This is a genomic window from Marinomonas sp. IMCC 4694, from assembly GCF_008122525.1.
Lineage (GTDB): Bacteria > Pseudomonadota > Gammaproteobacteria > Pseudomonadales > Marinomonadaceae > Marinomonas.
Genome location: NZ_VSRV01000001.1, coordinates 2133843 through 2595215 on the forward strand (window position 1 = coordinate 2133843; position 461373 = coordinate 2595215).

At 45.9% G+C, this 461373-nt stretch carries 388 protein-coding genes, 3 tRNA genes, 4 pseudogenes and 1 riboswitch (2 of these 396 running past the window's edge); of the genes and pseudogenes, 163 read left to right on the top strand and 232 right to left on the bottom strand.

What is annotated here, in order from left to right; translation table 11 throughout:
• The 17 genes from bfr (FXV75_RS09705) to FXV75_RS09780 form a co-directional block, all read right to left on the bottom strand.
• A protein-coding gene (gene bfr, locus FXV75_RS09705) for a bacterioferritin (RefSeq protein WP_148832930.1) crosses the window boundary here: on the bottom strand, positions 1–216 show its 5' end (the start). 249 nt of this gene lie to the left of the window's left edge; only the first 216 of its 465 coding nucleotides appear in the window; the start codon lies at positions 214–216; the stop codon falls past the left edge of the window.
• Between the two features lie 10 nt (positions 217–226).
• Positions 227–700: a bacterioferritin gene (bfr, locus tag FXV75_RS09710; RefSeq protein ID WP_148832932.1), complete on the bottom strand. Its 474-nt coding sequence runs from the start codon at positions 698–700 to the stop codon at positions 227–229.
• A 73-nt stretch (positions 701–773) separates the two neighbouring features.
• Positions 774–3041, bottom strand: a complete 2268-nt coding sequence (gene parC / locus FXV75_RS09715) for a DNA topoisomerase IV subunit A (protein ID WP_148832934.1) — start codon at positions 3039–3041, stop codon at positions 774–776.
• A gap of 118 nt (positions 3042–3159) precedes the next feature.
• Positions 3160–4047 (bottom strand): GNAT family N-acetyltransferase, encoded by an 888-nt coding sequence (locus FXV75_RS09720; RefSeq protein ID WP_148832936.1) that lies wholly within the window; start codon positions 4045–4047, stop codon positions 3160–3162.
• 314 nt (positions 4048–4361) lie between these two features.
• A complete protein-coding gene (gene speA / locus FXV75_RS09725) occupies positions 4362–6266 on the bottom strand; it encodes a biosynthetic arginine decarboxylase (RefSeq protein WP_148832938.1) in 1905 nt (634 codons plus the stop codon).
• A 110-nt stretch (positions 6267–6376) separates the two neighbouring features.
• Positions 6377–7336 carry a lipoyl synthase gene (gene lipA, locus FXV75_RS09730; RefSeq protein ID WP_148832941.1) on the bottom strand — a complete coding sequence of 320 codons (960 nt, stop codon included), beginning with the start codon at positions 7334–7336 and terminating at the stop codon, positions 6377–6379.
• Position 7337: 1 nt separating this feature from the next.
• Complete coding sequence (gene lipB / locus FXV75_RS09735) at positions 7338–7988, bottom strand: lipoyl(octanoyl) transferase LipB (RefSeq protein ID WP_187424873.1); 651 nt, start codon at positions 7986–7988, stop codon at positions 7338–7340.
• Positions 7989–8294, bottom strand: a complete 306-nt coding sequence (locus tag FXV75_RS16355; RefSeq protein WP_187424874.1) for a YbeD family protein — start codon at positions 8292–8294, stop codon at positions 7989–7991.
• A gap of 24 nt (positions 8295–8318) precedes the next feature.
• A complete protein-coding gene (locus FXV75_RS09740) occupies positions 8319–9467 on the bottom strand; it encodes a D-alanyl-D-alanine carboxypeptidase family protein (protein WP_148832943.1) in 1149 nt (382 codons plus the stop codon).
• A gap of 82 nt (positions 9468–9549) precedes the next feature.
• Positions 9550–10545: a septal ring lytic transglycosylase RlpA family protein gene (locus FXV75_RS09745; protein ID WP_148832945.1), complete on the bottom strand. Its 996-nt coding sequence runs from the start codon at positions 10543–10545 to the stop codon at positions 9550–9552.
• On the bottom strand, positions 10532–11590 hold the full coding sequence (gene mltB, locus FXV75_RS09750) for a lytic murein transglycosylase B (RefSeq protein ID WP_262368519.1): 1059 nt from the start codon (positions 11588–11590) through the stop codon (positions 10532–10534). The genes FXV75_RS09745 and mltB overlap by 14 nt, the downstream gene beginning before the upstream one ends.
• Positions 11587–12708 carry a rod shape-determining protein RodA gene (rodA, locus tag FXV75_RS09755; protein WP_148832947.1) on the bottom strand — a complete coding sequence of 374 codons (1122 nt, stop codon included), beginning with the start codon at positions 12706–12708 and terminating at the stop codon, positions 11587–11589. The genes mltB and rodA overlap by 4 nt, the downstream gene beginning before the upstream one ends.
• Positions 12698–14581: a penicillin-binding protein 2 gene (mrdA, locus tag FXV75_RS09760; RefSeq protein ID WP_148832949.1), complete on the bottom strand. Its 1884-nt coding sequence runs from the start codon at positions 14579–14581 to the stop codon at positions 12698–12700. Before mrdA ends, rodA begins: the two co-directional genes overlap by 11 nt.
• A gap of 9 nt (positions 14582–14590) precedes the next feature.
• On the bottom strand, positions 14591–15058 hold the full coding sequence (rlmH, locus tag FXV75_RS09765; RefSeq protein ID WP_148832950.1) for a 23S rRNA (pseudouridine(1915)-N(3))-methyltransferase RlmH: 468 nt from the start codon (positions 15056–15058) through the stop codon (positions 14591–14593).
• A gap of 11 nt (positions 15059–15069) precedes the next feature.
• Positions 15070–15423, bottom strand: coding sequence for a ribosome silencing factor (rsfS, locus tag FXV75_RS09770; RefSeq protein ID WP_148832952.1), 354 nt, complete (start codon positions 15421–15423; stop codon positions 15070–15072).
• A 14-nt stretch (positions 15424–15437) separates the two neighbouring features.
• Positions 15438–16103 (bottom strand): nicotinate-nucleotide adenylyltransferase, encoded by a 666-nt coding sequence (gene nadD, locus FXV75_RS09775; protein ID WP_148832954.1) that lies wholly within the window; start codon positions 16101–16103, stop codon positions 15438–15440.
• Positions 16093–17352, bottom strand: coding sequence for a glutamate-5-semialdehyde dehydrogenase (locus tag FXV75_RS09780; RefSeq protein ID WP_148832956.1), 1260 nt, complete (start codon positions 17350–17352; stop codon positions 16093–16095). The genes nadD and FXV75_RS09780 overlap by 11 nt, the downstream gene beginning before the upstream one ends.
• Before the next feature lie 118 nt (positions 17353–17470).
• On the opposite strand from FXV75_RS09780, the gene tsaA reads away from it, so the two are divergent.
• Together tsaA and FXV75_RS09790 are read left to right on the top strand one after the other, a co-directional pair.
• Complete coding sequence (tsaA, locus tag FXV75_RS09785) at positions 17471–18214, top strand: tRNA (N6-threonylcarbamoyladenosine(37)-N6)-methyltransferase TrmO (RefSeq protein WP_148832958.1); 744 nt, start codon at positions 17471–17473, stop codon at positions 18212–18214.
• Entirely contained in the window at positions 18211–18459 is a 249-nt protein-coding gene (locus FXV75_RS09790) for a hypothetical protein (RefSeq protein ID WP_148832959.1), read from the top strand. The genes tsaA and FXV75_RS09790 overlap by 4 nt, the downstream gene beginning before the upstream one ends.
• Before the next feature lie 169 nt (positions 18460–18628).
• On the opposite strand, the gene rpsA is transcribed toward FXV75_RS09790, so the two are convergent.
• The 6 genes from rpsA to gyrA form a co-directional block, all read right to left on the bottom strand.
• Entirely contained in the window at positions 18629–20311 is a 1683-nt protein-coding gene (gene rpsA / locus FXV75_RS09795; RefSeq protein WP_148832961.1) for a 30S ribosomal protein S1, read from the bottom strand.
• A 164-nt stretch (positions 20312–20475) separates the two neighbouring features.
• A complete protein-coding gene (gene cmk, locus FXV75_RS09800; RefSeq protein WP_148832963.1) occupies positions 20476–21159 on the bottom strand; it encodes a (d)CMP kinase in 684 nt (227 codons plus the stop codon).
• A gap of 19 nt (positions 21160–21178) precedes the next feature.
• Positions 21179–23389: a bifunctional prephenate dehydrogenase/3-phosphoshikimate 1-carboxyvinyltransferase gene (locus FXV75_RS09805; protein ID WP_262368520.1), complete on the bottom strand. Its 2211-nt coding sequence runs from the start codon at positions 23387–23389 to the stop codon at positions 21179–21181.
• A 63-nt stretch (positions 23390–23452) separates the two neighbouring features.
• A complete protein-coding gene (gene pheA, locus FXV75_RS09810) occupies positions 23453–24574 on the bottom strand; it encodes a prephenate dehydratase (protein ID WP_148832965.1) in 1122 nt (373 codons plus the stop codon).
• Positions 24575–24625: 51 nt separating this feature from the next.
• Positions 24626–25705, bottom strand: a complete 1080-nt coding sequence (gene serC / locus FXV75_RS09815; protein ID WP_148832968.1) for a 3-phosphoserine/phosphohydroxythreonine transaminase — start codon at positions 25703–25705, stop codon at positions 24626–24628.
• Between the two features lie 91 nt (positions 25706–25796).
• A complete protein-coding gene (gene gyrA / locus FXV75_RS09820) occupies positions 25797–28535 on the bottom strand; it encodes a DNA gyrase subunit A (protein WP_148832969.1) in 2739 nt (912 codons plus the stop codon).
• Positions 28536–28903: 368 nt separating this feature from the next.
• On the opposite strand from gyrA, the gene ubiG reads away from it, so the two are divergent.
• Both ubiG and FXV75_RS09830 read left to right on the top strand, forming a co-directional pair.
• Positions 28904–29626 carry a bifunctional 2-polyprenyl-6-hydroxyphenol methylase/3-demethylubiquinol 3-O-methyltransferase UbiG gene (gene ubiG / locus FXV75_RS09825; protein WP_148832971.1) on the top strand — a complete coding sequence of 241 codons (723 nt, stop codon included), beginning with the start codon at positions 28904–28906 and terminating at the stop codon, positions 29624–29626.
• 20 nt (positions 29627–29646) lie between these two features.
• The gene (locus FXV75_RS09830; protein WP_148832974.1) at positions 29647–30390 is read left to right on the top strand and encodes a YciK family oxidoreductase; all 744 of its coding nucleotides are present in this window, start codon (positions 29647–29649) and stop codon (positions 30388–30390) included.
• 50 nt (positions 30391–30440) lie between these two features.
• Here the strand turns inward: FXV75_RS09830 and FXV75_RS09835 are convergent, their stop codons facing one another.
• Positions 30441–31028 carry a hypothetical protein gene (locus FXV75_RS09835; RefSeq protein WP_148832976.1) on the bottom strand — a complete coding sequence of 196 codons (588 nt, stop codon included), beginning with the start codon at positions 31026–31028 and terminating at the stop codon, positions 30441–30443.
• A gap of 88 nt (positions 31029–31116) precedes the next feature.
• Positions 31117–32319: an enoyl-ACP reductase FabV gene (gene fabV, locus FXV75_RS09840; RefSeq protein ID WP_148832978.1), complete on the bottom strand. Its 1203-nt coding sequence runs from the start codon at positions 32317–32319 to the stop codon at positions 31117–31119.
• 163 nt (positions 32320–32482) lie between these two features.
• On the opposite strand from fabV, the gene FXV75_RS09845 reads away from it, so the two are divergent.
• Positions 32483–33715, top strand: a complete 1233-nt coding sequence (locus FXV75_RS09845; protein ID WP_148832980.1) for a glycosyltransferase — start codon at positions 32483–32485, stop codon at positions 33713–33715.
• A 29-nt stretch (positions 33716–33744) separates the two neighbouring features.
• Here the strand turns inward: FXV75_RS09845 and FXV75_RS09850 are convergent, their stop codons facing one another.
• The 3 genes from FXV75_RS09850 to FXV75_RS09860 all read right to left on the bottom strand — a co-directional run bounded on the left by FXV75_RS09850 (position 33745) and on the right by FXV75_RS09860 (position 35746).
• A complete protein-coding gene (locus tag FXV75_RS09850) occupies positions 33745–33942 on the bottom strand; it encodes a DUF1289 domain-containing protein (protein ID WP_148832982.1) in 198 nt (65 codons plus the stop codon).
• Between the two features lie 73 nt (positions 33943–34015).
• Complete coding sequence (locus FXV75_RS09855) at positions 34016–34732, bottom strand: YebC/PmpR family DNA-binding transcriptional regulator (protein WP_148832984.1); 717 nt, start codon at positions 34730–34732, stop codon at positions 34016–34018.
• 99 nt (positions 34733–34831) lie between these two features.
• A complete protein-coding gene (locus FXV75_RS09860; protein ID WP_148832986.1) occupies positions 34832–35746 on the bottom strand; it encodes an acyltransferase in 915 nt (304 codons plus the stop codon).
• A gap of 239 nt (positions 35747–35985) precedes the next feature.
• Here FXV75_RS09860 and FXV75_RS09865 point away from each other — a divergent pair, with 239 nt between their 5' ends.
• The 9 genes and pseudogenes from FXV75_RS09865 to FXV75_RS09905 all read left to right on the top strand — a co-directional run bounded on the left by FXV75_RS09865 (position 35986) and on the right by FXV75_RS09905 (position 46915).
• Positions 35986–37401 carry an ATP-binding protein gene (locus FXV75_RS09865; protein WP_148832989.1) on the top strand — a complete coding sequence of 472 codons (1416 nt, stop codon included), beginning with the start codon at positions 35986–35988 and terminating at the stop codon, positions 37399–37401.
• Between the two features lie 22 nt (positions 37402–37423).
• Positions 37424–38104, top strand: coding sequence for a response regulator (locus tag FXV75_RS09870; RefSeq protein ID WP_148832990.1), 681 nt, complete (start codon positions 37424–37426; stop codon positions 38102–38104).
• Between the two features lie 22 nt (positions 38105–38126).
• On the top strand, positions 38127–39077 hold the full coding sequence (locus FXV75_RS09875) for an AEC family transporter (protein ID WP_187424875.1): 951 nt from the start codon (positions 38127–38129) through the stop codon (positions 39075–39077).
• Between the two features lie 82 nt (positions 39078–39159).
• Positions 39160–41241: an ATP-binding protein gene (locus tag FXV75_RS09880; protein WP_148832994.1), complete on the top strand. Its 2082-nt coding sequence runs from the start codon at positions 39160–39162 to the stop codon at positions 41239–41241.
• Positions 41242–41243: 2 nt separating this feature from the next.
• A complete protein-coding gene (locus tag FXV75_RS09885) occupies positions 41244–42617 on the top strand; it encodes a sigma-54-dependent transcriptional regulator (protein WP_148832996.1) in 1374 nt (457 codons plus the stop codon).
• A 153-nt stretch (positions 42618–42770) separates the two neighbouring features.
• The gene (locus tag FXV75_RS09890) at positions 42771–43658 is read left to right on the top strand and encodes a helix-turn-helix domain-containing protein (RefSeq protein WP_148832998.1); all 888 of its coding nucleotides are present in this window, start codon (positions 42771–42773) and stop codon (positions 43656–43658) included.
• A 21-nt stretch (positions 43659–43679) separates the two neighbouring features.
• Positions 43680–44216 (top strand): flavodoxin, encoded by a 537-nt coding sequence (locus FXV75_RS09895; protein ID WP_148833000.1) that lies wholly within the window; start codon positions 43680–43682, stop codon positions 44214–44216.
• Positions 44217–44482: 266 nt separating this feature from the next.
• Positions 44483–44797 carry a DUF3301 domain-containing protein gene (locus FXV75_RS09900; protein ID WP_148833002.1) on the top strand — a complete coding sequence of 105 codons (315 nt, stop codon included), beginning with the start codon at positions 44483–44485 and terminating at the stop codon, positions 44795–44797.
• Positions 44798–45021: 224 nt separating this feature from the next.
• Positions 45022–46915 (top strand): annotated as a pseudogene (locus tag FXV75_RS09905) (methyl-accepting chemotaxis protein).
• Between the two features lie 125 nt (positions 46916–47040).
• Here FXV75_RS09905 and gltX read toward each other — a convergent pair.
• Positions 47041–48522 carry a glutamate--tRNA ligase gene (gene gltX / locus FXV75_RS09910; RefSeq protein WP_148833004.1) on the bottom strand — a complete coding sequence of 494 codons (1482 nt, stop codon included), beginning with the start codon at positions 48520–48522 and terminating at the stop codon, positions 47041–47043.
• Positions 48523–48881: 359 nt separating this feature from the next.
• Between gltX and FXV75_RS09915 the strand changes: the two genes are divergently transcribed.
• Together FXV75_RS09915 and FXV75_RS09920 are read left to right on the top strand one after the other, a co-directional pair.
• Complete coding sequence (locus FXV75_RS09915; protein ID WP_148833006.1) at positions 48882–50045, top strand: methyl-accepting chemotaxis protein; 1164 nt, start codon at positions 48882–48884, stop codon at positions 50043–50045.
• Entirely contained in the window at positions 50042–50860 is an 819-nt protein-coding gene (locus FXV75_RS09920; RefSeq protein ID WP_148833008.1) for a hypothetical protein, read from the top strand. The genes FXV75_RS09915 and FXV75_RS09920 overlap by 4 nt, the downstream gene beginning before the upstream one ends.
• 2 nt (positions 50861–50862) lie before the next feature.
• Here FXV75_RS09920 and xni read toward each other — a convergent pair whose 3' ends face one another.
• Complete coding sequence (gene xni, locus FXV75_RS09925) at positions 50863–51654, bottom strand: flap endonuclease Xni (RefSeq protein ID WP_148833010.1); 792 nt, start codon at positions 51652–51654, stop codon at positions 50863–50865.
• Between the two features lie 159 nt (positions 51655–51813).
• On the opposite strand from xni, the gene FXV75_RS09930 reads away from it, so the two are divergent.
• Positions 51814–53079: a hypothetical protein gene (locus FXV75_RS09930; protein WP_148833012.1), complete on the top strand. Its 1266-nt coding sequence runs from the start codon at positions 51814–51816 to the stop codon at positions 53077–53079.
• A gap of 229 nt (positions 53080–53308) precedes the next feature.
• Complete coding sequence (locus tag FXV75_RS09935) at positions 53309–54631, top strand: TolC family outer membrane protein (RefSeq protein ID WP_148833014.1); 1323 nt, start codon at positions 53309–53311, stop codon at positions 54629–54631.
• Positions 54632–54741: 110 nt separating this feature from the next.
• On the opposite strand, the gene FXV75_RS09940 is transcribed toward FXV75_RS09935, so the two are convergent.
• Complete coding sequence (locus FXV75_RS09940) at positions 54742–56040, bottom strand: M18 family aminopeptidase (protein ID WP_148833015.1); 1299 nt, start codon at positions 56038–56040, stop codon at positions 54742–54744.
• A 123-nt stretch (positions 56041–56163) separates the two neighbouring features.
• Between FXV75_RS09940 and FXV75_RS09945 the strand changes: the two genes are divergently transcribed.
• The 5 genes from FXV75_RS09945 to FXV75_RS09965 all read left to right on the top strand — a co-directional run bounded on the left by FXV75_RS09945 (position 56164) and on the right by FXV75_RS09965 (position 61473).
• Complete coding sequence (locus FXV75_RS09945) at positions 56164–58212, top strand: carboxy terminal-processing peptidase (protein ID WP_148833017.1); 2049 nt, start codon at positions 56164–56166, stop codon at positions 58210–58212.
• 87 nt (positions 58213–58299) lie between these two features.
• On the top strand, positions 58300–58590 hold the full coding sequence (gene ybfE / locus FXV75_RS09950; protein ID WP_148833019.1) for a LexA regulated protein: 291 nt from the start codon (positions 58300–58302) through the stop codon (positions 58588–58590).
• Positions 58591–58660: 70 nt separating this feature from the next.
• A complete protein-coding gene (locus FXV75_RS09955; RefSeq protein WP_148833021.1) occupies positions 58661–59239 on the top strand; it encodes a thymidine kinase in 579 nt (192 codons plus the stop codon).
• A gap of 2 nt (positions 59240–59241) precedes the next feature.
• The gene (locus FXV75_RS09960) at positions 59242–60138 is read left to right on the top strand and encodes a recombination-associated protein RdgC (RefSeq protein WP_148833023.1); all 897 of its coding nucleotides are present in this window, start codon (positions 59242–59244) and stop codon (positions 60136–60138) included.
• A gap of 165 nt (positions 60139–60303) precedes the next feature.
• Positions 60304–61473 (top strand): cation diffusion facilitator family transporter, encoded by a 1170-nt coding sequence (locus FXV75_RS09965; RefSeq protein WP_148833025.1) that lies wholly within the window; start codon positions 60304–60306, stop codon positions 61471–61473.
• On the opposite strand, the gene FXV75_RS09970 is transcribed toward FXV75_RS09965, so the two are convergent.
• The gene (locus FXV75_RS09970) at positions 61470–62780 is read right to left on the bottom strand and encodes a DNA recombination protein RmuC (RefSeq protein WP_148833027.1); all 1311 of its coding nucleotides are present in this window, start codon (positions 62778–62780) and stop codon (positions 61470–61472) included. The two genes, FXV75_RS09965 and FXV75_RS09970, sit on opposite strands and share 4 nt — an antisense overlap.
• 61 nt (positions 62781–62841) lie before the next feature.
• On the opposite strand from FXV75_RS09970, the gene FXV75_RS09975 reads away from it, so the two are divergent.
• Genes FXV75_RS09975 through FXV75_RS09985 form a run of 3 tightly spaced genes read left to right on the top strand, consistent with a single transcriptional unit; the run spans position 62842 to position 66945 of the window.
• Positions 62842–63459 carry a YigZ family protein gene (locus FXV75_RS09975; RefSeq protein ID WP_148833029.1) on the top strand — a complete coding sequence of 206 codons (618 nt, stop codon included), beginning with the start codon at positions 62842–62844 and terminating at the stop codon, positions 63457–63459.
• A gap of 59 nt (positions 63460–63518) precedes the next feature.
• Positions 63519–66290, top strand: coding sequence for an RNA polymerase-associated protein RapA (gene rapA, locus FXV75_RS09980; RefSeq protein ID WP_410428246.1), 2772 nt, complete (start codon positions 63519–63521; stop codon positions 66288–66290).
• 19 nt (positions 66291–66309) lie between these two features.
• The gene (locus tag FXV75_RS09985) at positions 66310–66945 is read left to right on the top strand and encodes an RluA family pseudouridine synthase (RefSeq protein WP_148833033.1); all 636 of its coding nucleotides are present in this window, start codon (positions 66310–66312) and stop codon (positions 66943–66945) included.
• A 14-nt stretch (positions 66946–66959) separates the two neighbouring features.
• Here the strand turns inward: FXV75_RS09985 and FXV75_RS09990 are convergent, their stop codons facing one another.
• The 3 genes from FXV75_RS09990 to FXV75_RS10000 all read right to left on the bottom strand — a co-directional run bounded on the left by FXV75_RS09990 (position 66960) and on the right by FXV75_RS10000 (position 70130).
• Positions 66960–67886: a histone deacetylase gene (locus FXV75_RS09990; protein WP_148833036.1), complete on the bottom strand. Its 927-nt coding sequence runs from the start codon at positions 67884–67886 to the stop codon at positions 66960–66962.
• A 63-nt stretch (positions 67887–67949) separates the two neighbouring features.
• Entirely contained in the window at positions 67950–69050 is a 1101-nt protein-coding gene (locus FXV75_RS09995) for an HD domain-containing phosphohydrolase (protein ID WP_148833038.1), read from the bottom strand.
• Between the two features lie 342 nt (positions 69051–69392).
• Entirely contained in the window at positions 69393–70130 is a 738-nt protein-coding gene (locus FXV75_RS10000; RefSeq protein ID WP_262368521.1) for a hypothetical protein, read from the bottom strand.
• Between the two features lie 154 nt (positions 70131–70284).
• Here FXV75_RS10000 and miaB point away from each other — a divergent pair, with 154 nt between their 5' ends.
• From miaB to lnt, 5 genes are read left to right on the top strand one after another with little or no spacing between them, the layout of a single operon-like run.
• Positions 70285–71637 carry a tRNA (N6-isopentenyl adenosine(37)-C2)-methylthiotransferase MiaB gene (gene miaB, locus FXV75_RS10005; protein ID WP_148833040.1) on the top strand — a complete coding sequence of 451 codons (1353 nt, stop codon included), beginning with the start codon at positions 70285–70287 and terminating at the stop codon, positions 71635–71637.
• A 49-nt stretch (positions 71638–71686) separates the two neighbouring features.
• Positions 71687–72733 (top strand): PhoH family protein, encoded by a 1047-nt coding sequence (locus FXV75_RS10010; protein ID WP_148833042.1) that lies wholly within the window; start codon positions 71687–71689, stop codon positions 72731–72733.
• Positions 72733–73197: an rRNA maturation RNase YbeY gene (gene ybeY / locus FXV75_RS10015; RefSeq protein ID WP_148833044.1), complete on the top strand. Its 465-nt coding sequence runs from the start codon at positions 72733–72735 to the stop codon at positions 73195–73197. Before FXV75_RS10010 ends, ybeY begins: the two co-directional genes overlap by 1 nt.
• 12 nt (positions 73198–73209) lie before the next feature.
• A complete protein-coding gene (locus tag FXV75_RS10020) occupies positions 73210–74076 on the top strand; it encodes an HlyC/CorC family transporter (protein WP_148833046.1) in 867 nt (288 codons plus the stop codon).
• A 1-nt stretch (position 74077) separates the two neighbouring features.
• Positions 74078–75652 carry an apolipoprotein N-acyltransferase gene (lnt, locus tag FXV75_RS10025; protein WP_148833048.1) on the top strand — a complete coding sequence of 525 codons (1575 nt, stop codon included), beginning with the start codon at positions 74078–74080 and terminating at the stop codon, positions 75650–75652.
• Between the two features lie 92 nt (positions 75653–75744).
• Here the strand turns inward: lnt and FXV75_RS10030 are convergent, their stop codons facing one another.
• Complete coding sequence (locus tag FXV75_RS10030; protein ID WP_262368522.1) at positions 75745–76182, bottom strand: zinc ribbon-containing protein; 438 nt, start codon at positions 76180–76182, stop codon at positions 75745–75747.
• Positions 76183–76358: 176 nt separating this feature from the next.
• Between FXV75_RS10030 and leuS the strand changes: the two genes are divergently transcribed.
• From leuS to FXV75_RS10070, 8 genes are all read left to right on the top strand, one after another.
• Positions 76359–78800, top strand: a complete 2442-nt coding sequence (gene leuS / locus FXV75_RS10035) for a leucine--tRNA ligase (protein ID WP_148833052.1) — start codon at positions 76359–76361, stop codon at positions 78798–78800.
• Positions 78801–78881: 81 nt separating this feature from the next.
• The gene (locus FXV75_RS10040; protein WP_148833054.1) at positions 78882–79397 is read left to right on the top strand and encodes a hypothetical protein; all 516 of its coding nucleotides are present in this window, start codon (positions 78882–78884) and stop codon (positions 79395–79397) included.
• A gap of 25 nt (positions 79398–79422) precedes the next feature.
• Complete coding sequence (gene holA / locus FXV75_RS10045) at positions 79423–80454, top strand: DNA polymerase III subunit delta (RefSeq protein WP_148833056.1); 1032 nt, start codon at positions 79423–79425, stop codon at positions 80452–80454.
• 41 nt (positions 80455–80495) lie between these two features.
• Complete coding sequence (locus tag FXV75_RS10050; protein ID WP_148833058.1) at positions 80496–81152, top strand: putative 2OG-Fe(II) oxygenase; 657 nt, start codon at positions 80496–80498, stop codon at positions 81150–81152.
• A 134-nt stretch (positions 81153–81286) separates the two neighbouring features.
• Positions 81287–81895 carry a flavin reductase family protein gene (locus FXV75_RS10055; RefSeq protein ID WP_148833060.1) on the top strand — a complete coding sequence of 203 codons (609 nt, stop codon included), beginning with the start codon at positions 81287–81289 and terminating at the stop codon, positions 81893–81895.
• A 25-nt stretch (positions 81896–81920) separates the two neighbouring features.
• Positions 81921–84539, top strand: coding sequence for a cyclic nucleotide-binding domain-containing protein (locus FXV75_RS10060; protein WP_148833062.1), 2619 nt, complete (start codon positions 81921–81923; stop codon positions 84537–84539).
• A 368-nt stretch (positions 84540–84907) separates the two neighbouring features.
• Positions 84908–85780, top strand: a complete 873-nt coding sequence (dapA, locus tag FXV75_RS10065; protein WP_148833064.1) for a 4-hydroxy-tetrahydrodipicolinate synthase — start codon at positions 84908–84910, stop codon at positions 85778–85780.
• A 45-nt stretch (positions 85781–85825) separates the two neighbouring features.
• Positions 85826–86509, top strand: a complete 684-nt coding sequence (locus tag FXV75_RS10070; RefSeq protein WP_148833066.1) for a mobilization protein — start codon at positions 85826–85828, stop codon at positions 86507–86509.
• A gap of 282 nt (positions 86510–86791) precedes the next feature.
• Here the strand turns inward: FXV75_RS10070 and tnpC (FXV75_RS10075) are convergent, their stop codons facing one another.
• The 4 genes from tnpC (FXV75_RS10075) to FXV75_RS10090 form a co-directional block, all read right to left on the bottom strand.
• Positions 86792–88369, bottom strand: coding sequence for an IS66 family transposase (gene tnpC, locus FXV75_RS10075; protein WP_148830795.1), 1578 nt, complete (start codon positions 88367–88369; stop codon positions 86792–86794).
• A 26-nt stretch (positions 88370–88395) separates the two neighbouring features.
• Positions 88396–88758: an IS66 family insertion sequence element accessory protein TnpB gene (gene tnpB, locus FXV75_RS10080; protein WP_148830796.1), complete on the bottom strand. Its 363-nt coding sequence runs from the start codon at positions 88756–88758 to the stop codon at positions 88396–88398.
• A gap of 274 nt (positions 88759–89032) precedes the next feature.
• Positions 89033–89896 (bottom strand): oxaloacetate decarboxylase, encoded by an 864-nt coding sequence (locus FXV75_RS10085; protein WP_148833068.1) that lies wholly within the window; start codon positions 89894–89896, stop codon positions 89033–89035.
• 195 nt (positions 89897–90091) lie between these two features.
• Positions 90092–91822 carry a tannase/feruloyl esterase family alpha/beta hydrolase gene (locus tag FXV75_RS10090; protein WP_148833070.1) on the bottom strand — a complete coding sequence of 577 codons (1731 nt, stop codon included), beginning with the start codon at positions 91820–91822 and terminating at the stop codon, positions 90092–90094.
• A gap of 363 nt (positions 91823–92185) precedes the next feature.
• Here FXV75_RS10090 and FXV75_RS10095 point away from each other — a divergent pair, with 363 nt between their 5' ends.
• Positions 92186–93481: a cation:proton antiporter gene (locus FXV75_RS10095; protein ID WP_148833071.1), complete on the top strand. Its 1296-nt coding sequence runs from the start codon at positions 92186–92188 to the stop codon at positions 93479–93481.
• A gap of 9 nt (positions 93482–93490) precedes the next feature.
• On the opposite strand, the gene rluF is transcribed toward FXV75_RS10095, so the two are convergent.
• From rluF to FXV75_RS10115, 4 genes are all read right to left on the bottom strand, one after another.
• A complete protein-coding gene (gene rluF / locus FXV75_RS10100) occupies positions 93491–94492 on the bottom strand; it encodes a 23S rRNA pseudouridine(2604) synthase RluF (RefSeq protein ID WP_148833074.1) in 1002 nt (333 codons plus the stop codon).
• Positions 94493–94588: 96 nt separating this feature from the next.
• Complete coding sequence (locus FXV75_RS10105) at positions 94589–95101, bottom strand: GNAT family N-acetyltransferase (protein WP_148833076.1); 513 nt, start codon at positions 95099–95101, stop codon at positions 94589–94591.
• Between the two features lie 20 nt (positions 95102–95121).
• Entirely contained in the window at positions 95122–96147 is a 1026-nt protein-coding gene (locus FXV75_RS10110; protein WP_148833078.1) for a DUF2333 family protein, read from the bottom strand.
• Between the two features lie 2 nt (positions 96148–96149).
• Positions 96150–96944, bottom strand: coding sequence for a hypothetical protein (locus FXV75_RS10115; RefSeq protein WP_262368523.1), 795 nt, complete (start codon positions 96942–96944; stop codon positions 96150–96152).
• 111 nt (positions 96945–97055) lie between these two features.
• On the opposite strand from FXV75_RS10115, the gene dsbD reads away from it, so the two are divergent.
• From dsbD to purD, 9 genes are all read left to right on the top strand, one after another.
• On the top strand, positions 97056–98966 hold the full coding sequence (gene dsbD, locus FXV75_RS10120; protein ID WP_262368524.1) for a protein-disulfide reductase DsbD: 1911 nt from the start codon (positions 97056–97058) through the stop codon (positions 98964–98966).
• A 238-nt stretch (positions 98967–99204) separates the two neighbouring features.
• Positions 99205–99645, top strand: a complete 441-nt coding sequence (gene accB / locus FXV75_RS10125; protein WP_148833083.1) for an acetyl-CoA carboxylase biotin carboxyl carrier protein — start codon at positions 99205–99207, stop codon at positions 99643–99645.
• A 20-nt stretch (positions 99646–99665) separates the two neighbouring features.
• On the top strand, positions 99666–101006 hold the full coding sequence (gene accC / locus FXV75_RS10130) for an acetyl-CoA carboxylase biotin carboxylase subunit (RefSeq protein WP_148833084.1): 1341 nt from the start codon (positions 99666–99668) through the stop codon (positions 101004–101006).
• A 118-nt stretch (positions 101007–101124) separates the two neighbouring features.
• Positions 101125–102015 (top strand): 50S ribosomal protein L11 methyltransferase, encoded by an 891-nt coding sequence (gene prmA / locus FXV75_RS10135; protein ID WP_148833086.1) that lies wholly within the window; start codon positions 101125–101127, stop codon positions 102013–102015.
• Between the two features lie 36 nt (positions 102016–102051).
• Positions 102052–103338 (top strand): zinc-ribbon and DUF3426 domain-containing protein, encoded by a 1287-nt coding sequence (locus FXV75_RS10140; protein WP_148833088.1) that lies wholly within the window; start codon positions 102052–102054, stop codon positions 103336–103338.
• Positions 103339–103493: 155 nt separating this feature from the next.
• On the top strand, positions 103494–104462 hold the full coding sequence (dusB, locus tag FXV75_RS10145; RefSeq protein WP_148833090.1) for a tRNA dihydrouridine synthase DusB: 969 nt from the start codon (positions 103494–103496) through the stop codon (positions 104460–104462).
• Positions 104463–104580: 118 nt separating this feature from the next.
• The gene (gene fis, locus FXV75_RS10150) at positions 104581–104859 is read left to right on the top strand and encodes a DNA-binding transcriptional regulator Fis (protein ID WP_148835335.1); all 279 of its coding nucleotides are present in this window, start codon (positions 104581–104583) and stop codon (positions 104857–104859) included.
• Between the two features lie 86 nt (positions 104860–104945).
• On the top strand, positions 104946–106523 hold the full coding sequence (gene purH / locus FXV75_RS10155) for a bifunctional phosphoribosylaminoimidazolecarboxamide formyltransferase/IMP cyclohydrolase (protein WP_148835337.1): 1578 nt from the start codon (positions 104946–104948) through the stop codon (positions 106521–106523).
• A gap of 41 nt (positions 106524–106564) precedes the next feature.
• Positions 106565–107851 (top strand): phosphoribosylamine--glycine ligase, encoded by a 1287-nt coding sequence (gene purD, locus FXV75_RS10160; protein WP_148833092.1) that lies wholly within the window; start codon positions 106565–106567, stop codon positions 107849–107851.
• Positions 107852–107961: 110 nt separating this feature from the next.
• Here the strand turns inward: purD and FXV75_RS10165 are convergent, their stop codons facing one another.
• Entirely contained in the window at positions 107962–108213 is a 252-nt protein-coding gene (locus tag FXV75_RS10165) for a hypothetical protein (RefSeq protein WP_148833094.1), read from the bottom strand.
• Positions 108214–108271: 58 nt separating this feature from the next.
• On the opposite strand from FXV75_RS10165, the gene FXV75_RS10170 reads away from it, so the two are divergent.
• Genes FXV75_RS10170 through pdxH form a run of 4 tightly spaced genes read left to right on the top strand, consistent with a single transcriptional unit; the run spans position 108272 to position 112249 of the window.
• Entirely contained in the window at positions 108272–110560 is a 2289-nt protein-coding gene (locus FXV75_RS10170) for a 7TM diverse intracellular signaling domain-containing protein (RefSeq protein ID WP_148833096.1), read from the top strand.
• 55 nt (positions 110561–110615) lie between these two features.
• The gene (locus tag FXV75_RS10175) at positions 110616–110957 is read left to right on the top strand and encodes a histidine triad nucleotide-binding protein (protein WP_148833098.1); all 342 of its coding nucleotides are present in this window, start codon (positions 110616–110618) and stop codon (positions 110955–110957) included.
• A gap of 15 nt (positions 110958–110972) precedes the next feature.
• On the top strand, positions 110973–111605 hold the full coding sequence (gene coq7, locus FXV75_RS10180) for a 2-polyprenyl-3-methyl-6-methoxy-1,4-benzoquinone monooxygenase (protein ID WP_148833100.1): 633 nt from the start codon (positions 110973–110975) through the stop codon (positions 111603–111605).
• Positions 111606–111607: 2 nt separating this feature from the next.
• Complete coding sequence (pdxH, locus tag FXV75_RS10185; protein WP_148833102.1) at positions 111608–112249, top strand: pyridoxamine 5'-phosphate oxidase; 642 nt, start codon at positions 111608–111610, stop codon at positions 112247–112249.
• 41 nt (positions 112250–112290) lie between these two features.
• Here the strand turns inward: pdxH and FXV75_RS10190 are convergent, their stop codons facing one another.
• On the bottom strand, positions 112291–112860 hold the full coding sequence (locus tag FXV75_RS10190) for an alpha-ketoglutarate-dependent dioxygenase AlkB family protein (RefSeq protein WP_262368525.1): 570 nt from the start codon (positions 112858–112860) through the stop codon (positions 112291–112293).
• An 11-nt stretch (positions 112861–112871) separates the two neighbouring features.
• Between FXV75_RS10190 and FXV75_RS10195 the strand changes: the two genes are divergently transcribed.
• The 4 genes from FXV75_RS10195 to yfaE all read left to right on the top strand — a co-directional run bounded on the left by FXV75_RS10195 (position 112872) and on the right by yfaE (position 117698).
• Positions 112872–113597: a heparan-alpha-glucosaminide N-acetyltransferase gene (locus FXV75_RS10195; RefSeq protein ID WP_148833104.1), complete on the top strand. Its 726-nt coding sequence runs from the start codon at positions 112872–112874 to the stop codon at positions 113595–113597.
• Between the two features lie 299 nt (positions 113598–113896).
• Positions 113897–116161 carry a class 1a ribonucleoside-diphosphate reductase subunit alpha gene (gene nrdA, locus FXV75_RS10200; protein WP_148833106.1) on the top strand — a complete coding sequence of 755 codons (2265 nt, stop codon included), beginning with the start codon at positions 113897–113899 and terminating at the stop codon, positions 116159–116161.
• 120 nt (positions 116162–116281) lie between these two features.
• Positions 116282–117415, top strand: a complete 1134-nt coding sequence (nrdB, locus tag FXV75_RS10205; protein WP_148833108.1) for a class Ia ribonucleoside-diphosphate reductase subunit beta — start codon at positions 116282–116284, stop codon at positions 117413–117415.
• 28 nt (positions 117416–117443) lie between these two features.
• Positions 117444–117698, top strand: a complete 255-nt coding sequence (gene yfaE / locus FXV75_RS10210; protein ID WP_148835341.1) for a class I ribonucleotide reductase maintenance protein YfaE — start codon at positions 117444–117446, stop codon at positions 117696–117698.
• On the opposite strand, the gene FXV75_RS10215 is transcribed toward yfaE, so the two are convergent.
• Positions 117690–118295 carry a CDP-alcohol phosphatidyltransferase family protein gene (locus tag FXV75_RS10215; RefSeq protein WP_148833110.1) on the bottom strand — a complete coding sequence of 202 codons (606 nt, stop codon included), beginning with the start codon at positions 118293–118295 and terminating at the stop codon, positions 117690–117692. The two genes, yfaE and FXV75_RS10215, sit on opposite strands and share 9 nt — an antisense overlap.
• Before the next feature lie 125 nt (positions 118296–118420).
• On the opposite strand from FXV75_RS10215, the gene FXV75_RS10220 reads away from it, so the two are divergent.
• Positions 118421–119182, top strand: a complete 762-nt coding sequence (locus FXV75_RS10220; RefSeq protein ID WP_148833112.1) for an alpha/beta fold hydrolase — start codon at positions 118421–118423, stop codon at positions 119180–119182.
• Positions 119183–119184: 2 nt separating this feature from the next.
• Here FXV75_RS10220 and FXV75_RS10225 read toward each other — a convergent pair whose 3' ends face one another.
• From FXV75_RS10225 to FXV75_RS10235, 3 genes are read right to left on the bottom strand one after another with little or no spacing between them, the layout of a single operon-like run.
• On the bottom strand, positions 119185–120087 hold the full coding sequence (locus FXV75_RS10225) for a hypothetical protein (protein WP_262368526.1): 903 nt from the start codon (positions 120085–120087) through the stop codon (positions 119185–119187).
• Positions 120088–120105: 18 nt separating this feature from the next.
• Entirely contained in the window at positions 120106–122118 is a 2013-nt protein-coding gene (locus FXV75_RS10230; RefSeq protein WP_148833116.1) for a TonB-dependent receptor plug domain-containing protein, read from the bottom strand.
• Positions 122115–122987, bottom strand: coding sequence for a prephenate dehydratase (locus FXV75_RS10235; protein WP_148833118.1), 873 nt, complete (start codon positions 122985–122987; stop codon positions 122115–122117). Before FXV75_RS10235 ends, FXV75_RS10230 begins: the two co-directional genes overlap by 4 nt.
• A 115-nt stretch (positions 122988–123102) precedes the next feature.
• On the opposite strand from FXV75_RS10235, the gene yidD reads away from it, so the two are divergent.
• The gene (yidD, locus tag FXV75_RS10240) at positions 123103–123384 is read left to right on the top strand and encodes a membrane protein insertion efficiency factor YidD (protein ID WP_148833120.1); all 282 of its coding nucleotides are present in this window, start codon (positions 123103–123105) and stop codon (positions 123382–123384) included.
• 35 nt (positions 123385–123419) lie between these two features.
• On the opposite strand, the gene FXV75_RS10245 is transcribed toward yidD, so the two are convergent.
• Both FXV75_RS10245 and acs read right to left on the bottom strand, forming a co-directional pair.
• Positions 123420–124070: a LuxR C-terminal-related transcriptional regulator gene (locus FXV75_RS10245; protein ID WP_148833122.1), complete on the bottom strand. Its 651-nt coding sequence runs from the start codon at positions 124068–124070 to the stop codon at positions 123420–123422.
• 28 nt (positions 124071–124098) lie between these two features.
• Positions 124099–126057: an acetate--CoA ligase gene (acs, locus tag FXV75_RS10250; protein WP_148833124.1), complete on the bottom strand. Its 1959-nt coding sequence runs from the start codon at positions 126055–126057 to the stop codon at positions 124099–124101.
• Between the two features lie 473 nt (positions 126058–126530).
• Between acs and FXV75_RS10255 the strand changes: the two genes are divergently transcribed.
• Both FXV75_RS10255 and FXV75_RS10260 read left to right on the top strand, forming a co-directional pair.
• Positions 126531–127559 (top strand): TAXI family TRAP transporter solute-binding subunit, encoded by a 1029-nt coding sequence (locus tag FXV75_RS10255; protein ID WP_148833126.1) that lies wholly within the window; start codon positions 126531–126533, stop codon positions 127557–127559.
• Between the two features lie 95 nt (positions 127560–127654).
• Entirely contained in the window at positions 127655–129781 is a 2127-nt protein-coding gene (locus FXV75_RS10260; protein ID WP_148833128.1) for a TRAP transporter permease, read from the top strand.
• A 96-nt stretch (positions 129782–129877) separates the two neighbouring features.
• On the opposite strand, the gene sohB is transcribed toward FXV75_RS10260, so the two are convergent.
• The gene (sohB, locus tag FXV75_RS10265; RefSeq protein WP_148833131.1) at positions 129878–130918 is read right to left on the bottom strand and encodes a protease SohB; all 1041 of its coding nucleotides are present in this window, start codon (positions 130916–130918) and stop codon (positions 129878–129880) included.
• 249 nt (positions 130919–131167) lie between these two features.
• Here sohB and nhaB point away from each other — a divergent pair, with 249 nt between their 5' ends.
• Positions 131168–132670 (top strand): sodium/proton antiporter NhaB, encoded by a 1503-nt coding sequence (nhaB, locus tag FXV75_RS10270; RefSeq protein WP_148833132.1) that lies wholly within the window; start codon positions 131168–131170, stop codon positions 132668–132670.
• A 100-nt stretch (positions 132671–132770) separates the two neighbouring features.
• Here the strand turns inward: nhaB and dnaQ are convergent, their stop codons facing one another.
• From dnaQ to FXV75_RS10285, 3 genes are read right to left on the bottom strand one after another with little or no spacing between them, the layout of a single operon-like run.
• Positions 132771–133499, bottom strand: a complete 729-nt coding sequence (dnaQ, locus tag FXV75_RS10275) for a DNA polymerase III subunit epsilon (protein ID WP_148833134.1) — start codon at positions 133497–133499, stop codon at positions 132771–132773.
• Positions 133500–133504: 5 nt separating this feature from the next.
• A complete protein-coding gene (gene rnhA, locus FXV75_RS10280) occupies positions 133505–133948 on the bottom strand; it encodes a ribonuclease HI (RefSeq protein ID WP_222863120.1) in 444 nt (147 codons plus the stop codon).
• Positions 133945–134697 (bottom strand): class I SAM-dependent methyltransferase, encoded by a 753-nt coding sequence (locus FXV75_RS10285; protein WP_148833136.1) that lies wholly within the window; start codon positions 134695–134697, stop codon positions 133945–133947. Before FXV75_RS10285 ends, rnhA begins: the two co-directional genes overlap by 4 nt.
• A gap of 92 nt (positions 134698–134789) precedes the next feature.
• On the opposite strand from FXV75_RS10285, the gene gloB reads away from it, so the two are divergent.
• Both gloB and FXV75_RS10295 read left to right on the top strand, forming a co-directional pair.
• On the top strand, positions 134790–135578 hold the full coding sequence (gene gloB, locus FXV75_RS10290; protein ID WP_148833138.1) for a hydroxyacylglutathione hydrolase: 789 nt from the start codon (positions 134790–134792) through the stop codon (positions 135576–135578).
• A 54-nt stretch (positions 135579–135632) separates the two neighbouring features.
• Positions 135633–137312, top strand: coding sequence for a LysM peptidoglycan-binding domain-containing protein (locus FXV75_RS10295; protein WP_148833139.1), 1680 nt, complete (start codon positions 135633–135635; stop codon positions 137310–137312).
• A 115-nt stretch (positions 137313–137427) separates the two neighbouring features.
• On the opposite strand, the gene FXV75_RS10300 is transcribed toward FXV75_RS10295, so the two are convergent.
• The 4 genes from FXV75_RS10300 to FXV75_RS10315 all read right to left on the bottom strand — a co-directional run bounded on the left by FXV75_RS10300 (position 137428) and on the right by FXV75_RS10315 (position 140788).
• The gene (locus tag FXV75_RS10300; protein ID WP_148833141.1) at positions 137428–137718 is read right to left on the bottom strand and encodes a pyrimidine/purine nucleoside phosphorylase; all 291 of its coding nucleotides are present in this window, start codon (positions 137716–137718) and stop codon (positions 137428–137430) included.
• A gap of 54 nt (positions 137719–137772) precedes the next feature.
• Positions 137773–138660 (bottom strand): transcriptional regulator GcvA, encoded by an 888-nt coding sequence (gene gcvA / locus FXV75_RS10305; RefSeq protein WP_316247115.1) that lies wholly within the window; start codon positions 138658–138660, stop codon positions 137773–137775.
• A gap of 131 nt (positions 138661–138791) precedes the next feature.
• Positions 138792–140165: a DEAD/DEAH box helicase gene (locus tag FXV75_RS10310; RefSeq protein WP_148833145.1), complete on the bottom strand. Its 1374-nt coding sequence runs from the start codon at positions 140163–140165 to the stop codon at positions 138792–138794.
• 86 nt (positions 140166–140251) lie between these two features.
• Positions 140252–140788 carry a DUF1285 domain-containing protein gene (locus FXV75_RS10315; protein ID WP_148833147.1) on the bottom strand — a complete coding sequence of 179 codons (537 nt, stop codon included), beginning with the start codon at positions 140786–140788 and terminating at the stop codon, positions 140252–140254.
• 198 nt (positions 140789–140986) lie between these two features.
• On the opposite strand from FXV75_RS10315, the gene FXV75_RS10320 reads away from it, so the two are divergent.
• Entirely contained in the window at positions 140987–141952 is a 966-nt protein-coding gene (locus FXV75_RS10320; protein ID WP_148833148.1) for a methylenetetrahydrofolate reductase, read from the top strand.
• Between the two features lie 35 nt (positions 141953–141987).
• Here FXV75_RS10320 and FXV75_RS10325 read toward each other — a convergent pair whose 3' ends face one another.
• Positions 141988–143010, bottom strand: coding sequence for a glycosyltransferase family 9 protein (locus tag FXV75_RS10325; protein WP_262368527.1), 1023 nt, complete (start codon positions 143008–143010; stop codon positions 141988–141990).
• A 132-nt stretch (positions 143011–143142) separates the two neighbouring features.
• On the opposite strand from FXV75_RS10325, the gene FXV75_RS10330 reads away from it, so the two are divergent.
• Together FXV75_RS10330 and FXV75_RS10335 are read left to right on the top strand one after the other, a co-directional pair.
• A complete protein-coding gene (locus FXV75_RS10330; protein WP_148833150.1) occupies positions 143143–143853 on the top strand; it encodes a 3-deoxy-D-manno-octulosonic acid kinase in 711 nt (236 codons plus the stop codon).
• Positions 143846–144769 (top strand): lysophospholipid acyltransferase family protein, encoded by a 924-nt coding sequence (locus tag FXV75_RS10335; RefSeq protein ID WP_148833152.1) that lies wholly within the window; start codon positions 143846–143848, stop codon positions 144767–144769. The genes FXV75_RS10330 and FXV75_RS10335 overlap by 8 nt, the downstream gene beginning before the upstream one ends.
• A 44-nt stretch (positions 144770–144813) precedes the next feature.
• Here FXV75_RS10335 and FXV75_RS10340 read toward each other — a convergent pair whose 3' ends face one another.
• From FXV75_RS10340 to ylqF, 5 genes are all read right to left on the bottom strand, one after another.
• Positions 144814–145812 carry an LLM class flavin-dependent oxidoreductase gene (locus FXV75_RS10340; protein WP_148833154.1) on the bottom strand — a complete coding sequence of 333 codons (999 nt, stop codon included), beginning with the start codon at positions 145810–145812 and terminating at the stop codon, positions 144814–144816.
• A 6-nt stretch (positions 145813–145818) separates the two neighbouring features.
• Positions 145819–148182 carry a fatty acid cis/trans isomerase gene (locus FXV75_RS10345; protein ID WP_148833156.1) on the bottom strand — a complete coding sequence of 788 codons (2364 nt, stop codon included), beginning with the start codon at positions 148180–148182 and terminating at the stop codon, positions 145819–145821.
• 224 nt (positions 148183–148406) lie between these two features.
• A complete protein-coding gene (locus FXV75_RS10350) occupies positions 148407–149006 on the bottom strand; it encodes a hypothetical protein (RefSeq protein WP_148833158.1) in 600 nt (199 codons plus the stop codon).
• A gap of 102 nt (positions 149007–149108) precedes the next feature.
• Entirely contained in the window at positions 149109–149489 is a 381-nt protein-coding gene (locus FXV75_RS10355; RefSeq protein WP_148833160.1) for a YacL family protein, read from the bottom strand.
• A gap of 11 nt (positions 149490–149500) precedes the next feature.
• A complete protein-coding gene (ylqF, locus tag FXV75_RS10360; protein WP_148833162.1) occupies positions 149501–150493 on the bottom strand; it encodes a ribosome biogenesis GTPase YlqF in 993 nt (330 codons plus the stop codon).
• A 524-nt stretch (positions 150494–151017) separates the two neighbouring features.
• Here ylqF and FXV75_RS10365 point away from each other — a divergent pair.
• Genes FXV75_RS10365 through FXV75_RS10390 form a run of 6 tightly spaced genes read left to right on the top strand, consistent with a single transcriptional unit; the run spans position 151018 to position 157449 of the window.
• A complete protein-coding gene (locus tag FXV75_RS10365; RefSeq protein ID WP_148833164.1) occupies positions 151018–152547 on the top strand; it encodes an ABC transporter substrate-binding protein in 1530 nt (509 codons plus the stop codon).
• Positions 152548–152585: 38 nt separating this feature from the next.
• Entirely contained in the window at positions 152586–153566 is a 981-nt protein-coding gene (locus FXV75_RS10370; protein WP_148833166.1) for an ABC transporter permease, read from the top strand.
• On the top strand, positions 153563–154501 hold the full coding sequence (locus FXV75_RS10375; protein ID WP_148833168.1) for an ABC transporter permease: 939 nt from the start codon (positions 153563–153565) through the stop codon (positions 154499–154501). Before FXV75_RS10370 ends, FXV75_RS10375 begins: the two co-directional genes overlap by 4 nt.
• A 1-nt stretch (position 154502) precedes the next feature.
• Entirely contained in the window at positions 154503–155507 is a 1005-nt protein-coding gene (locus FXV75_RS10380; RefSeq protein ID WP_148833170.1) for an ABC transporter ATP-binding protein, read from the top strand.
• A complete protein-coding gene (locus tag FXV75_RS10385; protein WP_148833172.1) occupies positions 155504–156520 on the top strand; it encodes an ABC transporter ATP-binding protein in 1017 nt (338 codons plus the stop codon). Before FXV75_RS10380 ends, FXV75_RS10385 begins: the two co-directional genes overlap by 4 nt.
• Positions 156511–157449 carry a LysR family transcriptional regulator gene (locus FXV75_RS10390; protein ID WP_148833174.1) on the top strand — a complete coding sequence of 313 codons (939 nt, stop codon included), beginning with the start codon at positions 156511–156513 and terminating at the stop codon, positions 157447–157449. The genes FXV75_RS10385 and FXV75_RS10390 overlap by 10 nt, the downstream gene beginning before the upstream one ends.
• Positions 157450–157459: 10 nt before the next feature.
• Here the strand turns inward: FXV75_RS10390 and FXV75_RS10395 are convergent, their stop codons facing one another.
• A complete protein-coding gene (locus tag FXV75_RS10395; RefSeq protein WP_222863121.1) occupies positions 157460–159724 on the bottom strand; it encodes an EAL domain-containing protein in 2265 nt (754 codons plus the stop codon).
• Between the two features lie 255 nt (positions 159725–159979).
• Here FXV75_RS10395 and dbpA point away from each other — a divergent pair, with 255 nt between their 5' ends.
• The 3 genes from dbpA to guaD all read left to right on the top strand — a co-directional run bounded on the left by dbpA (position 159980) and on the right by guaD (position 163173).
• Positions 159980–161362 carry an ATP-dependent RNA helicase DbpA gene (gene dbpA, locus FXV75_RS10400; protein ID WP_148833178.1) on the top strand — a complete coding sequence of 461 codons (1383 nt, stop codon included), beginning with the start codon at positions 159980–159982 and terminating at the stop codon, positions 161360–161362.
• A 15-nt stretch (positions 161363–161377) separates the two neighbouring features.
• Complete coding sequence (locus FXV75_RS10405) at positions 161378–161764, top strand: hypothetical protein (protein ID WP_148833180.1); 387 nt, start codon at positions 161378–161380, stop codon at positions 161762–161764.
• A gap of 107 nt (positions 161765–161871) precedes the next feature.
• Positions 161872–163173, top strand: coding sequence for a guanine deaminase (gene guaD, locus FXV75_RS10410; protein ID WP_148833182.1), 1302 nt, complete (start codon positions 161872–161874; stop codon positions 163171–163173).
• Positions 163174–163278: 105 nt separating this feature from the next.
• Here guaD and FXV75_RS10415 read toward each other — a convergent pair whose 3' ends face one another.
• The 11 genes from FXV75_RS10415 to FXV75_RS10465 form a co-directional block, all read right to left on the bottom strand.
• On the bottom strand, positions 163279–163782 hold the full coding sequence (locus tag FXV75_RS10415) for a hypothetical protein (RefSeq protein ID WP_148833184.1): 504 nt from the start codon (positions 163780–163782) through the stop codon (positions 163279–163281).
• Between the two features lie 65 nt (positions 163783–163847).
• Positions 163848–164663: a hypothetical protein gene (locus FXV75_RS10420; RefSeq protein ID WP_148833186.1), complete on the bottom strand. Its 816-nt coding sequence runs from the start codon at positions 164661–164663 to the stop codon at positions 163848–163850.
• Positions 164664–164697: 34 nt separating this feature from the next.
• Positions 164698–166809 carry an HlyD family efflux transporter periplasmic adaptor subunit gene (locus FXV75_RS10425; RefSeq protein ID WP_148833188.1) on the bottom strand — a complete coding sequence of 704 codons (2112 nt, stop codon included), beginning with the start codon at positions 166807–166809 and terminating at the stop codon, positions 164698–164700.
• Between the two features lie 5 nt (positions 166810–166814).
• The gene (locus FXV75_RS10430) at positions 166815–168152 is read right to left on the bottom strand and encodes an efflux RND transporter periplasmic adaptor subunit (protein ID WP_148833190.1); all 1338 of its coding nucleotides are present in this window, start codon (positions 168150–168152) and stop codon (positions 166815–166817) included.
• A 1-nt stretch (position 168153) separates the two neighbouring features.
• Positions 168154–179646 (bottom strand): DUF4347 domain-containing protein, encoded by an 11493-nt coding sequence (locus tag FXV75_RS10435; protein ID WP_148833192.1) that lies wholly within the window; start codon positions 179644–179646, stop codon positions 168154–168156.
• Positions 179574–180011, bottom strand: a complete 438-nt coding sequence (locus tag FXV75_RS10440; protein ID WP_148833194.1) for a DUF4347 domain-containing protein — start codon at positions 180009–180011, stop codon at positions 179574–179576. Before FXV75_RS10440 ends, FXV75_RS10435 begins: the two co-directional genes overlap by 73 nt.
• A gap of 112 nt (positions 180012–180123) precedes the next feature.
• Entirely contained in the window at positions 180124–180867 is a 744-nt protein-coding gene (locus FXV75_RS10445) for an efflux RND transporter periplasmic adaptor subunit (RefSeq protein WP_187424877.1), read from the bottom strand.
• A 27-nt stretch (positions 180868–180894) separates the two neighbouring features.
• Positions 180895–182466, bottom strand: coding sequence for a TolC family protein (locus FXV75_RS10450; RefSeq protein WP_148833198.1), 1572 nt, complete (start codon positions 182464–182466; stop codon positions 180895–180897).
• Between the two features lie 42 nt (positions 182467–182508).
• Positions 182509–183150 (bottom strand): OmpA family protein, encoded by a 642-nt coding sequence (locus tag FXV75_RS10455; RefSeq protein WP_148833200.1) that lies wholly within the window; start codon positions 183148–183150, stop codon positions 182509–182511.
• A 234-nt stretch (positions 183151–183384) separates the two neighbouring features.
• On the bottom strand, positions 183385–184566 hold the full coding sequence (locus tag FXV75_RS10460) for a response regulator (protein WP_187424878.1): 1182 nt from the start codon (positions 184564–184566) through the stop codon (positions 183385–183387).
• Entirely contained in the window at positions 184526–187657 is a 3132-nt protein-coding gene (locus FXV75_RS10465; RefSeq protein WP_187424879.1) for a CHASE domain-containing protein, read from the bottom strand. The genes FXV75_RS10460 and FXV75_RS10465 overlap by 41 nt, the downstream gene beginning before the upstream one ends.
• 432 nt (positions 187658–188089) lie before the next feature.
• Between FXV75_RS10465 and FXV75_RS10470 the strand changes: the two genes are divergently transcribed.
• Both FXV75_RS10470 and FXV75_RS10475 read left to right on the top strand, forming a co-directional pair.
• Entirely contained in the window at positions 188090–189349 is a 1260-nt protein-coding gene (locus FXV75_RS10470) for an EAL and HDOD domain-containing protein (RefSeq protein ID WP_262368528.1), read from the top strand.
• A 195-nt stretch (positions 189350–189544) separates the two neighbouring features.
• Positions 189545–190789 carry a multidrug effflux MFS transporter gene (locus FXV75_RS10475; RefSeq protein ID WP_148833206.1) on the top strand — a complete coding sequence of 415 codons (1245 nt, stop codon included), beginning with the start codon at positions 189545–189547 and terminating at the stop codon, positions 190787–190789.
• On the opposite strand, the gene FXV75_RS10480 is transcribed toward FXV75_RS10475, so the two are convergent.
• The 3 genes from FXV75_RS10480 to FXV75_RS10490 form a co-directional block, all read right to left on the bottom strand.
• Positions 190786–191256 carry a type II toxin-antitoxin system YhaV family toxin gene (locus FXV75_RS10480; RefSeq protein ID WP_222863122.1) on the bottom strand — a complete coding sequence of 157 codons (471 nt, stop codon included), beginning with the start codon at positions 191254–191256 and terminating at the stop codon, positions 190786–190788. The two genes, FXV75_RS10475 and FXV75_RS10480, sit on opposite strands and share 4 nt — an antisense overlap.
• A gap of 2 nt (positions 191257–191258) precedes the next feature.
• A complete protein-coding gene (locus FXV75_RS10485) occupies positions 191259–191588 on the bottom strand; it encodes a type II toxin-antitoxin system PrlF family antitoxin (protein WP_148833208.1) in 330 nt (109 codons plus the stop codon).
• Positions 191589–191704: 116 nt separating this feature from the next.
• Positions 191705–192262: a TetR/AcrR family transcriptional regulator gene (locus tag FXV75_RS10490; protein ID WP_148833210.1), complete on the bottom strand. Its 558-nt coding sequence runs from the start codon at positions 192260–192262 to the stop codon at positions 191705–191707.
• Between the two features lie 120 nt (positions 192263–192382).
• On the opposite strand from FXV75_RS10490, the gene trpB reads away from it, so the two are divergent.
• Together trpB and trpA are read left to right on the top strand one after the other, a co-directional pair.
• Positions 192383–193645 carry a tryptophan synthase subunit beta gene (gene trpB / locus FXV75_RS10495; RefSeq protein ID WP_148833212.1) on the top strand — a complete coding sequence of 421 codons (1263 nt, stop codon included), beginning with the start codon at positions 192383–192385 and terminating at the stop codon, positions 193643–193645.
• A complete protein-coding gene (gene trpA, locus FXV75_RS10500; protein ID WP_148833214.1) occupies positions 193642–194427 on the top strand; it encodes a tryptophan synthase subunit alpha in 786 nt (261 codons plus the stop codon). Before trpB ends, trpA begins: the two co-directional genes overlap by 4 nt.
• Before the next feature lie 66 nt (positions 194428–194493).
• On the opposite strand, the gene msrB is transcribed toward trpA, so the two are convergent.
• The gene (gene msrB, locus FXV75_RS10505; RefSeq protein WP_148833216.1) at positions 194494–194988 is read right to left on the bottom strand and encodes a peptide-methionine (R)-S-oxide reductase MsrB; all 495 of its coding nucleotides are present in this window, start codon (positions 194986–194988) and stop codon (positions 194494–194496) included.
• Between the two features lie 64 nt (positions 194989–195052).
• On the bottom strand, positions 195053–196387 hold the full coding sequence (locus FXV75_RS10510; RefSeq protein ID WP_148833218.1) for a DUF3422 family protein: 1335 nt from the start codon (positions 196385–196387) through the stop codon (positions 195053–195055).
• A 64-nt stretch (positions 196388–196451) separates the two neighbouring features.
• On the opposite strand from FXV75_RS10510, the gene FXV75_RS10515 reads away from it, so the two are divergent.
• Positions 196452–197009 (top strand): hypothetical protein, encoded by a 558-nt coding sequence (locus FXV75_RS10515; protein ID WP_148833220.1) that lies wholly within the window; start codon positions 196452–196454, stop codon positions 197007–197009.
• 47 nt (positions 197010–197056) lie between these two features.
• On the opposite strand, the gene FXV75_RS10520 is transcribed toward FXV75_RS10515, so the two are convergent.
• From FXV75_RS10520 to FXV75_RS10610, 19 genes are all read right to left on the bottom strand, one after another.
• Positions 197057–197596 (bottom strand): lipocalin family protein, encoded by a 540-nt coding sequence (locus FXV75_RS10520; protein ID WP_222863123.1) that lies wholly within the window; start codon positions 197594–197596, stop codon positions 197057–197059.
• Between the two features lie 65 nt (positions 197597–197661).
• Entirely contained in the window at positions 197662–197958 is a 297-nt protein-coding gene (locus FXV75_RS10525) for a hypothetical protein (protein WP_148833222.1), read from the bottom strand.
• Between the two features lie 79 nt (positions 197959–198037).
• On the bottom strand, positions 198038–198577 hold the full coding sequence (locus FXV75_RS10530) for a hydrolase (protein ID WP_148833224.1): 540 nt from the start codon (positions 198575–198577) through the stop codon (positions 198038–198040).
• A 297-nt stretch (positions 198578–198874) separates the two neighbouring features.
• Positions 198875–199873, bottom strand: coding sequence for an inositol 2-dehydrogenase (gene iolG, locus FXV75_RS10535; protein WP_148833226.1), 999 nt, complete (start codon positions 199871–199873; stop codon positions 198875–198877).
• A 25-nt stretch (positions 199874–199898) separates the two neighbouring features.
• Positions 199899–200732, bottom strand: a complete 834-nt coding sequence (iolB, locus tag FXV75_RS10540; protein ID WP_148833228.1) for a 5-deoxy-glucuronate isomerase — start codon at positions 200730–200732, stop codon at positions 199899–199901.
• Positions 200733–200785: 53 nt separating this feature from the next.
• Positions 200786–201943, bottom strand: a complete 1158-nt coding sequence (locus FXV75_RS10545; RefSeq protein WP_148833230.1) for a Gfo/Idh/MocA family protein — start codon at positions 201941–201943, stop codon at positions 200786–200788.
• Between the two features lie 290 nt (positions 201944–202233).
• Entirely contained in the window at positions 202234–204429 is a 2196-nt protein-coding gene (gene katG / locus FXV75_RS10550) for a catalase/peroxidase HPI (RefSeq protein WP_148833232.1), read from the bottom strand.
• Positions 204430–204586: 157 nt separating this feature from the next.
• Entirely contained in the window at positions 204587–205528 is a 942-nt protein-coding gene (locus tag FXV75_RS10555) for a D-2-hydroxyacid dehydrogenase family protein (RefSeq protein WP_148833234.1), read from the bottom strand.
• Between the two features lie 144 nt (positions 205529–205672).
• Positions 205673–206848, bottom strand: coding sequence for an acetyl-CoA C-acyltransferase FadA (gene fadA / locus FXV75_RS10560; protein ID WP_148833236.1), 1176 nt, complete (start codon positions 206846–206848; stop codon positions 205673–205675).
• 27 nt (positions 206849–206875) lie between these two features.
• Positions 206876–209026, bottom strand: coding sequence for a fatty acid oxidation complex subunit alpha FadB (gene fadB / locus FXV75_RS10565; RefSeq protein ID WP_148833238.1), 2151 nt, complete (start codon positions 209024–209026; stop codon positions 206876–206878).
• Positions 209027–209090: 64 nt separating this feature from the next.
• Positions 209091–210020, bottom strand: a complete 930-nt coding sequence (locus FXV75_RS10570; protein ID WP_148833240.1) for an electron transfer flavoprotein subunit alpha/FixB family protein — start codon at positions 210018–210020, stop codon at positions 209091–209093.
• A complete protein-coding gene (locus FXV75_RS10575) occupies positions 210017–210781 on the bottom strand; it encodes an electron transfer flavoprotein subunit beta/FixA family protein (protein WP_148833242.1) in 765 nt (254 codons plus the stop codon). Before FXV75_RS10575 ends, FXV75_RS10570 begins: the two co-directional genes overlap by 4 nt.
• 99 nt (positions 210782–210880) lie before the next feature.
• Positions 210881–211633, bottom strand: coding sequence for an enoyl-CoA hydratase-related protein (locus tag FXV75_RS10580; RefSeq protein ID WP_148833244.1), 753 nt, complete (start codon positions 211631–211633; stop codon positions 210881–210883).
• Positions 211630–212196, bottom strand: coding sequence for a DUF2889 domain-containing protein (locus tag FXV75_RS10585; protein ID WP_262368529.1), 567 nt, complete (start codon positions 212194–212196; stop codon positions 211630–211632). Before FXV75_RS10585 ends, FXV75_RS10580 begins: the two co-directional genes overlap by 4 nt.
• Before the next feature lie 88 nt (positions 212197–212284).
• Positions 212285–213985, bottom strand: a complete 1701-nt coding sequence (locus FXV75_RS10590; protein WP_148833246.1) for an AMP-binding protein — start codon at positions 213983–213985, stop codon at positions 212285–212287.
• Positions 213986–214093: 108 nt separating this feature from the next.
• Positions 214094–214408 carry an SCP2 sterol-binding domain-containing protein gene (locus FXV75_RS10595; protein ID WP_148833248.1) on the bottom strand — a complete coding sequence of 105 codons (315 nt, stop codon included), beginning with the start codon at positions 214406–214408 and terminating at the stop codon, positions 214094–214096.
• 47 nt (positions 214409–214455) lie between these two features.
• On the bottom strand, positions 214456–216261 hold the full coding sequence (locus tag FXV75_RS10600; protein WP_148833250.1) for an acyl-CoA dehydrogenase C-terminal domain-containing protein: 1806 nt from the start codon (positions 216259–216261) through the stop codon (positions 214456–214458).
• 169 nt (positions 216262–216430) lie between these two features.
• Positions 216431–217498, bottom strand: a complete 1068-nt coding sequence (locus FXV75_RS10605; RefSeq protein ID WP_148833252.1) for a CobW family GTP-binding protein — start codon at positions 217496–217498, stop codon at positions 216431–216433.
• 9 nt (positions 217499–217507) lie between these two features.
• Positions 217508–218059: an RNA methyltransferase gene (locus FXV75_RS10610; protein WP_148833254.1), complete on the bottom strand. Its 552-nt coding sequence runs from the start codon at positions 218057–218059 to the stop codon at positions 217508–217510.
• A 112-nt stretch (positions 218060–218171) separates the two neighbouring features.
• Here FXV75_RS10610 and FXV75_RS10615 point away from each other — a divergent pair, with 112 nt between their 5' ends.
• The gene (locus tag FXV75_RS10615) at positions 218172–218915 is read left to right on the top strand and encodes a class I SAM-dependent DNA methyltransferase (protein ID WP_148833256.1); all 744 of its coding nucleotides are present in this window, start codon (positions 218172–218174) and stop codon (positions 218913–218915) included.
• A gap of 497 nt (positions 218916–219412) precedes the next feature.
• On the opposite strand, the gene cpxA is transcribed toward FXV75_RS10615, so the two are convergent.
• Together cpxA and FXV75_RS10630 are read right to left on the bottom strand one after the other, a co-directional pair.
• Positions 219413–220798, bottom strand: coding sequence for an envelope stress sensor histidine kinase CpxA (cpxA, locus tag FXV75_RS10625; RefSeq protein ID WP_148833260.1), 1386 nt, complete (start codon positions 220796–220798; stop codon positions 219413–219415).
• Positions 220798–221487 carry a response regulator gene (locus FXV75_RS10630; RefSeq protein WP_148833262.1) on the bottom strand — a complete coding sequence of 230 codons (690 nt, stop codon included), beginning with the start codon at positions 221485–221487 and terminating at the stop codon, positions 220798–220800. Before FXV75_RS10630 ends, cpxA begins: the two co-directional genes overlap by 1 nt.
• A gap of 269 nt (positions 221488–221756) precedes the next feature.
• Between FXV75_RS10630 and FXV75_RS10635 the strand changes: the two genes are divergently transcribed.
• Positions 221757–222320, top strand: coding sequence for a CpxP family protein (locus FXV75_RS10635; RefSeq protein WP_262368530.1), 564 nt, complete (start codon positions 221757–221759; stop codon positions 222318–222320).
• Between the two features lie 88 nt (positions 222321–222408).
• On the opposite strand, the gene FXV75_RS10640 is transcribed toward FXV75_RS10635, so the two are convergent.
• The 9 genes from FXV75_RS10640 to arfB form a co-directional block, all read right to left on the bottom strand.
• Complete coding sequence (locus FXV75_RS10640; RefSeq protein ID WP_148833263.1) at positions 222409–222693, bottom strand: hypothetical protein; 285 nt, start codon at positions 222691–222693, stop codon at positions 222409–222411.
• 160 nt (positions 222694–222853) lie between these two features.
• Positions 222854–223852: a branched-chain amino acid aminotransferase gene (locus FXV75_RS10645; protein WP_148833265.1), complete on the bottom strand. Its 999-nt coding sequence runs from the start codon at positions 223850–223852 to the stop codon at positions 222854–222856.
• 210 nt (positions 223853–224062) lie between these two features.
• Positions 224063–225730, bottom strand: a complete 1668-nt coding sequence (locus FXV75_RS10650) for an amino acid ABC transporter ATP-binding/permease protein (protein ID WP_187424880.1) — start codon at positions 225728–225730, stop codon at positions 224063–224065.
• Positions 225702–227495, bottom strand: coding sequence for a thiol reductant ABC exporter subunit CydD (cydD, locus tag FXV75_RS10655; protein ID WP_148833267.1), 1794 nt, complete (start codon positions 227493–227495; stop codon positions 225702–225704). Before cydD ends, FXV75_RS10650 begins: the two co-directional genes overlap by 29 nt.
• Positions 227496–227500: 5 nt before the next feature.
• Positions 227501–227611, bottom strand: a complete 111-nt coding sequence (gene cydX, locus FXV75_RS10660) for a cytochrome bd-I oxidase subunit CydX (RefSeq protein ID WP_148833269.1) — start codon at positions 227609–227611, stop codon at positions 227501–227503.
• Between the two features lie 104 nt (positions 227612–227715).
• Positions 227716–228852, bottom strand: a complete 1137-nt coding sequence (cydB, locus tag FXV75_RS10665) for a cytochrome d ubiquinol oxidase subunit II (protein WP_148833271.1) — start codon at positions 228850–228852, stop codon at positions 227716–227718.
• A gap of 1 nt (position 228853) precedes the next feature.
• Positions 228854–230428 carry a cytochrome ubiquinol oxidase subunit I gene (locus tag FXV75_RS10670; RefSeq protein ID WP_148833273.1) on the bottom strand — a complete coding sequence of 525 codons (1575 nt, stop codon included), beginning with the start codon at positions 230426–230428 and terminating at the stop codon, positions 228854–228856.
• Positions 230429–230799: 371 nt separating this feature from the next.
• The gene (locus tag FXV75_RS10675) at positions 230800–232080 is read right to left on the bottom strand and encodes an O-acetylhomoserine aminocarboxypropyltransferase/cysteine synthase family protein (protein ID WP_148833275.1); all 1281 of its coding nucleotides are present in this window, start codon (positions 232078–232080) and stop codon (positions 230800–230802) included.
• A 104-nt stretch (positions 232081–232184) separates the two neighbouring features.
• Complete coding sequence (gene arfB / locus FXV75_RS10680) at positions 232185–232598, bottom strand: alternative ribosome rescue aminoacyl-tRNA hydrolase ArfB (protein ID WP_148833277.1); 414 nt, start codon at positions 232596–232598, stop codon at positions 232185–232187.
• A gap of 171 nt (positions 232599–232769) precedes the next feature.
• Here arfB and hisA point away from each other — a divergent pair, with 171 nt between their 5' ends.
• The 3 genes from hisA (at position 232770) to hemG (ending at position 235606) form a co-directional block, all read left to right on the top strand.
• Positions 232770–233531: a phosphoribosylformimino-5-aminoimidazole carboxamide ribotide isomerase gene (gene hisA / locus FXV75_RS10685; RefSeq protein WP_148833279.1), complete on the top strand. Its 762-nt coding sequence runs from the start codon at positions 232770–232772 to the stop codon at positions 233529–233531.
• Between the two features lie 359 nt (positions 233532–233890).
• The gene (gene rsgA, locus FXV75_RS10690; protein ID WP_148833281.1) at positions 233891–234865 is read left to right on the top strand and encodes a GTPase RsgA; all 975 of its coding nucleotides are present in this window, start codon (positions 233891–233893) and stop codon (positions 234863–234865) included.
• A gap of 210 nt (positions 234866–235075) precedes the next feature.
• A complete protein-coding gene (gene hemG / locus FXV75_RS10695) occupies positions 235076–235606 on the top strand; it encodes a menaquinone-dependent protoporphyrinogen IX dehydrogenase (protein WP_148833282.1) in 531 nt (176 codons plus the stop codon).
• Positions 235607–235639: 33 nt separating this feature from the next.
• On the opposite strand, the gene FXV75_RS10700 is transcribed toward hemG, so the two are convergent.
• Positions 235640–236563 (bottom strand): LysR family transcriptional regulator, encoded by a 924-nt coding sequence (locus FXV75_RS10700; RefSeq protein WP_148833284.1) that lies wholly within the window; start codon positions 236561–236563, stop codon positions 235640–235642.
• A gap of 121 nt (positions 236564–236684) precedes the next feature.
• Here FXV75_RS10700 and FXV75_RS10705 point away from each other — a divergent pair, with 121 nt between their 5' ends.
• From FXV75_RS10705 to FXV75_RS10720, 4 genes are all read left to right on the top strand, one after another.
• Positions 236685–238595: an FAD-binding monooxygenase gene (locus tag FXV75_RS10705; protein WP_148833286.1), complete on the top strand. Its 1911-nt coding sequence runs from the start codon at positions 236685–236687 to the stop codon at positions 238593–238595.
• Between the two features lie 120 nt (positions 238596–238715).
• Positions 238716–239654 (top strand): N-acetyl-gamma-glutamyl-phosphate reductase, encoded by a 939-nt coding sequence (gene argC / locus FXV75_RS10710; protein WP_148833288.1) that lies wholly within the window; start codon positions 238716–238718, stop codon positions 239652–239654.
• A gap of 67 nt (positions 239655–239721) precedes the next feature.
• On the top strand, positions 239722–241134 hold the full coding sequence (locus tag FXV75_RS10715; protein ID WP_148833290.1) for an SLC13 family permease: 1413 nt from the start codon (positions 239722–239724) through the stop codon (positions 241132–241134).
• Positions 241135–241220: 86 nt separating this feature from the next.
• Entirely contained in the window at positions 241221–242900 is a 1680-nt protein-coding gene (locus tag FXV75_RS10720; protein WP_262368531.1) for an NAD(P)/FAD-dependent oxidoreductase, read from the top strand.
• A gap of 68 nt (positions 242901–242968) precedes the next feature.
• Here the strand turns inward: FXV75_RS10720 and FXV75_RS10725 are convergent, their stop codons facing one another.
• Positions 242969–243649 (bottom strand): hypothetical protein, encoded by a 681-nt coding sequence (locus tag FXV75_RS10725; protein ID WP_148833292.1) that lies wholly within the window; start codon positions 243647–243649, stop codon positions 242969–242971.
• Positions 243650–243897: 248 nt separating this feature from the next.
• Here FXV75_RS10725 and FXV75_RS10730 point away from each other — a divergent pair, with 248 nt between their 5' ends.
• Entirely contained in the window at positions 243898–244077 is a 180-nt protein-coding gene (locus tag FXV75_RS10730; RefSeq protein WP_148833294.1) for a hypothetical protein, read from the top strand.
• A 174-nt stretch (positions 244078–244251) separates the two neighbouring features.
• Here the strand turns inward: FXV75_RS10730 and FXV75_RS10735 are convergent, their stop codons facing one another.
• Positions 244252–244968: an SPOR domain-containing protein gene (locus tag FXV75_RS10735; protein WP_148833296.1), complete on the bottom strand. Its 717-nt coding sequence runs from the start codon at positions 244966–244968 to the stop codon at positions 244252–244254.
• Positions 244969–244991: 23 nt separating this feature from the next.
• A complete protein-coding gene (locus FXV75_RS10740) occupies positions 244992–245438 on the bottom strand; it encodes a YqaA family protein (protein ID WP_262368532.1) in 447 nt (148 codons plus the stop codon).
• Between the two features lie 452 nt (positions 245439–245890).
• On the opposite strand from FXV75_RS10740, the gene FXV75_RS10745 reads away from it, so the two are divergent.
• The 3 genes from FXV75_RS10745 to glgX all read left to right on the top strand — a co-directional run bounded on the left by FXV75_RS10745 (position 245891) and on the right by glgX (position 253337).
• The gene (locus tag FXV75_RS10745; RefSeq protein WP_148833300.1) at positions 245891–249016 is read left to right on the top strand and encodes a glycoside hydrolase family 15 protein; all 3126 of its coding nucleotides are present in this window, start codon (positions 245891–245893) and stop codon (positions 249014–249016) included.
• Positions 249017–249042: 26 nt separating this feature from the next.
• Positions 249043–251238, top strand: a complete 2196-nt coding sequence (glgB, locus tag FXV75_RS10750; RefSeq protein WP_148833303.1) for a 1,4-alpha-glucan branching protein GlgB — start codon at positions 249043–249045, stop codon at positions 251236–251238.
• Positions 251239–251306: 68 nt separating this feature from the next.
• Entirely contained in the window at positions 251307–253337 is a 2031-nt protein-coding gene (gene glgX / locus FXV75_RS10755) for a glycogen debranching protein GlgX (RefSeq protein ID WP_148833305.1), read from the top strand.
• Here glgX and FXV75_RS10760 read toward each other — a convergent pair.
• Both FXV75_RS10760 and FXV75_RS10765 read right to left on the bottom strand, forming a co-directional pair.
• Positions 253318–255120: an ABC transporter transmembrane domain-containing protein gene (locus tag FXV75_RS10760; protein ID WP_148833307.1), complete on the bottom strand. Its 1803-nt coding sequence runs from the start codon at positions 255118–255120 to the stop codon at positions 253318–253320. The genes glgX and FXV75_RS10760 overlap by 20 nt on opposite strands.
• A gap of 99 nt (positions 255121–255219) precedes the next feature.
• Complete coding sequence (locus FXV75_RS10765; protein WP_148833309.1) at positions 255220–256785, bottom strand: methyl-accepting chemotaxis protein; 1566 nt, start codon at positions 256783–256785, stop codon at positions 255220–255222.
• Between the two features lie 191 nt (positions 256786–256976).
• Here FXV75_RS10765 and FXV75_RS10770 point away from each other — a divergent pair, with 191 nt between their 5' ends.
• The gene (locus FXV75_RS10770; protein ID WP_148833311.1) at positions 256977–257969 is read left to right on the top strand and encodes a serine/threonine protein kinase; all 993 of its coding nucleotides are present in this window, start codon (positions 256977–256979) and stop codon (positions 257967–257969) included.
• A 97-nt stretch (positions 257970–258066) separates the two neighbouring features.
• Positions 258067–260013: an ATP-dependent DNA helicase RecQ gene (locus tag FXV75_RS10775; protein WP_148833313.1), complete on the top strand. Its 1947-nt coding sequence runs from the start codon at positions 258067–258069 to the stop codon at positions 260011–260013.
• Here FXV75_RS10775 and FXV75_RS10780 read toward each other — a convergent pair.
• From FXV75_RS10780 to FXV75_RS10810, 7 genes and pseudogenes are all read right to left on the bottom strand, one after another.
• Positions 259988–260407 carry a VOC family protein gene (locus FXV75_RS10780; RefSeq protein ID WP_148833315.1) on the bottom strand — a complete coding sequence of 140 codons (420 nt, stop codon included), beginning with the start codon at positions 260405–260407 and terminating at the stop codon, positions 259988–259990. The genes FXV75_RS10775 and FXV75_RS10780 overlap by 26 nt on opposite strands.
• An 85-nt stretch (positions 260408–260492) precedes the next feature.
• Entirely contained in the window at positions 260493–260804 is a 312-nt protein-coding gene (locus FXV75_RS10785) for a GIY-YIG nuclease family protein (RefSeq protein ID WP_262368533.1), read from the bottom strand.
• A 24-nt stretch (positions 260805–260828) separates the two neighbouring features.
• Positions 260829–261323: an aspartate/glutamate racemase family protein gene (locus tag FXV75_RS10790; protein ID WP_316247123.1), complete on the bottom strand. Its 495-nt coding sequence runs from the start codon at positions 261321–261323 to the stop codon at positions 260829–260831.
• 143 nt (positions 261324–261466) lie between these two features.
• Entirely contained in the window at positions 261467–262444 is a 978-nt protein-coding gene (locus FXV75_RS10795) for an IS5 family transposase (protein ID WP_148830718.1), read from the bottom strand.
• A gap of 71 nt (positions 262445–262515) precedes the next feature.
• A pseudogene (locus FXV75_RS10800) lies at positions 262516–262752 on the bottom strand (aspartate/glutamate racemase family protein); the annotation flags it as partial.
• A gap of 16 nt (positions 262753–262768) precedes the next feature.
• The gene (locus tag FXV75_RS10805) at positions 262769–263389 is read right to left on the bottom strand and encodes a LysE family translocator (RefSeq protein WP_222863128.1); all 621 of its coding nucleotides are present in this window, start codon (positions 263387–263389) and stop codon (positions 262769–262771) included.
• Positions 263386–263598 (bottom strand): DUF1127 domain-containing protein, encoded by a 213-nt coding sequence (locus FXV75_RS10810; protein ID WP_187424881.1) that lies wholly within the window; start codon positions 263596–263598, stop codon positions 263386–263388. The genes FXV75_RS10805 and FXV75_RS10810 overlap by 4 nt, the downstream gene beginning before the upstream one ends.
• A 238-nt stretch (positions 263599–263836) precedes the next feature.
• Here FXV75_RS10810 and FXV75_RS10815 point away from each other — a divergent pair, with 238 nt between their 5' ends.
• The 6 genes from FXV75_RS10815 to FXV75_RS10840 all read left to right on the top strand — a co-directional run bounded on the left by FXV75_RS10815 (position 263837) and on the right by FXV75_RS10840 (position 273691).
• A complete protein-coding gene (locus tag FXV75_RS10815; protein WP_148835365.1) occupies positions 263837–265273 on the top strand; it encodes a PLP-dependent aminotransferase family protein in 1437 nt (478 codons plus the stop codon).
• A gap of 217 nt (positions 265274–265490) precedes the next feature.
• Positions 265491–266894 (top strand): TolC family protein, encoded by a 1404-nt coding sequence (locus FXV75_RS10820; RefSeq protein ID WP_148833319.1) that lies wholly within the window; start codon positions 265491–265493, stop codon positions 266892–266894.
• Complete coding sequence (locus tag FXV75_RS10825; RefSeq protein ID WP_148833321.1) at positions 266891–268075, top strand: efflux RND transporter periplasmic adaptor subunit; 1185 nt, start codon at positions 266891–266893, stop codon at positions 268073–268075. The genes FXV75_RS10820 and FXV75_RS10825 overlap by 4 nt, the downstream gene beginning before the upstream one ends.
• A complete protein-coding gene (locus FXV75_RS10830; protein WP_148833323.1) occupies positions 268072–271305 on the top strand; it encodes an efflux RND transporter permease subunit in 3234 nt (1077 codons plus the stop codon). The genes FXV75_RS10825 and FXV75_RS10830 overlap by 4 nt, the downstream gene beginning before the upstream one ends.
• A gap of 199 nt (positions 271306–271504) precedes the next feature.
• Positions 271505–271975 (top strand): Lrp/AsnC family transcriptional regulator, encoded by a 471-nt coding sequence (locus FXV75_RS10835; RefSeq protein ID WP_148833325.1) that lies wholly within the window; start codon positions 271505–271507, stop codon positions 271973–271975.
• Between the two features lie 45 nt (positions 271976–272020).
• On the top strand, positions 272021–273691 hold the full coding sequence (locus FXV75_RS10840; protein ID WP_148833326.1) for an aminotransferase class V-fold PLP-dependent enzyme: 1671 nt from the start codon (positions 272021–272023) through the stop codon (positions 273689–273691).
• 4 nt (positions 273692–273695) lie between these two features.
• Here FXV75_RS10840 and FXV75_RS10845 read toward each other — a convergent pair whose 3' ends face one another.
• Complete coding sequence (locus FXV75_RS10845) at positions 273696–274166, bottom strand: MOSC domain-containing protein (RefSeq protein ID WP_148833327.1); 471 nt, start codon at positions 274164–274166, stop codon at positions 273696–273698.
• Between the two features lie 154 nt (positions 274167–274320).
• Here FXV75_RS10845 and FXV75_RS10850 point away from each other — a divergent pair, with 154 nt between their 5' ends.
• The 4 genes from FXV75_RS10850 to FXV75_RS10865 all read left to right on the top strand — a co-directional run bounded on the left by FXV75_RS10850 (position 274321) and on the right by FXV75_RS10865 (position 277341).
• Positions 274321–274581: a DUF4212 domain-containing protein gene (locus tag FXV75_RS10850; RefSeq protein ID WP_148833329.1), complete on the top strand. Its 261-nt coding sequence runs from the start codon at positions 274321–274323 to the stop codon at positions 274579–274581.
• A 5-nt stretch (positions 274582–274586) separates the two neighbouring features.
• Positions 274587–276353, top strand: a complete 1767-nt coding sequence (locus FXV75_RS10855) for a sodium:solute symporter family protein (RefSeq protein ID WP_148833330.1) — start codon at positions 274587–274589, stop codon at positions 276351–276353.
• Positions 276354–276451: 98 nt separating this feature from the next.
• Complete coding sequence (locus FXV75_RS10860) at positions 276452–276979, top strand: hypothetical protein (protein WP_148833332.1); 528 nt, start codon at positions 276452–276454, stop codon at positions 276977–276979.
• A gap of 158 nt (positions 276980–277137) precedes the next feature.
• Positions 277138–277341, top strand: a complete 204-nt coding sequence (locus FXV75_RS10865) for an RSP_7527 family protein (RefSeq protein WP_148833334.1) — start codon at positions 277138–277140, stop codon at positions 277339–277341.
• Positions 277342–277517: 176 nt separating this feature from the next.
• Here FXV75_RS10865 and FXV75_RS10870 read toward each other — a convergent pair whose 3' ends face one another.
• Positions 277518–277769, bottom strand: a complete 252-nt coding sequence (locus FXV75_RS10870; RefSeq protein ID WP_148833336.1) for a TIGR03643 family protein — start codon at positions 277767–277769, stop codon at positions 277518–277520.
• Positions 277770–277985: 216 nt separating this feature from the next.
• Between FXV75_RS10870 and FXV75_RS10875 the strand changes: the two genes are divergently transcribed.
• Entirely contained in the window at positions 277986–278357 is a 372-nt protein-coding gene (locus tag FXV75_RS10875; protein WP_148833337.1) for a glutathione S-transferase N-terminal domain-containing protein, read from the top strand.
• A gap of 154 nt (positions 278358–278511) precedes the next feature.
• On the opposite strand, the gene FXV75_RS10880 is transcribed toward FXV75_RS10875, so the two are convergent.
• Positions 278512–279402, bottom strand: coding sequence for an ATP-binding cassette domain-containing protein (locus FXV75_RS10880; protein WP_148833339.1), 891 nt, complete (start codon positions 279400–279402; stop codon positions 278512–278514).
• 110 nt (positions 279403–279512) lie between these two features.
• Between FXV75_RS10880 and FXV75_RS10885 the strand changes: the two genes are divergently transcribed.
• Positions 279513–280616 carry a transposase gene (locus tag FXV75_RS10885; RefSeq protein ID WP_187424847.1) on the top strand — a complete coding sequence of 368 codons (1104 nt, stop codon included), beginning with the start codon at positions 279513–279515 and terminating at the stop codon, positions 280614–280616.
• Between the two features lie 193 nt (positions 280617–280809).
• On the opposite strand, the gene FXV75_RS10890 is transcribed toward FXV75_RS10885, so the two are convergent.
• From FXV75_RS10890 to FXV75_RS10935, 11 genes are all read right to left on the bottom strand, one after another.
• A complete protein-coding gene (locus FXV75_RS10890; protein ID WP_148833341.1) occupies positions 280810–281907 on the bottom strand; it encodes a hypothetical protein in 1098 nt (365 codons plus the stop codon).
• Between the two features lie 122 nt (positions 281908–282029).
• Positions 282030–283889 (bottom strand): EAL domain-containing protein, encoded by a 1860-nt coding sequence (locus tag FXV75_RS10895; RefSeq protein WP_148833343.1) that lies wholly within the window; start codon positions 283887–283889, stop codon positions 282030–282032.
• 79 nt (positions 283890–283968) lie between these two features.
• Entirely contained in the window at positions 283969–284424 is a 456-nt protein-coding gene (locus FXV75_RS10900; RefSeq protein WP_148833345.1) for a hypothetical protein, read from the bottom strand.
• Positions 284417–284854 (bottom strand): hypothetical protein, encoded by a 438-nt coding sequence (locus FXV75_RS10905; RefSeq protein ID WP_148833347.1) that lies wholly within the window; start codon positions 284852–284854, stop codon positions 284417–284419. The genes FXV75_RS10900 and FXV75_RS10905 overlap by 8 nt, the downstream gene beginning before the upstream one ends.
• Before the next feature lie 3 nt (positions 284855–284857).
• On the bottom strand, positions 284858–286111 hold the full coding sequence (locus FXV75_RS10910) for an HlyD family efflux transporter periplasmic adaptor subunit (protein WP_148833349.1): 1254 nt from the start codon (positions 286109–286111) through the stop codon (positions 284858–284860).
• Positions 286104–287384, bottom strand: a complete 1281-nt coding sequence (locus FXV75_RS10915; RefSeq protein ID WP_187424882.1) for a TolC family protein — start codon at positions 287382–287384, stop codon at positions 286104–286106. Before FXV75_RS10915 ends, FXV75_RS10910 begins: the two co-directional genes overlap by 8 nt.
• A gap of 51 nt (positions 287385–287435) precedes the next feature.
• On the bottom strand, positions 287436–302144 hold the full coding sequence (locus FXV75_RS10920; protein ID WP_316247124.1) for an Ig-like domain-containing protein: 14709 nt from the start codon (positions 302142–302144) through the stop codon (positions 287436–287438).
• Entirely contained in the window at positions 302065–310446 is an 8382-nt protein-coding gene (locus FXV75_RS10925) for an Ig-like domain-containing protein (protein WP_148833355.1), read from the bottom strand. The genes FXV75_RS10920 and FXV75_RS10925 overlap by 80 nt, the downstream gene beginning before the upstream one ends.
• A 425-nt stretch (positions 310447–310871) precedes the next feature.
• Positions 310872–312443: a sensor domain-containing diguanylate cyclase gene (locus tag FXV75_RS10930; RefSeq protein ID WP_148833356.1), complete on the bottom strand. Its 1572-nt coding sequence runs from the start codon at positions 312441–312443 to the stop codon at positions 310872–310874.
• Positions 312444–312539: 96 nt separating this feature from the next.
• Entirely contained in the window at positions 312540–312794 is a 255-nt protein-coding gene (tnpA, locus tag FXV75_RS16715; protein ID WP_410428253.1) for an IS66 family insertion sequence element accessory protein TnpA, read from the bottom strand.
• Positions 312795–312895: 101 nt separating this feature from the next.
• Positions 312896–313087 carry a hypothetical protein gene (locus tag FXV75_RS10935; RefSeq protein WP_148833358.1) on the bottom strand — a complete coding sequence of 64 codons (192 nt, stop codon included), beginning with the start codon at positions 313085–313087 and terminating at the stop codon, positions 312896–312898.
• 23 nt (positions 313088–313110) lie between these two features.
• On the opposite strand from FXV75_RS10935, the pseudogene tnpC (FXV75_RS10940) reads away from it, so the two are divergent.
• Positions 313111–313917 (top strand): annotated as a pseudogene (tnpC, locus tag FXV75_RS10940) (IS66 family transposase); the annotation flags it as partial.
• A gap of 46 nt (positions 313918–313963) precedes the next feature.
• Here tnpC (FXV75_RS10940) and tnpB (FXV75_RS10945) read toward each other — a convergent pair.
• On the bottom strand, positions 313964–314143 hold the full coding sequence (tnpB, locus tag FXV75_RS10945) for an IS66 family insertion sequence element accessory protein TnpB (RefSeq protein WP_148833360.1): 180 nt from the start codon (positions 314141–314143) through the stop codon (positions 313964–313966).
• Complete coding sequence (tnpA, locus tag FXV75_RS10950) at positions 314140–314445, bottom strand: IS66 family insertion sequence element accessory protein TnpA (RefSeq protein WP_148833362.1); 306 nt, start codon at positions 314443–314445, stop codon at positions 314140–314142. The genes tnpB (FXV75_RS10945) and tnpA (FXV75_RS10950) overlap by 4 nt, the downstream gene beginning before the upstream one ends.
• Positions 314446–314776: 331 nt before the next feature.
• Here tnpA (FXV75_RS10950) and abiEi point away from each other — a divergent pair, with 331 nt between their 5' ends.
• The 3 genes and pseudogenes from abiEi to FXV75_RS10965 form a co-directional block, all read left to right on the top strand.
• Positions 314777–315301: a type IV toxin-antitoxin system AbiEi family antitoxin gene (abiEi, locus tag FXV75_RS10955; RefSeq protein WP_148833364.1), complete on the top strand. Its 525-nt coding sequence runs from the start codon at positions 314777–314779 to the stop codon at positions 315299–315301.
• A gap of 1 nt (position 315302) precedes the next feature.
• On the top strand, positions 315303–316193 hold the full coding sequence (locus FXV75_RS10960) for a nucleotidyl transferase AbiEii/AbiGii toxin family protein (RefSeq protein ID WP_148833366.1): 891 nt from the start codon (positions 315303–315305) through the stop codon (positions 316191–316193).
• Positions 316194–316291: 98 nt separating this feature from the next.
• Positions 316292–316675, top strand: a pseudogene (locus FXV75_RS10965) (transposase); the annotation flags it as partial.
• Here FXV75_RS10965 and FXV75_RS10970 read toward each other — a convergent pair.
• The 3 genes from FXV75_RS10970 to FXV75_RS10980 form a co-directional block, all read right to left on the bottom strand.
• A protein-coding gene (locus FXV75_RS10970; protein WP_187424833.1) for an IS3 family transposase occupies positions 316621–317777 on the bottom strand; the annotation gives its coding sequence in 2 pieces (ribosomal slippage) (positions 316621–317507 and positions 317507–317777; 1158 coding nt in all). The pseudogene FXV75_RS10965 and the gene FXV75_RS10970 overlap by 55 nt on opposite strands.
• Before the next feature lie 22 nt (positions 317778–317799).
• Positions 317800–319032 carry a site-specific integrase gene (locus tag FXV75_RS10975; protein ID WP_148833368.1) on the bottom strand — a complete coding sequence of 411 codons (1233 nt, stop codon included), beginning with the start codon at positions 319030–319032 and terminating at the stop codon, positions 317800–317802.
• On the bottom strand, positions 319025–319264 hold the full coding sequence (locus FXV75_RS10980) for a hypothetical protein (RefSeq protein ID WP_067341394.1): 240 nt from the start codon (positions 319262–319264) through the stop codon (positions 319025–319027). The genes FXV75_RS10975 and FXV75_RS10980 overlap by 8 nt, the downstream gene beginning before the upstream one ends.
• 135 nt (positions 319265–319399) lie before the next feature.
• Here FXV75_RS10980 and FXV75_RS10985 point away from each other — a divergent pair, with 135 nt between their 5' ends.
• Positions 319400–319621: a helix-turn-helix domain-containing protein gene (locus FXV75_RS10985; RefSeq protein WP_148835367.1), complete on the top strand. Its 222-nt coding sequence runs from the start codon at positions 319400–319402 to the stop codon at positions 319619–319621.
• 41 nt (positions 319622–319662) lie between these two features.
• Here the strand turns inward: FXV75_RS10985 and FXV75_RS10990 are convergent, their stop codons facing one another.
• Positions 319663–322938, bottom strand: coding sequence for a type I restriction endonuclease subunit R (locus FXV75_RS10990; protein WP_148833370.1), 3276 nt, complete (start codon positions 322936–322938; stop codon positions 319663–319665).
• A 24-nt stretch (positions 322939–322962) separates the two neighbouring features.
• Positions 322963–323304, bottom strand: a complete 342-nt coding sequence (locus FXV75_RS10995) for a hypothetical protein (protein WP_148833372.1) — start codon at positions 323302–323304, stop codon at positions 322963–322965.
• Positions 323305–323543: 239 nt separating this feature from the next.
• On the opposite strand from FXV75_RS10995, the gene istA reads away from it, so the two are divergent.
• Both istA and istB read left to right on the top strand, forming a co-directional pair.
• A complete protein-coding gene (gene istA, locus FXV75_RS11000) occupies positions 323544–325088 on the top strand; it encodes an IS21 family transposase (RefSeq protein ID WP_148831187.1) in 1545 nt (514 codons plus the stop codon).
• Between the two features lie 28 nt (positions 325089–325116).
• Positions 325117–325881, top strand: a complete 765-nt coding sequence (gene istB / locus FXV75_RS11005) for an IS21-like element ISShfr5 family helper ATPase IstB (protein WP_148831188.1) — start codon at positions 325117–325119, stop codon at positions 325879–325881.
• Positions 325882–326015: 134 nt separating this feature from the next.
• Here istB and FXV75_RS11010 read toward each other — a convergent pair whose 3' ends face one another.
• From FXV75_RS11010 to FXV75_RS11020, 4 genes are all read right to left on the bottom strand, one after another.
• Entirely contained in the window at positions 326016–326600 is a 585-nt protein-coding gene (locus tag FXV75_RS11010; protein ID WP_262368534.1) for a nucleotidyltransferase domain-containing protein, read from the bottom strand.
• A gap of 252 nt (positions 326601–326852) precedes the next feature.
• On the bottom strand, positions 326853–326996 hold the full coding sequence (locus FXV75_RS16430) for a hypothetical protein (protein ID WP_222863130.1): 144 nt from the start codon (positions 326994–326996) through the stop codon (positions 326853–326855).
• A complete protein-coding gene (locus tag FXV75_RS11015; RefSeq protein ID WP_148833373.1) occupies positions 326981–328294 on the bottom strand; it encodes a restriction endonuclease subunit S in 1314 nt (437 codons plus the stop codon). The genes FXV75_RS16430 and FXV75_RS11015 overlap by 16 nt, the downstream gene beginning before the upstream one ends.
• Positions 328294–329529, bottom strand: coding sequence for an N-6 DNA methylase (locus FXV75_RS11020; protein WP_148833374.1), 1236 nt, complete (start codon positions 329527–329529; stop codon positions 328294–328296). Before FXV75_RS11020 ends, FXV75_RS11015 begins: the two co-directional genes overlap by 1 nt.
• A gap of 83 nt (positions 329530–329612) precedes the next feature.
• Here FXV75_RS11020 and tnpA (FXV75_RS11025) point away from each other — a divergent pair, with 83 nt between their 5' ends.
• The 3 genes from tnpA (FXV75_RS11025) to tnpC (FXV75_RS11035) are packed head-to-tail and all read left to right on the top strand — an operon-like array spanning position 329613 to position 331887.
• Positions 329613–329897, top strand: a complete 285-nt coding sequence (tnpA, locus tag FXV75_RS11025) for an IS66 family insertion sequence element accessory protein TnpA (protein WP_148831031.1) — start codon at positions 329613–329615, stop codon at positions 329895–329897.
• Complete coding sequence (gene tnpB, locus FXV75_RS11030; RefSeq protein WP_148831032.1) at positions 329897–330241, top strand: IS66 family insertion sequence element accessory protein TnpB; 345 nt, start codon at positions 329897–329899, stop codon at positions 330239–330241. Before tnpA (FXV75_RS11025) ends, tnpB (FXV75_RS11030) begins: the two co-directional genes overlap by 1 nt.
• Before the next feature lie 26 nt (positions 330242–330267).
• On the top strand, positions 330268–331887 hold the full coding sequence (tnpC, locus tag FXV75_RS11035; protein WP_222863082.1) for an IS66 family transposase: 1620 nt from the start codon (positions 330268–330270) through the stop codon (positions 331885–331887).
• A gap of 35 nt (positions 331888–331922) precedes the next feature.
• Here tnpC (FXV75_RS11035) and FXV75_RS11040 read toward each other — a convergent pair whose 3' ends face one another.
• The 4 genes from FXV75_RS11040 to uvrB form a co-directional block, all read right to left on the bottom strand.
• Positions 331923–333125, bottom strand: coding sequence for a class I SAM-dependent DNA methyltransferase (locus FXV75_RS11040; protein WP_262368535.1), 1203 nt, complete (start codon positions 333123–333125; stop codon positions 331923–331925).
• A gap of 531 nt (positions 333126–333656) precedes the next feature.
• Positions 333657–333733, bottom strand: a tRNA-Val gene (locus tag FXV75_RS11045).
• 79 nt (positions 333734–333812) lie between these two features.
• Positions 333813–334001, bottom strand: a complete 189-nt coding sequence (locus FXV75_RS11050) for a hypothetical protein (protein ID WP_148833376.1) — start codon at positions 333999–334001, stop codon at positions 333813–333815.
• A gap of 13 nt (positions 334002–334014) precedes the next feature.
• A complete protein-coding gene (uvrB, locus tag FXV75_RS11055; protein WP_148833377.1) occupies positions 334015–336042 on the bottom strand; it encodes an excinuclease ABC subunit UvrB in 2028 nt (675 codons plus the stop codon).
• Between the two features lie 257 nt (positions 336043–336299).
• On the opposite strand from uvrB, the gene FXV75_RS11060 reads away from it, so the two are divergent.
• Positions 336300–338024, top strand: coding sequence for a SulP family inorganic anion transporter (locus tag FXV75_RS11060; protein ID WP_148833379.1), 1725 nt, complete (start codon positions 336300–336302; stop codon positions 338022–338024).
• A gap of 47 nt (positions 338025–338071) precedes the next feature.
• Here FXV75_RS11060 and FXV75_RS11065 read toward each other — a convergent pair whose 3' ends face one another.
• The 5 genes from FXV75_RS11065 to ihfB all read right to left on the bottom strand — a co-directional run bounded on the left by FXV75_RS11065 (position 338072) and on the right by ihfB (position 341223).
• Positions 338072–338428: a ComEA family DNA-binding protein gene (locus tag FXV75_RS11065; RefSeq protein ID WP_262368536.1), complete on the bottom strand. Its 357-nt coding sequence runs from the start codon at positions 338426–338428 to the stop codon at positions 338072–338074.
• Positions 338429–338578: 150 nt separating this feature from the next.
• Positions 338579–339286: an orotidine-5'-phosphate decarboxylase gene (pyrF, locus tag FXV75_RS11070; protein ID WP_148833381.1), complete on the bottom strand. Its 708-nt coding sequence runs from the start codon at positions 339284–339286 to the stop codon at positions 338579–338581.
• Between the two features lie 49 nt (positions 339287–339335).
• A complete protein-coding gene (gene lapB, locus FXV75_RS11075; RefSeq protein WP_148833383.1) occupies positions 339336–340514 on the bottom strand; it encodes a lipopolysaccharide assembly protein LapB in 1179 nt (392 codons plus the stop codon).
• Positions 340515–340519: 5 nt separating this feature from the next.
• A complete protein-coding gene (locus FXV75_RS11080) occupies positions 340520–340843 on the bottom strand; it encodes a lipopolysaccharide assembly protein LapA domain-containing protein (protein WP_148833384.1) in 324 nt (107 codons plus the stop codon).
• A 74-nt stretch (positions 340844–340917) separates the two neighbouring features.
• Positions 340918–341223: an integration host factor subunit beta gene (gene ihfB / locus FXV75_RS11085; protein WP_148833386.1), complete on the bottom strand. Its 306-nt coding sequence runs from the start codon at positions 341221–341223 to the stop codon at positions 340918–340920.
• A 208-nt stretch (positions 341224–341431) separates the two neighbouring features.
• Between ihfB and ppa the strand changes: the two genes are divergently transcribed.
• Positions 341432–341962, top strand: coding sequence for an inorganic diphosphatase (ppa, locus tag FXV75_RS11090; protein ID WP_148833387.1), 531 nt, complete (start codon positions 341432–341434; stop codon positions 341960–341962).
• 115 nt (positions 341963–342077) lie between these two features.
• On the opposite strand, the gene trxB is transcribed toward ppa, so the two are convergent.
• Together trxB and FXV75_RS11100 are read right to left on the bottom strand one after the other, a co-directional pair.
• Positions 342078–343025, bottom strand: a complete 948-nt coding sequence (trxB, locus tag FXV75_RS11095; protein WP_148833389.1) for a thioredoxin-disulfide reductase — start codon at positions 343023–343025, stop codon at positions 342078–342080.
• A 236-nt stretch (positions 343026–343261) separates the two neighbouring features.
• Positions 343262–344005: a HesA/MoeB/ThiF family protein gene (locus FXV75_RS11100; RefSeq protein WP_148833391.1), complete on the bottom strand. Its 744-nt coding sequence runs from the start codon at positions 344003–344005 to the stop codon at positions 343262–343264.
• Between the two features lie 87 nt (positions 344006–344092).
• Here FXV75_RS11100 and FXV75_RS11105 point away from each other — a divergent pair, with 87 nt between their 5' ends.
• Positions 344093–345391: an inosine/guanosine kinase gene (locus tag FXV75_RS11105; RefSeq protein WP_148833393.1), complete on the top strand. Its 1299-nt coding sequence runs from the start codon at positions 344093–344095 to the stop codon at positions 345389–345391.
• A gap of 112 nt (positions 345392–345503) precedes the next feature.
• On the opposite strand, the gene FXV75_RS11110 is transcribed toward FXV75_RS11105, so the two are convergent.
• The 7 genes from FXV75_RS11110 to FXV75_RS11140 all read right to left on the bottom strand — a co-directional run bounded on the left by FXV75_RS11110 (position 345504) and on the right by FXV75_RS11140 (position 357430).
• Positions 345504–346010 carry a chemotaxis protein CheW gene (locus tag FXV75_RS11110; protein WP_148833395.1) on the bottom strand — a complete coding sequence of 169 codons (507 nt, stop codon included), beginning with the start codon at positions 346008–346010 and terminating at the stop codon, positions 345504–345506.
• A gap of 106 nt (positions 346011–346116) precedes the next feature.
• Positions 346117–346986, bottom strand: coding sequence for a Tim44 domain-containing protein (locus FXV75_RS11115; RefSeq protein WP_148833397.1), 870 nt, complete (start codon positions 346984–346986; stop codon positions 346117–346119).
• A 12-nt stretch (positions 346987–346998) separates the two neighbouring features.
• On the bottom strand, positions 346999–348006 hold the full coding sequence (trpS, locus tag FXV75_RS11120) for a tryptophan--tRNA ligase (protein WP_148833399.1): 1008 nt from the start codon (positions 348004–348006) through the stop codon (positions 346999–347001).
• Positions 348007–348170: 164 nt separating this feature from the next.
• Positions 348171–350072 (bottom strand): exodeoxyribonuclease V subunit alpha, encoded by a 1902-nt coding sequence (gene recD, locus FXV75_RS11125; RefSeq protein WP_148833402.1) that lies wholly within the window; start codon positions 350070–350072, stop codon positions 348171–348173.
• On the bottom strand, positions 350059–353754 hold the full coding sequence (gene recB / locus FXV75_RS11130; protein WP_148833403.1) for an exodeoxyribonuclease V subunit beta: 3696 nt from the start codon (positions 353752–353754) through the stop codon (positions 350059–350061). The genes recD and recB overlap by 14 nt, the downstream gene beginning before the upstream one ends.
• Positions 353751–357122: an exodeoxyribonuclease V subunit gamma gene (gene recC / locus FXV75_RS11135; RefSeq protein ID WP_148833405.1), complete on the bottom strand. Its 3372-nt coding sequence runs from the start codon at positions 357120–357122 to the stop codon at positions 353751–353753. The genes recB and recC overlap by 4 nt, the downstream gene beginning before the upstream one ends.
• 232 nt (positions 357123–357354) lie before the next feature.
• A tRNA-Ala gene (locus FXV75_RS11140) sits at positions 357355–357430 on the bottom strand.
• 254 nt (positions 357431–357684) lie between these two features.
• Here FXV75_RS11140 and FXV75_RS11145 point away from each other — a divergent pair.
• Together FXV75_RS11145 and FXV75_RS11150 are read left to right on the top strand one after the other, a co-directional pair.
• A complete protein-coding gene (locus FXV75_RS11145; protein WP_148833407.1) occupies positions 357685–358911 on the top strand; it encodes an EAL and HDOD domain-containing protein in 1227 nt (408 codons plus the stop codon).
• A gap of 74 nt (positions 358912–358985) precedes the next feature.
• Positions 358986–359070, top strand: a tRNA-Leu gene (locus tag FXV75_RS11150).
• A 96-nt stretch (positions 359071–359166) separates the two neighbouring features.
• Here FXV75_RS11150 and FXV75_RS11155 read toward each other — a convergent pair.
• Complete coding sequence (locus FXV75_RS11155) at positions 359167–359598, bottom strand: acyl-CoA thioesterase (RefSeq protein ID WP_148833409.1); 432 nt, start codon at positions 359596–359598, stop codon at positions 359167–359169.
• 312 nt (positions 359599–359910) lie between these two features.
• Between FXV75_RS11155 and FXV75_RS11160 the strand changes: the two genes are divergently transcribed.
• The 3 genes from FXV75_RS11160 (at position 359911) to FXV75_RS11170 (ending at position 362230) form a co-directional block, all read left to right on the top strand.
• Positions 359911–360798, top strand: coding sequence for a LysR substrate-binding domain-containing protein (locus FXV75_RS11160; RefSeq protein ID WP_148833411.1), 888 nt, complete (start codon positions 359911–359913; stop codon positions 360796–360798).
• Positions 360799–360872: 74 nt separating this feature from the next.
• A complete protein-coding gene (locus FXV75_RS11165) occupies positions 360873–361823 on the top strand; it encodes a LysR family transcriptional regulator (RefSeq protein ID WP_148833413.1) in 951 nt (316 codons plus the stop codon).
• 14 nt (positions 361824–361837) lie between these two features.
• Positions 361838–362230 (top strand): VOC family protein, encoded by a 393-nt coding sequence (locus FXV75_RS11170; protein WP_148833415.1) that lies wholly within the window; start codon positions 361838–361840, stop codon positions 362228–362230.
• 111 nt (positions 362231–362341) lie between these two features.
• Here FXV75_RS11170 and grxD read toward each other — a convergent pair whose 3' ends face one another.
• Positions 362342–362671 carry a Grx4 family monothiol glutaredoxin gene (gene grxD, locus FXV75_RS11175; RefSeq protein WP_148833417.1) on the bottom strand — a complete coding sequence of 110 codons (330 nt, stop codon included), beginning with the start codon at positions 362669–362671 and terminating at the stop codon, positions 362342–362344.
• A gap of 262 nt (positions 362672–362933) precedes the next feature.
• Here grxD and argF point away from each other — a divergent pair, with 262 nt between their 5' ends.
• Both argF and FXV75_RS11185 read left to right on the top strand, forming a co-directional pair.
• On the top strand, positions 362934–363839 hold the full coding sequence (gene argF, locus FXV75_RS11180) for an ornithine carbamoyltransferase (protein WP_148833419.1): 906 nt from the start codon (positions 362934–362936) through the stop codon (positions 363837–363839).
• Between the two features lie 93 nt (positions 363840–363932).
• Positions 363933–364853, top strand: coding sequence for a LysR family transcriptional regulator (locus FXV75_RS11185; protein WP_222863169.1), 921 nt, complete (start codon positions 363933–363935; stop codon positions 364851–364853).
• A gap of 15 nt (positions 364854–364868) precedes the next feature.
• On the opposite strand, the gene FXV75_RS11190 is transcribed toward FXV75_RS11185, so the two are convergent.
• The 6 genes from FXV75_RS11190 to FXV75_RS11215 form a co-directional block, all read right to left on the bottom strand.
• A complete protein-coding gene (locus FXV75_RS11190; protein WP_148833424.1) occupies positions 364869–366329 on the bottom strand; it encodes an ATP-binding protein in 1461 nt (486 codons plus the stop codon).
• A 64-nt stretch (positions 366330–366393) separates the two neighbouring features.
• A complete protein-coding gene (locus FXV75_RS11195; protein ID WP_148833426.1) occupies positions 366394–367113 on the bottom strand; it encodes a response regulator in 720 nt (239 codons plus the stop codon).
• Positions 367114–367180: 67 nt separating this feature from the next.
• On the bottom strand, positions 367181–367639 hold the full coding sequence (locus tag FXV75_RS11200) for a DUF1499 domain-containing protein (RefSeq protein ID WP_148833430.1): 459 nt from the start codon (positions 367637–367639) through the stop codon (positions 367181–367183).
• 30 nt (positions 367640–367669) lie between these two features.
• A complete protein-coding gene (gene rluB / locus FXV75_RS11205) occupies positions 367670–368569 on the bottom strand; it encodes a 23S rRNA pseudouridine(2605) synthase RluB (protein ID WP_148833432.1) in 900 nt (299 codons plus the stop codon).
• Between the two features lie 116 nt (positions 368570–368685).
• Positions 368686–369306, bottom strand: a complete 621-nt coding sequence (locus FXV75_RS11210) for an L-threonylcarbamoyladenylate synthase (RefSeq protein WP_148833434.1) — start codon at positions 369304–369306, stop codon at positions 368686–368688.
• A 58-nt stretch (positions 369307–369364) separates the two neighbouring features.
• Entirely contained in the window at positions 369365–370216 is an 852-nt protein-coding gene (locus FXV75_RS11215; RefSeq protein ID WP_148833437.1) for a PHP domain-containing protein, read from the bottom strand.
• 217 nt (positions 370217–370433) lie between these two features.
• Here FXV75_RS11215 and FXV75_RS11220 point away from each other — a divergent pair, with 217 nt between their 5' ends.
• A complete protein-coding gene (locus FXV75_RS11220; protein WP_148833439.1) occupies positions 370434–370739 on the top strand; it encodes a YciI family protein in 306 nt (101 codons plus the stop codon).
• A gap of 86 nt (positions 370740–370825) precedes the next feature.
• On the opposite strand, the gene FXV75_RS11225 is transcribed toward FXV75_RS11220, so the two are convergent.
• Positions 370826–371107 (bottom strand): SelT/SelW/SelH family protein, encoded by a 282-nt coding sequence (locus tag FXV75_RS11225; RefSeq protein ID WP_148833441.1) that lies wholly within the window; start codon positions 371105–371107, stop codon positions 370826–370828.
• Positions 371108–371218: 111 nt separating this feature from the next.
• Here FXV75_RS11225 and FXV75_RS11230 point away from each other — a divergent pair, with 111 nt between their 5' ends.
• Positions 371219–371770, top strand: a complete 552-nt coding sequence (locus FXV75_RS11230; RefSeq protein ID WP_148833443.1) for a peptidylprolyl isomerase — start codon at positions 371219–371221, stop codon at positions 371768–371770.
• Positions 371760–373763, top strand: coding sequence for a bifunctional tRNA (5-methylaminomethyl-2-thiouridine)(34)-methyltransferase MnmD/FAD-dependent 5-carboxymethylaminomethyl-2-thiouridine(34) oxidoreductase MnmC (gene mnmC, locus FXV75_RS11235; protein WP_148833445.1), 2004 nt, complete (start codon positions 371760–371762; stop codon positions 373761–373763). Before FXV75_RS11230 ends, mnmC begins: the two co-directional genes overlap by 11 nt.
• Before the next feature lie 57 nt (positions 373764–373820).
• Here the strand turns inward: mnmC and FXV75_RS11240 are convergent, their stop codons facing one another.
• Positions 373821–374150, bottom strand: a complete 330-nt coding sequence (locus FXV75_RS11240; RefSeq protein WP_148833446.1) for a hypothetical protein — start codon at positions 374148–374150, stop codon at positions 373821–373823.
• Positions 374151–374266: 116 nt separating this feature from the next.
• Between FXV75_RS11240 and cysE the strand changes: the two genes are divergently transcribed.
• Positions 374267–375082 (top strand): serine O-acetyltransferase, encoded by an 816-nt coding sequence (cysE, locus tag FXV75_RS11245; protein WP_148835373.1) that lies wholly within the window; start codon positions 374267–374269, stop codon positions 375080–375082.
• Positions 375083–375169: 87 nt separating this feature from the next.
• Here cysE and FXV75_RS11250 read toward each other — a convergent pair whose 3' ends face one another.
• The 12 genes from FXV75_RS11250 to ccmA all read right to left on the bottom strand — a co-directional run bounded on the left by FXV75_RS11250 (position 375170) and on the right by ccmA (position 385437).
• Positions 375170–375406 (bottom strand): YheU family protein, encoded by a 237-nt coding sequence (locus FXV75_RS11250; protein WP_148833448.1) that lies wholly within the window; start codon positions 375404–375406, stop codon positions 375170–375172.
• Entirely contained in the window at positions 375407–377452 is a 2046-nt protein-coding gene (gene ligA / locus FXV75_RS11255; protein ID WP_148833450.1) for an NAD-dependent DNA ligase LigA, read from the bottom strand. It lies immediately after the preceding gene.
• 107 nt (positions 377453–377559) lie between these two features.
• Positions 377560–378603: a cell division protein ZipA gene (gene zipA / locus FXV75_RS11260; protein ID WP_148833451.1), complete on the bottom strand. Its 1044-nt coding sequence runs from the start codon at positions 378601–378603 to the stop codon at positions 377560–377562.
• Positions 378604–378668: 65 nt separating this feature from the next.
• Entirely contained in the window at positions 378669–379850 is a 1182-nt protein-coding gene (locus FXV75_RS11265; protein ID WP_148833453.1) for a tetratricopeptide repeat protein, read from the bottom strand.
• The gene (locus FXV75_RS11270; protein ID WP_148833454.1) at positions 379847–380248 is read right to left on the bottom strand and encodes a cytochrome c-type biogenesis protein CcmH; all 402 of its coding nucleotides are present in this window, start codon (positions 380246–380248) and stop codon (positions 379847–379849) included. Before FXV75_RS11270 ends, FXV75_RS11265 begins: the two co-directional genes overlap by 4 nt.
• Before the next feature lie 65 nt (positions 380249–380313).
• Positions 380314–380826 carry a DsbE family thiol:disulfide interchange protein gene (locus FXV75_RS11275; protein ID WP_316247117.1) on the bottom strand — a complete coding sequence of 171 codons (513 nt, stop codon included), beginning with the start codon at positions 380824–380826 and terminating at the stop codon, positions 380314–380316.
• The gene (locus FXV75_RS11280) at positions 380823–382763 is read right to left on the bottom strand and encodes a heme lyase CcmF/NrfE family subunit (RefSeq protein ID WP_148833456.1); all 1941 of its coding nucleotides are present in this window, start codon (positions 382761–382763) and stop codon (positions 380823–380825) included. The genes FXV75_RS11275 and FXV75_RS11280 overlap by 4 nt, the downstream gene beginning before the upstream one ends.
• 12 nt (positions 382764–382775) lie before the next feature.
• Positions 382776–383252, bottom strand: coding sequence for a cytochrome c maturation protein CcmE (gene ccmE, locus FXV75_RS11285; protein WP_148833459.1), 477 nt, complete (start codon positions 383250–383252; stop codon positions 382776–382778).
• Entirely contained in the window at positions 383252–383428 is a 177-nt protein-coding gene (gene ccmD / locus FXV75_RS11290; RefSeq protein WP_148833461.1) for a heme exporter protein CcmD, read from the bottom strand. The genes ccmE and ccmD overlap by 1 nt, the downstream gene beginning before the upstream one ends.
• Positions 383418–384164 carry a heme ABC transporter permease gene (locus tag FXV75_RS11295; RefSeq protein WP_148833463.1) on the bottom strand — a complete coding sequence of 249 codons (747 nt, stop codon included), beginning with the start codon at positions 384162–384164 and terminating at the stop codon, positions 383418–383420. The genes ccmD and FXV75_RS11295 overlap by 11 nt, the downstream gene beginning before the upstream one ends.
• The gene (gene ccmB, locus FXV75_RS11300) at positions 384164–384826 is read right to left on the bottom strand and encodes a heme exporter protein CcmB (protein ID WP_148833465.1); all 663 of its coding nucleotides are present in this window, start codon (positions 384824–384826) and stop codon (positions 384164–384166) included. Before ccmB ends, FXV75_RS11295 begins: the two co-directional genes overlap by 1 nt.
• Positions 384823–385437 (bottom strand): cytochrome c biogenesis heme-transporting ATPase CcmA, encoded by a 615-nt coding sequence (gene ccmA, locus FXV75_RS11305; protein WP_148833467.1) that lies wholly within the window; start codon positions 385435–385437, stop codon positions 384823–384825. The genes ccmB and ccmA overlap by 4 nt, the downstream gene beginning before the upstream one ends.
• A gap of 124 nt (positions 385438–385561) precedes the next feature.
• On the opposite strand from ccmA, the gene FXV75_RS11310 reads away from it, so the two are divergent.
• Together FXV75_RS11310 and FXV75_RS11315 are read left to right on the top strand one after the other, a co-directional pair.
• Positions 385562–386869, top strand: coding sequence for a flagellar hook-length control protein FliK (locus FXV75_RS11310; protein ID WP_187424884.1), 1308 nt, complete (start codon positions 385562–385564; stop codon positions 386867–386869).
• On the top strand, positions 386869–387117 hold the full coding sequence (locus FXV75_RS11315) for an EscU/YscU/HrcU family type III secretion system export apparatus switch protein (RefSeq protein ID WP_148833471.1): 249 nt from the start codon (positions 386869–386871) through the stop codon (positions 387115–387117). Before FXV75_RS11310 ends, FXV75_RS11315 begins: the two co-directional genes overlap by 1 nt.
• On the opposite strand, the gene FXV75_RS11320 is transcribed toward FXV75_RS11315, so the two are convergent.
• The 5 genes from FXV75_RS11320 to FXV75_RS11340 all read right to left on the bottom strand — a co-directional run bounded on the left by FXV75_RS11320 (position 387108) and on the right by FXV75_RS11340 (position 390441).
• Positions 387108–387512 (bottom strand): DUF2802 domain-containing protein, encoded by a 405-nt coding sequence (locus tag FXV75_RS11320; RefSeq protein ID WP_148833473.1) that lies wholly within the window; start codon positions 387510–387512, stop codon positions 387108–387110. The two genes, FXV75_RS11315 and FXV75_RS11320, sit on opposite strands and share 10 nt — an antisense overlap.
• 20 nt (positions 387513–387532) lie before the next feature.
• Positions 387533–388024 carry a chemotaxis protein CheW gene (locus FXV75_RS11325; protein WP_148833475.1) on the bottom strand — a complete coding sequence of 164 codons (492 nt, stop codon included), beginning with the start codon at positions 388022–388024 and terminating at the stop codon, positions 387533–387535.
• Positions 388025–388060: 36 nt separating this feature from the next.
• Complete coding sequence (locus FXV75_RS11330) at positions 388061–388903, bottom strand: chemotaxis protein CheW (protein WP_148833477.1); 843 nt, start codon at positions 388901–388903, stop codon at positions 388061–388063.
• Positions 388904–388909: 6 nt separating this feature from the next.
• Positions 388910–389686, bottom strand: a complete 777-nt coding sequence (locus tag FXV75_RS11335) for a ParA family protein (RefSeq protein WP_148833479.1) — start codon at positions 389684–389686, stop codon at positions 388910–388912.
• Positions 389687–389754: 68 nt separating this feature from the next.
• Positions 389755–390441 carry an OmpA family protein gene (locus FXV75_RS11340; protein WP_262368537.1) on the bottom strand — a complete coding sequence of 229 codons (687 nt, stop codon included), beginning with the start codon at positions 390439–390441 and terminating at the stop codon, positions 389755–389757.
• Positions 390442–390527: 86 nt separating this feature from the next.
• Between FXV75_RS11340 and tnpB (FXV75_RS11345) the strand changes: the two genes are divergently transcribed.
• Positions 390528–390890 (top strand): IS66 family insertion sequence element accessory protein TnpB, encoded by a 363-nt coding sequence (gene tnpB / locus FXV75_RS11345; protein ID WP_148830796.1) that lies wholly within the window; start codon positions 390528–390530, stop codon positions 390888–390890.
• Between the two features lie 26 nt (positions 390891–390916).
• Complete coding sequence (tnpC, locus tag FXV75_RS11350) at positions 390917–392494, top strand: IS66 family transposase (RefSeq protein WP_148830795.1); 1578 nt, start codon at positions 390917–390919, stop codon at positions 392492–392494.
• A gap of 256 nt (positions 392495–392750) precedes the next feature.
• Here the strand turns inward: tnpC (FXV75_RS11350) and FXV75_RS11355 are convergent, their stop codons facing one another.
• The 6 genes from FXV75_RS11355 to bioB all read right to left on the bottom strand — a co-directional run bounded on the left by FXV75_RS11355 (position 392751) and on the right by bioB (position 397852).
• Positions 392751–393221: a helix-turn-helix domain-containing protein gene (locus tag FXV75_RS11355; RefSeq protein ID WP_148833483.1), complete on the bottom strand. Its 471-nt coding sequence runs from the start codon at positions 393219–393221 to the stop codon at positions 392751–392753.
• A 93-nt stretch (positions 393222–393314) separates the two neighbouring features.
• Positions 393315–393995 carry a dethiobiotin synthase gene (gene bioD, locus FXV75_RS11360; RefSeq protein ID WP_148833486.1) on the bottom strand — a complete coding sequence of 227 codons (681 nt, stop codon included), beginning with the start codon at positions 393993–393995 and terminating at the stop codon, positions 393315–393317.
• A gap of 9 nt (positions 393996–394004) precedes the next feature.
• Positions 394005–394817 carry a malonyl-ACP O-methyltransferase BioC gene (gene bioC, locus FXV75_RS11365; RefSeq protein ID WP_148833488.1) on the bottom strand — a complete coding sequence of 271 codons (813 nt, stop codon included), beginning with the start codon at positions 394815–394817 and terminating at the stop codon, positions 394005–394007.
• A complete protein-coding gene (locus FXV75_RS11370; RefSeq protein ID WP_148833490.1) occupies positions 394801–395604 on the bottom strand; it encodes an alpha/beta fold hydrolase in 804 nt (267 codons plus the stop codon). The genes bioC and FXV75_RS11370 overlap by 17 nt, the downstream gene beginning before the upstream one ends.
• Before the next feature lie 12 nt (positions 395605–395616).
• Positions 395617–396813: an 8-amino-7-oxononanoate synthase gene (gene bioF, locus FXV75_RS11375; protein WP_148833492.1), complete on the bottom strand. Its 1197-nt coding sequence runs from the start codon at positions 396811–396813 to the stop codon at positions 395617–395619.
• Positions 396797–397852: a biotin synthase BioB gene (gene bioB / locus FXV75_RS11380; RefSeq protein WP_148833494.1), complete on the bottom strand. Its 1056-nt coding sequence runs from the start codon at positions 397850–397852 to the stop codon at positions 396797–396799. Before bioB ends, bioF begins: the two co-directional genes overlap by 17 nt.
• A 62-nt stretch (positions 397853–397914) precedes the next feature.
• On the opposite strand from bioB, the gene FXV75_RS11385 reads away from it, so the two are divergent.
• Entirely contained in the window at positions 397915–398661 is a 747-nt protein-coding gene (locus FXV75_RS11385; protein WP_148833496.1) for a ComF family protein, read from the top strand.
• 123 nt (positions 398662–398784) lie between these two features.
• The gene (gene bioA, locus FXV75_RS11390; protein WP_148833499.1) at positions 398785–400071 is read left to right on the top strand and encodes an adenosylmethionine--8-amino-7-oxononanoate transaminase; all 1287 of its coding nucleotides are present in this window, start codon (positions 398785–398787) and stop codon (positions 400069–400071) included.
• Positions 400072–400302: 231 nt separating this feature from the next.
• Here the strand turns inward: bioA and FXV75_RS11395 are convergent, their stop codons facing one another.
• From FXV75_RS11395 to rpsF, 6 genes are all read right to left on the bottom strand, one after another.
• Positions 400303–401865 carry a methyl-accepting chemotaxis protein gene (locus FXV75_RS11395; RefSeq protein ID WP_148833501.1) on the bottom strand — a complete coding sequence of 521 codons (1563 nt, stop codon included), beginning with the start codon at positions 401863–401865 and terminating at the stop codon, positions 400303–400305.
• 131 nt (positions 401866–401996) lie between these two features.
• Complete coding sequence (gene dnaB, locus FXV75_RS11400) at positions 401997–403373, bottom strand: replicative DNA helicase (RefSeq protein ID WP_148833503.1); 1377 nt, start codon at positions 403371–403373, stop codon at positions 401997–401999.
• Between the two features lie 142 nt (positions 403374–403515).
• A complete protein-coding gene (gene rplI, locus FXV75_RS11405) occupies positions 403516–403959 on the bottom strand; it encodes a 50S ribosomal protein L9 (RefSeq protein ID WP_148833505.1) in 444 nt (147 codons plus the stop codon).
• A gap of 19 nt (positions 403960–403978) precedes the next feature.
• Positions 403979–404842, bottom strand: a complete 864-nt coding sequence (locus FXV75_RS11410; protein WP_148833507.1) for a hypothetical protein — start codon at positions 404840–404842, stop codon at positions 403979–403981.
• Positions 404843–404863: 21 nt separating this feature from the next.
• On the bottom strand, positions 404864–405094 hold the full coding sequence (rpsR, locus tag FXV75_RS11415; RefSeq protein ID WP_148833509.1) for a 30S ribosomal protein S18: 231 nt from the start codon (positions 405092–405094) through the stop codon (positions 404864–404866).
• A gap of 23 nt (positions 405095–405117) precedes the next feature.
• The gene (gene rpsF, locus FXV75_RS11420; RefSeq protein WP_148833511.1) at positions 405118–405522 is read right to left on the bottom strand and encodes a 30S ribosomal protein S6; all 405 of its coding nucleotides are present in this window, start codon (positions 405520–405522) and stop codon (positions 405118–405120) included.
• Positions 405523–405810: 288 nt separating this feature from the next.
• On the opposite strand from rpsF, the gene FXV75_RS11425 reads away from it, so the two are divergent.
• Genes FXV75_RS11425 through FXV75_RS11435 form a run of 3 tightly spaced genes read left to right on the top strand, consistent with a single transcriptional unit; the run spans position 405811 to position 408389 of the window.
• Positions 405811–406536, top strand: a complete 726-nt coding sequence (locus FXV75_RS11425; RefSeq protein WP_148833512.1) for a MipA/OmpV family protein — start codon at positions 405811–405813, stop codon at positions 406534–406536.
• Between the two features lie 45 nt (positions 406537–406581).
• Positions 406582–407487 (top strand): DMT family transporter, encoded by a 906-nt coding sequence (locus FXV75_RS11430; RefSeq protein WP_148833514.1) that lies wholly within the window; start codon positions 406582–406584, stop codon positions 407485–407487.
• An 8-nt stretch (positions 407488–407495) separates the two neighbouring features.
• A complete protein-coding gene (locus tag FXV75_RS11435) occupies positions 407496–408389 on the top strand; it encodes a DMT family transporter (protein WP_148833516.1) in 894 nt (297 codons plus the stop codon).
• Positions 408390–408405: 16 nt separating this feature from the next.
• Here FXV75_RS11435 and FXV75_RS11440 read toward each other — a convergent pair whose 3' ends face one another.
• The 6 genes from FXV75_RS11440 to hldE form a co-directional block, all read right to left on the bottom strand.
• Positions 408406–409101: an ATP-binding cassette domain-containing protein gene (locus FXV75_RS11440; RefSeq protein WP_148833518.1), complete on the bottom strand. Its 696-nt coding sequence runs from the start codon at positions 409099–409101 to the stop codon at positions 408406–408408.
• Complete coding sequence (gene thiP, locus FXV75_RS11445; RefSeq protein ID WP_262368538.1) at positions 409088–410680, bottom strand: thiamine/thiamine pyrophosphate ABC transporter permease; 1593 nt, start codon at positions 410678–410680, stop codon at positions 409088–409090. The genes FXV75_RS11440 and thiP overlap by 14 nt, the downstream gene beginning before the upstream one ends.
• An 11-nt stretch (positions 410681–410691) precedes the next feature.
• Complete coding sequence (thiB, locus tag FXV75_RS11450; protein WP_222863131.1) at positions 410692–411702, bottom strand: thiamine ABC transporter substrate binding subunit; 1011 nt, start codon at positions 411700–411702, stop codon at positions 410692–410694.
• Between the two features lie 77 nt (positions 411703–411779).
• Positions 411780–411899: riboswitch (TPP riboswitch) on the bottom strand.
• Positions 411900–411921: 22 nt separating this feature from the next.
• On the bottom strand, positions 411922–413148 hold the full coding sequence (locus tag FXV75_RS11455) for a 3-deoxy-D-manno-octulosonic acid transferase (RefSeq protein ID WP_148833520.1): 1227 nt from the start codon (positions 413146–413148) through the stop codon (positions 411922–411924).
• Between the two features lie 2 nt (positions 413149–413150).
• On the bottom strand, positions 413151–414881 hold the full coding sequence (gene msbA / locus FXV75_RS11460; protein WP_148835381.1) for a lipid A export permease/ATP-binding protein MsbA: 1731 nt from the start codon (positions 414879–414881) through the stop codon (positions 413151–413153).
• A 111-nt stretch (positions 414882–414992) separates the two neighbouring features.
• Positions 414993–416420 carry a bifunctional D-glycero-beta-D-manno-heptose-7-phosphate kinase/D-glycero-beta-D-manno-heptose 1-phosphate adenylyltransferase HldE gene (gene hldE, locus FXV75_RS11465; RefSeq protein ID WP_148833522.1) on the bottom strand — a complete coding sequence of 476 codons (1428 nt, stop codon included), beginning with the start codon at positions 416418–416420 and terminating at the stop codon, positions 414993–414995.
• Between the two features lie 93 nt (positions 416421–416513).
• Here hldE and FXV75_RS11470 point away from each other — a divergent pair, with 93 nt between their 5' ends.
• The 4 genes from FXV75_RS11470 (at position 416514) to FXV75_RS11485 (ending at position 420475) form a co-directional block, all read left to right on the top strand.
• Positions 416514–417653: an AGE family epimerase/isomerase gene (locus FXV75_RS11470; RefSeq protein ID WP_262368539.1), complete on the top strand. Its 1140-nt coding sequence runs from the start codon at positions 416514–416516 to the stop codon at positions 417651–417653.
• 74 nt (positions 417654–417727) lie between these two features.
• On the top strand, positions 417728–418675 hold the full coding sequence (rfaD, locus tag FXV75_RS11475) for an ADP-glyceromanno-heptose 6-epimerase (protein ID WP_148833524.1): 948 nt from the start codon (positions 417728–417730) through the stop codon (positions 418673–418675).
• Complete coding sequence (waaF, locus tag FXV75_RS11480; protein ID WP_148833526.1) at positions 418668–419690, top strand: lipopolysaccharide heptosyltransferase II; 1023 nt, start codon at positions 418668–418670, stop codon at positions 419688–419690. Before rfaD ends, waaF begins: the two co-directional genes overlap by 8 nt.
• The gene (locus FXV75_RS11485) at positions 419687–420475 is read left to right on the top strand and encodes a glycosyltransferase family 2 protein (protein WP_148833528.1); all 789 of its coding nucleotides are present in this window, start codon (positions 419687–419689) and stop codon (positions 420473–420475) included. Before waaF ends, FXV75_RS11485 begins: the two co-directional genes overlap by 4 nt.
• Before the next feature lie 15 nt (positions 420476–420490).
• Here FXV75_RS11485 and FXV75_RS11490 read toward each other — a convergent pair whose 3' ends face one another.
• Positions 420491–421597 carry a glycosyltransferase family 4 protein gene (locus tag FXV75_RS11490; RefSeq protein ID WP_148833530.1) on the bottom strand — a complete coding sequence of 369 codons (1107 nt, stop codon included), beginning with the start codon at positions 421595–421597 and terminating at the stop codon, positions 420491–420493.
• Between the two features lie 3 nt (positions 421598–421600).
• Positions 421601–422629 carry a glycosyltransferase family 9 protein gene (locus tag FXV75_RS11495; RefSeq protein ID WP_148833532.1) on the bottom strand — a complete coding sequence of 343 codons (1029 nt, stop codon included), beginning with the start codon at positions 422627–422629 and terminating at the stop codon, positions 421601–421603.
• A gap of 192 nt (positions 422630–422821) precedes the next feature.
• Between FXV75_RS11495 and FXV75_RS11500 the strand changes: the two genes are divergently transcribed.
• A complete protein-coding gene (locus tag FXV75_RS11500; RefSeq protein WP_148833534.1) occupies positions 422822–423139 on the top strand; it encodes a hypothetical protein in 318 nt (105 codons plus the stop codon).
• Between the two features lie 44 nt (positions 423140–423183).
• On the opposite strand, the gene FXV75_RS11505 is transcribed toward FXV75_RS11500, so the two are convergent.
• Entirely contained in the window at positions 423184–424020 is an 837-nt protein-coding gene (locus FXV75_RS11505) for a sulfurtransferase (RefSeq protein WP_148833536.1), read from the bottom strand.
• Between the two features lie 117 nt (positions 424021–424137).
• Here FXV75_RS11505 and FXV75_RS11510 point away from each other — a divergent pair, with 117 nt between their 5' ends.
• The gene (locus FXV75_RS11510; protein ID WP_148833538.1) at positions 424138–424896 is read left to right on the top strand and encodes a TlyA family RNA methyltransferase; all 759 of its coding nucleotides are present in this window, start codon (positions 424138–424140) and stop codon (positions 424894–424896) included.
• 3 nt (positions 424897–424899) lie between these two features.
• On the opposite strand, the gene FXV75_RS11515 is transcribed toward FXV75_RS11510, so the two are convergent.
• Positions 424900–426279: an MATE family efflux transporter gene (locus FXV75_RS11515; RefSeq protein ID WP_148833539.1), complete on the bottom strand. Its 1380-nt coding sequence runs from the start codon at positions 426277–426279 to the stop codon at positions 424900–424902.
• Positions 426280–426404: 125 nt separating this feature from the next.
• Positions 426405–428864: an endopeptidase La gene (gene lon, locus FXV75_RS11520; RefSeq protein WP_148833541.1), complete on the bottom strand. Its 2460-nt coding sequence runs from the start codon at positions 428862–428864 to the stop codon at positions 426405–426407.
• A gap of 282 nt (positions 428865–429146) precedes the next feature.
• On the opposite strand from lon, the gene upp reads away from it, so the two are divergent.
• Positions 429147–429803 (top strand): uracil phosphoribosyltransferase, encoded by a 657-nt coding sequence (upp, locus tag FXV75_RS11525; RefSeq protein WP_148833543.1) that lies wholly within the window; start codon positions 429147–429149, stop codon positions 429801–429803.
• Positions 429804–429879: 76 nt separating this feature from the next.
• Here upp and FXV75_RS11530 read toward each other — a convergent pair whose 3' ends face one another.
• The 4 genes from FXV75_RS11530 to FXV75_RS11545 all read right to left on the bottom strand — a co-directional run bounded on the left by FXV75_RS11530 (position 429880) and on the right by FXV75_RS11545 (position 435195).
• Complete coding sequence (locus FXV75_RS11530; protein WP_148833545.1) at positions 429880–430497, bottom strand: LysE family translocator; 618 nt, start codon at positions 430495–430497, stop codon at positions 429880–429882.
• A gap of 24 nt (positions 430498–430521) precedes the next feature.
• On the bottom strand, positions 430522–431271 hold the full coding sequence (locus FXV75_RS11535) for a TetR/AcrR family transcriptional regulator (RefSeq protein ID WP_262368540.1): 750 nt from the start codon (positions 431269–431271) through the stop codon (positions 430522–430524).
• Between the two features lie 91 nt (positions 431272–431362).
• Positions 431363–432964 (bottom strand): isocitrate lyase, encoded by a 1602-nt coding sequence (locus FXV75_RS11540; RefSeq protein ID WP_148833547.1) that lies wholly within the window; start codon positions 432962–432964, stop codon positions 431363–431365.
• Between the two features lie 59 nt (positions 432965–433023).
• Positions 433024–435195: a malate synthase G gene (locus tag FXV75_RS11545; protein WP_148833549.1), complete on the bottom strand. Its 2172-nt coding sequence runs from the start codon at positions 435193–435195 to the stop codon at positions 433024–433026.
• A 191-nt stretch (positions 435196–435386) separates the two neighbouring features.
• On the opposite strand from FXV75_RS11545, the gene FXV75_RS11550 reads away from it, so the two are divergent.
• The gene (locus FXV75_RS11550) at positions 435387–436874 is read left to right on the top strand and encodes a DUF3612 domain-containing protein (RefSeq protein WP_262368541.1); all 1488 of its coding nucleotides are present in this window, start codon (positions 435387–435389) and stop codon (positions 436872–436874) included.
• Positions 436875–436907: 33 nt separating this feature from the next.
• Here the strand turns inward: FXV75_RS11550 and FXV75_RS11555 are convergent, their stop codons facing one another.
• A complete protein-coding gene (locus FXV75_RS11555; protein ID WP_148833553.1) occupies positions 436908–438113 on the bottom strand; it encodes an MFS transporter in 1206 nt (401 codons plus the stop codon).
• A gap of 130 nt (positions 438114–438243) precedes the next feature.
• On the opposite strand from FXV75_RS11555, the gene FXV75_RS11560 reads away from it, so the two are divergent.
• A complete protein-coding gene (locus FXV75_RS11560) occupies positions 438244–439170 on the top strand; it encodes an AraC family transcriptional regulator (RefSeq protein ID WP_148833555.1) in 927 nt (308 codons plus the stop codon).
• 125 nt (positions 439171–439295) lie between these two features.
• Positions 439296–440507, top strand: a complete 1212-nt coding sequence (locus tag FXV75_RS11565) for a ribose-phosphate diphosphokinase (protein ID WP_148833557.1) — start codon at positions 439296–439298, stop codon at positions 440505–440507.
• Positions 440508–440595: 88 nt separating this feature from the next.
• On the opposite strand, the gene FXV75_RS11570 is transcribed toward FXV75_RS11565, so the two are convergent.
• Positions 440596–441180, bottom strand: a complete 585-nt coding sequence (locus FXV75_RS11570) for a hypothetical protein (protein ID WP_148833559.1) — start codon at positions 441178–441180, stop codon at positions 440596–440598.
• Between the two features lie 290 nt (positions 441181–441470).
• Between FXV75_RS11570 and FXV75_RS11575 the strand changes: the two genes are divergently transcribed.
• Both FXV75_RS11575 and FXV75_RS11580 read left to right on the top strand, forming a co-directional pair.
• A complete protein-coding gene (locus tag FXV75_RS11575) occupies positions 441471–442055 on the top strand; it encodes a HupE/UreJ family protein (protein WP_148833561.1) in 585 nt (194 codons plus the stop codon).
• A 91-nt stretch (positions 442056–442146) separates the two neighbouring features.
• Positions 442147–444357, top strand: a complete 2211-nt coding sequence (locus FXV75_RS11580) for an EAL domain-containing protein (protein ID WP_262368542.1) — start codon at positions 442147–442149, stop codon at positions 444355–444357.
• Positions 444358–444423: 66 nt separating this feature from the next.
• Here the strand turns inward: FXV75_RS11580 and FXV75_RS11585 are convergent, their stop codons facing one another.
• The 4 genes from FXV75_RS11585 to ectA all read right to left on the bottom strand — a co-directional run bounded on the left by FXV75_RS11585 (position 444424) and on the right by ectA (position 448467).
• Complete coding sequence (locus tag FXV75_RS11585) at positions 444424–445866, bottom strand: aspartate kinase (RefSeq protein ID WP_148833563.1); 1443 nt, start codon at positions 445864–445866, stop codon at positions 444424–444426.
• A 264-nt stretch (positions 445867–446130) separates the two neighbouring features.
• Positions 446131–446520: an ectoine synthase gene (locus tag FXV75_RS11590; protein ID WP_148833565.1), complete on the bottom strand. Its 390-nt coding sequence runs from the start codon at positions 446518–446520 to the stop codon at positions 446131–446133.
• Between the two features lie 45 nt (positions 446521–446565).
• On the bottom strand, positions 446566–447879 hold the full coding sequence (ectB, locus tag FXV75_RS11595; protein WP_148833567.1) for a diaminobutyrate--2-oxoglutarate transaminase: 1314 nt from the start codon (positions 447877–447879) through the stop codon (positions 446566–446568).
• A gap of 90 nt (positions 447880–447969) precedes the next feature.
• Positions 447970–448467 (bottom strand): diaminobutyrate acetyltransferase, encoded by a 498-nt coding sequence (gene ectA / locus FXV75_RS11600; protein ID WP_148833569.1) that lies wholly within the window; start codon positions 448465–448467, stop codon positions 447970–447972.
• A 441-nt stretch (positions 448468–448908) separates the two neighbouring features.
• Between ectA and FXV75_RS11605 the strand changes: the two genes are divergently transcribed.
• From FXV75_RS11605 to FXV75_RS11635, 7 genes are all read left to right on the top strand, one after another.
• Positions 448909–450267: a sodium-dependent transporter gene (locus FXV75_RS11605; protein WP_148833571.1), complete on the top strand. Its 1359-nt coding sequence runs from the start codon at positions 448909–448911 to the stop codon at positions 450265–450267.
• 265 nt (positions 450268–450532) lie between these two features.
• Positions 450533–451546 (top strand): NAD(P)/FAD-dependent oxidoreductase, encoded by a 1014-nt coding sequence (locus FXV75_RS11610; protein WP_148833573.1) that lies wholly within the window; start codon positions 450533–450535, stop codon positions 451544–451546.
• The gene (locus FXV75_RS11615) at positions 451546–452952 is read left to right on the top strand and encodes a cryptochrome/photolyase family protein (protein ID WP_148833575.1); all 1407 of its coding nucleotides are present in this window, start codon (positions 451546–451548) and stop codon (positions 452950–452952) included. The genes FXV75_RS11610 and FXV75_RS11615 overlap by 1 nt, the downstream gene beginning before the upstream one ends.
• A gap of 151 nt (positions 452953–453103) precedes the next feature.
• Positions 453104–453586, top strand: a complete 483-nt coding sequence (locus FXV75_RS11620; protein WP_148833576.1) for a MarR family winged helix-turn-helix transcriptional regulator — start codon at positions 453104–453106, stop codon at positions 453584–453586.
• A 268-nt stretch (positions 453587–453854) separates the two neighbouring features.
• Positions 453855–454856, top strand: a complete 1002-nt coding sequence (locus tag FXV75_RS11625; RefSeq protein ID WP_148833578.1) for an ABC transporter substrate-binding protein — start codon at positions 453855–453857, stop codon at positions 454854–454856.
• A gap of 82 nt (positions 454857–454938) precedes the next feature.
• Entirely contained in the window at positions 454939–455838 is a 900-nt protein-coding gene (locus tag FXV75_RS11630; protein WP_148833580.1) for an ABC transporter permease, read from the top strand.
• Positions 455831–457003 (top strand): glycine betaine/L-proline ABC transporter ATP-binding protein, encoded by a 1173-nt coding sequence (locus FXV75_RS11635; protein WP_148833582.1) that lies wholly within the window; start codon positions 455831–455833, stop codon positions 457001–457003. The genes FXV75_RS11630 and FXV75_RS11635 overlap by 8 nt, the downstream gene beginning before the upstream one ends.
• Before the next feature lie 93 nt (positions 457004–457096).
• On the opposite strand, the gene dapB is transcribed toward FXV75_RS11635, so the two are convergent.
• From dapB to pomA, 3 genes are all read right to left on the bottom strand, one after another.
• Positions 457097–457897: a 4-hydroxy-tetrahydrodipicolinate reductase gene (gene dapB, locus FXV75_RS11640; RefSeq protein WP_148833584.1), complete on the bottom strand. Its 801-nt coding sequence runs from the start codon at positions 457895–457897 to the stop codon at positions 457097–457099.
• A 151-nt stretch (positions 457898–458048) separates the two neighbouring features.
• Positions 458049–459041 carry a flagellar motor protein MotB gene (locus FXV75_RS11645; protein WP_148833586.1) on the bottom strand — a complete coding sequence of 331 codons (993 nt, stop codon included), beginning with the start codon at positions 459039–459041 and terminating at the stop codon, positions 458049–458051.
• 64 nt (positions 459042–459105) lie between these two features.
• On the bottom strand, positions 459106–459861 hold the full coding sequence (gene pomA, locus FXV75_RS11650) for a flagellar motor protein PomA (protein WP_148833588.1): 756 nt from the start codon (positions 459859–459861) through the stop codon (positions 459106–459108).
• Between the two features lie 174 nt (positions 459862–460035).
• Here pomA and FXV75_RS11655 point away from each other — a divergent pair, with 174 nt between their 5' ends.
• The 3 genes in view from FXV75_RS11655 to dxs are tightly spaced (at most 51 nt apart) and all read left to right on the top strand, a layout consistent with a single transcriptional unit that may run on beyond the window.
• Positions 460036–460278, top strand: coding sequence for an exodeoxyribonuclease VII small subunit (locus tag FXV75_RS11655; RefSeq protein ID WP_148833590.1), 243 nt, complete (start codon positions 460036–460038; stop codon positions 460276–460278).
• Entirely contained in the window at positions 460275–461156 is an 882-nt protein-coding gene (locus FXV75_RS11660) for a polyprenyl synthetase family protein (RefSeq protein WP_148833592.1), read from the top strand. The genes FXV75_RS11655 and FXV75_RS11660 overlap by 4 nt, the downstream gene beginning before the upstream one ends.
• Positions 461157–461207: 51 nt before the next feature.
• Positions 461208–461373, top strand: partial view of a 1-deoxy-D-xylulose-5-phosphate synthase gene (gene dxs / locus FXV75_RS11665; protein WP_222863170.1) — the 5' portion only. Its footprint extends 1718 nt past the window's final position; 166 of the gene's 1884 nt are visible here — the first part of the coding sequence; its start codon is at positions 461208–461210; its stop codon lies off the right edge, out of view.

The window sequence follows — 461373 nt, forward strand, 5'->3', positions numbered from 1 at the left end:
TTGCAAATTGGGTAAGCCTTCTAGGAACAAAACACGTTCAATCAATCGATCGGCGTTTTTCATTTTTTGAATCGACGTTTTGTAATCCGCTTTATCTAATACGCTAAAACCAAAATCTTTAAACATTCGAGCATGTAAAAAATATTGATTAATGCCGACTAACTCATTGGCAAGTACTCTGTTTAGGTTAGCAATGACGCCTAAATCCCCTTTCATAGCTCGCCTCCTAGTTGCCTATTTGTGATTGGTAGTAGTTCTGCATACCGATTTTTTCCATCAAACCAAGCTGCTGTTCTAACCAATAAACATGGTCTTCTTCGGTATCAAATAGAAGTTTCTCAAGAGTTTCACGGGTTTGATAATCCCCTTCAAACTCACAAATAGCAATCGCATCACGTACAGACGACACCACTTCTAATTCGAGTGTCAAGTCATTGGCCATCATTGACCGCACATCCGAGCCTACCAGTAAATCACGGCGCTTGGTCATACAAGGCACGCCTTCTAGAAATAAAATACGCTTAATAAGCCAATCAGAATGCTGGGTTTCTTCTTCCATCTCATGGTTGAGTCGAACATATAGCTTATTCAAACCCCAATCATCGTACATACGAGAATGAATAAAATACTGATCGATAGCCGCCAACTCATTGGCCAACAATGAATTCAAGCTATCTATTACTTTTTGACTGCCTTTCATGATCTTTTCCTCTTACTTACTAATAGTGTCATTTCAGGCGCCAGCCAAACAGGTCAAGGCAGCGCCATTGAGCTTAATCTGCTTGCTTGGCCTCAGCGGTTTTTACTTCGAGGCTGTCGATACGTTGCAATCCTCGTGGTAATTTCAAACCTCGGCGCCCACGCTCTCCGATGTAATCTTCTAAGTCTTTTCCCACAAAGGAAATAAACCTTTTACCCGCATGCGCCAACAGGACATCATCTGGCTGCACACACGCCAACGCCACCACCAACTCCTCTCTTTCGGCGGCTCTGACGCTGGGGATACTGAGCATCTTGTTGCCTTTGCCTTTGGCCATTTTAGGCAGTGACGCCACCTCAAATGCCAACATTCGGCCTTCATTAGAAACCGCAACGACACGTCCTAATTCAGGATTTTCAACCAACACAGGAGCCATCACGCGAGCGCCTTTGGGTAAAGTTAGCGTCGCTTTACCGGCCTTATTTTTAGCATACAGATCCTGCAATTGAGCGACAAAACCGTATCCCGCGTCACTGGCAATTAAATAATAGGCTTCTTCGCTGTCTAGTACGGCGCACACAATGGTCGCGTCTTTCTCCAGCGAGATACGCCCTGTAATGGGCTCGCCCTGACCACGCGCAGAAGGCAAGGTGTGTGCTTTCACCGAGTACGTTCGTCCATTTGACGCGAATAATACCAATGTTTGATTCGAACGCCCTTTTGTACTGACCAGAAACTCATCGCCTGATTTGTAGCTCAAACCATTCACATCAATGTCATGGCCTTTCGCGGCACGGATCCAGCCTTGTTTTGAAATGATCACTGTAATCGGGTCGTTTGACAGCAAATCTTCTTCACTGAAAGCTTGCGCTTCTTTACGCTCAACAATCGGTGTACGACGTTCATCACCAAAGGCATCAATCGCTTCTTGAATCTCTTCAGTAATGAGCTTTTTCAGTTTTCGATCGGAAGATAATAAAGCTTCCAGCTTTTTGCGCTCTTTTTCAAGCTCGTCTTGCTCGCCTTTAATGCGCATTTCTTCGAGCTTCGCAAGATGGCGAAGTTTCAGCTCGAGAATCGACTCCGCTTGCATATCACTCAGACCAAAACGTGCCATCAATTCAACTTTCGGCTTTTCCTCAGTACGAATGATCTCGATGACTTCATCAATGTTTAAATAAGCAATCAACAAGCCTTCTAATATATGAAGACGATTCATCACTTTATCTAAGCGGAATTGCAAGCGACGACGTACTACGTCTATTCGAAATCTCAACCACTCTGACAAAAAGTTTTTCAGTGGCTTAACCTGCGGCAAACCGTCTAAACCGATTACGTTCATGTTCACGCGATACGATTTTTCTAGGTCTGTGGTAGCGAATAAATGCGTCATCACGGCATCAATATCAACACGATTTGATTTAGGCACAATAACCAGTCTTGTCGGATTTTCGTGATCCGATTCATCACGTAAATCCACAATCATCGGCAATTTTTTGGCCTGCATCTGTGCGGCAATCTGCTCTAGGATTTTACTGCCTGATACCTGATGCGGCAGCTCATTGACAACAATGTCCCCTTCCTCCATGGAAAAACGGGCTCTTGCTTTTACCTGCCCTTTGCCTGTCTCATACAATTTAACCAGATCAGAGCGCGGTGTAATAATTTCACCGCCTGTTGGGAAATCGGGGCCTTGTACAAACGCCAATAAATCGTTTAATTCTGCCTTGGGATTGTTCAATAAATGAATACAAGCTCCACCAATTTCGCGCAAATTGTGAGGGGGAATGTCCGTCGCCATACCAACCGCAATGCCCGTCGTGCCATTTAATAGCAAATTGGGTAAACGCGCAGGCAACACTGACGGTTCTTGCAGTGTGCCATCAAAATTGGGGAGCCAATCTACTGTGCCTTGGCTGACCTCTCGTAGTAATACATCGGCGTATTTTGACAAACGCGACTCGGTATAACGCATCGCAGCAAAGGATTTTGGATCGTCTGGCGCACCCCAGTTACCTTGGCCGTCTACCAACGGATAGCGATAGGAAAACGGCTGAGCCATCAACACCATGGCCTCATAACAGGCACTGTCACCGTGTGGATGAAATTTACCCAACACGTCGCCCACAGTACGAGCTGACTTTTTGTATTTCGCACTGGCTTTCAAACCCAGCTCACTCATCGCATAAACAATACGGCGCTGGACCGGTTTTAACCCATCACCAATGTGCGGTAAAGCACGGTCTAAAATAACGTACATGGAATAATTCAAGTACGCTTTCTCGGTATAATCTTTTAATGAAAGGGTTTCATTTGACTCAAAATTTGACAACTCACTCAAGGAAATTCCCCTTCTATGATCAATAATGTGTGTCAGCAATCAACACACATGAATTTCATGAAAATGCTAGACTCACTGAAAGGAGTCACACCTGTCTGCTGTAATAATCGGTATTTATTTAACGCAACACCAACGCGGTCAAGACATGATCTTCCCATTGACCATTAATTTTTAAATACTGCTTTGCAAGACCTTCTTTATCAAACCCTAATTTGCTTAGTACGGCTGCGCTTCGAGCATTTCTTGGCATATAACTGGCCTGAATTCTATCAATGTTCATGTCTTTGTGGATATAACGGATACCAGCACTTAGCGCCTCTGACATAAGACCACAACCCTGCACACCTTGCCGCAGGCTATAGCCCAAATTACACGCCTGAAAAACGCCGCGAATAATATTAGAATAGTTACTGTAAGCCAACATTCGGTCTTCATTGGGTGACAAAAAACAAAAGACGAGTCCTTTATCCTCCAAAAAGTCGCGACGCATTTCTCGAATACGCAACTGACAAGTTTCCAAAGAATAATAGGCATTACTTCTCAATGGTTCCCAAGGCGCAAGGAACCCTTTTTCCTGATTGAGGTAATCATGCAAAAGAGGCGCTTGGGCGTCATTTAACAGAGTCAATACCCCTCTTGGCGTCACGATTCGAGGAAAGCGCGATGAATGTACCGCTTCTTGGGCACTGGAAAAGGATGATGTTTTTAGTGCGTCAAATAGCGTCAACGCGTATTCTTCATACCAAAACTTTTCACCCACCGATAAAATACGCCGCTGTGTATCATGATTTAACCACGCCTCTGCCGTTTCCCTTGTTTGCCAGTAAGTTATCAGCAAATCCAATTCTCCTGAACCGTACTCAGCACCCAGAAAACCTGACTGATTACTGGCTAGCTCAAGCATTTTGTCCGCCATAATTCGATAGGTCAAATCGCTCAGCATCAGCTTACTAGAAAGCAGTACCGCAAAAAAAGGCCGCTTATGCGGGGAACTAAATACATTCATAGGCGCTCTTAAAAAAGTAGCAAAATGACCAATAAGCGAGATAAACAAAATATATGCACACTTATTGTCATCTCAAGCTATAGTTAATCTTTATAGAATGGACAGATCCCCATGACTTTATGCTTTTTACACAACGACTTTTTCGTTAGGCTTCGAAAAGCCGAATGCAAAGTGGATCTACCCTTTTAATATTGCCCCCTTTTATTGATTGGGATAAGGACAGTTTTATGCCCGCATACAGCGGGCATTTTTTTGCATTCTCTAGGGATCTCTGGAGCGCATTAATAGCAAAAATTTCCCCCAATTATCGACTCTTATACTTGCGTTAAATACGTTGTTCCTGCCAATACCTTTTTATAGGTCGCCATCAGGTTTTCTTGCTCTTCTAAACTCAACGAACTTAACGAGACTTTATCTTGGTAACGTTTCATTAATTCATGCTCATTATAACTCACCGATCTCAGCACATCTTGAACACTGTCGCCCTTCAAAACATGATCGATGCGGAAACCATCGTCGGTAAGGTACACATCCACTGAGCACGTATCGCCAAACAGATTATGTAGATCGCCTAGCGTTTCCTGATAAGCTCCCACTAAAAAGAAGCCCATGAGATAATCTTCTCCCTTAGGTGGCGGAGGTGGCAATGGCAAAGACGACTCAATGCCCTGCCCATCTACATAACTGTATAAACAACCGTCCGAGTCACAGGTAACGTCTTGAATTTTACCTCGAAACGATGGCGCCTGCTCCAAGCCTTGCAGCGGCAATACAGGAAACAGCTGGTCAATACCCCACGCGTCTGGCATAGATTGAAATACTGACAAGTTAACAAACAACTTTTCAGCTAAACGTTCATTCAGCTCATCAATCACTGCACGATGACCGCGATTACGGTTGTCTAAACGGGGCAACAAATTACGACATGCAGACAAAAATAAATTCTCGGCTTGCGCTCTTTGTGACAGGTTAAGCTGACCATGGTTGTACAAAGTCAGACTGTCGTTAAAATCATCAAGTAAATCATGATAAATTTCAACCAGTGATCGGCTTTCTTCGTCCGTTTCGCCTTGAAGGCTTTGATACGAATTCCAAAGGCGCTGCAATTCAAGCTCACTGTCTTGAGTCGGCTCTTCAATGGGTAGCAACTCCGCCCCGTGTGAAAACACATCCGCTATCATCATGGCATGGTGTGCCGTAACGGCACGACCTGACTCAGAAATAATATGTGGATGAGGTAATTCATATTGTTCACACACATTATGAAACGCAAAGACCACGTTATTGGCATATTCACCAATGCTGTAATTGGCTGAAAAGTCGTTTTGACAACGGGTTCCTTCATAGTCAACCCCTAAACCGCCACCGACATCGACCCATTTCACTTTTACATCCATTTGATGTAATTCAGCATAGTATCGTGCGCATTCTTTCAGACTATTTTGAATATCGCGAATACGTGTAATTTGTGAACCCAAGTGAAAATGAATCAACTCTAGACAATCTAATAAATCTAATTCGCGTAAACGATCAATCGCTCTCAGTAGCTGAGACGTTGTGAGACCAAACTTGGATTTTTCACCGCCACTGTTACCCCAGTGCGTGGTGCAAGTTGACGCTAAACGGATTCGAATACCGATACGAGGTTTCACTCCGATTTTTTCGGCTTCTTCTAAAATCCAATCCAGCTCATGCATCTTCTCAACCACGATAAACACCTGATGGCCCATTTTTTCAGCCATTAGCGCCAGGTGGATAAACTCGCGGTCTTTATAGCCATTACAAACAATAATACCGTCGGCGTTTTTGTGCATCGCCAACACGGCCATTAGCTCTGGCTTACTGCCCGCCTCCAATCCAACGGTAGAGGGATTATCAAGTTGGCAAGCTGCGATCTCTTCTACGACACGACGCTGCTGATTAACTTTAATAGGGTAAACAATGGCGTATTTTGCTTGGTAGTCGTAATGCTCAATCGCTTGTTGGAAAGACGCGGTAATTTTTTCAATACGCGAATGCAAAATATTCGGAAATCGCACCAAGCAAGGATAAGGAATACCTTGCTGCTTCAATGCTACAGACAGCTCAGTCAAATCAATGCTATTTTCTCTGTCGGGTAACGCAATCACTCGCCCCTTATCATTGATTGAAAAAAAACCACTACTCCAATGGCTAACATTGTAAAGTTCCATTGAATCTTTGATTGACCAAGGTTTCATATCATCTCCAAAAATCATAATAACGGCAAAATACAGCGTTTTATTGCAAAAATTTCATAAAAAAAGCGGAGCTAAGTCCTACTTAACCCCGCTTTTTAAGATCGCATAAGTTAAGAAACGCGTTCACCATGGGCCTGTTTATCGGCATGGTACGATGAACGAACTAATGGGCCGCAGGCCGCATGTTTAAAACCAAGCTCTTTGGCAACCGTTTCATAACGAGCAAACTCTTCCGGCGGTACAAAACGTGCCATTGGAAAGTGATGCTTAGAAGGCTGTAAGTACTGACCGATTGTTAACATATCGACATTATGAGCACGTAAGTCTTTTAATACCTCAACAATCTCTTCGAAAGTTTCACCCATGCCTACCATTAATCCGGATTTAGTCGGCACGTCAGGGCAGCGATCTTTGAAGTTTTTCAATAAGTCCAATGACCACTGGTAATCTGAGCCAGGCCTAACTTGACGATACAAGCGCGGGATAGATTCTAAATTGTGGTTAAAAACATCGGGCGGTGCGATAGACAAAATATCGATGGCTGCGTCCATGCGCCCGCGAAAATCAGGGACTAAGGTTTCGATCTCAATATTAGGGCTCTCTGCACGAGTCTCCCGTATGCAATCGACAAAATGTTGTGCTCCTCCATCTCTAAGATCGTCTCGATCTACCGACGTAATAACAACATATTTGAGCTTCATATCGCGAATCGCCGCGGCCAGCTCTTTCGGCTCATCTACACTCAATGGATTAGGACGCCCATGGGCTACATCACAAAATGGACAGCGACGCGTACAAATCTCACCCATAATCATGAAGGTTGCAGTGCCATTACTGAAGCACTCGCCTAGATTTGGGCAATTTGCTTCTTCACACACTGACGCCAATTTATGCTCTCGCAGCGTCGCCTTGATACGAGCGATCTCGGGCGAAGCTGGCATCCGCACGCGCAACCAATCGGGTTTACGAGGAATCTCTTCTGTGGGGACTACCTTAACGGGAATTCGGGCCATTTTATCAGCACCACGAAGTTTTTCCCCTTGAACAACGCGTTTGCGTTCTACTGTCATTCTATTTCCACCCTTGTTGGATAGTCGGATAATCGTATCCGAGCTGCTCAGCCAGCTGATTCGCTAACTCAACTTTAACGTTATATAAAGTAACGTCTTTGTTTAAACGTACCATATCAACCATTTGTAGACCTTGATAACCACAGGGATTAATGCGGTTAAATGGGGTGAGGTCCATATCAACATTCAAAGCCAACCCATGGAACGAACATCCTCTTCGTACCCGGAGCCCTAATGAAGCAATTTTTTGTTCACTCACGTAAACCCCTGGCGCATCCGGCTTAGGGTACGCTTTAATGTCATTGATTTGGAGTGTATTAACAATTGCCGTTTCAAGAATCGTAACCAAATCACGAACACCAATGCCCAGTCGTTTTAAATCCACCATGATATAGGCTACAAGCTGTCCTGGCCCATGATAAGTGACCTGCCCCCCACGATCGACCTGCACAACAGGAATGTTACCCGGTGCCAAAAGGTGTTCTTCTTTGCCTGCTTGACCTTGAGTAAACAAAGGCGGGTGTTCTAACAACCAAATTTCATCGGCATCCCCTTTTGAACGAACTTGAGTAAAGCTTTTCATTTTCTCCCAAGTCTGTCCATAGTCAATGACACCCAGATCACGACACACTAGATCCAATTTATGTATCATTTACATAACCATCTTAACAGCATCAATGGACATTAAATCACGATGCAACGCCGATAACTGGCTTTCACTTTGAGCCACTATGCGAAAACTGTAACTCACAAAGCGCCCTTTACTCGACCGGTTAGTATTTTCTGCTTTTGTGTCCATTTCTGGCGCATGGACCAGCAAACACTCAGTAATGTGAGCATGAATGCCTTCTGCATCTAATGAAACTACTTTGATCACGTAGTTTTCACAGGGAAACTCTATCTTTGGCGCACCAACCGCTTGTTCTGTTTGGTCGCCATCTTTTGTAATCAGAGCCATGTCTTTACCATTAGCTTATTGAGCTTAAAACAAATTCATAAAGAAAAGTTTGATTTTATCAAACAATCGCTTAAAAAAGCTGCCTTCTTCTACGGCTTCGAGTGCAACAACTGAGCGCTCCAACAAGATATTTCCATCGGAACCAACAATAATTTTCCCCAGTACGTCGCCAACTGCAATAGGGGCAACAATTTCCGTTCGCATATCCAACACTGCCGGAATCGAATCGCCTTGTTGACGTGGCATGGTCACCAATACGTCTTCCGCAAAACCGACTTTTACACTTGATTGACTACCACCCCAAACAGGTGCGTTATTCACAACCTGTCCACGACTGTAAAGTTTGCGCGTTTCGTAATACCTAAAGCCAAAATCCAGCAATTTTTGCGCTTCCATTGCACGCGCCGCATCCGATTTTGTCCCCATGACCACCGTAATAAGACGAGTACCGTTACGTACCGCAGACGCCGCCAGACAATAACCCGCTTCTTCGGTATGACCTGTTTTTAAACCATCCACTGTTTTATCACGCCAAAGTAGACGGTTGCGGTTGGGCTGACGAATATTGTTGTACGTAAATTCTTTCTCCGCATACATGGTATAATTATCAGGAAACTGCAGAATTTTCGCACGCGATAGTTTAGCAAGATCATGGGCACTGGAATAATGCCCCTCTGCAGGAAAGCCCGTTGCATTCACAAAATGCGAGTTGGTCATTCCCAGTAATTGAGCATGTTGATTCATCAGATCAGTAAATGCAGCTTCACTGCCAGCAACATGCTCTGCCACCGCGACACTCGCATCATTGCCAGACTGGATAATAATGCCGCGCATCAAATCTTCAAGGCTTACCCGCGTTCCTTCACGAATAAACATTCTTGAACCCGTCATTCGCCATGCTTTCTCACTGATCAAAATCTGGTCATCAAGCGATAAATTCCCGCGCGCCAGTTCATATTCAACAATATAGGCCGTCATTAATTTCGTTAAACTTGCCGGCGGCAATGCTTGATCAGCATTGTTTTCAACCAATATGTCTCCCGTGTAAGCATCCATCAAAATATAGCTACTAGCTGACAATTGAGGCGGCGCGGGGATCAAGGAAGGGGCTGCGAAAAGCGTACCACTGAATGAACACATCAGGATGGATAAAGTTACTAGGAGTTTTTTCATACTCAAATATATCGTCTTTTAAAAAATGTTGTTAAATAATACTAGAGCGCATCATGAATCTCTAGCCCAAAACCGTTACCCCTTAAGGAATTAGCGCGACTCTAACTGGATCAGCAAAGCCTTCCTGTTGCAATTTTTGCTGCCATTCAACGCGCTGAGCGTCACTTTCGAAGGGACCTACCAGTACTTTAAACAACCCATCTTGTTGTTTATTAATTACCACCTTAACGCGAGTATCAAACGCTTCAAACAAGCGCTGCTTTAAAGTATTGGCCGATTGCTCAACACTGAAAGCCCCGACTTGTAAGTGTGAAAAAAAAATCTCAGATACATCTTGATTCACGTTGTTATTAGCATTAGCCAAAACCTCACTTGCATCAGAATCAGTTGCTGGAACACTCAACGCCACTGCTGGTAAGGTTGCTGACGGTGTTATAGGCACAGCCTCCACAGGGACTGAGGAGACCGTCGCGTCATTAGACGAGGAATATGATTGACCTTGTGGTGGTGTAATCGCTTCTATGAAAACTCTTGCTAGGCCTTTTTTATGGTAATCCAGCCTAGCGGCAGCTGCATAAGAGAGGTCTATTAATCGATCCCCATGAAAAGGCCCACGATCATTGACTCGAACAATAACAGAGCGCTGATTGTCCAAATTGGTTACTTTTAAATACGTTGGTAAAGGCAAGGATTTATGCGCAGCTGAAAATGCATACATGTCATATATTTCCCCATTTGAGGTTTTATGACCATGAAATTTATTACCGTACCAAGATGCGGTTCCTTCTGCGCGGTATCCTTTTGCCGAATCCATCACTGAATATGTTTTCCCCCACACTTCATAGAGACTCTTGTTGCCACCTCGACTTTTAGGCTCCCATTTAGGCACTAAATCAGGCAAGTGATCGACATTTACATCCCCCGTCGGCGCATGATCTTGCAATATAGTATAGCGCCCTCCTCCGGATGCTTTATCGTAGTCGACCTTTTCTTTCCCTAGAACATGGCGCGTACTCATACATCCGCTCAGTGCCAGCATACTGACAATAGCAACGACAAGCATATTAATTCTTTTCATAACTTCCTATGCTCTGTGCAAGCTCCAATACGGACATGGCGTACCGTCTGCTCGGATTGTAATCCATGATAGTAAAGAAATTTTCATACGCCAACCAATAAGACACCACTTCAGGAGACGTTTGCAGTGCAATCAAACCGGTTTTTTGATCCATAAAAGACTGCGTAGGTAAGACATTGAGCGCTGACCAGTCCGACACATTTTGGCTCGGGTGTCGGCCGCGGTTAATCTCTTTTTTTACACTGTCTGGGTCAGCAACGTACGCGGTCACAAACCATGGCTGATCAGTCTGCCAACCGTGATGGTGTAAATAATTAGCAACGCTGCCAATCGCGTCGGCTGGAGAACCCCAAAGGTCTATATGGCCATTTCCATCAAAATCCACCGCCAATTTTTTGTAGTTACTGGGCATAAATTGCACCATCCCCATTGCACCACTGTATGACCCTTTTGTTTCACCAATGTTCCAACCTTCTTGACGAGCAAGCAATAAATACGCCTCTAACTCACTCTGGAAGTACTCTTTTCGTCTTGGGTAATCGAATGCAAGCGTCGTCAGTGAGGTAAATACGTCTTTAGAACCGGTAATCTTTCCGTAATAAGTTTCGACACCAATAAGCGCCACAATAACATTAGGCTCAACACCGTATTCCTGTTCGGCCTTATTTAGCCATCGAAAATATTGAGATGCAAATTGGCGCCCCAGCGCGGCTCTCTCATCGTTAACGAAACGTGTTTTATATTCATAATAGGGCGTGATGGCTTCGGGTTGATTATTGGATTTTTCAATCACTTTTGGTCTAACCTGAATGGATGAAAAAGCCAGCTCAAGAAGAGTGCGATCATAGTTATGCCGCTCGACCAACTGGTCGATAAAATCTTGAACATTGGGGTGGCTGGCGTAAGAGTCTGCATAGTTACTAGGCCGCTCTTGCGCAAGTAAATCACTAACGCCGATAGAAATAGGTAACGAAGAGTGGTTCATGCCACTGCATGCCGAAAGGCCAACAGCTAAAAACACACCAAGCACGCGTTTCATCATCATCTCGCTCTTTTATGAGTTTGTATTGACATTAAAATCCCAAATGTCGCCATGATGGTAATAATCGAGGTGCCACCATAACTGACGAGGGGTAAGGGTACCCCAACAACTGGCAGAATACCTGACACCATGCCAATATTTACAAACATATAAACAAAAAAGGTCAGCGTTAAACTGCCTGCCAACAGTCGGGCATAATTGTCCTCGGCATTGGCTGCGATGTACAAACCACGAGCGATAACCAATAAATAAGCCAAAATCAACACGCTGCAGCCAAGTAAACCAAACTCTTCTGCCAACACAGCGATAATAAAATCTGTATGGCTTTCTGGCAAAAAATCCAGCTGAGCTTGTGTACCCTCTAGCCAACCTTTGCCATATGAACCACCAGAACCTATGGCCGTTTTAGACTGAATAATATTCCAACCAGATCCTAATGGATCACTTTCTGGGTTCAAAAACGTTAACACGCGTTGGCGCTGATAATCGTGCATAAATTGCCACAACGTGTAACCTGCAATAGGTGCCATCGCTGCCGCGCTGAGAATATATCGCCACCGAAGCCCAGCAAGAAACAGAACAAAAAATCCAGACACGGCTACCAATAATGACGTGCCCAAATCGGGCTGTTTGGCGATCATCAACACAGGAACAACAATTAGACCTAATACGGTCAGAACATGTTTTAAATTAGGGGGCAGTTGACGATCTGCAAAATACCACGCGATCATCATTGGCATGACGATTTTCATAATTTCTGAGGGCTGAAACCTTAAGCCGCCTGGTAAGGCCAGCCAACGTTGAGCGCCTTTGGCACCCACACCAAATACCAAAACACCAATCAATAGTATGGCAATAAAAACAAATAATGCAGGAGACGCACGACGCATATATTTAGGAGGCAGCTGTGCAAGCACCAAGCAGACAAGCAGACCAATCGCAAGGCGAAAACTTTGTCGCTCCACCATGGCGACATCTTGGCCTGAAGCGGAGTACAAAATAAACAAACCGCCGCCAATCAACAACATTAAGGCTGCCATCAACAAAACGTCAACATGAACCAGTTGCCATAATCGCGCATTAGTGAAAGACAAAACCCTTCGATATAAGCTATCTTTCATTATCTTGGCCCTTTAAATAATCGTAGCGCGCTGGATAGTCATCATGAAGGTAGGCATCAAATAGTTGCCTGGTTAAATCCGCAGGCTTTGAACTGCTGCCACCGTTTTCAAAAATAGCAAATACCGTAATTTTAGGGGCTTTGGCGGGCGCAAAGCCAATAAACAAAGCATGGTCATGCAAACGCTTATCGAGCGCTTCCGCGTCGTACTCTTGATCATCTTGTAAACTAAACACCTGCCCGGTTCCGGTTTTACCGGCAATATCATAATCTGTGCCACGTAGGCGTCTTGCCGTGCCTTTAGAGTCTGTCACCACTTTGCGCATCGCATCCGTTATACGAACCCAATTACGTTGATCTTTTAAAATAATATCGTGCCTATCACCAAGGCCATTTTCAAACTCTGCAGTTTGATCTCCCATCGTTTTCGCCATACGAGGATAAAAGTAATGCCCTTTACTGGCCAACACCGAGGTCGCAGACGCTATCTGCACGGGTGTCGCGACCATAAAGCCTTGACCTATCCCCACATTGACAGAGTCACCAGGGTACCAAGGCTCTTTGTATTTGGCCTTTTTCCATTCATTGGAAGGAAGAAGTCCACTACTCTCGCCTCTTAAATCCAGCAAATTACTCTCACCAAAACCAAAGCGGGTTAAAAAATTATGGATAGGCGTAATGCCCATTTTATTGGCTAACTGATAATAATAAGTATCTACTGACTCAATAATAGAGCGTTCTAAATCAATCCAGCCGTGTCCAGTGCGTTTCCAATCGCGATAACGTCGGCCATCAGGGTTAATTTGATAATACCCTTTGGCAAAGTAAGTTTCCGTCCAAGAAGCAAAACCGTACTCAAGCCCCGCCAACGCCATAAACGGCTTAATTGTTGAAGCCGGTGGGTAACCACCTCGCAAAGCACGGTTGAATAAAGGGAGTTTTTTTGATTCACGTAAAGCAGAATAATCGTTTACTGAAATGCCACGAACAAACAGATTAGGGTCATAACCCGGCTTAGAAACAAGCGCTAAAATACCACCTGTGCTCGGATCGATAGCCACAACAGAGCCAGTGTAATCGCCCAACAAGTCGTAAGCGTATTGCTGAAGTCGAGCGTCTAAATACAAGTGCAAATCTTTGCCTGGCGTGGGATTTTGCCTTTCAAGCTCAGACATGATGCGGCCACGCGCATTCACTTCAACTTTATTTAAACCAGATTCACCAAACAAGGTTTTTTCGTAGTACCCCTCAACACCGGTTTTACCGATAAACAAAGCGCCTTGATATGCGAGCTGATCAACGGTCTCTAGGTCTTTTGCGTTTATGCGGCCGACGTAGCCTACCGCATGAGCAAAAGCCTCACCAAAGGGGTAATAACGCGTCAATTGGGCCTCCACTTGAACGCCATCAAGCTTGTACAGATCGACGGATACTTGCGCCCATTCTTCATCGGTTAATTGCGACTTCAACGTAATGGATTGATAAGGTCGCCGATAATCTTTTAGAGCATCATAAAAATCTTCCCACTCTCCATCCGTAATAGGAATAATATTAGACAAGGTTTGTTGTAATTTGGACAGATCCTGTACCCGCTCAGGAATAACCGTCAAACTGTGAATAGGACGATTATCGGCTAAAACAACGCCATTGCGGTCATAAATCAAACCACGTGGAGGGGGCTCGGTGACCAGCATCACACGATTATCATCGGCCTTAGTTTGATAAAGTTCATGCTGAACCACTTGCAGATAAAACAACCTGCCAATCAAAGTAACAGCCAACAAAAAAACGAAAAAAGCAGCGGCTATGACACGTCGCTGTGTTAGCTGCTGCTCTTGGCGATAATTACGGAAATTTTGATGTCGACGACTCACCCACTCACCTTATCTATGATAGGGGTGATTATTCATCAAGGTCCAAGCACGATAAACTTGCTCAGCCAACAGAATTCTCACCATAGGATGCGGTAACGTTAAACGTGATAGCGACCAGATTTGATCAGCGCGGGCAGTACATCGAGGGTCAAGACCATCTGGTCCACCGACTAATAAACTGACGTTATAGCCCCCCATGCGCCACTGCTCTGTCTGATCTGCCAACTGATCGGTAGACCATTCTTTACCCAATACCTCCATGGCAATTACCTTGTCACCCGTTGGAATCGCGTCCAACATGGCATTGCCTTCTTTGCGGATCGCTTTGGGTATGTCAGTATTTTTACCTCGAGGAGACATAGGAATCTCAACAAGCTCCAAAGCAAAGTCTTTTGGCAGACGTTTTGCGTACTCATCGTAACCTTCTGTAACCCACTTTGGCATCTTACTGCCAACGGCGATTAAACGTACTCGCATGAAATACAGCCTTAGATTTGTTCGGGCTTAATATCCCAAAGTTTTTCAAGGTCATAAAACGCTCTTGCCTCTTCGGTCATCACATGAACGACCACATCGTGTAAATCGACCAATACCCAATCGCTTCCCATACCGCGGCCTTCAGAGCCTAGTGGCTGTAAGCCTTTGGATTTCAGGTGTTCAAATACATTTTGACCTAAACCATTTACATGACGTTTAGAGGTTCCCGTGCAAATCACCATGTAATCCATCATATCGGTATGACTTCCTACGTTTAACACTGTGATTTTATCACCCTTAACATCTTCTAATGCTTCTACAGCAAAAGCTAAAATTTGATCTGCTGTGAGAGTAAGCTGACTCATATAATTACGTTATCCTATCGATATAATTGATGTTGCTCTATGTATGCTTGAACAGGCTCTGGAAGGAGGTAAGCAATCGACTCATTTTTATAAGCTAAGGCTCTAATCATGCTAGAAGATATGGCTAAAGGTGTCAGTGTTTCGAACCAAATCCGACCGGAAGGCGCGCATTGTAACTCATGCGACGACTTGGCACGATAATTTTCGCAAAAAGTGCTCAACTCTGACACAAAATCTGGCTCCCAACCTGGGCGAGAAACCACTAAAAGGTGCGCGTATCGAATAAGCTCTTGCCACCGCAACCACATGGGCAGTGATAAAAAACTGTCCATCCCCAACACCATAACAAGCGGCTGATCTGGACCAATTTCAGCACGAATATCACGCAAAGTGTCGACAGTATAACTGGGGCCTTCACGATCCATTTCACGCGAATCAACACTCAACCGAGCATCACCAGACACCGCAAGCTTCACCATTTCTAGTCTTTGCCGAGGCAACAAACTAGGGCGACTTTTGTGTACTGGCTGAAAACACGGAATGAGCGTCAGCCCTGAGAAGCGAAAGCGGTCTAAAATCTCCACCGCCGTTCGCAAATGACCGTTATGCACTGGATCAAATGTCCCCCCCATAATAGCTAAGCCAGAGGCTTTTACCTTGCCGTCAACCTCAATTGTCACGGGTATGGCCATCTCCAAGTACGATGTATTTTTGACTGGTTAAGCCCAATAAACCTACAGGACCTCGCGCATGAATTTTATCAGTAGAGATACCAATTTCTGCGCCAAATCCATACTCAAAGCCATCCGCAAACGAGGTAGAAGCGTTCACCATCACAGAAGAGGAATCCACTTCTGTCATAAATGCGCGAGTTTTAGAGTAATTTTGAGAAACAATGGCGTCTGTATGGTGTGAGCCATAATGGTTAATATGTGTTATGGCGTCTTCCATACCACTGACCACTTTGACCGACAATTTTGGCGCTAAATATTCCGTGTACCAATCTTCCTCTGATGCTCGAGCCATGCTTGAACACACAACACAGGCCAGATCACAACCTACCAGCGCCACGCCTTTTTCTTGATATGCCAATGCCAACTTTGGCAAAATGCTAGACACAACGGCCTGATGAATCAACAAGGACTCCATCGCATTACACACACCATATCGACGTGTTTTCGCATTTATCGCAATGGCGAACGCTTTTTCTAAATCCGCTTCGTCATCGATATACACATGACAATTGCCATCTAAATGCTTAATCACAGGCACCTTCGCGTCTTTACTAATGCGTTCAATCAGCCCTTTACCGCCACGGGGTACAATCACATCCACAAACTCGGGCATGGTAATCAATTTACCTACCGCTTCACGATCCGTGGTGTTTAACACCTGCACAGCATTTTCTGGCAAACCCGCCGCCACAATACCTGCGGTCACAGCCTCAGCAATCGCCTGATTGGAGTAAAACGCCTCTGACCCGCCGCGCAAAATAGTCGCATTACCCGACTTTAAACACAGACTGGCCGCATCGATGGTCACATTAGGGCGAGATTCATAAATAATCCCAATAACACCCAGCGGAACACGCATTTGACCACGCTGAATACCAGAGGGCAAAAACACCATATTTGAAATTTCACCGATAGGATCAGGCAACGCAGCGACTTGCTGCAACCCTTCGATCATACCGTCAATGCGTTTATCATCAAGCAGCAAACGATCTAGCAACGCTGGATCTAAGCCTTTTTCTTCACCGTTTTTAATGTCTTTATGATTTTCCTCAATTAATCGAGGTCGAGCTTTTTCTAATGCGTCTGCCATGGCAAGAAGCGCTCTGTTTTTTTGCTCCGTGGACGCTTTTGCCAACAACCGAGACGCACCTCTCGCCTGCTGACCAACCTGATTCATATAATATTCTAAAGACATGTATACGCTCTAAGTATAAGAAGAAAAAGAAACCGCGTTTAGATCGACAAAAACCCTAATCCGCTGAATCAAAACAGTATACTAGCATAATATTTTTAGTCATTTAGTGCCGTTTTTTATGAAAATTGATCCATCACCTACTTCTAATTCATTTACATTATCGACCATTGGAGTCGTTCACTCCTGTTATAAAGAAAAATTTGGTATTCCAAAACAGCCAGGATTGGTGGACAGTGCCACCGCTCGTCTTGAGCTCCTCCCTCCTTATAATCGAATGGACACTTTGGATGGATTAAGTGAGTTTTCACACATTTGGATTCACTTCATTTTTCACGCTTGCATAAAAGAAGGGTGGAAAGCAAAAGTGCGCCCGCCACGTCTCGGCGGAAATAAAAAGCTGGGGGTTTTTGCCACAAGAGCCACACATAGGCCAAACCCTTTAGGCTTGTCCGTCGTTAGAATAGGCCGTATATACCAAGAAGATAAAAGCGTTTTTATTGACTTACATGGCGCCGATCTACTGGATGGCACCCCGGTAGTAGACATAAAGCCCTACCTACCCTATGCCGATAATATTACCGATGCAAAAGGAGGGTTTGCCCCTGAACCCACGCAAACAAAACCCGTGCGATTCTCTGAGCTTGCTGAACGTCAATGCAAGGCTCACCAAAACTTGCACAACAAAGACATTACCATTTTAATTAAGCAGATCATTGAACAAGACCCAAGGCCCTCATACCTGTCCCGCCAAACCGACAGAGAGCATGGAATAGCGCTTTGGGACCTTAATATAAAATGGTGCGCAAGAATTGATCATTTTGAAATCCTTAGCATTGAGCCAGTACACGGGAGCAGAACATGAATAAAAAACAGTTCTTGAACACCTACAAGAAAATTGATGCCATGGACAGAGCAGAGCAGAAAATAGAGGATAAAAAACCACTTTATCGTTCAGAATACGATGAGCGTCTCATAAAAGACTATCATTTCGCTAAATTTCAAAAGAATCAGCACAATGCACAGCAAAGTGATGCCTTCAAACGCCTGCTAGAAAAAGAAAACTGGAATGAAGAAGACACGAAAGCACTGCTAGAATCCTTGCGCTAAAAAACATACACAAAGCCTATGCCCATGGTTATCCACATGTTATGTGTATAGTTTTCGTGTCAATAAATACAAGCACTTTCCTAAAAACAATGGACAAAGCAACAGTCAAAGTAGCAAGCAAAAAAAAGCGGACCTAGGTCCGCTTTTTATAACAGCAAAAAATCAAAACTTAGTTTTGGTTTTCTAGTTGTGCCTTGATCAAATCACCAATAGTGGTAGGACCGTTAGACTCAGTTTGTTGTTTCTCAGAATGAGACTTCATTGCTGCTTTTTCTTCTGTTGCGTCTTTCTGCTTGATAGAAAGAGTGATAGTACGCGCTTTACGATCAACATTAATGATCGCCGCTTCTACCTTATCGCCTTCTTTCAATGCTGTTGTCGCATCTTCAACGCGCTCACGGCTGATTTCAGATACTTTCAACGTCGCTTCAACGCCTTCAGCAAGAACAACTACAGCACCTTTCGCATCTACTGCAGACACAGTACCGTTAACAACGGTGCCTTTGTCGTTTTCAGCAACGTACGCTAGGAACGGGTCTTCTTCTAGTTGTTTAACACCTAGAGAAATGCGCTCACGCTCAGCATCGATAGACAATACGACTGTTTCTAGCATATCGCCTTTCTTGTATTGACGTACTGCTTCTTCACCTGTTTCGTCCCAAGATAGGTCAGAAAGATGAACAAGGCCGTCGATACCGCCGTCAAGACCAATGAACACACCAAAGTCAGTAATAGACTTGATTGCGCCAGAGATTTTGTCGCCTTTATTGAAAGAAGTAGCGAACTCTTCCCATGGATTCATGGTGCACTGCTTGATACCCAAAGAGATACGACGACGCTCTTCGTCAATGTCAAGAACCATAACTTCAACTTCGTCACCAATCTGAACAACTTTAGATGGGTGAATGTTTTTGTTAGTCCAATCCATTTCAGAAACGTGTACAAGACCTTCAACGCCTTCTTCTAATTCAGCGAAGCAACCGTAGTCAGTCAAGTTAGTGACTTTAGCCGTCACTTTCGTGTTTTCTGGGTAACGGGCTTTAATAGCAACCCATGGATCTTCACCCAACTGTTTCAGACCTAGAGACACACGGTTACGCTCGCGGTCAAACTTAAGGACCTTAACATCGATTTCATCGCCAACAGCAATGATTTCGCTTGGGTGCTTGATGCGTTTCCAAGCCATGTCAGTGATGTGTAGAAGACCATCAACACCACCAAGATCAACGAACGCACCGTAGTCAGTAAGGTTCTTAACGATACCTTTAACTTCTTGGCCTTCTTCAAGAGAAGCAAGCAGTGTTTCACGTTCAGCGCTGTTCGTCGCTTCCATAACGGCACGACGAGATACAACAACGTTGTTACGTTTTTGATCAAGCTTGATAAGTTTGAACTCTAGATCAACACCTTCCAAGTGAGACGTGTCGCGGATTGGGCGAACATCTACCAAAGAACCAGGCAAGAAGGCACGGATGTTAGCGATATCAACTGTGAAGCCACCTTTGACTTTACCGTTAATAACACCGTGAATGATGGCGTTTTCTTCATAAGCTTTTTCAAGCACAGACCAAGTCTCTGCACGTTTCGCTTTTTCGCGAGACAATTTAGTCTCACCGAAGCCATCTTCAACTGCTTCAAGTGCAACTTTCACTTCGTCACCGACGTTTAAGTTGAACTCACCACTTTCCGTTAGAAACTGAGAACGAGGAATTACGCCTTCAGATTTAAGACCTGCATGAACAGTTACCCACTCGCTGTCGATATCGACAACAATACCAGTAACAATTGAGCCTGGCGCCATTTCGACGGTTAACAGGCTTTCTTCAAACAGTTCTGCGAAGCTTTGAGTCATTGTATTTCCTATATAGTCGACCTAAAAAGAACTAGGTCATATCCACACCGCCAGCAGATGCGGGTCAATTTTTTGAATGATGCGATAAAGGCTTGCTGGCACCTTTATCGACTTGGATAACATTTACTCTATTCTAGCACATCTCAGACACGAAAAAGAACAGATTATACAAGACTCGCTTTCACTGCTTCAGCGAAAACAATCTCGACAACCTGTTCGATATTCAATTCTGTGCTATCAATGACTAAAGCGCCTGCTGCAGGCACGAGGGGGGCAATCGCTCGATTAGCATCACGCTCATCACGCTCTTTAATCACTTTCACTAATGCTTCGAGATTAACATCTTCGCCTTTTTGCTGCAATTGCTGCAAACGCCTTTGCGCGCGCTCTTCTGCGGACGCCGTCAGGAAAATCTTAATCGGTGCCGAGGGAAATACGACCGTGCCCATATCACGACCATCGGCGACCAGGCCTGGCAATTGCGAGAAAGCTCGCTGACGTAACAACAAGCCATCACGTACTTCTGGAATGGCCGCTAACTTAGACGCACAGTTGCCCACTTCTTCGGTTCTGATGGCCTGAGTGACCGTTTCGCCCTCAAGCACAATCTCGACTGTACCTTCAGCCGATTGCACAAACTGAATGTCTAAATGCTCTGCCAACACCTTTAATGTATCCACGTCATCCGCAGACATTCCATGATGAGCAACCGCTAATGCAAGCAATCGGTACAAGGCGCCACTGTCTAATATGTGCCATCCCAGCTTTTCTGCGATTAATTGACTGACAGTGCCTTTACCCGCACCACTTGGACCATCAATCGTAATAACTGGGCCTTGGTTGATCATAACTATTCCTCTTAAAAAACTATTGCGCCACCGAGCAATGAAAACCTACCTGCATCGCGACACTTTCCAATTCGTTAAATTCTTCTAATAATTTTTGACAGTCGTTAACGTTCGTTATAGCGTGGCTTCGAGCCCCTAAAGCAAGCATAGCAAGCGCCAGCTTGTCATCACCAGCGCAGTCCAACTCTGCACCTTGCGGCACTCCACCCTTAATCAATAGATCACCACTGTCGTAAGTGACTTGGATTTTCATTTGCTCCAGCGCTTCCACTAATGCCAACACCCTATCCTCATAATAATAAGGCAACGCATTGACACCCTGAATGCAACTCTCACCTTTGGCGTACGCTGCTGCAACACATAACAAAGGCAACACATCACCAAACTGATAACTCTGCTCAGCCGACAATGAAAACCCTTTCAATTCAGCAAAACCGGCTTGAACCTGACCTTCATAGAGCCCATAACCTCCTTGGTCGGGAAGAGACACATTGGCACCAATCGATGCCAAAAAGGACAAAAATGCAAACGATACAGAGTCCAGCCCCGCATTGTTAATGACCAAGTCAGAACCGGGCAGCAAATTGGCCAATAATACCAACCAAGCTGCTTCATATTCATCGCCAGAAAGCACCATACTGCTGGCTAACAAAGGCGCCGGAGTGACTGTAAAAATCCTCTCGGACTTTGCAATACCCACAGTAAAGTGCTGCAACAAGACTTCGCAATGCGATACACCCAAAAAAGTTGGCGTCACTGTGCCTGATATTGGCGAATACAACGCCGCTAATAATGCCGCCATGCGCAAGCGTTCAGAACGGGTTTTCAACACGATCGAAACGTTCAACCGATTCACCGGAAGCAAACTGACTGGCAAGCAATCTGCGACCTCTGAAGTCACTTCCCCCCCCATCTGACGAACCAATGAAAACACATCACTCATGGATTGATTCAGAAGTTTACCCTCGCCAACCACCGTCACAGGAAACGACTGCCCCGCCAAAACTGGCAACAACAAATACAAGCTTTCTCTGGATTGATGAACATTGATTGGCGCAATTGGGGCTTTTAACCCTCGCAGACCGACACCATGTATGCGCAGCTGACCTTTAGCGACCTCTTCCATTACCACGCCCATGTCCCTAAATGCTTGCATCGTAATGCGCACATCTCCAGTCAAATCAACGTTTTTTATTTCACTGATTCCTTCTGAGAGCGCCGCCATTGTAATCACTTTATGTGACAAAGATTTGTCACCCAACAGGGCAATATCGCCTTTTATAGCCGATGCAGGCAAAACAGACACAGAAACAGGACGAACTTCTTTCACTGAGCCAATGGTGCGCTGCTCTAATAGTCGAAGAAAATGATCTCGCGCAGACTTAGCTCGGGTAAAAACACCAAACATACTCGCACCATCGCCCTGCTCAATCGCAGTACGCATATCGGCTAAGCGATCAGTAAAGTGGTCCAGTGTGGCCAGCGTCGCGTCTTTATTCGCCATAAACACATCGCGCCACATCACCGGATCACTTGACGCTATACGGGTAAAATCACGAAAGCCGCCCGCTGCGAACTTAAATATATCCTGACTGCGGTCTCCATTTGCCAGCGCATCGACTAAGGTATAAGCAAGAAGATGCGGCAAATGGCTGGATGAAGCTAACACATGGTCATGATGCTCTACGTCCATACTGACCACATCTGCTCCGACCGCTCGCCAAAGACGATGAAGACGATCCAGCAAGACAGGGTTGCTGTCAGGCAATGGGGTAACAATGGCCATGTGTTTTTCAAACAACAGGGAATTAGACGCCAAGACGCCGCTTTTTTCAGCGCCAGCAATAGGATGACCAGGGATAAAATTCGACGGCACCACACCAAAAACACGGCGTGCTGCTTCAACCACGCTACCTTTTGTTGAACCAACATCCGTAACAAGTGTTTGTTCCGATAAAAGAGGCTTTAATTCCGACAACACCGACTCCATCGCCCGAACCGGAGTTGCAAGAATAATTACGTCCATTTTAGCCACAAGGTCAGCGGACAGCTCAGCTGGATAATCAATCACTCCGGTAGACACACCAAGGGCGAGCTCCCCATCGCGACGATCTACACCATACAAGGTGGCTAAACCCCGCTCTTTTAGTGCCTTTGCGAACGATCCACCGATCATGCCAAGACCAACAACCATGACGTTACCGAATTTTTTTCTCTCTATTCCTGTCAAAGCAACACACTCTTTTTTAATGGCCGATATCGGAACATAACATCACACAAGGAAATCAGATGGCTACAAAACGGCAACAGGGTAAGACCCTAACACCTTCACTTCAGAGGCACGCTCACGAAGCTCATCAATAACCGCTCGACATTTATCGTCCAAATGATGACCAACGAAATCAATATAAAAAATATACCCCCATCGACTCATCAATGACGGACGCGTTTCCAATCGCGTCATATCCACCCCATGACGCTCGAACGCCTCAAGCAGACGATAGAGGGCACCAGGCTCGTTCTTCGCACTGATCAACAAGGACGTTTTATCCTTGCCACTTTGTGGAACATCTTCGTGGCCAACGATCAAAAATCGAGTGGTGTTGTCAGGGCGATCTTCAATGTTCGCCGACACTTTTGTAAGACCATACAGTTCACACGCCACTTCGCCCGCAATCGCAGCAATAGCTTTGCCACTTCGACCTGCCTCTGCTGCCAAACGCGCCGCCTCAGCATTAGAGCTTACCGCGACACGCTCAACATGAGGCCAATAACGGTCCAGCCAAGCCCGGCACTGCGCTAAGGATTGCTGGTGAGAGTATATGTGGGTAACGTCGTCCGCATTGATGTTTGGACTGACCAATAAATGATGATGAATGCGCTCTTCGACTTCGCCACAGATTTTCAAACGAGAGTCCCGAAATGTGTCTAACGTGTGATTCACCACGCCTTCTGTGGAATTCTCTACTGGCACAACACCGTAGTTTGCCGCTCCTGACTCCACCTCACGAAACACCTCATCAATGGCCGCCATTGGCGCACTAATAATGGATTTACCAAAATGCTTAAGCGCAGCTTGCTGAGTAAAAGTGCCTTCTGGCCCTAAAAAAGCAATACGCATTGGTTTTTCAAGAGCAAGACAAGAAGACATCACCTGACGAAAGATCTTCGCCATTTCTTCGTTACCCAACGGCCCCTCGTTGCGCTCCATCACACGACGCAACACCTGCGCCTCACGCTCTGGACGATAGAAAACGACGGCTTCACCGCCCTGCTCCGCCAGTTTCACTTCGGCCACTTTTTGGGCACAACGTGCACGCTCGTTAATCAAGGTTTGTATTTGCGAGTCAATTGAGTCAATACGATCGCGCAATAATGGCAATGTTTCTGGAACGGCCTGCTTAGAATTCGACATATTTTTATTATCCGTGTATTTCTCGTATGCTTTTAAAAACGAACGCCACGATCAACCGTGACGTTTTTCAAACCCACGCATAAAATCAATTAGCGCTTCGATCCCTTCCATTGGCATGGCGTTGTAAATACTCGCGCGCATCCCACCGACCGAACGGTGACCTGCCAAGGTTCGCAGCCCTGCTGCTTCGGACTCTTCCAAGAACAGCGACTCAAGAGACTCGTTTGCCAGTGTAAAAGGCACATTCATGCGTGAGCGATAAGCAGGATCGATTGGGTTAGCGTAAAACGTACTTTGATCGATGTATTCATAAAGCGTCTCCGCTTTACGGATGTTCATCACTTCCATTGCGTCAACCCCACCCTGCTCTTCCAGCCACTCGAACACCAAATCCGCTAAATAAATAGCAAACGTCGGCGGCGTATTTATCATGGAATCATTTTCAGCTAGATGCGCAAAATTCCATACGGTCGGTAAACTGTCATTGCAACGAGCCAGCAAATCTTTACGAATGATGCAAATGACCACTCCCGCCGGCCCGACGTTTTTCTGGGCGCCAGCATAGATCAGGCCATATTTGCTGACATCGATGTTGCGAGACAAAATAGTCGATGATAAATCCGCTACAATAGGCAAATTCGTTTCTGGCAAATCAGCAAACTCTAAACCACCGATGGTTTCGTTTGGACACAAATGCAAATAGGCCGCACTTTCATCGAGAGTTAAAGAGGAAAATTCTGGCACCGTGGTGTAATTTTGGCTTTTAGAAGAGGCCACTACATTGACCGTGGTGTATTTTTGCGCTTCTTTAATCGCCTTAGAGGACCACGCCCCTGTATCAAGATAACAAGCGGAATCAAAACCTGCAGCCAAATTCGCTGGAATTTGAGCGAAAAGTGTCGACGCGCCACCCTGCACGAACAAGACGTCGTAATCCTCATTAATATTGAGCAAACGCGTTAAACGCGCCTTAGCAGACGCCAAAATAGACATGAACTCTGTACTTCTGTGGCTCATTTCCATTACAGAAACGCCTGCACCGTGCCAATCTAGCATTTCAGCTTGTGCTTTTTTTAAAACCGCCTCAGGAAGCGCGGCGGGACCAGAACAAAAATTATATACACGGCTCATCCTGCTCATTACCTCTGCAATTAATCTGCCATTATGTTTTAAAAACGCTCTGCAACAAAAGCGGCGCACCTAGGTGCGCCGCGTAACTTTTTTACTCCGTGTCGGTATCCACAACATCTGGAGATTCGTCGCCATCATTTGGCGCCTGACCCACCACATTGTCGTCGTCACTCATATCAACGCTGTCGTCTTGGCCATCTTCTGCGACTTGATCGTCTTCTACAACTTGATCATCTTCTACAACTTGATCATCTTCGACTACCCGCTCGATACCGACAAGATGCTCATCGTTTGTCAAGCGTATCAACGTTACCCCTTGTGTATTTCGACCCTGACAGGACACTTCCGTCACACGAGTTCGCACTAAGGTACCCTGATCGGTAATCAAGATAATTTCATCGGTTTCATCTACCTGAGCTGCGCCGATGACTGGCCCGTTGCGATCAGACACTTGAATACCAATGACCCCTTGGCCACCACGACCGTACACAGGGAAATCTTCTACCAAGGTGCGTTTACCGTAACCATTCTCACATGCCATCAGAACAGCAGAACCCTCTTGAGGAACAATAAGAGAAACCACTTTGGCGCCTTCGCTTAAACGAATACCACGAACACCAGCGGCGGTTCGGCCCATCGCTCGCACATCAGCCTCTTTGAAGCGAATCGTCTTACCAGAAGAAGACACCAACATGATGTCATTGTCACCATTAGTGACTGACACGCCGACCAACTCATCTGTATCGTCGAGGCTCAGGGCAATCAGACCGGTTGAACGTGGACGAGCAAACTGCTGCATCGCCGTCTTCTTAACCGTTCCATTCGCCGTCGCCATAAAAATATAACTGCTGGCTTCAACGATCGCTTCGTCAGCAACATCGTCCGCATCGTCATCACTCTCAGCCGCTTCTACTACCGGCAAAGGCAAGAGCGCTGAAATGGACTCACCCTCTTTTAATGGCAGTAGATTAACAATTGGGCGACCTTTTGCACCTCGACTTGCGACCGGAATTTCAAATACACGCAACCAATAAACCTTACCTATGTTACTGAACAACATAATGGTGTCATGGCTACTGGTCACCAATAGATGCTCAATATGATCTTCGTCTTTCATGCTGGCAGAAGATTTACCGCGGCCACCACGACGCTGCGCTTGATACTCTTCAAGTGGCTGTGATTTCGCATAACCAGTATTAGAAATGGTCACTACCATGGGGGCTTCATCAATCAAATCGGCAATCGTCAAATCTTGACGAGACGTTAAGATCTCGGTACGACGCGCATCGCCAAAAGAGTCACGAACTTCTTCTAGCTCTTCTCGAATAACTTCCATCAAACGATCAGGATTAGACAAAATATTCAGTAATTCACCAATCGTTTCGATTAAGGCTTTGTATTCACCTAGGAGCTTATCGTGCTCTAATCCCGTTAAACGATGCAAACGCAAATCTAAAATCGCTTGAGCTTGATCTGGTGATAAGTGGTATGCACCGTCAACAAAACCGTAACCAGCTTCAAGATCATCCGGACGGCACGCATCCGCACCCGCGCGTTCGAGCATGGCGACAACATTGCCTGGCTCCCAAGACTCGCTCACGATTTTTTCTTTGGCTTCCGCGGAAGTAGGCGAGTTACGAATCAACTCGATTACTCGATCAATATTGGCCAGCGATACAGCTAAACCTTCTAAAATATGACCACGCTCACGCGCTCGGCGTAATTCGTAAATGGTACGACGCGTTACCACTTCACGACGGTGTTTTACAAAGCACTCAAGAATCTGCTTTAAATTCAGTAATTGAGGGCGGCCATCAACCAAGGCCACCATATTAATACCAAAAACCGACTGCAATTGAGTTTGCGTAAAAATATTATTAACCACTACATCCGGATTCTCACCACGACGCAGCTCAATAACAATACGCATACCGTCCTTATCAGACTCATCACGCAGCTCACTGATGCCTTCGAGCTTTTTCTCTTTAACCAGCTCAGCAATTTTTTCAATGACCTTGGCTTTGTTTAACTGATAAGGAATTTCTGTGAAAACGATGGATTGACGATTGCCTTTCTCCATGTCTTCAAAGTGATGGCGTGCACGCATGTAGATGCGGCCACGTCCTGTTTTGTAGGCTTCAATAATCCCTGCGCGACCATTAATGAAGGCACCCGTAGGAAAATCTGGACCAGGGATGTGCTCTATAAGCTCCTCGACCGTCACCTCGGCATTGTCGATAACCGCCAAACAACCATCAATGATTTCGCCTAAATTATGGGGCGGGATATTAGTCGCCATACCTACAGCTATACCCGCCGAGCCATTTACCAACAGCCCTGGCACACGCGCAGGTAACACTTCGGGCATAAACTCCGTACCGTCGTAGTTGGGCACGAAATCAACGGTTTCTTTCTCAAGATCCATCAGAAGATGATGCGAAATCTTCGACATGCGAATTTCGGTATAACGCATGGCAGCCGCACTATCACCATCAACGGAACCGAAGTTACCCTGACCATCGACCAAGGTATAACGCATCGAAAAAGGCTGTGCCATACGAACAATCGTATCATAGACGGCGGAATCACCATGCGGGTGATATTTACCGATGACATCACCGACGATACGCGCTGATTTTTTGTACGGTTTGTTCCAGTCATTTTTCAGTTCATTCATCGCAAATAAAACGCGACGGTGAACAGGCTTCAACCCATCACGTACATCAGGTAATGCTCGACCTACGATAACGCTCATGGCGTAATCTAGGTAAGATCCCTTCAGTTCATTTTCAATACTGACGGGAATAATTTCTCTGGCTAATTCACCCATAGATACAATCGATCCTTATGCCTTGGAGTCGGGAAGACGCCTTAATCTCTTTTTATAAGCGCGGGATTATACCATAAGGAAATAAATAAGACCCCTTCAAGCAACACGTTTTGTTGGTCTATCGTCGAATTATATCGTCATCTCAAATCGAAGTCGTATCGTATAATATGCACAATAACAACAAAGTAAGTTTGTTATTGGTCGACTCTTTAGATGGCGCTACAATAGAAAAATGCGCTTTAATACTAGCACTCAAAATTCACCCGTTAATGAATGATAAATTTCGTCACGCTTACAACGAATAAACAGCCTATCAAGCCTGATCTTTATTTTTCACTAGCCAAAGCCAATTTAATGGACATCACATAATGACCAACACCAAATCAAGCAATGTAGATTTAGACGAAGTAGCAAAATTTGAAGCTCTCGCAAGCCGTTGGTGGGACAAAGAAAACGAATTCAAACCGTTACATGACATCAACCCACTTCGGACCCAATACATTCATGAACGCACTGATGGCCTAGCCGGTAAAAAAGTCATTGATGTAGGCTGTGGCGGTGGCATTTTATCTGAAGCCATGGCAACACTGGGTGCCAAAGTAAAAGGCATCGATATGGGAGAAGCCCCCCTTGCGGTCGCGAAACTCCACAAAGAAGAATCGAACCTTGAAATCGATTACGAAAAAATTACCGCAGAAGAAATCGCCGAACGTGAAGCAGGCCAATACGATGTGGTGACCTGCTTAGAAATGCTCGAGCATGTACCCGATCCAGCGTCGGTTATTAAAGCCTGCATGACACTGGTCAAACCCGGTGGTCATGTATTTTTCTCAACCATTAATCGCAACCCTAAAGCGTATCTTTTTGCTATTGTGGGGGCAGAATACATACTAAAAATGCTCCCCAAAGGCACACATGATTACGCGAAATTCATCCAGCCCGCTGAGCTAAATAATTACGCCCGACGCGCAGGGCTTGACGTTATCCACATGACAGGCATGACCTACAACCCGCTGACTAAAATTTACAAACTAGACGACAAAGATGTATCCGTTAATTATTTAATGCACACACAAAAACTCGACACCTAATCGAAGCACAAGGAGGAGATATGTTCGACTATAATGCCCCAAGCCAATTACTCAAAGACAAGGTTATTCTCGTGACAGGAGCGGGTGATGGGATCGGCAAAGTCGCCGCCCTCACCTACGCCGAACACGGTGCCACCGTGATATTACTCGGTCGCACTCTGAAGAAGCTTGAAGCCGTTTACGATGCCATTGAAACGCTAGGCCACCCGCAAGCGGCCATCGTTCCCCTGAACCTAGACGGGGCCGCCGAACACGACTACCTTGAGCTTGCCAACACCATAGAAAGTGAATTTGGTCATCTCGATGGCCTCCTTCATAACGCCAGCGTGCTAGGCGACAGAACCGCTATATCAACTTACAACCCCGCTACATTCGAACATGTCATGCGAGTAAATGTGACCAGCCAATTTCTGCTTAACCAAGCCTTGTTACCATTACTTGAAAAATCAGACATGGCATCGGTTATTTTTACTTCGTCCAGCGTTGGACGAAAAGCTCAAGCAAACTGGGGCGCCTATGCCGTGTCGAAATTCGCCACCGAAGCCATGATGCAGCTTTTATCTAGCGAGCTTGCCATTAAAACACCCAACATTCGCGTAAATTGCATTAATCCAGGCGCCACTAAAACCAAGATGCGCGCTAGCGCCTATCCAAATGAAGACCCCACAGCACTGCCTAATGCCGTCGATATCATGCCGCTTTATTTGTATTTGATGGGAGAAGACAGCCTCGCGGTGAACGGTCAATCCATAGATGCTCAATAAAACAGTATTCTTCGTTGAGGTCATGGCGGGATCAATAACCACCTACGATGCTAGCCTCCGATCAATTTTTCTAACCTCTCTTCATTGGTGACAGGGGCTTCGCTGGCTGGCTGACTGTTGACGGGCGTCACACCTGTGCCAATTGGTGCAAAGTCACCTATTTTCGGTTCTATTATCGGAGATTTAGTAGCGTCAGCCGACACGACATCTGAAAGCATACTCTCACTTGAAGGCACCTCATCGAGCATAGGACGCTCTGCAAAAATACCTACTTCTGGCATCATACGAATGCGCTTTTCTTCAATATCAGCGGGGATTTTTCCAGTAAACAATACAGTAAATGGGGCGTCATCCGTACGTTTATTTACTTCATCAAAAATGAGCTGCTCACGCTGGGCAATATTACCCTCTTCAAGATACGGCGTTGAACCATCCGCCGTCACCACAACATTTGGCCCCCGCACCGTCACCGAACGTTCGGCAGGAATAACTGCCACATCCTCCGGAGAACTCAGCACAACTTGATGTTGAGAGCGTATAATTTGGTTTCCATAAATGATATCAACAGAATGTAACTCAACGGTTTGCGCATGCACCAACAGAGGCATCGCTACGACAAGTCCTAATGCATACTTCATAAACACGCCATATAAGAGACTCAAGCAAGAAAAACAAAAAAGGAGCCAAAGCAACGCCCAGACCCCTTTAACAACACACAACAATCGTTTATGGCGTAATCACGTCGAAATCGGATTCTGGATTAACATCAGCGTCGTAATCCACACTCTCCAAACCAAAACCAAACAACTTCAAAAATTCATCTTTATAAAGCTGGTAATCTGTTTCAGCAAAAAGGTTTGCATCATTCACCTGCGGCCAAAGTTCACGACACGCCTGCTGAACATCTTCACGCAATTCCCAATCGTCTAAACGCAAACGGTTTTTATCATCCGTCAATTCAGCGGGGTTATGATTATTATATAAACGCTCAGAAAACAAACGATAAATCTGGTCCATACACCCTTCATGCAGCCCCTTTTCACGCATTACTCGGAACACCATCGCCAAATACAAAGGCATCACAGGGATTGCCGATGACGCTTGAGTAACAACAGACTTCAATACAGCAACATTCGCGCCACCGCCAATTTTAGCCAGTTGCGCATCAATCGCCGCTGAAGCACGATCCAAGTCTTCTTTCGCTTTACCTAATGCTCCATGCCAATAAATCGGCCAAGTAATATCTGAGCCAATGTAAGAGTACGCGACGGTTCTCACGCCTTTAGCAAGCACACCGGCATCATTCAGCGCTGACATCCACAACTCCCAATCCTGACCGCCCATAACCGTTGTGGTCGCAGCCACTTCCTCGTCGGTCGCTGGCTCTATTTCTGCTTCGATGATGACATCTTTGTTGGTATCAATAGCCGTCGATTTATAGACATTACCAATAGGTTTCAACACAGAGCGAATCACTTCGCCCGTGTCTGGCATTTTACGCACTGGCGACGCCAATGAATAAACCACCATGTCGATTTCACCTAAATCTTCTTTGATCAATTCAATCACTTTCGCACGAGCTTCATGGGAAAACGCATCACCGTTAATACTTTTCGCGTACAGACCTTCTTCTTTAGCCACTTTGTCAAAAGCCGCTGAGTTGTACCAACCCGCTGTACCCGTTTTTTTGTCAGTACCAGGCTTTTCAAAGAACACACCGATGGTTGCTGCACCAGAACCGAATGCCGCCGCAATACGAGAAGACAATCCGTAACCACTTGATGCGCCAATCACAAGTACTTTTTTAGGGCCATTTTCAATCGCCCCTTTGCTTTTAGTAAAAGCGATCTGATCTCTTACATTTTGCTCACAACCCACTGGGTGCGTTGTTGTACAAATAAATCCGCGAATCTTTGGTTTAATGATCATAATATCTTCTCAACGTCATGTTTTGCTTACGTCTTGTCCGACAATTACATCATATATGGCAGACAAGACAAATCTATTCCCATGATACAATAGCAAGACGAATATGTCCTGATTCTGCTAAAAATACAGAACCAAAAGCCTCACATTATTGAGAGAACACACTTTGCACCTACTTGTCATCGGCTACGTCTGGCCAGAACCCAATTCATCGGCTGCTGGCAGTCGAATGATGCAGCTGCTCAACAGCTTTCACAAAGCACAATGGAAAATATCTTTTGCAAGCCCTGCTCAACAAACAGAGCACATGACAGACTTATCTCAATTGGGCATAGAAGCAGATCACATCGCACTGAATGACACATCATTCGATACTTATATCGCAGACAAAAAACCAGACATTGTGATGTTTGATCGATTCATGATGGAAGAACAATTTGGCTGGCGTGTCGAAAAATTTAGCCCTGAATCCTTGCGAGTACTAAACACGGAAGACCTGCACTCACTAAGACAAGCACGACACAATGCGCTTAAACAAAACAAAAAGTTTGCCATAGAAGACTTGTATTCCGACCATGGTATTCGAGAGATCGCCGCCATACACCGCTGCGATCTAACCTTGATGATTTCTGAAATGGAAGCCAAACTTCTAATAGACGAGTTTCATGTTCCAGACACTCACGTCTTGCACCTGCCTTTTATGCTACCACCCTCCCAAGACACCGATACCCTACCGCGTTTTGAAGAGCGACAGCATTTCATTAGCATTGGTAACTTTCGTCACGCGCCCAACTGGGATGCCGTACTGCAATTAAAAACAGAAATCTGGCCCAAGATCCGCAAACGACTCCCTAAGGCAGAAATGCATATTTATGGCGCCTACCCACCACCAAAAGCCACCCAATTGCACAACGCTAAAGAAGGCTTTTTAGTAAAAGGCTGGGCAGAAAATGCTCACCAGGTAATGCAACAAGCAAGATTGTGCTTAGCACCTCTTCGCTTTGGCGCCGGTATCAAAGGCAAATTAGTCGAAGCCATGCAAATGGGAACACCCAGTATCACCACGGCGATTGGAGCAGAATCCATGCACGGTGAACTTCCATGGAATGGCGTTATCACAGAGGACATAGACACTTTTGTTGATGCGGCCGTTTCCCTATATGAAGACAAAACAAGCTGGTTAGTCATGCAACAGAATGGCCATAGAATTTTACAAGCTCGCTACCAAGCCGAAGAGTGGGAACCTAAATTAATCAACCGATTAACACTACAGGTTCGACTAAGGGAAAACGTGAGAAAGAAACATTTCTTAGGTTTGATGCTGCGACACCACAGCCTCAAAAGCACGCAATACATGTCTCAGTGGATAGAGCTGAAGAACGCAAAAGACGATAAATAACAACACTCTCGCGAGCGAACATGCAAAAATCAGTGATGACTGACAAACTGACTTTTGGCCTCACGCTCGCGGACTTTTTTCATCACCGCTTGCTGTGACACTTTATTCATACTGCCCCACTGACTAATCTCTTTACCCGTTCGATAACACCCGACACATACGTCATTGTCATCTAACAGACAAACATTAACGCATGGGGATTTAACTTGTGGTCTATGTTGTGACATTTTTTATCCACTTAATTTCGCAACCAAAAAACAACGCACTGACAGAGACAAACCTCTACCAGTGCGTAAACACTTAGTATTCTGCGTTATGATAAACACGCTGCACATCGTCAAGATCGTTCAAAAGGTCTAAGAAACGGTCAAACTGCTCCACTTCTTCACCTTGAATTTCAGTTGTGTTTTGTGCAACAAATTGAATTTCATCAACGTCAAATTCGATATCACCAAGGGCGTCGGTTAAGGCAATTTTCGCTTTGCTGTAATCCGTGTGAGGGGCAAATACCGTCACTTTGCCGTCTTCAAGCTCAATATCCGTGACATCGACATCCGCCATCATCAAAGCGTCAAGAATGACCTCTTCATCCGTACCAGTAAATACAAAGATAGCACTGTGATCAAACATATGACTCACACTACCTTGGCTACCGATCTTGCACTTAACCTTATTAAAACAAGTTCGCACATCGCCAAAAGTACGATTCGCATTGTCCGATAAACAATCCACAATCACCATAGTATTGCCTGGTCCAAAACCTTCATAGCGTGCTGTGTCAAAGTCTTCTCCACCGCCACCTTTCGCCTTATCAATCGCTTTATCGATAACGTGAGTTGGCACCTGATCTTTTTTAGCTCGCTCGATCAGAGAACGCAGTGACAAATTACCATTTGGGTCGATACCACCGGATTTTGCGCAAACATAAATCTCACGGCCGTATTTACTGTACACCTTGGCTTTTTGGTCAGACGTTTTTGCCATGGACTCTTTGCGGTTTTGAAAGGCTCTGCCCATTACATATTCCTATAATTTACTGTCTTAAAAATCAGATTCTAACGTGTCGCCCAAAAAGAAGGAACTACTAGCCCGCCATAAATACAATAAATCGCAGCATTACAACCGGTTACGGGCATCAACATCAGCCTCTGGCAAGAGCAATCGCTCAAATTCCTGATCCTTGTCTTGCCAGAGTGTATTCACCCATTGCTGGAAATACGCCCTGTATTCAGGGTCATTGTGATAATCACCCAACAGCGCTGCGTCAATCGGCAGGACTCGTATATGCACTTTTATGTTTGCGACCTTCCCACAAAGATAATCAAAAAAGCGAGGGGCTCCATTCGGATACACGATAGTCACGTCTATTAACTGATGCAATTTACCGTTCATTGCATTTAGGGCAAACGACAGACCGCCCGCCTTGGGCATCAATAAATGCTTATAGTTGCTTTCTTGCTGCGCTTGTTTTTGATTTGTAAAACGTGTCCCCTCAAGGAAATTCATAATCGACAACGGAAAGTGCTGAAATTTATCACAGGCTTTTTGTGTGGCAGCAATGTCTGTCCCTTTTAATTCGGGACACTTTTTAAGCTGTGCCGCGCTGTAACGTTTCATAAAAGGAAACTCCAGCGCCCACCAAACCAGCCCAATAAATGGGACCCAGACGAGCTCTCGCTTTAAAAAAAACTTAATAAAAGGTATGCGACGGTTAAAGAGCCGCTGCAGTATCAAAATATCCACCCAAGACTGATGATTGGCCGTCACCATATACCATTCTTTTGTCGTAAAGGATTGAACACCTGAAAGACGCAAAGTCGATCGACCCAAACAACGCTGATTCGCATTATTCATAGTAATCCAAAAAGTGGCGATATCGTCCAGCACAACGTTTATCGTGGCTTTTACAGAAGTAAATGGCACAACCCATTTTATCAGCGCCAATAACATCACCGGCGTAAAACACAGCAGGGTATTCATCACAATAAGAACGAAAGATATAACCCCTTTTAACTCGGATAAAACCGGCATAAACACGACCCGAAAAATGACATTTTTGTATTATATCAGTAGAAATGCGTGTTTTAGAAATCCTCATTATTTACACGCCAGTTTAGTAGATTGCTTTGATCGTAAAACGGTATAGTAGTGGATGATGAACAGCGATGTTCATCAGTCGTTATTTTATGTCACTGTTAATCATGGTGATTATTTTAATTACCTGCCACAACGGCACCAGTTAGCACCTGTATAGGACTCCTACTTCACCTATGTCCATCACAAAAGGCTTTAAAATTCGGCATAAACTTTTTGCTGTGTTTGTGTTGAGTAACATTTTACTGATTGTGTCTATGTGGCAAGTATTTCAATGGAGCTTTGATCGCGGGTTTGTATCTTACGCCACAGAGCGAGATCGTGACTTTTTAGAGCAAATGGCCAATAGAAGCGCCAATCTTTACATTTATTATGATGATTGGTATTTCTTGGTTCAAGAAAGTCGTATGGAGAGCGATTGGCATCAATCCAAGATGCGAAACTTGCACGACCTCATCCCCCCACCTAGCACCCCAAATTTGGATTTAATTTACCCCTCTCAATATTACCGTAAACGGTTTTTATTATTTGATAGCCAAAAAGAGGCCATTATTGGCGAAAAACGTTTTAACGACGCTGAAACTCATGCGGTAACGGTAGACAGGAAAATCGTGGGTTATGTTGGTTTGCGCTCCATTCGCGAATTAGTACAAGATCAGACACTGCGCTTTGTTCGCCAACAAGGTGAAGCTTTCTTGCTTATTTCTGCCTTTATGTTGGCTATTGCCGCCTTGTTAACATGGCCTCTTGCACAATGGTTAAGTCGGCCTATTATATCGATGCAAAGAGCCACTAAAAAGCTCGCCGCCGGTAAGTTTGAAACTCGAATAACGGTCAAGGGCGCAGACGAGCTGTCCAGTTTAAGCAGTGATTTTAATAACCTAGCGTGTACACTAGAGCGCACAAGAGAAGCACGAAAACGTTGGGTGGCGGACACCGCACACGAACTACGGACGCCGGTTGCCATTCTTCGCGGTGAAATAGAAGCCATGCAAGATGGGGTAATAAAAGTATCTCCCGACAGTCTCGCATCGCTTCACCAAGAAACGTTGCATATTGCTCGACTCATAGACGACCTTAATCAGCTCTCAATGCATGATATGGGCAGTTTAAATTATGAAATGGAAGAGGTTACTTTAGATGAAATTATTGAACAGACCGTTCAATCCATGGCACTGCCCTTTCAAGATGCAGGATTGACGTTGCAATTTGTTCGCCCTCAAAAGTACGCTATCACAATGGAAGGCGATTCAGATCGGTTGCACCAACTTTTTTCTAATCTCATGAACAATTCGTTGAAATACACAAATGCACCAGGCAAGTTGACCGTGACCTTAACCAAAAAGGCTCACACCGCGATTATTCTATTTGAAGACTCAGCCCCCGGCGTCAGTGATGAAGATACTAATAGAATTTTTGAACAATTTTTTCGCGTTGAAAACTCAAGGAATAGAGCAACAGGAGGCAGAGGATTAGGCCTAGCCATTTGCTCTAGCATTGTCAACGGCCACCAAGGCACAATCGGTGCTTACCACTCTCTTGAGGGTGGGTTAGGTATAAAAATTGAATTCCCTTTAAATCACTCTCTCTAACCGCACAGGAATACATACTATTATGAGCAAAGTACTGATTATTGAAGATGAGCCAAAATTAGCGGAATTAATGGCCGCTTATTTAGACCAAGCCGGTTATGAGCATCATCATTTGGATCGCGGTGATATTGCGGTGAACTACGTTAAAAACAACAAAGTTGACATTATTTTGCTCGATTTAATGCTGCCCGGCTTAGATGGTGTGGAGATCTGCAAACAAGTACGTCAATTTAGCGGCGTCCCCATCATCATGGTAACCGCAAAAGCGGAAGAAATTGATCGCCTAATCGGCCTAGAAATGGGAGCCGATGACTATGTCTGCAAACCCTTTAGCCCTCGTGAAATTGTTGCACGCGTCAAAGCTAATCTGCGCCGTGTTGAGTTTGATCAAACCGAATCCCCCAGAACAGATGGATTTGATCTTGATATTGATCGTATCAGAGCAACGTACAAAGGCGAACTCATTGACCTTACAACGGTAGAATTTCAATTACTGCAGCTGCTTATAAAAGAGCCTGGGCGTGTTTTTGGTCGAGACCTGATTATGAAAAGCATTTATGCCGACAGTCGTGTCGTGAGTGATCGTACCATTGACAGCCACATAAAAAAATTACGCAAAAAAATCTCCGCGGTGGCCCCTGAATTAAACGTCATTCATTCGGTTTATGGTGCAGGATACCGATTCGAAAACAACGATCACTAAGCGCATTTCAAAGGAATGGATCTTGAACAATTTTTTAGAAGTATTGATATTTTCGTTTTCCGTCACCATGCCCATTTTTCTAATTTTGGTACTAGGTGCGGTTTTATATCGAATACGCCTTATTAACGATAACTTCGTTGATGTCGCGTCTAAATTAGTATTCAACGTCACACTTCCCGCCCTGCTTTTTATTAGCATTTCAAAGACAAGTCTCAGCACTGATACGGATTTGTCTTTGGCTATTTATGCGATGATCGCGGTCACCATCACTTACTTCGCATTGGAAGTGTTGCTGTCAATATGGGTATCTGACAAAGCAGAGCGTGCCGTCTTAGTACAAGGTGCGTTTCGCTCAAACATGGGCATTATTGGCTTGGCGTATTGTGTTAATGCCTATGGCGATGAGGTATTTTCTGTTGCTTCTGGGTATTTGGGCGGCGTTACGGTACTTTTCAATATATTGTCGGTCATTGGTTTAAATCGTGCACTTGGCGCCAATGTCGGCCTAGTCGTCATTCTTAAAGGAATTGCGAAAAATCCATTAATTATTGCTATTCTCGCGGCGTTTATGGCGTCTTCAACTGGCTTCACTCTGCCCTCTACCCTACATAAAGCCGGCGACTATTTTGCTCAAATGACACTGCCTTTGGCCTTGTTGTGCGCGGGAGCATCCTTGAGTTTTAAGTCATTAAAAACAGGAATGATTGGCGCAATTATGGCATCGGTCAGTAAGCTGATTTTTATTCCGTTGACATTGACATTGGGAGGCTATTGGTTGGGCTATCGCGGCATGGAACTTGGCGTACTTTTTCTCATGTCTTCTGCCCCCACCGCCTCGGCTAGCTATATCATGGTTCGCGCCATGAAAGGCAATGCCACCTTGGCCGCAAACATCATTGTCATCACGACCATTGCCTCCTTGCTAACCACCAGCATTGGCGTTACTTTGTTACGCAGTTTCAAGCTAATTTAAACCATAAGACACCCTTATCCCAAGGTAAAATGTCACACTCTATTAGTGCTAATAAACATAATAACAGAGAGAGAGACTTTTTTTGATTTCACAATTCCGTAAGCATCGGCTGTCTTTTATTACACTTGGCTGCGCCCTTCTTACCTTACTTTTCTTTGGTGTTAATACGATTGCCTATCAAGCGCTCATCATAGACAAGCACTCTGAAGGCCAAGATCAATTGCTTGATTATGTCATTGAACTACGCAATGAATTAAAGAATTATCATATTTTGCCTTTCGCCCTCGCTGACAACCCCACGCTACTGGCTTTTATGGGCAGCCCACAAAACACGAACTTAAAACAGCGCCTTCAAAGACAGCTTGAAGACCTAACACACGTCTCCAAAACACAAGACTGGTTTATTCTATCCCAAAAAGGCGATTTATTGGTATCGAGCGAACAATCCCCCCATTTCAAATTAAGCGACTATTTCAACAAAGAGGATTTGAGCTCAGTACTAAAGGAACAGCAAGGCGAATACATCTTGATCTCGGGTTACAATGCTGAGTACAACCAGTCGGCGCATCTCGTGTTAGCGCCTGTTTACACCGCGACAGGTCTTGCTGGCGCGGTAGCCGTTCGCATCAATGTGAGTGATCTCATAGAAAGGTGGAATGTGTCAGACGATTTAGTGGTTATGACCGATCAAAACAACTTGATTTTCTTGGCCAGTAAACTGAGTCGCTTATTGGTCAACAACTGGCTAGAAAGTCACACGGACGTACAGTTTTTAAACCGGACTCGCGCTCAAATCTACCATTTAAACAATGAGTATTTTCTACTGCAAAATGTCACTTTAGATGACTTAAAGTGGCAAGTTCATTATTTATCTAATCTGAATGGCATTCAGAAAAAGGCGCAAAATATCGCCTTTATTAGCCTTGGGGTGTTTGCGTTAGTTTTCCTTTTCTGGCTCTATCGAAGGGAACGCGCTTTAAAAATTGCCTCGAAATTAGAAAATGAACTTTTAATTGCCGACAGCGCATTACGTCAACGCGTGCTGATAGAAAACACCCACGTCGGGCTCTTACAACTGACGAAACGTGGTGAAATATCGTTTGTGAACCCCATGGGACTACGCTATTTCGGCGAAAGAGCTCAGCTAAATGGTCACTTTTTGTCTGATTTTTTACCAGATTGTTCAGAAAATCAGATCGCACTGTCGTTTATTACGTCTTTGCAATCGTACAAAACACCCGACGCCGCGTTCACGTCCACACTATTAGAGCGGGAAGTCGTACTGCAAAAAGACAATGGCCAAACATTTCCGGCCCTTTTGTCCATCTCCTCTTTAGAATGGAGCGATTCTCAAGGGTACCTCGTTACCCTAATCAACATCAGTAAACGTAAAAAAGCGGAGCTCAATTTATTAGACGCTAATTCACGCCTAGAAGAGCGCGTCCTTGAACGAACCAATGCTCTTGAGGTGGCGCAAAAAGAGTTATTGAGAACCGAAAAGCTCGCCGCGATTGGACAAATGTCCACGGCCATTGCCCACGAGCTCAATCAGCCCCTAACGGGCATTAGAACGCTTGCCTATACGGCTGAGTTGTTATTGAAACGCCAAGACACTGAGCAAGCATTAAAAACACTTATGGACCTAGAATCTCTGGTTGTTCGAATGCAAAAACTCACCAGTGAATTAAAAGTGCTGGCCTATCGACGCCCTGAGCAGCTCGCACCCACCTTAATTAGAGCATCCTTAGACCGCGCCATAGAGAACCTTGGTGACGATGTGCATGACGTTCACTGGGACATTAAACTCTCCCCTTTAGACAGCGTTCTTGCTGAGCCAACAAGGCTAGAAAGGATTTTTTCCAATTTAATCAGTAATTCCGTTCAAGCCTGTACGGAGCAAAAAATACCCACACACATTCAAGTCTGCCTAACCTTAAAAAATGACCGCATTACGATAAACTACCAAGACAACGGCCCAGGTATCGATAAAGCGCAACTAACGCATATTTTTGAACCTTTTTTCACCACGAAAGACATCGGTAAAGGGTTAGGGCTTGGGTTAGCCATCAGTGCAAACCTAGCCAAAGACATGAATGGAACGCTGCAAGCCTGTCACAACCTCGATTCCCAACTGATCTTTCGTTTAACCTTGCTGAAGGCCTAACCATGGAAAGCATAAGCACAAGTTCTCAGATTGAAATTTGGCTGTTAGATGATGACGACATTGTTCGCTCAACGACCGCACAATGGTTGCGCTTGTCAAACCACGAAGTCCGCGAGTTTCAAGAAGCACAAGACATCATCAACCAGTTTCATCCTGGGCAAGCCTGTATTATTGTCAGCGATATTCGCATGACACCAATTGACGGTTTATCGCTCATGGCCAACTGCCTAGCCAAAGAAAAAGACCTCCCGTTTATATTGATTACCGGTCACGGGGACATAGACACGGCGGTAAATTCCCTTAGAGATGGCGCGTTCGACTTTTTAGAAAAACCCTTTGATCCTAACCGCTTGCTGAAAACAGTCGAAAAAGCCATCCAATTAAGAAAAGTACAACGTCAACACGCCAATCAATCGCAATACTTAGGTGATCTACACGGTTTAGAAGAAACCATTATTGGTCAAAATGAACAAATGATCCGAGTCAGACAGCAAATATTAACCTTTGCCAGCATGGACACCCACGTGATTGTTTACGGTAAAACAGGCTGCGGCAAAGAGCTCGTTGCCAAGGCATTACATGATTGCAGCCCCAGAAATACCCAGCCCTTCGTCGCGATCAATTGCGCCGCTATTCCCGCCGACCTGTTTGAGAGCGAACTGTTTGGCCACGAGGCAGGGGCGTTTACCAGCGCCAACAAAAAACGCGTCGGCAAATTGGAACATGCCAGTGGCGGCACACTGTTTCTGGACGAAATAGAAAGCATGCCCCTCGCCATGCAAATTAAATTACTGCGTGTGCTCCAAGAAAATCAGCTCGAAAGAATTGGCAGCAATGCCACTATCCACATTGATTTAAGAGTGGTTGCAGCGGCCAAGAGCGATTTACAAGCACTGGAAAATTTCAGGCAAGATTTATTTTTTCGCCTGAATGTCTCGCAAATTCATCTTCCCGATTTGCGCAGCAGAGGGTCAGATATCCCTCTACTCTTCGAACATTTTTGCCGTATCGCCATTAAAGAGCGTGGCGGCCAATCTCAGCCTTTGAGTCCAATAGACCATGAAACATTGGCACTTTACGGATGGCCCGGCAATGTCCGTGAACTCCGAAACGTCGCCCTTAGATTTGCTTTAGAACCCAATACCAGCGTTGCCAAAATATTGGCCGGGTATCAAGCTCAAGATGACCTAGACACCATAACACCACTGCCTTTGAGTGTTAAAGTTCAAGAATTTGAGCGGAGTCTCATCGAGGCCAGTATTCGACAGCAAAAAGGCAATATCCAACTGGTACTGGAGCAGTTACAGCTTCCGCGGCGCACACTGAATCAAAAAATGCAAAAATACGGCCTGAACCGCGTCGACTATTTAGACTAACTAATCAGATCCATCAAAGTCAGAAAAGCGCGAGAAAAACCCATTGAAACGTTGGGAGCACCAAAACATTCTATAAAACTTAATAAGAACCAGTTGCATTTGAAATGAAAGTGTCATTTAATGATAATCATTATCAAATTAAGGCGATACAGGATGCAAATACACATGCGCAATGTCTATGACGGCCGTGGTGAGGTGAAGAAAGCCATACAGCCTTGGCTTTCCGGGCATTCGCAACGGCTTGACTTACTTCCTGGGTTGCAGCTGCTTAAACAACACCTCCATAGCAAATCAGACGTGTCTGTGTGTGAAGAAGCGCCATCCAGTCTGTATTTTTCTTTTGTGGGAACAGGCCCTATTCACAGTGCAAACGATGCCCAATCTTTGCAGATAGCGTATCACCCGCGCCGCTTAAATGGCTCTTTTGATCTTCCCAAAGGTTACCAACAAAGTACGCTTCAAATTTGTATTCGTCCTTCATTGCTAGCGACAGTGCTTGGCGAAACAGAAGCCCAGCTTGTTCAACACCTCATCAAAATGGTTGAAACATTAAGCAATCCGAGGGGAATCATTGAACTTACTTTAACTAAAAAATCACTCCAGTTGCTAGGTTCTGTTGTCTCACACAAGGGGCATACTATCAGTCTAACTGGACATCTTTACGCTTTGCTTTTTACTCTTATTGAACAGCTTCAACAATTAAACCATCTTGCACAATGTGATGACTGTCAACGCAAAGTGTTTCATGCACAAAACCTGCTTGAAATACCCATAAACGGAGCATTAAACATCAAACAATTGGCTCAAAAGGTAGGTCTCAACTCGGACACCCTTGCCATAGGCTTTGCGTTTGTTGTGGGACAGTCTATTGAGGATTATGGCACCGAAAGGCGAATCAAATTCGCCGCGGCTCAGCTTAGACAAAACCCTATGGCCAAACCTCGCATTTTGGCGGAGAGTGGCTTTTCAGAAGACGAATTTGAAGCCGCCTTTATTGAGCATTATGGTGTCAGTAGCCAGCAATACAAACACATTCACTAAATAGTAGGAATAAAATTCATCATGGCACAACCCTCTATTGCCCTCATTTATGGCACGGACACCAACAATACAGAAGAAATTGGCCATAAGATCGCCAAACAATGGGAAGAACTTGGTGAATCCGTTGATATTTTTAACATTAAGGAGATTTCACTAGACCAACTAGAATCTTACCCGATGCTTATTTTAGGCATCCCTACGTGGGACTTTGGTGGCATTCAATCTGACTGGGAAGACGTTGGCGATTGCCTGGCTGAACTCTCACTTGAACACAGTGTTATTGCTTTGTACGGCCTAGGTGACCAATTTGGTTACGGCGACTATTTTATTGATGCGGTGGGATGGCTATACGAAAAACTACAACCCACGAATGCAACTTTTATCGGTCAATGGCCAACACAAGGCTATGATTTTGAAGCCTCCAGAGCCTGTACAAAGGATAAAACGTCTTTTGTCGGTTTAGCGATCGATGAAGATCAACAATTTGACCTCACTGATCAACGTATTGAACAGTGGGTTATCCAGCTTTACGCGGAAAGAACCATCGAAACCGCTTAAGTTATCACCGTGACTGGCCATTTACTCACGCTAACGACTCAAATTTGGGTACACAAACATTCACTGCCCTGAATGACCAAATTTAGCATTGAATAAATGAGATAACTGAGCAGATTGCTTTCAATGCGTAAAGAACGTGGTTGCCTCTCTTTCTCTCCGGCTTGGAGGCCGCCGCGTATTTTTTAAATGTTTTTTTCTAACCACGCTTTTTTCGGTTCACAATTCGCTATGATGTAAATCATTTTTTTACAGACCGTTGGCTTAATATGAACCTTCAACTCACCGATATCGTTATCTTTATTTTGGTCGCTGCCCTTGTGTATGCCTGGTGGCGCAACTCGTCCATCAGAGAATTGGCATTAATCAACGCAAAAAAACACTGTGAAGCCCTCAATTTGCAACTGCTCGATGGGAGCGTAGCAGGATCCCAATGGCGCCCTACCTGGCACCAAGGCGAAATAAAAATCAAACGCAGTTACACATTTGAGTTCAGCTCTAGTGGTGTGGCTCGCTACCCCGGAAAAATACGCTACATTGGTAATCAGCAGGTAGATATATGGTTAAGTCCACACGATTTTTAAGGATTTAGGAATGCGACATTACAAAAAATTACATTTAGACACAGCAACAATACAAGGTGTTATTGGTTTTTATGGCTGCACGGTAGTAATTAGGTCATTATAGAAATAGAATGCTAGAATAAATAAAAGGCAATTCAGTTGATTAAATGTTGGACATAAGTGAGAGAAATGCTCTCCTAACGCTCGTTCATTGCTCTACTTACAATAAAAATTCAGGATACATTATGCTGGCAAATCTCAGTTTCAGAACCAAGTTACTCTCATTACTTATTGCGGCTATTTTAGGGTTCGTCGTGGTTACTGCCGTGGCTTTGCAAGGTTTGAGCGTTCAAGAAGCCTCGTCTTCAAAATTTGAACGACTTACGAGTGTTGATAAACATCTCGCCACACTGAGCTTAACCTTGATGGAACAATATGAGTCTCTAACAGCCATTGATGACAGCAGTTACGAGGACTTTCTTGTTCAGCTTGAAGCGAGCGACATTAGCTTTATTGGAACATTGAATAAAGACATCGCTATACTTGTTGACCCTGAAGCAAAAAATAACACCCAAAATATTTCCGATGCTTTAGTGGTTTACAACGAGGCGCTTAAGCAGCTGGTAAACCAACGACAAAAAAGTAGGCTTTAATGGGTCTTCCGGTATGAAAGGTGAGATTTCTCAGCTTGGAGAAAAAGTCACCGCTGAAATTTCATTCCTAAGCTTAGTAAAACAAGAGTTTTTACCCGTTCGCGAAGCGGAAAAAAACTTTATTTTTGAGCCCACAGTAGAAAACAAAGCCACCTTTATGGATCGCTTTGACAAATTTTACAAGCGTGTGACCAACTTTGGCCTTGAAGAGCGTTTTGGTGAAGTCATCAAACAATACTTTACAGCGGTTGAACTTTTTGACACCGAAAATCAAAATCTCATTAATTTGCAGGCTGAATTTTCAGCAACAAAAAACACGTTTGGTCAAACTCGCACAATCGCAGTCGATTACATGGGGAATGCCTTGGTTGAAGCTCGCCAGCAAGCCTCTTCTAGCTCTCAACAAGCAAGCATCAGTGTAATTATTGTCAGTATTGTTGTGACTGTGATTGCCGCTCTCATGATGATGGGTATTGGTGGCAGTGTGAATAAAACTCTTAACCAGATCATCAAAGATTTGGGCAAAGTGAAGGGGGGAGACCTGACCGCTCAATTGCATGTAAACAACAAACGTAACGACGAGTTTGACTCTTTATGCAGTTCTGTCAATGAAATGACAAATGGTCTTGGTACCGTTATCGGTGAAGTGGTCGTTACCACACAAGGCGTTAATAATATGGTCACCGAATTAAACACATCGGTCACCAACATCGCGAAAAGTAACCGTTCCATCAGCGAGCAAACAAACTCTTTGGCCGCAGCAACAGAGGAAATATCCACCACAATCTCTAGTATTTCCGACACAACCAGTGACTTAAGCAGTCAATCGCAACACACCTATGAGTCGGCGAAAATTGGGGCCGAAACGATCAAAAGCGCCCTGTCTAATTTGTCAAGCACCATCAGTGTGGTGAATAAAACAAGCGAGCAACTAAACGAGCTAGGTCAGCTGTCTAAAGACATTGATAATGTGATTGGCATGATCAACGATCTAGCTAATCAAACGAACCTTCTGGCACTTAATGCCGCCATCGAAGCCGCACGAGCCGGCGAAGCGGGCAGAGGGTTCTCTGTCGTAGCTGACGAGGTACGCTCTCTGGCTGAAAAAACAGTCGATGCCACTGCAAAAATCACCAATATTGTCAGCACGATTCAATCCTCTACTCAAACCGCTATTGAAACCATGCACAATGGTCAAGAAAGTCTGCATGCGATAGAAGAGTACAGCGAGAAAGCCGAACTTGCGATTCGTGATATCGAGCAGAATGCTCAAACCAGCTCAGCGTCTTCAATCGATATGGCTCGCTCCATTCAGGAAGTGGCGAAAACCGCTGTCCACATGAGCGAAGAAATGGACAAAATTGCTCAGCAGCTTCAAAGCGATACCAGCTTCATTATCAGTATTGAAGGTAATACTCGAGACATACACAATCAAGTTAGCAGCCTAGATAAGAAAACCAGTGTATTTACTACTCGCTCATCGTAAAGTGCTTCAAATATTTGACCTGATAAGACAAGTGTAAAATATGCCAGATCCCTTTTCCGTATCACGTAGAAACAAAAAAACCGGCCTATAGTAAGGCCGGTTTTTTTGTTATAAATACACCTTTTTTATAACGCTGCGAATTCTTTTTCCCAACGCTTTGCTTCTTTCTTAGAAGGCCCGCCCAATACATTGACGGCAGTACGCATACGAGCTCGAGAAATATCAGAGCCCAAAATCGCCATCGAATCAAACACAGACACCGACGCCGTTGACCCTGATATTGCGACAAATAAAGGGGCAAAGAAATCTTTGGGTTTAATGTCTAAAGACTGTGCCAACGTTTTCATCTCATTGAAGATGTTGTCTTTTTCCCACTGATTCAAAACCTCCAAACGCCACAAAGCAAATTGCATCCCTTTACGAAGTGTCTCTTCATCCATCTTGATCGATGCAAAATCGTCCTTCGTTACTGGTAACAACCCTTTTAGGAAAAAACCTGCGACATCCGCGACATCAGAAAAAGTTTCTACACGTGGAATCACCAGCGGCAAAATTTTCATTAAGTATTCAGGGTTCAAAGCCCATTCAACGTATTTTTGAGCGAACGTTTCTGCCGTTAAATTTTCGCGAATCCACATGCCGTTTAACCAGCTGAGTTTTTCAACATCAAACACCGGCCCACCTAAGGAAACACGCTGTATATCAAACTGCTCAATCATCTCATCAAGGGAGAACTTTTCACGTTCGTCCGGCATAGACCAACCCATACGACCTAGGTAATTAATCACCGCTTCCGACAGGTAACCCATGCGTTGATAGTACAAAATACTGGTCGGGTTTTTGCGCTTCGACAGTTTAGACTTGTCAGGATTACGCAATAACGGCATATGACATAACGTTGGCATATCCCAACCAAAATATTGATACAGCAAAATATGCTTAGGCGCTGAGTTAATCCATTCTTCACCCCGAATAACGTGGGTGATTTTCATTAAATGATCGTCTACTACATTCGCCAAATGGTACGTTGGCATGCCGTCGGCTTTTAGCAAGACCTGCATATCCACTTGAGACCAATCGATTTCAATGGTTCCACGTAGCATATCTTGAACGACACAAGTACCCTCTTCTGGAATTTTCATACGAATGACATATGGAACACCCGCATCCAATTTTGCCTGCACTTCTTCTGGCGTTAAATTGAGCGCACGGCCATCGTACTTCTGCTGTATACCTTGTTCTTTCTGATCAAGGCGCATTTGATCCAACTCTTGTGTTGTTTCAAACGCATAAAAAGCATGGCCTTTTGCCACTAAATCAAGGGCATATTGGCCATAAATATCACCCCGCTCACTTTGACGATAAGGGCCGTATTCACCACCCACGTCCGGTCCTTCAGCCCAATCTAACCCCAACCAACGCAAAGCATCCAGAATCATTTTTTCTGATTCTGGTGTACTGCGGGTTTGATCTGTGTCTTCAATTCGTAAAATGAATTTACCTCCCATTTTACGGGCAAACGCCATATTAAATAAGGCAATGTATGCCGTACCAACATGCGGGTCGCCGGTAGGAGATGGTGCAATACGTGTTCTAACCTCTGACATAAAAATCTCTTTTATCTGTTATCTAACATGTTGCTATTATAGGCTTTCTCACCGTCCACGGGTAAGAGGCCTGAATTATATTTTCAATTAACCATTTTACGACACTCTTTGTTAAACATAAGCCATGAACAAAATTATTCATAAAAGCCCTGACTTAGAGCACTGCCCTACCGCACTCGCACTTAAATAATGCACTGAATATCACACCCTAAAGTACACAAAATAAACCCTATACATAACATAAGGTTACATGCCTTTAATATCAATTAAAGGATTAGCGCAGCGCATTTTATGGTCTGCAAATTGCAAGTTACAATGCAATGCAATTGACCTATCAATAAGTAAACTGGGGATTTTTTATGATACTGATGCCAGGCACAATCTTAATGGCGGCACTGCCTTATTACGCCCGCCTGATAATGGTTATTACACTGGGCGTTGTTTCAGTTATTGTTACCGTCATACCCCCTTTTAAACAACATGCTCAGATCATCAATCCATTATGCACGCTATTGTTGGTCTATTTTTCCCTCTCATCCAGCGCACTCACAAAACAACGCGTAAAAGAATTTTGTAAGAACTTAACCAATATAAAATCCACCACAGTGATTAAGCTGTCCTCCAATGATGGCGAGTTCAATCGCTTGGCAAATCACATAAACGCCTTACTTAGATCCTTAAACAGACAAAATAACCTACTAAGCAGCTGCTCAAAGGAAACACAATACACCGCCAAGGAGCTTCAAAACTCCTCAAACAGCGTTGCACGAGGGGCAAACGAGGAATACCAAGCACTGGAGGCCTTGTTGGTTACCAGTAAGGAAATGAGTGAAACCGTAAAGAGCATCCTGTCTCGCATTAAAGCAACGTCCATCACGGCGAATCAAACTCGGCAACAATCTGAAGAAGGTCAAACGGCACTCAACGACCTGCAACAACATATTGACAGCATGCGGTCAAAAGTTATTGATAATCAGGCGCAAATGACTCAGCTCATTAAAGTGACACAAGACATCAGCCATTTTGTAAATACCATTGAACAGATCACGTCGCAAATTAACTTAGTGTCCTTAAATGCCGCCATCGAGGCGGCACGCGCAGGAGAAGCCGGTCGAGGCTTTGCAGTGGTGGCAAATGAGGTAAGGCATTTGGCTGAAAATACAGATAAAACAGCGCAAGATATTCGGTTACTGGTGTCGTCTATTGCGTACCAAGTTCAGCATTCAGAAAAAACCAGTATGGAATTAATGTCATACTCAAACAGCGTAACAGAAGGCTCTAATAAGGCAGCGTCTGCTTTAATAGCGATTCATTCAGCCGCTCATTCAACCCAACAAGAAGTCCAACATTCCACGGATTTAATTCACACCTTTGATGTTGCAAACACAGAACTATGCACCCGATTACAACACATTGCCCTCGTCAGCGAACAACATAGCCAAGCCAGTAAAGACACAAAAGACATGGTGAAGTACATGGAGTGGCTTTCTTCCCGTTTGGAGCAAAAGGAAACAAATATATGAGCGTAATTAGCCTTTTTATAGTGGTCTGCATTGCCATTTTAACGCTCGCAATCAGTCGTCAAATATGGGCAAAAAAAGCTTTCAAACAACGGTCCCTGTCCGGTATTTCAGGCATCTTGCTGTTTATAAAGCTGATTAAAATAACGCAACAACATCGAGGAATGCATTCTGGTTTTTTGAGTGGGAACCATGACTGCAAGGAAAAGCTTAACCAGCTGGAATTAGGCATTGATCAGCTATACAAAAGCTTGCTAGCTTTTGAAACGCTCCACGCATACCCAGCGTCTCGAAGCGTTCAATATCCTATCAAACAATGGCAGCGTTTGATGCATCACCACACCCTTAGCAGCGCCGAGAGCTTTCAACTTCATTCGGGATTAATCGCCCGTCAACTTGACGCGATTTGGGACATGTCCGACGAATTTTCTCTCACGTCTCATCCACACGAAAACATTCGCGATGCCGCTAAACAACTGGTTAAAACACTGCCTGAATTAGCGGAATCCGTAGGTCAAGTTCGCGCACTGTGTATGCAGATTGCTTCTAAGCACGAAATGAGAGCCGATAAAAAGCTGCAGCTTGTGTTCACCTTAGGAAAAATAGAAGACCACATCAAGACGCTCATCACCCCTTTACCTTCATTATGCAATGAACGACTTAACCAATTTATAAGCAACATTAACCGTCACATTCAAAACTCAACCCTCGATAAAGAAAACCCCGATATTCTTTTTGAACAAGCCACTCAGGTGATCGATGAAATTTATGACTTCATTTTTATAGGCTTTAAAACACTGGAAGATGACATTAGCTAAACTCATGGTCTTTGTCTCGTCGTGTAACGCAACTGAGACAAGCGCACGCCAATATCCACGTCGGTTTTTAGAGCCACCAGTGACCTCGATAAAAGACATTGATCGTAACCGCCCGCCAACAACGATTGGCTACGTTCCGACAAACTGGAGGCGTTCGCATAAATAGACTCAATGGTTGGGTGTTGGGCAATAATACTCTGAGCCGTTTTAGGACCAATGCCTTTCACCCCGGGGATTTTATTGGTTGCATCACCAACAAGCGCCCAATAATCCGTGAGCTGATGGGGCTCTACACCGTATTTACCGGGAACCCAAGCTTTGTCATAGCCTAATTTTGCAAAGTAATCATACTGCAAAATATGACTGTCGCTTAATAACTGAGTAAAACCTTTGTCGGTCGACACTATGTAGGATTTAATGCCATTTAACGCGGCCTTTACCGCGAGCGTAGCGATAAGATCGTCGGCTTCCCAACCATCTAGCCTTAAGCATGGCAAATGATTAAACCGAAACACTCGGGCAAAATCTGGCAAGGCCTCTAGTAAGCCATCATCCATCGGCACGCGGCCCAACTTGTATTCAGGAAAAACATGATGTCGCCATGTTTTTCCACTGGCGTCAAACACGACCACGGCGTAAGTCGGATCAAATTGCTGGGTCAGTTTGGACAAGGCATCGATCGCGATACTTTGGGTGCGCTCAATACGCCGCAACGCATCTTGCTCTGATTCTAGCGCCGCATATTGACGCCGAATGAGATTCAAACCATCAACAATGAGTAATTTTTTATTCACACCAAGCCCTTATTTTTACGCCATTGCGCTTCGAGAACATCAATATAATAGGGTAACATGTGTCTACACTCATCACGACAACTTGTGACACTGGCCATTTGTCACACTGATGAGTTATGAGGTCATAGTGATCGAGTAAAAAAACGAAAGGATTTGATAATGAAACAATATTCTGATTATTGTTATGCTAAAGCGACCTGGGCCACCCTGGTAAAACTCACATGCTTACCACTTGCTTTTTTATCGGCCGCCACGGCCGCCGCCCCTATCAGCGCAGTGATTGGTTTCAATAACAGCCAAGTCACTGAACACAATCACACCCTCACATTACAGCCCAACCCTGGTACTTTATTGCCCCTTACTGAACACTTCCCCCCAATTTTGAACCTACAAACCAGCGCAGAATCACATTGGCTGAATGAAATCGCCAAAAAAGTCAGCGTCGAACACAAACAAAGAGCGCTTCAGTACACTGGCACATTACTCCGTATCGAGCACTCTTCGCGGTCGTTTCAACTCTTAACCGATGACCGAACTCTTACTTTACCAATGGATGATTTTTATCTCATCCCTTCAGCATCATCCACAAAATCGACCTTACAAAAAGGCGACTCGTATCCTGTAAGCTATCAAACCAACCAACTATTTTGGCGCCCTCAGCTGAGTTTTATCTTCGAGGAAGACCAAGTCACTTTGTCTCAACAGGCCTTGATCAGCAATCAATCCGATACTCCAATAGACATCCAAAACAGCCTATTGCATCATTCTAGCAACACCACTGAGCGACTTTTTAAAACAGAGCGCAGCCTTATGGCAATGAGCGATGCCTCACCTAAAGTACGCTACCAAGACAACGAAATCAGCTACTCAATAGGCACTCCCCCTTTATCGGTAGCACCCTATTCGAGCTCACTGATCGCATTACCCAGCCACCGCAGCAAGATAGAAAAGCAAACGCATCAAGCCAATGTGCGCACGTACAATCATAACCAAAGTAATATAGAACTTAATTTCACCCATACTGTGCTGTTTTCATTGCAACAAGATGGCTTACCAGGGGAATACAACACCTTTTGGAAAAGAGACAATCTATTGCTTCCTGGTGATTCTGTGGCATTAAAAACCGTTCGCAAAGACGCACGCGTTAGTGTATCTACCGGTAACAGCCAAGACATTACAGGCCGCTTTACCTTGATTAACGCCTCTTCACAAAAACAACCAAGCACACAAACATGGCAAGTCGACATTGAAAACCACTCAAGTCAAACACAGCAATATTCCATTGAACACCAGACCAATGAGCTCATTGAATCTTTCGAAGGGATAGGGCTAACGAAAGTAAATGCGAACAGCATAACGCTGGAGGGAAAAATACTCGCCAATGCAAAGAAAACCGTTACCTACCAACTGGTACTAAAAGAGTAACAGTCACATAAAAACAAACCAGGAAGGCCGCCAATACAGGACAAAAAAAACCATCATGTTAAAAACATTTGGTGCTTGCAGAAACTTTCCTTAATAAGAACCAAATATCACGCTTTCGTTATGATATGGTCAACAGTCATAATAGATATAGCAAGAATGGCACTGCCACAAGCGAAAAACTTGGGGTAGTATTATAACTATATTTCATACTACGAGCCCACAGAGATCTATGAAAAAGCATATTATACCCTCAATCCTCGCTGCAGTTGTTCTAAGCAGTTCCGCTGCCCACGCAGACAGCCTCTACGAAGTGTACAAGTTGGCGAAACAGCACGACCCAGGTTTGCGTGCCGCCGCCGCAAGCTACCAAGCCCAAAAAGAAGGAGTCACCGTCACCAAAGGAAATCTATACCCCAAAATCAGCTTTAGCGGTAATTTAGGGTACGATAACATTGACAACCCTTCCAGTGACTACAGCAACACATCTAACACTCTGGCACTGTCGCTGAATTACCCTATTTACTCACCGGCGCTTAATTACGCCGTCGATGCTGTCGAGTTAGGCTCACAAAGTGCGGGAGTCAGCTTTACAAATGCTGAAGAAGATTTAGCCTTGACGACGCTAACCGAATACTTCAAATTGTTGATCGCGCAGTCAACCCTGAAAACGACACAAGCCTTAGTCAAGAGCACCGAGAGCCAACTGGACCGTGCCAAAAAGCAATATGAAGTGGGTTTGGCGTCCATTACTGACCTGCAAGACGCGCAAGCAGAATACGATTCTGTGCGTGTGACTGAATTAAGTGCGCGTTCTGACGTGTCTTACGCTCAAAAAGCCTTATTCCAACGAACAGGTCAAGAAATAACCCATGTTCCAGAACTGTCTAAAGACTTCCCCATTCGTCTTGATCCGGGTATGACCGTTGATTCACTGATCTCTAAAGCGCAACGCGACAACAAAGATTTGCAAATTTTAGACATCGCGGTCAAAAGCGCCGAAAACAACATCAGCATCCAAAAATCTAACGGTCGATCCCCTACGGTCTCGATTACGGGTTCTTTATCTCGCAAAGATAATAATTTCAGTAGTGGCACAACAAACGCCGATGGCGTGACCAATACGTCTTCTGTTGCTCTAGGCGTCAGCATTCCGCTTTACAGTGGCGGCGCCATTGAGGCATCGGTTCGCCAAGCGACGGCGCAAGCTCAATCGGCCTCAGAACAAAGAGCCGGTTCGTTGCAAAGAATTGAACTGAATATTCGTAGCCTTTATCTTGATCTTCAAACCGCCGTTGCTCAAATCGACGCTCAACAGCAGTTGATTCGCTCTCGTAATAGCGCGTTAGAAGCAACAAAAGCTGGCTACGATGTTGGGACACGTAATCTAGTTGAATTATTAGATGCCCAATCTAATCTTTATAATGCCCAAAATACATACGAGCAATACCGCTACAACTTTGTACTTAAAAAACTCAGCCTATTGGAAACAACAGGCGACTTGGATGAAGCTGAAATCAAAGCACTAGATCAATGGCTTGTGATTAAACAGTGAACCAACGATTACTTTGATGCCATAAATGAGCAAAAAACCGTAAAACTGTGTTTTACGGTTTTTTTTGCTTCTAAAGACGTCCCCCTAGCCACCGACTAAGCTTACGCCATCTATTGCGTAATAAGCTTATCTCGCTGGGTAAAACGCACCAATACCTTGTATAAACCATGAGCATCTTTACTACCAGCCAACTCACGAATCGAGTGCATTCCAAACGTCGGCAAACCAATATCTATGGTTGGTACACCAATCTCGCCAGACGTAATTGGACCTATGGTACTGCCGCATGCCATGTCGCTGCGAACAACAAAACACTGAACCTCGTAATTTTCTTCTGCCGCAATATCACGGTAAACACTCGCTGTTTCGCTGTTAGTGGCATAACGCTGGTTAGCATTTACTTTGATAACCGCCCCCTTATTGATGGCTGGAGCGTGATTTTTATCATGCTTGTTCGCATAATTAGGGTGCAAAGCATGGGCATTGTCTGCTGAGATCAGCATAGAGCGCTGCATCGCTTGAACATATTGCTCAGGATTTGGCGTTAATCGGCGCAATACATCTTCAAGGAAAGGGCCATTAGCCCCACAAGCCGACAAACTGCCAATCTCTTCATGATCGGTGCACACTAAAAGACAAGGGCGCTGTTGGCCAGAATCCAGTAGCGCTTGCAAGCCAACAAAACAACTTAACAAATTGTCCAGTCGAGCCGAGCAAATATATTCCTTATGCAAGCCAACAAGCGCCGCAGGCTGGGTGTCATATAAGCTCAATTCGAAATCCAGAATAGTGCCGATGTCTAGGTCTGTATGTTGCTTTTTAAGTTGAGATGCTAACAGCTCATGCAGATCGAATGCATTTTCCACGCCACACAATATAGGCAGAATCTCCTCTTGTGGGTTCACTGAAAACCCTTCGTTTGCCTGTCGATTCAAATGAATCGCCAAATTGGGCACCACGGCGATCGGGTCTTTAAAGTCGACCAAACGGCTGACAATGTCACCCGTTTTTGTTTTCAATGTAACGCGCCCTGCAATGGACAAATCTCTATCAAGCCAAGTGTGCAGCAAAGCGCCTCCATACACTTCGACCCCAAGCTGATGAAAACCAAATCGGTCGACCTGTGCATTAGGTTTGAGCTTCAAACAGGGGCTGTCTGTATGAGCGCCCATCATTCGCCAGCCACTTTGGTCAAATGTCAGTTGAGGCGTGGTAAAAGCAATCAAGGATGAATCGTTACGAGTAACAAAATACCGCCCACCTTCATCAATGACCCACGTATTTTGTTCGAAAAGCTCAACAAAACCGCCTGCTATTAACGCTTTTCGCATCGTGTCAGTGGCGTGAAAAGGGGTTGGGGACAATGGAAGGAATGACAGTAAATTTTCATTGAAGTTTGAACGTTTCATGATGTCCTATCAGCACAATGCTGTAAAAAAGTGACTTTTTAACACTTTGGCTAGCCTTACAGGCCAGTGTCTAATATGATTTTACTTACGATATACCCTACCGACATAGAGAGCCTAATCAGGATGAACTATAAACGCCTTTTACTTTGCCTTTTAACCGGCTACACCTTTGCCGCATCGCCAGCGTCGGCTTTTCAGGCGCTTCAACCGCTCCACGAATATGACAAGGTGTCCAAAGAACTCGTCGAGACGTTAGAGGGCATTCATTATAACAGACCTAATATTGATGACGCTATTTCATCAAAGGCTTTCGATTACTACATTGACGCCCTAGACCCAAGCAAAAGCTTTTTTTTACAAAGCGACATAGACAGCCTAACTCAGTACCAGAATAGCTTTGATGACGCCTTAAGAAACGGCGACGTGCAAGTCGCTTACACCATTTACAATGTGTATTTAGAACGCCTCGAAAAACGACTACTTGACTTGCAAGAACATCTCCCCGAAATGGTGAAGGGCTTTGATTACACATTAGATGAAACGCTCAACACCGATCCAGACAAACAAACCTGGGCAACAACAGACGCCGAGCTTGACGACTATTGGCGCAAACGCCTCAAAAACCGTGCTCTTACACTCAAAATAAACGGCGAGAGTGAAGAGAAAATTCTCACTATGTTAGAACGTCGCTACAAAAACCAGCTTAGACAAGTCGATCAGACCAACGCCACCGATGTATATCAAACCTTTGCAAACGCCATTACCTCGGCTTTAGACCCACACACCAGCTACTTTGCACCACGAGCCTCAGAAACCTTTAATATCAACATGAGCTTATCGCTTGAGGGTATCGGCGCTGTCTTACAGATGGACGACGACTACACCAAAGTAGTACGACTGATTCCGGGGGGGCCGGCTGCCACCCAAAGTGACTTATCGCCAAACGACCGTATTATCGCCGTTGGTCAAGAAGGCGCCCCCATGGTAGACGTCGTGGGAATGCGCCTTGATGACGTGGTCGACATGATACGTGGCGAAAGCGACACTACGGTTGTACTAGAAATCACCTCGAGCAAGGGCGACACACAAACCAGTAAACGCATCAGTATCGTGCGCAAAAAAGTAAAGCTAGAAGATCAGTCAGCTAAAAAAGAAGTGGTAGACATTGAGCGAGACGGAAAAACTTACAAAGTGGGCGTGATTACTTTACCCACGTTTTACTCTGACTTTGCCGCCATACAGGCCGGCGACAAGGATTACAAAAGCTCAACCCGAGATACTAAAACACTGATTGATGAACTGCGTAAAGAAAACATCACCGCACTGATACTGGATCTTAGAAACAACGGCGGCGGCTCTCTTCAAGAAGCCAATGCGCTCACAGGCCTCTTTATTCCCGCCGGACCTACCGTGCAAATACGTGACCAAAGTGGTCGTGTAACCCCTCTTGGCGATACAGATGCGACCATCACTTACAGCGGCCCTATGGCCGTGCTTATCAACCGTATGAGTGCGTCTGCCTCTGAAATTGTGGCCGGCGCTATGCAAGATTATGGACGCGCGCTGATCCTCGGTGACCAATCTTTTGGCAAAGGCACAGTTCAAGTATTGCAAGATTTAGACAAAGGCCAATTAAAAATAACGCAGGCGAAGTTTTATCGTGTCTCAGGCGAAAGTACACAGCACAAAGGTGTCATGCCAGACATCGCTTTCCCTTCGCTCATAGACAAAGAAACCATTGGTGAAAGTGCGCTAGATAACCCATTAATATGGGATAAAATCCACGAAACACGCTACCCCGTCTACTGGAACATCCCGGCTTATTTGCCAGTTTTAGAACCAAGACACGCCGCCAGAATGGCCAAAGACCCCAACTTTGTCGCCATTAACGCGCAAATTTCAGATTTTAAACAACAAGTCGAAACGTACAAAACCGTTTCATTAAACGAAAAAACGCGTATTGAGCAACAAGAAACAAATAAAGCCAATGAGCTCTTGCGCGAAAATACTCGTCGCAAAGCCCTTGGACTTGACACACTAACATCGGTTGATGATATCGAACCAATCGACGAAGATACCTTTGCCAAAGAAGCCTCTGAGATTTTGTTGGATTTTATTGCGACAAATCAATTAGCCCAACAGCAAGCTGAAAAGAAAACCGCTCAAAATTAACAGCACAGCCTAACTCAAACCAGAAACGAAGCCGTTTACAAGAGCGTCTTCGTTTTTTTTCTTCACTCTTTAAATGTAATCAATACCATGGCAAAAGCGTCATCCGACCGCAATACAATCGACTTATTTGGCACCACACCGGGGCGCCCCCGAACTCAGCCACTAACCCGAAAGGACCAACTTAAGATCAATAAACGAGCCCAGCGCGTAAAAGAAAAAGCCCAAGGGTTGAAGCGATTAGAATTAATCGTAGAACAAGAAGTCCTCGATAAACTCGACCAGTTGTGTGAAAAAAATGGCCTTAAACGCGCCGAGTGGCTCACACAACAAATCAACCAATCTCTTGGCGTGAGTAAATCAACAAGATCTAAAAAATAAGGTCATTCATAATAGTGATTTGCTATACTGGCCGACCGCAGGCTCTGGTAAGCAAAAAAATAGACTCTCTATGGCTAAACTGTATTTTTATTACTCGGCAATGAACGCAGGAAAATCGACCGTTCTCTTGCAGTCCGCCCATAACTATCAAGAAAGAGGCATGCGTGTTTTACTCCTCACCGCCTCAATAGACGATCGTTTTGACACCGGACAAATCGCCTCTCGCATTGGCATCTCTGCACAAGCTAGCGTGTTCGATCACCATACTGATCTTATGTCACTGGTTAAAAACGATGCTGATGAACAAAAATTAAGCTGCATTTTAATCGACGAAGCCCAGTTTTTAACCAAAAGCCAAGTTTATGACTTGTCAGAAATCGTCGATACACTGCATATCCCTGTGCTGGCATTTGGTATACGCACCGACTTTCAGGGTGAGCTTTTCGATGGTAGCAAAGCACTGTTGGCGTGGTCCGACAAATTAATTGAATTAAAAACCGTGTGTCATTGTGGCAGTAAAGCCACCATGGTCATTCGCCTTAATGCACAAGGTGTTCCTGTCAAAGAAGGCGCACAAGTAGAAATAGGCGGTAACGACCGATACTTATCGGTTTGCCGAAAACACTTTAAAGAAGCCGTAAGAGACTAATTATGTGGTTCAAAAACGCCCAAATTTTCCAATTAAAAGACACCGAATCACTCGATACGAATGCACTCATTGATAAGATACCCGAGTTTCCACTAAAAGAATGTGGCTCCCAAGAAGACTTTTCCTTCGGCTGGTTACCCTTAATCCGTAACAGCGAACAATGGAGTCTCGCCAGTGATCAGTGCTTGTTATTTCGCGCTGGCAAAGAAGAAAAAGTGTTGCCCTCAGCCGTAGTGCGTGAGGAATTAGAAGCCAAAGTTGCCGAAATTGAACTGATTGAAGGCCGTAAAGTCGGCCGCAAAGAACAGTCCGACCTAAAAGACGAACTGGTGTTCACGTTACGCCCTAAAGCCTTTTCAAAACGTACGGATATTTGGGCCTATATTGATTTAAAAGCAAACATTCTGGTTCTTAACAGCACCAATGCTGGCATGACCGAGCTTTTATTCAAGCACTTGCAGACGACACTGGGTAGCTTCCCCATGACGCCTTTACAGGCAAAAGTATCCCCCTCATCATTAATGACAGAATGGTTAACCAAAAACGAGGTTCCCGCTAGCCTAGAAACGGGGGACGAATGTGAGATACAAGACGCATCAGAAGACAAGGCCACCATTCGCTTTAAAGCGCTGGAACCACTTTCAGATGATGTGACACGCCATTTAGAGGAAGGCATGGCGGTCAAAAACTTGGCGCTGCGTTGGTCCGACAAACTCAGCTTTGTTTTATATGACGACTTAACCTTGCGTAAAATCAAAGTGGACGACGCCTTAAAAGACGCTGCGTTTAACGACTCTCAAGGCGGTGGTTTATCGGATATGGACGCTAATTTCTCGTTAATGTCATTAACCATAAGAGCGTTTTTTGAATCTTACTGCCTGTGGTTTGACATCGACTAAGCCCGCTTTCTTTCCCACGCTTTTCCACAAATACCGTGGATAAGCTTGGGGAGAACTTCGACAATACGAGCGCTCACGCCTATCTTGGTTATACGCTCAAATACTCTGTATAAATGACGCGTTGTTTTCTTATTTCCCTCACTCTACTGTAGGCCGATATCCATCATGACTAAACAAGAACAAGAACAATCCATCGCCATCAGAGTCACCCTTGTCGGAGCTGTTTGGGACGCCCTACTCGGTTTAGCCAAAATAGCGGCGGGATATTTTTCTCAGTCCCAAGCGCTTATTGCCGACGGTATTCACTCCTTGTCTGACTTGGTCACGGATGTTTTTGTGTACTTCGCGTCGGCCAACTCACGCCAAGGGCCAGACGAGAATCACCCTTACGGACATTTACGCTTTGAAACCTTAACAACGGTGTTTCTTGGCATGGTGCTCATTGTCGTGGCTGTTGGCATTGCTTATGAATCTATTACGGCCACGGCTTCACAAGCGCAGTTTACGTGGTACGGACTCGCCGCACTCATAGCCACCATCGTCATCAAAGAAGCGATTTTTCATTATACCAAACGAGCAGGTGATCAAATTGGCAGTAAAATGCTGATTGCGAATGCGTGGCACAGCCGCAGTGACGCTTTGTCGTCTATCGCGGTATTGATCGGCCTTGTCGGGGTGTACTTTGGTTATGGCTGGGCGGACATGGTGGCGTCCATCGTAGTCGCGGTGCTAATTGGTAAAATGGCGGTGAGCATGGTGTGGGAAAACCTCGCTGAACTGGTCGATACAGCCCCCGACCCAAAACTCATTGCACAAATAAAGGACACAGCCAACAGCCTAAAACACGTCATGGCCCCTCACGACGTTCGTGCTCGCTCAATGGCAGGCAAAATATACTTAGACATGCACATTCATGTCCCCAGCCATGCCAGTGTGAGCGAAGGGCATTATTTGGGCGATTTGGTAGCCTACACCATCAAGAAAGCACATTCACAGGTCGAAGATGTGATGGTGCATATTGATACAGACGAAAAAATTCAGACCGACAGTTTTATTCATAAATCTGGAAAACCCGCACACTTGCAACTGCCTGCTCGCCATCAAATCATGGCCGACTTAGGTTTTTTACTTCGCCAACATACCGCGTATTTAGATATCCCCAATACTCGCTTACATTACCTAAACAATATGCTGGATGTAGAAATCATCGCTGTGGCTGAAAAAGCCCCCGACAACGATGATTTAAAAAAACTCACTTCTGGGATTTTGTTTGATCTACAAAACACTCGCTACATCAATAAAGCGTCTGTGCTGTGGGTTTTCCAAGAACACTAATCACCCAATTCGTCCGTCGCGTCATCGTTTAAATGCGCGACTGGCAATGCCTTGTTGGTCTTTGCTCCCATCACTTTGAGCTTTTCCGCTCTGGACACTAAATTACCTCGGCCTGAGGTGAGTTTTTTCAGCGCAGAGTCGTGAGTTCGAGTAACGGCCTCGAGCTTGCTGCCAATGTCGTCCATGTCCTGCACAAAACCTGAAAACTTGTCGTACATAGCGCCAGCTTGACGGGCTATTTCGATGGCATTCTGACTTTGCTTTTCATTACGCCAAATATTTTGAATCGTCCGTAATGTTGCCAACAAGTTAGACGGCCCGACGATGATGATATTGTGCTCAAACGCTTCGCTAAACAAGCCATTGTCGCCTTGCAATGCCAAACCAAAGGCCGCTTCAATCGGGATAAATAAGAGCACAAAATCCAACGACGTCACGCCCGGTAAGTCTTGGTATGACTTGGCACTCAGTTCTTTCATGTGCCGTCGTACCGCCTCCAAATGCTGTTTCAAAGCACGCTGTCTATCTTCTTCCGTGTCGGCTTCCATGTAGGCCAAATAACTGATCAGCACCATTTTCGAGTCAACAATTATTTGCTTGCCTTCAGGCAGATGAATCACCACATCGGGTTGTAAACGCCGCCCCTCTTCGGTTTGATAAGACGCTTGTGTCTCATATTCACGGCCTTTTTCTAAACCGGAACGTTCTAATATTCGTTCTAAAATCACCTCTCCCCAGCCACCCTGCAATTTATTTTGGCCTTTTAAAGCGTGCGTTAAATTAGTCGCATCGTCGCTTATTTTTTGGTTCAGCAATTGCAAACCTTTGATTTCTTTCACAAGGGAAAAGCGCTCGCGGGCCTCCTCTTGATAGCTTTTATCCACACTCTCTTGGAATTTCTGAATTTGAGAACCAAGCGGTGTTAACAAAGACACGAGTTGTCGTTCGTTCTCCTTTGCCAATTGCTGACCCTGATAGCTCAATATCTCATGGGCAAGCTGCTTGAATTCTGTTTCGTTTTGCTTCTTTTGCTCTCTGTAAAACGCTTCTTTTTCTTGCCACACACTCTGCGCCGCCGCAAATTGCTGCTCTAAGGTCAAAGACTCTTTTTCCAAATAATGAACATGGTCTTTCGATTGTTGTAAAAGGCGCTGTAATTCCTCATTTTGTTGCTGCATTTTTTCTTCTGTACGCTGCCACTGACGTCGCATAGCCTGTACAATAGCGCCGGCAACACCAGAAACAAAAATCGCACCGACACAAAAGCCCGATAACACCCAAATGGACTGCGAAAGCCAATCTGTCATATTTACAACCTGCTATTTTTATAGAAAAATCAATCACTCTAAGTTAAGCGAATAAGTTTACATGGATTACTATCTAAGCCCAACACACACGCAACGCTTTGACCTAGAGATTAAAAATAGTCAGTTTATTACCCATGTTTGTCGCACCAAAGGCCGCGATAAAGCAAAAGCGTTTATAGAAGAAATGCGTCAGCGTTATCCTGATGCCAATCATCACTGTTGGGCTTTTGTTGCCGGGGTGCCTAATAACGTGCATTTGTGGGATCAAAGCGACGATGGTGAGCCTAAAGGTACCGCGGGTAAGCCCATGCTCAACGTGTTGCAACATTCGGACTTTGGCGAAACCACCGTCGTGGTCACACGCTTTTTTGGTGGCGTCAAATTAGGCGCAGGAGGCTTGGTAAGAGCCTATAGCCAAGCCGTACAAGAAGCACTGGCACAAACAGAATACGAAAATATTTACCCTCGTCTCCCTGTTCAGCTAAAAATATCCTACCCTTTATTGGGTAAGGTCGAATATTGGCTTGAACAAAGCGACATAAACATTACCGACAAAACGTACAGCGACAATATTGTCATTAATCTTGCTGTAATTGAACGCACTTGGCCTAAGCACAAAATCACTTTGACGGATTTGTGCCAAGGAAGCTTAACTTTAATTGAACCGGACAACGAATAACTATGTACCAAACTGGACAAAGATGGAGTAGCCGCAACGAGCCTGACCTCGGCGTTGGCATGATAGTAGACAAGCAAAACAAGTCTTTTACCTTGCATTTTCCCGATGCTGAATCAGACCGTCAATACTCAAATGACCAGACCAGCCTTGTTCGACGCTCGTTAACCGACGGCGACCAACTGCATTATCAAGATAACACCTACACTGTGTTGGAAGTTGAAGAGATCAACGGCCTTATCGAGTATCGCATCAGCGAAGACGACGATTGGCTGGAAGAATCTATTATCCAGTTTCCTCGCAACGACAAAAACGAGCTGGATTCTTTACTGGCATTGTCGCCCGCTCGCCGTATGTGGTTTGACCTACGCCGACACACACTAGAGCATCAAGCCGCCAACGCCGCTTCTCAAGTGCGCGGATTAATGGGATTAAAAGCCGAACTATTACCACATCAGATTTATCTGGCACACGACATTGCGAATCGCCCTAAAGCGCGGGCCTTACTGTGTGATGAAGTCGGTATGGGCAAAACGCTAGAAGCGGGTTTGATACTTCATCAACGCTTATTAAACGGCTTATGCAAACGCGCTTTAATTTTGACGCCGACTAATTTGCAGCACCAATGGTTAGTCGAAATGCTGCGTCGCTTCCATCAGCCGTTTGCCTTGATCAATGAATCGGTATACGAAGATTTCGTTGATGGCGACGACAACCCCTTCGAGCAACAACCCTTTGTCATTGCCCCTATTGATTGGGCGAGCCAACACCCAAAAGCGACCCAACATATGCTGGACGCAGAATGGGACATGGTCATTGTTGACGAAGCGCATCACCTTGCTTGGCACCCAGAAACGCCGAGCATTAGCTATCAAGTGGTCTCGCGTTTAGCTGCAAAAACCGAGTCTTTGCTTTTATTGAGTGCCACGCCAGAGCAAACCGGTGAACGCGAACATTTCTCTCGCTTGCAACTCTTAGATGCCGATCATTATCACGACTTCGAACATTATCAAGCTCAGCAACACGCTTTTAAACAAGCCGCTGAGCTCGCTGGTGCTTTATTGCCTTTCACGCAATCAGAACAACAAACCGATGCGCTAGATTGGAACGTGGCTTTTGGTGACTACTTAGCCGAAGTTAGTGCGAAGGAATGGTTCCAAACCTTGACGACCGAAAAAGGTGTCGCATTACAAGAAGCCGCGAAAGAAGCCATCAGCTGGTTAATCGACCGCCACGGAACTGGGCGAGAAATGTTCCGTAACACACGCGCCGCTGTGGGTGGCTTCCCTGATCGTTATGTTCATGCTTATCCGCTGGAAAACAACGAATTCTTTGAATCCGCCAATCGTCACGTGCAGCCAGAAACTGACGTGGCGGATGGTCTGTGGGAAAAAGACCCTCGTTGGAATTGGCTTAAAGAATTTCTTGAGTGCCAAGCCGATAAAGTCTTGGTGATTTGTCATACGGCCGACATGGCTCAATGGCTCAACGACCAGCTGACTTTTGCGGGATTTCAGAGCGCCGATTTTCATGAACAAATGCCACTGATCCATCGAGATCGAGCGGCGGCGTATTTTGCAGACGAAGACGGCGCGCAGATTTTAGTCTGTTCTGAAATAGGCAGCGAAGGTCGCAACTTTCAGTTCAGTCATCACATTGTTATGTACGATTTGCCAGAACACCCAGACCTGCTTGAACAACGTATCGGGCGTTTGGATCGTTTAGGTCAATTAAACGATGTACAAATTCACGTGCCATATCTGCAACAGAGCGTTCAGGAACGATTGTTCTATTGGTATCACCATGCACTCAATGCTTTTTGCCGCACCACAGGCTCTGGGGACAAAGTAGAAGAAGCCTTTGGTGACAGTTTACACGCTTACTTGCACGGACAAGACGACGATGCGGATTTACTCAAAGAAGCCCATGCATACCATGAAGCCTTACTGAAACAGATGGAAGAAGGCCGCAATCGCTTATTAGAAATGAGTTCATGCCGTCCAGAGCGCGCACGCGAATTGATTGACCAAATCAATGACCAAGCGATCAAAGGCTTGCATCATTACATCGAACAAGTTACCCATGCGTTTAACATTTACGCCGATTGCATCAACGATGAACCAGAACGTGCGGCGTGGTTCTTGCGCCCTTCGACCGACATGATGCTCGAAGCCTTACCGGGCATAGACGAAGACGGCAAGATGTTAATGCTCGATCGACGCCAAGCCAGCCAGCGTGAAGACGTAGCGTTTGCGACTTGGGAACATCCGCTGATCACCATGCTGATGGACGAAGTACAAGGCTTTGATTCAGGTAAACTCACCTCTGCGATTTTGCCTATCGCTGCGTTACCAGAAGGCACGGTACTGGTAGAAAGTATGTTTGTTATCGAAGCGACCGCACACCCTCGTTTGAAATTGGCGCAATCTTTACCGATGACGCCTATGTGGCAACTGTCTGATTCCAATGGCAAATTCTTACATCACCAATTTACCGCAGACAAATGGGCGGAAAAACTCAAAGGCGTACCGAACCGAGTTGCAGAACAATGGGTTGCGGCTTTACGCAAAAACTTGATCGAAGTGTTACAAGCCCACCAGCTGAATGCTCAAGATCAAGCGCGCCCTATTGTCCACGCGGCGAAAACGTCTTATCAGCATCGTTGCCAAAATGAAATCGAGCGGTTGATAGAGTTGAAAGCTTTTAACGATACCATTCGTGATGAAGACATCGAGCGTCTTGAAGTCAACATGCAAGAAGGCTTAACTCGTATCGATGAGCACCAAATTCGTTTGGACGCCATTCGCATTATCTTGACCACTAAACCGGAATGATATTTGTGAAGGACACTCTGTGAAGAGCGCTGCGCCGCATCTTGAAATACTTTATGAAGATGACTGGCTCGCCGTAATAAATAAACCGGCTAACTGCTTATCTGTACCCGGTCGAGGTCCAGATAAGCTCGATTCTATCTTGCATCGAGCAGAGGTTATGTTCGGCGAAGCCTTTGCTATTCATCGCTTGGATGAAGCCACGTCTGGCTTAATCCTTGTGGCGAAAACCCACGAATGCCAAAAGCGCATGTACGCCCATTTTCGTGAACGGGAAGTCAAAAAAGAATACCGCGCGTTAGTGCGCGGTCATCTTTTGGGTGCTCGTGGCGAAGTACGTAAACCACTGCGGTGCGACTGGCCAAACCGCCCCAGACAAATTGTCTGCACCGACGAATGGAGCAAAGATTCTATTACTTTTTGGGAGCCAATGGGGTTCGAGGGCAGTACGACTCGCGTTCTATTAGTGCCCTTTACGGGTCGCTCACATCAGTTGCGCGTACACATGCAGAGCCTTGGGCACAGCATCATTGGCGATGAATTCTACGATGATCAATTCACCGACGAACCTCGGCTTTTACTACACGCTTACCGGCTAGAGTTTCGGCACCCGTTTACTCAAGCCTGGGTCGCGTTTGTCGCGCCTTGTCCATTTTAAGTAAAACGCTTGTTTTATGGTTTCATGGTTTTCCAAACCTGATTCGCGGCTTGATGCAAAAGACTGTGCCGCCACGCCACCTTTTCTTCTTGTCGATCATAACCACCGCCGATAACACACGCGGTAGGTAGATTGAGTGCGACACAAGTTTCGATGACGTATTTGTCTCGATTATAAATGCCCTCATCGGTTAAATTCAGGTAGCCAAGTCGGTCGTCTTTGTGAACGTCAACGCCCGCGTCATAGAAGATAAAGTCGGGGTTATGTTGTTCCAAGATATTCGGCAAACCGCTTTGCAGTATCGCTAAATATTCTTGGTCATTGGCACCTTTTGGAATGGCAATATTGATGCCGGCGGTTTGTTTGATTTGTGGATAGTTTTCTTCACAATGCCACGATACTGGAATGATATCGGTTCTGTCTTTGAAAAACGCGATGGTGCCATCACCTTGATGCACATCGCAATCTAAAATAAGAATTTTCTTCGCTCTACCTGAATGAACCAAAGCTAAAGCGGCTACAGCAAGGTCATTGAAAATGCAAAAACCTGCGCCATATGACGGTCCAGCGTGATGCGTTCCACCCGCCAGATGGCATGCTAAGCCATGCTTTAGAGCCAGCTCACTCGTTAATACAGTACCCGACACGGCCCGTAATGTGCGCTCAACCAACCATTCTGACCAAGGCAAACCGATGGCTTTTTCTTCTTGTTGAGCGAGATGGCCGCGAATAAAGCGCTGAACGTAGGCTTTGTCGTGAGCGCTCATGAGTGTTGTTAAAGAAAGTGGGACTGGCTCGTAAATATTTTCTGTCGTCAGAATACCTAGCTCCCGCAAGATGTCAGACAGAAGAGCAAACTTCCCCATCGGAAAACGGTGACCCACAGGAAAAGGGATGCTGTAATGGGGATGATAAATGAGGGGTAACCCCGTGTTTTGCATCAGACAAACAACTTAAATCACGCTACGTCATGGAGTGACAAAAAAATCGCCATGAGCACACGGTTATAGACTCTTTACGACCAACACTTTACGCAGAGCGGAATTAAACGACTCTATCAAGTGAGGCGGGAATCCTTTGCCACTTTCAAAGTTAATCATCTGCACGGCGTGCATGGCACTCTTATTGTATTCACTGCCAGACTTTCCCCATACCGTATCAATAAACATCACCGCCATCGATAAAATAAATGCGCCCTGTGGAATCAAAGACCCCATTAGTCCTTGCGGAAAGCCTGACCCATCAAAACGCTCTTTATGTGCTTGCACCATAGCAACGGCGTCTTCCCAACCGACATGTTTGGCAAGTAACTTAGCGCCTACCATGGGGTGATTTTGTTCAGCCTGACGCTTTAATACCTCATCGTCTTTGTTGTTTAAAATAAGGGCCATGCCCATGTTGTGCATGTACGCTGCAGCACTCAATTGAGGCGCGTCAACTGGCGTAGCGCACTCAACATTGATTAACTGGCAAAGCTTCAAAATACGCTCACTGCGCTCCGGTGAATAGCCAAGAAGTTTATTGATTTTGTGACTGTAACCTACAAATAAATCAATGTCTTCTTGCTGCTGTTCGCTAAATTTTACCTTAACAATGACCGACACAGGCACCGCAGGCTCAACGTTTTCATCTTGCGCTTGATGACTCTTATTGAGCATAATAGCGGCCATATCAGCCCGACTCGCATCGTCTTCAGCGGCGTATATCGCCTCCAAGCCTTGCTGCAATTCGTCTCGCATATCACTATCTGCAACATGCGAACGGTAAATTTGCTGCAGTAACTCATACACTTTTTCAACCACAACAATGATCAACTCACCCAAATAGTGGTGGTATTGAATGTAACCGCCTCGCATTCCATCAACGATCTCTTCAAGTTTATGCAGCACACCAACCAAAGGGTCTAAAAAGCAGACAGAGCAATTGCCCTTCATGCTATGCAAGGAACGGAATAACTTGTCTAACTTGTCAGAAGAAAAGCCGTCACTCTCAATGCCATTGATCATTTCTTCAATTTCTTGTTGCGCCTCTACATAGCATTCAAGTAAGTCGTCTTTTATTTCTTTTTCTAATACTGAAAACGCTTTACAGGCAAAGTGACTCATTTTTCTCTTCCATTACAAGGAGTTGAACACTCCAAATAGCATTAAGGCCGATTAGAAAATACAGCAAATTCATCGTTATCGCCTTTCATTGTAAATCCAACACTGACATTATTGAAGGCCTAGTATGTGTCATTGTGTAGTCTAATTTATAGCGTAAATACGTTACTTATGCCAAATGGTTGGCGAAAAAAGCCTGATACAGATACCTTAGGTCTACTGTCGGACTTTGAAATCCAGTCATATCATCAAACCAGTATTTTGGTTTATAGCATCAATTCAACCAATAAAAACGTAACACCTCGTTGGCGGTTTTGTAGACCATCACCAAAGAGAGTAACTGAATTAATGAAACTCTCTCTCTCGTTGCTTTAATGATACAGCGTAGTCAAAGTAATATTCCGCCATAATACCAGCGTAGTCGTATTCTCTACTGGTTCTAAAAATAACATTTAGACTTCCCATTTTATGATAAATGGCAGGCTGAAATGCCGTCTCTAAACGCCAACCTACGCTGTCTCCATTGTATTTTTCTCGGTATATCGATGAACGAAGGTTGTCGGTAAAGTAATAGCCCACGCCAATTCGAGAACTGGTTATGTTACTCAGAGTCATCTGTGTTGAAACATAGTTTGTCGTCAACGAAACGTTGCCAACAAACGCTTCACCGATGATTTGTAAAATCACATCACTCTGCTTTTCTACTCTAGCGTCCATGTATTCAAGCTCACTGATACCTAAACCCGCCCCCAAACGTCCATGATCGTTGTTCAAGAACCAATTAGAAGACAGTTCAGATTGGGCAAAGGTGGAGGTGGTCGATCCAGTGATATGATAATTGCTGTTTAAAAGTACTTGTGTCGACAAAGAGTCATTAATTGGAATATTGATTTTAAAGTCAATGTTCATCAATGACTGCTCATTTAAAAGCCCATAACCCAGTCCAAACGCAAAGTTAGGAGAGACGCTTTCGGCAGACGCATAGCCACCTAAACACACCGAGACAACAAACATACGAGATATAACAGTCAAAACATACCCACTCTGGCTTTTGGATGGTATCGCTATTGTGACGGGTATCATGTCAAAGCTCCAGCAACGGAGTAAACCACTATTTTACGTCCCTTTTTTATTTTAAAGTACAGGGAATTCAGAACACCTCTGTGATTCGAGGGCAAAGCCCAATATAATGTCTGTAAAGTCGATCAGACACACATTTTTTAGGTTTATACGTTACATGGCAAAAAAATTATTTATCCAGACTCACGGCTGTCAAATGAACGAATACGATTCTTCTCGTATGGCCGATTTACTTGGCGAAAGCCATGAAATGGAACTCACCGATAACGCAGAAGAGGCCGATGTGCTGCTTTTAAACACCTGCTCTATTCGTGAGAAAGCCCAAGACAAGGTGTATCACCAACTTGGTCGTTGGAAAAAACTCAAACAGAAAAATCCTAATTTAGTGATTGGCGTCGGGGGTTGCGTGGCCAGTCAAGAAGGCGATGCTATCCGTAAACGCGCTAAACATGTAGACATGATTTTTGGCCCCCAAACGCTGCATAAATTACCGGACATGGTCAATGCAGCGGGCAAAAGTATCCCGATTACGGACGTTACCTTCCCTGAGATCGAAAAATTCGATCACTTACCAGCACCACGTGTAGACGGTGCCGAGGCATTTGTCTCCATCATGGAAGGATGCAGTAAATACTGTACATTCTGTGTCGTGCCTTACACCCGTGGCGAAGAAGTTAGCCGTCCTTTCGACAGCATTTTGAAAGAGGTCGTACAGTTAGCCGAACAAGGCGTTCGTGAAATTCATCTTCTAGGCCAAAACGTGAATGCGTATCGTGGCGACAGTGCTGAAGGCGACGAAACCGATCTTGCTGACATTATTCATGCTGTGGCGCAAATTGATGGGGTTGAACGCATTCGTTTTACGACGTCTCATCCGGTTGAATTTACCGACAGTCTGGTTGAAGCGTTCCGCAACGAGCCAAAACTCGTGAGCCACTTGCATCTACCCGTTCAAAGCGGGGCAGACAGCATTTTGAGCGCCATGAAGCGCGGCCATGATCGTCAGTATTACATCGACAAGATCAATCGCATCAAGGAAGCTCGCCCCGGTATTAGCTTATCATCCGACTTTATTATCGGCTTTCCCGGCGAAACCGATGAGGATTTTGTTGACACCATGAACTTGATCCAAGAAATTGGCTTCGATCATTCATTTAGCTTTATTTACAGCCAACGACCTGGGACACCCGCGTCTAATTTAGACGATGACACCCCTGAGGATGTAAAAAAAGAGCGCCTTTCGATTCTTCAGCGTCGTATCAGCCAACAAGCGTATGACATCAGCTTAGCGATGGTTGGCGAAGTAAAACGCATCTTGATCAGTGGTTACTCACCTCGTGATCCGGGCCAATTACAAGGTCGTACCGAAAACAATCGCATTGTTAACTTTCGTGCCTTCGATCCTCAGTTGATTGGTAAATTTGCAGACGTTGTGATCACCGACGCTTACCCTAATTCTCTTTTGGGTGAATTAGTCGGCTCTGAACTCGACGCCGACTTTATACTTTAATCCTAACTTGCACTTTAACTCTGACTTGTATCTTAAGATAAGGGATCGCTTGGAAATTACACAGACAACCCAACAAATACGTTTGCAACCCGCTGAAGCCACCGCTTTGCTGGCGCTGTGCGGTCAACTCGATGAAAACATTAAGCTGATTGAAAAACGCCTTGATGTGTCCATTAAATATCACGGCGACTTGTTTGATATTTCTGGTGAACAGTCTGAACACGTCGCAGCGACGAAGATCTTATTAGAAAATCTGTATCGAGAAGCGCTTGCCAAAGCAAACATTACACCGGAAACCATTCACCTTTATTTGCAAGAGTCCGCCATCGAATCACTGACCAGCAGCAAACGAGACAAAGGAGATCAGCTGGTCATTAAGACCCGTAAAGCCTTCGTCAAACCCAAAGGAGCGAATCAACAGGGCTACGTGAAACAGATTCGTAAACACGACATTAACTTTGGTATAGGGCCCGCCGGCACAGGAAAAACCTATTTGGCGGTGGCGTGTGCGGTTGAAGCATTAGAAGCCGATCGTGTTGAGCGAATTATGTTGGTGCGCCCTGCGGTAGAAGCGGGTGAAAAGCTGGGGTTCTTACCCGGTGATTTGTCACAAAAAATCGACCCTTATTTACGCCCACTGTATGATGCCCTATATGAAATGCTCGGGTTTGAACTGGTGGATAAGCTGATTGAAAAAAATGTCATAGAAATCGCACCGTTGGCTTTTATGCGTGGCCGCACCCTGAATAATGCGTTTATTATCCTTGATGAAAGCCAAAACACCACGCGCGAACAAATGAAAATGTTTTTGACTCGTATCGGTTTTGGCTCAACGGCGGTCATCACCGGTGACACCACTCAAGTGGATTTGCCCCGCGGTACCACCTCTGGTTTAGCGCAAGCCATGCACGTATTAAAAGGCGTAAATGGGATTAGTATGACGCATTTTAGCTCTTCAGACGTGGTTCGCCATCCATTGGTACAGCGTATTGTTGAAGCCTATGATCGTTTTGACGTAGAAGTTGAGGCCGAAAAAAAGGCCCGCACCCATGCACGCCTAGACACCCAATCTGACGCTTCTGCAGGTACTTTATAATGGCGCAATTAGAGCTTGACCTTCAAATCGCCACACAAGATACAGCACACCTTCCTAGCGAAGCAAACTTTAGAGTGTGGGTGGAGAAGGCCTTGTCACACTCTGACGAAGAATTTGAAGTCACCATCCGCGTCGTCGATGAAGAAGAAAGCCACGCACTGAATCGCGAATACCGCGGCAAAGACAAACCGACCAATGTCTTATCCTTTCCGTTTGAAGCGCCTCCAGGGTTAGAACTGCCACTTTTGGGCGATTTAGTCATCTGCAATCAAATCGTGGCAAAGGAAGCCCAAGAGCAAAATAAAGAACCGCTTCATCATTGGGCTCATATGACCATTCATGGCATCTTGCATTTGTGCGGATATGACCATATAAATGATGACGAAGCCGATGAAATGGAATCGATAGAAACCGAGTTACTGGCTTCTTTGTCTATTTCCGACCCTTATTTGATTAAAGAGTGAGTTATAACCCTAATGAGCGATGACCGATCGAGTGTGTCCAACGATCAACAAAAATCTTGGTTTGAGCGTTTAACGCAAGCCTTCAACGATGAACCGCGTAGCCGTGGCGACATCGTGAAACTGTTAGAAGCCGCCGTAAAATCTGACATTATCGATCGCGATGCCTTCACCATTGTTGAAGGCGCGTTGGAAGTGTCGGAAGTTCAGGCCCGAGACATCATGATACCGCCATCACAAATGGTCGTTATTAAGTCTGAAGATGATCCAAAAACCTCAATCCGTAAAATAATCGACTCTTCTCACTCACGGTTTCCCGTTGTTGGTGAAGATTCCGATGAAATTCTCGGTGTTTTGCTTGCTAAAGACCTGCTGCCACTTTTGTTCAAAGACGGTGACGTCACGATTGATGACATTTTAGCAAGATTGCGCCCGGCTAACTTCATTCCAGAAAGTAAACGACTGAACGTGTTACTGAATGATTTCAGAACCAAGCGTTATCATATGGCGCTGGTATTAGACGAGTACGGCAGTGTATCTGGTCTTGTGACCATCGAAGACGTGTTAGAACAGATCGTCGGTGAGATCGAAGATGAAACAGACAAACTCGATGATGAAACCATTCAGGTGACGACGGAACCTGGCGTGTATCTGGTGCCCGCACTTTGCACCGTCGAAGACTTTAATGAATTCTTTAAAGCGGAACTCAACGAAGAGGAATTCGACACCATTGGTGGAATTCTTGTACAGCAGTTTGGCCATGTTCCCGTTCGAGACGAAGAAGTCAGCTTTAATCAGTTTCATTTTCGTATCGTCAAATCCGATGGTCGCCGTATAAAAACCATACAAGTCACCAAACCTACTGTTCAGACTCCAGAATAATATGACGCTACCCCACCCCGATAAGACCAACGTAAAAACGGGGTGGATACCGCTCCTCACCAAAAGATTGACTCAGCTTTCACCCAAAGTATCCGCTTTGCTGGGAATCTTAGCGGGGGCAATAGGGGTAACTGGCTTTTCACCTTTTTACTTTTGGCCGGGCTATTTTGTTTGTCTGGTGATATTTAGCGCGCTCATCATGACAAGTCCGTCTGCGAAGTCGGCACGTTGGCGAGGGGCGTCGGTTGCCTTGGGCTTTTTTGGTGCCGGCATTTCTTGGGTTTATGTAAGTATTGCCGAATATGGGCAAGTGGGGAGCTTGATCGCAGCGCTCATCACCTTGATGTTTGTGTCAGTCCTCTGTGTGTTTTGGGTGCTGGCGGCGTGGTCGTCTTGGCGTTTAATGCAAAGGTTCTCCCGGTGGCCGGCAAGTCTGTGGATCAGTTTGTGTTTTTTAACGGCCGAGTATTTACGCAGCACACTGTTTACCGGCTTCCCTTGGCTTTTACCGGGTTACGCCATAGAAAATACCTGGCTATTTGAATTATTGCCTGTCGGTGGAGTTTGGCTCACCAGCGCCGTGGTGGTGGTCACTGCAAGCGCCCTGGCCAGCCTATTAGTGACCAAAAAACGGTCTGTCACACTGTTGTCCATGGCACTGATCGCTTGGTTGATCGCAGCGTGGTTAGCGTATGTTCCCGTTACTTGGGTAAAACAAACCGGCACACTCAGCACAACGCTGATCCAAGGCAACGTCAAACAAGATGAAAAATGGCTGGCTCATACGGCAGGGCAATCTCTAGCCTATTACCAACAAACCACAATGGCGCACCTAAACAGTGAGCTCGTAGTGTGGCCAGAAACCGCTATTACCTACCCTTACCCGCAAATACAGCCTTATTTGACCTCTTTTAGCCAAGAACTCGCCAACAGCAATACTACGCTGATTACCGGCATTCCGGACATCAATGAAAACAGCAAAGAGTATTACAATGCCATTTGGGCCACTGGAAATGGTTTTGGGCTGTATTACAAACGCAGGCTAGTGCCGTTCGGAGAATACCTCCCACTTAATCAGTACATTGGACCGATTTTGGATGTGTTTGACATGCCCATGTCGAACTTCACCTCGGGCGATGATAATCAACCAGTCCTGCAAGTGGGCGAATGGGGAATTGCTCCCTTTATTTGTTATGAAATTGTGTACGCAGAACAAGTAAGACGCAGGGTACGCGACAGCGATTTTCTGATCACGATCAGTAACGATGGCTGGTTTGGTCGCTCTATTGGCCCCTGGCAACACTTACAAATTGCCCAGTTTCGTGCCAAAGAATCCGGTCGCTACGTGATCCGCGCTACCAACACAGGCATTACAGCGTTTATCAACGAGCAGGGTCGCATTGTGGCTCAAGCGCCTCAGTTTGAACGCACCACATTAACGGCCGACGCCAAAGCGTTTGCAGGCATCACGCCTTACGTGCAATGGGGGTATTGGCCGACCATATGGTGGTTAGGGTTGTGTGTGATGTTGTCGTTTATGGGGCTGTTACTGAGCCAACGAAAGAAAATAGTGTGACCGATAAGCAGAGTGTTCAGTCACAATAACACTAACAATAGCACTAACAATAGCGCTAACTAAAAGCGACATTTAAAAATGGCATGCCACCATTAACTTACCTGACCTTCATGAGTCGACATCAAACCATAATGGCACACTTCACAGGGCGGCAGAACTTGTTGATTATCAAGGTGATTGTCATGGCCGCACGCCATGCAATGATAAGCACCAGGCGCAACGTCGGTCCCCGCTACATGGCATTCTTCTAAGGGAACGGGATTGTTGTTAGCATGGTTAATAAGCCATAACAGCGCCGCATCTTCTTTTTCGTCCAGTTCTTCGACAAGCTCATGGCTCTCATTAAGAACAAACTGCCAATTGGCCTCAACCCAGGCTTCGGTGTAGCCCATTTTGTCGTGCCAATAGGCCGTCATTAAAGCCACATCCTCTAGCAGCCAATCTTTGGCACCCGCCAGGGTCTTGCGAGCTTCTTCCACTAAATTGGAATCGTTTTCAATTTTTGGTGAATCTTTTTTCATAGAATGCATAACTCCTCCTCGATGCACCTTCTCATTAGGGCGTCATCTCTATAAAATAGCGTATATTTTCAAACTCTGTTGGCCATTTCACCATTATATTGCGCTAGGTCGCTATAATGCGTCTCTCTAAAAAAAGAGATGACAGGTCCAATCACCTCTCGTCGATCATGGGATAAGAACACATCATGCAAGAACAATACAATCCGCAGCAAATTGAACAGGCGGCACAGTCTTTTTGGGACGAAAATAAAGTCTTCAAAGCCGTCGCTGATACCAACAAAGAAAAGTTCTACTGCCTTTCCATGTTCCCCTACCCAAGCGGCCGTCTGCACATGGGCCATGTTCGTAACTACACCATCGGCGACGTGATCGCTCGTTACCAGCGCATGAAAGGCAAAAATGTCCTACAGCCTATGGGCTGGGACGCGTTTGGCTTACCGGCGGAAAACGCAGCGATTAAACATAAAACAGCACCCGCAAAATGGACCACTGAAAACATCGCCTACATGAAAGGTCAACTAAAAGAGCTGGGCTTTGGTTACGATTGGGATCGTGAAGTCGCGACCTGCACGCCTGAGTACTACAAATGGGAGCAGTGGTTTTTCACCCAATTGGTAGAAAAAGGCCTTGCCTACAAAAAAACAGCGGCGGTAAATTGGTGCCCCGAAGACCAAACCGTATTGGCCAATGAACAAGTAGAAGAAGGCGCATGCTGGCGTTGTGGCACCACGGTTGAGAAAAAAGAAATCTCTCAGTGGTTTATCCGCATCACCGATTACGCTGAAGAGCTATTAAACGATCTTGATCAACTGGATGGCTGGCCAGAAAAAGTCAAAGCCATGCAGCGTAACTGGATTGGTCGTTCTGAAGGTTTAGAATTCAGTTTTGAAGTACAAAGCAAAGCCGAGCGTCTTTCGGTCTACACCACGCGACCTGATACCGTCATGGGCGTAACCTATGTTGCGGTAGCAACGCAGCATCCTTTGTCTTTGGAAGCGGCTGAAAGCAACGCCGAATTAGCGGACTTCATCGCCCAAAGCAAATTAATGTCGACCACTGAAGCCGACATGGCCACCGTCGAAAAGAAAGGCATGGACACCGGCTTCAAGGCCATTCACCCGATTACAGGCGACGCCGTGCCTATTTACGCGGCTAACTTCGTATTAATGGATTATGGCTCTGGGGCTGTCATGTCCGTTCCCGCTCACGATCAACGCGACTTTGAATTTGCTAAAAAATACGCCCTTGATATAAAACACGTTATTCAAGCCGACGACTCAGTTGATTTAGACGCAGCGGCTTTTACCGAAAAAGGCACATTGTGTAATTCTGGAGAATTTGACGGTCTGGACTTTCAAGCCGCTTTCGATGCGATCTGCACCTGGATGACAGACAAGGGCATCGGCGAGAAAAAAGTCAACTATCGTTTGCGTGATTGGGGCGTTAGTCGTCAGCGTTATTGGGGAACGCCTATCCCAACCATCAATCTCAAAGACGGCTCTGTAGTACCTGTGCCTCATGACCAGCTGCCTGTTGTTTTGCCAACAGACGTGGTTATGGACGGCGTTAACTCCCCTATTAAAAACAATCCCGCCTTTTCTTCGGTGATGTTTAATGGCGAAGAAGCCGAGCGTGAAACCGATACCTTCGATACCTTTATGGAATCCTCTTGGTACTTTGCTCGTTATTGCTGCCCTGACTCTACCGACGCCATGCTGACGGAAGAAGCCAATTACTGGCTACCTGTCGACCAATACGTTGGCGGTGTTGAGCATGCCATTCTGCACTTGTTGTATTCACGCTTTTTCCATAAATTGCTGCGTGATGCGGGCCTAGTCAACTCTGACGAGCCTTTTAAACGCTTGTTAACGCAAGGCATGGTCAACAAAGACGGCACCAAGATGTCAAAATCCAAAGGTAACACCGTCGATCCTCAAGAAATGATCGAGAAATACGGCGCCGATACCGTACGTTTGTTCATCATGTTCAGCGCACCACCAGAGCAATCTTTGGAATGGAATGATGCCGGCGTTGATGGCGCATCGCGTTTTTTACGTCGTTTATGGGCCTTATCTTATCGTCACATGAACGCGGGCAAAGTCGGTGAGCTCGTTGTGGCCGATTTAAACGGGGCGCAAAAAGCATTACGTCGTAAAACACACGAAACCATCCAAAAAGTGACCGATGATATTGAGCGGCGCCAAACCTTTAATACCGCCATTGCGGCCGTTATGGAACTGTGCAACGACGTGAGTAAGTTCGAAGATCAAACAGAACTTGGCTTAGCCGTTGAGCAAGAAGCACTGGAAGCCGCGACCTTGTTGCTATCACCAATGGTGCCACACATTGCGTATCAGCTTTGGGCCGATCTTGGCCATACTGACAACGTTGTCGACACGCCTTGGCCCGTGTTGGACGAAGCCGCGCTAGTAAAAGATGAGTTGATCATCGTGGTGCAAGTATTGGGGAAAAAACGCGCTGAATTGACGGTTTCCGCTAACGCTGACAGCAAAACCATTGAAGCCGAAGCCTTAGCTCATCCTAGCGTAATCAAACACCTAGAAGGCAAAACAGTGCGTAAAGTAATCGTCGTACCTGGGCGCTTAGTGAACATTGTCGCTAACTAACCCTTGCTAGCGAAAAGGCGACATGTCAGTCGTCTTTTCGTCTTTATACTGACTCATATTCACCTCACAGGAATCGCCTAGATGATCGCCACCGTTAACCAAACTACCCGTTTATTGCTGTTAGCCTTGCTGGCCTTAAGTGTCGTCGCCTGTGGTTTTCACTTACGTGGCACCGTCGATATTCCTGAAAAATTTAAGACACTGACTCTGACATCCAACAGCGGCTCCACCAGCTTCGATCAATCTTTGCGCATCGCTCTTACCAAAGCTGGCGTCACAATTGTGGATCAGGCAACCGCGAACGACAACACGTTCAACCTCAAAATAAACGCTATAACATCCTCTGACGTGGAGCTGGCTCGTAACTCGTCAAACGATGTGTCACAAATACAGCGCACCGTAAAAAGCCAGTATTTTATTCGTCAACCTGACGGTAAAGCGGTCTACGGGCCGCGCAATATCAGCACCAGCCGAACCTTAGCCAATCAAGATGCCGAAGAAAGCGCCAAACTCTCCTACAACAAAACTCAAACAGAAAGTATGAGTGAAGAGTTGGCTAATCAATTACTGTACGACCTAAGTTATGCGCCTAGATAACTTGTGTAAAGCGTAGGCAAATAGCATGAAAGTCAGAGCAGACCAGCTAGCACAGCAACTGAAAAGGAATCTCACGCCTATTTATATTATTTCTGGCGACGAGGTTTTATTGGTGCAAGAAGCCGCCGATCAGGTTCGCAAGGCCGCACAGCTTCATCGTATAGAAGAGCGTTTGCGTTTTGTGGCCGATGCACAATTTGACTGGCAAGACGTCATCAACGAAAACCAGAGCTTATCGCTTTTCTCCAACCATCGGCTCTTCGATATTCAAATTGATAAAATGGGCGAAAAGCACACGAAAGCCCTCGCACAGCTTGGCCAATCCCTCAGCGAAGACAACATTATTTTACTGACGCTACCCAAACTGGACGCCAGAACACAAAAAGCCAAATGGTTTACGCAACTGGAATCTCAAGGTGTATTTGTTCAAATCTGGCCCATAGACAGCAATCGATTGCCCGCTTGGGTTCAACAACGGGCTCAAACGCTGAACCTATCACTTAGCCGTGATGCTGCGGCGATCCTCTGCGAACGAGGCGAAGGCAACTTACTGGCCCTATCGCAAGAGCTGGAGAAACTGGCTTTACTGCATGGGCCAGGGGCAAAAATTGACAAAGACAATGTGGTGGAATCGGTGGCGGACAGCAGCCGCTACTCCATCTACGACTTAAGCGACCGCCTTTTAATGGGCAACACCAAAGACGCCATGCATTGTCTTAACCAACTTATGGGAGAAGGCGTCGAAGCCAGTATTCTCTTGTGGTTGTTTAACCGTGAAATTCAAACGCTCAGTAATGTAAACCAAGCCATGCAATCGACCAGTTTTCGACAAGCCTGTCAGACAGAAAGAATTTGGGATAAGCGTATTCCGTTCTACGAAAGCGCCATGACACGCCACAATCACATTACCTTGCCCTACATGCAAAACTATCTCGCCCTGATGGACAAAAGCATCAAAGGCCTAGAAGGGCCAGACAGCCATATTGGCTTTCGTAACTTGGTGATGATGTTTTGTGGGCACAAACCGGTTGTCACTGAGTTAGATATACCCACGTAAACAAACTGCATCCACTTCACCTTATGCTAGGTATTCGCTTTATGAACAACACAACAACCATTGAAGCACTGCAAGTATGGACCACCCCTCTTTTTGTTACACAGATGCCAGATCATGACTTTTTAAAAGAAGCGTTATTAGCGGCGGTCTATGAACAAAAAGCCCGCCAAACCATCGCCATTGAAAGCCGAATCGCCCCCAAAGCCAAACACGCTTTACACGAAAGTACATTAGATTTTCTCGACTCGGCCGACGCCAATGTGATGGAAGCCAAACGGGCGCTAGAAGAAATCCTTCTTGAAGTCGCCGCGTCGGTCAATCAAGCCTTTTGGCCAGAAGACATGGAAGCCGACGCCCACATCATTGAGTCGTGGTATCACGTTACTCAAAAAGGTGGCTACCACGACGCTCATTCTCATCCTAACTGCTCTTGGTGTGGCATTTATTATTTAGAACCAGGAGATGCTCACATAGAAGGAAAGGGCGGACTCAATCGCTTTTACGATCCTAGAGTCAATGCGGAGCACTATGCTGACCCAGGCACAGCCTATCTGGGAGGCCATGGCGTATGGGATTTCACACCGACAGACGGTCAAATCATTATCTTCCCTTCGTATCTAAAGCATTCTGCCTTACCTTATTTTGGTGACAAAGATCGAGTGGTGATTGCGTTTAACAGCATCATTGAAGCGTACTGATTAAAACCACGGATGCATTACGCCATCGCTCACTGTGTATTAAATAAATATCGCAAGTTTTGACTCAGGCATTCACAATCGCTTAGCTTTTGTAGTAATTTAACAAGGAATGTTTTTCTACTAAGAGGAAGTCTATGCGTTTCCAGTTCGATCAATTAAGTGGCAATCAGCGCTATCATCTGATCACTCAAACCATCACGCCACGACCTATCGCGTGGATTTTAACCAAAAATGAAAATGCGAGTGTGAATATTGCTCCCTTTTCCTATTTTGCGCCTCTCTCGTCCGATCCGGCTTTACTTGTGGTATCCATTGGCAACAAAACATCGGAAGAGCAAAAAGACACTAAACAAAATCTATTGCGCGAAAAGGAATGTGTTTTGCATATTCCTAGTGGTGATCTGATGAATGCGGTGAACCAAAGTGCAGCGCCCCTGCCTTATGGTGACTCTGAACTGCCTACAACAGGATTATCTCTGTGTGATTTCACCCAAACCCTGCCGCGCATTAAAGAAGCAAAAGTCGCGCTTCATTGTCGTCTATTTGATACACACACCCTGGGACACGCTTCGTTTCATGCGGTGTACTTGGAAATACTGGATCTTTACGTTGAAGACAGCTTAGTAACCGAAGAAAATAATCGAATATTCATCGACAATCAAAAACTTAACCCTCTTGCACGACTAGGCGGCGACGATTACGCGCTCATCAGTGAAGCCGTAACAATTAAGCGCCCAAGCTAGAACAACCCAGATTCGAGGTAATAAAATGGACATAACAACACAGATCAATGCTTTCCCTTTTATGTCAGATGCTGATGTGCAATTAAGCGCCTCTTTAATTGACCTTGCCACTATCAAAGTACTGAAGTCGGGTGAAGTACTGGCGAAACAATTTGAAGTGGGACAAAATCTCTATTTTTTACTAGAGGGCGAGATAGCCATCTCAGTGCCTCTGCAAGACACAGGGAAATCCTACAACGTTGGTATAATCAACCGCCTATTGTCGCCTATTGGATGGTCTGCTTTTCGTCATCCGTCACGGTATGCCACGACATTTACGGCCACAAAATCCACGACATTATTGATGTGGCCAATTGTTGAGCTGCAAAAAATACTCGATGGCAACCTCGATTTTGCCAATCGATTTTTACAGTTTGTCTATCAAGAATCGTTACCGGTGTTGACTAACATTCAAAATCAGACCCGTCCTTTTTTCTCTAATGAATCCCTAGCATTTGAAGAAACTCGCCCTTTAATGGATTACGATACCCAAGCTTACGCGATCAAAGACGCCACCGCGCTGCTCAACTACGCGCCTTTTTGTGACACTTTTACTCAAGCTGAAATTCATGCATTGGCGAAGCAATCGTCTATCTTGTTGGCGCATCAAGGCGACATATTAAGCCAACAAGACCAACCTGCTGATGGCCTGTATCTCTTGATCAAAGGTAAGGTCGTGGTGAGCTATCAAACCGATTCTGGTGACCTGATTACGACCCGATCCATTTCTCGGGCAGGCACCGTGCTGGCGTGGTCGACACAAAATGAAGCGTTAAAAAATCGTACCTCCATTATTTCATCTCGCGACAGCAGCATTCTTTTTATTCAACAAGACGACTTATTAGCGATATTTCAAGACAACCCAAAATTTTCTGTGAAATACCTGTATCGCCTTATTTGGCTTGTCGGCACCCATTTATTGGCCGCTAGAATGCGTTACTTGTCGCAAATAGCCAACGATGAAGTATTGGCGGTCAGCAATGTTATTGAACAAAACGCCGCACTCTTACCGGTGAGTTCCCCCTTGTACAAGGTCAGCGAATTGCTGAAAAGCGCCATCACCACGGACGAGGCTTTTGGGGTGTTGTACAAGTGTCTGCATTTTGGCTGTGTACTGGAGCGCACTATTTCCGGAATGTGTTTGGATATTTTAAAAGATTTACAGCGGGAAAATGCGTTTTATCGCCATTTGCAAAATGTCTATGACACCATCAACAATTTACCCAAAGAAACACCCGCTTTAGACGCACGACGTCTGGCTACTGAACTCTTTAAGCAGGCATTTCAACAGGTACCTTACGTCGTGAAGGGATTGGAAAATCTACCGAAAAAAGCGGGCTCCCTGTTTATTTACAACCACTTATTAGGCTCCCCTACCAACCGCTTACCCAATGGCTTTCGTTTCTCAATGGACGCGCAGTTTATCAGCGCCATGGTAATCGACAATGAATACGGCGTATCAGGGCAACGGGTTGTGCGTCGTAGCAAAGAGAGCGAGTTTTGGCGTGACGATTTTTACAACCGCTTTGGCAACATCTTCATCGATAGCTGGGAGGACCTAACCCGAGACACACCAGAATTCGACGAATTTATCCGTCAGTCTCAAAACGCCTTACGTCAAGATTTCCCTCTGATGATTTCACCAGAAGGTAAGAGCTTCAGCACGCAACAATCACCTGGCGCGTTATTGCCTCACGCCTTTGAATTGGCTGGCTCCATGGGAGCCGACGAACCTTGGATTGTGCCCATCGTGGTTGCTAACTTTGATAAACGTGCTGACCACAACCTTTACACCGTCATTATAAAACCCGCGTTCAAATTATCCAGCAAGGTCGATTATCAAGATAAAGAAGCGCTGAATCAGTTTTTGCTAAGCTACCAAGAAGACTATCAAGGGTATGTGAATGAGGCGCTGGAATTGTCTCGTGAAATCCGCCAATACCCTGTATTCAGTGGCAAAAAAGGCTACCGCTCTAATGTCATGAGTTTGAACCAGATCGATGTTGAATTTGAATCCGATGTACGCGAACTGGAATTTCACTTGGCTTATCAGGAATACAAAGCGCAACCGGTGGCTTTTTATGGCTCATCAACAATGCGTCTGTGGAGTGACTTTACCCGTCATTTCCGCGATAAAGATGGCATTAACCTTGGCTTTGGAGGAGCGACACTTGAAGCCTGCGTGTATTATTTTGAACGTATTATTTTGCCGCACAAGCCTCGTTCTTTGGTTATTTATGCCGGCGATAATGACATTGGCAATCATTATGACAGCAATAAAGTCATTGAACTGTACATTGAATTATTGCAAAAAGTGGACAAGCATTTGCCGGGAATACCCGTGACCTTAATCAGCATCAAATGCAGCCCCGCCCGAATTAAAATGCGCCGTATTATCGAAGCGACCAACATTCAACTGGGACGACTGGCAAAAACGCGCCCAAATACACAATATTTGGATCTCTTTTCTTCACTGCTTGACAAAAAAGGAGACTTAAAGAACGCGCTATTTGAAGGAGATAAGCTGCACCTGAACAATAAAGCGTACGAGCTTTGGACTGAGCAACTGCTTAAATCTGAAGCGTTTATTTTTCAACAACGATAGCGTTTTTATCTTTTCTTAGCCTAATAAAACCGCTCTAAAAAGAGCGGCTTTATCTTTGACAGTACTTTTTTGTTCGACCGTATTTCAACCTGCCTGATCAGGCCAATATTGAAAAATAAAAATCCGCTAACATATTGACCTTTATTGTGAAAAACGTCAGCATAGAGTCGTTATTAAAACAGTATTAATTGATTAAATTATGAACAACCGTCTTTTAAATAAACACAACGGCGATAAACGCAAAGCAAAGACACTTTGCAACGCTGACGTGTGGAATTAAGACTCAACTAACTCCCCCGGCGGCACCTCTGCTGACGGTTCTTATTTCTTTTCAGCAGAATGCATACCGGCCTAATAGAGGCAACTGTATGTTTTACGGCGCAATCACAGCACTTATTACTCCTTTTCGAGACGGTCAACTAGATGAAGACGCCTTGCGAAACATTGTTCGCTGGCAAATAGACCAAGGTATCAATGGGCTGGTTCCGGTTGGCACCACGGGAGAATCCCCCACATTGAGCGAGCACGAACACAAACGCGTCATCGAGATTACCGTTCAAGAAGCCGATAAAGCTGTACCTGTGTTAGCCGGTGCTGGATCAAACAATCCTGTCGAAGCGGTGAATTATTCTGAGTACGCCTACCAGGCTGGTGCTGATGCGACATTGCACGTTGCCGGCTACTATAACCGCCCAAATCAAACCGGTCTCTATGAGCATTTTAAATACGTACACGACAACAGCAAATTGCCTATTATACTGTACAATATTCCACCTCGTTCGGTAGTGGGTTTGGAAGTCAATACGCTCGCTCGCCTTGCTGATTTACCTAGAGTGATTGGGGTCAAAGACGCAACAGGTGATTTAACACGCCCTATTCGTGAGCGTGCCCTGATCAACAAACCCTTTAATTTTTTAAGTGGCGACGACATCACAACCGTAGCTTACAATGTTGGCGGCGGTAACGGCTGTATCTCGGTTTCGTCCAACGTCGCACCGAAGCAAGTGGTAGAGTTACAACGCTTGTGCCGCGAAGGAAAATACCCAGAAGCAGCCCAGTTACAAGACAAACTCTTTGCTCTGCACAACGCTTTGTTTATTGAGCCGAACCCTGCCGGACCGAAATACGCCATGTCATTATTAGGGCTTTGTACAGATGAATGTCGTTTGCCGATGGTACCGTTGCAAGACACAACGAAAGCAACAATTCGTCGTGTTATGGAAGAACTGGAATTGATTTAACAATGCGTTTAATCGTAATCATTGACTTTAAATAAGGGAATTCAAATGGGTAAGGTACATTTTGTTGGCGGTGAAAAAGGCGGCGTGGGAAAATCCATGACGGCACGCGTATTAGCGCAGTATTACATTGATCACGACATGCCCTTCTTGGGCTTCGATTGTGATTCTTCCCATGGCACATTCTCACGTTTTTACAGCGAATTCTCCTCACCTATTGTGGTGGGTGAAGAAGACAGCCTCGACGGCATGCTCGCAGCAATAGAAGAATACCCAGATCGAGATTTGATTATCGATCTCGCGGCTCAAGCGGCTCAACCGTTGGGAAAGTGGATTGAAGAAACCGATGTTTTTGGTTTATTAGACGAATTAGGCTATCAGGTTTGTCTGTGGCACGTTATGGACGATGGCGCGGACTCTGTTGCCTTGTTAGACGAGTTACTTGAACGTTATACAGAACCCTCTGTGGATATTATTGTGGTGCAAAATCTTGGCCGTGGTAGTGATTTTTCTCGTTTTAAAAAGTCCGATACCTTCAAAAATGCTGTCAGCCGCGACGCCTTAATTATTGAGCTGCCGAAACTACAAAGTAAGCTAACGCAAAAAATTGATTTTAACAGCAGCAGTTTCTGGGCGGTAGCAAACGACAAAGGCATTATGAATATTGCAGAACGCCAACGCATGAAAGTGTGGTTACGTAACGCTTACGAGCAATTAGCGTTGTTAGGTTAAATAGCTAACCGATCCGAATAAAAAGGCCGACATAAGTCGGCTTTTTTATGCTTGAAAATGTTTTTCAGGTGTTGATTATTCGTAAGCGTCCGGTAATCACCACCTTGAAAAAGAGTTTCTTTATCATCAGGCTTGCATGGAAGGGATTATATCGGTAAATTAATTATTAGACAGAGGGCGAACGGATTTGCCCACGCCTCCAGGATGGAGGTTCTGTCTCTTTTCAGGAAGATTCAAGGCTGCATGGATGCAGCGGGAAGGTTTTTCTCTTTATTCTCAAACTTAAGTTAGCCTGATATTCCACGGCAATAAATCGTCCATGTCATCATTTTCCTTTCTTCTCGGCAGTTCTTCAAACAATCTGACTAAGTAATCATACGGGATAAGCCCATTGGCTTTCGCTGTTTCGATGATGCTGTAAAGCATGGCACTGGATTTTGCGCCACTTCCTGTGTTAGCAAACAACCAATTTTTACGTCCAATAACGAAGGGTTTAATGGCGCGTTCAGCACGATTGTTGTCGATGTTGATGCGCCAATCAGTCAAGTAAACACTGAGTTTGTCCCATTGATTGAGATTGTATTGGATGGCTTTGCCTAATAAGGATTTAGGTGGCACCTGTTGAGCCGATTTTTCAAGCCATGCTTTGTAGTTCGCTAAGACTTCGGGGACTTGTTCCTGACGGATTTTAAATGCGGCTTCTGCATTGTCGGCCTGTTGGGCCAGCGTTTCGATGGCGTACAGTTTTTTGATGTAGCTGATGGCGATGGTCGCTTTTCCTGATTTGCCCTTTGGCATGCCTTTTTCGGCTTCAATGAATTTTCGACGTGCGTGTGCCCAGCAGCCTGCCAGCGTGGCTTGGGTCGATTCGTACGCTTGATAACCATCCACATTGAGATAGCCATCGAAGCCTTGTAAAAAATCAACGGCGCATTGCCCACTTCGAGTCGGTTGGTAATCGTATAAGACAATATTCGGGATCGGGTTGTGTTTGTCTGGGGCATCATTGCCAGTGCAATACACCCACATGTAGCATTTTGAACGAGCTTCTTTAATCACATTAAGCGTGGTTTCATCGGCTTGGATGACGGACTGTTTCAGTAATTCTTGATGTAGCCGTTCATAAAGCGGCTCTAAGGCATCAGCACATTTTTTCATCCAATCTGACATGGTTCGTCGGCTTAACTCAATACCGTATTGTTTAAATAAGGTTTCTTGTCGATAGAGCGGTAAGCTGTATTGGAATTTACCGGTGATAATCTGACTCAGCAAACTCGGTGTGGCGATGCCTTTTGGGATAATACTCGGTGGCATAGCCGCTTGTTTGATGGCGTTCTGCGTGCCTGTCTTTTCACACTCACGGCACGCGTATTTAGGGCGGACTGTTTCGATGACCTTGAGTTGGGCTGGGATAAACTCTAACTTTTCAGAACGGTCTTCACCAATACAATGAAGCGCCCCTTGGCAGCAGGAACAGACTTTATCAGACTCGGCAGCGTCCAGCACAACGATTTCGCGCGGCAGGTCTTTGGGCAAGGGTTTGCGCTTAGGCTTGGCACGAGTGTAAGAGATGGTTTGCGTTTCAGGCTCGGCATCGGTTAATGCCTCTGCTGCCTCAATCGCACTTTCATCAAACAACTCTCCTTGGCCGGGCGAGACTTCCGAGCTTTTGCCAAACTGCTTTTGCTGCGCCAAACGCCACTGTTCCAAAATAAGCTGATACTTGGATTGCCATTGGGCAAGCAGAATATCCTTTTTACCCAGAAGACTGTCTTTTTCATCCAATAGCAAAGCTTGCTCAAGCAATTTGGCCTTAAGCGAGTCAATGTCATTGGGTAAGTCTTCTGAGCGTATTTTCATGGGTTGGATTATACCAACCAAATGGGCTATTCGTCATGATATCGGTAGGTTAAATGCGGATGAGCTTGTGAAGAATGAATCGGTAGGCCGTCCAGCAACCAATTGAGTTGTCTGGAGGAAACCTGAAGGGACAAGAGTTCATCATCAATCCCCGGCCATTGGAAGTGGCCTTTTTCCAATCGTTTGTAATGTAACCAAAAACCATTGTTTGACCATTGCAGGATTTTGATCTTGTCACGTGCTCGTCCACAGAAGACAAACAATTGTTCGCTACAAGGCTCTTTTTCAAGATTGTAGGCGACAATATTACAGAGTCCATCAATGGCTTTTCGCATATCGGTAGGGCCACAAATAAGGGTGACGTTGAGTTGAGATGACGCGGTAAACATGAGTCTGTTGCTCCTATTTAAAAGACAACAGACTTTAAGGAGTTGTAAAGGGATTAAAATGTGTGGTTTGCCGGACGCTTACAAGAGAAAAACCTTCCCGCTGCATCCATGCAGCCTTGAATCTTCCTGAAAAGAGACAGAACCTCCATCCTGGAGGCGTGGGCAAATCCGTTCGCCCTCTGTCTAATAATTAATTTACCGATATAATCCCTTCCATGCAAGCCTGATGATAAAGAAACTCTTTTTCAAGGTGGTGATTACCGGACGCTTACGATTATTCTTGCACGTCCATATACTTGTTCGCCCATACGCGATTTTCTTCTAGGGTCGAATAACGTGTCGATAACTCAGAGGCATTCAGTGTGCCTTCGGCGATACCACGCTGTTCGCGCAAGCAGTCATAGGTGGCTTTAATCGCGGCGAAATACGCCGCATGACCGTTAACGACAATACGAACACCGTTTTTAGCTAGGCGTTCACGATCACGCAATTCAGGATTATCGTAGGCCACCAACATCACAGGGATGGTGATGTGCTGACATATCTCCTCCAAATGAGAAAAATCGCGAATACCCACCATGCAAATACCATCCACGCCCACGGCTTGGTACGCTTTCACCCGCTGAATCGTCTCTTCAACGGTCAACTGTCCTGCGTTGGTTCGAGCGATAATACTCATAATAGGGTCAATACGCGCCTCTAGTGCCGCTTTCAGTTTGCCTACCGCTTCTTCGATTGGGATCAAGTCGGTGGATTTATGGCCATATTTAGCGGGTAACAAAGTGTCTTCAATGGTCAGAGCCGCCACGCCTGCACGCTCTAATTCAACAATGGTGCGCATCACATTCAACGCATTACCATAGCCATGATCGGCATCAGCAATAATGGGTAAGCGTGCCACACGGCCAATACGGGTTGCTTGTTCTGTAAACTCACTCAAGGTAATCAGGGCAAAATCTGGTGCGGCTAACACCTGTAATGACGCCACAGAACCCCCTAAAATGCCGACTTCAAAACCAAGATCTGACGCGATACGCGCCGACATAGGATCAAACGTAGAGGCTGTGTAATAGCACTTATTACTGGTCAGCAACGCACGAAAGTCATTGCGCAAATCATGCTGTGAAGGTGTTGCCATAAATTACTCCAAAAGTAGTGCCGAATATCGGCTCAATTAATGGCGCAGCATTATACTCCGGTTAGCGGCTTTCTTCATTAAAATACCCTGTTAGGTACAGGCATTTATCGCTCTATTTCAGACAAAATCAGTCAAAAAAACCCGTTTGAGCGAACAAACGGGCTTATTCAATCGATCTTGATGATTAAATCATTTTTACATTGCGTGAGCTGGCCGCTCACACATAAAACTGTCGGCAACGTCGATATTCCCTTCGCCTTTGTAAAAGGCGACCTTAGGATACGGACACAACGGACGAGTTCGAGCGGCATTCCATGATGCAGGAATCTCTTCGTTGACTTCTCCCTCATTTCCCAACCCTCTTGCGGTTGCTATCACCTGCTCTGGTTTTTCTCCTTTTTCTACCCAGGCAACCAATGGCGATAACATATCAAATTGGTCTGTCGATTGACCACCACGACAATGGCCCATCCCCGGGATGGGGTAAAATTGGGCAAACTCATCCGCATGGCCATGATTGTTGGCATCTAAGGCGTTAAACCACGTTTCTGTATCCTGCACTGAGAAAATAGCGTCTGAAACGCCATGATACACCATCACTTTGCCCCCCTTGTCACGAAGGGTAGACAAATCTTCCGGCGAAGGTGGTGACATAAACGCCATCGCCGATTCATCGTACTCACCGTTCGTTGCGTATACTTTCGATACCAACTCGTCAATGTTCGCCTTCCAAACAAACTCTGCTCCGTTAAAGTGGCGAATGTTAAAGTCCTCCAGCGGTACCGGTGGCGTATTAAAAATCATCGCGACAGCGCCGGAATCACGCTGAATGGGCGCACTGTATTCCCACATCATGTGATCTTTACTGCTGATGCCGACATCGTAAGGAAAGGGGGAATAAAATACCTTACCATCGCTCGTGGTAACCCCGTTAAAAATTCGCTCAATGGCGTTTTTTTGAGGCTGAGAAAGACAATGACCATCTCGATCAGAGTCACACGTTGCCACATCTTTTTGAAGACTAAACGTCGCCTGACAAGCCTTTACATTCTGGATCATGCCATCTTTCGCACCGTCAAGTTCATCGCACTTTGCCAAAATAGCCTGTGACACATGGCGGCGCTCTGCAGGTGTAAAGGCGCTGCTCAACTCATTCTTATCCGTATCTGGAATTGAAGCATAAACCTTGGCGCCAGCAATACTGGCCACAGCCGCAAGGGGCAAACGATACCCAGGAGCACCAACTAAAATACCGTCATAGTCATCGGCATAACGCGCCGCAGCGACCATGGCGTGTCGTCCACCGTTGGAACAACCCGCAAAATAACTACGGTCTGGACCTCTTCCGTAAGCCTGGTTAATCATACTTTTTGCCATCGGCGTTAACGTTGCCACCGCTTGATAACCATAATCAAGACGAGCTTGAGGGTCATAGGCAAACGTTGGTAAACCACGGTCGTGACCAGCATCAGAGCTAATAACAGCAAAACCTTGCATTAAAGCGCTGGTAATCGGCCCCCCTCCCATGGCACCCTCGGCGGTTTTAACCACTCCATCTAGGCCACCATTTCCCTGATGTAAAAAGCGGCCATTCCATTGCTTAGGCAAACGCATCTCAAAGCCAATAGCGTACGACTTCCCGTCTGATTGGCTTATTCTTTGATTCATGCCCCCCTTAACCAGACAATGCTCGCCAATGTTTTGATTACCTTGGGTAAGAGTGCCGTTTGCGATGGTTTCAACCGACGCTATCACCGTATTCGGGAACATCAGTGAAGGCAGATCTTCACAACGACTTGGCAATACAGAAGGGCTCGCTTCCTGTAGCTGGGGTAAAGCCGCTGCCAAATGGGGTGCACTAGCACTTAACGTTAATCCCGCAATAGCAACTGACATTAAACTTCGTGGAATGAGAAAACAACGCATAATAGATTCCTTTTATTATTAGCCATAAATAGTTAACAACTAAACTGTTTTTAACTTAAACAGAATAGCCTATACCCCCTCATAACCCGCATAATTTTTATGCTTGGAACATTCAAAAAAGTGTACGCACTGATAATGCTTTATTAGGCTATTTTCGTTGTTTAGTTACAAAAAAATGCAAATGTCCGCCAACATAAGATGGACTTTGAAATAAAATTTCGTTTTTTTCGGCTTTTTGCCCCTAAAAGCTCATCGTTTATACGATCAGTCCGTGACAGTGACATAATCTAGGGATAACATACTCGATCAGCATCTAATGCCCCTTTTCGATCCTCCAACTACTAATCATGTTAAGGTTCACTCATGAACGCTTGGTATCTCATTTGCTTTCTTTCGGCATTAGCGGTTTTCATCGCTTTTTCCAACCAATACATTCTAAAAATGCAAACCACCATTGCCATTACCACCGGGTCGGTGGTGATTTCATTGTTGCTCATTCTGGCGGTCAAAATGCTGGGAGACGAAACCGCGCTGTTTATCACACAAGTCGTCTCTGGAATAGATTTCAATCAGCTCCTTTTAAAAGGCATGTTAGGTTTTTTATTGTTTGCAGGCGCATTAGAAATTGACTTAGCGGCACTTAAACGACAACGCTGGGAAATCACGATTTTAGTCCTTTTTTCTACGCTGGTTTCCACCTTTATTGTCGGTTACTTAAGCTACTACATTTTTGCTTTATTGAGTTTTCCCGTGCCATTCATTTATTGCTTACTGTTTGGAGCTTTAATTAGCCCAACAGATCCGATTGCAGTTTTGGCTATTATTAAGCAAATGCGCGCTCCACAGGGCATTTCAATTCAAGTGGAAGGGGAATCTTTGTTTAACGATGGTGTGGGTTTGGTTATCTTTACCACGATTTTTGCCGTTGCGTTTTATGGCACTGAGGCCAGCTTCCAAGAAATCGCCGAGCTGTTTTTGGTCGATGCCATTGGTGGCATTGTATTTGGTCTGGTCATTGCTGTAGTGGGGCATTTTGTCATCATCAATTGCAAAGACATTAACACGCGCTTATTGGTCACTCTGACCATTCCGTCAGCGGGTTTTGCCCTTGCTAATATCTGGGAAATCTCTGGTGCGTTAGCCATGGTGACCAGCGGCATTTTATTAGGCAATATTACTCGTGCTAAAGCCTCTAAAAAGCGCGGACCCGATGGCACTCGTTATGTAAAAGACTTTTGGCACGCCACGGACAGTTTTTTAAACGCTCTACTCTTCCTGATTATCGGTATGCTCATCGTTACCATGCCGCTGAGTTGGGAAATCATCGGGTTAGGCTTGGTGATGGTGCCGGTTGTATTGCTGGCGCGCTTTATCAGCGTCGGTAGCCCATATCTTATATTCAAGCGTTTTCGTCAATACGATAAACACTCTGTAAAAATATTAACGTGGGGCGGCTTACGGGGCGGTCTGGCACTCGCTATGGCAGCGGCCATCCCTTCTAACCAAATTACGGTAGAAGACATGGACTTACACGACATCATGGTTATTATTACTTATGTCGTGGTTATTTTCTCGATCATTGTACAAGGCTTGACCATCTCACCGCTGATACAAAAAAGCATTCAAGCCGCTGAAGCAAAAGCCAAATCCATTAAGTAACCAAAGGCCCTAACGCGCCTTTGATTGACCTTTATGTTTGGCGGGGCGCGAACTATTAGGGTTGGATCGGCTCGCTGGACGTTGGGCCTTTCCGGTTGATTTTTTGCTGTCTGCAAAGGGTCGTTTATGTTTACTATTAGCCCCACCTGATTTGCGGTCATCGGCTTTGGGTGGCTTTGATGGATGCTTGGTATTGCCTTTTGGTGCAGCGACAGGTTTCAGTGAAGCATTGGGTTTATGGGCTTTTTTGGGGGCTTGTCGAGATTTTTTTGCGGGTGTGGTTATTTCAGACGAGGAGTCTTCAACCGCTTTTAATAATACGGACAATTCCTTTTGCGTTAAATCACGCCACTCTCCAACGGGAACCCCTTTTAAGCTCACATTCATGATTCGAGTGCGTTCTAACTTCACAACATCGTAGCCAAAGTGCTCGCACATCCGACGAATTTGTCGATTCAAACCTTGTACTAAGGTAATGTTAAATACATTAGCGGTGACTTTTTTGACTGGGCATTTTTTGGTCATGGTTCCTAAAATAGGCACACCACCTGCCAAACCTGCGATAAAATCCTCTGTTATAGGTTTATTCACTGTAACCAGATATTCTTTTTCGTGATTGTTGCCCGCGCGCAATACTTTGTTCACCAAGTCGCCATTATTCGTTAAAAAGATCAGCCCTTGGGAGTCTTTATCTAGGCGTCCTATGGGAAAAATTCGTACTCCATGGCTCACGAAATCAACGATATTATTTTTCTCACTGCTTTCCGTCGTACTGACTATACCCACGGGTTTATTCAGTACAATAAAGACAAAATCGTCGGCGTCTTGAGGCTCAATAATCTGACCATTGACCCGAACCGTGTCTCCTGCAACCACTTGATCGCCAACTTTGGCACGCTTGCCATTAATAAAGACATTGCCTTGTTCAATGAAACGATCCGCATCTCGACGCGAACAAATGCCACTTTCGCTGATGTATTTATTTAAACGGGTGGAGGAAGAAGTAAACATAAAATACCGTCTTGTGGAGTATAAAATGAAAGGAGCGTTCAATCTAAAAGCATTTAGATTAAAAACGAGCAGTATACAACAAAGGGCTGTCGCATTTTAAGAAAGAGGTAAATATTGTATTCCAAACAAAAATACATCGTCTTGAGTATCTTGGTTTTGGGCAATATTGGGCAAGAGCCCCCACTCTTCAAAGCCTTGACGTTTAAAAAATGCCCGGCTGTTCAAGTTACTCGCGTAAATGTAAGCAACAAGATGAGTAAACTTGAGCACGGCTCGTTGCGCTTCTAGATACTGAAATAACCGACGCCCTATGCCTTTTCTCTGCCAATCTGGCCGAACATACAGACTAATTTCACAGGCTAAATCAAAGGCGGGCAACCCATAAAAGGGCTCAAGTGAACACCAAGCAATGGCTTTTTTTTGATGCTCTACCACCAGCATCGGGTGCTGTTCTGACGCATTGTCTAACCAATCCATCACGTCGATTAACCCAGTTCCATGACGAGAGTCTGAATTGTTAACGAGCGGCTCGCATTGCCGAAAAATATCCAGCAATGCGGGCGCATCGTCCAGTACCGCATTGCGTATAAGAAACGGCTTATTAGGCATGATTCAACCCGTTCAAACCATTAACCTTGTTCCAATAAACGGCGTAAATCAATGATTGCCGTATTGGCACGAGACACATAAGACGCCATCACCAAAGAGTGATTTGCCAACAAACCAAAGCCGCTGCCATTAAGAATCATGGGGGACCAGATGCTTGCTTGCGTTGCTTCTAGTTCACGAATGATTTGACGCAAGCTAACAAGGGCATTTTTGTCTTGCAGAGTAAAGAAAAAATCCACTTCTACCGCTCGTAATATGTGCACTAAAGCCCAGCTGGTGCCGCGCGCTTCATAAAAAACATCGTCTATTTTTGACCAAGGTGTGCGCACATATCGATTGTTCTCGTCTGTTTCTGCCTGCTGCGCTGACTCGTCAATCACACTCGCCGATAAACGCTGAGACAAGCTGCCTAAGCGCGTACTAACGTCTGACAGCCAATCTGATAAGTTGTCCGCGCGGGCATAAAATTGCGCCTTGCTGGTGTTGGATGTTTCTCCTGCTAAGCGATTCAAATACCCCATTAATTCTTTATTACCGCGACGGTATTCACTTTCACTAGAGGGTAATGCCCAGCTTTTAGTATCAAAATTAAACTGTGGCTCAGCGATCTTAAGGTTTACATCTTCAGTAGATTGAGACTGAGACCGACTAAATTCTTTACGAAAGGCTCTGGCTAAATCTCGTGATTGCACCAAGACACCAAATTCCCACGCTGGCATATTATCCATTAATAAACCCGGCGGCATGATATCGTTAGTAATGAACCCTCCCGGCTTATCGAGTAACGTTTGTACAATAGTGTGCAAAGTACTTGCGGTAGTGTAACCCACGACAAGTTGCTTACTGTTATTGAGATACCCTTGTGCAGCGGCTTTTTCTTTCGCTGTCGCTACCACATCGAACGGATCTGGTTCACTACTCCAATACACGCCTACGACACTGAATACGACGACAATACACACCACCACCGAAACCGTCACTTTGCCCATCCCTGATGTATTTACGTTCGGCTTAACCGCTTTAAATTTACGCCTTAACCACGACATCTTCACCCACCTATATTCTGTTGTAATTCCACTCTGTAATCACTGCGATGAAAGATCATCGCGCGTACACGAAACGCGGTGACTCGACTGTTAATAATTTGATAAATTAAACGTGCCTCTTTATCACTAGGCCAATAAATAGCGAGTGACGATTCCGTTTTTACTACGTCGTCTATAATAGGCTGAATCTGAGCTATTATCTCATCTTCACTCATACTAAAAAGCGTTTTAGGCAAAAAATATCCGGTCTCATTGTCTTTTTGCTTTGTATCGGTGACTTTTAACGGCGCTTGCTTCGTGACCATGGCTCTTTGTGACATTAAATCACTCACTCGAGAACGCATTTCAATAATGGTTGGATCATGTGGGTTAACGTCTTGCGCCGATTCTAAATAACGATCGGCCTTGCTGTAACCCCGTATCTTAGCCGCTTCCCAAGCCCATTGAACATACACATCCACTATGGTTGCGATGCCTTGAATTGCTCTATAGTTACCAGGCTCACGACCTAATGCGGCTTGAAAATACACATTTGCATTATCGCCCTCTGGTGTGAGTAACCGATACTCTAAAAGCGCCTGTTCACCTTGTTCAATTAAACTCAAGGTTAATTTTTCGGCGGCGGTCAAGGGAAGTTTAGCAGTCGCCATTGACGTCTTTGGTGCTTGAGTGACCTCTTGAGTTATCTTATTAGACTCAGGCGATTGAAGGGGTTGCTTGTCTATTACTAACAAGGATAACCCTGTCTTTTCTGATCGTACTTCAGCACCGGTTGCCCTCTCTTGCTGAGGTGGCATTTGGTCCAATAATCTGGCATTTTTCTGACACCCCGTCAGAAAAAACACAACAATTAGGAAAAAAACTCTCTTTTTACGCAATTTATCCCCTTACGATTGGCAACATTCAGCTTGATTGGTAGTCTACACCGTTCACTTTGTACGGTGAAATACAGATTTACTATTTACTCAACGGGCCTTATTGAATTGATTATTTCACGGCGTTTAATTGCTTTTTTTTATTTACTGACGCTTGGCAGTGTTTGCCACGCCTTCACCTTTGGCCCCACATCGACACTCACTGAACCGGACTTTTTACCGGTTGAAAAAGCGTTTGCGTTGACAATTAGCCCTCCCAAAGAGGGCAAACTTGACGCCATTTGGAGCATTGAAAATGGCTATTATTTATATCAAGAACAATTTAGTTTGTCAGGTGATCAAGCCCGCAAACTTCGTTTCGCAGTGTTCGCTGAGGGTGAAACAAAACGGGACCCCTATTTTGGCGACGTTATTATCTACCGCAATCAATTTACTTTACCCATCCATTACGACACCACCTTAGCGCCTGGTACCCTCATAAAGGCAGTTTTATCTTTTCAAGGCTGTGCAGACAGGGGCTTGTGTTACGCCCCACAAAAAGTCCCTTTGGAATTTACTGTCCCACTTCTTTCTGGAACAGAGACTAATGACTATAAACCTTCACTGACAAGACCATCGCCCATCGTTTCGGATAGCGCGCTTTCGCCTTCGCAAGCGCAATCGGTCAGCCAGATGCTGAACAGTAATAACATCGCTTCTACTTTATTGGCTGTATTTGGGCTGGGTTTATTGCTTGCCCTTACGCCTTGCGTTTTGCCTATGGTGCCCATCGTCAGTGCCATTGTTGTGGGGACACGACATTCAAAATTAGGCGCACTATATTACAGTACGATTTACGTCATTGGCATGGCACTTTCGTACGCTGCCATCGGTGGATTAGTGGGTGTTTTTGGCACCCAACTCAATCTTCAAGCTCAGCTTCAAAACCCTATATTGTTGTCGGTCAGCGCACTGCTTTTTGTGTTGTTGGCACTGGCGATGTTTGATGTGTATCAGCTCAGCTTACCCTCTTCTTGGCAACAGCGTCTGCAACTGACCAGCGCATCAAACGACTCATCTTGGCGTAATAGTGTCAGCATTTTTTTCGCAGGCGTATTATCTACCTTGATCGTATCGCCTTGCGTTTCCGCGCCACTGGCAGGCGCATTGCTCTATATTGGAGCGCAAGGTAACGCCTGGTATGGTGCCATAATGCTGTTTGTTATGGCATTGGGTATGGGTATTCCGCTGCTAATCGTCGGTTTGTTTGGTCCCAAAATCTTACCCAAAAATGGTGAGTGGTTACAGGACATCAAAGTCATTATGGGCTTTAGCTTACTGGCGATGGCAGTTTGGCTGGCCACGCGCTGGTTGCCTTTTTATACTCATCTTTACCTTTGGGGAACACTTGCTGTTTCGGCAAGTGGTTACTTTTTCCATCGCAATAGTCATATTCCATCGCACCCTGTTCGCTGGTTCCTTGCGTTAATGTTGTTAATCATAGGAATCATGGAGATCCTAGGTGGTGCAACAGGAAGTCATCGCCCTTTGGCGCCTTTAAAACACTTAACCGATAACAACGCCTCTACGGTAGAAAGTGCGAACCTTTTTGATGAGACAATTACCCGCTTAGAAGAGCTCGATGCCATTATTGCCAAACAGGACGGTCGACCCATTGTTCTTGACCTGTACGCCGACTGGTGCGTTAGCTGCAAAGTGATTGAAGACATGTTTTTGTCGCCCGAAATAAGGCCCAAAATGCACAAAATCCAGCTAATCAGAGTCGATGTCACGAATAATTCACCAGACAACAAAGCGCTAATGAAAAAATTCAATCTGTTTGGCCCGCCATCCTTAGTATTTTTAGACAAACAAGGAAAAGAGCGCACCACTTTGACGATCATGGGTCAGCCAAGTAAAACCTTGTTAAATCAACGCATAGAGACCATTCTTAGCCTAGACTAGAGCACGGAAGATAGGGTGTTTACTAATGATCAAAATATCATCAGGCTAAACATTTTTCGGTTTTTTTGCTGCATAACTGGACAATATCACGCTTTTTATCGATAATTTCACGTTAAATGCTTTTGTAACTTATACCCTCGTAAAAAAGCAGTCTTTACATAAAAAAGCATACAGAATCTATAATAGTCAGTGACCAAAGTATTCACTGGGCCACCAACACAGACAGAAGAGAGTAATCATGGACATTCGTAAAATCAAAAAACTAATCGAGCTTTTAGAAGAATCTAACGTCTACGAAATTGAAATCAAAGAAGGTGAAGAAGCGGTTCGTATTAGTCGTGGTGGTGCACCGGTTCATGCACCTATGATGGCGGCTCCCATGATGGCCGCTCCAGCTGCAGCTCCAACACCTACCGCCGCGCCAGAAGCGCCTACCGCCATTGCGGGTCATTGTGTCAATTCTCCTATGGTGGGTACTTACTACAAATCTTCTGCTCCAGGTGCAAAACCTTTTATAGAAGTGGGTCAAAAAGTGAACATCGGTGATACCATCTGCATCGTTGAAGCCATGAAAATGATGAACCAAATTGAAGCCGATAAATCTGGCACCATTGGTGCGATTCTTGTTGAAGACGGCGAGCCCGTTGAATTTGACCAACCCATGATTACTATTCTTTAATTTAACGCAAAGGTTTCATCATGCTAGACAAAGTATTGATTGCTAACCGAGGCGAAATCGCGCTGCGCATTTTACGCGCGTGCAAAGAACTCGGGATCAAAACCGTTGCGGTTCATTCTAAAGTTGACCGTGACTTATTACATGTACGCCTTGCAGACGAATCCATCTGCATTGGGCCCAATCCATCGGCACAGAGCTATTTAAACATTCCAGCGATCATCAGCGCGGCTGAATTAACCGATACCTCTGCCATTCATCCAGGGTATGGATTTTTAGCGGAAAATGCCGATTTTGCAGAGCAAGTAGAGCGTTCTGGCTTTACATTCATTGGTCCAAAAGCCGAAACCATTCGTCTAATGGGCGACAAGGTGTCTGCCATCAAAGCGATGAAAGCGGCTGGCGTGCCAACGGTTCCGGGATCAAATGGCCCTGTACCTTCCGACCCTGAAGAATGCCTTCGTGTTGCCAATGACATTGGCTTTCCAGTGATCATAAAAGCCGCCGCTGGTGGGGGTGGTCGCGGTATGCGAGTGGTTCACAATGAAGGCAGCCTACTAAAGTCTATCAGCATCACTCAATCTGAAGCGGGTTCTTACTTTGGCGACAGCACGGTTTACATGGAGAAATTTCTTCAAAACCCTCGTCATGTTGAAGTGCAAGTGCTCGCTGACGGTCAAGGAAATGCCGTTCATTTATACGACCGAGATTGCTCATTGCAACGTCGTCACCAAAAGGTATTGGAAGAAGCTCCTGCACCAATGCTCAATGAAGAGTCACGTCAAGCGTGTCTTAAAGCCTGTGTCGATGCCTGCATTAAGATCAACTACCGTGGCGCGGGTACCTTCGAGTTCTTATACGAAGATGGCAATTTCTACTTCATTGAAATGAACACTCGCGTTCAAGTAGAGCATCCAGTTACGGAAATGGTAACCGGCGTGGACATCGTTAAAGAACAGCTTCGCATTGCCAGTGGCCTGAAATTATCTTTTAAACAAGAAGACATTAAACTAAATGGGCATGCGGTTGAATCTCGTATCAATGCAGAAGACTCTAAAACCTTCATGCCTTGCCCGGGTAAAGTGGAATATTTCCACGCTCCAGGCGGTATGGGCGTTCGTGTTGACTCCCATTTGTACAGCGGCTACACAGTGCCACCAACGTATGACTCCATGATTGCTAAAATTATTTGTCATGCTCCTGATCGTACTGCAGCGCTCAAACGCCTTTCTGGCGCATTAGACGAAACCTTCATTGACGGCATCAAAACGAATATTGCTTTGCAAAAAGACCTTGTCAATGACGCCAACTTCATAGCAGGTGGCGTAAATATCCATTATTTGGAGAAAAAACTCGGCCTTTAACCGCTGAAGTTTTGCCCTTAGTGATCCAACAAATCACTGAGGGCAATGATTTTCCTCTCGCCTCATGCTCCAAGCTTCGTTATTCTATTTTTGTTTGTTTATTGTTGGACTTCACTTTATGCCTTGGCTTCAAATTCGTATTCACACCACCCCTGACCATGTTCCCGCCTTTGAGGACACGCTTCTTGATTGTGGTGCCTTGGTTGTTACCTTTGAAGACGTTCATGATGACCCAGTCTATGAACCAGAATTAAATACGACACCGTTGTGGAAAAACACCAAAATAACAGGCTTGTTTGAAGCCGATGCTGATGTAGAAAATATACGCCCTGTGATTGAGCATAAAGCACAATCTATTGGCGAAATAGACATCGACATGAAAATTGAAATACTCGAAGATAAAGACTGGGAACGAGAATGGATGGACAGCTACCATCCCATCCAATTTGGCGAACGCCTTTGGGTTTGTCCAAGCTGGCGCGAAGTACCCGATGAAAACGCCATTACCTTAATGCTTGACCCAGGTCTTGCTTTCGGCACAGGTACACACCCAACAACGGCACTTTGCCTTCAGTGGCTAGACAGCATTGATTGCGAAGGTAAAACCATCATCGATTACGGTTGTGGCTCTGGTATTCTTGGTATTGCTGGTTTATTACTTGGCGCAACCAACATGGTGGGTATCGACATTGACCCTCAGGCCGTCCAAGCGACACAAGCCAATGCGGAACGCAACAAGATCGACCCAAGCCGATTAGACGTTAAATTGCCACCTTACGAATCTGACTTGCAGGCCGACATCGTAGTGGCTAACATTCTGGCCGGCCCATTGGCACATTTGGCGCCGACCCTTTCAGCCTTAGTTAAAAAAGAAGGTCAATTGGCGCTTTCCGGCATACTCGCCAACCAAGCCCAAGAAGTAATTGAGGCGTATCAAGAGTGGTTCACTATTGACTCTATTACAGAAAAAGAAGAATGGGTACGCATTGTCGGAACCAAACACGCATAATCCATTCATACCGTTTAAATAGGAAATTACGACTCCATGGCCAATAGCTTAATCACCCGTTGCCCTAAATGTTCAACGGCATTTCGTGTAAGCGATGACGTATTAAGCATGGCCAAGGGTAAAGTCCGATGCGGCCAGTGCTTTCACATCTTTGACGCCAGCACACCCACAACTCACAACAAAGTCCAACCTGACACCAACCGTTCAACACAAACGGAACCCTTAGCAAAAACCGCCAGTGACAGTGCAATAAAAGCCGTTGAACCAAACACCGGCGAAGAGGACATAAACCCCGACTGGCTAGACACACTTTTAGACGACGAGGAAACCCAAGCATCGAACAAGGCCAAGCAGAATGCAACGCCCGAACTCGCCCCGAAAAACACTGACATCCACGCAAGCAAAGCTGAAGACAACACCCATTCGGAAGAATCTTATCGTTACAAAGAAACGTCGCCGCCAAGCTCAGCCAACACCTTTCCTGTAGAAGAACCTTCAAAAGCGCCCTCTGCTGAGAAAAAGCAAAACGAACCTGCGCCATGGGAAGTGGAACTGGCCGAAGTAGAAGCCGCTCTTAAAGCGGCACCCGCCGATCCCCAGGTGAGCCAACACAATACAGCTCCCCCCCCTCGTGCAAGCGCACGCAAAGTAAAAACGGCCGTGATAGAAGAGCCCGATTACATGACCGCTTTGCACTCTTTAGCACAAACCGCCGCCGAACAAACGCACCCCTCTGATCTTCAAGCTCAACACTCTATCTTAGATCAACTGTCTGCACAGCAAAGCTTAGGACCCTTGCTGGACGAAAGCACCGAACAACCCAATGAGAAAAAAACACACTCCTGGCTGTGGTTGTTTGCCTCCATGCTAGGGCTGAGCGTACTGTTAGCGCAAGTGACCACTCAGTACTTCGAGGAAGGCAGTCGGTCTTCAAACTTTAGAGCTCTTTATCAAACCATTTGCTCTTACTCTGGCTGTGTATTACCCACATTTGAAGACGTTAGTGCTGTTTCCATACAGCATGTACGCATACAAAGTCACCCCTCTATTGAAAACGCCCTACTGGTCAATGCCATCATCACCAATACTAGTGCTTTCTCTCAACCTATGCCTAAAATAGCACTTGAATTTTTTGATCTAAATGGACTCCCCGTAGCCGCTAGGTTATTTGCACCCAGCGACTATTTACACAAAGACTTCCTAGACATTACCTATATGCCACCGAATACACCGATACATTTGGTCATTCCCATACACGACCCTGGTGCGCGGGCAGTAACTCACCAACTCAAAGCGTTCCCGACAGACACACGTTCCTACTAAATTTTGGCACTTTTCACGCTATGGCTAAAAAAGCACAAAAAATAGTCAGTATTTAGCCTGTCAAGACTTCAAAAACAACAATTGCCTAGGTATTATTCACGCCCGCTCGACGGTGTCGACGATCTTTAACATTCAATCCAGTATTCAGGAACAGCATGGCATTTGCTATTGGTCCGTATTGCGTAGACAAACCGGTTATTCTTGCTCCTATGGCAGGTGTGACCGATTTGCCTTTTCGCCGCCTTTGCCACGATCAAGGCGCGGGGCTAGTCGTATCCGAAATGGTAACCTCTGATGTGCGACTGTGGAATTCAAGCAAAAGTCGCCATCGTTTAGTTCACGATGCAGAAGTCTCGCCGAGGTCAGTTCAGATTGCCGGTGGCGACCCTATAATGATGGCAGAAGCCGCTCAGCAAAATGTTGAGCTTGGCGCGCAAATTATTGATATCAATATGGGTTGCCCTGCCAAAAAAGTCTGCAACAAAGCCGCCGGCTCTGCATTATTAAAAGACGAGGCCTTAGTTCGTGAAATACTGGAGTCGGTTGTAAACAGTGTGTCTGTTCCTGTGACACTCAAAATCCGTACTGGGTGGAGCGTGGATCAGAAAAACGGTCTTATGATTGCAAAAATGGCTGAAGACATAGGCATCAAAGCTTTGGCCGTTCATGGAAGAACTCGCGAGTGTAAATTTCAAGGTACAGCTGAATACGACACGATCGCCGAAATTAAGCACCATTTGACCATTCCTGTTTTCGCAAATGGGGACATCAAGGACGCGCAGTCGGCGAAATTCGTCAAGGATTATACCCAAGCCGATGGCGTTATGATTGGTCGCGCGGCACAAGGAAGGCCGTGGATATTTCGTGAAATCAATCACTATTTACACACCAATGAATTGTTACCACCTCCGTCTTTGTCTGAGGTGAGACAGCTTGTACTAAGCCATGTGAGCGCCTTGCATCAGTTTTATGGTGATTATTTAGGCGTGCGAATCGCTCGCAAACACGTTGGATGGTACCTGCAAACGTTAGCGGATAACACTCAATTTCGTAGCCTGTTCAACCGTATTGATACTACGCAAGAGCAGCTTGATAAATTGCACGAGTTCTTTGTTTGCCAATAGGCAAACGAACCTTACACTTAATGTAATGGCCATCAACAAAGAAGATCTAGATCGCTCTTCTTAATGACGGTACATGTGCATTAATAAATGGTTAGCTTTAAAAATAGAAGGTCATTCTGTGGTAGAACAAACTCATACTCATACGTTTCAAGCCGCTTCTTCAGAGCAGTCACAACCCTTACGTGACAATGTTGAAAAAGCCCTACAAAATTACTTCGCTCATCTTGATGGGCAGCCAATTACAGACTTATACCAGTTAGTTTTAGCTGAGGTTGAGGCGCCTTTGCTAGAGTCTGTCATGAGCTACACAAAGGATAACCAAACCAAAGCATCCACCATTCTTGGGTTAAACCGAGGTACACTTCGCAAGAAGTTGAAGCAATACGGCATGCTATAAGAACCAAGAAAAAAGGGCGAATTCGCCCTTTTTTTGTTTTAATTTCCCCTTGTTTATTTAGTGTTAAATTCATTACGAGAACCATGATGGCAAATCAAAATACTGTAACTCCAATCAAACGAGCGCTTATCAGCGTGTCCGACAAAACAGGCATTGTCGAGTTTGCACGTGAGCTGACCGCTCAAGGCGTTGATATTCTGTCAACGGGTGGTACTTACCGTCTTTTATTGGACAACAACGTCAAAGCAACGGAAGTATCGGATTACACTGGCTTCCCAGAAATGATGGACGGCCGCGTCAAAACACTTCATCCAAAAGTTCACGGTGGTATTCTGGGTCGTCGCGATATCGACGGCGCCATCATGAAAGAACATGGCATCGAAGAAATCGACATGGTCATCGTGAACCTGTATCCATTTGAAGCAACGATTCAACGTCCGGATTGCGACCTGCCCATGGCCATCGAAAACATCGACATCGGTGGCCCAACCATGGTGCGCTCCGCAGCGAAGAACCACAAAGACGTGGCCATCGTGGTGTCTCCTGCAAGTTACGACAGCTTGCTAATCTCGTTAAAAGCAGACGGTGGTTTAACGTACGAGCAGCGATTTGACCTGGCGGTTCAAGCCTTTGAGCACACAGCCCATTACGACGGTATGATTGCAAATTTCTTAGGTAAAAAAGTGACCGGCGGCAGCGAAGATTTCGCTCGCACCTTTAACCTGCAATTCAACAAGCAAGAAGAAATGCGCTACGGTGAGAACCCACACCAGAAAGCGGCCTTCTACGTTGAAGCGAATCCTAAAGAAGCGTCTATCAGCACCGCAAAACAAATCCAAGGTAAAGCCTTGTCTTACAACAACATTGCCGACACCGATGCCGCGCTTGAGTGTGTGAAAAGCTTCGATAAACCGGCGTGTGTGATCGTCAAACATGCGAATCCGTGTGGCGTGGCAACAGCAGCAACACAATTTGAAGCGTACGATTTAGCGTTTCAAACTGATCCTACATCGGCCTTTGGCGGCATCATTGCTTTTAACCAAGAATTAGACGCGAAGACAGCGCAAGCCATTGTAGACCGTCAGTTTGTTGAAGTAATTATTGCGCCAAGCGTCAGTAAAGAAGCCGCCGACATAGTCGCAGCAAAACAAAACGTTCGCGTTCTTGAGTGTGGCCAATGGTCGAAGGACAAGCCCACTGCCCTGGATTACAAACGTGTCAATGGCGGTTTATTAGTTCAAGACCGTGATGACGGTGTCATTACGCGAAACGACCTTAAAATCGTGTCGAAGCGACAGCCTAGTGAAGAGGAACTAAAAGACCTATTGTTTGCTTGGAAAGTAGCGAAAATCGTCAAATCTAACGCAATCGTTTACGCGAAAGCGGAGCAAACGATTGGTGTGGGCGCTGGCCAAATGAGCCGCGTTTACAGTGCTAAAATCGCAGGCATTAAAGCCGCTGACGAAAATCTAGAAGTGGTTGGTTCTGTGATGGCGTCTGATGCCTTCTTCCCATTCCGTGACGGTATCGATGCGGCCGCACAAGCAGGCATCACGGCGGTAATTCAGCCAGGTGGTTCTATGCGTGATGATGAAGTGATCGCTGCCGCTGACGAAGCGGGTATGGCCATGGTCTTTACCGGCATGCGTCACTTTCGCCATTAATAGATCGTCATATGACATCGCTCTAAAAGGATATACAGACAATGAAAGTGCTTATTATTGGTAATGGTGGTCGTGAACACGCCCTAGCGTGGAAAACAGCAGAATCAAATGACGTGACCCAAATTTTCGTTGCTCCGGGCAACGCTGGCACCGCGACAGAAAATAAAGTCGAAAACATCAACATAGGTGTCACCGACATTGATGCGCTGGTGGCGTTTGCCAAAAATGAAGCCATTGATCTCACCATCGTCGGCCCAGAAGCGCCATTGGTTATTGGGGTCGTAGACGCGTTTGAAAAAGAAGGTTTAGCCATCTTTGGCCCAACGGCCGCCGCGGCACAACTAGAAGGCTCTAAAGCCTTCACCAAAGATTTTTTAGCACGTCACAACATACCAACGGCGGCGTACGGAAATTTCACTGAGATCGCTCCTGCCGTAGCTTACATTAAGCAACAAGGCGCGCCAATCGTGGTGAAAGCCGACGGATTAGCCGCTGGAAAAGGCGTAATTTTGGCGCAAACGGAAGCGGAAGCCATCGAAGCGGTGGAAGACATGCTGCAAGGCAATGCCTTTGGCGAGGCGGGCAGCCGTGTCGTTATCGAAGAGTTTTTAACGGGCGAAGAAGCCAGCTTTATTTGTATGGTCGACGGCGAAACCGTTTTACCTATGGCCACCAGTCAAGACCATAAAGCACGTGACAACGGTGATTTAGGGCCAAACACCGGCGGCATGGGCGCGTATTCGCCCGCACCTGTTGTTACGCCTGAAATCCACGATCGCATCATGAACGAAGTGATTATGCCAACAGTAAGAGGCATGAACGCGGAAGGCAATCGCTACCGTGGATTCTTGTACGCCGGTGTAATGATCGCGGCGGATGGCACACCTAAAACGTTGGAATACAACTGCCGTTTTGGTGACCCTGAAACCCAACCTATTATGATGCGCTTACGCTCTGATTTGGCTCAGATGTGTTTGGCCGCCATAAATGGCAAACTCGACACAGTCGAAGCTGACTGGGACCCACGTGCCAGTCTCGGCGTTGTTCTGGCCGCTGGCGGCTATCCTGCTGACTATCCGAAAGGCGATATCATTTCTGGTTTGGATACGGCGCTTCCCGAAGGTCAAAAAGTCTTTCAAGCGGGTACGGCTTTAAAAGATGGCCAAGTTGTGACCAATGGCGGTCGTGTGCTTTGCGCAGTCGCACTGGGTGATACGGTTGCTCAAGCACAAGCGTCTGCTTACGATGTGGTAAAAACACTGTCTTGGGACAAGGTGTATTTTCGAACCGACATTGGCCATCGCGCCATTGCTCGCGAGCAAAAATAACCCCTTAAAGTAGACGGCCTACAGCCAATGCCTGTATCTAAAAAAGCGTTTCAATGTGGATTGAAACGCTTTTTTTGCTTTCTCAGTGCTCGTCGCTTTTCTGATTTCAGTTATTTTTTAAGCTGTGATTCTTTCTTGTCCAACCACCCCTTGAACACACGTCCGATTTCTAACACCAATAAACCAAATATCACCCCAGCGACCCAATCAAACCCCAATAAAAAACCCAGCACAACGATCATGCCATAGCCGTACATAAGGTTTCTTCGTGTCTCTGGCTTAGATTGTCTAGTGAACCAGGTCGTAGCCAACAGCAGCAGGCCAAACCAAACATAATATTCCACTAACATTGGATATAGCATTCAATCCCCTATCTAGTTAATAATGATAGTCTTCATCAAGCAAGCTTGGACTAGCGTTTTGTTTTATCGATTGATTTTACTATTTTTACTTAGCATCTCCAACATCGCATGGGGCACAGATACCTTAGCGATTATTGATAACGATAAAGACGTCTTTAACCTTGGAAAAAGTGGTTCTTACTTTATTGACGAAAGCCAATCCCTCACATTTGAAGAGATTGTGTCCGATCAATATATCAAACAATTTAGACCACTGAACCGTGAATATTTACAATTTGGTGTGGTAAAAGGCAATGTCTGGATTCGTGCCGACGCAGCCATACGCACCACCCATAACGTTCCCGTACTGTTAGAAATACGCTCACCCAGACTGCCGTATTTGGACATTTATTTGCCTAATTTATACGGCAATCAAGTACAGGCAGAACTTGGCGGCGCTAGGCCATACCGTAACAGACAGGTCGAAACACCCCATTATGTATTCCCTTTACCCACCAACACCCAACCCGTTTTTACACTGTATTTAAAGCTCTCCTCTCATTTGCCCATGAACGCAAAAATAGAGCTAAAAACGCTATCTAAGCTGAGCCAAGACGCTCAGAATGACTTTATTATCACCGGTTTTCTTGTCGGCATTCTTTTAACGCTATTGATTTGTAGTGTGTTCTTTTTTATTAAAACATCACAGCAGATATTTTTACCGTATGGTCTTTTGCTGCTCAGTATTGCCGCTTTGCACCTTTCTCTCCATGATCAGATATCGCGTTTCTTCCCAGATGTCATCAACATTCAAGAGCGCATCTACAACTTGGCGGCTTTATCTTGCTTATGCTCTATGGTGTTTTTTTCACGGTTTTATTTGGCAACAAAAGACGCCTTTCCAACCCTAGACAAAGTACTGCTGATTACCGGTTATATTAATGCGCTGTTTGCTTTCGTCTTCATGATGTCTCCAGAGCAAATCAACATTTTCGCCCTCACTATTGTGGCTATTTCAACCCTTGGCGTGTTAACGGTCCATGCTATTGTTGTGTATATTAAGAACGTCCCTTTTGCTGGGTATTATCTTGTCGCGCACTTAATCCTCACAACAGGATACGGTGCTTGGGTTCTATCGGTTTACGGAATCATTCCAAGCGAGGCATTATTTGAGTGGGGGTTGACGATAACCATCATTGTTGAGGCTATGATTCACTTCGCTGGAATGATGGCGAAAAGCACCCCTTTTTTACAACGCCCCACCCTAAAAGAGAAGCATTCATACGCTGACGAGATCGACTTGTTAACAGACATATCCAGCCGACTGAGACGCCAGGTCAACATTATTGGCGGTGGATTATCGCATCTTGAACAAGCTGCCGTGTCTAACGACACTAAATTATTTCTGGCCAGCAGCCTAAACGCAAACAATAATATCAAAAACCTCATAGAACGCATTGATCTGCTCAGTGACATTCAAAACCGAATTTCGATAGAGCAACCCTATCCGCAACCCCTCAACCAACTGATTGACCACGCTTACAATAATGTTCAGCGCCTTGATCAAGACAATACCGTATTGGAATGGAATATTAGCAAAACGGACCATGTCGAAATTTTGCAAAATGCCGCTATTTTACAGCACCTTATTGAAAGTCTCGCGCAAGAGTTTAAGCACTTCACCGACCAAGCACTCACACTAAACATCACTCGTCACGCGTTAAATCGTGATGGCACCATGCTACTTGAACTGAACTGCTCTCCCCTTCCAAACCGTATGCACTCCAGCAAAAACCAGTTCGATTTAGGGCTGCACTACATCACATTACTGATTGATTACTTAAGGGGAGACGTTCAATTGTTGGAACAGGACAACGTCAGCAGCATTCATATTCAATTGCCTATTCGCGCCCATGTTCGCCCGTCAAATAATGACATAACCAAACTTCCGATGTTTGACCTTATTTTGTTTGGTCAAGGGGACGCCGACGTACAAAAAGCGCTGTCTATTCTGCAAGGTTACAATAACAAAATAGAACACTATGTTGAGCTAGATGCTCTTATCGAGCATCTTTTGCACCCTTTTAGCAGGGAACGTGGCACCATTATTCTAGTCTTCGATAACGGCGGGCACATCCCTCATATCACACAACAGCGACTAATGCCCTTAATGCGCAACGAAGATCAATGCTTACTGATCAGCAACAATGTTAAAATGTCTTTAGACTATGTAAAAAAATTGGGGTTCGACGACTTATTAACTTGTACCGAATTAGAAAGCCAACTTGAACAGCAACTGACACGCTTAATGCAAAAAGGTGAGCGATTAAAAAACGCCTCCTTGTCACGTATCAAACCTTTGCTTTAAACGCCTTGAAGTCAGATCACTAACCTTAAATAATATCGCTTTAGAAGGAAGTTACATGGATTGTCTATTTTGTAAAATAGTAACAGGGGATATTCCAGCCACCGTGCTGTACGAGGATGAGGATGTCATAGCGTTTGAGGACATTATGCCTCAGGCACCGACGCACTTTCTTGTCATTCCAAAGCGCCACATCAGCACATTGAATGACTTGACGGACGAAGATGGACCAGTAGTTGGCAAACTCCAAATCACTGCAGCGAAAATCGCCAAGCAAAAAGGCATTAGTGATGCCGGTTATCGTGTCGCCATGAATTGCAATGAAATGGGGGGGCAAACAGTTTATCACATTCACATGCACGTCCTGGGTGGCCGCTCAATGACATGGCCGCCAGGTTAACTAAGAGGAATTCAAATGATCTCATTCGTAGACAAAGCCGTATTGCAGTTTGATCGTGCGTTGCAAACACTGGTTCCTCATGCGGCACACGCCGCTCGGCTCTCTCCTGCTCGTGCCATACCTGAAGGAGCGTTAAGCAAAGAAGAACGCAAACATTCATCGGGATTGATGCGGGTCAACCACACTGGCGAAGTATGTGCTCAGGCATTGTATGCAGGGCAAGCAATGACAGCAAAACTGCCCGCAGTGCGTGAAGAAATGCAACACGCAGCCGACGAAGAAATAGATCACCTTGTTTGGTGTGAGCAACGTTTGTATGACCTTGGCAGCCAACCAAGTCTTCTAAATCCGTTGTTTTATGCCACATCGTTTTGTATTGGCGCCGGAGCTGGTTTAATCAGTGATCGATTGAGTTTAGGTTTTGTGGCCGCGACAGAAGATCAGGTATGCCTGCATTTGCAACAACACATGACGACCTTGCCAATAGCAGATGAAAAAAGTAAAGCGGTACTTGAACAGATGCACATAGATGAAGCCAAACACAAGGCCATGGCCTTGTCAGCGGGTGGGTATGAGTTTCCTCGCCCCTTTATGTCTGTTATGACTCATGTATCTAAAATCATGACTTCAACAACTTATCGGATTTAATCATGAACAGAGACTTACATTCTATTCGTCGCGATTACCAATTTGACGATTTATTAGAAGAACACGCAGGCCAAGACCCTTTAACGCTGTTTGATACTTGGCTTGAAAAAGCCATCGATGCTTGCCCTGACGATCCTACTGCTATGGTTTTAAGCACCCTTGATAGCAAAGGTTTTCCTCATGCCCGCGTGGTCTTGTTGAAACAGCGCAACGACGCAGGATTTTCTTTTTTCACCAATTATGACAGTGAGAAAGGGCAACAGCTGGCGCAAAACAATCAAGCTTGTATGACGTTTTTTTGGCCGACGCTGTCTCGTCAAATCCGTGTTGAAGGCACCATAGAGAAAGTCGCCCAATCTGTATCTGAAGACTATTTTGCGAGTCGCCCACGTGGTAGCCAATTGGCCGCAAGAACGTCAAATCAAAGTAGGGTTATTGCCAATCGTGAAGCGTTACAACAAGCCTTTGATAAAGAGGAGAAAGCTTTTGACGGTCGAGACGTTCCTTGCCCAGAAAACTGGGGAGGCTATGTATTAAAGCCTACTTTCATTGAATTCTGGCAAGGCAGACCTAGCCGATTACATGACAGAATCTGCTTTACTCAGCAAGACAATGACTGGCTCATTACTCGAAAAGCCCCATAATAGTTTCTGTAATACTGAGCCGTAAAGAGCAATTAACAGGGTCAAAGTAGGAGCCGAAACGTCAAACTAATACGCTCTTCTTTGACACGTTTTCGGACCGGCAAACTGTGCTGCCATAAAACTTGTGTATCGGCTGCCATAATCAGCCAGCTGTTGTTTTCTAGTTCGATACTGTGTTTGATAGCGTGATTGGCCTTAAAGCGAAACAAAAAGGGTCGAGTGGCGCCTAGGCTCAACATCGCCACGACAGGCGCCGGGCCTAATACTTTCTCATCGTCTGCATGCCATCCCATGTACTCATCGCCGTTTTCATACCAGTTCAACAACACCGCATTAAAAGGCTGACCCGCCAACGATTCAGCCTCTTTTTTAATAGGTAACAACCAAGTTGGCCAACCATTTCCATGATGATCTTTGCCCGAGTAGCGATAACACAAGCCTACATCGGCTAAAAAAGCCACTTTTCTTGGCACTAAGACGTCGCGACCAAACATCACTAAACGTTCTCTTTGCCATAACAAAGCCTCTTGTAGTCGCAGCAACCATCCATCTAAGCTTGAGCTAGAAAATGAGTATCGGTATGATGGTTGAGCTTTTATCACGCTCGTCATTTTGGATTTCAATGCAAACCTCTCACTTTTCTGCGCCAGTTAAACGCAGTGCTTTTTTAGACCTGTATCGTGGCTTAGCCGTGCTGCTGATGATAGCGTTTCATTTCTGTTGGGATCTACGCAATTTTGGCTTTATTGATTTCTCTATTTACGACCCGTTTTGGGTGTATTTTCGACGCGTTATTCTCGTGCTTTTTCTCAGTGCCGTTGGATGGTCAACGTACGTCGCTCTTACTAAAAATAGCGCTGCGTCTTTTTGGAAACGGGATGTAAAACTGCTTATCTGTACGCTGATAATTTCAGTGGCAACGTATCTGGCCATGCCCACTCAGTGGATCTATTTCGGTATTTTACACTTCATATTTAGTGCTTCAATCCTTGCAAGGCCGTTGACTACACGCCCTATTACTTCGGCTTTACTCGGCGCCACAGTGGTGGTCGTATATCAATCCACAACCTGGCTGCACTTTCCGCACGCTTTCTCTACAATTACACACTATTTAGCATTGCCACAAAGAACTCTGGACATTGTCTTCCCATTTCCATGGATAGGTGTTGTTTTCATTGGGCCTTTGTTGGGTTATCTCAATTGGCATACATTCGCCACGCCAGACAATCGTTTAGTCCACATTCTCGCTTTTATGGGCCGCTATGCGTTGCCAATTTATCTCACCCATCAGTTACTATTATTTGCTCTGGTGGGCGGGTTCAGAATGGTGCTCACCCTCTATTTATGATCACTTTTCGAGCATATCTAAGGTTCAGTGTTTAACATAAAAAAATAGATGAAAATGAGCATTTTCATCTTGCCAATGGCCAACTTTACGCTTTTTCAGGCAAGCAAAGTAAGTGACCACTTCAACATTCTTTGTTTATTATTTTGGCGTTTTTTTCAAGCCTTGATTTTAAATTGAATGGGCACTATTGTGCACGTCAAATCAACCACGAAACACTATATATAGTATGTTGTTCTAAAAACACACACTACATACAGTAGATTACCTCTTTTTATACTGCAGTCATGGGAAGTTAAGGCATGAGCACTCTCACAGTCACCAAGCGCAATGGGACGACCGAAAACATTAACCTAGAAAAGATCCATAAAGTGATTACATGGGCTTCTGAAGGGTTAGACAATGTCTCTGTGTCCCAAGTGGAGTTAAAAGCTCGAATTCAATTTTTCGACGGCATCCGCTCAACCGATATACACGAGACCTTAATCAAGTCAGCGGCGGATTTAATTTCTGAGAATACACCAGACTATCAATACCTTGCTGCCCGTCTTGCCATTTTTCACTTACGCAAAAAAGCGTTTGGAGATTTTGAGCCACCTCACCTGTTTCAACATGTTAAAAACCTAGTCGGACAAAAGCGCTACGATGCACATTTATTAGAAGACTACAGTGAAGACGATTTTAACCAGCTAAACCGTTTTATCGATCATTCACGAGACATGAACTTTTCTTATGCGGCTGTAAAGCAGCTGGAAGGTAAGTATTTGGTTCAAAATCGAGTGTCAGGTGACATATACGAAAGCCCTCAATTTATTTATATCCTTGTTGCCGCGTGCTTATTTGCAGGTTACAACAAAAACGAACGCCTACACTTAATTCGTCGTTTTTATGACGCCGTATCAAAGTTCAAAATTTCTTTACCAACCCCTATTATGTCCGGTATTCGCACACCAACACGACAGTTTAGCAGCTGTGTATTGATTGAGTGCGGTGACTCGTTAGACTCGATCAACGCGACGTCTAGCGCCATCGTGAAATACGTCAGCCAACGGGCTGGTATTGGTGTAAACGCTGGAGCGATTCGTGCGCTTGGCAGCCACATCCGCGGCGGAGAGGCTTTCCATACCGGTTGTATTCCATTTTATAAACACTTCCAAACAGCCGTTAAAAGCTGTTCTCAAGGTGGGGTTCGTGGTGGCGCAGCCACTGTATTTTACCCAATTTGGCATTTGGAAGTCGAAAGCCTACTGGTACTGAAAAATAACCGTGGAGTTGAAGAAAACCGCGTTCGTCATCTGGATTACGGTGTTCAATTTAACCGATTGATGTACCAACGCTTGATCAAAGGTGGCAATATTACTCTGTTTAGCCCCTCTGATGTGCCGGGCTTATACGACGCTTTTTTTGCTGATCAAGAAGAGTTTGATCGTCTTTATCATTTGTATGAACAAGACTCTGCTATCCGTAAACATACAATCAAAGCTACCGAGTTATTTACTCTATTTGCTTCTGAGCGTGCTAGCACTGGCCGAATTTATCTGCAAAACGTGGATCATTGCAACACACACAGCCCATTTGATCCGAAAGTAGCGCCAGTCAAGCAAAGCAATTTATGCCTAGAAATTGCCCTTCCGACTAAGCCACTTAACAGCATAGACGATAAAGAAGGCGAGATTGCACTGTGCACATTATCCGCGTTTAACTTAGGTGCACTTGAAAACCTTGACGAGCTAGAGGAGCTTGCTGAGCTTATTGTGCGCGCGTTAGACAGTTTGCTTGATTACCAAAACTACCCTATTCCAGCGGCTCAACGCGCAACAGAATTGCGCCGTACATTAGGTGTTGGTGTCATCAATTACGCATATTACCTGGCTAAAAATGGTGTTAAATACTCCGACGGCAGTGCCAACGACCTGACTCATAAAACCTTCGAAGCCATCCAATACTATTTACTGAAAGCCTCTAATAAACTGGCCAAAGAATTTGGCCCTTGCTTGGCATTTAACGAGACAAACTACTCAAAAGGTATTTTACCGATTGATAGCTACAAAAAAGAAATTGATAACATCGTTTCAAAAGAACTGATTTATGACTGGGAAAGCTTACGCTCGGACATTGTTGAGCACGGTTTACGTAATTCAACACTGACCGCATTGATGCCGTCAGAAACCTCTTCCCAGATAAGCAATGCAACCAATGGCATTGAACCACCACGTGGTTTTGTGTCTATTAAAGCCAGCAAAGACGGTATTTTGAAGCAGGTTGTACCAGAATTTGAACGCCTAAAAGCCAATTACGAACTCTTATGGACCATCCCCTCCAATGATGGCTATCTGCAGTTGGTGGGCATTATGCAAAAATTTGTCGATCAGGCTATTTCAGCGAATACCAATTATGATCCGCAAAAATTCGAGTCACAAAAAGTCCCCATGAAAGTCATCCTCAAAGATTTACTAACCGCTTATAAATTGGGGGTAAAAACATTGTACTACCATAACACTCGCGACGGTGCAGACGATAAGCAGGAAGATATGGATGATTGTGCAGGCGGTGCTTGTAAAATTTGAGCCAAAACAAATTATAAAACGTATCAATTTAATAACGAGTGAAGTAAGTAAAATACATTGATCATTAGAGGTGTTTTCTCATTAGAGAATGCCTCTCTCCTTTGAGGACAGCACTAAAACATGAGTTATTCGACTTTCAACCGTAAGCACTTTGATAGTACAAAAGAGCCAATGTTTTTTGGTGAAAACGTCAATGTTGCTCGCTACGATCAACAAAAACACCCTATTTTTGAAAAACTAATAGAAAAACAGCTGTCTTTTTTTTGGCGGCCTGAAGAAGTCGATCTATCGACAGACCGTAAAGATTTTCAACGCCTAGAAGCCCATGAACAGCATATATTTCTGAGTAATTTGAAATACCAAACGTTGCTGGACAGCGTACAAGGTCGGTCACCAAACGTCGCATTTTTACCTATTGTCTCCTTGCCTGAACTGGAAACCTGGATTGAAACCTGGTCCTTCAGTGAAACCATCCACAGCCGTTCTTATACCCATATTGTTCGTAACATTGTAAACGACCCGACTAAAATCTTTGATGACATAGTAAACAATGAAGAAATAACCAAACGTGCAGACAGTGTATCGGTTTATTACGATCGACTGATTGAAATGGTCAATGTGTACAACACCATGGGCATGGGCACTTTTTCGATCCCTGGTAAAGGTGAGATAAAAATCTCCATGCCAGCGTTGAAAAAAGCGTTATATCTAACCATCGCCTCTGTCAATGTATTAGAAGCCATTCGTTTTTATGTCAGTTTTGCCTGCAGCTTCGGCTTTGCTGAGCGCACGTTAATGGAAGGCAATGCCAAGATTATCAAATTGATTGCACGGGATGAAGCGCTTCATCTCACGGGCACACAGCACATGTTAAACCTAATGGCGTCAGGCAAGGACGATCCTGAAATGGCTATTATTGCCGCTGAATGCAAAGATGAAATGCGCAACATTTTTATCGACGCCGCGGAGCAAGAAAAGGAATGGGCAAACTACCTGTTCAAAGATGGCTCAATGATTGGCCTTAATGCACAAATTTTAAGCCAATACGTTGAATACATTACTAATGTGCGTATGCAAGCGGTCGGACTAGACCCCCATTTCATCACCAAAAACAACCCTATCCCTTGGATTAACGCGTGGCTGGTCAGCGACAATGTTCAAGTAGCACCACAAGAGGCCGAGATCAGTTCTTACTTAGTGGGTCAAACAGACAATAGCTTAGACGATTCAGATTTCGATGACTTCGATCTCTAGCGCGTCCCGGTTAACCAAGAGCCAACCAGTGCATCGCGTCTTGCTGGGCAAAAAGCAAATTCTGGTCACTGAAAATGAGCCATTACTCGTTCAGCTTGAGCGCGCTGGCGTTAATGTGGAATACCAGTGTCGTGAAGGTTATTGCTCATCGTGTTCTATCAAACTGCTAAGGGGAAACGTTCATTACCCATTTGAACCTTTGGCATGGGTACAAAGTGGCTACTTGTTAGCCTGCTGCGCTATTGTGAAAAGCGACATTGAAATTGCATTTTTCTCAAGCTAAGGTACGGTAACCCGCATACAGTCGGGTTGCCGTGGTGATCCAGCATATCGCGCCAAAAACAGTCGCTACGACAGAAAAGTGGCTAGGAAAAAAGCAGATTAACACCATAAAAGCAATGGTTTCTGTGCCTTCAGCCAATCCACCTAGGAAATACAGAGATTTCTTACCATAATCTAAACGTTCAATATTTCGCTTTTCGGCCATGATAGCAAACGCTAAAAAACTGCTTCCGGTACCCATGAATGAAAAAATCAAAAAACTGGCGGCCAACGCGTTATCAGCAGGGTTCATCAGCGCAAAGCCAAAAATAACGGCCGAATAAAAAATAAAATCTAAGGTAATGTCTAAATACCCCCCCAAATCGGTAGGACCCTGCACACGGGCGACAGCGCCGTCTAATCCATCCATAATGCGATTAACCACGATGCACACCAACGCCAATCCGGTATTACCAAAATACAACGCAGGCACACAGAGCATCCCCACAAAAAAACCGAACAAAGTAATCCAATTTGCTTGAATCGAGCACTTGTCAATACACAGAGCCGCCGCTCGCAGCGGGTGTTTTAAATAATGAATAAACAGCGTATCTAACATAGGTAAAGCGACCTTGATTCAATGAAGACGAATATTAAAAAGACTTGGTATACTATTAACACAGTAAAATATCTTGTTATTGGCTTACGCTTTTTTAAACTACTCAGCAAAAACACAAGGCAACTATGATACACGCAAAACAATATGGCTCATCGGGCCCACACCTTCTTATCATCCATGGTTTATTTGGTAATGCTGACAACTGGCACTCTATTGCTCAATCCTTAGCAGAAAACTTTACCGTGTACTGTATTGACCTGCCAAATCACGGTAAATCAGACGGTATGAACGAAGCAACTTACCCTAACATGGCCCAGGCCGTACTTGACTGGGCAGCCTCTAATACTATCAGTCGCTGCTACCTGATGGGCCATTCTATGGGTGGAAAAGTTGCCATGCAAATGGTGTCAATGGCGCAAAATGTGACCATAGAAAAACTGATTGTGGTCGACATTGCACCGGTGGATTATGCCCCTAGCCATACCGATATCTTGGCCGGTTTAAAAGCACTTGATCGTACCGTTATCATGACACGAAGAGACGCGGACATACTGTTAAGCCAGTACGAGACGAACACCACTGTCCGGCAGTTTTTACTCAAAAACCTTATTCAAGGCGAACATGGTTACACCCTTGCTCTGTCGGTCAATAATATCGAACACAGTTACGCCGCTATTTTACAGAAACCCCCGATAGATCATGCTGTCACTACCCCCACTTTGTTTATAAAAGGGGAGAAATCGGATTACATTATGACCCACCATCAAGATGCCATAACGACCTTATTCCCAAAGGCAAGTTTTAAACTAATCACAGGAGCTGGCCACTGGCTTCACGCTGAAAAACCACGCCCCTTTACCAGTCTAGTGAAGCGCTTTTTACTCTAACATCAGCACATTTTTTCCGAACACAGACCGTATTTTTCTTTTAGAAAAGCCGGTGACGGTAAAACAACGCCATGGAATTTTATCAGGTAAGGGTTAAAGCTCACTCTTAATAGGTCCGGATACGAGGGCGCTGGCAACCTCTTTTCTTTATTCCACAACATAATATGGCCTGCCAGAGCGCTCAACTTAGTACTGGTATCAGAATAAACGGCGAACAACGAACCCGCTTGAACAAAGGCCAATGAAGGGCCGATGATGATCTGTCGTTTATGAAAAAGTAATCTTAAAATATCTTGGGCATTGCCATTTTTATAAAGCTCTGTATCAACCAAAGAAAAAATAATGGTCGAATCTTCCAAGACAAAATTAATCGATCTTAAGACAGACAAACGATCGGTGGCGGTTTTTAGAAACTGAAATTCAAAGCCATACTGAGCGGCTTGACGTTGCATGCGCACTTCGTCAATAAAAAGAGAATCACTGTAAATAACCGAAAGTGGCTTTCGATCAAACCAAATAGCGTTTAATAACGTTAAGCGTTTCTCTAAAGGCGCACCAGAAAAAACAGCGCTGCTGGGCACAGAGCATCGCGGCTGTATATTTAAATATTCTTCTTGGCCAATAAATACCGCGACCATGGCGCTTTTGAGGGGAATGGAACACAGCTGACGAAAGCTGTCTGCTCCAACCGTCACAACAAGATCATTCTTCTCAAGCTGCGACACGTTCTGCATCAACAACAGTCGACGAATGGGTATGATAGGAACATCTGTAGGCAAAAGTTTAGACAACTGAAAAGTCAAAGACCTTACCGCGCTTTCTTCATCGTCATGGACAACGTATATCGCTGACGATACGTTGAACGAAGCCAATAAAAGACACGCTAATAGAAAAAAACGTTTCACGCTTCTATTCATCCAAAATCAAAAAGTGATGTTGGTAAATACATACGCAAATGACGTATCAAAGTAATTATTATGCTCCGAGACAATCGCGTTATCGTTCAGTTTCGTCTCCATTCCCACCCCCACTTGCATTTTTGAATAACCTCCTAACAATAGCTTATAAGACAACCATGTGTTGAGAAATTCATAATCTTGTCCCCCCAACGCTTTTCCATACCAATAATAGCCTTGAACAGACAGGCGATCCGTGACGGGCAGACTGCCGAAAACCGACATTATCCTAGGCGTTGTGGCTTTTAAAAGTTCAGCATTATCCGTTTGAGTATCTTGATAAGCATAAGTAACACGCGTCATCGCGCCAGAAGATTGGCGCCAATCCACTTCAATTTCAAGTCCATTTATGAACACGTCTTCCGTTACGCCCTCTTGTAGTGGGGCATCTACCTGTCTAAAAGCGGAAAAATTTTTGTTGCTGACCACCAGGTCGTTAACGTCATCGTGATAAATTTTAAGATCAAACGAAAGCCCTTTATCGGGCCAATACTGATAATAACCTACTTCATAAGATGTAATTTTCTCTTCCTGCTCCCCCTTATCCGCGTATGACGTTGTTGAGCTTAAGCCATCAGATAACACGTAATGCCATTTAAAATACTGGTCTGATATATCAGGCGTGCGGACCGCTTTGGACACATTCGCGCGCAGCGACTCTTGCTCAGAAAGCTTATAAGTTACGCCCAATTTAGGCGATAAAAAAGTCCCGCTCATTTCACTGCTTTCAAGCATAACGCCGCTGTTAAAGATCCACTGTTGCGTCGCACGATATTCCATATTAGAGGAGAGGCGGAAAATTGAATCGCTGGCTTTACCAGACAAAAAGTGCTCAGACTCAGCCTGCTCTAAACGGTAGCCAACGGCCGAAATAAGCCTTAAATGATCAGACACTTCCCACGTACTTTGCAATTCAATATCTTGTCGAGTTTCTAACAGATCAACCGCATAAGCATCATAGACCGACACCGTACTGACACCACCAAATAACTGAGCATAAAACCCAGGACTCAAGGACACATCATGGTGTTCATAAAGGTCAGATTGATCGAAATAATACTGCAATTTTATTTCATGATTGGGCGACGTTTGTTTCGTATAACTGAGCTTCACATGCTCTCGATCAACCAGACGCGTGGGCTGATTCGTATCGTAAGACGCCGCGGACAGGTATTGCGAAGGGTCAATATTATCAGCCAAGTGACTGGCCCCAATATCCGCATCAAAAAAGCTGCTTGTTGTCTCATGCTGAAAAAGCACATTACCCATTGTAGAAGCATAGCCATCATGACGTGGATCTCCGTCTACATCTTCATCAAATCCACTGACGTTAGTGGTCGAAGCTGATGCACGGTAACTCCAATCATCTTTTAACCCGCTGTGCTGACCATACAAGCGATAATCTCCACGCGAACCAGAATAGGCAGAGAGACTGTCGCCAAGCGTTTCAAGTGGCGAGCGAGTAATGATATTGACAACGGCAAAAAATGAATTAATACCGTAACTTGCTGCGTTGGGCCCACGATTTATTTCTACTCGTGCCACATCTTCGATATTAAGCGGCAAAGTTGCCCATTCCACTCGGGCTAAGCCAGCACTGTATACAGAACGACCATTGACCAAAACTTGGATTCTTCGGTATTGGTCCAGTTGAGTACCATGATAAGACACGATCTTTTGACTCGACGTTTTAAAAGGTGCCACCGAGAAACCAGGCACAAATTGCAACAGATCTTCAACGTATTGCATCGTCGTACGCCGAATAAAAGCCCCCTCTAAAACCGACAACGAAGAAGAAACGTCGGCTCTTGGTTGCGCTATTTTAGAAGGCGTTACCACAACCGGCCCCGTATTAACCCCATTAGTCACTAAACCAAAATCCGGGGTTAACGTAGAAAAGTACGGCATTTTGTTTGTTTCTGCCAAGGCGTTCATACAAGAAAAAAAAGCCGCAGCCAAACACACACCACGAATCATCATTTTTTGCTCAACCGGTAATCGTCCGCTAAGTAAGTGCCTAAAATACGCACTTCCTCAGAGAAAAATTGCAACTCTTCTAGCGCCGCTTGCATCGATGCAGATTGAAAGTGTGCCTCTACATCCACATAAAACTGGGTCGCAGTAAAGTGGCCATTGACCATATAACTTTCTAACTTCAGCATATTAATACCTTGAGTCGCAAAGCCACCCATGGCTTTATACAGAGCAGCTGGAATATTACGTACCCGAAACATGAAGGACGTAATATAGGTCATGCCTTCTTCATGTATGGGCATTTTCTGCTGACGAGCAAACACCAAAAAACGAGTTGTATTGCCAACGGTGTCATTAAAGTGGGTTTTTAAAACCGCCAAACCATACAATTCAGCCGCCAACTCTGAAGAAATCACGGCTAAACCAGGCTCTTCACATTCAGAAATATGCTTTGCAGCCCCTGCGGTGTCATACATTGCCTGACTTTTTGCACCTAATCGTTTGATATTGGCATCGCACTGCGCCAACGCCTGAGGGTGACTACCAATACGAGTAATCTGATCGATGACCATCGAATGGCGTGCAATGAGGCAATGATTGACAGGTTCAAAATGTTCTTTCACCACATACAATTGCGTGCGTTTCAACTCGCGGTAAATTTCTTCGACTCGACCCGCAGTTGAGTTTTCAACGGGAATCATCGCGTACTGCGCATCACCCCGCTCGACCATCTGCAACGCATCAACAAACGTAGCGCAATGAACGCTCGTCCAATCCGGAAAGGTGTGTTTGCAAGCAAGATGCGAATAAGCACCAGGCTCACCTTGGTAGGCAACTACCTGCATGGCATCAAAAGTAAACGGTTGATCTGGCATGATAAAATCTATTTTGTGTTATATTTCGGTTACATTAGCAAATTGACGTTACGATTTACACAAAAATGACCATCCGGTTTTTATCTTATTATCCATCCACTGGACACACCACTCAATGAAAAGAGTTTTAATCGCATTTGTCAGAGGTTATCAGCTTATTATCAGTCCGTTTCTTGGTAACAACTGTCGCTTCTACCCATCTTGCTCTCACTATATGATTCAAGCGATCGAACAGCATGGGGTTATAAAAGGCGTCTATCTTGGTCTAAAAAGATTGTCAAAGTGCCATCCATGGCATGAAGGAGGAATCGACCCAGTGCCCAGCTGTCAGCACAACAAACATAAACAGCCTAACGATATAACGTCGGATGAAAACCGTCATAACAACAAACATTAAGGCTAATAAGAAAACGCTAAAACGTTTCAGCGTCGCTAATGCGTCATGACAATCTGTAACTTTAAATTACTCGCAATGAGAACAGCTTGAGTTCGATTATTAATTTCTAACTTGCGAAAAATCGCGGTAATGTGCGCTTTCACGGTCGCTTCCGATATGGACAGTTCGTAGGCAATTTGTTTGTTCAGCAGACCTTCATGCAAATAACACAGTACTTTATATTGTTGAGGAGTGAGCTCAGCAACCTTCTTTTGCATTGATAAGTCAGGTTTAGGTTGGTTTGCTACTTCTTGCTTAAGCGCTTCAGGAAGCCAGATATCCCCCGCTAAAATAGCGTGAATAGCTTGCACATAGGTCGCCGGCTCACTGGTTTTAGGAATAAAACCCAGCGCGCCTGCATCGATCACATTCGCCACCATCGCGCTGTCTTCACTGCCTGAAATCACAGCAACGGGCACGTCAGGGAAATCTTTTCGAATTCGGATAAGACCGTATAGATCACCGCTGCCTGGCATATTCAAATCCAATAGCAACAAATCAAGGTCATTTTGATGTTGTAGACATTGTAAAGTCGAATCCAAATCATAGGATTCGACAATGACAATTCCCTCTATTTCTGCCCGCAACGCGCCACTCAGCGCGCTACGAAACAGAGGATGATCATCCGCGATAACAAGTGAAATCACTGTGGATCCTTTTTAAATGTGTAAGCTGTCACACATTTAAACGGTTTTCGATCAAATCATCAACCACACTTGGATCGGCGAGCGTACTTGTATCACCTAATTGGTCATGTTCATTGGCCGCAATTTTTCTCAAAATACGGCGCATGATCTTACCAGAGCGAGTTTTTGGTAAGCCTTTGCTCGCCCATTGAATCAAATCTGGCGTGGCAATAGGCCCAATTTCTTGGCGAACAAATTGCTTTAACGACTTGGTTAATTCTTCGTCTGGTGTCACACCGGCAATGGCACTGACGTACACATAAATACCCTGACCTTTAATATCGTGAGGATAGCCAACAATAGCAGCCTCTGCGACAGAAGGATGAGCCACCAGCGCACTTTCGATCTCAGCGGTTCCAAGACGATGCCCAGACACGTTAAGCACGTCGTCCATACGACCTGTAATCCAGTAATGACCCTCGGCGTCACGTGACGCACCGTCACCCGTAAAATACATACCATCAAAAGTACTGAAATAAGTTTGCTCAAAACGCTCATGATCGCCATAAACTGTTCTGGCTTGACCTGGCCAAGAATCCGTTATCACTAACCCACCTTCAACCAACACACCTTGCTGATCTTGCAACACGCCTTGTGCATCCACTAAAGCGGGTTTTACTCCATAAACAGGGCCCGTACAAGAACCTGGTTTGATATCACCTTGCACAATACGCGGCGTCATCATGGTTCCGCCAGTCTCTGTTTGCCACCAAGTGTCTACAACGGGACAAGACGCGTTACCAATCTCATTGTAATACCAAGACCAAGCTTCAGGGTTAATCGGTTCACCCACGCTTCCCAAAATACGCAGCGAACCACGATGACTGGTTTTAGTCGCTTCATCACCTTTTGACATCAAAGCACGAATCGCTGTTGGCGCCGTGTATAAAATAGTGACATCAAATTTATCAACCACACGACCAATTCGTCCTGAATCTGGGTAGGTAGGTACACCTTCAAATAAAATACTGGTCGCGCCATTGGCAAGTGGCCCATAAACCACATAACTGTGACCGGTAATCCAACCAACGTCAGCTGCACACCAGTAAACATCGTCTGGCTTCAAATCGAATACTAATTCATGGGTTAATGACGCATAGACTAAGTAACCACCCGTGGTATGAACAACGCCTTTTGGCTTGCCCGTTGAACCGGATGTGTAAAGAATAAACAAAGGGTCTTCGGCGTTCATTGGCTCGACAGGGCAATCTGTACTTTCGTTTTCAACTTCAACAGCCCAATCCAGATCTCGACCTTCAAACCAAGGCACGTCTTTTTTGGTATAACGATACGTAATAACAGACTCAACAGTAGGGCAAGCATTGTCCGCAAGAGCCATGTCAACATTGTGTTTGAGCGGGATCGTGTTACCCGCACGACGACCTTCGTCAGCTGTAATCACTAATTTCACTTCGCAATCGTTTAATCGATCAGCAATAGCGTGCGCTGAAAAACCACCAAAAATAACAGAATGGATAGCACCAATGCGGGCACACGCCAACATGGCATAAGCCGCTTGCGGTATCATCGGCATGTAAATAGCGACTCGGTCACCCTTTTTAACGCCTTTGCGTTTTAGCAAATTTGCTAAACGGCCTACTTCGTCGTACAAGTTTTGATAGGTGACAGCAACTTTCTCGTCACTTTCTGAGTCCCCTTCGCAGTAATAAGCGACTTTGTTAGCCGAGGTTGCCAAATGACGGTCAATACAGTTATGAGCGACGTTTAATTCGCCGTCTTCAAACCATTTAATGCTTACTTCACCTCGTTTAAACGAGGTATTTTTAACTTTTGTATAAGGCGTAATCCAATCTAAACGCTTCCCTTGTTCAGCCCAAAACTCATCTGGGTTTTCAATCGATTGTTGATAGCGTTTTTCAAATTCTGCTTGACTCACATTGGCATCTTTTGCCGCCTCACTTGAGGTTGCGCTATATAATGACTTCATAACCCGCTCCATTGTTAAATTTGTTATTCGGATGCTGAACTACTATAACTTGCAAACGCCGCTGCACCATTCCACTTTAGTCTTATGATAAATGTGTAATGAGATAAAGCGTTTTTGCTTAGGCAAACAAGGTGAAAGCGCTTGTATTTTGTATGTCACAACACAAAATGGATCCCACTCCATGGCGGTCTCAGTTCAATCCATCGGCCATTTCTTGCTCACTAAAAATACATCAAGCGCCAAAATAGCATGATAGTCATGGCTTTTACTTACTAAATTCGTAAGCTAATTCTTGCCGACGAACAACCCCCAACTTTAAGCAATAAATTGCGCATAGCAGAATACCCCAGAGTGATGCACTCCACCTTAATGTGAAAAAATATACAAAACACATATAAATCATATAGATAGAAAACTGGCATGAAAATCGCTATGAGTTAAACAGTTAACCCCATCAATAGGAGAAAAATAATATGAAATTGGGATTTGTCACTAAAGCTATTTTATCTACCGCGACGGCCGCTGCTATTACCTTATCAGCAACCGGTGTTAGCGCTGCAGACAATCGAAACTACATTCTCGCTACGGCATCAACAGGGGGAACTTACTACCCTGTGGGTGTAGCGATTGCGACCTTAAGTAAAGTCAAACTTGAGCCAAAATTTGGTTTGTCTGTGTCTGCTATTAGCTCTGCAGGCTCTGGCGAAAACATCAAACTTTTGCGTGAAAACCAAGCACAATTTGCCATTTTGCAAGGTCTGTATGGCGCATGGGCGTGGGACGGCGAAGGTCCGTTTGAAACGTCTGGCAAGCAAACCGAGCTGCGTTCCGTCTCTATGTTATGGCAAAACGTTGAGCATTTTGTGCTTAAAACGGATCTTGCCACAACTGGCACTGTCGCCGATCTAAAAGCACTTGAAGGTACAAATAACAAGTTCTCTATTGGTACTAAAAACTCTGGAACAGAAGGATCGGGTCGACAGCAGCTTAAAGGCTTAAACATCGACCCGGATAAATTTGCCTTAGCTTACATGGGTTACGGCGCCAGCGCAGATGCTATGCAAAACGGCAACATTGAAGGCATGAATACACCAGCAGGTGTTCCTGTTAGTGCGGTCACCAGACTGTATGCGTCCATGGGCGACAAGGTAAAAGTATTGGATTTCACCGACGAACAAATTAAAGAAGCTAATGGCTCTTACGATTTGTGGACTCGCTACGTGATTCCAGCCAACACTTATCCAGGTCAAACCAAAGACATCAATACTGTGGCGCAGCCTAACTTCCTCGCTTCTCGCGCGGATTTGTCCGACGATGATGTCTACGAGTTAACCAAGTCATTGTATGAGAATTTGACCTACTTAAGCGCCATTCACAAAGCAACCTCTGTCATGTCTATTGAAAAAGCCATTGCCGGTTTGCCTGTTCCCTTGCATCCGGGTGCTGCGCGTTATTACCGCGAACGTGGCATTAGCATTCCTGCTCGCCTAATCGCAAAATAAGGTCAGTAATGTGTGTTCACGCCGTACATTCGTACGGCGTCTTTGCTTAGCCTTTGCCTCAACTCGCTTTTTGAATACTTAAGGGTAGCTTGTCTATGACTGCTTCAACACAACAACCAGACGAATCTCAAGACATTAATCTCGACGATTTTGAAACCAAACACCGCTCTGGACTTTGGCTAAATCGCCTTGTTTTTAGCCTTTCGATATTTTTGGCACTGGCGCATATTTACATCAATACAATAGCGACCCTGCCTGAACTGTGGGTGTCCGCGTTCCATTTTGCCGGTTTCGGTATCTTGTGTGCCTTACTGATTCCAGCGAACCCTAAATGGCGTGAAAGCAAAATTGCTTTGTTTTGCGATGGGGTTATTGTATTGGCTCTGATCGCCATGGTGCTTTACATCATCTTTTTCGAAGACGCCCTGTATGCCCGCGGCGTTACCTTTAATACCGCCGATTGGATTGTATCCAGCGTCACCGTATTATTGTCACTGGAACTGATTCGCCGCACCAGCGGGTGGTTTATTCCTTTTTTAATTGTCATTGCACTCACGTACGTTGTGCTCTGGGGTAGCTGGCTTGGGGGAATGTTCAACTTTCCAGGCTTGAGTGTTGAAACCTTGTTATACCGCAGTTTTTTTAGCACAGACGGCATGTTTGGCTCTATCTCGCGTATTTCATGGAGCTTTGTCTTCATGTTTATCTTGTTTGGCGCCTTTTTAGTCAAATCTGGCGCAGGGGATTTCATCATCGATTTGTCTCGTTCTTTGGCGAGCAAAATGATCGGCGGCCCTGGATTTGTCGCTGTACTCGGCTCTGGCCTCATGGGCTCGGTGTCTGGTTCATCGGTCGCCAATACGGTCTCTACCGGCGTCATTACTATTCCCTTGATGCGCCGCGCGGGGTTCCCTGCTCGTTTCGCGGCTGGGGTCGAAGCCGCCGCATCCACTGGCGGACAGTTAATGCCACCGGTGATGGGCGCTGGCGCTTTTATTATGGCGTCTTACACTCAAGTCTCCTACGTGACGATTATCAGTGTCGCCGCGATTCCTGCACTTTTATATTTCTTATCGGTTGGCTTCTTTGTCCGCGTGGAAGCCAAACGCAGCCGTGTCATCGCGACTGAAAGTGATGACGCCGTAAACGTCTCGCAAGTGTTAAAGCAGGGCTGGCATCATATCGTTCCCCTCGGTGTATTGGTCACTTTATTGATTCAAGGTTTCACCCCTACCTATGCCGCTGGTATAAGCATCATTGCCGTTATCTGTGCGTCGTTTTTATCCAAAAAACACCGTATGGGTCCTGCTGAAATTTTAGATGCGATGGCCCAAGGGGCGAAGAACATGTCTACCACGGCCGTACTTCTGGTCGGTATCGGGCTTGTTGTGAATGTGATCAGCACAACCGGTGTAGGCAATACCTTTTCATTGCTCATCACCAACTGGGCGGGCGGCAGCCTATTCTTCACTATTATCTTGGTCGCAATTGCGTCGTTAATTTTAGGCATGGGATTACCTGTCACGGCGTCGTATATCGTGTTAGGCACATTATCAGCTCCTGCACTGTTCAACTTAATTGCCGAAAGCCAATTGCTTGACATGATGTCAGCGGGCAACTTGCCAGAAGCCGCCAGTGCTATTTTTATGCTGGTTGACCCTTCGGCCATGGCGGCTTTAGCTCAGGGTATGCCGATGGAGCAAGCCGAGGCTTTACTAGCGCAAGTGCCAAACGACTTCAAAAGCATGCTGATGGACCAAGCGCTAGGGGCACAAAGCGTTGCCATGATTTTGGTCACCGCTCATATGATCATTTTCTGGCTGTCACAGGACAGCAACGTAACACCGCCTGTGTGTTTAACCGCTTTTGCCGCTGCCGCCATTGCCAAAACACCACCAATGCGTACCGGTATGACGGCATGGAAACTGGCCAAAGGCTTGTACATAGTGCCTTTGCTCATGGCGTACACGCCTCTGATTGGTGGAGACACCGAAACACTGATACGACTTTCTTTCTTTGCTATTTTTGGCATGTATGCCCTAGTTGGTGCTATGGAAGGGTATCTTGAGGACAAAGTTTCCATTGTACCTCGTGCTCTCTTACTGATAGCTGCGTTGATGATGCTGTGGCCAAACCTTGATTTATGGATTGAATGCCTTGGGTTAGCCGCTTTCTTGTTGATCTTTATAATGGGCAAAAATTCTTACAAGAAAACACTCTAATATTGCGCTAAATAATAGCCAACAAAAAGGGCGGCCATTGAAAATGGCCGCCCTTTTTAATCACATGAAAACGACTAAGCGTCTTTCACCATCACATCAGTAACCACGAGTTTGAGTCACTTTACCTATCCAAGACACCGCTTTATGCTCTAACGCTGAGAAAAACGACAAGCCCAAACGTTCCGCCATTCCTTTTGGTTGCTTATAGGCAATATGAATAACATCGGCCTCGGCATAGTGCGACACCAAATACGCATCACTGGTCATCACCTCATCCACCAGCTTATTTTCCAGCGCTTCTGAGCCATACCAAGTATCGCCAGTGGCAATCTCCTCGATGTTTAATTGAGGGCGCTGTCCTGAAACAAAACGCTTAAATAAACCGTGGGTATCTTCCAGATCTTGCTTGAATTTCTCTCGCCCCTCGTCGGTGTTTTCGCCCAACATGGTCAGTGTGCGTTTATAACGACCTGCTGTATGAAGCTCAACATCAATCAAACTTTTATCCAGTAATCTGTGCACGTTCGGTATTTGAGCTACCACACCAATCGAGCCCAAAATCGCAAACGGCGCTGCAATGATTTTATTGGCGACACACGCCATCATATACCCCCCGCTGGCCGCGACTTTATCCACACAAATAGTCAAAGGGATATTGGCTTCGCGAATACGTTGTAACTGCGACGAGGCTAATCCGTAGCTGTGTACCATGCCACCACCACTTTCCAGACGTACAACAACCTCATCTTGTGACCTTGCGACACTCAGAACAGCGGTAATTTCTTCACGCATTGTTTCCACCGCAGAAGCCTTAATATCGCCATCGAAATCCAATACATACAAACGTTTTTTCGTTGATTCTTCGTTGACTTTATAAGCTTTTTTCTGTGTCTTTTTCTCCAACTTTTGTTGTTTCTTTTTTTCTTTTTCAATCTGCTTTAAGACTTTTTTGTCTAATAATTGATGGTCTAACTCCGCCTTCATCGCCTCATAGGTTTCATTTAATTTAGTCACGGACAAACTGCCTGGCTGAGACTTTCGTTTGCCACTTGCTATTACAGCCAAAAGAAACGCGATCACTAACGCCACACTGAGCAACCTTAATAAAAAACCGGCATAATCTGTTAAAAATTCCAACGTTTAATTCCTCTGTTTAATCATACTGTGTTGCTATATTGGGCTAAGTGACCAAAAAGCAATGTGATTTTATTACAATCCTCTATAGATACTCAGATTCATTTACCTTATTATCTGCACACTTTTAATTCTTCCTTACAAAAGCAAAGCGAAAGAGCTAACAAGATTTCTTTGATTCGTGTATCCACACAGAGACATCTTGTTAATTTTTTCGCACCTTGTCGTGCCTTTTTCCAAAAGGAGAAATAAATGAAGCCCTCTCTTGCGCAAGCATTTGGCAAAAACTTTCTTGGCGCCTCACCGCTTTGGTACAAACAAGTCATCTTAGCTTTCTTAATTATTAATCCGATTGTACTCGTGGTGTTTGGGCCTTTTGTTGCCGGCTGGCTGCTTATTATTGAATTTATTTTCACCCTTGCGATGGCTCTAAAGTGCTATCCATTACAACCAGGTGGATTACTGGCAATCGAAGCGGTTGTGCTTGGGCTCACATCACCAGAAGGAGTTTATACTGAAGTCTCTCACAATATCGAAGTGATCTTGCTGTTGATGTTCATGGTGGCCGGTATCTATTTCATGAAAGACATGCTGCTGTTTATCTTTAATAAGCTGTTGGTGAAAGTACAATCTAAAATTGTCATTTCTTTGATTTTCAGTTTATCGGCGGCGTTACTGTCGGCTTTTTTAGACGCTTTAACCGTCACCGCTGTACTGATCAGTGTTGGGGTCGGCTTTTATTCGGTGTATCACAAAGCCGCTTCAGGACAGAGTTCCAATAAAAACCATGACCACGGTAAAGACGACTCCATTTTGCCTGTCAACGCGGAAGACCTTAACGAATTCCGTTCTTTTTTGCGCGACTTACTTATGCATGGCGCCGTAGGAACCGCGCTTGGTGGGGTTGCTACCCTGGTTGGCGAACCTCAAAATTTATTGATTGCTAAAGTGGCTGGTTGGGATTTTATCGAGTTTTTCCTAAACGTAGCTCCTGTCTCTATGCCCGTATTGGCCTTTGGTTTACTCACGGTGGTCGTGTTAGAAAAAACCGCTTGGTTTGATTACGGCGCCCAACTTCCGGATACCGTTCGCGATATTTTGAATAATTTCGAAAAAGAAGAAAATCAAAAACACACCAATAAAAACAAAGCGCAGTTAATTGTTCAGGGCATTGTAGCGGTCCTTTTGGTATTCTCTCTTGCTTTTCATGTTGCTGAAGTGGGTTTAGTCGGCCTCATGGTCATTGTTCTTCTCACCGCGTTTAACGGCATTATTGAAGAACACAGAATTGGACATGCGTTTGAAGAATCCCTGCCTTTTACCGCGCTTTTAGTGGTGTTTTTCACGGTTGTATCCGTCATCCATGAACAACACCTTTTCCAGCCGGTGATCAATCTTGTGTTTAGTATGCCAGTCGAACACCAGCCTATTGTCCTGTTCATTGCCAATGGCGTTTTGTCTGCCATCAGTGACAACGTGTTTGTGGCAACCGTATACATTAACGAAATAAAAGCCGCTCTGGATTCAGGTCTTATTACCCGTGAGCATTTTGATGTGTTGGCCGTCGCGGTCAATACCGGTACGAATTTACCGAGCGTCGCGACACCAAATGGCCAAGCCGCTTTCTTGTTTTTACTCACGTCGGCCATTGCGCCTTTATTGCGATTGTCCTACGGAAAAATGGTTTGGATGGCCCTGCCTTACACCATTGTGTTAAGTATTGTTGGTGGCGTTTGCGTAAAGTATTTTCTATAAACCAGAGCTGACCGCTAGACTGAAAAAGATAAAAAGCCCTCTGCAATTGAGGGCTTTTTTGGCTCAAAGACGGTGTAAAAACCACCACGCCTATTGCTCTTTAGGAAGGTATTTTTAAACGCCACAAAGATTGGCCGGATTTTTTATCGATTAAATCCAAACGCGCTTCATGGGCTTTCAATTCTTCTTCACTGGCTCGAATGACTTTCAACATAGGGCGGTCAGTCGATAAGCGACGAATACTTTCTACACCGCCCTCTTCTTTGGAATCTGAATCGGCATTATTGGCCAACCCTAAACTGGTTTGTCCACCCGTCATTAACAAATACACATCAGCCAGAATCTCAGAATCTAACAAGGCGCCATGAAGCTCACGGTGAGAGTTATCAATACCGTATCGCTTACACAAAATATCCAAGTTATTTTTCTGACCTGGGTGCTTTTTTCGCGCGTACACCAAGCTGTCAAACACGCTACAAACTTCTGCTGTTTTGGGAAAACCACCAAGACGAGCAAATTCGTGGTCCATAAAGCCAATATCAAACGGCGCGTTATGAATGATCAGTTCTGCGCCCTTGATAAAGTCAAAGAATTCTTGCGCGATTTCATGAAACCTCGGTTTATCCGACAAAAATTCATTACTGATCCCGTGTACCCGAAACGCTTCTTCTTCTACTTCGCGGTCTGGATTGATGTAGACATGAAAATGCCGCTTGGTCAGCTTTCGACCGATCATTTCAACACAACCAATCTCAATGATTCGGTGGCCTTGTTTGGGGTCTAAGCCTGTCGTTTCTGTGTCAAGAATAACTTTACGGTCAGTAGCCATTTGTCTCATGAAGCGGATCTCAATTCATCAATACCCTGATTGGCCAGTTGATCGGCGATCTCATTGCCTTCTATACCGGCATGACCCTTAACCCATTTCCAAGTGACTTCATGATGCTGACACTGCTCATCGAGCGCTTGCCAAAGGTCTTTATTTTTGACCGGTTGCTTAGACGCTGTCATCCAGCCCTTTCGCTTCCAGCCCACTAGCCACTCGGTAATGCCTTTTTGAACATAAGATGAATCCGTATAAAGCGTAACCTCACACTTTTCCTTCAACACGCGCAAGCCTGCAATCGCGCCCATTAATTCCATACGGTTATTGGTTGTATCGTGCTCTCCGCCGCATAGGCGTTTTTCATGTTCGCCAAACGCCAACCACGCCCCCCAACCGCCAATTCCAGGATTGCCTTTACAAGCACCGTCTGTATACATTATGACCTTTTTCACTCTTTCATCTCTTTTGCTGTAGGTTTTGATAAGGGCGGCACTCTAACACGAGCCCCGGACCAACGAGGTTTTAATGGAATAAAACGCTTCACCTGCTTCGTTACCGTCATCACGTAAATACCACTGAACGGCAACTTCAACGGCTTTAACATTGTATCAACCCACGAAAAGCGTCCCAACCACTTACCACTTTGCAAGGGCGGTTCATAGAACATAAAACGCTTTGTTTCTAACGTTAGCCCCGCCACTTTAAGCCAATCTTCTAACCGCTGGTGGGCAATAAAATGACCGCACCAAGGCGCCTTACCACGTTGTTTAAAAAGCGTGGCAAACAATCGACAAAAACCCCACAAACTCAATGGATTAAATCCAATAATAACCAATTTACCACTGGGCAATAACGTTCTTGCCGCTTCTCGAAGGTCATCGTGCGGTGTGGCTGAAATATCGAGCGTGTGATGAAAAACATGTACATCCACGCCATCGGCTTCAAAAGGCAATTCACTGGCTCTGGCCACCACGGTATTAGCCGGCGCACCAAATTCTAATACCGGTGCAACAAGTATGCTTTCGCGCAAGCGATGCTCGTTTAAAGTAAAGTCTTTTAGTGGCGACTGGGCAACAAGATAATAACCAACGGCTGGATCCAGCTCTTTGGTAATTTCTGCCAGTTCAAGTTGCAATAGGGTCTCACCCAGTTCACTTTTATACCAATTCTGAAAAAATTGTCTTGATTGATCATCCAACATACAATGCAGTCTCTATGTAAAACGGTATGACAGTGTCTTGAATGTGTATCGATGCGCCATACCCCCCACTTATAACGTAAAGTAGACAATATATGACTGTTTTTCCGCTTCCTGCTTTTCAAGACAATTATATCTGGATCATCAAAGATAAAGATAGTTCCGGTATCTGGGCGGTTGATCCAGGGGACGCCAATATTGTACTCAACTATTGCCAAGAGCATGACAAACACCTTGAAGGGATTCTTATTACCCATCATCACAAAGATCATACAGGTGGTATCGCTGCCTTAAAACAACAGTCATCTTGTGCTGTCTACGGACCTAAACACCTCACTGATCTCGTCACACACCCTGTTGATGACGGCGACAGAGTAACTGTGTATTCTCGTGTTTTTCATGTTATTGCCACACCAGGTCATACTCTTGATCATTTGTGTTATTTCAATGACACCCACCCCTCACCCTCTTCTCGTCCATGGCTGTTTTGTGGCGATACCTTATTCCGCGGTGGCTGTGGTCGTATTATGGAAGGCACGCCAGAACTGATGTTGGCAGCAATGAACAAAATAGCCAGCTTACCTGACAACACACAAATCTATGGCACTCACGAGTACACTCTCGCTAATTATCGTTTTGCCCTGTCTTTGGAGCCGGACAACACAGCCCTTATTGACGCCATTGAAATGTGCAAAATATTACGGGCCAACCAACAACCCACGCTACCGACCGAGCTGCGTGTAGAAAAAAACACCAACCCTTTTTTACGCACCCACATAGTGGCCTTAAAAAACCAAGCAGCCCAACAACTTAACGAAACACCAGCGAACCATGTCGTTGCGGCGTTCAGTCAAGTAAGGCGTGCAAAAGATATTTTTAGTTGACCTCTTCAGCTACACCCTTAAAATGTTTGAACTTTACTCAATTTTGTGACCTAGATGACTTATAAATTTTTTTGGATTTGCCTCGTTAGCCTGTTTCTCAGTGCGTGTCAGACCACCTCTACTATTGAAAACCACAATGCAGCTGACCTTATCGAGCTCCCAGAAGACAGTGAAGCCGTCATTCTAGAGACAGACAGCCTTGAATCAGACAGCGAGCAGATCGGCTTTATTGACACGGTTCCCACCGTACAGTCGAATATCAACGAGACAATTGAGCCCAGTTCAAACCCTGTAAATGAGCCAATCGTGGCAAACATGCCCCCTCTTCCACCGGAAGACTTATGGGTTAGAATACGTGCCGGTTATCAATTAGATTTGGACATAGATCGCCCACGCTTGTCTTCTCAAGTTCGCTGGTTCAGCACACATCCTTCGTACCTAGACAGAGTATCAAAACGCGGCGAACGTTATTTGTATTACATCGTTGGGGAGTTAGAAAAAGCCGGTATTCCGACTGAAATCGCTCTCTTACCGATTGTTGAAAGTGGCTTCGACCCTTTCGGTTACAGTCATGGCCGTGCCTCTGGGCCTTGGCAATTCATCCCCTCAACAGGCCAAATTTATGGACTCGATCAAACGTGGTGGTACGATGGTCGCCGAGATATTATTGGGTCTACCCAGGCCGCTGTTGCTTATCTAACACGACTTCACAAAATGTTCGACGGCAATTGGCTGCATGCCCTTGCGTCTTACAATTCAGGAGAAGGCACCGTAATGCGTGCCATCCGAAAAAATAAAAAAGCCGGTTTACCAACCGATTTTTGGTCTTTGGATCTGCCCAAAGAAACCCGCGCCTATGTTCCTAAACTGATTGCGTTAGCAAAAATCATAAAAAATCCTGAGCAATACAATTACACGACTCATTTTATTGCGAACAAACCTTATTTTGACGTGATCAACATAGGCGGACAAATCGACCTAGCACAAGCCGCTGATATGGCGGAGGTCAGTATTGATGAAGTGTATTTACTTAACCCTGGTTTCAATCAATGGGCTACGTCTCCAGATGGCCCACATCGATTGCTCATGCCAGTTTCAAAAGCAAAGCAGTTCCGTACCAAACTTGCTGAAATCCCCGCCAAAGAGCGTGTCACTTGGGTCCGTTACACCGTAAAAGCAGGAGACAACTTATTGCTGGTTGCTAAGCAACACAACACCACAGTCAATGTCCTTCAAGATGTCAATAAAATCTCTTCGACCATGATACGTGTGGGCCAAGAATTGATGATCCCTGTGGCTGGTAACAAGATAGAAAGCTACACCCTCAGCTCGCACCAGCGTTTGTTGGCAAAGCAGTCTCGAGCACCAACAAGCAATCGCATGAAAATCAACTACACAGTCAGCCCAGGTGACAGCCTCTGGTTAATTGCCAACAAATATGACACCGACAGCAAAACACTGGCGCGTTGGAATAACATGGGACTAGGTGACCCCTTGATTCCGGGAAAAAAACTGGTCGTCTGGCTTCAACAAAAACAAGCTAAAAACAGCACTCGAAGTGTGATGAAAAAAGTCGTTTACACCATACGTTCAGGGGAATCACTTGCTGTGGTGGCCAATAAGTTTAAAGTTTCACTAAACGACATAAAGGACTGGAACCCGAAAGTCAGCAGTCAAAAATACGTTCAACCCGGCGACAAAGTCACTCTACTAGTGAATGTGGTAGGCGGCTAACCGACTCGGTTAAATACACATTACTGACAAATATCTAAACTAAAAAAGCTGACAGAAGCAGCTTTTTTAGTTTCTTTTTTCTATCTTCTTTTACAGACTTACACCATCTGATCCATCATTCGTAACGACATAAATAAGCCGTTGTTTCAGCCACCTTCACATGAAAACGTTGATTCGCTTCCACAATAAACATCTCACCCTTTGCAAAGGTGCTCCAGTCACTGTCGTTGGGTAATTTCACCGTCAGCGCGCCCGACACAACCGTCATGTACTCGCGCTGAGACGTCCCAAACTCATAGTCTCCAACGGCCATCACACCCACAGTGGAGGTGCCTTCTGCATTGTCCAAAGCGATGGACTTTACTTGATCATTAAAATAACTGTTTACCGTTAACCCTGCGCTCATATAACACTCTCACTGTAGGAAAAATACGTCTTAAATAGACACTGTAAAATACAATCAGTCCGTTTTATTGCCAACCATTTCTTCAATAATCCATTCTTTAAACGCCGACATCGCCGAGGTAACGGAACGGCGCTTCTCATACACCAAATAAAATGAACGGTTAGTAATGAGATGCTGGTCAAATAATACCACTAAACTGCCGGCTTCTATTTCTGGCATCACCAACTCAGGGTCAGTCAAAGAAATCCCCAAGCCTTGCGCTGCTGCACCGGCGGTTAAAGAACCGCTAGAAAACATCAACCCACGACGAAATAAAGTCGGATCAAGATCATGCTGCTGCAACCAGTCATGCCATTCATCTTTGCGCTTTGTCACGTGCAACAAAGGGTAAAAACGCATGTCTTCAGGCGTATTGATCGGCTGATTGGCTTTAATAAGTTTTGGGTTGCATACCGGCGCCAAGCGCGCTGGGCGCAAATAATGCGCCTCTACGCCATCCCAATCACCGCTGCCAAAGTACACCGCCATGTCAACATCATTAGCCGAAAAGTCGATCAGACCGGTTGAAGAACTGATTTCTATCTGAATATCAGGATAGCGCTCTTGAAAGCGCTCCATTCTCGGCATCAGCCAACGCGTAAGAAAGGCGGGGGCAACAGCCAAACGCAACGAACCCGATTTTTGCTGGCTTTTGAGCTCTGACGTAGCATTCTCCAGTTGTTCAAAAATGCTTCGTATGGGCTTTAAATAAGATACCCCCGCTTCCGTTAAAATCACTTTTCGCTTAGTACGTCGAAATAATTCAAGGCCAAGAAAGCTCTCTAAGCCTTTAATTTGATGGCTGATAGCCGAGGGGGTAACCGACAGCTCCTGAGCGGCCTTATTGAAACTGCCATGTCGCGCGGCCGATTCAAAACATTTCAATGAATTTAAGGGGGGCAAACGATTAATAAGCTCATCTCCAATCAGATAAGAAAGTCTAACCAGTATGGGGAATACGACTCGCCTGTCAATGGCTGATCACGCATCGTCCGCGGCTAAGAATTCGAGCAAGGAAGCGGCGTAATCCGCGTTTAACGGGATTCGTCTTCATCACCTAAATCCGGTTTCACACTGTGCTCCATTCCCATTCCCATTCGCTTCGGTGGTAATTTAAACGCATCAAAACCATCTTTTTGTTCACTATCATGAAAACGCGCTTTACCTGATGATTTTTTAGGCGCTTTTTTCGGCATTTTAGTGCGATCTTTTACAGCATTTTTAGATTGGATGGCGCGCGCGGGTTTGGCGGGTTGAAGCCCTTTAAATTTTGCTTCTAAACCTTCGATTGCTTCAATCGAAAAAGTTTTTTGCAAAAAGACCTCAATGGCTTTGAAGTTCAACCAGTCTTTGGGTCCGACGAGTGAATAGGCATCGCCCTTAAAACCAGCACGCCCCGTACGCCCTGTGCGGTGCACAAACTCTTCCGCTTGTTTGGGTAAATCAAAATTAAATACGTGCGACACGCTGGCGATGTCTAACCCTCTCGAAGCGACATCGGTGCTCACCAGCACTTCAAATTGCCCTTTGGCAAAACTCTCCATGGTTTTATTACGGGCACTTTGCGATAAGTTGCCATTCAGTGCCTGAGTCGTTAAACCCCATTCAGCAATAAGATCAGACAAGCGAACGGTATCGGCTTTCGTGGCGGTAAAGATAATCGCTTGTTTGATGGTCTGACCCAACAACACATGCTTCAACAGCGCTTCCTTGTGATCCAAGTGATCACACAATAAAACGTGCTGAGCAATGTCGGTGTGCTCATCAAAGCCTTGACCAACCGCAATGCGTGACGGCTCTTTCAAGAGTTCATTAGCAATCTCGCTCACATCGGTATTGTCTAAGGTAGCCGAAAAAAACAAGGTTTGACGCTGGCGGTGACTGGCAGCGGCATTGATGGCACGCATGGCTTCTGCAAAGCCTAAGTCCAACATGCGATCAGCTTCGTCTAAAATCAACAACTCTAAACCTTCAAGAAACACATGACGCTGCTTTAAATGGTCCACTAAACGCCCTGGCGTCGCGACAATAAAATGCGGGTCTTTTTGCAGCTGCTTATGCTGGTCATTAAAGTTTTCACCCCCTTGGATCAAAATAGAAGTGAAACGACTGGCAGCCAATAACAAACGCAACTGGCCAAAAACCTGCTTAGCAAGCTCCCGTGTGGGCACTAAAATCACCACCCGAGGATCACGTTTCGACAAGGCTTTTTTCTTGTACACTCGATGCAAGGCAGGCAAGAGATAAGCCAATGTTTTTCCAGAACCTGTTTTTGAAGACGCCAATAGATCACGGCCAGCCATAGCTTCAGGAATGGCACGTGCCTGAATGTCCGTGGCGTCATTGAACCCCAAGTGACCAATAGACGTTAAAATACGATTATCAAAACCAAATTCTTCAAATAACAAACAAATACCCCTTCCAGACTAAAATAGGATGCACACAAAGCAATGCATTTAATTCAAACATTATACCCTAGACAAGCCGATTTACTTTACTCATCTTTCATTAAAAGATAGGGTTTTCCATGACTTATTAGCCCCATTCCATGGCCTTCAGGCGTGTCGACTGAGTGTAAATTCTCCGCCAGTGCATAAAACACATTTCGTGACAGCAACGCCTTCATACCATAGCGCATTGACACATAAGGCCGCTCTTCTTTTCCGAAGCTGGCCATCCAGATATCACAGTCTTTACCCAAGAGCAGCACATCATCAGTGGACGTTGTCAGTTCAAGCGTTAGACCACCCTCCGTATCACGCCACTGCCAATGAATCACCAGAAACGGGGCATCTTCTACTTGAATACGTACTTTCTCAACCGGCGTAACTAGGAAATACTCATGACCTTCTTTCCATAATATTCGACTAAATAAGGTCACCATGGATGGACGTTTTATTTTTCCGCCTTCGTGAATCCAATCGCCGTTCGCTTTAATCACCATGTCCATGTCACCACAAAAAGGCGGCGACCATTGATGCACAGGCGGCAGTGTGGACACTTTAACGTCAGACAATCCCTTTAAATTCATATTGACTGTTCACCTTCTTTTATAAGTCTATGGACACGCGGTATTTCGTCGGCTAATTAGATCGCCTCACACCATCTACAATAATATTCAACTTGCATCTACAGCCTTGAGTATCATTCACTGTTAGAATCCCTACATCAAACAGCATCACAGAGTGTCAACGTCTTTATGAACGCTCTTTATTTAATAGTGGACAATATGAAATCAGAATTAGCAACTAAGTTTCAAGACCCTAGTCGTGGTGTGTATTTTATCGGTACCACTCCACCCAAGTCGTCTTTAGAAGAAGAGCAGCTTGAACAAATCAGTGAAAAGCTGCTCGATCGACTCAGCAATATCGACGTTGATGGTCTCATCGTGTACGACATCCAAGACGAAACCAGCCGCATCGATAAACCTCGCCCTTTTCCTTTTATGGAGACACACGATCCGCGAGCATGGTCAAAACGCCTACACGAAGCATCTGGCAAACCGGTTATCACCTATAAATCTGTCTCTTCTCGTAGCTCGGAAGCGTTCTCTGGCTGGTTGTCACAAGCCTGGGAAGAGTACGGCATTCGTGATTTGGTCTTAGTCGGCTCACCCTCTTCAAATGGCGACATTAAACTCCCCTTGCCAGAAGCCTATAAAACCCTAAAAGCCTGCCCTCATGATTTTAACCTTGGCGGTGTGACCATTGCTGAGCGCCACGCGAAAAAAGGCGATGAGCATGAACGTCTAACGAAAAAATCGGCCGCAGGCTGTGAATTTTTCATTTCCCAAGCCGTTTACAACCACCAAGCTACCGCAGACCTTATTAGCCGTTACGCAAGAGCGTGCAAAGAACAAGGCACCGCGCCTAAACGCATTATTTTGACGTTCACGCCGTGTGGCAGCGCCAAAACACTTGAATTCATGGAATGGTTAGGGATCTCTGTGCCGGACGCAACTAAACATCGCATTCTTGATGCTAAGGCGCCCTTAAAAGAGTCGATTAAAATTTGTCGTAACGCACTGGAACAAATCATCGAAACGGCCTTGCCGCTTGGTGTGCCACTCGGTTTAAACATTGAAAGCTTAACCAACCGAAAAGAAGAAATCGATGCCTCCATTCGGTTATACAAGTTACTTAAAGCCACGCTGGATTTAAAATTAGCCGAGCACGCTTTGATCAGTAACGCCTAGTATCAAGAACAAAGGGCCGTGTGTTCAAAATCTTATTAAATCAATGTCTCCAGCATAGATAACACATCCTCGATTGCAATCGCCTGCATGGCTTTTGGGTCATGGACGGTTGTGGCCCAAGGCAAATCGTTAATGGGTTTGCCGTACTCCTTTTCAGCCAGTCTCTTATACACACTCACCACATGTTGCAAATCTTGATAGGGTCCGGTGCGCTCTGGGTTAGACAAAGCATACAAGCCCAATACGGGCGTACCGACCAAGGTGGCAATATGGGCGGGCCCTGTGTCGGGGCTCACCACCAAGTGCGCATCTTGAATAAGACGACACATAGCTTCTACCGATGTTTTACCGACCAAATTCACTACACCCTGTATTTCTTTTTCAATCTGCTGTGAAAAATGCCTTTCTAATTCAGACGGACCGCCCGTCAAAACAGGCGTATAACCTTTCTCTAACAGACGCATCACCACGGCGCGATTGCCTTCAAGTGTCCAATTTTTCTCAATTTTAGAGCCACATGGATTCACCACAACATACGGACGCGGTACACCAAAAGACGGCTCAGGTAAATTTAACAAGCAAGGAAAACGAACCTCGGTTACCCCCAGCACACTGGCAATGGACAAAAACGAATCCAATACATGCACTCCTCTTGGCTCTGGCGCTCGCTCAGTCACAAACCAATGCTGTTTTTCACGAGATCGAGACAACGAAAAACCAATGCGACGTTTGGCTTTTACCATTCGCATCAACACACTCGATCGAGACGACCATTGCAAGTGCAACAACACATCAAAGGTAATGTGTTTAAGCGCGGCACGCAGGGCAAACATACCCGTAAACCCCGTCTTCTTGTCGTATTCAATCACTTCTACGCCTTCGACCATGCGCACTAATTTGGCTTCTAAAGGCGCGGTAATCCATGTCACTTTCGCGTTGGGATAACGTCTCATCATGGCCTGCACAACCGCAACGGCATGACAAACGTCACCCAGAGCAGACAATCGAACGACGGCGATGTGCTGAATAGTCTCTTGTTGCACCTTCTGTTGCTGCATAGATTCCTCAAGGGCTGTTTATACTTGGCAAGTATTATAGAATAGTCACTTTAAGAAGTGTGTCTTTAACAAGGTGATATCTCACCTAAAAAAGCAAAAGCTACCCTAAAAGCCCTAACGTAAGCGAGCACTATGCCACAGACCATCACGCTATCACCCAATACTCAGCTGATAAAGAGCGATGTTACTTTACCAGTCACAGACGCTTGGTTTGAACCTGGCTTCTGGCAAGCACAAAACGCACTTTCTGGCACAGGCAACGGACGTGGCGCAGTGTGGTTTATTCACAATGAACTGGGAGATTTTGTGATTCGGCGCTATCATCGTGGCGGCTTGATCGCCAAATTCAATAAAGCGCTTTTTTTATATACTGGGCTTAAAAGCACGCGCCCGTGGCTTGAACTTCATTTATTAGAAAAAATGCGTGCGCTCAATTTACCCGTCCCACGACCCATAGCTGGACTGATAACCACCCACAATGGCTTTTATCGTAGCGCTTTGATCACCGAGACCATTGCTAATGCCAGCGATCTTTTTGAGATGATTAAAGCAGGCAAAAGCCACACCCTAGATTGGAACAATATTGGCCACGTTATCAAACGCTTTCACGATCATGGGATTTATCATTCAGACCTAAATTGCCATAACATCATGGTTGATCAGCTCAATACTGTGTGGGTGATTGATTTTGACAAGTGCGAACAGCGCCCCATTAACCCAATATGGCAACAAAACAACCTTGACCGACTCAAACGCTCACTCAACAAAGAATCCGAAAAACAGGCTTCATTTACGGTGACTGACACGCAATGGAATCACTTTCTGGAAGGCTACCGTGGCTAAAACAACCCTCAACAAAAACATAACGCACTTTTTAAAACCAAAGCACTGGCCAACCTGGTTTGCCATGGGAATAGCCTACGGGCTGAGTTTTTTGCCTTGGGCACTACAGCAAAGAATGGGCAAATATCTGGGTCGTCTGCTGTATCGTCTGACCGCCCGACGCAGGCACATTTGCGATGTAAATTTAAATATTTGTTACCCTAAAATGACCAAAGAAGAACGTAAAAACCTCACAAAAGCCCACTTTGAAAGCATGGGAAAAGGCGTATTTGAGATGTTCAGTACGTGGTTTCAAGACAGAAACAAAACCGCTTCAAAAGTCCGTTTTCACAATCAAGACGTCGTAGAAAAAGCGCTCGCCAAGGGCAACGGCTGCATTATTGTTGGTGCTCACTTTTCGTCCATTGATATGTGTGGCACACACATGGCGCGATTCATCGACGTACACCCTATTTATAAACTGCAACGTAACCCCGTAATGAATTGGATTATGGAGCGCCAACGCCAAGCCATTTTTTCCAAAACCATTGAACGCAGTAACGTAAGAGAAGTACTCAAGTCACTCAAACAAAACAAAGCGGTTTGGTACGCTGTTGACCAAGATTATGGTCGAAGAAATTCGGTGTTTGCGCCTTTTTTTGGCAGACAATGTGCCACTATTTCTCACGTGAGTCGGCTTGCTAAAAACACCAATGCTGCTATTTTACTCTATGACTATGGACGCACTGACAATGGCTACTTTTTATCGCTGACAGCCTTGGAAAACTACCCAACTGGTGATGAAATACAAGATGCTACCTTGATAAACCAGTTAATTGAAAAACAAATCAATACTAAAAAAGAACAGTACTTCTGGTCACATCGACGCTTTAAGACTCAAGAGAACGATAACGCGCCTTCGCCATACGATCGCTAACACAGATAAAAACGCCATAGACACACAGTCATGGCGTGGCGTAATTAACACCCGTCTCGAACATTCGCCATTAAACGTAGCGAGGTAAGCCTTGCCGCTGCATCATGGATAGGCATTGATACAATTAACTCATCAACCTGTGATAGCCGAAGAAACCGCTCTAATTGAAGTGCTACCGAGGTTTTCGAGCCTACCACCGCATACTGCAGCATGTGCTCTACCATGTGTTTTTCACTTGGCGACCAAACCCCTTCCATACTGTGAACCGGTTTGGCAAAAGGAAGATTGCGGCCACGGCGCAAATTCACAAATTGTTGCTGAGCAGAAGTAAACAAATAGCGCGCTTCGTCGTCAGTCTCTGCCACCACAGCCATAATGCCTGCCATCGTATGCGCCTTCGCACCACGCTCAGACGCTTTAAAATTCCGACGGTACACGGTGAGCGCCTGTATTAGCTGATCTGGAGCAAAATGAGAAGCAAAAGAATAAGGCAAACCAAGCTCCGCCGCGACCTGCGCACTGTATAAACTCGAGCCTAATAACCAAATGGGCACATGAGTATTGCACCCTGGCACCGCCATCACACCTTGCCCCTGTTCATGGTCACCAAGTAGAGCTTGCAAAGCCAACACATCATCAGGGTAACTGTCCACCGACGCATCCATATTGCGCCGTAGGGCACGCGCGGTTTGCACGTCTGTCCCAGGCGCTCGGCCTAACCCTAAATCAATACGATTAGGGTACAATTCGGCCAAGGTGCCAAATTGCTCGGCGATCACCAAAGGAGAATGATTCGGCAGCATAACGCCGCCTGAGCCAAGACGAATTTTAGACGTTACCGCGCCCAAATGCGACAGCACCACCGACGTCGCTGAACTGGCCACTCCCATCATGCCATGGTGCTCAGCCAACCAAAAGCGTGCATAACCATTCGCCTCTGCCGCGATGGCCATTTTGCGGCTTGTGGCTAAAGAATCAGCCACCGTAAACCCATCCGACACCGGCGCGAGATCTAAAATGGAAAAAGGAACCGTATTTTTCATTTGCTCTTACCTATTTTCAAGACGATTGTAATCCAAAATGCCACTCTCTCTTGGACGATCTATTGTATTTAAGTTTCTTATGGCGTCACTGACAAACCAGAAATTAGGATGGGTTCTGCGAACACCAAAGCTGTCGAGTAACGCTGAATAATCGTCCGATGTAGCCAAACTCGCCACCTGATTCGCCCAATCCACTAACTCACTTTCTTCGACTTGCATCAGCCCATTAGGGTAATCACCCAGTACACCTTTCACCAAGGTCACCCCGTCCTCTTTCGGTAAACGCGCCCCTTCTTCGTCTAACAGGCTCGATATGTTGGCGTGCGCTTTGTGGTGAATCAGACTCACAACCTCAAGTGGAACGCCCTGTTGCGTGACTAATACCGTCGACACATTTGGCAGAAACGACAAGCCTCCGCCACGTACCGCTTGCAATTTATATAAGGCCTCACGTTGACGCAAAGACAGCTTACTCTGCTCTAAGTCGTAACCATGATTCAATACGCCAGCAAGCCTTTCCCGCAGTTTTTCATACAACTCAGACTGACGATCGCCACTGGTGTATTCAACTTGTGACTGCCGATTCACTTTAATGTAGTCATCAAAAATATAGTTTTTGATCGTTTGGCTCACATCGCGATACCAAAATGCACGGATCGACTCCCGGTCTTCTTTTGGTAATAGCAGCAGGAAATTCATCTCGCCTTCCATGCGCAAAAAATCCATATACAAACGCGTCACCAATTGGTGCCCCACGTTGCCATACACATCGAAACCCGCCACCAGCAAATAATGAATACGCTCTAATAACGGGTAATCAATCACCCACGCCGTTTTAGGGTATTGACCCACCATGCCCTGCACGACAGAAGCGTTGTCAAAATGTCGAAAAATGGTCAGCGCGGCATTTTTATTCTCGCCATCGCCGTCCCAAATAACACTGAGATCCAAGGGTAACCGGCTCCCCACGTCCCCTTCAATTAAAGCGGCTTTGGCCGATAAATACGACTTTTGCTGCTCAGAAAAACCAACCCATGACGCCAGCGGCAAGGTGTTACTTGACCCAATAGCGGGCAAGTCTAAGTTTTGTACTTGATCTTCTAGGTAATCGGCTGACCCCTTGTTGTACGCCACATCTGGGTCAATAAAATACACCCAAAACTGCTCGTTAATCACATTCACCGCTACCTGACCACGACAAACAGGCCCTTTGATAAAAGACATAATGGTGTTTTGTGAATGATCGAGTAGAAAGCGGTAACGAGCACGTGCCGGTATGTCTCGAAAAGCTTTAAAAGGGTTGGTTGCCACATCTATGTCATAACCTGGAGACTGTGTCACATCAAATTGAGTTTCATAAAAAATGGACTGCCAACGGGCGTAACGGGCGTCGTCTAATGTCATTGGAATGTGGTTTTTTTGCACTTTCACTTCAGCGTCAGGCAACAGACGGTAATAAACACGATCAACCCCTGGGTCATCATAAGGACGACGTGTCGCAATGCGCGCCACCGGCTCACCAGGTGGCGTGGCAGAACGCACCAACTGGAAACGGAATGCTTCGTGGTCGTCGAGTATCGCGTCATCCAAATACAAGCTATACAAATACAAATGTTCGTAAATGTAACGGGCAATCAATTGGTTTTTTAAATCTTCACCGTTTAATCGAGATTCCCAAACAGACACCTGCTGTTGCAACGCTGCTGGCAATGGGGCAGCGACAGGCATTTTTCCCCCTTTGGCCAACCAACGCGTTAAGACATCAAACTCCTTCGAGTCCAACGCAGGAAGACCATAAGGCATGCCCCACTTTGGAAACGTTTTTTCAAAATCTTGATATTCTTCGATGCTGGCGCACTGCTGCTCCCTCGCTAGGGAAAAGTCATAATCATCCGACAATACCGGTTGAGTAAAAGCGCCTTGATTCGCTCGTAAGGCAATCGCTCGATACAATACACTGCCTTGAAGATTGACCGCGGGCGACTGCTCACGTTCGTTTAACACCGGATGAAAGCCCTTAGCTCGCCACTCATCCGTACTGTTCGCATCGATAAATAAACGCGATGGAGACGACGCCAATAAACGCGTGCCATCGTACACTAGATCTTTAGAACCGCCGCGTTCAATACCGCTGGGCGCCGTTAATTTCAGCTGACAAGGCGCATCATAACAAGCGTGACAAGAGACGCAGCGCGTATCGAGAATAGGCTTCACCTGCTCATTGTAAAACGCGGTTTCTTCGGGTGATACCTCACTGACTCGATTAACTGGGTCTTGCGAGCCAAAGACGGTATCCAACTGATGAGTGGCGTACGCGGCACATCCAGAGACCAATACAAAGAGGCAAAAAAGGGGAAACCAACGAGACATACAAACATCCTCTTTATATTTCGTTTAAGAAACGACAATCTCATCCATAGGGTTAAAAAAACAAACGTAATCGACTAAAAATGCAAAAAAACACACAAAAGTCGTACAAAAACCTCAAACTAAACCCAAAAATACACTAAACAAACACACTGACAGGCCTCAATAAAAAAACGCCCGTTGAGGCGTTTTAAAATCGGTCTGTCTTAACCAGCAAACCAAGACGTTTATTTGTCGTCTTCGATGCCATCATCAGGATAATCTTCTGATAACTCGTATGCATCGTCACCCATGTCATCGTTTGCCAACAACAAGGCCTCTTCGTAAGCACCACCGAATTCAATGCGCGTAATATCATACAAATCGTATTCAAAGGTTTCATCAAACCAGCGAGCATCAGAGCCAATTTCTTCCAGCTCATAAATCACCGCATCGGTCCTAATCACACGACCAATCTCGCAGCTGTCAGGATCAACTTCTTCGCGGTGCAATGTCACCAAGCCAAATTCTTCGCTGATGTCAATCAGCAACACCGCCAAATCGTCTAACTCAACTTCAGGGTCTAATACTTCTTCACCACGTAACGCCAGCACTCTTTTCTGGAAATCATTAAAGGGAGCAGGATGCACAAAATCACTAATATCCTCTAAGAAAAGGATTTGATAGCCATTAAGACGCACATTATCATCCACTAATTGGAGCAACACCATTTCTTCATTGGCGGCAATAATAAAGCCATCCATCCAACTCTCTGGTCCATCCAACTCTTCACGAAAGATTCGGACAACATTGTTTCGAGTACGGGCTTTTTCCAATTCGATGAGCATATGGGCTCCCTAAAAAAACATCAAAATAATAATGTACAAGTGTAAACCCAGCCAGCGTTGGGAACAACTGCCTAGCCAGTTTAAACGGTCACGACAAGAGTACTAATACAATACGTTATGCCAGTTTTCAATCATATTAATCAGGTCTTCTAAACCACATTCTGCCTGAATACCATCGGTCGAAGTTTGATAAAAACTGTCCTGACTATCAAACATGGCTTTGATTTCTTCTTCGGCCGAATCCAAATCGATTTGTCGCGACACAGACACGCCCTCTTCACTGAGAATAACCTCAAATGGACCATGTTTAAATTCAGTGGTTTCTTTGTCTTTCTCTGCCAATCGGGCCGCCATCAACACACGCTGAATGCTTTCTAAATCGCGCACGTATTCTGAGACCCACTCACCAATCGCGGCGAACTCATAACCGGTGTAAATGCGGTATTGATTGTCGTCCTGATCAAACGCTATTTCATAATCCATGACCGTGAACCTCACTGTTTATCATCTGTGCTCTCATTATTGCTTTCCGCCTGCGCTTGACGATACGCTACGTTACTGGCCTGCTGTCGTTGCGGCACCGCTGCCGCTAATCTTGCCAAACGCGCGGCTTCTTTTTTCGCTTTTGCGTCTTCTACTCTGCGCTCTTCTTCTGCGATCATGTCTGGTGTTTCCATCACATAAGGCCCAATTGCACCGGTTCTTACGTCACTCAAGAACACTTCAGCGGCTTTGTGCATATCGACTTTGCCACCGGACCTCAGCGCGCCACGTTTCGAACCAATAATTTTCAGCACGTCGTAGGGATCGGAAGAAATGTCTTTTAATTTGTAACGGGTTGTCAGCGCCTCCAGATAATCAGCGAGGAAGAACTTTAATCCCGCCAAGGCCACGTCCTCATAATCGATGGCGGTATCTCGAACCGCCCCCGTAACCGCCAAACGATAGCTGGCATCGGGGTTTTCAATTTTAGGCCATAAAATCCCCGGGGTATCTAAAATCTGAAACCCATTGGTGACTTTCAATTTTTGTTGTGACTTGGTCACCGCCGGCTCATTGCCGACTTTCGCAACACGCTTGCCAAGCAAGGCATTCATCAAACTGGATTTGCCCACGTTAGGAATACCGGCAATCATGGCACGAATCGGCTTTTCAGCGCTGCCTCGGTGCGGCACCATCTGGCTCACCCACTGACTTATTTTAGATACATCGGCTTTGTCTAGCGTTGAAAACGGGTGCGCTAAAATCGACTTGTTCCCATTCCAGTGTGCCAACCATAAATCCAGACGAGCCTTGTCTGCGAGGTCTTTTTTATTCAACAAGCGCAACACCGGCACATCGCCACGTAATGTCGTTAACATAGGGTTTTGACTGGAATCGGGAATGCGGGCATCCAACACTTCAATCACAATATCAACTTGCGTCATGACTTCTTCGATTTCTCGACGCGCTTTATTCATGTGCCCTGGATACCACTGAACGCTCAACCTAACTCCCCTTTATTACCAAGTCTTTTTCGGTGGCGAATACTACCACAAGTTACTTTAAGAAAGAGAAAATACTCATCTATCTTGCAAAGGCATTTGGAAACACTAAAAGCACCGCTGACAGCGACTAATCTGATCCAAATCAAGGAAAGCCATCGCAAACACTTTATACTCATCTACTCCAGAGTCAGTAATGTTAGGGTCTGCACCAAGCCTTACTGACGTACCTGGTGGATCTCTCGATCAGGGTCAAGGGTGTCTAGATACTGGTTGACCTGTTAGCCAAGGCTGTGTGTGGCCTTGGCTTTTTTCGTTTCATCTGAGATCAAGCGAGAACAGAACGCTTTTCGAAACCCGCCATCTTATCTTTTTAGCCCTACGCTTTTTTAACCCGACACTTCAATGATAATCCATTAAAATTCGCTCATGCTTAATTAAGCATATTTTTAGTGTCTTTTTGGTATTTATTTGCAAAAATGCAACATCGACTTTATGGTCAAGATTCAAAAAATGAGACCAAAACAATGAGAATACCGGTTATCATCGCTTGTTGCTTAGGACTTTTTTTCTGCCAAATAACCCGAGCCACCACATTGAACATGGCCTTTGATGCCGATCCTGTATCACTTGACCCTCATGAACAGCTTTCTGAAGGTACGTTGCAGTTTTCACATTTGGTGTTTGATCCGCTATTGCGGTGGAACCAAAACAGGCAATTTGAAGCCCGTCTTGCTACACACTGGGAACGCATAAACTCTCACACTACGCGCTTTCACCTGCGTAAAGACGTTGTATTTCGGACTGGCCACCCGTTTTCGGCCAAAGACGTCGTGTACACGATTGAACGACTGAAAACCTCACCGGATTTTCGGGCCATGTTTGATACCGTGGATTCCGTCGTGAAAATAGACGATTACACTGTGGATGTTCACACCACCTACACCAATCCTCTAATCTTGAACATAATGACCTATGTCTTCCCGATGGATAGAGTGTTTTACCAAAACCAAGATCAAATCGTAAAATATGGGGAAACGTTTGCGTCCCGTCATGTGTCGGGAACAGGGCCTTTTGTACTAAAAAACAGAGAGCTTGGCAGCCGAATGACGCTAGAGCGCAACCCAAATTACTGGGATACCGAAAGCCCGGGCAATGTCGACCAGATTACCATCACCCCTATAAGAGCAGACTCTACACGTCTTGCGGCGCTTTTATCCGGCGATGTGGATTTCATTTTCCCCATTTCCCCTATCGACATTGAACGCACAAAAAGTATTCCTGGCTTACAGCTGGTCACCCTACCTCATACGCGCATTTTACTGCTGCATATGAACCAAAGCCGCCGCCCCGAATTACAAGATATTCGTGTTAGAAAAGCCATTAACTTGGCCATTAACCAGTCTCTCATTGTGGAGAAAATACTCAAAGGCTACGCCACTCCAGCGGGGCAATTAAGCCCAGATCGTTTTTTAGGTCATGTTAACCAGATCAAGCCAGAGTATGATCTCAAAAAAGCGCAACAATTAATGAAGCAAGCCGGCTACGAAAAAGGCTTTCGCCTCAGTATGATGGCGCCCAACAATCGCTATATAAACGATGAAAAAGTCGCTCAAGCGATCGCCGCCATGCTATCGCGCATTAACATCACTGTAGACTTAAAAACTTTGCCCAAAGCACAGTATTTTAAAGCGTTTGATAATCGCAGCGCCGACATTATGATGATTGGATGGCAATCTGACACCATGGACTCTAATAATATTTTTGAATTTATTGTCGCCTGTCCAGACGCCCAAAGCGGTTTAGGGGCTTATAATGCCAGCGAATATTGTAACGCCAGCATTAACAGCGACATTCGCCAAGCCAATCGGGAAATGAACCCCGAAAGACGCTTGAGATTATTACAACAAATAGAACAAACACTCTATAACGATGCCGCCATTGTGCCCTTGTATTGGCAGCATTTGACCTGGGCGGCGAAAAACAAGGTTAAAATACGCGCCATTGTGAATGAACAAAACTACCCTTATTTAGGAGATCTGTTCATTGAAGAATAGTACCCACCGCCGATGACCAAGAGACGACCACTGCGACCATGTTGATTTTTTTATTTCGTCGTTTACTGCAAGCGTGCTTCGTGATGATGATCATCAGTGTGATCAGCTTTGCCGTACAAGACAAGCTCGGCGACCCAGTGCAGCAAATGGTTGGTATGACGGTATCACTCGAAGAACGTGAACAACTGCGTAACGAACTGGGCTTAAACGACAGTTTCATCAGTCAATATTGGCGCTTCGCCAAGGGCGCTGTTCGTGGTGATTTGGGCACCTCCTATTACTACAAAGAGCCTGCGCTTGACGTAATTCTCAAAAAAATGCCGGCCACCCTGGAGCTGGCTTTTTGTGCGATTATTATCATTATCGTGGTAGCAACTCCTTGTGGTGTATTAGCCGCCATTCAGCCCAAACACGTATTATCACGTTTACTGATGTTCATCAGTTCAGTTGGGCTTTCCGTGCCTATCTTCATTGTGGCTATTTTGTTGGTTTACGTGTTTGCCATTGAACTGAACATGGCACCCAGTTTTGGCCGCGGTCAAACCACTGACATCTTAGGCCTATGGCAAAGTGGTATTTTTAATAAAGACGGTTTGCAGCATTTAGTGCTACCCAGCCTGTCTCTAGCCATTGCGCTCATGCCCATTTTTGTGCGACTCATTCGTGCCGAGATGATGGAAATTTTACAATCAGAATACATACGATTCGCCTGGTCAAAAGGCTTATCGGCCCCGCGTATCTACTTTGTCCATGCACTAAAAAATACCATGCTGCCGGTAATAACCGTAGGCGGCATCCAAGCGGGCACCTTAGTGGCCTACACGATTTTGACCGAAACCATTTTTCAATGGCCAGGGATGGGGTTTTTATTTATGGACGCTGTTAGCCGCGTCGATACCCCTCTGGTATCCGCCTACTTAATTGTTGTAGGGGGCATGTTTGTGGTGACCAATACTCTGGTCGATTTGATTTACGGGCTCGTCAACCCCACCGTCCGTTTGGCGAGTCACGGCCTATGAAGTACCCCAGAAAAGAACTGATTCTTCCCGTATCGGGCAGCCGTTGGAGTCACATCGTATCGGGTTTTGTGGGTGACAAGCTCGCAATGTTGGCGCTCATTATCTTTGCTTTTTATTGTCTTATTGCTTTACTCGCGCCATTAGTCGCCCCGTTTGATATTGCTGACCCTGCGTTTATGGATCTCATCAATTCAGAAATCCCGCCACGCTGGATCAGCGGTGATGAACGATTCTTACTCGGCACCGACGCCCAAGGCCGAGATTTGTTGTCGGTTATTTTGTACGGCACTCGGCTATCATTGACCATTGGTGTTTGCGCTGTGCTCATTCAAGCTACGCTTGGCATTTGCATCGGCTTAATGGCGGGGTATTTTGGGGGAAGCATCGATAATTTTTTGATGCGTTGCGCCGATATCCAGCTGTCTTTTTCTAACATGATGGTCGCCATTATCTTCTTAGCGATTTTTCAGTCCGTGTTTGGCATGGCGTATTTTCAACAATTCGCCATGGTCATTTTAATCTTGGTAATTGGCTTAACCGAATGGCCATTGTTCGCCAGAACCATTCGTGCGTCGGTCTTGGCCGAAAAGCAAAAAGAATACGTCGACGCCGCGCGCGTCATGGGCATAGGCTCACGTCGTATTATGTTTCGCCATATTTTACCCAACACCTTGTCCCCTATTTTAGTGATTTTTACCATTCAAATTGCCAACGCCATTGTGGCCGAAGCCGCCTTGTCTTTTCTTGGTTTGGGCATGCCCGCCACAGAGCCTTCGTTGGGCGCATTGATTTCTGAGGGCTTTACCTACATGTTTGCGGGCTCTTGGTGGATTTGCGTGATTCCCAGCCTGACCTTGATCGTATTGATTCTAACGATGAATTTACTTGGCGACTGGCTGCGCGACCACCTTAACCCAAGGGCGTATAAAGACTAATATGAACCTATTAAGCGTCCGTCATTTACACGTCAATTTTCACATCAAAAAACAATCGCTGGCGGCCTTAGTCGACGTGAGCTTTACGCTCAATCGCGGTGAACGCATCGCCATTGTGGGTGAATCTGGCGCGGGGAAATCGGTGCTCGGGTTTTCCATTGTCAACTTGATCGGCAAGCCCGGTGACATCGCATCTGGCTCAATCAAACTGGATAATAAAGAGCTGACGACCATGAACGCCCGTCAGTTACAAGACGTGCGCGGCAAGCGCATTGCCATGATTTTCCAAGACCCCATGATGACGCTGAATCCGGTGTTAACCATAGGCCACCAGCTGGTTGAAACCATTCGCAGTCACACCAACATTTCGTATAAAGACGCCAAAAATATCGCCATAGAAAAACTGCACAAGGTACACATCGCGTCGCCTGAAATACGCTTTGACCAATACCCTCACGAACTGTCCGGCGGTATGAGACAGCGTGTGATCATTGCGTCGGTGTTATTACTCAATCCAGATATTATTATTATTGCCGATGAGCCCACCACTGCGCTCGATGTGACCATTCAGGCAGAAATATTACAGCTTTTGTTAGGGATTTGTCGTGACCATGGCGTCGCCTTGATTCTCATCAGCCACGACCTTGGTGTGGTGTCTAAAATCGCCGAACGCACTCTGGTAATGTACGCCGGTCAAATCGTCGAAGAAGGCCCAACACTGGAAATCATCAACGACCCACAACACCCTTACACCCAAGGCTTGCTCAATGCCTTGCCACAAATGACATTGCCCGGCCAGCGTCTCAATCAAATCAAAGGCAGCATGCCATCGTTAACCGAGCGTCCAACAGGCTGTGCGTTTCATCCACGTTGCCCCTATGCCACCGAAAAATGCCGACAAGAACGTCCTCAATTTATTTACAGCGGTGTTTCCAGTGTCGCCTGCTTTATGGTGGAAGACATGATAAATGAACTGACTAACAAGGATGATGGTGCGCTCATATGACCACTCCGCTCATTCAGATTAAAGGGCTCGAAAAGGCCTTTCGCACCCATAAAAGCTGGCTTGACCAATGGCGGTTTCACAAGGGCAAACTACGTCGAAAAAAAGACAGCGTGCATGCGTTAAACGGCATTGATTTAACGCTCTATCAAGGCGAAACCTTGTGCGTGGTGGGCGAAACAGGCTGTGGTAAATCCACGCTTGCTCGGGTCATCATGGGCTTAACTCAGCCTAGCCATGGCGAAGTTCACTATCTTGGCGATCGTATCGATCATTTAAACAACCGCCAACGCATGTTTTATCGTCGCCGTATGCAGATGGTGTTTCAAAATCCTTACGCCTCCCTAAACCCCAGAATGACCGTCTACCAAACGCTCAGCGAGCCCATTTCGTTCCATAACCCACATTTGACTTCGTCTCAAGTGGATGAAAAAATTGATGAACTATTGGAATCCGTGGGCATTTCCGCATCCAGCTCAGACCGCTACCCGCATGAATTTTCTGGCGGTCAACGACAACGCATTAGCCTAGCGCGTGCGCTGTCGGTCGAGCCGGATTTCATTGTTGCCGATGAGCCCTTGTCAGCATTGGATGTGTCGGTTCAAGCGCAAGTGCTCAATCTAATGATGGACAAACAACAAGAGCGGAATCTCAGCTATTTATTTATCACCCATGACTTAGCTGTTGTTGAACATTTTGCCACCCGCGTCGCTGTAATGTACCTGGGACGCATCTGTGAACTGGCGCCAAGAGAGACGCTGTTTAACGCGCCAAAGCACCCCTACACACGTGCTCTATTGTCGGCTATTCCAAGATTAGACAGCCACACTGCGGTGCCAATTCGACTGATCGGCGAAGTGCCTACGCCAACAGAAAAACCAACCGGCTGTGTGTTTCAAGCCCGCTGTGCGTATGCTAATCAGCGCTGCTATGAAGTATCGCCATCAATGATTCAGCAAGAAGACAGCAGCAGCGTTGCGTGCCATGCCGTTGAGGAGGGTCGTTTATGGAAATAAGATGGCTTGAAGATTTTATCGCCCTCGCGAAAACACGTCATTTCTCACGTGCGGCCGACGAACAAAATGTCACGCAACCGACCTTTAGTCGACGCATCAAGTTGCTGGAAGAGGAAATGCGCGTCACCTTGATCGATCGCAACACCCTGCCTTTATCACTGACACCCGCAGGGGAAGTCTTTTTACAAAGCGCTGAATTAATCACCCGACAACTGAGAGACACCAAAGAGCGTTGTCAGGAAATTCGCAAACAAGAAGAATCACAAATTCGCTTTGTCACCTCACAGACCCTGTTTCTTAGCGCCTATAAAGAGGTCATCGCGCCGTTTTGCGAGGGCATCGGCATGGAAATGGACATCAATATGAAATCCAGCTCCTGGCTCGGCATCGACTTTGTCAATTCGCTCATGGAGCAACAGTGTGACGTGATGTTATGTTACTGGCATCCTGCCATTAATTTTATTCGTGCCTTAGACGATGAACAATACGAGCACTTAGTCATTGCCGAAGAAACCTTGATCCCATACAGCGCGACCAACGCATCGGGAGAACCTAAATTCACCTTACCTGGCGTAAAAAGAAAGCCTTTGCCCTACCTTGGCTATTACGACAATTCGTTTTTACAACCGGTAATTCATCATCATTTACAAAGACAAAGAGACATACCACAGCTGCAAACGCTGTCTGAAAATTACCATTCCGTTAGCATCAAAGCGATGGTAAAAGAAGGCTATGGCATTGGCTGGATTCCAAAGCGCCTCATGCTCGATACGGTCAACTACGGCAAGGTCGCACAAGCAGGAGAAGAAAACTGGCATATTCCGTTGGAGATACGTCTGTACCGGTCTAAATTCAATCAAAACCCCAACCTCAACGCATTTTGGAATACCCTAAAAGACAGTATCGCCCATGAAAAGAGCCGTCAGTAAATAACCCAACTTAGCCATCCAAACCATCTTGTTCATTGAGGGTCGCTATCATGGGGTCATTAACCATAGAATGCGCCCCTAGAGCCTTACTAAAAAGGTAACCTTGGCCGATGTCGCAGCCGTATTCACGCAGCAACGCCAACTGATCAACATGACTGATGCCCTCTGCGATCACCTTTAACCCCAAACTGTGACTTAAACTGATAATCGCCTTGGTTAACGCCGCATTACTGCCCGTTTCAATGATGTCACGAATAAACACCTGATCGATTTTGACATAATCAAAGGGCAAGTCTTTCAAATAACTTAAACTGGAATACCCAGTACCAAAGTCATCAAGCGCCAGCTTTATGCCTAGGCGACTTAATTGCCCAAGTAACTGTGCGCTGCCTTCAGCGTCTTCGATTAAAATCGACTCAGTCACTTCAATTTCTAATCCGCTTGGGTCCACTTGGTAGCGATCTAATAAGACCAACAAATTGCTTAAAAAGTCGACCCTTTTAAGCTGCGCCGCAGAACAATTAATCGCCATAGGCGGCACAGTAATGCCTTGCTCTTGCCATTCGATAATGTGTTTAAACGCCTGTTCAAATACCCAATCACCCAAGGGCAAAATAATACCTGTTTGCTCGGCAATAGGCACAAACTCGGCGGGAGATACCTCACCCAACTCATCATCCGTCCACCTCAATAAAGCTTCCATTCCGACGCATCGCTCTGTGATCAAGTCTACTTTTGGCTGAAAATGCAGCTCTAAACTTTCTTCTTGTATGGCTCTGCGCAAACGTGTTTCTATCCTTACGTTACGAGCAAAACGCCGGCCCATTTCGCCATCATAAAAATGGTATGTGGCTCGTCCTGCGGTTTTAGCTTGATACACCGCCATATCGGCATTTTTGATCAAGGTCACCGCATCCAAGCCAAATTCTGGGTACACCGCCACTCCGATGGAACACCCAATGTCCAAGGTCAAACCATCCACATAATAGCTCTGACTGATTTTATAAATGACGTCTTTCGCAACACTTGCCAGCTCCGGCATAGCCTCATGATCAGTTTGCACTAGGAGAACGAGAAAGGCATCGCCACCCAAATATCCTGTAACGGTATTGTTCGGCAGTACGGACGTTAGACGCCTAGATACCTTGACCAAAAGTGCATCCCCCACCTCGTGCCCAAAGGCGTCATTAATGGTTTTGAAGTGATCCAAATCCAGAATCATCGCGGCCAGTTTTTGGCCCTCTTGTTGGCAGTATGCCAGGCACTCATTCAACTCTTGCTGAATTTGATAGCGACTTAACAGGCCCGTTAATTCGTCTACTTGAATACGCTTATTCAATGCGTCGAGCATCATCCGCGAATTCAAAGACAGCTGGCGGGTATAGGCGAACAAACAGACCGCCAACACACCAAACGCAAACGAGGGCAGCAGCACCCAAAACCAAGCTATTTGACGGTAAAGGTTAACGGCAGAACGCGTATCCACACGCCACTTTCGGCCCGCTACCGTCATATAATGCGTATCATACGGCCCATCAGACCACAGCTGAGTGTCCGTTGACGCCGAATCTTTGAATACAATAGGCGTTGTTGCAGACGTCACATCCACGAGACGATAAAGCAACGAAGGATCAACTCGCGGGGAAACCTGCTTAAGCACATCCTCTACTGTAAAGTACGCTCCCGCTAACCCATAGAAACCAATGCTGTCTGTGGTTTTATGCGCTCGTGCCTCTAATGACAAATACACCGGCGCTCTTAAAACAAAGGTATCCGCGATGGCGTCGGCGTCCTTTGTAAAAAGCGATTGAGTGGGCTCCGATAGCATTAAAGAAAGTGAGTTCCGGGCAAGAAGTACCGCTTGGCTGTGGCGATAATCCGAGGAGAGAATGTCGTATCCGAACGTGATTTTATCAGGGTACGCCAGCACCAATGGCAAATATTCAGCGCGCTCGCCAGAAGGATAAATAGAAAAGTTACGATGGCCTAAATCGTCGCTACGATGATGTTCATAGACTTGCTTATTAACCGCGGGAACGTATTGAGCAAAATACACACTCAGGCCCGGGGCCGTTGTTACACCTTGTATAAAATTGGTGAAGTGGCTCGGCGTCACTTCTTTTTCAGCGGTTTCGATCAGTGACACCACCGCCAACAATTCTGTTTTGTATTGCATTAACGCATCGTTTAATTGTTCAGTAAAATAGGCGCCCGATGCACGCCATTCCTGGTAAAGCTGTTTTTGCATCGCCACATAAAGAGCCGCACTCGTCACAAAACCAAACACCAACACAACGCAGAAAACATGGTAATGCGATCTTGACTGAGTGCTATGGCTTTTTAGAGAAATCATCATTTACCTATGGTAGATTTTCATTATTAAACGCGTTATTTGAGCCTATTGCAGTTTTCTAAGCGTTACTTTACCTAAAATCGACCAGATCAACACGGACTAAATCACGAAGAAAAGTATTTATGCGCATTTTCTGATATCCTTCGCCCATTCTTTACTCCATCAAACAGGCCTCTTGTGACCCAATTTCATCACCCACTAAACACGCTTCTTCCGCCAAAACTGACCACGCTACTTTCCGACATGGGCTTCACCACATTTACGCCCATTCAAGAGCAGAGCTTACCGGCGATGATTGACGGCAAAGACATCCTGGCTCAGGCGCAAACCGGCAGCGGTAAAACCTTAGCGTTCGCGATCGCATTGTTGTTAAAAATCAACCCTCGTTTTTTTGGGGTCCAATCTCTGGTCATGTGCCCAACCCGCGAATTGGCGGATCAAGTCTCCAAAGAAATTCGTAAAGTCGCACGTTACCAAGACAACATCAAAGTGCTCAGCTTGTGTGGCGGCATGCCATTTGGGCCGCAAATCGGCTCTTTGGAACACGGCGCGCACATCGTAGTCGGTACGCCTGGTCGCTTAATGGAACACCTGCGCAAAGGGACTTTAAAGCTGAATGCACTCAACACGCTAGTGCTCGACGAAGCCGACCGCATGCTCGACATGGGCTTTGTAGACAGCATTCGCGAAGTCGTGGAGCTCACCCCAAGCCATCGTCAAACCTTACTGTTTTCTGCCACTTACGGCGATGGCATTGAAGCAATCAGCGGGGAGTTTCAAAACAACCCAGTCAGCATCAAAGTTGAAGCACAAGAAGACTTAAAGCCTAACATCGAGCAATTTTTTGTACGCAGCGAAAACAAAGACAAATGCGAAACCTTATTGGCCACGTTGCAACATTTTGAGCCTCGCCAAGCGATTGTTTTTTGCAATACTAAAGCCGAATGTCAGGTGGTTGCAGACTGGTTAGCCGAACACAAAGTGGCCGCACAAGCCATTCACGGTGATTTAGAACAACGCCAACGGGATCAAGTTTTGGTGCGTTTTAGCAACCAAAGCAGCTGTGTGTTAGTCGCCACCGACGTCGCCGCTCGTGGTATCGACGTAAAAGAAATTGACCTAGTCGTGAACTACGACACCACCCGCGACACCGACGTGCATACCCACCGTATTGGTCGAACTGGGCGTGCCGGCGCGGCTGGCATCGCCGTTAACCTAGTTACCTCAAAAGACGACTATAAAGTGCGTGACATAGAAACGCGCTTTGCTATTGAAGCGAATTACCTAGAGCTCGACGAATTAGACCTGCACTATCGTTTGATTCCACAAAAAACCACCCTCTTGTTTGATGCTGGTCGAAAGAACAAACTGCGCCCTGGTGACATTCTTGGCGCGCTCACGGCAGGCTTGGGCCTAGAAAAATCTCAGGTGGGTAAAATTGATATTTTTGATTTTCATGCTTATGTGTCGATCGACAACGCCGTTGCGAAAAACGTCGTCAAAGAATTTGAAAACAAAAAAATCAAAGGCCGAAATATTCGCGCCCGTATTCTACGATAACGGCTCCGTACGACAATGACAAAACAGCAGATACTTTCTTGGGTCATTTCTCCGACAGCACAAACTGTCGGCTTTGTGCTGGGTGGCTTGATCATCGGCTGGTCAACCCTCACACCAGCCGAATTTTTACCGGCGGCACCGGGCAGCGACAAGCTTCATCATGTGGTGGGATTTGGTGGCTGGGCGCTGATGTGCGCTTTTGGCCCCATAAAGCGCTTTATGTTCATGGCGCTCGCGGTGATCGTTTGCGGCGGACTGATCGAGTTAATACAACCTTATGTCAACCGCTATGGGGAATGGTTCGATTTCTACGCCGACGCCGCAGGGGTGCTTTTAGCCGTTGCCTTACGACTCACTGTCGGGCGTTCAGTGGTTCGCGTTTTAATTCAAAAAAGCCGCTAATCCAAAGCACCGTCTTAATGAAAGCGGTGAACAGACCTGATAAAGTGTAACTCATTGGTCAAGTATCCACTTTTCATTCCAAGTAAGACAACTGCGAAGAGAGCCTTATGAGCCCATTAAAAGCCTGGCGAGCCGCCATCGTACACTGCCTTGACGACCCAAAAGTCGTGGGTATTCACGCCGCTTATGACTACTTTGAAGATGGCCTACTCGTCGTTCAAAACGATAAAATCGTTGCACTTGGCCATGCCAAGGAGCTACTGGCTAGCCTGCCAGCCGATACCATTATAGAGCATCACCCAGATGCCATTATCGCACCGGGCTTTGTGGACACTCATATTCATTACCCGCAAACGGATATGATCGGCTCTTACGGCGAACAGCTACTAACATGGCTAAACACCTACACCTTTCCTGAAGAACGTAAATTCAGCGACAAAGCACACGCCCGTGACGTCGCAGACCGCTTCCTCAGAGAATTATTACGCAACGGCACCACCACCGCCTTAGTGTTCGGCACGGTCCATAAAGTCTCGGTTGAAGCATTTTTTGAAGCCAGTGAAGTACACAATCTGCGCATGATTTGCGGCAAAGTCATGATGGATCGCAACGCACCAGAGTACTTAACCGACACACCAGAAACCAGTTACCAAGAAAGCAAAGAACTCATCGATACTTGGCACAACAAAGGCCGCTTGCATTACGCCATAACGCCACGCTTTGCTCCCACCAGCTCCGACTCACAGCTGGCACTGGCAGGCAAGCTACTGAACGAATACGACGATGTCTATATGCACACTCACTTGTCTGAAAACAAAGACGAATGCGCTTGGGTGCAAGACCTCTTCCCCGCCAGCAAAGATTATTTAGATGTGTACGATCAGCATCAATTACTCAGCGAACGGTCGGTTTTTGCTCACGGCATTCACTTGTGCGACAGCGAATACCATCGTTTACATGAAACCGGCTCGGCCATTGCGTTTTGCCCAACGTCTAATCTGTTCATCGGCAGCGGCTTATTTAAACTCAGCAAAGCGGAAGAATACAAGGTAAACGTAGGGTTAGGAACCGACGTGGGTGGTGGCACCAGCTTCTCCATGCTGCAAACCATGAACGAAGCCTACAAGGTGATCCAGCTGCAAAATGAAAACCTCAGCCCCATTAAATCCTTGTATTTATCGACGCTTGGCGGCGCTAAAGCGCTAAAATTAGAGGACAAAATAGGCAACCTCGCCGTAGGAACCGAGGCCGACTTTGTGATCCTCGACAAAAAAGCCACACCGCTTTTGACCTCGCGCTTAGCGTTATCAAAAAGCATTGAAGAAAGTTTGTTCGTCTTCATGACACTCGGCGACGACCGAGCGATTCAAGCGACCTACGCCGCGGGACAATGTGTGCATCAAAGATAAGCACGCGGCGACATTAACGAAGTAAAACGGCGGCGTTACTGAGCCACTGTTTTACTTTCATGGGCGCTCATTAAACTTAGAAAAACTCACAAAACTGAGAAAAATTTAAGGGTACAACCTCACAATCCCGCTTTTACCTTCCCGATCGCCTAATATCCACACTTTTTCAAATGCATGCGGCTCAGGTACAGTAATCCGATGCTCCAACGCTTTAATATCTTCCTGGCGCCAAGCAGGATGGGTATTGCGGATCACCAACCACACTCGTTTTGACTCGTAATGCTTACGGGCTTTGTTTTCTAAGATGCGATTCAACGCCCGCAACAAGCGCTCATCAGCTGGCTCACTTTTTAACACCTGCAGCACTTGACGAGTCGTAGGGCTTAAATCACGTCCTAAAATTTCCATCGCTTCCTCTTCTGAACCGTACAAATGCGCGATTTCCAAATCCAACCGTTCGCCTTCCAACATACAAGACACATCAGGGCGAATCGGATCATTATGCCAAATATGTCGGATCGCCTTGCCCGTATTACTTTCGTAACACCGCATAAACAACCTAGCCGCTTCATGCTCTAAAAGCACTTTTTCTTTTTCACTCTTATGCAAAATGGCCTCCCGTCGCCGCCATCAAAACAACATAAGACACAGTTAAAGCACAGAAACATTAAAATTCACACACTTTTTGGCAAGGCTAAAAAAGCCTGTACTATTTCATTACGAAACGCTGTCTGCAAATGCCGTTGCTCAGTACGAAATTGTTGGCAATATTCCACAGGACAGCCTTGGGCGTGTAACATAACATTGTGGTCTATTTTTGATAGGGCATACTGCCAGTTATTCTTAATCACGTGAGGCGGGCTCGACAACTCAGACAAAATACATTCAGAATGAGAAAAGGCGCTGCTGGTCGCGACTGACAGCATGTCGTCACTGGCTTCCCCCATCCAACTCACGCCATTTTTGCGCACATAAATCAAAGGTAAAAATGGCGCTAAAGCGGGGCAAATATCATTACGATAGACATCGACATGCCAATATAACCTGGCTATTTGAACAAACTGCTCAAAGTTCACAATACGACTAAAACCAGACTGAGCTAAAGGCAGCACTTCAATTCTAGGTTTGTTTGGGTTGACCGTATCGTTAGAGACATCAAGATACCACCCTTCCAACAGTAGGGCATTTTGAAAGTACTGATCTCTCAACGACCCCCACGCTTTTGTAAGCGTACCGCCTTTCGATAACGCTTCATGTAACAAAATTAATCCTGGAGTAGCCGGTTGTTTTAATCTTTCCTGTAAAAGCACAAAAACGGCATCGCGAATTTCTTTGCAACGACCTAATGGATAAGGCTTACCTTCAATGAAGAACGGGAACTTAGGTATCAACTCTATATCGGCTAATAAACGAAGGTGAGCTAACTCTTTAACCACCACGGCTACGTCTTCTTGAGACCAAGCAATTTCAACAATGTGCTCTGTTTGCATAAAAAACTCATTTTAATTCAATACTATAAGCAACCTAGAAGCCAGACTCTCGAATAAACACGCCATAAATACGTCTCAGCCCATCACCTAAAAAACTATGAGGCTCTACAGTAAGATTCACTTTACCAAATTGCTGACGCATCATAGGCGCCGCGCCAACTAACGATAACTGTACTTCATACGTGGCCTCCTCTGGAATTAACTGATCATCCATCATTTGAGTCGAGATGGCACCACCGTATGTGGAACCCAGCCCAGTGTAATGCAGACGTTTTATGGCGGTTGGCAACACTTTTTCAACGGCCAGCTGGACCGGGAAGGCGACACCATCATTGCTTATAAAACGGACGGGGAGCTGTGTTTGCAGCCGCGCTAACACATGACCACTGACATAGGCTTTCACTACACCACTTTGATCATCATATAAGGTCGCTAAAGGCGACCTTGCCTTCACGTAATCACCTTTAGACAGCGACAACCATTCCCCAATATAACCATCATAAGGCGCTTTAATGGCGAGCCGCTCCCGACGATCCAGTAACGACTGTAAGCGCGACTGCTCCCGAGACAGCTGCGATTGCAACGTCGACAGCGTCATCAAATCGATGGCGCCAGCACTGACTCTTTGCCAACGAGTCGCAAGAGAATCTAAGCTAGCTTGGGTGAGTTCAATCTCTTGCTCAACTTCGGGGGACTCCAACAGCACCAATAACTGACCTTTTTTCACCCTCTCATTGGCCACCATATTCCAAGCAACCACTCGGCTCGACTCACTCGGGTACAAAACCTGATAACGCTCAAAAGTGGCCACAGCAGGGGCGCTAATATGATTTTTCCATGGCACCACCAACACCGCCAAACCCACAACCAACAACAGCAAACTGGTAACACTGACCCGATTCAAGGACATTTTTTTTCTTAACCCCAACCAAACCTTCATTTCTTTTGCGATAGGCAAAACCACAAACCAAATAATTTCCACTAAAAACAATACAATGCCCAATAACTTGAAAGCAAAGTAGTACACCAACGCGGCGATGCCTAAAAATAAAAAAAACCGATAAACCCAAGTACTCCAAGCATAAGCCACCATCAGCCAGCATTTCTTACGATTCAATGGCTCAGGCGGTAAAAAACCAAAACCAAATAATCGCTCACGCAGAAACCACTTTCCAACTAAAAAAGACCGTGGCTGTAAGTTTTCCATCCCCAAAAAATCTGACAGCGCGTAATAACCATCAAAACGCATAAAAGGACTGGTATTAATCAACAAAGAAGAAATCCAACTGGTCGTCGCCACAAAAAACAACACACTTCTAAATCCGCCATCCGGCACAATGCTCCACAAAAAAGTGGCTACACAGGCGATGTAAATTTCTACTTTTACACCCGCGGTGACAATGCTTAGTCGCTGAAAACGCGAACGCAAACGCCACGCATCTGTCGTGTCGGTATACAAAATGGGCGTCATTAACAAAAATGCCACGCCCATAGAGCTTACTCGACACCCATAACGCTTAGCAGCAAACGCATGACCTAATTCATGGGCGGTTTTCACCAACACCAAAGCGGCAATATAATAACCAATCACCGAAAAACTGAACAAATCTTGAAACGTATGGGTGAAGGTGTCCCATTGCCTTAACACCATAATCAAACCCACAGCCCCCAATAGTAAGGCCACACGATCTAAGCGCCAATTGAATAGCCGTTTTATAAAAGGGTAAATACGGTTTAGCCATAAATCGGGACGCACCAGTGGAATTTTAATGAACAAATAATTGTGTAACAGCCACATTAACAGGTGTTTTTTACTCTGACTGACTTCATTGCTCAAGCGCGCTATGTCGGTGTCTGCCTGACTTTCGACAAGATGATTTTTTTCCAAAAAGCGCAAAAAATACTCAAGCTCAGTGTGATCAATCTCGACCCCACGGACTTCTAGTCGAGACAAAAAGGCGGCAGGATCGTCCCCATAGCGCCATTCACGAAACAAATAAAAAGCACTGCGAGAGAGGTAAAAAAACGCATTCTTGACTGGATCAAAAAGCTGCCAGCGCGGCTCCCCATCTTCATCCGGGGATGCGGGCAATAGGGTCAAATTTTGCCTAAGTTTAGGTAAGGTCGCCGCACTTTTCTCTCCCATCACAGCTATAAACCCAAACGCTGACGAACAAAAGTAATAGGGCGACGCAACAAATAGTACGCCAAAGAAACCTCCTCTCCATACAGTTTCGCGGTGCCCCGTAAACCAATCCGAGGCGCGGCTGTGCCTGGTTCAATGTCCGCAACAATACGATACGCCACGACTTGATCTGGGGTTAAGCTGGGTTCGAATGAAGAATAGTTCACCCGAAAAATGAGAGGATTAAGTGGGTCAATATCAAGGTAAAAAGTCACCTCATTACCCTGTTGCAAGGAAATGGCATCGGCCACTGGCAACATAATTTGCAATTGCACATTACTGGGATCGGCAATGGATAAAATACGCTCACCCACCACAACAGGCCGTCCTTTCCATTGCTCTGGGTCTTCAATGATCGCCACACCGGCTTTTTGTGCGAGAATCTGCGTCTGAGACAACTTAACGTTTAAGTAATCACGATCAAGGGTTTTTAATTCGACTTGTGAAGCAAGTTCAGCCAACTCAGATTTTTTTCGACGATCGACATAACCTGCCTGCTCAGCGGTTCTTAACTCTGCTTGGGTTCTTTCTAACTCACGCTGAGCCACATCATAGGCTCCTTGAAACTCGGTTTTATCCATGATCACCAAGGGCTGATTCATAGCCACAAGATCACCAGGCTTAACCAGGACGTCACTCACAGCCCCAGCGATGGCAGAGGTTACCAAAACAGAGTCTTTAGCGAGAATGTCCGCCGGCGCCAACACCGATAAACGCACCGGAACAAACGCCAACAGCACAAGCGTAGTCACAGTGGCCCATTGCAGCTTTTTACTGACCACACGACGCCACCACGCCTTCACCCCAGTACGACGATAAAATAATGGCAAAGCATGCCCGTAAGTGGACGCCAAATGCTGCAACAAACCTTTATCTTTATCGGACCAAGGGGCTGACTTTGCCAATATCATCACCCCAACCCGTTGATTGGGTTTAGACGGGATCAACAAAGGCAACCAAAGCATACTAGCCGGAGAAAACTCTTTAAGGTCTTGTGATAAAGACACAGGCCAAGCGCTTGTGTCCATCACATGGGCTGTTGCGCTTAACTCACTGGCATTGACATGACTGGCCACCTTTTCAAGCCAAGCACCGAACGGCGTGGTTCTATCCACCAAGGCAATATCACTCACCGCCGACAGCTTCAACTTTTCCAATTCGTTACCCGCTAAGTATACGGCTTGATCATACGTAACCAAGGTTCTCGTCATGTTTACCATAACAAAACCTAGGTCTGTTGCGCTTTCACAACACCGGACCTGTTGCTCAATTTTGAGCAACTGTGAGATAGCTTGATCAGACATACTAAGACACTAACAACGTCATCAAATCACTTCCATAATCATCATACTGCTCACCAGCTTGTGCCAATTGCTCGCTCAAAGGCACAAACACCTCACCGCGGTTCATCGTGACCGACGGAGCATTGTTTTCAATATCAAGAGCGGGAGGCAGGTTGTCTAAATCGACCTCCACTTCCAAAACACGAATATTCCCATCGGCGTCCACCGCATTGATCTTAAGCGAAATACTGCCTTGACCTTGTGGTGGTGTCAACGTCACCTGACCTGTGGTTGGGTTGACCTCAACCCAACTTGGCAAACCCGTACCATCCGCTAAGGTCGCGCTGTAGGAACCGCCTGGTTTGGCATCAATAATACTGATGCTCACTCTATCAGGCAGTACAGAAAGGCTGGCCACAGACAAATCCGTAATATTAGCTACCCCAGCTTGAGCGTCGGATACCTGTACCTGACCGTTCGCCCCTACATTGACCACCACACGCGACTCGGCAATGATGTTGCCGTTGGGAACCGCTGCAGCGGGCTGCACCAAGGGCGCTTCGGCCGCTGTCGGTGCACTATTTGAATCCGTGCCAAAACCGCTCACTTCACCCGACACAGTTTCAACCGTACCGGCTGGTAAACCGTTATTGTTATTGGGTAAATCTGGCAACGATGCCAACAACGGCGTTTCAGTGATCGCTACTTGCTGGCTCGGCGCCACAGGCGCATCCGACGAACTGATCGCTGGTGCAGGTCGTAAAGTCAAAGTAACAGGGGCTTTCACCTGTGCACCTTGTGCATCCGTCGCAACCACGTTAAGCGCGTTTATACCTTCAAAGCCGCCTTGAGGAGTACCAGAGAGTGTTCGAGCTACCGGATTAAAGACCAAACCTGTCGGTAAGTTTTCCATGCTCCAAACAAGCGTATTGACTTCATTTGCGTCGACATCAGCAAACAGATCTGCAGGCAAAGTCACTGGCACGAAAACTTGGCCAGACGTACCGGTCATCGCAACCAAGGAAGCTGATACGGTCGGTGCATCGTTTGCGCCAGTGATATTAAACACAGCATCGACAGTGTCAGTCACTAAGTTATCTGTTACCTGAACAACAAATCGATCCGTAACAATTTGACCAAAGGTTAATGTCTGCGTTGCATCAATGTCATTATTCAATGCATAACTCACCTGACCTGTCGATAAGGTAAAGGTCGCTGCTCCATATACACCTACTTTTGAATAAGTCGCACCACTGTCTGCGGTCACCCAGCCATTACTAGCTAAATACGCCGTATCATAGACCACAAAACCATCGGCATCCCCTTTAGTAAGAATCATAGTTGCGGTGTTGGTACTAAAAACAGCATTTTTAACGCCACCAGCTTCAATAATCACAGCACTTGCACTACTGGCCGAGACCGTTGGAGCGTTATCGTTGAGGTTATTAATGCTCACTGTAACGGCTTTGTCGATATTCAAACTGCCGGAATTGTAGTTCCCTGCACCGTTATCCGTGGCCACCACGTTGAAGCTGTAGCTGTCTTTGGTTTCGTAATCGGCGGAGGCTTTTAGCGTCACCGCGCCAGTAGTCGCGTTGATGTTCAATAAAGCCGCGTCCGTGCCGGTTAAGCTGTAACGCAAGGTATTATTGGTTGCTGTGCCATCAGCGTCTGTACCGGTAGCGGTATAAATCACCGTCGAGGTCGCGGCGTTTTCATTGACGCTGCCTGTCGTACCAGAGGTGATCACTGGCGTGTTGTCGTTCAAGTCGTTGACACTGACTGTAACGGCTTTGTCGATATTCAAACTGCCGGAATTGTAGTTCCCTGCACCGTTATCCGTGGCCACCACGTTGAAGCTGTAGCTGTCTTTGGTTTCGTAATCGGCGGAGGCTTTTAGCGTCACCGCGCCAGTAGTCGCGTTGATGTTCAACAAAGCCGCGTCCGTGCCGGTTAAGCTGTAACGCAAGGTATTATTGGTTGCTGTGCCATCAGCGTCTGTACCGGTAGCGGTATAAATCACCGTCGAGGTCGCGGCGTTTTCATTGACGCTGCCTGTCGTACCAGAGGTGATCACCGGCGTGTTGTCGTTCAAGTCGTTGACACTGACTGTGACGGCTTTGTCGATATTCAAACTGCCGGAATTGTAGTTCCCTGCACCGTTATCCGTGGCCACCACGTTGAAGCTGTAGCTGTCTTTGGTTTCGTAATCGGCGGAGGCTTTTAGCGTCACCGCGCCAGTAGTCGCGTTGATGTTCAACAAAGCCGCGTCCGTGCCGGTTAAGCTGTAACGCAAGGTATTATTGGTTGCTGTGCCATCAGCGTCTGTACCGGTAGCGGTATAAATCACCGTCGAGGTCGCGGCGTTTTCATTGACGCTGCCTGTCGTACCAGAGGTGATCACCGGCGTGTTGTCGTTCAAGTCGGTAATCGACAAGGTCACGGCTTTTTCTGTGCTGCGCATGCCGTCGGTGGCGATCACAGTGAAACCGTATGAGGCTTTTGTTTCGTAGTCAGCAACGGCGTTGAGTTTGACTTCGCCTGTACTCGAATCGATAGTAAAGACACTATGGTCGCCGGTAGCTTTCAAAGAGTAGGTGAGTGTATTGTGAACAGAACTTGAATCCGCATCGGTAGCGTTAGCATCGTATACCACCACGGTCAAAGCACTATTTTCGTTGATGCTGGCTGTTTCTAGTGAACTAAAGACGGGCACGTTATCGTTGACGTCGTTAATGCTGATCGTCACGTCTACCGCGCTAGAGGCTTGTCCTATTGCGTCTTTAGCCACAATGACCAATGTGTAGGTAGACAAGGTTTCATGATCAATAGCCAAGGCGCCTGCGCTGGTCAGCGCCAACACGCCATTATTATCAATCGTAAAGTACCCTGCCTCGTTACCTGATTGAATACTAAACTCGCTGATGCCATTGCTATCCGTGGCTTTTACTTGGCCAATGATCGTGCCTGAAGCCATACCTTCATCAAGAGTAACGCTTTGCGAGCCTGTCACCACGGCAGCGGTATTGTCTATGGTTAGCGTGTCGCCTGAAGTGAAGCCCGCGCTAATAGCGTTGCCTGCGGTATCGGTGATTCCTGTGCCTGAGGCCTTTAGGTCAAGACGCAAGGCGCCATTGCCCTCAATGCTGTTCACGGTGACTTGGTAGGTGCTGCCAGAGCCGGTTACAGAGCTAATATTGCCCGTCGCGCCGGCAGTCAAACTGAAATCACTGACATCTACTCCCGTTACCGCTTCGTTAAAGCTCACTGTAAAAGTAGCGGTATCAGCGGTAGTCAGGGCCGCACCGTCGCGATTGATCGCCACAACACTTGGACCGGTTGTGTCACGGATGATTTGCTGACCTACTTTGCCACCACTGATGGCATTGCCTGCTGTGTCTGTGATACCCGTTCCAGTGCTATTAAGGTCAACGCCTAATGTGCCATCACTCGTTAAGCCAGTCACAGAAACCGTATAAACCGAATCGGACACTTGGGTAACAGAACTGACCGTGCCACCGGTTGCGGTGCCGGTTAAGGTAAAGTCTGCGGCATCCACCCCACTCACCGCTTCACTGAATACCGCGGTAAAAGTTGCGGCACTGCCATTTATTGTCTCAGCGCCTGCACGCACGATCGCCACGCCAGTCGATGCAGTCGTATCAATCACAAAAGATTCACTGTCGCCTGCAGATAATACATTACCTGAGGTATCGGTAATATTTGATGTGGCCAGTGTCAGCACATAAGTGCCTTCCGTCGCCGTCGCCGTGGACAAATCCAGCGTATAAGCACGGCCACTACCAGCGACAGACAGCCCACTGATATCGACTGTAGAACCGTCTTTCGTTAATGTGAAGTCGCTGATGTCGACATTGGCGACTTGCTCACTAAAGTTAATAGTGATCGTGCCGGCATTCGGTTGAGTCGGATCAGCCACATCCACAATTGCTACAGTCGGCGCTGAGGTGTCTACGGTTCCCGTAGTGAAATTATAGCTCGTGGTGTCGTTAACGGCGGTGATCGCGTTGCCCGTGTCGTCTTTTAGCACCCCTGCCGTGAATTGCACCGCGTATTGATTGGTCGCTATCAAGTTGCTAGTTGGATCGATGGTTAACACATTACCCGCAATGGATAGCTGGCTTGCATGGCTAGTGACATCAATGCTCACACTGTTTGCGCCAGCACCAGTAATGTCGTAGAGCGTGATAGTACCTGAGCTGCCCAGTTGAACCGCTTCATCGAAGGTAATTTGAATCGAATCTGCTACCGACACGCCGGTCGCGTTATCGTTCGGCACAACAGTTGAGATGCTCGGGGCCTGATCGTCAGAGACCGTAATAGAAAAAGCTTTTTCATAGGTGGCATCACCATCGCTCACTTGTACGCGAACGCTGTATGTCCCCGCCGGAACATCGGCACGCTCGGTAATGCGAAGATCCGCGCCGTTGATGTTGAACAAGCCGTTATTCGTATCGCCCGCACCGGTCACTAACGAGTAACTGAAGCTTTCACCGGTATCCGCATCGGTGGCAGAGAAGCTACCGACCACAACATTGCTCGCGCCTTCAGAGTGATTATAAGACGCATCCGATAAGGCCATATCAGTTGGCGTGTCGTTAATAGAAGTACTGATCACCGTGGTGGTATTGTTGGTGCCGTTCACCGTACCGTCGTTTACTGTGATGGTAAAAGTCGTTGTTTCCGTTGAGCCAACCGCCACACGGTTGTCTGCTGGATCAAACACCAACGCGCGCAGCGCAGCTTGTGCTGATGCTAATGTTGTAGACGACAACGTATACGAACCGCTACCCGCATCGGTAAAACCAGAGGTAGTTAAAGACGTCGCAGTGAACCCCCCTTTAGCCGCGGTATCCAGCGCAACGGTGACAGAAACATTGTCGTTATCCACATCGGCTAAAGTAATCGCACCAAATGGTGACATAGTAGCCGCGTCATTCACGGCTTGGCTAGCTGCTGCGCCAGATAGGGTGGGCGCTTGGTTTACCGGAGCAATGGTCGTCGCGTCAACTTTGGTTACTGCGGATTGCAAGTTAGGGGTGCCTTCATCGTCTTCTGCTACCACGTAAATATCGTACGAGGTGCTGGCCGTTAAGCCTGTGACATTGAAGGTATTAGAAAATGCACCACTAGAAACAGTGGCACTGCCGGATGTAATGACTGCAGCACCACGTCCATTAATATCACCGTATGAGACACCCGCTTTGACTTGAGCGGCCGTCGGAGCCTGAGCCCCATCGGCCACCACAATATAATAAACCTTACCGGCTTCATTGATGTCAGCGGTGAGATCAAGCGTGATGTCCGCGATATTGCTAACTGAAGGCGTTGAACTCTCGAATACAGGGGCAGTTATATCTGAATTAGCGAATTCAGATAAATTAAAATTATCAAATTGAAAATTTTGAGTCTTATCAGGTAAATAGTATTCGATTGAGGCAACGCCCTGAACTGAGCTAAATGAGCTTTCGAACCAACTAAAAATACTAACCGAAGTTGTATTTAATGTTTTACCATTGGCCAAAGTAAGAGTTTCAATAACCCCTCCGTTGATTCCTTTAAATGTTACTGTCGCCCCTTTGGAATAAGCTTGGTTAACAAATGAACTGATTTTCATATCATCTACAGTAAACGTTTTGGCATCAGTCCCATCTGCTTTGAAAATAAAGGTTTGACCTGCAGCACTAGTACTAGGGTATGCCACAGTGCCGTCTAAAGTCAGATTATTCGATACAATAAACCTATTATCTGTAACCACCTTAAACCCTGGACCACCACTATCACTGGCACCTAAGCCTGAGAAGTTTACAGTTTCTAAGGTGCGGTCATACGTTTCAAATAAAGCTATATCTAATAACGAACCATCTTCAACCTCACCATTTTTAACCTCTAACACCCAATCGCCACCCAGCATAGCCGAGCCAGTCAAGTCATCAGAAGCGGCAATGTCTGCCCCTGTCACTTGGGCAAGTTGGTTGATGAAGTCTAGGCCGGCATCGCCTTGGGCGACGTTACAGCCATAAAGCAGGATATCGCCGTTTTCACTAAGAGCATTACCCCACGCTGCATACACACCGCTGTTTTCAGTAATGGAAGATTCACTGAGGGTTTCTGCACCAAGGTAGACTTCCCCAACGCCACCGTGCGACAGAATATGTAAAGCCTCTAGGTCGCTGTAATTGGCTAAAATTTCGGTGATTTGCTCTACCGCTGAACGAGAGCCGTCTAATAACCAGATGTCTGCGTTAGGGTTGGCTTGTTTGGTTAAGTCCACTAGACCAGGAACACGAGAATCCACAATGACCACTTGCGTTGCATCGGCAACGGATTGCTCTAACAAAGTGCCGACACGGTTTAGGTCTTCAATGGCATCAAGCTGTGTTTGCGTTAATGCGCCTTCATTTAACAAGGTGCCCGCGATGGTGTAGGTGTCGCCCGCCGTGAAGGTAGCGGTCGAGGCTTGGCTAAGTGCGTCGTCAGCGGAGCCGGTAAAACTCAGCCCAAGCGTTTGGCCGATGGTGCCATTCACACCTGCTACCGTGACTTTAAAAACCTTGCCGTCGGTGCTGGAAACACTGCTTACGCCCGTATTAGTAGCGTTACCTGTGACGGCAAAATCACTGCTCGCCACGCCGGACACGGTCTCGCTAAAGACGACGGTAAACACCACATCCGTGGCGGTTCCTGCTTTGACTTGATTCACCATGCCACGGCTGATGCTCGCCACTGTCGGTAAGGTGTTGTCGATGGTGTAGCTTTCATCCGTGCTAGGCTCGGTGCCTGCAAAGCTGTTGCCAGAAGTATCAGTAATATTTTGACTCGATTTGAAATTCAGACCGAGTGCGCCGTCACCCGTAATACTACCAACCGTCACAGTATAAGATGAACCAGAGCCAGTCACGCTCGTCACGGTTCCCGTTACGTCACCTGAAATTTCAAAATCATCAGCGTTGACATTTGTTACGCTGCCATCAAAGGTCACATCAAAGGTGACGGTATCTGCCGTACTTAGTGCGGTATTGGTGGTAATAATCGCCGTCGCGGTTGGTGCGGTATTATCAATCGTGTATCGCTCGGTCACCGCACTGGCTGTCGTAGCCGTCAGTGCTGTACCCGCCGTATCGGTCACAGTGGCGGCTGACTTAAGCTGCACGCCAAGGCTACCATCACCGCTCGCGCCATTTACCGTGATTACCAGACCATTACCCGTGCCAGTGACACTGGCAATGCTGGCCCCCGATGTGGCTGTGCCGGTTAATTCAAAATCGTCCGCACTTAAACCGGTGACATTTTCGCTAAACACCGCCATAAACTGCACGGAATCCGCGTTGGTCATCTCGCTGTCCACACGGTTAATCGAGATCAACGTCGGCGCAACCGTATCAACGGTATAGACTTCATCGTCTGCAGGTTCTGCCGTCGCTAGCGCATTGCCTGCCAGATCGGTCACCGCATGGCCCGATTTCAGGTTTAACCCAAGCGTGCCAATACCTGAAATACCCGTCACGTTCACAGTGATTGTGTTCGTACCTGAGCCAGTAATAGAGCCAATCGTGCCCGCTACCGAACCACCGGCATTCAGCTCAAAGTCTCCCGCTACCGCATTCACGGCTTCATTAAACGCTAACGTAAAGCTAGTAGTCGATCCTGTGATGGTATTGTCATCAGCACGTTGAATCGACAAGAAGGTCGGTGCAGCACCATCGGTGACACCCGTGGTAAAGTTCAAAGTCGTATTGTCGCTGATACCAGCGTAAGTGTTCCCAGCAGTGTCGCGTACGGCATTACCGTCTACTCGAATGGCATAGGTCGTCGCTTCGTCTAGGTTTGCCGTAGGATTAAGTGTTACTGTGTTGCCCGTATAAGTAAGGTTACTGCCATTCAATACATCAAAGGTCTCGACTGTGGCACCTGTGGTGACGTTGATTAGGGTAATCTCATCATAACCTTTGGCAATGTCTTCACTAAACGTCAGAGTAATGTCACCACTTGGGGCAACTGAAACAGCCTCATCAGCAGGGTTACTAGAAGACAAAGTCGGAGCGGTATCATCGACAGTAATGGTTAATCCAGAGGATGCCACACTGACGTTACCAGCGGCATCCGTGGCTTTTGTCGTTAAGGTATGACTGCCTGTAGAAAGCGCAGAGCTGGTGATGCTCCAATTCCCGGAGCCATCCGCCGTGGTCGTGCCGAGCAACGTGGTGCCATCGGTATCGTAGAGCTTAACGCTGGCATTCGCTTCAGACGTACCGGTTAGCGTCGGCGTGGTGTCGTTCGTTATGTTATCGACATTAGAAACACCCGAGTCAGACGCAGTAGCCAAATCTGGTGTAGACGTGGCATTCGGTGCCGTGGTGTCTGTAATGTCTAAGTTAATAATGGAGGCGCTGGAATCTACCACTCCGTCGTTAGCTTTAATCGTAAGTGTCGCAGCATTATCACCACTGACACCTACAGCACCAGTGTATTTAATATTAGATGTGGTATCTAAATAAGAATTAATATCCGAAAGCCCGCCAGAAATTGTTAACTCTCCACTGTTTGTATTAACAATTGTCAGGGAGCCACTGCCTGAAGCAGCAGATAAAGAGCCTGAAGAAGCGGTCAACGTGACTGTTGCACTGCTATTGTCAGCGTCAACAAATACAATCGATGATAAATCTATATTAGATGCTGAATTTTCAATAACAGTAAGATCTGCTGGAGTATTTGTTATGGTAGGTACATCATTTACGGCGGTAATCGCAACAGTTTCCTGCAGAGTATTGCTTACGCTCTGTCCATCGCTTACCGCGATAGACATTTTTCTAGAGGAACTTACCGAAGTTGGCGTATCGGATGATGAGGCATAGGTTACAGCTCTAAGTGCCGATTGCCACTGAGCTAATGTCGCCGTTGCCCCTGCCGAAGTTAAAGTAAGAATACCATTTGCCGTATTGTATGAGGCAGTAACATTCCCCATAGTTGCGTTATCATTCACGAAGGACAACACATCACCCACAGTAAAGCCCGTATCTATGGTGACCGTTGCAGAAGATAAAACGGTATTATCTACATCGCTGATCGTTAGACTGGTAAAAATGACTGAAGGCGTACCATTTTCTGTGTAAGCAACAGCGGATTTAAAGCTTGAATTTAAACTACCGTCACTGTTGTATTTTGCTAAGACAAAGTCATTATTGCCATCTGCTTGGTAGCGGTTACCTGCAACAAATATACTTCCAGAAGCATCAATATCCGCCCCCCACGCATAGTTGTTACGACTATCTAAATCGGTAGTGACTTTACCAGATGCCCCAAACGTGGTGTCCATTAAACCATTCGCATTTAAACGTACCAACTGATAGTCGGCGTCGCCACCGGCATTCTTGTTTCCGATTACATTTACTTTGCCATTGGCATCGATAATAATTTCTTTATATTGATTAAAACCTACATTAGAAAGATCGGCATAACCATTAACACCAAAAGATGTATCAACATTTCCAGACGTCAAATTAATTTTGACCAACTCATTTTTTAGAATGAAAGAGCCGTCAAGATATCCCGTAGAAGTAATAGCGAACACATCATTACCATTAAAACTCACTGGGCTAGAAGAAAACGTGAATAGCATACCTGAGTAAACTGGCGATAATTCGATGACACCGCTCGTGCCAAAATTTGTATCGACAGTACCTGTTGCGGTGTATTTAGAGACAATAATTTTTTTATTAACCGGATCATTCAATAATTGGTAGACACTGCCATCACTGTTTGAAGAAAAACCAGCACTTGTTGCAGTTGAATACGTTGTATTTTTAACACTACCGTCTCCACCCCAATTTGTGTCTAAGCTACCCGCCGAATTGACTTTGATTAAAGTGGAATCTGATTGGTATCCAAATAAATACCCTCCATCTGATGTCGTTTGAACTGTCCAGAAAAACAACGCCCCGGGTTCGTCATAAACAAAGAAACCATTCGTACCAAATGAGGTATCAATCGTCCCATCCGTGTTATAGCGTACCGCTAGACTTTCGGTACCATTAGCATCATTTACAGTTTGACCCACCACGACTATTTTGCCATTGGCATCAATCACAATAGCGTAGGCCCTATCATCCCCCGACTCTGTACTACTCTCTGTATTTGTAGCGGTTCCTAACGCACTAAACGATGTTAAAACAACACCATTATCACCAAATGAGTCGTCTAACGTTCCGTCAGTGTTGTAACGCAACAACGCAATGTCATCGTCTGTTCCCGTCCAACTGTACCCAACAACGACGGCTTTCCCATCAACTTGAACAGCGACCTCGTAAGCACGATCTGTGCCTGCACCAATTGCGCTTGCAAGAATGCCAGACTGACTACCTAATATTGGCGCGTCGTTCACGTCGGTAATATCAAGATTGACGATTGAAATACTCGAATCTATCGTGCCGTCGTTGGCTTTGATACTAAGGGTCGCGGCGTTCTCACCACTTACGTTGGTGTCACCTGTGTAGTTAACATTCGTCGTTGTGTCTAAAAAGGTGTTGATGTTGGCGGCTGTGCCAACCAGCGTCAGTGTGCCTGTGCCGGAACCACTTACTGTCACGCTGCCACCGCTGCTGGCCGCTAACGTGCCCGCCGAGGCGGTCAGCGTTGCCGTTAGGCTATCGCCATCACTGTCGGCAAAGGTCACCGCAGAGAGATCGACATTGGAAGCCGTGTCTTCGGTTACCGTAATGTCTGATGGAGCATCAGAAATAGTTGGCGCTTGGTTTGCCGGAGCAATGGTCGTCGCGTCAACTTTGGTTACTGCGGATTGCAAATTAGGGATACCTTCATCGTCTTCTGCTACCACATAAATATCGTAAGCCGTGCTGGCCGTTAAGCCTGTGACATTGAAGGTATTAGAAAATGCACCACTAGAAACAGTGGCACTGCCGGATGTAATGACTGCAGCACCACGTCCATTAATATCACCGTATGAGACACCCGCTTTGACTTGAGCGGCCGTCGGAGCCTGAGCCCCATCGGCCACCACAATATAATAAACCTTACCGGCTTCATTGATGTCTGCAGTCAAGTCCAGTGTGATGTCCGCTATATTGCTGGCTGATGGGCTACTATCGAATGTAGGAGCAGTCGTGTCGGATGGCACTAAGGTCATCTCAAATGAACCAATTACTAGATTATTAGATTCTATTTCACCTATATTGGTTTCCAGATCCCAATCCCCCCCTAACTCAGCCGAGCCAGTCAAATCATCCGACGCCGCAACATCCGCTTGCGTGGCTTGAGCTAAAGCGGTAATAAAGTCTTGCCCTTCACCGCTGGCGACTTCACAACCGTACAGCAATAAATCACCGTCTTCAGTGAGCGCCGCGCCAAGGGTTGTTAGGTCGTCAGCGCGGGTTGTTACGCTGCTGGAATCTAGGTTGAAGGCGCCTAATCCACTGCCCCTTCCGAGCCATGGGATAGGATATGAATGGCGTCGTAATCGCTGTTGGACTCGGCCCACAAGGCCATTTGAGCCAAACCATCTTGCGAGGAATCCAATAAGACAATTTCCACACCCGCACCAATGCCGTCTATAAGAGTTTGGTAATCGTCAACATTGTCTTCAATGAAAACCACTTCTTTTTTGCCGTTGTTTTGGGCAGGGTCAACGCCACGCACTTCCGTCGGGGCGATGAGAATAGTGTCATGATGATCTTGTGAATCAATCGCCCCCTGTGTGGCGTCGTTATAAAGTTGAGAATCGGTCAACGCATCCATAGCGGTGGCGACGGCAGCACCATCCAATAACAAGCGAGGCTCTAGTGCCGTAATCAGGGGTTTACGAGCGGTTTTTTTCATTTTGTTATGGGGGGTGTGCTTTTTCATAATGACTACCTGTTTAGGGCTAGGATTTGAACCGGCTATCGTGTGCGGCTCAAACTAAAAAATAGGGTTTGTTTGCTACTTTGCTTTGAAAGCGATAACGCTGTTTATCCGTTCAAAACTCGGCGACAACACTCATACCGGGTAATACCTTAGCCGGTATACTAGAGATGGTCGCACGCAGCTGTAAGGTTTGGCTGGTGGGATCGACGCTTGGTCCGATATGGCTAATCACCGCTTGCAGTGTTTGTTGCGTTTCTTCAACCTGCAATGTGATGGCTTTATTGATCGTCAGCCAAGCCATCCATTGTGCTGGCACAATAATGTCGGCTTCTAATGAAGCGCGACTGACGATGTTCATCAAAGCCTGTTGCTGTTGCACCACTTCAAAACGCTGTATATCGAGCTGCTCCACGTAGCCATCATAAGGAGCTTTGATGTCACATCGGTCGACATTGAGCTGCGCCATACCCTGTTCCGCTTGCGTTTTTTGTAACTCGGCTTCGGCGATAACAACGTCCAAGCTGCCAACGGAGTTAAGCAGATTGAGTTGACGTGTGCTGTCTAATTTGGCGGTGGCTACGGTTACTTCAGCGTCGACTTTTTGCAGCTGGGCCGCAAACAATCGGCAGTCTAGTTGAATAAGCGTATCGCCTTGCTTAAATCCATCGCCCATCTTTTTGGGTAATGCAATAACACGGGCGGCCAGTTCGCTAGACAAGGTGGCTTTGTTGGTTGCAACCAACAAGCCCCTCGCTTTCACCGTCTCTTGTGCCACAACAGGCAATGAGAAGAGGCTCGCGAATAAACACGTTAACAAAGCTTTAGTTTTCACTTTTTCCGCCGTCATACTCTTCATTCTAATCATCACCTTAGCCACCAAACCCTATTGTTCTGTGGTATGAGCCGTTAACGCCGCTTGCATGTTGTCTTCAGACACGTAGGCGATGTCACCCCGTTCCCAGTGGGCAAACATGGTGTCAAAGGCGTTGGACAATTGGTCTAAATCCATGCTTCCAAATCCTTCTGGTAAGGGGTCCAAGCCCATAGAAACCAGCACTTTACCGAAGTTATTTTGCAAATCTGCGTAGGCTACGTCACGGCGTAACTCGGCTAATAAAGCATTAAGATCTTCACGTATTACCGTCAATTCTCCGATCTGCTGGGCCGCGCGGTTAGAATCGACTTGGTTTTGGATGCGCTGCGCCACGTCAAAATATTGGTCGGCAAGCGCATAAGTGTCATTGGCTTCTTTTAATTGTAAATCCGCAATGTGAACCTGTGAAATCACCGACATAGACATGGCCAAGGCTTGCTGTTTGCTGGCAGCGATTTTGAGGTTATTGAGCTTATCAATGCTGCCATAGCGGAACACGTTCATTAGGTTCCAGTTGATGCCGACACCGGTGGATGTCCAGTCGTTATAACGCAGGTAGTCAGAATCGTTATAATTCAGACCCGCGCTCAAGCTCAGGCTTGGAAACAGCGACAAAAACGCCGAATGCACTTCCTCTTGAGTAATGCGCTCTTGATATTGAGCCTCTCTTAGTTCAGGTCTCAACACCAAGGCGGTGCGCTCCATGTCCGCCATATTTAACGAAAACGAAGGGGTAGTGAAATTCGGGTTTGACACATCGGCGAGTTCAAATTCGGTGGAAGGATTCAAGCCCATTAACGTCGCCAATTCAGACTTCGCTGGCACCAAATCTTTACGAATATCTTGCAGGGTACGTAATGATTCCAACAAGGCGCGCTGATACGTCAGCGCTTCCATCGGGGACTGCGTTCTGAGTTGCTCTATTCTCGCAGAATCAGCCAACGCACCGCGAGCCTTGATAATCAGCGGTGTAATTTTAGTCAGCAAACGCTCAGCCGACACCGCTCGGTAATAGGCACGGCGAGATTGTTCCATGATGCTGTGCACCACTTTGCGCTCACGCTCTTTGGAGATTAAAAAACGATCCGCTTGCTGTTTGGCTCGGTAATAAGATAAACCAAAGTCCAGCACATCCCAGGTCGCGCCAATACTGGCGTTCACCGTGTTTTTATCAGACGACACGGAATAGCTAGGGTTATTCCCAAGGCTAGATGGCTCATCACCAGAAAAAGTTACCGACGCGGATGCGGCGTAATTGCTGCGGCGGCTATAACCGGCTTGCGCCGCTAACTCTGGCAACATATCAAAGCGATCAACCGCTAACTGGCCTTGTGATACCACCGCTTCAAACGCTCTTAAACGTGCATCGCGGTTGTATTTAATGGTTCGAGCAAAGGCTTCATTGAGGTCAATCGGACCCACAATAGGTGCCAGGTCTTGTTCCAATAAAACCGTGTTCTCATGGGCATTCGCCATCACATCATTATTGGTCAAACGATTGGGGGTGATTGAGCATCCCGCGACTGTGGCAGCTACAAGCATCGCCAGTACGGTTTTACCAAAAATAGGGTAAGTCGCCATGGTATTTCCTTTAAAAATCAGTTTTTGAATAAATACGTTAGATTAATAAGCAGAATCGAGCAGACTGAAGCTAATCTCAACGCGTCGGTTAGGGGCATACTGACGAATTAACGCTGCTCTTGAGAGGGTTTGCGACCTTGATTCAGGCACAACGAGGTTATTTTCACCATGTGCTTCCACTCGTACTTGCTGTGCAGACACTCCAGCATTACGTAAGCGCTGACGAATTGTGTCAGCACGCTGGTAAGACAGCGCTCTGTTATAACGCTCGCTGCCAATAGGGTCCGTGTAGCCATGCAGCGTAACAACCGCAGTCGAGTTCGCCATCAAAAAACGAGCCACATCCCGAACATAGGCACTGCTTGTTACCGACTGATCGAAATCAAATAACATCGGTTTAATCACAGGAATGACTACAGACGCGGCCTTGGCTTTTAAAATGACCTTATCGTTAGACACAGCTCCTGTGGAAGACACTTGCGTTGTGTTTTGCGGCTCGATCATCGTTTTATCAGAGACCGGCGCCATTTTTTTCACCGATTCAACAATGGGTGCACACTGGGTGTAACGATCATCGCAATTTAAGGCCACTGGGTCATAACTCGACACACTCGAACAACCAGAAAGAAACACAAGTACCAACGCGGCCCATGCAGTTTGATTTAATGCTCGGTTAAGCATCATTTAATTTTCCTTAAAAGAGGTAATGAGTAAATAATATGAAAACGCTTGTATTGTGCAGTTTAACGTTTAACAAAGCCACCGCCAGAGAGGCAGTGCAACAAATTATTACAAAGTAATCAACGCAACGCGTAGTCAGCGAATTTAAACAACGAACTATTCACAGTAATGTAACAGAATAACGATTTAACCTAAGTGAAACTCTACGGCATAAAAGCCTTTTTGGCGCTGGTTTGGTTATTCCGCCCTGCCGGGTAAAAGCGGGTAAATGAGGGTTAATTCATGGGTGGCAATATTACGTAGACGCTGAACAAGGTCTGTGAAAAGAGGGTTTGGGGTTGCGTCAGACGCTTGTTGAGATTGATTAAGTTGGCTTTCTGCCTCACAAAGGACGCCATGAAGGGTGGTTAGGCCGATGGTGCCAGAGCTGCCTTTCAGTGAATGGAGCACAGCCGCTGCTTCTTGGTAAGCTTTTTGATCAATTTTTTCTTGTAGGGTAAGCATTAGATGAGTGAAATTTTGTTCAAAAATACCTAATAAACGCTCGTAAAAAGCCGCATCACAGCTTAAGGGTTCAAGCAGTGTTTCCAATGTCTTTTGTTTAAATTGGATACCATGTAACGCGGACTCACTGAAAACAGGCTCAAGTGTCTTCACTATTGAGTCGTTTTTCTTGTTTAAAACAATGATGTTCTCTGAATCCATATTCTGTGTAGAACGGGGCGCTAATGGATTCTCTTCACGGTGATTTAATACGGATGCTTGAATGGAAACGACTGCATTCGGCTGTGTATAAGACAAAATAGTCTCGATCACTTTGGTGAGAACAAAAGGCTTTCCGATGTGCCCATTCATACCGGCGTTTAAGCAGTTTTCTTTGTCTGATAATGACACGTTGGCCGTCATTGCAATAATCGGTAAATCGGAAAACCGAGCGTTTGCACGAATTTGTCTTGTCGCTTCTAGCCCATCAATAACGGGCATCTGCATATCCATTAGCACAAGGTCATACTTTTGAAAGCCCTCTACTACACTATTTATTCCTTCTTGTCCTCCAATGGCAATATCGACTATCGCGCCCTCATGCTCTAACAATTCTGAGGCTATAATGCGATTAAACTCGTTATCTTCAACCAGCAATAGCCGTATCCCTTTTAAAGGAAAAGCACTGAGAGTGGGTTTGATGCTATTAGGGCTGGCTGAGCAGCCATCTGAAAGTGTACGATCTAACATCATGGGTATTTGATGAGGCGTAATAGGTTTAGACACATAGGTTACACAAGGCATCGGTGTGTTATTAAGCTGTTTAATGAGCTCTTCTCGTTTCAGCTCTGTCACCATAATAAACACAGGAGTGTCTTTTGCTTCGGGTCTGGATTTAATCTGCTGTGTGGCCTCTAAACCACTGATACCCTGCATTTGATATTCTATAAGCACAGCCTGAGGCATGGTTTTTTTTCGCGATACTGCTGTCTATTTGTTGCACTGCTTTTTCACCAGAACGGGCCATCACAACGTTTGGCCCGTATTGCTCTACCGTGCTTTTTAATATGCTCAAACAGATGTCATTCGTGTTGACGATGAGCACGTTTTTATCCTGACTTAAAAAAGGAGAGGCTTTCTCTTTGATAGAACTAGCATCAGCAACACAAAGCGCTACATCAAACCAAAAGTGACTCCCCTTACCGACTTCGCTTTGCAATTGTATTTCGCTACCCATAAGTAAGACAATGCGTTTACTGATTGCAAGGCCAAGGCCTGAACCACCATATTTTCTCGATGTGGAGACTTCTGATTGAGTAAAAATATCAAACACAGTCTGTTGCTGAGTTTGGCTTATCCCAATCCCAGTATCCATAACATTAAAGCGCACTAAACAGGCCGTGTCTTGTAACTGCAAGCGTTCAATTTTAACGATAATCTCACCATGATCAGTAAACTTGATGGCGTTGTTGGCAAGATTAATCAACACTTGCTGCAATCGCTGCCTGTCCCCTTCAAAACGATCTGGTAGCAGAGGATCAATATCAAAAAGAAGCTCCACGTTTTTATTGCCTAAATTTGGCGTCAGCACAGCGGCAAGTTCATTCAACAGATCTTCTGTTGTAAATGGGTATTTTTCAAGTTCTAGCTTGTCGGATTCAATTTTTGAAAAATCTAAAATATCGTCGATCAACTTTAATAAAGACTGCGCTGCAATTTGTGCTTTATCGGCATAACTGTTTTGTTGCATGGACAGCTCCGTTGTTCTGATCAACTGAAGCATGCCCAAAACCGCGTTCATCGGTGTTCTAATTTCATGGCTCATATTGGCTAAAAACATCGACTTGGCGGCATTGGCCGTATCCGCAATGTTTTTAGATTCACGCAGCTTAAATTCAAATTCACGCTGGGCCGTAATGTCACGATTAATCCCCACGACTCTTAACGCTTCTCCCTCCGCATTACGCTGAATGTAAGCCCCCCCTTGAATGTAACGAAGCTGACCGCTAGGGAGCAATAATCTAAAAACTGTATTAAAATCCCCTTTACCCATTACAGCATCATTTAATTGGGTCGCGGTTAATTGTCGATCTTCAGGGTGTATTCTGGATTCCCAATGAGAATAGTTTAACTCACTCTGATTTAGTGAGGTGGGCTGTTCATAAAACTCAAACATTTTGTTATTCCAGATGAGAGAACTGTCTTCTAATACCCATTCCCAAATGCCCAGCTCAGCCACATAGTACACCATCATTAACTGCTCTGTTCGGCTAAGCAGTTGTCTTTGCGTCGTCAGCAGTTCAATGTGCTTTCGTTTTTGCTCCGTAATGTCCACCGCAATAAACAAGTAGCCGCTGATTTTACCTTTCGCATCGAGCATCTGTGTCAGAACAAGTTTAACGTCAATAACGTGGCCATCTTTATGTAGATAATGCCACTCTTGGTATTCACTGTTTTTGTGTGCCATCAATAAGAGAATTTGAAAGTCTTGAATCGGTCCAGCGTTCGGTTGATCAAATGAGGAAGCATAGCGGTCTGTCAGCTCTTTTTGTGAATGAAAAACCAAGGGCGTTTTTTTACCTACCATGTCCTCAGCTTGGTAGCCTAAAAGATGCTCAGCGCCGCGATTAAATAACTGAATATTGCCCTCTAAATCAGTGGCTATAATAGCAAAATCCGATGCCGCCATTAGGACATTTTCAAACAAGGTGTTCAGGCTTGCTATTTCACTGGTTCGTTCAAACACCTGATATTCCAAGCTTTCATTCAGCTCACGAACTTTAGCCTCGGCGACTTTTTGCGCGGAAATATCACGCACCGTTTTAGATGCGGCCACCACCACACCCTCATCAGAATAAATAGGCGAAAGCGTGATAGAAACATCAATAGAGGAGCCGTCTTTTTTGTATCTAAGTGTATGAACGCTGCTAAGAGATTCACCCAGAGCAACGAGCTTCAACTGAACAGAATGCTCATGCCTAAACGGCGTTGCTATGATCAGTTGAGTGATATCTTTGTTTATCGCTTCTTCATTGGTGTAACCAAAAAGCTGCTCAGCGGCTTTGTTCCAGCTTTTTACGGTGCCGTCCAATGACAGCGCAATAATGCCATCGGCAGAACTCTCCACCAGAGCGGCGAGCCTATCTCGCTGCTTAGTAAAACCCCGTTTGTGATTGTAATTGGCTTCCATAAAGCCGGCTAACAGCGCCATAATAAAGGCCGCGATACTGCCCAAAATCCCAACCAAAAGGGGAGACAACAGATTGGCGTTTTCAAAAAATGTCGGTGTTGCGGTTAAATCAAACTGCCAATCTCGACCGTAAACACGCACTGTCGCTATAACGGCGTTCGCCCCTTGCGCGTTTAACGCGTTGTTACTAAATAACCGCTCCGGTGCACTTGGGTCAGTAACATCGTATATGTCGAGGACAAAATGATCATTGTCTAATATTCCCACATCAGCGAGCACATCATCGATGATCAATGGGGCATAACTCCACCCAAACGCCTGAGCCTCACGTTCTGCGACACTGTTTGGGAGCGTAATATCTCGATATAATGGCAGTAGCATCAAAAAAGATCGCCTTCCACTTCCATCTGGCTGAACTAAAGTAATGGGCCCTGTTAGCCTCACCTCACCACTTTGCATGGCAGAATACGCCGTCTGATAAAGGTTTGGTTCTGATGCGATATCAAGGCCAAGGGCCGCAAAATTTCGCGCTACGGGTTCAATATATTCAATAACATAACGCTCGCCCGCGTTAGGTGATAGCTCTTTAACACGAAAATCGGCTCTGCCGTCTGCTTTTGCTTTGGCGAGAAATGGCGCTATTTTATCAGCGGGCACTCGGCGAATAAAACCAAAACCAAGTGCTCCTGGAAACTCATTATCGATGTCACGGGTTAAGTTGTAACGATAAAAAACATCCCGGCTTAGGTTGCTTTCTGCAACGGCAAACAAAGCACCTCGCACGCCCATTAGACCATATTGATACATTTCCATGTGAGCAACGACATTTTCCTCCATGAAATCAAGCGACTCCTGGAGCTCTGCTTGAACTTGTGTGACGTTATCGCGTTGGATTTTGTGGCCAAGAAGACCTGTGATGAAAAGGCCAAAAAGAAACAGAAAAAGAGCCCCTTTGTATTTGATTAGAGCGCTTGACGACATCGTAGGACAGTCTCTTTATAGGCAAAATGATCACACATGCTACAAAAAACACCGTCTAAAACGCAGAAAAAATTTGTAACGCTATGTATCCCGCGCTTACTGTAATAAACGCTTATAGGTTGGGGGCATAAGGTATTTTTATAAGACGAATGTTTTCGTATAGAAGCTTGCCCCCCACTAACAGCCTTACAAAAAACACCATTCGTAAAACCTTAGACACAAGTAACAAAAAGCAACAGTTTAAGGTTTGATCACCACACTTTTACATGATTTCATCGCTGAATGTATATGGAAATTCAACCTAAAGGTTTACGTATGGTCAGCTTCTCTACAGTATTAGACGACTTAATGATGGCTCAACAGCCCATTATCGACAGGAAAAAACATACATTTGGCTATGAACTTTTATTTCGTGGGAAAAATGCACTTTTTGCTGACTTTCTTGAAGGCGACGGGGACGCGGCAACCAGCCAAGTCTTGGTGAATTTGTGTATTGGTATCACTGAGCTGCGATCTCAACTGAACAAACCCTTCTTCATCAACATAACCGCCGACTTGATGATGTCTGATGCGTTTTTCCCGATTAACCCCAACACGGTTTACATAGAAATCCTTGAAAACCAAACCATCACTCCTGAATTCATTGAAGTGGTGAAAAAGTGGCACACCATCGGTTATCGATTTGTTTTAGACGACTACCAATTCACTGAAGACTACGACGCTATCTTGCCTTTTGTCTCCATTATTAAAGTCGACGTGCTCGCCACCCCTCCCGATCAATATCGTCAGCAAATAGCCCAACTCAAAGCCAGAGGGCTCACCTTACTGGCTGAAAAAGTAGAGTCTTTGAGCATGCTTGAACAGTGCATGTCCTTTGGCTTTGACTTGTTTCAGGGGTATTTTTTACAACGCCCGACCATCATTAAGGGAAGAAAAATTGACTCGGCTACACACAGCGCGATCGAGCTTGTTAACGCACTGCAGAATGACAACATCAGCATCGATGAAGTCACTCACCTAGTCAGCATTCATCCCAAGTTGTCTTATCAATTGTTACGCATATTAAATAGCCCGCTGTGTGGCATCAACAAAACCGTTACGAGCATAAAAGAAGCCATTGTGTTTTTGGGGCTCACGCAATTAAAAAAGTGGGCGTTACTCATTACGTTAACCTCATCAACCAAGCAACCAAGAGCCTTGTTGAAAATCCTTCTCACCCGCGCGCGATGTTGTCAGCTGATTGCCGAACACAATCACTCTCCTCTTATCGACGCGGCTTTTATGGTCGGGCTTATGTCGGGTATTGATGCTGTTTTTCATGTTGAAAAACAGGTCGTATTAACGGAAATTGCCTTAGACAAGCCCTCTCGAGACGCCATATTGACGTTTTCGGGCGAACTTGGTGGGTATCTAAAACAAGCACTGTATGTGGAAGAGCAAAACTGGCAAAGCATTCAAACCCTGCCTGCGGATCAAAGAACCGCTTTAAACAACGCATTTTTAGACGCGATAACCTGGTCAGAAAACGTAATGCTTTCTGTCAATTAGCGGATTAGACCCACACGGCACTCAGCCATGATCAGGATTAAACCACGACATACTCACTTCCTCATTTCGTGCACATAAATGCACACTACCCTTTTTGAGTCTCAGTATAATAACGTCGCCTTATCACGCTGTGCAGCGCGTTCTCTGAGTCAGTGAATACCTTGCCGCCCCGCCCAAGACTTTTTGGACTATCTTATGGAAAATGCTCATAACAACACATCCGCCTCGGGTATGGGACCAAAAGAGTTTACTCTTTTGGTCGCGCTACTGATGTCGATCACAGCCATCTCAATCGATGCTTTATTGCCAGCGCTGAGCATCATAGGGGACGAGCTTGGTGCCGTCTCCGCAAATCAACCCCAGCTATTGATCAGCATGCTGTTTCTTGGATTGGCCCTTGGTCAGTTAATTTGCGGCCCTTTGTCCGACGCATTAGGGCGTCGTCCTATCCTGTTTGGTGGCTTCGTGATCTATTTTGTTGGCACCTGGGTATGCTACCAAGCCAACAGTTTGGAAACACTCTTACTTGGTCGCTTTATTCAAGGTCTTGGCGTCGCTGGCCCCTATATTTGTGCGATATCTTTGGTACGCGATTTGTATCATGGCGCAAAGATGGCACGCATTATGTCCTTGGTCATGATGATCTTCGTCTTAGTCCCTGCCATCGCCCCAACACTGGGCCAAGCCATTATGTTTGTGTCAGATTGGCGCGGTATCTTTGAATTGTACCTCGCCTATGCCACCTGCATCATCGTTTGGATTGTCCTGCGTTTAAAAGAAACTTTACCAAAAGCTAACCGTATCGCCTTTACAAAAAAAGACTTTTACGAGGGCTTTAAAGAAGTCATCACCCATCGCATTACCGCCAGTTACACCGTATGTATGGGCTTGTTTTTCGGCAGTTTTATTGGGTATTTGAACTCTTCACAGCAGATTTTTCAGGTGCAATTCAACACCGGTAACCTGTTTGCGTTGTATTTCGGGCTACTCGCTCTAGTACTGGGTTTTGCGTCTTTAATTAACTCACGCATTGTCGAAAAATACGGTGCAAAAACCCTTGCCTTTCGCGCGATTTGCATCGTCGTTCTCATATCCATTGCCTTTTTTGCCTTGCATGCCGTTGTCGACATTCAGCTGTGGATGTTTCTTGTTTACGCGTCTGTGTTGTTTTTCTGCTTTGGCTTATTATTCGGCAATGTCAACGCCCTCGCGATGGAACCCATGGGACACGTAGCCGGCATTGCCTCTGCCGTCATCGGCTCGGTATCTTCAATTATGTCCATGAGCATAGGCACCATCATTGGCCAAATGTACAACAACACCTTAATGCCTATCTCAGGGGGCTTCGTCATCATGGGCTCACTGGCCATCGCTATTATGTACTGGGCGGAAAAAGGGCGAGTGGAGGAAAACAATGAAGAACAAATTGCAGCGGTTTAATTAGGGAAATAATGAGTTGTGCTTTTTAAAAGATCATCCCAATCATCTGGCGGATGTCCTGACTCAAGCATTTTAGAAAAAACTTTGTAGGCGTCTTTTTTACTACCATAAGCTCTTTTATTTTCTTCGTCATTAACCCAAGCGTAGATAATAATTTTTGACTCGACATGATATCTGAAAAACAAGCGATACTGCTGAAAAAATTTGGCACGAAACCAGTGCTTATGATTATAACCTAATGTTTTTCCTTGACGATAATCAGCACTGGTTGGATCTTGTGGGATTATTTCAAATGCTAACTTATGAATGGCGGCTAATCGCTTAGTGGCATTTTTTTTTACATAACCCGTAGGGTCTTGCTTTTTCAATACTTCCACTTTGTCTTTGAGAATAAAATATTGCTCAGCAAACAAAGGATGGGCATAGAGTGTCCAACCATTAACGACAATAGGAAAATTATCAGGCAAGCTTACTCATCCTCATCAGACAAGGGCGCATCCAAATCTATCTCAACACCCACAATAAGACTTTGCACAGTGTTGCGCATGCTTGCTGTCAGATGCTGTAGATTTTCTGGATGCTGCTGCATGTCATCCGCTAAAAAAGACAAAAACTTATTCATCACGGGATCGTCGTCTATTGTTTTGACTTTTGTCATCAAAACATTGCCATCTGCTTGAATGACATACCGAATTTTATCTTTTTTACTCAAATGAAGAGCACGGCGTACAGAACTAGGCACGGTTGTTTGAAAACGTTCGGTAAGTGTTGACTCGGTTTCTAAGGCAATATTAGCCATAATCACCTCTATCTCTCTGCGGAATGTATGACTGAAAATTGTAGTGCCAAAACGTAAGCAATGCAAACGCATTACCTGTGTTTATCATTACAAGACTAGCGAATAAAAGGCTCGATTTATGTCAGTAAACTATCCAGCTGATGCACCAAATCCGTCTTGTTCATCATTGACTGATTCATTAGTGTGGGCATCAATAACGCTTCTCGACTTACCGCTTTTAAAGCAAAAAAATTCATCGATGACACTGAAAACGCGTCAATCCATTCCAATAAAACGGTTTCTAATACAGATTCAAATTCAGCAAAGAGGCTAAATGTAGACGGCTGCATTTTGTGCTGTTCGCCTAATAAAATGCGGTACACGGCAAGACGCTCTGGTTTGCCGACCCAGGTTTCCCAAAGACGTACCCAGCCGGTAATTAAGCTGGTGTCTTTTTCTTTTCGCACACCCATTAAGCAAGTTTGCATGTCACTTTCGGCTTGCTCCGTAAGAGCTGTTAAGACGTTTTCCCACAGGACTAATTTGGTCGGGAAATTACTGTACACCGTGGGTTTAGACACAGCAGCGGTGATAACTACCTGATCAATACTGGTACTTTGATAGCCCTGCTGAGTGAATAAGCCTTTCGCTGCTGTTACAATGTGCGCTTTCTTACTGGGTCTACCACGTGCCATGACGTTCTCTTCATAAAAGTAATTTAAAGGGTATTTCCTTTGATGAAACACTTGACGTGGCCCTATCATCGCATTAAATTTACTAAACGGTATAGTTAAATAATTAATTGGAGACACATCATGCAAAGCGAGAACGGTTTCTACGGGCAATACGGCGGTAGCTATATTCCTGAAATCCTTTATTCAAGCCAGCAACAAATTCTTAATGCGTTTGAAGAAGCGAAAAATGATCCTGAATTTCTCGCGGAGTTGAACAAACAATGGCAGCAATTTTCTGGCCGTCCCACACCTTTGACGTTTTGCGCCAATTTGACGGAGCATTTCGGTGGCGCACAAATTTATTTAAAACGTGAAGACTTAAATCACAGCGGCGCTCACAAAATGAACAACGTCATTGGCCAAGGTTTGTTGGTCAAACGCATGGGCAAAAAACGGGTTATCGCGGAAACAGGCGCAGGCCAACACGGTATCGCAACCGCCCTTGTGGCGGCACGTTTAGGTCTGGAATGCACCATTTATATGGGTGCAAAAGACATCGAACGCCAATATCCAAACGTATTTTGGATGAAGCAGCTTGGTGCGACCGTGGTACCGGTAACAACAGGCGCCCAGACTCTTCGCGATGCGCTGGACGAAGCTTTACGTGATTGGTCTTCTAGCCACGAAGATAGCCACTATTTGATCGGTACGTCTTGTGGTTGTGCGCCCTTCCCTGAAATGGTGGCGTTTTTTCAATCGGTGATTGGCAACGAAGTGCGCGAACAAAGTGTTGCACAATTCGGTCAGTTTCCAGACCGCTTGTACGCTTGTGTCGGCGGCGGCTCAAATGCTTGCGGTTTGTTCCTACCGTTTTTAGATGATAAAGAAGTAGAAATGGTTGGCGTTGAAGCCGGCGGTAAAGGCCTAGAACTTGGCGAGCATTCGATTCGTTTGTCTCATAACTTAGGTCAACCCGGTATCGCACAAGGCTTTGCCACCATGTTTTTACAAGACAAAGCTGGCCAGTTGCAAGAAACACATTCCATTGCCGCAGGCTTAGACTACGTGGGCGTATCACCCATTATTGCGCACTTAGCAGAAATTGGTCGCATTCAAATGACCTATGCGATGGACGACGATGTCATCGCGGCTTGTACTTTATTGCTGAAAAAAGAAGGCATTATTCCCGCTCTGGAATCGTCTCACGCCTTAGCCGGTGCCTTTAAAGATGCGCCAAATTTACCGAAAGACAGCAAGATTGTGATCAACTTATCTGGTCGTGGTGACAAAGACATCTTCAACGTAGCCAAAGCCGTGCAAGATGAAACCTTCCCGCAGTTTTTAACTGATTACTTAGCGGCTTACCCAACCAGTCACGCTGATCACAAGGAGCAAAATGCATGAGCCAATTAGCCACTTTTATTCATGAAAAACGCCAAGTAAAACCCATTTTATCGATGACGCATGTGGTTTATGGCTATCCAACGGTCCAAGAAAGTTTGGATTGGATGGAAAGACTGATGCAAGAAGGTGTGGATTTCATCGAAGTACAATTCCCTTTTTCAGATCCTGTCGCCGATGGGCCAAGTATCGTGGCAGCGTGCCATAAAGCGCTAGAGCAAGAATTAGACGTAGATACGTGTTTGTCTGAACTGGGTTCGCTGGCAAAAAAATACACGCAAAGCCGTATTGTGTTAATGAGCTATTTAAACCCCATGTATCGTTTTGGCCTCGACAAATTGGCCAAACGCGCAGCAGAAGAACATGTCATCGGGTTGATTTTACCGGATTTGCCCATTGAACAAGCGGCAACATACCAAGCCGCATGTAAAGCCAATAATATTGATCCTGTATGGTTGGTCACCCCCGTCACGCCACCAGCACGTTTGGAAATGTTGGCCAGCCAAGCCAGTGGTTTCTTGTATTGTGTCGCACGCTCTGGCGTAACGGGCCACTCCAGTCACGAAGGTAAAGTCAAAAACACCTCCCTCGATGATTACTTAGCGCACATTAAACAACACGCCAGTGCCCCTATGGGCGTGGGTTTTGGCTTGCGGGAACGAGCGCAAATCGAGCAACTTATTGGCAAAGCTGACGTTGCTATTCTTGGATCGGCTTTATTAGATGCATACAATCAGGGCGGGCAAGATGCCGGTATCAAACTGATTAACGATTTGTTTGATTAAAATAAGACAGGCTTATCCATGTTATCGTGTCGTTTCTGTTAAAAAATCGACACGATAATGTTGTCTTCAGGCCGGTTTGAAGATCAACGAAACCCCATTTAAACAATGACGTAATCCCGTTGGCTGTGGCCCATCGTTAAAAATGTGTCCAAGGTGACTGCCACAACGACGACAATGCACTTCGGTGCGTGTCATGAAAAACCCCTTGTCTTCTTTTGTACCGATTGAATCAGGTAAACTTTCATAAAAACTGGGCCATCCGGTTCCGCTCTCATATTTTGTACGACTAGGGTACAAAGCAAGATCGCAGCCTTTACAATGATAATTCCCTTTGCGTTTTTCACTCAACAACGCACTGGTGCCCGCGCGCTCTGTGCTTTCTTCTCGCATGACTTGATATTCAAAATCCGACAGCATGGCGCGCCATTCTTTTTCGGTGCGAACCACTTCAAACGTTACATTCGATGCCTGAGCCGAGGCGCTAACACTGGCAGACAGAGGCAACATATTGGCAACGCCGACGGCACAAGCCGTTTGGATGAGAAATTTTCGACGATTCATAATACTTACTCCGTTCTAAATGGGTTCTAAATACGTTTCAAAAACTGAAATGCCTTACTTAAACTTACGTGTTTTTTTCGTCTTTGGCCTTGGCAAGCTGTAAAAAACGCTTATGTATTTTACGCGTCGCCAGCCATACCCCGCCCACAACAAGGGGGACAGACAAACCGATTACCAAACTTTTATCGAAACTCACCCCTTTGTCATACACCGCTTCAATTAGGAACTTCAACAAGCCAACACTGTAATAACTGATCGCCGCCACCGACAAGCCTTCTACTGTGTGTTGCATGGCCAGTTGTATTTTTGAACGTCGATCCATAGAAGTGAGTAATTGCTGATTTTGAGACTGTATCGACATTTCCACCTGAGTTCGCATCATGTCGGACACCCTATCAATACGCATAGACAAATTTTCAAGATGTTCGTTCGTGGTGTTACAGGTACGCACCGCTGGCGTTAAACGGCGCGTCATAAACTCAGTTACGGTTAAATGGCCCGAAACCTCGTCTTCTTTAAGTTCATTTAAGCGCTTTAACACCAGTTCATGGTAGGCACGGGAAGCGCTGAATCGAAACGAGGTTTTCGCCCGGGCGGCTTCGACCCACGCCGCCATTTTAATCAATTCACTGAGCAGTGTTTGTGCGTCTGAGGCTTCTCCTGGGTCGGCCAAATTGCCGGTAGTACGGGCAAGTTTCTCGTCCATGATGACCAGCTCAGCGTTGTATTGTCGCGCCGTAGGTAACGCCAATAGCGCCATCAGACGATAGGTTTCTATTTCGACCACACGCTGTACCATGCGCCCCAATTGGCTGTCACTCATGCTTTTGTTGTAAATCAAAAAGCGACCGCACCCATCACTGTGCAGCTGAAAGCTGGTCCAAACTTGCGCGTCGCCATTTTGTGGTCGACTGCCCACCAGACGCATGCCTTCAAAGTGGCTTTTTACCAAAGCAAGGTCGGGCTCAGGAATGGTTCGTGCGTCTTCCACTGCCACATGAAAAGCCGCAATAACCTTGCCTGGTAAGTGTGCCAGCCAGTCCATGGGGAGACAAGACAGCGCATTTTGATCAAAAAAGCCCAATGTTGCATCGACCTGCTCGCAGGTAATCATGTAAGACGTAAACTCAAGGTGTTTGTCACGTCGTATTTTAAAATCACCAAACTGCACCTCAAAACACACGCTATCGTGTTCCGGTGGGGTACCTTTAAAATGTTCATAGAGCGTGCGAAAATGCTCAAACTCACGGTGTTTCTGGTCTGGGTTTACCATCACGGCAAGGTAGCTGATTCTCGCTGGGCTTGGCAGTACCTGAAAAGGGCGCGAATGCAATTCGGCATAAAGTGCATGTCGTAAGGGGTGTATCGCTAATCCGTACGTATTATCCACCGTGTTCACTGTTTTTCTCCGGTTGCTGGCAGTAAAGTGCCATAAAATATAGTTAGATAAGGTGCACTTTCAGATGATACGAACACTCATTAACATCGGTATTATTGTCATGAGCCTACAAGCGATACCACTTGTCTATGGCGACAATTTAGTGGCGTTTGGAACCGCCTGCTTGGCAAAAGAAGCCCTGTTAAAAGAAGCCGAAAATCGCTTAAATGACAGAACGACCATCGACGCTGACGATTCAACAGCAAAAGGCACTCGTGACGCATTAGTCGGATACGAAACAGAGCAAAATCAGCTAAACGAAGCCATCACCCAATGCCTTGAAACCACCCCAAACAGCGCCTATTGTCATCAAGTGCGACGTCGCCAAAATGAACTTGCCTATCTGATTGAAAAAAGCAAGGCCACAACCTTAAACAGTAGGTTAGCCAACGCTTTAGATAAGCCAGATGTATTCGCTCAAAACGACATAACGCAAGAGCAGGTTAAGCAACAACACGAGCGTTTCATTGCGCTTTGCCGAGACTCAGACACACATTACTCGCTTATTCAAAACTCTGACGCCTACAGGGAAGTTTGCCATTCAGAGCAGGCTAAACACACCATTACATGCTCGTTTTTTTAGTCAGAACGTACTCGCTCATTACGTTATGAGCTTTTCCCTCTGCGTACTTAATTTTTAACCAACGGCGCTTGCTCAACAATAACCAATTTGTCCATTGAGAAACCTAAAGCCTCAGCCTTACCCAATAATCGACGTTTTACGGCTTCTGGCATGGTAGGCGTTCTGGATAATAACCAGAAAAAATCACGGTTCGGACCTGACACCATCGCGTATTGATAATCAGCCTTGTCTAGTTCAAAAATCACATAAGCCCCATAAAATGGGCCAAAAAAAGACACTTTCAAATGACCAATCGTTGACGAGTTTACAAAATACGCGCGCCCTTCTGCCTCTCGCCATTCTTTATCATCGGCGGAATACCCCCGGTTTACGACCGCAACGCCACCATCACGGCGCATGGAATACCTTGCGGTGACATTTGACAGACCCTCTTCAAAAGCATGATCTTGACGAGCAATTTCGTACCAGGTGCCCAAATAACGCTCCAGTTGAAACTGAGCAACAGGGTCAATATTTTTTGGTGCGCCGGTACAGCCAACTAAAAAAATGGACAGCAACACGGATAAAAAACCCATATAAACGCTCATTCTGACACCTCTAGCTGACATCATTACTTTTACCTTTGTGGTTAGCTCACAAAAAACCAACACTGTTAGCTTTTAAGCGCCATACCCGCCACTTCTATAACGGTTTTCGCTTCGGTTCGCTCCATGATTTTCACTAACGCCGACTGAATCACCTCGTCTTCACGAACATCACTCTGGCCCACAAAGCGCTGCTCTTGAGGCTCGGCTCCTTCTTCTAAAGTAAAGGTCACCACCACTTCTGACGCCATGTCGATGGCCATCTCTACCGTCGTCGCGAAATACGCAATAGATAACTGAGGATAGCCTTTGAAGCCCATTTTGACTTTTTTTGCGATACGTTTTTTAGATTTATCTAAATTCATGGTGCCTACCTAAAAGATATGTATGTTGGTTGAAAAAGACTTGCTGAATTAAACCACAAAGCCAAAGGGTCAAGGCACATTATTTAATGATACTCAGCGCACCTTTAAACGCATCAGTACGGCAATCGCCCATCAATTCAAATAGACACATTTCCAAACTGGTGATGTCAGCGCCTTTGCGAATGAGCTTGTTTAGGGCCAAGGTTTTATTCGCCAATGTGCGTGATGAAACACAGTCACTCACCAACTCAACGGATTTACCTAAAGCCAATAAATCCAGTGACGTCTGGTACACACAAACATGTGTTTCAATACCGCAAACAAGCCAGGTATCGACATGGCTTTGCTTAACCGCGTCGACCAACGCAGGCTCACCACACGCACTGAATGACCATTTTGGGATGGGTTGATGCTCTTTTAGCACGTCCCGTAATATGGGCAAGGTTTCTCCCAGTTTTTCTGGGTTTTGTTCCAGCCATAAAATCGGCAAGTTCAATAACTTTGCCACCTTGACTAACTTAACAAGATTCGCGATAAGCGGCTCACTGTCGTTCATGATGGTTGCCAATTTGCCTTGTACATCAATCACGATCAATCCGGTTTTAGTTTTATCGAGCATTGTGTCCCCTGTATTTTTTGTCATTGAGCGCACGACCCTAGTTCAGTAACCTATTAGGCCATTCTATTACATGACCCAGGGAGACCAATGCACTCATTGGCCCTTCGAGTCTGCTTTAAAGTAACAAGAGATGTCACACGGCTCAATCAAATCCGTTACGACCCTTTCCTTGACGCCGCTTAAACCTAGACACAAAAAAAGGGCTTTCGCCCTTTTATTGCATTTACGCTACCTCAATGTGCTATCTCAACAACCGCCATGTTCTGATGGGTTTAGACGCAATCCTAAGCATTAAGATCACCAACTCAGCGAGACTTTTTGACCCGTTTCTAAAGATTGCTGAGCCGCGTCTGCCAGTATTTGCGCACGACGACCGTCTTCAAAGCTCGGGGTTACTGGCTGTTTAGCCAGCACATTTTCAATAAACGCGGTAAGCTGCAAGTTATAAGCGTCCACATAACGATCAATAAAGAAGTTGTACAACGGATCTTTTACTTGAGTCGTCTCCTTAGTGAAGCGTGTCACTGACGTGGGCGTTTGGTTGTTCGAAATAACCATCCCCTCTGAACCAAACGCTTCTACACGCTGATCGTATCCATAAATAGCTCGACGCGATCCATTGATGTGGATGAGACGGCCAGACTGGCTTTTCATGATCAGCATCACGCTGTCAACGTCGCCAATCTCGGTGATTTTTTCATCCACCATGGCACCACCAAATGCTTGAAGCTCAACGATCTCTTCATTTAGGACAAAACGCGCCATGTCAAAATCATGAATGATCATGTCGCGAAAAATACCACCAGACGATTTTAAATATTCCACTGGCGCCATGCCAGGGTCGCGACTGGTAATAATCACTTGTTCGAGCTTGCCAATACTGCCGTCTTGCGCCGCTTTAGCAATGGCCGCATGGCTCGGATCGTAACGGCGATTAAAGCCAATTTGTATCGGCACAGGGCACTCTTTAATCTGCTCTAAACAAGCGTTGACCGTGGCGGTATCGAGGTCGATCGGCTTTTCGCACAAAATGGCCTTGCCCGCTTTCGCGGCTTTAACGATCAGGTCGACATGAGTGTCGGTGCTGGTCGCGATCAATACTGCCTGGACGTCCGGATCCGCTAACGCTTCTTCAACACTGGAGACAACCTTAGCACCCGTCGCCTTGGCCACGGCTTCGGCCGCAGGTGCGTACACATCATATACATATTTTAAATTCGATTGCGCAAACGCTTGAATATTCTGCGCGTGCATTTTTCCGATTCGACCGGCACCAAACAAAGCAAAGTTCAGCATTTTTAATCCTTTTAAAGTGTTTTTATTATAGGAGCGGGAGTGATTGCGCTTTTTTATCGCGCTCAATAATCCATTCGTGATCTGGGTCGTTATGGAATATCCAGTGACGACTTGGCCCCGCCATCACGTTTAAATAATAAGACTGGTAACCATGTGGTACGCCCACCGGATGGTAGCCTTCTGGCACCATGACCAGGTCACCATCTTCCACGGCCATGGTTTCATCGATGCGTCGATCGTCGGTATACACACGTTGAAACGCAAAGCCTTGTGGCGGGTCTATCTTATGATAATAGGTTTCTTCTAATTGCGTTTCTGACGGCGCAGCATCGGTATCATGCTTGTGCGGTGGGTAGCTTGACCATCCGCCGCTCGGGGTAATCACTTCACACACCAACAAGCTGTCCGCCGGCTCGTTACCAAACAAAATGTTGCACACATGGCGCGTATTGCTTGCCACGCCGCGTGTTTCATATTGGCATTGTTCAGGCGAAATTAACTTGGCAGCAAAGCCCCCTTTGCCCGGCGCTTTACAAAACGCCACTTCAACATCGGTAATGGCCGAAATACAAATACGATCTTGTGCCGGAGAATACACTGAATAGGGCGCTTTTTGATCAAATACGCTCATTCGATCGCCAATATTTTCCCACGCTTCGTTCTGCGTATTCGCATTGGCTTTGCCGGATAAAATCACCGCGCACACTTCGTTATCGGCGGTCTCTATCGTTACCGACTCGCCGGCTTTTAATTGGTGGGCTTCAAAGCCCACATAACGCCAGTTTGCAGTTTCAGGCGTGACGTTTTGGGTTTGTGTCACGCCGTCTATGTGGCGCTTTTTACTGAGTAAGTGTGACATTTTCACCTCGGTAATGGATTGTTTCTTTTATCAAATGTACGGTCTTTATCGCTCTAGTGCTTTGCGTCGTATTGCTCTACGTCAACCCAAGTTCCCTTCTCGTAGGATTCAACCACACTGTCAAGAATGAGGTTAATTTGCGTTGCTGCACGAAAGTCTGGCCACAACGGTGCATCGTTCACAATACCTTCAAACAAATCACGAATCTCCACCGCCTTCATGTCGTTAAAGCCCAGACCATGACCCGCAGACACACAAAATGCTTGGTAATCTGGGTGCTCAGGGCCAACCAGAATACGCTTAAAGCCTTGCATTTGTGGATGGCCTTCGGCGATGTACACAGACAATTCGGACAAGGTTTCTTGGTCAAAAATTACACTACCTTTGGTGCCTGTGACTTCAAACGACAAACCGTTTTTTCTTCCCCAAGCAATACGAGACGCCTCTAAGGTGCCTTGGGCGCCGTTGGCAAAACGCACCATCATGTGAGTTTGGTCATCGTTTTCGACCTGACCGACCCCAGTATTGTCCTCGGTGGACGACAAGGGGCGCTGTTGATGTACTACTTTTAAGTCCGCACACAACGACTTGATAGGCGCAACCAAATGTATGGCCAATTGCACAAGGTGAGACGCTAAATCATTCAGTGCCCCTGTGCCAGCAAACTTTTTTTGCAAGCGCCAACTAAAAGGCAAGCTTGCATCCGCCAAATAATCTTCATTGAACACACCCCGAAAATGCACCACTTCCCCAATGTCGCCACGAGCAATGAGTTGCTTGGCAAACTGTACCGTTGGGTTTTTGATGTAGTTAAACCCCACCAAGGTCTTCACGCCAGCCTTCTCAGCGGCTTCGGTCATTTCTTTGGCGTCTTCGGCATTGAGCGCCAAAGGTTTTTCACTGTAAACGTGCTTCCCAGCAGCAATGGCCGCTAACGCGATTTCTTTGTGAAGAAAGTTAGGCGCACAGATGTCGACCACGTCAATCGCTGGGTCATTGACTAATGTTTTCCAGTCGCCCGTTGAGCGATTAAAACCCAATTCTAGCGCTTTCGCTTTTGCCAGTTCAGGCGTAGCGTCGGCTAACATCTCGCACTGTAATTGATCATAAGAAATGGCAAACGCGGCCATCGCATTACGGTACGCAATCGCGTGTGCTTTGCCCATATAACCAGAACCTACCAAACCCACTCGCATTGTATGTGTCGCCATTGCTCTTCTCCCTCTCGAATTTGACGCGAACTTCTCCACATCAAATTACTTTTTTAATTTTTTTATTCTAACCTAAGGGCAATAGTAGAATATTTGTTTCATTTTATTCAATAGATAAAAAAAAATCACCCATTAAATGCAAAAAAAAACAGCAGAGCCGGCGATATCCTAATCAAGCAAACGCCTTATCAGACAAAAAAAGGCAAGCTGGACATAACATCCAGCCTGCCTTGGGCGAATTTAACGGTATTTACACCTGAAACTTATCCAGCGAATTGAACACAAGGAGATCAGACCAAATCGAAACGGTCCAGCGCCATTACTTTGGTCCATGCTTGTACGAAATCCTTCACAAAACGTTCTTGTGAATCGGAACAAGCATAGACTTCCGCAATCGCACGCAACTGCGAATTCGAACCAAAAACCAGGTCAGCACGGGTCGCTGTCCATTTGATCTTGCCAGTGGAACGGTCGCGACCTTGAAACTCGTCTTCTACTTCTGAGGTGGCAAACCATTTCGTCCCCATGTCCAACAAGTTAACAAAAAAATCGTTGGTCAAGGTTTCAGGTTGATCGGTGAAAACACCGTGGGCAGAGCCACCGGTATTGGCATTAAGCACTCGCAAGCCCCCCACTAACACGGTCATTTCTGGTGCAGAGAGGGTTAAAAGCTGCGCTTTATCTAACAGCATTTCTTCTGTTGAAATCGTATATCGCCCTTTTTGGTAGTTCCGAAAGCCATCGGCGATCGGCTCAAGTACCGCAAAAGAGGCCACATCCGTTTGCTCTTGCGTCGCATCGGTACGCCCTAGTATAAGCGGCACCACCAGATCGTGACCCGCCGCCTTGGCGGCTTTTTCAATGCCTACGCCGCCCGCTAGAACAATCAAATCGGCCATTGAAATGCGTGCTGTAGATTGATGGTTGAAATCCGCTTGAATGGCTTCCAAAGAAGCCAACACACTGGCCAACTGCGCCGGCTGGTTCACTTCCCAATCTTTTTGTGGCGCAAGACGTAAACGAGCACCGTTGGCTCCGCCACGCATGTCTGAACCACGGTAAGTCGACGCGGACGCCCATGCCGTTGATACAAGCTGAGCCACTGACAATCCAGAGGTGGCCAATGTATCTTTTAATGTCTCAATGTGTTGCTGGGTGACCATATCGTACGTTGCCGCTGGGATAGGATCTTGCCAAATCAACTCTTCTTGTGGCACCAAAGGCCCCAAATACCGAGCAACTGGCCCCATGTCACGGTGCGTCAGTTTGAACCAAGCACGAGCAAAGGCATCGGCTAATTGGTCTGGGTTCTCATAAAAGCGTTTCGAAATCGGCGCGTAAATGGGGTCATCACGCAACGCCAAATCCGAGGTAAACATCATAGGCGCATGACGTTTAGAAGCATCGTGAGCATCGGGAACGGAATCCACCGCCGCGCCATCTTTTGGCTGCCACTGCCATGCCCCCGCTGGGCTCTTGGTCAATTCCCAATCGTATTCGAACAGGTTTTCAAAGTAACCATTGTCCCAAATAATCGGATTTTTCGTCCAAGCCCCTTCTAAACCGCTGGAAATGGTGTCTGCGCCATTGCCTGTACCTTGGGTGTTGTGCCAGCCTAAACCTTGCTCCGTTAAACCTGCGGATTCTGGATCAGCGCCTACTTGCGCCGCATCGCCTGCGCCGTGGGTTTTACCGAAGGTGTGACCCCCTGCAATCAGTGCCACTGTTTCTTCGTCGTTCATCGCCATACGGGCAAACGTATCACGAATATCTCTAGCCGATGCCAACGTATCAGGCTTGCCATCTGGGCCTTCTGGGTTAACGTAAATCAGACCCATTTGAACCGCGGCCAATGGATTTTCTAAATCCCGATCCCCGGTATAACGTGCATCGTCTAACCATGTTTTCTCCGTTCCCCAGTAAATGTCGTCTTCTGGTTCCCACACATCCGCACGACCACCCGCAAAACCAAAGGTTTCAAAGCCCATGGACTCAAGTGCGCAGTTACCGGCTAAAATCATCAAATCGGCCCAGGAAATTTTGCGGCCGTACTTCTGTTTGATCGGCCAAAGTAAACGACGCGCTTTGTCTAAATTGACGTTATCTGGCCAGCTGTTCAAAGGGGCAAAACGCTGAGTACCGGATGTCGCTCCACCACGGCCATCAGCCGTACGGTAAGTACCAGCACTGTGCCACGCCATACGAATGAAAAATGGCCCGTAATGACCATAATCCGCTGGCCACCAGTCTTGAGAATCTGTCATAAGCGCATACAAATCTTGACGTAGCGCTTCAAGATCCAAACTATTGAACGCCGCTTGATAGTCAAACTCCTCACCCATCGGGTTGGATTTAGCAGAATGCTGATGCAGTATTTTGAGATTTAACTGGTTTGGCCACCAGTCTTTGTTTGATGTTCCACGACCAGCGGCTTGACCCGCGCCTGATGCACCGTGGTTAAAAGGACACTTACCTTCGTTAGACATATGACTTCCTCCTTCTTTTGCTTACCGTTTTGTGTTGGGGTGTATTTTTTGCCCCATGTCTATAGTTATAGTTATAGACTCATAAAATACGATCAACCAATAAATAAAAACTAACGAGGCAATAGGCGAGTCAATCTCCCCCTTTTACCATGGTCGTTTAAGACGGATAAAACGCGGCGACGTTTTCAAAAGCGATGCTAAAGTAGCGTTCATAGCTGCTTTTTTCTACATAGCCAATATGTGGCGTACAAAGCACGTTTGGCAAAGACAAAAGCGGTTCGGTTGCTGGGGTGGCAGGCTCTATTTCAAACACATCCACAGCGGCTTGTTTGCTTGGATTAGCCCGCATTTCTTGGTAAAGGGCGGCGTTTTCAATGAGTTCAGCGCGGCTGGTATTCACGATTAACACGTCCGCCTTAGTCATGGCCAAGTCTTGCGCTGTTACGCAGGCTTTAGTGGCCCCATTGAGTCGCAGATGCAAACTGATCACATCGGCTGTTTGAAAAAACTCGGCCTTACTTGAGGCGGCTAAAAAGCCATGTTCTTGCGCCAAAGTACGAGAAGCGTCACTGCCCCACACCAGCACTTGCATACCAAATGACTTGGCGTAGTGCGCGATGCGTTGACCAATTTTACCGTAGCCCCAAATGCCCAAAGTGGCCCCATGTAACACGCGCCCAAGTCCTAACGCCCCCGATTGCTGCCAATCCCCTTGGGAGAAGTTTGAAACATAAGCAGGCATACGACGGCTCGCCGCCATGATCAGGCCCCAACACAATTCCGCTGGCGCCACAGGCGAGCCCATGCCTTCCAATACGGTCACACCGTACTGCTGGCACAGAGCCACATCGATATGATTGCTGACTTTGCCGGTTTGACTGATCAGTTTTAAATTAGGCAATCGAGACAGTAGTGCTTCGGTAATGACGGTTCTTTCACGGATCAATACCAAAGCATCAAAGCCCATTAAGCGTTCGACCAACAGATCAATCTCCGTCAGTGTGTCGGTAAAAACCGTCACATCATGCGCATTAAGAATAGAAAAACACGCCAATTTTTTAACGCTGTCTTGATAATCGTCTAACACCGCAATTTTCATTAGAATCTCCTATTAAACTGGCTTCAAGTACCGGCAAAGCGACCTTAAGCCTATGCCTTAAACTAATGCTCTGAGTCTAACTGAGTTCATAAAAAAAGCCCCGCACTAAGCGAGGCTCTTTACAAAGACAGCGTTCTAACCGCGTCAGATACGTTCAAACACAGTCGCAATGCCTTGACCCATACCAATACACATAGTGGCCAAACCAAGGTTAGCGTCTTTATCACGCATCACGTTTAATAACGTCGTCGAAATACGTGTACCGGAACACCCTAACGGATGACCCAGCGCAATGGCACCACCGTTCAAATTAACTTTCTGATCCACCAAGTCAATCAATTTCAAGTCTTTCAGAACCGGAATAGATTGTGCTGCAAACGCCTCGTTCAACTCGACAATGTCGATATCATTGATGGTTAAACCCGCACGCTGCAAAGCCTTTTTCGTCGCTGGAACGGGCCCATAACCCATAATGGCGGGATCACAACCCGCTACCGCCATGCTACGCACTTTGGCGATCGGCGTTAGGCCCAACTCTTCGGCTTTTTTTGCCGACATCATCAGCATCGCCGATGCACCATCCGACAACGCAGACGACGTACCCGCGGTGACCGTACCCACTTTTGGCATAAACACCGGTTTCAAACCGGCCAAAGATTCCATAGACGTTTCTGGACGAATCACTTCGTCCACTTCTACTAGGATTTTATTGCCTTCGGCATCGTGGCCTTCAAGCGATACAATTTCATTAGCAAAACGGCCTTGCAAGGTCGCTTCGTGAGCCAAACGATGAGAGCGCACAGCAAACTCATCTTGTGCTTGACGGCTCACACCGTGCATTTTACCCAGCATTTCCGCCGTCACGCCCATCATCATAGACGCTTTTGCCATGTGCTTTGACAAAGCAGGGTTCACATCTACCCCGTGCATCATGCCAACATGACCCATGTGCTCAACGCCACCCACAACAAACACATCCCCTTGGCCGGTCATAATGGCTTGCGCCGCGGTGTGAATCGCTGACATAGACGAACCGCACAAACGGTTAACCGTTTGTGCGGCGGTGGTAATAGGCAAACCAGCCAACAAAGACACAGCACGTGCCATGTTGAAGCCCTGCTCTAGGGTTTGGTTTACGCAACCCCAAATCAAATCTTCTACGTCTTTTGGGTCAACATCTGGGTTACGCTTGAACAAGGCTTTAACCAGCCCCGCCGATAAGTTCTCCGCTCGAACATTGCGAAAAACACCGTTTTTTGTTTTGCCCATCGGTGAGCGAACCGCGTCGATAATCACGACATCATTTGGATTCAGTTTCATGGAAATTCTCCTCTAGCCTCTGGGAAATTAAACGCCGTAATAGGTGTCATTGTTGTTTGCCATGTCGCGCATTTTCGCGGTTGGCTCATACAATTTACCTAAGTGGCTGTATTTGTCTGCAAGGTCACAAAATGCCTGCAGCCCCATTTGGTCTAGGTAATGCAAGGCACCACCAAGGTAGGGAGGAAAACCAATACCGTAGATCAACCCCATGTCCGCTTCTGCCGCCGTCGCAACAATGTTTTCTTCCACGCATCGTACGGTCTCGATGCACAAAGGAATCATCATGCGAGCCACAATGTCCTCTTCGGTCAATTCAGACTGAGATGTCACCACGGGCGCCAACAAAGCGTTGATCTCGTCATTAAAGATTTTCTTCGGCTTGCCTTTACGGTCGGGTTCGTAAGTATAAAAGCCTTTACTGTTTTTCTGACCAAAACGCGCTAATTCAAATAAGCGATCTATCGCATTTTTGCCTTCGTGTTTCATGCGATCTGGAAAGCCTTCAGCCATCACTTGGTCAGCATGAAACGCCGTATCCACACCCACCACATCAAGCAAGTAAGCAGGGCCCATTGGCCAGCCAAATTTTTCCATGGTCTTATCGATCACTTGAAAATTCGCGCCTTCTTGCATCATCAAAGAAAAGCCCGCGAAGTAAGGAAACAATACACGGTTCACTAAGAAGCCTGGGCAATCGTTCACCACAATCGGCGTTTTGCCCATGGCTTGAGCGTACGCTACGGTTTTGGCAATCGCAGCATCGCTGGTTTTTTCGCCACGGATAACTTCAACCAATGGCATACGATGCACGGGGTTGAAAAAGTGCATCCCACAGAAATTTTCTGGGCGTGTTAAGCCTTTCGCCAACTCCGTGATCGAAATGGTCGAGGTGTTAGACGTAAGAATGGCATCGTCAGCCAGCTTAGTTTCCACTTCGGCTAACACAGATTTCTTGATGTTGACGTTTTCTACGACCGCTTCAACCACCAAATCCACATGAGCGAATTCGCCATAAGTTAACGCCGGAACAATGGCATTCATGGCTTTAAACGCTTTTTCCGTCGTTAAACGTCCACGCTCTACTTGACCATTGAACAGTTTATTCGCTTCATTCAATCCAAGCTCTAAGGCTTCAGGACGAATGTCTTTCATGATAATCGGTGTGCCTTTGGACGCAGACTGATACGCCACGCCGCCCCCCATAATACCCGCGCCCAATACCGCGGCTTGCTTCACCGGTGTCGCGCTTTTCGCGTATTTACCAGCGGTTTTTTTAATTTTCTGATCACTCAAGAACAAGTTCACCAAGGATTTCGCCACAGGGCCTTTCGCCAATTTCACAAAGCCTTTGATCTCTGTTTCGATGGCTTTGCTCATGTCTTGACTGATGCCCTTCTCGATCGTTTTGATCGCCGCCATCGGTGCTGGGTAATGCTTACCGGCTTTGGCACCCACCACACCACGGACCGATTCGAACACCATCATTTTTTCGATCGGCGAAAACACCATAGGCGCACGCAATTCGTCGCGGCGAGCATGATAATCCAGCTTGCCATCCAACACTTGTTGGATCAAATGACGAGCTGAATCGTTCACTTTTGCAGCAGGTACGACGGCATCCACAGCGCCGTCTTTTAAGGCATCGGCGCTGCGTTTTTGCGCACCACCACAGATCCATTCACAGGCATTGTCTGGTCCGATCAAACGCGGCAGACGCACTGTCCCACCCCAACCAGGATAAATTCCGAGTTGTGTTTCGGGCAGTCCAATTTTTGCGGAATCCGCCATCACACGATAGTCACACGCCAACACCAACTCCATTCCGCCGCCTAGAGCAATACCATTAATCGCGGCAACCGTTGGGCAAGATAAGTTGGAAATATCATTAAATATGGCGTGCGCCGCGCGTAATTTATCGGTTAACTCTTCGTCTTCAAGCAGGAACCAAGACGTAAATTCATGAATGTCGGCACCGACCACAAACACGTCTTTGGCGCTGGCAAAAATCACACCGTTTAAGTCGTCCGTATGCTGCAATAGAGCAACGGCTTGCGCCAGTTCGGCCAAGGTTGCCGCGTTGAACTTATTGACCGACTCGCCGATCAGATCCAGAGTGACCGTCGCCACACCAGCGTCATCGACTGCCACCTTGATTGCTTGTCCTTCGAATATCATGTTGGTCTCCCATTATTGTTATTTTGCTGTGCTGCTTTGCTCACAAGGTAAGCGCATGCCAACGTTAAAGGCTTTTTTCCAGTTCTGGCACCGCATCAAACAAATCGGCTACCAGTCCATAATCCGCGACTTGGAAAATAGGCGCCTCTTCGTCTTTGTTGATCGCGACAATGACTTTTGAGTCTTTCATGCCCGCCAAATGCTGAATCGCACCCGAAATACCAACGGCAATGTACAAATCAGGGGCAACGGTTTTGCCGGTTTGCCCCACTTGCAAATCATTGGGCACAAAGCCCGCGTCTACGGCCGCTCGGGACGCACCAATCGCCGCGCCCAATTTATCGGCAACGCCTTCAAGCAAAGCAAAGTTTTCACCGTTGCCCATGCCGCGACCGCCGGAAACAATGACACTGGCAGCGGTTAATTCAGGGCGATCCGATACCGCCAATTGCGCTTTTACAAAACGACTGCGATCCGACACGATGACCTGAGACACTGTGTCGATATTAGCGCTTCCACCCTCACTCGCTGCGGCATCGAAGCCAGTCGTACGAATGGTGATCACTTTTACGCTGTCGACACTTTTTACCGTGGCAATCGCATTGCCTGCGTAAATTGGACGTACAAAGGTGTCTGCGGACTCAACCTTGATCACATCAGAAAGCTGCGCCACATTCAGTAAAGCCGCTACCCGTGGCAAGGTGTTTTTGCCCGTTGTTGTTGCCGGTGCCAAAATATGCTCATAAGGGCGAGCTATTTCGACGATCAATTTAGACACATTTTCTGCCAATTGATGTTCGTAAGCGGCGTTGTCAGCGAGCAACACTGTGGTGACACCTGGGACCTTGCTGGCGGCATCGGCCACAGCTTGGCAATGAGAACCCACCACCAACACATGCACATCGGTGCTGATCTGCGTCGCAGCCGTGACCGTATTGAGCGTGGCTGGTTTTAGGGATGCATTATCATGTTCGGCAAGAATTAAGACACTCATGACACCACCTTCGCTTCGTTTTTCAATTTATCGACCAGCTCGGTGACCGAGCCCACTTTTATGCCACCCGCCCGTTGTGCTGGTGGTGTCACCGACAAAATACGGACATTTGAGCCCACATCAACCCCCAGCTCCGCCGGCGTTTTAACGTCGAGTGGTTTTCGTTTGGCTTTCATAATATTGGGCAAAGAAGCAAAACGTGGCTCATTTAAACGCAAATCTGTGGTAACCACCGCAGGAAGGGTAATGGCCAACGTTTGTAAACCGCCATCTATTTCACGAGTGACTTCAATTTCTTGTGGGGCTTCGCCGCTTACAACGACTATTTCAGAGGCAAACGTAGCCTGAGGGTAATCCAGCAACGCCGCGACCATTTGGCCGGTTTGATTGTTATCAGAATCTATGGATTGTTTGCCCATAATGATCAGATCAGCGGCTTCGTCTTGAGCGACTTTGGCCAACAATTTTGCCACGCTCAATGAATCCAAACCGTCTTCTGTATCGACTTGAATCGCACGGTCTGCGCCCAATGCCAGCGCGGTGCGCAAGGTCTCTTGGCAATTTTTTGAACCAACCGAGACCACTACAACTTCTGTAGCGATGCCTTTTTCTTTAAGTCGAATGGCTTCTTCTACCGCAATTTCGCAAAAAGGATTCATCGACATTTTGACGTTGGTCAGGTCGACCGCCGTATTATCGGATTTAACGCGTACTTTGACGTTGTAGTCAATGACGCGCTTTACAGATACTAATATTTTCATAAGCCCCTCATGATTATTATTTTGATGGTCTCTATAGTAGTTTGAGACGAGTTTTCATCAATAACAAAAAAGCGCCAGTTAACTGACAAAAATAGTCACTTATTTATTACGAGATAAAAAAGAGGCGAACGCCTGGTAGGCTTCTTGTGAACCTAGGCGGTCTTTGAATATCTGACCTTCTCGCAACAGGGCCGTTTGCACCGCTTCTTGGTCTTGGTGTTTCAGCAGACCTTTGCTTAATGCAACGGCTTGCACTGGTAACGCTGCCACTTTCTCGGCATAACGCAAGGCGACGTGAAACGCTTCGCCTGCTTCACATAAGTGATTCACCAAGCCCATTTGATAGGCAGACTCAGCGTCTACGCACTCCCCTAGAACTAATATCTCAAACGCTTTTTGATGACCAACCAGCTGAGGCAACAAAAAGCTAGACGCGGCTTCCGGCACCAAACCAAGCTGTACAAATGGAAACTGCAAACGCGCTTGGCGTGACGCTAATACCAGATCACAATGCAACAACAGGGTCGCCCCCACGCCCACAGCACGGCCTTCAACGCCCGCAATTAATGGCTTTTTAAAACGACTGAGCACTTGCAGAAACGTCATTATCGTGGTCATTTTCTCGGGCGTTTGTGCAATGTGGACAAACTCATTAATGTCATTTCCTGAGGAGAAATTCCCGCCAGCCCCATGAATCAAGGTCACTTTTATATCGTCATTTTGTTCTGCTCGACACAGAGCGTCGGTAAGCGCTTGGTACATATCCAGTGTGATGGCATTTTTTTTATCAACGCGATCCAAACACAGTTGCTGAATACCGGATTCGATTATTTCGGTAACAAAATCACTCATGATTGTGGCTCCTCAGCGGGTAACTTGAGAACGTGTTCTTCAACTAGCCTGCTTACCATAGGGCCATTGTCTGACCAACCTTGGCAGCTGTTCACCAATTTACCCAGCGCAATAGGCACTTGCTTTGGGTACTTTTCACCTAAGGGCTGCCACATAGTTTGAAACGCGGTCGTCGCGGCCACAGGCAGCAACTCCAACACATGAGTGCATCCCACCTTACCGCTGAATGTTTTTTTCAACCAACGATTCCAACCAGGTCCAATACGCGTATTTTTAAGCAAGGCAAAATTCGGCGCTGCCGCCCCGCAGTTAGGGAAAGGAAACGAATCCATCGACACATTGACCTCTTTGATTAAAAAGGTATCGTCTAGGGTTAAGGTGACAGAAATGTCATGAAAGGGGCTGTTTGTCGGCACAAGGCTGTCGTCAAATTCACGACGAACGTCGTAAGCTTTAAGGTCTTGCATGGTGGCTTGAATGTCCCACAAGCCGTCTTCTCGCAAAAAACCATGAGACTCTATAACGCGTTTGTGCATTAATTTACGTTTAACCTGCGTCATCATAACGCTCCTGTTATTGACTGGTATAAGCGCTTTAAAAAGCGCCTTTTAAAGACTAAAAGGCGCAACAGAAAAAGGGGTGGCGAATGAATTAAAGGGTTTGCTCTTCTTCTCTTAAAGCACGACGTAGGACTTTACCAACATTGGTTTTAGGAAGCTCCATGCGGATCTCAAAGTATTTAGGCACCTTATAAGCTGCCAAATTTTCTTTGCAGTACGCTTTCAGCGCTTTTATATCTGGTTTTTCTACATTGGCTTTGAGCACCACAAAGGCCTTTACGGCTTCGCCCGCTTTGTCGTCTGGTACACCAATCGCAGCCGACTCCAAAATGGCAGGATGAGACGACAAACAATCCTCGACTTCGGTAGGATACACGTTAAAACCCGATACAATGATCATGTCTTTTGCACGGTCAACAATTTGCAAATACCCATCCGGGTGCTGCATGGCAATATCACCGGTGATTAAAAAGCCGTCGTCTGTCATCACTTCACGAGTGGCGTCTTCACGATTCCAGTAGCCCTTCATAACCTGAGGGCCACGCACACATAACATACCCGATTCGCCCTGCAACACGGTGTCACCATCGCGGTTTTGAATCTTAATGTCTGTTTGTGCAACAGGTAGACCTATGGTGCCGATGCGCTCTTGCCCGATGGGGTTGAAAGACACCACCGGCGAGGTTTCAGTCAAACCGTAACCTTCCACCACTTGGCAGCCTGTGATTTTTCGCCACTCATCGGCTGCAGCGTGCGTTAACGGCATGCCGCCAGAACAGGTCAGCTTCAGCGTTGAAAAGTCCAGTGCACGAAAATCTGAGTTATTGCACAAGCCAACGAACAAGGTATTTAAGCCGACAAAACCGGTAAAAGGCCACTTTTTCAGCTCTTTCACAAAGCCAGGTAAATCACGAGGATTCGGGATCAGCACACTGTGTGCGCCGCGCTCCAATAGGGTTAGCCCGTGTATCAGAAACGCGTAAATATGGTACAGCGGCAACGGTGCGATATACACCTCGCCTTTGGTATCAATAATGCTCTCAAGACGAGAGCTTAGTTGGTACATGTTCGAAATCAAATTCGCGTGAGTGAGCATAGCGCCTTTGGCCACACCGGTTGTTCCGCCAGTATATTGCAATACCGCAATGTCACTCGAAAAAGGGGTGACTTTTGTCACGGCTTTACCTTGTCCTTTTGCCAACACTTCATTTAACGTCAGTGCGCTAGGGAGATGGTAAGGCACCACCATTTTCTTCACGTATTTCACGACAGAGTTCACCAGCAGGCGCTTTAGGGGCGCATGAAAATCTGCAATTTCAGTGATAATAACGTGCTTGATGGACGTTTTGGCGAGAATCTTCTCAACGTTGTGCGCCATATTCGCGAACACAACTAAAGCTTTGACGCCGGCGTCATTAAACTGATGCTCTAGCTCTCTTGGGGTATAAAGTGGGTTGGTATTCACCACGATCAAGCCCGCCTTCATCGCACCAAACAACACAACTGGATACTGAATAACATTGGGCAGCTGGACCGCAATACGGTCACCAGGTACCAAACCGGTATGATGCTGAAGATACGCGGCAAACTGATCCGATTTTTCTTTCAGTTCTCGATAGGTCAAGGTTCTGCCAACGCTGGTAAACGCAGGACGATCAGCAAATTTTTCAGTGGCCAATTCCAATACATCAGTCAGTGATTGATAACCGAGTGGGTTAAGTGACTCGGGCAAATAGCTGCCATGTGGCTTTCCCAAGTACGAGTGAGTCGGAGGAGAAGTATCCATAGTCATAAATAGCTCCGTTTGTTGTTGTTATTTAGGAGGAAAAAGAAATGCAAAAGCTCAACTACTTTTTGGTGCAGTTGAGCTTTAGAGCCAATACCTTACGAAATGTTCATTTTAAACAGGGAAAATTTGCGTTAATTTGGTGGCCAACATGATGTCGCCATCGGCGCGAATTTTACCTTGCATAAAAGCGGCCATACCATCAAGTTCACCGCTCATGACTTCTTTCAAGGTGTCTAAATCCATACTCAGAGTAACGGTTGGCTCATCGTGCTCGCCTTCTCCCATCTTGCATTGCCCATCTTCTATCGTTAGGTGGTAGTTGTCGGCATCGTCTAATTCAAATTGAAAGACGGCTTCCATATCATCGGCTTCATCGGCATCAAAACGCCCTAACATGGCTTCAAATACTGTTTGTGCTTCGCTCATCACTCTGTCCTCTTAATTCAATATGTTTATTATTTCTTAACGTCTTATTAGGCGTTAAGAAACAGGAAGTTATCTTCATTCATGGCCAACAAATTATCGGCACCGGACAACATGGCGTCGGCGTGTGCTTTTGTGCGAGGCAATAGACGCTCGTAGTAAAAAGTCGCTGTTTGCAGTTTTGCGGTGTAAAAGCCTACTTCATTGGTACCTTCATCCAGTTTTTGTTGTGCCGTTGCCGCCATGCGAGCCCAAAAATACGCCAATACGACATAACCAGAAAACATCAAATAATCTACAGAAGCGGCACCCACTTCGTCTTTGTTGCGCATCGCTTTCATGCCGATCTTAAGCGTCACATCGCCCCACTCGCTGTTGACTTTATCCAGCGCAGAGACATAGGACTTCATGCGCTTGTCGCCTTTGTGCTCTTTACAGAACTTATGAATAATTTTAGTAAAGCGACGCAAGGTGGCGCCTTGGGTCATTAGTACTTTGCGACCTAATAAATCCAACGCTTGGATGCCCGTTGTTCCTTCGTAAAGCATAGAAATACGGCAGTCGCGAACATTTTGCTCCATGCCCCACTCCGCAATATAACCATGACCGCCAAACACTTGCAGACCATGATTGGCCGCCTCAAAGCCGGTTTCGGTCAGAAAAGCTTTGGCAATCGGCGTCAACAAAGACATTAACTCTTCGGCTTCGACTTTTTCGTCTGGTGTGCCTTTTTTCGTCGTATCTACCAACATAGAACAATAATGTATCAACGCTCGGCCGCCTTCGGCAAACGCTTTTTGTGTCAATAACATACGACGAACATCGGGGTGCACAATGATAGCGTCTGCGGCTTTTTCAGGAGATTTAGCCCCCGACAACGCACGCATTTGCAAACGATCTTTAGCGTACGCCACCGAGTTTTGCAACGCCCACTCAGCATGAGCCAAACCTTGCAATGCCGTACCAATACGCGCCGTATTCATGAAGGTAAACATGCAGTTCAAACCACGGTTTGCTTCCCCAATTAAATAGCCTTTCGCTCCGTCAAAGTTCATCACGCACGTCGCATTACCGTGGATACCCATTTTGTGTTCGATCGATCCACAGGACACTTGATTGCGATCGGCAATATCACCATTCGCATCCGCATTGTATTTTGGCACAATAAACAGGGAAATCCCTTTGGTACCGGCGGGAGCGTCCGGTAAACGAGCCAACACGATGTGAACAATGTTGCCTGCCATATCGTGCTCACCGGCCGAGATGAAAATCTTTGTACCCGTAATGGCGTAGCTGCCATCGGCTTGTGGTTCCGCTTTGGTTTTCATCATACCCAAATCCGTACCGCAATGGGATTCGGTCAAGCACATGGTGCCCGTCCATTCACCCGATACCAACTTGGTTAAATAGGTTTGTTTTTGCTCGTCAGTGCCATGCAGCTCAATGGTGTTCATTGCACCGTGGCTTAACCCTGGATACATGCCCCAAGACCAGTTAGAAGTAGCAATCATTTCTGTGACCATCATACCCAATGAATCAGGCAAACCTTGCCCACCGACGGCTTCTGGGTGTGACAAAGAAGGCCAACCGCCTTCGACGTATTGCTGATACGCTTCTTTGAAGCCTTCTGGTGTGGTGACCACGCCGTCTTTGAACTGGCAACCTTGCTGATCACCGATACGGTTCAATGGAGAAAGTACACGTTCTGCAAACTTCGCACCTTCTTCCAAAATCGCCGAGACCATATCAGGAGTGGCGTCTTCTGCCCCTGGTAATTTAGCGTAGTGCCCTGGAAAATCGAGCACTTCTTCAGTAACGAACTTAATGTCGCGCAAGGGCGCTTTATATTCAGGCATGATCATTGACCTCTTATTGTTTTATCTAACCTGCTCCACCATAGGAACTTCTTATACCCGAAAGGTTCCTCTATAAGCGTGTTTCTCTCAATAACAAAAGGGGCCAAAGTTAATGACAAAATAGAGCACGATGATTATTCACGGTCACCCCACTCTGCTAAACACAACGTTAAAAAAGATCGGCGTAGCCCTCAATAATCGCTTTTGACCAGTCTTCTGCAGCCACTCCGATGATCTCTAAGCGGCTGTCCTGAAGCCACATTGCTTGGCTCATTGTGAGCGCTCCACGAGCGGCGTTCACAAAAAGAGCCTGACCAGATTGAGTGACAAATACGCCTTTTATACGATAAATAGCGTCCAATTTAAGCATCTCATTCACCGCAGTCGTCACCGCATCGGCGTCGAAATAGTGTGTCTTTGACCATTGCCAACCCACGACCTGCATACCGTCTTGTTGTTTATGATAATGTCGTTGCGGTGCAAAACCTTGTTGTAAGAAAAGTGGCTGATCATGATGAATTTGTCCCACAGTATCTTGAGATTCATGGGGAGGAGCAGGCTTAGAATGAGGATGGTCGTGCTCGTTTTCCAGCGCTTTATAACGAATCGCTGAGTACGCTACAGAATCACTCAAAGACACGTCGAGTGCATTTTCAGACAGGGCCATCGGGTCTGATAAAAAGATCGCAGGCTTGACTTCGCCCTGGCTACACGCGGCAAACGTAGCGTCTATGAGTGCCACATCCTTTGGTGTGTACTGATCCACATGGCTAAACACAATCCCATTGGCAGACGCAATCTGGTCATTAAATATCGTATGTTTGGTATACCGCTCATCACTTAAATGGCGAGCGTCTAAAACGCAAAAGGTGCCCGTTAACAGCAACACATCATGATAGGTTGGACTGCGCAATTTTTGGATGATTTGCTTAGGATGCCCCAAGCCCGATGGCTCGATAAAAATGCGATCGGGATTGTATTGACGGATCAACTGGTTAAGGCCTTTTTGGAACGCTGCCGAGGTCGTACAACACACGCACCCTCCCGGCACTTCGGTAATAGCGATGTCCAAATCCGCATAAAATGCACTGTCTAAACCGATGTCGCCAAACTCATTGACCAGTACTGCCCACCGCTCATGCGGAGGTGATTGCTCCAGCAAATGGCGAATCAATGTGGTTTTTCCCGCGCCTAAAAACCCGGTCACCAGTGTCACCTTAATGCCTTGATAGCGCATAAACACTCCTTAGCCGTTGGTCGGTTTAGCGGTAACTTTAACTTTAACTTTAATGTTGTTGTTTACGTCTTTACTCTGACGAATCAGCTCATCACCCGCTATTGCCCTAGGAGATTTAGCCAGTCGATCGTACAACACCACATTGACCGACGCGGCCAAATTCATGCAACCGATGGTCGGCACAAACACCACGTAATCTGCACGATCTATAAGGTTTTGCGCAATGGTGCCGTCTTCTGGACCAAAAATGTACAGCGCTTTTTCAGGATGATGAAAAGCTGGCAAAGGCGTGGCGCCTTGAACCAAATCGACACACACAATTTTGGTATCGGCATCGACTGCATCGATAAAGTTTTCTAACCCCAAGGAATCAATATTGATCAGTGGAATCGATGTACTGGCTTTTTGGGTGTCAGTCGACATTTTTGTGGCACGGTCGTAACGCTTCCCCGAATAAAACACCTGGTCGGCTTGATAACAGCCCGCAGCGCGCATCACAGAGCCAACATTTGTAATATCTTTGGGGTTGCTTAACCCAATGGAAACCGTGTTTTTTTTCATCAGTTTTACTCTATCAATAAGGCCATCACTTCTGACTATTATAGCATTGAGACCTAGTGATGACTGCTATATGATTCGCCCTTCAATTTCCCGCCTCGCAAGTGAAAAAACTATGTCTGACAACACGCTTTATACGGACCTTTCTGGCTATTACGATTTAATGTGCGCCGATATTAACTATCAGGCCCAAAGCAAGAGCGTGCAAAGACTCGACCAGATCTTTGGCAACCAAGGAAAACGTCATTTGGATTTAGCCTGCGGAACCGGTCCACACATCGCCTACCTTTTACAAGAAGGCTATCAATGCAGCGGTTTAGACATTAATCAGCCCATGTTGGATCTCGCGAAACAGCGTTGCCCCGAGGCCAACTATTCCCTAGGCAACATGTGCGCATTTGAAACCATCGAGCCTTATGATTTGATCACCTGTTTTTTGTATTCAATCCATTACAGCGGGGATATCGCACAATTACGTTCGTGCATAGACAGTGCTCACAAGGCACTCAATGAAGGCGGCGTTTTTTGCTTTAATGCGGTAGACAAACACCACATAGACAATGCCTTGTTTGCAAAACACGACGTTAAACACGGCGGCAGTGTGTTTTCGTTTGGCTCATCATGGTATTACTCTGGGGAAGGTGAAAAGCAAACTCTCAAATTAAGCATTAAAAAAGCTGAGCAGCATTCTGAACAACACTGGCAAGACGAACACCCTATGGTCGCGCTGAGTTTTAATGAGCTCCAAACACTATTAGATGCGTATTTTGAGGTGCATATTTTCGAACATGACTACGACAAGATTTTGCCTTGGGGCGAGCAATCCGGTAACGCTGTTTTTGTGTGCATCAAAAAATAAAAACACACACTAAGGCCAGTAAACCATCGACACAAGGGCAGTTTAATCAGTTCATCGAGCGGTATTTTAAAATTAAAGTGATGATTTCGTGGTCACTCACGGTAGAAGACAAGGATTCATTGATGGATCGTCTTTGAGGTAAGTAAATATTGAATTTGCTTTTTAACAATCCCACGACTTGGGAGTCAGAATTTGGATCAAATGGCTGACTTGCAAAATTACAAATCCGCTGTAGTAAGAACTCTTTTGCTGTATTAATCATGTACTTCCTAGGGTGTCATAATATAGCGGCACAAGGGTGACGCTAAAGGTCATTCTAAATGGGTTTGAGGAAACGGGTTCGGAGTAACGTTCGTTAGATGGCTTTTCAAAAGGGCTTTTTGCCAACTAATAAACAAATTTGTATGTTAAAACACGAGAGAATAATATGGGCTGATTCTCTCGCTTTGTCTAGGGTTGCTTTACCTTAAAATACAAATATTATGGCTTACGCTCGATTATCTAGACAATAAAGGCAAGGTCACCTCGATTAATAAGCCGCCCAGTGCGCTTCGCTTCGCTAGAATAACACCTTGATGCTGACGTATGGCACTTTCAGCAATCGCCAAGCCCAATCCAGCTCCACCACTGTGACGGTCCCGTGCGGTAGAAACACGGTAAAACGGACGAAAAATAGAGTCTAATTCATCCTCAGGTACGCCCTCACCATCGTCTTCAACCCGCACTGTAAACGTTGTAGGAGTCACATCAAACGAGACATGAATCGTCTTCTTACCATAATGAATGGCATTACGGATGATATTCTCTAAAGCGCTCATAATCAGTGGCGAGTCGCACATCATCGTCCGATCAGGCACCACAGGTAGCAACATGCTCTTGCCCATTTGCTCTGCTTCAAATTGGCTATCTGCGAATAATTCATCAAACAGATGGCACAATGGCTGCGCTTCTCTTTGCAAATGGCTGTCGACCTGCACTCTAGACAACGCCAGTAACTTGGCTATCATCTGTTCAAGACGCTGCGCTTCTGTGTCAATACGAATCAAATCCGGGCTTTCTCCCAATTTTCGCCACGCTAACGCTTGCGCCATTCTTAGGCGTGTCAAGGGTGAGCGCAGTTCATGGGAAATATCCGACAGTAAACGCTGTTGCCCTGACATCATCCTGTTCACGGCTTCGACCATTTGGTTAAAGCTCGCTCCAGCTTGGCGAAATTCTGACATGCCTTTTTCAAGCTCTGGATCGGTTTCGAATACACCTTGCGATACTCTTTGCGCCGCTTTTTCAAGTCGTCGAGCCGGCTGACTTAACGCCCACGCTAACCACAACAACAAGGGCGTACTGATCAGCATAACAACCAATAGTAAACGAATGGGATGATCAAACAGTTGCAATAAAAAATTAGGCGGCTCATTCCATCTTGTGCCGGCATACAGGAAATAGGACTCACCAGCCAAGGTAATCGGCAACGGGCCAGAAATCATGGTTTTGCCATACAGCTGTTGCTGGGGGTTATCAGGATTATCCGTAGTCGTCACAAAGTTGCGTAACGAACGATAGCTCATGTCTTGGCGTCGATCATTGCCCAAGATATTGCCATTGAGGTCAGTGATAAAAAGACGCAATTTATTCCCCTCTTCATCTCGGCGACGGCGCGGATCAAGGCCATCTAATACGGAGTCTATGTCTGCAGCGGCCGAAAAAACCAATTCGACACGATCGCGTATTTGTACCATGCGGTCATAATGAGGCGGATCAATGTCTCGGGTTTTACGAGGATCAAAATGCGGCAAGACTAACACCGCTAAAATCACCAAAAACATGGTAAACCAAAAAATCGCGAAAATACGCCCATACAAGCTGGTGACATTAGGTAAACGCATTAATCTCCCTCCACCAACAGATAGCCACGCCCGCGCAAAGTTTTAATGCGCGGTTTGCCATTCGGCCAATCAGGTAATTTTTTTCGTAGGTTAGATACGTGCATGTCTAAAGCTCGATCGAACGCCGCTAAGCGTTTGCCCAATACATCAAGACTTAAGCCTTGTTTTGTTAGTACGGTGCCTGGATGCAATAAAAAATAATGCAAGAGCGCAAATTCGGTGCTGGTTAAATCCAACAACTCACCATTACAGTAGGCTTCCAAGCGACCCGGATACAATTTAATGTCTCGATATATCACAAAGTCATTATGTTGATTGTCGCCCTTCGTAACCTGAGTTCGTCTTAAAATTGCGCGAATTCTCGCCAGTAATTCACGCTCACTAAAAGGTTTAGGTAAATAGTCATCGGCACCGAGCTCAAGACCTACTACCCGATCGATTTCTTCGCCTTTAGCCGTCAGCATTAATACCGGCACGTCCCATTTTTCCCGCAATTGCTTTAGGGTTTCAAAACCGTTCAGTTTTGGCATCATCACATCCAGCAATACAAGGTCAATGTTGTCGTTCATCGCGACCAATCCATCGAGCCCATTGTATGCAGTAGACACTTCACAACTTTCAAATGATAAAACCTCTTTGAGCAGATCACTTAACTCAACATCATCGTCAATAATTAAAATATGTGGCATGTCTTTTTTCCTAAACAAAGTGAGTGTCACTGGACGACCATATTAAACTCGTTTGGTAAGTCGCTTTATTACGCCTATGTTACTTTGAAATCCTCTTTTAAACGCGTCCTTTACGTTACTTTACTTTACCAATACGCCACTTTACTTAAGAACCTCTATGCTACTTCCATGCGTTCAGAACACCATATCTATTACTAAATAAACGACTTTTTAAACAACTAACTAAACGAGCCAATTAATGGCCCAACTAACAGAAAAGGGTAAACACCATGAAAACATTGAAAATGACAAAAAAACTGCTTTTGGCTTCTGTCGCCCTTCCTTTCATCATCAGTGCTAGTAGCGCTTTTGCGTATGGTGGAAAGGATCACAAAGATCATCACGATAACGAATGCCGCCCAGGCCTTGATCGTGAAATCATGAAAGAGCTTAATCTTACGGATAGCCAAAAAGAGCAATTTAAAACTCTTCGTCAATCTCACAAAGAAGATATGAAAGACCGCGCTAAAGGCCATTCAGAGCAACGCGGTGAAAGACAAGACCAACGTGCAGAACAATTAAATGACTTATTACTGGCCGACACATTTGACGCAGCAAAAGCCACAGCAATGGCAAAAGAAATGCAAAGCCACAGAGAAGAACGTAAAGCAAAGCAAGACAGCTCAAAAGTAGAACGCCAAGTGCAAATGTTAAGCAAACAACACGAAATGCTGAGCATATTAACGCCAGAACAAAAAGCCAAACTCGTTGAACTGCAACAAGATCAAATGCAAGAATGCAGTGACGATAACGACGATGAAAAACCACGTCACAAAGGCAAAGATCGCCACTAAGGTGTCCATCTAAGCTACTGACTCATACATTGAGCACACCCTAAATAAAGGCGACTTTCGAGTCGCCTTTATTATGTGAATCTGGGCTTTAGCGACGTTTCCATATTCTCGCAACCGCACGATCACTGCCTAACCACCCCACTATTTCGCACACCAAGCCGGTGAACAAGAACATCATAATAGGGATAATACCCGCCGCTTCGCCGGTCATAATTGTCACCATTAAAGACACTGACGCAATCACCAAACACAGCAACCCCAACACAATGAGAATGGTTCTGTGGGAAGGTTTGTATTCATATTCTCCCTCACCTTCGCTCGATTCAAACAAACTCAACACAGGTGAACACAGTTTTCTTAGGATTTCTTTCATTCACATTTCCTTTTTAACCATTACCCACTTTTTAAGCAGCATCATAACCATAACGCTTTATAAGCATGCCATAAAAATTGATTCAATCCATATAAAAAGGGCCAATTGATCACAATCGGCCCTTTGAGTTTGATATGAGTTTGATATGAGTTTGATATGATTAAATGACTTTGGTTAGCCAGTTGTGCGTGTCTTCTGCTTTACCCCATTGAATATCATTCAAGGTTTGACGCAGTTTCTGAGCAATAGGACCTGGTTCGCCAGACCCTACTTTGTATTCTGTACCGTTATGAATAAAAGTACCGACCGACGTTAACACCGCCGCTGTGCCTGACAACACAGCTTCCACTTCTGGCTTCGCCGCGCGCGCTAATAGTTCTGCCACGGTCAAGTCACGCTCTGTTACGATCATCCCTAAATCAGCCGCTAACGTTAAGATAGAAGAACGCGTCACACCGTGTAAGAAACTCGTATCCAAACCCTTCGTGATGATCTCGTTGCCATCAATCAACAAGAAATTCGCCGCACCGGTTTCTTGCACATCGCCATTTGGACAGAATAAAATCTGATCGGCTTGCACTTCCGCCTTGGCTTTAGAAATCGGACCTAGCGCACTGGCGTAGTTAGCACCACTTTTGATCATGCCCATATGTGGCGCACAACGCATGCCGGTTTCGTCTAGCAGTAAACGTAATGCTTTTGCGCCACCGGTAAAATAATCGCCTACAGGGGACAACAAAACATACAACATTGACGTTGCCGTTGGTGCTGCAGCTTTGCCTACAGCGGCTTCGGTGCCTATGTGAGTCGGACGAATGTACATAGAACCCGGTGGCTCTGGCACATCCGTCGCAAATTCAGCCACGACATCCACAATCATCTTAGCAATTTGAGCTTCATCAATAGACGGCAAAGACAACAAACGGCTGCTTTGTGCCAAACGCTTGATGTTTTGATCCATACGAAAAACATGCACACTGCCGTCTGCATGACGGAAGGCTTTTAGCCCTTCAAAGCACGTGCTGGAATAATGTAAAACGTGCGCCCCAGGGTGCAATTGAATGCTGTCTGATGCGACAATGCTCGCGTCACTCCATTGATTATTTTCAAATGTTGCCAATGCCATTTTAGGCATAAACACGCTACCAAAAGCCGCCATTATTGCTTCCTAATATAGTTAAATGATTGCGAGTAACACGCCGAAAAAAAGCGCATCACCCAATGTTTACCTGATAATAAAACGGAAAACCGAATGAAGAAAGTAAATCATAAATCACAGGCGAAATAGAAGCGCTATTACCAAGAAATTAACGCATGAACAGGCAAAAAAATGTACTGACCATTAAGTAACCATTAATGAGTCATGAGGTTACAGCTCAATCACCCCAGCATGGTCACCAAGCAAACTGCCAACGTGACTCACTAATACCAATATCTCTGGCTTATAATCTTGTTGTAATGACAGGCAAATCGTTTCAATTGTTGCTTTATCCAAACCATCGAACGGCTCATCTAATAAAAGTACCGGCGCTTTTCTTAATAACAAACGCGCTAATGCCAGACGCTTGCGCTGTCCACCGGATAAATTACGACCTTGCGAACTCAATAAGGTATCCAATCCGTTTGGTAAGCTCTTTACCCAGTCCGCCAAGGCAACAGCACCCAACACAGACCATAACGCTTCTACCGTCGCATCAGGATTACCCAAACGTAAATTAGCCGCGATACTTTGTTGAAATATATACGGGGCCTGTGGCAAATAGCTTAATTGCTGCTGATACACAGTATTGCCGAACAACTCAGTTACTTCATCGTTGATCAACGCTTGGCCGGTCGATAAACAATCCCCGGCCATGGACGCAAGCAATGTCGACTTACCTGAACCACTTCCCCCCCGAATCCATAAGGTGTCACCTGTCTCTATGGTTAAATCAATCGCGTCGTTGCCCATACCGCTGGCGGCATGAAAACCTCGCCAATGCTGAAAAGACAAACGACGAAGCTGCCCTGCAATACAGGTAAACGTGTCTTGTTCTGAGTCTTTTGGCGCGTCATAAAGTTGATTGAGCCTGCGCAGCCCAACCTGAGATTGACCTTGCGCGACAAACGATTGAACAAGCGGCAGCGCCAACTCGTTAACAGCGAGTAAAGACAGCACAAAACCCACAACCCAAGTACCTTGTACGTTGTCTAGCAGCATCCACCGCCCTGATGGCAAATCCAACTCACTGACCAAATAGAAGCTACTGGCAATCAATGAAACAGTAATCCAATAAGCTAAGAAGCGCCCCACGCTGACTGCGTTTTGAATATGAATTTCTGTGCGGCGCTGGCGTTCATCCAGTTGCCCCAAACGTTTAGCATACTCTTTCCAATGTCCGCGTATCGTTAGCGTCACTAACGCAGAGAATAAGCTAACAAAACGACTACGGCGATGCACGCCCAAAATCTGCCCAACATGCACAGCATGACTGGCAAAGCGACCACAAACATAAGGCACCACCACAATATGCAGCAAGGCCGCTGTCGCCATAGGCCAAAGCAATGCAGGTAAAATGAAATAAGCAAATATCGACACCGCCACATAACTTGCTACAGCGTAAATCCAAGGTAAAAACACGACTAACGGCCAACGAATAATCTGATCCAGATCACTGACCAAACGCTGAAGCAAGTCGCCTCTTGTCTGCTCATGCAAATTTGCCGCATCCTTTGCAACTCGCTGATCCCAAACCCACAGACGTAATGTTTTTAATAAACCCAGCAAATGGTTGTGCGCCGCAACCTGCTCACCATAACGACCTGCGGTACGAAATATCGACAAACCACGAACAATGGCGCCCGGCGTTAAATAATTAAAAAACATGCCTGCGCCTACCGCAGTCGCCAACCCTGCCGCTGAAATAAACCAGCCTGACACACCGAGCAGCGCTACCCCTGACAAACTGGCGACTACGCCCAGTAAAACGGGAACAACAAAGCCCCAAGGGTTCGTAAATACAAGCTGTCTAAGTGATAGTTTGGTTGTTTTTTTCATACACACCTCTTTTGCTCAGCGCCCAATGTTTATCGGCCCACATAATGGGATGTGTATCATGGCTAACAATCAATAAGGTTTTACCCTTTGACACCTGATTCAATGTCTCTAAAACCGCATCAGCGGTTTCTTTGTCAAGCCCAGAACAAGGTTCATCAAGCAACCAAACATCCGCTTGGGACAGCAAGGCTCGGGCGATGGATAATCGCTGCATTTGACCACCCGACAAACCCGAACCTAGTTCTGTTAGCGGCGTTTCAAGGCCATTTGGCAAGACTCGAATAAAGTCATCACAATGGCTTTTACACAGAGCCTCTTGAAGTGCCTCTTCTGTAGGCATCTCGATACCTAGCAACAAGTTACGCTTAATGCTGCCGTTTACCCACTCAGGCGTTTGTGGCAACCAAGCCAATTTCGCGCGCCATTCAGACAAGTCGAGCGCTTGAAACGGGCGCCCTTTCACGTAGAACTCACCCTGATACGCTTCTTCAAACCCTAATAAAAGATGCAATAAACTGGATTTACCCACGCCAGATTCGCCACTTAGCCAAACTCGTTGACCTTCTAGCACGTCAACCGAGATCGGTGCTAAACGATGGCGACCAGATTCAAGCCAGCCCACTTTTCTAAGGCTCAAAAATGCTTGTGTATTAATCGCCTCTGACCCACCTGAATCAGCGGGTGTATCCAAGAAAATATCAAGAATACTGTCGGAGCCGCTGTTTACGCCGGCTGTTGTTGCCGTTGTCGTTGTGTTCAATATTTCTAATAAATCGGTCGCAGCGGCTTCTGCTTTTTGTTTGGCGTGATAATCATTACCTAGCTGGCGCAATGGCAAATAAAATTCAGGGGCTAATAGCAGCAAAAACATCGCCTGCATTAACGTTACCGGTGAAGTGCCTTGCTGCCATGGTAAAGCTTCTAACAAGCCAAGCCCCAGATACAGCGCAATCATGGCGATCGATAAGGAGGCAAACAACTCAAGGGTCGCCGTCGACAAAAAAGCCAACACCAGCACACCCATGGTGGTTTTTTGGTACGATTCCGCACTAAAGGACAAACGGTCTCGAGCTTCATCCGTTCGATTTAATCGTTTCAATTCAGCCAAACCTTGACTCAAATCCATAAACTGGTTAGACAGCATAGCCAACACATTAAACTGGCGACGGTTTGCCTGAGCGGCTTTGTGTCCCACGAAAATCATAAACACAATAACCAAAGGCGCCGTTAGTATGAAAACAAAAAAAGCAATCCAAGAAATGGAGACAACAGAAAGGAGAATAACGCAAGGAATAAGGGTCACCATAAACACTTGAGGCTTATAGCGACTGAAAAAATCGTCTAACGCGTCTACCTGTTCATAAACACGCGTTGACAGTGCCGCATCTTCTTCAATTCTCAGTCGAGCTGGGCCCAACTCAGTCAGATGTGACACCAGCTTATGACGCAAGCCGTAACGAATGTCACGGCTTGCACTGGTGCAAATACGCTCACGAGCAAAGCTTGCTAGAGCGCGCAGTAAAAGAGCAAACAAACCAAGGCATAAAAGTGACAAGGAAAAAGATTGGTGCAAGGCCATGTCCGAAAAGACATGCGCAAACGCCCAAGCTTGAAGCACAAGAGCCACCGCGAACAAGAACCCAAAACCTTGGGCCCAACGATATTTTGAGGATTGCTGATTAGATAACGTATCTAAAAAACTCACTTCCGGTGTTTTAACACGACTCGCTCTCGGTGACTTCTTTGCTTCCTTGTTTTTTGACATTGAGTTTACTGCTGCTCCTCTTCGCCGTCATAACCACTAAACTCTAACCATAATGCATTCACGATACCAAATGAACACGCCAATAAAATGCCGAGAACCCAAGCAAAATACCACATACTGTCTTCCTCCACGATAGGGTTCAATAGGAACCCTATCTAACAAATAACTAACAAATAACTAACAAATAACTAAAAAAAATCCGCGAATCGCTAAGATTGGCTTAATACAACGAGTGAGTGTTGTCTTCCAAATGCTTCTTAGTCAAACGACCATACATAACGAAGTAACTCCACAGGGTATAAGTCAGTACGATTGGTACAAAGATACAAGCAACAACGAACATGATCATCATGGTGTTATGGCTGGATGTCGCATCCCAAATGGTCAAACTCATGCTCGGAAAACTTGAAGATGGCATCAAGAACGGGAACATAGACCCGCCCGCTGTCACGATAATGCCCGCAATACCCAAGGATGAACTCAAGAAAGACAAGGCGCCTTTTTTCATTACCGCAGCTAGTGCCGCCACCAACATACCAACAATACCCACCATTGGCGCCAAAATAAGCACAGGGTAAGTCGAGTAATTGGTTAGCCAGGCACCCGCTTGTACCTCGGCGGTTTTCATCAAGGGTGTCATAGCCGCGTTGCCATCAATCGCGCTCGTAAGCACGTATCCATCAATGCCGTACGCCAACCAAATACCTGCGACAATGAAAAGTACCGCAGCTAAAGTGCCTGTTACCGCTGTTGCTTTACATGCTTTACGATACAAGTCAGCGTCTGTCTTCATTTGTAACCAAGCACCCCCTTGTGTCATTAACATTAATAAGCTAACCAGACCACAAAGAATACCAAAGGGGTTCAGCAAACCAAAAAACGAACCGGTATACGTCACACGCAAGTAGTTATCAAACTCAAACGGCACACCTTGCAACAAGTTACCAAACGCCACGCCGAAAATAATAGGCGGAACGGCGGAGCCGAATACAATGCCCCAATCCCAGCTAGTACGCCACTTTGAATTCTCAAGTTTAGAACGGTAATCAAAACCGATCGGACGGAAGAACAACGCGGCCAAAACCAACATCATCGCGAAATAAAAACCAGAGAATGAAGTCGCATACACAACAGGCCAAGCCGCAAATAAAGCACCACCTGCTGTGATAAACCAAACCTGATTACCATCCCAATGAGGGGCAATCGAGTTGATCATAATTCGGCGCTCTGAGTCTGTGCCGCCAATAACTTTTAGCAAGCTACCCACACCCATATCAAACCCATCGGTTACTGAAAAACCAATGAGCAAAACACCGATCAGTACCCACCAAATGACTTTTAATAATTCGTATTCCATTTTATACCTCCTGCTTCAGCTGAGCGGTTTCTTGTTCAAGCGCATAACGACCAGTGTGTAAACTGGAAGGTCCCTGCTTCGCGAAACGAATCATCAGGTACATTTCAGCGACCAAGAAAGCGGTATACAAGACAGCAAAACCAATAATGGTGGTCCAAATCTCACCCGCGGTCAGGTTAGAAACCGCCACGTGAACAGGCAGAATTTCACCAATGGCCCATGGTTGACGACCATATTCAGCGACAAACCAACCCAGTTCATTTGCGATCCAAGGCAGTGGCAAACACAAGATAATCAGTTTCAAAAACAGCGGATTCTGCCCTATACGACGACGCGCATTCTGATAAAAAGCCGCCGCGAAAACGAACAACATGATAAAACCACATGCCACCATGGCACGGAATGCGAAGAACAATGGCGCTACCTGAGGAATAGAATACTCCACCGCTTGGTCGATCTCTTCGGATGTCACTTTGTTCATATCTTGGTTAAACGCAGTGACCAGTAAACCGTAACCCAGGTCGTCTTTTACTTTTTCGAAGTTAGACTTAACCAGTGGATCGGTTGAACCATTGCGCAATTTTTCGAGCAACTGATTGGCATAAATACCATTAATAATACGCTGGCGATTATGCTCTTTTAGCTCTTTAATACCTTCCACTTCACCATCCAGTGAGCGGGTAGCAATAATACCCATTAGGCCAGGAATCTTAAGCGCAAATTCAGTTTCCTGAAGCTCTTGGTTAGGAAAGCCGATTAAGGTGAAATCAGCAGGGGCTTCCTGTGTTTCCCACTCAGCTTCAATAGCGGCTAATTTTACTTTTTGCACCTCGCCAAGCTCGTAACCAGATTCATCACCCAATAGGATAACGCTCATGATAGACGCTAAACCAAACGCAGAAGCAATGGCAAATGAGCGACGGGCAAACGCAAGATCGCGACCTTTCAATAGGTAGTAACTTGAAATCACCAGAACAAACATAGCGCCGGTTGTATACCCTGCAGAAACCGTATGAACAAATTTCACCTGAGCCACAGGGTTAAGTAGCAACGCACCAAAATCAACCAATTCCATTCTCATGGTTTCGTAATTGAATTCAGAGCCGACGGGGTTTTGCATCCAGCCGTTTGCGATTAGGATCCATAAAGCAGAAAGGTTAGAACCCAACGCCACACCCCATGTCACCATCAAGTGTTTTACTTTGCTCAAACGATCCCAACCAAAAAAGAACAAACCCACAAGCGTGGATTCTAGGAAGAAAGCCATCAAACCTTCGATCGCCAAAGGCGCACCGAAAATATCCCCTACATAGTGGGAATAGTATGACCAGTTTGTTCCGAACTGGAACTCCATTGTCAGACCCGTCGTCACCCCTAAGGCAAAGTTAATACCAAACAATTTGCCCCAGAACTTCACCATGTCCTTGTATATTTGCTTACCGGTAATCACATAGACAGATTCCATGATGGCGAGCAAAAAAGACATCCCGAGTGTCAAAGGGACAAACAAGTAGTGATACAGCACTGTAAAAGCAAACTGAAACCGCGATAGTTCCACTACAGCTTCGTTAATCATATGACTTCAACCCATTCATTTAGCTGAGAAAAAAGACGTTTGCAGACACTTCCATACCAGAGTGCTCTTATTATCTAACGCCCACCGGAGCCTCAAACCATTTGAAGCTTCCTATAAGGTAATATTATGATTGCAGTTACCATTTAAAACATTGCGTTAGATCAAGAGAATGAGAGTGAAACAAAGAAGTGTATGAATAAATTCTTATATACAACCATCATCAAGGTCATCACATAGGCGATTAACCGATATTGGTCACCTGTTTTTCATCACACCAGCCTCCAAAAAGTCAAAAAAAAGGACGCTCTAATAAGCATCCCCTTCTAAGCACTTAACGCACTAAGTTAACAAAGCCAGACGACCCTGTATTTTTAAGCAACCATCACCTTATCTAAGGCTTGGCTTATATCCGCAATAATATCTTCAATATTTTCAATGCCTACCGAAATACGCACCAAATCTCGACTCACACCCGCTTTGGCTAGCTCTTCATCGTTTAACTGTCGATGCGTGGTAGACGCCGGATGACAAGCCAATGACTTAGCGTCGCCGATGTTTACGAGTCGAAGCACCATTTGCAACGCGTCGATAAACTGTGTACCTGCTTCGATTCCGCCCGCAATACCAAAGCTCAATACACCCGACGCCTTGCCACTGGTAATGCGTTTGCTCATTGCGTGGTAGGTATTATCGGGTAAAGCGGCGTAATTCACCCAGCGGATTTTTTCATGGTTTTGCAGATATAGCGCTAATGTCTCTGCATTTAAACAATGTCGCTCCATTCGTAAGCCAAGTGTTTCCAAACCCTGCATAATCAAAAATGCACTGTGGGGCGACAGCGCAGCGCCTGTGTTACGCAGTGGTACCACACGACAGCGACCTATGTACGCCGCGGCGCCCAGAGCGTCTGTGTAAACCACATCATGATAGGAAGGGTCCGGCTCGTTTAACATAGGAAAGCGTGCTTTATTGGCCACCCAATCAAACGCCCCAGAGTCAACAATCGCACCGCCGACGGTGGTACCATGTCCGCCGATGTATTTCGTCAACGAATGCACCACAATGTGTGCACCCAATTCAAACGGGCGACACAAAAACGGTGTCGCCACTGTATTGTCGACAATCAGTGGGATGCCATATTTATTTGCAATCGCGGCTAAAGCCTCAATATCAACAATGTTTCCGGCAGGGTTACCAATAGATTCACAAAATATCGCGCGCGTGTTGTCATCAATGGCAGCCTCAAAACCTGCAAAATCGTCTGCCGATACCATGCGGGTTTCAATGCCCTTGCGCGGAAAACTATGAGCAAATAAATTATAAGTGCCACCATAAAGCTGACTGGTGCTGACAATATTAGAACCCACATCGCAAATGCACTCAATCGCATAGGTAATTGCCGACATACCCGACGCCACGGCTAACGCCGCAATGCCTCCCTCCATGGCAGCAATACGTTGCTCCAATACATCCGTAGTGGGGTTCATAATGCGCGTATAAATGTTACCTTTTACTTTAAGATCAAACAGATCCGCGCCGTGCTGAGTGTTGTCAAAAGTGTAAGACGTCGTTTGGTAAATAGGAACCGCCGCCGATTTTGTGGTGGCTTCAGCGGTGTAACCGTGGTGGAGCGCAAGAGACTCTAACTTCATAATGAACAGACCTATTGTTGTTTTTGTAAATGATTAGAGCACTCATAATACAAGCATTCGAGATCACAAAAAAACAAGTTTTGTTCATTATAAAACAATCCAATTTAATCCCAGTTACTGCGACGCAAACTTTTAATTTGGCCTTTCTGCTTTTTTTGGTCCACGCGTTTTTTCTGTGAAGAGCGGGTTGGTTTCGTCGCACGGCGAGCTTTTTGCACCTGTCTTGCCTCAAGAATGATGGCTTTTAAGCGTGCCAAAGCGTCTTCTCGATTCATCTCTTGCGTGCGATGCTGTTGCGCTTTAAGCACAATATCGCCCTCTTTGGTGAGCCTTGAATCATTCAGCGCCAATAAACGCTCTTTGTAAAAATCGGGTAAAGACGACGCCGTCACATTAAAACGAAGATGAATCGCAGAAGAAACTTTATTGACGTTTTGACCGCCCGCGCCTTGCGCTCGAATCGCGGTCAGTTCTATCTCGTGGTCTGGAATCGCCACGGCGAGGGTAATTTGCAGCATGATGTCGGTGTTGTCATTCGCTATAAAGAGTGAGAACCGGATTGTAACAGGCTTATTAGCGGATTGCTTTTTGGTGGCTTGCCTTACCGCATCGTTTCTGGGTAGATTATCGGTTACAATCGCATTTTTTATCGTCCACGCATGACATAACTAGACTATTAGGAGCTTTCTGTGACCCAATTCCGTCCTTGTATCGACCTTCACCAAGGCAAAGTAAAACAAATTGTAGGAGGAAGTCTTAACGACAAAGGTGCCACAGAAAACTTTATCAGCGATCACAGTGCAGAATATTACGCCCGCATGTACCAAGAGCACCAGCTAGCGGGTGGTCATGTTATTGCGCTTGGCAAAGGCAACCAAGAAGAAGCTCTAAGCGCACTGCGCGCCTACCCAAATGGATTACAATTTGGCGGCGGTGTTAATAACCGCAATGCTTCGAGCTATCTATCAGCCGGCGCATCACATGTTATCGTAACCTCGTATCTGTTTGAAAACGGTGAATTTTCTTGGGATAGACTAGACAAAATCAAACGCGAAACTGGCACCGATCGACTTGTACTTGACCTAAGCTGTCGCCGTACCCAAAACGGCTGGTACATTGCAACCGATCGCTGGCAAACCATTACCTCCACTCAAGTAAGCCACGAAAATCTCATTGAATTAGCCAACCATTGCGACGAATTTTTAATACACGCGGCCGATGTAGAGGGCTTACAAGCGGGTATCGATGAAGACCTGGTTCACTTGCTTGGTCAAGGTTGCCCCGTTGCCGTTACCTATGCTGGAGGCGCACGATCTCTAAACGATCTTAAACGTGTTAACGAATTATCCAATGGCAAAGTGGATTTAACCATTGGCAGTGCTTTAGACATTTTTGGCGGCCACGGCGTCACCTTAGACGAATGCATTTTGTGGAATCAAGCACAGCGGTAATTTCAAAACAGAAGCAATGACTCGCCTTGCTTCTGTTTTTTTGTGTATATTCGTATTTTTTGTATGCTCAGTCCGTTTTGGGTTGATCAAATCCCCGTCATTATTGCTTTATTCCATACTTTCTTCATTCTCCAACACGCTAACCTAAATACCTTGTTTAGAAGCACAATATTTCTATTTGTCACCTTCTCACACTGTGATAATCTCGCAGATTAATAGTGTGTAAAGGACTATTTACAGTTTGGTGTTGTTGGGTATTTTTTGGTTAGCGCATAAATTATATTTATGTTTGCTTGTACTAATTGTTGAAGCACCTTGCTTCTTATTTACGATGGCGTATTTCGCTTGGGGTAGTAATAATGGATTCCACGTTCACTTTATTGGATTTGGGCTGGCAGGCTTATTTTCAACAACAGTTATCATTGGATGATTTAGAGTCTAATCGTATTGCACGTATCTGTTCACAACAAGAAAATCGCTTTGAGCTAGTGGGTGAATTTGGCTTTTTTACATTAGAAAATCACCCAGATTTGCCCCGCATGGTCGTTGGCGACTGGGTGATTACAGACAACGATCACGGTTTCTTACGTCTTTTGGAGTCACGTTCGAACTTTGAAAATATCGCGTCCAATATCGACACCGTATTTCTCATGTGCGCCTTAAATGAAGATTTTAATATTAACGTCATTAAACGCTACCTAGCACTAACGCACGAAGCGCAAGCGGATGCAGTAGTGGTTTTAACTAAGGCTGACACCTGCGAAGAGGCAGCAGAAAAGCGCGCTCAAGTCGAAAAGCTTGACCCCTTGTTGATCGTCGAAACGGTCAATGCGCTAGACGCGAAGAGCCTACGTTGTTTATCGCCTTTGCTGAAAAAAGGCAAAACGATTGCCCTTCTCGGCGCGGTTGGCTCCGGCAAATCCGCTTTGATCAATACCCTAATGACACCCACGGAAGACGGCAAAGCGCAAACCATGATTGGCGAGTCTGGTGTACTAAAGATACTGCCATCAGGCGCCATTTTGCTCGACACCCCCTTCATGCGTGAATTGCAATTGACGGAATTTGATGGCAGCGCCATTGCCGATTTTGCGGACCTTATCGCACTAGCAAAACAATGTCGATTCAGTGACTGCCGACACGACGGAGAACCAGGCTGCGCCATTAAAAACGCCGTCATGAACGATCGCCTCGATGCTCAACGCGCCGCAAACTTTCTTTTATTGCACAACGAAGACGACAGCGATCAAGTCACCCGATCTAAACCCCAAGAAAAATTCTATCGCAGCGCACAATCGGACGTTCGAGCCAGAAAACACAGCTCTGCAGAATAAAAGTCACCTTTACGAGTGATTGGTCATCAAGCGAACAACACAGCGACTTAGCCACACGTGAGTCGCTTTTTTTATGGCCCATTTAAGCAAAAACTAAGAAGCCAAAGACCTAACCTTTACAGCACGTCGCTGAGTGGTTATAACCTTCTTCATGTCGTGTTTTTACAAAATACGTTTTTCACTTCTAAGAGGCAGTTTCTCTGATCCATCATGTCCACTATTTTGCTAACCTACTCCACTACTGACGGTCACACGCTAAAAATCAGCCAAAAAATGCAGCACATCATTGAGCAACAAGGTCACCTTGTCACCTTGCTGCCTATAGAAAAGGTCAGCACCGACACACTGGCCAAACACGACAAAACCGTCATTGGTGCTAGCATTCGTTATGGCAAACACCAAAGGCAGGTCGTGAGCTTTATTCAACAACATAAAGCGCAACTGGACGGTAAACCGAGCGCGTTTTACACGGTAAATTTAGTGGCCAGAAAGCCTGAAAAATGCCAACCCGATACCAACCCTTATATTGTTAAACTCATGGCACAATTGGCGTGGCAGCCAAGTTTGCAAGGTGTGTTTGCAGGTCGGTTGAATTACAAAAAATATGGCTTTTTAGACCGCAACATGATCCGCTTTATTATGTGGATGACAAAAGGCCCGACCGACCCCGCCACGGATCAAGAGTTTACCGATTGGGACAGTGTCGAGCGATTTGCTCAAGCGGTAAGCGACATGACATAAATGACGACACGGGTACGCGTTTAAAGCCAAACATCACAAAGCCAACTCGAAAGTGGGCACAGACGTATCCAGCGAGCGCATGAAAACCTCAATTAATTGATGCACTTTCGTGTAGTCTGGCCGCTCTATATTGGCACTCTTCGACCACAGAGCGATGTCTCGACGAGGTCCTAATGGGCCGCTAACCTGAATCATTTGATTCGTATCAATGTCGTGTGTCATCAGTGCTAAACGCGCCGGCAAACGCACCACCACGTCCGACGTGCTCAACAAATGCAACACCGAACGTATGCTGCCAGTAAACGCCATACTGGCGGCTTTTAAGCCTACTAATTCACTCGGACGATCCAAAAAGCCCGCACTGGCTCCCGCCACAATCCAGTTTTGCTTTTCTAACACCTCAGCCGCGATAGGCTGACGTCCCCCAATCAAGGACGACTTTTTCCCCACGAACACCCCCGAGCGGTCGCGAAACAGCAGCGTACGGCTCAGCTCACCTTGTTTCACTGACAAATGCGCCGGTGCCAGCACAAAATCCAACTCGCCCTTTTGCAGTAAGGTAATTTGCGCCGCTGCAGACCCTGTCCGAAAATGAAACACATAGCGTTTTTCGCGCATAAAATACGCCGTCATCTGCGCCACCGTCGCAAACTCCCATAGGGGATCAATACCAATCACAAACTCGTGATGATAGCCACTGTGGTATTGGCGAATCACCTCTTCACTCTGCTCAGCCTCTGCCAAAATACGCTCACCAATTTGCGCCAGTCTGGCGCCAATTTCTGTTGGTTCCACCCCATAACGGGTGCGAATCAACACCGGTGCGCCCACCTTCATTTCGAGTAACTTAATACTGCGCGTTAACGTTGGCTGAGTAATGTACAACTGCTCACAAGCGCGACTTAAAGACCCCTGCTTCACCACAATCGCCAATTGTTTTAATAAGTTAGGATTCATCTATGCGTTTTCTATTAGTCTTAGTTTAAAAATCTATTTTTACTTATACCTAAAGCCCAGTAAAGTATTTTCACGGTATGTTTTATCTAACACAAAACGACAACAACAAAAGGAATCTACCATGCAATTTTACCAACACGGTTTTTACCCTGGTGACCCAAAAATTCACGACCCCGCCGATCGATTGATGGCGCCGCCCCTAAAGCACCCGTTACCAACAAAAGTCGATGTCATGATCGTCGGTTGCGGACCTGCGGGATTAAACCTTGCCGCGCAATTATCCAAATTTGACACCATTTCTACCTGCATTGTGGAGCAAAAAGACGACCGTTTATTAGTCGGTCAAGCCGATGGCATCGCCTGTCGCACCATGGAAATGTTCGAAGCCTACGACTTTGCTGATCACATTAAACAAGAAGCCTACTGGGTAAACGAAACGGCCTTTTGGAAACCTGACGCGACGCAACCAAAACACATCGCCCGCAGCAGCAAAATTCAAGACGTGGAAGACGATCTGTCTGAAATGCCCCACGTCATTATCAACCAAGCTCGTGTTCACGATGCATTTTTGGCGGTGATGCGCCATGGCGCCGCCAAAATTGAGCCCCACTACTCGCGCAAGTTACTCAATCTTGAGGTGGACCACGAAGCCGAAGACTACCCCGTTACCCTAACGTTTGAACGCCTAGACTCTCAGCACCTCGGCGTGATTGAAACCGTGCAAGCCAACTACGTAGTGGGTTGCGATGGCGCCCGCAGCACAGTACGCACATCCATTGGCCGTGAATTGCTCGGCGACTCCATCAACCAAGGTTGGGGTGTGATGGACGTGCTCGCGACTACCGACTTTCCAGACATTCGATTAAAATCCGCCATTCACTCCACCGACGAAGGCAACATGCTGATCATCCCCCGTGAAGGTGGGTACATGGTGCGTTTGTACATCGAATTAGACAAGCTCAAAAGCGGCGAGCGACTCAGCAAAAACACCATCACCACCGACTACCTCATTGCAGCCGCCAACCGCATCATGCAGCCTTACACCATAAACGTGAAGGAGATCGCCTGGTGGAGCGTGTATGAAATCGGCCAGCGTTTAACCACGGCTTTCGACGACGCCGAAGCTGGCCGCTTACCACACGTGTTTTTAGCTGGCGACGCCTGCCATACCCACAGCCCAAAAGCCGGCCAAGGCCTCAACACATCGGTAAACGATACTTGGAACCTAGGATGGAAACTGGCCCACGTACTCACAGGCAAAGCCAGCCCAACCCTTTTATCCACGTATTCAGGAGAAAGACAAGCCGTCGCTCAGCAGCTGATTGATTTCGATCGTGCGTTTTCAAAAATGTTCAGCGCCAAACCTATGTCTGCCGAGCACCCAGATGGCGTCGATCCAGCCGAATTTCAAAAGTACTTCCAACAATTTGGCCGCTTTACGGCGGGCACCGCCATACATTATCCGCCATCGGCCCTGGTGTCATCAGGTCATCACCAACACCTTGCCACAGGCCAAACCGTTGGTATGCGCTTTCATTCCGCGTTCGTCACACGCCTTGCCGATGCCAAACCCGTGCAACTGGGCCACAGCATTAAAGCCGATGGACGCTGGCACCTGCTTGCGTTCGCTGGCAACACAGACTTTATGAGCGACGACTGCCCCGTTCGCGCCCTGTGTGATTTTTTACAAAACGACACGAACTCACCCATCAAACGATTCACTAAAAAAAACCAAGATACAGACACCGTGATCAGCCTTCAGGCCGTTTTTCAAGCCTCACACCGGGACGCCGACATGCGTTCGGTGCATCCTTTGCTGCAGCCCAACAAAGGCAAATACGGCCTGAAAGACTACGAAAAAGTCTACAGCGCTTTGTCTTCACACGGTGATTTTTATGAAAAACGTGGCATAGATACTCACAAAGGCGGTCTTATTATTGTTCGACCAGACCAATACGTTGCCGATATTTTGCCTCTGGATGATTACCAAGCCCTAAGCCACTTCTTCGAGCAAGTTCTGTTACCGTCATAAAAAGCCGCACGGTTTAATGGTTTCACGCTTAAACCGTGCTTATTTCATCGAGCTGTTTTAAAATGCGATGACTCTCATGTACCGAGCCCACTGTAACGGCTCTTTGTAAGGAATCCCTCCGTGAAAAAAGTATTTATCGATGGCGAAACAGGCACCACTGGACTTCAAGTAAGAGAGCGCCTGATCCACCACCCGCACATCACTGTGATCAGCATTGACCCGGCAAAAAAACGCGACGTCGCAGAAAAGCGCCGTCTAATGAAAGAAGCCGATGTCACAGTACTTTGCTTGCCGGACGACGCCGCCAAAGACAGCATTCTTCTCGCAAAAGAAGAAAACTGCCGCGTGTTAGACGCCAGCTCTGTTCACCGTGTCGCTGAAGGCTGGGTGTACGGTTTGCCTGAATTAGACATCACCCAACGAGATAAAATAAAAGACGCACAATTTGTCTCTAACCCTGGCTGCTACCCAACTGGCGCGGTGTTGTTGCTTAAACCCCTAATAGAAGCCGGCTTATTGCCCGCCGATGGGGACTATTCTATTAACGCCATTTCAGGTTACAGCGGCGGCGGCAACGCCCTGATTGACCGCTACGAAAGCACAGAAAGCGCGCCACTTTTTGGCGCGTACGGTTTGTCGTTTAATCACAAACACCTAGCGGAAATGAAAGTCTGGGGTGGCCTTAGCAAAACGCCCATTTTCGTACCAAGCGTCGGCCACTTTCGTCAAGGCATGCTGACCTTTTTACCGATTTACCTACGAGGCGATACCACCATGGCGCAATTGCACGCCAAGCTGGCAGACACTTACGCCAACGACACCTTCGTCACTGTGAACGATTTAAACTTGGTCGTAGACAAAGCCGCGCCCTTCTTAACACCACACGACCTAGAAAATACCAATCAAGTTGAGCTGTCTGTTCTGAGCGAACCTAATGGTCAATCGGGCGTTTTGGTGGCGAAATTAGACAACCTAGGCAAGGGCGCTTCTGGTGCGGCGGTGCAAAACCTCAACATCATGTTGGGCTTTGCCGAAGACATCGCAGTGAATCTGCGCTAACACGCGCCGATACAAAGTGATTTAAAAAACGATTAAAACAATCAGCTAAAACACGACCATACCCAACATGACAACAAAACAAGACACCCCTATTCTTTCGAGTACAAAAGCTAAATTCAATTTGCCCTTGTTTTTGGTTATATTCATGACCTTAGTCGTGGGGGGGGTGTCGTATCAGTTTATGACGCTCAACCAATCTTTGGTGGCAGGGCTTTTGTTTGTTTGTATTGCGCTTTGGGCGACGTCTCTTGTACCGGCATTCTGGCCGGCGTTGGGGTTGTTTGCTTTTGCGACGGCCACGCAGCTGGCCCCCTCTGAGGTGATTTTTACTGGTTTTCAGTCGTCGACTTTTTGGTTGCTGTTCAGTGGCATGGTGTTTGGTGCAGCGATTAACCATACCGGACTCAACCGTCGCGCCACGCGCTTATTAATGCTGGTATTGGGCAACAGTTACCAAGGCACCATCATCAAAATTGCTTTTTTTGCCATGGGGCTGGCGTTTTTAATTCCTTCTGGTGTGGGGCGTGTGGTCTTAATCGTTCCCATTATCGCATCGCTAGCCGACCATTTTGGCTACGACCAAGAGTCCAATGGCCGCAAAGGCATGTTGCTGGCCGCAGCGTTTGGCACGTTTTTGCCCGCGTTTTCTATTTTGCCTGCAAACGCACCTAATATGTTGCTTTCTGGTATGGTCGAAGCGCTCTACACCACTCCTTTTTCGTATTGGGAATACTTGCTTTTGCATTTTCCGGTTTTAGGTTTAGGCAAACTGCTTGTTCTTATTGGCGTGATTTTGTGGCTGTTTCCCGACAAGGCGCCCAATGATGCGATTCAGGCCAGTATTGAAAAATCCACCGTTAGCAAAATCGAAATCCGTTTATTGTTTGTATTGTGTGGCTGTTTCGCGTTTTGGTTTACCGACGCTTTGCACCACATTTCAGCCGGTTGGATTGGTTTAATAGCGGCACTCGTTTGCTTGTGGCCCAGCGCAGGGCTCACGGGCAAAAATGCCTTAGACAAAGACATTCAATACGGCACTTTGTTTTTTGCGGCCGGTATTATTGGTTTGAGTGCCATTATTGCGCACTCCGGTTTGGGCACTATCTTGGTCAACTATTTAACGGATACCATCCCCTTTTCAGCCGATGCGGCGCTGATAAATCTGAGCTTACTCACGCTCATTTCCACCTGCGTTGCGGTCGTGACCAATCTGGCTGGCGTGCCTGCGATTATGACGCCTATGGCGGAGCACCTTGCCGACATCACCGGCTTATCCACCAACGCCGTACTGATGACGCAAGTCATGGCGTTTTCTAATGTTCTGCTGCCTTACCAAGCGCCTCCGCTGATCACCGCTATCGCCCTTAGCAACTTATCTGTCAGCGCTGTTACTAAGGTATGCTTAGCCACTTTTGCGCTGACCTGCGTTATTTTATTGCCTTTGAATCTTTTGTGGTGGCATCTGTTAGCAATGTTTTAACCCCTAACCACCATGACGGTATTAACAAAAAAATGCCCGTTTCTCTTCTGTAAATAAGGCGCTAAAACGCATTTCAAAACAGCTTTTTGACCGAAAATATCGTATTATCCTCGACCATAGCCATTAACCCAGCATTCGACTTATTGATTCCTATGATACGACTTTCCAATATTCAGCTTCCCCTTGACCACAATGACGACGCCATCCAACAGGCTATCTTGTCTTTACTTGGTATTACGCCCGAGCAACTGGTGCATGTTAATGTGTTCCGCCGCGGTTACGATGCCCGTAAAAAAACCAATATTTTTCTGATTTATACCCTGGACGTCACCACCACCTGCGACGACGCTTTACTCGCTAAATTTGCAGATCACCCGCAAATCAAAACCACACCGGATTTAGACTATCACCCGGTCGCGCAGGCGCCCGCAACGCTGACCGAACGCCCAATAGTGATCGGCTTTGGCCCTTGTGGTTTATTGGCGGCGTTAGTATTGGCGCAAATGGGCTACAAGCCCATCGTATTAGAGCGTGGTAAAGAAGTGCGCGAGCGCACCAAGGATACCTTTGGTTTTTGGCGTAAAAAAGTACTCAACACCGAATCCAACGTACAATTTGGTGAAGGCGGCGCTGGCACCTTTTCAGACGGCAAACTCTACAGCCAAGTGAAAGACCCAAAACAATACAGCCGAAAAGTGTTGCATGAATTTGTCGCTGCCGGTGCACCAGATGAAATTTTATACGTCAGCAAACCCCACATCGGCACCTTTAAATTGGTCGCTATGGTGGAAAAAATGCGCGCCCAAATCATCGAGCTAGGTGGAGAAATTCGCTTTAGCTGCCGTGTGGATGATTTACACATTGAAGACGGACAAATCACCGGCGTCACCTTAGCCGACGGCGAACAACTGCATTCCAAACACATCGCCATTGCCATCGGTCACAGTGCCCGCGACACTTTCGAAATGATCCACAAAAAAGGCGTTTACATCGAAGCCAAGCCTTTTTCCGTAGGCTTTCGTATCGAGCACGAACAATCAGCCATCGACAAAGCCCGTTTTGGTCCCAATGCAGGCAATGAGATTTTAGGCGCCGCTGATTACAAACTGGTTCACCATTGTAAGAACGGCCGCTCCGTTTACAGCTTCTGTATGTGCCCTGGTGGCACCGTGGTTGCCGCTACGTCAGAAGAACATCGCGTCGTGACCAATGGCATGAGCCAATATTCCCGTAACGAACGTAACGCCAACAGCGCCATTGTGGTCGGCATCGACCCATCCGATTACCCCGGCGGGCCATTAGCGGGTATTGAATTTCAAAGAGAATTAGAAAGCTTGGCGTACGTGATGGGTGGCAGTAACTACGACGCCCCTGCGCAAACCGTCGGGGCGTTTTTACGTAATGAAACCCCAGCGCAACTGGGTACGGTCGAACCGTCGTTCAAACCGGGGATCAAACTCACCAACTTAGCCGATGCTCTACCGGACTTTTGTATCGAAGCGATCCGCGAAGCCATCCCCGCATTTAACCGGAAAATCAAAGGCTTTGCCTTCGACGACGCCTTACTCACGGGCGTTGAAACTCGCACCTCGGCGCCGATTAACATTACCCGCGACCGCGACCGCTACGAAAGCATCAACACCAAAGGACTCTACCCAGCAGGCGAAGGCGCAGGCTACGCCGGCGGTATCATGTCCGCCGCCATCGACGGCATCAAAATCGCCGAAGCCATGGCATTGAGTATCAACGCTAAGACCTCGGCCTAATAAAAATAGGGATGCTACTTAGCACCCCTATTTTACTTATTTACAACACTCACTTCTCACTGGCTTTATTACACTAGACCAAAGCTAACAACACTTTCATTCTGATTAATAACACGATTCACACCTATCGACTCGGCGGCAAGTACTAATCCATTTAAGGTTCCGGTAATAAAAAAGTAGTCTTTATTACCGTAGCCACGCTGAATACATTGCATTAGCCCTTCCTCTAAGACAGTTTTTTTCTCGGCAATGACATCGTTCACATTAACTGAAAATCGATAGGCTTGGTTTCCTGCTGAAAACGTCATCTCACCAACGACGGGCTGGTTCGATAATAAAACACCGTAATTAAAATAAAAATCACAAGCCGGATGGTTCGTTGGGTGAATCGCTGGGCGAATCAGTTCCACCGCCGCGAAAGCCGGCAAAGACTCGACTAAACCAGACACATTTTTAATGTCGCGTGGAACAAAGGGCTGAAAACAGACTTCCAATTCCGTGCCGTTTATTACTTGATTGTCAATCGATATCCCAAAGGCGGGCAGCACCTGAAAATCAAAAATAGGCGATACGATCAATACCCCCTCTTGCTTCACGATCTTCCACCCCGCAACCGTGGCGCCTTTGGCCACCAGTTCTGCAATCAAAGCATCCTGAGCGGCACACAGTGCCTCGAAAGACGCCGTTAACGACAAGGAAGTATCATGGATATATTGATTTAATCGCTGAGAATATTCTTCGTACATCATAAACTGAATTCCGTTTGGTTAAAAAACTGACGCTTTAAAAAACTTTTCATGCACTCTATTACGTGTCAGTTTCTTTGGGTATTTTACCTGTGAAAACCTTTTTTATAGTTGCTTATCTCGCTTGGGCAATAGAATGAAAACCCCTGCAGCTCAACTTAGTAAAACGTCTAAAAGCACAAACTCTGAAAAAATCCCCCCGAAAATCGATTTAATAAAGCTAGGCAGCGCGTCATCAATCAACGATGGAAATGATGCTTCCGGAAATAGCGGAAGAACGCAGAAGAATGGAAAAAGCAGGCATGTTCATCGCAGACAATCATCAGAATGACGACGACCCAAGCAAACTACAGCCTTCAATGGAGGATCTACTTGAGGATCTGCTTAACAAATTTTCGGGACAAAAAACGATTTTTTTGGCTATTTTTTAAATAATATCAACAACTTAAACCGTATCTTGAAGAATATTATGAAGCAATTTTTCACCAAGACACTTATTTTTGATTGTTAACATCCCACCGTATTTGCAATGAGGTTAAAGGGTACCTCCCCTTTAACCTCATAATAAGGTTTATAAAGTTTTCGCCATACCTCTCACAATCGCTCTACAGGGTTTCGCCGTTGTATTGGGTCACTAGGCAATCGCCGCCTTTTTGCTTGAGCATGTTGCAAAAATCTTTGCTGAAGGATTTGTTGATAAAAGGTCCAACTTTGAGCTGGTACATGGTTCGGCCGTTGATGTTTTTTGAGTTTACTAACGGCACTAAGCCGTCAAACGCGGTTGGATTGGCGCTTTGCACTATTCGCCATCCGCGTGCGGCTTCATCACGATTGGCATAAGACGCCAATTGCACGCCAGACTGAACCTCTGAGGACACTGGCACTGGTGCGGCGGTTTTGGCTGGGGTGTTTTCTTGCACCGCCATGGCCACCATTGGTTCAGCGGACCGGGGCTCTTGAATGGGCGCCGACAACACCACGGGAGCCACGTTGATAGAGGGCATATTTTCATTGCTGGCCACCAAACCGGAGGCGTTGTTGAGTGAGGAATCATTCAAGGGTGAATCGGTTATAGCAGAGGCTTCCGAGCCAAATAGCGGTGAGTTTTGTGGCCCGCCATTTTGCTTCAAGCTGGCTATTTCAGCTTCCAAGGCGTCGATACGATCCAATTTTGTTTGCACTGTTTGCCATTGCTCGTCATGTGATCGAACTTTGTCTTGCAGGTCCCCATAGGTCATGAAGGTGTTTTTTTCGTCCATTGATGAGCAAGCGCCTAATGACACCCCTGCCATCACTAATATCAGTGTTTTTGACATTGTCATGTTTTCGTTCTCCGTATACATCATTAGGGTAGAAGGTTGCCATTGAGTAAGATAACCTGCTGACCCCATAAAACTAAGGCATAACGCGCCGCTTTACCAATAAAAACCAAGGGTAAAAAGTACTTCAAGGGCGTTCGTAATACACCCGATATTAAAGCAATCCCATCTCCAACAATAGGCAGCCAAGTGAATAATAAGCTGTAAACACCATAACGGTTAAAAAAACGTGCCGCCTTTGCTCGTCCGCTGGGGTTTACAGGAAACCACCTCTTGTGTTCATAACGCACTAAATATCGGCCCAACCACCAATTCGTCAGCCCGCCAAGCGTGTTGCCCATGCTGGCCCAACACCCTAAAAACACTAAGGATAGGCTCTCATCATTGGCGTAATACAAGAGCAACGCTTCTGAGCCAAAAGGTAACAGCGTCGCCGATAAAAAAGACGCCGCAAAGAGAAAAAGATAGTCCAAATTCGCTCGCTTATTAGGTTTGAGCACTGCAAAAACGCAGGGAAGCATCAAGCGCTTTTAAGGCATGTGCTGGTGGAATTTAAGCATATACAAAAAACCCTACAACCGGCAACTAAACAGCCCACTCAAGTGGCAATTCCACGGGCAATTCAACTCATAATAGCGCGCTATTGGGTCGTTTTAGGTTTGTATTTAGCCGAGGAAACAGTGGCCATTGAGGTGCCTTGAAAAGGCGCTCAATGGTTTTTTTTGCTCCTATTTTGTGCACATAATACCTTTAAATGAGCCATCTGGACTCTTTTTTACAATTAAGTGAAAAAGAAGTCTCTTTAGTGCGTTAACTTATTGGTGACTGTCATTAAGTTTGGGTATAGTGATTTTCAAATCGACTCATCAATAGGGTTTGAGTAACATTCACCGTTTAAAACAAACGCGTTTTTAAAGGATCGAACATGGCGTCTGATACGCAAGATAAGCTAGATTCTCTTTACCAACACATTCAAGCCGTCATTTTGTCCCGACAACATCCCGTTACCGGCTTGTTTCCCGCCAGTACGAGCATAAATAATCACGGTAATTATACCGACGCCTGGGTGCGAGATAATGTGTACAGCATTCAGGCGGTTTGGGCGTTGTATTTGGCGTATAACCGCGCCTCTAACCCACAAAAACGTGCCGATGAATTAGAACTTTCCTGTGTCAAAATGATGCGAGGTTTGCTGTTCGCGATGATGCGACAGTCCCACAAAGTTGAATCGTTTAAGCACAGCTTAGACCCGAAAGACGCCCTGCATGCTAAATACGATACCAAAACGGGTCTGGAAGCGGTCGCTGACGATGCCTGGGGGCATTTACAAATCGACGCCACCAGCTTTTACCTGCTGATGCTGGCACAAATGACCAAAGCCGGGAGTAAAATGATTTTTTCCCGCGATGAGTTTAACTTCATTCAGAATCTTATTTACTACATTTCACGTACCTATCGCACGCCAGATTACGGTATTTGGGAACGGGGTAATAAAGTTAATAACGGCAAAGCTGAGATCAATGCCAGCTCTGTGGGAATGGCAAAAGCCGCCATGGAAGCGCTGGATGGGTTAAATTTGTTCGGTGACAATGGGCCTGAATGGGCGGTGATTCACTCCTTCGCAGACGCGGTTTCACGCGCTGGGTCTGTGCTGCAATCGTTACTGCCCAAAGAGTCTCGCTCAAAAGAAGTCGACAGCGCGGTATTGAGCATTATTGGCTTCCCTGCGTTTGCGGTGAACGATGAGAAACTCGCCAAACGCACCCGTCATGAAATCATCAGTAAATTGGGCGGTGAATATGGCTGCAAACGCTTCTTACTCGATGGACACCAGTCGGAACTCGAAGACCAAACGCGTATTTATTATGAGTACGATGAACTGATTAACTTTGAGCACATCGAGTCAGAATGGCCGCTGTTTTTTACGTATTTGTATATAGATCGATTATTCGCAAGAGACTGGGAAAGTGCGAACTATTATCGCCATAAATTAGAGTCTTTGATGGTCGAGAAAGACGGTCAAATGCTGCTGCCAGAATTGTATTACGTGCCGCAAGAATGCATTTTGGCAGAAAAAGAAAAGCCCGGATCACAAAAACGGGTACCCAATGACAACTTGCCTCTGGTCTGGGCGCAAAGCTTGTTCTTAGTCGGAAAAATGCTCGATGAAGAGCTGATCACCACCGACGATTTAGACCCTCTTGGTTTGCACCGAATTCAATATCGCCCTAATAAAGCCACCACATCTATGGTGATTTTGGCGCAAAACGACAAGGTAAAACAGAAGTTGATCAATGCCGGTTGCTTGTGTCAGACGCTGGAAGACATCGCGCCACTCCAAGTCATCAGTGCGGAACAATTGGTCCAGACGTACCGTCACCTTGGCGCATCGGATACCTTGGGGCTGACTGGCCGACCAAACCGTGCGTTAAACAGCCTAGCGACGTCGCAAGCCTTTAACATCAATGATGAAAGCTTTTTGTGCTTGTCATGGATTCAAAACGAAGACAAAGATTACCGTAAAATCGACCCGACTCTTTTTCAAGCCCACATTCGTAACGAATTAAAGATCATTGCGGACCATTGGTATTATCAGGCTAATGCGGTGTTCACCATTTTGATTGATGACGCCATGAGTGAAATGAAAGGCTGCGATGAGTTATTTGAATTTATTCGTTTGTTGCAAAAACGCGAGCACGACGAGTTTCGTGTAATTCCCCAGTCGGCTAAAAATGCGTTTAAATCGGGCAACCGTCGATCGATTATGATCAACACTCTGGATCAGCAACCGCTGCGCACCAAAGTGCCACTGCACGATGCACCTTGGCCGTTGTCTGCAACACCCAAAGCCTACGATTCCGCGGCGCAAAAAACCGCAGACACAGAAACGCTGTTAAACCAGCTGCTTGAGCAACCTGATATAAATCAAGCGGTTGATTGCTTGATGGAGCTAGGGCGTCGCCGCGCCCTAATGAACACCATCTCGAATTCAACGCCAGCCGTCACGGCGTACAAAGTATTAACCAGTGTGTATTTTCAGGCGCTTCTGACCGAACAATGGCGCCCAGCGCGTCAGCTTTATTCATTACTGCTGAAGCCCTCTACCGACTTGGCGACCTACATCGCAGATATAACGGTTCGTCAGCGACTGTTGGTGATTGGTGAAACCCCCGAAACCGAAATAGCCATTCGTTCTCCGCTTCATCAAGATGTGATTTTAGAAAAATTAAGCAGTGTGTCCACGTCGTCTATCGGGCTGGTTATTTGCCATGAGTTGATCGCCATTGCCGGAACGCTGATAAAAGTCAACCCAGATTTCTTCTCGGGGGTGCGCACTATTCGAATTTATAACCTTGCTGTGTTGTGCGCTCGCCAGTTTGACCCTGAAGAAACCGCCGCGGTTTACGATACCTTATCTCACGTATCACCCAGTGAGCTTTACGAAACGCTCAAACAAGTGTTACAACAAAAGCACAGTGAATATACGCATGTTGCGAGTAATTTACGCTACCACCACAGCACAGATGCCCAAAGCAAAATGAAAGATGTAGACTGGTTTGATTGGCGTGCCGAACAGGGCATGATAACCAAGCTGCCTGAATCTATGCTATTGCAGCTTTGGGAAAGTTTAAGCCATGCCAACACCATTGTATTTGGTGACATGCAAAGTAAAACGGCGCTGGATTGCAAGCGCGCCCTAAGCTCCATGACACCAGGTGAAGATACGTTCGCGCTACTAATAGAAACGCTAACCTCTGACATTCACCCTAGCTGGTATAAGAGCCTTATTTTTGAAGGTCTTTACGCGTTTATCCAGTTTTGTCAGCAACATAAAAATTGCAAATTTGAACAAGAAATTAATTTACCTGTTGTAGTCACACAAGCTGCTTTAGACCATGCTAAACAGTCTCAAGTCAATCACTCTGAAGACAGCTTAACGGACGCCGCGCTGGATGAATTTGCCCAATTAACACCCAACAAAGTCAATCAATATTTACGTTGGGCTGTGAGCAAACTACACAGTCATCAGCACCAAAATACATCGAGTTAACAAGCTTACGCTTGCTGGAGAAGTGAATGGATTTTATAAAAAATGCCCTCATCAATGATGTTTTAAACACACATTGTTCCGACCCGTTTGGCTGCCTAGGGCTGCAAACACATCCGAACAAACGCGGTTTGTCATTGGTTGTTTGGCAACCAGAAGCCCAATCAGTGCGGGTGTTGGCGATTGATTCTGACACCCTATTGGCGACCATGAAGCCCACCTCAGACGCGGGCTTGTTTTACGCAGAATGGCCAAAGACCACAAAACGTTTTCATTACCGTCTGGAGGTTACGTATCACGACAACAGCACGCATACCTTGGTTGACCCTTACCAATTCCCCAGTACTACTTTTGTCGACCCTGAACACCACCAAGCCAGCTTGTACAAAAGCCAAGGGGCGATCCGCGCTCGCGCTAAGATAAACAACACGCTGTCGATCCAAGGCACGCGTTTCGCGGTTTACGCCCCGGCTGCGCGGTCTGTGTCTGTGGTGGGTGATGTAAACGGCTGGGATGGTCGTCTCCACCCCATGTCCAGTAACGGCGACGGCATTTGGCGTTTATTCATTCCTGATGTGAATCACGGTGCGCGCTATAAATTCGAAATTCGTTCCAACGCGGGTGATTTGTTGCCCCATCGTAGTGACCCTTATGCCCAGCGTATTGAGCAATTTCCCTCGTTTGCCAGCGTCACTTGCTTCGACAATAAGCATCAATGGCAGGATGACAACTGGGTCAATCGCCCAATCGAAGACCTGTACGAAAAGCCCATGAGCATTTACGAGCTGCACCTTGGCTCGTGGCGTCGTAAAGACGATAACCAACCACTGACGTACCTTGAACTGATCGATCAACTGGTGCCTTACATTCAAGAAATGGGTTATACCCACGTCGAGCTCTTACCGATTACCGAGTACCCGTTCGATGGCTCTTGGGGCTATCAGCCAGTGGGTCTGTACGCCGTGACCTCGCGATTTGGTACGCCGGAAGAGTTTAAAGCCCTTGTTGATGCTCTACACCAAGCCAACATCAGCGTTATTATGGATTGGGTGCCGGCACATTTTCCAGCCGACAGTCATGGATTAGGCAATTTTGATGGTTCCAAACAATACGAATACCCGGACCCAAAAAAAGGCTGGCATCCAGAATGGAACTCGCTGATTTACGACTTTGGCAAAGAGCATGTGGTCAATTATCTAATCAGTAATGCGGTATATTGGTTGGAAGAGTTCCATATTGACGGCTTGCGAGTAGATGCTGTGGCGTCCATGTTGTATTTGGATTACTCCCGTGAAGACGGTGAATGGATTCCCAACAAAGACGGCGGTAATCATAACTACGAAGCCATTGATTTTCTGCGTCGTTTAAACGAAACCGTTTACCTTAATCACCCGCGCTGCTTCACTGTTGCCGAGGAATCCACGGCGTTTCCTGGCGTGTCTAAACCGACCTACATGAACGGTTTAGGCTTTGGCTTTAAGTGGAATATGGGCTGGATGAACGACTCGCTGGACTACATTAAAAAAGACCCTATTTACCGACAGCATCATCAAGGCGAGCTGAGTTTCAGCATGGTGTACGCCTTTGATGAACAGTTCGTGTTACCGATTTCTCACGACGAAGTCGTGCACGGCAAAGGCTCCATGATCACCAAAATGCCCGGCGACGCTTGGCAAAAGTTTGCGAACTTAAGGGCGTTTTCGGCCTATATGTATTTTCATCCGGGCAAAAAGCTCAACTTCATGGGCAACGAATTTGCCCAAGGCCAAGAATGGAGCCATGAACGCTCCCTCGACTGGCATTTACTCAATACCGATGTACACAAGGCACAACAAGCCTTGTCGAAAGATTTGAATCACCTGTATTCAAGCGAAGCCAGCTTGCACCATGACCACTCTCACCAAGGGTTTGAATGGATCAGTTACGACGACAGCGCCAACAGTATTTTGGCCTTTGCCCGTAAAGCCAAAGACAGCCCAGAGCATAGCGTCGCGGTGATTAACTTTACGCCCATGGCTCATGGAGATTATCGCGTTGGCGTCCCTCAGGCAGGTCGCTATCAAGTCGTTATGAATACCGATGACGCTCAATATACCGGCAGCGGTTTTGTCACCACACAGACCTACTACACGCAGGCGGTTTCAAGCCATGGCCGTCAGCAAAGTATTGAATTGCAAGTACCGCCGTTGGCCGGTGTGTTATTGCGTTGGCTTGGTAACGACTGAGCCGGGCTTTCACTCTCCTACATTTTAAAATATCAATAACCGCTTAGAGAAAGAAAAAAGAGAGCAAGATGACGACAACAGACCACGCAATATCAACCGGCTCACCCTTTCCTCTTGGCGCAACGGTGACGCAGAGCGGCGTCAACTTCGCTGTGGTGTCCGAAGACGCAAGCCAGTTGTATTTGTGCCTGTTTGATATGAGTGGTAATGAGCAAACCCGTTTGCCTTTTACACAAAAACACCGTGGTATATGGCACATGGAAGTGCTGGGGCTCACCGAAGGACAGCATTATGGGCTGCGCGCCGAAGGCGCTTTTGAACCAGCGCAACAGCAGGTGTTCAATCGTCATAAACTCTTAATCGACCCTTATACGAAAGACCTCAGTGGTAAATTGGTCTGGCATCCGGATCAAGCCGCCCTCACTCAAGACAACCAGCCCAACGTCGTTGATTCAGCTGATTGCGTGCCTAAATCCATTGTACGAACGATTCAATCATCACCCGATCGCCCTAAACGTGTGCGTATTTCGCCCACCAGCCGTGCCTTGTATGAATTGCATGTTAAAGGTTTCAGCCAGAACTTGCCCATTGCCGATGCATTGAAAGGCACCTATTTGGGCGTGATCTCTGCTCCCGGTATCGCGCACTTACAAAGCCTGAACATCACCACCATTCAGCTGATGCCATGTTTTAGTTTTATGAATGAACGGCATTTACAGCCATTAAAATTGAACAATTATTGGGGCTACAACCCAGCAAGTTTCTTTGCACCTGAGCCTTCTTATGCACAACAAGATGCTGTGGTGGAGTTTCAACTTATGATAGACGGCCTTCGCCAAGCGGGTTTCGAAGTCATTTTAGATGTGGTGTATAACCACACAGCCGAAAGCGAGCTCAACCAGTCGAGTGTGTGTTTTCGAGGGCTCGACAACGCGCGTTATTACCGCCATCAGCACGGTGACTATTTGAATTACACCGGCTGTGGCAATTGCATCGACACCTTCAGCCCGAGCAGTATTCGCCTGATTTGCGACAGCATGCGCTACTGGGTAGAGATCATGGGCGTTGACGGTTTTCGTTTTGATCTGGGCGTAGATTTAGGGCGTACCGATCATGAATTCACGCCAAATGCGCCTTTACTGCAAGCCATTCTACAAGACCCTATTTTAAGCACGACTTGTTTGGTGATGGAGCCTTGGGACATTGGTCCAAATGGCTATCAAGTGGGGCAATTCCCTAAAGGCTTTTTAGAATGCAACGACCAATACCGCGACACGATTCGCCGTTTTTGGCGAGGTGATAAGGGCGCGGTGCCAGAATTCGCCACACGTTTTATGGGATCTCGGGATTACTTCCATAAAGGCCAAAAAAGCGCTTTGCATTCCGTGAATTACATCACCTATCACGATGGCTACACCATGAAAGACCTAGTGTCTTATCACCAACGTCACAACATGGCGAACATGGAAAACAACCGCGATGGCCACGGGGACAACATCAGTCAAAACTTTGGCATCGAAGGGGAAACAAGTGATCAGAATATTCAGGCACAGCGTTTAAATCAGCAGCTTTGTTTTATGGCCACGCTGTTGTTAAGCCAAGGCACGCCGCATATTCTTGGCGGGGATGAGCTGTCTCACTCACAACAAGGTAACAACAACGCCTATTGCCAAGACAACGATCTCACCTGGCTCACTTGGCAAGCAAGCCAAGCTCGCACTGAGCTGCAACATACCATCTCGACCCTTATGTCGTTGCGCAAACGCTACCCTATTTTGGCGAACCTTCACCTTGATGATGACACCTTGTACCAGCATACCGATGCCGACCACATTGAATGGTTAAACGAACAGGGTGTCCCCATGACAGGGGCAAACTGGTCCGACAAAAATCGCCACTTTATCGCCCTAACCCTCACGTCAGCGGATCTTTTGGCACGCTTTTGGATCGTCTTTTATAACAGCGACACGCCAATTAACGCCACCCTACCAAGCGACCCAAAACACCTAAAAGCTCTCTATCAAACACCCGGTATGGCAATAGAAAACAACCAACTCAACTGCGCCTATCGTGGTGTATTTATTGGACAGATTGGCTAAATTGCAAGTCTGCTAGGCGCTTGTAAAGTTCACAACACTCAAGCAGTTGAGTGTGAGTGCCTTGTGCAATGATTTCACCTTGTTCCATCACGATAATACGATCGGCATTCAGTACGGTTGCTAATCGATGAGCAATGACCAAGGTGGTTTTGCCTTTCATCAAGGGTTCAAGCGCGGCTTGCACCTTGCTTTCGCTTTGTGCGTCTAAAGCGCTGGTAGCTTCATCCAACAGTAAAATGGGGGCGTCTTTTAAGATGGCTCTCGCAATAGCAATGCGCTGGCGCTGACCGCCAGACAAGCGCACGCCGTCTTCGCCTAATCGGGTATCGTATCCCTTATCTAAACGCGAAATAAAGTCATGGGCATTGGCTTTCTCAGCCGCCTGCTGAATTGACTCATGGCTGGCATGACGATCTGCATAGCCCAAATTGTCGTACACACTTTGATCAAACAACACCGTCTCTTGTGGCACCAAGGCAAAATACTGGCGCAGGGTGTTTAAGTTGAGCGCTTGAATATTGTGCCCCGCTAAACGAATCGCACCGCTTTGCGGGTCATAAAAGCGCAACAGCAGTTCAAACAAGGTCGATTTGCCCGCACCAGATGACCCAACAAGCGCCACCATTTCCCCTTGTTTCACTGAAAAAGACAGATTTTTTAGCGCCGGATAATCCGGCCGAGTCGGATAACAAAACGTTAGTTTGTCAAACGTAATAATGTCACCTACAGGCACTGCTTTTGTTTCTGTTTTTGTTTCTGTTCTTGTGTCTATGTCTAAATCAAATTGCCCCACAGGACCGCTAACAATGTCACTCTTCGCACTGAGTAATTCCATCACGCGCTCAGCGGCGCCAGCGGCACGCTGTAACTCGCCCATCACCTCAGATACTGCCCCAACAGCCCCTGCGACAATAATCGAATAAAACAAGAAGCTGGCCAAATCCCCAGCACTGATGTCACCAGAAATCACATCTTTCCCACCAAACCACAACATCACGCCAATGCCGCTCATGGACAATAAAATCACCATTAACGTCAGCCAAGAGCGCTGTTGAATACGCTTTACGCTCACATCAAACGCACGATCGACCGCGTCAGAAAAACGCTGCACATCATGCGCTTCATGCCCAAACGCCTGCACGACTTTTATATGACGCAACGCTTGAGACAGATAACGGCCCACATTGGCGATTTCGTCTTGGCTATCGCGAGACAAGCGCCGAACTCGACGGCCAAAATACACCACAGGCACAATAACCAAGGGTACGCACGCCAATAAAATCAGCGTCAGCTTAAAATGCATAATCAGTAAAAACAGAATGCCGCCTATTAGCATCAAGCTACTGCGTAAAGCAATCGACAAAGACGAACCAATCACACTTTGTAACAAGGTGGTGTCGGCGGTAATACGAGACTGAATTTCACTGGGGGAATTATCTTCAAAAAATGACGGTGATAAGGTCAACAGATGCGCAAAGACCGCTTGGCGAATGTCGGCCACCACACGTTCACCGATCCATGACACAAGAAAAAATCGACAAAAGCTACCGATGCCGAGCAAGAAAACCAATCCCATAAACACCAGCAAGGCGTGATTTAACCCCTGTTCTGAGCCGGATGCCAACCCCCGATCAATCAGCAACTGCACGCCTTTACCTAAGCTAAGCATGGTGCCAGCGGTGACAACCAAAGCGATCAAGGCAAACACGATATGTCGGCGATAAGGCCGTAAAAAAGGCAACAATATTGTGAGACTGGCTTTAGCGGTTAGCGGCGTATTCATAATCAGAGTTACCCAAAAAATTTTAGATAACGTTACTATACGCCACTCAGCCAAATACCATTAAGGAAAAGCAAAGAAACTCAGTTCGAACGAAATGAGCTATCGCGCGGTCGATTTAAAGCCCATTCGAAAGCCACCCCAATGCTGACCATTAACATAAATCGGTACTGACAAATCATGCAAAATCTCACCAGTATCGCGCTTATAAGTTTGCAGTAAAAACGTGTCAGTATGAGCACCACAACGACGGCCTGTTGGATCGTTAAAAATACGTTTACTGCGATTGTTTACCAAATCTTTTTCGTAATGCCCCGTCAATGGCTGACTGAATTTTTTATTGTGAGTCGGAAAGTAGCCGTTTACATCCACCGCTCCGGCAAACATCACCTGACTGTGCCTGTCTAATACGGCTTCTTGAACACTTGGGAAAGCGTTGTCACTGAACGTGTCATACGCCGTACTGAATTTTTGCGGATTGGTGTTGTTAATAGGGCGATAGTCTTTTGAAAATACCGCCTGTTTAGTTAACTCGCCTTTTTCAATCGCTGCATCAAACAACTGACCTATCTCACTGGCGGCTTGCTTAGCGACACCAAGCAACTCAGAGAAAAACAAGGTGTCGTTTACTTTATCCAACTCCCTAAACACCACTTCAGCCCCATTACTTAAGCCTGATGCTTCGTTTGATAATTCATCACTGCGCTTGGAGATGTCTTGTAAAGAATGTCGAATACGTAAAATAGAGCCATTAATTTGCGTACTTGCAGTGCCTAACTCTTCCGCTGCGCCTTCCACTTCAGACAAGACCGTAGAGGCATTTTGTACCTCTTGCGTGAGAGAAACGAAGCGTTTCGTTTCTCCTAATAATGTGGTGGATAAGCTCTCGGTTAGCCCTTTTAACGACGCCATTTCGGTGTTGGTCAGTTGGCTATTGCGACGCACATCGGCCAATAAAGATGAGATTTGCTCCGAAGCTTGTGCGCTTTTACCGGCCAAAGAACGTACTTCGTCAGCCACCACGGCAAAACCACGACCTTGCTCCCCCGCACGGGCCGCTTCGATCGCCGCATTTAACGCTAATAAATTGGTCTGTTCAGATACGGCTTTAATGACGGCCGTAATGCTGTCAATGTCGTCGGCACTTTTGGTTAACAAAGCAAGCTGCTCACTGGCGGTTTGCACTTTTTGCGTTAGCTGATTAATTTGATCGGCACTTTGAGTCAACGCGGTTTGCGCGGTTAAACTTGATTCCGCGGTTTCACTCATAGTGTGTGACAGCTGAACCACATTGTTTGACAACATTAGCCCTGTATTAGACAAAATCTCTACTGCTTGGGTAATTTGCTCGCTATCGTCTCGCGTTAAGTGAATATCTTTACTCAACGAGTCGACAAAATACGATACCTCAGCCGCTCCCATTGCCATTTTAGACGTAGCTTGCGTGACGGTTTTACTGACTTCTGAAAAAACGAGATTGGCATTATCGTTTGCGCTATCCGGTTCTGCTTGACCTGAAAACGCTCGATTCAAAAACACCGGCACCGCCGCTAACACACAAAAAACGACACCAACAATAGAATAAACAGAGGAAAGATCGCCTTGAAAAAAGCCAAAACCGAAGAGTATCAAAAGCCCTAAAAGACCGCTAAACTGCAAAAAAACCATCGACTTACCCTTCTGTTAATTATTATTTTCCACAGTGTTTAACTAAGCTCATGGTAGGTCAACACAAAACCCATAGCCTACGACTAAAGTCGTAGCGAGGTCGTGCTGAGCGATAAGATGAAAACAGTGGTGCTAAAGTCTTAGCGGATTGGTTACCATAGCCACTCAAGCCACAAAACAGAAGTAACGCAATGACCCACCACCCTTACAGCGCGTTAACACCCGACCGTATTCTCGATGCAATTGAAGCCTTGGGCTTTCACTGCGACGGCCGATTAACGGCATTAAATTCGTATGAGAACAGAGTGTTGCAGGTCGGCATTGAAGAGGCGGCCCCGCTTATTGCCAAGTTCTATCGCCCTAACCGCTGGTCACCTGAACAAATCCGAGAAGAACACGATTTTTGTGCTGAATTGGCCGCGGCAGAGTTCCCTCTTGTGGCGCCGATGACACTGCCTAACGGCAGTAGCCTGTATCAGGATGGCGAATTTACTTTGGCGATGTTTCCCCGCTTTGGTGGGCACGCTCCCGAGCTGGATAACTTAGACACCATAGAATTACTGGGGCGAACACTGGGCCGTTTGCATGTGACCAGTCAGCAAAAGGAGTTTCAGTTTCGCCCCCACATCGATATCCAAAGTTACGGCACCGACAGCCGCATCTTTTTATTAGAAAATGATTTTCTTCCCAGCAGCCTTAAAGAGGCCTATTCAACACTGACTCGTGACATTCTTAGCCTCGTCGAGCAACGCTTTGCGACTTGCAACTATACGCCCATCCGTCTTCATGGCGACTGCCACCCTGGTAATATTCTGTGGCGCGATGACAAGGCTGTGTTTGTGGATTTTGATGATTGTCGAATGGGACCCGCGATTCAGGATTTATGGATGTTAATGAGTGGCGACCGACAAGATCAAACCCTGCAATTAGAAGCTTTGTTGGAAGGCTATGAAATGTTCTGTGATTTTGATGACTCTCAGTTGGTGTTAATCGAACCACTCAGAACCCTGAGGATGATGCATTACGCAGCGTGGGTCGCCAGACGTTGGAAAGATCCGGCGTTTCCAAAAGCCTTCTCTTGGTTTAATACCGAGCGCTATTGGGCGGAGCACATTCTCGATCTACGTGAACAATTTTCTATGTTGCAAGAAGCCCCGCTTACACGAATCAGTGGTAATTTTTAACGCAAAAAACCTCGTTGTAGGCTAGATTAAGCATGTTGTTAATGAATCAATTCCGCACACAAACCGATAAACACTCACCAAGGAAGGCACCTATCCAATGATGGATTTACAGACAAAACTACTCACACAATTTGGCTTTGAGCAATTTAGAGAAGGCCAGCAACAAACCATAGAACAGCTGCTTGCTGGGCAATCGTCCTTGGCGGTGTTTCCCACCGGATCAGGTAAGTCACTGTGCTATCAGTTTAGTGCGACTCAGCTACCAAATTTGACCTTAGTGATTTCACCCTTAATCGCCCTCATGCACGATCAGCTGGCCTTTTTGAGTGCAAAAGGTATTCCGGCGGCCTGTTTGGATTCCAGCCAGAGTAAAGACGAAAGCCAAGCGGTCATGTCGGGGGTGCAAAACGGCGAGATTAAGATCTTAATGATTTCAGTCGAACGTTTTAAAAACGAGCGTTTTCGACGTTTTATTAAGCGCGTGCCTATTTCCATGTTGGTGGTTGATGAAGCTCATTGTATTTCAGAGTGGGGGCATAATTTTCGCCCCGATTATTTAAAACTGCCGGCGTACCAACAGGAATTTGCGATTCCTTTGGTATTGTTACTGACGGCCACTGCCACCCGTCGCGTACAAAAAGACATGGCGCAAAAATTCTCTATTCACCCAGAACAGATCGTGCAAACGGGCTTTTACCGTGCGAATTTAGACATCGATCTGATCCCCGTTCAGATTCATAACACGTTCAACGCACTCAAACAGGTGCTAGACGATACCCAAGGCGCGAGCATTGTGTATGTTACGCAACAAAAAACCGCCGAAGACGTTGCCCAACGCTTACAAGCTGAGGGTTATTCCGCGACAGCCTACCATGCCGGGTTAGGCAGTGAGATTCGCAGCACCATACAAGCGGATTTTATGACCAGTAAAACTCGCATTATCGTCGCTACCATTGCCTTTGGCATGGGCATTGATAAGTCGGACATTCGGCTCGTAGTGCATTTTGATTTACCCAAATCGATCGAAAATTACAGCCAAGAAATTGGCCGTGCGGGGCGAGATAGCCAACCAAGCCGCTGTGTGTTGCTGGCCAATTTAGAAGGCTTGAGCACGTTGGAAAACTTTGTGTACGGTGATACGCCAGAACCTCACGCTATCGACGCGTTGTTGCGTGCTATTTCAGAACAAACCCTAAATAACGAGTGGGAAACGCAGCTATACGGTTTATCGAGCGCCAGCAACATTCGCTCTTTGCCGTTAAAAACCTTGCTGGTGCAGTTGGAATTACTTGGTGCTATCACACCAATATACAGCTATTACGCCGATGTTCGGCTTAAATGGGAAGGCGATCGTACGGCTTTCGCTGCTCGTATTCCCAATGAATGGCAAGCGGCGTATCAGGCGCTATTAAAGGGCATTCAGTATAAGAAAATTTGGGGAACACCGAATTTTGAACAATTGTTTAATGAGTCTGGCCTGGCCCGCGGGGACGTATTACAGCTTTTGGAATTTGCCGCCGATAACCAGGTATTAACCTTAGAAAGCAAAGGCATGACCGAGGTGTATCAAGTCAACCCTGATGCGTTTCGTCATGAGGTTTTATCGGATCAATTACAGCGCTACGTCGAGGAAAAGCAGAGCGCTGAAATCGCTCGCATCGCCACCATGATTCGTTTTTTTCAATTAGATCGGTGCTTGAATTACAATTTAGCAAAGTATTTTGGTGACCAACAAGCCCCTGAGTCGTGCGGGCATTGCTCTGTGTGTCGAGGCAACATGTTGACGCTAACAAAGGAAGATACCGAAGAAACCGGCTGGCAAGACAAAATCGCAGAGTACGCTCAGGAGCTCGCGCAACATCTCGCACAAAAAAGCCCAACAACAAAAGTGACGGCGGTATTAATTACGCGCTTTTTGACTGGCTTAACTCAGCCTATTTTCACGAAAACTAAAGCGCGACAACTCCGTGGATTTGGTGTGTTTGAAGCCCATCGTTATGGGTCGGTATTAGACGCGGTTAACCAAGGTTTGTCTTCTCGCTAGTTTTTTCACTAGCCTCAGCCGATGGCTGAATATAGACACTTAACTCGATCAAGTTGTTGTCTGGATCGTTAAAATACACCGATTGGATGGCGCCTTGTGCGCCTGACTTTTCTACAGGCCCTTCGAGAATATTAACCTTATGAGCGGTTAAATGGGCAATCACTTTGCCCATTGACCAGGTCGTGATCAGGCACACATCTCCGGCTCCTTCCATGGCATGATTACGCAGCTCTTGCCCAAGTAACTGGAAATTAATTTTTTGCTGCCCAAAACGCACGGCTTTGCGACCATTAGCAAAAACAATGCTGTCCATTTTTAACACCGTTTCATAAAAAGAAACGGCTTCATCTAGGTCAGACACCGTCAGTACGATGTGGTCAAAGTGGCTGATCATCGCTGTTTTTGTCTCCCATTGCGCGCGGCTTCAAGCCGCTTAAACGTTACCTGACATGCTACGAATGATTAGGGGTAAAAACAAGTTAAGTTACGCATTCATCCCATAAAGAATGCAGCCTCAAGTCACCTTCAATTAAACGTAATTTTTGATGTCGGGTTAACTTTTTAATTCGACATTCCAAGACCAGGGCGTCACTTTTATTGCCCACAACTTCATGCCACACCAACTCTAACGGTCCTTTGCCCTTTAAATATTTTGCGGCACGTTTGCTGTCGCCAGAATGCTCTTTAAAGCGTCGCTCCACATTCGTAGTAATACCGGTGTACAGCGTGTTTAAGCGAGTCTTCACCATGTAAATATTCCATTGTGCATCTCCTATTTTATTCTGCATCATTACATTTCCAACATGCTTGTCTTTTTATATAACGTCTAATAGAGCCCACTCTACCGCTTTTTTAGCGTGAATGTAGGTCGTGTCTAAAAGTAGGATTTCTGTGTCATTTTGATTCACTAACATGCCAATTTCCGTACAACCCAGTATCACAGCTTCAGCGCCCTGACTGGCTAAAGACTCAATAATTCGTAAGTATTCCATTTTAGAATCTGAATTTAACTGGCCTAAACAAAGCTCGTTATAAATCACATTATGAATCCTGCTTCTATCGTCTGCATTAGGAACCAAAACCGTTAAACCATACTCTTCGGTTAGGCGGCCTTTATAAAAATCTTGCTCCATTGTAAAAGCGGTTCCCAATAAACCGACTGTTTTAATGCCTTTTTTCACAAGTACTTCCGCCGTGGCGTCTGCTATATGCAATAACGGGATATCAATAGAGTCTTCAATTTGTGACGCGACTTTGTGCATTGTATTTGTGCATATTAATAAAAAGAGACCTTTGCATGAGCAGTCGATCTAGCCATATTGCTTGCCAAAGGTCTTTTATAAAAAATTCAATCAACGTCTTTATAGAAAACGGTCAACATCGTTAAAAATCAGTGCTCTTTAACTCATAAAAATGCCCACATAGTCCACTTGGACGGACTTTACTTGCTATCTCAGCATTCTCGTTGGATACGAAACGCCCGTTTTAGGTTGTAAGCCATACAAATTAAACTCACCCTAGCCTGATTGCGAGCCCGTCCTAGATAACGCGCTTTACCTAACCCATAGTGCAATTTCATTATCCCAAAGACATGCTCTACACGGGAACGAATACTGGAAAAATAACGGTTTTGCTTTTCTTGATCCTCGTTAAGAGGTCTATTACGATAAGCTCGATGGATAATGCATTCTTTGACCTTTTTTTGCTTCAATAACCTGCTGTGCTGGGCACTTTTGTACGCACTGTCTGCATACACTTCCCGCTCATGACCAGTGAGTATCGATTCAAATGGAATCGAATCGTGAACATTGCCTGCCGTGAGCATGACTTCTTTGACAAAACCATCCTCATCCACATTTGTATGGGCCTTAAAACCATAGGTGGTTTTACGTTTTCCATCGCTGCTTTGCTTAACGCTATAGCCTGCTTCTGGGTCTTGCGTGTTTTTACCCTCAGCATTCTTACGAGGACGAGCATTCTTCGCTTCTATCACGCTGGCATCTATGATGCTTATCTCACCTTGTTTGATGATCAGACTTTGTTCGGCTAACTGGGCATTGATCTCGGTCATCGCTGCGTCTAGTAATCCGTTTTTCTCTAGCAGATTACGGAAACGCCAAATTGTACTGTGGTCGGGAACGCCTTGATCTAGGCCGACACCGACAAACCGGCGAAATAATAAGTCGCGAGCCAGTGCTTTTTCCAGCGCTGGGTCACTTAGGTTGTGCCATGATTGCAATAACAAAGCTTTAAACATCATCAACGGAGGCCAAGCGCGTTCACCTTTTGTACGGTTGTGAATGTCACAGAATAATCGCTCAATGCAGGACCAATTCAACAAGTCATGAATCTCGTCAAATTCTTCAATAAACCGATTCGATGCTTGCAGCGCATCGGCAAAGCTCTGTTGTTTTAACTCTTTCCACGCCATTTTTTGATTGCTCTTCTTTGCTTTTGGTTATTATCTCATAGGATCGAAGGGGATTATTCGTGCAAAGGTCTCAAAAAGTCTGCGCCCGCTGCTTGAACATTTTTAGCGGCGTCAATCAGTATCTCACAAGCGCTTTCCCAATCGCCCTTTTGCTGTAGCTTTTCAATAGGGTCAAAATCAACACTATACATGGCAATTTTTGCAGAATGCAGGCCACCAAGTGACGCTTTCACTCCTTCATTGATGGCTTGATAATACCCGACACTGCTTTCCCAGCTCATTCCACCTAACAATCCAATGGTTTTCATACAGTCTCCAACATCCTTAACCCCTAACAATCATCATCAAGGTCAATGCTGTCGCAAGGCCCATACCAATATTAAACCTTCTTTGACGTTTAGGGTTTGTTAGCCAACGACGAATACTCACGCCCAACCAAGCCCAAAGTGAAATTGTTGGAAAGTTAACGCAAGCAAATACAAACAGAACCCAAAGGCCAGATTGTAAATACAAATCCCCTTCGATGGTGAACGTACTCACGGCACTGATTGCCATCATCCATGCTTTCGGATTGACGAACTGAAACAACGCCGCTTGCCACCAAGCCATTGGTTTACTTTCTTCACGCTTTTCAGAAACATGGATCGTTTCTTGACTCACGGGGGCACTGGCAATCTTCCATGCCAACCATACCAAATAAGCACCACCAACCCACTTCAACGCAAGATACAGAGGCGGATATAAAATGAATAAGGCACCAAGCCCCAACAAGGCAGAAGATATCAGAGTGGCCATCCCCACACCGATTCCAATCATGTGCGGCAAGGTTCGACGAAAGCCAAATTGAGCGCCTGACGCCAACAACATAATGTTATTCGGCCCTGGTGTAACAGACATCACAAAAGAAAACATCGCAAACGCAATAAAAAAAGACACGTCGATCATGGCGCCAGTGCTCTTTCTTCTTTCTTCTTTCTATTCATTAGGTCTCGAACGAAACCAAACACGGACGCTTGTAACAACTCTGCTCGCTGATGCTCTTTTGTCATGCCAATGTCCGTCATTTGCTGAGCCGTTAATCGTGCTAAGGCTCTACGAGTCTGATAACGCACTACGCAATCCTGAATATGAACAAATAAGCAAATAATTAACATGGTCTTCCCTTTTTTAGGCCGCACTATTAAAGGCATTAATAATGCTATGTGTATGAGCATCTACTTTAAAGGAAGCAATAAAGACAGTACAGATTCAGAAAATAGCATTATAAGACAGACAGAACACACCAAAAATCATCTGTGTGGTATAAAAAAACCGCATCTGTATGGTCACCACTCAACCTAAAAAGCCCTAAAATTAATGACTGAAAACGCCACACACTTACTGGAAAACGCCATGACACTCTATCAAAACCTAGCCAATCGTTTGCGAGATCACATTCAGCATGGCTTTTATAAGCCGGGTGATAAACTCCCTTCTGTTCGGCAGTTGGCACAAGAGCATGGTGTCAGTATTTCCACGGTTCAAGAAGCGTATCGTCAACTGGAGCAAGAAGCCCTTGTGGAAGCCAAACCCAAATCAGGCTATTTCGTGTGTATACGCAAACAAGACAACTTACCCAGTATTTCCAGACCACCACAGCGCCCACTTGAGGTATCACAATGGGAAGAAGTGCTCAATATGCTGATGATTCGCAGTGGCAATAAAGGCGTTCAGTTACAACACGCTATGCCAGACATGACGGCGCTAACGCTAAAACCGCTGTTAAAGACGCTGGCTGATCTTACCAAACAGAAACCTGAACTGGGGCTGGGGTACGCTGATATTCGAGGTATGGAAGAGTTACGTATTCAGCTGTCTCGGCTTACTGTTGCATCGGGCTGCCAGCTTCATCCAGATGACGTGGTCGTCACGTCTGGCTGCCAAGAAGCGCTTTCGGTTTGCTTACGAGCAGTGACAGAACCAGGCGATATTATTGCAATCGAATCGCCGAGTTTCTATGGCTCTATGCAGTCGATTAAAGCGGCCAATTTAAAAGCGATGGAAATCCCTACGCACCCGCAAACTGGTCTCAGTTTAGAAGCGCTTGAATTGGCTTTAGACCAGTGGCCCATCAAAGCCATTTTTGTCACTCCAACGTGTAATAACCCCATGGGTTACACCATGCCTGAAGACAAAAAAGAACAGCTCTATCGACTGGCTCAAAGTTACGATATTGCTATCATAGAAGACGATATTTACGGCGATATTTCGTATCAGTTTCCTCGTCCTAAAACCATTAAATCGTTCGACTTGGATGGACGTGTCTTACTGTGCTCTTCGTTTTCAAAAACCGTTGCACCGGGCATGCGAGTCGGTTGGATTGCGCCGGGGCGTTATCGCGACAAGGTTACCCACATAAAATACGTCAGCAGTTCCATGTGCCCTGTTTTACCTCAACTCGCCATTGCAAAATTCATTCGTTCTGGTGGATACACCAAGCACATAAGACAAATGCGCCATGATTACGAAAAGCAACGTGATCATTTACTCAAGGCCATTAAAACCCACCTCCCGAGTGATACCCGCGTCAGTTTTCCTGATGGCAGTTTTATCTTATGGGTCGAGCTTAACCCGACAATCGATAGCATGGCATTGGTTGAGCAGTGTCGACTGGAAGGCGTTGGATTTGCACCCGGCCCACTGTTTTCTGCGACAGGAAAGTATCGTAACTGCTTTAGGCTAAATTTTAGCGAACAAAGCATGGAAAAACGCGAGTGGGCGATGAAAACATTGGCCTCGGTTTTACTGCGTTTTACCGAACGTAAAGTGGGTGAACGTCATCCCGTTTAATCAAAAGACTGACTGTTAAATAGGACGACGCTCTTAATGACTCACTGAGCATCTCAATCAACGGTATACGCGTAGTGTAAAGAAACGAAAATATACTTAATATTTTAGGGTAAAAAGGTTGATAATCCGATTTCTTGTTTAACTGATATACACAGCAAGATTTTTGCCATTGATTCATCGCTAGTCATAGCCACTGTTAGCCCTTTAGGACTCCCAAATGCTCAACCGGTCTTTCCTTAACATAGGACGACGCTACTGTAGTCCGCTGTTTTATGTGGCGCTGTGCGTCCTACTCAGTGCATGCAGTCAGTCAGAAAAGCGCGACCATTACGCCGCTTTAGCACAAACCGAATTAGAAACCGTCAACGATGAAAAACGTTCCGTTTGGCGTGCCATGGACACGGTGGCATCAGCGAGTTATTTAAGCGATCTGATACAAGATGCGACTTTAGACGCATTAATCAAACAAGCGCTCATCGCCAACCCCAGCCTACAAAAAACGCAGCTGACGTTGCAAGCCAGTTTATGGCGCCTTAAAAGCCAACAAGGTGATGCCTTGCCCAGCGCCAGTGCAGGATTATCCGCAGGGAAAACCGATGGCAGTGACACCAGTTTCAAAGCCAATGTCAACATCAGTTGGGAAATTGATGTGTGGCAAAAGTTAGCACAGTCGGAACAAGCCACCGCGAAAACGCTGGCCAGTAATGAAGCCCTGTTTCAAGCCAGTCGGGATGCACTTGTGGCCAGTGTCATGAAATCTTGGCTGGCGATTTCTGCCAAACATCACGCCATTGATATTGAGCAAAAACGCTTAGCGCTACTGGAAGCCAATGAGAAATTGGTTCTTAAGCGCTTTAAAAATGGCCTTGGGGACTTAGAAGCACTTGATGAATCTCGAACATCCGTGTCTCAATCCAGAGCCAACCTCGCCGAATTTGAAGAAAACATAGCCATTGAAAGACGTCATTTACAGCTTTATCTTGGCCGTCACGAACCATTGAGTGTTACGACGACAGCCCCGTATCCTAACGTTGACCTGTTCTTTGACACCTTGCCCATACAAAGCCTACAGCGCCGCCCCGATTTAAAAGCAGCCTACTTAGCCATAGAAGCCGCCGATTTAAACACCTCGGTCGCCTATAAAGACATGTTGCCCAGCATCAATTTGAGTGCGGCATTAAATGAAACAGCAAGCTCCCCCAGTAGCGCGCTTTTTGGCTCTCCTATTTGGTCTTTACTGGCTCAAATTACTCAACCGCTCTATCAAGGCGAGCGTTTAAAAGCGGCCGCTGAAATCGCCAAGCTTAGCACCGCTCAAGCCTATCAAGATTACCGGGGAACATTGCTCACAGCCGTCAACGAAGTTGAAAATACCTTAGGGCAAGAACGCGTACTTTCTCAGCGGGTGCACCACATCCAAAACGCGCAACTCAGCGCGCAAACCAATCTAACGCACTATGAAAAAAAGTACCGCTCAGGGCTCGTGACCATCAGCGATCTAATCAGCGTACAAAAAATCGCCTTTGATCTAGAAGCACAATTGGACAATCTCATTTACCAACAGCTCGCTAATCGAGTTGATTTAGGGCTCGCACTGGGTCTTGGAGTAAAACCAGAATGAAGCAATACCTTTCACAGTGGATCACTATATTGGTCGCTATTGGCGCCCTCGCCGGTGTGTATTTTTATGTCAGCAACGCCGTCGAAGCGCAAAAAAATACAGTACAAGCCCCTCGCCCTATTGCCCCAGAGCAGGCGTTAGAAATCGCTACGTTAACAACAAATACCGGAAGCTATGCCGCTACGATTAGCGCTTCCGGCATCGTAAAACCACGCTATTCGCTCACATTATCGAACCAAGTAAGCGGTGAAATCATTGTACTTTCTGACCAATTCGAAAGCGGCCAAGTGATCAAAAAAGGCCAGGTTTTGCTGCAATTAGAAAACAGTGAACTAACCAGCGCGGTCGCCAACGCACAAAATACCCTAGCGGCGGCCCAATTGGCTTTAAAAGAAGAGCAACGCCAAGGGGAGCAAGCGAAAGCAGAATGGGCTGCAGCCGGATTCAACAGCACACCGGAGTCTGATTTAGTGCTAAGAACCCCGCAGCTAAAGGCGGCACAAGCGCAAGTGAGCGCGGCCAAAGCCTCTCTAACCAGTGCGCAAACCAAATTACAGCACACAAAAATAGCCGCGCCTTATGATGCCTTGGTCGTAGCTCGACAGGTGTCTTTAGGCTCGTATCTTGGAACAGGCAGTGACGTAGGAACACTGTACAGTGTTGATCGAGCCGACATTGAAGTGGATTTATCCAGCAGCGACTGGTTAAAACTGCCGGATTTTGAGCGCTTATTAGCGGAAAAATGGCCGGTTGATATTGCCAACATAGACGACGAAAGCCGATGGCAAGGCCATATTTCAAGCATCAACCAGCACATTGACGACACCACTCGTATGCGCCGGTTAACCGTGAGCGTGAACAGCCCCCTCAACCAAACACCGGCGCTGCTTCCAGGCGCATTTGTTACCCTGTTGGTGAAAGGAAAACCACTCAATAATCTGTGGCGTCTGCCAAGCACCGCGCTCAGCCAAAAAAGTGAAATTTGGTATATTGATCAAGACAGTCGTTTGGCGGCTTTTGAGACCACGCCTCGGTTTTTCGACGCCCAGTATGTCTACATTCAAGTCCCTGACAATATGATCAACCAGACCTATCAGGTGCTGGTGCAACCCTACAACAGCTACATAAAAGGCACGCTCGCTACGTCGTCGACCGCAACGAAAGAGAACCGTAAACCATGAGCCAAATTGACCAACCTAAAGGCATTATTCCGTGGTTTGCCAATAACCCTGTCGCAGCGAACTTATTATTGATTTTAGTGATCAGTTTAGGGGTGCTGAACATGGGATCCATTAATAAAGAGGCATTTCCGAGCCTTACCCCCAATCGAATTTCCATTTCTGTCAGCAATGACAGTGGCTCAGCCAAAGAAAACGAAGAAGGCATTGCGATTCCCTTAGAAGCGGCTCTACAAGGTGTGTCCGGTATCAAAACCCTCACCACATCGTCCACCGCCAGCGCCACCAGCACCAGCATTGAAATGCTCGATGGTTATGATATTGAGGCGCTTTTTAACGACGTAAAAGATAAGGTCGATCAAATATCGTCGTTTCCAGACGACGCAAAACCGGCCGTCGTCACCAAGGCCACTCGAGAAGAGCATTCGATCTGGATTCAGCTTTACGGTGAAGCAGATCGTCGCACCTTACAAAAGCTCACGAATGAGCTAGAAGCCGATTTATTAGCCAACGAAAACATCAGTGCTACTTCAATATCTGGGTGGTTAGATCCCACGATCATGATCGACATTGATAAAAATAAGCTGACCGCGTACGGGCTGACCTTATCCGATGTAGCAACCGCCATTAATGCCGAATCCACACCAGCGCAAGTCGCCACATTACGCGACGAAAACATTTACCTCACCATAAGCGCCGCAGAACAGGCTTACGTGAAAAGCCAGTTCGCCCTTATTCCCATTTTATCTAACAGCACAGGAGGCACACTGAGGCTGGGCGATCTTGCCAACATACGCGACACATTTAACGAAGATGACTATGTTTTGTCTCGATTTAATCGACAAAATAGCTTAGGCATTCAAGTACTCACGACCGGTGCCAGCGATATTTCTAACTCCGTGATTGGCGCTAAAGCCGTCATTCAAGAGTGGCAAGACAGCGGTCGATTGCCAGCGAATGTCACATTAGGCACCTGGTACGATCGCAGTGAATCGATTAACCAGCGCCTCGAATTAATGATCGGTAACGCCATCACAGGGGTGTTGTTGGTGTTTATTTTACTGGCGATTTTTCTGAATGTGACTGTGGCTTTTTGGGTCGCTATGGGGTTGCCGTTTATTTTCTTTGGCACCTTATTTTTCATGGGAACAGAGAGCGTCGGCCTTACATTAAACATGTTCACCACCTTTGGTTTTATTATGGCGCTGGGGATCGTGGTTGACGATGCGGTGGTGGTCGGTGAAAGTGTGTACACCGTTCGATCGAAAGAAGGTGACACCATTGGCAATACAATAAAAGGTACCATGATGGTCGCCATCCCAACGCTGTTTGGTGTGTTTACTACCGTCGCTGCTTTTTGGGCACTGTCCAACGTAGAAGGCCGATTAGGTCAGCTGTATGCCCAGTTTGCGACCGTTGTTGCGATCTGCTTGATTCTGTCGGTGATTGAATCAAAAATCATTCTTCCAGCTCATCTTGCTCATATTAATACGCAAAAATCGTCTCGTACTAACCCCATTTCAAGAGCGTGGGCCATGGTACAAGATGGGGCTGATTTTGGATTGCAGTGGTTCAGTGATCGCCTTTATCGGCCTGCGATTGAAAAAGCACTACATCACAGATATGCCATTTTCATAGCCTTTATTGCCGTGTTTGCTTTGGTTATATCCATGCCTTTCACCGGCGTTATCAGAGTGAGCTTTTTCCCGCAGATCCCAGGCGATACGGTGCGTGGCTCGCTGACCATGTACAACGACGTCAGTTACGGACAGACCAACAACGTTCTGTTGTTGCTAGAAAATACCGCCTATCAAGCCGACATTGCATTGCGCAGCGGCAGTGGCGAACGCCGCCGTCCGGCTTCTAATGCAGAGCAAAACACAACCGCTTCTTCTGCTAGACCCTCCTCCACTAATGCGCCGTCCACCCCTAAGGGGAAAGTGGCTATTCAAAATATACAAGTCACCTCCAATGGCGATCAGTCTGGCAGCCTTCGTATTGAACTGGCAGAAGATCGCCCCTATACATCGGCGCAATTTGCCAGCAAATGGCAACAACTGTCTGGCACGCCAGAAGGGGTCAAAAACCTGCGTATTCGTAGCGCTCGCGAAACCGTCGATGCGTTAAAAATCGAATTGCGTGGCAACGATACCAGCGTATTAAATGGTGCAATGGAAGAACTGCTCAAACAGTTAGAAACGTTGCCGGCGGTCACCGGTATTGAACAAAACAACGAACCTACCGAATCACGGCTCACCTTAGCATTGACGGATCAGGGCCGCCTTCTTGGCTTATCTACCAGCCAACTAGCCAGCCAAGTATCGCGTAATTTTGATGGTCAAGTAGTGCAGAAATTTCAACGGGATAATTCAGAAGTGGAAGTCCACTTGGGCTATTCTAATGACCAAAAGGAATCCCCCGCGGCGCTAATGAACAGCAAAATTATGCTCGACAACGGAACTCAAATTCCTCTTTCCAGCGTCGCATCGCTATCTCAACAAAACGCCGAAACGCGCATTATTCGCATCGACGGCAAACGCTCTCTTTACCTGTCTGCTGAAGTGGATAAGGACACAATGTCGTCCACTGAGTTGGTGGCTTACTTGGAAAGTGCGGTGGCGCCGCAAATGAAGCGGAAATTTGCCGGCGTGTCTATTTTCTTTTCTGGGGAAGCAGAGCAGCGCGAAAAAACACAGTCGTCCATGTCGGAAATGTTCCTAATTGCTTTATTGGTGATTTATGGTTTATTGGCAATTCCACTAAAATCTTACTCGCAACCTCTTATTATTATGATGGCGATCCCGTTTGGAATCATTGGGGCTTTGTTAGGCCACTGGATGAACAGCTTGGCGTTGGGTATTTTCTCTCTCAATGGGATTTTGGCGCTGAGTGGCGTTGTGGTCAACGACAGCTTATTGCTGGTGTCTCGATTCAATGATCTGCAAAAAGAAACCGGTCACGTTAAAAAGGCCATTAGCCTCGCCTGCACCAGCCGGTTGCGCGCGGTTCTCCTGACCTCATTCACCACGTTTGCAGGTCTGATTCCCATTTTGTGGGAAACCTCGCGACAAGCGCAAATGCTGATCCCGGCTGCGGTGTCTTTGGCTTATGGAATAATGTTCGCCACCGTGATTACCCTGATATTAATACCTGTATTATTGATGATCAAAGAAGATCTTCATGAATTGTTCACTCGGCTAAAAGGCTCAAAAGTACCTTTTCAAGAGCATTAACCCGGCTCAATAAAGCCCACACATTCGACTATAAAAGCGTATTTTGAAATAAATACGCTTTTTTTTGCTGTATTTTTCCCATTCGTGCACTTTCTTCATTCCCCTTTTACAGCAAACCGTAGGCCCCCATTGCATAGGTAGGCAAAAAAAACGACAATCTGGAATATAAAACCAAAAAAATAAACAAATAGAGAACAAAATGCACTTAGATGACATAGATTTGCAACTCCTTGCCTTAATTCAATCTGATGATAGTATTTCTACCGAGTCTATGGCGCAGCAAGTGGGCCTGTCTAAAACCCCGTGTTGGCGACGTGTTCAAAAACTTGAAAACGCAGGCTACATCAAGCGCCGCGTTGCACTCCTAGACGCAGACAAATTAGGCCTAGGCGTATCGGTTTTTGTGCAAGTCAAAACCAACCAGCACGACGCCAACTGGGCTGAACACTTTGCTCGTGTTGTGGCTGAATTCCCTGAAGTAGTGGAATTTTATCGCATGGCAGGAGAATACGATTACTTATTGCGCGTGTTGGTCAAAGACATTCCAGCGTATGACGCATTTTACAAACGATTAATCAGTGCCACCGCATTGACCGACGTAACCTCGAACTTTGCCATGGAACAAATCAAGTGGACCACACAGTTGCCCTTGCCCCATTTCACGCCATAACACGACACCGCATCGAGTCAAACGGTGGCTCAAAAAGGACATCAGATGACCATGACAACCGCTCCAAACAACCTTGATCAATCAGACAAAGACGCCCTGTTGGCACGCATCCGTGATGGCATTATTGGTCACACTACGCTTATTCAAACGCCTTTTGGCGAGCGAGCCTTAACGTATGCCGATTATACGGCATCAGGGCGCTGTGTAGACTTTATCGAAGACGCTATTCGTCAGCATGTCATGCCCCTTTACGCAAATACTCACACCGAAGCCAACGCCACTGGACAGCAAACGACGGCATTTCGTGAACAAGCTCGCCAACAAATTCGAGACGCGGTGCACGCCACAGACGAAGATTTGGTGATTTTTTGCGGCAGTGGCGCGACCTCAGCCGTTAACACATTGATCGGTCAACTGGGCTTGCGCGACATAACTACCAAGGAAAAAGGTAATATTTGCGTTTTAATTGGCCCTTATGAGCATCATTCTAATGAACTCCCATGGCGAGAACTGGGAGTGGAAGTGATACGTATTGCGGAGTCGAACAATGGCGGCGTGTGTCTCAAGATGTTGGAAAAAACACTGCAAGAAAATCAACTTAAAACCTGCATTGGCAGCTTCAGCGCGGCATCGAATGTCACAGGAATATTGTGCGATCAAGATACGGTTACCGCATTGTTGCATCGCTATAACGCCCTCGCTTTTTGGGACTTTGCCGCCGCGGCCCCTTATGTGGATTTGGTCATGAACCCCAAGACCGATCAGACATCAGCTCAGTCATTTGCAAAAGACGCGATGTTTTTCTCGACCCACAAGTTCATCGGTGGCCCAGGCACACCGGGTATTCTAGTGGTCAAAAAAGCGCTGATCCAAAACCAAAAGCCCAGCGTAATTGGCGGTGGTACGGTTTCCTTTGTCACGCCAGATGATCACACGTTTTTGCCCGTTGGCGAACGTCGTGAAGAAGGCGGAACCCCCGCCATTATTGAGTCGATTCGTGCAGGCCTTGTCTTTCAACTTAAACAAGCCGTTGGTGTCGACCTGATCGAAGCACGCGAACACGCGCTTGTTCAATTGATCGAACAACGCTGGCGCTTGCACCCAAATATTGAACGATTGGGACATGCTAACGCGCAACGTTTATCGATTACCGCTTTTCGTATTCGTACCGAGTTAGGCTATTTGCATCATGGTTTTGTAACAGCGGTTCTGAACGATGTGTTTGGTGTTCAAGTGCGCGGAGGCTGCTCCTGTGCGGGGCCTTACGGTCACGAACTATTAGGTATTGATAAATTCGAATCGGATCGCATTCAACTAGCATTAAAGCAGGGGGAGAAGCTGGTGAAGCCCGGCTGGGTACGTTTCAATTTGAATTACTTTTTAGACGACAAGGAAGCTCATTTCATCTTAGACGCCATCGACTTTGTAACTCAACATGGCATCACCTTACTGCCCTTTTATGCTTACGATCAAAGCACTGATTTGTGGCGTTTTCAGGCTAAATCCACCCAACCCATCGCCCTTAACACCCTACTCTTTGGATCGGTAGTAGCCGGACTCCATAGCCCAAAGCCAGTGGATAAAAGCATTTACTTTGATCAAGCCAACACCTTGGTAAAACGTTGTCTTGAGGGTAAATTTATTCGGCAAGATCAACCTTTCGATAACGCTTTTGCTGACATCAAGCACTTTGTATTGGCGCAAGACATCGTATAAAACCTTACTTTTTGGGTGCTGTCTGTATCAAATTAAACTGCATACCCACACGCAAAATGCCCGTACTTAATACGTTGGCGCGAAGACCACCACGACGCGCCCACGCTCTCACCACTTGCGACGATGACAAGGAATCATTTGCCAATGCCTTACCTAATGTTCCGCAGGGCTCGCACAGTTCCACACCATAAAAACGCACATCACCGATAGAAAACTCTTGTCCAACAAGTTGGTTTAATCGTACCCCTTGAGTCACAATGTTTCGGCGTGTTGAAGACAAACTGGCGCGTTGTCCAAAATTCGCATTAAAAGCGGCTATTTCTTCACTCTCAATAAACGTAATATTTGGTCCATCCGTGCCTTTTTTTCCGTAATACCGGTCGCCTACGATACCTTTCCCTGCATCGGCTTTAACGGCATCGATGCCCATTTGGGCCTGTTTGGGCTTTTTCGATACAAAAATTGCGTGAATCACCGGTAACTCCTATCAACATGACCTTACTTAAATAAAGAATAGCGCCTCTTTTTTTACACTTTTCATACCTTATGCGACTAAAGTCTGACTTCTTATTATACCACTGCCTGCTAGATTAGCGGGGCGTATAAAAATAATTATAAGGAGATCTCTAATGACAGATCGTACCACTAATGCAGAAAAATACTGGCAAGCAAACTTAAAGCTGATTCTAGGCAGCCTTGTAGTTTGGGCGCTGGCATCCTACGGTTGCGCTATCCTCTTCAGACCTTTACTTTCTGGAATCCATATCGGTGGTACCGATCTCGGATTTTGGTTTGCTCAGCAAGGTTCTATCATCGTATTCATCATTTTGACTTTCTTCTATGCGTGGAGAATGAACAAACTTGATGAAGAATTTGGCCTTCAGGAGTAAGAAGTATGGATCAGTTTACTATTAACCTACTTTTCGTCGGTGGCTCATTTGCGCTTTACTTCGGTATTGCATTTTGGGCTCGTGCGGGATCTACCAAAGAATTCTATGTGGCTGGCGGCGGTGTTCATCCAGTTCTAAACGGGATGGCGACGGCGGCTGATTGGATGTCGGCGGCTTCTTTTATCTCTATGGCGGGTCTTATCGCTGCAGGCGGTTACGCTAACTCAACTTTCCTTATGGGTTGGACAGGCGGCTACGTATTATTGGCTATGTTACTGGCGCCTTATTTACGTAAATTCGGTAAATTTACTGTGCCAGATTTCATTGGAGATCGCTTCTACAGCCAAACGGCTCGTTTGGTCGCGGTTGCCTGTTTGATTATCGCTTCTGTAACCTACGTTATCGGTCAAATGACTGGTGCTGGTGTCGCTTTCTCTCGCTTCTTAGAAGTTGATAGCAACACAGGCTTGGTGATCGCAGCGGTAGTGGTTTTCTTCTACGCTGTACTAGGTGGCATGAAAGGGATTACTTACACTCAGGTTGCCCAGTACGTTGTATTGATCATCGCTTATACTATTCCAGCGATCTTCATCTCATTACAACTCACTGATACCTTTATCCCTGCAATTGGGTTGTTCTCTACGCACACCGAATCTGGCTTGCCTTTGCTGCAAAAACTGGATGAAGTGGTACGTGAACTTGGATTCCAAGATTACACAGCCGATGTTGATAACAAATTAAACATGGTTCTGTTTACACTATCTCTCATGATAGGTACAGCCGGCCTACCTCACGTTATCATTCGCTTCTTCACCGTACCTAAAGTCGCTGACGCTCGTTGGTCTGCTGGTTGGGCATTGGTATTCATCGCTTTGTTGTACCTAACGGCGCCTGCTGTTGCGTCAATGGCTCGTCTTAATCTTTTGACGACTATTTACCCATCTGGCCCTACAGAACAACCGATTGAATACGCTGAACGTCCAGATTGGGTTCAGACTTGGGAAACAACCGGTCTAATCAAATTTGAAGATAAAAATGGCGATGGCCGTGTACAGTTCTATAACGATGTTCCTGCGTTTAAAGACGAAGCTACAGCACGTGGTTGGGAAGGTAATGAGCTCGTTGTTAACCGTGACATCCTTGTATTGGCTAACCCTGAGATTGCAAACCTTCCAGGTTGGGTCATTGGTTTGATTGCTGCGGGTGGTCTTGCCGCTGCACTGTCTACCGCGGCAGGCTTATTGTTGGCAATCTCGTCCGCCATCAGTCATGACTTAATAAAAGGATCGATCAATCCCAATATCAGTGATAAGGGGGAATTACGGGCAGCAAGGATCGCCATGTTTGTCGCCATCGTTGTGGCTACTTATCTCGGTATGAACCCGCCCGGATTCGCGGCTCAGGTAGTAGCATTGGCCTTCGGTATTGCCGCAGCGTCTATCTTCCCTGCGTTGATGATGGGTATCTTCTCCAAACGTGTAAACAGCACAGGTGCCGTTGCCGGTATGCTTGCTGGTTTGATCTCGACTTTGGTGTATATCTTCTTATTCCTAGGTTGGTTCTTCATTCCAGGTACAGCGTCTTTCGCAAACACACCTGACAACTGGTTGTTTGGTATTTCTCCACTGTCATTTGGTGCTATCGGTGCGATGATTAACTTCGCGGTTGCGTTCACAGTATCTTCTATGACGCCTCCACCACCGAAGGAAATCCAAGACCTTGTTGAAAGCGTGCGTTACCCTCAAGGTGCAGGCGGTGCTGTTGACCACTAAGGTTTAACCGTACTGACTTGTATTAAAACGGGCTTCACTATTTTGTGAGGCCCGTTTTGTTTATACTCACAACACTTAAATAAAATAAGAGAACGCGTATGTTTTGGGAACTCATTGCAACTGTTTTTGCTGGTATTGGCGGCGCAGGTATCGCACTGTTATTGAGAAAATTAACTAAGCAAACCGCGCCTAAGTGGTTAGTACCTGTTTTCGCTGGCACGGCCATGCTGGGTTTTCAAATTCAAGGTGAGTACGATTGGTACGATCATCAAACCAGCTTACTGCCCAAAGGGATTGTGGTTGTAAAGACCGTTCAAGAAGAAGCGCCATGGCGCCCTTGGAGCTACGCTTTTCCACAGACCATGCGTTTTATTGCTGCGGATGTTGCTAACTCGGCTAAAAACAAGCTCGACCCTAATCTGGTTTTAGTGGATTTGTATTTCTTTGAGCGTCGCAGCATGGCAAAACGCGTACCGCAAATAGTAGATTGTATTCAAGGTGCGAGAGCGGATTTCACTCAATCATTCAGCGCGTCACCTGACCCTACGATACCATCTGCCCCCACATGGTATCCATTAGAAGAAGATGATTTACTTTTAAAAGCCCTGTGTGATGCGCAAACGTAATATTCATAGCGAGATAACGGTCCAAATGGTTAGTTTTTCTCAACTATAGGCGTATTTTTTATCGTTTGTCTAAATGGTTCATCATTTCTATTATATAAGCATCAGAACGGAAAACGCTTTGATGCTTATAAACATTATGAACCCATGAGGAAACTACCATGAACAACACAAAATCTATCGTTGAATTATTAGACAATGTTAATATTGATTATCTTACTGATGCTGAAAAATACGAAATGATTGCACGCGCTGAACGATCTGAATACATAGTTGCAAGCATTGCGTCTGCTGTTGCCAGCGTTAAAAAAGCAGTGTTCAAAATGAAATCCGCTTTTGTTTCTTCCTCTGCTCAACACGCTTAATTGATATAAAAACTGACACCTTATTGGGTAAGCGTCTAAACACAACCTAGACATTTTGGCTTACTCCAACAGGCTTGTAGAAATAGGAAACGGCGCTAGAATAAAAACATAAAGCGCTTCCCTATTTACCCTTCTTGTTATCTGATCTGATTTTCATACCACGCAGAATTAATGATTTATCTAGGCTTATATTGAGCCCGACAATATCCTCGACTTACGGCGGGATCCCGAAGCTGTAAATGCTTTGTCTGACGACCGCTTACACGCTCCCTCCAGAGTTTAAAACTGCCTGACTTCAACGTTCTACGCATAAAACGAATCACCTGCTGCTCATTCATCCCAAACTGATCTTTAATGGCCTCAAACGGGGTTCTGTCTTCCCATGCCATTTCAATGACCCTCGACTCTTCACTCAAAGAAAGTGTCATTTCTTTATCTCCTTACTTAAACATTGGACGCTGCGCTGATTGTTTCAGTGCCATTTGAATTTTATACGTACAGAAAGCCAAAATAGATGACGACTCATGAGTTTATTAACAATTTTTTAACAGAGCTTAAATCTTACTGATTTTAACGTTAAAATAAGTGCAGCTTATCAATTTGTGCCATCAACTTTCGCAAAACCAACGTGAGAACCCAACCCAATGTCAGTCTTTATCAAACTCATACGCAATTTCTTAGGTCTATTCATAGCAACGATCGACGTGCTGACGCGCGGTTTTAAAACCAAACGACCTCAAGCACAACAGCAAGTCGTGAATACGGAAGCCAAAAACCTCGCTCTTTATCAGTTTTTTGCCTGCCCTTTTTGCATAAAGACCCGACGAGCCATATATAAACTTAACCTTCCTATCGAAATGCGCAGTGCATCAGAAGGGTCACCACACAGAGAAACACTATTGCAAGGCGGCGGTAAAATCAAAGTGCCGTGCCTTCGCATAGAAAAAAATGGTGAAGTTGAATGGCTATACGAATCATCCGAAATCATCCTCTACCTTAAAAAACATTTCAACTGAATAAGCCTAATTTAAAAATCGAAATGAAAAACGAAAAATTGCACTTTTGCAGAAACCATTCAACAGGCCAGTTTATTACTGGCCTCCATAATTACAGAGTATGCTGTTTTAATAATTAGCAGCACACGGGTCTACTGTTAATTCGTAATGACTGTTAATTCGTAATGACTTTTACCGTACTGCTTCTTATTAATTTTGCCGTGTTGTTGTCAACTTTGATCACATTCGGCATCATGTTACTGATCATACGATCATGTGTGGCTATTAATAAAATAGCCTGGGGTGATAACTTTGCAATGTACTTCCTGATAGCCATAATTTCTTCAGGCGATAAGTTAATCAAGGCTTCATCAAGAATAATTAGACTTTTGTATTCGTTAATCGTCATATATAACATTAATTTTCGACGCTGACCTGATGACATAGGAATCTGAGAAATATCTGTCTTAAAAAGAAACTCATAATCAATATTAACACTGGAAAATACTGATCTTACTAACTGTATAATTCGTTCTTTATGCCGTACTCCTCGAATATAAAAATTATGGAATACACTGCCTTTGATAAAAGTAGAGTTCATGTCTAAATAAACAACACAATCAGAAAAAGCATGTCTATCAATAGTTTTGGCATCGTATAAACTGTTATAAATGATACTACCGCGATAATCATCATGAAGGGTTACGAGTGTTTTTAATAGTGTGGACTTCCCAACACCAATACCGCCAATCACGGCGTAACTCTCTCCTCTGCGTAAACTTATATTAATATCACTGAGCAAAGGTTGTTCTGATACATTCACAGTCATGTTTTTAATGTCGATGGTATTAACTGCATTTATTTTTAAACCTCGCGTGTAACAGTTTTCACTAATGCTTTCTAATAAAGGGTCAATTGATTTCCTCAAATGGAATAAAGAAACCAGCATCTGAAACCCTTTACTGACTACTGAGGTCAATGCCGCAGACAATCGACCATTTAAAACGAGTAAAGCGATTAATACCGCCAATATACCAACGTCTATTTTAGACTGAGGTAATTGCAAAACTGTCGATATAAGCCATATCTATTCGTGGAATAACGAAAAAAGAGAAGACGTGGGCTGCCGTTTCCGGCGACGATAGCGTTCTCACACAACATCGACATACCCACTCTATGAATGCTACGACGCCCCAACAAATAATGCAACGCTGGCAAATCGTTCAAGGCCAATTGATTCCTGCTTTACACCAAGAAATAGGCTTGTTGACCCCAAAACTTGAAAAACTGATTCATATCTTGGAATGGTCTCGCATCGAAGAGTTTGTGACACGCTTTTCGTATCGGACGGGGCGTCCTCCCCATGAACTCGCTTGGTTAGCCAACGCGTTTGTTGCCAAGGTAGTGCTTGGGCTTACCACCACGGTGCATCTAATAGAACGCCTAAACATGGACAAAGCATTACAGCGAATCTGTGGATTTCCGCTTCATAAGAAACTGCCCTCAGCCTCGACTTTTTCTCGTGCGTTCGAGACGTTTGCCAAAGATAAGTTGGCCGAACGTGCCCACGAGGTGCTGATCAAAATGCACTTTGGAGATCGTCTCATTGGGCATATCAGCCGAGACGGGACGGCGATTAAGGTGAGAGAACGTCCACAAAAGATCGACAAAGTGGACACGGATAAACCTAAGCTTAAAGGGCGGCCCCGCAAGGACAAAGATGAAAACCGCCCGATCAAATTCAATGTGGCACGGCAACGTACCCAATGCCTAGAAGAGATGCTTAAAGAGATCCCGGTTGATTGCCGTCGTGGCACAAAATGCAATGCTCAAGGCTATAAAAACAGCTGGAATGGCTACAAACTGCATCTAGACATTGCAGACTGTGGCGTCCCCATCTCCGCTTTGCTGTCCTCAGCCTCCATGCATGACAGCCGTGCCGCCATCCCTCTGTCTCACATCAGTGCGGCGAGGGTGACCAACCTTTATGATCTGATGGACGCCGCCTACTGCAGTATTGACCTGCATGAGCACAGTAGAGAGTTAGGGCATGTGCCCCTGATAGATCACAACCCCAGAGGGGGCGAGAAAGAAGGATTTGAACCCGCCGATACGGTGCGTTATCGGGAACGTTCGGGCGCAGAACGAGCCAATGGCCGACTCAAGGATGAGTTCGGAGGTCGACACATCTGGGTACGTGGTGAGGTAAAAGTCATGAGTCACCTGATGTTTGGCATTTTAGTACTGAGTGTCGATCAACTGCTTCGACTGCGGCAATAAATCGCAGAAAAATAAGTCATGTATCGAGGATATTGTGCTTCTGGGGTGGTCACAGAACGAGCCGCTATGATCAAAAAAGAGAGAAAAGCGATGACGACCTAGTCAAAATAGAAAATGCATAGAAACACATGCTTAACTGAGTAAAAAAACAGCCTCTAAAAGGGCGATAAGTTATCCACAAATGGGTTGGCTATTAGTTTTGCAAGATGCTCGACTGATAAAACATAATAAGAAAAAGACAAAAACTGGCTAAAAAAGATGAGTATCGTACAAGCTCATCCCAATTAAAGTTAACGCGACTGATCCGTTTGTCTGAATGAAAAATTTTCTGACACGCTTGCTCAAATTGAGAAAATGACGATTCAAAATCATAAAAGCGTAACTGTTGAGCATTGCTACAAATTGAAATACGCTCAGTTAGCATTTCCTGCTGTGATGCTTCATGCTCCAAATACGCTTTGTAGTTTTTATAACGTATCCACACCAAAACACCTGCCACTGTCACATAAAATAACAAGAGATATAAAGAAGAAAAACCGATCACCATGGTGATTGCAATGTAAGAAATAATAAAAACGGCAACGTCCGTTATTAAACTAGCAAAATTATCCCAAACAATTCTGCGATTACTTTCAATTTGTCGTGTTTTTATCAAATTATCTGCCAAACGACTAAAGGATAATAATGAAAATAGATATTTTTCAATTTTTAGAGACTTTTCATCCACAACTTTAATATGCTGTAACTTAACCCATTTTTTAACAAAAAACTCAACCGACCAAAGCATTGAAAAACACAAGGTAATAAAAATCAAAGTGTAGGAAACGTCATTATAAATCATTCGTGTATTAAATAAATTTGCATAAAATGCTGGAATAAGAGCAAAAGGTGAAAGCAGAAGTAACAGACCGTTTACTTTTGGAAAATACTCCAGTAGTGTACGAATAACATCATTTGTTGTTAATTTCTTGGGGACTTCTTCGAGATAAACTATATCCAAATCATTCATTTTGGATTGAGAGAGTGGACTGTGTCCATCAATAACAAACTGATCGTCTGATCGATGAATAAGACACCACTTCTTTTCAATATTCACAAGAAACACATCTGGTAAATGGCGAAGCTGACTGAATATATTTTTGTGCAAAGAAATATTAAAAAATGGGTCTAAAAAGAGCGTATTTGTCTCACTCAGCGTTTTCTCAAGTGTTTGTTCACTGACGTATTTATACGCTTTCCAATCAAAATCTGCACCCGATTGTTCAATAAGAGATGATAAAATTTCTTTCATAAATTTTCCGACTTACCCTTAATACGACAATCTGGCTCGGGGAACAAAAACAGTATTTAATTAAAGACATCGATTAAAGAGCTGTATATTTCAACATCCGTATCAATCCATTTACATTCTAATCATGAAATACTGTTTTCTATATTATTTGATAACGATTGATTTTCAAAATCTATCGCTGATTGAGGTCGACCAATAAAATAACCTTGAAAAAGGCTGCACCCTACACTGGATAACAAATCTAACTGCTGCTGGGTTTCTATTCCCTCGGCTGAAACTTGGATATCTAGCTCGTCAGCTATATTCATAATTGAACGAATAATAGATTCTTTTTGATCTGAGTACTCTAACGCATCTTGAACAATATCCTTATCTATTTTTAACCGATCAATTTTGAAATTTTTCAAATTTACTAATGATGAATACCCTGTACCAAAATCATCAATATAGACCTTGATACCAAGCCGAGCAATCTGCCTCACTTTGTCTCTCGCCTCTTCAGGATAATTCATAATTGTATTTTCGGTTACTTCAAATGCAAAATGCGCAGCGTCCAACTCGTGATCTTCTAGTAAGGTTTCTACATAATTTAACAAACCAGGATCGACTAATGTTTTATGACTTAAATTAATAGCCATAACTTGATGCGGTTGCCATAATCCCGATTTTTTCCATGTACTCGCTTGTTCAAAAGCAGATTTCATTACCCAGCGATCAAGTTTTACCAACATGTCATATTTTTCAGCGACTTCAAATAAGACAGAATTAGGCACTAGTCCACGTACCGATTCGTTCCAGCGAACATACACTTCAGCCCCTTTAACACTGCCGTCAGCACTGGCTTGCACTTGATAAACCAAGTCTAAGCCATCTTCTCTCAATGCTGTCGCCAACGACTCTTCTAAAGGGATGGCCATTTGAATGCGCAAATCATGCAAAATACTGGCAACCGAAGAGAGCTGATGGGACGTCTCAGTAATAGTGTTATTGAGGGCTTCATAGCTTTTTTGAGTGGTGTCCACCATTAACAGCATCGCATTGCGCATTTCGCTCATCGCGGCGTTACTACTGTGCGTGTGCTCGGTGAGCTGATCGGCCATCTGACCAAAAACACGCTCTGTAGATCGCAAATGAGTTTGCTGGTCGTTACGAAGCCCATCAAATTCTTGCTGGACAGTCAGTATTGCTGATTTTAATGCGCTTTCAGTAGCTTGTCGGGTTTCTTGCTGATCAGAACGTAAGGTCACTATTTCGTCTTTTACGGCTGCCATGGTTTGGCTATTTGTTCGAATCGTATCGTTTAATGTTGTTGCTAATTCGGAGCCAGAATTTTTTTCTAGCATTAAATACAGATCAGACCAAACTTTCTCTTTATCGGCCGTTAGCTCAAACGTTTGCTCAAGATAGTGTTTTATATTATCCAAGCCCTCCTGTTGTTTATCATCAACCGCCACCATTGCATTGATTGAAGCTTCGCCAGAGCGCTTTCCTTCGTCTTTTTTTAATTGGTCGTTTTCTCTATAAAAAGACGCCAGATAGTTAGATGAAAATAAAATAGCGACAGACGCTCCTACCCCCAAAATAGACGTTAAAAACGCCAATGACATCGAATCTAACGCTGTACCAATAGCCCCCAACAATGACGCCATTTTAGTGGTAAAGTCACCTTCTGCGCCCATACCAGCGGCAATACCGGCAATCATTTGCGACAAGCCAATAAAGGTCCCTATCAGACCAAATGACACTGACAAGGTAGATGATAAGGTCACTTGTGAGCGAAAGTAAGTAATGTTTGCAAAGCCCTTATTCTTAAACGCCAATGACATCAAAAACACAGACAAAGGGTAAATATAAGCAATTCCAATTAATATGGTTATTTCAGGCGATAAGTGGAATGAAGTGATAATAAAATCGCGCGCAGACTCTAAATAATAAGCAAATAATGGAACGCCTATATAAAAAACCAATCCTAAAATGTACATGTATTTTCCTTTACTATGATCAAAATATTAACATATTACTTTAACTAAGAAACATCATTAAAATTAATTTAATAAATCACTACAATATTGTCCAAGACAAACTCGATAAAACAGATGTTGTAGGAAGAACCTCAGTATAAACCTTCACATTCTTTGAGAAATTCATATCACGTAAAAAATTCAACATATTTACTGTACTCTTTTTTTTATCGTCATTACTGTTTATTGTTATTCTCAATGATTCAGCACTTTTTAGTGAATTTGAGATAAGTATTTTGTGCATTTCATCTAGTTTAAAGTTGACTATATATCGTAAGCGATTTTCATCAAGGTTATATTCCACTACATCCCGATAAATAATAGGAGTAAATAATTCTCTTTGATCATGTAGATCCTTATCACTGATGGTGGTTAATTTTGCACTGGCAGTTAATGAGGTTGCAGTTTGAACAAGAAAAAATATTGCAACTAATACCATCATGATAAGTGCTGAAGCCAAGGCATCCACAAAAGGGGCTAAAGTATCATCATCCATTATTTTTTTCTCTTACTTCCAAAGGGTAAAAGTTAATATCCACATAGCAAGTATTAAGTACTTCAGTGGTTTCATAATTATTTGTTGTTTCAATTTTCATACTGTTTAAAAAATATTGATTCAATACAAGATAGTTGTATGTAGATATTTCTTGCATTTCTCGTTTTTTGGTATTGAAACCATAACTGCAACCCGTCTGATAAGATACCACCCGATGAGACAGTGCAGCATTTTCAATTTCAATAACAATAACTTCAAGCAGTTTATTTTCAATGAATTTTCCTTCCATCACATACCGATATTTTAAATCATTAATTTTTATCAAACCTTTTGCAGGCATAATAGACTGTACATAACCGATTAAGGCAGAAATAACCACTAATATAATAATCGCCAAGGACGCTGAAATCGCAGAAACAAAGCCAATCATAAATTACCAGACTTTAAAGTTAAAAACATCGGGAATAACGCTAAGCATGTATTCAAATGCTGTTATTTCACTTTCTACAACCATAACATTAACATCGATGCCTAAGTTTAATTTGAGTTTTAGAAACGCCTCATCAGGTTCAATAGCAACACGATAATAACGTTTACTGTTCTCTTGACCTGGTTCATATGGCAACGAGTCTGAACTGATGTCTTTAATAACACCTGTAAACGCTTTACTAAAACCCGTCGAATTGGTCATTACTTTTACATCACGACCAATTTCAAGAAAATATCGATAACGTGACTCAAACTTAGCCACGACTTCCTGTGAGGCCCCGCTTTTTTTCAGCGTATAAATGGGGTTACCTTCTTGGATGAAAGTGCCTATTGCAATTCCTTCTGTCAAATCAAGCACACTGCCTTCTAAAGGAGAGCGAATCATAGCGTTTTCTTTTTTCTCTTGTAAAAGCTCCTGTTGATATTTTTTTTGTATAATATCGGCACTGAGCTCATTAATTTTTTCATCTAATGTGAGAGCACGCTCTGAACGGCGAAGCTGAAAGGTCATAAACTTATCATTTAAGTTTTTTTGAGTGTCCAGCTTACTAATGTCAAAAGAGATAATGTCACTATTTAGGTCGCTTAACTCGGCATCCATATCAAAAAGGCGCAATGTTTCACCACCACCTCGGATAAGAATATTACGCTTTTTACCTAGTACTTCTTTTTTATTTAACAATTCTTCTTTGTGACGTTTTTTTTCTTTTTCCAGTTGCAATATATACCTTTGCTCTTGAAGATAGTCTTGATAAAAATTTAGTATATACTGCCCCCCGGAACCAATAGCATTATTACTTTCATCACAGTACTGTGAATTAAATGCCGTATCTTCTGCATTATTTCCCTGGTTGAATACGTCACTGGTTAAAAAGCATTTTTCCTCTTGGTATTGTTCTAAAAGAAGTTTATCGAGTACGAGACTTTCTGATACTTCTTGCAATTGATATTCATCTTGTAAGTTACGGAATTCTAATAATTTCTGGCCTTTTTTCACGTCATCACCAACAGACGCAAACATGTTAACAACATAGCTATTAGAAGGGCTTTTAAGAGAGACATTACTTTCGTGGATACCCGTTAGCCCTTGACCAGGCGCAACGACTTCGATTTTTCTAAAAAAAATCATATAGACAAATATCAATATAACGAAAACCACCACGGTAAAATACGGCTTTATTCTAATTTTTTTATTCATTTAAAAACTGTGTAGACTGAAGTGCCATTGTATCAACAATTGCATCAATTAAAGATAAATCATAATTTAAAAGAGTTCCGTAGGAAGCGCTCAGACCGGAAAGACTTTTAACAATATCGACGTATTCGAGTTTATCAATCAACAACTCTTTTTCTTGTGTAGACACAAGATCTTCGTTTAAAGTAATTTGCTCCATTAATGACATTCGTTTATCTTTAATATCAAGAAAATCTTTTTGCAAGGAGTTTAGCTGAGAAGACAGTTGCACTTGAAGTAAGTAAACGCGTTCCATTTCGGCATCATACAAATAATAGGCTGACTTTTGACTTTGATCATTCTGATAACTGAATAAATCATAGGTGGCTTTCAAACCAATATAAGAATCCGTTTTAATGTCTCCCGCACGCCATTCATCGCTACCGTATACTTCAAATTGAGTTTCATTTACCAAAGAAACCACTAATCTCTCGCGCTGAGCACTGGCTGTTTTGAGTTGATAATCCAGTAGCAAATTGCGATTTCGTAGTTCCATGTTGCTTTTTTTAATGTCTGCTTCCGTAATGTCAGCTATATTCACACTAAGCAATTGCTCTAGTAAATTAGGGTTTAATCCTACATTGGCGGGCGTGTCAGTTTGGTAATTCGTGTCTTCTCGTAAACTACGAAACATTTGGTCAATACTGGCTTTAATACGTGCAATAGAGTCTTTAAAACGACTCAGTTCAAGTTCCGCCTCTTTAAGGCTAGAAAGCGATGCTATACCTTCATTCGATGCGGTTCGCTGTTTTTCTACATAGTCTTTAAGACGTTGCTCAATGATCTCGTTATCGATGAGATAAAAACGTGTCCGTTCAATTTTCGCTAAATAGCGCAATACCGTATGATAAACAGACAACGCCTCGCTATTGACGACAAGACGAGAGGCTTCTAAATTGCTGTTTGCCGCTGAGATTTTATCAGCAACCCCCGTTCCCCACAGCTTCATGTCCACGTTAAATTTGAGCGCATCAGACCGTGAAGGGTCTGGCGTTTCAGAACCATAATATTGGTTCCACTCTCCGGTAAGCGTCGCTTTTGGCGTATAATATTGGCTTTCTATGTCAGCCAATGCCGTCGCAGATTGCACTTCTTTTTCTAATGCTCGGTACTCATTCGATGATGATAAAGCCGACTGATACACAGCATTTAAGTCAATGGGGTACATGTTTGCCTGTACTTGGCTTATTAACATCAATAAAAAAATACCAAAGAAACACGTCTTACTGCTCCTCACAGATTTCTCCTTTTGCCCAACAACACATCTAAATTTTGATGTAGGCATGCTTTATATAGCGTAAATATCGGCGGTGGTATCTTCATTGCCTGCGATATCACTAATAGTGGCTATTACTGTGTCCCCATGACTAAGTGCAGCGCCGCTAATCGACCACATGCCCGACTGAACGCTTGTCATACCGCCATCACCACCATAAGCCGCTCCATTCAAAGTCACCGCTATTATTGCGCCGTCTTCACCAGACACGTTACCGCTTATGCTCGTATCACCCACCAAAGGTTCCGCTGAGCCGCTGCTCACTGGCGCCTGAGTATCGATGGTTAAGTCATTGCTTGCTAACGTAGTTTTATTCCCAGCAACGTCTTCCGCGGTAACGGTATATTGGTAAACGCCGTCGTTTAGGGCGGAGTCTAATGTCGCCGTCCATTCACCATTTGCGTCAACCGTTGTGGTGGCTATAGCGCTGCTACCAAAGACAGTCACGGTTACACTATCGCCCACGCTACCTGTTCCTTCAAATGTTGGCTGATTACTGTTCGTTATACTATCGGACGGTGACAAGCCAGAGTCGGTATCTTCCGTCAAACCATTCTCACTGACTGTTGGCGCTGAGGTGTCAACACTGTAGTTGTTACTACTACCGCCTACCCCTACGTTCGCGTTGATGTCGGTAAAGCCATTTGCCAAAGTAATAACATTGGCGGTGTCTTCAACATCAGCACTTGGTGTCAATATCGCGGTCCAGACGCTGCTATCTTGCGAATCTTGTGCCAGTGCTGACAAAACGCCATGACCTATGATCAAATCAGACAATTCGAGATCATTCACTGCTTCGCTAAACTGCAATGTCACTGTGGCTGTGTCGCCTATTTTCAATTCAGTGTCGGACAAGGTAATCGAGGTAATTGTCGGTGCTTGGGTGTCGACAAGGTAAGATCCGCTGGTCGAAACCGTCCCTATATTGCCGACAGCATCGACATAATTCGCACTTAAGCGCACCGAATTGCCGCCGGCTTCCGTGTTTATTGATGGCGTTAAAGTGACGGTGTATTCCGTTTCGCTGAGCCTAACCAGATGACTCAAAACACCGTTGTCAGCAATTAAGTCTTCTAGCTCAAAATCGCTGACATTTTCTGAAAACAAGATATTCACCTGGGTACTTTCGCCCATCGACAACACGGTGTCACTAACGGTAATCGCGGCCGTTGGTGCGGTACTGTCTATTGTATAATTGGCGCTGGCGGCAAGGGTGCCTTGATTTCCAACCCAGTCCTCGTAGGTGGTCGCCAGCGAAATACTGTTTGTGCCTTGATCAACGCCCATATTAATGGCCAAGGTTGCTGTGTATTCGGTGTCACTCACTTTGATTAAATTACTTAATACACCATTGTTAGCCGTGATATCTTCTAACGCAAACGACGACACAGCCTCACTGAAAATCACCGTTACTAGGGTTGTATCGCCGCCTTTCAATGCGTCGCTGACCAGCTCGATGGTCGCGGTGGGGGTGCTGGTATCAACGACAACGGTAAAATTTTTGGATGAAGGGTTACCCGATAAATCTTCGTTCAATAGGGTGATATCGTGGCTGCCATCACCCAAACTGGATAAATTAAAACTCCAATAGCCAGAGGCGTCTAAAGTAATATCTTGGGCTGTATCGCCATCAATCGAAATGGTTAAAAAGGTATTCGGCTCAGCTCGACCAGAAAGCACTCGCGCCTCACTGTTCCATAAAATATCCTCGGTTGAGTCTTGATCCTCCGCCCCGCCATTGTAGTTAAAAGTGGGCGCGAAAGTATCTACGACAAACACCTGATTTACTGAATATCTGCTATTGCCCCACTGATCGCTCGCGCTCACACTGGCCTGAAAAACACCATCCGTTAAACCCGTTGCCGTGACACTCCAATCACCATTTGCATCGGCGGTCGTAGAATAATTAACGCCATTTAGCGTCACTCTGACTGTTGCACCCGCATCTGTCTGACCACTAAAAGTCGCACTGTCACTAGATCCATAGAAAAAGTCACCATCTCTGGTGAAGTCACTCACCGACCAATTAAAGGTATCGATCCCGTTATTAATGTCCACTGTGATGACCTGACTGTCCTCATTGCCGGCCCGATCGACCCATGAAATCGTTAATTGATGTTGGCCATCCGATAATGCTTCAGGCAGACGAATGGTAAAGACATCACTCAATTTATCACTGGTATAACGAGTCCAGTTACCGCTTAGGCTGCTATCTACAGGGGTAATGCGCATGTTGTAAATTTCATTTTCAACATGGCTGCGAATAGAGAACTGACTTATGTTGGTATAATAAATATCGTCGCCATCGTCATCAAGGGCTCCACGATAGCTGTTCTCATTGGAATAGTTAATCTGGACCGCAGATTGAACGTCGACTTGAGTATCGATAACAAATTTCAGATTGCCTGAAATCGCTTCGTTCGACGCGATGTCTGTCGCCGATACTTGAACATAATAATCCCCGTCAGGGTAAGTTTGCCCATTGGGTAATTGCCAATTAAACGAATTCGCTGTTGCCGTAAAAGCCTCTTGGTAAAACACCGTTCCATTTGCAGAGCCGCTGCGGACCACCACGGTAATTTCATTGTCTTTTTCAGTCAGAATGCCAAAGCCCGGATTTGTATTACTGGTAATTTCATCCAACTTGTACAGCGTATCATCACTTTCTTTCATCCAGATGCTGGCACTGATACCCGAGTCAAGAATGACGCTGTTATTGACAGTGGTAACATTACCCGCGACATCTTCCGCTTGTAACTGGAAGTTGTATAACAAATCCGACAGTTTAGGCGTGTCAATTAACCAAGTACCGTCATTAGCGACATCCGTTCTATACTCTTGACCTGAGATCGTCAAAGTAATTTTATCGCCCGCGTCTCCGGTGCCAGAAAAACGTACTTCCCCCGGGTTGTCAGAAGCCGCATATTCGGCTTCGTTAATGATCCCATCATTGTTGGTATCGTAATCCATTTGCCACGTTAAATTGGGGTCCGTTGTCTTAACGGTAAAAGACAGTTCGGCCGGAATTAAAGACAGATTACCTGCCACATCACTGGCCACCGCAGAAATAGTATAAGCGCCATCGTCCAATACTCCAGGGCTGTAATTCCAGTTTCCTGACAATCCAACATAGGCCGTGGTTTCTTTTACTACATTATCGTTAGCATCTTTTAAGGTAATTGTAATAATCGATTTTGGCTCGCCTTCACCCGAGAAAACAGGGTTTGACACATTGGTAATGCCATCGATAATCACGCCAGCGCCCCACACCTCGACGGTGCCGGTATCTGATGTACTATCAAAGCTCATGGTTAAATCGGCCACCGCGGTATCAACCACAACTTCCTCAATGGTCAATGAGTGATTGTTACCCGCGGCATCAGACACATTGAACACCACCTTGTAAGTGGCCGGATCGAAATTTTCTCCAAAGTCCGCCGTGTAATAACCTGAATTATTTGACGTCAAATTCAGTGTATTGAGTACTTCGTTGCTCGTATTGTACAAAATAGCTTCGATGGTATTTCCAGGCTCTGTTATACCCTTTAGAACCAAATGCGTTTCATTTGAGATGAAATCTGTGTCCGATTCACCCGAATCGTTTTCTAAATAGGTTGTAAATTCGATGTTTGTTTTAACACGAATCGAGTCTTGAATTTTGGCTTCATTGTTGGCCGCATCTGTCGCTACAATAATATAGTTGTGATAACCATCAGCCAAAGGCGTTGTTATAGGCAATTCCCAATTACCATTTTCATCCACTAGGTTTGTAGCAGCAACTCCATTGGCATCTTCTCGGTAAACATAAATTTTTTGCCCATTTAATTCGACATAAAGCTGGGTAAACTCACCTTCAATCGTACCGGCAAAACGCGGTGTATTATCTGAAGTGATGCCGTCGGAATCTGACATACCCGAATCATCATCTGGGTGCAGCCCCCCAGTAATGGTGGGTGGCACACGATTAATGGTAAACGCTCCCGTGTAACTTGCATCGCCCCCAACACGGTTATCCGCCTTATCGATAGAAGTGACAACGTAGGTATAGTCGCCTTCCGACAAACCCGGCACAGCCAGTAAATAGGTGCCATCACTTTTCGTTGTGGCACTGAGCGCAGACACCTGCTCGTTCCGGCCATCAAAAATAACCACAGAGACATTGGCACTGGGGTCTGAAGTACCGGTTATCTCTACTGACGAGGCATTAGTGATTGCCTCCCCGCCCGATGAATCTGTCGATGCACTTAAGCCAAATGTCAGGGTGTTTTGTGTGTCTATGATTACGGTGTGAGCGTCATCATCTGAATCGACCCCGACTTTTACCGACCTTGCCGAAAAAGTGTAGGCGTCATCAGGCAAGTCAATGTCCACGGCAATTTGCCAGTTCCCTGCCGAACTGGGCGTGGTTGTATAGACCTGAATGTCGGCATTAAGCGAATTAGTAATGGTCAGCGTGACAGTCGACCCTGGCGTGCCTCGTCCAATAATGGTGGGGTTATTTTCATTGGTTAAAAAGTCGAAACTACTGCCCGAGTTAGAATCGTCGGCTAAATTAAATTCTAACGGAATAAAATTAGGCTGAATGACCACCGTATCGACCACTTCGGTTTCATTGCCTGCGGCATCGGCCGCAATCACTCTAAAAGTATGGTCTGCGTAACTCAAGGTAGACGTGGTAATAGTAAAATCACCGTTCCCATCTGCTCGGCCAAAGAAGTCTTGCGAGTCAATTTTTAAGGTTATATAGGCATCAGGTTCACTCTCACCAACAATATTTAATACTCGATCGTTGGTTGTGTCGTCGGTGCCATCAACAAAGTCAGCTTGAACCGCAACATTGCTTAACATTGGCGCTTCGGTGTCTATCACCAACAAACCGGATAAATTTGTACCGAGCGCTGAGGTGCTGTTGCCTGCCGTGTCGACGGCAGAAATGCTCCAACCATAGTTACCATCAGAAATATCATTAAAAGGTGTGTAACTCCATACCCCAGCAATATCAGCGATCACCTCCTGTGAAACATTTCCTATTTGAATGGTCACTGTGGCTTCTGGATCGGTCGTACCAGAAAAAGTCGGTGTCGGATTAGAAGTATTACCATCGACATCAGACACACCAGAGTCGGACTCTTTTTCAAGCCCCCCCGTCAGCTCAATACTGCGGTCTACAACCAGCTGTTTGGTGAAGGCCGTGCTGAGGTTATCCGCATCATCTTTTGCCTGCACCTTGATGGCAAAAGTGCCTTCCACAAAAGTGTTGATATTGAACACGTATTCAAAATCACCCACTGTATCCGTTGTCGCATTGCCTAATACACTGCCATTTTTATAAAAATAAATGATCGCATTGGGCTCTGCCGTGCCCGTCAGCTTAAAATTGCCTGTGGCATCGTTAGTAAGCCACTCGTCGAGCTTAAGTGAGTTGCTGTTATACAGTTCAACATTGCTTACCACTGGTGGGGTTGTATCAACCGTGAGGCTGCCACTTGCCACGGTGCTCGACACATTACCGGCAAGGTCTTTGGTGGAAGCCGTATAACTAAAGCTGCCATCAGAAAAAGCCTCACTCACCGTTAAGGACCACACGCCCGACGCATTGGCAATGGCGGTCGCAGATTGCGTCACGCCATTGCCTAAATCAAACGTCATGGTGACTTCAGAGAAGGGCTCGGCGTTGCCTTGGAAAGAAGGCGTAGTGTCGTTGGTTTTATTGTCACCCTCTGTGCCAGAATCTGTGGTCAACACTATGTCCGTTGGTGCAGCAGGTTCTGTGGTATCAATCACTACCGCTTGCGTCACCGTACCGCTGGTGTTGCCGGCGATATCGGTGGCAAACACCTCAAACGTGTACTCATCAGCCACTAAATTCTCAGTCGGGCCATAGCGCCACTCACCCTCCGATACAGCAACATTCACGTCGCCGCTACCATTAAAGTTAATGGTCACAAATTCCACATTGCCAGAGGTAGTGCCTTCGAAAGTCAAAGACTGCTTGTTGGTAATAAAATCGGTCGTGCTCAAGCCTGTATCCTCGCCCGATACCAAGGCCACAGAGTCTACGGTTGGAGGTGTGGTAATGACCTGAATAATAGGGCTTTCCCATCTAGTACTTTCGTTACCGGCCTTATCGACTTGGTACACACGCACTTCACCAGAGGCATAACTGCCTTCTTCAAGAGTAAAGCTGGTGCCAGTTCCTGGCGTATAGTTTACGCCTCTATCGAGACTGTAATACCAGATAGCGCCCTCTTCTAGGGTCACGTTTAATTGACCATTACCGGTTATCCAGTCTGTGGCATCAGAGCCTGTGTCTGATGCAAGTACCACGGCAGGTGTAACAGGTGCCGTTACATCCACGACCACCTGCCCCAGACTTTTCACTGTGCCTTCGTTACCCGCAAGGTCGTACTGGCGTACTTGTATATCACCTGCGTCGTAAGTGGTGTTATCTGTCAATGAGAATATATTGGTGTCGCTGTCGCCCGCATTCCAAGTAGTACCGCCATCTAGGGAATATTTCCAAGTGGCGCCAACTTCAAGGTTAGACACACGAACCTCACCATCATTGGTGTACCAATCCGTACTCGATGAACCGGTATCCTTTACCAAGCCAACGGTCGGCGCTGCAGGGATGGTTGTATCTACCTCCAAGGCTTTAGTCGATGTCCACTTGGTGCTCACGTTACCTGACACATCGCTTTGGCGTACTTGAATCACGCCAATACTGTAGTTGCCTTCCGCCACATCAAAACTGGTGCCCACGCCCTGCGTCCAAGACGCACCATTGTTGGTGCTGTATTCCCAGGTGGCATTGGTTTCGATGTTCCCCACCACGAAGGTGCCGTCGTTGGTTACCCAATCGTCGTCCAGCGTACCCTCGTCATTTTCTAACACCACGGTTGGTGCAGCATAAGGTGTTTGATCAATGATAATCGACTGTTCGTTTGTCCAAACATCACTGTCATTGCCCGCCAAATCTCGTTGCTTCACTTGAACCGAACCCGCTTCATACACGCCTTCAGTTAATGTAAAGGAAGAACTGGCGGTCACTTCTGTCCAAACACCGTCCGCAGAGGTTCGATAGAACCAGCTGCCGTTCGCTTCAACGCCAGACACATTCAACTTGCCGTTGTTAGACGTCCAATCGGTGGCACTTTGGCCGGTATCGGCATCCAGAGTCACCGTCACAACAGCAGGCTTGGTGTTGTCGATGGTGATGGCCGGTGCTTTTACCGATAAGCTAACATTGCCCGCCACATCCGTTTGACGCACTTGCACCTGTTCATTGGAATAGATTTTATTGTCCGCCAGTGTAAAAGTGGTGCCTGTGCCCGTTGTCCAGGTGCTCCCATTGTCCAATGAATATTCCCAGCTCGACCCTGTCTCTAAGTCGTCAACATTGAGTTGACGATTTTGGGTCACCCAATCGCTGTTCTGAGCGCCAGTATCTTCTGACAAACGAAGTGATGGCGTTGCCACCTCATTATCAATCACGATGGCCGACGCGTTCGACCATGCCGCCGACTCATTTCCTGCCAAATCAAACTGTCTTACTCGAACGGTGCCTTGCACGTAGGTGGTATTGCTCGCTAAGGTAAAGCTATCTCCAGAACCTGCTAGCCAGTTCGTACCGCCATCTGTGCTGTATTGCCAGGTGGCATTTGTCTCTAAACCGCTAATGGTCAGCTCACCATTTTGGGTAATAAAATCTTCCGCACTAATACCAGAATCCGACGCTAAGCTTGCACTCAACGCATTTGGGTTAACTTTATCGACAATGAAGTTCTGCGTTGCGGTTTGGCTGTTGCCGGCCACATCGGACGCGGTGGCCGTGAGTGTATAGGTATCGCTGCCAAGATCTGTGGTGTACTCGTAGCTCCACACACCTTGTGAGTTCGCGGTTACGGTTGCGATTAGTTCACCATCAACGTTAAGACGGACACTCGCGCCAGCTTCTGCGGTCCCAGTGAAGGTCAAGGTGCCATCCGAGGTATAAAAATCACCCGCCACGTTGGTATCATCGCTGATGCTCGCTATGGCGACATCTGGCGCTTCGCTGTCTATGGTGAAACCTTTACTGTAGGAAGCGGTATTGCCTGCTACGTCGGTCAGCGTCATAGTCAAGCTATGACTGCCTTCAGACAGGGCATCAACACCTCCGATAAGGGCTTTATATTCATCAAAACTGATCGACCAGCTTGCCGATTCCGGCATCGCCGCGATGGTTTTCACTAACGTACCATCAACATAAAGCTGTACCTTGCTGCCCTGCTCAGCCGTACCATTAAAGGTTGGGGTAGTGTCTGAACTGATCCAATCATTGGTAATGTTTGAATCCGTAGACATGCTCACAAAACTGCCGATTGGGTTAGTGGTGTCTACTTCGAAAGCAAACTCCGCCGCGCTACTGGTATTACCCGCTTGGTCAACCGAGGTTGCCTTCAGCGTGTATTCCCCTTCTGCCAAAGTGGTGCCCGTGTAATCGAATGTCCAAACACCGCCTGTGTCGGCTTTTACTTGCCCAATCACACTGTCGTTTACTGATACCACCACCCAAGCGTTGGCTTCCGCCGTGCCGTTAAATTTCAATGTTTGAGAGTTGGTAATACCGTCGTCTGTAATGGCCCCTGAATCTGGGGAAATCCCCACAATAGACACCGTGGGTGCAGACGTATCAATGGTAATGGTGCGCTGTGCAACATCACGGCTGTTGCCCGCTGCATCGGTCGCGATCACGTTAAAAACATGACTGCCCTCTGCTAATGTGTTGGTATGCGCATACGACCAAGCACCATTGGCTTGAACGGTTGCCAAACCTAACAACTGATTTTCGCTGTCATAGACTCTAACGGTAGCGCCCGCTTCCGTTGTTCCCAATAACGTAAGAGACTGATCCGATGTATAAAAATCGGTTTCTGTTGTCTCATCGTAATCGTGTGACGTATCTTCAGAAATAGCATTGAAGCTCACCACAGGCACAGTGAAGTCGGTAGTGATAGCCAAGGTTGCCGACGGCGCTGGGTTTCCAGATGCATCCGACACATTGGCTTCTATGGTGTAAGGCGTCGCGTCATTCAGGGCACTTAGGCGCGTACTTGGCACAGTCACCGACCAGGTTCCATCACTGGCGACCGATCCGTAATAAGGTTGGTTATTAAAAGTAACCGTGACCTGCTGCCCTACTTCTGCGTCTCCTGTGGTGCCGGTAATCTCTAGTGCCTCACCACGTTCAGCAATGTTCAGAACATTGTCGCCAAGATCGTTAATCTCTATGGTCGGCGGGGTAAAGTCTGTTCTTAACGTCTCAGATTTGTTTCCGGTGTTACCTGCTAAATCACTGACTGACAAGGACACTGGATAGGTGGTGTTGTCGGTTAGATCATTCAAATCCGAAGCAACAACAGACACCGACCAAGCGTTATCGGCAATAATCGCCTCGTAGGTTTTGCTGTTCAGCGTGACAAGTACTTTTTGCCCATCGGCCACATCATCCGTAGTGCCCGTTATAGTTAAGCCAGCATCTCGTTCAACCGTGTTGAGCAATCCGTCTTGGGCAATTGTCGACACCGTAATCACTGGAACAGAAGTATCCACAGTGACGTTTCGTGTCGCTGTATCCGCTTCATTACCGGCTACATCAGTGACGTTAGCGACCACAAAGTAATCGCCATCGTTCAATCCGCTGATCACAGAATCAGGAATCGATTTAGACCACACGCCGTTTTGTACTGTCGTGGTCGTTGTGTAATCACCCAGTGTCAGTGTCACTGTTTGACCATTTTCGGCATCACTCGTACCAGACACCAACAGCGCTGTTGAGGACTCAGCCGCATTGATGTAGTCATTATTAGACAACAAATCAATGGTCAGATTTGGCTTAGTGTAATCGGTGATCAAGTTCGCCGTAGCTTCAACCGCCGCATTCCCCGCGATGTCTTTTACATTCGCCGTTACTGGGTAGGTTTGCCCATCCACAAGGTTGGCATCGGCTAAGGCAGACGCAGGAATCGTCCAGGTATTATTGGTCACCGTGGTTGAATAGGAAACGTAATTGAGTAAAACAGTCACAGACTGACCATTTTCCACGCCTACAGTTGAGCCAGAAATCACCAATGCTTGACCTGCTTCAATAGCATTTAAATAGCCATCACCGGAAAGAGTATTGATGCTGACTTCAGGAATCGTTTTATCCACACTAAGGGTCTTGGACTGCGTGGTAATATTGCCGGCCACATCCGATACCGATACCACAACACTGTGAGGTTTAGCATCGGCTAACGCACCAACATCAGTACTGTTGATCTCAGCCAACCAATTGCCATTGCTGATCTCCGCCGTGTAGGTTTTGCCATTTAATTCCACCGAGACATCACGCCCATCCGCCACGCCAGATACCGTGCCCGATATCGTCACCACACTCTGTGATTCTTGCAAGTTAACCACATTATCTTCGGCGATATCATTGATGATCAGCGTCGGCGGCGTGATGTCTTTATAAATATCGCGGCTTGCTTGATTAGAAACGTTACCTGCTTCATCTGTCGTTTGTGCATAAACAACGGTGGTGGCGTTATTTTGTAATAAAGCCACTTGCTCAAGAGTCAGACTTAACGACCAGTTTTGGTTTTCATCCACGGTTGTTTCGTAGGTATTCGAACCCAATGTCACTTCTACTGTACGACCCGACTCGGCTCCAGAGGCTGTGCCAGAAACAATCACCGCCTGACCAGATTCGCTAAGGTTAATATAATCATCTGTTGCAACTATATTGATGGTCACCACGGGCGCCGATAAGTCGGTGGTGAAGCTCGCGTTTTTCGTGGCGCTGTTGCCCGCCACATCACTTACACTCGCCGTGACCGTGTAATCTTCTGCCGTTAACGCCGCTACGTCATCGGCTGGAACCACGATAGAAAACACATTACCGATAACGGTAGCGGTGTAGCTCTTATCATTTAAAGACAGAGACAATATCTGATTGTTCTCAACATCCGTGGTTGTCCCCGTGATCGTCAGACTCTTACCAGACTCAACGATGTTCAACACACCGTCCGCCGCAATCTGATCAAAACTGATTGTCGGTGACAATAAGTCCACTAAAACAGTGCCTTCTGCTGTCGCTTCATTGCCCGCTACATCGGTTGCCGTCACTTTATAGTCATAAGAATCACTGTCCAAAGCATCCACCGCAGGCACAGCAATGCTCCAAGTACCCTCTGAGCCAACCGTACTCGTATGTGTTTTACCGTTAATGAGCAAAGCAATAGAAGCGCCCACTTCACCCGACCCTGAAAAAATCGGTGTCGCGATATTGGTAATACTGTCTGTGCTCAAATTACCCTTATCAGAATCGGCGTCCAAACGCGCGGTAACGGTCGTCGCCGTGTCCAGAGTAAACACATAATCAGGCATCGCCGCCTCGTTTCCGGCGACATCGGTAACAGAAACAGTGACGGTATTTTTTCCGTCCGCTAATTCGGGATAAGTCACGCTCCATGTCCCGGTATCTGACACCTGGACAGTGCGTACGACATTATCAATCGATAAAGCGACTGTCGCTCCCGCTTCAGCCGTCCCGGTTAGTGTCGGCGTCTTGTCGTTGGTGATTTTGTCCGTATTGCTTGATCCCGTATCACTTGATGACAAAAGCCCAATACTGAAGTCTTCAGTCGGTGCTTGAGTGTCTACTGTGATACTGCCCGACAAGACTTGCTCGTTACCCGCCACATCCACGGCGGTTAAGCTGTAAGCATGAGTGGCGTCGGTCAGTGCGTCGCCCACTTGTGCGGTCCAGTTACCGCTGGCGTCGACGGTGGCATTGTAACTTTGGCCGTTGATGCTCAGGATCACCACAGAACCCGCTTCCACGTTGCCTGCGAAGGTCGGTTGGGTGGTTTTGGTGAGATCGTCTGCGTTGCTGTCGCCCGTGTCCGAGGCCGCTTGTAAGCGACCGGTAAAGCTGGCGATTTGTGTGTCGATGGTGAACGAATCGGTCTCGGCAGCCGTGCTGTTGCCCGCCACATCGGTGGCCACCACACGGTAATTGTAAGTACCTTGAGGCAAGTCAGCAGTCGGTGTGTAGCTCCAGGTGGTGCCGATCACTACCGCATCGAACGTGTTGTTGTTTATAGTAATTTGTACCGTCGAGCCAGCTTCCACCGTGCCCGTTAAGGTCGGTGTGGTGTCATTCGTGATGCCATCGCTGTTGGTGCCCGTGGTGTTGCGTGGATCACGGCTGTCGCTGGCCGTGGCCAAGTCAGTCGTTAGGGTCGTAGGGGCCGTGGTGTCGACGGTAAAGGTGTCGCCATTGAGCGTGGTGGTGTTGCCCGCCACGTCGGTCGCTTTGACGGTGTAATTTTGCTCGCCTTCGCTCAGCGCTTCACCCGCTGGTACGGTGATGCTCCAGTTACCATCGCTGTCCGCTTGGGTTGTATAGACCTTATCTGTGCTGCCTGTGCTTGAGATCGTCACCACGATGTCTGCATTGGCGTCCGAGGTGCCTTTCAAGGTCGGTGTGGTGTCATTGGTCAAATCGTCACTGTTCGACACGCCGCTGTCGCTCTCCACCGCTAAAGCGCTGGTCACCTCTGGATTCGTCGTGTCCACCGTAATAGCGCGACTGAGTGTGCTGATGTTACCGGCTTTGTCTTCGGCTTCAATGGTGTAATTGAGCGTGCCATTGGCTGGCAGGGTTTCGCCAGTCTGTAAGGTGTAAGTCCAAGTGGTGCCGGTCACGGTCGCTTGGTATTCGCCACCGTTGATCTTCAGGGTAACTTTGGCGCCCTCTTCAACCGTGCCTTCAAACGTCGGTAAGCGATTATTAGTGATGGTGTCGTCTGATTCACGACCTGTGTCGTTGTCCGCATCGGCTTTTAAACCACCGGTTAATGGCGTTGGATTGCTTGTATCCAGCGTCAATTTACCGGTCACTGGCGTGGCGGTGTTGCCCGCGTAATCCACGGCGCTGATGGTGTAGTCGTAATCCGTGCCGCTCTCTGTATCACCGCTCGTGTCGGTTAAAGCGTCGGACTCAGGAACCGTGATCGACCAGGTGGTTTGACCTGCAGCCACCGTGGTGCTGTAGGTTTTTTCATTGATCAACACAGACACGACCGTGCCCGCTTCCGCTGCACCGGTGAAGGTCGGCGTGGTCACGTTGGTGAGGTTGTCGCTGTCACTGAAGCCGTTGTCGCTGTCGGCGTCCAGACGACCACTTAACGTCGCCACCAAGTCCAAGGTAAAGGTATCGGTAATTTGTTTCGTGTTACCCGCCACATCCTGTGCGGTCAGGGCGTAAGGATAATTGCCCGCCGTGGTCAGAGCCGTGTCAGGCGTGATGCTCCATTTGCCATCGCCATCCACGGTGACGGTTGTGTTTTGGTTATCTAACGTTAGGGTCACTTTAGACCCCACTTCGCCCGTTCCGGTGAAGGTCGGCGTGGTGTCGTTGGTTAACGCGTCGTTGTCGAGTGTGCCGGTATCGCTGTCCGCGTCCAAGCCACCGGTGAAGTTGTCAGGATCGGTGAGATCGATTGTCGCCGTGCCGCTGTCGCTCGCTACGTTACCCGCCACGTCAGTCGCCGTGATGGTGTAGTCATGATTGCCTTCTGGCAAGACCTCGGTGACTTGTACCGACCAATTACCGTCGGTACCGATGGTGGTTTCGTAGTCTTCGCTGTTGATCGTCAACACCAGCGTCGCGCCCGCTTCGCCTGTGCCGTTAAAGGTCGGCGTGGTGACGTGGGTGATTTCGTCGGTGTTCAAAAAGCCTTTGTCGCTGTCCGCGCTCATGGCACCAGCGACAGTGGTGGTCGTGTCGACGGTGAAGGCGAAATCTGTCATGTTGGCGATGTTACCCGCCACATCAGTCACATAAACCGCCACGGCTTTTACGCCATCGGCTAGTTCTGGGTAAGTCACGCTCCAAGTGCCGGCGTCAGACACATCAACAGCACGAACTGTATTATCTACTTTTAAAGTAACCGTTGAGCCAGCTTCCGCTGTGCCCTCAAATGTAGGGGTTTTATCGTATGTAATCTTATCGGTTAAACTCGATCCCGTGTCACTACCAGATGCCAAACGAATGGTAAAATCCTGCGTCGGCGCAACATTGTCTATTTCGATGCTGCCGGTTGCCGTCGCTGTGTTGCCCGCTAGATCCGTCGAGCTAACGGTGTAGGGTTTTGTGCCATTGCTCAGCGCATCCGTGACAGTCGCCGTCCAGTTGCCAGACTCATCTACAATCGCGGCATAAGTATTACCACCAATAGCTAAACTGACCGTCGCACCAATCTCTGCGGTGCCGTTAAAAATTGGCTTGGTTGCATTGGTAATGTCGTCGTCGTTTTCACGGCCACTGTCACTAGCGCTGCTTAATCCACCTGTCACACTAGTTTCTGTGTCAACCGTAAAAGACCCTATAACAGGGACCGTACTATTGCCCGCCGCATCCGTAGCGATCGCTGAAAATGTTTGCTCACCTTGAGACAGTGACGACGTTAACGCCACCGACCAAACGCCACTAGAGTCGACGTCCGTGACATATTGACCACCAGCAATGGTTACTCGAACATGGCTGCCCACTTCGCCCGTGCCGGAAAGGGTGGGTTGAGTTACATTAGTAAGCTTGTCAGTGTCTGAATTACCCGAGTCCGACGTCTGAGACAGACTGGCTGTAAAGGGCTGTGGCGCTTGTATATCGACTTTTATATCGCCTGATATCGCCTGATATCGTACTTATATTACCAGCCAAATCTGAGGCCGTGACCACATAATGATAATCATCCTGTGCAAGCGCATTGGTAACCTGTGCCGTCCAATTACCGTTATCTTGCATAGATGCCAAATATGAAACGCCATTAATGGTGAGTTCAACCAATGCACCAGGCTGAGTGGTGCCATTAAAACTGGGGGTGGTGATGTTCGTAAGACCGTCGTTATTCGCATCACCAGAATCAGAAGCGGTAGATAAGGTGGCCGTAAGAGCGGGAGCTAGGGTATCAATCGTCAACGTGTCTTCAATGGTTGATTCATTGCCCGCTTTGTCTGTCGCGATTAATCGATAAACGTGGGTTCCATCCGACAGTTTGTTGGCAAAGGGAACACTGACAGACCAGTTACCTGACTCCGTTACGGTGGCATTAAAGGTAGCGCCGTCGATCTCAATTTTTACTGAAGACCCAGTTTCAGCAATGCCTGTGAACGTCGGCGTGCTGTCGCTGGTAACCCCATCTGGTGCCCCTGTATCCGAGTTCGCGGCAAGCGCTCCCTGAAAAGGCGTAGGGTTACCAAGATCTAGCGTGAAGTTTTTATGAATTTGCGTTGCTTGGTTACCGGCCGCATCCGTTGCATCGATGGTGTAAGGGTATGTTGTACCGTTAATGTCATCGGTTAATGGCTGCTCAACCGTTAGGCTCCATCGTCCATTTGACGTGGCGGTAGTGACATACTCCTGACCTGAAACCGTCACCATCACTGTTGCGTTCGCATCGGCAGAGCCGCTGAATGTTGGCGTGGTATCACGAGTTAAACCATCACTAAATGAGAGGCCTGTATCACTGGTGTAATCTAAGCCTCCCGTTAAATTAATAGTGGTGTCTAGGGTAAAGCTGCCGGATAGGCTCTTGCTGTTACCAGCGACGTCCGTGGCGAGTAAAGCATAAGGATAGTTTCCTGACGTGGTCAGCGCTGAATCTATTGTTATTGACCAATTACCCTCTTCGTCAACGCTCACTGTTTTTGATTGATTATCAAGCGTTAGGCGAACACGAGATCCTACTTCCCCCGTACCACTAAAGGTGGGTTGAGTAACGTTGGTTAACTTGTCGCTATTGCTGATACCTGAATCGCTGGCAGAATCCAAGCCACCAGTAAAGGGAGTTGGCGCTGTGGTATCAACCGTCACTTGTCCATTCGCTTCGACGCTGTTACCCGCCTTGTCGGTTACCGTTGCGCGATAGCTATGGTCACCTTCGGGCAGGTTATCGGAAACCGTAATGCGCCAATTACCTTGATTGTCTACCGTCGTCGTATAAGTTTCATCGTTGATCGTTAGGGCAATAGTGGCGTTAACTTCCGCGGTGCCAATAAAAGTAGGCTGGGTTTGCGATGTTATGCCATCATTATTTTCAAAGCCTAAATCTGACCCAGACGATAAACCCACAGTCAGTTGCGTGGTGGTATCAACCGTAATATCGAGCGAGGTGGTGGACTCGTTCCCTGCGTCATCAATGGCTTTTGCTGCTATTGTTACTAGGCCATCATCTAATGAGTCTAAGATGACTGACCAGGTTCCACTGTCGTTGACCGTGGTATTTTTCACTTGGTTACCGGCGGTTACCTCGATACGGGCCCCTGGCTCACCGGTTCCGACAATCGTAGGGGTATTGTCGTTGGTTAAACTGTCCCCTTTTTCTGCGCTGTCGCTGGCCTGTGCGAGCGTTAAGGTGAAAGGCGTTGGCGACGTGGTATCAACCACTACCGTATTGGTCGTCACGGCGGCATTACCCGCCAGATCGGTCGCTGTCATAGTATAACTATGCCCACCCTCGGATAACGGTTGAGCGGCGGGAATCTCAACTTGCCAATTGCCTTGAGTGTCAACCATGGCCTCATAAGAATAACCATTAATCACCAACACCACACTGGCACCAACTTCTGTGGTTCCAACAAACGTTGGCGTGTCTATTTGGGTTAAGTTATCGCTATTGCTGATCCCCGTATCCGAGCTGGCCAACAAACCACCAGTAACAAAGGTACTAGTGTCGACAATAAAAGAACCGGTTACTGGCTGAGTTTGATTACCGGCGGCATCGGTCGCAACCACGCTATAAATGTGTTCGCCGTCGGATAAAGACTCAGAGACTTGTACACGCCAAACGCCGCTACTCGCGGTGGCACTGTATTGCTGCCCATTGAGGGTCAAAACCACTTGCGCTCCCGTTTCTGCCGTACCGGCGATGAAAGGCATGGTGGCTTTGGTTAGGTTATCGTCGAAGGAAGCGCCTGTATCACTGCTTTGCTCCAACACAGCGGTTACGTTTAACGGAGAGATTGTATCCACGGTCATCGCGCCATTAATCGAAGCACTGTTCCCCGCGACATCCTCTGCCGAAATCACATAATCAAAATCGCCATCGGGCAAAGCCTCCGTCACTTGCACCGACCAGTTACCGTTACTGTCTGCGGTAGTAGGATACTCCGTTGCGTTTATTAACAAGGATATATTGGCGCTCGGCTCTGCAATGCCCTTAAAAGTTGGGGTATTAACATTAGTCATACTATCGCTGTTGGAACGCCCCGAGTCGTCTTGCTGAACAAGCCCACCTTGAATAGTGGGTGCCGTCGTGTCTAACACGAAAGAGCGCGTCAGCAATGAAACATTACCCGCAAGATCTGTTTGCGTCACTTGGTAGGCGTAGGTGCCATTCATGGTTCGCTCTGGCAATGACAATGACCAGTTGCCCGTACTGGATACGGTGGTGGTAAACGACGTATTATCCATTACCACGACAATGCGGGCATTCGCTTCGCCCGTCCCTTGCAGTGTTGGCGTCGTTTCTTTGGTGATGTTATCGGTGCTGGATTGTCCGCTGTCCGATGCACCGGCTAAATTCGCCGTAAGCGGCGTGGGTGCTTGCGTATCAATGGTTATGTCCGCGCTGACTTGCGCGCTATTACCAGCCACATCGGTAGCGATGGCCGTGTAAGAATAGTCGCCATCCCCTAACGCTTGCGAAACTTGAAGACTCCACTTTCCCGCATCGTCTACCGTTGTTTCGTAACTCTCATCGCCGATGTCTAAGCGAATGCTCGCCCCGTTCTCCCCTGTGCCATTGAACGTCGGCTTGTTACTATTTGTGACGCCGTCTGTATTTGACTCACCGGTGTCACTGCTGCTTTTTAGACGTGCGGTGACAGCGGTTGTAGAGTCTACTTCGATGTTGCCCGATATTGTGGCTTGGTTGCCTGCGATGTCTGTTGAAGTGACCGTATAATCATGCCCACCATCGGTTAACGCATTGGTCACTTTTACCAACCAAGTACCCGCCTCAGTAACCGTTGTTGAATACGTTTGATTAGCAATGGTTAATGCAATTTGAGCGCCGGTCTCTGCGTTACCAGAAAATTCAGGCTGCACCAATTTAGTTAGCTTGTCAGTGTTGCTGTCACCTGTATCGGAGTTAGCCTCTAAACCTCCCGATAACGTAGTTTTGGTATCGATGGTAAGTCCTTGGTTTAAAACACGTTGGTTTCCAGCGGCATCCACTGCACTAATTTGATAGTCATATTGACCATCAGGAAGCGCACTTACCGTGTCGACTCGCCATGAGCCTTGATCATCAACAACGGTGTCGTAAAGCACACCGTTGAGCGTCATTGTAACTTGAGCACCCTGCTCAACCGTTCCTAAAAAAGAGGGGGTTGTGTTTGACGTAACACCGTCTTGATAAGAAATGCCCGTGTCAGAGGAAACAGACAAGCCGCCTGTTAATAATAAAGGGCTTGTTGTATCAATCGTAACGCTGCTGTTAATAATCTTTTGATTTCCTGCCGCATCCGTACTAATCAGTCGATAAGCATGTATCGCGTCGGCCAGAGATTGATCGACGGCCACCGCCCACGTGCCGTTGCTTTGCACTGTGGTAAGGTACGTTGCGCCATCAATCTCAAGTGAGACTTGAGCGCCGCGTTCACCGGTTCCTGAGAATGTAGGTTTAGTGGCTTGAGTAATCGCATCCGAGCTTGAAGACCCCGTATCTGAACCTGCATCTAATCCACCGGTAAAGTTGATGAGTGTATCAATAACCACCCGCCCACTGAGTGTACTGGTGTTTCCTGCTGCATCGATGGAGGTCGCGTTATAATCGTATTCCCCATCGTCCATGACGGCTTCTATTGCGATACGCCACTCTCCGTTAGCGTCGACCACAACCTGATAGTCATTGTCCGCAATAGTGAGTGACACCGTCGCCCCTACTTCGCTCATGCCAGAAAACACCGGCCTTGTGTCATTCGTAACACCATCCAGACTGGACGAGCCCGAATCAGATCCGACACTTAGCCCACCACTAAACAAAGGCGCTTGGGTGTCTACGGTGAGCCCATTGTCAACCGATACGGTGTTTCCCGCTTTATCCGTGGCTTGAACCGTGTAGACAATATCGCCATCTGCCAGTGGGCTGGTGACATCAATAGACCAAGACTGATCACTGTTTGCGATAACGCTGTAAGACGCACCCGCAATAGACAGGTTTATCACAGCGCCAGCTTCTGCTGTACCGCTAATAGTTGGGGTATTTACCTTAGTTAATGCATCACTCGACGACTCACCAGAATCACTGGCAGAGTCCAGTTTTGCGGTCACAAACAGTGAGGTATCTATGGTGATAGAGCCTGTTTTTTGGGCTGTATTGCCTGCTTTGTCCGTCGCGACTACTGTGTAATCAAACTCGCCTTCTGGCAAAACATCACTCACAGTAATCGCCCACCCCCCTGAAAGAGGCACCACAGTAGAGTAATTTTGACTGTTAATAGTGAGCACCACAGAGGCACCCGGCTCGGCGGTTCCTCCAAACACAGGCGTGGTATTTTTGGTTAAATTATCGCTATCGCTCTCACCGGAATCACTGGTGGCCAATAATCCACCCGTTATCTGCGTGTCGGTATCAAGGGTAAATTCGCCCGTTAAAAGCGAGGCATTGCCAGCAGCATCTTCGGCGGTTAATGAATATTGGTACACCGCATCGGATAACTCGAGTGGCACATTCACGTGCCAATTTCCTGCGTCATCTACCGTCGCGGCTGCAGAAACGTTTTGACCCGCAATGTCAAGTGTTACAGTCGAACCTGGCTCAACCGTTCCCGTAAAATCAGGTTGTGTGTTATTCGTCAGTTGATCATTTGAATCGCTACCTGAGTCTGATTGCGCATCAAGACGGCCCGTAAAAGATTCCGGTGGTAACGTATCGATCTCAATACGACCTGTTAACCGTTGATCGTCCGATAAGGTATTACCGGCTAAATCGACGGTGTTGAGCTGATAATCATAAGCGCCATCAACCAATGTCACAGGTACCAAAATAGACCAGTCACGGCCTGCGTTGACCGTTGTGGTGTAAGTTTCACCCCCAATCGTTAAACTTACCGAAGCCCCAGCTTCACCGGTACCGCTAAAGGTAGGCGCCGCATCTTTGGTCAAATTATCCGTACTAGATTGACCAAGATCAGAAAAAGACGCTAAGCCTCCAGTCAACTCAGCAACGGTATCAATCGTCAATGCGTGACTAACCGAGTCGGTTTGGTTACCCGCTGCGTCTTTTGCCGATACCTCAAAACGATACACACCATCGGCCAGCGAATCGGTAACCGCTAATGTCCAGCTCTCAGAGCTGGTGACTCGCACACTGTCACTAGAGACCAGATTATCGCCCTGATAAATCGCCAATGTCACATCACTGTCTGCTTCTGATGTCCCTGAAAAAATGGGGTTAGTCGCATTCGTAATGTAGTCACTTGAAGAAGCACCTGAATCGCTTGCATTCTCCATCGCCGCTGTAAAAGAGGCCGGGATTAAGGTATCGATAACAAAGGCTTGACCAGTTGTCGCAGAGTTACCAGCGGAGTCTACGGCATCCACTTGGTAAGAATAACGGCCGTCAACTAAATCATCCACAAAGGCAAACTGCCACTCGCCATTTTCGTCGACAACAATGTTGTCGCTGATAACGTCCCCCTCTACGGTCAACGTTAACCTTGCTCCTGCTTCACCGGTTCCCGATAAAGTCGGCTTAGTTAACCTCGTTACGGCGTCATCATCAGATCGACCTGAATCACTCAATGTATCTAACTGAGCAGTGACAGCAGTACTGATATCGACCGTCATAGTGTGTTCAATAAGCGGAGACTGGTTACCCGCTAGATCCGTGGCCAGAATACGGTAAGTGTATTCACCCGGCTCAAGCAAATCTGTGATCTGTAAAGACCAGAGACCATTCATACCCACTTGAGTGCTGTATTCCGTATCGTTTATTGTTACCACGACCGTGGCTTGGGCTTCCCCTGAACCTGAAAAAAGCGGAGTTTGTACGTTGGTTAGATAATCATCTGCCGAGACACCGCTGTCTGACGCTGAATCTAAACCGCCACTTAATGACGTCACGGTATCAATGGTAATTTCATGGGTCACTAGCGTTTGATTGCCGGCCAAATCCATCGCGATTACCGTGTATTCATAGTTGCCAGGGGACAGGCTGTCCGACATCTGAATGTACCAGTCACCATTACTATCAGACGTGGTTTGATAACTTTTACCATCAATTGACAGATTGATTGATATTGCCGCTTCCGTAACACCAGAAAATTTGGGCTGAACATCCTTAGTTAAACTGTCTGAATCGCTGTTACCCGTGTCACTTTCGGCGTCCAGTCGAGCCGTGAGCACAGGAGGCTGCGTGTCAATGACTAAAGTGCTCGCCAAGGTTTTGGTATTTCCAGCGAGGTCTTTAGAGGTTAATGAGTATTCATAACGACCATCTTCTAACTGCATTTCTGGGTCAATAAACCAAGCACCATCACGGCCAACATTAGTCTGCCATTCAAGCCCATTCAGCACCAAAACAACCGCCGCCGCGTCATCACCCGTTCCTGAAAACGTCGGATTAACTTGATTCGTAATATCATCACCCACAACATTACTGTCTAACAGCGCAGTGAGCCTCCCGTCAAAATTCAGCTGCGTATCGACCGTGAGCGTTGCTGTCAATTCAGCCGATCGATTGCCCGCCACGTCGACAGAAACCACTTGATATTCTTTATCAATCTCATCAAACAAGGCCGTGGTCACTGTCATCGACCATTGTCCATCTGCACCGACTTTTTCTTTATAAACACGCCCATCGATGGTTAACTCAATGGTCGTGTTGGCTTCGCCTTGACCAATAAAAGTGGCCTTCGAATCAAAGGTAATTGTGTCTGTATCGCTGTCACCGGTATCACTGGAGGCACTTAACCTAGCATCCGGTTGTACAGGGGATTGAGTATCAATAACGAGCGTTTTATTTGTCGTCGCGGTGCCACCCAAAAGCGTCGTTGTGGTCACCAAAGCAGTGTAAGTGCCATCCGGCAGCGTACTAACGATAGTAACAGACCAAGCACCGGCGTTATCAGCGGTAGCCAGCTCAACGGCACCATTTAAAGACATGGATATTGACGCCCCAGGATTAGACGTTCCGACGAACGTTAATCCCTGCGCGACGTTGGTAATAAAGTCACCTGTCACACCAGAATCAGTGTCTGCGCTCAATGTAACGGTTAGCTTTACCTCTTCCTTTTTTTCTTCGACGTTACTGCTTTTAGAAGAAGGTGCACTCGAAGAAGACACCACCACTTGTTGTATTTGTGGTTGTGGTAGGATTTTTTTGAAACCAGAGCCGCTCTCAGTGCTTTTTTGTGTTGTATCGCCTTGCGCTTCTGCCAATTCAGGGTTAGGCAAAACGCCCCCCTCTTCCGAGGTCTCTTCGGCAATGGCGTCGACATTCAAAGCCCCATCCAATCGATTGCTCGCGGTGCTTGCATTCTCAGCCGCCACCTCCTCATCTTCGTCAAGTTGCTTTTCTCGCGCGGCTAAGGCCTCTTCTTTAGCCTCAATGTCTTCCTTCAGTGCTTCAAGACGAGCGGCTTCTTCCGCAAGCTGCTGTAACCGTAACTCGGTTTCATCTGGCAACGCGTCTTTTTGTTCCGCTTCCTTCTGCGTAGATTGAGTACCCTCACCCGAGCCGGAACCGCTTTCTGTGAGTATGTTTTCTAAAAAAACGTTCTCAACCTGATCAAGACTTAAGTTGGATGCCGACATGATGTCAGTAATAGAAACAGGCTCGCCGCCTGAAAAGACTTCCATTTCTCCTGAGGCAATTTTCACAAGCGCGTCTGGTATAACCACATCTTGCCCATCAGCGCCCTTGGTGAGTAAATCAAACCCAACGACTCTGATATTCTGCAAACCCTCAACGAGAATCCTTTCCATTTACCCTAACCCCTGAATCAAAAAAACAGCCATAAACCACTAAGAAACAACACGGTATGACACAATAAAACACAATTGAATACATTTAATAACAATAACAGTACAACAAAGAACATGCACGCCCTGCCATACAAAGAACAAGCAAAAAAACACTGCGAATATCACTTTAAAAGGGGCGTTATTACATAAGGTAATCAGGAAAAGGAGGCGCCATTCGTTTGCAGAATAAACACAAGCCATAACTGAACAAAACAGCATGGCAAAAATATACTTAACATAAAAAGAGGGGCAACTCAGTGCAAGGACATGAGTGTTTTTTAATCAACTTCGTGAATTGACTGGCATAAAAAGCCCAATGACTAATTTAAGACGCACAAAAAAAGACTCAGTAACCCTATAAAAACGACCCGTTGTGGAAAGTCACACTACAAAATATGAATGTGACTCGTCACGCGATTACGACCTGTATTTTTGGATTCATACATGGCTATGTCCGCCTGCCTAAACGTGTCAGAGCAATCCACCGTCTGTACCCAATTAGATACGCCAAGGGAAATGGTAATAGGCCGTGAGATCTGAGTTATAACAAAACGAGAGACAAGCTCACGCACTTCTTCCGCAAACGCCGTGGCAAACGAAGAGGACTTACTGGGCAAAATAATCACAAATTCTTCTCCCCCTGAACGGATCAAAGACCCATGACTCGCTATTTTTTGCCGCACCAACTCCGCCAATGATTTTAACACCAGATCCCCTACCTCGTGACCAAACTCATCATTGACTTGTTTGAAATGATCAATATCAAAAAATATCACATAAAAAGGCGTGGATGAGGCCGTCAATCTCTTCACCATTTCATCCATGGCTCTGCGATTCATCAGCCCCGTCAGCGGATCTGTTTTTCTGTCGTCGTCGAACCGCAACACCTTCTCATTTAAAGAATCTATTTCTTTTCGAATGGCCCCTTCTAACAAATACGCCTCATAAAACCACGCGCTCACTTTCGTAAATGGGTCATGATTTTTTGTATTTTGAGCCAGTAAACGCAGTGGTTTAGCAATTAAATAGGCGCAAGTAATAACACATAACAAAATAAACACTTGCACAGGAAGCGCTTGCTTAGAAATCAACCAAATTTGCTTATCCAACTCTTTAAGCACAGAGGCACGTGGGGTTTGCACAACAATCCCCCAGCCTGATTCCTTAACGTAAGCATAACCCGCTACCATTTCAATGCCTTTGGAGTTGACGACCTCATGTGCACCGCTCTGCCCCTCGACAACATCATTAATCACATCATTTGACGTTACGTTTTCACCCATTCTGTTTTTTTCAGGATGATAAATAAGCTCTTTATCAGAGGACACCACATAAATATACGAACCATCAAGATAGCCATGTCGCGACAGCAGATGCTCTAAAAATACGTTATCGTGGAGATACATGGTGCCGATAAGATTACCAATGTATTGACCCGATTTATTCACGACAGGGTGAGAAAAAAAAGAAAGGTATGTACCTGTAGGCCCGATAACAGGGCCAATGAACGCCGCACGAGGTTCAACAAACTGATCTGCTAGCGAATCCCTAAGATGATACCCTCGTAACCCTGTTGACTTGGGAGAAATGGCTAAAATATGACCTTCTCGATTCATAAAGGATACCGAGTTAAAGCTCTCACTCATCTTTTTTACAAGATCTAACTCGGCCTGCAATCCTTCCACATCACTGACACCAAGCGGCGCAATACTGGCCACAAGATTGGCACTGATCGCTAACTGAGACGTTGCATTTTTCAAAAAAATGTCTGTCATAATCGCCAATTTTTCAGCGTAAATGCGATTTGACTCCAGTGACATATTGATCAACAGATTTTTTTGAAATTGATAAATGGCGTAATAACCATTTCCAACCGTGAGCAAAATACCCGCGATTGAAAGGGAAACAATCAGAAACCTGAGCGACAAAATAATGCGTAACGAGAATGTCTTTTTCATTGAAAAATAACGATAATCCTTGCTGATATGACAAGCCTATTTATGAAGAAATACCTTAGCACCAAAGCAACAAGCTATTTCTTATAAAGTACGACATTATACCCTCTCGGTAAACAGCAATGAAACACAACCCAACGGGTGAGTTGGTGAATATTTCGGCGGCCACTTGATCACCATAAGGTAATTCAAACACCGCCAGTAGCCAAACTGGTGATACACCAGCCCCTCTTGTTCACAGAAGCCGTTGGCCGATAACCCAGATAACCGCCATTTTTCGATACGCGCTGCCCAAGTTTGGTTTAATGCTGTGTTCCTTTTAATTGCTCCATGAGTATTGATAATGAAACACAGTGTGGTTGGAGTTAAATGTGAAAACTAGAGACTGATACAGTGACGCTTACCGCTTACGATTAGAATTGATCAATATATACAACCAAATACATCAAGAGAAATTACTGGCGTTGCCCACCAGCAATCATTTCGAACACTAACTTACCGAATCTCGCCGATTTAGCAGGGTCTGATAGCAGTTGCATCATTTGGTTCTGGTGTGCTGAGCCGCTACTCATAATCGCGTCGCCTAGGGCTCGGGAGAAGTCACCTAACATAGCCTGCTCTGCGCTATTTTCTTTAATTTGTCTCATCACCAATTCGTTTTCCATCACCTATCCAGGTGCTAAAAGAAACGGGCAAAACCGCCCAAAGTGATAAATGGATGTGGGTGACTCGGGGCGGCCCTCCGGACAAACCTTCCGTGCTGTTTGAGTATGATCCGACCCGAGCGTGTCACGTACCCACACGTCTATTAAAAGGGTTTAGGGGGGTATTACAAGTGGACGGCTACAGCGGCTATGGCCAAGTTTGCCGTGATCTTGGTATCGCCCGAATCGGGTGCTGGGATCATGCGCGTCGCAAGTTTGTTGACGCCGCACGCGGTGCCGCGCCTCAAAAAGGGAAAAGCCACAAAGCCAAGCCGTCAAAAGCGGATGTGGCCATCAGTAAAATCCGTGCTCTCTATGCCATCGAAAGTAAAATAGGCAAATTGAGCGAAAAGGAAAAATACACCGTTCGCCAAGAACTGGCCCTACCTGTGCTGCAGGACCTCAAAACGTGGTTAGAAACCAACCATCCGAAGGTTCCCAAAGACTCACTGACCTTCAAAGCGATCCAATATGCCCTAAACCAGTGGGAATCCTTGATCGGTTACTGTGATCATGGCTTCATCCACATCAGTAACGCCTTAGCGGAAAACGCCATCCGCCCCTTCGCTGTCGGCCGACGCAACGGGCTGTTTGCTGATTCAACGCGTGGCGCAAACGCCAGTGCCACCTGCTACTCACTGATAGAAACCGCCAAAGCCAATGGCCTTGAACCCTCAAGCTACCTCCAATACCTACTCGACCACATCGCCGACGCTAATACCCTAGACAAACTCGAAGCTCTCTTGCCATGGAATAGACCGAAAGCGGATTAGGTTAACAGAGCGGATTGTGTTGTTTTAGGGGTGGATACAGTGACGCTTACATTTTATTACGATGCCGATTGGTAAAAGCATACAACGCGCCCGAAAACGGATTGTGCCCCAGCTCTTGTTCAGTGATCACCGCCAACCCATGGGCCTGTTTTCGAAAATCCACGGGGTCTCGATACAAAAAGATCTGTGGCAAATTTAAAGCGGGACGTAAATAACGCGGCTTCATAAAGCGGCCACTAGGCTGGTCACCAAGGCGAGATTACTCCCATCAATACCACGGATCACCACCCCATTGGGGAGTAGAATTTCCAGCTCATTAGTCTGGTGAGAAGGCGTCACCAGGGCTACCGACACCAATTTTGATTCGTGTGGTGCATCATTTGTAGAAGCAAATTTCTGCCGCCAATAGCCAAACTGGTGATACACCAGCCCTTCTTGTTCACAGAAGACTTTGGCCGATAACCCAGATAACCGCCATTTTTCGATATGTGCTGCCCAAGTTTGGTTTAATGCTGTGTTTGTGTTCATGTTGTTCGCTCCGTCGTTGATTGGGACGAAACACAGTGTGGTTGGAGTTAAATGTGAAAACTAGAGGCTGATACAGTGACGCTTACCTTTAAAGTCGAAAATAACCGTAATTACACGCTTTCAATTGCTTTGAATCAAAGGGTAATTTTGGACATTTTTGCTACTTTGATTCGAAGCAAAACAGACTTTTATACAATTAAAGGCCAATCCCATCTATAAAAGGTCTACAAAAAAGCACCTATTAGGTAATATTTTGTAGACCTAAATATTGTCAACCTAACCTTATAGGTCTACACTTTAATACCTATAAGGTAATAATACGTAGACTATAATGAGTAAAAAAGAAAAATTACTGTCCGCACTATCTCATGCTACCAAAGCTGGTGGAGGTGTTCATACGGCGACAGAAATAGCATTTATGCTCGGCGAAAAGTATACCCCAGCTTTTACAAAGTTCCTCACAGATTGCGTAAAAAACGGTGTCTTACGAAGGGTCGCAACTGGTATTTTTGAAAGTACAATTACTCCGCCTGATGGATCAACGGCCATTTACAAGATTGTAAATAAGCTCAGAGGAGATGTATTTAACTATATCAGCCTAGAGAGCCAACTTAGCTATACAGGCGATATTTCGCAAATTGTTATGGGCAGACTCACTGTAATGACAAAAGGCAGAAGTGGCATGTTTTCTACACCTTACGGCGTTATTGAGTTTACACATACAAAAAAAACGATCGAGGCAATCGCTCCTAATGTTTATTTCGATTCAGATATCAAAATGTATCGGGCCAAAACAACCCTAGCCCTTATTGATTTAAAAAACTGTAATCGAAATCTGCACATGCTGGAGGCATAACATGCTCAAAGAAGTCATAAAGCAAATTGTTAACACCAACCCTGAGTATGCAAGGATAACACCTGTTATAGAAAAAGAAATATTGCACCATGATATTATGGCGGTCATGGTAAAACAGGGGGTGATGCACTCACTGACGTTTATTGGCGGCACATCACTTCGCCTATGTCACAACAGCTCTCGATTGTCTGAAGATTTAGACTTTAATGGTGGCCATGACTTTAAGCCTGGTCATTTTGATGGTTTAGAAATCGAGATTCAAAAGTACATACAAAAAAAATATGAAACAGAAGTCTGGGTAAATAAGCCGAACCAAGACAAACAAGGAGACACCGCTTCGTGGAAAATCAGTATCGAAAAAGAAGCCAACCGCCCAGACCTACCACGTCAAAAAATGCATATCGACATATGTGCTATCCCTTCTTTCGACATTGAGAGAAGACCACTGATCAATCATTACGATGTCGTCGTTCCAACAGAAGGACTTTTGATACCAGTACAGTCGTTAGAAGAAACCTTGGCAGATAAATTCATTGCTCTAGCATACCGTTCCAGACGTATTAAACCTCGTGATGTTTGGGATATTCTTTGGATCAAGCAAAGAGGTATTGACGTATCCATAGAGCTGATCAACCAAAAACTTGCAGCAAGAGAAAAAACAAACGCTAACTTCATAGAGTCGCTTTCCCTTCAGGTCGAAAAATTACTGAACGAAAAAGAGGTAAAAGCTGACTTCAACAATGAAATGAGCCGTTTCATTCCAAGCCAAATTAAACAGCGAACAATTGATAATCCAGAATATTGGCAATACGTACAACTCGAAATTAAAAGCATGACAGACCCGATACTCAAACCTGATTCACAGACAAAGAAATTTGATATGGGCTTTTAAACAATAACTTATTAGCGATGTTAAGCTATTCATCTACGGAATATGCGAATAAGTCCTAGCCATGCGATAATCACGCTTTAAGCCTTCGAGTCTTAACCATGTCACACCAACTCACTTTTGCCGACAGCGAGTTCAACAACAAACGCCGTAAAACACGTAAGGAAATTTTCCTTTCTCGCATGAATGAGTTGATGCCTTGGGATCAACTAGAAGCGGTTATTGAGCCTTTTTATCCTAAAGCAGGCAATGGCAGAAGACCTTACCCACTTTCAACCATGTTCCGTATTCACTGCATGCAACATTGGTACAACATGAGTGATCCTGCCATGGAAGACGCTCTGTATGAAGTTACGTCAATGCGCTTGTTTGCTGCGTTGTCGTTAGATAATCCGATTCCTGACCACACAACCATCATGAACTGTTCTGGTCAAGTCCAACCGGACACTTTCCTAAAGGAGTTTTCATACTCAATGGGTGATTGGTCGCCATTCGACGAATGTAATCGCTCCAGATTGTAATATTTCACATAGGCCGCAACATCTTGCTTCATATGCTCTCTTGTTGGTTGTGCTACCTTGAACAACCAATCATGTTTTAAACTGCCGAAGAACCTTTCAACCACGGCATTATCCCAACACGCACCGACGTCACCCATGCTAGAGCGGCAATCAAGCCGTTTTAATAGGCTTCTAAAGCGTTTACTCGTGTATTGCGAACCTCTATCGCTATGAAATACTAAGCCCTTTGGCGGCTGTCGTAAGCGATGTGCTTTTAAAAATGCTTGCTCAATTAAGTCTGTCGTCATACGTTTTGACGTGTGCCAACCCACTATGCGACGACCAAACAAATCCATTACAATAGCAAGGTATAGCCAGCCTTCGCCTGTTTTTAAATATGACACATCCCCAGCCCACACCTGGTTCTGGCCTAACGGGTTAAAATTCATGTTCAATAAATTATCAGCTACAGCATCACTGTCTTTGCGCTTTGTTGTGACTTTGTAAGGGATACGCTGCTTAACGACTAACCCCAATCGTTTCATCAAGCCAATGACACTATGCCGGCTAACATCAAAGCCTTCTTTGCGAAGCTTTTTCCCAAGCTCACGGCTACCCAAACTGTCTCGACTATCTTCAAAAAGCGCCTTCGCCCTACGATGTAAATTCAGTGTTTGTGCACTGATAATTATCGCGGGACGTTTTCGCCAAGCATAGTATGCAGATTTGCTAACGCGCATCACTTTACACGATATGACAACTGGGTACTGCTTACCTAAACTTTTGATAAATGAATATTTTATTTCATTTCTTTTGCGAAAAACGCTGAAGCCTTTTTTAATATTTCGCGCTCCATTAGCAAGCGCTTATTGTCTTTTCTGAGCTGAGCGAGTTCAGCCCGCTCATCCTTCGACAACTCTGAATCTTCATTTTGTTGTTTAAACTTCGCTACCCAGTTATAAAGTAGCTTGTCAGTGATATTCAGTGAAGCGGCAGCCTCAACAACTGAGTAACCTTGCTCAATCACCAGCGCCACCGCTTCTTGCTTAAAATCGTTTGGATATTGTTTGTTAGTACGTTTAGTCATTTTACACCTCAATAATTGGATATTATCCTTTATTGAAGTGTCCGGCTAATTCAACCACAACAGCATCTCCACTTACTTCAAAACCACTGGACATCAAAAGTGTTTCAAACGCAGAACCATCTCGACGAGTCAGGTTGGGGACATAGCGCGAATACACGGTAAATAACATTTGGGTGGTTGTATGGCCCATTTGTCTAGCGATCCACTCAGGGTTCTCCCCTGCTGCTAACCATAATGTCGCGGCGGTATGTCTTGTTTGGTATGGCTTTCTACTTTTGATGCCAATTTTTTCAAGTGTTGGATACCAAATGCGCTGAGTAACATTTCGGTGTTCATAACTACCACCTGCACGATTACAAAACACGAACTTAGAATGCCCAAACGAAACTTTCTTTTGTTCTAATAATGCTTCATACACAGGTGGAGACATTTCAACTTCACGGCGTGATTCAAGTGTCTTAGTCGTATCAATACGTCCCTGAACGACGGTTTCTCTCACCAAAATCTGTCGGTTTTCAAAATCAACGTACTGCCATTGCAGCCCATCTATCTCCCCAGTACGTAAACCCGTAAAAAAGCGCACAATATAGTAATTACGAAAATCTGGACGTACATAGCGAATAATCTTCTTCACTTCATCCAGCGTAAAAGGCTCAATATCCACTCTAGGCACTTTTAGGGGTTTTAATCCAATAGCTGGCGACGTAAACTCATATCGGTCGGCGGCATCATCTAAAATCATTCTTAGTGGCGTCATAATGTGGTTAATCCTATCGTTAGAAAGCTCACTGTCCCCTGTTTCGTGACTCACTTTGGCGAGGGATGCACGAAATTTCAGGATCATGGCTTTGGTTATGTTGCCGACTCTTTCTTCCCCAAAATATGGGATGAGACGGGTATCTAAAGTTCCTTTGATAGAAGTCCGGTAAGACCGTTTCCATCGTAAAATATTCTCTTCAAGCCACTCTTGTGAGAATTCAGAAAACAACGGTGTATCCGGTCGTTTTTGAACCTCAGTGACAACGTGTTGAACCACCTCCTTTTTTACTTTCGGTACTTTTTTACTGCCTGGAAAGAACTTCTCGTAATCGAACTCTCCAGTTTTCAGTGCTAGTTCAATCTTCTTAACCGCTGCCTCCATACGCTTCATATTGGCAGGCGTATTTTCTAACTTGGTGTATTCTTTAAAACGCTTCCCCTCATAACGAAAGTTGAAATACAACTTTCCATCTTGCCGAATCCCTATACTAGCCACGGTAAACACCTCCTGAGGCCATTGGGATCAAATCATCCACTTCATTTTCTCTTGCACTTGTCATCATCTGCTCTTCGATTGCCTCCCATAAATAAAGAACCTTTCTTGCGTTGAAAGGGCGAATATAGTGCTTGCCTTCAATGAAAACGTTATCTCTAAGAACGTCATTGATGTACTTAGGGTGGTACTTAATACGGTTTCCTAACTCTTGTGCTGTAAGGTATGTAGACATATTTCCTCCAGTGAATTTTATTGCTCATGAGGAAACTATATAGCAAATAAGTTTCCTGACAAGCACTTTTTAAACTTTTTTGCTTTTTAAACAGCATAAACGGTATTATTGCTGAAAATTAAAGAGACTATGCAGATGCTAAGATTCAGGCTGAAAGAGCTAATTCAGGATCAATCCTTCAAAGAAGGCAGAAGAGTGACACTAGGGGAAGTTTCTGAGGCTACAGGCATCCATAAGACTACCTTGTCGCGGTTGCAAAACCCAACAGGCTACAACACGACAACAGAGACGATAAATTTACTTTGTAAGTATTTTCAATGTGAGGTTGGAGATTTGGTTGTATATATTAATGATTAGAGTTGTTTAATATATACAACCAAATATATCGATAGAAATTACTAGCGTTGCCCACCAGTAATCATTTCAAACACTAACTTACCGAATCTAGCCGATTTGGCAGGGTCTGATAGTAGTTGCATCATTTGGTTCTGGTGTGCAGAACCACTACTCATAATCGCGTCGTCCATGGCTCGAGAGAAGTCGCCTAACATAGCCTGCTGTGCACTATTTTCTTTAATTTGTCTCATCACCAATTCGTTTTCCATCACCTTGTCTTTTACCGTATTGGCATAATTCACCATGTCCGCATCAGTCAGTTCATCGGTGATAAACAGTTCATTTAAGCGAGTGATGATTTGTGATAAAAACTCTTCTTTAGGATCTTTGGCTTTTGCCGTGCCCATAGAGTCGCCTGGCTCTAGCTCATAGCCCGCAGCGTCTTCTTTCAGTTGAATATCCTGTTGGCGTATTTTTGATAATCGGTAATGGCTAAGCACAACATGCTTTAAGTCTATTTGATCTTCTTCAACTGCTGCCTCACGCAGCATGGGACGCAAATTACGGGCGTATAAGCTCAGCTTTTCTAACCCTTTATCATCGTAATCGACAATCTGAGACATGAATTCATAGAAGCGAACAAAAGTACCTAAGTCCTTTTTAAAGATTTCTAGGGCATCTTTTTCTTGCTTACAGTCTTTAAAGGTATTCTCAGCATTTGCCATGAGTACCGCGTCACCTGTTTTCTTGGTTCGCTCGAACATGTCTTTTGCTTTTTTATATTCGTCTAGCGCCGATTTATATTTAAGAGTCCAGCGCTCAACCGCTGGCTTACAGATATTCGCAATGGCGGCGTTGCTTTTAGATTTTACGTAAAAGGCATCACAGAACTGATCAACTTCACGAGTAGTGAAGATGCCCGCTGATCGTAGCTTTTCAGACAACTCAAAAATCAAGTTAGGGTCAGAGACATCAGCTAATTCGGCGGTTTGATAATAAGGCTGGAATGCACTCAAAATATCATCTGGCTCATTAAAGAAGTCGAGTACAAATGTTCCTGTCTCTGCTTTGCTAGGAAAGATACGGTTTAAACGAGATAGCGTTTGTACGCATTCCACGCCACCTAGCTTTTTATCCACGTACATGGCACAAAGCTTAGGTTGATCAAAACCCGTTTGAAATTTATTGGCAACAATCATGACTTGATAATCATCACTATCAAAGGCTTTACGCATGTCTCGGCCTTTAAGACCTGGGTTCATATTACTCTCTGTAAACTTTTCACCAATCAGCGCTGTACTGTTAGGGTCTGTTTCTGAAAATTCCACCTCACCAGAAAACGCAACCATTGCCTGTAGCTGGCTATAGCCTTTTTCACCCTTCTTAGAGGTAATGTACTTATCGAACCCTAATTTATAGCGCACAGCTTCTTTACGAGAGCTAGTCACCACCATCGCTTTGGCTTGGCCGCCTAATAACCCCATCACATTGTCTTTAAAGTGCTCAACAATAACCTGAACCTTTTGGCTAATGTTGTAATCGTGCAAACGCACCCATTGATTCAGTTTTACCTTGGCTTTTTTACTTTCAACTTCTTGATCGCTACCTTCTATCTTCATGGCGAGGTTATAAGCCACCTTATAGTTGGTGTAGTTTTTTAGCACATCAAGAATAAAACCTTCTTCAATTGCCTGACGCATGCTGTACACATGATAAGCCTTGGGCAGGTTGTCGGTTTTATTCGCGGGTTCGTCAGGCTTAGGTAGGCGCCCAAATAGCTGTAGTGTTTTATCTTTAGGGGTCGCTGTAAAAGCAAGATAACTTAAGTTCTTAGAGGCTCTACGTGACGCCACCGCAGCGTCTAAAATATCGTCGGTAGTTAACTCCTCATCCTCCGTTTTATCCGAAGCATTACCATCAATCATAAGCACTTCTTTCAGCTGACGAGCAGTACTGCCTGTTTGCGAGCTATGCGCTTCATCAGCAATAACCACATAGTTGCGCTCTTTCAAGTTAACGTTGTTTTCAATCGCCTTTAGAACAAACGGAAAAGTTTGAATGGTGACAATAATAATGGGTTGCGAATCCACTAAGGCATTCGCCAGCTTCTCTGATTTAGAACCATCCCCTTCATTTCGATTAATACGGCCAACCAAACCGTCCACTGCGGTGAACTGAGAGATCGTTTCTTGCAACTGATCATCCAGCACTGTTCTATCTGTTACGACGATGACTGAGTCAAACAGCTTTTTGCCTTCTGGCGTATGAATTGCCGATAACTGGTGCGCCGACCACGCAATGGAATTCGACTTACCCGAACCCGCACTGTGCTGAATTAAATACTTTTGCCCTGGGCCTTCTTCTTTGGCCGCATTCACCAGTTTATTTACCACATCCCACTGGTGATAACGTGGAAAGATTAACGTTTCTTTCTTGTATTTACGGCCTTCCCAGTCTTCTTTGTCTTCAATTTCTAAATGCACAAAGCGAGCAAGAATATTCAGCAGGTTGTCTGGCAGTAACACCTCATTCCACAAATAATCGGTCGCGTACTGATTAACATCTTCGGGAACGTCGTTACCCGCACCACCTTCTTTAGTGCCTTTGTTAAAAGGTAAAAAGAAGGTGTCGTTACCGTCTAAACGAGTCGCCATATACACTTCGTATTGGCTAACAGCGAAATGCACTAAAGCACCGCGCTTAAAGGTTAATAGCGGCTCTGGCTTTTTGGTTTCAGGGTCTGTCGGTGGACGAGTGGTTTTATACTGGGTAATCGCATTTTGAACGGCTTGTTTGAATTCAGATTTCAGCTCTAACGTTGCAACAGGCAAACCATTTACAAACAACACCAAATCAATACGCCATGCCTTGGCTTTTTTACCCGTCGTTGCTAATTCTTCTTCGGTTGCCCAAGGCGAATACACCAACTCAGGCACAACACGTAAACGGTTTTGCTTGTAACGTACTAGCGTATCTGGGTTTAAGTCATGCTCGGGTTTAAACTGGCACAAGTTGAAGCGCGTTCCACGGTCTCGTAACTCATGGCGCAGCACTCCTAATGTTCCGAAGGTGCGCATGTCTTTCGACGTTGCATTGGGGTCAGCTTTGTTAAGCTGTGAAGCCACACGCGCTATGAACTTACGCTCGGTATCATGAGGGTATAAGGCACAGAATTTTTGCCATTGCTCGTCTTGAGTGTCTTGCACAAAACCAAGCACATCTTCTTCATACAGCGCCAGTTCACGGTTGTATTTTTTAGGATCGCCCAACAACCAGCCGTTGCTTAAAAGCTGTTGGATCATTTCATTTTGAAACGCGAACTCACTGGCGCTGGCCATCTAAAATTTCCTTTTATTTAACTCTCATTTAACTGGCGGCAATGCCTTTACCAACATTTGAATCTCTTTGGTAATACTCATTAACTCTTTAAGCAATTGGGGGTTCACATCTAAGTGACCTTCATACTCCGCTAAATTACGAGCCTGATGACATTTATCCAGCACTCGCCACTTAGCTTTATCCATATCCAAAGTATGTTGCAAGCATTGAAAAACCAAATAACGACTTTCTGAACGATAACCATACCAACGTAACGCGGCCAAAGAAAACGCATGAGCAGCCGCATACGCTAAAGAAAATTGGCTATCCTCACTTAAACCACTAATCAAAGAATCTTTTAACTTGGCATCACCCGCACGTAACATTCCTAAAAATTCTTTCGCATCTGCGTATTCTCATGCATCGCGATCACCTAATACTATCTAAGCCGATCACCTAATACCATCCATCAAGATCACTCAATACCATCGATGCCGATCACTTTTCGGTCAAAATGGTATTGAGTGATCGGCTTGAATGGTATCGTTCAATTTGTACACGTTTTTGTCTAGCCAGTAGGTGTTTTTAACCGTTATTCTTTTCATTTTTGATGATGAGAATGACCATGCCAACGGCACCTATTTCAATGCGTAAACTTAAAGAGATTTTAAGACTAAAATACAGCTGTAAACTCAGTCATCGTCAGATAGCAACAAGCTTATCTGTTTCACCCTCAATCGTGTCTAAATATGCCTGTAAATCAGCAGAGTTAGATATTACTTACTGGCCGCTTGATGAGAAGTGGGATGATCACGCTCTGCAACAAGCGTTCTTCAAAACAAAGCCTCGATTAAAGGGCTTTACCATTCCTGACTGGTCGTTAGTTCAGCAAGAGCTTCGGCCTAAAACCATGACGTTGTTGCTGCTTTGGGAAGAATACAAAGAGCGGCACGCGGAAGGTTTTTACAGTTACACTCACTTCTGCCGTCAGTACAAGGCATGGCTTAAATGCCAAAAACCCTCCATGCGACAAAATCATAAAGCAGGTGAAAAACTGTTTGTGGATTACTGTGGCCCAACCATGAGTATTGTTGATACAAGTACAGGCGAATGTCGTACTGCACAAGTGTTCGTTGCGGTCATGGGTGCATCAAATTATACCTATGCCGAAGCGACTTACAGCCAGAAACTCGAAGATTGGGTGATGAGTCACGCCCGTTGTTTTGAGTTTCTTGGCGGTGTTCCTGAGCTAATAATTCCTGACAACCTTAAAAGTGCCGTCACCAAACCGTGTCGATATGAGCCTGACTTAAATCCAACCTACCAACAACTAGCGACACATTACGATACGGTCATTGTGCCCGCTAGACCCTATAAACCAAAGGATAAGGCTAAGGCTGAAGTGGGTGTGCAAATTGTTGAACGTTGGATAATGGCGCGCCTTCGCAATGAAACCTTCTTTAGCTTGCGTCAATTGAACCTGAAAATACAAGCATTACTGGTCGATTTAAATCAACGTAAAATGAAAAAGCATCCTGGCTCACGGCTCAGTCAGTTTGATGCTATCGACAGACCTGCACTCAAACCACTGCCTACACAGCCTTACAGCTATACCTTAGTAAAACAGGTGAGCGTGCATATTGATTATCATGTGGAAATTGAAAAGCACTACTACTCAGTGCCACATACCTTAATTAAACAAAAGCTTGAAGCCCATGCCTCCGGGAAGTTGGTGACACTCTACCATCAAGGCATACAAGTCGCTGTTCACCCCAGATCATACCGAGAAGGTGCGCACACCACGCTTGATCTGCATATGCCTATCGCTCATCAAAAGCAGCAACAATGGGCACCACAGCGGTTCGAACGCTGGGCGAGTAAATTTGGCACATCAACTGAGCAGTTTGTTATGCAATTGATGCAAGCTAAAAAACATCCAGAGCAAAGCTACCGTGCTTGTATGGGGTTATTAAGCCTAGGTAAAAAGTTTAGTGATCAACGTCTTGAAGCCGCCTGTCATCGCGCATTAACCACAGGTGTTACTCGCGTTAAACAAGTAAAGACTATCTTAGAAAAAGGCTTGGATAAACAACCCTTGCCACAAGCTCAAGGTGATTTACTACAAGATATTGATCATAAAAATATCCGTGGCAACCACTATTACCATTAATAAAAATTAACAAACCATAGGAAGACTTATGCAAAATATCAATCAACAAGTTAATAATCAGTTAAGTAATTTAAAGCTAAGCGGCATACGTGATGCGCTATTGCAGCAATACGAGCAACCCAATTTATACGTTGAACAAAGCTTCGAAGAGCGGCTAAGTTTATTGCTTGAACATGAAATAACGCAGCGTGATCAGCGTAAAATAGATCGCCTAACGCGACAAGCAAAGTTCAGAGTTGGCGGCACACTTGCCCAACTCAACTATGGCGCAGCACGACAACTCGATAAAGCTCAGATCCGTTCATTAGCACAAGGTGAATGGCTTCGTCTTCACCAAAACATCTTGATCACAGGAGCAACAGGTTGTGGCAAAACTTACCTCGCTTGCGCGCTTGGTCAAAACCACTGCCAACAAGGGAGTAGCGTTTATTATTTTAGGCTCAAAGAGCTATTAGAAAAGATGTTTCTAGCGCAAGCCGATGGTAGTTATCGAAAACTGATCAACAAGCTTAGCTCTGCCAATTTACTGATCTTAGATGATTGGGGATTAGAGCCATTAACGGCTCAACAACGGAGTGATTTACTGGAATTAATTGATGCAAGATATGATACAAAATCGACCTTAATAGCGAGTCAATTACCGATAGAAAATTGGTATGAAATGATCGGAGAATCGACACACGCGGATGCGATTCTAGATAGGCTTGTGCACGGGGCGATAAAGTTGAAATTAAAAGGCGAGTCGATGCGAAAAAAACTAAATTTCTTGACTGATGCCGATCACTCAAGTTAGATTTTACTGAGGTCTACTGACAGACAAAAAAGTGATCGGCTTGAATGGTATTGAGCGATCGGCATCATGGTATTACGCAGCATCGGCAGGCTCTACTTTTAATTGATTAACCTTTACTAAATTATCCAGTGCTTTCACTCGCCTTCCCCCGAATGTAATAAATCAATACGCGGTTGCTCCATAACCTTACTTAAGAAGTTCTGCCCTTGTGCCATACGTTCTTCAAATTCAACGGGGGAATACAACGTCGGGTTAATCGGCCTTTGCAGTTTTTCTTCCACTGAATCAAGCATCTGCATAATTTCGCTGTAGCTTAAGTCGTTTCCCACCAGCATCACATCCACATCACTGCCAGCATGTTCTTCACCTTTAGCAACCGAGCCATAAATAAAGGCCTGCTCTAATTGAGGAAGCAAAGGCGCAATAGCTTCTTTCAACAATCCCTTAATACCAAACGTTTTTCTAACGATTGCTTGTAGTTCGTTAAAAATAGGCGAACGCTTGTTCGCTTGGTAATGGTTTTGATTCCCCTGCTTACTTTCCACCAGCAGCCCCGCATCGGCTAATTTGGCTAGCTCTCGGCTAATCACACCAATGCCCATATCTGCTCGCCGCACGACTTCTCGCAAATAGAAGCTTTTATCTGGCTGGTCAAAAAATAGCGCTAATACTTTTTGTTGCCCCTTGGTAAAAAGAGCATCGCCTATGCTTGTAGTCATCACTACCTCAACTGCACCCAAAATGGGTACATTTGTTCCCAATTTGGGTACTATACATTTCAGATAACTCACTGTCTACGTCATGCTTAGCAATAAATACGCTTTGATAATCTTCAATCTTCTGAAAAAGCTAAGCGGGTGGCTAAACACTCTTGCATAGCAAAAATGGTCTCTAGGTTAAAATACTCAATCTGCCGCTCAACCTCGCGTATTCCCTCGGTTTGAACTGTTGCATATTTTGCAACAGTTGCTTCATGCAACATCATTGTTTTCTTCTGGAGCCTGCCAATTACGAACGTCGATGACGTGCAAGGATGCACTAATGCCGCGAGCGCATGGATGCGCAAGAGCGGCGTTACCGGTGACGACTTTATTCAACATTAAGCTGGAGTCCATTCTCTTACGTCGATCTTACCGGTAACGGCAGCGGAGATTAGAGCCGTGCGGCGTTCTTGAAGCAACTCAATTTGCTCTAACCCTAGTGCATCTACATTCCTAATTCTTACCATTAGAGCATCAAGCATTTCAACAATAGCTAATTGCTCTTCCATTTTAGGTAAAGAAATTCTTATTGAACCGATTATTTCACAGTTTAATGCTGCTTGATTCCCCCCTCGACCCAGCTCCCTTAAATCCTCATACATCGCTTGGAAAAGATAATATAGAAACCTAACATTAACTTTTTCACTTGGTATTATTGCAGCCATGTTCTGATTAATACATGAGTCAATCGCGAGAATAGCTGAAGTTCCACGAGTTTTTCCCTGACCAACCATACCAACTAAAAGAGAGTTATTTGGTATCAATTCTATCGAACAGCTTTGGTATGCACTTTCTGAAATCAACTGACTTGGTTCATCAACTATTTCCGAATTTAAACAGCCTGAAGCTAACCAAGGAATTGTTCCATTTTCCCAATAAGACAAATTAGTTTTATCGGGTGTGCTTCCATTAAGGACTCTACTGATGTGTGCTATTTTTGGCATCATCCAATGCTCCGGCACTTCACCTAACCACTCAACACCTGAATCGCGCATTGGGGCATTTGGATTCAGTCCTTTGGTAACGGCGTGACTGATAACGGCTTGGCGTTTTTCTTTTAGCAGTGCGATGAGTTGTTGCTGCTTTTCGATCAGGGTGTCGATTTTTGCGGTTTCGTGGTCGAGGAAGTTGGCGATTTTTTGTTGTTCTTCTAACGATGGTAGAACAATAGGCAAACGTCTCATTTCTTCAAATTTCATAGATTGACGCAAACCACCACCCATTCCATAAAAAACTTTTGTAGTGTCGTATGAGTGTAATAATCGATATAAATAGCGATCATCAAGCTCGCATTTTTTAGCAACTAACTTTAGATAAGCAGAAGTAATAATACCTCTTTCTTTCGCGTGCCCGACCCGTAAGCTTCGCTTGTCATTTTGCAGGTCAGTTAATCTGAGTATTAGCTCATCAGGATTCACCAGTTGGTACGTATTAAATGATTCAGGAAGTAAACCAAAGTTTTTCTCTACATCTCGACGAATGATATTACCGTAACTCAGGGATAAAACGTTTGTTTCTTTACCGTCTTCATTCTTTACGGATTCTGTAGTTGCAACACCGAATAAGGGCTTTACCTCCCAGTGCTTTGGTACACTTCCAACCCACTCAATATTAGATTCCTTGTTATCGGAATATGGTCGAAATGTTCCCATTATGAATGCACCTCTTGAAGCAGCCCCATAATTTCAGCACTAACTAAGTCAAGTTCTTTGTCAATCTCCACCAAGTCTCTTGGTGGCTGGTACTGGTAAAAATGGCGATTAAAGGGTATTTCATAACCCACGATGCCGATTTTACCATCTATTGCATCGCGTTTAGTTGCATCTATCCAAGCGTCTGGCACGTGTGGTTGTACTTCTTTTTTAAAGTAGGCTTCGTTTAGCTCATTCACCGTTTGAGTTGGGTCTAATGCTACGTTTTCGTTATCGCGCAAGTCGCCGTCTGGCTTGTACTCAATAACTTGAGTTTTTCCATCTAGTTCAACTTCAAACAGACCATAAAATGGATTGGCTTCGCCAGACTTGTGAATTTTTTTGATGACCTTTTCCGCTGCTGGGTTTTTCCAGCTCACTGCTGCGGTAATGGCTTTGAGTTCTTTAGTGTCTAGTTTGATACCTTGTGCTTTCGCCGCGGCTTTTACAATGGCGTCGAATTGGTTCATGTCGTTGTACTGCTGAGTACCAATATGGGCTTGCAGCTTTTTGGCTTTTAGTAGAATGGCTTTTTGTGCCAGCCACATTTTTCTGTCTAACAACTCTTTTATCTTGGCTTCTTTTACATCGCTGAAGTTGGCTTTTAGATGAACGCGTATTTCAACTTCGTTCTCTGCTAGTAAGCCATAGTTTCCACAGTTTTTATCATCGCTCCAAGGCTGCTCTGAAGAGTGGCCGAAGGTTTCATAAATCCACTTCATTGGTGCTTCTAGTGGTTTATTAGCAAAACGTAGTTCTTCTAAGCGCTCATCACTGAACTGAAAGCTTTCACGCAAAGGGCGTTCGATACTGATACGGCGATAACCAAACTCATGGGTATCGAATATTTTAGCGGCAAAGGTTTTGGGGGCTTCGACTTTGGGGCTGCTTGCTTGGCGGCCACGGCTTGATTTTTGTTCAGCAGGTTTCTGTAAGTCAGTTGCGTCTATCACTTCAAACGCGCCAAAGGTGCGGGTGATTAACGCGATGTCGTCGATGCTCATTTCATTACGTTTAGAGCCTAAGGATTTACGCATTTTACTGCTTAGGTTGACGCCGTTAATCAGCTGCACCTTTCCACGTCGCTCTGGCAGTCCTTTACACTCGGCTTGCTTGTTGTTGCTAAGAATCCAAACATAGGTAGCAATACCTGTGTTGTAGAACATGTCGGTTGGTAGCGCGACGTAAGCGTTCATTCCACGCCGTTATTTCATCTCATCTTTTCTCACTCTAAACTGGGCTCCGTTTTCATCTCATAACCGATAACGGAGTCCTGCTCATGACCAAGCCTTATACCCGTCGTTCTTCTTCTGAATGGCAACAAATCATTGATGATCAAGCCGAGTCTGGCTTGTCCGCCCCTCAATACTGCAAACAACATCAAGTGCGTTACGCCAGTTTTAGCAAATGGCGTCAGCATTTTTCGGGAACGAAAACCTCGCCAGATTCTAGTCAATCAGACTTTATCGATCTCAGTCAGATGCCTGCTCTCTCAGGTACTGGACGTTGGAATATTACCTTGTGCTTAGGTGATGGTATTGAACTCCGATTGAGTCGTGACTGATGTTCCTGCCCGATCCCAATGCTAAAATTTGGCTCTACGCTAAACCTACCGATATGCGTAAGTCTTATTGTGGTTTGTTAGGGCTGATCAAACAGCACCTCAAGGAAAGCCCACTCATCGGGTATTTTGTGTTCATTAACCGCCGTAAAACGCAGATGAAAATCCTTTATTTTGAAGCCTCGGGTTACTGCATCTGGTGCAAACGACTGTCTCAGGGGCAGTTCAACTATGCGCCATCAGAAAACGATAAACACGCTCTCAGCACACTGGAATTACAGCATCTGTTGGCGGGCATAAAAGTCGAAAAATATCGTCAATTTAAGCGCTACAAACGCGCATCTTAAAGGGTTGGATGGTATAATCCAACCCCATGAACGACGCCACTTATCGACCTATTTTACCCTTTAAAAACACCGATTTGCTTCACACGAATGAGGTCGAAAAGCTGCGCGCTGAAGTTGAGGCGATGTCTTTTAGAATCCGTCAATACGAAGCCGAAGTGTGGGCACTAAAACGCGAGTTGTTCGGACCGAAAAGTGAACGTCGAGGCTTACTCACGCCAGACCAACAAGCCCTCGCCGATATCGTGGGTCCGATGCCAGCTGAGCTAACCCGCTTAGAAGACGCGTCCACCGTTGAGAAGGACAAGCCTGAGTCGGTCAGTGTTCGGGGCAAAGCCCCCAAGTCTCGTAACGGCAATGAAATCAACCTCACCGGACTGCGTTTTGACGAAACCATCCCCGTTCGTGAAAAGGTGATTCTAGCGGACGAACTGCAAGGCCCCAATGCGCACGAATACGAAGCCGTGGGCTTCAAAGAAGTCAGCTGCATCGTACAAAAAACCAGTGCTTACGAAATCGTGATTACCAAGCGCCAAGTGGTCAAACACAAAGCCAGCAAACAGCTTATTACCGCGCCACAGCCGGATAGGATTTTTGACAGCTCTGTCGCGGATGTCAGCTTTATCGTTGGCTTACTGATCAACAAGTTCCTGTATCATTTACCGCTTTATCGTCAACACCAACAACTGAGTGCCGCTGGCATCACCCTCAGCCGTGCGACGCTGACGAACCTCACCAAACGCGGGATCGAACTGCTACGACCGATTGTCATAGAACAGCTCATCAGCGTACTGGACAGCAACACACTCGCCATGGACGAAACGCCTATCAAAGTCACCCGACAGCCTGGGGTAGGCAATAAACCCGGCAAAATGAAACAAGCCTATTTTTGGCCAGTGTATGGTGACAAAGACGAAGTGGTGTTTACCTTCTCCCAAAGTCGCGGCATGAAACACATCCAAGACTTGTTGGATCATGTTTGGCAAGGCACCTTGCTGACCGATGGCTATGCGGCGTATAGCCGCTACGAAGCCAAATCGCCAGACATCACCCATGCCCAGTGCTGGGTGCACATGCGTCGTCAGCTGCTAAAAGCTGAAAGGGAAGAAACCGACGCCGTCACGCACGCGCTGAACCTGATTGCGGCCTTATATAAACAGGAAAGCCATATCCAACAAAAAGGCTGGACGGGTGAGAAAAAACAAGACTACCGAGCGCAACACAGCAAGCCTTTAGTGGATCAATTTTTTGCCTTCTGCGAAGAGCAAAGTCAACGGGCCGACCTGCTGCCAGACGATAGCTGGATGAAAGCGTTGAACTACACCTTAAAGCGCAAACGCCAACTGATGGTCTTCTTAGAAAATCCCGATGTTGCCATGGACACTAACCACCTAGAGCGAGAGATAAGACCCATCCCGATGGGTAAGAAAAACTGGCTTTTCTGTTGGACAGAACTGGGCGCCGAACACGTTGGCATCATCCAAAGCCTAATCAGCACCTGCAAGCTGCACGACATCGACCCTAACGTCTACCTGACGGATGTCTTGCAACGAGTCAGCCAACACCCAGCAAAAGACACCGCCGACCTGACCCCAAGACGATGGAAACACCTGTTTGCAGACAACCCGTTAAAATCGCCATTGCTCTGAGTCAGTGGCTGTCAATGACTCCCTAGAATGAACGCTTACAGCGCGACGATGGTTTCGAGTAGATCAGCTTCTAAAATGTAGCGACGGATTTCCGATTCGCCTGAACCAGCGCCGCCAGTAAACAAAGGGGAGCCGTTAAGAATAATACCAATGCGGCCACCGCCATCTTTGCTGTCCCGCAACTTACTAATTAGGTGTAATAAGAATAATAATGAACCATCGCTAACACGCGGTAAGCCTGGGCCAAAACGCCCATCAAAGCCTTTCAGGGTGTGTTCATCTTTAATGCTGGATTCGATCTTTTTCCAATCCACGCCAAATGGAGGGTTAGAAAGCATGTAGTCGAATTTTTCTGCGTAAAGCTGATCATTCGATAAGGTGTTACCCAGCTTAATATTGTTGACCTCTTGACCTTTGATCAGCATGTCAGCTTTACATATGGCGTAGCTTTCTGGGTTTAACTCTTGGCCAAAGGCTTTCATGATGCCTTGTGGGTTGAGCTCATGCAGATATTCCATACCCGACGATAAGAACCCGCCTGTCCCGGCCGTTGGGTCATAAATGGTGCGAATGATACCCGGTTTGGTGAGCGCATCGTCATCTTCCATGAATACTAAGGCAGTGGTAAGGCGAACGATGTCGCGCGGGGTAAAGTGCTCCCCTGCGGTTTCGTTTGAACCTTCGGCAAAACGACGGATCAGTTCTTCAAACACCAAGCCCATGTCATGGTTCGAAATCCCGTTAGGGTTAGAAGGTGACTGTGGGCTTAGATCGGTACTTTTTACTTTTTGAACCACTTTATACAGCAAATCAACATCGTTGAGCTGAGCGATAAATTCAGAAAATTTGAAGTGCTCGAATATTTCACGGGCATCTTTGGAAAAGCCTTGAATATAGCTTTCAAGGTTATCTTTAATTCCACTTGCGCCCAACTTAGATAAATCCATTTTGGAGGTGTTGAAGAAACTTAAACCATTTGGATTACCGGGTGTTTGCGTGGCACGTAATAGAAACTTTTCTTGCGCTTCTTCTGGTAGGTTAAGTGCTTGAATCTCATCATACTTAGCCAGAACCGCTTCTTTAGACTCTTCTAATACACCTTCTAAACGGCGCAATAGAGTAAAAGGTAAGATAATGCGCCCGTATTGGCTTTGTTTGAAATCTCCGCGAAGTAAGTCGGCAATCGACCAGCAAAAAGCGGCTAAATTTGTAGGTGTAGGTAAATCTGTGTTGCTCATAGAATGTCAGCTTTTAAAAATTCGTATTAATGGATACAAGAGCGTAGGAAGGAAAAAAGAATAACATTAATAGACCGAGGCATAAGCGCTCTGGGTTATCCTTAATCTGCTGTATTTTTGATCAGCAATAATGATATTTTTTATATTCAATATTTATACCGTTTTAGCGCTGTTTGAGCAATGTTGAAGGGAGAGGATTCGTGCAATAAAAAAATTAACGCGCTTACGACCATTCATAAAGTTTGTACTAAACATTAAGAAAACTTATTTACACCAGATATAGGGTTTGAGGCGATACAAACGCCACACCACTGCAAACACATTTGAATTTTGTAAATGCTGAGATTAGAAAGATTTCTAAGAGTCACACACAAGTAATGGTTGAGGGTAAAGGTCACTGTTTTCACCAGTGTTAAGTCGCATGGGACACAAATGGGCCAAAGGTGGGACAAAAATGGGCCAAAATCAGATACAAAAAAGCCGAACACTAGATTCGGCTTTCGTAACTTACTGAGTAGTAAGTATAAATTTTGGTAGGACTAAGCAGATTCGAACTGCTGACCTCTACCATGTCAAGGTAGCGCTCTAACCAACTGAGCTATAGTCCTAAAAAGTGTTGGCTATTATAATGACAGAATTGGCTTTGACAAGCCTTACTTCATTTTTTATGACTTTATTTTTAAACGATTATTCGTCGACGGGAACGAGCAGTTCGTGTCCTATGACTTCGTCGATTAAGTCGTAAGGCACCTTGTATTTTTTACCTTTAAATTTCACTAATGCGAAGTCATAACACATTTCCATCACGGTGCAATTGACGATAACGCCGTTGTCGATAACACGCACTATGTTGTAGTTTCTTAGTGTGATTGCCATTTCTGCTTCCTTTTTATGACTCGCCAACGTCTTTTAATTTTCTCTGTAGCTGGCGAATTTGATCACGATACCCTGCTGCCAGTTCAAATTTGAGTTCTTCCGAGGCTTGCATCATTTCTTTTTGCAATTGAATCATGGCTTTACGAACCTGCGCCACGTCTTCCATGCTTTCTACTTGGTAGTCTTTGGCGGTCTCGGCAACTTTTTTGGTTTTGCTGCCTCGTTTACCTGCGCCTGGGTTGTAAGCCCCTTCCAGGATGTCTTCGACCGATTTGATGATACCCATCGGGGTAATACCGTGCTCTTCGTTGTGCGCTTTTTGTTTTTCTCGACGACGATCGGTTTCATTAATGGCGCGCTCCATGGAGCCCGTTATACGGTCGGCGTATAATATGGCTTTGCCGTTGACGTTTCGCGCGGCGCGACCAATCGTTTGAATCAGCGATTTTTCAGAGCGTAAAAAACCCTCTTTATCGGCATCCAGTATTGCCACAAGGCTGACTTCTGGAATGTCCAACCCTTCTCGCAGCAAGTTAATACCCACTAACACATCAAACTCACCGAGACGAAGGTCTCGAATGATTTCAACCCGTTCAACGGTGTCTATGTCTGAGTGCAAATATCGCACTCTTACCCCGTGCTCATTCAAGTAATCACTGAGATCTTCGGCCATACGTTTGGTCAACGTCGTCACCAAGATACGCTCACCAATTGGCACTCTTAGATTAATTTCCGACAACAAATCGTCTACCTGAGTACCAACAGGACGCACTTCTAAAATAGGGTCGATGAGCCCAGTCGGCCGCACGATCTGCTCCACTACCCAATCTTGATGTTCTTCTTCGTATTTGCCCGGTGTGGCCGACACAAAGATGGTTTGCGGTTTAATCTGCTCCCACTCTTCAAATCGCATTGGCCTGTTATCAAGTGCCGAGGGCAAACGAAAACCATATTCAACAAGGTTCTCTTTGCGTGATCGGTCGCCTTTATACATGGCGCCAATTTGCGACACGGTAACGTGAGATTCATCAATCACCAACAAGGCGTTGGCCGGTAAATAATCAAATAGCGTAGGAGGAGGAGAACCCTCTTCCCGCCCCGATAAATAGCGAGAGTAATTTTCGATTCCTGAGCAATAGCCCAGCTCTTGCATCATTTCCAAATCGTATCGAGTGCGTTGCTCCAGTCGCTGTAGTTCGACCAGTTTATTCATCGATTTTAATTGTTCAAGGCGTTGATCTAATTCCACTTTGATGCGTTCAATCGCGGCTTGAACCGTCTCTTTAGGCGTAACGTAGTGCGTCTTTGGGTAAATGGTGACCCGAGGCACTTTGCGAATGGTTTTGTTGGTCAAAGGGTCGATCATTGATAAAGTTTCGACTTCGTCATCAAAGAGTTCAATCCGAATCGCTGTGTCTTCAGAGTCAGCAGGGAACACTTCAATCACATCGCCACGCACACGAAAGTTACCGCGCTCAAGCACAAGGTCATTACGGCTGTATTGCAATTCGGCTAAGCGGCGCAGCACATCACGCTGATCGATGCGTTCGCCACGGTCGAGGTGCAGCATCATTTTCAAATACGATTGAGGATCGCCCAAACCGTAAATCGCTGATACGGTCGCAACAATGATAACGTCGTCGCGCTCCAATAAGGCTTTGGTCGCAGACAAACGCATTTGCTCGATGTGTTCGTTCACCGAAGCGTCTTTTTCAATAAACGTATCGGAAGCGGCAACATAGGCTTCGGGCTGATAGTAGTCGTAATAGGAAACGAAATATTCAACGGCATTGTTTGGGAAGAATTCCTTGAATTCACCGTATAATTGAGCCGCGAGTGTTTTGTTGTGCGCCATAACAATGGTAGGACGCTTTACCTGAGAAATGACGTTGGCGATCGTGTAGGTTTTACCCGAACCGGTCACACCCAGTAACGTTTGATGCGCCAACCCAGCCTCGACACCACGAACCAATTTCTCGATGGCTTTTGGCTGATCACCAGCCGGAGAATACGGTGAAACTACTTGAAACTCTTGCGACACGGATCGTTTTCCTATTCTTTACAGGCGGCCTAATACAGTATCAAACTTTACTCAATTCGTCCGATATTTAATATTCAATTTCATAGGATGTCGCGCTCTAGGCGGTTGAAAAGAAACAGACAAACATTCGACTTTCATCACGCAGCCGTCATACTATTGTCAATTAATGAAACGTAACAAAATACAACAAGATATTATTGCAAGACGTGGCGGGCGTAGGCAATTTTCTTACCAGCCCTCTTGCCTGAGAACATGACATGAGCAAATTGGAAAAGTACTTTCCGGCAATGACTTGGCTCAAGGGTTATTCACGAGCTGATCTGCAAATCGACGCGGTCGCCAGTTTCATCGCGACGATTTTATTAATTCCACAGAGTATGGGTTACGCTCTACTGGTCGGCTTGCCTGCTGTAGTGGGGCTTTATGCCAGCATAATACCTTCGATTGCCTATTCACTGTTTGGCACAAGCCGAACCCTAGCGGTTGGCCCAGTCGCGATTACTTCAATGATGACGGCAACCGTGGCTTTGCCGTTTGCCCTTCCCAGCAATGAAAATTATGCAGCCATTGCGATCATGTTGGCGTTTTTGTCGGGTATATTTTTACTTCTCATGAGTCTATTAAAAATGGGCTTTTTGGCGAATTTATTGAGTCATCCGGTTATTTCGGGGTTCATCAGTGCATCGGCTCTTTTGATCGTAATTGGCCAAGTTAAACATTTGCTTGGCATTGACGCTCAAGGCAATAATTTCATTGAATTAACTCAAAGCATGCTACAAAACATAGGGAATGCGAATAAACCAACCCTCTTACTCAGTATTATTGCGATCACCTGCTTGGTATTGCTGAAGCGCTATTTAACCCCTGCATTGATCACATTAGGTTTACCCGCTGCCCTAGCCAAAACACTCGGCCGAGCGGGACCTGTTTTGGTGGTGGGTGGCACAACATTGTGTATGGCGACATTTTCACTTGATACGATGGGCATAAAGATTGTCGGCGATGTTTCTAATCATTTGCCGTCCATTCCTTTTGAACGCTTTACCCTAGACACCATGATTGAACTGCTACCTGGCGCGTTTTTAATCAGTATCGTCGGATTTGTCGGCTCGGTGTCAGTGGCGCAATCGTTCGCAGCCAAACGCAAAGAAGACATAAAACCCAACCAAGAGCTCGTTGGGTTAGGGCTGGCCAACCTAGGCGCCGCGTTCAGCGGGTCTTTCCCAGTTACCGGGGGGTTTTCACGGTCAGTCGTAAACGTGAGTGCCGGTGCACAAACTCCGATGACGGGGATTATTACGGCGCTGTTGATGCTGGTCACCTTGTTGTTTCTCACTCCAATTTTCTACTATTTACCCACAGCCGTACTGGCCGCGAGCATCACCGTTTCTATTTTGCAACTCATTGATGTTAAGGACCTGATTCGACTCTATCGCTTTTCGAAACAAGAAGCTTTGGCCTTGGTAGCGACGTTTCTAGTCGTACTTTTTGTTGGCATGGAAGCAGGGATTATAACTGGCGTCGCGTTGTCTTTGCTGTTTTTCCTTTGGCATACGAGCCACCCTCATATTGCTGTAGTGGGGCGCCTACCTGGTACTGAGCATTTTCGTAATGTAAAACGCTATGAGGTAGAAACCGATCCCCAAATAGCCACCATTCGCATTGATGAAAACCTCTTTTTTGCCAATGCTAGGGTGCTCGAAGATTATATTTTGTCTCTCGTGGCACAGCACCAAGACATTAAACATTTGATCTTGATGTGCACCGCCATCAACATGATAGACGCCAGTGCACTAGACAGTTTAGAAACCATTGATGATCGATTAAAGTCTGCTGGTATCATGCTGCATTTATCAGAAATAAAAGGCCCCGTCATGGACAAACTAACCGACTCGACGCTGATCAATCAGCTCAGCGGCCAAGTCTTTTTAACCCAACATCAGGCCATCAACGCATTAACCATAAAACCCGAACAAGTTTAATTGACCGAATTTAGTGGGAATACTGAAACGCAAGTGATTCACATGGCTTAATTCATTGGCTGCACTGAGTTAGCGTCAGAGATGGTGGCGTCAGTGCTTATAGTGTCAGGCGTTAATACTCTCAATACTCCCTTGTTTCGCAAGATAAGAGCATCGCCGATTCCTTTCACTTGGGACAATTGCGCAATCGTCTTAAACGGCCCGTTGGTCTCCCTAAAGTCAATAATAGCTTGCGCTTTTTTGACTCCAACACCTGACATTACTGCAGACAACTCACTGGCGGTTGCTGTATTAATATCCAAAGGCGTGGCGGAAAATATCGAAAATGGCGTAAAAGCCAGAGAAATAAGCACAAGAGTACGCAAAACGCAGACGTGAAAAACACGGTGTAGATTCATCATCATAAAATCCTTTTAAATGATTTTTCTGTAAAAAGAATGGCTTCTTGCCAATAAAAAACCCTCTACTCTTTTGGCATTTTAACATGCTAATCGATGTAGAGGGTTTTAGAGTAAAAGCTTTTCAGACAGACTTCAATACCTTACCAAGGTAATTTACGCAGGTAAGGCTAATTCTTGATTCGCTTGCCTCAAGGCGGCAATAGGGTCAGCAGCCTGTGTGATTGGACGGCCCATGACCAAGTAATGACTGCCTGCCGCCATCGCTTGCGCTGGGGTCATGATGCGTTTTTGATCTCCCTGTGCCGAACCCAACGGACGAATACCCGGTGTAACAAGAACAAAGTCTTTGCCAAGGTCAGCTGATAGCATGGCCGATTCTTGCGCAGAACACACTACCCCATTCATACCAGACGATTTTGCCAGCGCAGCCAAACGTTTTACCTGCTGCTCAGGCGTCGCATTAATGCCAATTTCGATCAGATCAGATTGATCCATACTGGTCAATACCGTCACAGCAATCAGCACAGTTTTGTTGTCCGCTATGTTTTGTAGCGCGTTGGCAGAGGCTTCCATCATTCGACGACCACCAGAAGCATGAACATTGACCATCCATACCCCCGCTCTTGCCGCTACACTCACTGCATTGGCGACAGTATTTGGAATATCGTGAAATTTAAGATCCAGAAAAACATCAAAACCTAATGAATGCAATTCATCCAAAATAACAGGCCCTGATGTCGTAAACAGCTCTTTGCCAACTTTCACCCGACATTGAGTAGGGTCGAGGCGTTTTGCCATCTCTAAAGATTGCGTCATAGTTGGATAATCTAAAGCAACCACGATGGGGGATTGACAACTCATTCAGTGTCCTCTTTTTTCTATGCTGGTGTTCATTATAAATAATGGCTGGCTATTCGCCCTCTAAACCATGAATAGGTTTTACGACACCCCAATTTTTACAACTGGGGCATTGCCAATGTAATTGATGCCCGGGAAAGCCGCATTGGCGGCATTGGTATTTGTGTTTGGCCTGAACTAATTGATCAATCAACTCGAACAATACCGCCAAATGTTGTTGGTTATAACCTTGCGAATCCGTTAACTGAAGACTGATGAGCTCTTTGAACCCCTTAATCGTTGGGTGAAGCCTAAGTTGCTCGACTAAAAACATCTCTGCATAGTCTTTGTCGGTTTCCAGATAATGCTGCACCAAGGCCACAATCAGTGCTGTTGACGGTTTCTTTTGATTGTATTCTTGTAAAAATTTAATGTAGCCGTTGCTACCCCACACTTTCTGATAAGATTCTTTAAGTTTAGGAATAATAATGGAAATAAATTCTGGGTCTTGCTCAGCCGCATGCTTAAGTTCTTTAATTGCATCTCGGTATCGGCCCTGACCGCTTAGTACATCCGCCGCACCGATACTCGCCCGAACGCAGCTGGAATCAACCTCTAACGCCTCTTTGTAACACTGGAGTGCGTTTTTCCATTGCTCTTTTTTGTGCCAATCTTGCGCCATTTCACAATAGAAATGCGCAAGTCGTTTGATGTCTTTTTTACTTTTCGTTTCTTTAATTAATTCGGAACCAATCTGAATCGCTTTATCCCAGCTCTGTTCAAATTCGTAAAGATCCACCAATAGAGACAAAATTTTTGGTTGGAATTCACTTTTACGGGAGGTTGAGGCCATGTTAAGCAGCAAACGTCCAGCTCGGTCTAACAACCCCGCCGACATGAAGTCACTGGCCAATTCAAGTTGAACCATGCGCATTTCACGCTCCAAAATTTCAGGACGCGCTAATAAGTTTTGATGTATATTAATGGCTTTTTGGATCTCCCCTTTTTTGCGAAATAAGTTTCCCAAAGTAAGATGGATATCGAAGGTATCAGAATTAACTTCTAACGAATCAACAAAGGCATCAATGGCTTCAGAATGCTGATCGTTAAGTAAATGATTAAGACCACGGAAGTAATCATTAGGAATACTTTTTTTAAGTGGCTTATTTTTCTTAGTCGGATTCTTACGCCCCATTGCCCAGCCAACAAAGAGCGCGACAAACAGAACCAAAAACAACCCAATTTCGGTCAACTCAATTACTCCTTCCCAACAGAAAGCTCTTTAGTAATCGAGGCTTTACGTAAGCCATCTACTTCGTCTCGGGCTTTTTCATATCGACGCGTTAATACTCTTATTTGACGCTCATTACGCAAAAGCGCAACAGAGCTAACCAGGAGCGCGACACAAGCGCCTATAGAGAACGACAAAATAATGTAAAGTGCCACACTTAGTTTAGGACCTCGCCATAAAACAAGGTCTAGTGTGATTATTTGTGGATTACGGATGGCAAAAAACACACCCAAGGCGAGAAAAAAAACGATGAAAACCGTATAAACAATTCTTTTCAGCCATTTAATCATAAGGCAACCTACCAAAAATAGAATGGCGACATTATGCCGTGATCGCTCAGAAATTTCGAGGCATAAGATGCAGATTAATTAAGTTCGTTTATCTCATTTTCAGGCAAATTGACCAACTCACGTAACTCTTTGCCCGGTTTGAAGTGAGGCACGTATTTAGCGTTTAGCTCAACAGACTCACCTGTCTTAGGATTGCGACCTATTCTTGGCGCCCGATAATGCAATGAAAAACTCCCAAAACCTCTTATCTCTATCCGCTCACCATTCGCCAAAGAATCAGACATATGCTCAAGCATCGCTTTGATGGCTTCTTCAACTTCCCTGACTGGCAAATGGGATTGCTGGTCTATTAGCAGCTCTATCAGCTCAGATTTTGTCATTCCTGTCCTCGCGATTATAATGTGATCACTCTCTAAGACTAGCTAAATTCAGAAAGAAAGCAATAAGTTAACGCATTTTAGGGGCGTTTTTAATCATTTAATTCAGCCGCCATAGTGAATATTCTGAATCGTTACCTTCTACCGCTAGCGTAGAAGCAATCTAGCTTTTATAATAATCCACATATTTAACACATCGGAAGAAATAATAATGAGCTACCACACAATCCCTGCAGGCAAAGACGCACCAAACGACATTTATGTCATCATCGAAATTCCCGCACACGCCAATCCAGTAAAGTATGAAGTAGACCACGATTTGGACGCACTCGTAGTTGACCGTTTCATGACGGCACCTATGTTTTACCCAGCAAACTACGGCTATGTAAACAACACATTAGCGGATGACGGCGACCCAGTTGATGTACTGGTTATTACGCCTTATCCAGTAGTACCAGGATCCGTGATTCGCTGCCGTCCTGTTGGCGTATTAAACATGTCAGACGAAGCAGGCATGGACGCAAAATTGGTCGCCGTACCCCATGAAAAACTGAGCAAAGAATACGGTCATATTCAAGACGTAAACGACATTCCTCAGTTGCTACGTGATCAAATTGAACACTTCTTCGAAAACTACAAAACCCTTGAAAAAGGCAAATGGGTTAAAGTAGAAGGCTGGGCAAACGCAGAAGAAGCGAAAAAAGCGATTGTTGAAGGTATTGAAGCCTACAACGCAAAATAATTTGCTTTCAATGTTTAATAACAAAAAACCGATCTTAAGATCGGTTTTTTTGTTTTATGACATACGTGAAGCTCAGATCACTAAACGCCCCAGCCTTTCAATCTAAAAAATATCATTAAGAATCTAAGAAACGCTCTGCATCTAACGCAGCCATGCAACCCGTTCCCGCGGAGGTAATCGCCTGACGATAAATATGATCCGACACATCACCCGCTGCAAATACACCTTCAATGCTCGTTTGTGTCGCATTGCCATGCGACCCTGATTGAACGGTTAAATAGCCATCTTTCATTTCAAGCTGACCTTGGAAAATATCGGTATTTGGTTTATGGCCTATTGCTACAAACACGCCCGCAACCGAAAGCTCTTTGGTGTCACCAGTTTGCGTGTTTTTAATACGCAATCCTGTCACACCCGCGTCATCACCAAGCACTTCGTCAAGTTCTGAAAACCATTCAATTTTCACATTGGCATTTTTCGCTTTTTCCAACAACTTATCCGACAAAATCTTTTCAGAGCGGAACTTATCACGACGATGTATCACCGTGACCGTCTTAGCAATGTTAGCCAAATACAAGGCTTCTTCAACAGCGGTATTACCTCCACCAATCACGGCAACATCTTGATTGCGATAAAAAAAGCCATCACACGTTGCGCAAGCGGAAACACCCTGCCCCATGAATTTAGTTTCACTTTCCAGGCCAAGATACTGCGCACTCGCCCCAGTTGAAATAATCAAAGCATCGCAGGTATAGATACCGCTGTCGCCTTCTAAACGAAATGGACGATTTTGCAAATCCACTTTATTGACATGGTCAAAAATAATCTCTGTTTCAAAACGTTCCGCGTGCTTGCGCATACGCTCCATTAATTCTGGACCTTGAACACCCTGGTCATCGCCTGGCCAGTTGTCAACGTCTGTGGTGGTAGTAAGCTGCCCACCCATCTGCATACCTGTAATCATCACAGGATTTAAATTAGCGCGAGCCGCATACACGGCGGCGGTGTAACCCGCAGGGCCTGAACCTAAAATCATTAATTTAGCGTGTTTTACATCGCTCATGCTGTTGCTCCTGTCGATAAAAGTGTGCCTAACCCTATACAAAGTTGGCCAAAAAGACTGTGATGGATTCTAACGAAAATACGATGAGATTCTTAAAGAATTATATTCATTAGTAAGATAGGGGCTATCTATGACTTTTCAAGCATGGGCGCAAAAACATAAGTGCCCCAAAAAATGATTGTTCAGATACACCCCCCAAAAGGTAAGGCCTCAAGCCTAGACCTAAATATGTATGATCATCTTAAGCAGGCTACACACTCAGGATCTTGCGTCAGACGCATGTCACGCCAGCGACCTTCAAACCCATCAAACAATCGTAATGTGGCATGCTTTACTTCACCACAGCCACTGGCTAATTTAATGGCTTCTAAAGCCTGAAATACCCCTAACATGCCGACAACAGGTGCAATAATTCCGCTTTCATTGCAACTAAGTTGTTGATCAGACAACTCAGGATACAAGCATTCATAACAGGGAGACGCTTGCTGGTGATATAAAAAACTCACCAACTGTCCTTCCCAACGAATGGCAGCGGCACTCACTAAGGGCTTTTTATACGTTAAGCAAGCGCGATTAATGCTTTGTCGCGCCGCAAAATTATCAGTGCAATCTAATACCACATCCGCAGATTCGACCGCCCGATGTAACGCCTCTGCTTCTAACTTATGCGGCATGGGGTAAATTCGTATGCGCGGATTTCTCGTTACAAGCTGCTCAGCCGCCGCCACGGCTTTGTTGAGACCAATCTGGCTTTCGTCGTACAACACTTGCCGAGGCAGATTACTGCTTTCTAACTGATCGCCATCGGCCAAGGTCAGAATACCTACTCCAGAGGTCGCCAAATAGGTTGCGGCGATATTACCAAGCCCGCCCAAACCTATGACCAAAATATGGGACGAGGCGAGCTTTAACTGCCCAGCAACATCAAAATTGGGCAGCAACAACTGCCGACTGTAGCGATCTAACTCGGATTCATTCATTTTACGTCACTTCCTTACGGTCTATATCTGCCCGACTGGTCCATTTTTTGCTAAACTCATGGCACTACTTACTCCATGAGCATCACGATGAAATTTCCTGGCAGACGCAAACTTAAACATTATTTTCCTGTTTCTCAATCCAAACCCGTTCTGCCCACTTCTGAGGTGCGCCCCGATAAAGACACTTATATTGTCGGCCTCGACGAGACCATTGTGGACGTGGTTGCCAATGTGTCTGATGATTTTTTGAACAAGTTCAACATTAAAAAAGGCTTATCAAATTTAGTCGATGCCAATACAGCAGCATCGATTTTTCTTGAGCTTACAGCCCAAGAGTGTATTTCAGATCACTTTGCTGGTGGCACGATCGGCAACACGATTCATAACTATTCGGTACTGGCAGACGACAAATCGGTTTTGCTCGGTGTGATGTCCGCCAACATTCCTCTTGGTTCACCAGCTTACCATTATATCTGTCATACCAGCAGCAAAGTCGACATGAATCATTTACAAGGGGTACCCGGGGATATTGGTCGTGGTATTACTTTAATCACACCGGACGGCGAGCGTACGTTTGCTATCGCCCCTGGAGACATGGACGAACTGAATGTTGAGCACATACCTGAAAACATCATTGCAGGTGCCGCGGCGTTAGTGACGTGCGCTTATCCACTGCGTCATCAGGGCAAACCCATCAAATCAGCCATGCTAAAAGCCTTGGAATACGCACACCAACATCAGGTCCCTACCGTACTGACGCTTGGTACTTCTCACCTAGTGGAAGAACATCGCGATGAACTGCTCGCATTAATCAAACAATACGTTGATGTGCTTGCAATGAATGAACTAGAAGCCGAAGCACTAACGGGCTTTTCCGATCCATTAGAAGCCGCCAGTGCAATTTTAGACCATGTTGACATTGTTTTACTCACCGTCGGTCCAGATGGCATGTATCTTTGTGGTCATACAGAAGCGGCATTAAAACGTGAAACCACGAACCCAATCAAATCGGCCAGTTTAGCCGACTTTAACCGTTGGGAGTTTAGCCGCCCGATGTCACGCAAAGCGTGCCAACACCCGGTGAAAGTATATTCCCATATCGATCCTTACTTGGGCGGACCAGACAAAATCCGTAACACAAATGGTGCGGGGGATGGGGCTTTATCAGCCTTGCTGCACGATATTTCAGCCAATCATTTTCACAAAGACGCCCTGCCTAATTCCAGCAAACACATTGCGGCCTATCTGGCATATTCGTCTTTCGCACAAATTTGCAAATACGCGAACCGCGTCAGTTATGAAATTCTGGTACAAAATGCGTCCCGCTTATCGAAAGGTCTACCAGAACGAGAAGACAGTCTAGAAGAAGCCTACTGGGGGCAATAATCGCTCAAGTCCATATGACCGGTGTTCAGAAAAAGACACAAGAAAAAGACATAAAAAAACCATCGTTAAAGATGGTTTTTTTGATGGCTTGCATGCTAGAGGAATCAAAGCATCAACTCATGGCTTCAATGCCAAGCGCATCGTTGCGTTCAAACATACGATCCAATTCAAGCAAAATAACCAACTCTTCTTCTTTTTGGTACACACCTTGAATAAACATCAGGGCTTCATCATTGCCTACGCTTGGGCTTTGCTCAATTTCACCGTGATACAAATAAAATACTTCCTGTACCGCATCTACTAACAAGCCGACTTGCTCGCCGTCATGCTCGATGATAATAATTCGAGTATCATCAGAAATAGTACACTCTGGGAGGCTAAATCGGACTCGAGTATCCACCACAGTTACCACGTTACCACGCAAATTAACAATACCTAAAACATAAGAAGGCGCACCGGGTACCGGGGCTATTTCGCTATAACGCAATACTTCTTTAATCTGCATGACATTGATACCGTAGGTTTCGTCAATCAGTTTAAACGTTAAGTACTGCAACAACTCGCCTTTCTTATTCTCAGATAGGGCTTTCCCATTTTTTATAGGCGCTAATTCAGACATGGCTTGCATCCATATTCAATTTATTAAACATGATGTAGAACTCATCACAATATGCACTTAGTTTACAACACATCGTGACAAGTCTACGAGCAAAATTAAGTAACAATTAGTTGTCTTGTTCAATACCAACAATTGTCCAATTTGCCTTTGGGTCAGACATATTTTTCTCTAAATGCCAAATTTCTTTAGTATCAGACGTTTCATCGCCCTCTTTGATCCAACCAGAAAACTGCAGTGAAATCGACGCTACTGAGCCAATGTATTCACCACGAACTAATTCAGCCATCAAGGAAATCACTTCAGTACGAGGTTTATCATCGCCATATGTAGCACGTTCTGCAACCAGCATGTTGTAAAGCTCAGGAGTAACGTAATCTAGAATTTCATCAAAATTGTTGTCATCCCATGCTTTTTGCAGCGTAACGTAGTGATTTTTTGCTTCTTCAACAAACGCTTGCTCATTAAAACCAGGCGGAAGCTTGATGGCTGGCTCCGCACCAAAACCACTCATGCCAGACATTGGCGATGGTTGAACACTGTCACGCGTTGAATCGGGCATTTCACGGAACATACTGTTCGCACCAGCGGCATTCGCTTGCGCTGCAGCACGACGTTTTGGCGCAATAAAGAACTTGTAAACCAAGAAGCCAATCACAGCAAACAACAAGATGTCGCCGAATGAAATACCTTCAAAAGCGCCACCACCAAGCAAGGTCGCAAACAAACCACCGAGCAGAAGTCCGCCTAACAACCCGCCGCCTAAGCCACCCAAAAATCCAGGTTTCTTCGCACCCGCTGCGGCGCTGCTTGCACCGCTTGTATTGGCCGCTGCAGGCGCTTTAGGTTTCGCGACAGAAAAGCTCTTACCGAAACTTTTACCACCGCCAAATTTTTTGGCTTGCACATCCGCACTGTAACCGCCGGCACCTATTGCTAAAACAAATGCCATAAACATGGCAAATACTGTCGTTTTCACAAACACTCTCCTTTATTTAAAATTCACTAGACCTACGGCTTGGCGTAAATCGGCAATCAAACCACGCGCTCGAGTGCGCGCTTTTTCGGCCCCAGCTTGTAAAATGTCTTCTACATGCGCGGGGGTTGCTATTAGTTCAAGGTACTTTTCACGAGACTCACTTAGTTGACCATTCACTAAGGTAAAAAGTTCCTTCTTAGCTTCGCCCCATGCAATCCCTTCTGCAAATTTCTGACGCATGTCTGCAGTTTGCTCTGGTGTGGCGAACGCTCGATAGATATCGAACACGGTGGAGTCGTTCGGGTCTTTTGCTTCACCAGGCTCCAGTAGGTTCGTTTTGATCTTATTAAGGCCTTTTTGTAATTTCTTTTCGGTGTCGAATAAGGGAATCGTATTGTTGTAGCTCTTGCTCATTTTGCGGCCATCTAGGCCTTTCAAAATGGAGCCTTCTTCGCCGACAACCGCTTGAGGCAACACAAAATGTTCACCAAATAAATGATTAAAACGACCTGCAATATCACGCGCCATTTCAATGTGTTGGATTTGATCACGACCTACGGGCACTTTGTGCGCATTAAATGCCAGAATATCCGCTGCCATCAACACGGGGTAACAAAATAAGCCCATGGTGATACCAAAGTCAGGATCTTGCTCTTTGGCTAGATTTTCATCCACAGCGCCTTTGTAAGCGTGCGCGCGATTCATCAGGCCCTTGGCTGTCACGCATGTCAGCAGCCAATTGAGTTCAGCAATTTCTGGAATATCGGATTGGCGGTAAAAAGTCGCCTTATCTGTGTCTAATCCACACGCCAGCCAGGTCGCCGCGATTTCCAATCGAGATTGTTTAACACGCTCTGGGTCTTGGCATTTAATGAGCGCATGATAATCCGCTAAAAAGAAGTAAGACTCGGTATTGTCTTGACGACTGGCTTCGATCGCAGGACGAATGGCGCCCACATAATTTCCCAAATGAGGCGTGCCTGTGGTGGTAACACCCGTTAAAACAATGTCTTTTGCCATTACTGCTGCTCTTTCCTACTGAATATTGGGTCAAAATAAATATAAAAATAAAAGGCTAACTGCCTAAAATAACGCTTTAAAAAGGCCGCTTACCGTATCACAAAAAAACGCCATCACGAATTCTCATGGCGGTTTATTTTATAATGGCACTGAATACGCAGATATCAATGCCACAGCGCATCCAACAAACCTGAGTCGCGTTGAATTCGAGTTTTCGTCGCACTGCGAATTAAAGCGCTGGCGCCCCACAAGGTAAATGTCTTTTTCGCCCGTGTAATGCCCGTATACAAGAGTTCTTTGCTCAATACCGGTGATGAGATCAATGGCAACAGCAACGCCACCTGATCAAATTCAGAGCCTTGCGACTTGTGTACCGTCATCGCAAACACGGTTTCATACTCACTCAAACGACTGGGTAATAAACCTGAAAACGTACCGTCAGACTGCATAAACCACACCCTAAGGCGCTGACATTCGTCTGGCATACACAGCCCTATGTCTCCATTGAACAAACCTAAAGAAGCATCGTTTCTTGTCAACATAACGGCTTTACCTGGGTACCAAACATGGGGATCTTTCACCCGTCCTCGTTGATAAAAATACCCTTCCAGCTGCGCATTGATTTTTTCGACCCCAAACTCGCCTTGTCGCACCGCGGTTAAGATCTGATAACGAGAAAACACCTGATACAAGTCGGCAATGGGCTTGGTATGACGTACCGCCTCCCAGTAATCATCGTAGCCTTTTGCCAAGGTCGCAATGTCCGCTTTGGTTTGCCCCTCTTCGGGCACACACCAGCGAACATCAGCGTAATCGGCTTGCAAGCACCGCAACACCGCTGAGGGATCGCCCGCATTCATGGCTTTTGCCAAATGCCCAATACCGCTGTTTTGATCAAATCGGTAACTGGTCCGCAACAGGGTCAATGCTCGACTGATCGCAGGCGCCGCTGCATTGCCTAACGAGCCCAATGGCTCTCCCGTGAGATGGGCCAAACGCTGGGCCCACTCGGGTTGAAAATACGCACGATCAATACCAAACGTAATATCCCCCAACACACTACCGGCTTCCACCGACGCCAATTGATCTTTGTCGCCCAATAAAATGAGCCGTGCATGGGCTGGCATCGCATCGATCAACTTTGCCATCATCGGCAAATCCACCATGGACACTTCGTCCACCAACAAAACATCTAAATGCAACGGATTATCTTTGTGGTGTTTAAAGCGGCTGCGACCAAACTCACTGCCCAATAATCGGTGCAAGGTGCTGGCTTGCTCTGGGATAGCAGACCGGATGCCGTCATCGAGTGGCAAGCTGGCCTTCGCATTGGCGATGGATTCGGTTAAGCGCGCTGCGGCTTTACCTGTCGGAGCGGCCAACTCAATGCGCAATAAACGCCCTTGCGCCAAAGACTGAGCCACCAGCAAGGCCAACAATTTGGTCACTGTGGTGGTTTTCCCCGTCCCTGGCCCACCGCTGATAACGGAAAATGGCAGACTCGCTGCATTCGCTACGGCCACTTTTTGCCAATCAATCACTTGGTTTGATGACGGAAAAAGAGCCGACAGTATCGACGCATCGAGGTCAAAAGGAGCAACCTGACATTGGCGACGCAAGTACCTCAGCACCTGCTGCTCATAATCAAAATAACGAAACAGGTACAATCGAGTGCCCGATAGCACCATCGGCTTGTCGCTCAAATCGGCCGCCATGGCCACCAAACGACTGTCTTGCAAAGTACGACACCAGCTTTCAACACTTTCAATCTGATAATGCACAAGTGCGCTTTGCCATACGGGCGCTTTAATGTCCTTTGGCGGTGTATGCCACAAGGTCGCCAAATCAATACAAATATGCCCTGCACCCAAATACGCGCTGCATAAAGCGCCCGCAAGATGTACCGCATCACGACGCTCTCCCACATGCTGACAAAGTTGCTCTATCCATTGACGGTCGATCGCACGCAATACGCCTTTTTCTTGCCAATGCAGTAAGCTGGGCGGTGCTGATGCGCCGGGGGAGCTCGATGCCTCCAATACATCCCGTTGTTTAGAAAAGTCCATATTGCTGCCCTTCCTTATTGTCGTCTGGCGTTTGGCGGGATTTTTTGCCTACTTGACCGTGAAATACTGGACCTTGAAAAAGCCCATCCAATGCCATTACATGCTCAAGCGATAAACGCGACTGAAACACGCCCGTTTTTTGCCCTACCTGCATACCGCGTAAAAACAGATACACGACGCCACCCACATGTTTCTCGTAGTCGTAGTCGGGCAAACGCTGTTTTAATAAGCGATGTAAGGCCAAGGTGTACAATTGATATTGCAGATCATAGCGGTGCTCTGCCATCGCATGCACTAATTTGTCTGGCTCATAGTCCGTCAAAGCAGCGCCTAAATAATTCGACTTATAATCCAGTACGTAATAGCGCCCTTGCCATTCAAATAACAAGTCGATAAAACCTTTTAACATGCCTTTTAACGGCCGATGTTGAATAGCGGGAGCCGCTCGTGATACGCCATCAAATTGTCGGGAAATCCGATCCAATTCCAGTGCATTCATCCCACCGACGGGAATAAAAAACTCCATTTCTTTACGGCATGCCGACGCAGACAAAGCCCCTAAGCTCATGCCCGCCACCAGCTCAGTATTCACCATGTCTGGCAACCAATTCTCTAATACCGTTTGCCAACCAGCGTATCCTTGACGCTCATAAAACGCTCCCATCAGATTGTGGTGACTGTTTTTTAGCAAATCATTAAAGCTAGGTTTTGCTATCGTGCTGTGTAATGCCTTCCCTTCCAACGTATCGTGCAAAAAAGTGCCAGGCTTTGCGCCTTTGGGAAACGTAAAGCGATTTTGTACAGGCTCCATCAATTCATTGGACACTTCAACGTCTTCTATTATTGGATCAATCACACGAGTGGCCTCATCGAAGCCCGGCACGCTCTCGTCGACCTTTGCCTTGTCCTCCACCACCAACGATGAGTAACTGCCTACCCACCAATTCCGCTCAACATAACCACGAAAACGGCGTGCAACGGGGTCGATTTTCTCCGTATGCGTCATCGTATAACGCGGCAAAAACGGTGGCTCTGAGGGCAATGCCAAGAGACTCATTTGCTCGGCATCATACCTCGCACAAAGGCGCTCTAAACTGGGAAGAAGATCGCCAGCGTCAAGCGGCTCCCCTTCTGCGATTAAAGAGCCGACGCCACTCAAATGCACTTCTAGCCTAGCGTTTTTTTGTTTCGTTGCTTTACTTCCTACCTCCATTGCACCAACAAAACACGCCTCTTTTGAGCGCGTCAGCGCCACATACGCCAAACGAATTTCTGTCGCGTAGAGCTCTTCTTTGTGTTGTTCAAGTTGAGTTTCATTAGGGTCTATGGCGATCCACAACGCCTGCTGATCATCGTGAAATAAAGCGGATTTATCGCGATTTTTATAGGGCGTCAAAGCAAACGGCAGATACACAATCGGGTACTCTAACCCCTTACTTTTGTGAATGGTGATAATGCGCACCAGCTCAGCGTCGGTTTCAAGACGAATTTTTTGCTCATCACTGTTGCCGTTCGGGTTCTGAATCGCCAAGCGCAAGTAGCGCAATACGCCTTCTTTCGATTCTAATTCCAACGATTTTTGCTGGAGTTTTTCAGTTAAATGCAAAAAATCGGTTAGCCGACGTTCGCCGCCGATCCGGCTAAGCATTTTTGCGGCCAAACCGACCTCTTGCATAAACTGGCGCAGCATGGGCAATAAGCCTTGCGTGTCCCACATGTCAAAATAGCGCCGAAACGCTTCGACCCATTTTTCATACGCCACGTCGTCGTGGTTCAACGTATCCAAGTCAACCAGCGACCAATCCACCAATCGCGTCGCCAACGCCGATCGCAATTTACTTTCTTGCCCGTTGGATAAGACCGCTGTGAGCACAATCAATAATTCATGGGCTTCGACGGTTTCAAACACTGAGCCTTTATCACTCAAATACACACTGGCGATGCCACGCTGGCGCAATGCGGTTTTTAGCGCGCTGGCTTGGTTAAAATTGGTCACCAATAAAGCCACGTCTTTTGGACGTATACCTTTGTTTTCGATCATGGCCGTTTGTTGCTGGCCTTCTAGCAACAAAGCATGAAGGTGCGCTGCGCATGATTCCGCCATCGTTTGACAATAAACCGTGGCCGACACCGGCTCATCCGACGCTTGATACAAAAATTGCAACGCCGCTTGGCGCTGACCCTGTCGGATAAACTGCCCCACGTTGGCGCGATCCTGAACCTCAACAAAAGGAATCCCCGCCACGCGAAATGGCTCAGTTTGGGTGGTAAACAACCCATTCACGGACTGAATCATGGCCGCCGACGAACGGTAATTGGTCGCTAATGAATACAGGCTATCTACATGCTGTTTGGCCGCTAGATACGTATAAATGTCGGCACCGCGAAACGCGTATATCGCTTGTTTAGGATCGCCGATCATAATCAAACCCAGTGTCGACTGATCGACAGTGGCCGGCTGATAAATGTTTGAAAAGATTCGATACTGCACCGCATCCGTGTCTTGGAATTCGTCTATTAACGCAATCGGATACAAATGACGAATGCGCTGCGCAAGCTTACCTGCTTCGTCTTGCGCTAACGCCGTATCGAGTGAGGTGAGTAGATCGGTAAACGTCAGCGATTGCGTACTGCGCTTCCAACGCTTTAAGCGAACTTGCGCTTGCTCCCAAAGCTGCGTCAACAACACGGCTTTGAGTCGGCCTGCATCGGGAAATGTCGCACGTAGCCTGTGCACCAGATCAAAAAACTCATGAACCGGCGCGGCACCGCCTTTCTTTAATTGGCTGGCATGCTGATCCGCGTCAAATTTGTCTAAAGATTTGATCCACTCAAAGCGCGATGCGTGCGCCCAATGATTCATCGCCGAAATGTCTTTAGACGGATCGTTTTTCCAAAACGTTCGCTTAATACCGCTTTGATTGAGTGCATCAATAATCTCTTGCGACTGTGCCAGCCACATGGCTCGCACCGACGCCATGATGGCCTGAGCGTCCACTAAGGCCTGCTCCCAATCGTAATTGGGCGACACAATACGCGCATCGGGTTGATTATTGAGTAGAGCCAAGTCTTTCAGTAAGGCGTCTGGATTCGACCAAATGGGCTTAATTAACGAGGCTTTGATGTCATCCATGGGATAAAACAAGCTTCGCCACACATCTTTGACGGCTTGAGCAAGGGGGGCTTGTTCGTCCGTTTCAATGGTTTGCTGAAATAACATGCGACTTTCAAACGCGTTTTGGCTCAACATACGCTGACAAAAACCGTGGATGGTAAACACCGCCGCTTCGTCCATTTGTTTCTCGGCATACAGCAGTTTTTCAATCCCGTCGGCACGCTGCACCTCGGACATCTGAGCCATCCAAGCGGCCAAAAACACGTCGTCACTGGCGCCTTGCAATAGCGCTTTTCGAGCAACACGAATACGGCTACGAATACGTGCTTTTAGTTCTGCGGTGGCGGCTTCGGTAAAGGTCACCACCAAAATCTGGTCGACCGTCAGCGGCTTGCTTAACTCTTCTCTTTGACCGGTCGGCACCAACAACCGTAAATACAAGTTAGCAATGGTGTAGGTTTTACCCGTCCCCGCGCTGGCTTCGATTAAACGCTTGCCAAACAAGGGGAACGTCAGCGCGTTTAACGGTTCAGGGATAATCGATAACATGGGTGCATTAAGGCTCATTCGATCACCTCCAAGTGGCGCTGCATGGGCAACCAAATGTGCTCGCAAAGGTCGACAAAGGCCGTTTTTTGATCATTCAGATTGGGGTAATAGCGCTGCCAGTAGGCGTCATTTACTTCACTACTAGAATACTGACTGTTGTTTTCTTGGTAGCATTTTAGGGCTTTTTCCCATGCGGCATCTGGGTCGTCTTTGGTTTTCGTGGCGCAATAGCTGTCGCACCACGCATCCGCACTGTTCGCAGGCAATAATATAGGCTGACACATGCCCTGAAACATCAAAGCCAGCATATCTGACAAATAAGCGTGTGCCGCTTTAGGGGGCAACACAACAAAACGATATGACCGCGTTGTCCCTTTTTTATCGATATTAACAAGATGATGTTCCTTTGGCGTGCCTTGAGCACATAAAGCCAAATGTTCTATCCACATTTGCATTTTTTGGTTGGCTGACACATCACCAATACGGTACGACAAGCGCGTGGTAATCGAAGGCTGATCTAACCAGCCTTGCAACACGACGTTACCGACGGTTACCGACACTTCAAGCGGGGCACAATCCGATAAACCATAGCCTTGCAGCAATACAAATAACTGTCGGCACTGATCGTAATTGTGCTGCAACGACAAGCGCCCAAAAGCCCCATAAGGCAAGGTACCGGTCAGAGACAACCGCTCCAAAAATGAGGCCTCATCGCCTTTTATCATGGCGTGCAATAAGCGCTCTCGAAGCTGATAACCAGGAATGCCCTCCAGCGCAAAGGGCTCGTCTTCTTTCTCTTCTTCTTCACGCAAACTTAAGTAGGCTTTTAAACGTCGCTGAGTAAAGTGGCGCGTTGGGTGTCGAATGAAGCGCGACAACTCGTCCAAAGCCAAGGTTAAACGCGGTTGTTCCATGGCATCCAGGGGCTGAAAATGAGCGGGCGCCTCGTCCACTTGCTCGGCTAATAATGCCGGCAACCATTGCGTATCGTAACTGTATAATCGCGTATCAAACGCTTCTGTAAAGTACGCGGTATTGAAGGGCTGCAAGGGGTGTTCGAGAATCAGACGCGCAAACAGTGCCGCTTGCGCATCGTCTGGAGCCAGCGCCTCATCGCCCTCAAAAACGCAACTCTGGCCGATGTATTCAAGCAATTCACTGACCAAAATAGAGGGATTTTTTTCACTATTGTCTTGAATGCTACGCCCCACATAACTCAGATAAAGTGCGCTTCGCGCCGACATTAAGGCTTCTAAGAATAAATACTTGTCGTCTTCTCGTCGGCTTCGGTCACCGCTGCGGTATTGCCCTACCATTAAATCAAAGCCCATCGGCGCGACACTTCGCGGGTAGTCGCCTTCGTTGAGTCCCAAGACGCAAATCGCTTTAAATGGCACGGAACGCATTGGCATAAGAGTGCAGAAATTGACTCGTCCGGCTAAAAAGCGCTGCCCTCCCTGAGATTCTTGCAACAAGGGCGACAGCAGCTGGCGCAACACTTGCTGATCCAGCGGCGCCGCAAAATGCGCCTGCTGCCACTGCAAGGTCAATGCATCAAGCTGTTTACTGAGCAGCACAGAAAAGGCATCGTCATCTTCGAGCAAAAAGAAACGCTGTGACACATAATACAAGGTAGACACCCAGTCTTTGGGTAACAGCGGCTGCATGAGCTTGCCTTGAGCCTCATCAATTGCTACGAGAAACTCGGCCAATTTACCTGCTACTGACGCTTCCAAGCCTTCGACATCACCATAACTTAACGTATTTTCCCAAACATGCTCGTGACCCATGGCGTAGCCCAACAACATTCGGCGCATACCGTGCAACCAAGTATGTGACTCTTGCGATGGCAAGTCATGCTGCTGGGCGGTATCCGCATTTAATCCCCAACGAATACCCACCTCGGTCGACCATTGACGAATGCGTTCCAGTTCATTGGAAGACAGCTCGAAACGCGCCAATACCGCTGGCACTTCAAGCACACTGACCAATTCGGATAACGTAAATCGACTTTCACTTAATCCCAGTAAATACAGATACGCATCGACAATTGGGTTCTCCAATCCGCCGGACTGATCGATCAAGGCAAAAGGAATCTGCTTTGTGCTGCCGAACACCGCCCTCACAAATGGGCTGTAAGTATTCACGTCGGGCAACATCACAATAATGTCTTTGGGCGTTAGGCTTGAGTCTTTTTCAAACATGTCCAGTAACTGATCATGCAGCACTTCGACTTCACGCAGTGGGCTGTGGCAACGATGAACACGAATGCTCTGATCGTCCAATGCAATGCGATGACGATACCCCGAATGACTTAGGTGGATGTCTCGCTCTTCGGCGGCTCCGTGGTTTTCTAACGTGAGAACGTCTTGCTGAACCCATTGCAATAAACCACTCGAATGGTCGTGGCGATAGTCTTCGAACACTTCAATTTCGTGGTCGGCCATCTCTTGTAATTGCGCAATATAATCTCGACCTAAACGTCCCCAGCTTGCCAACAGCGGGTTCGCATCAAGGTGCAAGGTATCGATGCTAAGCCCAGGTTTGAGGGTTTGCCGTTTTATTTCGCGCCCCAAATAATGCTTATCCACCACATCGCCCCAATAAAAACGACACGGGTTTTGCAAAAACAAATGCACGTCAATCCAACCCGACGCAGCGAGCACTCGCAACGATTCCAAAGTATTAGGCGGTAAGGAAGACACACCAAAAATAAAAATTCGCTCAGGTACCGCCGTAGGTCGAGAAGACGACCGTGCGGCGTCGCGCAAGGCTTCGATTAAATTGCCACGGTGGTACAAAGAAGTGCCTTGTTCGCTTACATCGGCCACCAGGTCTCGCCATAAAATCGCTTGCCAAGGCTGCTGATCAAATACCTCGCTCAAGTGTTTATCCAATGGCACGTTATGATGAGGTGCGCTGTCTTGATCACCGGCTTCCCAGAGTTTGATCCAATCAGGTCGGTACACAAGGTATTGATCGTAAATATCGGCAATGCTGCTGCACAGCTGAAACCGCCGTACCTGAGTATCGTCTTCTTCAAGATACCAGCGCAACGCCTCAAATTCTGGGTCTGCGAGGCGAGCCTGAAGCAAACGCATTAATCGCCACACCAAAAAAGGCTTATTGAATTCACTCTGCGCGGGAATATCACTGAGCGTATGAGAGAATGTTTGCCAAACAAACGTCGAAGGCAAAGGAAAAACTAAGCCCGCCGCAATGGAATGAGACTCGGCTAAAAACATTTTTAACCACTGGGCCATACCGGGGTTTTGCACCAAGATGGCGTCATCGTCAAACGGGTTCTCTGGGGGAGATACCGCCAAGATTTTTGCCAACAACACGGCCAAATCTTCTAGCCGATTCCCTGTATACAGTTGAAACATGCGTTCTTCCTTCTCATTGACTGTCTGGCCGAATTAATTTGCGATCCTAAAAAACAAGAGTAGCGCAAAAGACGCATTCAAAAAATACAAGAAGCAACGCTAGACCCAACAAAACTGACAAAATGAGTCAGTGCGACAAGATGAGACAAATAGATCGGCCGTAAAACTGAAGGAAGTAAAAACAGTAGAGTAAAATAATGACTTTGAGAAAACGTTGGACAAATAAACTAAGTGGTGGAGCTAAGCGGGATCGAACCGCTGACCTCTTGCATGCCATGCAAGCGCTCTCCCAGCTGAGCTATAGCCCCACAAAACGCGATGCGTAAGTGGACAAAATGTCCTGGGAATGTTCATACTTATTTAACAGCGCTGGATATTACGGATACCTCTTAAACCTGTCAACCTTTTTGAAACAATTCACTCAGCAATGTGTAAATTCGACCACAAATTCACCACAGCATACGCATTGAGCGGATAACAACTTTCTAGGGTTTTATTACGCTAGGTATTAAGAATATAATGCTGAAGAATTTTGTAAAATCGCTAATGTTAAGAGATGACTATGATCGAATTTCCAACGGTATTAGACGATCTAATGATGGCACAGCAACCTATCCTAAAAAGAAGCAAAGATATTTTTGGGTATGAACTGCTGTTTCGTGGGAAAAACTCACTATTCGCTGACTTTACTGATGGCGAAGCAGCCACGAGTCAAGTATTGGTTAATTTGTGCATCGGCATCACAAAAATGGAATCGCAACTACGAAAACCGTTTTTCATTAATATGACGACAGAACTCATGCTGTCGGATGCGTTTTTTCCCATTGCACCCGATACGGTTTACATTGAGATCCTTGAAAATCAAAAACTCACACCTGAGTTTATTTTAGCGGTCAAAAACTGGTGCGATGCAGGCTATCGCTTTGCCCTGGACGATTACCAGTTTGGCGCCGATTACAAGGCTTTACTGCCCTGGGTATCCATTATAAAAATAGATGTGCTTGCGACTCCTCCTCAAGTTCATCAAGCTGACATTGCCGAGCTAAAATCGAAAGGTCTCATTTTGTTGGCCGAAAAAGTCGAAGATGCTGCCATGTTTGAACAATGCAAAGCACTCGGTTTTGACTTATTTCAGGGCTACTTTCTGCAACGTCCTGAGCTTATTAAGGGCAAAAAAATTGATTCAGCAACACACAGTGCCATTGAACTGGTGAACGCACTACAAGACACCAAAATAAGCATTGATGCGGTAACCGACTTAGTCGCTAAAAACCCTAAATTGTCTTATCAGCTGTTACGCATCCTTAACAGTCCTGTGTGCGGCGTCACTAAAACAGTGACATCCATCAAAGAAGCTGTGGTTTTTTTGGGGCTAACGCAATTGAAGAAATGGGCACTGCTCATCACTCTAACGTCCTCTACGAATCAACCAAAGTCCTTATTAAAAGTATTACTCACAAGAGCAAGGTGCTGCCAACTGCTTGCTGAAAGCAAACATTCACACCAGGCTGATTCCGCTTTTATGATCGGCCTGATGTCTGGGATTGACGCCGTATTCAATGTCGAGCGGTCCGTGGTCTTAGAGCAGATCGCCTTAGATCAAAATTTACGACATGCTATTTTATCGTATTCAGGAGAGCTTGGCGGTTATTTAAAGCAAACGCTAAACTGTGAAGAGCAAAACTGGACCAACATTGAATCCATGACTTCGGAAGAAAGAGCCGTACTCAACAGAGCATTTTTAGACGCCATGCTGTGGTCAGAAGACGTCATGCTTTCCGTAAATTAAAAAAACATACTATTTTTCTTTAAAAGATTGACACCAATACAAAAAAACATAGAATACGTCTCACCTTTTTCAAGGCCAGTATGGTGGAATTGGTAGACACGACGGATTCAAAATCCGTTGCCTTCGGGTGTGGCGGTTCGAGTCCGCCTACTGGTACCAACAAGAAAAAAGCGCTTACTTAGGTAGGCGCTTTTTTTTGCTTTGTTTTTTGATCTGTTTACCTCACTTCTTATTTTTTTATGCTGTTACATTGAATCAATGGTCATCAAAGCCGTTTAATACATAGTCTGGTAGGTCTTCTTCTTTTGGTATCGGCATTGAGGCGCCAGTTTCGTCGATGGCGACAAATTTAAACATGCCTTCTGTGACTTTTTCACGCTGGCCGATGCGACCGCGGCGTACCCACGCTTCCACTAGAATGTTCATTGAGGTGCGCCCAACCGAATCCACTTTGGTGTATACCCCCAAAATATCACCGACTTTAACAGGACGAATAAAGCTCATTCCGTCCAGTGCGACGGTCACGACACGAGATTGGGCTCGCTGCCCAGCACAAATCCCCGCCGCGATATCCATTTGTGACACGACCCAACCACCGAATATGTCACCCGCCGGGTTGGTGTCTCCTGGCATGGCAACGGTTCTCGTCGTAAGACGACCTTTTGTCTTTTCTTCTGATCCTGACATAGCGCCCTCTTATTGATGCTGTCACTTTGTATCTTGTGCTGTTCAATTGAATGTCTGATCACCATCGGTTCGATATCTGATCAATGTCTAGCCAATACTGAATCAATAGCCACAATGATTAAGAAACCGACATGAAAAATACTATCATAGGTGTTCAGGCATGGCGTATCTGTTCTCACTAACAGGCTGTTTTTTTAAAGATGAGTATCTCAGCTTTACTCTGTGATATATCGCTAGGAACCCAAACGCATTTTATAAGTCACAAGTGAATACCACTACTCATCGAAACACAAACAAGGCTACAATGTCGCCATGAGAATCACACTTAGACAATTACAAATATTCGAAGCCGTTGTTCATACGGGCTCGGTGACGGCGGCCGCTGAAATGGTGTCCATTAGCCAACCCGCGGCCAGCCAGGCATTACGCGAATTAGAAGCCCTACTCGGGCGCCCTCTGTTTCGTCGGCATGGCAAGCGCTTGCAAATTACACCTCAAGCAAGACATTTGCTCCCTCAAGCGCGCGCGGTATTAAGCCAAATAGAACAAATTGAAAGCATGGGCAGCGAAGACGAACTCAGCGGTTCCTTGCATCTTGCGGCCAGCGTAAGTGTGGGTAATTATTTACTACCCAAGCAAATGTCTTTGTTCAAACACCAACACCCCAACATTCGTTTCAATCTGGATATTGGCAATACGCAAAGTGTGATCCAGCAGTTATTAACCGGTAAAGCTGAAGTGGGCTTTATTGAAGGCTACTGCCAACACGCAGAACTGATGACGCAAGTGTGGCTAAAAGATGAGCTGGTGGTATTTGGCTCGACTCAAGAAGAACGCCAAGAAGACTTGTCATGGGAGGACCTGGAAAAAGCCAATTGGATAATGCGTGAAGCAGGCTCAGGGACTCGTAACATTTTAGAGCAAGCAACGGCGTCACGTATTCCGCAGCTGAATGTGGTGTTATCGTTGGCACACATGGAGGCGGTTAAACAAGCGGTTATTCATCAGATGGGATTGGGCTGTTTGTCGCGTATGGCCATTTCTCAGGAATTAGATTCAGGCCTTATTAAGTTGTATACGACCCCACTTGAGCTGCATCGAAATTTATTAATTGTTACCCCTAAAAATACGGCCTTAACGCAAAATGCTCAGCGCTTTATTGACCTTTGCTGTGCGGCGCCGGTACTAGAGAATATTTAGTCCGCTCATTGCGGTTTGTACATAACATTAGAGCGACGTCACTTTACACAAATAATTCGAATCGCGTGAACCTTATGAATATCAATAAGATTGATCTGAACTTACTTATTTACCTCGATGTACTCTTAAGGGAGTGTAATGTCACTCGCTCAGCCAGCAAGCTAAACATCACCCAACCCGCTATGAGCAACGGGCTAAAACGGTTAAGAGACTTACTAAATGATCCATTATTAGTAAGAACCAGTGAGGGCATGAAACCCACTGAAAAAGCACTTCGCCTTCAACCCATTGTGCGCAAGGTACTCCTTGAACTCGAAGAAGCCCTGCAACCTGAAGCCGATTTCAACGAGAGCACCAGTACGCGCGTATTTCGCATCATGGCCAGTGATTATGCGGCATCGACGGTCATTCCTCGTTTATTAAATCGCCTTCGAGAATTTGCTCCTGGCATCACCTTGGACATAATGACACCGAGCGATGTAACCTTCCACGATGTAGAGGCCGGCAAGATAGACATGGCCATTAACCGCTTTGAAGAATTACCGCAATCGTTTCATCAGAAAAGCGTTTGGCTGGATACTTTTGTGTGCATGATGAGCTCAAAAAATCCGATCAAAGAGCACTTTGATATTAATGCATACCTACAAGCACAACATATTTGGGTCAGCAAAACCGGCTTTGGCGTCGGAGTGGGTATGGACCCTAATGATGTTCAGAAACTGGGTTGGGTGGATGAGGCCCTTCAGGCACTGGGCCACAAACGCAGTATCCGAGTATTTACCCGCAGTTACCACACCGCCATGCACCTAGCGTTAGAGCAAGACCTGATCGCGACCTTGCCTAAAAAAGTTGCCATGGTAAATAAGAAGAATCCAGAGTTAGTGATTCTCGACCCACCGTTTGATATCCCCAAAATTGAGTTAAAAATGATCTGGAGCCCTTTATTGCATCACGACGCCAGTCATATATGGTTTAGAAGACAAGTGATTGATGTGGCTAACGAACTGACATACCAAACCAAATAATAAGAGTGCCGCCTATGTTTAACGTGTCTCACATTCATCACATTGCCATCATTTGCTCAGATTACCGAGTATCCAAACATTTTTACAGTGAGATATTAGGTTTTCAGATAATTGCCGAAACCTATCGCGACGCTCGACAGTCATATAAATTAGACTTGGCCATTAATAATCATCAACAAATTGAACTCTTTTCCTTTCCTACTCCGCCACGTCGACCTTCCCAACCGGAAGCTCAAGGATTACGCCATCTTGCGTTTGCTGTGCCAAATTTAGCACATTGCATCGAGCATCTTCACCAACAAGGCGTTGCGACGGAAGCGATTAGAATTGACGAGTTAACAGGGAAAAAGTTTACCTTCTTTGCTGATCCCGATGGCTTACCCCTTGAACTTTACGAACACGCTTGATTGCCTTCATAAAAAAAGCACCTTACCGCTCAGTAAAGTGCTTTTTTACTCTTAATCCGCTCCTATCGCGCTTACACAACGTGAACCGATAACGTTCGCTCTGCTGAAAAACTATGCTTCAGAACTTCCCACCGCTTCGTTGATCAAGGTTTGCAACTCGCCGTTGCCTGCCATCTCAACAATGATGTCACAACCACCAACCAACTCACCTTTAATCCAAAGCTGAGGAAAAGTAGGCCAATTTGCAAACTTTGGTAATTCAGCACGAATATCTGGGTTATCCAAAATATTCACAAACGCGAAACGCTCACCACAGGACATGAGCGCCTGCACAGCCTGAGAAGAAAAACCGCATTGTGGTGCACGCGGATTGCCTTTCATGTACAACAAAATATCATTACTGCTGATTTGTTCTTTAATCGTATCGATTGTATTGCTCATTATGAAACCTCATTCTGGGTCGCTTCATGTGTGACAACAATTACGGCATCGCTATTATGGCAACGTCGCTCTTATTGTGAAAAAGACAACCATTATAAACCATGGAAAGTTGACTCATTTTATTGGGTCGGAAGGGCATTTTACAACCCCAACAACAGGCTTTCCTTTGCACTTTCTATTGATAAATGCTCTTTACTCGCTTACCTGAGTGTATTAAATTGGTCGATTATTTTTTCTAAAGACAACTTAAAGGAGCTATAGCGTGTCGCCTAGACATTTTCTTACTTTGAAGGACCTCACTTCTGATGAATTAAAACAACTTTTACATCGAGCTTCTGAGCTTAAGAAAATTCATCATGAAGGCACTCTGTTTCAACCATTAAAAGGCCGAGTATTGGCGATGATTTTTGAAAAGTCATCCACCAGAACCCGCGTTTCTTTTGAAGCGGGCATGGCGCAATTGGGTGGTCATGCACTGTTTCTTTCATCTCGTGATACTCAGCTTGGCCGCGGCGAGCCAGTCGAAGACAGTGCACGAGTCATTTCCAGCATGGTTGATGCCGTGATGATACGAACTTTTGACCATAAGACCGTCGAGACATTTGCACAATACTCTTCTGTTCCCGTGATCAATGCACTCACGGACGATTATCATCCCTGCCAGCTATTGGCTGACATGCAAACTTACCAAGAATACCGCGGTTCAATTGAAGGTAAAAAAGTCGTTTGGGTGGGTGATGGCAATAACATGTGCAACTCTTACATAAACGCAGCGGCGCTGCTGGACTTCCATCTGGTGGTTGCTTGCCCAGAAGGGTATGAACCAAACGCTGAGTTAGTTGCAGAGCACAGCGACAGAGTGACCGTACTCCATAACACTCATGATGCGGCGAAAGGCGCTGACCTGATTGTCACCGACGTATTTGCTTCAATGGGCCAAGAAGACGAGCAGGAACAACGCTTGAAGGACTTCGACGGTTTTCAAGTCAACCGTGAGTTAATGGCTCTCGCCAACCCTGATGCTTTGTTTATGCACTGCCTTCCCGCTCACCGAGGCGAAGAGGTGGCAACCGATGTGATTGATCGTCCTGACAGTGTTGTTTGGGACGAAGCGGAAAATCGTCTACACGCCCAAAAAGCGTTGCTTGAATTCTTGCTGTGCCGATAAGCACACTACGCAGCCTGCTCAACACACCATTTTGCAGGCTTTTTTGCTTTTTAATCATTGAAAAAAACTCACGTATTACACATCATTATGAGTATTATTGAAGTTAGGCATTTAAAAACATTATCTGCCTTGAGAGAAACAGGGAGCCTGGTTGATGCCGCCGAGCGCGTTCATTTAACCCAGTCTGCTTTGTCTCATCAGCTCAAGGACTTAGAAGAGAAACTGGGCTGTGCGCTTTTTATTCGTAAAACCAAGCCGGTTCGCTTTACCAGTGCCGGGCTGCGTGTATTGCAATTAGCGGACGATGTATTGCTGTCTTTTCGATCGGCTCAACGCGACATCCAGCGCTTCGCAGAAGGCGAAAGTGGGCGCCTGCACATCGCCATCGAATGCCATAGCTGCTATGAGTGGCTAATGCCCACCATTGATCACTTTCGCGAACATTGGCCTGATGTCGAACTCGACCTATCAACCGCCTTTGGTTTTATGCCACTGCCCGCTTTGGCCAGAGGAGATTTGGACTTAGTGGTCACATCAGACCCACAAGACATTCCCAATATTGATTACATTCCGTTGTTTCAATATGAGTCTCAGGTAGCCCTTTCACGTCACCATGAATTGGCAAAAAAAGAATATCTCACACCAGAAGACTTTAAGAAAGAAACGCTCATCACCTACCCCGTCGAAATAGAACGCTTGGATATTTTTAAGCATTTTTTAGGTCCAGCGGATGTGTCACCCGCAAAAATTCGTCATAGCGAGCTCACCTTGATGATGATGCAGCTCGTAGCAAGTGGACGCGGGGTTTGCTGTCTACCAAATTGGGCATTAACAGAATACACGAACAGACAATATGTCATAACAAAATCACTGGGGGAAGAAGGCGTTTGGTGCAAACTGTATCTGGCCATTCGAAAAGATCAACGAGATAACGCCTATATGGAAGATTTAATGTCAACGGCGTCTAAAACGTGTTTTAAAAATTTAAAAGGGATTTTAGCACCAGAGCTTTAGACCCACGAACCGACATTAAGACAAGGCGTTTTGGTGTCGTACTCGCGACCAGATCAAGCTAAATTTGGCTCCACCTGTCTCACTTTCATCAATAAGCACCGCACCACCATGCCAAAAAGCAATGCGCTGAACAATTGCTAACCCCAAACCATAGCCGCCAGAAGCACGAGTTCGACTGTTATCTAGGCGCTGAAAAGGGATAAAAACCTTATCTCTGTCTTCAATCGGTATACCAGGACCATCGTCTTCTATATCAAGCTGCCAGCGTTCGGCATCACTAGAAAAGGTCAGCACAATACGACTAGACGCGTATTTTGCCGCATTAAGTATCAGGTTTTGTAACGCACGACTTAAATGATGTTCGTCCGCTAACACAAGATGATCTTGTGCCTCTATTTTCACCGTCACTGTTAAGTGCTGCAAAAGCAAATGATTATTCTCTAGAATAGCGTCCACAAGCTGGATAATAGACAACTCTTCAAAACTTAACTCTAATGAGCCGTCCTCAAGCTTTCCATAGGTTAACACCTCGTCGACTAAGGTATTCAGCTCTTCAACATCGCCTTCGAGCGCCTCTATTGATTTACCCGCTTGCGCATTCACTTCGTCTTTCATGACCTCCAAACCAAAGCGCAGACGAGCGATAGGAGTTCTGAGCTCATGGGAAATAGCATTAATCATTTCACGCTGGACTTTCAATAGCCGCTGTATATGAGAAGACATAGAGTCAAACGAATACGCTAACTCCTTTAACGTCCCACTGCTGTCGGGAACACCTTTTGGTAATCCACTTCGGCCACGAGCAATTTGACGCGTGATACTTTCGAACGCCTCACGCTTAACATCCAAAGAGAGTAACTCTCTCCAAATAAGCAAAAGCATAATGCAAATACCCACCCCTACGACCACAACGACCATCAGCGCCGACGAGAAAGTATTTTCTTGGACAATCGAAAGGTAAACAGGCATAGATGAAGGTGAATCCTTCCAAATAAACCCATATTCACTGTGTGCGCTGTACACTAAGGTGATGCCTGTCTTTAAACCAATGATTTGTTGGGCCACTTCCACCATCGACAAACAAGACATATGTTCAATTAGGTTATATTTTTCTTCATAGCTCAGTTTATCTGTTAAAAGAAATACTTCTAACAAAGACTCTAATTGAAATAAGGGGTTATCTTGATTGGCATAACCCGATAAAACAGGCGTTTGCTGGGTGCCAATGTTAATTTGATAGCGAGTATCCACTCGTTTAGACCATTGAGCGTTTGCTAATAAAGTGGCGATTTCAGAGGCGGGCAAAGCTTGATTTGTACGAAGAGTCCAATCGAATTGTGAACCAACAACTTGCCCATCAATATGAGCAAGTAGAAGAGCCGCGCTAATTTCGGCATCAATGCACAGCAACTGTTCAGATCTTGATAAAGCAAGGCGAGTTTGCGCCAACGACACAACGAAGTAGCAGCATATCATGATGGCGATGCCACCTATTATAAGGTGTCTATACAATCGCCACATTTCTGATCGCATTACTTCGCTACACTTCTTTCACAAACAAATAGCCTTTGCTATGTATGGTTTTTATACGCCGTGGATGAATAGGGTCATCGCCTATTTTAGAGCGAATACGTGAAATCCTGACATCGACAGATCGGTCTTGGCCGTCGTATTCAATGCCTCGTAATTCACCAAATATTTCTTTACGGCTCAGAATACGACCGGCGTTGCTCGACAGCAACCACAACAGGTCAAATTCAGCACTGGTCAGCTCGACCTCCTCTTCCACTAACCACGCTTCTCTGCGCGAGTTATCAATAGTTAACGGACCAAACGTTAAATTTTGTTCTACTGAAGAGAGCTCTATCTCAAGCTCGACATCTTGTGTGCTCCGTCGTAATAAAGACTGAATTCTAGCCAGCAACACTCTCGGTTTGGCAGGCTTAGAGACATAATCGTCGGCACCAATTTCCAGCCCTAAAATCTGATCCACGTCATCACTGCGCGCCGTCAGCATTAAAATTGGCCCTTTGTATTCAGCCCGAACATTTCGGCATACAGTGAAACCATCGGCACCGGGCAGCATAAGATCCAGTATCACCAAAGAAGGTTGCTCCGAAATAATACGTGAAATAGCTTTACGTCCATCTGATTCAATATCGACATGAAATCCATTTTTTTGTAAATATTCCTGAGTAAGTAACGCTAAACGCTCGTCATCCTCAACAATTAAAATGGTTTTATTCTCATCCACGCTCATGTGCGATCCTCGTCCAATTGTTGTCACTTTAAGTTTATTATTAGGCTGTAAAGCGCTGCATTAGGTATTAATCTGCTAACAGATTTTGAACTTGTTGGACCCGATCACGATTGACACCAAGGTCAGAGTATCCCACCCGAGAAGCGGAACGAGCGTGCACAACACTGTCAGCTTCAGGTAAGTAAAACTCTACATCGTCGACGTAGCCAATCAGTCGGCTCGTCACTTCAAAATGAACATACCCCAAAGAGTGACTCACTATGCGGGCATTATCCTTTTCCAACATAAAAGACTCTATGGCGAGCTGAGTGTCTTTACGATTGCCTCGGTACACGATAGGGTCAATATAATGATTCACATCGTCAACTAACGCTTGAGTTGAAACGCAATTTGGTGAAGCGGGACAGGCTTTTAACAAACCTTCCTCGGTAACCCCAAGCCCTTCCGGCAAATGATTATTTACATTGACGTAAATAAAAAAACCGACAATGAAAACAATAAACAATGCGATTACCCAACGACCCATACGTTTACAACTCCTAAGCGTTTTTTAAAATTAGCGGAACGATCTCTTACCCGGTTTTTTCGGTTTAAATTCAGGCTTATCATTGCTCTGCCAATCAAACCCTTTGGGTCCTCGGCGAGCGCCGCCCGCTGTTGCTTTGTTTTTGTGACGCTTTAATTCTGTTTTTTGTTGCTGTGTTTTCGGTTTCAGCTCAGACAATTTAAGGTCAACCATGGCGCACAAAGAATTCACTTCTTTTTCTTCCATCTCTACCCAACGCCCTACCTTAGCTTTAGACGGCAAGAAAACTGGACCAAAACGAACTCGCTTCAGACGGTTAACTTTTAAACCTTGAGACTCCCAAAGACGACGAACTTCTCGGTTACGCCCTTCCATTAAGCAAACATAGAACCAACGGTTTATACCTTCTCCGCCACCATCAACGATATCGGTGAACTTGGCCACCCCTTCATCTAATATGACGCCTTTTTTGAGGGTAGTAAGATTCTCTTCTGTCACTTCCCCCATAACGCGAACCAGGTATTCACGGTCAATTTCGGTAGAAGGGTGCATCAACCTGTTTGCTAATTCCCCATCCGTAGTAAAAAGCAGCAAACCAGAAGTGTTAATGTCTAAACGCCCGACAGCAATCCAACGCTCACCGCGCAATTTAGGCAGCTGATCAAACACCGTAGGGCGACCTTCTGGGTCTTTACGAGTACAGACCTGCCCTTCGGGCTTGTTGTAAATGATCACACGACGATTTTCACCGGCTTCTGTGGCGACAATGGCATAGCCATCTATGGTGATCGTATCTTTTAAACTGACACGATCCCCTAATGTAGCGACCTCGCCATTGACTAATACACGACCTTCACGAATGCGGGTTTCCATTTCACGGCGTGAACCTTGACCTGCACGTGCTAAAACTTTTTGTAACTTCTCGTCCATTACGAACCTCTTAGAGGGAATGCTTCTCAGCAACCCAGTGTTGATTACATTAATTTACTATTTCGCACCATTATAAGCTAGACAGTATTAGCCTTGACAGCTCATTGTTAAAGATTTTATTCAAAAGGGGCTGGATCGCCCGCCCCAATTCGAATCACTTCCACGTTATCCGCGTCCATCTTGACGACGGTGGTTGGCTGCACGCCACAAAAGCCGCCATCGATAACCAAATCAAGCGCATGCTCAAGCGTGTCTCGAATGTCGTAAGGATCTGTCATTGGGTCTGTCTCACCGGGCAAGATAAGAGACACGCTCATCAATGGCTCACCCAATTCCTCTAACAAGACAGACACAATATTATTCTTAGGAATACGAATACCAATGGTTTTTCGCTTGGGATGCATGAGCCGTCTTGGCACTTCCGAAGTGGCATTAAAAATAAAAGTATAAGGTCCTGGCGTATTATTTTTTAACAAACGATAGAGGCGGTTATCAAAACGCGCATAAGTCGAAATTTCTGACAAATCTCGACAGACTAAAGTAAAGTTATGCTTATCATCTAAACGTCGAATTGCTCTGATTCTGTCTTGAGCGGCTTTGTCGCCTAAGTGACATCCTAGTGAATAGCCACAGTCGGTTGGATAAGCAATTACCCCACCATTACGGATTACCTCCGCTGCTTGTTTGATCAAACGTACCTGGGGGGTTTCCGTGTGTATCTGAAAAAATTGACTCAATCTCTTCTCCGAAAATCATATTGATATCAAAATGAAAAGCTTAAATCGAGACCTTCTGTCAGTCCCAACTTTGCCAAACTAAATTTACTTTACTTTCTTGTATTTGGGTAAACTTCCCGAGCTGCATCCAAGGCCCAAAAGGCCCATGATAATCACTGCCCACTGACGCTTTAAGATCAAACTCAATCGATAAACGCTCTAGCAAGCGAACGCTGTCGGGGCGCTCATTACCTGATGCGATCTCTATACCTGTACCGCCCCACTTTTTAAAATCGCTCAACAAACGCTTTAATTTAGTCACCGTAAGGGGGTATCTTTTGGGGTGCGCCAAGACGAGCTCCATGCCTTGACCAGCAAGGCGTGCTAACACTTCCTCTAGTTCTGGCCAGACATCTCGCAACTGTCCGAGTTTTTTGTTACCAAGATATCGATCGAAGGCTTTATTAGTATCTTTTACGAACCCTTTTTCAACGAGCAATGCCGCAAAATGAGGCCGACCAAGCTGACTTTCACCTGCCAAGGTAACCGCTTCATCGAATAAATTTGGCAAACCCTGCTTAACCAAAAGCTCTGCGATTCGCTGTGCTCGATCCAAGCGTATACGCTGATTCGCCTCAACAATGGAAAGCAGTGCGGAGTCATCCGCCGAAAAATTTAACGCCACCATGTGCAAAGGAATCCCATTCCATTGTGTCGATAATTCAACGCCATTAATAAAGCTCAGACCGTGCTCAAATGCTCTTTCTCGGGCTTCAGCAAGCCCATCAAGGGTGTCGTGATCGGTTAAAGAAAACAACGTAACGCCCTGCTCTACCGCTAAATCAACCAACTCAAGGGGTGAAAAACGACCGTCGGAACGATTGGAATGAGAGTGTAAATCAACTTTTCGGTAACGCGCGGCTTCAGGCATACTGTGGTTTTTCTTTAAAAGGAAAGGGAGTTATCATGTCACCAGCATACCTACATTGGATTTTTTATGACAATATTATTCGACTTTCTTCCAATACCGTTTAAAGAGAGACGTTGAACAGAGTGACACAAACGCCTCTTTAGCTCATGACTTGCTATTAAGTTAACTTTATTATGTCACTCCGCAATTCTTCTTATTACACAAAAAAGGAACCACCATGCTTTACTCAATTGTTGGCAACGACGTTTTAAACAGCCTTAGCGGTCGTTTGGCTGCGCGCCCTGCACACTTAGCACGTTTAGAAACGCTGCAAAATGAAGGCCGGTTGGTACTTGCTGGACCAAATCCCGCCATTGACTCAAACAATCCGGGTGAAGCTGGTTTCACTGGCAGTATCATTGTTGCGGAATTTGCCGATCTTGACGCCGCTAAAGCGTGGGCCGATGCCGACCCATACGTTGCAGCGGGTGTGTATGACAGCGTGACAATCAAACCCTTTAAACAGGTTTTTCCTTCCGCTTAAAGTTCGATATCGTATTCATTTTAGCCTCTTTTGACTTATACCAGACTCTTCTTTTACGTATCTTGTCACGATAAAAGAGGCTAACCTTACTTTTTTACATCGGAATGACCAAGATCGCGAGCAGGGTCAATCACGTCTCTCATTCTCTGTTTTAGTACTTTAGCTTCTGGAAAACCCTCTTCTTCCTTTCGACACCAAATCTCTTCACCATTGACCCGTATCTTAAAAATACCGCCCTGGGTTGGAAGTAAAGTAATACTTTTCACATCCTCATCAAACGTGGTTAATAGCTCTTGCGCTAACCAAGTTGCACGCAACATCCAGCGACATAAGGTACAATATTCTATTTCCACAATGGCCGTTCGCATTGTCTTTCTCTCCAGTAAATACACAAAACATTTGGCATGATATACCAACATCAATAATATTAGGCTCATCTTCAATAGTTTTAAGACTTAATTCAACAAGGAAATAACAGTATGCGTCACACTTTCATCACAGGGTTGGCTCTGTTGGCTTTTTGCTCACACATCCACGCCACAGAAGTCGATATTGTCACCAATCAAGGCACTATTCGAGTCGATTTAAAAGACGAAGCGGCCCCAAAGACCGTTGCTAATTTTTTACGTTATGTTGACGATGGATTCTATGAAGGAACCATTTTCCATCGTGTTATTCGTGGTTTCATGGTGCAAGGCGGCGGCTTTACAGAAGACTTAGAACGCAAAGACACTCACAAGGCGGTTGCCTATGAAGGTGACAATGGCTTGGCGAACAATCGCGGTACACTTGCCATGGCTCGCACACAAGATCCGAACAGTGCGACATCACAGTTTTTTATCAATCATGTAGACAATGCTTTTTTAAATCATGGCGCGAGGGGCGGTGCAGGCTACGCCGTGTTTGCTGAAGTTATTACTGGTATGGAAATCGTTGACAGTATTTCAGCGGTAGACACAGCAACAGTTGGGCCCTACCAAAATGTCCCGACCACCGCGGTGGTTATTGAGAGCATCCAACGTGTTAACTAGCTACCAATTAGAAGCTCCTATTTTAAGCTGGGGAGAAGACGGTGCGCCGCACTCCAGCCAATTTGATGATGTGTATTTTGATAAAGAATCTGGACTCGAAGAAACTCGCTTCGTGTTTATCAAACACAATCAGTTGCTAGAACGTTGGCATAATATACAAAACAAGGCGTTTGTCATCGCAGAAACGGGCTTTGGTACGGGGCTCAATTTTCTTTGCACGTGGCAAGCATTTTTGCAGAATGCGCCCAAAGATAAGCAATTGCACTTTATTTCCGTTGAAAAATACCCGTTCAGCAAAGCCATGCTCGCTCAGGCGCTGTCTATGTGGCCGTCGCTTAACGAGTTTACTCGGCCATTGATCGACGCTTACCCAGAAGTGTGTCATGGCTTTCATCGTATTGAGTTAGAAAACGGCCGTGTTCAGCTGACACTCTGGTTTGGCGAAGCAGAAGACGGCTTTGCTGCGCTAAATGCCGACGTCGACGCCTGGTTTTTAGACGGCTTTGCCCCGAGCAAAAACCCTGAAATGTGGAGTGATACGCTATTTCATCATATCCATCGGCTGAGCCACCAAGGCACAACATGCTCAACCTTTACAGCGGCTGGCATTGTTCGTCGTGGCTTGCAAAAAGTGGGATTTGAGGTGAAAAAAGTCAAAGGATTTGGCATAAAAAGAGACATGACTGTAGGGAAATTTAACCCGCCTAGTGCCCCCCTGACAGAACGCATGGCGCAAGGTCAGGCTTGGTTTAACCTTCGCCAAAATACATCGTCACCAATAAGTCATGTTTTGGTTGTCGGAGCGGGGCTCGCTGGGGCCAATACCGCATATGCGTTGGCTTGTCAGGGCGTTAAAGTCACTGTTTGGGATAAGGCCGATCATATTGCAAGCGGCGCCTCTGGCAATCCGCAAGGCATGCTGTACCCAAAACTCGCGTCTCAAGACACTCTTGTAAATCGTTTTTATTTATCTGCCTACTTGCACGCTTCTCGTCTTTATTCGACATTGGACCAAAATAACGCGTTTTGGGGGCCATGTGGTTTAACCCAAATACCCAAAAACGCCAAAGAAGCGGAACGCTTTCAAAAACTGTTACACGACAACCTCTATCCGCAGCACATCCTGCGCGCCTCAACGGATAAACCAGATTGTATTTTCTTACCGCTCTCAGGCTGGGTTGTATTGACCGAGCTCTGCAAAAAGCTTTTGTCCCATGAAAACATCAAGGTTCAGCTAAATACACCATTGAATGAGCTTTCACCACGCTTGATAAACGAACAAGCTGATGGATGGACAGCGCGTTCACATGACGAAACAGCAGATTTTTCCCATGTGGTGCTGTGCATGGCAAACGATACCAAAACACTCGACGCAGCCCCTGACACGCCAGATTACCCCATTCGCGGACAAGTCTCTTTTATGACTGTAGACAGCGCCAAAGCAGCGTGTGCTGTTACCCAAGAATCGCAAAAAAAAATAGATATTGATAAAGTACTTTGTGAATTTGGTTACGTCTCACCGGCCATAAATGGGCTTTTACACTTTGGCTCCACTTACGATCTAAAAGACTCAGATCAAACCGTGCGACAAGAAGGACATGAACGCAACGTAAAAATACTCGAGCGCTTACTCGAATTACCAGAAAGCACGTTCGATACTCATGCGTGCGGTGGGAGAGTCTCGTTTCGATGCGCTGTGCCAGACTACGCACCGATTGTCGGGCCAGTGCAATCAGAGCTAGAGTACAAACATGCCTTTGCAGCATTAAGTAAAAACGCAAAATGGCGCTCTAATGATTTAGCACAGCCCATTAACCAGCTTTACTTAAACATAGGTCATGGTTCGCGAGGTTTGATATCTGCCCCGTTGAGCGGTAATTTTATTGCCAGTTTAATATTGGCGACCCCCTCCCCACTCGAACAAGAAGTAAGCCACAGGCTTCATCCGAGCCGATTTGTGATTAGAGCGCTAAAACGTAGCCAAACGATTTGATAATCAGCAACCCATTTAGTCTAAGTCGACTGAATGGGTTGCTGACAAAAAAAACGATTAGAGTTCAAACAACTCACAAGCGCTTGGGATCAAGTCGGCAAAACGTTGAGAAGTTTGTGGACGATAAACATAAGCATTCAATTCGGTTAGCAACATACGCAATTTATCACTCAGTTGCAGCAAGTTGGGATTAATAGGCTCATATGGGTAAACATGATCCTGTACACTCAGCTTATGCAGTTCATCTAATTCGTCTTGCAATATACTTTTCATTGCAAAGAAACGGTCTTTTTGATCGATATCATTGGTTTCCCAATACGCATCCGAAAGCGCAGCATTTAACTCATAAAACACATGCAGTGCATCCGCAACATTTTTTTTAGACATGTTATCTCCAACTTTTTGGGCAATCTTAACCTTGCCCCTTGTAATGTTTAACCCTAACCTTATAACCTATATTCTAAACGTGAATCGATATAGGTGAATACCCCTTGAGTACAACAATGCCGCATGCCGTGACTTCAAACAACTTATGGCAGTCTTTACAAGCTGAAGCAGACAAGCTTGCCCAAGATGAGCCTATTCTGGCCAGTTATTTTAATACGACGATTTTACGCCACGACTCACTGTGCTCTGCGTTAAGCTTTTTACTCGCCAGTAAATTAGACAGCATATCCATTCCTGCCATGGTGTTACGAGAAGTCTTCGAAGAAGCGATGGCGGATACTCACTCTGGCATCGTTAGATGCATCGAGCAAGACATTTTAGCGATTAAAGAACGCGACGCCGCTTGCGACACACTCACGACGCCGCTGCTGTTTTTTAAAGGGTTTCATGCGCTGCAAACCTACCGCGTTGCCAACTGGCTGTGGAAAAACAACCGTAAGAGTTTGGCCTTGTATCTTCAAGGTCAAATGTCCATGGTGTTTAGCGTTGACATTCACCCTGCGGCCACCATTGGCTGTGGCGTCATGCTTGACCACGCCACAGGGCTAGTCGTCGGTGAAACCTGTATCATCGAAGACAATGTGTCAATTTTGCAATCGGTGACTCTGGGTGGAACCGGTAAAGAGCACGGCGATCGTCATCCTAAGATACGCTCCGGCGTGTTGATCGGCGCAGGGGCGAAAATTCTCGGTAACATCGAAGTCGGTGAAGGTGCCAAGATTGGTGCAGGAAGCGTGGTACTAGAAGCAGTAGAACATCACACTACCGTTGCCGGTGTCCCTGCCAAAGTAGTGGGACGTAACACAGAGGAAGAACCGGCACTTATTATGGATCACAACATCAATCACTGTCTGCGTGATTGCCCTGAGTAACCATAAAAACCCGCTCGTGCTTTCTGTGTTTCTTCTACGACCACAATGCTATGACCACAGTGCCGCTACGACCACAACACTATGACCTCACATGAGGTCATAGTGTGTTAATGCTTCTTTGAGCACCATTTTGATGGTTTCACTTTCGGTGTCGAATAAAAGTACGGCATCGCCACATTTGAGGTAGCGTAACGCCTGTTCGCGTTTCTGCTCGACCGTCAAATCATAGTCTCCATAATCCGTACCCTCACGGGAGACAATGTCATCTAAAATCGCTTCCAACGTCTCGGCCGCCAAAGAATCATAAGGGATTAGCGTATCCATTTAGATTGCCCCCCATTCGGCTAATAAGGCGATCACGCCCGCTTCATCGATGACGGGCACATCCAACGCTTGCGCCTTGGTCAATTTTGACCCCGCTTTCTCGCCGGCGACCAAACAGTCCGTTTTCGTAGATACAGAACCGCTCACTTTGGCACCTAAAGCTTGCAGCTTGTCTTTTATCTGGTCTCGGCTCAATTGGCTTAAAGACCCTGTCACTACATAAGTTTTGCCTAACAAGGGCAAATTATCAGAAGATACGGCTTGTTTTGTTTCCCACATCACGCCGGCATCAAGCAATCCCTGAACTGTGTCACGGTTTATCGTTTGATCAAAAAACCGTTTTACGTGTTGTGCGACAATAGGCCCTACATCGTCCACCTCTACCAAGGTCTCTTGATCCGCCGCCATTACACTGTCCAGATCGTTAAAATAGCCCGTAAGGGCGCGGGCCGTCGCCTCACCTACTTCACGAATACCCAGTGCATAGATAAAACGATTAAATTGAGTCGACTTAGCCTGCTCGATCGAGGCGAGCAGTTTATCAACGGATTTTTGTCCCATTCGCTCCATGGATAACAGCCTGTCTTTTTTCAAGAAAAGGGTAAAAATATCAACAGGCGTTTTCACCAACTCTTGATCCACCAGCTGCTCAATCAGCTTGTCACCCAAGCCATCAATGTCCAGCGCTTTACGAGACACAAAATGTTTTAACGACTCTTTAAGCTGCGCGCCACACACCAAACCACCAGTACAACGAATAACGGCTTCGCCTTCGACTTGCTCAAGGTCAGAACCACATACCGGACAAGCTTCTGGGAAAGCCACTTCAATGGCGTTATCTGGGCGTTTTTCCATCACTACTTGAACAACTTTAGGAATGACGTCGCCAGCACGGTGTACAACCACATAATCGTTTACCATCACCCCCAAACGGGCAATTTCATCTTTGTTATGCAAGGTCGCATTCGATACCGTCACACCGCCCACAAATACGGGTTCCAAACGTGCCACCGGGGTAATCGCGCCAGTGCGACCCACCTGAAAATCCACACCAAGTATGCGCGTCATCTCTTCTTGAGCAGGAAATTTCCTTGCGATGGCCCAACGCGGTGCTCGAGCAATAAAGCCCAGCTTTTGCTGTAGGGCAATGTCGTCTACCTTATAAACAATGCCGTCAATATCGTAAGACAATTCGGCGCGCTGTTCGTTGAGCATGTCGTAATAGTTAATACACCCTTTGGCGCCTTGTGCTCGTGCCATGAGATCGTTGGTACGAAAACCCCATTCACTCAATTGCATCAAACCGTCATAATGACTGTCTGGTTGCTCCCAACCTTCCACATACCCTATCGAGTAAGCGCACATGACCAAGGGTCTTGTGGCGGTAATTTTAGGGTCCAGCTGCCTTAAGCTTCCCGCTGCCGCGTTGCGTGGATTCACAAAGGCTTTCTCGCCTTTTGCTTCTGCTAACCCATTGAGCTTTTCGAATCCCTCTTTGGGCATGTAGATTTCACCACGAACTTCTAAAACTGCAGGCGGGGTGGTGGTTCTGAGTGTCAATGGCACCGAATACAATGTCTTAATGTTGGACGTGATGTCTTCACCCGACAACCCATCACCACGCGTCACGCCGCGTATTAAGCGCCCCTTCTCATAGCGCAAACTGATCGCCAAACCGTCTAATTTTGGCTCACAACAATACGTTATGTCTTTTTCAACACTCATGTTTAACAACTTACGAAGGCGCTGATCAAAGTCGGCCAACGACGCATTATCGAATGCATTATCCAACGACAACATGGGCACGGTATGCGCAACATTAGCAAAGCCACTGTCGGGTTTCTCACCTACCCGCTGCGTCGGAGAATCCACTTGTATCCATTCAGGGTACTGGCTTTCAACAGCTTGGAGTAACTGATAATCACGATCGTAAACCGCATCTGGCACAATCGGCGAATCTTTCACATGATAGGCGTAGCTGTAATCGTTGAGTTGCTGGATAAGATCCAACATTTGCTGATGTGTCAGAGAGGTCTCTTGGGTCATAAATAGCTCGGAGTGATCGCTTAAAAAATCGTCTAAATAACCAAGGCCCCTAAGGGCCCTGATGATTTGACGATGATATTTTTTAGGTTAATTGGTTTAAGGCTAGGCTATTGCTTGTGACGCATAAGTCGGCGGCGCTCAAAATCCCGTATTCTCTGGCGACAATGGGCAATAGTTTGCTCACTCATCGGTGTGCGGCGCTCATCGCAGAGCTCACCACCCAAATTGCGTACCAAAGTCTGTGCCGTTTCTAGCATAAAGTCGAAGGCTTTCATGCTGTTTTTGGGCCCTGGTAATCCCATAAAGAAGCTCACACCAGGGCATTCATTTTCACCCATGGTGTCCAAATCAAATGTTCCCGGCTCGATGGCGTTCGCCATACTGAACTGCACTCGCCCTCGATCGAAACCGTCTTCATGACGATGGAAAATATCCATCTCACCGTAACGCATTCCACAGTTCAGAATGAGTTGAAGCAATTCGATACCTGAGAAATTTTGGTCTTTTGGTGCCAGAATATTGATAACAATGACTTCTTCAATTTCAACCATGGCTTGGCCTTCTAGGTCAAGCTCAGCAGACCCATCAAATCCTTTTTGATCAACATCAATTTCCGAATAGCTTCGCTCATAATCTTCAAAATCTTCAGTATTGTTATAATCACTGTTGCCATCATTTACGACGGTGTCTTTAGTATCGACATCGGCTTGGGTGTCAGCAGGCAAACGATCTTGCTCATAATAATCATTGTCAGAATAGTTCTGATCCGACATAGACGAGTCGACAAAGTCACGTTCTGGGACCAAAGAAGCCAATTCATCGAGGTGCATTTCTTCACCGCGATGCAGTTCTGGTCCAGAATCTACCTTGTGCGGCACATCGGCTAAAGGCGATTTTGAGGTTTTTCTGGCGTTTTCAAAGGCGCTAATAATCGGATCTTGAGGAACGGGAGAAACGTCTCTTTGAGAGGGTTTTGCTCGACCAACAACGGTATCGCCTCCTACTAATATATCGTCAGAGTCCACATCAGAATCACGACCAGATTGAGCGTATTTTTGTCCTTTCTTGTATCGACGAAATCCATCTATGAGGATAACGACAATAATGACGACCCCAATCAAGATTAGCCACTCACGTAAGCTGAATTCCATTACATATTCCGCATAACATCAATTAATATTGGCTCTATTATCAAGCGAAGCGCCTTAGGATTCAATTACAAGGCTACATTGATTCTAAAAATCTCATTATAATTTATCAGTAAACCACGTTTTGACCCAATAATTTGACCTTTTGTCAGATCCTTATCATTAATATTGGCTAACTTGACCACCACATCAACAGATTCAGCGTCTGCCAACGTGATGGTTGGCATGAGCGCATCCAGATTTGTGAGCAAAATAGGCTGCGACAAATCCCTAGGAAAGACTCGTTGAATGGCTACGGGCATTTTTTGCTCCTTTATCACAGCATAAACCAACAGTACATCGTCTGGCTGCCACTTAAGCGTTGTCTCGTCCCACTCTATCTGCACCGCCAGCTGGTCTGTGATGATAGGTGGCACTTGCTGGTAACCAATATTACCTCTCTGTCTTGCGGCGTTAATCGCCGATAACAACGCCAAACGCTCACCGGACCCAGCGCTATAACGGATCGCTTCTTGCCATGCCAATATGGCGCCAAGATAGCGTTGTTCTGTAAACTCAGCGACGCCTTTTAGATCTAAGGCGGTCGCTTGATGCGGTGCGATCTGCAGCACTGCGTCCACGACCTGACGCATTTTTGCAGAGCTCTTATTGCCATTGGCATAAAAAATCGCTTGAGCGTATTCAACCAGTAACTTCACCCGTCCTTCGGCCTGCTCGGGCAGCGTTTCTATGGCCCGCTCAAAAGCGATAACGGCGTCTTGATAACGACCCGCATTTAGATGATCGGACGCTAAATAGTACCAGTCTTCCGCGCCATCATAACGCTTGCTACGATACTGCAAAAATTCAGTGATTTTTTCTGGCGTCAGCTGTTGAACTTGCAACTGCTGAGTAAACACGACTTCTTTTGCATACCCAAGCCAGTGATACAGGCTCACACTGCCCAAAACCACCACAATACTGCCTGATAACATTACCCAGCGTGCCAAAACAATCTGGTTGCTAAAACGTCGATGACGATGTTGATCAGACGATCTAACTTCGTGTTCCAGATCTTGTAATAGCTGCGAAGCTTCAGCCAGCGTAAGTCGACCGGCGGTTTCTTCTTGTGCGATTTCGTTACGTCGAATGGTCGCGAAGGCGTGACGATCTCGGTCGGTGTTGTGAATGAATCGTGAAGAAACGTACCAATACAAATACACCACACTCAGCACAATAAGGAGCACCATGACACAGTAAGCCATTATCATCGGGGTTGCCCTTTTCGTTTACGGTTAGTAATCACCACCACAAAGAAAGTTATCAACCCTATGGCCAACAGAATAAAAGGACCATACCAGAGTAAAAAAGTCGCGGACGAATGCGGTGGACGGTACAACACAAACGTACCGTATCGCGCCACCATATAATCTACGACTTCTTGATCCGTTTTACCCTCTTCAATCATAAAATGCACCTGCTGTCTAAGATCCAGCGCAATACTCGACTCTGAATCGGCAAGGTTCTGGTTCTGACATTTAGGACAACGTAATTCCGCGACTAAACTCTGGTATCGCGTCTGATGCAATTCGGAACGGAACGTCATGTGTTGCTCGGCGGCCACAGGTAAAACACTAAAACAGGCCCACAGCAAGAAGACGAGGCTCATTTGCTTTATGGCAACTGATTTCAGAACAGCTAGTGTCACAAGAGCTATTATTATAAGAACGAACATCATCGCAAATAGCCTCGTATGATGGGCCAATTCTGCGCATTAATCGCACCTTGATGTCGATAAACCACACTACCTTGACTGTCTATCACAAAGGTTTCTGGCGCTCCGGTGACGCCCATATCAAGACCAAAATGGCCTAATTCGTCCATCAACACCTGCTGATAAGGGTTACCTTTTTCTTGTAGCCATTGCTGTGCCAAAATCTTTTGATCTTTATAATCAATGCCGATAATCGCAATACCCGACTGCGCCAGAATATTCAAAAAAGGGTGTTCAATGTGACAAGCAGGACACCATGTCCCCCAGAAATTGAGTAAGTAAGGGCCATTAGGCAAATTATCGTGGGTAACTAACTCATCACTTTCTAACGAAACTAGGGTAAAGCTGGGCACTTTTTGACCGATTAACGCTGATGGCATCGCGTTGACATCTTTACCCAGTTGCGAATAAAACATCACACCGAGCGCCAAAAAAGCCACCAATGGAAGAAACAAAACAACCCGGCGCATCATTGACCTCCCACGCGTTTACGATACCGTTTGTCCAACGCCGCCAATAACCCGCCCGCCATCATCAACAAACCACCAAGCCAAATCCAACGCACAAAGGACTTCACGTAAATACGTACGCTCCACGCTGTGTCGTCGATACGCTCACCCAAAGACACGTACAAATCACGGGTAAAGCCGGCGTCTAAAGCCGCTTCAGTCATAACTTGTTGGCGAGTGGTAAAAAAGCGTTTTTCAGGGTGCAGAACAGCAACGGCATCGCCTGCTTGAAAAGCCGTAAAGTGCGCCTTACTGGACACATAATTCGGCCCTTTAACCTGCTCAACGCGATCAAAGCGAAATTCGTACCCGGCCACCTCAGCACGATCGCCTGGCGCCAGACGCAACATGGATTCCTCACTGTTGATGCTGACCAAAACAATACCGACTAACGTGACCGCCATACCAAGGTGTGCCAAGAGCATGCCGTAATAATTTCTTGGCAGTTGGCGCGCCCGTACAACCCAGCCTCTCGAACCCGATGAAACCTTGCTAAACCAGTCAAAAAAAGACAACGCAACCACCCAAAATACCACCACAAAACTCACCAAGGCGCTGTGCTCAAGGCCATACCCGTACACGACCCCAACCGACAGCAAGATGGACAAAACCAACGCAATAACACAAGGTGCTATGAGAGATTTTAATGGGGTTTGATACCACTTCGACAGCGGCCCAACCGCCATAAACACCATCAACAACAAGGCAATGGGCGTGAAGACAGCATTAAAATAAGGCGCCCCTACCGATATTTTCCCCAACCCCAACGCATCGAAAATCAATGGATATAAGGTGCCCAATAACACGGTCAAGGTAAGCACGGTAAGAAAAATATTATTTAACAACAGCCAAGCTTCTCGCCCCGTTAAACCAAAAGACACCGTAGACCTAACCTGTACCGCACGAATCCCATAAAGCAGTAAGCTGCCCCCCACAAGAATCACCAACAAGGCCAGAATAAATACGCCACGAGTTGGGTCGGCCGCAAACGAGTGCACCGAAGTCAAAACGCCAGAGCGCACTAAAAACGCCCCCAATAGCGACAAACTAAAGGTGAAAATCGCCAACAATACCGTCCAGCTTTTAAAAACACCTCGCTTTTCCGTCACCGCCAAGGAATGTAATAACGCCGTTCCAGCCAACCAGGGCATGAAGGACGCATTTTCGACAGGATCCCAAAACCACCAGCTCCCCCAACCTAATTCGTAATACGCCCACCAGCTACCAAGTGTAATGCCCAAGGTTAAAAACGCCCAAGCCGCAGCAGTCCATGGCCTTGCCCAACGTGCCCACGACGCGTTCAAGTTGCCGGTAATTAATGCCGTAACCGCGAAAGCAAAGGCCACGGCAAAGCCCACATAGCCCATATAAAGCACAGGAGGATGCAGGATCAAACCAATGTCTTGCAACAACGGATTAAGATCGCCGCCATCGACTGGCACATCGGGCAATAAGCGTACAAAAGGTGAGGAAGTAAACAGTAAAAAAGACAAGAAACCGACGCAGACACTGCCTAGCACCGCCAACACAATAGGGCCAATGTCCTCTGGCAAAGTACGGATTTTTAAAGCAACCGACGAGCACCAACCACACAAAATCAGCACCCAAAGCAACAAAGACCCTTCATGACCGCCCCATACCGCGCTGAATTTATACCACACCGGCAATTGGCTGTTGGCGTTTTGTGTCACGTACACAAGAGAAAAATCGTCGTTTAAAAATGAGTAGCATAAGATCGAAAAACTGAGCATCACCAATGAAGACATAATGAACGTCAATGGCCGCGCTGTCTCTAGCAGCAAACGATGGCCCTTCCAATACCCAAGCAGTGGCATTACCACCAACAAGAGCGCAAAAAACAGCGACAAAATTAAGGAAAACTGACCTACTTCAGGAAGCATAAAGCACCTAGATTAATACAGTGACGGGGCAGGCTTGGCAGAAGATGCCCCCATGACGCCCTTAGTCGGGGCATTTTTGAGCGCAGCAGACACTTCTGGCGGCATGTATTCTTCATCATGCTTTGCAAGGACTTGAGTAGCCTCAAATACCCCATCCGCTCGCATTTTGCCTTGTGCAACAATACCCTGACCCTCTCGAAATAAATCTGGCAAAATACCCTTGTATTCAATGGTGATGGCGTATTGATAATCGGTGACATCAAACGATACCGCCAAAGTCTGTGTATCACGTTTAACACTGCCATTCACTACCACCCCACCCGCACGTATAACGGCATGTTGAGGCGCTTCGCCCGCCGCTATCTGGGTCGGTGAAAAAAACAGATTAATATTTTGCTGCAAGGCATACAGGACTAACCCTGTGGCGGCACTAAGAATCATCAAAATCACGATCACCACTAATAGACGTTTCTTTCTGGCAGAGTGCATTAACGAACGGCCTGTTTTGAGATGCGCTTACGTAGTCGCGCTTGAGCGTGTCGACGTGCAGACAGGGTGTTCCAGACTAACCAGAGCAAGACTAAGGCACTGACGCCATAAGCCGACCAAACAAACGAACCGTGTTTGCCCATCAATAAAAACGCTGACATACTCTCAAAGGCCACGATTCATCACCTCTTCTTTCACCCAGTTTGTTCTGTGCTCGCGCAGCAAAATCTCAGTTTGCATTCGCCACATTAACACCCCCCCAACCATACTGTAGAGCCCTATAACGGTAAACAGCAACGGCAGCCACATTTCAATGGGCATGGCTGGCTTTTCTGTCAACGTGAAGGTCGCGCCCTGATGCAAGGTGTTCCACCAGACTACAGAATATTTAATGATAGGAAGATTGATCAAACCCACCACGCTAATAATTGCTGTCGCTTTATTCGCCAGCGCCATGTCGTCTAAGGAATGTTGCAGGGCAATGACGCCCATATATAAAAAAAACAAGACAAGAACCGAGGTCAATCTCGCGTCCCACACCCACCAAGTTCCCCATGTTGCCTTGCCCCAAATCGCGCCAGTCACTAAAGCAATAAAGGCCATGACGGCCCCAATAGGCGCTAAAGATGCTATCACCATTGGCGCTATTTTCATCTGCCAAACCAAAAAAATCGCCCCTGAAATACCAAGCGTCAAATACGCACTTTGAGCAAGCATCGCTGCAGGCACATGCATATAAATAATGCGTACACTATCGCCTTGCTGATAATCCGGTGGCGCAAAAGCCAACCCCCATATCAACCCCATCACCAAGCACACTAAGCCAAAAACAAACGCCGGCAACGCCCACGCTTTTGACCAAAAGAAAAACCATTTTGGTGAACCTAACTTATGAAACCACACCCAACGCATTAATTTACACTCGCTTTCACTGCAATCGCCGTCATAAAAGGCGACACCACTAAAGACAACAAAGACATTGCTAACAACAAAGCTAAAAAGCCGTGATAAGGCAACCCCGATTGCGATGCTTGCACCGCCGATGTAGCAAAAATAATCACCGGTAAATAAAAAGGTAATATCACCAACATGACCAACATCGCACCTTGTTTTAGAGATACCGTCAGCGCGGCACCAATCGCCCCCATCAGAAACACACTGGGCGTGCCCACTAATAAGCTGAGTATCAACACCCAAAAACTCTCGTCAGGCAAGGCGACCATTTGGCTAATCAAGGGCATTATCAGCAGCAAGGGCAATATAACAGCCAGCCACTGCACACCTATTTTCAACAGCATTAAAATAGGCAAGAACAAACCACTCACGACCCACTGCTCTAAAGAACCATCATGAAAATCGTCTTTGAATACGCTCTCAATGGTCATCAAGATCGCCAGTAGCGCGGCACACCAGACAATCCCTCCCGCCGCGGGTGCTAAAAAATCCACCGAGGGATTAATACCTAGTGGAAATAAAGCGACGACAAGGGTAAAAAACAAAAGAACATTCACGATGTCTTGTTTGCGACGCCACACCACACGACACTCGGCAGTAAAAAAAGAGAAATACGTCATGGCGTTAATACCAACTCACGATGCGCCAAAGAAGACAAGGCTTGGTGCGTGGTAAACACGACCATGCCACCCGATCTCAAATGGTCTTGAATGTGCGCTTCCAATATTTGAACTCCGCTGACATCTAGTACAGCAAAAGGCTCATCCAGCAACCAAACAGCTTTGTGGCTAAGCCACAAACGCGCCAACGCCACTCGTCGCGCTTGGCCTGCCGACAATGCTTTTACATAGGAGTCCTGATGATCGGTTAAACCTAATGTCACTAAAGCCGAATGCAAGGTTTTAGCCGATATTTTTGGACAGTAACAGCGTAGATTTTCTTCGACCGTTAACGTACTTTTTAAGCCTGAAGAATGACCAATGTATATCATCGACTGTTGCAATAAAGTGCGGTCTACCGTGATATCTTGATCGGCAAAATACAGACGTCCTTCCAAAGGGGCCATTGCACCAGCGATCACTTTTAATAAAGAGCTCTTACCCGCTCCATTTTCACCCAAGATACGCACAGCTTCTCCTGCGCGCACCTTGTAAGAAAGCGCACGACACAGTATTTTGTCAGATCGCTCAATCCAAAGGTCTGATATTGTTAAAGAAGCAGAAAAATCCACAAGATTTACTCATCGCAGCCGATATAAAAAGGGATATAAAGTCACAGTGGTGACACCACACTACATTTAACGTCCGACATTATATGAGAATTCTTCTTAAATGACGAATAGGGAGGCAGGCCAAATGATCTCTGATGTATCATCAAAAGTGAACACAGCAACGAACACGCAAAGCGCGGCCAATACGGCCAACCAGTCGCTTAATGATACTGGCGTATTGGCAAAACTAAGCAGCGAAATAAAGCTCATTGGCCACCTCAAAACAGCAACACTACTGGGCAGTGAATCGCTCAATTTTCAAGGCAAACCCGCTCAGCTACTGCATGCTAGCAGCGCACAACGCCCATTTAGTTTGATCAATACCGGCACGCCTATTGACGTTAACAATCCTAAGACGTCTCAGTTTAACAACATGACAGTCGCATCTCGTGTACTGAACTTAACTGTCACCGCAGTCGGAGGCACCTCATCCAATGGAACACAAACCGCAACGGTCAGCGACGGGGACAATTCATTCTCTATTCTCAGTCAAACCACACTGAAAAAAGGCGATAACATACGAGTGTTAATTGATTCCAGCAATAATTTGCAGGTTTTACCTAGTAAGCTTAGCGCAAACGCGACATCGACCCAGCTTGACGCGATTAAACACAGTTTGCCAAGGCAACTTTCGCTCATGGACATGTCGCAGCTCATCAAACAACTGCAATCCCTGAATAACAATCCAGCTGGATTGCCAGAGCAAACACAAGCCGCGCTCAAACAGCTAACACAACATCTGCCTAACTTAGCGGCCCTCACCGCCTCACCCGAAGCAATGAAAAACGCCATTCAAAACAGCGGTTTATTTTCTGAGTCATTGCTTGCCCAAGACACGAAAACCCAACTCCCTGCCGATTTAAAACTCAACCTAATTCGGCTCAAAGATGCACAAGAAAGCATGAGCACCATTAAACTTGGTGGCGTTCAAACAGAGCAGATCGCCAACGCGGTTGAGCGCATTACCACCAACCAGTTACGTCATTTCACGGATTTAAGTCCAGCGTCTCTTCCCACTTACCCACTACAGATTGAACTGCCCATCAAAGATGGCCAAAACTCACACTTCGTACAGCTCGAAATAGACCAAGATGCCAGCACTCAAGATCATGAAAAACAAGATAGACGCTGGTTGGTGAAGCTGAAATTTGATTTCGAAGAAACAGGGCGATTTGATGCTAGAGCCAGCATTCAAAACAATACAGTGGGGGTGTTGTTTGCAGCGGAGAACCCTGACACGGTTCAAGCGTTACAAAAAAACATTCCTTCACTTAAAGAACGACTCGAAGAAAAAGACATCAGTATCAATCGTCTTGATGCATTCCAAACAGCATTACCAAACCAAGAAACTAAGCCGACCAAAACATCGTCTTTAATCGATGTGAGAACCTAATGCAGCAAGCCATCGCACTGAAATATGACTACAGCACCGCCCCCACTGTAACCGCAAAAGGCAGTGGGTTATTGGCAGAAAAGATCATGGAAGTTGCAAAGGAAAACAATGTACTATTACACCAAAGCCCCGAGCTTGTCGAGATGCTCAGTACTTTGGAATTAGGGGAAGAAATACCTGAAGCCTTGTATCTGGCCGTTGCGGAAATCATTGCGTTTGCACACAACATTAAAAACCATCAGTGGTAATCGGAGTTACGTCGAGACTCTTGCTTAAGAAGACTGATTAATTCAGCTTCAGCACGAATAAGGCCACATTTAGAAACCAAATCATCAATAGTAGCGCCCATTTCCAACAACTCCATCGCCCGGTTATAAGAAACTCCTCCTTCTTTTGAGAGTAATTCAGACTGTTTCTCAACCGCAAGATTGAGTTTTTTCTCAATAGCCACCAAGCGTCGACCCATGCCGATAGAACCCGACGCCAAAACTTGAACATGCTTTTTTTGATTCAGTTCCACTTCTGAGTGGTGGCGTTTCATTCGAGCTAGACGCTTTGATAACGTCAGCGCCCAAACCACCAATGCAATCAGCGCCAAAAATTGCAGCACTAGCAGCAGATTAAATATCCATTGAGATTCCATTTAATACAACAGCCCTATCGCTACATGGACCCTACTTCAGACCATTCATTTTTTGATAACAATTTATCTAAATCGACCAAAATCAATAAAATATCATTTTTGTGGCACACACCTTGAATAAATTTAGAAGATTCGTCGTTGCCGACATTCGGTGAAGGCTCTATCTCAGATTGACGAAGGTAAACCACTTCTGACACCGCATCGACTAATATGCCGATCACATGTCCTTCTACTTCAAGGATCATGATACGTGTCGAATCGGTTATCTCACCGGACGGCAAATCAAATCGCTGACAAGTATCAATGACCGTCACCACGGTGCCACGCAAATGAATAATACCCAAAACAAAACTAGGTGCCCCAGGAACAGGCGCGACTTCACAATAACGTAACACCTCTTTAACCTGCATAACATTGACGCCGTAGATTTCGTTTTCTAAACGAAAAGTCACCCACTGCAACATTGGATCATCCGCTTGACCCACACTTTTTAACGCGATACTGGTTGTCATTATTTATCTCCTAAGGCCACAGTGTGACCCATAGTATTATTTGAGGCCATTTTTAAACCCGTTACGAGGGTCATCCAACAATTCTATAAAACCTTGCACATCAAGTATCGCGCACATGTGATCAATCACAGTGCCAGCCAACCACGGCCTTTTACTTCTATCACTTCGCCACTTTACCTGTGAGGGCTGCAAAGTAATTGCTTCAGCAACGACTTCACATGCAATCCCCCAATTTGATCTGTCTAACTGAATAACGAATTTAAAATGGTCTTTGAGCTCTCCATCATAATGATCTGGCATCACCCAACGAGCGGTATCAACGGTTCTTAAGTTAAAATCTCCAACATTCGCAACGCCCATAAACCAATCTGGCTGGCCAAAAATGGAGGTTAATTTTTCATCATTGCTTTGAAATATCCCCCCTAATTCAACCAAAGGGACGGCCATTTTCAACTTACCCACGTAAAACAGGAGGCACTCAAATCGGCTGGTCGCCCAAGGAAGTGGGTCTGTTTTGGACACACCAAAAAAACGCTCTGGCTCTGGCTCTGGCTCTGGCTCTGGCTCTGGCTCTGGCTCTGGCTCTGGCTCTGGCTCTGGCTCTGGCTCTGGCTCTGGCTCTGGCTCAACAGTGTTTAACACAGCAGCTTCAAATGACAACGAATTATCATGTAGTAATGCGTCTTCAAAATGTTTAAACGATAGATCCAATGAAGAACACTCTTCTTCACTAAAACTCGCATCAGAGCTCACACCCAATACTTGAGAAGATACCTCAACAACATCAGAGGTTGCTTCGTGCAATAAATCATCAAGATAGCGTTGAAGCGCCACTTGAGGCTTTACTAACGCTTGATCTTTATCTTTTGTCTCTTTCATAAACGTCTACTGTGCCGTGGGTGCCGTCAAAGAATCAATTAGGCTGGCATAAGCCTTAATACCTCTAGCATTACGATCTAGGGCTGACGGTGCGATGCCAGCGGTACTGGCATCTCTTAATTTCGTATCCACTGGAATAACAGAATGCCACACCAGCTCTTCATAAGTCTCTTTTAAACTGCGCAAACTTTTATTTGACGCCTGCGTACGTCGGTCAAATAAGGTGGGCACTATCATAAAGGGCACTGGACGTTTTCGAGCGCGGTTGATCATCGTTAAGGTTCTGACCATTCTTTCTAAGCCTTTGATGGCTAAAAATTCTGTCTGAACAGGAATGATCAATTGCTGACATGCCGCTAAAGCATTAATCATCAACACACCGAGCACAGGAGGACTATCAATCAACACATAGTCGTAGTCATCCCATAAAATGGCCAGTGTTTTCGAAATCACTAACCCCATGCCGCCTTGAGCTTGCGCGTGTCGCTCAAGTGTCGCCAATGCAGTGGACGCAGGTAAAAGCGATAACTCAGGATGTCCTGTTTCTAAAATTAAAGAGGAAGGCAAATCTTGAGGGATTTTGCCGATCACTTGAAACAAACTGTAAGCACTTTTTTCGATGGAATCTGGATCAAAACGAAAATAACTGGTTAATGAACCATGAGGGTCAAGATCAATCATTAGCACACGATTACCAGCGTCAGCCAACAAACCTCCTAACGAGACCACTGTCGTCGTTTTACCGACACCGCCTTTCTGATTCGCCACCGCCCAAATGTGCACTCCGACTCCCCTAGTTTCTATGCTGTTATATTGCTTACTATTTCTGTGCAATCATATACAGTAATACATTAATTAAACAAGTAATCGTGAAGATTATCAGCGTTGCGCTTACTGATACGTAAAATAACACGACGATTTTGCTGACGAGCAGCCTCATTATTATTTCTTACTTTAGGGTGTTCACTTGAAAAACCAATAGGCGCAATCATTTTAGGGTTCACCCCATGATACACTAACTCGTCAACCACGGACGCAGCCCGCAAACTGGATAAATGCCAATTCGAGACTAAACGGCTCGACACCACCGATAAATCATCTGTATTACCATCCACTAAAATAGCAGAGGGATACGACTTTAATACATTGGCCACCGCCATTAACAAAGCGACCGCTTCATTTGTTAAATCATACTCACCTTGTCCAAACAACAAGCCAGATTTTAGCTCGAGATTGACCCAATTAGCCGACTCTGTTACCGAGATACCTCCTGTTGATTGAACACCAGAAAATTGACTATCGACCATTTTGCTTAGCATTGAAAACACTTCAGAAAAATGACTCTCCTCTGTGGCGGGTGGAGCGGCGGGAATAGGCTTCGCATCAACCACTTCAATGTCTTGAGGTTTACCAACAATAGGCTCGCCAATATTAATAGGTTTAATGGATTTTTGAACCGCATCAAAAACACCCTCTAATGTCTCTTTCAATCGCTTTTCATCACCAGCATTGGTTAGCGCAAGAGAGTAGAGCGCCACAAAAGTAAGCGTCCGGCAAACCACACATTTTAATCCCTTTACAACTCCTTAAAGTCTGTTGTCTTTTAAATAGGAGCAACAGACTCATGTTTACCGCGTCATCTCAACTCAACGTCACCCTTATTTGTGGCCCTACCGATATGCGAAAAGCCATTGATGGACTCTGTAATATTGTCGCCTACAATCTTGAAAAAGAGCCTTGTAGCGAACAATTGTTTGTCTTCTGTGGACGAGCACGTGACAAGATCAAAATCCTGCAATGGTCAAACAATGGTTTTTGGTTACATTACAAACGATTGGAAAAAGGCCACTTCCAATGGCCGGGGATTGATGATGAACTCTTGTCCCTTCAGGTTTCCTCCAGACAACTCAATTGGTTGCTGGACGGCCTACCGATTCATTCTTCACAAGCTCATCCGCATTTAACCTACCGATATCATGACGAATAGCCCATTTGGTTGGTATAATCCAACCCATGAAAATACGCTCAGAAGACTTACCCAATGACATTGACTCGCTTAAGGCCAAATTGCTTGAGCAAGCTTTGCTATTGGATGAAAAAGACAGTCTTCTGGGTAAAAAGGATATTCTGCTTGCCCAATGGCAATCCAAGTATCAGCTTATTTTGGAACAGTGGCGTTTGGCGCAGCAAAAGCAGTTTGGCAAAAGCTCGGAAGTCTCGCCCGGCCAAGGAGAGTTGTTTGATGAAAGTGCGATTGAGGCAGCAGAGGCATTAACCGATGCCGAGCCTGAAACGCAAACCATCTCTTACACTCGTGCCAAGCCTAAGCGCAAACCCTTGCCCAAAGACCTGCCGCGCGAAATCGTTGTGCTGGACGCTGCCGAGTCTGATAAAGTCTGTTCCTGCTGCCAAGGGGCGCTTCATTGTATTGGTGAAGACCGTTCTGAAAAGTTAGAGTTTATCCCAGCCCAACTCAAGGTCATCGAAACAGTCCGCCCTAAATACGCGTGCCGTGAGTGTGAAAAGACAGGCACGCAGAACGCCATCAAACAAGCGGCTATGCCACCGAGTATTATCCCAAAAGGCATCGCCACACCGAGTTTGCTGAGTCAGATTATCACCGGTAAATTCCAATACAGCTTACCGCTCTATCGACAAGAAACCTTATTTAAACAATACGGTATTGAGTTAAGCCGACGAACCATGTCAGATTGGATGAAAAAATGTGCTGATGCCTTAGAGCCGCTTTATGAACGGCTACATCAAGAATTACTGAAACAGTCCGTCATCCAAGCCGATGAAACCACGCTTAATGTGATTAAAGAAGCTCGTTCAAAATGCTACATGTGGGTGTATTGCACTGGCAATGATGCCCCAGACAAACACAACCCGATCCCGAATATTGTCTTATACGATTACCAACCGACTCGAAGTGGGCAATGCGCCGTTGATTTTTTACAAGGCTTCGATGGCTATCTCAATGTGGATGGTTATCAAGCGTACGAATCGACCCAAGCCACGCTGGCAGGCTGCTGGGCACACGCACGTCGAAAATTCATTGAAGCCGAAAAAGGCATGCCAAAGGGCAAATCAGGAAAAGCGACCATCGCCATCAGCTACATCAAAAAACTGTACGCCATCGAAACGCTGGCCCAACAGGCCGACAATGCAGAAGCCGCATTTAAAATCCGTCAGGAACAAGTCCCCGAAGTCTTAGCGAACTACAAAGCATGGCTTGAAAAATCGGCTCAACAGGTGCCACCTAAATCCTTATTAGGCAAAGCCATCCAATACAATCTCAATCAATGGGACAAACTCAGTGTTTACTTGACTGATTGGCGCATCAACATCGACAACAATCGTGCTGAACGCGCCATTAAACCCTTCGTTATTGGACGTAAAAATTGGTTGTTTGCTAACACAGGAAGTGGCGCAAAATCCAGTGCCATGCTTTACAGCATCATCGAAACAGCGAAAGCCAATGGGCTTATCCCGTATGATTACTTAGTCAGATTGTTTGAAGAACTGCCGAGAAGAAAGGAAAATGATGACATGGACGATTTATTGCCGTGGAATATCAGGCTAACTTAAGTTTGAGAATAAAGAGAAAAACCTTCCCGCTGCATCCATGCAGCCTTGAATCTTCCTGAAAAGAGACAGAACCTCCATCCTGGAGGCGTGGGCAAATCCGTTCGCCCTCTGTCTAATAATTAATTTACCGATATAATCCCTTCCATGCAAGCCTGATGATAAAGAAACTCTTTTTCAAGGTGGTGATTACCGGACGCTTACTCAGAAAACACTTTAAACGCGGTTTTTAACTCCGCTATTTCTTCATCTTTTGTCACTAAAACTCCGATTTATCAATATTATAGCGACGCATTTTTTCAATCAGCGTAGTTCGTTGAATTTGTAAATTTTGAGCGGCTTTAGACACTACACCTTGAGTAGACACTAGGGCCTGTCGAATCAACAACGCTTCTAAATGGCGCACATGCAAATTTAAATTCACGCCAGACAACTGAGGAAAAGTGTGCAATTGTTTGATTTCTTTCAACACCGTAGAGAGTGCTTGAGAGCGCCATGGCAAAGGACAAAGCCAGACATTGTAATCACCAATCACATCAACTTGATGGCTTAACGAAATAACTGGGATCATCTCATCTAATTCAAAAGACTGTACCGCTGCCCCTAATATCACAAAATCGGGTAACGCAAACGCGGTCAATGAAGGGCTGTGCTCAACCCCAATAAAAGTAAGAATACTGGCCACGCTCGACTCTTCTTTGTCATCCAAACCGCATAACCAAGCCTTCACACCACTACCCCAATCTAAAAATATTGTGTCTCTATAATGCGGTGTTAACGATGATTTTCAAGACATATCGCACACACTAAGCCAGTAAAAACTTTATTTTAATGCCAAAAACAGGGCATCAAACACCTCATAAGAATCCCTCTCACTAGAGCACCATGGCAACTCACCCAATAATGGTGATGAGATCATGGCCTGTAAACTGGCAAGGTTTTCCTCATAGCAGGGCATGCGCTCAGCACACGTATTAGCAATCCAACCGGCTAAAGACAGTCCGTCCCTTGCAATGGCCTCTACGGTAAGCATCGCGTGGTTTAAGCATCCCAATTTCATGTTCACCACCACTATCACAGGCAACCCAAGTGATTTCGCCACATCCGATACCATTTCTCTGTCGTTAAGCGGCACACGCCAACCACCAGCGCCCTCGACCAAGGCAAAATCATGGGGCGTTAACAACGCTCCCTTTATAAACCCGTCTAAACGCGACGCCGTCACCAGACGGCCTTCTTGCAGCGCCGCAATATGAGGGGCAATGGCGGCCTCAAGTAGAATAGGGTTAACTTGCTCATACACCAAAGCAACATTGCTGGCCGCTTGAATCTGCAGGGCGTCGTCATTTCGCAGAGCGCCATTGACAAGATCGGCACCCGCCGCAATGGGCTTTAACCCCATAGACTTAAGGCCGGCGCGTTGAGCGGCTTTTAATAACCCCACCGTTACGTAGGTCTTACCAGCATCCGTGTCGGTTCCAGTAACAAAAAAACGTTTTTTCACTTATTGCTCCTAACGGTTAATCGGTCGTTGAACCACAACATAAGCCACCTGGTAACTCAACGGAATGCCCAGCGACGTTCGCTGTGTTTCATAGGCTCGTAAAAACGCTTTCCAAGTACTCGGTGCCAAAGTTTGACCGCCGTCTGGTGCAATAAAGCTGGCACCTACTTTCTTTAAAGAGTGTATGGCGCTTTCAGGACAATCGAAAGGCATCTTGATGTCGGATAACTCAGACGCCAAAAGGTTCCATCCTGCACGTTTAACACACGCCAATAATTCCGTCATAGGTAAATATCGATGTACATGCTCTTGGTCATCTAACGTACGCCAAGCCTGACGAATTTCTGGCATTGAACCTTCCGCCAAAGTAGAAAAAACAAGATACCCCCCAGGCTTAGTCACCTCATAAAGCGCCTCGAACAACCCCTTAGGATGCAAACACCACTGAACAGCGAGACTAGAAAAAACCAGATCGCACGACATAGAGCGAAAAGGTAACTGCTCGGCGTCAGCGCAAACATAATGCGTAGCATGGCGCGCTGAAGAAGAACGGCGGGCCACGTCCAACATTTTTGGGGACAAATCGAGCGCCAGCAAACAAGAAGGTGAAAGCTGATCGGATAAACGGCTAAGCGCCTGGCCTGTGCCTGTCCCCAAGTCTAATACCACCTCAGCCGCGCCTACTGGCAACATAGTAAAAAGGCGCCTAAGCACTATTTTTTGAAAGTCAGCGTAAGCATCGTAAGACACAGCAGCACGATCAAAACGCTTGGCTAATTGCTGTTTGTAAGCAAGCGCTGGGGAATCAAGAGGGGTTAGCATCGATAAAATTTTCTACGTGACGCGCGCAAGCCTCTTCCTCTTCAACAAAAGGCTGATGGGCACAATGGGACAAAACAAGACATTGCTGCAATGGATTAGGGTCTGTTTGTTGTGTCATAGCCTCGGCGGAAATCAGTCCATCTTGACCACCGAATACATGTAAATTAGGCACATCCAACAATCGCCACTCGCGACGAACGTCTAATGATTTTAACAACCTAAGACCACCCACTAACGCCGAACGGTTTACCGTATTCAAAGGCAAAAAAGCCTGCAACTGCTTGATAAGCCCCCGCTCGTTTTGAGCACCCCTAGCTTGTAATCGGACAAAACGCTTAAGACCTTCCTCCGGGGTTTCTTTTACTAAAGCGGCAAAGGCATCAAAATCATCAACCGACATACCCTGTGGCCAGTCTGCTCGCTGAATAAAGCTGGCCGAGGCTGACAAGGTCACCAAGCCCAACACTTGACTAGAACGACGCGCCGCAACATACACAGATACCATACCACCAAGGGACCAACCGACCCACCACGCTTGGCTAGGGGCAACATCGATCAGCTGTTCAGACAAGGCATCGATATCGTAGTTAGGCCCAATTCGAGAACGAGAGATCCATTGCTCATCTACAGAAATTCCGGGTAAATTGGCGACCACCACATAAAAACGCTGGCTCAAACGCAAAGCAAAAGAGCGCATTACTTCTTTTGGCATCGCCCAACCTGAGACCATAAAAATAGCCTGATGAGAGGCGTCTCCAAAAGCTTCAGTTTCAATACGTGATCGCATGCTATCTCTCTATTACTGTGCGTTTAAAAACGTCGCGGTGAAAACCTGTTCAAGTGAATCGCATAATAACACTAAATCTGCTTCAGAGTGGGCAGCGCTTAAGGTAATTCTCAGTCGTGCTCGACCAGCCGGAACGGTGGGTGGCCGAATCGCAGTACACCAAACACCCAATGCTTTTAATTCGGCACTCATACGCAACGCTGACGCACTATCACCCACGACAATGGGCTGTATCGCCGTATTCGATGCCATCAATTCAACTGGTAGGGCTTGAACCCTTTGACGAAAATACGCAATGTGCCGAGCCAAACGCTCACGCCTTTCCTGACCTTCATTTGATTGAATCAATCGTAACGATGCCAAAGTCGCGCCTGCCATCGCCGGCGACATAGACGTGGTGTACACATAAGGCCGGGCAAACTGCGTAAGGTAATCGGCAATATCATGGGAAGTCGCCACAAATGCCCCTGCTGTACCAAAAGCCTTACCGAAAGTACCCACCAAAATCGGCAGGCGCCGTGCATCCAAGCCCTCGAGTGATAAACACCCACGCCCATCCTCTCCTAAACAACCTAGACCATGAGCATCATCAACCATGAATAACCAATCGTGCCGAGCCGCCAACGAAGACAAATCCGCAAGCGGTGCCACATCGCCATCCATACTGAACACCCCGTCGGTGACCAGCAACCCGGTATCCGATGATTTAACCAGTAACTTTTCCGCACTTTGCACATCATTGTGCAAATAGCGCCGCAACGGCGCTTGCGCTAACCGTGCACCATCAATTAAAGACGCATGATTTAACTTATCTTGCACAACAGGACGGTGACGATCCGCGAGTGCAGAAATCACCCCTAGGTTTGCCATATAACCGGCACTGAATAACATGACACGCTCATAACCCAGCCAGTCGGCCAGCGCTTCTTCTAGAACCTGATGAGGACTGAGATGCCCACACACTAGATGAGAAGAACCACCGCCCACGCCGTATTGAGCGGCCGTATCACTCATCGCTTTAATCAGTATCGGATGATTCGCCAACCCCAAATAATCGTTCGAACAAAAAGCGGTGTAGGCGTGCTGTTGAATGTGAGTATGGGGGATTTGAGGGCTGTTTAATGTGACAGTGTGGCGCATTAAGTCCAATTGGCGACGCTCTTGGAGCGCCGCCACAATCCAGCCTGGCGTATTAGACACTGGCTTCATAAAATAACTTAGATTCCGCTTGTTTCACCGCTTGCGCGGCAATGGCTTCAGCGACCACGGCATCAGAATGGGCCTCACGCTGTTCGGGTTTGATGCCTAGATTGGCAAACAAAGCCATGTCTTTATCGGCTTCGGGATTACCTGTAGTAAGTAACTTTTCGCCGTAAAAAATTGAATTAGCGCCCGCCATAAAACACAAAGCCTGAGTTTGCTCATTCATACCTTGGCGGCCTGCCGACAAACGCACATGGGATTGTGGCATCAAAATACGCGCTACAGCAATGGTGCGAATAAATTCAAACGTGTCTAAATCATCTACATTTTCGAGCGGCGTACCCTCAACTTTAACCAGCATATTGATAGGGACACTTTCAGGGTGTGGCGCCATCTGAGACAACTGACGCAATAAGCCAACGCGATCCTTTTGCTCTTCGCCCATTCCCATAATACCGCCGCAACACAGCTTAATCCCAGAATTGCGCACTTTTGACAGGGTGTCTAAGCGATCTTGATAAGTACGCGTTGTAATGATGCTGTCGTAAAATTCCGCCGAGGTATCAAGATTGTGATTGTAATAGTCCAAGCCCACTTCGGATAAACGCTGCGCTTGTTCATCGTTCAAAGTGCCCAAAGTTACACAAGACTCCAGCCCTAGGGACTTAACACCCTTGATCATTTCCAACACATAGGGGAAATCTTTCTCGGAAGGATGCTTCCAAGCCGCACCCATACAAAATCGACTCGCGCCTTTTTCTTTCGCCAACGCGGCCTCTTCCAGCACTTTTTGTACTTCCATCAGCTTTTCTTTCTCAAGCTCGGTATTATAATGACCACTTTGTGGGCAATATTTGCAATCTTCGGGACAGGCGCCCGTTTTGATCGACAATAAAGTACTCACTTGCACTTGGTTCGGGGCAAAATTTTCACGATGAACGGTTTGAGCACGGAACATCAAATCCATAAAAGGTAAGTCAAAGAGCGCTTTAACTTCGGCCTGAGTCCAGTCAAAACGTGGCTCAGCGGCATTTGTAACAGGCATAACATTTGACGTACTTAAAGACATGACACCCTCAATTCAATCGGTTTAATGGAGCAATACTAATGGACTGGAAAAAACTGTCAACCGAAAAAATAATGCAGGTTTACAACAGATTATTTTTAAGCCGATGTTATTTGTGCGACCTCCTCTGCAAAACCCCCCTTTGCCACTACTGTCAACATGGCTTTGCTGACAACGTACAGCATTGCCTGAAATGCAAGCGCCCCACCCACACCACCGGCCTTCTTTGTGGCCATTGCCAAACGCGACCGCCAACCTACCAGCACTGCATCGCACCGTATCGCTTTGAAGGCATTGTTAAAACCCTGATTCACCAGCTTAAATTTCATCAGGGCCATCACTACAGTCGCCCATTAACGTATTTGTTAAGTGAACACTTACTACAACACTACGCCACACAAGTCTGGCCAGAGCAGCTTATTTACGTCCCCAGTCACCCTAAACGAATAAAAGAACGGGGCTTTTGCCAAACTCGCACACTCTCACGACAACTGATCCGCTACCTAAAACCTAAAATTGGTAGCGCTTGCCCGTCATGGCCCGCACACAATCCACTCAAAAAAATCGTACACACCCAAGCCCAACACTCCCTAACACGCAAAGCGCGACTTAAAACACCCAAAAACGCGTATCAAGTAAAGGGCAACATCGCAAAACACGTTGCCTTATTTGATGACGTTATGACCACCGGCAGCACCATAGAACATTGCGTCCAATTATTGCGTCAAGCGGGAGCTGAACGGGTCGATGTCTGGGTCATTGCCCGCACGCCCGACAAAACATTTTAAACCATAACGATAAGCCCATTCTGGTCATTCAGGCACGCATTGTTTAGTATGCCGAGCACCGTAGCGTTGCTTATGTCGTGAACACACAAAAAGCAATACCATGAATGAACAAGAGCTAACACCATGAAAACGTCCGATGACTACCTCGCACTAGACAAACAATTGCTCTGGCATCCTTATACTTCCATGAGCCATCCAAGCCCCCATTATTTGGTCGAAAGCGCTGCTGGCTGCAGCATCACCCTCAGCGATGGGCGCACGCTGATTGATGGTATGTCTTCTTGGTGGAGCGTGGTTCATGGCTATAATCACCCAGACATGAATCAGGCCATTCAAACGCAATTAACGCAATTCTCACACGTGATGTTTGGTGGATTCACCCACAAACCCGCTATTGAGCTGGCCGAAAAGCTCATTGCGATGACACCTAACATGCTACAGCGAGTTTTCTTTTCCGATTCTGGCTCCGTCTCTGTTGAAGTCGCTTTAAAAATGGCCATTCAATACTGGAACACGCAAGGCAAACCCACCAAGCAATTCTTTGTCAGCCCCAAAAGTGGTTATCATGGAGATACCTTTGCTGCTATGTCCGTATGCGACCCCGACAACGGAATGCACAGTTTATTCAGCCATGCCTTAATTCAGCAGCTCTTTGTTTCGCCGCCGCCCGCTGGCTTTAATGAGCCCATTAACACCGACTACCTCGATGAAATCCGTACTGTCTTTGAACAACATCATGACAGCATTGCCGGATTTATCATCGAACCTGTCGTACAAAATGCAGGCGGCATGCGATTCTATAATCCCGAGTATTTAAATCAGCTACGAGTCTTATGCGACGAGTTTGATGTTCTGTTGATTTTTGATGAAATCGCCACAGGGTTTGGTCGAACGGGCAAACCCTTCGCCACCGACCACACGACTATTTGCCCAGACATTCTGTGTCTAGGCAAAGCACTTACAGGGGGCTACATGACCCTAGCGGCGACACTCACCAATGATAAAGTAGCGCTGGGCATTAGCCACGATGGCGGTGTTTTTATGCATGGCCCAACGTTTATGGGCAACCCGCTTGCCTGCGCCGCAGCCAATGCCAGCCTAACTTTGTTAGACGGTTATGATATTCCAGAAAAAATCACCCAATTGGAAACATGGATGAAAAACGCTTTAATGCCGTGCCAACAGCTCGAACAAGTAAAAGACGTGCGCTGCTTGGGAGGAATTGGGGTGGTTGAACTGAAAAAACCGGTGGACTTGCAAACTATTCAGCCAAAATTCGTTGATTTGGGCGTATGGGTACGACCTTTTGGAAAATTGATATATCTGATGCCCCCTTACATCATAAGTCAGGAGCACATTCAACTCCTTGGCAAAGCCATTTACCAAGTCGTGAGCGAAGAAGCCATTTAGACATAAAATCAAACCATCACAATAAACGCACAACACAACCAAGGAAAAACAATACATAAGTTGATTTTAGGAGCACGCACGAAATCAAACCCGGTGAGGCTACTTGTTTAGACCTATGTCCACTGTCGGATTAAGCCTAATGTCTCGCCTAATCCGACCACAAAGACCGCGACAAACATGTTGTCGAGATGAACGCAAAACGCTTAGAAAGCCCTTTAATTCGTTGGAGACCTACTGTTTCATGCGCTCTGCGAGATTGCCTTGTTCGTAGGCCTCTTCTTCGATATGACTGATGTTGATAACAATATTTTCAGCACGTTCAATGCTGTTAATACTCAAGGCATCCACTTCTTGCATTTTGTCATTCAGATCACGGGCAACACCCGCTTGCTCTTCAGAAGACACATTAATTTGTGCTGTCATTTCCACCACTTTCTTGATCGCTTCTTCAATATCACTCATTTTCTGTGCGACTTTGTGCACGCTGTCAACGCCTTCCTGAGCCACCATGGTGCCTTTATCGATGGTGTTTGTCACATCCAAGGTATTCTTCTTTAGCTCTTCGGTCATACTATGAATACTTTGCGTCGCATTTTGCGTACGAATAGCCAAGGCTCGCACCTCATCGGCCACTACCGCAAAACCACGACCCGCTTCACCCGCTCGAGCAGACTCTATTGCCGCGTTTAACGCCAATAAATTGGTTTGCTCTGCGATGCCACTGATAGAATTAACGACTTCATTGATGCTGTCGCTGCGTTCTGCCAAGATCGCCACTACTTTTTTGGCGTCGGAAATATCTTGGTAAACTTCACGCATCGTCTCACCGGTTTGCTGCGCCATCAAACGGCTCTCGCGAGACAAGTCACCGACCGATTGCGTCGCTTGCACCGCCACATGAACATGATCTGCAACATGCGTCACACTGGACAACAATTGCGAGCTTGCAGCGACCACTTCCTGAAAAGTATGGCGCTGTTTATTAAAGTTAGCCAAGTTTGTGGTCACACTCGCTTTTGCGCTCGATGCGCGAAGACGTAATTGCTGCGCACCTTCTTTTAAACGATAACGAAATGTATTGCCTGCGGCATCTTGGTGAATTTTGGCAAACTTGATCGCCGCTTTCATACCCACAGCGTTGCAATAGAGATATTGACCAATAGGATTATGAGACTCGTCTGCTAACCCCTCAACAACATGCTTTAGCGATTGGGCCTGATAATAATTAAGCCACATGCCTGACAGCGCTAAAATTGGCCCCGCCACCTGTAGCGCCAATACGTTAGACATCAACCCCATCACGGCAAGCAATGCAAAACACACAAAAAGAGGCCACGACGCGTTACTTAAATAAGAAGCGATTTTTGTGCCTGCAGGCACCGGTGCTTTCCCTGCATTAATGCGATCATAAACCGATTGCGCATGTTGAATTTCTTCCCGTGTGGCCTTACGACGAACCGACTCATAACCCACAACACGACTTCCATCAAGCAAAGGGCTGACGTGCGCACTTACCCAATAATGATCACCATTTTCACAACGGTTTTTCACTAAGCCCATCCAGCTTTTACCTTGCTTAAGGTTCACCCACATGTCGGCAAACACCGCAGAAGGTACATCAGGGTGACGAATTACGTTGTGTGGCGCTCCTATCAAGGCATCGCTTTTGTAGCCTGCCACTTCACAAAAGTGATCATTGACAAAAGTAATACGCCCTTTAACATCCGTGCTAGAAACAAGAGAATAATGGCTTGGGAAATCATTCTCTTTGTTGGTGACTGGCATTTTTCGCATAAACGGCTCTCAATTCTAATTATTATGCCACCGATTTTAAAGTGACACCTTTTCATTCCCTATGTCTTAAATCAATAATAAGTCACAAAGGGCACTTGTTATTATGATTAACAAAATACACCAATTAAACACTAGTCGTCATCAAAATCTCGGTAAGCGTCAGGAGCAAGATCTTCAAAACGCGTATATTTACCAACAAAGGCCAATCGACAAGTACCTATTGGACCGTTACGCTGCTTACCAATGATAATTTCCGCGATACCCTTATGAGGTGTATCTTCATGGTACACCTCATCGCGATACACGAAGGAAATCACATCCGCATCCTGCTCGATCGCACCTGATTCACGTAAATCTGAGTTTACCGGACGCTTGTTCGGACGGTTTTCTAAGCTACGGTTAAGCTGAGACAGAGCAACAACGGGGCACTCCATCTCTTTCGCTAGTGCTTTAAGAGAACGTGAAATTTCCGAGATTTCATTAGTACGACCTTCGGTAAAACCTGGAATCTGCATCAACTGAAGATAATCGACCATGATCATAGCAACACCACCATGCTCACGCACAATACGCCGCACGCGAGAGCGCATCTCGGTCGGACTGATGCCACCCGTATCATCAATAAAAAGCTTACGATCTTTCAGCATTTTTACCGCTGACATCAGCTTGTCCCAGTCCTCTTGAACCAATTGACCCGAACGCATTCGAGTTTGATCAATTCGCCCCAAAGACGACAGCATACGCATCATGAGCTGTTCAGAAGGCATTTCCAGACTGAACACAATCACCGGCTTGTCACTAATCATGGTGGCATTTTCTACCAAATTCATTGCAAACGTGGTTTTACCCATCGAAGGACGACCCGCCACAATGATAAGATCGGATTTCTGCATCCCCGCCGTCATGGCATCCAAATCTGTAAACCCCGTACTCAGGCCGGTAATCGCACCATCTTGATGATACAACTCATCGATTTTATCCACCGTCGCACTGAGAATGTCAGCCGCAATTCTAGGACCGCCTTTTTTGCTACCGCCCTCAGCGATTTGAAAGATTTTTCGTTCAGCCTCATCCAATACTTCCGCCGCGGTTAATCCTTCTGGATAAAAAGCACGGGCAGAAATATCGTTTGTGGTAGAAATGAGACGACGTAGAATAGATCGCTCACGAACAATATCAGCGTAAGAGCCTATGTTTGAGGCGCTAGGAGTGGCTTGCGCTACCTCAATTAAATAGGCCATTCCACCGATGGATTCCAAATCACCGCGTTTGTCTAATCGCTCACCAATGGTCACCACATCGATCGGCTCAGATTCATCGGCAAGTCGAGCGATAACCGTAAAGATGAGTTTGTGCTCAGGACGATAAAAGTCATCCGCGATAACCAACTCAGAGACTTTTTCCCATGCCTCTGGGTCGAGCATCAAGCCACCCACAACAGAGCGCTCAGCCTCAATTGAATAAGGCGGCAATTTAATAGAAGCGACTTCGGAATCATGTAGTTGCACGCAAAATACCCACAGAAAAACAATAAAAACACAGAAATATTAGCTTATCATGCTAATAAAAAAAGGGCATCTCACAAAGCAAGATACCCTTTTCATATGCGTGAAAGACTTGCGTCTTTCTTAAGCAATTTGCGAAAGCAAATTACTCAGCGATTACAGACAAAGTCACCGTTACAACCACTTCAGAATGAAGCTGAACGTCTACTTCGAAAGAACCTGTGTGACGAATCGCACCTTCTGGAAGGCGGATTTCTGCTTTTTCTACCGCAACTTGCGCAGAGATAGCATCAGCAATATCACGAGTACCGATTGAACCAAAAAGCTTACCTTCATCACCTGCGTTGGCCGCGATAGTGAAAGTTTTACCTTCTAATGTCAAAGCACGAGCTTCTGCAGCGTTTTTACGCTCTGCCGCTTGCGCTTCTAGTTCAACACGACGCTCTTCAAAGCTAGCCAAGTTAGCTTTAGTCGCCATTACAGCTTTTTTATTCGGAATCAAAAAGTTACGAGCATAACCTGGTTTGACAACTGCAAGGTCACCAATACCGCCTAGCTTGTTTACTTTGTCGAGTAGAATAACTTCCATCTCGATCACCTCTAATTAATCATTCGCTATCACTTGAGTTGGACGCTTTACCTCGGATCCTCGAACGAATATCCACAAAACTGTCAATCACGCAAAGCATGACCAAAATATTTGCAAAGTACACGTTTAGTACAAAGAACCCCACAAGATAAAATGCAATCAGTCCAACAACCCCAATTTCTTTTTTTGCTAGAACACCGTGTATCAGAGCAAGCCCCGGCAACACCAACGCAGGAATTGCCGCTTGGGAAAACACAGAAAAGGATCCACCAAGGCTTTCACCAATAAGAACCATTCCACCCAAAACCAAACTAAACGCTATTGGTAATCTTAACTGATGAAACTCAGTGCGTAATCCACCTGGATTGTAGAGTCCTGCTTGCCATTTCCTTGCCAAAAACAAGGATACAATCGCAATCACCACTTGGAAAATGGATATCGCCACCACCGCCTGGCTGAAAATTAATTCTCTATCAGGGCTTTCAACGTCTTCAGATAGTAAGACTTTTTGAACTAACGTTACCGCCATATCCAAAACATCTGCCATTAGAATGGGTTGAAACAAAGTATTAAAAACGGCCAGAAAACTGCCCGCTAACAACACCCAACTCCACGATGTAGTTGACCTGAGCAAGCAACCCAACAACATCACATTAAACAAGACCATCAGTGCCGTTGCATCACCTTGGATTATCCACAGCACAAGTGCTGGCAAACAACCCCAAACTAATACCGGTATTCCTTCTTTTACACCTTGACGAAGCACCACCAATCCTAAGATCGCAGCGGCTAACCAAAACATCATAGGGATAAGACCAAACACCATCACACCAATAATGGCATTCAGACGTTTTTTCATTACCCATTTAGCTAAACCGCTCATAAATGTGCTTCTTCCAACCTATTAATTAAAATGGCTGTCAGTGTAAGGAAGTAAAGCAATATAACGAGCGCGTTTGATCGCAGTCGCTAGCTGACGCTGGTAACGTGCCTTAGTGCCAGTAATACGGCTAGGAACGATTTTACCCGTTTCAGTGATGTAACCTTTTAGTGTGTCTAGATCTTTGTAATCGATCTGTTTAACGCCTTCTGCTGTAAAGCGGCAGAATTTACGACGACGGAAAAAACGAGCCATGAGTGTCTCCTAATAAAAATAAATTAATCTTCAGATTCTTCAGATACGTCTTCAGAATTATCGTTATTACGCTCTTCACGCTGAGGAGCTGGACGACGATCTTCACGACCTTCAGAAGCTTTAATAGGAGATACGTCAGTCACCGCATCTTTGCAACGAATCACCAAGTTACGAATGATGGCATCGTTGTAGCGGAAAGTGTCGTTTAATTCAGACAAAACACTATCAGAACACTCAATGTTCATAAGAACATAGTGTGCTTTGTGAATTTTGTTAATTGGGTAAGCTAGTTGACGACGGCCCCAATCTTCAAGACGGTGAACTTGACCACCATCTTCAGTGATAAGATTCGTGTAACGCTCTACCATTGCTGGTACTTGTTCGCTTTGATCTGGGTGAACCAGAAAGACGATTTCATAATGACGCATTTAAGCTCTCCTTATGGATTCTAGTCTCTACGCTCCCCCTGTTACGAAGCCTTGAGACAAGGAGTATAGATTTACAGGGAGGCGCATTATATAGCACGAATGAACATCAAGTAAACGAATTCAATCGTCCAAGCCGCAATCTATTCAACAAACGCCATTCATTGAACGGTATCTTGCTAAACAGCAGCATCCAAATGACATTGTCGATAAAATATTTTACAGGTCCATTTTTAGTCAATAGAATCGGGACCCATGGCTACCCCCTAATAATTTACGGATACGGACATCATGAAAAAAACCCTTTCTCTTCTGCTTCTGTCCACCCCCTTTATAGCGCAAGCCGATGTCACTATTGGTGTGCTTGGCATGACATCACAGTCCATCTACTCAGGGGTGGACACAAGCACAAAATGGCTTCCAAATATCAGCTATGAAGGTGAGCATTTATACTTTCGCTATCCTGATATTGGCTACCGCCTAACGCCAAAACGCGCTGTGCAAAGCTTCGCAATAGGTTTGTCTTACGACCCGGCAGCGTTTGATCCAAGTGACTCTGATAATTCAGACATACAAGCACTAGAAGAAAGAGACGACGCGGCTCTTGCCTTTGCCAGCTATCGCTTAGGGCCCATCTCAGCCAAGTTGGCACAAGATGTCAGCGGTGCACATAATGGCTTTACTGCGCAAATCGGGGTCGGTTATCCAATCCCAGCGGGGAACTGGAAATTCATCCCAACGATTTCATACCACTATGTAGACGCTAATATGAGTCAGCATTTGTATGGCGTCTCTCAAAGCGAATCCACCAGCACTGGCGGTGCAATAGCGGCTTACACACCAGGGTCAACATCCCATATAAAATATGGCGTCAGAGGCTTTTACCCCTTTTCAGAGCGCTTACAATTAATTATTAATGTGAGCCATACTCGATACAACAAGGACATAGTAAGCAGCCCCATCGCGGAAAACGACCGGGTTACCTCAGTCTTGGCAGGCATTAATTTTTCTTTTTGATCATCATCCGCGATTACGCTTATAAAGCGATTAGGAACTGGCAATATGAATACGCTTTCTAGCAACACTCAAGCCATGCTGTACGGGCTTGGTGCGGTTTTATTATGGTCCACCGTCGCTACCGCGTTCACTCTTTCTTTGCGGCACTTTTCGCCAACGCAGTTATTGCTTGTGGCCAATATTGTTTCGCTACTTTTTTTAACATCCCTGATTGTGATGAAGGGCGAATGCAAAGCACTGCTCTGTGAGATCAAGCTTTCTTGGAAAGCGTCCTTCTTGTTGGGTGCGATCAACCCTTTTTTATATTATTTGATTCTGTTGCAAGCCTACAACACCTTGCCAGCACAAGAGGCACAAGCCATTAATTACACTTGGGCGATCATGCTGAGCTTTATGGCCGTGCCCATCTTAAAGCAACGCTTAAAACCTGCCGATTACCTCGCGGCGGGGGCCTGTTATTTTGGCGTTTTGTATATATCGACTCGTGGCAACATCGATACATTGGAGTTTTCTAATGTGACGGGGGTCGGATTCGCGCTCTTCAGTACTATTATTTGGGCGATGTATTGGCTACTCAACACCAAAGACACACGCCCTAGCATTATTGGCCTCACGCTCAATTTTGCTTTCGCCTTACCTATCGTGTTGACCTATGCCGCCATCACGGGCGAACTAAGCCATTGGGACCAAGGCGGGCTATGGGGTGCGGTGTACATTGGGTTATTTGAAATGGGGCTCAGCTTTGTGCTCTGGAATAGAGCCATGAAATTGACAACCAACGCAAGCCAAGTCGCTAACTTGATTTTCTTGTCGCCTCTACTGTCTATTATCTGGTTGTCGCAGTTTGCCGGTGAGCCTATTTTACGCTCCACACTCATTGGATTAGCTTTCATTCTTGCTGGGCTTTTTGTTCAAAACTGGTCAAAAAGAACAAAAAAAACTACTCTATAGGACACATCATGCCAGCTTTTGCTTATTTACTCCTGCCCATTTTCTTCTGGTCTGGCAATTACATTTTAGGACGAATGACACTCTCCAGTGGTATTGACCCATTTTCGATTTCTTTTTTACGCTGGAGCCTCGCTTGCTTACTTATCTTGCCTTTTGCCTATAAAAAACTCTGGTTAGAAAAGCAGATCATCGCCAAAAACTGGCCTTTACTCATGCTATTTGGTTGGCTGGGCATCTGTAATTACAACCTATTCTTATACATAGGCCTGTCTTCCACCACCGTCACCAACGCCGTGCTATTAAATTCCATTATGCCGATGATGATACTGATTACCGCGCGGTTATTATTGGGCAATAAAACGTCTTGGCTACAAAATGCTGGCATTATCATATCAACTGCGGGCGCGGTCACCATTGTCAGCCGAGGCAGTTTAGATACTTTTTTACACCTTAGCTTTTCTCGCGGTGACCTATGGATTATTGCCGCGGCCGTAAGCTGGGCAATTTACTCGGTGATGATTATTAAACGGCCTAAAGGTATGTCGTTACTCGGCTTTTTTGCCTGTACCGCTTTAATTGGCACGGCTTTTCAAGCACCGCTTTTCTTTCTTTTTGGTACCAGCACCCTGTCAGAGTTTACCTTCAGTAACTGGGCCGCAATTATCTACATGGGAATTTTTGCGTCCATTGGCGCCTTTTTATGCTGGAACATTGGCATTCAGAAACTCGGGGCTCCCACCGCTGGGCATTTTATTCACTTATTACCGGTGTTTAGTATTGGCTTGTCTGTCGTGTTTTTAGAAGAGCAATTACTCAGCTTTCATTACCGTGGTATCGCGCTGATTTTTACCGGAATTTTTGTGGCAACCGTACTGAACAAGCGCCAAAAAAGAGGCTTTTAATCGGCGTAGAGATCCCTTACCTGCTGGCACCACCGAGATAACGTGAAAAATGCCCATGATCCTCGCCTGACAAAACAGACACTGGCTCATGTGCAACAATCTGCCCATGCTCAATCAAAATAACATGCCCGCCAACGAGGCTTGCCTCTTGCGGCAAATGCGACACCAGCAACGTAGTCAACCCTAATTCCAGCGTCACTTGATTGACCAAATGCAACATCTCTTCCCTTAACGACGGATCAAGGGCGCTAAAAGGCTCATCCAACAATAAAATCGGTTTTTGACGAACCAAAACACGGGCAATCGCTACGCGCTGCGCTTGGCCGCCAGACAAAGCGTGTGGAAAACGCGTTTTTTTATCCACAAGCTGAGTTTTTTCTAACGCCCACTGCACTTTCTCTTGCTGTTTGCGAGTTAACTTAAGGGACGGTGATAAGCCAATCGCGACATTTTGCCAGACGGTCAATTGCGGAAATAAATTATCACTTTGAAACAAAGTAGAAACAGGACGTTGGTAGGCAGGTAAAACCAACAATGATTCGCCTCGAAATTCCAGCCCTCCTCGCCCAGTTAAAAAACCACCCAGCAAAGACAACAGCGTACTTTTCCCCTCGCCACTCCCCCCCAACAAAGTGGTGACACCGGGAGCAATGTCCACACAGTAACGAGCGTGAAAATTATCCCAATCGTATTGCAGATCAATGTTTAACACGAGTTCCTCCACCAACAAGACGCGTCGAACCATAAAACAACAGCAAACATAGGCTAATCAACACCACAGCAACACACGCCCCTTCTTCGAGCCGATACGCGCCGATCAACTGAAATAAGTACAAAGGTAACGACACCAAACCTTGACTACCAAACAGCGCGATCACTCCCATGTCGCCCAACGACAATAACAGCGCATACCCCAAAGCTTGCGCGACACCCATGCGGATAAGTGGCCATTCCAATCGCCAACGCGCCCAAGACCGCACCCCCAAACTCACATACAAATGACGAAAGCGCTTTTCTTGCTGATACATCACCGGCATGAGAGCTCGCAAAACAAACGGCAGCGCCATCACCGCATTCACCCACACCACAATCCAATAGCTTGACGGCAACCCCCAGCCTAAATCCCGCAAAAGCAAAAATAAACCGGTCGCAATCACCAGCCCTGGCACCATCAAAATCATGTTACCAAGGTGCTCTATCTTGGTAGGCAACTTAGAAAGATAGGCTCGATCCATGCAAAACCGCGCCAATACAGCAAAGCACACCCCAAGCAACACACTAATGAAAGCCGCTGGCAAAGCGATTTTCAATGAGACGAATACCGCGTTCCATAACACCAAAGACCGCACCGTTTCTAAAAATACAGGCGAAAAAATCGGATCAAAAATCGCCAAAAAAGGCGGAATCACTAGAATAAAAGCACACAACAATGCGACAGCATCCCCCCCTTTTGCCCAATTAGAATCTCGTACAAGGTAATGGGAATCCGTCACCAAACTGGCGTCTTGTCGATTGATCGGTGCCATTCGATACACTAGCAACGCAAAAGCGCTGCAAATCAGTACTTGTAGCAGGGCTAAAAAACTGGCCTTGTTGAGGTCAAATTCAAAACGAAGCGCCTGATAAATGGCGACTTCTAAGGTGCTCGACTTAGGTCCACCCCCCAAACTCAACACCACAGCAAAACTGGAAAAGCACAGCATAAAAATCAGTACAAACGCGCCCGGCAACGTTTTTTTAATGTAATGCCATTCAATCCATCGAAACGCGGCCCAGCGCGAAAAACCTAATTGAGACGCCTGACGCCACTGCCCCGCAGGAATCAAATCATACCCTTGCAACAACAGCCGAACAGCCAAAGGCATATTAAAAAATACGTGAGCGAGTAAAATCCCGCTCAAACCGTACAAGGGAACCTCCACACCAAACAGCTGATTCAACCAACCGCGTCGGCCATACACCACCACCAGCCCCAAAATCGCCACAATCGTTGGCACCACCATAGAGACCGAAAACAGCTGCAACAATAAAGACCGACCGACAAAACGTCGGTGCATCAAACAAGATGCCACCGGAATCGCAATCAATAAACTCATGCCACTACTTAACAGCGCTTGCCACAACGAAAAACGCACCACTCGCCACAAGTACGGCTGCTGCACGTACTCATACCAAGTGGCAAAATCACTGTAACGCAAAAGAGCCGCCAAACTGGCGGCTCCTATTAATAAGAAAACGCCAACGCCCAACAGCGCAGGCGTCAGTCCTCTTATTGTGCGTAAAAAAAACACGTTCCGTGACCTTATCGGGTGGTCGCTTCAAGCCACTCATTGACCCAAAGATTACGATATTGTGCAACGTCTTTGGCAGGTAAGACTAGATTTTTGGTGGGTGCCAATGCACTGTCAAATGCCGCGGGTAAAGCTTGATCTAGCGCCACTACAGGCAGCATCCAGTTACCCGTTGCAATGGTCGATTGAAAACCTGGCTGCAAAATAAACTGCATAAAACGCGTTGCCAGTGCCGCGTTTGGTGCGTTTTTCATCATCGCGGCCACTTCTACTTGAGGGTAATGGCCTTCACTGGCTGGCGCAGCTTGGTATTTATTTTCGCCTTCCGCTACCATGTGATACGCCGGCGATGTGGTGTAACTCAATACCACATCAGCCTCGCCTTTCAGAAACAAACCATAAGCATCGGACCAGCCTTTAGTTACCGTCACCGTATGACTCGCTAAACGCTCCCAAGCCTCCGCCGCGTTATCACCATAGACGGATTTCATCCACAACAACAAACCCAAACCAGGCGTGCTAGTACGTGGATCTTGATAGATAACGCGTAAATCTTGATTATCCACGACATCTTTTAAACTGGTTGGCGGATTGAGTAACGTTTCTGTGTTGTAAATAAACGCAAAATGACCTTGATCAAATGGCAAAAAAGTCTTATCCGACCAACCACCAGGTACCGTCACAGCGGATGTATCGACGCTGTGATTGACTAACAATCCGGTCTTTTTCGCCGCTTCCATTAAGTTAAGGTCCAACCCCAACAAGATATCCGCTTGAGACGCTTGTCCTTCTAATTGCACACGGGACAAAATGCCAACCGACGAATCAAGCGCCACAAAATTCACTACACAATCACAGTCTTGTTCAAAATTGGCTTTGATTTTAGGGCCAGGGCCCCAATCGGATGAAAACGAATCGTAGGTGTATACGTTCAGCGTATCGACCGCCAGCACAATAGGCGACAAGGCGATGCCAAAAGTGACCAACGAGGCAGAAAAAAAAGGGCTAAAAGAAGTAGTCAAGGTGTCGCTCCTAGAGTAATTGAGCGGCGTACTCGGAAATAACAAGAATGGAATCAGAACACCCCAATAACAGGCGTTTTGATTTGCTATCTCGATTCCTACGCCAGCATGATCTGGATCAGGTTCGGTGGGTTAGTGGACAATCCACTTCTCAGCTTCGGTTTAAAAACACAACCAAAACACCCCATGAGATATTGAGCGCTTATTGTAAGGAGTCGGCTAACGGAAGTCTATTTCTGAACACACTCTGGCCACCGCGCCTTGGTTTTTTTGTGCAAATTGCAAAGCTGATCGGCCCAATTGGCTTCGTCGAGTCGAGTCGGCAGCCAACTCCACGATACATTGCGTCAAAGCGGCGTCGTTTTGACAACGCAACGCACCGTTCGCATGGATAAGCTGCTCGGTAATGTCTAAAAAATTGAACGTATGCGGACCCACAATAATAGTCTTACCAAGCAATGCCGGTTCAATCGGGTTATGTCCGCCTCGTTCGATCAAACTGCCACCCACAAACGCTACGTCTGACGCTTGGTAGTAGTGCATCAATTCCCCCATAGAATCACCTATCACCACGCTTGCTTGGGACCAATCCGCTGGCGAGGTCTGACTACGACGCAGCACGTCAAACGAGGCTTGTACAGCCAACGCGGCAACGGCATCAAAGCGCTCAGGATGACGCGGTACCAAAATAAGCAGCGCATCCGGGTAGGTTTGCCGCAACACCTTATGTGCACGCAGCACTGAGTCATCTTCACCCTGATGCGTACTCGCACCAATCCAAACAAACCGATTTCCTAGACTCTGGCGCCAGTTGTCTTGCCGTACTCGTTCTGGAACGGCAAGATCAAATTTAATATTTCCTACCACTTTCACCTTCTTTGCCCCAAGCGCACTAAAACGCTCTGCATCAGCTTGAGCATGAGCCAAAAAACAATCGGGCAACGCCAGTAAAGGTTTAGAAACAATGGGGATTTTTTGATAGCGCCGAAAAGAACGCTCACTTAACCGCGCGTTTACTATGTCAATTTGAATGCCTTGACGTTTTGCTAACTGTAAAAGATTTGGCCAGAGTTCCGTCTCGACAATCATTAAATGGGAACACCGCAGTTGCTTAAGCGCCCTTTTTACGGCACATCGCCAATCCATAGGTAAATATCGATGTTCTGCAAAAGGAAACGACTTGGCCACCTGCTCGGCACCCGTTGGCGTCATAGTGGTCATCAATAATCGTTTCTCAGGAAATTTTTCCCGCCACACATCAACCAAAGGACGAACAGCCAACACCTCGCCTACAGACGCACAATGGATCCACAAATCCGCTTCCACCTTGGGCCAAAAGCCCAACGCTTCTTTCGCTCGATAACTCGAATAATGGGTTTTAAACTGTCGTATTTTCCATAAAACAAACGGCGAAAAAATGACGAATAACACACGGTAAAGCCACATAACTAGGCAATCGTATCGCTGAATTGCTGATTATGCAGCAAGGCGTAGGCGCCATTTAATGCTAATAACTCATGGTGAGAACCCTGCTCGATGATCTCACCATGGTCTACCACAGCAATGATGTCGGCGTTCTCAATGGTGGACAATCGATGGGCAATGGCAATCGTGGTGCGATTCGCCATTAGACCATCCAATGCCGTTTGAATGGCGCGCTCAGATTCGGTATCCAGCGCCGATGTCGCTTCGTCTAAAATAAGAATGGGCGCATTTTTCAAAATAGCGCGAGCAATAGCGATTCTCTGACGCTGGCCGCCCGACAACAACACGCCGTTTTCGCCAACCATAGTATCCAATCCATGATCCAACTCTTGGATAAAGTCCCACGCGTTTGCGGCTTTAGCGGCGTTAACCACCTCCTCTTCATCGGCTTCTTTTAAGAATCCGTAGGCGATGTTGTCTCGAATCGTGCCGTTAAAAAGCACCACCTGCTGATTGACTAGGGCAATGTTCGAACGCAAATCCGTCAGTGTATAGTCACTAATGGACACACCGTCTATGCTGATTTGACCTTCATTGATGTTATAAAACCGTGGCAACAAGTTTGCCATGGTCGATTTACCGCTGCCAGAGCGACCGACCAAGGCCAATGTTTTGCCCGCAGGCAAAGACAAGTTGATATTTTTGAGCGCATATTTCTCGGCGCCAGTGTATTTAAATGACATGTTTCGCCACTCAATATCGCCTTTGAACATTGTCGCCGTCGTTTTACCGTCATCGACCTCTTCTTTTAAGTCGATAAAATCAAAAATACTGTACGACGCGGCAATGCCTTTTTGCAAAATGCTGTTCACCTCGGTTAACTGACGAATGGGTTTGCCCAACATACCTGCCGCGGTCAAAAATGCGATAAAATCCCCTGGCGACATATGCGAGCTGATTGACGGGCTCAGAGCAAACCAAATAAGAATCGCCATCATGACCGCTAAAATAAACTGCACAAGAGGGATGTTTAAGGATTTGGTCATTTCCATTTTTAGCTGAGAGCGTCGATTCTCTCCAGCCGCTTGCCGAAAGCGCTCAATTTCATAGTCGCTACCGCCAAAAATTTTCACCACCTCGTGGCCTTTAATGGCTTCAGACGCTACATCGGTCACGCCGCCCATGGCATTCTGGATGCGCGTACTCAGCTTACGAAAACGCTTTGAGGCGTAAGCGACAATTAAACCAATCAGCGGCACCACTAATAAAAACAACAATGACAAACGCCAGTTCATGTAAATCATGTAACCCAGTAAGCCGACCACTGTTAAGCCTTCTCGCAGCAGCACGCGAATGGCTTGAGTAATGGAGCCGATGACCTGCTCGGTGTCATACGTTAACTTGGCCAACAAGCGCCCGGTTGGAATAGAGTGATAATAATCGGATGGCAGGCGCACCAGTTTGTTAAACATATGAGTGCGCAGATCAAACACCACATTATTCGCAACTTTGGCCATAAAATAGTTGCCCAAAAAGGTGCCTATTCCGCGCGCAATAAATACCGCCAAAATTGCCAACGGGATCAAGGTGCGACTGTCTGAGATGGTCCCAAGAGACACCACATCAACAATGTGCTTTAGCAAAGCCGCCAACGCCGGTTCCATTGCCGCGTAAATCACATACCCCAACACACTGAGCAACAGATAGCCCCATGAGGAACGTACATACCCCAATAAACGGAAATAGGTTTTCATACCGGACGCAGGAGTTGGCACGGTATTTCCCTTATCCGTAACCGTTTCTTCAATGATAACGTCTTCAACAGTTGTTTTGTCGACCGTGCTTTTGTTGTTTTTATCTTGCATTTACAGGTTCGCTTTTTCGATGATCGCCGTGGTCGAATACCCATCCACAAAAGTCAGCACTCTTACTTCGCCGCCATTTGCTAGCGTATGTTCCGCGCCGACAATGGTGTCGATCGTATAATCGCCCCCTTTTACCAGAACATCTGGCGTTAAAAACTCAACAATCTCTTTTGGCGTGTCTTCATCGAACCAAGTCACCCAATCAATCGCGCCCAAGCCTTCTAATACCGACATGCGATGGATAAGATTATTGATGGGGCGCTTTTCACCTTTTAAACGCTTCACTGACGCATCCGTATTCACGGCGACAATTAAGCGATCACCTAAGGCTTTCGCTTGCTTCATATAAGCGATGTGCCCAGGGTGAAGAATATCAAAACACCCATTGGTAAAGACGATCTTTTCGCCGTTAATCTGAGACAGCTTAATTTGCTCAAGCAAGTCTTCTGGGGATAAAACACCAAAATTCGTACCGTGTGAACGCTGAAACATAATACCTTCTAACTGATCGGCACTGATCGATGCCGTGCCCAGCTTTCCAACCACATAACCCGCGGCTTGGTTGGCGTATTCCACCGCATCAATCAAGCGTTTGCTGGTCACATACACCGCAGCTAACACAGCCACCACCGTATCGCCCGCACCCGTCACATCGAACACCTCTTTCGCTGCGGTCGCCAATGAAAACGGCGGTTTATCCTCGCTTAATAATATTAACCCCTCTTCACCACGCGTTACTAAGAGCGCTTTCCAGCCAAACTCTTCACGTAACGCCTTGGCTTTTTCTTCTAACTCTTTGGTTGAATGGCATTTGCCAACAATGGTTTCAAACTCCAATAAATTGGGTTTCACCAAGGTGGCACCTTGATAAATAGAGAAATCATTGCCTTTCGGATCGACAAAACTCGGCACGTTCGCCACATTAGATAAGCGAATCAAGGTTTGCACATCGGCCAGACAGCCTTTGGCATAATCGGAAAAAATGACGGCATCGGCGTCAGGTAAGCAGCGCTCTACGGCACTGGCCAGTGCCTCATTCTGGGAAAGACTGTCTTCGCGCTCTTCAAAATCTAAGCGGATAAGCTGTTGGTGTCGGCTCATCACTCGTAATTTGGTAATTGTCGGGAGCGTTTCTGAGCGCACAAAATGACAAATCACCCCTTCTTTTTCGAGGCAACGGGTCAACACATCGGCGTTTTCATCATTACCGACCACGCCAATCAAGGTTACCGACATGCCTAATTTGGCCAAACCCAACGCCACATTCGCCGCGCCGCCAGGGCGATCTTCAATGGTCGATACCTTCACCACTTGGACCGGCGCTTCAGGAGAAATACGCGAAGTACCACCATGCCAATAGCGATCCAACATCACATCCCCAACCACAAGAATGTGTTTATCTTTAAAATTCAAATACGAAGAGTTCATAGGCACATAATAATCGATTTTTAGAGTCGGTCATCTTATCATACTCCCAAGCTAAGTTGGACCTACCCAAAACACACGAATTAAGGCTTTTGCATGATGCTGAACTCCGCTCTCTCCGCCAGTCAATCCTTTCTATTTGATGAACTGTTAACGCGCTGGTCTGTTCAGGGCATCGATGCAAAACAAGGGTTTAGCTACGAAAGCATGACCCACGACTGGCGTCGTAACGACGTGGGACGAGTGCGTTTGCTCACACAATGTCGACAGCTTTACACCTTTAGTCACGCTTGCCAATTGCAACCTAACCCAGAATGGCAGGCTAAGCTTACGCCCTTATTTGAGTTTATCGTTTCGCATTATTTTATTAATGATCGTTGGATATTCTCGCTCAATGACGACTTATCCATAAAAGACACACAATCAGACGCCTATGCACTGGCGTTTGTTTTGTTGTCTTTTAGCCATTACTTCATGGCAACAAAAGACGAACACGCCCTAACCTACATGAAACAAACCCACCGCTTTTTGTTAGATAACATGCAAGCGGAGTCTGGCGGCTTCTTTGAATCTTATCCAGTTGATGTTTCACAAATTCGTCGCCAAAATCCGCACATGCACCTGTTAGAAGGTTATATAGCCGCCTTCAATGTGACTCAGGACGACGCCTACAAGCAGACCGTACAGTCCTTACTCGATCTGACCTTTGCGCATTTTTACGACAAAAAAAGCAAAACACTGCGTGAATTTTTCACCTCGGACTGGCAACTTGACCCCGACACGGGCAATCAAGTCGAACCAGGGCACCACTTCGAATGGGTCTGGTTGCTGTACCAAGCCAACGCCATTTTGCCTAATACCGATTATACGGATTTGGCCCAACAATTATGGCTGACCGCAAGCCGTCATGGTATGGCAAAGAACGGCGGCATTTTCAATCAAATAGACGGCAATACCTATCAAGCCATCGACCAAAACAAGCGTATTTGGCCAATCACTGAATACTTAAAAGCCATTACCGTCATGCCTATTGGCAAAGAAGAAAAAATTGACCGTTTAGAAAAAGCCCTCGATTTTATGCAGTGTTACTATTTTTTACCCGATGGCCGTTGGAATGAATACCTTAATGCAGACAACAGTCCAAAAGGTTTCCCTCTTCCTGGTACAAGCAGTTATCATATTTTTCTCGGCTTGGCAGAAGTGATAACATGGACAAAATCAAACATGAGCACTTAATACTTCACGCTTCATTGGCCTAAAATTGACAAGGCCTCGGCCTGAATAACGACTTCCACATTAGGACTTTAAATATGTACATAGTCACTGGCGGTGCCGGCTTTATCGGCAGCAATATCATCAAATTATTGAACCAAAAAGGCATCAAAAATATTTTATTAGTCGACGATTTAACCGACGGAAAAAAATGCCTTAACTTATCAGATCTTGATATTGCCGATTACATGGACATGTACGACTTTTTAGACGCCATTAAAAACGACACCTTAGGCATCACACCGACGGCGGTTTTCCACGAAGGTGCCTGTTCGGCCACTACGGAGTGGAACGGTAAATTCGTCATGGACGTCAATTACCAATACTCAAAAGCCGTGTTACATTTTTGCTTAAAATACGCGGCCCCGTTTTCTTACGCTTCTTCGGCGTCTGTGTATGGTTCTGGTCCAATTTTCGAAGAATCTCGTGAAAACGAAAAGCCGTTAAATATGTACGCCTATTCTAAATTTCAATTTGATCAGTACGTTCGCAACCTCTTGCCAGAAGCGAAAAGCCAAATTGTTGGCTTTCGTTATTTCAATGTATATGGCCCTCGTGAACAGCACAAAGGCAGCATGGCCAGCGTAGCATTTCATCTTCGTAATCAAGTACTTGCAGGCGAAAATCCAAAATTATTTGGTGCCTACGATGGCTATGAAGCCGGTGGTCAAAGCCGTGATTTTATCTATGTAGAAGACCTGGTCAACACCAAACTCTGGTTCCTTGATAGCCCTGAAAAATCCGGGATTTTCAACCTTGGAACCGGCAAAGCGGAGCCTTTTAAAACCATCGCCGACACCGTGATCAACCAATACGGCAAAGGCGAAATCGAATACATTCCTTTCCCCGAACATTTAAAAGGCGCTTACCAAAGCTTCACCCAAGCGGATATCACGAAACTGCGCGAGACAGGTTACGAAGGAAGTTTTCGCGGCTTAGCACAAGGCGTCACCGACTACCTAGGTTGGCTTGATTCTAATGGCTAAGTATTTGATTGTTGGCCCTTCTTGGGTGGGCGATATGGTCATGGCACAAAGCCTTTTTATGACGGTTAAACAGCGCGATAAAGACGCGGTTATAGACGTCATTGGGCCCAAATGGTCTGTGCCTATTATTGCCAGAATGCCCGAGGTCCGTAACGCCATCACCCTGCCTACTGGGCATGGTGAATGGGGCATCAGTATACGTCGTAAACTGGGTCACTCACTGCGCTCAGAACACTACGATCATGCGATTGTAATGCCGCGCTCGTGGAAATCGGCTCTGGTGCCGTTTTTCGCCAAAGTACCACACCGAATCGGCTTTACGGGCGAGCAGCGCTATTTTCTTTTAAATGAACGTCGAACTTTAGATAAAAATATTCTGAACCAAACGGTGAAACGCTTCACTTCATTAGGGCTACCGGCTGAGGAAGCTTATCCACCGAAAGACATTCCTTTCCCTAAGCTAACAGTAGATAAAACTAATCAAGCGCGTTTGTATCAGCAATTCAATCTATCCAATCGACCCGCTATTGCTTTGATGGCGGGAGCAGAATTTGGCCCGTCTAAACAATGGCCAATCCCCCATTTTCATCAATTAGCAAAAAGTGCCATCGCCTCAGGCTACCAAATTTGGGTACTTGGCGGACCAAAAGACCAAATGGACGGTGATAATATCGTCGACACTCTTGGCGAATTTGCCATCAACTTATGTGGTAAAACACAATTAGTTGATGCCATTGATTTATTGGCCGCAGCTGAAAAAGCCGTCAGTAACGACTCGGGGCTCATGCACATCGCCGCCGCCGTTGGCACCGAAGTGCATGGTATTTACGGCTCCACCAGCGAATTATTTACACCACCGCTGACCGACAAAAAAACCATTCATAACCTACACCTTGAATGCTCACCTTGCTTTAAACGAACCTGCCCTTTGGGGCATACCCACTGTCAGAATCAACTGATTCCAGATCAAATTATTCGCACCCTAAATCTGTCTATGCTGGAAACCACACCATGACACGCTCTAACACTAAAGCGACATTATCCGCTGCGCTGATTGTTAAAAACGAGGCCAAAAACTTAGCGGCGTGTCTCGACAGCCTAACGGGTTGGGTGGATGATATTGTTATTTTGGATTCAGGCAGTACCGATGACACTCAAGCCATAGCGGAAAAGTACACCAGCCATTTTTATATCAAGAGTGACTGGCAAGGCTTTGGCTTACAACGACAAGCAGCACAAAATTATGTCACTACGGATTATGTACTGTGGATTGATGCTGACGAAGTGGTTACGGAAGAGCTCAGAGCCAGTATTTTAAACGCTGTAAAACAAAAAAAAGACCAAACAGCGTACCGTCTTAATCGAAAAAGCTGGGTATTCGGACGCTTTATTGAACATTCTGGCTGGTATCCAGATCGAGTAACTCGCTTGCATAAAGTCAATGAAGGTCGTTATTCTGATGATTTGGTGCACGAGAAAGTACTTTTAAACGAGGCTATCACGCTAGAAAACCTAAATGGCGACTTAACCCATTACACCTACAATGACCTGCAACACTACCTAGTTAAATCCGCTTCTTATGCGAAATTATCCGCAGACCAAAAAGAACAAAGAGGGAAAAAAACCTCATTAAGCAATGCCTCACTTCATGCCTTTGCCTGCTTCGTGAAGATGTACCTAGTTAAACGTGGATTCTTAGACGGCAAGCAGGGTTTTTTATTGGCGGTATTATCTGCGCATTCCACTTTTGTGAAATATGCGGACTTATGGATTCGCTCCCAGCCAAAACGCCCAAAATAAGGTTAGAACGTTAAGTTAAGCATCTTGATAGAGCGACAACAGGGCATCTACATGCTTCTCTTGATCGAAGCACTCACACGCTCGTTTCTTCGCCATAATAGACATGCATTGTCTTTTTTCTTGATCTCCACTCAATTTTTGAATGATTTCGATAAACTTAAACGTATCAAAAGGGTCAACCAACTCACCAGACTGTTCTAGAATTTCTGGAATAGCACCGTGGCTGGAACCAATAATAGCCTTTCCAGCAGCCATGGCTTCAATGACGGTTAAGCCAAACGCTTCGTTATGAGAAGGAATAACCACCACATCGATGGCTTTTAGTACATTGTCGGGCTGTTCTGAAAAACCATAAAAAATAACCTTGTTTGTTAAATCCTGCTCGATAACATAAGCTTGTAGTGTTTTTACATAGGCCGCATCCCCCCCCGTATCCGCCGTTAAACCTCCGACTATGATCAAGTAAATTGGCTTAGATTTTAGTCCAGCAAACGCTCTTAACAGTTCTAAATGCCCTTTCCCATTCGATAACCGTCCAACAATGCCTATCAATATGGCATCGGGAGGTAAGGAAAAGTGCTGCTTTAGATCCAACGGCGCGCTTTCTACAGCCCCTTCTTGGTGAATTTGAGTGCCTAACCACAAGGTTTTCACTTTATTTTCTGCGATAGGCAACGCCTTGATGTTTCGTGCTCGAGTAAAGTGACTAATCGACAACACCAAATCCACATTGCGATAAATAAAGCGGTGAATGACGTCTTTTTTCGGGCGTTTTGCGCCCATATGATCGGTGTAAATTAATTTAAAACCACACAGTTTCTTTAGCAATACCGCCAACATCAGGTCACTGGATTTGTGACAATGCACATACTGAATCTGCTGAAATTTGATCCACTTTACCAAACTTAGTATGTGACGATAACCATCACCACGACTTTGCAGGGTGTAATTTGTATCAAATGTATCCTGCATACGAGCATGTATCGGAGTCTGGGCTTGTGAAAGGCCAAACACTTTATGTCCTTTGCCTTTCATCGTTAACCCTACTCGAATAGGGTACATCTCTAAACCACCAAAGCCTTTCGACAAACATATATGCAATATATTCAAAGAGTTTGACATGGCTCAACCTTCCTTTGCTAAATTCGTATACCAGCTTGTGATATCAGAAAAGGTATTGGCAATGTCTAAGTTAGCCAAACTGTCTTCTTCTCCACTAGGGGAAAATGGCAACCATCGCCCTTCACTGTTTAAGGTTTTCCAGCGCAGTGGCGTGGCAGAACGGCGACTAGGGTAAAAGCCTATTGTCGGCACATCCATCGCACCGGCAATATGTAAAGGCCCTGTCGAACCAGCAATAAATAAGTCTGCCGTGGCGATAGAACACATAAAGTCCGCAACGCCATCGTTCTTGTCGTACAAAGTGACGTGCTTTACCACACCTTGTAACGCATCAACCAAAGATTGCGATATAGGCGCTTCGCCAGGGCCTGCGGTAACCACAAAATGAAAAGTATCCAGTGTGTTTAAACATTGAATCAGCGCAACCCATTGTTTAATCACCAAGGTATTGGATGATCCACCAGTGACGGGATGAACAAAACACAGCTTACGTTGTGTGTCGATACCCAGTGATTGCAAAGTATCTCGTTGCAGGTTGAGTGTCTGAGGGGAATACACAAAGAAGGGCGTTTCTGTTTTTTGAACCTCGCCCCCTAACACTGCAATAAAATAACGAGCCAAATCAAGATTGTATTCAAACTCAGGCTTACTCGAAGTCGAACGACGCTGGCGAAGTGTGTGTGTATACAAAAACTGCACCAGTTTAGTGGCTGGGGCTACCCGAATAGGAATGTGAGCCTGACGCACTAAAGTCGCATTGTAGGTATCTGAAAACAGACAAATCACCGCATCAAAGCGATGCTCTTTTAGTGTTCTGGCAAAGGCTTTTTTAGTATTAGTGTTTTTAGGGTCAATAATAACCTCATCAATCCATTGAAAAGACTGAGCGATCTCTTTAGTGTAATTCGGCACTAACGCCGTCACCGTCGCGCTCGGAAAGGCTTTTTTAATGATTTGAATCGCCGGCAATGCAAGCACAAAATCGCCAATTTTATCGTTACGCACCACTAAAATTTTTTTTATCATCACCATGTTTCATCTCTTTCCTGTTTACTCATAGGGATAACCTTTTCAATCTGTGCATCCTTTGCTTAAAAGATAGAATTTGCATTGAAAAAACGTTATTTTACAGAGGCACTCTAATTAAAAATACCTAATTGTGCTTTTTTACACATCACACAGAACAACACAGAAAACCTCAATAAAAAAAATAAGGAGTTATCTATGAAGTTTGAATTGGTCGATCGTCAAGGCTATGTCCCTGATCTGAATTATGGCGAATCAGGACAAGAGCTTTCCTGTTTTATTCCTAGCGATTACTCTTTCCAGCAAGTCAGCTACAACAACGGCGAAGGCGAAGCCATCATCGATAAACACACATGGTATTTTTTCTTTACGCAAGAAGGCATTGGCATCAAGCTAATGGACGGCATTGTCAGCCTAAAAGAAGCGGAACACTTTTTATTAGCCATGAAATCCCATATCTGGGGTGACACTCATCAGCAAGTGCAAATTTTTATGGCAGGTGCCCTGCCTAAATAATTTTCTCCTTAGCCCTGCTTATGGCAGGGCTAACTGACATCATGTTACCCCTTCATAGCTCTAAGCATGCGTTTTGACCATTGACTCCAAGAGCCCACGTACACTTTTTTCGCAGCTATTCCAGCGTAATTTAATGCCAGTACGTTGTGGCATGCCGTAACACCTGAGCCGCAATAGTAAACCTGTTCAGCGCTGCCTCCAGCCAAACAAGCTTGCCATTCTGTTTGTAATAACGCCGATGGTTTAAAGCGGCCAGTAACATCAAGATTCTGCGAAAAAGGGCGATTAATCGCGCCTGGAATGTGTCCCGCAACTGGGTCCATGGTTTCATTTTCACCTTGAAAACGATCGGCGGCTCTCGCATCCACCAGCTGAAACTGATCGGTCTCGATGTTTTCAACCACGGCTTGCTCACTGATTGCCCAAGGAAACGTCACCGCAATTTGCCCCGTGGTACTTTGGCTGGTTGCAGGTTCAGTTGACAAAGGTCGACCCTCTTCTTTCCACGCCGTAATCCCACCGTTTAATACCCTGACATCGATACCCTGTTGGCTCAACATCCACCAAGCGCGCGCAGCAATGGCGCCGCCCATGTCGTCATACACCACGACGTTTGTCTCTTGACCAATACCCCATGCTTGCAGTTGGGCTGAAAAAACCGCTTCATCGGGCAAAGGATGACGGCCTGTAAGATGGGTTTCTGCCGACGCTAACTGATGATGAACATCCACAAAAATGGCGTTAGGTATATGCCCTGTGTTGTATTCTGCTTGGCCTTTGCTGTGATCTGTCAGGTAAAATCGACAATCTAGCACCACCACATTAGGCTGATCCAGCAGATCAACCAATTCGCTTGTTTCGATGAGTGTTTTTAGTTGCACAGACATTCCTCAGGCAATGATTAATGAAGCAAATTAGGCGTTTGTTAGTACTTTAAATCTACTTTGATTCGGTGTTTTTTGCTAATATTCGCGGCTACTATTTTTCTTGAGTTAATTATGCTACGTATCGATTTACTGCTCACTGAACAAGGCTTGGCGAAATCCCGCGCCCAAGCGCAAACTTTTATTAGTGAAGGTCGAGTCTCATATAAACTCAATGAACAATGGCTCAAAGCCACTAAACCCAGTATCAAATTGCCTTTAGACATAACACTTAGAGTCACACAAGATGACGCCGATAAATACGTCTCTCGAGGGGCATTAAAGCTCGAAGGGGCATTACAACACACCCAGCTTACTATTGAGCATTTTCACGTATTAGATATTGGCCAGTCTACCGGCGGCTTTAGTGATTGCGTGATTCAGCACGGTGCGGCCAAAGTCGTAGGCGTCGAAGTAGGCCATGGACAGCTGGATAAACGCCTGCTAGACAACGACAAAATTGTCTGTTTAGAGGGCATCAACGCCCGTAATTTAAGCGCTGAAGACCTCAAAGGCCATCTCCCTGACGGTGGTTTTGACCTTGTCGTAATGGACGTGTCGTTTATCTCTCAAACCAAGATTTTGCCTCAACTGCCCAGCTTATTAAAAAGCGCCGGCCACTTAATCACACTCGTTAAACCACAGTTTGAAGTGGGCAAAGCGTTTATTGGCAAAGGTGGTATTGTTAAAAATCCCGCCCGCGTCGCACAACTCAGCACAGACATTCAAGCCTTTGTCACCGCATTAGGATTCACCGTGCAATGCTACATCGAAAGCCCAATCAAAGGCGGTGATGGCAACCAAGAGTACCTACTCTGGGCGATTCGAAACTAATACCTACAGCATATCCTCGAACGCACGAGGATGAGGCGGCACTATTTCACCGGCGGCTTTTTGTTCGAGTTCCGCTAAATAGTTTTTCGCCATATAAAAGCCCAAACAACCAAAAATCACCGAACCAATCGCTTGTCCCAATAGAACGCCTTCCGCGCCCATAAAAAAAGAAAACACAATAATTAATGGCCAAGTGCCCAGTGTCGCACGTGCAAAGTTTAATAAGGTGCTATTGAGTGGCTTGCCAAGATTATTAAATACCGCAATGGCGATAAACAATAAGCTCTGAAAGAAAAAGCTAAACGAGACAAAAGTCGCAAAAAATCGGATCAATTCCGCACTGCCCTCCGTCGCGTTGAAGACAGATACCAACCAATCTTGCGCCTGATAGAGTACAACACACAAGGCCACACAATAGGCAAACGCATAGACTACGGCACTGCTAATCGTACTGTGCATTCGGTCAAACCGACCCGCTCCGTAGTTTTGTCCAAGAATCGGGCCAACAGCCCCTGACAAAGCGAACAAACCACCAAACACCACAGGAATAACTCGACCAATGACCGAAACGGCCGCCACCGCATCGTCCCCAAACGTGGCCGTGTGCTCCATTACAATGGCGTTTGCCAATGGGGAAGACAGGTTGGTCAGCATCGCTGGCACCGCGATCCAAGCAATGGATTTGGCATCTTTGAAAAAATCCATTAAATCAAATTCGCCTAACATTTTATGGATGTGCACCACGCCATAATAAGACACAGCGACCATGGAAAAACGCGCGATCAAAGACGCAATCGCGGCGCCTTGCACCCCTAGGCCAAAGGCAAAAATGAAGATGGGGTCCAATACCGCATTCACTAAACCACCAATCAAGGTCGCGTACATGGCACGGCGCGCGTCGCCCAAGGCTCGCATTATGCCCGAGCCAATCATGCCGATCATGACCGCCGGCATCCCCATGATTAATATTTGTAAATACTCTGTTGCTAAATCCAGCGTTCGTCCCGTTGCGCCAATATACAACAGAATGTGCGGAATATTCGGCCACAAAAACCACACCACGGCGGTGGAAAAAAACACCCCAAACGCCAATACATTAACCGCTCGACGCTTAGCCAGTTCGATATTTCCCTGGCCAATGGCTTTTGAGACAAGCGCCGTCGCCGAGATAGACACCGCTATACTTAATGACACGGTAAAAAACATGATACTGCTGGCAAATCCCACTGCCGCCACGGCTTCTTTTTCGCCTAAAATGGACAAAAAAAGCATATCAACAAGGTCAACCAAAAACAGACACATCAAACCCAACGCACCAGTGGCCGACATACTCACAACGTGCTTAAACGTAGAACCTTGTGTCAGTTTTGCCGAATGTGGCATGTTTATCCCCTGCAACGGCGCACACTCGGTACGACAACCCAAAAAAAACCGAATAAGAGATGTCTATTCGGTTTTGTATTTTCTCATGTATGCCCAGCTTAGAAAATGCCTACTGGCTAGATTACTTAATGAAGCGCATCATTTGATCGATTAAAGACGATTTTTTCCACATCAGTAAAACGCTCGGCAAAATGCACCGTCATCCCCTCTTTCACCGACTCTGGTAATTCTTCAAAATCTCGACGATTCGGTTCAGGCAAGATGATCTCACTGATCTTACTGCGTTTTGCGGCAATGATTTTTTCACGAATCCCCCCAACCGCAAGCACTTGACCCGTTAACGTCAGCTCACCTGTCATGGCCAATCCTCGACGTACAGGCTCATTGCGCGCCAATGACATCAAGGCCGTCGCCATTGTAATGCCCGCACTCGGGCCATCTTTTGGTGTGGCGCCTTCAGGAACATGCAAATGCACTAAGCTATTATCAAAAAACTCTGGCGATTTTTGATAACTTTTGGCGTGGGAGAAAACATAAGAATAAGCAATTTCAGCGGATTCTTTCATGACGTCGCCAAGCTTACCAGTGAGTTTCAGACCTCGCGTTAGTTCATGTACTTTATTAGCTTCAATCGGTAACGTCGCTCCGCCCATCGAAGTCCACGCCAAGCCCGTCACCACACCCACACCTTGTAGATTTTTTTCAGGGCGAAAGTACGGCATGCCCAACAAGGTTTCTACGTCTTTTACGCCAACATTAATATGGTCTTTTTCACCCGTTATTAAAGCCACTACGCTTTTACGTAAAATCTTTTGCAGCAACTTATCCAAACCGCGCACGCCCGCTTCACGGGCATAATGCTCAATTATATGACGCAATGCGGCGTCGGTAATATTAAGCTGTTTTTTCAGTAACTTGTTTTTCTTCAATAGCTTAGGCCACAAGTGTTGCTTAGCAATAGCCAGCTTCTCATCGCCGATGTAACCCGACAGTCGAATCACATCCATTCGGTCTAATAAAGGCGCAGGGATTGTATCTAGCTGATTGGCCGTACAAATAAACAAGGCTTTTGATAAATCAATGCGCATGTCTAAATAATGGTCTAAGAAGGCCACATTTTGCTCAGGGTCCAATGCCTCCAATAGGGCCGACGCCGGATCGCCCTGAAAAGACGAGCCAATTTTATCGATTTCATCCAACATGATAACGGGGTTTTCCACTTTCACTTCTTTCAGCGCTTGCACAAACTTGCCCGGTAAAGCGCCAATGTACGTGCGTCTGTGGCCTTTGATCTCGGCCTCATCGCGCATGCCGCCTAAGCTAAAACGGTAAAACTTACGGTTCAAGGATTCCGCAATGGACTTACCAATCGACGTTTTCCCGACCCCAGGAGGACCAACCAATAGCAATATGGACCCGCCCATTTCACCGCGATGGGCACCAAGCGCAAGAAATTCAACAATTCGATCCTTTATATCCCCCAAACCGGCATGATGAGAGTCAAGGACATCGCGAGCCAACGCGATGTCTAAATTGTCTTTTGAATGCACACCCCACGGTAATGACGTCGCCCAATCCAAATAATTACGAGTGACACCATATTCCGGTGAACCGGTTTCTAAAATGCTCAGTTTATGCAGTTCGTCTTGGATTTTATCGTTTATGGCCTCAGGTAAGGTTTTATTTTCCAGCCTAGCTTGAAACGTATCCACATCAGAGGTGCGATCGTCTTTTGACACACCCAATTCTTTTTGGATAATTTTCAGCTGCTCTTTTAAGAAAAAATCTCGCTGATGTTTGCTGATTTTGTCGTTCACTTCGGCACTGATTTCATTTTGCAGTCGCGCAATTTCAAGCTCTTTTTTCAACAAGGTCAAAGCCAAGTGCATGCGGGCTTGAACAGGCACGGTTGATAATACATCGTATAAATCTTCCGCATCGGCTGAGGTAATCGAGGCCGCAAAGTCCGCCAACAAACCCGATTCATTAAATGAAAAACGCCCTAGATAGTGTTTTAAATCTTCGCTAAACAGGGGATTCAAACGGATCAACTGCTTAATCGCGTCTAATATCGCAATGGAATACGCTTTGACTTCGTCTCCCTTGGATTTTACATCGTTGAGATAACGCACCCGCGCCAAATATGGCGCTTCTTCACTTAGCCATTCAATGACTTCAAAACGCTTTACGCCTTGGGCAACAAAGGTCAATTTGTCGTTTTGTTTTTCGGCCTTATGGACTCGCGCCACGCAACCGATGGCGCGAAACTCATCGACCGAAGGAACCTTTTTGGTCTTTTTGTCCGCATACACCAAGCCCACAACGGCTTGAGGGTGCTCGGCAATGCGTTCAAGCGTGTCTTCCCATTGATCGGCGTCCACCATGACAGGTTGCACTTGCGCCGGGAAAAACGGACGACTTGAAATGGGTAAAATAAACAAGGTATCGGGCAACACATCGTCCGGCAACGCAAGCCCTCTTGGGTCACTGATCGCCACCGCGTCGTCTCTGTCGACCAATCCGTTATCATCTTGTTCATCAGTCAGAGGATCTTGTGCCTCTACATACTGCTCGTCATCACTCATCTTTAACGTCTCAACAAATGGGTATGGTTACACCGCCAGAAGCGTACTGGCGCTGTTTAAAAGGATATCTCTTATGTAATGGCGATCTTGGCGAAAACAATGCTAAGACGTATTTTCTAAAAAATTGACGACATTAAGCAGGCTGCGCGCCATGATATCTCGCACTAACTTAACCGAATAGACAAGATTAGTTATTTAGCGCACCTAAACTTGGTGCTATCATAGCCTTTACATTATTAGTATTACGTCTTGCTTCTCTCAGCAGTAGAAAAGGATCGGCCAATGACTCGCGATGAACTGCTCAATACCTATCACGACATTCATGTGATAACGCACCCCTTTGTTCAACACAAGCTCACCAGCCTTAGGGACAAAAACACCAGCACACGGGAGTTTCGTATGCTGGTAGAAGAACTAGGCACCTTGATCGGATATGAGGCCACACGAGACTTAGAGACCACTGATGTGGAAATCGAGACGCCGCTTGAAAAAGCCATGTGCCCTATTTTGAAAGGCAAAAAGCTCTGTGTGGTGACCATAATGAGGGCAGGTAATGGCTTAGCCGAAGGTGTACTTAAGCTGTCGCCAAGTGCCCGAGTCGGGCATGTCGGCTTGTATCGCGATCCTGAAACGAAAAAACCGGTTGAATACTATTTGAAAATGCCACATTCCGTCGACAAGCGCACTATTGTTGTGGTCGACCCTATGTTGGCCACTGGCCATTCAGCTATCATGGCGATTGATAAAATGAAAGAAATGGGGGCGTCAGATATTCGATTTATTTGTTTATTTGCAGCGCCAGAAGGCATAGAAGCGTTTAAGGCGGTACACCCAGATGTCGCCATGTACATAGGCGCTATCGACCGAGGCCTAGATGACCACGCCTACATTCGACCCGGTGTGGGCGATGCAGGTGACCGCATATACGGTACACGTTAGATTTGTTGTAAACGACTTTTCTAAGCAAAAGTCGTTTTTTTACCTTTTACCTTTTGAGTTTTGAGTTTTAATCACTTTAATTTTTTAAGGCAAGAAAAGCCCCCGCACTGGCCATAATGCCGCCTGCGGTTCGGTTTAATGATTTCATCGAGCGTTCAGATGTAAGCAATCGTCTGGCCTGCGACGCGCCAATAGAAATCAACATCAACCCCATAAACAAAGCCACAAATGCCAAAAAAGACGCCAACACAATGTCCGAAGCGCTTAATACGGTGAGGTCCATAAAGGTCGGCAAAAACGCCACATAAAACAGAATGACTTTAGGGTTAGACGCCGAGATCATAAAGCCTTGCATGAAGCTCGCGATCTGACTCTTGGAACCCCGTTCTCCCTCCACCGAGGAAGTCGAGACCGGAGACACCCACATTTTGTAACCTAAATACATAAGATAGGCGGCCCCTGCGTAACGAATCACCAAAAATGCCGTTTCCCAACTCGATGCAATGGCGGCTAAGCCGTAACAAGCCATCACCAAATACACAATATCACTCAACACCATACCCAAACTGAGGAAAATGCTCGCTCTTACGCCTTTTGTCATGCTTCTTGCCAAAATAGCAAACACACCGGGACCCGGTGTAATACTAAAAACAAAAATCGCCAGAAAAAAAGTAATACCGCTTTCTAGTGTCATAGTCGACCGCCCTTTATTCGTCTTTTATGCGTCTTCGATGTCTTTTACGCCACAACCCGCGAGTACCATACGCGTAATAAACCGCTTGGCCTCGTCGTAGTCACTGTCTTCGAGCGTCTCTTTTTGCAACATAATCTTTACTTGCGCGTCAAAATCGGCATACGTTTGTGTCATTGCCCAAATACTAATGAAAAGATGCTCCGTCGAAACGAGCGTCATCAGTCCATTATCTACCCACGTTTGAATCGTCGCTTTTTCTCGGCTCAACTCCGCCACGAACACATTACGAAGATACTCTAAAACAAAGGTTTCCTCACCAATAAGTGCCATAGCAAAAATTTTAGACGCATTCTTATTGGTGCGCGATTGATCGACTTTCTCACTGATGTACCGTGTTAAATTCTGTTTTGGACCTTGTTCCACAGTAAACTCACTGACCGAGTCCAGCCAAAGTCGCAAAATTCGCTCTAATACCGCTTCTAACAGGTCTTTTTTCGACCGGTAATAATAGTGAATATTGGCTTTGGGCAACCCCGCTTCATCGGCGATCATTTGTGTGGTGGTTTTTGCTAATCCTTGACGGGCAAAAACACGCTCAGAAGTGGCCAATATAAGCGCTTGATTTTGCTCTCGGATGTGAATTTTGAGCTGATCTTTTGCTCGTTTAACGTCGGTCAAAGGTAAGCCTCGTGGATAAATAATGACTAAAAAGGGGGTGCCGATATCACGTCCTGTGCGACAGGTCAGAAGAATACCATTCTTTAGAATCGTCACGAAGCGCTCAGACGAAAAAAAGACCAGCAGGGGGATTCTGCTGGTCTTTAAAAGCACGGCTTAGCCTATTTTTACGAACCTACACCGAGTGTTAGCCTGCAAATTGGTTCATGGTATTGTCTTTACCCGAAGCTTTTAACGCTTGTGCACCGGAAAAATATTCTTTGTGGTCATCCCCCATATTGGAACCCGACATATCTTGGTGTTTAACACAGGCCAACCCTTGACGAATCTCTTTCCGCTGCACTTCTTTTACGTAACCCAACATGCCCATTTCACCAAAGTAATCTTTCGCTAGGTTGTCGGTAGACAACGCCGCCGTATGGTACGTTGGCAACGTAATCAAGTGATGAAAGATACCCGCTTGCGCCGCTGCGTCTCTTTGGAAGCAACGAATTTTCTCATCCGCTTCCGCTGACAATGGCGTTTCATCGTACTCTTGCGACATGAGACGATCACGCTGGTAAGCCGACATGTCTTGGCCTGCGTCTGCCCATAGATCAAATACTTGTTGGCGAAAGTTCAGCGTCCAGTTGAACGATGGGCTGTTGTTGTACACCAGTTTCGCATTGGGCATAACGTCACGGATACGATTCACGATAGACGCGATTTGACCAATGTGCGGTTTCTCGGTTTCGATCCACAATAAATCGGCGCCGTTTTGCAAAGAGTTGATGCAATCCATCACAACGCGATCTTCGCCGGTGTCTGGCTTGAAGCGAACCAAACCGTTTGGCAGACGCGTTGGCTTGATCAAGCGATCACCCTGCTTAATGGCCATATCGCCAGACTGCATTTGCTCTAGTGAAGTGACTTCTTTGCCATCGATAAAAGCATTGTACTGGTCAGCCAAATCGCCAGGTGTTTGAGACACTGGGATTTTTTGCGTCAAGCCAGCACCCAAAGAGTCTGTCCGCGCTACGATCACACCGTCCTCCACACCCAACTCTAAAAAGGCATAACGCACCGCGTTAATTTTCGCCAAAAAGTCTTCATGTGGCACCGTTACTTTACCGTCTTGGTGACCACATTGTTTCGCATCTGATACTTGATTTTCAATCTGGATACAACAAGCACCGGCTTCGATCATTTTTTTAGACAATAAGTACGTCGCTTCTTCGTTACCAAAACCGGCATCGATGTCAGCAATAATAGGCACAACATGAGTTTCAAAGCGGTCTATTTTCTCTTGTGCCGCTTGCTCAGCAACCTGATCACCCGCTTCACGAGCATCGTCCATGGCTTTAAATAAATGCTGCAACTCACGAGCGTCGGCCTGCTTTAGAAAAGTATAAAGCTCTTCAATAAGCGCAGGCACGGAGGTTTTTTCGTGCATAGACTGGTCTGGCAAAGGCCCAAATTCAGAGCGCATCGCAGCGACCATCCAACCAGAAAGGTACAGGTAACGGCTGCGGGTGGTGCCAAAATGCTTCTTGATAGCAATCATTTTTTGTTGACCGATAAAACCGTGCCAACAGCCCAAAGACTGGGTGTAGTTCGCTGAGTCTTTGTCGTAGCTTGCCATGTCTTCACGCATGATTTTCGCGGTGTATTTGGCAATATCCAAACCGGTATTAAAACGGTTTTGGAGCTGCATTCTGGCCACAGACTCTGGGTTAATCGCCGCCCAAGTTGGGCCTTGCTGTTCGATCGTTTGGTTCGCTTGTTGGGTTTTATGGTTGTAAGTTTCCATTCTATTCTCGCTCTGTTAGTGTATTTTTATTATTTGGTTTAGTGATGCCGTTCTCTTTCTTAATTCGCCATTTTGGCTTTGACTCGGTAAGCATGAAGCAAAGGCTCGGTGTAACCGTTTACCTGCTCCACCCCTTTAAAAATCAAATCTTGCGCGGCGTTAAAAGCCACGCTGTTAGGGTTATCTGCCATAGGTCGGTAACCCTCGGTGTCTTTATTTTGGCCATCAACAACCCTCGCCATACGTTGCATCACCTGATTAATCTGCTCTTTATTGCACAGGCCATGCAGCAACCAATTGGCTAAATGTTGGCTCGAAATACGCAAGGTGGCACGGTCTTCCATCAGTCCAACGTTGTGAATATCTGGCACTTTCGAACAGCCCACGCCGTCTTCAATCCAGCGAACTACGTAACCTAATAAGCCCTGAACGTTGTTTTCAATCTCACGCTCGATCACCTGACTCGACAAGGTCAAACTGCTTGGTATAGTCGGGATCGTTAGTAAATCGGTTAAATTGGCTTGAGTACGCGTTTTTAATCGCTCTTGCACTTCAAACACATCCACTTGGTGATAATGCAACGCGTGTAACGTTGCGGCGGTCGGCGAAGGCACCCAAGCGGTGTTAGCGCCCGATTTTGGGTGGGTGATTTTAGCGTCCATCATGGCGGCCATTTCGTCTGGCATCGCCCACATACCTTTACCGATTTGTGCTTTACCAGGAAGGCCACAACGTAAGCCGATGTCTACATTGCGATTTTCGTAGGCTTGAATCCAAGGCTGCGTTTTAATCTGATCTTTTGGCAAAAAGGCACCGGCCTGCATGCTGGTATGAATTTCATCCCCCGTACGGTCCAAAAAACCAGTATTGATAAAAAACACCCGAGATTTCGCTTGGCGAATGCACTCTTTTAAGTTCACTGTGGTGCGACGCTCTTCGTCCATGATGCCGATCTTGATGGTGTTTTCTTCAAGACCTAACATTTGTTCAACGCGAGCAAACAATTCGCAGCTAAACGCCACTTCGTCAGGGCCATGCATTTTAGGTTTTACAACATAAATACTGCCGGTTCGGCTGTTTCGTAACCCCCGTTCACGTTGTAAATCCAATGCACCAATCAATACGGTTACAACCGCATCCATGATGCCTTCAGGAACAAAGTTTCCTTCTGCGTCTTGCATCAGATCGCATTCCATTAGATGACCGACGTTACGAACCAACAATAAAGAACGACCATGTACGCGGTATTCGTTGTTGTCTAAATCGGTGAAAACACGATCAGGATTCATGCGGCGCGTCTGTGTTTTACCGCTCTTTTGGAAGCGAGCTTCCAATGTTCCTTGCATCAGACCAAGCCAGTTGCGGTATACTTCAATTTTGTCTTCCGCATCGACAGCGGCCACGGAATCTTCACAATCCATAATGGTGCTCAGCGCCGACTCGATCACAATATCGTTGATGTTCGCCTTGTCTTTTGCGCCGTTTTGGCCGTTGCGATCGAACTGAATTTCAACATGCAAGCCGTTGTTTTTTAATAAGATAGACTCAGGTTCACTGCGTTGTCCGTTTACCGCCACCAGCTGACTAGGCTGCTTTAAACCCGCTTGGCTGCCGTCTTCAAAAAACGCCAACAGATGATGGTAATACACGACGTAACTGCTGACGTCTTCATGGGAACCTGTTTCTAAAGGAAACGTCTCATCCAAAAACGCTTTTGCCTTGGCGATTACGGCGTCACCGCGCGCTGGGTTGTAGCCCTTGTCTGTTTCAAAATCGTCGGTTTTAGCAATAACGTCTGTGCCGTAGAATGCGTCGTACAAGCTGCCCCAGCGTGCATTGGCCGCGTTTAAAGCAAAGCGAGCATTTTTTACTGGCACAACAAGCTGAGGCCCGGCCAGCATGGCAATTTCCGCGTCGACGTTTTGCGTCGTTATGGTGAAATCACCCCCTTCTTCTACCAAATAGCCTATTTCACGCAAAAAGGCTTCGTAGGCGCTCATGTCCATTGGCTGGTTTTTGTGAGCACGATGCCACTGGTCAATGCGCGCTTGCAAGGTGTCGCGAGTCGCTAACAGTTGGCGGTTCACTGGCGCCAAATCCTCGATCAACGTTTCAAGATCTTGCCAAAATCTTGTTGGCTCGATCGCATGAAGAGGCAGCACTTCGTTATTAATGAAGTGGCAAAACTCTGGGTGGATCTGGCGGTTATTTTTAATTGAGGGCATAGTCATCTCGCTTTCCTTGTCCTATAAAGGTTCTTTTTTATTTTTGCTGATACCGATACCCTGACGAATGAATCGGTGTCCGTTTGCTTGATTTATAGTCTATGCGCAATTAAGATAAAATTTCACAATAAGAATTACACAGTGTAAATTTTACAAAAATGAAAAATAAGAATAACCTAAATCGTAAGGCCCATTTTTTGGGCACTAAGATCCGCAATCTGCGCAAACGCAACCGTTTAACGATGGAAGACCTGTCAGCAAGGTGCATAAAAATTGACGCAGAATCGGCTCCTTCTGTGTCGTATTTATCGATGATAGAGCGAGGCAAACGCATTCCCAGTGAAGACGTTTTAGAAGTCATCGCTAATGTTTTTCAGAAAAACGTCGAATGGTTTTTAGATGACATCCCCGAAGAAGACGCCATCACGCCGTCAAAAGGCTCCGGCGGCGGCATTAATGGCATGGCGTTAGAGCCCAATTTCTTGTTCTCTAAAGACATTTTACAAATCGCTATTCCCGAAATGTTGTCTCAAACTGGCACCAGTGGTCGCCAATTTGCGCATTTATTGATTCGCGCTCACCAGGAACACCACCAAAATCACTTCCCCGATTTAGAGCGCGCCGCTGAGGAAGTTGGATTAAAACGCTTACCGTTAAGCCTTGATGATCTTGTTGCCATCACCAAACACATGGGGTTACAAATCAAATGGTTCCGCAAAACACCGCTGACGGTAGTGCAAGAAATTGGCACTCACGAAAACAACGTTGTCACGTCATTTTTTGATCCGCCCAATACCATTTACATTAATCAAATCATGAAGACTCAGCCGCAACGCTTAAAATACAATTTAGCGGTTCACATCGGGCATGCGGTGTTGCATGACAAAGATGGCCTGAAAAACATCTTGGTCACTGGACGCAATGAAATTTCGCCTTTGCAGGCTAAAAACACAAAAATTCAATCTTCAGGAATGGATGCGCAGGATATTTTGTTCGCTTGGCGAGATTTTGAATGCAGCTTTTTTGCAGGGGCTTTATTGTGCCCTAAAGTCCCTTTTCGACACATGCTCGATCGCAACGGTTACGAGATCAACACCGCAAAACTCGCCGGCGTATCGGAATCAGTGGCCATGCGCCGCATGACCGCCGCGTCACCTTATCCTCATTGGCATTATTTTGATGCCTACGCACCGGGTAAACTCAAAGCCGTGTATCGTGGCAATGGCATCCCTTTACCTTGGGGCAATATGAGCTTAGTCGAAGACCCTTGCCATCATTGGGCGGTGTTCCGCAAAATAAACGAGGCGAGCACTGGATCCTCCGCGCAAATTTCGATCTTAAACGTTGCCGATGAACCCCGAATTTACGCGTGTGAATCGGTTAAAGTGCAAGACCTTGCGGGCAACAGTCACGTGCTTTGCTCTGGCATTGACCTTAACCCAGCGATTGCCGCGCAAGGCCGAGACGCCATTGCCATCGCGAATGACTTAAAACAAGCCTGCGTTAAAGGCGGAGGGTCGTCCCATATTCCTAAAAACATCAAAAAAGATCTGATGAGTGTGGCGAAAATCCTCAATATTAACTGGGTAGAGCGCGGCATCGACAGCGACGCCAGACTCATTTGCTCCCGAGGCGCAGTATGCCCAAGATCACCAAGCTGTTACCAGCAATGTCGAGAACGTTAATTCGCTATGAAAAGCGAGACGCAACGATGACGATCAAGTCACCTTTTGGTAACGTTTAAGGCGTTCCGTCGTCACGACTATGCCCACACCAAACATCAGTAAAATGAAGGGCAACACGGCGAAAGACACCACCTGTGCAACGGCACCTAACAAAGGCGGCACGACCATAATGCCAATGTAAGCGGTCGCCATCGACATGCCAATAATAGCTTGTGAAGCATCAATGCCGAAGCGTTTAGGCGTCAAATGAAGCGTGTTGGGGAAAATGGGCGCACAACCCAGCCCAATAAAAATCAAGCCGGTTTTGGCCCAAATGGCTGAAAATGGCAGGGCCAACATGACACAGCCCAACAATATAATCGCGCTTCCATAGCGTATGAGCGTTTCTGCCGCTATGTGGTCCGATACCGCACCACACGCAAAACGCCCAACGGTGATACCCAAAAAGAACATCGCCACCCAAAAAGCGGCGTCCACCGGCGGTGTATTTTTTTCAACCGTTAAAAAGCTAGCCGCCCACAACCCTGTACCAATTTCGATCGCGCAATAACAAAAAAACATCGCCAACTGAAGAGAGACGCCCTGTATTTTCAATGCACTCATGTTAGTGACCAAAGGCAAAACCTGTTCTTTTATTTGCTCTTCTTTTTGCTCTTCTTTTTGCTCTTCTTTTTGCGCCGGCCCAGACGGGATAAGCACCACTTTTCGCCACAAAGGCAATGCTGCAAATAACACCACCACCAAAGAAAACTGTAGATACGCAATCATGGCATAACCATCACGCCAGCCTTCTTGAAACAGAAGATAATTTGCAATAATTAAGGGTCCAGTGGTGGCACCCACCCCCCAAAAGGAGTGTAAATAATTCATATGCTTAGCTTTGTAATGCACGGCAACAAAATTATTTAAGGCCGCATCAACCGCTCCCGCACCAATGCCCAAGGGCACCGCTAATAACATCAAGGCCAGAGTTACATTGGCCATACTAAACCCAAACAGCGCGCCAGCGGTTAGCAACACACTAAAAGCGACTACTTTTCCCACACCAAAGTGACGCATCATTTTGGTCACGCCAAGGCTAGAAATAACCGTTCCAGCACTGATAAATAGCGAAATCACACCCGCAAATTCCAAGGGGGCATGCAAATCTTCACTCATCACTGGCCAAGCTGCCCCCAGCACCGCATCCGGTAAACCCAAGCTGATAAAAGCCATGTAAATAACAAACAGCAACAACATGATGACACCCCATACAAATAATTTTTTTAAGACAATACCGCCTATGGTATTTTTCTTATAGGTATATACTCGCTTAAACCATAACAATACTATCAAGATTCAGATACGGCATTTAAAAGCAAGGCACAGCATGCAAATTTATAAAATTGAAACCGAAGAAAATGGCAGAGAGCTCACCATTCACGGATCCCACGATTTCCCATGCGCTTCTTATGATGAACGGTTTTCGCAATTCTTTGGCAATGAGGTGTCGTGGCATTGGCACGATGAGATTGAAATTGTTCTTGTCATAGAAGGGGCCACGCGGGTGGAATGCCTTGATAAAAGCGATGTCGTTCAAGCGGGCGAGATGATTTTTATCAACGCCAATACGCTCCATAAGCTCACGAACCACGGAACGGACGATTGTCGAATTCTTAATGTGGTGTTCCATCCTCACCTGCTTGGCGGCACGCAATATGGGCGAGTTTACAAAAAACACGTCGCTCCTATCGTCCAAAATAAAGAGTTGCTATCCTATAAGTTTTCCGATCAGGCCGATAAACCCGCTTGGCATCGGTCTGCGATAAACGAGATGGAAAAGGCTTTTCAGGTGTGGCAGTCAGAGCGTACGGATCGCGAGTTTTACATGAACATTGCTTTAATGACCTTTTGGCACGTATTTTCATCCCATTTTCCCTCTGTGCCGTTCAGCCCCACAACCTCTAAAAGTAATGAAAAGAGAGTGCAATCTTTGCTCAATTTCATTCATTGTCATTATGAACAGCGCCTTTCTATCGCCGAGATTAGTGAGGCGGCCAACATCAGTGAAAGTGAGTGTTTTCGTGTGTTTCGTCACGCCTTGAGCTGTACACCCAATCAGTATTTATTGCATTACCGATTGCGCAAATCCGCTCAGCTTCTCACCGAAAGCCGCAAACCCATTGCCGATGTTGCCCATGAAACAGGCTTTAACTGTGCGGCCTACTTTGCTAAAAAATTCAAACTGACCTTTGGAACAACTCCCAACCAATTCAGAAAAAAGGGGGCTGAAAAAGTCGGAATTAGCGAATCCTGATATAAACTGACGCGTACTTTACGGTGTTTGACAGGAAAATGTCATTTATACGCAATCAGGCCTATCGAAACGAACACACACGTATTAAAATTGCGCGCATTCCCTCCCCTTAGTAAGGATTTTTCATGACTTTGTCGACCGGTAAGCCAACTAACGTTGTCGTGGTTAGTAACTCTTCCGATAATCCATTTGCGATTGATATTGCGTATGCCATGGGCCAATACGATGACATCGCTGATTTGATCAGTATGAAGCAATTCATGAACTCTGAATTCTGCCCTCGATTCATTTCAGATGAGGCAGATTTTGCGAATATTGGCCGCAAGCTGAAGGGAAAATCGGTCATTATTGTCAGTACGGGAAGCCATGTAAAAAGTCGCCAAGAATTGGCCATGACCAACCTTATCATTGCACGTGCCGCCAAAGAAAATGGGGCCGCTCGCGTTATTCTTGTCGAACCCGATTTGTTTTACAGTGCACAAGATCGTGGTCCTCATCAAGATTTAGGGGAAACCAATTTTGAACGCGACATAAAAGACGTAAAGAAGTTTGATGGCCAGCCATTTACCGCGAAACTTTACGCTCAGCTATTAAAACTGTCTGGTGTGGACACCGTCATGACGATTCACAACCATTCAGATTCGGTTCAAAAAATGTTTACCGAAGTATTCGAAGGCGATTTCCATAACTTAATCCCTTATGAAATTTATGCGCATTACTTACTGAACTCCAATATTTTGGATTACGGCGATGACGGTGAAGGTCTTGTTTTATGCGCACCTGACAAAGGCGCTCGTGATTTTGTCAAAGAAATGTTCAATAAACTGGGACTTCGCAAAGCCAAGTTTATTATGCTCGACAAAGAACGTACCAACGAACGTAAGGTAGAAATCACCCTTCACCGAGAAAGCGAACATACCTTTGATGGCCTAGATGGCGCCAGTATTGTTTTGTTCGACGATATGGTTCGCACTGGCTCAACCGTCGTAAAGTCCTGCCAATTCTTACAGCAGATCAACCCAAAACGCATGGTGTTTGCCGTGTCTCATTTTTACGCTAGCGACGAAGGTCGTGAGCGGATGGCACACCCCGCTTTGGGCGAAATCTTAACACTTAATACCTTACCGACGATTTTGAATCGTGATGAGCAAGGCCGTTTGCGCAAAAAAATGGTCGTCTTGAAGGTCGAAAAATGGCTTGCTCAGGAGCTTTGCAACATTCTTGATTTGCCACAAACCCAAGAAGCCAACCCTTACAAAATTGATATGTCGTCTAAAAACCCTCGTTTTAAACGCAAAATTTGGTTCAGTGAAGAACTGTCTGAACTGAAAAGCTAAAAGAATGCGACTACCCTGATCTAAACAGCAACAATAAAAATGCCGCGATTAAGCGGCATTTTTGTGTCTGTTCGATTTAATCTGATTGCTAGGCACGAAAAGCCAGCAATAATATATCTTTAATTTTACGATCGATGTCCACTTGGGCTGTATCAAAGTCCGCACGCTCCACCTGATATAAAAAAGGCTTCACTGTACGCAATTTTTTAATCGCTTGTGGGTCTTCCGCCAACAACACAGCCACGTAAGAGAACGCATCATAATAGGGAAAGGCCTGCTCACGCAACCCATTCAAATATGAGTCGACCGACGCTTCGCCAAACACTTGTTTAATGGCAGTAATCGCCCCAAAAACTGCAACGCCTTCACACAACGCAGGGATCTTTGCGCCATCAAAACCCACAGGATATTGACCGCGCACCGTCTCTTGGATGACATCCGCCAATAACATAACATCATTACTGAATACACGAGCTGGCATCTGAATTTTATAACGATACGGCTCATCAGCCTGTTCAAATACCGCACTGGGTTTAGTGATGTCATCAAGGACATAAAAGCCATCGAATGTCGCTTCTTCAACGGCTTCGCCAAAAAGAAACTCGACCGCAGGCAACCAAGCCGCACGCAACTTTTTCAGTTTATTCACTTCTATTGAGTAAGTGTCTGCCACAACTTTATCCTTATTTAATCCAAAAAAAACAAGCACTTGATGCACATGTACCGTACACGCCACATAAGGAGCCACTTTAGCATAGTGGACAATGCCAAGTAGAGAAAAAACCTTAAGTAACGCCTCGACGAAAAAACAACCGAACAAAAAAATCCAACACTGACCCTTTCATTCAATTTATCCTTTCAAGAGGTATGGTAGTATCATATACCCAGCCGCAAGAGCGGTGGTTTCAAGCAGACTGTTATCTAAGGGTCTTTACGTTCATCTATTTTTTTGGAGACAACACCATGCGTTTATCTACGCTTAAAATGGGATTAGCCGCTCTTGTTGCCGCTATACCTGCTCTTGCATTCGCTCACCCAGGGCACGAACACACAACGAGTTTCATGTCAGGGTTTACGCACCCAATGGGTGGCTTGGATCATTTATTGGCCATGTTAGCCATTGGCCTTTGGGCTGCTAACCTTGGCGGGCGGGCTATATGGGCGGTGCCTTCGGCGTTTGTTGGCACTATGTTAATTGGTGGCGCGTTAGCGGTTGCTGGCGTCCAAGTACCTTTTATTGAACAAGGCATTGTCCTGTCGGTTATTTTAATGGGGGCTTTACTTGTTGGAGCAGCGCGATTCCCTGTTGTCGCTTGCGCTGGTATTGCGGGATTGTTTGCGGTATTTCATGGCGCAGCACACGGTTTAGAAATGCCATTAAACGCAAACGGGGCAGAATATGCAGTGGGCTTTGCAGCCGCTACGGCGCTGTTGCACGTCACAGGGATCGGTTTTGGTATCGCTGTCGCCCGCTTCCAAGCCCCTGTAGTGACTCGCATAACGGGCAGCTTAATTGCTATTGCAGGGGTCGCACTCGCTCTCGCTTAGTCATGATGCAACGCATGAAACCACGCCCTTACTTAATTGAAAACGGCGTGGTTTTTTACCGGAATACGGTGTCATCTTCCTTGAATAGCAAATGAGTGATTCGTTGAAAAAAATAGCGTTTAACCAATATTCTGCCTTATTCCTTTCCTTGATCGTTTTTGGCATTGTTCTATTTTTGGGAATAACTTGGACCCAGTCCACCATCAAATCCGTCATCGATCAACAACAATTTTTGTTGAGTGGCATTTCTCGTACACAAGCGTCTGTTTTAGAAAGGCGGCTCGCTTCGGCGTTTACTTCAGCCCAAATATTAGCGTACGAAGTCGAACAAAATAATGGCCAGATTAAAGGATTCCCTGATTTTGCCAGCAAACTGATTGAATCGATCGGCGGTATCGAAAATCTTCAGCTAGCGCCAGACGGCATTATTTCAAACATCTACCCCCTTCTCGGTAATGAGGCAGCGATTGGCCTCGACATTCTTTCAAGCCCCAATTTTAAGAAAGAAGCTTCTCTGTCGATTACAAATCGCGAAATGTTTGTCATTGGCCCCGTCAATTTAGTTCAAGGTGGCGTCGCTGTGATCAGCCGAGCACCGATTTTCATCCACAAAGACACACAAAATGAATTGTTTTGGGGCTTCGCTTCGGCGGTCATTTATTTGGACGCGTTAATAGAGGCTACTCAGCTAAAATCCCTTGAACATGAAGGCTATCAGTATCTGTTAAGTCGACAAAACTTGGCAGCTAAAACGGCGATTATTTTGTCTTCGTCGCACAGGCCATTAACCAATATTCTAGCCTCAACCGACCTCGTGCTTCCTGTTGGAACCTGGACATTAAGCGTCAGCCGAAATTTGGAAGTTTCACTAAAAGAAAGACAGTTAGCGGGCTACATCGTGAGTTTAATTGTCGCGCTGTTGATCGCTTTTTCTTTGTTTGCTATTTTAAGCCAGCCGTTAAAACTTAGAATTTTGGTGAAAGAAAAGACCGCCGAATTACAAGAACTGGCTTACAAAGACCCACTCACAGGTTTACCTAATCGACGATTCCTTCAGGACAGCTTGCCTCACATTCTCCATAACAATCAAAAACGCAAACGCGTTTCGGCCTTTATCTACTTTGACCTTGATAATTTTAAGCGCATCAATGACACCATAGGCCACGATGTAGGAGACCAAGTGTTGACCATTGCAGCCAATCGATTAGAGGCACTTAAAAGTCTGTCTGATTTAGTCGCGCGACTTGGTGGCGATGAATTTGGCATTTTACTTGGTGACATCAACAACGCCAAGCAAGCCGAGAAACAAGCCGTTAGAATATTAGAGGCGATTCGTAAACCGGTAACAGTAGGCAAACAAAAATACATCCTTAGCACTTCATTAGGCATCGCCATGATTCCAGAGCATGGCTATGACTTGGTCACAATTATGCAAAACGCTGACATGGCGTTGTACCAAGCAAAACTGTTGGGAAAAAATCAATGCTGCTTTTACACGGAAAATATGCGGATAAATACTCACAATCAAATCAAAGCGGAAGAAGATTTTAATCGTGCTTTGGAGAATAACGAATTTGAGATGTACTACCAGCCGCAGTTTACTCTTGCTACCAATCGCGTCTTTGGCGCAGAGGCGCTGATACGTTGGAACCATCCTCAAAAGGGGTTAGTTTTCCCTAATGATTTCATTCCTTTGGCAGAAAAAACGGGGAAGATGATACAACTGGGGTATTGGGTCTTAGAACACAGTTTTGCCTATCTCGCAAAACGCAAAGCAGAAGGCCGAGACGATATTCTGCTGCATATCAATCTTGCTTCAGAACAATTGTCAGACCCTCACTTTGTTACTCTCGTTCAAAATTTGCTCGAAAAATATCAAGTTCCTGCTCAATTAATTGGTTTTGAAATCACGGAAACCTCCATTCTTGAAGACATTCAGCTTGCTAGGTCCTTGTTACAAGACCTTAAAGAAATGGGAATTTGTATCGCCATTGACGATTTTGGGACAGGCTATTCCTCGCTGTTCCAACTCAAAAATTTACCGGTAAATTTGCTCAAAATAGACCGCAGTTTTGTGATGGATTTAGAACATGATATGGACGATCGTAAAATCGTTGAGGCCATTATCGCCATGGCTCATAAGCTAAATATAAAAGTCATTGCAGAAGGCATAGAAACCAGAGCGCAATGGAACATGCTTGCCTCTTTTCAGTGTGATTACGGCCAAGGGTATTACGTCAGCAAAGCGCTGACAGCAAGCGCTTTCAATGACGGTGTAATGGTTAGCCATGAAGACTCATAAAAAACCCAAGCCTCAAGTGCTCTCTCGACGCTTGGGTTTTGAAAAGAATAACACGTTTAAGCCTCGTTATGAGGCTAAACAAATCGCACGACCGTGATTATGAGATTCCACTAGCTCTTTGTGCAAACTACAAATGGCTTTTTCATAGTCTTCTTCATCGACTACAAACTGCATGTCTACTTGGCGCATAGATTGGTGCATTGCCAGTACGTTGACGTCTTGCTCCGCAATCGCTTTAACGGCTTTTGCTAACATGCCGGTGGTTTTCATGTCGCTACCAATAGCCGAGACAATCGCTACTTTACGTTGCGTAATTTCCGCATCGACAAAGCGCTCATGCAATACTTTTATGACCCGCTTCAAGGTTTTTAAATTGATCGCCAAATAATGCGTAATGGTGTTCGCATTGATGTCTTTAGCAATAATATGTGCATGAAATTGGTTCAATACTTTTAAAATACCCACATCAAATTTGTCGATGTCGCCCGCCATGTCTTGATCGAACAACTCCACTGCAAACACACCGCGACACCCTGCGATGATCTCAACACATGGCGCGTCGCTGACGTAATCACCGGTAATAAGCGTGCCGGTGTGATCCGGTTCAAAGGTATTTTTTACTCGAAGCGCAATACCACTTTGACGCAACCCTTTTGCCGCTTTGGGGTGAATGGCTTCCATACCCAAATTAGCCAGCTGATCGGCCACATCATAGTTAGTACGACCAATGGGGACCGCCTTGCTTTCACCGACTAAACGCGGATCGGCGCTGCTCAGATGAAACTCTTTGTGAATAACGGCTTCACGCGCTTGCGTCAATACTGCAATACGACTGAATGTCATTTCACTGTAACCGCGATCGAAAGTCGACATTAGACCGGTTTCACTGTGAGCATAACCCGTTGCGATGGGCAGCTCTGTGCGTAAATCGATGTCTTTAAACGCATCAACAATACGTTCATCCAGTGACATATGGCTGGGGCTATTCCAACCGGTGAGGTCAACAAATACGGCATTCACACCATCGCGTTCAAGTAGGTGTGCGGTATTCCAAGCGCTGTGGGCTTCTCCCAAACTGGCAAGCATTTCACGAACCGTTGCCAAGTGTTCACTAATGGAAAAGTGCCCATGCTGACAGAGACGATGTAAGTCTTCTAAGCACTCTTGGGCTTCTTGCAAGCGGGTGTTTAAAAACGCATCGGCTTTGTGCCGTAACTCGCCCGCTTCAAATAAGGCGTGGTTGATTTCAAGCATGGCACTGCGAACCTCTTGCAAGGCCGGAAACCAGTTGTTTTGTTTACGCTCTTGAGCGAACAAAGCAAACACGCCGGCATCGCCCGTTTTCTTATGTTCTAGCAACTTGTCCGTCATACCGGAATACGCCGATACAACGAAAATGCGCTGGTACATATTGTCCGCTTGAGTCGGTTTAAAAATGATATTGTCTCTTACTGAACGGTAGTCACTCATAGACGTACCGCCAATTTTTTCAACTGTATGTTGTCCCATTATTTACCCAATTTATCTAGGGGCCAAAGGGTCACTTTGGCCAGAGTCAAAAACTGTCGCTATATTGTCACAAGGCTGCAGAAAATTTAAGCATTAATCACACTTTTCAAGCCATCTAATCGACTTACCCTACACTCATGAGCAAATACGTTGACAGGGACAAAAAAGAACAGCATCGAAGATAGAAGAGCCGAAATGAAACCGCATGAATAAACAAAACGCCACCTAATGGTAACGCTTTGTCATAGGCTGAGAGGGAGAACCTTACTCTAAAAGCTCGTAGGCACCTTGGGCGTTATGAACTTCTTTACCAGTAATCGGAGGGTTAAATACACACGCCAGCTTCAGCTCTTTGGATGCCCGTAATGTGTGGGCATCATGCTTATCCAACACGTACACAACGCCAGGCTTAATCTGATGTTTTTGGCCGGTTTCGCGACTCTCCACCTCTCCTTCACCTGAAATACAGTACACAGATTCAAGGTGATTTTGATAATGCATGTCAAAATCTTTACCGGCATAAATCGTTGTAATATGAAACGAGAAGCCCATGTTATCTTCTTTCAATAAGAGACGCGTGCTTTCCCAATTCCCATCGGGGGACACAACGCGGCGTTCCGTTTTTTCACATTCGGCTAAATCACGTGCAAACATTCTGTGCTCCTTATGTTTTTTTACTCTTCTTTGCAAACGGTCAATTTAAACCGCGATGTCGTAATTTTCATCAAAATAGCTTTTTGCTTCTGGCATATCGTCTTCTTTGGCGCATACATCACGAATCGCGCGTTCTAAAATATCAATACCCTGCTTAAGATCTTCATCTAAGATAGTTAATGGACAGAGAAATTTCACGACTTGATCATCGGCGCCCGATGTTTCTATCATCAGACCGTTTTGGAAACATTTCTTGGTAATTTTATTTGCCAGTTCACCACTAACACAGTTAATACCGCGCATCATGCCTCGACCTTGGACGATAAAATTCCCTTCACCACATTCTTCTACAATCGCTTGGGTACGCTGATGTATGTACTCGCCCTTGCGTTTAATGTCTCTCTCAAAAGTGTCGTCTTTCCAGTAGGTTTCAATCGCCGCTTTTGCCGTCACAAACGCAAGGTTATTGCCACGAAAAGTACCGTTGTGCTCGCCAGGCTTCCATTGATCTAATTCTGGGCGCATAAGCACCACCGCAAAAGGCAAACCGTAACCGCTTAAGGATTTAGACATGGTCACAATATCTGGCGTGATACCGGCGCCTTCAAAGCTAAAGAAAGTCCCGGTACGACCGCAACCCGCTTGAATGTCATCAACAATCAATAAAACATCGTGTTTTTTACAGACGGCCTCGAGATTTTGTAACCAAGAGAAACTGGCCACATTGATGCCCCCTTCTCCCTGAACCGTTTCAACAATCACCGCGGCAGGCAAGTCGACGCCACTGCTAGAGTCCGATAAGACTTTATCTAGGTATTCTGTTGTTTCAATGCCTTCGCCCAAGTAGCCATCAAACGGTACTGTAGACACACCCGCTCCCAAACTTAAGCCCGCTGCACCACGATGATGAGAATTACCTGTAACCGATAAAGCCCCTAAACTGCAGCCATGAAAGCCATTGGTAAAGCTGATAATATTTTCACGCCCCGTCACATTACGGGCCAATTTCAGCGCCGCTTCTACGGCATTTGTGCCCGTTGGTCCCGTAAATTGCATCATATATTCTAGCCCACGGGGTTCTAGGATATGCACTTTAAACGCTTCTAAAAATTCTCCCTTGGCTTTTGTGTGCATGTCTAAACCGTGAGTAATGCCATCGTCCAATATGTATTCCACCATTTTTTTCTTAAAAATGGGGTTGTTATGACCGTAATTTAAGGTTCCAGCACCCGCTAAAAAGTCTAGGTATTTATTGCCTTCTTGATCGAACAAATGAGCGTCACGCGCACGATGAAAAACACGTGGAAAAGAGCGGGCGTAGGATTGTACTTCTGATTCGATTTCGTCAAAAATTTTCATATTGATGCGTCCTTTAAATACACTAGATTTATTGATGAGCTATAAAAACGGCGTGCGAAAACATACCGTCTCGCGCACCGAATTTAAGGCTTATAATGAAATGGGACCGATGCGAACGAGGTGTTCGGTATCGTGCTGTCCATTAAAATGCGCCTGTTTGTCAAACATAATCGACTCCGTTAACGGCGCATCGAGATGTTTGGCAAGGCGTTTGAATAAAGCCCAAGAGCCTTGATTTGAAGCGGTAATACTGGTTTCTAAATAACGCACTCCTGAACAATGAGAACGTTCTAACAAGGTTAAAACCATTTTTTTAGCAAGGCCTTGACCGCGTGCTTTTTCACTCACGGCAACTTGCCAGACAAACAAGGTGTCTGCCTGATTTGGAATAAGATAACCGGAAACAAACCCCACCAACTCGGTATTGTCGAGACGTGCTGCCACCGACGTGTCGCAAAAATGGCTAGTTTGTAGCAAGTTACAATAGGCAGAATTGGTATCTAAAGGCGGACATGAAGCCACCAGCTGATTGACCGCCATACCGTCTGTAACACCCGGCTTACTGAAAAGTATTTTTCCTAAACCCATAAAAAACCCATTAGAATACAAAACATTTTTATTCAGTGTAATAGCTAAGCATGGCACCTTAAAGGCAAAATATTAACTTTAAACACTTAATGCATATAACTATTTTATTAAAATCAATAAAATCGTTATTTGATGTCTAATCATTATACTTGAAACTAATTTCTATTCAACCAGTTAATTAGAGTTCTAATTAATAAACCTGCCTTAACAACGTTAGCCTCTTCGTGAAAAGCCACTCCATTTTATTGGATAAGGATCAAATGGGATAATTGTGCATTTTTGGTTGCATGTCGTGTGTGAAATTCGGAAAATGCCGCCCCTGTTCGAAGTTATGCTTGTTAGCACACTTAATTGCTGGCGATTAAGGAGGCATTGGTATGGGTAAAAATAACCGACTTTGAACGATGTTTATATATTGCTTTCAATTACTTAGAGATAACTATGTCAAATAAAACTTCTATCCAAGGCTCTTGGGCGAGCCGATGGATTTTCATTCTTGCAGCAACAGGATCTGCCGTCGGATTAGGTAACATCTGGAAATTCCCCTACATCACAGGTGAAAATGGCGGCGGCGCCTTTGTTCTGGTGTATTTAGCCTGTATTTTACTGGTCGGTATTCCCATCATGATGGCGGAAGTCTTTATTGGTCGTCGCGCCCGTAAAAACCCCATCAACGCTCTGATCGATGTCGCGCAAGAATCACAAGGACCGAAAACATGGGGCATCATCGGCCTTATTGGTATGTTATCAGGTGTGTTTATTTTTTCGTTTTACTCTGTCGTAGGCGGCTGGGTGCTTCACTATATTAAGGCCATGCTAACGGGCGAAATGCAAGGGGTCACATCAGACCAAGCAGGCGCTACTTTTAGTGCCCTTCTTGCTGACCCTGCGACTTTATTAGGCTGGCACACACTGTTTAGCATCATGACCGTGATGGTGGTTGCTGCCGGCATCAATAAAGGCATTGAAACGGCTACCCGCGTGATGATGCCAGCGCTTTTCGTGCTGCTCATCATTTTGCTGGGGTATGCCATGACAACCGATGGTTTTGCTCAAAGTTGGAATTTTATGTTCCATGTTGATTTCAGTAAACTAACCTGGAATTCGGCTTTGATCGCATTAGGGCATTCGTTCTTTACTTTGTCTTTGGGCATGGGGACCATCATGGCCTATGGTTCGTACATGACGAAAACGGCATCTATTGGTAAAACCGTGCTGACCATTGGCGCGCTGGACACCTTGGTCGCTTTGGTGGCAGGTTTGGCGATATTCCCCATTATATTCTCAAATGGCATGGACCCTGCTGCAGGGCCAGGTTTGATGTTCATTTCCTTGCCAGTAGCATTTGGCCAGATGCCATTTGGGCAATTGTTTGGTGTTTTGTTCTTCGTATTAGTGGGTGTCGCTGCATGGACATCGGCTATTTCATTACTCGAACCCACGGTCGCCTTTCTAGTGGAACGCTTTAAGATGAAACGAAAGTCCGCGGCCATCGCTTTAGGCGTGGTCGTATGGTCACTAGGCATTGCATGCCTAGGATCGTTCAGTTTTATGTCTGACGTCACCTTGTTTGGTAAAAACACATTTGATTTCTTAGACTATATTACCGCCAATATCATGTTACCACTGGGTGGGATCTTAATCGCCTTGTTTGCCGGCTGGGTTGTAAAAGACAAGTTTGCCCAAGAAGAGTTGGAGCTTCATGGCGCGGTTTATTCTTTGTGGAGACTCTCCATGAAGTTTACGGCTCCGATTGCCGTTGCTGTTGTGCTTTACTTCCTAATTAACCCTTTACCATAAACTTGATCTCATAGCCCCTTGCTAGCCTTGCGCTGGCGGGGGTGTCTTTTCTACTGCCCCTTCATTGTTTACCTTTTAGCACAATCCCACGGGTTTATTGCTATTTTCAATAAGGTATAATTCAGTCACGATAATTTATGAACGACACTTTGGTGAGATTGTCTTTCTTTACGAGGCATCCTCTGTTTAGCGTAATGATTTTATTCGCACCATTTATATCGTTTATAACGCCACAACAACACAGACGACCTTTGGGAAATACACTATGAGTAAATCAGACGTCGGTTCAACGCCCCCAATGTACGACATGGCCATTATTGGCGCAGGTTTGGCTGGCAGTTTATGCGCTCACTTGTTGTCTGAGCCAGATATCAGCCTCTGCATAATTGACAAAAGCCGCGGTAGCGGCGGACGAGCCAGCAGCAAAAGATTAGACGATGGCACCAGCTGCGACCTTGGGGCGCCCTTCATTCACGCCAAGCAAGAAGAAACACGCAACCTACTTGAGACGCTTACCAAGCAGCAAGTTACCGCTCATTGGCCACAGCTCAACACCAATGAAGCACAAGCATTTGTTGGGACACCCAAAATGAGTGCCATCACCCGTCACTGGATTGCTGACACTGACTTTATTACCAATACCCGTGTTCATCATTTAGAACACCATGCGGATGACCATGACGAGCAAGGCTATTGGCTTATCCGAGACGATAAGTATCAGCCCGTGGTTCGTGCTAAGAAAATCATCATTGCTGCACCAGCGCCGCAAGCGGCCGCTATTTTATCAACGAACGAAAGGCTCGCTGTTTTACTCCTCAGAGCAAACCAAGCCTGCGCCCATTACCAATCCCAATGGGCAATGTGGTTAGAAACCGATACCTGTGACCTAAGTGCCATTATCGAACTAAAAGACTCCCCGATTAAACGCATGATCAAAGACAATCACAAACCGATGCGCCACAGTGACAATCATGACAGATGGGTCATTCAAGCCAATCCTGCATGGAGCAAACAACACCTCGACGCGAACAAAGAGTGGATCGCTCAAGCACTTCTTCAAGCGTTTTCTGAAGAAACTGAACACAGAGTCTTAAAGCACGGCGAACCCCATCGTTGGTTTTTAAGTCGTTTTGCTGAAAATAGAGGCAATAATGACTTTGCATGGGCGCCCGAGCATAATATTGGCCTTGCTGGTGATTGGCTCTGTCAAGGCGATGCAGAAGGGGCTTTACTCAGTGCCATCGCACTCACTAATCGCATAAAAGGTCATGATCTATAATGAATATTACTCATATTGTTTGGCTAAGAAACGACCTGCGCTGGCTGGATAATCCAGCACTGTATTTTGCGTCGCTGTCCGCTCAAGCGTCAGGGCAAGGCATCTGCGTATTGCTTACACCCACCCCGGAACAATGGACACAACACAACGAATCGGATGCCAAAAATAGCCTGCGAGCCGGACTAATCAAACGCCTTGCTCAGGCACTCGCCAAGCTTGGCATTCCTGTGCATAGCCTTGAAACTCAAACATACGATTTATTACCTGATCGAATCCGTGAATTTTGTCTCGAAAATCGCATACAAGATGTGTGGTTCAATGATGATTTGCCCGTTCATGAGCAGCAACGAGATCAAGCGGTCTTTGAGGAATTGCAAAAACACAACATTAAAACGCACATTCAACCAACCGATTTAATTGTCTCTCAAGCGGTATTGAGCCAACAAGGTACGCCCTTTAAGGTATTTACCCCCTTTTATAACAAATGGGTTAGCCTGCTTGCTCAACAAGACAGTGCGCCGCTACCTGGCCCTGAGCGACAATCGGCCGCCATTCAACCGACTGAGTTTGATTTTAATTGGGCTACAACCCACCGCGACGATTTGTGGCCTGCCGATCAGGACACCGCCAAACAAAAACTGTGGCAATTTTGCCATCATAAAGAAAAACACTACCAAGCCCACCGCGATTACCCCATGCAACCGGGCACCAGCACGCTGTCGCCCTACCTTGCACTGGGGGCATTGGGACCCAGACAATGCTTAGAAGCCATTTTTTATACCTGTAATCAAGAAGAAAAACGCTGGCAAGACAGCATCTGGCTAAAGGAGCTGGCGTGGCGGGACTTCTACCGTCAACTCATGGCACACTTTCCTTTTCTCTCCATGAATCGCCCCTTTAAATCCGAAACCAGCGCCTTGATATGGCGCGACAACGACGCCGATTTTACCGCTTGGTGTGAAGGCAAAACGGGGTTCCCCATAGTCGATGCGGCCATGCGTCAACTGAATCAAACCGGCTGGATGCACAATCGATTGCGCATGGTCGCCGCCAGCTTCTGCACCAAACTGTTGTTTGCCGATTGGCGTAAAGGCGAAGCCTATTTTATGAGCAAACTCATCGATGGTGAATTTGCGGCTAATAACGGTGGTTGGCAATGGAGCGCCTCAACAGGCTGTGATGCAGCACCTTACTTTCGCGTATTTAACCCCACCAGACAATCCGAAACCTACGATAAAAATGGTGACTTTATTCGTCGATTCGTTCCGGAACTCGCCAAATTAGATGCAAAATCTATACATGATCCAAAGCCCGAACAGCGCAAACAATGCGGCTATCCACTGCCCATTATTGATTACAAACCGGCGCGACTCGCTGCTATCGAGGCCTTTAAGGCCCTCAAATAAGCCAAATGCCAAAAACGATACTTTTTCTTATTAGGCTGACTAATAGGGAAAAGTACGTATATACTTTGAGCTGTAATGTATTTACACTCCGCTTCTTTTAATCAAATTTAAAAAGCGTTCATTCATACCCTTGCTTGGAACATTGATCGATATGTCTAATTCACCTCAACATTTGCACGATGTCCTCGTTCATCTAAGACGAATCATTCGTGCAACAGATTTACAATCAAAACGCGTTGTTAAAGCCTGTGGATTAACCATTCCACAAATCATGGTATTACGCTCTATCGAGGAGCTGGGTGATGTGACTGTGCGCAAAATATCGGACAGCGTATCGTTGAGCCAAGCGACGGTGACCACCATTCTAAATCGCCTCGAAGACAGAAAATACGTTGAGCGTGTCAGAGCTCAAAAAGACAAGCGTATTGTTAACGCGCGACTCACTGTTGAAGGAAAGGCAACATTAGCGACAGCCCCTCCTTTGTTGCATGAAAAGTTTGTGCATGAATTTGAATCACTCGAAGGCTGGGAGCAAACACAGGTCCTATCCTCACTTCAGCGCATCGCCATGATGATGGACGCTGAACACATTGACGCGGCTCCTATTTTAGACATTAACTCACCAGACTTCTAACCCCGCCAACGCCTTCACATCATTAAAAACTCGACACTTCACTCGAGTTTTTAATTTCTGTATTAAATATTTTTTCTTCTTTTTCTCCTCATAGGGATATTTTATAACGCCCTAAAACAACCTATAAAATATCTCTAAGTATATGTTTTAAATAGAAAAAATAATTATATTAACAAAAAAGAACAACAACAATTTGATATAATTACTTAGATGTGTAAACTAATTATCGTTTGTTCACTAATATTTTAATCATAACAGGAACATAAAGATGTATAAAAAAAGTATTCTGGCCGGTCTTATGACCGTTGCCGCCACCTCTTCTTTTGCCGCAGACAGCTGTGGCAAAATTCAAATTGCTGACATGAATTGGAACTCCGCTTCCCTCATGGCCAACGTTGATAAATTTATTTTAGAAAATGGTTACGGCTGTGATGCTGAGCTGATTCCTGGCGATACCATGCCAACCAGCACCTCCATGGCAGAAAAAGGCCAACCAGACATCGCCCCAGAAATGTGGACTAACGCGGTTAAAGCTCTGATTGATCGTGGTGTTGCAGACGGTCGTCTAAGCATATCAGGGCAATCATTATCGGATGGTGGCGAAGAAGGTTTTTGGGTTCCTAAATATATGGTAGATGCTGATCCATCATTGGCTACGATTGAAGGCATCAAGCAACATGCAAAGGCGTTTCCTAACCCTGAAGACGCGTCTGTCTCCGCTTTTTATGGCTGTCCTGCTGGGTGGGGCTGTCAGATCACCGCTGGCAATTTGTTCAAAGCATTGAACTTACAAGAATCTGGTTTTGAACTGATCGATCCCGGCTCTTCCGCAGGGTTGTCAGGCTCTCTTAGCCGAGCTTACGAAAGAAAAGCGTCTTGGTTCGGTTATTACTGGGCACCAACAGCGATTCTAGGTAAATATGACATGGTCAAAGTAGACTTTGGCACGGGTGTTGACACAGAGCATTACATCAAGTGCATCGCGGAAGACAGCTGCATGGACCCTAAGGTGACCATGTACCCGCCTTCCCCTGTGTTTACCATCACTACAACCGATTTCCAGAAAAATGCACCTGAAGCCTATGCGTATACGACCAAGCGTGCTTTTACCAACGCACAAATGAACGGCTTACTTGCTTGGATGGAAGACAATCAGGCAGATGGTCAATATGCCGCTGAAAACTTCATGTTTACTTACCCAGAGATCTGGTCTAAATGGGTCGATAAAGACGTGAAAGCCAAAATTGATAAAGCACTAGACAGTCTCTAATTCTTCTTTTCAATGTTAATTCAGCCGTGCTGTAAACAGCAGCGCGGCTCTTTATTTTGCTTTACTCTTTGAGAACGAACTTATGACAGACACCTCTTGGTTGACAGAATTTCCCGACATGAGTCGACGCGATCTTCTCGCGATCAGACAAACATTGGATGGCGCCTATCGGTCTTTTTCACGCTCCTATGGTGAATCCATTGAAAACTTCTTCAACCCCCTTTTGCATTTTTTGGTCTGGTTTGAAAACCTTCTGCTTGAAACCCCATGGTGGCTTGTTTTAGCTGCGATCGTCGGCTTAGTGTATGCCGCGACACGATCTTGGAAACTGTGTGCCGGTGTACTCGCCTCCTTTGTTACCATTGGTTATTTTGGTATGTGGGAAGACACAATGCGCACCCTTAGCATTATTACCGTCTGCACTATTCTTTCTATTTGTATCGGTATTCCTATCGGCATTTTAATGGCGCGATCCGACAGAGCAAAGTCCATCATTACGCCACTGCTTGATATCATGCAGACCATGCCCGCTTTTGTTTATTTAATTCCTGTGGTTATGCTGCTTGGTATCGGCAGAATACCTGGGGTTATTGCGGTAGTTATCTACGCTATACCGCCCGTTATACGCCTAACAAATTTAGGTATCCGCTTAGTCAATCAAGAAACATTGGAAGCGGCAACCGCCTACGGCGCCACACCTACCCAACGTTTATTTGGGGTACAAATCCCCCTTGCCATGCCAACTATCATGGCGGGTATCAACCAAACTATTATGATGGCATTAGCCATGGTGGTGGTCGCCTCTATGATTGGCGTTAAAGGGCTAGGTCAACCCGTTCTAAAATCCATCACGAACCAATATTTCACCCTTGGGCTTTTAAATGGCCTTGCTATTGTCGCGCTCGCGATCATCTTTGACCGCGTTTCTCAAAGCTATGCAAAACGCGCACAAAAACATCTTGAAGGGAATGAAAATGGATAATACACGCGAAACATTAATTGAAATCGAAGGTCTTTATCAAATTTTTGGCCCTGACGCCAAAAATGTGTTACCCAAGGTAAAAGCAGGCGCATCAAAAGAAGAAATTCTTGCAGAAACGGGTCACACCATCGGTTTACAAGACATTAACTTGAACGTCAAACGTGGTGAGATTTTTGTCATCATGGGCTTGTCAGGCTCTGGTAAATCGACTCTTATTCGTCATTTCAACCGTTTGATTGATCCGACAGCCGGAAAAATCAAAGTGGAAGGCGATGACATCATGGAGTTGCCTGTAAAAGAGCTAACTACTTTTAGACGTCATAAAATGGCCATGGTTTTTCAACATTTTGGTCTAATGCCCCACCGCTGTGTACTGGATAACGTAGGCTATGGCTTGCTAATAAAAGGTGAAAAAAAGGCAGAATGGAGACCTAAAGCGGTTTCCTGGTTGGAAACCGTTGGCTTAGCAGGGTATGAAGATCAGTACCCTTCTCAGCTATCGGGTGGCCAGCAACAACGTGTTGGTCTTGCTCGCGCACTCTGTACCGATGCGGAAATATTGCTAATGGACGAAGCTTTTTCAGCGCTTGATCCTTTGATTCGAAGCGAAATGCAAGAACAACTCATGGAGCTTCAAGAGAATCTTCAAAAAACCATTATCTTCATTACCCACGATCTTGATGAAGCACTCAGATTAGGCGATCGCATCGCGGTACTCAAGGATGGTAAGTTGGTGCAAGTTGGTACGCCTGTCGACATCGTTCTTAAACCGACAGACGACTACGTAAGAGCGTTTGCTAAAGATGTGAACCGTGCACGAGCATTGACGGTTCAGACCATCATGACACCGGACACCAGCAAACTTGAAGGAAACACCGCTAAAGACGTACGAAGCCATTTTCCTTCCGATAAAAGCCATGCGTTTGTTTTCAATGACGAAGGTTATCAAGGGGTCCTCACGAAAGCACAACTCGATGACATGCAAGACGATGATTTGCTAAAAGAAGCCCTTATCAAGGTGAAAACAGTGCGTCGTACGAATCTTTTGCAAGATGTCATTCCGCTGTCACTGAACACCCGTTTTGATTTACCCGTTGTCAATAAAGCAGGCGAACTCAAGGGTCGATTGGAAGCCAGTAAACTGGCTGATGTACTGTCGCCATAAGTTTATAAGCTTACCTGTCGCTTCAACAAAAATGGCCGCTATAGTGTTAGCGGCCATTTTTATTTATTAGCATTCTTTACCGTATGCTTATACTTACTTAAGATCCAGCACATCTTGCATATCGTACATGCCCGCTGGTTTACCCGACAACCAGCTTGCCGCGCGAACCGCACCCTTTGCAAACGTCATGCGACTGCTCGCTTTATGAGCAATCTCAATACGCTCACCTTCGGTGGCAAACCAAACACTGTGCTCACCGACGACATCCCCTGCTCGGATCGTCTCAAAGCCAATCTCTTTTTGCGTACGCGCTCCTGTTTGACCTTCACGACCGTACACAGCGCACTCTTTTAAATCTCGGCCCAAGGCCTCAGCAACCACCTCCCCCATACGCAATGCCGTTCCAGAAGGGGAATCTACTTTATGGCGATGATGCGCCTCGATGATCTCCACATCGTAGTCATCCCCTAGAATTTTTGCCGCAGTCGCAAGCAATTTTAGGGTCACATTTACGCCCACACTCATGTTAGGGGCGAAGACAACGGGAGATTGTACAGAAGCCAAGCCTAAAGCGTCTTTCTCTGCCTCATTTAAACCTGTTGTTCCGACCACAATGGCTTTTTTATGTTGAACACAAAACGCCGCATTTTCCAACGTTAATGCCGGTGTCGTAAAATCAATCAGCACATCAAAATCATTAACACAATCTGCCAACGAAGCCACGGCTGCCACACCCAGTTTACCGACACCGGCTATTTCACCCGCATCAGCACCGATCAAACTGCTGCCTGGTTTTAAAATGGCCGCACCCAGCGACATACCATCGGCATAACCTATGGCGGTAATCAAATTTTTCCCCATGCGCCCGGAGGCACCAATCACAGCTACTCGCATTATCTCAATTCCTCAATTCCTCAATACCTCAATGTTATCTGGGCAAACCATAACAAAAAAACGCAATAATCTCAGTACTAATAATCAGTAAGCCAGCATGGAGACCATAAAAAGGGGACAAAAAGCCCCCTTAAACAACATCACTCACTCGCTAAAAAATTTCGTTCGGTGCCAAGTCCTCCACCATACTGCGATCAAATTCAATCACGCCATCCGATGGTACTTCATCAAGAGTGCTTCGCATTAGTGGTCGAGAGGTGTCGTTCTGCTTAATGACAATTTCGACACGTCGATTAGTCGCACGGTGTGCCGACGTGTCATTAGGTACTAGGGGCCTAGTATCAGAATACCCGGTTACAGCAAAACGGCCCTGGTCGAGTTGACCTGTACCAAAGAGCTCCTCCGCAACTGAAATGGCTCTGGCTGAAGACAGTTGCCAATTAGAACGAAATTGCCGACTATCAATGGGCACGTTATCCGTATGACCTTCTACCGAAATAGTCCCTTGAATACCCACTAAGACTTCACGGATCATTTCCATAACTGGGATAAAGTCATAGTTTAACTCTGCCGAACCTGACTCAAATGACCCTTTGTCTTTAATTCGGATCGTAATGGTTTCTTCCTGTGTTTCAATCTCTACTAGGCCTTTCGAAATTTCTTCACGCATCACAGACGCCACCATTTGCGCATCACCTTCCGTTTGCTGAATTTGTTCCTCTTTTTTAAGATCCGCGTTAGATTTATCAACCACCGTCACAGGAGAGGGAGACCCTGAGTTTTCTTGTACTTTCAGCTCAGACTCTCCAGGCTGACAGATAACTTCCAGTGTATTTTCGGGTGTGTCATCGGCTTTTTGCTTCACTTCGTTAATCGGGGTGGGTTCCGGTCTACCTGGACTAAACTCTTGGGCTATAATAGACGTTCCCATCGGGACAGACTCGGCCGACACCTCACTCTGAACCCCAAATGCTAACTTTAAAGACCCCGCAATTTGCTTAAACTTAATGACATCCATCTCAGCAAACGACAGCAAAAGCACGAAAAAACACATTAACAAAGACATAAGATCGGCAAAGGTTCCCATATAAGCGGGCAATCCCTCTACACACTCGGGGCAATCTGGTTCTTCTTCATCACTCATTATTGAATCCATTTACCGCTAAATAGGGCCACTAAAAACAAAACAGCCAATGCAACTAAAAGTCTTATTCACGCTCAATACGTTTGCCTTCGGCAATATAGGTTTTCAAAGCACCATCCAAAATACGTGGGTTCTGACCGGATTGAATCGCCAAAAGAGCATCCAGTATCATTTTCTGACACGTCAACTCTTCGTCTGCGCGAATGTTTAGTTTTGCCGAAATGGGCAAGCACACCATGTTTGCCAACATAGCGCCGTACAACGTAGTCAGCAACGCGACCGCCATCGCAGGGCCAATGGCTTTAGGGTCAGACATGTTCGCCAACATCTGGACCAAACCCACTAAAGTTCCTATCATCCCCATAGCAGGACCCACGTCGCCAAATGATTTAAATACTTTTGAACCCGAGGTGTGCCGGAAATAAGCCTGGCTCATATCTCTGGATAATTGGTTTTTAACCACGTTGCCATCATGACCATCCACCAGCATCTGGATGCCTTTTGATAAGAACGGATGACTGACCTCTTTGCCTTCTAAAGACAATAGACCGCCTTTACGAGCTTCATCGGCCAATCCATAAATCTCATCGATTAAAGTATCCAAAGGGACACTCTTAAACATAAAGGCTTTCGCCGCGATTTTACCCGCTCCTAAGAACTGGCTAAGCGGGTATTGCATTAAGATAACAAAGGTAGAACCGACCAATACAATCAGGGTAGAAGCAAGGTCTAAAAACATCCCAGCTGAACCGCCGACAAAAATAGCCGCGATGATTACAATAAACGATCCAACAAGTCCTATTAACGTTGCGATATCCACACACGTCTCCCAACAATAAAGCTATAATGCCAACCACACATTCCTACAATTCTATACGAAATAGAGACTAAGAATGACATCTTCTTGCAGGAATTTTGTAATTTTCATTAACACACCCTCGAATAGCACACCATTTTCTGTTACAAAACGTGGGTTAAAATAAGAGTAGTCAACATGTCACGAAAAAACAGTGTCCGCTATTTCGAAGAGAATCTCAGTGAGCTCGATAGTATCGTTGCACAACTTGAGTCGAACAAGCTTTCCCTAGAAGAATCATTAAAGGCGTTCGAGAAAGGCGTTAAGCTCAGCCAAGAATGCCAATCTGTTCTGACACAAGCTGAGCAGAAAGTTCAAATATTGCTCGAAAAACAAGATGGCGAGTACCTAGAAACTTTTGAACCGGAACCCAATTCGTGACACTAGAAGATTTCTCTAATTACGCTCGTTCTCGAGTCGATACGTATCTGGCCGAACATCTTAGCGAGTACGGGCCTGCCACCTACTTACAAGAAGCCATGTCTTATAGCTTATTGAATGGCGGCAAGCGCATTCGCCCCATGCTGACTTACGCCAGTGCCTCCTTATTTGGCGAAGCCAACAGCCTCACTGACGCCAGCGCCGCCGCCCTTGAATCCATCCACGCCTACTCTCTTATCCATGATGACTTACCCGCCATGGACGACGATGACTTGCGACGCGGAAAACCCACTTGCCATATACAATACAACGAAGCCACCGCCATTCTTGCAGGCGATGCCCTGCAAACGTTTGCATTTGAATTATTAAGTGCCAAGCACCACGACAACGCCGCCATTCAGCTGCAACTGTTGCAAATATTGATTCAGGCCTCAGGCCGACACGGCATGGTAACGGGCCAAATGATTGACCTCGCCAGCGTAGGCAAAGACATCGACCTAATTGCCTTAGAACAAATGCACCAACATAAAACAGGCGCCTTGATCAGAGCGAGCGTCCATATGGGCGCCATCAGCGCTGGAGCAACATCGGCGGCCGATTTGCAGGCGTTAGACATCTACGCCACCGCCATTGGCCTCGCTTTTCAAGTGCAAGACGACATTATCGACATTACCAGCGATACTCTCACACTGGGTAAAGCGCAATTTTCTGACGAAGAGGCAAACAAGCCAACTTACCCCAAATTATTAGGGCTCGAAGGGGCTCAAGCGCTGGCCCACTCTTTACACAAACAAGCAATAAGCGCCGTTTCCCCATTTGGTGATGCAGCCCAACCTTTAGTTGAACTTGCGAACTATATTATTGGTCGTAACCACTGATATACTTACACACTTTTTAGATTAACTAATAATGTGATTAAATCCGTGCCCATATTCGAAGAGATACCCACAGCTCGACCCGACACCCCCTTGCTGGATCAAGTCAATACGCCGGCGGATTTGCGCGCCTTCAAAAAAGATCAATTGCCGACACTCATCCGCGAGCTGCGTGAATTTATGCTGTACAGTGTCGGCCAAACCGGTGGACACTTTGGCG

Excerpts from the sequence above, each read along its gene's own strand:
- bfr (WP_148832932.1), bottom strand. The coding sequence starts at position 700 with ATGAAAGGCAGTCAAAAAGTAATAGATAGCTTGAATTCATTGTTGGCC.
- FXV75_RS09720 (WP_148832936.1), bottom strand. The coding sequence starts at position 4,047 with ATGAATGTATTTAGTTCCCCGCATAAGCGGCCTTTTTTTGCGGTACTG.
- speA (WP_148832938.1), bottom strand. The coding sequence starts at position 6,266 with ATGAAACCTTGGTCAATCAAAGATTCAATGGAACTTTACAATGTTAGC.
- lipA (WP_148832941.1), bottom strand. The coding sequence starts at position 7,336 with ATGACAGTAGAACGCAAACGCGTTGTTCAAGGGGAAAAACTTCGTGGT.
- lipB (WP_187424873.1), bottom strand. The coding sequence starts at position 7,988 with ATGATACATAAATTGGATCTAGTGTGTCGTGATCTGGGTGTCATTGAC.
- FXV75_RS16355 (WP_187424874.1), bottom strand. The coding sequence starts at position 8,294 with ATGGCTCTGATTACAAAAGATGGCGACCAAACAGAACAAGCGGTTGGT.
- FXV75_RS09740 (WP_148832943.1), bottom strand. The coding sequence starts at position 9,467 with ATGAAAAAACTCCTAGTAACTTTATCCATCCTGATGTGTTCATTCAGT.
- FXV75_RS09745 (WP_148832945.1), bottom strand. The coding sequence starts at position 10,545 with ATGAAAAGAATTAATATGCTTGTCGTTGCTATTGTCAGTATGCTGGCA.
- mltB (WP_262368519.1), bottom strand. The coding sequence starts at position 11,590 with ATGATGATGAAACGCGTGCTTGGTGTGTTTTTAGCTGTTGGCCTTTCG.
- rodA (WP_148832947.1), bottom strand. The coding sequence starts at position 12,708 with ATGAAAGATAGCTTATATCGAAGGGTTTTGTCTTTCACTAATGCGCGA.
- rlmH (WP_148832950.1), bottom strand. The coding sequence starts at position 15,058 with ATGCGAGTACGTTTAATCGCCGTTGGCAGTAAGATGCCAAAGTGGGTT.
- rsfS (WP_148832952.1), bottom strand. The coding sequence starts at position 15,423 with ATGAGTCAGCTTACTCTCACAGCAGATCAAATTTTAGCTTTTGCTGTA.
- FXV75_RS09780 (WP_148832956.1), bottom strand. The coding sequence starts at position 17,352 with ATGTCTTTAGAATATTATATGAATCAGGTTGGTCAGCAGGCGAGAGGT.
- tsaA (WP_148832958.1), top strand. The coding sequence starts at position 17,471 with ATGAAAATTGATCCATCACCTACTTCTAATTCATTTACATTATCGACC.
- FXV75_RS09790 (WP_148832959.1), top strand. The coding sequence starts at position 18,211 with ATGAATAAAAAACAGTTCTTGAACACCTACAAGAAAATTGATGCCATG.
- rpsA (WP_148832961.1), bottom strand. The coding sequence starts at position 20,311 with ATGACTCAAAGCTTCGCAGAACTGTTTGAAGAAAGCCTGTTAACCGTC.
- cmk (WP_148832963.1), bottom strand. The coding sequence starts at position 21,159 with ATGATCAACCAAGGCCCAGTTATTACGATTGATGGTCCAAGTGGTGCG.
- pheA (WP_148832965.1), bottom strand. The coding sequence starts at position 24,574 with ATGTCGAATTCTAAGCAGGCCGTTCCAGAAACATTGCCATTATTGCGC.
- serC (WP_148832968.1), bottom strand. The coding sequence starts at position 25,705 with ATGAGCCGTGTATATAATTTTTGTTCTGGTCCCGCCGCGCTTCCTGAG.
- gyrA (WP_148832969.1), bottom strand. The coding sequence starts at position 28,535 with ATGGGTGAATTAGCCAGAGAAATTATTCCCGTCAGTATTGAAAATGAA.
- ubiG (WP_148832971.1), top strand. The coding sequence starts at position 28,904 with ATGACCAACACCAAATCAAGCAATGTAGATTTAGACGAAGTAGCAAAA.
- FXV75_RS09830 (WP_148832974.1), top strand. The coding sequence starts at position 29,647 with ATGTTCGACTATAATGCCCCAAGCCAATTACTCAAAGACAAGGTTATT.
- FXV75_RS09835 (WP_148832976.1), bottom strand. The coding sequence starts at position 31,028 with ATGAAGTATGCATTAGGACTTGTCGTAGCGATGCCTCTGTTGGTGCAT.
- fabV (WP_148832978.1), bottom strand. The coding sequence starts at position 32,319 with ATGATCATTAAACCAAAGATTCGCGGATTTATTTGTACAACAACGCAC.
- FXV75_RS09850 (WP_148832982.1), bottom strand. The coding sequence starts at position 33,942 with ATGTCACAACATAGACCACAAGTTAAATCCCCATGCGTTAATGTTTGT.
- FXV75_RS09855 (WP_148832984.1), bottom strand. The coding sequence starts at position 34,732 with ATGGGCAGAGCCTTTCAAAACCGCAAAGAGTCCATGGCAAAAACGTCT.
- FXV75_RS09860 (WP_148832986.1), bottom strand. The coding sequence starts at position 35,746 with ATGCCGGTTTTATCCGAGTTAAAAGGGGTTATATCTTTCGTTCTTATT.
- FXV75_RS09865 (WP_148832989.1), top strand. The coding sequence starts at position 35,986 with ATGTCCATCACAAAAGGCTTTAAAATTCGGCATAAACTTTTTGCTGTG.
- FXV75_RS09870 (WP_148832990.1), top strand. The coding sequence starts at position 37,424 with ATGAGCAAAGTACTGATTATTGAAGATGAGCCAAAATTAGCGGAATTA.
- FXV75_RS09885 (WP_148832996.1), top strand. The coding sequence starts at position 41,244 with ATGGAAAGCATAAGCACAAGTTCTCAGATTGAAATTTGGCTGTTAGAT.
- FXV75_RS09890 (WP_148832998.1), top strand. The coding sequence starts at position 42,771 with ATGCAAATACACATGCGCAATGTCTATGACGGCCGTGGTGAGGTGAAG.
- FXV75_RS09895 (WP_148833000.1), top strand. The coding sequence starts at position 43,680 with ATGGCACAACCCTCTATTGCCCTCATTTATGGCACGGACACCAACAAT.
- FXV75_RS09900 (WP_148833002.1), top strand. The coding sequence starts at position 44,483 with ATGAACCTTCAACTCACCGATATCGTTATCTTTATTTTGGTCGCTGCC.
- gltX (WP_148833004.1), bottom strand. The coding sequence starts at position 48,522 with ATGTCAGAGGTTAGAACACGTATTGCACCATCTCCTACCGGCGACCCG.
- FXV75_RS09915 (WP_148833006.1), top strand. The coding sequence starts at position 48,882 with ATGATACTGATGCCAGGCACAATCTTAATGGCGGCACTGCCTTATTAC.
- FXV75_RS09920 (WP_148833008.1), top strand. The coding sequence starts at position 50,042 with ATGAGCGTAATTAGCCTTTTTATAGTGGTCTGCATTGCCATTTTAACG.
- FXV75_RS09930 (WP_148833012.1), top strand. The coding sequence starts at position 51,814 with ATGAAACAATATTCTGATTATTGTTATGCTAAAGCGACCTGGGCCACC.
- FXV75_RS09935 (WP_148833014.1), top strand. The coding sequence starts at position 53,309 with ATGAAAAAGCATATTATACCCTCAATCCTCGCTGCAGTTGTTCTAAGC.
- FXV75_RS09940 (WP_148833015.1), bottom strand. The coding sequence starts at position 56,040 with ATGAAACGTTCAAACTTCAATGAAAATTTACTGTCATTCCTTCCATTG.
- FXV75_RS09945 (WP_148833017.1), top strand. The coding sequence starts at position 56,164 with ATGAACTATAAACGCCTTTTACTTTGCCTTTTAACCGGCTACACCTTT.
- ybfE (WP_148833019.1), top strand. The coding sequence starts at position 58,300 with ATGGCAAAAGCGTCATCCGACCGCAATACAATCGACTTATTTGGCACC.
- FXV75_RS09955 (WP_148833021.1), top strand. The coding sequence starts at position 58,661 with ATGGCTAAACTGTATTTTTATTACTCGGCAATGAACGCAGGAAAATCG.
- FXV75_RS09960 (WP_148833023.1), top strand. The coding sequence starts at position 59,242 with ATGTGGTTCAAAAACGCCCAAATTTTCCAATTAAAAGACACCGAATCA.
- FXV75_RS09965 (WP_148833025.1), top strand. The coding sequence starts at position 60,304 with ATGACTAAACAAGAACAAGAACAATCCATCGCCATCAGAGTCACCCTT.
- FXV75_RS09970 (WP_148833027.1), bottom strand. The coding sequence starts at position 62,780 with ATGACAGATTGGCTTTCGCAGTCCATTTGGGTGTTATCGGGCTTTTGT.
- FXV75_RS09975 (WP_148833029.1), top strand. The coding sequence starts at position 62,842 with ATGGATTACTATCTAAGCCCAACACACACGCAACGCTTTGACCTAGAG.
- rapA (WP_410428246.1), top strand. The coding sequence starts at position 63,519 with ATGATAGTAGACAAGCAAAACAAGTCTTTTACCTTGCATTTTCCCGAT.
- FXV75_RS09990 (WP_148833036.1), bottom strand. The coding sequence starts at position 67,886 with ATGCAAAACACGGGGTTACCCCTCATTTATCATCCCCATTACAGCATC.
- FXV75_RS09995 (WP_148833038.1), bottom strand. The coding sequence starts at position 69,050 with ATGAGTCACTTTGCCTGTAAAGCGTTTTCAGTATTAGAAAAAGAAATA.
- FXV75_RS10000 (WP_262368521.1), bottom strand. The coding sequence starts at position 70,130 with ATGATACCCGTCACAATAGCGATACCATCCAAAAGCCAGAGTGGGTAT.
- miaB (WP_148833040.1), top strand. The coding sequence starts at position 70,285 with ATGGCAAAAAAATTATTTATCCAGACTCACGGCTGTCAAATGAACGAA.
- ybeY (WP_148833044.1), top strand. The coding sequence starts at position 72,733 with ATGGCGCAATTAGAGCTTGACCTTCAAATCGCCACACAAGATACAGCA.
- FXV75_RS10020 (WP_148833046.1), top strand. The coding sequence starts at position 73,210 with ATGAGCGATGACCGATCGAGTGTGTCCAACGATCAACAAAAATCTTGG.
- lnt (WP_148833048.1), top strand. The coding sequence starts at position 74,078 with ATGACGCTACCCCACCCCGATAAGACCAACGTAAAAACGGGGTGGATA.
- FXV75_RS10030 (WP_262368522.1), bottom strand. The coding sequence starts at position 76,182 with ATGCATTCTATGAAAAAAGATTCACCAAAAATTGAAAACGATTCCAAT.
- leuS (WP_148833052.1), top strand. The coding sequence starts at position 76,359 with ATGCAAGAACAATACAATCCGCAGCAAATTGAACAGGCGGCACAGTCT.
- FXV75_RS10040 (WP_148833054.1), top strand. The coding sequence starts at position 78,882 with ATGATCGCCACCGTTAACCAAACTACCCGTTTATTGCTGTTAGCCTTG.
- holA (WP_148833056.1), top strand. The coding sequence starts at position 79,423 with ATGAAAGTCAGAGCAGACCAGCTAGCACAGCAACTGAAAAGGAATCTC.
- FXV75_RS10050 (WP_148833058.1), top strand. The coding sequence starts at position 80,496 with ATGAACAACACAACAACCATTGAAGCACTGCAAGTATGGACCACCCCT.
- FXV75_RS10055 (WP_148833060.1), top strand. The coding sequence starts at position 81,287 with ATGCGTTTCCAGTTCGATCAATTAAGTGGCAATCAGCGCTATCATCTG.
- FXV75_RS10060 (WP_148833062.1), top strand. The coding sequence starts at position 81,921 with ATGGACATAACAACACAGATCAATGCTTTCCCTTTTATGTCAGATGCT.
- dapA (WP_148833064.1), top strand. The coding sequence starts at position 84,908 with ATGTTTTACGGCGCAATCACAGCACTTATTACTCCTTTTCGAGACGGT.
- FXV75_RS10070 (WP_148833066.1), top strand. The coding sequence starts at position 85,826 with ATGGGTAAGGTACATTTTGTTGGCGGTGAAAAAGGCGGCGTGGGAAAA.
- tnpC (WP_148830795.1), bottom strand. The coding sequence starts at position 88,369 with ATGAAAATACGCTCAGAAGACTTACCCAATGACATTGACTCGCTTAAG.
- tnpB (WP_148830796.1), bottom strand. The coding sequence starts at position 88,758 with ATGTTTACCGCGTCATCTCAACTCAACGTCACCCTTATTTGTGGCCCT.
- FXV75_RS10085 (WP_148833068.1), bottom strand. The coding sequence starts at position 89,896 with ATGGCAACACCTTCACAGCATGATTTGCGCAATGACTTTCGTGCGTTG.
- FXV75_RS10090 (WP_148833070.1), bottom strand. The coding sequence starts at position 91,822 with ATGCGTTGTTTTCTCATTCCACGAAGTTTAATGTCAGTTGCTATTGCG.
- FXV75_RS10095 (WP_148833071.1), top strand. The coding sequence starts at position 92,186 with ATGAACGCTTGGTATCTCATTTGCTTTCTTTCGGCATTAGCGGTTTTC.
- rluF (WP_148833074.1), bottom strand. The coding sequence starts at position 94,492 with ATGTTTACTTCTTCCTCCACCCGTTTAAATAAATACATCAGCGAAAGT.
- FXV75_RS10105 (WP_148833076.1), bottom strand. The coding sequence starts at position 95,101 with ATGCCTAATAAGCCGTTTCTTATACGCAATGCGGTACTGGACGATGCG.
- FXV75_RS10110 (WP_148833078.1), bottom strand. The coding sequence starts at position 96,147 with ATGTCGTGGTTAAGGCGTAAATTTAAAGCGGTTAAGCCGAACGTAAAT.
- FXV75_RS10115 (WP_262368523.1), bottom strand. The coding sequence starts at position 96,944 with ATGCCACCTCAGCAAGAGAGGGCAACCGGTGCTGAAGTACGATCAGAA.
- accB (WP_148833083.1), top strand. The coding sequence starts at position 99,205 with ATGGACATTCGTAAAATCAAAAAACTAATCGAGCTTTTAGAAGAATCT.
- accC (WP_148833084.1), top strand. The coding sequence starts at position 99,666 with ATGCTAGACAAAGTATTGATTGCTAACCGAGGCGAAATCGCGCTGCGC.
- prmA (WP_148833086.1), top strand. The coding sequence starts at position 101,125 with ATGCCTTGGCTTCAAATTCGTATTCACACCACCCCTGACCATGTTCCC.
- FXV75_RS10140 (WP_148833088.1), top strand. The coding sequence starts at position 102,052 with ATGGCCAATAGCTTAATCACCCGTTGCCCTAAATGTTCAACGGCATTT.
- dusB (WP_148833090.1), top strand. The coding sequence starts at position 103,494 with ATGGCATTTGCTATTGGTCCGTATTGCGTAGACAAACCGGTTATTCTT.
- purH (WP_148835337.1), top strand. The coding sequence starts at position 104,946 with ATGGCAAATCAAAATACTGTAACTCCAATCAAACGAGCGCTTATCAGC.
- purD (WP_148833092.1), top strand. The coding sequence starts at position 106,565 with ATGAAAGTGCTTATTATTGGTAATGGTGGTCGTGAACACGCCCTAGCG.
- FXV75_RS10165 (WP_148833094.1), bottom strand. The coding sequence starts at position 108,213 with ATGCTATATCCAATGTTAGTGGAATATTATGTTTGGTTTGGCCTGCTG.
- FXV75_RS10175 (WP_148833098.1), top strand. The coding sequence starts at position 110,616 with ATGGATTGTCTATTTTGTAAAATAGTAACAGGGGATATTCCAGCCACC.
- coq7 (WP_148833100.1), top strand. The coding sequence starts at position 110,973 with ATGATCTCATTCGTAGACAAAGCCGTATTGCAGTTTGATCGTGCGTTG.
- pdxH (WP_148833102.1), top strand. The coding sequence starts at position 111,608 with ATGAACAGAGACTTACATTCTATTCGTCGCGATTACCAATTTGACGAT.
- FXV75_RS10190 (WP_262368525.1), bottom strand. The coding sequence starts at position 112,860 with ATGACGAGCGTGATAAAAGCTCAACCATCATACCGATACTCATTTTCT.
- FXV75_RS10195 (WP_148833104.1), top strand. The coding sequence starts at position 112,872 with ATGCAAACCTCTCACTTTTCTGCGCCAGTTAAACGCAGTGCTTTTTTA.
- nrdA (WP_148833106.1), top strand. The coding sequence starts at position 113,897 with ATGAGCACTCTCACAGTCACCAAGCGCAATGGGACGACCGAAAACATT.
- nrdB (WP_148833108.1), top strand. The coding sequence starts at position 116,282 with ATGAGTTATTCGACTTTCAACCGTAAGCACTTTGATAGTACAAAAGAG.
- FXV75_RS10215 (WP_148833110.1), bottom strand. The coding sequence starts at position 118,295 with ATGTTAGATACGCTGTTTATTCATTATTTAAAACACCCGCTGCGAGCG.
- FXV75_RS10220 (WP_148833112.1), top strand. The coding sequence starts at position 118,421 with ATGATACACGCAAAACAATATGGCTCATCGGGCCCACACCTTCTTATC.
- FXV75_RS10230 (WP_148833116.1), bottom strand. The coding sequence starts at position 122,118 with ATGATGATTCGTGGTGTGTGTTTGGCTGCGGCTTTTTTTTCTTGTATG.
- FXV75_RS10235 (WP_148833118.1), bottom strand. The coding sequence starts at position 122,987 with ATGCCAGATCAACCGTTTACTTTTGATGCCATGCAGGTAGTTGCCTAC.
- yidD (WP_148833120.1), top strand. The coding sequence starts at position 123,103 with ATGAAAAGAGTTTTAATCGCATTTGTCAGAGGTTATCAGCTTATTATC.
- acs (WP_148833124.1), bottom strand. The coding sequence starts at position 126,057 with ATGAAGTCATTATATAGCGCAACCTCAAGTGAGGCGGCAAAAGATGCC.
- FXV75_RS10255 (WP_148833126.1), top strand. The coding sequence starts at position 126,531 with ATGAAATTGGGATTTGTCACTAAAGCTATTTTATCTACCGCGACGGCC.
- FXV75_RS10260 (WP_148833128.1), top strand. The coding sequence starts at position 127,655 with ATGACTGCTTCAACACAACAACCAGACGAATCTCAAGACATTAATCTC.
- nhaB (WP_148833132.1), top strand. The coding sequence starts at position 131,168 with ATGAAGCCCTCTCTTGCGCAAGCATTTGGCAAAAACTTTCTTGGCGCC.
- dnaQ (WP_148833134.1), bottom strand. The coding sequence starts at position 133,499 with ATGGCTACTGACCGTAAAGTTATTCTTGACACAGAAACGACAGGCTTA.
- FXV75_RS10285 (WP_148833136.1), bottom strand. The coding sequence starts at position 134,697 with ATGTTGGATGATCAATCAAGACAATTTTTTCAGAATTGGTATAAAAGT.
- gloB (WP_148833138.1), top strand. The coding sequence starts at position 134,790 with ATGACTGTTTTTCCGCTTCCTGCTTTTCAAGACAATTATATCTGGATC.
- FXV75_RS10295 (WP_148833139.1), top strand. The coding sequence starts at position 135,633 with ATGACTTATAAATTTTTTTGGATTTGCCTCGTTAGCCTGTTTCTCAGT.
- FXV75_RS10300 (WP_148833141.1), bottom strand. The coding sequence starts at position 137,718 with ATGAGCGCAGGGTTAACGGTAAACAGTTATTTTAATGATCAAGTAAAG.
- FXV75_RS10315 (WP_148833147.1), bottom strand. The coding sequence starts at position 140,788 with ATGAATTTAAAGGGATTGTCTGACGTTAAAGTGTCCACACTGCCGCCT.
- FXV75_RS10320 (WP_148833148.1), top strand. The coding sequence starts at position 140,987 with ATGAAATCAGAATTAGCAACTAAGTTTCAAGACCCTAGTCGTGGTGTG.
- FXV75_RS10325 (WP_262368527.1), bottom strand. The coding sequence starts at position 143,010 with ATGCAGCAACAGAAGGTGCAACAAGAGACTATTCAGCACATCGCCGTC.
- FXV75_RS10330 (WP_148833150.1), top strand. The coding sequence starts at position 143,143 with ATGCCACAGACCATCACGCTATCACCCAATACTCAGCTGATAAAGAGC.
- FXV75_RS10340 (WP_148833154.1), bottom strand. The coding sequence starts at position 145,812 with ATGAAAAATACGGTTCCTTTTTCCATTTTAGATCTCGCGCCGGTGTCG.
- FXV75_RS10345 (WP_148833156.1), bottom strand. The coding sequence starts at position 148,182 with ATGTCTCGTTGGTTTCCCCTTTTTTGCCTCTTTGTATTGGTCTCTGGA.
- FXV75_RS10350 (WP_148833158.1), bottom strand. The coding sequence starts at position 149,006 with ATGCTCATCGAATTGGAAAAAGCCCGTACTCGAAACAATGTTGTCCGA.
- FXV75_RS10355 (WP_148833160.1), bottom strand. The coding sequence starts at position 149,489 with ATGGATTATGAAATAGCGTTTGATCAGGACGACAATCAATACCGCATT.
- FXV75_RS10365 (WP_148833164.1), top strand. The coding sequence starts at position 151,018 with ATGAGAATACCGGTTATCATCGCTTGTTGCTTAGGACTTTTTTTCTGC.
- FXV75_RS10370 (WP_148833166.1), top strand. The coding sequence starts at position 152,586 with ATGTTGATTTTTTTATTTCGTCGTTTACTGCAAGCGTGCTTCGTGATG.
- FXV75_RS10375 (WP_148833168.1), top strand. The coding sequence starts at position 153,563 with ATGAAGTACCCCAGAAAAGAACTGATTCTTCCCGTATCGGGCAGCCGT.
- FXV75_RS10380 (WP_148833170.1), top strand. The coding sequence starts at position 154,503 with ATGAACCTATTAAGCGTCCGTCATTTACACGTCAATTTTCACATCAAA.
- FXV75_RS10385 (WP_148833172.1), top strand. The coding sequence starts at position 155,504 with ATGACCACTCCGCTCATTCAGATTAAAGGGCTCGAAAAGGCCTTTCGC.
- FXV75_RS10390 (WP_148833174.1), top strand. The coding sequence starts at position 156,511 with ATGGAAATAAGATGGCTTGAAGATTTTATCGCCCTCGCGAAAACACGT.
- FXV75_RS10405 (WP_148833180.1), top strand. The coding sequence starts at position 161,378 with ATGACAAAACAGCAGATACTTTCTTGGGTCATTTCTCCGACAGCACAA.
- guaD (WP_148833182.1), top strand. The coding sequence starts at position 161,872 with ATGAGCCCATTAAAAGCCTGGCGAGCCGCCATCGTACACTGCCTTGAC.
- FXV75_RS10420 (WP_148833186.1), bottom strand. The coding sequence starts at position 164,663 with ATGCAAACAGAGCACATTGTTGAAATTGCTTGGTCTCAAGAAGACGTA.
- FXV75_RS10425 (WP_148833188.1), bottom strand. The coding sequence starts at position 166,809 with ATGGGAGAGAAAAGTGCGGCGACCTTACCTAAACTTAGGCAAAATTTG.
- FXV75_RS10430 (WP_148833190.1), bottom strand. The coding sequence starts at position 168,152 with ATGTCTGATCAAGCTATCTCACAGTTGCTCAAAATTGAGCAACAGGTC.
- FXV75_RS10440 (WP_148833194.1), bottom strand. The coding sequence starts at position 180,011 with ATGAAAAAGCACACCCCCCATAACAAAATGAAAAAAACCGCTCGTAAA.
- FXV75_RS10445 (WP_187424877.1), bottom strand. The coding sequence starts at position 180,867 with ATGAAGAGTATGACGGCGGAAAAAGTGAAAACTAAAGCTTTGTTAACG.
- FXV75_RS10450 (WP_148833198.1), bottom strand. The coding sequence starts at position 182,466 with ATGGCGACTTACCCTATTTTTGGTAAAACCGTACTGGCGATGCTTGTA.
- FXV75_RS10455 (WP_148833200.1), bottom strand. The coding sequence starts at position 183,150 with ATGATGCTTAACCGAGCATTAAATCAAACTGCATGGGCCGCGTTGGTA.
- FXV75_RS10460 (WP_187424878.1), bottom strand. The coding sequence starts at position 184,566 with ATGCAGGGTATCAGTGGTTTAGAGGCCACACAGCAGATTAAATCCAGA.
- FXV75_RS10465 (WP_187424879.1), bottom strand. The coding sequence starts at position 187,657 with ATGGAGGAAAATGTCGTTGCTCACATGGAAATGTATCAATATGGTCTA.
- FXV75_RS10470 (WP_262368528.1), top strand. The coding sequence starts at position 188,090 with ATGGAAATTCAACCTAAAGGTTTACGTATGGTCAGCTTCTCTACAGTA.
- FXV75_RS10475 (WP_148833206.1), top strand. The coding sequence starts at position 189,545 with ATGGAAAATGCTCATAACAACACATCCGCCTCGGGTATGGGACCAAAA.
- FXV75_RS10485 (WP_148833208.1), bottom strand. The coding sequence starts at position 191,588 with ATGGCTAATATTGCCTTAGAAACCGAGTCAACACTTACCGAACGTTTT.
- FXV75_RS10490 (WP_148833210.1), bottom strand. The coding sequence starts at position 192,262 with ATGGCACGTGGTAGACCCAGTAAGAAAGCGCACATTGTAACAGCAGCG.
- trpB (WP_148833212.1), top strand. The coding sequence starts at position 192,383 with ATGCAAAGCGAGAACGGTTTCTACGGGCAATACGGCGGTAGCTATATT.
- trpA (WP_148833214.1), top strand. The coding sequence starts at position 193,642 with ATGAGCCAATTAGCCACTTTTATTCATGAAAAACGCCAAGTAAAACCC.
- msrB (WP_148833216.1), bottom strand. The coding sequence starts at position 194,988 with ATGAATCGTCGAAAATTTCTCATCCAAACGGCTTGTGCCGTCGGCGTT.
- FXV75_RS10515 (WP_148833220.1), top strand. The coding sequence starts at position 196,452 with ATGATACGAACACTCATTAACATCGGTATTATTGTCATGAGCCTACAA.
- FXV75_RS10520 (WP_222863123.1), bottom strand. The coding sequence starts at position 197,596 with ATGAGCGTTTATATGGGTTTTTTATCCGTGTTGCTGTCCATTTTTTTA.
- FXV75_RS10525 (WP_148833222.1), bottom strand. The coding sequence starts at position 197,958 with ATGAATTTAGATAAATCTAAAAAACGTATCGCAAAAAAAGTCAAAATG.
- FXV75_RS10530 (WP_148833224.1), bottom strand. The coding sequence starts at position 198,577 with ATGCTCGATAAAACTAAAACCGGATTGATCGTGATTGATGTACAAGGC.
- iolG (WP_148833226.1), bottom strand. The coding sequence starts at position 199,873 with ATGCTGAACTTTGCTTTGTTTGGTGCCGGTCGAATCGGAAAAATGCAC.
- iolB (WP_148833228.1), bottom strand. The coding sequence starts at position 200,732 with ATGTCACACTTACTCAGTAAAAAGCGCCACATAGACGGCGTGACACAA.
- FXV75_RS10545 (WP_148833230.1), bottom strand. The coding sequence starts at position 201,943 with ATGGCGACACATACAATGCGAGTGGGTTTGGTAGGTTCTGGTTATATG.
- katG (WP_148833232.1), bottom strand. The coding sequence starts at position 204,429 with ATGTCTAACGAAGGTAAGTGTCCTTTTAACCACGGTGCATCAGGCGCG.
- FXV75_RS10555 (WP_148833234.1), bottom strand. The coding sequence starts at position 205,528 with ATGAAAATTGCGGTGTTAGACGATTATCAAGACAGCGTTAAAAAATTG.
- fadA (WP_148833236.1), bottom strand. The coding sequence starts at position 206,848 with ATGAAACTGAATCCAAATGATGTCGTGATTATCGACGCGGTTCGCTCA.
- fadB (WP_148833238.1), bottom strand. The coding sequence starts at position 209,026 with ATGATATTCGAAGGACAAGCAATCAAGGTGGCAGTCGATGACGCTGGT.
- FXV75_RS10570 (WP_148833240.1), bottom strand. The coding sequence starts at position 210,020 with ATGAGTGTCTTAATTCTTGCCGAACATGATAATGCATCCCTAAAACCA.
- FXV75_RS10575 (WP_148833242.1), bottom strand. The coding sequence starts at position 210,781 with ATGAAAATATTAGTATCTGTAAAGCGCGTCATTGACTACAACGTCAAA.
- FXV75_RS10580 (WP_148833244.1), bottom strand. The coding sequence starts at position 211,633 with ATGAGTGATTTTGTTACCGAAATAATCGAATCCGGTATTCAGCAACTG.
- FXV75_RS10585 (WP_262368529.1), bottom strand. The coding sequence starts at position 212,196 with ATGATGACGCAGGTTAAACGTAAATTAATGCACAAACGCGTTATAGAG.
- FXV75_RS10590 (WP_148833246.1), bottom strand. The coding sequence starts at position 213,985 with ATGACTATGGATACTTCTCCTCCGACTCACTCGTACTTGGGAAAGCCA.
- FXV75_RS10595 (WP_148833248.1), bottom strand. The coding sequence starts at position 214,408 with ATGAGCGAAGCACAAACAGTATTTGAAGCCATGTTAGGGCGTTTTGAT.
- FXV75_RS10600 (WP_148833250.1), bottom strand. The coding sequence starts at position 216,261 with ATGCCTGAATATAAAGCGCCCTTGCGCGACATTAAGTTCGTTACTGAA.
- FXV75_RS10605 (WP_148833252.1), bottom strand. The coding sequence starts at position 217,498 with ATGCGCTATCAAGGCATTAAGGTGACACTGGTGACCGGGTTTTTAGGC.
- FXV75_RS10610 (WP_148833254.1), bottom strand. The coding sequence starts at position 218,059 with ATGAAAAAAAACACGGTTTCCATTGGGTTAAGCAACCCCAAAGATATT.
- FXV75_RS10615 (WP_148833256.1), top strand. The coding sequence starts at position 218,172 with ATGTCTGACAACACGCTTTATACGGACCTTTCTGGCTATTACGATTTA.
- cpxA (WP_148833260.1), bottom strand. The coding sequence starts at position 220,798 with ATGCGTTTACCTAATGTCACCAGCTTGTATGGGCGTATTTTCGCGATT.
- FXV75_RS10630 (WP_148833262.1), bottom strand. The coding sequence starts at position 221,487 with ATGCCACATATTTTAATTATTGACGATGATGTTGAGTTAAGTGATCTG.
- FXV75_RS10635 (WP_262368530.1), top strand. The coding sequence starts at position 221,757 with ATGAAAACATTGAAAATGACAAAAAAACTGCTTTTGGCTTCTGTCGCC.
- FXV75_RS10640 (WP_148833263.1), bottom strand. The coding sequence starts at position 222,693 with ATGAAAGAAATCCTAAGAAAACTGTGTTCACCTGTGTTGAGTTTGTTT.
- FXV75_RS10645 (WP_148833265.1), bottom strand. The coding sequence starts at position 223,852 with ATGGCGGCTTTTGGTAGCGTGTTTATGCCTAAAATGGCATTGGCAACA.
- FXV75_RS10650 (WP_187424880.1), bottom strand. The coding sequence starts at position 225,730 with ATGAAAAAAACAACCAAACTATCACTTAGACAGCTTGTATTTACGAAC.
- cydD (WP_148833267.1), bottom strand. The coding sequence starts at position 227,495 with ATGTCAAAAAACAAGGAAGCAAAGAAGTCACCGAGAGCGAGTCGTGTT.
- cydX (WP_148833269.1), bottom strand. The coding sequence starts at position 227,611 with ATGTGGTATTTTGCTTGGGTTCTCGGCATTTTATTGGCGTGTTCATTT.
- cydB (WP_148833271.1), bottom strand. The coding sequence starts at position 228,852 with ATGGAATACGAATTATTAAAAGTCATTTGGTGGGTACTGATCGGTGTT.
- FXV75_RS10670 (WP_148833273.1), bottom strand. The coding sequence starts at position 230,428 with ATGATTAACGAAGCTGTAGTGGAACTATCGCGGTTTCAGTTTGCTTTT.
- FXV75_RS10675 (WP_148833275.1), bottom strand. The coding sequence starts at position 232,080 with ATGAAGTTAGAGTCTCTTGCGCTCCACCACGGTTACACCGCTGAAGCC.
- arfB (WP_148833277.1), bottom strand. The coding sequence starts at position 232,598 with ATGCTGCAAATTACCCTCGCCGTGGCGATTCCAGACCACGAGATAGAA.
- rsgA (WP_148833281.1), top strand. The coding sequence starts at position 233,891 with ATGGATTCCACGTTCACTTTATTGGATTTGGGCTGGCAGGCTTATTTT.
- hemG (WP_148833282.1), top strand. The coding sequence starts at position 235,076 with ATGTCCACTATTTTGCTAACCTACTCCACTACTGACGGTCACACGCTA.
- FXV75_RS10700 (WP_148833284.1), bottom strand. The coding sequence starts at position 236,563 with ATGAATCCTAACTTATTAAAACAATTGGCGATTGTGGTGAAGCAGGGG.
- FXV75_RS10705 (WP_148833286.1), top strand. The coding sequence starts at position 236,685 with ATGCAATTTTACCAACACGGTTTTTACCCTGGTGACCCAAAAATTCAC.
- FXV75_RS10715 (WP_148833290.1), top strand. The coding sequence starts at position 239,722 with ATGACAACAAAACAAGACACCCCTATTCTTTCGAGTACAAAAGCTAAA.
- FXV75_RS10725 (WP_148833292.1), bottom strand. The coding sequence starts at position 243,649 with ATGATGTACGAAGAATATTCTCAGCGATTAAATCAATATATCCATGAT.
- FXV75_RS10730 (WP_148833294.1), top strand. The coding sequence starts at position 243,898 with ATGATGCTTCCGGAAATAGCGGAAGAACGCAGAAGAATGGAAAAAGCA.
- FXV75_RS10735 (WP_148833296.1), bottom strand. The coding sequence starts at position 244,968 with ATGACAATGTCAAAAACACTGATATTAGTGATGGCAGGGGTGTCATTA.
- FXV75_RS10745 (WP_148833300.1), top strand. The coding sequence starts at position 245,891 with ATGGCGTCTGATACGCAAGATAAGCTAGATTCTCTTTACCAACACATT.
- glgB (WP_148833303.1), top strand. The coding sequence starts at position 249,043 with ATGGATTTTATAAAAAATGCCCTCATCAATGATGTTTTAAACACACAT.
- glgX (WP_148833305.1), top strand. The coding sequence starts at position 251,307 with ATGACGACAACAGACCACGCAATATCAACCGGCTCACCCTTTCCTCTT.
- FXV75_RS10760 (WP_148833307.1), bottom strand. The coding sequence starts at position 255,120 with ATGAATACGCCGCTAACCGCTAAAGCCAGTCTCACAATATTGTTGCCT.
- FXV75_RS10765 (WP_148833309.1), bottom strand. The coding sequence starts at position 256,785 with ATGGTTTTTTTGCAGTTTAGCGGTCTTTTAGGGCTTTTGATACTCTTC.
- FXV75_RS10770 (WP_148833311.1), top strand. The coding sequence starts at position 256,977 with ATGACCCACCACCCTTACAGCGCGTTAACACCCGACCGTATTCTCGAT.
- FXV75_RS10775 (WP_148833313.1), top strand. The coding sequence starts at position 258,067 with ATGATGGATTTACAGACAAAACTACTCACACAATTTGGCTTTGAGCAA.
- FXV75_RS10780 (WP_148833315.1), bottom strand. The coding sequence starts at position 260,407 with ATGATCAGCCACTTTGACCACATCGTACTGACGGTGTCTGACCTAGAT.
- FXV75_RS10785 (WP_262368533.1), bottom strand. The coding sequence starts at position 260,804 with ATGATGCAGAATAAAATAGGAGATGCACAATGGAATATTTACATGGTG.
- FXV75_RS10795 (WP_148830718.1), bottom strand. The coding sequence starts at position 262,444 with ATGGCGTGGAAAGAGTTAAAACAACAGAGCTTTGCCGATGCGCTGCAA.
- FXV75_RS10805 (WP_222863128.1), bottom strand. The coding sequence starts at position 263,389 with ATGATCGACGTGTCTTTTTTTATTGCGTTTGCGATGTTTTCTTTTGTG.
- FXV75_RS10810 (WP_187424881.1), bottom strand. The coding sequence starts at position 263,598 with ATGTTAATTATTTGCTTATTTGTTCATATTCAGGATTGCGTAGTGCGT.
- FXV75_RS10815 (WP_148835365.1), top strand. The coding sequence starts at position 263,837 with ATGACACTCTATCAAAACCTAGCCAATCGTTTGCGAGATCACATTCAG.
- FXV75_RS10820 (WP_148833319.1), top strand. The coding sequence starts at position 265,491 with ATGCTCAACCGGTCTTTCCTTAACATAGGACGACGCTACTGTAGTCCG.
- FXV75_RS10825 (WP_148833321.1), top strand. The coding sequence starts at position 266,891 with ATGAAGCAATACCTTTCACAGTGGATCACTATATTGGTCGCTATTGGC.
- FXV75_RS10830 (WP_148833323.1), top strand. The coding sequence starts at position 268,072 with ATGAGCCAAATTGACCAACCTAAAGGCATTATTCCGTGGTTTGCCAAT.
- FXV75_RS10835 (WP_148833325.1), top strand. The coding sequence starts at position 271,505 with ATGCACTTAGATGACATAGATTTGCAACTCCTTGCCTTAATTCAATCT.
- FXV75_RS10840 (WP_148833326.1), top strand. The coding sequence starts at position 272,021 with ATGACCATGACAACCGCTCCAAACAACCTTGATCAATCAGACAAAGAC.
- FXV75_RS10850 (WP_148833329.1), top strand. The coding sequence starts at position 274,321 with ATGACAGATCGTACCACTAATGCAGAAAAATACTGGCAAGCAAACTTA.
- FXV75_RS10855 (WP_148833330.1), top strand. The coding sequence starts at position 274,587 with ATGGATCAGTTTACTATTAACCTACTTTTCGTCGGTGGCTCATTTGCG.
- FXV75_RS10860 (WP_148833332.1), top strand. The coding sequence starts at position 276,452 with ATGTTTTGGGAACTCATTGCAACTGTTTTTGCTGGTATTGGCGGCGCA.
- FXV75_RS10865 (WP_148833334.1), top strand. The coding sequence starts at position 277,138 with ATGAACAACACAAAATCTATCGTTGAATTATTAGACAATGTTAATATT.
- FXV75_RS10870 (WP_148833336.1), bottom strand. The coding sequence starts at position 277,769 with ATGACACTTTCTTTGAGTGAAGAGTCGAGGGTCATTGAAATGGCATGG.
- FXV75_RS10875 (WP_148833337.1), top strand. The coding sequence starts at position 277,986 with ATGTCAGTCTTTATCAAACTCATACGCAATTTCTTAGGTCTATTCATA.
- FXV75_RS10885 (WP_187424847.1), top strand. The coding sequence starts at position 279,513 with ATGAATGCTACGACGCCCCAACAAATAATGCAACGCTGGCAAATCGTT.
- FXV75_RS10890 (WP_148833341.1), bottom strand. The coding sequence starts at position 281,907 with ATGAAAGAAATTTTATCATCTCTTATTGAACAATCGGGTGCAGATTTT.
- FXV75_RS10895 (WP_148833343.1), bottom strand. The coding sequence starts at position 283,889 with ATGTACATTTTAGGATTGGTTTTTTATATAGGCGTTCCATTATTTGCT.
- FXV75_RS10900 (WP_148833345.1), bottom strand. The coding sequence starts at position 284,424 with ATGGATGATGATACTTTAGCCCCTTTTGTGGATGCCTTGGCTTCAGCA.
- FXV75_RS10905 (WP_148833347.1), bottom strand. The coding sequence starts at position 284,854 with ATGATTGGCTTTGTTTCTGCGATTTCAGCGTCCTTGGCGATTATTATA.
- FXV75_RS10910 (WP_148833349.1), bottom strand. The coding sequence starts at position 286,111 with ATGAATAAAAAAATTAGAATAAAGCCGTATTTTACCGTGGTGGTTTTC.
- FXV75_RS10925 (WP_148833355.1), bottom strand. The coding sequence starts at position 310,446 with ATGGAAAGGATTCTCGTTGAGGGTTTGCAGAATATCAGAGTCGTTGGG.
- FXV75_RS10930 (WP_148833356.1), bottom strand. The coding sequence starts at position 312,443 with ATGAAAAAGACATTCTCGTTACGCATTATTTTGTCGCTCAGGTTTCTG.
- FXV75_RS10935 (WP_148833358.1), bottom strand. The coding sequence starts at position 313,087 with ATGAGACAAATTAAAGAAAATAGCGCAGAGCAGGCTATGTTAGGTGAC.
- tnpB (WP_148833360.1), bottom strand. The coding sequence starts at position 314,143 with ATGAAGCCGCGTTATTTACGTCCCGCTTTAAATTTGCCACAGATCTTT.
- tnpA (WP_148833362.1), bottom strand. The coding sequence starts at position 314,445 with ATGAACACAAACACAGCATTAAACCAAACTTGGGCAGCACATATCGAA.
- abiEi (WP_148833364.1), top strand. The coding sequence starts at position 314,777 with ATGAGTAAAAAAGAAAAATTACTGTCCGCACTATCTCATGCTACCAAA.
- FXV75_RS10960 (WP_148833366.1), top strand. The coding sequence starts at position 315,303 with ATGCTCAAAGAAGTCATAAAGCAAATTGTTAACACCAACCCTGAGTAT.
- FXV75_RS10980 (WP_067341394.1), bottom strand. The coding sequence starts at position 319,264 with ATGTCTACATACCTTACAGCACAAGAGTTAGGAAACCGTATTAAGTAC.
- FXV75_RS10985 (WP_148835367.1), top strand. The coding sequence starts at position 319,400 with ATGCTAAGATTCAGGCTGAAAGAGCTAATTCAGGATCAATCCTTCAAA.
- FXV75_RS10990 (WP_148833370.1), bottom strand. The coding sequence starts at position 322,938 with ATGGCCAGCGCCAGTGAGTTCGCGTTTCAAAATGAAATGATCCAACAG.
- FXV75_RS10995 (WP_148833372.1), bottom strand. The coding sequence starts at position 323,304 with ATGTTACGTGCGGGTGATGCCAAGTTAAAAGATTCTTTGATTAGTGGT.
- istA (WP_148831187.1), top strand. The coding sequence starts at position 323,544 with ATGCCAACGGCACCTATTTCAATGCGTAAACTTAAAGAGATTTTAAGA.
- istB (WP_148831188.1), top strand. The coding sequence starts at position 325,117 with ATGCAAAATATCAATCAACAAGTTAATAATCAGTTAAGTAATTTAAAG.
- FXV75_RS11010 (WP_262368534.1), bottom strand. The coding sequence starts at position 326,600 with ATGACTACAAGCATAGGCGATGCTCTTTTTACCAAGGGGCAACAAAAA.
- FXV75_RS16430 (WP_222863130.1), bottom strand. The coding sequence starts at position 326,996 with ATGGACTCCAGCTTAATGTTGAATAAAGTCGTCACCGGTAACGCCGCT.
- FXV75_RS11015 (WP_148833373.1), bottom strand. The coding sequence starts at position 328,294 with ATGGGAACATTTCGACCATATTCCGATAACAAGGAATCTAATATTGAG.
- FXV75_RS11020 (WP_148833374.1), bottom strand. The coding sequence starts at position 329,529 with ATGAACGCTTACGTCGCGCTACCAACCGACATGTTCTACAACACAGGT.
- tnpA (WP_148831031.1), top strand. The coding sequence starts at position 329,613 with ATGACCAAGCCTTATACCCGTCGTTCTTCTTCTGAATGGCAACAAATC.
- tnpB (WP_148831032.1), top strand. The coding sequence starts at position 329,897 with ATGTTCCTGCCCGATCCCAATGCTAAAATTTGGCTCTACGCTAAACCT.
- tnpC (WP_222863082.1), top strand. The coding sequence starts at position 330,268 with ATGAACGACGCCACTTATCGACCTATTTTACCCTTTAAAAACACCGAT.
- FXV75_RS11040 (WP_262368535.1), bottom strand. The coding sequence starts at position 333,125 with ATGAGCAACACAGATTTACCTACACCTACAAATTTAGCCGCTTTTTGC.
- FXV75_RS11050 (WP_148833376.1), bottom strand. The coding sequence starts at position 334,001 with ATGGCAATCACACTAAGAAACTACAACATAGTGCGTGTTATCGACAAC.
- FXV75_RS11060 (WP_148833379.1), top strand. The coding sequence starts at position 336,300 with ATGAGCAAATTGGAAAAGTACTTTCCGGCAATGACTTGGCTCAAGGGT.
- FXV75_RS11065 (WP_262368536.1), bottom strand. The coding sequence starts at position 338,428 with ATGATGATGAATCTACACCGTGTTTTTCACGTCTGCGTTTTGCGTACT.
- pyrF (WP_148833381.1), bottom strand. The coding sequence starts at position 339,286 with ATGAGTTGTCAATCCCCCATCGTGGTTGCTTTAGATTATCCAACTATG.
- FXV75_RS11080 (WP_148833384.1), bottom strand. The coding sequence starts at position 340,843 with ATGATTAAATGGCTGAAAAGAATTGTTTATACGGTTTTCATCGTTTTT.
- ihfB (WP_148833386.1), bottom strand. The coding sequence starts at position 341,223 with ATGACAAAATCTGAGCTGATAGAGCTGCTAATAGACCAGCAATCCCAT.
- ppa (WP_148833387.1), top strand. The coding sequence starts at position 341,432 with ATGAGCTACCACACAATCCCTGCAGGCAAAGACGCACCAAACGACATT.
- trxB (WP_148833389.1), bottom strand. The coding sequence starts at position 343,025 with ATGAGCGATGTAAAACACGCTAAATTAATGATTTTAGGTTCAGGCCCT.
- FXV75_RS11100 (WP_148833391.1), bottom strand. The coding sequence starts at position 344,005 with ATGAATGAATCCGAGTTAGATCGCTACAGTCGGCAGTTGTTGCTGCCC.
- FXV75_RS11105 (WP_148833393.1), top strand. The coding sequence starts at position 344,093 with ATGAAATTTCCTGGCAGACGCAAACTTAAACATTATTTTCCTGTTTCT.
- FXV75_RS11110 (WP_148833395.1), bottom strand. The coding sequence starts at position 346,010 with ATGTCTGAATTAGCGCCTATAAAAAATGGGAAAGCCCTATCTGAGAAT.
- trpS (WP_148833399.1), bottom strand. The coding sequence starts at position 348,006 with ATGGCAAAAGACATTGTTTTAACGGGTGTTACCACCACAGGCACGCCT.
- recD (WP_148833402.1), bottom strand. The coding sequence starts at position 350,072 with ATGGACTTTTCTAAACAACGGGATGTATTGGAGGCATCGAGCTCCCCC.
- recB (WP_148833403.1), bottom strand. The coding sequence starts at position 353,754 with ATGAGCCTTAATGCACCCATGTTATCGATTATCCCTGAACCGTTAAAC.
- recC (WP_148833405.1), bottom strand. The coding sequence starts at position 357,122 with ATGTTTCAACTGTATACAGGGAATCGGCTAGAAGATTTGGCCGTGTTG.
- FXV75_RS11145 (WP_148833407.1), top strand. The coding sequence starts at position 357,685 with ATGATCGAATTTCCAACGGTATTAGACGATCTAATGATGGCACAGCAA.
- FXV75_RS11155 (WP_148833409.1), bottom strand. The coding sequence starts at position 359,598 with ATGTCAGGATCAGAAGAAAAGACAAAAGGTCGTCTTACGACGAGAACC.
- FXV75_RS11160 (WP_148833411.1), top strand. The coding sequence starts at position 359,911 with ATGAGAATCACACTTAGACAATTACAAATATTCGAAGCCGTTGTTCAT.
- FXV75_RS11165 (WP_148833413.1), top strand. The coding sequence starts at position 360,873 with ATGAATATCAATAAGATTGATCTGAACTTACTTATTTACCTCGATGTA.
- FXV75_RS11170 (WP_148833415.1), top strand. The coding sequence starts at position 361,838 with ATGTTTAACGTGTCTCACATTCATCACATTGCCATCATTTGCTCAGAT.
- grxD (WP_148833417.1), bottom strand. The coding sequence starts at position 362,671 with ATGAGCAATACAATCGATACGATTAAAGAACAAATCAGCAGTAATGAT.
- FXV75_RS11190 (WP_148833424.1), bottom strand. The coding sequence starts at position 366,329 with ATGATATGCTGCTACTTCGTTGTGTCGTTGGCGCAAACTCGCCTTGCT.
- FXV75_RS11195 (WP_148833426.1), bottom strand. The coding sequence starts at position 367,113 with ATGAGCGTGGATGAGAATAAAACCATTTTAATTGTTGAGGATGACGAG.
- FXV75_RS11200 (WP_148833430.1), bottom strand. The coding sequence starts at position 367,639 with ATGGGTCGTTGGGTAATCGCATTGTTTATTGTTTTCATTGTCGGTTTT.
- rluB (WP_148833432.1), bottom strand. The coding sequence starts at position 368,569 with ATGGACGAGAAGTTACAAAAAGTTTTAGCACGTGCAGGTCAAGGTTCA.
- FXV75_RS11215 (WP_148833437.1), bottom strand. The coding sequence starts at position 370,216 with ATGCCTGAAGCCGCGCGTTACCGAAAAGTTGATTTACACTCTCATTCC.
- FXV75_RS11220 (WP_148833439.1), top strand. The coding sequence starts at position 370,434 with ATGCTTTACTCAATTGTTGGCAACGACGTTTTAAACAGCCTTAGCGGT.
- FXV75_RS11225 (WP_148833441.1), bottom strand. The coding sequence starts at position 371,107 with ATGCGAACGGCCATTGTGGAAATAGAATATTGTACCTTATGTCGCTGG.
- FXV75_RS11230 (WP_148833443.1), top strand. The coding sequence starts at position 371,219 with ATGCGTCACACTTTCATCACAGGGTTGGCTCTGTTGGCTTTTTGCTCA.
- FXV75_RS11240 (WP_148833446.1), bottom strand. The coding sequence starts at position 374,150 with ATGTCTAAAAAAAATGTTGCGGATGCACTGCATGTGTTTTATGAGTTA.
- cysE (WP_148835373.1), top strand. The coding sequence starts at position 374,267 with ATGCCGCATGCCGTGACTTCAAACAACTTATGGCAGTCTTTACAAGCT.
- FXV75_RS11250 (WP_148833448.1), bottom strand. The coding sequence starts at position 375,406 with ATGGATACGCTAATCCCTTATGATTCTTTGGCGGCCGAGACGTTGGAA.
- ligA (WP_148833450.1), bottom strand. The coding sequence starts at position 377,452 with ATGACCCAAGAGACCTCTCTGACACATCAGCAAATGTTGGATCTTATC.
- zipA (WP_148833451.1), bottom strand. The coding sequence starts at position 378,603 with ATGGAATTCAGCTTACGTGAGTGGCTAATCTTGATTGGGGTCGTCATT.
- FXV75_RS11265 (WP_148833453.1), bottom strand. The coding sequence starts at position 379,850 with ATGATAATGGCTTACTGTGTCATGGTGCTCCTTATTGTGCTGAGTGTG.
- FXV75_RS11270 (WP_148833454.1), bottom strand. The coding sequence starts at position 380,248 with ATGAGCCTCGTCTTCTTGCTGTGGGCCTGTTTTAGTGTTTTACCTGTG.
- FXV75_RS11275 (WP_316247117.1), bottom strand. The coding sequence starts at position 380,826 with ATGATGCGCCGGGTTGTTTTGTTTCTTCCATTGGTGGCTTTTTTGGCG.
- FXV75_RS11280 (WP_148833456.1), bottom strand. The coding sequence starts at position 382,763 with ATGCTTCCTGAAGTAGGTCAGTTTTCCTTAATTTTGTCGCTGTTTTTT.
- ccmE (WP_148833459.1), bottom strand. The coding sequence starts at position 383,252 with ATGCACTCTGCCAGAAAGAAACGTCTATTAGTGGTGATCGTGATTTTG.
- FXV75_RS11295 (WP_148833463.1), bottom strand. The coding sequence starts at position 384,164 with ATGCGTTGGGTGTGGTTTCATAAGTTAGGTTCACCAAAATGGTTTTTC.
- ccmB (WP_148833465.1), bottom strand. The coding sequence starts at position 384,826 with ATGACGTATTTCTCTTTTTTTACTGCCGAGTGTCGTGTGGTGTGGCGT.
- FXV75_RS11310 (WP_187424884.1), top strand. The coding sequence starts at position 385,562 with ATGATCTCTGATGTATCATCAAAAGTGAACACAGCAACGAACACGCAA.
- FXV75_RS11315 (WP_148833471.1), top strand. The coding sequence starts at position 386,869 with ATGCAGCAAGCCATCGCACTGAAATATGACTACAGCACCGCCCCCACT.
- FXV75_RS11320 (WP_148833473.1), bottom strand. The coding sequence starts at position 387,512 with ATGGAATCTCAATGGATATTTAATCTGCTGCTAGTGCTGCAATTTTTG.
- FXV75_RS11325 (WP_148833475.1), bottom strand. The coding sequence starts at position 388,024 with ATGACAACCAGTATCGCGTTAAAAAGTGTGGGTCAAGCGGATGATCCA.
- FXV75_RS11330 (WP_148833477.1), bottom strand. The coding sequence starts at position 388,903 with ATGAAAGAGACAAAAGATAAAGATCAAGCGTTAGTAAAGCCTCAAGTG.
- tnpB (WP_148830796.1), top strand. The coding sequence starts at position 390,528 with ATGTTTACCGCGTCATCTCAACTCAACGTCACCCTTATTTGTGGCCCT.
- tnpC (WP_148830795.1), top strand. The coding sequence starts at position 390,917 with ATGAAAATACGCTCAGAAGACTTACCCAATGACATTGACTCGCTTAAG.
- bioC (WP_148833488.1), bottom strand. The coding sequence starts at position 394,817 with ATGCTAACCCCTCTTGATTCCCCAGCGCTTGCTTACAAACAGCAATTA.
- FXV75_RS11370 (WP_148833490.1), bottom strand. The coding sequence starts at position 395,604 with ATGCGATCACGTATTGAAACTGAAGCTTTTGGAGACGCCTCTCATCAG.
- bioF (WP_148833492.1), bottom strand. The coding sequence starts at position 396,813 with ATGAAGCCAGTGTCTAATACGCCAGGCTGGATTGTGGCGGCGCTCCAA.
- bioB (WP_148833494.1), bottom strand. The coding sequence starts at position 397,852 with ATGCCTGTTACAAATGCCGCTGAGCCACGTTTTGACTGGACTCAGGCC.
- FXV75_RS11385 (WP_148833496.1), top strand. The coding sequence starts at position 397,915 with ATGGACTGGAAAAAACTGTCAACCGAAAAAATAATGCAGGTTTACAAC.
- bioA (WP_148833499.1), top strand. The coding sequence starts at position 398,785 with ATGAAAACGTCCGATGACTACCTCGCACTAGACAAACAATTGCTCTGG.
- FXV75_RS11395 (WP_148833501.1), bottom strand. The coding sequence starts at position 401,865 with ATGCGAAAAATGCCAGTCACCAACAAAGAGAATGATTTCCCAAGCCAT.
- rplI (WP_148833505.1), bottom strand. The coding sequence starts at position 403,959 with ATGGAAGTTATTCTACTCGACAAAGTAAACAAGCTAGGCGGTATTGGT.
- FXV75_RS11410 (WP_148833507.1), bottom strand. The coding sequence starts at position 404,842 with ATGAGCGGTTTAGCTAAATGGGTAATGAAAAAACGTCTGAATGCCATT.
- rpsR (WP_148833509.1), bottom strand. The coding sequence starts at position 405,094 with ATGGCTCGTTTTTTCCGTCGTCGTAAATTCTGCCGCTTTACAGCAGAA.
- rpsF (WP_148833511.1), bottom strand. The coding sequence starts at position 405,522 with ATGCGTCATTATGAAATCGTCTTTCTGGTTCACCCAGATCAAAGCGAA.
- FXV75_RS11425 (WP_148833512.1), top strand. The coding sequence starts at position 405,811 with ATGAAAAAAACCCTTTCTCTTCTGCTTCTGTCCACCCCCTTTATAGCG.
- FXV75_RS11430 (WP_148833514.1), top strand. The coding sequence starts at position 406,582 with ATGAATACGCTTTCTAGCAACACTCAAGCCATGCTGTACGGGCTTGGT.
- FXV75_RS11435 (WP_148833516.1), top strand. The coding sequence starts at position 407,496 with ATGCCAGCTTTTGCTTATTTACTCCTGCCCATTTTCTTCTGGTCTGGC.
- FXV75_RS11455 (WP_148833520.1), bottom strand. The coding sequence starts at position 413,148 with ATGTGGCTTTACCGTGTGTTATTCGTCATTTTTTCGCCGTTTGTTTTA.
- msbA (WP_148835381.1), bottom strand. The coding sequence starts at position 414,881 with ATGAAAACCTATTTCCGTTTATTGGGGTATGTACGTTCCTCATGGGGC.
- hldE (WP_148833522.1), bottom strand. The coding sequence starts at position 416,420 with ATGAACTCTTCGTATTTGAATTTTAAAGATAAACACATTCTTGTGGTT.
- FXV75_RS11470 (WP_262368539.1), top strand. The coding sequence starts at position 416,514 with ATGATGCTGAACTCCGCTCTCTCCGCCAGTCAATCCTTTCTATTTGAT.
- rfaD (WP_148833524.1), top strand. The coding sequence starts at position 417,728 with ATGTACATAGTCACTGGCGGTGCCGGCTTTATCGGCAGCAATATCATC.
- waaF (WP_148833526.1), top strand. The coding sequence starts at position 418,668 with ATGGCTAAGTATTTGATTGTTGGCCCTTCTTGGGTGGGCGATATGGTC.
- FXV75_RS11485 (WP_148833528.1), top strand. The coding sequence starts at position 419,687 with ATGACACGCTCTAACACTAAAGCGACATTATCCGCTGCGCTGATTGTT.
- FXV75_RS11490 (WP_148833530.1), bottom strand. The coding sequence starts at position 421,597 with ATGTCAAACTCTTTGAATATATTGCATATATGTTTGTCGAAAGGCTTT.
- FXV75_RS11495 (WP_148833532.1), bottom strand. The coding sequence starts at position 422,629 with ATGGTGATGATAAAAAAAATTTTAGTGGTGCGTAACGATAAAATTGGC.
- FXV75_RS11500 (WP_148833534.1), top strand. The coding sequence starts at position 422,822 with ATGAAGTTTGAATTGGTCGATCGTCAAGGCTATGTCCCTGATCTGAAT.
- FXV75_RS11510 (WP_148833538.1), top strand. The coding sequence starts at position 424,138 with ATGCTACGTATCGATTTACTGCTCACTGAACAAGGCTTGGCGAAATCC.
- FXV75_RS11515 (WP_148833539.1), bottom strand. The coding sequence starts at position 426,279 with ATGCCACATTCGGCAAAACTGACACAAGGTTCTACGTTTAAGCACGTT.
- lon (WP_148833541.1), bottom strand. The coding sequence starts at position 428,864 with ATGAGTGATGACGAGCAGTATGTAGAGGCACAAGATCCTCTGACTGAT.
- upp (WP_148833543.1), top strand. The coding sequence starts at position 429,147 with ATGACTCGCGATGAACTGCTCAATACCTATCACGACATTCATGTGATA.
- FXV75_RS11530 (WP_148833545.1), bottom strand. The coding sequence starts at position 430,497 with ATGACACTAGAAAGCGGTATTACTTTTTTTCTGGCGATTTTTGTTTTT.
- FXV75_RS11540 (WP_148833547.1), bottom strand. The coding sequence starts at position 432,964 with ATGGAAACTTACAACCATAAAACCCAACAAGCGAACCAAACGATCGAA.
- FXV75_RS11545 (WP_148833549.1), bottom strand. The coding sequence starts at position 435,195 with ATGACTATGCCCTCAATTAAAAATAACCGCCAGATCCACCCAGAGTTT.
- FXV75_RS11555 (WP_148833553.1), bottom strand. The coding sequence starts at position 438,113 with ATGTTGTTGCTGTTTGTTATTTACATGGCTTTTATCAGCTTGGGTTTA.
- FXV75_RS11560 (WP_148833555.1), top strand. The coding sequence starts at position 438,244 with ATGCAAATTTATAAAATTGAAACCGAAGAAAATGGCAGAGAGCTCACC.
- FXV75_RS11565 (WP_148833557.1), top strand. The coding sequence starts at position 439,296 with ATGACTTTGTCGACCGGTAAGCCAACTAACGTTGTCGTGGTTAGTAAC.
- FXV75_RS11575 (WP_148833561.1), top strand. The coding sequence starts at position 441,471 with ATGCGTTTATCTACGCTTAAAATGGGATTAGCCGCTCTTGTTGCCGCT.
- FXV75_RS11580 (WP_262368542.1), top strand. The coding sequence starts at position 442,147 with ATGAGTGATTCGTTGAAAAAAATAGCGTTTAACCAATATTCTGCCTTA.
- FXV75_RS11585 (WP_148833563.1), bottom strand. The coding sequence starts at position 445,866 with ATGGGACAACATACAGTTGAAAAAATTGGCGGTACGTCTATGAGTGAC.
- FXV75_RS11590 (WP_148833565.1), bottom strand. The coding sequence starts at position 446,520 with ATGTTTGCACGTGATTTAGCCGAATGTGAAAAAACGGAACGCCGCGTT.
- ectB (WP_148833567.1), bottom strand. The coding sequence starts at position 447,879 with ATGAAAATTTTTGACGAAATCGAATCAGAAGTACAATCCTACGCCCGC.
- ectA (WP_148833569.1), bottom strand. The coding sequence starts at position 448,467 with ATGGGTTTAGGAAAAATACTTTTCAGTAAGCCGGGTGTTACAGACGGT.
- FXV75_RS11605 (WP_148833571.1), top strand. The coding sequence starts at position 448,909 with ATGTCAAATAAAACTTCTATCCAAGGCTCTTGGGCGAGCCGATGGATT.
- FXV75_RS11610 (WP_148833573.1), top strand. The coding sequence starts at position 450,533 with ATGAGTAAATCAGACGTCGGTTCAACGCCCCCAATGTACGACATGGCC.
- FXV75_RS11615 (WP_148833575.1), top strand. The coding sequence starts at position 451,546 with ATGAATATTACTCATATTGTTTGGCTAAGAAACGACCTGCGCTGGCTG.
- FXV75_RS11620 (WP_148833576.1), top strand. The coding sequence starts at position 453,104 with ATGTCTAATTCACCTCAACATTTGCACGATGTCCTCGTTCATCTAAGA.
- FXV75_RS11625 (WP_148833578.1), top strand. The coding sequence starts at position 453,855 with ATGTATAAAAAAAGTATTCTGGCCGGTCTTATGACCGTTGCCGCCACC.
- FXV75_RS11630 (WP_148833580.1), top strand. The coding sequence starts at position 454,939 with ATGACAGACACCTCTTGGTTGACAGAATTTCCCGACATGAGTCGACGC.
- FXV75_RS11635 (WP_148833582.1), top strand. The coding sequence starts at position 455,831 with ATGGATAATACACGCGAAACATTAATTGAAATCGAAGGTCTTTATCAA.
- dapB (WP_148833584.1), bottom strand. The coding sequence starts at position 457,897 with ATGCGAGTAGCTGTGATTGGTGCCTCCGGGCGCATGGGGAAAAATTTG.
- FXV75_RS11645 (WP_148833586.1), bottom strand. The coding sequence starts at position 459,041 with ATGAGTGATGAAGAAGAACCAGATTGCCCCGAGTGTGTAGAGGGATTG.
- FXV75_RS11655 (WP_148833590.1), top strand. The coding sequence starts at position 460,036 with ATGTCACGAAAAAACAGTGTCCGCTATTTCGAAGAGAATCTCAGTGAG.